Source organism: Billgrantia antri (assembly GCF_017868935.1).
Lineage (GTDB): Bacteria > Pseudomonadota > Gammaproteobacteria > Pseudomonadales > Halomonadaceae > Halomonas > Halomonas antri.
Map to the genome: position 1 here is coordinate 4,149,484 of NZ_CP053383.1, position 423,493 is coordinate 4,572,976.

Annotated in this window: 408 protein-coding genes, 11 tRNA genes, 3 rRNA genes, 1 other RNA gene and 8 pseudogenes (1 of these 431 cut by a window edge); 205 read left to right on the forward strand and 226 right to left on the reverse strand. The window is 65.1% G+C overall.

Features of this window, described 5'->3' with window-relative positions; all coding sequences use genetic code 11:
- A protein-coding gene (locus HNO53_RS19290; RefSeq protein WP_209474394.1) for a TorF family putative porin crosses the window boundary here: on the forward strand, nt 1-626 show its 3' portion. Its footprint begins 103 nt before the window's first position; the window shows 626 of its 729 coding nt (coding positions 104-729); its start codon lies beyond the left edge, outside the window; it ends in the stop codon at nt 624-626.
- A 40-nt stretch (nt 627-666) separates the two neighbouring features.
- Here the strand turns inward: HNO53_RS19290 and HNO53_RS19295 are convergent, their stop codons facing one another.
- Nucleotides 667-1,701 carry a helix-turn-helix domain-containing protein gene (locus tag HNO53_RS19295; RefSeq protein WP_209474396.1) on the reverse strand — a complete coding sequence of 345 codons (1,035 nt, stop codon included), beginning with the start codon at nt 1,699-1,701 and terminating at the stop codon, nt 667-669.
- A gap of 17 nt (nt 1,702-1,718) precedes the next feature.
- Nucleotides 1,719-3,560 (reverse strand): annotated as a pseudogene (locus tag HNO53_RS19300) (feruloyl-CoA synthase); the annotation flags it as partial.
- 322 nt (nt 3,561-3,882) lie between these two features.
- On the opposite strand from HNO53_RS19300, the gene HNO53_RS19305 reads away from it, so the two are divergent.
- Nucleotides 3,883-4,341, forward strand: a complete 459-nt coding sequence (locus HNO53_RS19305) for a MarR family winged helix-turn-helix transcriptional regulator (protein ID WP_209474400.1) — start codon at nt 3,883-3,885, stop codon at nt 4,339-4,341.
- Between the two features lie 115 nt (nt 4,342-4,456).
- Here the strand turns inward: HNO53_RS19305 and HNO53_RS19310 are convergent, their stop codons facing one another.
- The 3 genes from HNO53_RS19310 to mdlC form a co-directional block, all read right to left on the reverse strand.
- Nucleotides 4,457-5,908 (reverse strand): aldehyde dehydrogenase, encoded by a 1,452-nt coding sequence (locus HNO53_RS19310; protein ID WP_209474401.1) that lies wholly within the window; start codon nt 5,906-5,908, stop codon nt 4,457-4,459.
- Nucleotides 5,909-6,073: 165 nt separating this feature from the next.
- Entirely contained in the window at nt 6,074-7,102 is a 1,029-nt protein-coding gene (locus tag HNO53_RS19315; RefSeq protein WP_209474403.1) for a TRAP transporter substrate-binding protein, read from the reverse strand.
- A 44-nt stretch (nt 7,103-7,146) separates the two neighbouring features.
- On the reverse strand, nt 7,147-8,727 hold the full coding sequence (gene mdlC / locus HNO53_RS19320) for a benzoylformate decarboxylase (protein ID WP_209474405.1): 1,581 nt from the start codon (nt 8,725-8,727) through the stop codon (nt 7,147-7,149).
- A 102-nt stretch (nt 8,728-8,829) separates the two neighbouring features.
- On the opposite strand from mdlC, the gene HNO53_RS19325 reads away from it, so the two are divergent.
- Nucleotides 8,830-9,729: a LysR family transcriptional regulator gene (locus tag HNO53_RS19325; protein WP_209474407.1), complete on the forward strand. Its 900-nt coding sequence runs from the start codon at nt 8,830-8,832 to the stop codon at nt 9,727-9,729.
- Between the two features lie 102 nt (nt 9,730-9,831).
- On the opposite strand, the gene HNO53_RS19330 is transcribed toward HNO53_RS19325, so the two are convergent.
- From HNO53_RS19330 to HNO53_RS19340, 3 genes are all read right to left on the reverse strand, one after another.
- On the reverse strand, nt 9,832-10,251 hold the full coding sequence (locus HNO53_RS19330; RefSeq protein ID WP_209474409.1) for a YybH family protein: 420 nt from the start codon (nt 10,249-10,251) through the stop codon (nt 9,832-9,834).
- 1,038 nt (nt 10,252-11,289) lie between these two features.
- A complete protein-coding gene (locus HNO53_RS19335; protein WP_209474411.1) occupies nt 11,290-13,194 on the reverse strand; it encodes a 2Fe-2S iron-sulfur cluster-binding protein in 1,905 nt (634 codons plus the stop codon).
- 124 nt (nt 13,195-13,318) lie between these two features.
- The gene (locus HNO53_RS19340; protein WP_209474413.1) at nt 13,319-13,966 is read right to left on the reverse strand and encodes a glutathione S-transferase family protein; all 648 of its coding nucleotides are present in this window, start codon (nt 13,964-13,966) and stop codon (nt 13,319-13,321) included.
- 153 nt (nt 13,967-14,119) lie between these two features.
- On the opposite strand from HNO53_RS19340, the gene HNO53_RS19345 reads away from it, so the two are divergent.
- Complete coding sequence (locus HNO53_RS19345) at nt 14,120-15,040, forward strand: LysR family transcriptional regulator (RefSeq protein WP_209474415.1); 921 nt, start codon at nt 14,120-14,122, stop codon at nt 15,038-15,040.
- Nucleotides 15,041-15,578: 538 nt separating this feature from the next.
- On the opposite strand, the gene HNO53_RS19350 is transcribed toward HNO53_RS19345, so the two are convergent.
- The 13 genes from HNO53_RS19350 to HNO53_RS19410 form a co-directional block, all read right to left on the reverse strand.
- A complete protein-coding gene (locus HNO53_RS19350; RefSeq protein ID WP_209474416.1) occupies nt 15,579-16,139 on the reverse strand; it encodes a dihydrofolate reductase family protein in 561 nt (186 codons plus the stop codon).
- A 91-nt stretch (nt 16,140-16,230) separates the two neighbouring features.
- Nucleotides 16,231-16,857, reverse strand: coding sequence for a glutathione S-transferase family protein (locus HNO53_RS19355; RefSeq protein WP_209474418.1), 627 nt, complete (start codon nt 16,855-16,857; stop codon nt 16,231-16,233).
- A gap of 210 nt (nt 16,858-17,067) precedes the next feature.
- Nucleotides 17,068-17,223 (reverse strand): hypothetical protein, encoded by a 156-nt coding sequence (locus HNO53_RS19360; RefSeq protein WP_209474420.1) that lies wholly within the window; start codon nt 17,221-17,223, stop codon nt 17,068-17,070.
- 180 nt (nt 17,224-17,403) lie between these two features.
- A complete protein-coding gene (gene pcaG / locus HNO53_RS19365) occupies nt 17,404-18,036 on the reverse strand; it encodes a protocatechuate 3,4-dioxygenase subunit alpha (protein WP_209474422.1) in 633 nt (210 codons plus the stop codon).
- Nucleotides 18,037-18,087: 51 nt separating this feature from the next.
- Nucleotides 18,088-18,828, reverse strand: a complete 741-nt coding sequence (gene pcaH / locus HNO53_RS19370) for a protocatechuate 3,4-dioxygenase subunit beta (protein ID WP_209474424.1) — start codon at nt 18,826-18,828, stop codon at nt 18,088-18,090.
- Between the two features lie 132 nt (nt 18,829-18,960).
- The gene (pcaQ, locus tag HNO53_RS19375; RefSeq protein ID WP_209474426.1) at nt 18,961-19,896 is read right to left on the reverse strand and encodes a pca operon transcription factor PcaQ; all 936 of its coding nucleotides are present in this window, start codon (nt 19,894-19,896) and stop codon (nt 18,961-18,963) included.
- Between the two features lie 9 nt (nt 19,897-19,905).
- Entirely contained in the window at nt 19,906-21,099 is a 1,194-nt protein-coding gene (locus HNO53_RS19380; RefSeq protein WP_209474428.1) for an MFS transporter, read from the reverse strand.
- Nucleotides 21,100-21,225: 126 nt separating this feature from the next.
- Nucleotides 21,226-22,425 carry an alpha/beta fold hydrolase gene (locus HNO53_RS19385; RefSeq protein ID WP_209474430.1) on the reverse strand — a complete coding sequence of 400 codons (1,200 nt, stop codon included), beginning with the start codon at nt 22,423-22,425 and terminating at the stop codon, nt 21,226-21,228.
- A gap of 73 nt (nt 22,426-22,498) precedes the next feature.
- Complete coding sequence (gene pcaF / locus HNO53_RS19390) at nt 22,499-23,701, reverse strand: 3-oxoadipyl-CoA thiolase (RefSeq protein ID WP_209474432.1); 1,203 nt, start codon at nt 23,699-23,701, stop codon at nt 22,499-22,501.
- 152 nt (nt 23,702-23,853) lie between these two features.
- Nucleotides 23,854-24,642 (reverse strand): CoA-transferase subunit beta, encoded by a 789-nt coding sequence (locus tag HNO53_RS19395; RefSeq protein WP_242597478.1) that lies wholly within the window; start codon nt 24,640-24,642, stop codon nt 23,854-23,856.
- Entirely contained in the window at nt 24,642-25,472 is an 831-nt protein-coding gene (locus HNO53_RS19400) for a CoA transferase subunit A (RefSeq protein ID WP_086508614.1), read from the reverse strand. Before HNO53_RS19400 ends, HNO53_RS19395 begins: the two co-directional genes overlap by 1 nt.
- Nucleotides 25,473-25,740: 268 nt before the next feature.
- On the reverse strand, nt 25,741-26,571 hold the full coding sequence (locus HNO53_RS19405; protein ID WP_209474433.1) for a 3-oxoadipate:acetyl-CoA acetyltransferase: 831 nt from the start codon (nt 26,569-26,571) through the stop codon (nt 25,741-25,743).
- A 214-nt stretch (nt 26,572-26,785) separates the two neighbouring features.
- On the reverse strand, nt 26,786-28,123 hold the full coding sequence (locus HNO53_RS19410) for a class-II fumarase/aspartase family protein (protein ID WP_209474435.1): 1,338 nt from the start codon (nt 28,121-28,123) through the stop codon (nt 26,786-26,788).
- A gap of 151 nt (nt 28,124-28,274) precedes the next feature.
- Between HNO53_RS19410 and HNO53_RS19415 the strand changes: the two genes are divergently transcribed.
- Together HNO53_RS19415 and HNO53_RS19420 are read left to right on the forward strand one after the other, a co-directional pair.
- Entirely contained in the window at nt 28,275-29,060 is a 786-nt protein-coding gene (locus tag HNO53_RS19415; protein ID WP_209474437.1) for an IclR family transcriptional regulator domain-containing protein, read from the forward strand.
- A 74-nt stretch (nt 29,061-29,134) separates the two neighbouring features.
- Complete coding sequence (locus HNO53_RS19420; RefSeq protein WP_209474439.1) at nt 29,135-30,091, forward strand: AEC family transporter; 957 nt, start codon at nt 29,135-29,137, stop codon at nt 30,089-30,091.
- A gap of 64 nt (nt 30,092-30,155) precedes the next feature.
- On the opposite strand, the gene HNO53_RS19425 is transcribed toward HNO53_RS19420, so the two are convergent.
- The 6 genes from HNO53_RS19425 to napE form a co-directional block, all read right to left on the reverse strand.
- On the reverse strand, nt 30,156-30,758 hold the full coding sequence (locus HNO53_RS19425; protein ID WP_209474441.1) for a NapC/NirT family cytochrome c: 603 nt from the start codon (nt 30,756-30,758) through the stop codon (nt 30,156-30,158).
- A 10-nt stretch (nt 30,759-30,768) separates the two neighbouring features.
- Complete coding sequence (locus tag HNO53_RS19430) at nt 30,769-31,233, reverse strand: nitrate reductase cytochrome c-type subunit (RefSeq protein WP_209474443.1); 465 nt, start codon at nt 31,231-31,233, stop codon at nt 30,769-30,771.
- A gap of 13 nt (nt 31,234-31,246) precedes the next feature.
- Nucleotides 31,247-33,742, reverse strand: coding sequence for a nitrate reductase catalytic subunit NapA (gene napA, locus HNO53_RS19435; protein WP_209474445.1), 2,496 nt, complete (start codon nt 33,740-33,742; stop codon nt 31,247-31,249).
- The gene (locus HNO53_RS19440) at nt 33,723-34,019 is read right to left on the reverse strand and encodes a chaperone NapD (RefSeq protein ID WP_209474446.1); all 297 of its coding nucleotides are present in this window, start codon (nt 34,017-34,019) and stop codon (nt 33,723-33,725) included. Before HNO53_RS19440 ends, napA begins: the two co-directional genes overlap by 20 nt.
- Nucleotides 34,016-34,552 (reverse strand): ferredoxin-type protein NapF, encoded by a 537-nt coding sequence (napF, locus tag HNO53_RS19445; RefSeq protein WP_209474448.1) that lies wholly within the window; start codon nt 34,550-34,552, stop codon nt 34,016-34,018. The genes HNO53_RS19440 and napF overlap by 4 nt, the downstream gene beginning before the upstream one ends.
- Nucleotides 34,553-34,634: 82 nt before the next feature.
- Nucleotides 34,635-34,838, reverse strand: coding sequence for a periplasmic nitrate reductase, NapE protein (gene napE, locus HNO53_RS19450; protein WP_209474450.1), 204 nt, complete (start codon nt 34,836-34,838; stop codon nt 34,635-34,637).
- A gap of 109 nt (nt 34,839-34,947) precedes the next feature.
- Between napE and HNO53_RS19455 the strand changes: the two genes are divergently transcribed.
- Nucleotides 34,948-35,454 carry a DUF4142 domain-containing protein gene (locus tag HNO53_RS19455; RefSeq protein WP_209474452.1) on the forward strand — a complete coding sequence of 169 codons (507 nt, stop codon included), beginning with the start codon at nt 34,948-34,950 and terminating at the stop codon, nt 35,452-35,454.
- 54 nt (nt 35,455-35,508) lie between these two features.
- Here HNO53_RS19455 and aroQ read toward each other — a convergent pair whose 3' ends face one another.
- The 6 genes from aroQ to trmB (HNO53_RS19485) all read right to left on the reverse strand — a co-directional run bounded on the left by aroQ (nt 35,509) and on the right by trmB (HNO53_RS19485) (nt 42,004).
- The gene (aroQ, locus tag HNO53_RS19460; protein WP_209474454.1) at nt 35,509-35,952 is read right to left on the reverse strand and encodes a type II 3-dehydroquinate dehydratase; all 444 of its coding nucleotides are present in this window, start codon (nt 35,950-35,952) and stop codon (nt 35,509-35,511) included.
- 40 nt (nt 35,953-35,992) lie between these two features.
- Complete coding sequence (glnE, locus tag HNO53_RS19465; RefSeq protein ID WP_209474456.1) at nt 35,993-38,974, reverse strand: bifunctional [glutamate--ammonia ligase]-adenylyl-L-tyrosine phosphorylase/[glutamate--ammonia-ligase] adenylyltransferase; 2,982 nt, start codon at nt 38,972-38,974, stop codon at nt 35,993-35,995.
- 86 nt (nt 38,975-39,060) lie between these two features.
- Nucleotides 39,061-39,432 (reverse strand): diacylglycerol kinase, encoded by a 372-nt coding sequence (locus HNO53_RS19470; RefSeq protein ID WP_209474457.1) that lies wholly within the window; start codon nt 39,430-39,432, stop codon nt 39,061-39,063.
- Between the two features lie 30 nt (nt 39,433-39,462).
- Entirely contained in the window at nt 39,463-40,923 is a 1,461-nt protein-coding gene (dacB, locus tag HNO53_RS19475) for a D-alanyl-D-alanine carboxypeptidase/D-alanyl-D-alanine endopeptidase (protein ID WP_242597646.1), read from the reverse strand.
- A gap of 38 nt (nt 40,924-40,961) precedes the next feature.
- Nucleotides 40,962-41,294, reverse strand: a complete 333-nt coding sequence (locus HNO53_RS19480) for a DMT family transporter (protein ID WP_420827870.1) — start codon at nt 41,292-41,294, stop codon at nt 40,962-40,964.
- Entirely contained in the window at nt 41,291-42,004 is a 714-nt protein-coding gene (gene trmB, locus HNO53_RS19485; protein WP_209474463.1) for a tRNA (guanine(46)-N(7))-methyltransferase TrmB, read from the reverse strand. The genes HNO53_RS19480 and trmB (HNO53_RS19485) overlap by 4 nt, the downstream gene beginning before the upstream one ends.
- A gap of 321 nt (nt 42,005-42,325) precedes the next feature.
- On the opposite strand from trmB (HNO53_RS19485), the gene HNO53_RS19490 reads away from it, so the two are divergent.
- The 6 genes from HNO53_RS19490 (at nt 42,326) to HNO53_RS19515 (ending at nt 48,755) form a co-directional block, all read left to right on the forward strand.
- Nucleotides 42,326-44,203 carry a beta-ketoacyl synthase gene (locus HNO53_RS19490; protein WP_209478725.1) on the forward strand — a complete coding sequence of 626 codons (1,878 nt, stop codon included), beginning with the start codon at nt 42,326-42,328 and terminating at the stop codon, nt 44,201-44,203.
- Between the two features lie 75 nt (nt 44,204-44,278).
- The gene (gene coaD, locus HNO53_RS19495; RefSeq protein ID WP_209474464.1) at nt 44,279-44,758 is read left to right on the forward strand and encodes a pantetheine-phosphate adenylyltransferase; all 480 of its coding nucleotides are present in this window, start codon (nt 44,279-44,281) and stop codon (nt 44,756-44,758) included.
- A 78-nt stretch (nt 44,759-44,836) separates the two neighbouring features.
- Entirely contained in the window at nt 44,837-45,085 is a 249-nt protein-coding gene (locus HNO53_RS19500; RefSeq protein ID WP_209474466.1) for a YfhL family 4Fe-4S dicluster ferredoxin, read from the forward strand.
- A 163-nt stretch (nt 45,086-45,248) separates the two neighbouring features.
- Complete coding sequence (locus tag HNO53_RS19505) at nt 45,249-46,640, forward strand: MATE family efflux transporter (RefSeq protein WP_209474468.1); 1,392 nt, start codon at nt 45,249-45,251, stop codon at nt 46,638-46,640.
- A gap of 90 nt (nt 46,641-46,730) precedes the next feature.
- Nucleotides 46,731-48,041 carry a short-chain fatty acid transporter gene (locus HNO53_RS19510; RefSeq protein WP_209474470.1) on the forward strand — a complete coding sequence of 437 codons (1,311 nt, stop codon included), beginning with the start codon at nt 46,731-46,733 and terminating at the stop codon, nt 48,039-48,041.
- A 183-nt stretch (nt 48,042-48,224) separates the two neighbouring features.
- On the forward strand, nt 48,225-48,755 hold the full coding sequence (locus HNO53_RS19515; RefSeq protein WP_209474472.1) for an acyl-CoA thioesterase: 531 nt from the start codon (nt 48,225-48,227) through the stop codon (nt 48,753-48,755).
- A 40-nt stretch (nt 48,756-48,795) separates the two neighbouring features.
- Here HNO53_RS19515 and HNO53_RS19520 read toward each other — a convergent pair whose 3' ends face one another.
- The 3 genes from HNO53_RS19520 to HNO53_RS19530 form a co-directional block, all read right to left on the reverse strand.
- On the reverse strand, nt 48,796-49,065 hold the full coding sequence (locus tag HNO53_RS19520) for an I78 family peptidase inhibitor (protein WP_209474475.1): 270 nt from the start codon (nt 49,063-49,065) through the stop codon (nt 48,796-48,798).
- Nucleotides 49,066-49,233: 168 nt separating this feature from the next.
- On the reverse strand, nt 49,234-49,365 hold the full coding sequence (locus tag HNO53_RS19525; RefSeq protein ID WP_209474477.1) for an entericidin A/B family lipoprotein: 132 nt from the start codon (nt 49,363-49,365) through the stop codon (nt 49,234-49,236).
- A gap of 96 nt (nt 49,366-49,461) precedes the next feature.
- A complete protein-coding gene (locus tag HNO53_RS19530; protein WP_209474479.1) occupies nt 49,462-49,599 on the reverse strand; it encodes an entericidin A/B family lipoprotein in 138 nt (45 codons plus the stop codon).
- Nucleotides 49,600-49,735: 136 nt separating this feature from the next.
- Between HNO53_RS19530 and HNO53_RS19535 the strand changes: the two genes are divergently transcribed.
- Nucleotides 49,736-50,161 (forward strand): HIT domain-containing protein, encoded by a 426-nt coding sequence (locus tag HNO53_RS19535; protein WP_209474481.1) that lies wholly within the window; start codon nt 49,736-49,738, stop codon nt 50,159-50,161.
- Here the strand turns inward: HNO53_RS19535 and HNO53_RS19540 are convergent.
- The 4 genes from HNO53_RS19540 to HNO53_RS19555 are packed head-to-tail and all read right to left on the reverse strand — an operon-like array spanning nt 50,156 to nt 52,851.
- Nucleotides 50,156-51,235 (reverse strand): nickel/cobalt transporter, encoded by a 1,080-nt coding sequence (locus tag HNO53_RS19540; protein WP_209474483.1) that lies wholly within the window; start codon nt 51,233-51,235, stop codon nt 50,156-50,158. The two genes, HNO53_RS19535 and HNO53_RS19540, sit on opposite strands and share 6 nt — an antisense overlap.
- Entirely contained in the window at nt 51,235-51,906 is a 672-nt protein-coding gene (locus tag HNO53_RS19545; RefSeq protein WP_209474485.1) for a DUF1007 family protein, read from the reverse strand. The genes HNO53_RS19540 and HNO53_RS19545 overlap by 1 nt, the downstream gene beginning before the upstream one ends.
- Before the next feature lie 31 nt (nt 51,907-51,937).
- A complete protein-coding gene (locus HNO53_RS19550) occupies nt 51,938-52,297 on the reverse strand; it encodes a hypothetical protein (protein ID WP_209474487.1) in 360 nt (119 codons plus the stop codon).
- The gene (locus HNO53_RS19555; RefSeq protein WP_209474489.1) at nt 52,297-52,851 is read right to left on the reverse strand and encodes a hypothetical protein; all 555 of its coding nucleotides are present in this window, start codon (nt 52,849-52,851) and stop codon (nt 52,297-52,299) included. Before HNO53_RS19555 ends, HNO53_RS19550 begins: the two co-directional genes overlap by 1 nt.
- A gap of 259 nt (nt 52,852-53,110) precedes the next feature.
- Between HNO53_RS19555 and HNO53_RS19560 the strand changes: the two genes are divergently transcribed.
- Nucleotides 53,111-53,584 carry a Dps family protein gene (locus HNO53_RS19560; protein ID WP_209474491.1) on the forward strand — a complete coding sequence of 158 codons (474 nt, stop codon included), beginning with the start codon at nt 53,111-53,113 and terminating at the stop codon, nt 53,582-53,584.
- A gap of 188 nt (nt 53,585-53,772) precedes the next feature.
- A complete protein-coding gene (locus HNO53_RS19565) occupies nt 53,773-54,336 on the forward strand; it encodes a type 1 glutamine amidotransferase domain-containing protein (RefSeq protein WP_209474493.1) in 564 nt (187 codons plus the stop codon).
- 78 nt (nt 54,337-54,414) lie between these two features.
- Here the strand turns inward: HNO53_RS19565 and HNO53_RS19570 are convergent, their stop codons facing one another.
- Nucleotides 54,415-55,890, reverse strand: coding sequence for an aminoacyl-histidine dipeptidase (locus tag HNO53_RS19570; protein WP_209474495.1), 1,476 nt, complete (start codon nt 55,888-55,890; stop codon nt 54,415-54,417).
- Nucleotides 55,891-55,954: 64 nt separating this feature from the next.
- On the reverse strand, nt 55,955-58,057 hold the full coding sequence (locus tag HNO53_RS19575; RefSeq protein WP_209474497.1) for a tRNA(Met) cytidine acetyltransferase TmcA: 2,103 nt from the start codon (nt 58,055-58,057) through the stop codon (nt 55,955-55,957).
- A 309-nt stretch (nt 58,058-58,366) separates the two neighbouring features.
- Here HNO53_RS19575 and HNO53_RS19580 point away from each other — a divergent pair, with 309 nt between their 5' ends.
- The 7 genes from HNO53_RS19580 (at nt 58,367) to HNO53_RS19610 (ending at nt 66,734) form a co-directional block, all read left to right on the forward strand.
- Nucleotides 58,367-59,470 carry a TRAP transporter substrate-binding protein gene (locus HNO53_RS19580; RefSeq protein WP_209474499.1) on the forward strand — a complete coding sequence of 368 codons (1,104 nt, stop codon included), beginning with the start codon at nt 58,367-58,369 and terminating at the stop codon, nt 59,468-59,470.
- A 69-nt stretch (nt 59,471-59,539) separates the two neighbouring features.
- Nucleotides 59,540-60,133, forward strand: coding sequence for a TRAP transporter small permease subunit (locus HNO53_RS19585; protein ID WP_209474500.1), 594 nt, complete (start codon nt 59,540-59,542; stop codon nt 60,131-60,133).
- Nucleotides 60,134-60,154: 21 nt separating this feature from the next.
- Entirely contained in the window at nt 60,155-61,525 is a 1,371-nt protein-coding gene (locus tag HNO53_RS19590; protein WP_209474502.1) for a TRAP transporter large permease, read from the forward strand.
- Between the two features lie 346 nt (nt 61,526-61,871).
- The gene (dctP, locus tag HNO53_RS19595; RefSeq protein WP_209474504.1) at nt 61,872-62,978 is read left to right on the forward strand and encodes a TRAP transporter substrate-binding protein DctP; all 1,107 of its coding nucleotides are present in this window, start codon (nt 61,872-61,874) and stop codon (nt 62,976-62,978) included.
- 93 nt (nt 62,979-63,071) lie between these two features.
- A complete protein-coding gene (locus tag HNO53_RS19600) occupies nt 63,072-63,575 on the forward strand; it encodes a TRAP transporter small permease subunit (protein WP_209474506.1) in 504 nt (167 codons plus the stop codon).
- A complete protein-coding gene (locus HNO53_RS19605; protein ID WP_209474508.1) occupies nt 63,572-64,900 on the forward strand; it encodes a TRAP transporter large permease in 1,329 nt (442 codons plus the stop codon). Before HNO53_RS19600 ends, HNO53_RS19605 begins: the two co-directional genes overlap by 4 nt.
- Before the next feature lie 157 nt (nt 64,901-65,057).
- A complete protein-coding gene (locus HNO53_RS19610) occupies nt 65,058-66,734 on the forward strand; it encodes an ABC transporter permease (protein ID WP_209474510.1) in 1,677 nt (558 codons plus the stop codon).
- On the opposite strand, the gene HNO53_RS19615 is transcribed toward HNO53_RS19610, so the two are convergent.
- On the reverse strand, nt 66,720-67,838 hold the full coding sequence (locus HNO53_RS19615; RefSeq protein ID WP_420827845.1) for an ABC transporter ATP-binding protein: 1,119 nt from the start codon (nt 67,836-67,838) through the stop codon (nt 66,720-66,722). The genes HNO53_RS19610 and HNO53_RS19615 overlap by 15 nt on opposite strands.
- Before the next feature lie 257 nt (nt 67,839-68,095).
- On the opposite strand from HNO53_RS19615, the gene HNO53_RS19620 reads away from it, so the two are divergent.
- Nucleotides 68,096-69,121 (forward strand): Fe(3+) ABC transporter substrate-binding protein, encoded by a 1,026-nt coding sequence (locus HNO53_RS19620; RefSeq protein WP_209474514.1) that lies wholly within the window; start codon nt 68,096-68,098, stop codon nt 69,119-69,121.
- A gap of 104 nt (nt 69,122-69,225) precedes the next feature.
- Here the strand turns inward: HNO53_RS19620 and polA are convergent, their stop codons facing one another.
- Nucleotides 69,226-72,009 carry a DNA polymerase I gene (gene polA, locus HNO53_RS19625; protein WP_209474516.1) on the reverse strand — a complete coding sequence of 928 codons (2,784 nt, stop codon included), beginning with the start codon at nt 72,007-72,009 and terminating at the stop codon, nt 69,226-69,228.
- A 163-nt stretch (nt 72,010-72,172) separates the two neighbouring features.
- Between polA and HNO53_RS19630 the strand changes: the two genes are divergently transcribed.
- From HNO53_RS19630 to speA, 3 genes are all read left to right on the forward strand, one after another.
- Entirely contained in the window at nt 72,173-72,466 is a 294-nt protein-coding gene (locus tag HNO53_RS19630) for a DUF2782 domain-containing protein (protein WP_209474518.1), read from the forward strand.
- A 100-nt stretch (nt 72,467-72,566) separates the two neighbouring features.
- Nucleotides 72,567-73,529 carry a homoserine kinase gene (locus HNO53_RS19635; RefSeq protein WP_209474520.1) on the forward strand — a complete coding sequence of 321 codons (963 nt, stop codon included), beginning with the start codon at nt 72,567-72,569 and terminating at the stop codon, nt 73,527-73,529.
- The gene (gene speA, locus HNO53_RS19640) at nt 73,526-75,448 is read left to right on the forward strand and encodes a biosynthetic arginine decarboxylase (protein ID WP_209474522.1); all 1,923 of its coding nucleotides are present in this window, start codon (nt 73,526-73,528) and stop codon (nt 75,446-75,448) included. The genes HNO53_RS19635 and speA overlap by 4 nt, the downstream gene beginning before the upstream one ends.
- Nucleotides 75,449-75,537: 89 nt before the next feature.
- Here the strand turns inward: speA and HNO53_RS19645 are convergent, their stop codons facing one another.
- The gene (locus tag HNO53_RS19645; RefSeq protein WP_209474524.1) at nt 75,538-76,203 is read right to left on the reverse strand and encodes a fumarylacetoacetate hydrolase family protein; all 666 of its coding nucleotides are present in this window, start codon (nt 76,201-76,203) and stop codon (nt 75,538-75,540) included.
- Nucleotides 76,204-76,310: 107 nt separating this feature from the next.
- On the reverse strand, nt 76,311-77,303 hold the full coding sequence (gene thpD, locus HNO53_RS19650; RefSeq protein WP_209474526.1) for an ectoine hydroxylase: 993 nt from the start codon (nt 77,301-77,303) through the stop codon (nt 76,311-76,313).
- A gap of 243 nt (nt 77,304-77,546) precedes the next feature.
- Between thpD and HNO53_RS19655 the strand changes: the two genes are divergently transcribed.
- Nucleotides 77,547-78,089, forward strand: coding sequence for a YqhA family protein (locus HNO53_RS19655; protein WP_209474527.1), 543 nt, complete (start codon nt 77,547-77,549; stop codon nt 78,087-78,089).
- A gap of 116 nt (nt 78,090-78,205) precedes the next feature.
- Here HNO53_RS19655 and HNO53_RS19660 read toward each other — a convergent pair.
- The 7 genes from HNO53_RS19660 to HNO53_RS19690 all read right to left on the reverse strand — a co-directional run bounded on the left by HNO53_RS19660 (nt 78,206) and on the right by HNO53_RS19690 (nt 82,845).
- A tRNA-Thr gene (locus tag HNO53_RS19660) sits at nt 78,206-78,281 on the reverse strand.
- A 45-nt stretch (nt 78,282-78,326) separates the two neighbouring features.
- A tRNA-Gln gene (locus HNO53_RS19665) sits at nt 78,327-78,401 on the reverse strand.
- Between the two features lie 6 nt (nt 78,402-78,407).
- Nucleotides 78,408-78,483 (reverse strand) — tRNA-Phe (locus HNO53_RS19670).
- A 92-nt stretch (nt 78,484-78,575) separates the two neighbouring features.
- Nucleotides 78,576-78,848 carry an oxidative damage protection protein gene (locus HNO53_RS19675; protein ID WP_111414495.1) on the reverse strand — a complete coding sequence of 91 codons (273 nt, stop codon included), beginning with the start codon at nt 78,846-78,848 and terminating at the stop codon, nt 78,576-78,578.
- A 31-nt stretch (nt 78,849-78,879) separates the two neighbouring features.
- The gene (mutY, locus tag HNO53_RS19680) at nt 78,880-79,971 is read right to left on the reverse strand and encodes an A/G-specific adenine glycosylase (protein ID WP_209474529.1); all 1,092 of its coding nucleotides are present in this window, start codon (nt 79,969-79,971) and stop codon (nt 78,880-78,882) included.
- Nucleotides 79,972-80,044: 73 nt separating this feature from the next.
- Nucleotides 80,045-82,393 carry an AsmA family protein gene (locus HNO53_RS19685; RefSeq protein ID WP_209474531.1) on the reverse strand — a complete coding sequence of 783 codons (2,349 nt, stop codon included), beginning with the start codon at nt 82,391-82,393 and terminating at the stop codon, nt 80,045-80,047.
- Entirely contained in the window at nt 82,390-82,845 is a 456-nt protein-coding gene (locus tag HNO53_RS19690) for an acetyl-CoA sensor PanZ family protein (RefSeq protein WP_209474533.1), read from the reverse strand. Before HNO53_RS19690 ends, HNO53_RS19685 begins: the two co-directional genes overlap by 4 nt.
- Before the next feature lie 187 nt (nt 82,846-83,032).
- On the opposite strand from HNO53_RS19690, the gene hisB reads away from it, so the two are divergent.
- From hisB to HNO53_RS19715, 5 genes are all read left to right on the forward strand, one after another.
- Complete coding sequence (hisB, locus tag HNO53_RS19695; RefSeq protein ID WP_209474534.1) at nt 83,033-83,626, forward strand: imidazoleglycerol-phosphate dehydratase HisB; 594 nt, start codon at nt 83,033-83,035, stop codon at nt 83,624-83,626.
- A 30-nt stretch (nt 83,627-83,656) separates the two neighbouring features.
- On the forward strand, nt 83,657-84,298 hold the full coding sequence (gene hisH, locus HNO53_RS19700; protein WP_209474536.1) for an imidazole glycerol phosphate synthase subunit HisH: 642 nt from the start codon (nt 83,657-83,659) through the stop codon (nt 84,296-84,298).
- A 94-nt stretch (nt 84,299-84,392) separates the two neighbouring features.
- Entirely contained in the window at nt 84,393-85,151 is a 759-nt protein-coding gene (gene hisA / locus HNO53_RS19705) for a 1-(5-phosphoribosyl)-5-[(5-phosphoribosylamino)methylideneamino]imidazole-4-carboxamide isomerase (protein WP_209474538.1), read from the forward strand.
- A gap of 3 nt (nt 85,152-85,154) precedes the next feature.
- Entirely contained in the window at nt 85,155-85,928 is a 774-nt protein-coding gene (hisF, locus tag HNO53_RS19710; protein ID WP_209474540.1) for an imidazole glycerol phosphate synthase subunit HisF, read from the forward strand.
- 22 nt (nt 85,929-85,950) lie between these two features.
- Nucleotides 85,951-86,478 carry a hypothetical protein gene (locus HNO53_RS19715; RefSeq protein WP_209474542.1) on the forward strand — a complete coding sequence of 176 codons (528 nt, stop codon included), beginning with the start codon at nt 85,951-85,953 and terminating at the stop codon, nt 86,476-86,478.
- 32 nt (nt 86,479-86,510) lie between these two features.
- On the opposite strand, the gene HNO53_RS19720 is transcribed toward HNO53_RS19715, so the two are convergent.
- Nucleotides 86,511-87,101, reverse strand: a complete 591-nt coding sequence (locus HNO53_RS19720; RefSeq protein ID WP_209474544.1) for a YjaG family protein — start codon at nt 87,099-87,101, stop codon at nt 86,511-86,513.
- A 53-nt stretch (nt 87,102-87,154) separates the two neighbouring features.
- Complete coding sequence (locus tag HNO53_RS19725) at nt 87,155-87,448, reverse strand: MGMT family protein (RefSeq protein WP_209474546.1); 294 nt, start codon at nt 87,446-87,448, stop codon at nt 87,155-87,157.
- A 51-nt stretch (nt 87,449-87,499) separates the two neighbouring features.
- On the opposite strand from HNO53_RS19725, the gene HNO53_RS19730 reads away from it, so the two are divergent.
- Complete coding sequence (locus HNO53_RS19730) at nt 87,500-88,195, forward strand: type 1 glutamine amidotransferase (protein WP_209474548.1); 696 nt, start codon at nt 87,500-87,502, stop codon at nt 88,193-88,195.
- A 7-nt stretch (nt 88,196-88,202) separates the two neighbouring features.
- On the opposite strand, the gene mnmH is transcribed toward HNO53_RS19730, so the two are convergent.
- From mnmH to HNO53_RS19755, 5 genes are all read right to left on the reverse strand, one after another.
- Nucleotides 88,203-89,324: a tRNA 2-selenouridine(34) synthase MnmH gene (gene mnmH / locus HNO53_RS19735; protein WP_209474550.1), complete on the reverse strand. Its 1,122-nt coding sequence runs from the start codon at nt 89,322-89,324 to the stop codon at nt 88,203-88,205.
- Nucleotides 89,321-90,358, reverse strand: a complete 1,038-nt coding sequence (gene selD / locus HNO53_RS19740; protein WP_209474552.1) for a selenide, water dikinase SelD — start codon at nt 90,356-90,358, stop codon at nt 89,321-89,323. The genes mnmH and selD overlap by 4 nt, the downstream gene beginning before the upstream one ends.
- Nucleotides 90,359-90,411: 53 nt before the next feature.
- Nucleotides 90,412-91,788, reverse strand: coding sequence for a DNA repair protein RadA (gene radA, locus HNO53_RS19745; RefSeq protein WP_209474554.1), 1,377 nt, complete (start codon nt 91,786-91,788; stop codon nt 90,412-90,414).
- A gap of 100 nt (nt 91,789-91,888) precedes the next feature.
- Nucleotides 91,889-92,338 (reverse strand): copper resistance protein NlpE N-terminal domain-containing protein, encoded by a 450-nt coding sequence (locus HNO53_RS19750; RefSeq protein WP_209474555.1) that lies wholly within the window; start codon nt 92,336-92,338, stop codon nt 91,889-91,891.
- Between the two features lie 109 nt (nt 92,339-92,447).
- Nucleotides 92,448-93,341 carry an AEC family transporter gene (locus HNO53_RS19755; RefSeq protein ID WP_209474557.1) on the reverse strand — a complete coding sequence of 298 codons (894 nt, stop codon included), beginning with the start codon at nt 93,339-93,341 and terminating at the stop codon, nt 92,448-92,450.
- Nucleotides 93,342-93,457: 116 nt separating this feature from the next.
- On the opposite strand from HNO53_RS19755, the gene hisC reads away from it, so the two are divergent.
- Both hisC and gloA2 read left to right on the forward strand, forming a co-directional pair.
- Nucleotides 93,458-94,513: a histidinol-phosphate transaminase gene (gene hisC, locus HNO53_RS19760; protein ID WP_209474559.1), complete on the forward strand. Its 1,056-nt coding sequence runs from the start codon at nt 93,458-93,460 to the stop codon at nt 94,511-94,513.
- 52 nt (nt 94,514-94,565) lie between these two features.
- Nucleotides 94,566-94,970: an SMU1112c/YaeR family gloxylase I-like metalloprotein gene (gloA2, locus tag HNO53_RS19765; RefSeq protein ID WP_209474561.1), complete on the forward strand. Its 405-nt coding sequence runs from the start codon at nt 94,566-94,568 to the stop codon at nt 94,968-94,970.
- 155 nt (nt 94,971-95,125) lie between these two features.
- Here the strand turns inward: gloA2 and rrf are convergent.
- The 7 genes from rrf to tyrS form a co-directional block, all read right to left on the reverse strand.
- Nucleotides 95,126-95,241: ribosomal RNA gene (rrf, locus tag HNO53_RS19770) — 5S ribosomal RNA — on the reverse strand.
- A 102-nt stretch (nt 95,242-95,343) separates the two neighbouring features.
- Nucleotides 95,344-98,233 (reverse strand): 23S ribosomal RNA (locus HNO53_RS19775).
- 198 nt (nt 98,234-98,431) lie between these two features.
- A tRNA-Ala gene (locus tag HNO53_RS19780) sits at nt 98,432-98,507 on the reverse strand.
- Between the two features lie 116 nt (nt 98,508-98,623).
- Nucleotides 98,624-98,720, reverse strand: a tRNA-OTHER gene (locus tag HNO53_RS19785).
- Between the two features lie 16 nt (nt 98,721-98,736).
- Nucleotides 98,737-98,813 (reverse strand) — tRNA-Ile (locus HNO53_RS19790).
- Between the two features lie 94 nt (nt 98,814-98,907).
- A 16S ribosomal RNA gene (locus HNO53_RS19795) occupies nt 98,908-100,446 on the reverse strand.
- The 16S, 23S and 5S rRNA genes sit together here with 3 tRNA genes alongside, the layout of an rRNA operon.
- Before the next feature lie 751 nt (nt 100,447-101,197).
- The gene (tyrS, locus tag HNO53_RS19800) at nt 101,198-102,397 is read right to left on the reverse strand and encodes a tyrosine--tRNA ligase (RefSeq protein ID WP_209474563.1); all 1,200 of its coding nucleotides are present in this window, start codon (nt 102,395-102,397) and stop codon (nt 101,198-101,200) included.
- Between the two features lie 113 nt (nt 102,398-102,510).
- On the opposite strand from tyrS, the gene HNO53_RS19805 reads away from it, so the two are divergent.
- Nucleotides 102,511-103,641, forward strand: coding sequence for an anhydro-N-acetylmuramic acid kinase (locus HNO53_RS19805; protein WP_209474565.1), 1,131 nt, complete (start codon nt 102,511-102,513; stop codon nt 103,639-103,641).
- Between the two features lie 13 nt (nt 103,642-103,654).
- Here HNO53_RS19805 and HNO53_RS19810 read toward each other — a convergent pair whose 3' ends face one another.
- Nucleotides 103,655-104,797 carry a PilT/PilU family type 4a pilus ATPase gene (locus HNO53_RS19810; RefSeq protein WP_209474567.1) on the reverse strand — a complete coding sequence of 381 codons (1,143 nt, stop codon included), beginning with the start codon at nt 104,795-104,797 and terminating at the stop codon, nt 103,655-103,657.
- A 31-nt stretch (nt 104,798-104,828) separates the two neighbouring features.
- Nucleotides 104,829-105,862 (reverse strand): annotated as a pseudogene (locus HNO53_RS19815) (type IV pilus twitching motility protein PilT).
- Between the two features lie 78 nt (nt 105,863-105,940).
- Here HNO53_RS19815 and HNO53_RS19820 point away from each other — a divergent pair.
- From HNO53_RS19820 to HNO53_RS19850, 7 genes are read left to right on the forward strand one after another with little or no spacing between them, the layout of a single operon-like run.
- A complete protein-coding gene (locus HNO53_RS19820; RefSeq protein ID WP_209478726.1) occupies nt 105,941-106,651 on the forward strand; it encodes a YggS family pyridoxal phosphate-dependent enzyme in 711 nt (236 codons plus the stop codon).
- Between the two features lie 58 nt (nt 106,652-106,709).
- Nucleotides 106,710-107,534 carry a pyrroline-5-carboxylate reductase gene (gene proC, locus HNO53_RS19825; RefSeq protein ID WP_209474569.1) on the forward strand — a complete coding sequence of 275 codons (825 nt, stop codon included), beginning with the start codon at nt 106,710-106,712 and terminating at the stop codon, nt 107,532-107,534.
- A 59-nt stretch (nt 107,535-107,593) separates the two neighbouring features.
- Nucleotides 107,594-108,184: a YggT family protein gene (locus tag HNO53_RS19830; RefSeq protein ID WP_209474571.1), complete on the forward strand. Its 591-nt coding sequence runs from the start codon at nt 107,594-107,596 to the stop codon at nt 108,182-108,184.
- Between the two features lie 49 nt (nt 108,185-108,233).
- Complete coding sequence (metX, locus tag HNO53_RS19835; RefSeq protein ID WP_209474573.1) at nt 108,234-109,391, forward strand: homoserine O-succinyltransferase MetX; 1,158 nt, start codon at nt 108,234-108,236, stop codon at nt 109,389-109,391.
- Complete coding sequence (metW, locus tag HNO53_RS19840; protein WP_209478727.1) at nt 109,391-109,993, forward strand: methionine biosynthesis protein MetW; 603 nt, start codon at nt 109,391-109,393, stop codon at nt 109,991-109,993. Before metX ends, metW begins: the two co-directional genes overlap by 1 nt.
- Before the next feature lie 37 nt (nt 109,994-110,030).
- Nucleotides 110,031-110,492, forward strand: a complete 462-nt coding sequence (locus tag HNO53_RS19845) for a DUF4426 domain-containing protein (RefSeq protein ID WP_242597479.1) — start codon at nt 110,031-110,033, stop codon at nt 110,490-110,492.
- A 5-nt stretch (nt 110,493-110,497) separates the two neighbouring features.
- Nucleotides 110,498-110,827 (forward strand): Rieske (2Fe-2S) protein, encoded by a 330-nt coding sequence (locus HNO53_RS19850; protein WP_209474575.1) that lies wholly within the window; start codon nt 110,498-110,500, stop codon nt 110,825-110,827.
- Here HNO53_RS19850 and sfsA read toward each other — a convergent pair.
- Both sfsA and HNO53_RS19860 read right to left on the reverse strand, forming a co-directional pair.
- Complete coding sequence (gene sfsA / locus HNO53_RS19855; protein ID WP_209474577.1) at nt 110,786-111,544, reverse strand: DNA/RNA nuclease SfsA; 759 nt, start codon at nt 111,542-111,544, stop codon at nt 110,786-110,788. The two genes, HNO53_RS19850 and sfsA, sit on opposite strands and share 42 nt — an antisense overlap.
- 8 nt (nt 111,545-111,552) lie before the next feature.
- Nucleotides 111,553-112,713: an aminotransferase class I/II-fold pyridoxal phosphate-dependent enzyme gene (locus tag HNO53_RS19860; protein WP_209474579.1), complete on the reverse strand. Its 1,161-nt coding sequence runs from the start codon at nt 112,711-112,713 to the stop codon at nt 111,553-111,555.
- 228 nt (nt 112,714-112,941) lie between these two features.
- Between HNO53_RS19860 and dksA the strand changes: the two genes are divergently transcribed.
- The 11 genes from dksA (at nt 112,942) to HNO53_RS19915 (ending at nt 125,078) form a co-directional block, all read left to right on the forward strand.
- Complete coding sequence (dksA, locus tag HNO53_RS19865) at nt 112,942-113,379, forward strand: RNA polymerase-binding protein DksA (protein ID WP_209474581.1); 438 nt, start codon at nt 112,942-112,944, stop codon at nt 113,377-113,379.
- 87 nt (nt 113,380-113,466) lie between these two features.
- Nucleotides 113,467-114,345 carry a tRNA glutamyl-Q(34) synthetase GluQRS gene (gene gluQRS / locus HNO53_RS19870; protein WP_209474583.1) on the forward strand — a complete coding sequence of 293 codons (879 nt, stop codon included), beginning with the start codon at nt 113,467-113,469 and terminating at the stop codon, nt 114,343-114,345.
- Between the two features lie 6 nt (nt 114,346-114,351).
- Complete coding sequence (locus HNO53_RS19875) at nt 114,352-114,528, forward strand: hypothetical protein (protein WP_167119311.1); 177 nt, start codon at nt 114,352-114,354, stop codon at nt 114,526-114,528.
- Nucleotides 114,518-117,475 carry an ATP-binding protein gene (locus HNO53_RS19880; RefSeq protein WP_209474585.1) on the forward strand — a complete coding sequence of 986 codons (2,958 nt, stop codon included), beginning with the start codon at nt 114,518-114,520 and terminating at the stop codon, nt 117,473-117,475. The genes HNO53_RS19875 and HNO53_RS19880 overlap by 11 nt, the downstream gene beginning before the upstream one ends.
- Nucleotides 117,453-118,847 carry a sigma-54-dependent transcriptional regulator gene (locus HNO53_RS19885; protein WP_209474587.1) on the forward strand — a complete coding sequence of 465 codons (1,395 nt, stop codon included), beginning with the start codon at nt 117,453-117,455 and terminating at the stop codon, nt 118,845-118,847. The genes HNO53_RS19880 and HNO53_RS19885 overlap by 23 nt, the downstream gene beginning before the upstream one ends.
- Nucleotides 118,848-119,699: 852 nt before the next feature.
- Nucleotides 119,700-121,100 carry a polynucleotide adenylyltransferase PcnB gene (pcnB, locus tag HNO53_RS19890; protein ID WP_209474589.1) on the forward strand — a complete coding sequence of 467 codons (1,401 nt, stop codon included), beginning with the start codon at nt 119,700-119,702 and terminating at the stop codon, nt 121,098-121,100.
- Nucleotides 121,097-121,600, forward strand: a complete 504-nt coding sequence (gene folK / locus HNO53_RS19895; RefSeq protein ID WP_209474591.1) for a 2-amino-4-hydroxy-6-hydroxymethyldihydropteridine diphosphokinase — start codon at nt 121,097-121,099, stop codon at nt 121,598-121,600. The genes pcnB and folK overlap by 4 nt, the downstream gene beginning before the upstream one ends.
- A 108-nt stretch (nt 121,601-121,708) precedes the next feature.
- A complete protein-coding gene (panB, locus tag HNO53_RS19900) occupies nt 121,709-122,500 on the forward strand; it encodes a 3-methyl-2-oxobutanoate hydroxymethyltransferase (protein ID WP_209474593.1) in 792 nt (263 codons plus the stop codon).
- Between the two features lie 29 nt (nt 122,501-122,529).
- Entirely contained in the window at nt 122,530-123,378 is an 849-nt protein-coding gene (panC, locus tag HNO53_RS19905; RefSeq protein ID WP_209474595.1) for a pantoate--beta-alanine ligase, read from the forward strand.
- A gap of 35 nt (nt 123,379-123,413) precedes the next feature.
- Complete coding sequence (panD, locus tag HNO53_RS19910; RefSeq protein ID WP_209474597.1) at nt 123,414-123,794, forward strand: aspartate 1-decarboxylase; 381 nt, start codon at nt 123,414-123,416, stop codon at nt 123,792-123,794.
- Between the two features lie 108 nt (nt 123,795-123,902).
- The gene (locus HNO53_RS19915; protein ID WP_209474598.1) at nt 123,903-125,078 is read left to right on the forward strand and encodes an acetyl-CoA C-acetyltransferase; all 1,176 of its coding nucleotides are present in this window, start codon (nt 123,903-123,905) and stop codon (nt 125,076-125,078) included.
- Nucleotides 125,079-125,180: 102 nt separating this feature from the next.
- Here HNO53_RS19915 and pnp read toward each other — a convergent pair whose 3' ends face one another.
- The 15 genes from pnp to rlmE all read right to left on the reverse strand — a co-directional run bounded on the left by pnp (nt 125,181) and on the right by rlmE (nt 140,648).
- Nucleotides 125,181-127,313 (reverse strand): polyribonucleotide nucleotidyltransferase, encoded by a 2,133-nt coding sequence (gene pnp / locus HNO53_RS19920; RefSeq protein ID WP_209478729.1) that lies wholly within the window; start codon nt 127,311-127,313, stop codon nt 125,181-125,183.
- Between the two features lie 170 nt (nt 127,314-127,483).
- A complete protein-coding gene (gene rpsO, locus HNO53_RS19925; protein ID WP_111415227.1) occupies nt 127,484-127,753 on the reverse strand; it encodes a 30S ribosomal protein S15 in 270 nt (89 codons plus the stop codon).
- Between the two features lie 102 nt (nt 127,754-127,855).
- Nucleotides 127,856-128,773 carry a tRNA pseudouridine(55) synthase TruB gene (truB, locus tag HNO53_RS19930; RefSeq protein WP_209474599.1) on the reverse strand — a complete coding sequence of 306 codons (918 nt, stop codon included), beginning with the start codon at nt 128,771-128,773 and terminating at the stop codon, nt 127,856-127,858.
- On the reverse strand, nt 128,773-129,192 hold the full coding sequence (gene rbfA, locus HNO53_RS19935; protein WP_209474600.1) for a 30S ribosome-binding factor RbfA: 420 nt from the start codon (nt 129,190-129,192) through the stop codon (nt 128,773-128,775). Before rbfA ends, truB begins: the two co-directional genes overlap by 1 nt.
- Before the next feature lie 18 nt (nt 129,193-129,210).
- Complete coding sequence (gene infB, locus HNO53_RS19940) at nt 129,211-131,727, reverse strand: translation initiation factor IF-2 (protein WP_209474601.1); 2,517 nt, start codon at nt 131,725-131,727, stop codon at nt 129,211-129,213.
- A gap of 27 nt (nt 131,728-131,754) precedes the next feature.
- Entirely contained in the window at nt 131,755-133,248 is a 1,494-nt protein-coding gene (gene nusA / locus HNO53_RS19945) for a transcription termination factor NusA (RefSeq protein ID WP_197448836.1), read from the reverse strand.
- A gap of 56 nt (nt 133,249-133,304) precedes the next feature.
- A complete protein-coding gene (gene rimP / locus HNO53_RS19950; protein ID WP_209474602.1) occupies nt 133,305-133,766 on the reverse strand; it encodes a ribosome maturation factor RimP in 462 nt (153 codons plus the stop codon).
- Nucleotides 133,767-133,975: 209 nt separating this feature from the next.
- A tRNA-Met gene (locus HNO53_RS19955) sits at nt 133,976-134,052 on the reverse strand.
- Between the two features lie 121 nt (nt 134,053-134,173).
- Nucleotides 134,174-134,260: transfer RNA gene (locus HNO53_RS19960), tRNA-Leu, on the reverse strand.
- A gap of 24 nt (nt 134,261-134,284) precedes the next feature.
- On the reverse strand, nt 134,285-134,644 hold the full coding sequence (gene secG / locus HNO53_RS19965; RefSeq protein WP_209474603.1) for a preprotein translocase subunit SecG: 360 nt from the start codon (nt 134,642-134,644) through the stop codon (nt 134,285-134,287).
- 4 nt (nt 134,645-134,648) lie between these two features.
- Nucleotides 134,649-135,398 (reverse strand): triose-phosphate isomerase, encoded by a 750-nt coding sequence (tpiA, locus tag HNO53_RS19970; protein ID WP_209474604.1) that lies wholly within the window; start codon nt 135,396-135,398, stop codon nt 134,649-134,651.
- Nucleotides 135,399-135,470: 72 nt separating this feature from the next.
- A complete protein-coding gene (gene glmM, locus HNO53_RS19975) occupies nt 135,471-136,820 on the reverse strand; it encodes a phosphoglucosamine mutase (RefSeq protein WP_209474606.1) in 1,350 nt (449 codons plus the stop codon).
- Entirely contained in the window at nt 136,813-137,679 is an 867-nt protein-coding gene (gene folP, locus HNO53_RS19980) for a dihydropteroate synthase (RefSeq protein ID WP_476695653.1), read from the reverse strand. The genes glmM and folP overlap by 8 nt, the downstream gene beginning before the upstream one ends.
- A gap of 87 nt (nt 137,680-137,766) precedes the next feature.
- Nucleotides 137,767-139,776: an ATP-dependent zinc metalloprotease FtsH gene (ftsH, locus tag HNO53_RS19985; RefSeq protein WP_209474608.1), complete on the reverse strand. Its 2,010-nt coding sequence runs from the start codon at nt 139,774-139,776 to the stop codon at nt 137,767-137,769.
- A 215-nt stretch (nt 139,777-139,991) separates the two neighbouring features.
- On the reverse strand, nt 139,992-140,648 hold the full coding sequence (rlmE, locus tag HNO53_RS19990) for a 23S rRNA (uridine(2552)-2'-O)-methyltransferase RlmE (RefSeq protein WP_209474610.1): 657 nt from the start codon (nt 140,646-140,648) through the stop codon (nt 139,992-139,994).
- A gap of 164 nt (nt 140,649-140,812) precedes the next feature.
- On the opposite strand from rlmE, the gene yhbY reads away from it, so the two are divergent.
- Nucleotides 140,813-141,139, forward strand: a complete 327-nt coding sequence (yhbY, locus tag HNO53_RS19995) for a ribosome assembly RNA-binding protein YhbY (protein WP_209474612.1) — start codon at nt 140,813-140,815, stop codon at nt 141,137-141,139.
- A gap of 98 nt (nt 141,140-141,237) precedes the next feature.
- Here yhbY and greA read toward each other — a convergent pair whose 3' ends face one another.
- On the reverse strand, nt 141,238-141,714 hold the full coding sequence (greA, locus tag HNO53_RS20000; RefSeq protein WP_209474614.1) for a transcription elongation factor GreA: 477 nt from the start codon (nt 141,712-141,714) through the stop codon (nt 141,238-141,240).
- Entirely contained in the window at nt 141,711-143,960 is a 2,250-nt protein-coding gene (carB, locus tag HNO53_RS20005) for a carbamoyl-phosphate synthase large subunit (RefSeq protein ID WP_209474616.1), read from the reverse strand. Before carB ends, greA begins: the two co-directional genes overlap by 4 nt.
- Nucleotides 143,961-143,972: 12 nt before the next feature.
- On the opposite strand from carB, the gene HNO53_RS20010 reads away from it, so the two are divergent.
- A tRNA-Pro gene (locus HNO53_RS20010) sits at nt 143,973-144,058 on the forward strand.
- Nucleotides 144,059-144,629: 571 nt separating this feature from the next.
- Here the strand turns inward: HNO53_RS20010 and HNO53_RS21705 are convergent.
- The 3 genes and pseudogenes from HNO53_RS21705 to dapB all read right to left on the reverse strand — a co-directional run.
- Nucleotides 144,630-144,941, reverse strand: a pseudogene (locus tag HNO53_RS21705) (carbamoyl phosphate synthase preATP-grasp domain-containing protein); the annotation flags it as partial.
- A gap of 58 nt (nt 144,942-144,999) precedes the next feature.
- Nucleotides 145,000-146,145, reverse strand: a complete 1,146-nt coding sequence (carA, locus tag HNO53_RS20020; RefSeq protein WP_209478731.1) for a glutamine-hydrolyzing carbamoyl-phosphate synthase small subunit — start codon at nt 146,143-146,145, stop codon at nt 145,000-145,002.
- 256 nt (nt 146,146-146,401) lie between these two features.
- The gene (gene dapB, locus HNO53_RS20025) at nt 146,402-147,208 is read right to left on the reverse strand and encodes a 4-hydroxy-tetrahydrodipicolinate reductase (RefSeq protein ID WP_209474620.1); all 807 of its coding nucleotides are present in this window, start codon (nt 147,206-147,208) and stop codon (nt 146,402-146,404) included.
- 132 nt (nt 147,209-147,340) lie between these two features.
- On the opposite strand from dapB, the gene HNO53_RS20030 reads away from it, so the two are divergent.
- Nucleotides 147,341-149,314: an MBL fold metallo-hydrolase gene (locus HNO53_RS20030; RefSeq protein ID WP_209474622.1), complete on the forward strand. Its 1,974-nt coding sequence runs from the start codon at nt 147,341-147,343 to the stop codon at nt 149,312-149,314.
- On the opposite strand, the gene HNO53_RS20035 is transcribed toward HNO53_RS20030, so the two are convergent.
- From HNO53_RS20035 to grpE, 5 genes are all read right to left on the reverse strand, one after another.
- Nucleotides 149,311-150,225, reverse strand: a complete 915-nt coding sequence (locus HNO53_RS20035) for a DMT family transporter (protein ID WP_242597480.1) — start codon at nt 150,223-150,225, stop codon at nt 149,311-149,313. The genes HNO53_RS20030 and HNO53_RS20035 overlap by 4 nt on opposite strands.
- On the reverse strand, nt 150,222-150,503 hold the full coding sequence (locus HNO53_RS20040) for a DUF2218 domain-containing protein (RefSeq protein ID WP_209474624.1): 282 nt from the start codon (nt 150,501-150,503) through the stop codon (nt 150,222-150,224). Before HNO53_RS20040 ends, HNO53_RS20035 begins: the two co-directional genes overlap by 4 nt.
- 181 nt (nt 150,504-150,684) lie before the next feature.
- Complete coding sequence (gene dnaJ / locus HNO53_RS20045) at nt 150,685-151,833, reverse strand: molecular chaperone DnaJ (RefSeq protein WP_209474626.1); 1,149 nt, start codon at nt 151,831-151,833, stop codon at nt 150,685-150,687.
- A 105-nt stretch (nt 151,834-151,938) separates the two neighbouring features.
- Nucleotides 151,939-153,870 (reverse strand): molecular chaperone DnaK, encoded by a 1,932-nt coding sequence (gene dnaK, locus HNO53_RS20050; RefSeq protein ID WP_209474628.1) that lies wholly within the window; start codon nt 153,868-153,870, stop codon nt 151,939-151,941.
- Nucleotides 153,871-153,990: 120 nt separating this feature from the next.
- On the reverse strand, nt 153,991-154,620 hold the full coding sequence (gene grpE / locus HNO53_RS20055; RefSeq protein WP_209474630.1) for a nucleotide exchange factor GrpE: 630 nt from the start codon (nt 154,618-154,620) through the stop codon (nt 153,991-153,993).
- A gap of 221 nt (nt 154,621-154,841) precedes the next feature.
- On the opposite strand from grpE, the gene recN reads away from it, so the two are divergent.
- The gene (gene recN / locus HNO53_RS20060; protein WP_209474631.1) at nt 154,842-156,518 is read left to right on the forward strand and encodes a DNA repair protein RecN; all 1,677 of its coding nucleotides are present in this window, start codon (nt 154,842-154,844) and stop codon (nt 156,516-156,518) included.
- Nucleotides 156,519-156,608: 90 nt separating this feature from the next.
- Here the strand turns inward: recN and fur are convergent, their stop codons facing one another.
- Nucleotides 156,609-157,055: a ferric iron uptake transcriptional regulator gene (gene fur / locus HNO53_RS20065; RefSeq protein WP_209474633.1), complete on the reverse strand. Its 447-nt coding sequence runs from the start codon at nt 157,053-157,055 to the stop codon at nt 156,609-156,611.
- Between the two features lie 72 nt (nt 157,056-157,127).
- Between fur and HNO53_RS20070 the strand changes: the two genes are divergently transcribed.
- Entirely contained in the window at nt 157,128-157,613 is a 486-nt protein-coding gene (locus HNO53_RS20070) for an outer membrane protein assembly factor BamE (protein ID WP_209474635.1), read from the forward strand.
- 13 nt (nt 157,614-157,626) lie between these two features.
- On the opposite strand, the gene HNO53_RS20075 is transcribed toward HNO53_RS20070, so the two are convergent.
- Together HNO53_RS20075 and HNO53_RS20080 are read right to left on the reverse strand one after the other, a co-directional pair.
- Complete coding sequence (locus tag HNO53_RS20075) at nt 157,627-157,935, reverse strand: RnfH family protein (protein WP_209474637.1); 309 nt, start codon at nt 157,933-157,935, stop codon at nt 157,627-157,629.
- Nucleotides 157,925-158,359, reverse strand: coding sequence for a type II toxin-antitoxin system RatA family toxin (locus tag HNO53_RS20080; protein WP_209474639.1), 435 nt, complete (start codon nt 158,357-158,359; stop codon nt 157,925-157,927). The genes HNO53_RS20075 and HNO53_RS20080 overlap by 11 nt, the downstream gene beginning before the upstream one ends.
- A 129-nt stretch (nt 158,360-158,488) precedes the next feature.
- Here HNO53_RS20080 and smpB point away from each other — a divergent pair, with 129 nt between their 5' ends.
- A complete protein-coding gene (smpB, locus tag HNO53_RS20085) occupies nt 158,489-158,980 on the forward strand; it encodes an SsrA-binding protein SmpB (protein WP_167119413.1) in 492 nt (163 codons plus the stop codon).
- A gap of 121 nt (nt 158,981-159,101) precedes the next feature.
- Nucleotides 159,102-159,481, forward strand: a transfer-messenger RNA (tmRNA) gene (gene ssrA / locus HNO53_RS20090).
- A 59-nt stretch (nt 159,482-159,540) separates the two neighbouring features.
- On the opposite strand, the gene HNO53_RS20095 is transcribed toward ssrA, so the two are convergent.
- The gene (locus HNO53_RS20095; RefSeq protein WP_242597481.1) at nt 159,541-160,314 is read right to left on the reverse strand and encodes a Crp/Fnr family transcriptional regulator; all 774 of its coding nucleotides are present in this window, start codon (nt 160,312-160,314) and stop codon (nt 159,541-159,543) included.
- Nucleotides 160,315-160,670: 356 nt separating this feature from the next.
- Between HNO53_RS20095 and HNO53_RS20100 the strand changes: the two genes are divergently transcribed.
- The 3 genes from HNO53_RS20100 to HNO53_RS20110 all read left to right on the forward strand — a co-directional run bounded on the left by HNO53_RS20100 (nt 160,671) and on the right by HNO53_RS20110 (nt 164,498).
- Nucleotides 160,671-161,870, forward strand: a complete 1,200-nt coding sequence (locus HNO53_RS20100) for a saccharopine dehydrogenase family protein (protein WP_209474640.1) — start codon at nt 160,671-160,673, stop codon at nt 161,868-161,870.
- Between the two features lie 6 nt (nt 161,871-161,876).
- On the forward strand, nt 161,877-163,049 hold the full coding sequence (nspC, locus tag HNO53_RS20105; RefSeq protein ID WP_242597482.1) for a carboxynorspermidine decarboxylase: 1,173 nt from the start codon (nt 161,877-161,879) through the stop codon (nt 163,047-163,049).
- Between the two features lie 144 nt (nt 163,050-163,193).
- The gene (locus tag HNO53_RS20110) at nt 163,194-164,498 is read left to right on the forward strand and encodes an aspartate kinase (RefSeq protein WP_209474642.1); all 1,305 of its coding nucleotides are present in this window, start codon (nt 163,194-163,196) and stop codon (nt 164,496-164,498) included.
- An 81-nt stretch (nt 164,499-164,579) separates the two neighbouring features.
- Here the strand turns inward: HNO53_RS20110 and HNO53_RS20115 are convergent, their stop codons facing one another.
- Nucleotides 164,580-164,831: a hypothetical protein gene (locus HNO53_RS20115; protein WP_209474644.1), complete on the reverse strand. Its 252-nt coding sequence runs from the start codon at nt 164,829-164,831 to the stop codon at nt 164,580-164,582.
- 192 nt (nt 164,832-165,023) lie between these two features.
- Nucleotides 165,024-166,046, reverse strand: a complete 1,023-nt coding sequence (gene gap / locus HNO53_RS20120; protein ID WP_209474646.1) for a type I glyceraldehyde-3-phosphate dehydrogenase — start codon at nt 166,044-166,046, stop codon at nt 165,024-165,026.
- A gap of 348 nt (nt 166,047-166,394) precedes the next feature.
- Between gap and pyk the strand changes: the two genes are divergently transcribed.
- The 3 genes from pyk to pgi all read left to right on the forward strand — a co-directional run bounded on the left by pyk (nt 166,395) and on the right by pgi (nt 170,066).
- Nucleotides 166,395-167,861 carry a pyruvate kinase gene (gene pyk, locus HNO53_RS20125; protein WP_209474648.1) on the forward strand — a complete coding sequence of 489 codons (1,467 nt, stop codon included), beginning with the start codon at nt 166,395-166,397 and terminating at the stop codon, nt 167,859-167,861.
- Nucleotides 167,858-168,337 (forward strand): methylglyoxal synthase, encoded by a 480-nt coding sequence (locus HNO53_RS20130; protein ID WP_209474650.1) that lies wholly within the window; start codon nt 167,858-167,860, stop codon nt 168,335-168,337. Before pyk ends, HNO53_RS20130 begins: the two co-directional genes overlap by 4 nt.
- Before the next feature lie 73 nt (nt 168,338-168,410).
- The gene (gene pgi / locus HNO53_RS20135; RefSeq protein ID WP_209474652.1) at nt 168,411-170,066 is read left to right on the forward strand and encodes a glucose-6-phosphate isomerase; all 1,656 of its coding nucleotides are present in this window, start codon (nt 168,411-168,413) and stop codon (nt 170,064-170,066) included.
- Nucleotides 170,067-170,111: 45 nt separating this feature from the next.
- Here pgi and crcB read toward each other — a convergent pair whose 3' ends face one another.
- Both crcB and HNO53_RS20145 read right to left on the reverse strand, forming a co-directional pair.
- A complete protein-coding gene (gene crcB, locus HNO53_RS20140) occupies nt 170,112-170,504 on the reverse strand; it encodes a fluoride efflux transporter CrcB (protein WP_209474654.1) in 393 nt (130 codons plus the stop codon).
- Complete coding sequence (locus tag HNO53_RS20145) at nt 170,501-170,893, reverse strand: CrcB family protein (RefSeq protein WP_209474656.1); 393 nt, start codon at nt 170,891-170,893, stop codon at nt 170,501-170,503. Before HNO53_RS20145 ends, crcB begins: the two co-directional genes overlap by 4 nt.
- 280 nt (nt 170,894-171,173) lie before the next feature.
- Between HNO53_RS20145 and ybiO the strand changes: the two genes are divergently transcribed.
- The 3 genes from ybiO to HNO53_RS20160 all read left to right on the forward strand — a co-directional run bounded on the left by ybiO (nt 171,174) and on the right by HNO53_RS20160 (nt 176,229).
- Complete coding sequence (gene ybiO / locus HNO53_RS20150; RefSeq protein ID WP_209474658.1) at nt 171,174-173,489, forward strand: mechanosensitive channel protein; 2,316 nt, start codon at nt 171,174-171,176, stop codon at nt 173,487-173,489.
- Between the two features lie 200 nt (nt 173,490-173,689).
- Nucleotides 173,690-174,091, forward strand: coding sequence for a hypothetical protein (locus HNO53_RS20155; RefSeq protein WP_209474660.1), 402 nt, complete (start codon nt 173,690-173,692; stop codon nt 174,089-174,091).
- Nucleotides 174,088-176,229: an outer membrane protein assembly factor BamB family protein gene (locus tag HNO53_RS20160; protein WP_209474662.1), complete on the forward strand. Its 2,142-nt coding sequence runs from the start codon at nt 174,088-174,090 to the stop codon at nt 176,227-176,229. Before HNO53_RS20155 ends, HNO53_RS20160 begins: the two co-directional genes overlap by 4 nt.
- An 84-nt stretch (nt 176,230-176,313) precedes the next feature.
- On the opposite strand, the gene HNO53_RS20165 is transcribed toward HNO53_RS20160, so the two are convergent.
- Genes HNO53_RS20165 through hemC form a run of 4 tightly spaced genes read right to left on the reverse strand, consistent with a single transcriptional unit; the run spans nt 176,314 to nt 180,857 of the window.
- Nucleotides 176,314-177,576, reverse strand: a complete 1,263-nt coding sequence (locus HNO53_RS20165) for a heme biosynthesis HemY N-terminal domain-containing protein (protein ID WP_209474664.1) — start codon at nt 177,574-177,576, stop codon at nt 176,314-176,316.
- On the reverse strand, nt 177,573-179,114 hold the full coding sequence (locus tag HNO53_RS20170; RefSeq protein WP_209474666.1) for a uroporphyrinogen-III C-methyltransferase: 1,542 nt from the start codon (nt 179,112-179,114) through the stop codon (nt 177,573-177,575). The genes HNO53_RS20165 and HNO53_RS20170 overlap by 4 nt, the downstream gene beginning before the upstream one ends.
- A 6-nt stretch (nt 179,115-179,120) precedes the next feature.
- Nucleotides 179,121-179,918: a uroporphyrinogen-III synthase gene (locus tag HNO53_RS20175; RefSeq protein ID WP_209474668.1), complete on the reverse strand. Its 798-nt coding sequence runs from the start codon at nt 179,916-179,918 to the stop codon at nt 179,121-179,123.
- Nucleotides 179,919-180,857, reverse strand: a complete 939-nt coding sequence (gene hemC, locus HNO53_RS20180) for a hydroxymethylbilane synthase (protein WP_209474670.1) — start codon at nt 180,855-180,857, stop codon at nt 179,919-179,921.
- Nucleotides 180,858-181,113: 256 nt separating this feature from the next.
- Here hemC and argH point away from each other — a divergent pair, with 256 nt between their 5' ends.
- The 7 genes and pseudogenes from argH (at nt 181,114) to HNO53_RS20215 (ending at nt 187,298) form a co-directional block, all read left to right on the forward strand.
- On the forward strand, nt 181,114-182,526 hold the full coding sequence (gene argH, locus HNO53_RS20185; RefSeq protein WP_209474672.1) for an argininosuccinate lyase: 1,413 nt from the start codon (nt 181,114-181,116) through the stop codon (nt 182,524-182,526).
- A gap of 26 nt (nt 182,527-182,552) precedes the next feature.
- Nucleotides 182,553-182,660, forward strand: a pseudogene (gene lptM, locus HNO53_RS21530) (LPS translocon maturation chaperone LptM); the annotation flags it as partial.
- A gap of 60 nt (nt 182,661-182,720) precedes the next feature.
- Entirely contained in the window at nt 182,721-184,013 is a 1,293-nt protein-coding gene (lysA, locus tag HNO53_RS20195; protein WP_209474674.1) for a diaminopimelate decarboxylase, read from the forward strand.
- Complete coding sequence (dapF, locus tag HNO53_RS20200; protein ID WP_209474676.1) at nt 184,013-184,846, forward strand: diaminopimelate epimerase; 834 nt, start codon at nt 184,013-184,015, stop codon at nt 184,844-184,846. The genes lysA and dapF overlap by 1 nt, the downstream gene beginning before the upstream one ends.
- A gap of 34 nt (nt 184,847-184,880) precedes the next feature.
- The gene (locus HNO53_RS20205; protein WP_209474678.1) at nt 184,881-185,618 is read left to right on the forward strand and encodes a DUF484 family protein; all 738 of its coding nucleotides are present in this window, start codon (nt 184,881-184,883) and stop codon (nt 185,616-185,618) included.
- Nucleotides 185,611-186,525 (forward strand): tyrosine recombinase XerC, encoded by a 915-nt coding sequence (locus HNO53_RS20210; protein ID WP_209474680.1) that lies wholly within the window; start codon nt 185,611-185,613, stop codon nt 186,523-186,525. Before HNO53_RS20205 ends, HNO53_RS20210 begins: the two co-directional genes overlap by 8 nt.
- Entirely contained in the window at nt 186,522-187,298 is a 777-nt protein-coding gene (locus tag HNO53_RS20215; RefSeq protein WP_209474682.1) for an HAD family hydrolase, read from the forward strand. The genes HNO53_RS20210 and HNO53_RS20215 overlap by 4 nt, the downstream gene beginning before the upstream one ends.
- Here HNO53_RS20215 and yihA read toward each other — a convergent pair.
- The gene (gene yihA / locus HNO53_RS20220; RefSeq protein WP_209474684.1) at nt 187,295-187,912 is read right to left on the reverse strand and encodes a ribosome biogenesis GTP-binding protein YihA/YsxC; all 618 of its coding nucleotides are present in this window, start codon (nt 187,910-187,912) and stop codon (nt 187,295-187,297) included. The genes HNO53_RS20215 and yihA overlap by 4 nt on opposite strands.
- Before the next feature lie 258 nt (nt 187,913-188,170).
- Between yihA and HNO53_RS20225 the strand changes: the two genes are divergently transcribed.
- The 5 genes from HNO53_RS20225 (at nt 188,171) to HNO53_RS20245 (ending at nt 192,515) form a co-directional block, all read left to right on the forward strand.
- Nucleotides 188,171-188,791 (forward strand): c-type cytochrome, encoded by a 621-nt coding sequence (locus HNO53_RS20225; protein WP_209474686.1) that lies wholly within the window; start codon nt 188,171-188,173, stop codon nt 188,789-188,791.
- Between the two features lie 184 nt (nt 188,792-188,975).
- Nucleotides 188,976-189,626, forward strand: coding sequence for a thiol:disulfide interchange protein DsbA/DsbL (locus tag HNO53_RS20230; RefSeq protein WP_209474688.1), 651 nt, complete (start codon nt 188,976-188,978; stop codon nt 189,624-189,626).
- Nucleotides 189,627-189,709: 83 nt separating this feature from the next.
- The gene (locus tag HNO53_RS20235) at nt 189,710-190,477 is read left to right on the forward strand and encodes an endonuclease/exonuclease/phosphatase family protein (RefSeq protein WP_209478736.1); all 768 of its coding nucleotides are present in this window, start codon (nt 189,710-189,712) and stop codon (nt 190,475-190,477) included.
- 75 nt (nt 190,478-190,552) lie between these two features.
- A complete protein-coding gene (locus tag HNO53_RS20240) occupies nt 190,553-191,101 on the forward strand; it encodes a TRAP transporter small permease subunit (protein WP_209474690.1) in 549 nt (182 codons plus the stop codon).
- 10 nt (nt 191,102-191,111) lie between these two features.
- Nucleotides 191,112-192,515, forward strand: a complete 1,404-nt coding sequence (locus tag HNO53_RS20245; protein ID WP_209478737.1) for a TRAP transporter large permease — start codon at nt 191,112-191,114, stop codon at nt 192,513-192,515.
- Between the two features lies 1 nt (nt 192,516).
- Here the strand turns inward: HNO53_RS20245 and HNO53_RS20250 are convergent, their stop codons facing one another.
- Entirely contained in the window at nt 192,517-192,948 is a 432-nt protein-coding gene (locus tag HNO53_RS20250) for a YqaA family protein (RefSeq protein WP_209474692.1), read from the reverse strand.
- Between the two features lie 41 nt (nt 192,949-192,989).
- Here HNO53_RS20250 and thiD (HNO53_RS20255) point away from each other — a divergent pair, with 41 nt between their 5' ends.
- The 5 genes from thiD (HNO53_RS20255) (at nt 192,990) to HNO53_RS20275 (ending at nt 199,484) form a co-directional block, all read left to right on the forward strand.
- Nucleotides 192,990-193,802: a bifunctional hydroxymethylpyrimidine kinase/phosphomethylpyrimidine kinase gene (gene thiD / locus HNO53_RS20255; protein WP_209474694.1), complete on the forward strand. Its 813-nt coding sequence runs from the start codon at nt 192,990-192,992 to the stop codon at nt 193,800-193,802.
- Between the two features lie 81 nt (nt 193,803-193,883).
- On the forward strand, nt 193,884-194,729 hold the full coding sequence (locus HNO53_RS20260; RefSeq protein WP_209474696.1) for a universal stress protein: 846 nt from the start codon (nt 193,884-193,886) through the stop codon (nt 194,727-194,729).
- Nucleotides 194,730-194,794: 65 nt separating this feature from the next.
- Nucleotides 194,795-195,232 (forward strand): D-aminoacyl-tRNA deacylase, encoded by a 438-nt coding sequence (gene dtd, locus HNO53_RS20265; RefSeq protein WP_209474698.1) that lies wholly within the window; start codon nt 194,795-194,797, stop codon nt 195,230-195,232.
- A 188-nt stretch (nt 195,233-195,420) separates the two neighbouring features.
- Nucleotides 195,421-199,170: an AsmA family protein gene (locus tag HNO53_RS20270; protein ID WP_420827846.1), complete on the forward strand. Its 3,750-nt coding sequence runs from the start codon at nt 195,421-195,423 to the stop codon at nt 199,168-199,170.
- The gene (locus HNO53_RS20275; protein ID WP_209474702.1) at nt 199,170-199,484 is read left to right on the forward strand and encodes a BON domain-containing protein; all 315 of its coding nucleotides are present in this window, start codon (nt 199,170-199,172) and stop codon (nt 199,482-199,484) included. The genes HNO53_RS20270 and HNO53_RS20275 overlap by 1 nt, the downstream gene beginning before the upstream one ends.
- A gap of 12 nt (nt 199,485-199,496) precedes the next feature.
- Here the strand turns inward: HNO53_RS20275 and HNO53_RS20280 are convergent, their stop codons facing one another.
- Entirely contained in the window at nt 199,497-201,452 is a 1,956-nt protein-coding gene (locus HNO53_RS20280; RefSeq protein ID WP_209474704.1) for an ATP-binding cassette domain-containing protein, read from the reverse strand.
- Nucleotides 201,453-201,529: 77 nt separating this feature from the next.
- Here HNO53_RS20280 and HNO53_RS20285 point away from each other — a divergent pair, with 77 nt between their 5' ends.
- From HNO53_RS20285 to HNO53_RS20315, 7 genes are all read left to right on the forward strand, one after another.
- Entirely contained in the window at nt 201,530-202,054 is a 525-nt protein-coding gene (locus HNO53_RS20285; RefSeq protein ID WP_209474706.1) for a TIGR02444 family protein, read from the forward strand.
- A gap of 103 nt (nt 202,055-202,157) precedes the next feature.
- Nucleotides 202,158-203,186, forward strand: a complete 1,029-nt coding sequence (locus tag HNO53_RS20290; protein ID WP_209474707.1) for a TRAP transporter substrate-binding protein — start codon at nt 202,158-202,160, stop codon at nt 203,184-203,186.
- A gap of 233 nt (nt 203,187-203,419) precedes the next feature.
- A complete protein-coding gene (locus HNO53_RS20295) occupies nt 203,420-203,998 on the forward strand; it encodes a TRAP transporter small permease (protein WP_209474709.1) in 579 nt (192 codons plus the stop codon).
- A gap of 29 nt (nt 203,999-204,027) precedes the next feature.
- Entirely contained in the window at nt 204,028-205,311 is a 1,284-nt protein-coding gene (locus tag HNO53_RS20300) for a TRAP transporter large permease (RefSeq protein WP_209474711.1), read from the forward strand.
- Between the two features lie 36 nt (nt 205,312-205,347).
- The gene (locus HNO53_RS20305; RefSeq protein ID WP_209474713.1) at nt 205,348-205,791 is read left to right on the forward strand and encodes a universal stress protein; all 444 of its coding nucleotides are present in this window, start codon (nt 205,348-205,350) and stop codon (nt 205,789-205,791) included.
- 103 nt (nt 205,792-205,894) lie between these two features.
- Nucleotides 205,895-206,578, forward strand: coding sequence for a BamJ family beta-barrel-assembly machinery protein (locus tag HNO53_RS20310; RefSeq protein ID WP_209474715.1), 684 nt, complete (start codon nt 205,895-205,897; stop codon nt 206,576-206,578).
- Nucleotides 206,579-206,588: 10 nt separating this feature from the next.
- Nucleotides 206,589-207,620 carry a PHB depolymerase family esterase gene (locus HNO53_RS20315; RefSeq protein ID WP_242597483.1) on the forward strand — a complete coding sequence of 344 codons (1,032 nt, stop codon included), beginning with the start codon at nt 206,589-206,591 and terminating at the stop codon, nt 207,618-207,620.
- A gap of 46 nt (nt 207,621-207,666) precedes the next feature.
- On the opposite strand, the gene HNO53_RS20320 is transcribed toward HNO53_RS20315, so the two are convergent.
- Nucleotides 207,667-208,260, reverse strand: a complete 594-nt coding sequence (locus HNO53_RS20320; RefSeq protein ID WP_209474719.1) for an SCO family protein — start codon at nt 208,258-208,260, stop codon at nt 207,667-207,669.
- Nucleotides 208,257-208,769, reverse strand: coding sequence for a hypothetical protein (locus tag HNO53_RS20325; protein ID WP_209474721.1), 513 nt, complete (start codon nt 208,767-208,769; stop codon nt 208,257-208,259). The genes HNO53_RS20320 and HNO53_RS20325 overlap by 4 nt, the downstream gene beginning before the upstream one ends.
- Nucleotides 208,770-208,897: 128 nt before the next feature.
- Between HNO53_RS20325 and HNO53_RS20330 the strand changes: the two genes are divergently transcribed.
- A complete protein-coding gene (locus HNO53_RS20330) occupies nt 208,898-209,815 on the forward strand; it encodes an AEC family transporter (protein ID WP_209474723.1) in 918 nt (305 codons plus the stop codon).
- Between the two features lie 469 nt (nt 209,816-210,284).
- Here HNO53_RS20330 and HNO53_RS20335 read toward each other — a convergent pair whose 3' ends face one another.
- A complete protein-coding gene (locus tag HNO53_RS20335) occupies nt 210,285-211,190 on the reverse strand; it encodes a LysR substrate-binding domain-containing protein (protein WP_209474725.1) in 906 nt (301 codons plus the stop codon).
- Between the two features lie 84 nt (nt 211,191-211,274).
- On the opposite strand from HNO53_RS20335, the pseudogene HNO53_RS20340 reads away from it, so the two are divergent.
- A pseudogene (locus HNO53_RS20340) lies at nt 211,275-212,129 on the forward strand (DMT family transporter); the annotation flags it as partial.
- Nucleotides 212,130-212,139: 10 nt separating this feature from the next.
- Here the strand turns inward: HNO53_RS20340 and trmB (HNO53_RS21535) are convergent.
- Genes trmB (HNO53_RS21535) through thiS form a run of 3 tightly spaced genes read right to left on the reverse strand, consistent with a single transcriptional unit; the run spans nt 212,140 to nt 213,957 of the window.
- Complete coding sequence (gene trmB, locus HNO53_RS21535) at nt 212,140-212,880, reverse strand: tRNA (guanosine(46)-N7)-methyltransferase TrmB (protein ID WP_240549369.1); 741 nt, start codon at nt 212,878-212,880, stop codon at nt 212,140-212,142.
- A gap of 24 nt (nt 212,881-212,904) precedes the next feature.
- On the reverse strand, nt 212,905-213,699 hold the full coding sequence (locus tag HNO53_RS20345) for a thiazole synthase (RefSeq protein WP_209474729.1): 795 nt from the start codon (nt 213,697-213,699) through the stop codon (nt 212,905-212,907).
- A gap of 57 nt (nt 213,700-213,756) precedes the next feature.
- Nucleotides 213,757-213,957, reverse strand: a complete 201-nt coding sequence (thiS, locus tag HNO53_RS20350; protein WP_209474731.1) for a sulfur carrier protein ThiS — start codon at nt 213,955-213,957, stop codon at nt 213,757-213,759.
- Between the two features lie 104 nt (nt 213,958-214,061).
- On the opposite strand from thiS, the gene HNO53_RS20355 reads away from it, so the two are divergent.
- A complete protein-coding gene (locus tag HNO53_RS20355; RefSeq protein WP_209474733.1) occupies nt 214,062-214,463 on the forward strand; it encodes a DUF423 domain-containing protein in 402 nt (133 codons plus the stop codon).
- Here HNO53_RS20355 and HNO53_RS20360 read toward each other — a convergent pair.
- Together HNO53_RS20360 and HNO53_RS20365 are read right to left on the reverse strand one after the other, a co-directional pair.
- A complete protein-coding gene (locus HNO53_RS20360) occupies nt 214,439-214,852 on the reverse strand; it encodes a PaaI family thioesterase (RefSeq protein WP_209474734.1) in 414 nt (137 codons plus the stop codon). The genes HNO53_RS20355 and HNO53_RS20360 overlap by 25 nt on opposite strands.
- 164 nt (nt 214,853-215,016) lie before the next feature.
- Nucleotides 215,017-217,203, reverse strand: coding sequence for a malate synthase G (locus HNO53_RS20365; RefSeq protein WP_209474736.1), 2,187 nt, complete (start codon nt 217,201-217,203; stop codon nt 215,017-215,019).
- Between the two features lie 304 nt (nt 217,204-217,507).
- On the opposite strand from HNO53_RS20365, the gene HNO53_RS20370 reads away from it, so the two are divergent.
- Nucleotides 217,508-218,491 (forward strand): alpha/beta hydrolase, encoded by a 984-nt coding sequence (locus HNO53_RS20370; protein ID WP_209474738.1) that lies wholly within the window; start codon nt 217,508-217,510, stop codon nt 218,489-218,491.
- Complete coding sequence (locus HNO53_RS20375; protein ID WP_209474739.1) at nt 218,485-218,964, forward strand: hypothetical protein; 480 nt, start codon at nt 218,485-218,487, stop codon at nt 218,962-218,964. The genes HNO53_RS20370 and HNO53_RS20375 overlap by 7 nt, the downstream gene beginning before the upstream one ends.
- Before the next feature lie 5 nt (nt 218,965-218,969).
- On the opposite strand, the gene HNO53_RS20380 is transcribed toward HNO53_RS20375, so the two are convergent.
- Both HNO53_RS20380 and HNO53_RS20385 read right to left on the reverse strand, forming a co-directional pair.
- Nucleotides 218,970-220,475, reverse strand: a complete 1,506-nt coding sequence (locus tag HNO53_RS20380; RefSeq protein ID WP_209474742.1) for a YifB family Mg chelatase-like AAA ATPase — start codon at nt 220,473-220,475, stop codon at nt 218,970-218,972.
- Nucleotides 220,476-220,549: 74 nt separating this feature from the next.
- A complete protein-coding gene (locus HNO53_RS20385; protein WP_209474744.1) occupies nt 220,550-220,879 on the reverse strand; it encodes an accessory factor UbiK family protein in 330 nt (109 codons plus the stop codon).
- A gap of 292 nt (nt 220,880-221,171) precedes the next feature.
- On the opposite strand from HNO53_RS20385, the gene HNO53_RS20390 reads away from it, so the two are divergent.
- From HNO53_RS20390 to HNO53_RS20410, 4 genes and pseudogenes are all read left to right on the forward strand, one after another.
- A complete protein-coding gene (locus HNO53_RS20390) occupies nt 221,172-221,510 on the forward strand; it encodes a P-II family nitrogen regulator (RefSeq protein WP_209474746.1) in 339 nt (112 codons plus the stop codon).
- Nucleotides 221,511-221,557: 47 nt separating this feature from the next.
- The gene (locus tag HNO53_RS20395; protein WP_209474749.1) at nt 221,558-222,883 is read left to right on the forward strand and encodes an ammonium transporter; all 1,326 of its coding nucleotides are present in this window, start codon (nt 221,558-221,560) and stop codon (nt 222,881-222,883) included.
- Nucleotides 222,884-223,021: 138 nt separating this feature from the next.
- Nucleotides 223,022-223,360, forward strand: coding sequence for a P-II family nitrogen regulator (gene glnK, locus HNO53_RS20400; RefSeq protein ID WP_086509163.1), 339 nt, complete (start codon nt 223,022-223,024; stop codon nt 223,358-223,360).
- Nucleotides 223,361-223,513: 153 nt separating this feature from the next.
- Nucleotides 223,514-223,600 (forward strand): annotated as a pseudogene (locus tag HNO53_RS20410) (P-II family nitrogen regulator); the annotation flags it as partial.
- Nucleotides 223,601-223,713: 113 nt separating this feature from the next.
- On the opposite strand, the gene HNO53_RS20415 reads toward HNO53_RS20410, so the two are convergent.
- The gene (locus HNO53_RS20415; protein WP_209474751.1) at nt 223,714-224,490 is read right to left on the reverse strand and encodes a ferredoxin--NADP reductase; all 777 of its coding nucleotides are present in this window, start codon (nt 224,488-224,490) and stop codon (nt 223,714-223,716) included.
- A gap of 146 nt (nt 224,491-224,636) precedes the next feature.
- Between HNO53_RS20415 and HNO53_RS20420 the strand changes: the two genes are divergently transcribed.
- Nucleotides 224,637-225,563 (forward strand): LysR family transcriptional regulator, encoded by a 927-nt coding sequence (locus tag HNO53_RS20420; RefSeq protein ID WP_209474753.1) that lies wholly within the window; start codon nt 224,637-224,639, stop codon nt 225,561-225,563.
- Between the two features lie 14 nt (nt 225,564-225,577).
- Here the strand turns inward: HNO53_RS20420 and HNO53_RS20425 are convergent, their stop codons facing one another.
- From HNO53_RS20425 to phnD, 6 genes are all read right to left on the reverse strand, one after another.
- On the reverse strand, nt 225,578-227,644 hold the full coding sequence (locus HNO53_RS20425; RefSeq protein ID WP_209474755.1) for a methyl-accepting chemotaxis protein: 2,067 nt from the start codon (nt 227,642-227,644) through the stop codon (nt 225,578-225,580).
- A gap of 113 nt (nt 227,645-227,757) precedes the next feature.
- The gene (locus HNO53_RS20430) at nt 227,758-228,186 is read right to left on the reverse strand and encodes a host attachment protein (RefSeq protein WP_209474757.1); all 429 of its coding nucleotides are present in this window, start codon (nt 228,184-228,186) and stop codon (nt 227,758-227,760) included.
- A gap of 95 nt (nt 228,187-228,281) precedes the next feature.
- The gene (gene phnE, locus HNO53_RS20435) at nt 228,282-229,091 is read right to left on the reverse strand and encodes a phosphonate ABC transporter, permease protein PhnE (protein ID WP_209474759.1); all 810 of its coding nucleotides are present in this window, start codon (nt 229,089-229,091) and stop codon (nt 228,282-228,284) included.
- The gene (gene phnE / locus HNO53_RS20440) at nt 229,085-229,894 is read right to left on the reverse strand and encodes a phosphonate ABC transporter, permease protein PhnE (RefSeq protein ID WP_209474761.1); all 810 of its coding nucleotides are present in this window, start codon (nt 229,892-229,894) and stop codon (nt 229,085-229,087) included. Before phnE (HNO53_RS20440) ends, phnE (HNO53_RS20435) begins: the two co-directional genes overlap by 7 nt.
- Entirely contained in the window at nt 229,881-230,687 is an 807-nt protein-coding gene (phnC, locus tag HNO53_RS20445) for a phosphonate ABC transporter ATP-binding protein (RefSeq protein ID WP_209474763.1), read from the reverse strand. Before phnC ends, phnE (HNO53_RS20440) begins: the two co-directional genes overlap by 14 nt.
- Nucleotides 230,688-230,757: 70 nt before the next feature.
- On the reverse strand, nt 230,758-231,765 hold the full coding sequence (gene phnD / locus HNO53_RS20450; protein WP_209474764.1) for a phosphate/phosphite/phosphonate ABC transporter substrate-binding protein: 1,008 nt from the start codon (nt 231,763-231,765) through the stop codon (nt 230,758-230,760).
- Between the two features lie 157 nt (nt 231,766-231,922).
- Here phnD and HNO53_RS20455 point away from each other — a divergent pair, with 157 nt between their 5' ends.
- Together HNO53_RS20455 and HNO53_RS20460 are read left to right on the forward strand one after the other, a co-directional pair.
- Nucleotides 231,923-232,513: a histidine phosphatase family protein gene (locus HNO53_RS20455; protein WP_209474766.1), complete on the forward strand. Its 591-nt coding sequence runs from the start codon at nt 231,923-231,925 to the stop codon at nt 232,511-232,513.
- A gap of 112 nt (nt 232,514-232,625) precedes the next feature.
- Complete coding sequence (locus tag HNO53_RS20460; RefSeq protein ID WP_209474768.1) at nt 232,626-233,054, forward strand: hypothetical protein; 429 nt, start codon at nt 232,626-232,628, stop codon at nt 233,052-233,054.
- A gap of 68 nt (nt 233,055-233,122) precedes the next feature.
- Here the strand turns inward: HNO53_RS20460 and HNO53_RS20465 are convergent, their stop codons facing one another.
- The 9 genes from HNO53_RS20465 to HNO53_RS20505 all read right to left on the reverse strand — a co-directional run bounded on the left by HNO53_RS20465 (nt 233,123) and on the right by HNO53_RS20505 (nt 243,124).
- On the reverse strand, nt 233,123-233,851 hold the full coding sequence (locus HNO53_RS20465) for an amino acid ABC transporter ATP-binding protein (protein WP_209478738.1): 729 nt from the start codon (nt 233,849-233,851) through the stop codon (nt 233,123-233,125).
- A 50-nt stretch (nt 233,852-233,901) separates the two neighbouring features.
- The gene (locus tag HNO53_RS20470; RefSeq protein ID WP_209474770.1) at nt 233,902-235,002 is read right to left on the reverse strand and encodes an amino acid ABC transporter permease; all 1,101 of its coding nucleotides are present in this window, start codon (nt 235,000-235,002) and stop codon (nt 233,902-233,904) included.
- 10 nt (nt 235,003-235,012) lie between these two features.
- Nucleotides 235,013-236,203 (reverse strand): amino acid ABC transporter permease, encoded by a 1,191-nt coding sequence (locus HNO53_RS20475; RefSeq protein ID WP_209474771.1) that lies wholly within the window; start codon nt 236,201-236,203, stop codon nt 235,013-235,015.
- A gap of 109 nt (nt 236,204-236,312) precedes the next feature.
- Nucleotides 236,313-237,341 carry an amino acid ABC transporter substrate-binding protein gene (locus HNO53_RS20480; RefSeq protein WP_209474773.1) on the reverse strand — a complete coding sequence of 343 codons (1,029 nt, stop codon included), beginning with the start codon at nt 237,339-237,341 and terminating at the stop codon, nt 236,313-236,315.
- A 315-nt stretch (nt 237,342-237,656) separates the two neighbouring features.
- The gene (gene ahpF, locus HNO53_RS20485; RefSeq protein WP_209474775.1) at nt 237,657-239,213 is read right to left on the reverse strand and encodes an alkyl hydroperoxide reductase subunit F; all 1,557 of its coding nucleotides are present in this window, start codon (nt 239,211-239,213) and stop codon (nt 237,657-237,659) included.
- A gap of 175 nt (nt 239,214-239,388) precedes the next feature.
- Entirely contained in the window at nt 239,389-239,952 is a 564-nt protein-coding gene (gene ahpC / locus HNO53_RS20490; RefSeq protein WP_209474777.1) for an alkyl hydroperoxide reductase subunit C, read from the reverse strand.
- A 128-nt stretch (nt 239,953-240,080) separates the two neighbouring features.
- Nucleotides 240,081-240,485, reverse strand: coding sequence for a ribonucleotide reductase subunit alpha (locus HNO53_RS20495; protein ID WP_209474779.1), 405 nt, complete (start codon nt 240,483-240,485; stop codon nt 240,081-240,083).
- A 111-nt stretch (nt 240,486-240,596) separates the two neighbouring features.
- Complete coding sequence (locus HNO53_RS20500) at nt 240,597-241,763, reverse strand: ChaN family lipoprotein (RefSeq protein WP_209474781.1); 1,167 nt, start codon at nt 241,761-241,763, stop codon at nt 240,597-240,599.
- Nucleotides 241,764-241,819: 56 nt separating this feature from the next.
- Nucleotides 241,820-243,124 (reverse strand): MFS transporter, encoded by a 1,305-nt coding sequence (locus HNO53_RS20505; RefSeq protein WP_209474783.1) that lies wholly within the window; start codon nt 243,122-243,124, stop codon nt 241,820-241,822.
- Between the two features lie 183 nt (nt 243,125-243,307).
- Here HNO53_RS20505 and HNO53_RS20510 point away from each other — a divergent pair, with 183 nt between their 5' ends.
- From HNO53_RS20510 to HNO53_RS20550, 9 genes are all read left to right on the forward strand, one after another.
- A complete protein-coding gene (locus HNO53_RS20510; RefSeq protein WP_209474784.1) occupies nt 243,308-243,787 on the forward strand; it encodes a hypothetical protein in 480 nt (159 codons plus the stop codon).
- Between the two features lie 91 nt (nt 243,788-243,878).
- Complete coding sequence (locus HNO53_RS21710; protein WP_209474786.1) at nt 243,879-244,472, forward strand: molybdopterin-dependent oxidoreductase; 594 nt, start codon at nt 243,879-243,881, stop codon at nt 244,470-244,472.
- A gap of 12 nt (nt 244,473-244,484) precedes the next feature.
- Nucleotides 244,485-246,947 carry a formate dehydrogenase-N subunit alpha gene (gene fdnG / locus HNO53_RS20520; protein ID WP_209474787.1) on the forward strand — a complete coding sequence of 821 codons (2,463 nt, stop codon included), beginning with the start codon at nt 244,485-244,487 and terminating at the stop codon, nt 246,945-246,947.
- Between the two features lie 13 nt (nt 246,948-246,960).
- Complete coding sequence (fdxH, locus tag HNO53_RS20525) at nt 246,961-247,890, forward strand: formate dehydrogenase subunit beta (RefSeq protein ID WP_209474789.1); 930 nt, start codon at nt 246,961-246,963, stop codon at nt 247,888-247,890.
- The gene (locus HNO53_RS20530) at nt 247,887-248,582 is read left to right on the forward strand and encodes a formate dehydrogenase subunit gamma (protein WP_209474791.1); all 696 of its coding nucleotides are present in this window, start codon (nt 247,887-247,889) and stop codon (nt 248,580-248,582) included. Before fdxH ends, HNO53_RS20530 begins: the two co-directional genes overlap by 4 nt.
- Nucleotides 248,579-249,514 carry a formate dehydrogenase accessory protein FdhE gene (fdhE, locus tag HNO53_RS20535; protein WP_209474793.1) on the forward strand — a complete coding sequence of 312 codons (936 nt, stop codon included), beginning with the start codon at nt 248,579-248,581 and terminating at the stop codon, nt 249,512-249,514. The genes HNO53_RS20530 and fdhE overlap by 4 nt, the downstream gene beginning before the upstream one ends.
- 134 nt (nt 249,515-249,648) lie before the next feature.
- On the forward strand, nt 249,649-251,109 hold the full coding sequence (selA, locus tag HNO53_RS20540; RefSeq protein WP_209474795.1) for an L-seryl-tRNA(Sec) selenium transferase: 1,461 nt from the start codon (nt 249,649-249,651) through the stop codon (nt 251,107-251,109).
- Nucleotides 251,106-253,031 (forward strand): selenocysteine-specific translation elongation factor, encoded by a 1,926-nt coding sequence (selB, locus tag HNO53_RS20545; RefSeq protein ID WP_209474797.1) that lies wholly within the window; start codon nt 251,106-251,108, stop codon nt 253,029-253,031. The genes selA and selB overlap by 4 nt, the downstream gene beginning before the upstream one ends.
- Nucleotides 253,032-253,062: 31 nt before the next feature.
- Nucleotides 253,063-253,158 (forward strand) — tRNA-Sec (locus HNO53_RS20550).
- Nucleotides 253,159-253,266: 108 nt separating this feature from the next.
- On the opposite strand, the gene HNO53_RS20555 is transcribed toward HNO53_RS20550, so the two are convergent.
- From HNO53_RS20555 to HNO53_RS20610, 12 genes are all read right to left on the reverse strand, one after another.
- Nucleotides 253,267-253,476, reverse strand: coding sequence for a helix-turn-helix domain-containing protein (locus HNO53_RS20555; RefSeq protein WP_209474799.1), 210 nt, complete (start codon nt 253,474-253,476; stop codon nt 253,267-253,269).
- Nucleotide 253,477: 1 nt separating this feature from the next.
- On the reverse strand, nt 253,478-253,990 hold the full coding sequence (locus HNO53_RS20560) for a hypothetical protein (RefSeq protein ID WP_209474801.1): 513 nt from the start codon (nt 253,988-253,990) through the stop codon (nt 253,478-253,480).
- Complete coding sequence (locus HNO53_RS20565) at nt 253,987-254,226, reverse strand: hypothetical protein (protein WP_209474803.1); 240 nt, start codon at nt 254,224-254,226, stop codon at nt 253,987-253,989. Before HNO53_RS20565 ends, HNO53_RS20560 begins: the two co-directional genes overlap by 4 nt.
- A complete protein-coding gene (locus HNO53_RS20570; protein ID WP_209474805.1) occupies nt 254,223-254,912 on the reverse strand; it encodes a hypothetical protein in 690 nt (229 codons plus the stop codon). Before HNO53_RS20570 ends, HNO53_RS20565 begins: the two co-directional genes overlap by 4 nt.
- Before the next feature lie 231 nt (nt 254,913-255,143).
- Entirely contained in the window at nt 255,144-255,956 is an 813-nt protein-coding gene (locus HNO53_RS20575) for a YfdQ family protein (protein ID WP_209474806.1), read from the reverse strand.
- A 2-nt stretch (nt 255,957-255,958) separates the two neighbouring features.
- Nucleotides 255,959-256,336 carry a hypothetical protein gene (locus HNO53_RS20580; protein ID WP_209474808.1) on the reverse strand — a complete coding sequence of 126 codons (378 nt, stop codon included), beginning with the start codon at nt 256,334-256,336 and terminating at the stop codon, nt 255,959-255,961.
- Nucleotides 256,337-256,351: 15 nt separating this feature from the next.
- Nucleotides 256,352-256,669, reverse strand: a complete 318-nt coding sequence (locus tag HNO53_RS20585; RefSeq protein ID WP_209474810.1) for a hypothetical protein — start codon at nt 256,667-256,669, stop codon at nt 256,352-256,354.
- Nucleotides 256,666-257,007, reverse strand: a complete 342-nt coding sequence (locus HNO53_RS20590) for a hypothetical protein (protein ID WP_209474812.1) — start codon at nt 257,005-257,007, stop codon at nt 256,666-256,668. Before HNO53_RS20590 ends, HNO53_RS20585 begins: the two co-directional genes overlap by 4 nt.
- Nucleotides 257,004-257,327, reverse strand: coding sequence for a hypothetical protein (locus tag HNO53_RS20595; protein WP_209474814.1), 324 nt, complete (start codon nt 257,325-257,327; stop codon nt 257,004-257,006). Before HNO53_RS20595 ends, HNO53_RS20590 begins: the two co-directional genes overlap by 4 nt.
- The gene (locus tag HNO53_RS20600) at nt 257,324-257,722 is read right to left on the reverse strand and encodes a response regulator transcription factor (RefSeq protein WP_209474816.1); all 399 of its coding nucleotides are present in this window, start codon (nt 257,720-257,722) and stop codon (nt 257,324-257,326) included. Before HNO53_RS20600 ends, HNO53_RS20595 begins: the two co-directional genes overlap by 4 nt.
- A 136-nt stretch (nt 257,723-257,858) precedes the next feature.
- Entirely contained in the window at nt 257,859-258,953 is a 1,095-nt protein-coding gene (locus tag HNO53_RS20605) for a HigA family addiction module antitoxin (RefSeq protein WP_209474818.1), read from the reverse strand.
- 504 nt (nt 258,954-259,457) lie between these two features.
- Nucleotides 259,458-260,333: an XRE family transcriptional regulator gene (locus HNO53_RS20610; protein ID WP_209474820.1), complete on the reverse strand. Its 876-nt coding sequence runs from the start codon at nt 260,331-260,333 to the stop codon at nt 259,458-259,460.
- Nucleotides 260,334-260,706: 373 nt separating this feature from the next.
- Between HNO53_RS20610 and HNO53_RS20615 the strand changes: the two genes are divergently transcribed.
- The 40 genes and pseudogenes from HNO53_RS20615 (at nt 260,707) to HNO53_RS20810 (ending at nt 288,719) form a co-directional block, all read left to right on the forward strand.
- Entirely contained in the window at nt 260,707-261,054 is a 348-nt protein-coding gene (locus HNO53_RS20615; protein WP_209474822.1) for a hypothetical protein, read from the forward strand.
- Between the two features lie 80 nt (nt 261,055-261,134).
- On the forward strand, nt 261,135-261,380 hold the full coding sequence (locus HNO53_RS20620; protein WP_209474824.1) for a hypothetical protein: 246 nt from the start codon (nt 261,135-261,137) through the stop codon (nt 261,378-261,380).
- 605 nt (nt 261,381-261,985) lie between these two features.
- Nucleotides 261,986-262,180, forward strand: a pseudogene (locus tag HNO53_RS21630) (DnaT-like ssDNA-binding domain-containing protein); the annotation flags it as partial.
- 124 nt (nt 262,181-262,304) lie between these two features.
- On the forward strand, nt 262,305-262,997 hold the full coding sequence (locus tag HNO53_RS21545; RefSeq protein WP_242597485.1) for a replication protein P: 693 nt from the start codon (nt 262,305-262,307) through the stop codon (nt 262,995-262,997).
- A gap of 1 nt (nt 262,998) precedes the next feature.
- On the forward strand, nt 262,999-263,787 hold the full coding sequence (locus tag HNO53_RS20635; RefSeq protein WP_209474828.1) for a BRO-N domain-containing protein: 789 nt from the start codon (nt 262,999-263,001) through the stop codon (nt 263,785-263,787).
- Nucleotides 263,784-264,506 (forward strand): hypothetical protein, encoded by a 723-nt coding sequence (locus HNO53_RS20640; protein ID WP_209474830.1) that lies wholly within the window; start codon nt 263,784-263,786, stop codon nt 264,504-264,506. The genes HNO53_RS20635 and HNO53_RS20640 overlap by 4 nt, the downstream gene beginning before the upstream one ends.
- Complete coding sequence (locus HNO53_RS20645; protein ID WP_209474832.1) at nt 264,503-265,036, forward strand: VRR-NUC domain-containing protein; 534 nt, start codon at nt 264,503-264,505, stop codon at nt 265,034-265,036. Before HNO53_RS20640 ends, HNO53_RS20645 begins: the two co-directional genes overlap by 4 nt.
- Entirely contained in the window at nt 265,036-265,557 is a 522-nt protein-coding gene (locus tag HNO53_RS20650; RefSeq protein ID WP_209474834.1) for a Mor transcription activator family protein, read from the forward strand. The genes HNO53_RS20645 and HNO53_RS20650 overlap by 1 nt, the downstream gene beginning before the upstream one ends.
- An 87-nt stretch (nt 265,558-265,644) precedes the next feature.
- Nucleotides 265,645-266,046, forward strand: a complete 402-nt coding sequence (locus HNO53_RS20655; protein WP_209474836.1) for a hypothetical protein — start codon at nt 265,645-265,647, stop codon at nt 266,044-266,046.
- Nucleotides 266,047-266,050: 4 nt separating this feature from the next.
- Nucleotides 266,051-266,407 carry a D-Ala-D-Ala carboxypeptidase family metallohydrolase gene (locus HNO53_RS20660; RefSeq protein ID WP_209474838.1) on the forward strand — a complete coding sequence of 119 codons (357 nt, stop codon included), beginning with the start codon at nt 266,051-266,053 and terminating at the stop codon, nt 266,405-266,407.
- A 90-nt stretch (nt 266,408-266,497) separates the two neighbouring features.
- The gene (locus tag HNO53_RS20665; RefSeq protein ID WP_209474840.1) at nt 266,498-266,779 is read left to right on the forward strand and encodes a hypothetical protein; all 282 of its coding nucleotides are present in this window, start codon (nt 266,498-266,500) and stop codon (nt 266,777-266,779) included.
- Nucleotides 266,776-267,138: a DUF2570 family protein gene (locus tag HNO53_RS20670; RefSeq protein ID WP_209474842.1), complete on the forward strand. Its 363-nt coding sequence runs from the start codon at nt 266,776-266,778 to the stop codon at nt 267,136-267,138. The genes HNO53_RS20665 and HNO53_RS20670 overlap by 4 nt, the downstream gene beginning before the upstream one ends.
- A 10-nt stretch (nt 267,139-267,148) precedes the next feature.
- Nucleotides 267,149-267,346, forward strand: coding sequence for a hypothetical protein (locus HNO53_RS20675; protein ID WP_209474844.1), 198 nt, complete (start codon nt 267,149-267,151; stop codon nt 267,344-267,346).
- Nucleotides 267,347-267,448: 102 nt separating this feature from the next.
- Nucleotides 267,449-267,970, forward strand: coding sequence for a helix-turn-helix domain-containing protein (locus tag HNO53_RS20680; RefSeq protein ID WP_209474846.1), 522 nt, complete (start codon nt 267,449-267,451; stop codon nt 267,968-267,970).
- Entirely contained in the window at nt 267,951-269,912 is a 1,962-nt protein-coding gene (locus HNO53_RS20685) for a phage terminase large subunit family protein (RefSeq protein WP_209474848.1), read from the forward strand. The genes HNO53_RS20680 and HNO53_RS20685 overlap by 20 nt, the downstream gene beginning before the upstream one ends.
- Before the next feature lie 3 nt (nt 269,913-269,915).
- Nucleotides 269,916-270,455, forward strand: coding sequence for a hypothetical protein (locus HNO53_RS20690; RefSeq protein WP_209474850.1), 540 nt, complete (start codon nt 269,916-269,918; stop codon nt 270,453-270,455).
- A complete protein-coding gene (locus HNO53_RS20695; protein WP_209474852.1) occupies nt 270,448-272,010 on the forward strand; it encodes a phage portal protein in 1,563 nt (520 codons plus the stop codon). The genes HNO53_RS20690 and HNO53_RS20695 overlap by 8 nt, the downstream gene beginning before the upstream one ends.
- Entirely contained in the window at nt 272,000-274,120 is a 2,121-nt protein-coding gene (locus tag HNO53_RS20700; protein WP_209474854.1) for a phage major capsid protein, read from the forward strand. Before HNO53_RS20695 ends, HNO53_RS20700 begins: the two co-directional genes overlap by 11 nt.
- A gap of 61 nt (nt 274,121-274,181) precedes the next feature.
- Nucleotides 274,182-274,511 carry a Rho termination factor N-terminal domain-containing protein gene (locus tag HNO53_RS20705; protein ID WP_209474856.1) on the forward strand — a complete coding sequence of 110 codons (330 nt, stop codon included), beginning with the start codon at nt 274,182-274,184 and terminating at the stop codon, nt 274,509-274,511.
- A complete protein-coding gene (locus tag HNO53_RS20710) occupies nt 274,511-274,831 on the forward strand; it encodes a head-tail joining protein (RefSeq protein ID WP_209474858.1) in 321 nt (106 codons plus the stop codon). Before HNO53_RS20705 ends, HNO53_RS20710 begins: the two co-directional genes overlap by 1 nt.
- On the forward strand, nt 274,824-275,384 hold the full coding sequence (locus HNO53_RS20715; RefSeq protein WP_209474860.1) for a hypothetical protein: 561 nt from the start codon (nt 274,824-274,826) through the stop codon (nt 275,382-275,384). The genes HNO53_RS20710 and HNO53_RS20715 overlap by 8 nt, the downstream gene beginning before the upstream one ends.
- On the forward strand, nt 275,381-275,938 hold the full coding sequence (locus HNO53_RS20720; protein ID WP_209474862.1) for a hypothetical protein: 558 nt from the start codon (nt 275,381-275,383) through the stop codon (nt 275,936-275,938). Before HNO53_RS20715 ends, HNO53_RS20720 begins: the two co-directional genes overlap by 4 nt.
- Complete coding sequence (locus HNO53_RS20725; RefSeq protein WP_209474864.1) at nt 275,935-276,420, forward strand: phage baseplate assembly protein V; 486 nt, start codon at nt 275,935-275,937, stop codon at nt 276,418-276,420. Before HNO53_RS20720 ends, HNO53_RS20725 begins: the two co-directional genes overlap by 4 nt.
- A 9-nt stretch (nt 276,421-276,429) precedes the next feature.
- Nucleotides 276,430-276,717 carry a PAAR domain-containing protein gene (locus tag HNO53_RS20730; RefSeq protein WP_209474866.1) on the forward strand — a complete coding sequence of 96 codons (288 nt, stop codon included), beginning with the start codon at nt 276,430-276,432 and terminating at the stop codon, nt 276,715-276,717.
- Nucleotides 276,718-276,779: 62 nt separating this feature from the next.
- Nucleotides 276,780-277,109, forward strand: coding sequence for a GPW/gp25 family protein (locus HNO53_RS20735; RefSeq protein WP_242597486.1), 330 nt, complete (start codon nt 276,780-276,782; stop codon nt 277,107-277,109).
- Entirely contained in the window at nt 277,109-278,020 is a 912-nt protein-coding gene (locus tag HNO53_RS20740) for a baseplate assembly protein (RefSeq protein WP_209474870.1), read from the forward strand. Before HNO53_RS20735 ends, HNO53_RS20740 begins: the two co-directional genes overlap by 1 nt.
- Nucleotides 278,013-278,636, forward strand: coding sequence for a phage tail protein I (locus HNO53_RS20745; RefSeq protein WP_209474872.1), 624 nt, complete (start codon nt 278,013-278,015; stop codon nt 278,634-278,636). Before HNO53_RS20740 ends, HNO53_RS20745 begins: the two co-directional genes overlap by 8 nt.
- A gap of 18 nt (nt 278,637-278,654) precedes the next feature.
- Nucleotides 278,655-279,830, forward strand: coding sequence for a phage tail protein (locus tag HNO53_RS20750; protein WP_209474874.1), 1,176 nt, complete (start codon nt 278,655-278,657; stop codon nt 279,828-279,830).
- Between the two features lie 2 nt (nt 279,831-279,832).
- A complete protein-coding gene (locus tag HNO53_RS20755) occupies nt 279,833-280,384 on the forward strand; it encodes a DUF4376 domain-containing protein (protein WP_209474876.1) in 552 nt (183 codons plus the stop codon).
- Between the two features lie 301 nt (nt 280,385-280,685).
- Nucleotides 280,686-280,850: a hypothetical protein gene (locus HNO53_RS20760; RefSeq protein ID WP_209474878.1), complete on the forward strand. Its 165-nt coding sequence runs from the start codon at nt 280,686-280,688 to the stop codon at nt 280,848-280,850.
- A 98-nt stretch (nt 280,851-280,948) separates the two neighbouring features.
- The gene (locus HNO53_RS20765) at nt 280,949-281,602 is read left to right on the forward strand and encodes an SOS response-associated peptidase (protein ID WP_209474880.1); all 654 of its coding nucleotides are present in this window, start codon (nt 280,949-280,951) and stop codon (nt 281,600-281,602) included.
- A 148-nt stretch (nt 281,603-281,750) separates the two neighbouring features.
- The gene (locus HNO53_RS20770; RefSeq protein ID WP_209474882.1) at nt 281,751-283,268 is read left to right on the forward strand and encodes a phage tail sheath subtilisin-like domain-containing protein; all 1,518 of its coding nucleotides are present in this window, start codon (nt 281,751-281,753) and stop codon (nt 283,266-283,268) included.
- Nucleotides 283,268-283,774 carry a phage major tail tube protein gene (locus tag HNO53_RS20775; protein WP_209474884.1) on the forward strand — a complete coding sequence of 169 codons (507 nt, stop codon included), beginning with the start codon at nt 283,268-283,270 and terminating at the stop codon, nt 283,772-283,774. The genes HNO53_RS20770 and HNO53_RS20775 overlap by 1 nt, the downstream gene beginning before the upstream one ends.
- Before the next feature lie 62 nt (nt 283,775-283,836).
- The gene (locus HNO53_RS20780; RefSeq protein WP_209474886.1) at nt 283,837-284,124 is read left to right on the forward strand and encodes a phage tail assembly protein; all 288 of its coding nucleotides are present in this window, start codon (nt 283,837-283,839) and stop codon (nt 284,122-284,124) included.
- 140 nt (nt 284,125-284,264) lie between these two features.
- Nucleotides 284,265-286,319, forward strand: a complete 2,055-nt coding sequence (locus HNO53_RS20785) for a phage tail tape measure protein (RefSeq protein ID WP_209474888.1) — start codon at nt 284,265-284,267, stop codon at nt 286,317-286,319.
- A complete protein-coding gene (locus HNO53_RS20790; protein WP_209474890.1) occupies nt 286,312-286,719 on the forward strand; it encodes a phage tail protein in 408 nt (135 codons plus the stop codon). Before HNO53_RS20785 ends, HNO53_RS20790 begins: the two co-directional genes overlap by 8 nt.
- On the forward strand, nt 286,694-286,906 hold the full coding sequence (locus HNO53_RS20795; protein WP_209474891.1) for a tail protein X: 213 nt from the start codon (nt 286,694-286,696) through the stop codon (nt 286,904-286,906). Before HNO53_RS20790 ends, HNO53_RS20795 begins: the two co-directional genes overlap by 26 nt.
- Entirely contained in the window at nt 286,897-287,922 is a 1,026-nt protein-coding gene (locus HNO53_RS20800) for a phage late control D family protein (RefSeq protein WP_209474893.1), read from the forward strand. Before HNO53_RS20795 ends, HNO53_RS20800 begins: the two co-directional genes overlap by 10 nt.
- Nucleotides 287,923-288,084: 162 nt before the next feature.
- The gene (locus HNO53_RS20805; RefSeq protein WP_242597487.1) at nt 288,085-288,384 is read left to right on the forward strand and encodes a hypothetical protein; all 300 of its coding nucleotides are present in this window, start codon (nt 288,085-288,087) and stop codon (nt 288,382-288,384) included.
- A 2-nt stretch (nt 288,385-288,386) separates the two neighbouring features.
- Complete coding sequence (locus HNO53_RS20810; RefSeq protein ID WP_209474897.1) at nt 288,387-288,719, forward strand: hypothetical protein; 333 nt, start codon at nt 288,387-288,389, stop codon at nt 288,717-288,719.
- On the opposite strand, the gene HNO53_RS20815 is transcribed toward HNO53_RS20810, so the two are convergent.
- The 9 genes from HNO53_RS20815 to HNO53_RS20855 all read right to left on the reverse strand — a co-directional run bounded on the left by HNO53_RS20815 (nt 288,706) and on the right by HNO53_RS20855 (nt 298,200).
- Nucleotides 288,706-288,861: a hypothetical protein gene (locus tag HNO53_RS20815; protein ID WP_209474899.1), complete on the reverse strand. Its 156-nt coding sequence runs from the start codon at nt 288,859-288,861 to the stop codon at nt 288,706-288,708. The two genes, HNO53_RS20810 and HNO53_RS20815, sit on opposite strands and share 14 nt — an antisense overlap.
- Nucleotides 288,862-289,435: 574 nt before the next feature.
- Nucleotides 289,436-289,687: a hypothetical protein gene (locus HNO53_RS20820; protein ID WP_209474901.1), complete on the reverse strand. Its 252-nt coding sequence runs from the start codon at nt 289,685-289,687 to the stop codon at nt 289,436-289,438.
- Nucleotides 289,688-289,735: 48 nt separating this feature from the next.
- The gene (locus HNO53_RS20825; protein ID WP_209474903.1) at nt 289,736-290,980 is read right to left on the reverse strand and encodes a tyrosine-type recombinase/integrase; all 1,245 of its coding nucleotides are present in this window, start codon (nt 290,978-290,980) and stop codon (nt 289,736-289,738) included.
- Between the two features lie 235 nt (nt 290,981-291,215).
- Complete coding sequence (locus HNO53_RS20830; RefSeq protein WP_209474905.1) at nt 291,216-291,866, reverse strand: L,D-transpeptidase; 651 nt, start codon at nt 291,864-291,866, stop codon at nt 291,216-291,218.
- 319 nt (nt 291,867-292,185) lie between these two features.
- Nucleotides 292,186-292,428, reverse strand: a complete 243-nt coding sequence (locus HNO53_RS20835) for a formate dehydrogenase subunit delta (RefSeq protein ID WP_209474907.1) — start codon at nt 292,426-292,428, stop codon at nt 292,186-292,188.
- A gap of 7 nt (nt 292,429-292,435) precedes the next feature.
- Entirely contained in the window at nt 292,436-293,260 is an 825-nt protein-coding gene (fdhD, locus tag HNO53_RS20840) for a formate dehydrogenase accessory sulfurtransferase FdhD (RefSeq protein WP_209474909.1), read from the reverse strand.
- Nucleotides 293,253-296,135, reverse strand: a complete 2,883-nt coding sequence (gene fdhF / locus HNO53_RS20845; RefSeq protein WP_209474910.1) for a formate dehydrogenase subunit alpha — start codon at nt 296,133-296,135, stop codon at nt 293,253-293,255. Before fdhF ends, fdhD begins: the two co-directional genes overlap by 8 nt.
- 17 nt (nt 296,136-296,152) lie before the next feature.
- Nucleotides 296,153-297,703 (reverse strand): formate dehydrogenase beta subunit, encoded by a 1,551-nt coding sequence (locus HNO53_RS20850; RefSeq protein WP_209474912.1) that lies wholly within the window; start codon nt 297,701-297,703, stop codon nt 296,153-296,155.
- Nucleotides 297,703-298,200, reverse strand: a complete 498-nt coding sequence (locus tag HNO53_RS20855) for a formate dehydrogenase subunit gamma (RefSeq protein WP_209474914.1) — start codon at nt 298,198-298,200, stop codon at nt 297,703-297,705. The genes HNO53_RS20850 and HNO53_RS20855 overlap by 1 nt, the downstream gene beginning before the upstream one ends.
- A gap of 192 nt (nt 298,201-298,392) precedes the next feature.
- On the opposite strand from HNO53_RS20855, the gene HNO53_RS20860 reads away from it, so the two are divergent.
- A complete protein-coding gene (locus HNO53_RS20860; RefSeq protein ID WP_209474915.1) occupies nt 298,393-299,466 on the forward strand; it encodes a substrate-binding domain-containing protein in 1,074 nt (357 codons plus the stop codon).
- 22 nt (nt 299,467-299,488) lie between these two features.
- Here the strand turns inward: HNO53_RS20860 and HNO53_RS20865 are convergent, their stop codons facing one another.
- Entirely contained in the window at nt 299,489-300,595 is a 1,107-nt protein-coding gene (locus tag HNO53_RS20865; protein WP_209474917.1) for an FAD-binding oxidoreductase, read from the reverse strand.
- A 327-nt stretch (nt 300,596-300,922) separates the two neighbouring features.
- Between HNO53_RS20865 and HNO53_RS20870 the strand changes: the two genes are divergently transcribed.
- The gene (locus HNO53_RS20870) at nt 300,923-302,212 is read left to right on the forward strand and encodes an aromatic ring-hydroxylating oxygenase subunit alpha (protein ID WP_209474919.1); all 1,290 of its coding nucleotides are present in this window, start codon (nt 300,923-300,925) and stop codon (nt 302,210-302,212) included.
- A 102-nt stretch (nt 302,213-302,314) separates the two neighbouring features.
- Here the strand turns inward: HNO53_RS20870 and HNO53_RS20875 are convergent, their stop codons facing one another.
- The gene (locus HNO53_RS20875) at nt 302,315-302,554 is read right to left on the reverse strand and encodes a hypothetical protein (protein ID WP_209474921.1); all 240 of its coding nucleotides are present in this window, start codon (nt 302,552-302,554) and stop codon (nt 302,315-302,317) included.
- 155 nt (nt 302,555-302,709) lie between these two features.
- A complete protein-coding gene (gene fdhA / locus HNO53_RS20880) occupies nt 302,710-303,903 on the reverse strand; it encodes a formaldehyde dehydrogenase, glutathione-independent (protein WP_209474922.1) in 1,194 nt (397 codons plus the stop codon).
- Between the two features lie 281 nt (nt 303,904-304,184).
- Here fdhA and HNO53_RS20885 point away from each other — a divergent pair, with 281 nt between their 5' ends.
- The gene (locus HNO53_RS20885; RefSeq protein WP_209474925.1) at nt 304,185-305,759 is read left to right on the forward strand and encodes a BCCT family transporter; all 1,575 of its coding nucleotides are present in this window, start codon (nt 304,185-304,187) and stop codon (nt 305,757-305,759) included.
- Between the two features lie 208 nt (nt 305,760-305,967).
- Nucleotides 305,968-306,525, forward strand: coding sequence for an invasion associated locus B family protein (locus HNO53_RS20890; protein WP_242597488.1), 558 nt, complete (start codon nt 305,968-305,970; stop codon nt 306,523-306,525).
- A 73-nt stretch (nt 306,526-306,598) separates the two neighbouring features.
- On the opposite strand, the gene etfB is transcribed toward HNO53_RS20890, so the two are convergent.
- The 8 genes from etfB to HNO53_RS20930 all read right to left on the reverse strand — a co-directional run bounded on the left by etfB (nt 306,599) and on the right by HNO53_RS20930 (nt 316,994).
- Entirely contained in the window at nt 306,599-307,432 is an 834-nt protein-coding gene (gene etfB / locus HNO53_RS20895) for an electron transfer flavoprotein subunit beta (RefSeq protein ID WP_209474927.1), read from the reverse strand.
- A complete protein-coding gene (gene etfA, locus HNO53_RS20900; protein WP_209474929.1) occupies nt 307,422-308,696 on the reverse strand; it encodes an electron transfer flavoprotein subunit alpha in 1,275 nt (424 codons plus the stop codon). The genes etfB and etfA overlap by 11 nt, the downstream gene beginning before the upstream one ends.
- The gene (locus HNO53_RS20905) at nt 308,693-310,660 is read right to left on the reverse strand and encodes a (Fe-S)-binding protein (RefSeq protein WP_209474931.1); all 1,968 of its coding nucleotides are present in this window, start codon (nt 310,658-310,660) and stop codon (nt 308,693-308,695) included. Before HNO53_RS20905 ends, etfA begins: the two co-directional genes overlap by 4 nt.
- 163 nt (nt 310,661-310,823) lie before the next feature.
- Nucleotides 310,824-312,896, reverse strand: a complete 2,073-nt coding sequence (gene dgcA / locus HNO53_RS20910) for a dimethylglycine demethylation protein DgcA (protein ID WP_209474933.1) — start codon at nt 312,894-312,896, stop codon at nt 310,824-310,826.
- Nucleotides 312,897-312,906: 10 nt separating this feature from the next.
- On the reverse strand, nt 312,907-313,452 hold the full coding sequence (locus HNO53_RS20915) for a DUF5943 domain-containing protein (RefSeq protein ID WP_209474935.1): 546 nt from the start codon (nt 313,450-313,452) through the stop codon (nt 312,907-312,909).
- Between the two features lie 133 nt (nt 313,453-313,585).
- Nucleotides 313,586-314,563 carry a dipeptidase gene (locus HNO53_RS20920; protein WP_209474937.1) on the reverse strand — a complete coding sequence of 326 codons (978 nt, stop codon included), beginning with the start codon at nt 314,561-314,563 and terminating at the stop codon, nt 313,586-313,588.
- 250 nt (nt 314,564-314,813) lie between these two features.
- Nucleotides 314,814-315,965 (reverse strand): choline metabolism transcriptional regulator GbdR, encoded by a 1,152-nt coding sequence (gbdR, locus tag HNO53_RS20925; protein ID WP_209478740.1) that lies wholly within the window; start codon nt 315,963-315,965, stop codon nt 314,814-314,816.
- Between the two features lie 261 nt (nt 315,966-316,226).
- Entirely contained in the window at nt 316,227-316,994 is a 768-nt protein-coding gene (locus tag HNO53_RS20930; protein ID WP_242597489.1) for a FadR/GntR family transcriptional regulator, read from the reverse strand.
- 157 nt (nt 316,995-317,151) lie between these two features.
- Here HNO53_RS20930 and HNO53_RS20935 point away from each other — a divergent pair, with 157 nt between their 5' ends.
- The 5 genes from HNO53_RS20935 (at nt 317,152) to HNO53_RS20955 (ending at nt 321,831) form a co-directional block, all read left to right on the forward strand.
- Nucleotides 317,152-318,084, forward strand: a complete 933-nt coding sequence (locus HNO53_RS20935; RefSeq protein ID WP_209474939.1) for a LysR family transcriptional regulator — start codon at nt 317,152-317,154, stop codon at nt 318,082-318,084.
- 130 nt (nt 318,085-318,214) lie between these two features.
- Nucleotides 318,215-319,252, forward strand: a complete 1,038-nt coding sequence (gene dctP / locus HNO53_RS20940; protein WP_209474940.1) for a TRAP transporter substrate-binding protein DctP — start codon at nt 318,215-318,217, stop codon at nt 319,250-319,252.
- Nucleotides 319,253-319,313: 61 nt separating this feature from the next.
- Nucleotides 319,314-319,805, forward strand: a complete 492-nt coding sequence (locus tag HNO53_RS20945; protein ID WP_209474942.1) for a TRAP transporter small permease — start codon at nt 319,314-319,316, stop codon at nt 319,803-319,805.
- On the forward strand, nt 319,802-321,079 hold the full coding sequence (locus HNO53_RS20950; protein WP_209474945.1) for a TRAP transporter large permease: 1,278 nt from the start codon (nt 319,802-319,804) through the stop codon (nt 321,077-321,079). Before HNO53_RS20945 ends, HNO53_RS20950 begins: the two co-directional genes overlap by 4 nt.
- A 5-nt stretch (nt 321,080-321,084) precedes the next feature.
- Nucleotides 321,085-321,831 carry a M15 family metallopeptidase gene (locus HNO53_RS20955; protein ID WP_209474947.1) on the forward strand — a complete coding sequence of 249 codons (747 nt, stop codon included), beginning with the start codon at nt 321,085-321,087 and terminating at the stop codon, nt 321,829-321,831.
- Nucleotides 321,832-321,917: 86 nt separating this feature from the next.
- Here the strand turns inward: HNO53_RS20955 and HNO53_RS20960 are convergent, their stop codons facing one another.
- Nucleotides 321,918-322,961, reverse strand: a complete 1,044-nt coding sequence (locus HNO53_RS20960; RefSeq protein ID WP_209474949.1) for a hypothetical protein — start codon at nt 322,959-322,961, stop codon at nt 321,918-321,920.
- A gap of 163 nt (nt 322,962-323,124) precedes the next feature.
- On the opposite strand from HNO53_RS20960, the gene HNO53_RS20965 reads away from it, so the two are divergent.
- Nucleotides 323,125-323,349, forward strand: a complete 225-nt coding sequence (locus HNO53_RS20965; RefSeq protein ID WP_209474951.1) for an amphi-Trp domain-containing protein — start codon at nt 323,125-323,127, stop codon at nt 323,347-323,349.
- Nucleotides 323,350-323,384: 35 nt separating this feature from the next.
- Here the strand turns inward: HNO53_RS20965 and HNO53_RS20970 are convergent.
- Together HNO53_RS20970 and lhgO are read right to left on the reverse strand one after the other, a co-directional pair.
- Nucleotides 323,385-323,461 (reverse strand) — tRNA-Arg (locus HNO53_RS20970).
- A 76-nt stretch (nt 323,462-323,537) separates the two neighbouring features.
- Nucleotides 323,538-324,734, reverse strand: a complete 1,197-nt coding sequence (gene lhgO / locus HNO53_RS20975) for an L-2-hydroxyglutarate oxidase (RefSeq protein ID WP_209474953.1) — start codon at nt 324,732-324,734, stop codon at nt 323,538-323,540.
- A gap of 237 nt (nt 324,735-324,971) precedes the next feature.
- Here lhgO and HNO53_RS20980 point away from each other — a divergent pair, with 237 nt between their 5' ends.
- Nucleotides 324,972-325,868 carry a c-type cytochrome gene (locus HNO53_RS20980; protein ID WP_242597490.1) on the forward strand — a complete coding sequence of 299 codons (897 nt, stop codon included), beginning with the start codon at nt 324,972-324,974 and terminating at the stop codon, nt 325,866-325,868.
- A gap of 96 nt (nt 325,869-325,964) precedes the next feature.
- Here the strand turns inward: HNO53_RS20980 and rep are convergent, their stop codons facing one another.
- From rep to pyrE, 4 genes are read right to left on the reverse strand one after another with little or no spacing between them, the layout of a single operon-like run.
- The gene (gene rep / locus HNO53_RS20985) at nt 325,965-328,016 is read right to left on the reverse strand and encodes a DNA helicase Rep (protein WP_209474955.1); all 2,052 of its coding nucleotides are present in this window, start codon (nt 328,014-328,016) and stop codon (nt 325,965-325,967) included.
- 4 nt (nt 328,017-328,020) lie between these two features.
- A complete protein-coding gene (gene trmL, locus HNO53_RS20990; protein WP_209474957.1) occupies nt 328,021-328,494 on the reverse strand; it encodes a tRNA (uridine(34)/cytosine(34)/5-carboxymethylaminomethyluridine(34)-2'-O)-methyltransferase TrmL in 474 nt (157 codons plus the stop codon).
- Between the two features lie 59 nt (nt 328,495-328,553).
- On the reverse strand, nt 328,554-329,123 hold the full coding sequence (locus HNO53_RS20995) for a YfaZ family outer membrane protein (RefSeq protein WP_209474959.1): 570 nt from the start codon (nt 329,121-329,123) through the stop codon (nt 328,554-328,556).
- A gap of 17 nt (nt 329,124-329,140) precedes the next feature.
- Nucleotides 329,141-329,818: an orotate phosphoribosyltransferase gene (gene pyrE, locus HNO53_RS21000; protein ID WP_209478743.1), complete on the reverse strand. Its 678-nt coding sequence runs from the start codon at nt 329,816-329,818 to the stop codon at nt 329,141-329,143.
- Nucleotides 329,819-329,975: 157 nt separating this feature from the next.
- Here pyrE and HNO53_RS21005 point away from each other — a divergent pair, with 157 nt between their 5' ends.
- Nucleotides 329,976-330,743, forward strand: coding sequence for an exodeoxyribonuclease III (locus HNO53_RS21005; RefSeq protein WP_209474961.1), 768 nt, complete (start codon nt 329,976-329,978; stop codon nt 330,741-330,743).
- A gap of 236 nt (nt 330,744-330,979) precedes the next feature.
- Here the strand turns inward: HNO53_RS21005 and rph are convergent, their stop codons facing one another.
- Nucleotides 330,980-331,717: a ribonuclease PH gene (rph, locus tag HNO53_RS21010; RefSeq protein WP_209474963.1), complete on the reverse strand. Its 738-nt coding sequence runs from the start codon at nt 331,715-331,717 to the stop codon at nt 330,980-330,982.
- Nucleotides 331,718-331,886: 169 nt separating this feature from the next.
- Between rph and HNO53_RS21015 the strand changes: the two genes are divergently transcribed.
- The 11 genes from HNO53_RS21015 (at nt 331,887) to HNO53_RS21065 (ending at nt 343,627) form a co-directional block, all read left to right on the forward strand.
- Nucleotides 331,887-332,765: a YicC/YloC family endoribonuclease gene (locus HNO53_RS21015; RefSeq protein ID WP_209474965.1), complete on the forward strand. Its 879-nt coding sequence runs from the start codon at nt 331,887-331,889 to the stop codon at nt 332,763-332,765.
- Between the two features lie 6 nt (nt 332,766-332,771).
- The gene (locus tag HNO53_RS21020; protein WP_242597492.1) at nt 332,772-334,556 is read left to right on the forward strand and encodes a transporter substrate-binding domain-containing protein; all 1,785 of its coding nucleotides are present in this window, start codon (nt 332,772-332,774) and stop codon (nt 334,554-334,556) included.
- On the forward strand, nt 334,553-335,971 hold the full coding sequence (locus HNO53_RS21025; protein WP_209474967.1) for a sigma-54-dependent transcriptional regulator: 1,419 nt from the start codon (nt 334,553-334,555) through the stop codon (nt 335,969-335,971). The genes HNO53_RS21020 and HNO53_RS21025 overlap by 4 nt, the downstream gene beginning before the upstream one ends.
- Before the next feature lie 322 nt (nt 335,972-336,293).
- On the forward strand, nt 336,294-337,760 hold the full coding sequence (locus tag HNO53_RS21030) for an alanine/glycine:cation symporter family protein (protein WP_209474969.1): 1,467 nt from the start codon (nt 336,294-336,296) through the stop codon (nt 337,758-337,760).
- Nucleotides 337,761-337,850: 90 nt separating this feature from the next.
- A complete protein-coding gene (gene glsB / locus HNO53_RS21035; RefSeq protein WP_209474971.1) occupies nt 337,851-338,765 on the forward strand; it encodes a glutaminase B in 915 nt (304 codons plus the stop codon).
- 139 nt (nt 338,766-338,904) lie between these two features.
- Nucleotides 338,905-339,519 (forward strand): guanylate kinase, encoded by a 615-nt coding sequence (gmk, locus tag HNO53_RS21040; protein ID WP_209474973.1) that lies wholly within the window; start codon nt 338,905-338,907, stop codon nt 339,517-339,519.
- A gap of 115 nt (nt 339,520-339,634) precedes the next feature.
- On the forward strand, nt 339,635-339,895 hold the full coding sequence (gene rpoZ / locus HNO53_RS21045; RefSeq protein WP_159555517.1) for a DNA-directed RNA polymerase subunit omega: 261 nt from the start codon (nt 339,635-339,637) through the stop codon (nt 339,893-339,895).
- Between the two features lie 22 nt (nt 339,896-339,917).
- Nucleotides 339,918-342,053 (forward strand): RelA/SpoT family protein, encoded by a 2,136-nt coding sequence (locus HNO53_RS21050; protein ID WP_209474975.1) that lies wholly within the window; start codon nt 339,918-339,920, stop codon nt 342,051-342,053.
- An 87-nt stretch (nt 342,054-342,140) separates the two neighbouring features.
- A complete protein-coding gene (locus tag HNO53_RS21055; RefSeq protein ID WP_209474977.1) occupies nt 342,141-342,530 on the forward strand; it encodes a RidA family protein in 390 nt (129 codons plus the stop codon).
- A gap of 7 nt (nt 342,531-342,537) precedes the next feature.
- Nucleotides 342,538-343,050: an RNA 2',3'-cyclic phosphodiesterase gene (gene thpR / locus HNO53_RS21060; RefSeq protein ID WP_209474978.1), complete on the forward strand. Its 513-nt coding sequence runs from the start codon at nt 342,538-342,540 to the stop codon at nt 343,048-343,050.
- A gap of 70 nt (nt 343,051-343,120) precedes the next feature.
- Nucleotides 343,121-343,627 carry an acyloxyacyl hydrolase gene (locus HNO53_RS21065; RefSeq protein WP_209474980.1) on the forward strand — a complete coding sequence of 169 codons (507 nt, stop codon included), beginning with the start codon at nt 343,121-343,123 and terminating at the stop codon, nt 343,625-343,627.
- A gap of 98 nt (nt 343,628-343,725) precedes the next feature.
- Here HNO53_RS21065 and HNO53_RS21070 read toward each other — a convergent pair whose 3' ends face one another.
- Nucleotides 343,726-344,598, reverse strand: coding sequence for an NAD(P)H-binding protein (locus HNO53_RS21070; protein WP_209474981.1), 873 nt, complete (start codon nt 344,596-344,598; stop codon nt 343,726-343,728).
- Nucleotides 344,599-344,675: 77 nt separating this feature from the next.
- Between HNO53_RS21070 and HNO53_RS21075 the strand changes: the two genes are divergently transcribed.
- Both HNO53_RS21075 and recG read left to right on the forward strand, forming a co-directional pair.
- Nucleotides 344,676-345,596, forward strand: a complete 921-nt coding sequence (locus HNO53_RS21075; protein ID WP_209474983.1) for a hydrogen peroxide-inducible genes activator — start codon at nt 344,676-344,678, stop codon at nt 345,594-345,596.
- The gene (gene recG / locus HNO53_RS21080; RefSeq protein WP_209474985.1) at nt 345,593-347,674 is read left to right on the forward strand and encodes an ATP-dependent DNA helicase RecG; all 2,082 of its coding nucleotides are present in this window, start codon (nt 345,593-345,595) and stop codon (nt 347,672-347,674) included. Before HNO53_RS21075 ends, recG begins: the two co-directional genes overlap by 4 nt.
- A gap of 6 nt (nt 347,675-347,680) precedes the next feature.
- Here recG and yccS read toward each other — a convergent pair whose 3' ends face one another.
- Entirely contained in the window at nt 347,681-349,894 is a 2,214-nt protein-coding gene (yccS, locus tag HNO53_RS21085; protein WP_209474987.1) for a YccS family putative transporter, read from the reverse strand.
- Between the two features lie 215 nt (nt 349,895-350,109).
- Between yccS and HNO53_RS21090 the strand changes: the two genes are divergently transcribed.
- The 5 genes from HNO53_RS21090 (at nt 350,110) to HNO53_RS21110 (ending at nt 355,113) form a co-directional block, all read left to right on the forward strand.
- Nucleotides 350,110-350,928 carry a DUF3100 domain-containing protein gene (locus tag HNO53_RS21090; RefSeq protein ID WP_209474989.1) on the forward strand — a complete coding sequence of 273 codons (819 nt, stop codon included), beginning with the start codon at nt 350,110-350,112 and terminating at the stop codon, nt 350,926-350,928.
- A complete protein-coding gene (locus tag HNO53_RS21095) occupies nt 350,918-351,406 on the forward strand; it encodes a hypothetical protein (RefSeq protein WP_209474991.1) in 489 nt (162 codons plus the stop codon). The genes HNO53_RS21090 and HNO53_RS21095 overlap by 11 nt, the downstream gene beginning before the upstream one ends.
- A gap of 11 nt (nt 351,407-351,417) precedes the next feature.
- Entirely contained in the window at nt 351,418-352,578 is a 1,161-nt protein-coding gene (locus tag HNO53_RS21100; RefSeq protein ID WP_209474993.1) for an amidohydrolase, read from the forward strand.
- Between the two features lie 100 nt (nt 352,579-352,678).
- The gene (locus tag HNO53_RS21105; RefSeq protein ID WP_209474995.1) at nt 352,679-353,566 is read left to right on the forward strand and encodes an NAD(P)-dependent oxidoreductase; all 888 of its coding nucleotides are present in this window, start codon (nt 352,679-352,681) and stop codon (nt 353,564-353,566) included.
- Nucleotides 353,563-355,113: an aldehyde dehydrogenase family protein gene (locus HNO53_RS21110; protein ID WP_209474997.1), complete on the forward strand. Its 1,551-nt coding sequence runs from the start codon at nt 353,563-353,565 to the stop codon at nt 355,111-355,113. Before HNO53_RS21105 ends, HNO53_RS21110 begins: the two co-directional genes overlap by 4 nt.
- Here HNO53_RS21110 and HNO53_RS21115 read toward each other — a convergent pair.
- From HNO53_RS21115 to HNO53_RS21130, 4 genes are all read right to left on the reverse strand, one after another.
- Nucleotides 355,092-356,060 carry a LysR family transcriptional regulator gene (locus HNO53_RS21115; RefSeq protein WP_242597493.1) on the reverse strand — a complete coding sequence of 323 codons (969 nt, stop codon included), beginning with the start codon at nt 356,058-356,060 and terminating at the stop codon, nt 355,092-355,094. The genes HNO53_RS21110 and HNO53_RS21115 overlap by 22 nt on opposite strands.
- Before the next feature lie 35 nt (nt 356,061-356,095).
- Nucleotides 356,096-356,452, reverse strand: a complete 357-nt coding sequence (locus HNO53_RS21120; RefSeq protein WP_209474999.1) for a hypothetical protein — start codon at nt 356,450-356,452, stop codon at nt 356,096-356,098.
- Nucleotides 356,453-356,533: 81 nt separating this feature from the next.
- Nucleotides 356,534-356,848 carry an HU family DNA-binding protein gene (locus HNO53_RS21125; protein WP_209475001.1) on the reverse strand — a complete coding sequence of 105 codons (315 nt, stop codon included), beginning with the start codon at nt 356,846-356,848 and terminating at the stop codon, nt 356,534-356,536.
- A 162-nt stretch (nt 356,849-357,010) separates the two neighbouring features.
- Entirely contained in the window at nt 357,011-358,171 is a 1,161-nt protein-coding gene (locus tag HNO53_RS21130; RefSeq protein ID WP_209475003.1) for an FAD-dependent oxidoreductase, read from the reverse strand.
- 82 nt (nt 358,172-358,253) lie between these two features.
- On the opposite strand from HNO53_RS21130, the gene HNO53_RS21135 reads away from it, so the two are divergent.
- The 4 genes from HNO53_RS21135 to phoR all read left to right on the forward strand — a co-directional run bounded on the left by HNO53_RS21135 (nt 358,254) and on the right by phoR (nt 361,858).
- Nucleotides 358,254-358,841: a chorismate--pyruvate lyase family protein gene (locus HNO53_RS21135; RefSeq protein WP_242597494.1), complete on the forward strand. Its 588-nt coding sequence runs from the start codon at nt 358,254-358,256 to the stop codon at nt 358,839-358,841.
- 29 nt (nt 358,842-358,870) lie between these two features.
- The gene (gene ubiA / locus HNO53_RS21140) at nt 358,871-359,764 is read left to right on the forward strand and encodes a 4-hydroxybenzoate octaprenyltransferase (RefSeq protein ID WP_209475005.1); all 894 of its coding nucleotides are present in this window, start codon (nt 358,871-358,873) and stop codon (nt 359,762-359,764) included.
- Nucleotides 359,765-359,847: 83 nt separating this feature from the next.
- Complete coding sequence (gene phoB / locus HNO53_RS21145; RefSeq protein ID WP_209475007.1) at nt 359,848-360,537, forward strand: phosphate regulon transcriptional regulator PhoB; 690 nt, start codon at nt 359,848-359,850, stop codon at nt 360,535-360,537.
- Nucleotide 360,538: 1 nt separating this feature from the next.
- Nucleotides 360,539-361,858 (forward strand): phosphate regulon sensor histidine kinase PhoR, encoded by a 1,320-nt coding sequence (gene phoR / locus HNO53_RS21150; protein ID WP_209475009.1) that lies wholly within the window; start codon nt 360,539-360,541, stop codon nt 361,856-361,858.
- Nucleotides 361,859-361,890: 32 nt separating this feature from the next.
- Here the strand turns inward: phoR and cysZ are convergent, their stop codons facing one another.
- From cysZ to HNO53_RS21180, 6 genes are read right to left on the reverse strand one after another with little or no spacing between them, the layout of a single operon-like run.
- Entirely contained in the window at nt 361,891-362,622 is a 732-nt protein-coding gene (cysZ, locus tag HNO53_RS21155) for a sulfate transporter CysZ (protein ID WP_209475011.1), read from the reverse strand.
- A 20-nt stretch (nt 362,623-362,642) separates the two neighbouring features.
- Nucleotides 362,643-363,371 (reverse strand): phosphate signaling complex protein PhoU, encoded by a 729-nt coding sequence (gene phoU, locus HNO53_RS21160; RefSeq protein WP_209475012.1) that lies wholly within the window; start codon nt 363,369-363,371, stop codon nt 362,643-362,645.
- A 33-nt stretch (nt 363,372-363,404) separates the two neighbouring features.
- The gene (gene pstB, locus HNO53_RS21165) at nt 363,405-364,217 is read right to left on the reverse strand and encodes a phosphate ABC transporter ATP-binding protein PstB (protein ID WP_209475014.1); all 813 of its coding nucleotides are present in this window, start codon (nt 364,215-364,217) and stop codon (nt 363,405-363,407) included.
- A 17-nt stretch (nt 364,218-364,234) separates the two neighbouring features.
- Nucleotides 364,235-365,785, reverse strand: coding sequence for a phosphate ABC transporter permease PstA (pstA, locus tag HNO53_RS21170; protein WP_209475016.1), 1,551 nt, complete (start codon nt 365,783-365,785; stop codon nt 364,235-364,237).
- Entirely contained in the window at nt 365,782-366,915 is a 1,134-nt protein-coding gene (locus HNO53_RS21175; protein WP_209475018.1) for an ABC transporter permease subunit, read from the reverse strand. The genes pstA and HNO53_RS21175 overlap by 4 nt, the downstream gene beginning before the upstream one ends.
- Nucleotides 366,916-366,958: 43 nt before the next feature.
- The gene (locus HNO53_RS21180) at nt 366,959-367,924 is read right to left on the reverse strand and encodes a phosphate ABC transporter substrate-binding protein (protein ID WP_209475020.1); all 966 of its coding nucleotides are present in this window, start codon (nt 367,922-367,924) and stop codon (nt 366,959-366,961) included.
- 165 nt (nt 367,925-368,089) lie between these two features.
- Here HNO53_RS21180 and HNO53_RS21185 point away from each other — a divergent pair, with 165 nt between their 5' ends.
- Entirely contained in the window at nt 368,090-368,497 is a 408-nt protein-coding gene (locus HNO53_RS21185) for an acyl-CoA thioesterase (RefSeq protein ID WP_209475022.1), read from the forward strand.
- 63 nt (nt 368,498-368,560) lie between these two features.
- On the opposite strand, the gene HNO53_RS21190 is transcribed toward HNO53_RS21185, so the two are convergent.
- From HNO53_RS21190 to hexR, 3 genes are all read right to left on the reverse strand, one after another.
- Entirely contained in the window at nt 368,561-369,649 is a 1,089-nt protein-coding gene (locus tag HNO53_RS21190) for a TRAP transporter substrate-binding protein (protein ID WP_209475024.1), read from the reverse strand.
- Nucleotides 369,650-369,785: 136 nt separating this feature from the next.
- Nucleotides 369,786-371,993 (reverse strand): DNA helicase II, encoded by a 2,208-nt coding sequence (gene uvrD / locus HNO53_RS21195; RefSeq protein WP_209475026.1) that lies wholly within the window; start codon nt 371,991-371,993, stop codon nt 369,786-369,788.
- 292 nt (nt 371,994-372,285) lie between these two features.
- On the reverse strand, nt 372,286-373,149 hold the full coding sequence (gene hexR, locus HNO53_RS21200; protein ID WP_197448998.1) for a transcriptional regulator HexR: 864 nt from the start codon (nt 373,147-373,149) through the stop codon (nt 372,286-372,288).
- Nucleotides 373,150-373,356: 207 nt separating this feature from the next.
- Between hexR and HNO53_RS21205 the strand changes: the two genes are divergently transcribed.
- Nucleotides 373,357-373,557 carry a PA3496 family putative envelope integrity protein gene (locus HNO53_RS21205; protein WP_111415152.1) on the forward strand — a complete coding sequence of 67 codons (201 nt, stop codon included), beginning with the start codon at nt 373,357-373,359 and terminating at the stop codon, nt 373,555-373,557.
- A 69-nt stretch (nt 373,558-373,626) separates the two neighbouring features.
- Here the strand turns inward: HNO53_RS21205 and HNO53_RS21210 are convergent, their stop codons facing one another.
- The 26 genes from HNO53_RS21210 to argC all read right to left on the reverse strand — a co-directional run bounded on the left by HNO53_RS21210 (nt 373,627) and on the right by argC (nt 400,893).
- Complete coding sequence (locus tag HNO53_RS21210) at nt 373,627-374,973, reverse strand: sodium-dependent transporter (RefSeq protein ID WP_209475028.1); 1,347 nt, start codon at nt 374,971-374,973, stop codon at nt 373,627-373,629.
- A 129-nt stretch (nt 374,974-375,102) separates the two neighbouring features.
- Nucleotides 375,103-375,969 carry a DUF72 domain-containing protein gene (locus HNO53_RS21215; protein ID WP_209475029.1) on the reverse strand — a complete coding sequence of 289 codons (867 nt, stop codon included), beginning with the start codon at nt 375,967-375,969 and terminating at the stop codon, nt 375,103-375,105.
- A gap of 93 nt (nt 375,970-376,062) precedes the next feature.
- Nucleotides 376,063-377,772 carry a DUF945 family protein gene (locus tag HNO53_RS21220; RefSeq protein WP_209475031.1) on the reverse strand — a complete coding sequence of 570 codons (1,710 nt, stop codon included), beginning with the start codon at nt 377,770-377,772 and terminating at the stop codon, nt 376,063-376,065.
- Between the two features lie 129 nt (nt 377,773-377,901).
- The gene (glmS, locus tag HNO53_RS21225; protein ID WP_209475033.1) at nt 377,902-379,737 is read right to left on the reverse strand and encodes a glutamine--fructose-6-phosphate transaminase (isomerizing); all 1,836 of its coding nucleotides are present in this window, start codon (nt 379,735-379,737) and stop codon (nt 377,902-377,904) included.
- 20 nt (nt 379,738-379,757) lie between these two features.
- Nucleotides 379,758-381,125, reverse strand: a complete 1,368-nt coding sequence (glmU, locus tag HNO53_RS21230) for a bifunctional UDP-N-acetylglucosamine diphosphorylase/glucosamine-1-phosphate N-acetyltransferase GlmU (protein WP_209475034.1) — start codon at nt 381,123-381,125, stop codon at nt 379,758-379,760.
- A 99-nt stretch (nt 381,126-381,224) separates the two neighbouring features.
- The gene (locus HNO53_RS21235; protein WP_209475036.1) at nt 381,225-382,292 is read right to left on the reverse strand and encodes an FAD:protein FMN transferase; all 1,068 of its coding nucleotides are present in this window, start codon (nt 382,290-382,292) and stop codon (nt 381,225-381,227) included.
- Nucleotides 382,293-382,323: 31 nt separating this feature from the next.
- Nucleotides 382,324-383,133, reverse strand: coding sequence for an undecaprenyl-diphosphate phosphatase (locus HNO53_RS21240; protein WP_209475038.1), 810 nt, complete (start codon nt 383,131-383,133; stop codon nt 382,324-382,326).
- A 218-nt stretch (nt 383,134-383,351) separates the two neighbouring features.
- Nucleotides 383,352-384,725, reverse strand: a complete 1,374-nt coding sequence (gene mgtE / locus HNO53_RS21245) for a magnesium transporter (protein ID WP_209475039.1) — start codon at nt 384,723-384,725, stop codon at nt 383,352-383,354.
- Nucleotides 384,726-384,883: 158 nt separating this feature from the next.
- Nucleotides 384,884-385,312 carry a F0F1 ATP synthase subunit epsilon gene (locus tag HNO53_RS21250; protein WP_209475041.1) on the reverse strand — a complete coding sequence of 143 codons (429 nt, stop codon included), beginning with the start codon at nt 385,310-385,312 and terminating at the stop codon, nt 384,884-384,886.
- A 24-nt stretch (nt 385,313-385,336) separates the two neighbouring features.
- On the reverse strand, nt 385,337-386,713 hold the full coding sequence (gene atpD / locus HNO53_RS21255) for a F0F1 ATP synthase subunit beta (protein ID WP_209475043.1): 1,377 nt from the start codon (nt 386,711-386,713) through the stop codon (nt 385,337-385,339).
- A 70-nt stretch (nt 386,714-386,783) separates the two neighbouring features.
- Complete coding sequence (atpG, locus tag HNO53_RS21260) at nt 386,784-387,668, reverse strand: F0F1 ATP synthase subunit gamma (RefSeq protein WP_209475045.1); 885 nt, start codon at nt 387,666-387,668, stop codon at nt 386,784-386,786.
- Between the two features lie 67 nt (nt 387,669-387,735).
- Nucleotides 387,736-389,280: a F0F1 ATP synthase subunit alpha gene (atpA, locus tag HNO53_RS21265; RefSeq protein WP_209475047.1), complete on the reverse strand. Its 1,545-nt coding sequence runs from the start codon at nt 389,278-389,280 to the stop codon at nt 387,736-387,738.
- 16 nt (nt 389,281-389,296) lie between these two features.
- The gene (locus HNO53_RS21270) at nt 389,297-389,833 is read right to left on the reverse strand and encodes a F0F1 ATP synthase subunit delta (protein WP_209475049.1); all 537 of its coding nucleotides are present in this window, start codon (nt 389,831-389,833) and stop codon (nt 389,297-389,299) included.
- Nucleotides 389,834-389,844: 11 nt separating this feature from the next.
- The gene (locus HNO53_RS21275) at nt 389,845-390,315 is read right to left on the reverse strand and encodes a F0F1 ATP synthase subunit B (RefSeq protein WP_209475051.1); all 471 of its coding nucleotides are present in this window, start codon (nt 390,313-390,315) and stop codon (nt 389,845-389,847) included.
- Between the two features lie 72 nt (nt 390,316-390,387).
- Nucleotides 390,388-390,615, reverse strand: a complete 228-nt coding sequence (atpE, locus tag HNO53_RS21280; RefSeq protein ID WP_104203122.1) for a F0F1 ATP synthase subunit C — start codon at nt 390,613-390,615, stop codon at nt 390,388-390,390.
- A gap of 67 nt (nt 390,616-390,682) precedes the next feature.
- Complete coding sequence (gene atpB / locus HNO53_RS21285) at nt 390,683-391,510, reverse strand: F0F1 ATP synthase subunit A (RefSeq protein WP_209475053.1); 828 nt, start codon at nt 391,508-391,510, stop codon at nt 390,683-390,685.
- 7 nt (nt 391,511-391,517) lie between these two features.
- Nucleotides 391,518-391,925 (reverse strand): ATP synthase subunit I, encoded by a 408-nt coding sequence (locus tag HNO53_RS21290; RefSeq protein ID WP_209475055.1) that lies wholly within the window; start codon nt 391,923-391,925, stop codon nt 391,518-391,520.
- 187 nt (nt 391,926-392,112) lie between these two features.
- The gene (locus HNO53_RS21295) at nt 392,113-393,033 is read right to left on the reverse strand and encodes a ParB/RepB/Spo0J family partition protein (protein WP_209475057.1); all 921 of its coding nucleotides are present in this window, start codon (nt 393,031-393,033) and stop codon (nt 392,113-392,115) included.
- Between the two features lie 51 nt (nt 393,034-393,084).
- Complete coding sequence (locus HNO53_RS21300; RefSeq protein WP_209475058.1) at nt 393,085-393,855, reverse strand: ParA family protein; 771 nt, start codon at nt 393,853-393,855, stop codon at nt 393,085-393,087.
- 28 nt (nt 393,856-393,883) lie between these two features.
- On the reverse strand, nt 393,884-394,549 hold the full coding sequence (gene rsmG / locus HNO53_RS21305; RefSeq protein ID WP_209475060.1) for a 16S rRNA (guanine(527)-N(7))-methyltransferase RsmG: 666 nt from the start codon (nt 394,547-394,549) through the stop codon (nt 393,884-393,886).
- Nucleotides 394,546-396,441, reverse strand: coding sequence for a tRNA uridine-5-carboxymethylaminomethyl(34) synthesis enzyme MnmG (gene mnmG, locus HNO53_RS21310; protein WP_209475061.1), 1,896 nt, complete (start codon nt 396,439-396,441; stop codon nt 394,546-394,548). Before mnmG ends, rsmG begins: the two co-directional genes overlap by 4 nt.
- 536 nt (nt 396,442-396,977) lie before the next feature.
- A complete protein-coding gene (locus HNO53_RS21315; RefSeq protein ID WP_275951355.1) occupies nt 396,978-397,751 on the reverse strand; it encodes an amino acid ABC transporter ATP-binding protein in 774 nt (257 codons plus the stop codon).
- 10 nt (nt 397,752-397,761) lie between these two features.
- Complete coding sequence (locus tag HNO53_RS21320; RefSeq protein WP_209475063.1) at nt 397,762-398,433, reverse strand: amino acid ABC transporter permease; 672 nt, start codon at nt 398,431-398,433, stop codon at nt 397,762-397,764.
- A gap of 107 nt (nt 398,434-398,540) precedes the next feature.
- Nucleotides 398,541-399,305 carry a transporter substrate-binding domain-containing protein gene (locus tag HNO53_RS21325; RefSeq protein ID WP_209475065.1) on the reverse strand — a complete coding sequence of 255 codons (765 nt, stop codon included), beginning with the start codon at nt 399,303-399,305 and terminating at the stop codon, nt 398,541-398,543.
- Between the two features lie 78 nt (nt 399,306-399,383).
- Nucleotides 399,384-399,737: an iron-sulfur cluster insertion protein ErpA gene (erpA, locus tag HNO53_RS21330; RefSeq protein ID WP_209475067.1), complete on the reverse strand. Its 354-nt coding sequence runs from the start codon at nt 399,735-399,737 to the stop codon at nt 399,384-399,386.
- Nucleotides 399,738-399,858: 121 nt separating this feature from the next.
- Nucleotides 399,859-400,893, reverse strand: a complete 1,035-nt coding sequence (argC, locus tag HNO53_RS21335) for an N-acetyl-gamma-glutamyl-phosphate reductase (RefSeq protein WP_209475069.1) — start codon at nt 400,891-400,893, stop codon at nt 399,859-399,861.
- Between the two features lie 141 nt (nt 400,894-401,034).
- Here argC and HNO53_RS21340 point away from each other — a divergent pair, with 141 nt between their 5' ends.
- From HNO53_RS21340 to HNO53_RS21380, 9 genes and pseudogenes are all read left to right on the forward strand, one after another.
- Complete coding sequence (locus HNO53_RS21340) at nt 401,035-402,792, forward strand: chloride channel protein (protein WP_209475071.1); 1,758 nt, start codon at nt 401,035-401,037, stop codon at nt 402,790-402,792.
- Between the two features lie 45 nt (nt 402,793-402,837).
- Complete coding sequence (hemJ, locus tag HNO53_RS21345; RefSeq protein ID WP_209475073.1) at nt 402,838-403,269, forward strand: protoporphyrinogen oxidase HemJ; 432 nt, start codon at nt 402,838-402,840, stop codon at nt 403,267-403,269.
- A 14-nt stretch (nt 403,270-403,283) separates the two neighbouring features.
- Nucleotides 403,284-404,027: pseudogene (gene thiD, locus HNO53_RS21350) on the forward strand (bifunctional hydroxymethylpyrimidine kinase/phosphomethylpyrimidine kinase); the annotation flags it as partial.
- A 219-nt stretch (nt 404,028-404,246) separates the two neighbouring features.
- Entirely contained in the window at nt 404,247-405,536 is a 1,290-nt protein-coding gene (gene hemL / locus HNO53_RS21355) for a glutamate-1-semialdehyde 2,1-aminomutase (protein ID WP_209478747.1), read from the forward strand.
- Nucleotides 405,537-405,564: 28 nt separating this feature from the next.
- Nucleotides 405,565-406,803 (forward strand): P-loop nucleotide/nucleoside kinase family protein, encoded by a 1,239-nt coding sequence (locus tag HNO53_RS21360; protein ID WP_209475075.1) that lies wholly within the window; start codon nt 405,565-405,567, stop codon nt 406,801-406,803.
- Between the two features lie 562 nt (nt 406,804-407,365).
- The gene (locus HNO53_RS21365; protein WP_209475077.1) at nt 407,366-408,448 is read left to right on the forward strand and encodes a hypothetical protein; all 1,083 of its coding nucleotides are present in this window, start codon (nt 407,366-407,368) and stop codon (nt 408,446-408,448) included.
- A gap of 95 nt (nt 408,449-408,543) precedes the next feature.
- On the forward strand, nt 408,544-408,912 hold the full coding sequence (locus HNO53_RS21370) for a hypothetical protein (protein WP_209475079.1): 369 nt from the start codon (nt 408,544-408,546) through the stop codon (nt 408,910-408,912).
- Nucleotides 408,913-408,985: 73 nt separating this feature from the next.
- Complete coding sequence (locus HNO53_RS21375; protein ID WP_242597496.1) at nt 408,986-409,651, forward strand: C39 family peptidase; 666 nt, start codon at nt 408,986-408,988, stop codon at nt 409,649-409,651.
- 59 nt (nt 409,652-409,710) lie between these two features.
- Nucleotides 409,711-410,298, forward strand: coding sequence for a hypothetical protein (locus tag HNO53_RS21380; protein WP_209475082.1), 588 nt, complete (start codon nt 409,711-409,713; stop codon nt 410,296-410,298).
- A gap of 81 nt (nt 410,299-410,379) precedes the next feature.
- Here HNO53_RS21380 and HNO53_RS21385 read toward each other — a convergent pair whose 3' ends face one another.
- The 4 genes from HNO53_RS21385 to HNO53_RS21400 form a co-directional block, all read right to left on the reverse strand.
- On the reverse strand, nt 410,380-411,459 hold the full coding sequence (locus HNO53_RS21385; protein WP_209475084.1) for a transporter: 1,080 nt from the start codon (nt 411,457-411,459) through the stop codon (nt 410,380-410,382).
- A 37-nt stretch (nt 411,460-411,496) separates the two neighbouring features.
- Entirely contained in the window at nt 411,497-412,855 is a 1,359-nt protein-coding gene (locus tag HNO53_RS21390; RefSeq protein ID WP_209475086.1) for a sigma-54 interaction domain-containing protein, read from the reverse strand.
- 52 nt (nt 412,856-412,907) lie between these two features.
- On the reverse strand, nt 412,908-413,579 hold the full coding sequence (locus tag HNO53_RS21395) for a LuxR C-terminal-related transcriptional regulator (RefSeq protein WP_209475087.1): 672 nt from the start codon (nt 413,577-413,579) through the stop codon (nt 412,908-412,910).
- 467 nt (nt 413,580-414,046) lie between these two features.
- A complete protein-coding gene (locus HNO53_RS21400) occupies nt 414,047-415,423 on the reverse strand; it encodes a sigma-54 dependent transcriptional regulator (protein ID WP_209475089.1) in 1,377 nt (458 codons plus the stop codon).
- Between the two features lie 417 nt (nt 415,424-415,840).
- Between HNO53_RS21400 and rdgB the strand changes: the two genes are divergently transcribed.
- The 4 genes from rdgB (at nt 415,841) to HNO53_RS21420 (ending at nt 419,309) form a co-directional block, all read left to right on the forward strand.
- The gene (rdgB, locus tag HNO53_RS21405) at nt 415,841-416,452 is read left to right on the forward strand and encodes an RdgB/HAM1 family non-canonical purine NTP pyrophosphatase (protein WP_209475090.1); all 612 of its coding nucleotides are present in this window, start codon (nt 415,841-415,843) and stop codon (nt 416,450-416,452) included.
- Nucleotides 416,452-417,657 (forward strand): radical SAM family heme chaperone HemW, encoded by a 1,206-nt coding sequence (gene hemW / locus HNO53_RS21410; RefSeq protein WP_242597497.1) that lies wholly within the window; start codon nt 416,452-416,454, stop codon nt 417,655-417,657. The genes rdgB and hemW overlap by 1 nt, the downstream gene beginning before the upstream one ends.
- Nucleotides 417,658-417,685: 28 nt before the next feature.
- A complete protein-coding gene (locus tag HNO53_RS21415) occupies nt 417,686-418,369 on the forward strand; it encodes a YiaD family glycine zipper/OmpA-like lipoprotein (RefSeq protein ID WP_209475092.1) in 684 nt (227 codons plus the stop codon).
- A gap of 94 nt (nt 418,370-418,463) precedes the next feature.
- Nucleotides 418,464-419,309, forward strand: a complete 846-nt coding sequence (locus HNO53_RS21420) for a 23S rRNA (adenine(2030)-N(6))-methyltransferase RlmJ (RefSeq protein ID WP_209475094.1) — start codon at nt 418,464-418,466, stop codon at nt 419,307-419,309.
- A gap of 9 nt (nt 419,310-419,318) precedes the next feature.
- Here the strand turns inward: HNO53_RS21420 and mnmE are convergent, their stop codons facing one another.
- The 4 genes from mnmE to rpmH all read right to left on the reverse strand — a co-directional run bounded on the left by mnmE (nt 419,319) and on the right by rpmH (nt 423,121).
- Nucleotides 419,319-420,689, reverse strand: coding sequence for a tRNA uridine-5-carboxymethylaminomethyl(34) synthesis GTPase MnmE (mnmE, locus tag HNO53_RS21425; RefSeq protein WP_209475096.1), 1,371 nt, complete (start codon nt 420,687-420,689; stop codon nt 419,319-419,321).
- Nucleotides 420,690-420,795: 106 nt separating this feature from the next.
- A complete protein-coding gene (gene yidC, locus HNO53_RS21430) occupies nt 420,796-422,484 on the reverse strand; it encodes a membrane protein insertase YidC (RefSeq protein ID WP_209475098.1) in 1,689 nt (562 codons plus the stop codon).
- Nucleotides 422,485-422,601: 117 nt separating this feature from the next.
- Nucleotides 422,602-422,973, reverse strand: coding sequence for a ribonuclease P protein component (gene rnpA, locus HNO53_RS21435; protein WP_209475100.1), 372 nt, complete (start codon nt 422,971-422,973; stop codon nt 422,602-422,604).
- A 13-nt stretch (nt 422,974-422,986) separates the two neighbouring features.
- Nucleotides 422,987-423,121 (reverse strand): 50S ribosomal protein L34, encoded by a 135-nt coding sequence (gene rpmH, locus HNO53_RS21440; RefSeq protein ID WP_010626003.1) that lies wholly within the window; start codon nt 423,119-423,121, stop codon nt 422,987-422,989.
- Nucleotides 423,122-423,493: the final 372 nt, after the last annotated feature.

Below are 423,493 nucleotides of genomic sequence, written 5' to 3' on the forward strand. Positions count from 1 at the left end.
TCAAGGCCCTCAGCGACTATCGTGCCGGCGGGGTCTCGATGACGAGCAACGACTCCGCCCTGTGGCTCGATTCCACCCTGGTCCACAGCAAGAGCGGAGCCCATGCCGGCCTTTTCACCTCCAATATCGATTTTGGCACGGATGCCAACCGGGAGTTTGCCTACTACCTCGGCATCACCCGCCCCATCACGGAGAACTTGCTGGGCTCCTTCACGCGGATCGAGTTCGAATACCCCCGGGACAACCAGTTCAACTTCGGCGAGTGGATCGCGACACTCAGTGCTTACGACGTCACCCTTGGCGTCAAGTACAGCGACGACATGAAGCCCGATGCCAAGCGCACCATCGCCTGGCTGGAGTATGAACACGACCTCCCTCACGAGACGACGCTGAATCTTCGCTACGGGTTGACCGATCAAAGCCACGACATATATGTCGACGATGACGGCTCCCGGCGCAGTACCTATTACGACTGGGAAGTCGGTATCGGCAAGCGCCAGTGGGGGCTGGACTGGCGCCTGGCCTACATCGATACCGACCTTTCCAGATCCGAGTGCATCTCCGCCTTCGGCGCCAGCAACGTCTGTTCAGCGACGCTGGTGGGATCCATCTCCAAGCTTTTCTAACCGTACGGGAGGGTTGGTCTGGGGGAAGGCAACGCTTGACTCACTCGCCGCCGGGATAACGAAGCGCCGAGATCAGCTCCACCTTGTTGCTGACCCCCAGTCGAACGTAGGCATTGCGAAGGTAGGTCCTGGCCGTGGCGGGAGTAACGCCCAGCGTACGGGCCACCTCCTTGTAGGAGCTGCCCTGGGAGTAGAGCCTCGCGGCACTGAGCTCCCGAGGAGGCAGCAGGGAGGAGTGTCGGCGGGAGCACATCATCAGGGAGATCAGCTCACCGCACGGCTGCACCACGATCCCCTTCCCGCCCGCCGGGGACAATGTGCAGGGCGCACGCTCCAGCATGTCCGAGAGATTGCCTGGCAGGCGGGAGCCCTGCCAGTCGGCATACTCCTCGTCGAGGGCCGCTCCCACTTCCCTGCCGATGTAGAGCAGCTCCCCCTTCCTGCTCGAGAGCGCATAGTCGTCCCACTCGTTCGACATGCCATCGGAACGAACCGCCATCAAATAGGCTTTCCAACAGCGAGCCAGGTGCCGGACGAACTCCTCCATCAGCAGAGCATCGACATCGTCGAAGCCGAATCGAGACTTGCCTCGGTTGATCGACACGAAGAACAGCATCCCGCTGGGAGGGAAATCCAGCGTCACGGCCATGCTATGGTAGATGTCATGCCGTTCGCAGAACGCTCCCACCGCCGTGTTCGCCTCCTCCGGGCAGTCGCCCTGACACTCCCTGACGGCCTGGCCCAATCGAGAGATCGAAGCGTTCGCGAATCGGTCGAGGGTGGAGATGTCGTTCCACTCCTCGGCGAACGAAGGGCTCAGACCCAGGCTGCCATGCATCAGGTTCTTTGCTGGCGCGTCCTGCGCAGACACATACACCTGCCCCCACCACGCCGTATCGAAACTCACGACATTAGCGAAGCCTTGAACGGCTTCGTGCAGCCAGCTTCTCGATGCCGGGCATCTGGGTATCTCGGCCAGGCCAAGCACTTCGTGGCTGAAGCGCTGCAGCACCCTCACATCGACCGCGGAACCACATGCACTGCTGTTGTTATTGTCCATATGGGTATCGCTCATGTCGCTACTCTGCAGATTCAATCGAACCGTAACACGACCTGCGGCGGTGGCTCGCGATAAAGCGCCTCGACAATGGCGGCCCGGTTGTCCAGCACGGCGCGCTGGTTGATCGAACCCTTGTCGGTGATCTCGTGGGCATCCAGGCGCGGCGGCTCGTCGAGCAGCACCAGACGCCGCACCCGGGTGGAACTGCCCGTACTGTGGGCGTCCAGGTCACGCAGCATCTGCAGGAAGCGCTCGCGCACGGCTGCACTTGCCAGCACCGCGGCGGCATCGGCCTCGCTGCCCAGCCCCGCCAGCTCGCGGCACTTCTCCAGGTCCGGGAACACCATGACCGAGACATAGGGTTTGTCGAGCCCGGCGATCACCACATCCTTCACATAGGGGGCGCCGGCTTCGATGATGCGTGCCCGCAGCGGGCCGACACTGACCCAGGTGCCGGTATCGAGCTTGAAGTCTTCGGAGATGCGCCCGTCGAAGCGCATGCCGCGCTGGGGGTCGTCCGGGTCGATGAACTTGACCGCATCGCCCAGGCAGTAGTAGCCCTCCTCGTCGAAGCTCCTGGCGGTGACCTCGGGCTGGCGCCAGTAGCCCGGCATCACGCTGGGCCCTTTTACCCGGCACTCCAGCTTGCCGCCGTTGGGCACCAGCTTGATCGTCACCCCGCGCGCCGGCAGGCCCACCACGCCGGAGCGGGACTCCTCCAGCGAGGCGAACATCGCCGAGGGGGCGGTCTCGGTGGCACCCAGGCCGGTCAGCATGCCGACCTTGCAGCCCAGGGTCTGGACGGCCAGGCGGTCGAGTTCGTCCCAGATGTGCTGGGAGAGCCCCGCCGCGGCGAAGAACATCAGGTTGAGCCGGGAGAAGAAGGTCTCGCGCAGGGAATCCTCGCGCTTGAGGTAGTCCACCAGGATCTCGAAGCCCTTGGGCACGTTGAAGTAGACCGTCGGGGCGATCTCGCGCAGGTTGGCAATGGTCTTCTCGAACTCGCCCGGCACCGGACGTCCGTCGTCGATGTACAGGCTGCCGCCGTTGTAGAGCACGATGCCGACGTTGTGGTTGCCGCCGAAGGTGTGGTTCCAGGGCAGCCAGTCCACCAGCACCGGAGGCTCGTCGCGCAGAAACGGCATCAGCGAGGCCAGCATCTCCTGGTTGGAGCAGAGCATGCGGTGGGTATTGATGACGCCCTTGGGCATGCCGGTGGAGCCGGAGGTGAACAGGAACTTGACGATGGTATCGGGGCCGACGGCCCCTCGGGCTTCATCCACCGCCGCAGTCACGGGAGTATCCAGCAATTCGTTGAAGGTGCCCATGGGGAAGCCTTCGGCCTCTACCGCCACACAGTCGCAGTCGGCCGGCTGCACCGCCGCCAGGGCGGGAGCGAAGTCCTTGGCCTTGTCGACCATCAGCAGGCCCGGCGTCAGCAGCTCGACGATATGGCGCAGCTTGCCGTAGTCGCGGCTGACCAGGGAATAGGCCGGCGAGATGGGAGCGAAGGGAATGCCCACGTACATCGCCGCCAAGGCCAGCAACAGGTGTTCGATGGAGTTGCCGCTGAGGATGGCCAGAGGCCGCTCGACGCCCAGACCGTGGTTCAGCAGCCCCTGAGCCAGCCGGCGCACCCGCGCCAGGGTCTCGGCATAGCTCAGGCGCTGCCACTCGCCTGCACTGTCTCGCCGCGCCACGAAGGTACGGTCCGGCGCCTCTTCGGCCCAGCGCTCCAGGCATTCGAGCAGCGTATCGGGATAGTCGCCGAGGGGCTCCTCGATGCTGAGCAGTTGAGTGCCGTCGCCACGCAGGGTCAGCCTGGCCGTGGCGGTGCCCAGACGGACATTGCGAAAGGAAGGGGACATGGGACGCTCCTGCTGATTGTGATCGTTGTCTTAGTCGAAAGGGGCATCTCGCTACCCTAGGCGGGGGAGCCTTGGTAACATGGGTCCAGTATTTTTTTAAACTGTTGCACAGTCAAACATTTAACCAATATAACATTGTGCCCTGAGACATCCGGAGGAAGGCGACAAAACCAACGAATATCAAAAGGATACGGACACAATTCGACAGCGGGCGCCATGCCCGACTGCGACTAAAGTTGATGCCTCCACAGGCCATTCAGTCGCTATCCGATCGCTATTCGCTGCTTGCCACCCTCGTAGCTCACCCAATGCCAGAGCCGACCAATCTATGAGCAACGACGACCAGAACGGTATCGACTACTCCATGCTGCAATCCCGTCTCGGTTACAAGCTGCGCCGGGCACAGCTCGTCTACTTCGACGTGTTCTTCGAGGCTTGCGCCCAGGAGGGCATCACGCCCGGTCTGTTCAGCATCCTCGCCATCATCTATCACAACCCGGGGCTGACCCAGTCGGCGGTTTCGACCGCCCTGGACGTGGACCGCTCCGCCATGGTGGCGGCCATCGACAAGCTGGAGAGCATGGAGGTGGTGGAGCGGCGCAAGTCGAAGAACGACCGTCGCTCCTATGCGCTCTATCTGACCGATAAGGGCAAGGAGTTCACCGAGCGGCTCAACCGCAAGGTCGCCGCAGGCGAAGACAACTTCGACAGCTTCATGAAAGAAGGCGAGCGCGAATGGCTGCTCGACCTTCTCGACCGTATCATCGAGCGCCGGAAGGGTAGCTGAACCGGGCCCGGGACGCCGCCCCGGACCCGTCAACAACCTCGCCCGCCCCACCGGCTGTGGATAAACTCAGTGGGCGCGGCTAGATGGGCTGTGCCGCAGCCAGATGGCGCCACGGCTAAATGGGATAGTGTCGCGGCCCCAACTGCACCGTGATCCAGCGCAGTTCGGTGAACGCTTCGATGCCCGCCTTGCCACCGAAGCGCCCATAGCCGCTGGCCTTGGTGCCACCGAAAGGCATCTGCGGCTCGTCGTGCACCGTCGGCGCATTGATATGGCAGATGCCCGAGCGGATGCGCCCGGCCACCTTCATCGCTCGCGCCGTGTCGCGACTGAACACCGCAGCCGAGAGACCGTACTCGCTGTCGTTGGCGATGCGAATCGCCTCCTCCTCGCCCTCGACGCGGATCACCGCCACCACCGGGCCGAACGACTCCTCGCCGTAGAGCCGCATCTGCGGCGTCACGCCATCCACCACCGTAGCCGGCATGATCACGCCATCGGCCCGGCCGCCGGCGGCCAGCCGCGCCCCGTGGCTCTCGGCATCGTCGAGCAGCGCATTGAGCTTCTCGCCCGCTTCGGCGCCAATCAGGGTACCCAGCGCATTGCCCTCGCCCCGCGGGTCGCCGGCCTTGAGCGCCGCGGCACGGTTGGCCAGCCTGTCGACGAAGGCGTCGGCCACCGAGGCATCGACGATCAGCCGCTCGGTGGACATGCAGATCTGCCCCTGGTTGAAGAAGGCACCGAAGATCGCCGCGTCCACGGCGGCGTCCAGGTCGGCATCGTCCAGCACCAGGAACGGCGCCTTGCCGCCCAGCTCCAGCAGTACCGGCTTGAGGTGGCGGGCCGCCTTCTCGGCGATGATGCGCCCCACCCCGGTGGAGCCGGTGAAGTTGATCCGGGCCACTTCGGGATGAGCGATCAGCGTCTCCACCACCTCGGGCGCATCGGCCGGGGCGTTGGTGATGACGTTGACGATACCCTCGCCGAGCCCGGCCTCGACCAGCACCTCACCGATCAGGTGGTGGGTCGCCGGACACTGCTCCGAGGCCTTGAGAACCACCGTGTTGCCGCACGCCAGCGGTGTGGCCACGGCCCGGGTGCCGAGGATGATCGGCGCGTTCCACGGTGCGATGCCGACCACCACGCCGCAGGGCACACGCACGCCCATGGCCAGGTTGTCGGGTACGTTGGAGGGAATCACGTCGCCCTGGATCTGGGTGGTCAGTGAAGCCGCCTCGCGCAGCATGCCGGCGGCCACCATCACGTTGAAGCCCGCCCAGGCCGGCGTGGCGCCGGTCTCGTCGACCATGCGCTCGATGAACTCGGCCTGGCGCGCCTCCATCAACTCCGCCGCCTTGAGCAGCTTGGCGCGGCGCTCGCCGGGCCCGCTCTGCGACCAGGTGGCGAAGGCCCTGCCCGCCGCGTCCGCTGCTGCCTTGGCATCCTCCACCGAGGCTGCTGCCGCCGTGGTGGTAACCTGGCCGGTAAAGGGGTTGGCGCGTTCGAAGTTGCGCCCCTGAGACGCAGCCTTGGCCTGGCCGCCGATCAGCAGTTCGAGGGTCGTCATGGGTCTCTCCATTGCATTATTTTTGGCATCGGCTGCATTCATTTTCGCCGAAGCCAACCGCTGCATAAGGCAAAATCAGTGGGATTAATTGGACTTTCCCCGGATCCCGCCAGAACTTTAGTCGTGTACCGGGCTAGCGCTGCCACTCAGGATGGCGGTTGCGCCTCAGCGGGGCTCCACGGGGCACTCGTCGCGCAGCTCGAGGGCGCGCTGGTAGATCTCGCGTGCATTGTCGAGGCCCCGCTCCTCGAGCCGCTTGAGGTAACTCTCGGTGCCCTCCTCAAGCGGTCCTGACCACTCAGGGTCGTTGAGCGGGTCTTCGACGACGTGGATGGTGTCGCCCTGGGCCACGGCTTCCTCGCGCCCGGCCTCGTCGAGCGCGTCGAAGACCCGCCCCGCCTGCTGAGCCCAGGCCATGCCGCTGTTCTCGTCGATCACCGCCTGCATCTCGGGTGAGAGCCGCTCAAAACTCGCCTGGCTCATCGTCGCCACGATGGCGCCGGCGTAGTACGGCACCTGCAGGTGGTAGTTCGTCAGCTCGTTGATGCGAAACACCTTCATCGCCTCCCAGGGAAAGCTCAGGCCATCCATCACCCCGCGCTGCAGCGAGGTGAAGATATCCGGCGCCGGCATGCCCAGCGGCTGGGCGCCCATGCTGGCGAGCATCTCGCCGGCCACCTCGCTGGGGCGGCGGATGCGCAACCCCTCGAGATCGGCCGGCGTGCGGATCTCGGTATCGCGGGTATGCAGGTAGGCCGGTCCGGTGGTGAACAGGAACAGCACGCGGGTATCGTCGTACTCCCCGGCGATGTCCCCGTCATCGTAGAGCGTCTGCAGGATACACGCGCCCTGGGAGGCACTGTTGACGATCCCCGGCAGTTGCACGATCTCGGTGAGCGGGAAACGCCCGGCGGTATAGCCCTGCAGCGTAACGGCAATATCGGCGATGCCGTTGACCGTCGCGTCATAGGCCTGGTTGGCCTTGCTCAAGGTCTGCGAGGGATATATCTCGACCTTGAGCTCGCCGCTGGATTCCTGCTCCACCCGTTCGGCCCAGGCCCGGTATATCTCCTGGTTGACCGCCGAACCCTCCGGCCATAGGTGCGCCATGCGCAGGGTGGTTTCCGCGCCGACCGAGGCGCACAGCCCCAGTGCGGAAGTGGCGAGCAGCAGGCGTGAGATGGCGTGTTTCATGACGGTGACCTCTCTTGTCGTTGTAGTGATGGCGTTATGTCGGATCAGGTGGGCAGGGTCGGCACCTCGATCAGCAGCGGCCGATCCATAGCGAAGCCCTCCCGCAGGGCCGTTTCCAGGGCCTGCCGGGAGTCGGCCAGGCGCGCCTCGACCCCGTAGCCTCGCGCCAGCGCACAGAAGTCGATGCCCGGCACGTCGAGCCCGGGGGCATCGTCCACGGCCATGTGGCGGGCGAAGCCGCGCAGGGCGCCGTAGGTATCGTTCCGAAGAATGAGCAGCACCACCGGGATGCGGTACTGCGCAGCGCTCCATAGTGCGGTGATGGCGTAGCTGGCCGAGCCGTCGCCGATCACGCCGATGACTTGGCGCTGCGGCTGGGCGAGCTGCACGCCGAGCGCCGCCGGTAGGCCGAAGCCGAGCCCACCCGCAGCGGGAAAGAAGTAGCTGCCGGGCTCACGCATCGCGACGCGCTCCCAGAAGATCTCCACCGTCGAGGTCGACTCCTTGACGTAGATGGCGTCCTCCGGCGCCAGCGCATCGAGCATGTCGAAGACGTTGGCCGGGGCCAGTCGCCCCTCGCCGTCTTCGGCCGGGGCCGGCCTCGGCAGCGGCTCGGGCATGGACCGCTCGCTCTGCACGATGTGCGGCAGAAGCGCCTCGAGCGTGGCATGCACGTCGCCGACGAGCGCATCGCCCATGGGCGCGCGGGCCGCCTCGTTGGCATCGCCAGTGACGTGCACCAGCCGAGCCCCCTCGGGCAGGTAACGCCCCGGCGCGTACTTGTGATAGCGGAACACCGGGGCGCCGATGACCACGATCAGGTCGTGCCCTTCCAGTTGCGCGGTGATGCCCGAAATGGCCGCCGGCAGCACGCCGCGGAAGCAGGGATGGCGATTGGGGAAGGGGCAGCGCGAGGCGGAAGGCGCCACCCATACCGGCAAGCGCAGGCGCTCGGCCAGCTCCACGGCCAGCCCGTTGGCCTGGCGCGCATCGACCTCGGGCCCCAGCACCAGCACCGGGTTGTCGGCGGTATTGAGCCGCTGGGCCAGCCGCTCGAGCTGAGCGGGTGACGGTTCACCGGCGTGGGCGATCTCACGCTCGACCACCAGCTCGGCATCGTCGTCGGCTTCCCGGTCCCAGTCGTCGTGGGGAATCGAAACATATACCGGGCCGCGCGGCGGCAGCGAGGCACTATGGATCGCCTGGCTCAGCGCACGCGGCACGTCCTCGGGGCAGGCCGGCTCGTAGCTCCACTTGACCAGCGGCTTGGGCAGCTGCGGCGCCTCCACGTTGGCCAGCATCGACTCCACGCCGATCATCGAGCGCGCCTGCTGACCGGCGGTGATCACCAGCGGAGAATGCGAATACCAGGCGTTGGTCAGCGCCCCCATGGCGTTACCGGTGCCCGCCGCGGCGTGCAGGTTGACGAACGCCGGCCGCCCGCTGGCCAGCGCATAGCCGTCGGCCATGCCCGCCACTACGCCTTCGTGCAGGCCGAGCACGTAGCGGAAATCCTCAGGGAAGCCCTTGAGAAACGGCAGCTCATTGGAGCCGGGGTTGCCGAAAACGGTGGTGATGCCCTGGCGGCGCAGGAGCGAATAAGTGACGGCGTGAACGCTCGGCATGCTTGTTCCTTGGTCTTGTGCGTATTGCCTTCACGCTAGCCGCCGCTGCTACAATCAAGCAAATTGATAGTTTTTCTATTAAAAATAAAGCGCATCTATTTTATGAACCACATTGACCTCAACCTCATGCGTACCTTCGTGCTGCTGTACGAAACCGGTAGCGTCACTCTCACGGCCGAGCGGTTATACGTCACCCAGCCTTCCGTCAGCTATGCGCTGGCCCGGCTGCGCGACCTCTTCGAAGACCGCCTGTTCGTGCGCACCCGCCAGGGCATGGAGCCCACCATTGCCGCACGCCAGCTCTACCCCTCGCTGCGTGATGCCCTGCAACAGCTCCAGGACACCATCGAGAGCAGCCGCGAGTTCGATCCCGCCACTTGTACCCGCCGCTTCCGGCTGGCGCTGACCGACCTGGGCGAGATGGCGCTGCTACCGAAGCTCATGCGGCACCTGCATGAGCAGGCGCCGCAGGCAGAGCTGGAAGTGGTACCGCTGGAGATCGAGCACGCCGAGGAGTGGCTGGTCGCCGGCCGGGTCAACGCGCTGATCTGCAGCCGCCCTCTGACGAGTACGGCCATTTCACGCCATGTGCTGTTGCAGGACCGCTACGTATGCCTGCTCAACCAGGAACGCTTCGGGAAAGGCCCCCTGACTCGCGAACGCTTCATCGCCGCGCGCCACGTCGCCGTCACCTCATCGTCCGGGCATGGCTTGGCCGAAGAAGTGATGCGCCAGCAGGGCATTCAGCGCAAGGTAAGCCTGGAAATTCCGCACTTCTCGGTACTGCCACGGGTGCTCCACGACAGCGACCTGATCGCCATCATGCCGCTGCAGGTCGCCGCCAGCTTCACCGAAGGTTCCCCGCTAGTCATTCATGAACTGCCCTTTCACGTGCCCGAGTTCGAGGTCGCGCTGCACTGGCAGGCCCAGGCCAGCCGCTCCCCCTCACAGCGCTGGTTCTGCGAGAGCATCATCGAGGCAATTGGGGAGCGGGAGGGGTGAGGCCAGGCCACTAAGCCTCCAAGATTCGACATGCGCCTTACGCTCTTTGAATGCTAGCACCAAAACTCAGCCGCACGACAAAGGTTCGTCGGGCTGAAGCACCTAGTGGGGCGTATTACTCTCGACATTCTGGCCAGGCTGCACGCGCGTATTATGCCCAGCACACAACCACCAGCTGTCTTGCTTGCGAACAAATACGTATAGGCAGCGTTCGTCAGATTCCACTTCAGTACCATCTGGAGAAGTTCGCGTGAGCCGCACATGAGCGTATGCAGCATCCGAAGTAACAAGCTCCATACGTTCTATAATATATTTGAACTTGGAGTTACGAAGGGGTCCTTCGAGAAAACCCTTATGAACGGGATGTAGAGCGTCCAAGCCCCTTACGATGCCACCGTTTGGATTTCCCCACGAAACATCGTGGGTAAAATAACGGTTGTATTCCACTGCATCGTGAGCATTCAGCGAGCGCTCAAGTTCTGAGATGAACTGCTCAAGCGGCTTTGTATCCGTAACACTCATAACACCACCTTGATTTAGCCTGCCCAATACCGCCCATCGCTGATGGAAAACCGGAGCGAAGCATGGATTTTGGCATCCGTTGCCTGGCTTGGCTAAGCGCTCTATCGGATGGTACAGACATCATCGATATCCACCGGGTCGCAAGAGCACAGACTTATACCAGATCAGATCTTTATTAAGCGTAAGAGGAAGCTAGAGGCCCTGCAAATCCCGGTCGCATAATGAGAAAAATTGTTTCGAGCGAGCCCCTCTTGCAGGTCTTTGACGAAAGTCTCCGATATCGACAAGATCGGCGAGAGGTACGCCCTGGTCCCAGCGGCGAGGGTCAGGCGCGGCGCGATAGACCGTCTCGGTTTCCGGTAGCCGCGCCGCGGCCAATCGCGCACGCAGATCCTCGAGGTCGGCATCGGTTGCACGGGCTTCGAATGCTTGAACATCCCTGTTTAGTCGATTCATGAGTTTGTCCCATCAGCCTCGCTGGTTCTTCGAGAGCATTAATGCGGCGATAGGGGAGCAGGAGAGGTAAGGGCAAGAGTTACTCGTTGATTACTTCCTCTCGCTCCTGTTTATATTCACTATATGTTTTGCCGGCCTCCTCCATGCATTCATCATATTGAGAGTGTGGCAGCTTGGAACATTCATAACGGTTGCTCGCCTGAATGCCCTCATAAGCCCCCCGGCTTGTACAGCCAGCCAGTATGCAAAGCATGATAAAAAGAAGTCCTTTTTTCATCACCTTATCCGATTTCCATTTTTGCGTAATGCCGCCCGCAGGCGTCGAGGCCCGAGCGGCAGCCGTGGGAGATGCGGCTCAGGCTCCTCGGATCCGGGTTGGGAAGCCATGGCTGCAACCGCTACTGTAGCAAGAACACACTGGATGGATAGCAGGAGGTCATAGGTCTGTCGAGACATCCCCTAGACCTGACGATACCGCCGCCGCCTGACAGAGCCCTCCGAACCCTGGACGAAGGACGAGAGGCCCATCACGGTATGCCCGCCCATGGTCGTGTTATTGCGCCCTCCTCCGTGCGCGTTATCTCACAGGCCGATTTCGATATGTTCATCCATCGGGACCGCACAGCAGGTCAGCACATGGCCTTCGGCCGGGCTGACCAGCGGCTTTCGTGAATAGTGAACGTTTCCCAAGAGCAGGCGCGTGGCGCAGGTACCGCACTTGCCCGAGCGGCAGCTGTGGGAAGGCTTCAGTCCGGATGCCTCGGCGATTTCCAGCAGCGTGCCGCTCTGAGCGGTCCATTCGGTCTGGACCTTCGAATGGGCGAAAGTCACCGTTGCGCGCGTCGGCAGTTCCGCGGTCGCCGCTTTCTCTTCGGTATCGTCGAGTTCGCCCGCGCCAAAGAACTCATAATGGATATGCGAGCGGTCGATGCCCATGTCGCGCAAGCCGCTATACAGCGCTCGCATGAAGCTCTCAGGGCCGCATAGATAGAACTGGTAACCACCGAAAGGGAGCAGGTCCGCGAGAACCTCCATGCTCAGCCTCACCTCGATATCGTGAGTGTGGCCCAGGCTGTCTTCCGCTCCCGGTGCCGAATAGGCGGTGAAGAGATGCAGCCAGTCATACTGTCGAGCGAGAGCTTCGAGCTCGCCGCGAAATGCCCGGCTGGCGCTGTTCCGGGTGGCATGGATGAAATACACCTCGCGCCGAGGCGCCCCGCTGCGCTGCGCACTCACGAGCCCGTCGAGCATTGCCACCATGGGCGTGATGCCGACGCCGCCGGAGAGCATGACGATGGGCTGGGTACCTCGATCCAGCACGAAGTCGCCCGCCGGCGAGGCGACCTCGATCACGTCTCCACTCTCGAACCGGTCATGCAGCAGGCGGGAAGCCCGACCATGCGCTTCCCGCTTGATGGAGAGGCGGTAGTCGTGCCCGTTCGGTGCCTGGGAAATCGTGTAGCTGCGCAGAATCGGGCCGTCATCGTCGTGAAGCTGGATCGGCAGGAACTGCCCTGCCTCATGCGGCTCGATCGGGCCGCCGTCTGCAGGGGTCAGATAGAAAGAGGTGATGGCGTCGCTTTCCCTGCGTTTCGATACGATCCGGAAACGACGATAACCATCGCGCTTGAGCGCGGCCAAGCGCACCTCATCCCAGGTGCCGGTGGCCTCGAGTGCGGGCCACGGCTCGGCAAGCGTTGCGGTCACCGGCAAGGTCGCGGTGGCATGCCAGATCTCTTCCGGCTGCACATCGACGATGCGCTCGGCCCCCGCGAAAGCACCCGCGTGCTCCGCGCTCCAGTCGATGCTGGCACGGCCGGTCAGCACGACCGCCTCGCCGGTTTCGAAGTCCGGCACGAACAGGCCGACGCGGCCATCGCCCTCGATGTTGCCAAGCGTGTTGAACATGCGGTTGCCGGAAAAGTCGGGAAAGGAGAGCGAGCCGTCGTCGTTGATGCCGAGAAACCCCGGCCGCCCGCCGCGGTGCGACGCGTCGACCCCGGCGCTGCCCCCCTCGAGCGGACCGGCGGCCCGGGAGGCGATGAAGAAAGTGTCGGCGGATTCGATGATGCGGCGGACGGTCGGGTCGGCCAGGCTGCTGCTTCGGCCGGCGGCGGCCGAGGGCTCGGCCCTGGCAACGGTCTGGGAGCGGGTCTGAATGTATTGCGGGCAGTTCCCGAAGCTCTGGTCGACCGCGAGGGTAATCGCATCACCCGAGGCGTGTCGCACCCGTCCATTCATCCGATTGCGACGCCGATTGGATAGGTCGACTCCGACGAGCCCAACGCTCGACCCAGGCGTCAACATCAGACCCAGTTCGTCGGCAAGAACCGGGGCGCGTTGCAATATCAGCGTATCCGCGGAGGGAGAGGCCACGAAGCCAGGCGGCCCGAAGGCGGGAACGCACCAGGGGCGACCCGCCGGGTCGAGCAGTCCGAGAAACAGCATCGTCAGGTTCTCGAAGAAATCGCGGTGCTGCTGCGGCATCGCAGGGCGCACGAAGCCTGCCGCACTCTCGAGCCAATCGCTGGAGACTTCGGCACGCCGCTGTACCGCTCGCTCGCCGGCGTGAAAGGTGTGATCGTGCTGCGCCATGCAATGCCCCTCTCGGTCAGGCGGTTTCGGAAAGCGGCGTACGGACCATGCCGACAAAGCCTTGCTGCGCTTCGATCCTGGTCAGCCAAGCCCGGATCGATGGGTAAGCCTCGAGGCTGACGCCGCCTTCGGGCGCATGGGCGATGTAGCTGTAGCCAGCCACATCGGCGATAGTGATCGTCGGCCCGGCCAGGAAATCGCGGCGTTCCAGGATCGGTTCCATTTGAGCAAGCAAGCGATGCGCCGCCGCCTTGGCGCCTTCATGATCCAGCGCTGCGCCGAAGACAGTCACCAGGCGTGCCGCGCAAGGGCCACGCGCGATCTCGCCGGCAGCCACCGACAGCCAGCGCTGCACTTCCGCGGCACCCGCAGGGCTTTCAGGCAGCCAGTCGTGGCCGGAGGGATAGGACTTCACCAGGTAGACCAGAATGGCGTTGGAATCCGACAGCATCACGCCGTTGTCATCGATGGCGGGGACCTGCCCGAAGGGACTGATAGCGAGAAACTCGGGCGCCTTGTGCGCGCCGTTCACGAGATCGATATCGACGGTCTCATAGGGCAGGTCGAGCAGTGCCATCATGAGTTCGACACGATGGCTATGACCCGACTTGGGGTGGCGGTACAGCTTGATCGGGGCGGCTTGGGCGGGGAAGTTCGGGTTCATGCTGGGACTCCTGTGAACGAGACATGAGGCTTTTGAGCTCAATGTGATGAGCTGTTCACGAGGATATTGCTTTCCAAAAAACCGCAGTAGATGGCAAAGTTGAAATTCTACCTTCCATTATTTGGAACCAAGGTAACCTTGGTTGAGTGGCCCATGCCCGACAGACTCCAGACGATGGCCATGCTGGTCAGAGTGATCGACGAAGGCAGCATCACGTCCGGCGCCCGAGCCCTGAGAATGCCCATCGCTACCGTTAGCCGCAGAATCTCCGAGCTGGAAGCCGACTTGAACGCCGAGCTGGTTCAGCGCTCTCCTCGGGGGCTGACGTTGACCGAAGCGGGAACGGCCTACGTGGCGGCGTGCCGGCGGATCCTGGAAGAGGTGGCCGAAGCCGAACGTTGCGCTTCCGGTGAGTTTTCGGCCCCTCGGGGTACGCTGACCCTGACGGCGCCGATCGTCTTTGGACGTCTGTATGTCCTGCCGGTGGTCACGGCTTTCCTGCAGTGCCATCCGGAGGTGAACATTCAGTTGCAACTCACCGACCGCCCGATGAGCATCGGTGAGGAGCACATCGATATGGCCGTGCGTATCGGCCCACTACCGGATAGCGGTCTTATCGCTCGGAAAGTCGGCGAAGTACGCCAAGTCGTTTGTGCGAGTCCCGCCTATCTCGACGAGCATGGCAGGCCCGCTGCGCCAAGCGATCTCGAGAGGGCCTCCTGCATTACCTTCGATCAGTTGCTGGCCATCCAGGCCTGGCGCTTCGAAGCGGAAGGGGAGTCGCTGCGGATTCCTGTGCAGGCACGCCTGACCGTGAACACGGCCGAAGCGGCACTGGATGCTGCCGAGGCGGACCTCGGCCTTGCCCGCGTTCTCTCTTATCAGGCGGCACCGAGGATCCAGGCCGGGCGCCTGGAAACGGTACTGCAGGCGTGGGAGCCAACGCCCTGGCCGATCCACCTGGTTTACGAGCGCCGGCCGCTGCTCCCACAGAAGCTGCGCGCCTTCATCGATTTCGCGGTGCCTCGTCTCGAGCAAAGCGTGAAGGCCGGGTTTGCTGAGACTGACCGCTGATCACCCGCAAACGGCCACCGCCGAGTTAGCGGCCCCGATTAGCAGCCAACACGGCGGCGAGGCCTCCCTGCAGGTCCTTGACGAAAGATTCGGGCACTTCCAGCGACGGAAAGTGCCCTCCCTTTTCGGCCGTGCTCCATCGCACGATCTGCCGGTAACGCTGCTCCGCCCAGGGGCGCGGACACTTCTCAATGTCGCGGGGGACCCTTTAGCCTCGATGTTGGCGGTGACGGAGCCGAAGGCACGATATTGCCTTGCGAAACCCACGCCTGGCCCCGCCAAGCAGCTTGGCAAACAATGCGGCGCGCAACCGGGCATTGCGGCGCTCGATTTGACGCATCTTCGGGTCGGGGTTATGGAAGGCCATCGCCACCTCTGCAGTCACTGAGTAGCGTAGCAAGCTCGGCGCGGTTACTCCCGGTTCGGCACCGCCCCCGAAATGGAGAAATCGGTCAGAAGCAGACGTTCAGGTGACTTTGATTTAACGCTTGAGATCAGTGGCGAGGCCGCGCAGCAGATCTTCCGCTGCAACCTGCTGTTAGTTGCGCGCACGCCGATAGTGCATAGCGACTGCACCGTTGCGAAGCGGGGTTGCCGAAACCAGCTCGAGCCGTCGCGTGTTGGGCAGCCCGCTCTCGTACAGGGTCGGTCCGTGACCGACGATCCGGGGGTGGACGAGGAGCTTGTACTCGTCGATCAGATCCAGCCGGTCCAGCTCGGTCGCGAGCCTGCCGCTACCGAGGAGTACGCCGTCCGGGGTCGCATCCTTGAGCTTCTGTACACCCATGCGCAAGTCGCCGGAGAGATGGTGACTGTTGGTCCACGGGAAGTCCTTTCGCGTCGAGGACACCACATACTTCGGCTTGGCCTCCAGCTTGACCGCCCACTCTCGTATCGCCGGTGGTGCCTCCGCGTCGCCGCGGACGACTGCCGGCCAGTAGTTCTCCATCATCTCGTAGGTGACGCGACCCCATAGCATCGCCCCGCCCTCATCCATGAGGCGGGTGAAGAAGGCGTGTGTCTCGTCGTCGGCGATCCCTTCCTGGTGATCGATGCAGCCGTCCAGGGTGATGTTGAGACTGAAGGTCAAGAGTCCCAAGGTATCCTCCGCTCGAAATACGCAACAAGCCGCTCCCCGTCTGGTTCCAGGGGCAAGTAGGCCACATTCGCATGCACATTGATGGGTTAGGCTAACTCTCCATCGCCGCAAACGCCTCAGCAATGGTAGGCGGCGCCGTGGGGCGAGCATACATCGTCTTCAGGAACCCCCTCAGCCTGGGGGCATCGCCGAGCATGTTCTCTTCGTTGGCCCAATCCAGGGTGTAGGCGGCGTTGAAGTCGGCGACGCTGAGCCGGTCGCCGACCACGTATTCGCGCCGTTCCATGTGCCGCTCGAGTACCGTCACCATCGCCACGCACTCCTGCCTGGCCTGGTCGACGTCCTGTGGCAGGCGCTTCTCGTCGGGGTAGATGAAGGTATGACGAGCGATGCGCCACAGCGGCTGCTCGATCTCGGTCACCAGGAAGAATATCCAGCGATACAGCTGGGCTCTCTCCTCCACAGCCTCTGGAATGAAACCCGCCTGTGGATATTTCTCGGCCAGGTAGAGCTGGATGGCGGACGATTCGGTGATGACCTGGTCACCGTCGACCAGCACCGGAACCTTAGCGGCGGGGTTAAGTGCGAGGAAGTCTGGCTGGTGGTGCTCTCCTTGCAGGAGATCCACAGGGATCAGCTCGTACTCCAGGCCCAGCTCGTTGAGTAACCAGACGGCGCGCAAGGCGCGGGTCGGCGGCGTTCCGTAGAGTTTCATCATGTTCCGGCTCCTTCGATTGGCAGGCACTCGCTATTACTAACTCATGAGCCTGTCGAACGAGCGCAGATGGAATCGACAACGAGAGTGGAGGCATCGCTGCCGCAGCTGGAGGGTTTGCCTCACCCATAACGAGAAGAGCCAGCGCAGTGCACTGGCTCTTCTCGTCGTGTCAGGTTGCCGGGCCGACCGGGCCAGGCACAGCCTCGGCCCTTAGAGGTAGTAGTTACGCAAGATAGGCTTGTACTGTTCGTAGGCGCTTTCGGTCATCCGCTCGAGCAGGCGATAGGCGGCAGAGCGGATACGCTTGCCCAAGGGAGCGCTGGAATGGGTAGCGGTCGCACGGAAAGAGAGCGTCTGGGTGGTCATGGCTGGGTATCTCGGTTACTTCATGAGGATGCTAACAGTATACCCGAATCATAGACTTTAGTCGAATTTATTCGCCTTTAGTCGCATGCCCTGCGTCATACCGATAGCCAAAAAACCGAGAGCCAGCGCATAGGCTGGCTCTCGGTGTCTTGCGCCTTCTTAGGGCAGTCTCGCTGCGGATCAGAAATCGAAGAACACCGTCTCGCCTTCGCCCTGCAGCCTGATGTCGAGGCGGTAGCGTACCTTGCCGTCGGCCTCTTCGCGCTTGGCGATGAGGGTCTGGCGGCGGGTCGGCGATTCGATGCGCGATAGCACCGGGCAGGCGGCGTTGGCCTCGGCTTCGTCCTCGAAGTAGAGACGGGTCTGCAGCTGGATGTTGATGCCGCGGGCGAAGATCGCCAAGTTGATGTGTGGTGCCATGAGCTGGCCGCTGGGATGGGCCACCGGGCCGGGCTTGACGGTCTTCAGCGACCATTCGCTGCCGTGGTCGAAGGTGGTGGCGGTGCGCCCGAAGCTGTTGAACGGCTTCTTCAGGTCGAACTCGGGCTGGTAGACGCCGTTGGCGTCGGCTTGCCAGGCCTCGAGGAATGCGTCGCGCACCAGGTCGCCGTTGCCGTCGATCACGGTGCCGACGACTTCGATCAGCTCACCCTCGGCTCCTTCCCGGGCCATCTCGTTCCAGATCTCCTCGTCGCGGGTCGGGTTGCCCGCGGCGGCCAGGGCCAGGCCGATGTGCACGTAGGGCCCGGCGGTCTGGGAGGCGGTCTCGCGCAGCATCAGTTCGCTGGTGGGAACGCTGTTCGGCTGTTTCATTTGATATCCCTCACTGATTCTCGAACCCGCTTACTGGTTTTCGAACCCGTTTTATTGGTTTTCGAAAAAGGTCTGCAGCTCGCCGCGTACCACCAGGTCGAAGCGGTAGGCCAGGCAGTCCATGGGCTTGCTGCGCGCCATGTCGAGGCGGCCGATCATGGTCTCGACCGCGGCCGGGTCCTTGATGGTATTGACGATGGGGCACAGCGGAATCAGCGGATCGCCCTCGAAGTACATCTGGGTGATCAGGCGGGTGGAGATCGAGGGGCCCATCACCGAGACGTGGATGTGCGAGGGGCGCCAGCTGTTGGGGTCGTTGGGCCAGGGGTACGGGCCGGGCTTGATGGTGCGGAAGCGGTACCAGCCCTGCTCGTCGGTGAGGGTACGGCCCACGCCGCCGAAGCCGGGGTCGAGCGGGGCGAGGTAGCGGTCGTTCTTGTGACGGTAGCGCCCGCCGGCGTTGGCCTGCCACATCTCGACCAGGGTATGCGGCACCGGCTTGCCGAACTGGTCGATCACGCGACCGAACATGATGATGCGCTCGCCGACCGGCAGGCCGGCCGCGCCCGCCAGCGCGGGGTCTTCACGGAAGTTGAGCAGCAGGTCGTTGTCGTGGGGGCCCATGCGCAGGTGGCGGAAGTCCGGGCCGGTGAGTTCGGAAGCGGTGGCTTGCTGCATGCTGGCCAGGGCCTGCTGCGGCGAGCGGGGCACGCTGGTCTTGTAGCCGGGGGCGTAGGCCGGGGGATGCCAGTTACGGTCGCGCTCTACGAAGCGCTTGTTGTGATCTTGCATGGCGTGTCGTCTCTTGGGGAGAGTGGTCTTGTCTCGCCCAGTTTGACGTCTCGCCAAAGCCCCGCCAATTGACGACTCGGGCAACCCTCATAACCGCCGGGTTATGCTGCACTGCCGTTGTGACGGCTGTTATCAGCTGCTCCCGGCGCCGCGCTCGGCGCTCACTTCGCGCAGCACTTCGCAGAAGGCTTCCAGCGCCAGGGTGGGCTGCATGCTGGCGTTATAGCACAGCCCCACGGAGCCGCCGCGGGGTTCCAGCTCGATGCCGAGGCGACACAGCCGCCCCGCCGCCAGGTGTTCGGCCACGGCCTCTTCGGGCGCGACCCAGATGGCGTCGCTCTCCAGGGTGTAGTGGCGGCTGATGGGCAGCGAGAGCGTCTCCAGCCGCTGGCTCATCAGCGTCAGCGAGTGGCGTACGCAGAAGCTGTCGACCTGCTGGCGCAGGGTGGTTTGCAGGGGCGGCAACACCCAGGGGAATTCGCCCAGCCGGGCGGCTTCGAGCGGCGCGATGCCGGCCAGCGGGTGGCCGCGGCGCACGCACAGCAGCAGCGGCTCGTAGTAGAGATGCTCGAAGGCCAGGTCGCGGATCTCGCGGGCCTCGGTCATGCGTCCCACCACCAGGTCCAGTTCGCCGCGGCGCAGGCGCGAGAGCAAGAAAGCGCTGGCGCCGGTTACCACGTTGACGCCCACCGCGTTCTGCCCGCCGGGCGCGGCGTGCCAGCGGCGGATGGCCTCGGGCAGCAGTTGGCTCTCCACCGTGGAGAGCGCGCCCACGCGCAGGTCGTGGGCGCCCAGGTGCGCGTCACCGACCGCCGCCACGCCCTCTTCCAGGGCGCGCATGGCCGGTCCGGCATGGCGCAACAGGGTCAGGCCCGCCTGAGACAGCGCCACGCCCTGGGGCGTGCGTTCGAACAGCGAAGCACCAAGGCTCTCTTCCAGCTCGCGAATGGTCTTGGAAATACCCGGCTGGGTGATCGCTAGCCGCTCGGCGGCCCGGGCGAAGCTGCGCTGGCGGGCCACCTCGAGGAAGGCCTGCAGATGGCGCAGCTTGATACGGGCGTTGAGCATGGAGTGTTCCTACTGGCGTGAGGCGAGCAGCCGCGGGGTGACGGCCATGGCGACCAGGCTGATCAGCAGTGTCGGCAGGAAGGCCAACGCCACGGTTCCCGAGAGATCATTGAGCCAGCCGCCGACCACGGTGATGCCGAATACCAGAAGGTACCCGAAGAACAGCATCCCGGCCATCAGCCGCGGCAGCGCCTCGAGGCGCACCAGCCACGCCGGCAGCGCCAGCACGAAGATGAACAGCGCACTGGTGAAGAAGCCGAACACGCCCGCTGCCCACACCACGTGGCCGCCCGGCAGCCACAGCATCAGCGGCAGGGCCAGCAGCGCCAGGGCGGTGATGCCGATCAGCGGCCGGGGCCGCCCCATCAGCCGGTCGGCGTAGAAGATCAGCAGCGCCGAGGAAAGCATCTGGGCGCCGTTGAGCGCCGTGAGGCTGGGCGCCAACAGGTCGAGGCGTACACTCTCCTCGAGCAGCGGCGGCAGGAAGACGTTGCCAGTGAAATAGAGCGCCGCCGCCGCGCCAAGAAGGGCCACCAGGCGCCACATGCGCCCGTCGCGCACGTTGGGCAGGGTCAGGCTGGCGCTGCGGGAGCCGTTCGCCATGGCCGGAAGCTGCCGACAGCCGACGATCAGCGCCAGCATCAGCAGCGGTACGGGCGTCACCCACAGGGCGAAGGCCCACTGCCAATGGGCACCGAGCCAGGCTGCGGCCAGGGGGCCGGTGGCGCCCGCCGCCAGCAGCTCGCCCACCAGCAGACCGTTGGTGTAGACCGCCGAGGCGCGGCCGATGCGACCGGGCGCCCACAGCTTGGCGAGCACCGGCATCGCCGTCTGCATGAAGGCGATGCCCACCCCCATCAGCACGGTGGCCAGCATGAAGGCGGTAAAGCCCTCGGGCAGGCTGCGAAGAGCGCTGCCGACGGCCATGATGGCGAGCCCCAGCAACATGCTGGGCAGCGTACCGACCCGCGCCAGCAGCCAGCCGGCCAGCAGGGCACCGAAGGCCAGCGTGACCAGCGGCAGGCTGGTGGCGATCGCCACCTCGCTACTGGTAAAGCCCAGCACCGCCTTGAGCTGAGGGATTAGCGGCGGCACCACCAGCACCGTTAGGCGCAGATAGAGCCCCAGGCACCACAGCAGGCCGTAGGCCAGCAGGGCCTGGCGCAGCTCGCTCGGCGGCGGTGTGGTGGTCTCCTGAGTCATGTCCTGCTCTCCTGGTCGCGAATGCCCTGCCCATAAAGCCGAAACCGGCCAAAGGCCGGTTCGGATGATGCCATGCGGCACAGCTTATTAGCACTCTAACGAAAGTCTGGGGACTTCTCGGGAGAGTTAACTCAGCTCTCCACCCCACCCTTCTTTCTTGGCCAAAGCAAACGCATGGTTCGCCGCCGGCACCCCGGCGTAGATCGCCACGTGCATCAGTACCTGGCGTAGCTCCGCTTCGGAGAGGCCGATGCGCTTGGCGGTCTTGAGGTGCAGCGTTACCTCCTCGCGGCCCAGCGCGGCGAGGATGCCGGTGGTGATCAGGCTGCGCTCGCGGCGGGTGAGGTCGTCGTTGCTCCACAGCTCGCCCCAGGCCAGCCGGGTGATCATCTGCTGGAAGGGGGCGTCGAGGCTGTTGGCGTTCCGGCTGGCGCGGGCGACGTGTTCCTCGCCGAGCACCTGCTTGCGGGTCTCGAGACCCTCGGCATAGCTCACGCCGCGCTCGTCGACGTCCTCACGCTCGCTGGCCATCCACAGCAGCAGCCGCTTGGCCATGGCGGCGGGCGCCTCCACCGAGGGCACGTGGGCGATGCCTTCGAGGATCTCCAGCGGCGCGCCGCCACACTCGGCGGCCAGGACCTGCAGGGTCTCCGGCGGGGTGGCCACGTCGGCGCTGCCGCCGAGCAGGTGCACGCCGATGCCCGGATGCTCGGCGAGCGGCCCTTTCAGCTTGCCGCGGAAGTCGGTGCGACCGAGCATCTCGCACAGGCGGGCGTAGGATTCGTCGTCGCCGCGGCCCATCTGGGTGCACCAGCCGGCCTGGAGCGCCGGCTCGGCCTCGAAGCAGGCCGGCGCGAACCAGCGCGGCACGATCTCCTCGGCCATGGCCGCCAGGCCTTCCTGGCGAATGCGCCCGGCGCGGGTGGTCCACAGTTCGGCATTGCCGATCACCGCCCCGGTGTTGGTCAGGGTGACGGAGTAGAGCCGCTCGGCGTGCTCACTGATCAGCTGCTGGCCGACCACGCCGCCGATGGAAGTGCCGACGAAGTGGAAGCGCAAGGCGCCGGCATGTTCGACCAGCGCCAGCGCCTCCCGGGCCAGTGCCGCCGGGGTGATCTCGCCGCCCTCGGCCGGCCAGGCCTGGCTGGCACCGTGGCCGGGCAGGTCCCAGGTCAGCACGCGGTAGCGCGGCAGCAGCGCCGGCAGCAGCTCGTCCCACACCGCCTGGCTCATGCCCAGCGGATGCGCCAGCACCACCAGCGGCAGCGCCTCGGGGCCTAGCAGGCGATAGGCGACGCTGCGGCCGTCGACGGTCAGAAATGCCATGATTCTTCTCCCAGCAGTGCAATGGGAAAGGCCGGCAGCTCGTCACCACCGGCCTGGTTCCACTCTATTTCTATTAGGCCTTCTCGATCAGGGTCGCAATCCCCTGCCCCACGCCCACGCACATGGTGCACAGCGCATAGCGCTTGCCGGTGCGCTGCAGCTCATGGGCAGCGGTGAGCAGCAGGCGCGCGCCGGACATGCCCAGCGGATGGCCGAGTGCGATGGCACCGCCGTTGGGGTTGACCCGCGGGTCGTCGTCAGCGAGCCCCAGGTCCCGCGTGCAGGCCAGGGCCTGGGCGGCGAAGGCCTCGTTGAACTCGAAGATGTCGATCTCGTCCAGCGTAACGCCGGTGCGCTCGAGCAGCTTGCGTACCGCCGGCACCGGGCCGTAGCCCATGATCCGCGGCTCGACGCCGGCCGTGGCCATGCCGATGATCCGGGCCATGGGCTTGAGGCCATGTTGCTCCACCGCGGCCTGGCTGGCCACCAGCATGGCGGCGGCGCCGTCGTTGACGCCGGAGGCGTTGCCGGCAGTGACGCTGCCGCCCTCGCGGAACGGCGTCGGCAGCCCGGCCAGCTTCTCCAGGGTGGTCTCGCGCGGGTGTTCGTCGGTGTCGAACACCAGCGGCTCCTGCTTGCGCCGGGGGATCTCGATCGGCGTGATCTCGATGGCGAAGCGACCCGCCTTCTGGGCGGCGGCGGCCTTCTGCTGGGAGCGCAGGGCGAAGGCGTCCTGGTCCTCGCGGGAGATGTTGAACTGCTCGGCGACGTTCTCGGCGGTCTCCGGCATGGAATCAATGCCGTGGGCCTTCTTCATCAGCGGATTGACGAAGCGCCAGCCGATGGTGGTGTCCTCGATCTTCTGGCCGCGGGAGAAGGCGCTGTCGGCCTTGCCCAGCACGTAGGGCGCGCGGGACATGGACTCCACGCCGCCGGCCAGGGCCAGCTCCATCTCGCCGGCCTTGATGGCGCGGAAGGCGGTGCCTACCGCGTCCATGCCGGAGCCGCACAGGCGGTTCATGGTGGTGCCGGGCACCGAGGTGGGCAGGCCCGCCAGCAGGGCGGACATGCGCGCCACGTTGCGGTTGTCCTCGCCGGCCTGGTTGGCGCAGCCCATGAACACCTCGTCGATGGCGGCCGGGTCGAGATCCGGGGCCTCATTCAGCACCGCCTTGAAGATGGTGGCGGCGAAGTCGTCGGGGCGAACGCTGGCCAGGGTGCCACCGAAGCGGCCGATGGCGGTGCGCCGCGGATGGCAAAGGAATACGTCGGTCATACATTATCTCCTTAATTCGATGCCAGAACGCGTCGAGCGATGGCCAGACAAGGCGAGAGACAGCGAAAAAGCGGAGTTTACGAATGGGTAAATGAGCATTTTGAGCTGTCTCTCAACGCCGTATGGCCAAGCGCAGGCCGTTCTGGCGCGAATTACGCACCGGCATGGGCACGGGCGGTACGGTCCTTGAGTTCGCGCAGGACCTCGAGCTCGCGGGCCGAGGGCTCCGGGGTGCTCTCCAGCGTCTCGGCGAAGCGGATCTCCCAGCCGGTGGCTTCGATCACGTCCTCGCGGGTCACGCCCGGATGCAGCGACACCACTACCAGCTCCTTGGTCTCGGGGTCGGGCTTCATCACGCACAGGTCGGTGATCACTCGGGTCGGCCCCTTGCCGATGTTGGGCACGCCGTCGCGGCCCTTGCCATCGCGGCCGAAGCCCAGGGTGGTGACGAAATCGACGCGGTCGACGAAGGCGCGCTTGGAGTGCTTGAGAGTGATGAAGACTTCGCCGGCATTCGTCGCAATCTCCGGCGCACCGCCGCCGCCCGGCAGGCGCACCTTGGGCTCGCGGTAGTCGCCGATCAGGGTGGTATTGAGGTTGCAGTAGCGGTCGATCTGGGCGGTGCCGAGGAAGCCCACGTCGATCTTGCCGCCCTGCAGCCAGTAGCGGAACATCTCCGGCACCGAGACGGTGGTGAGCGCCGTTTCGGCCAGCTCGCCGTCGCCGATGGAGAGCGGCAGCACGTCGGGCTTGGTCTGCAGGGTGCCGGATTCGTAGATCAGCACCACGTCCGGTGCATGTGTCAGGCGCGCCAGGTTGGCCGCCTCACTGGGCAGGCCGATGCCGACGAAGCAGGTCATGCCATTCTGCAGAGCACGGGCCGCGGTGACGGTCATCATCTCTGACGAGGTGTAGTCCAGGTCCTTATCGACGGTACTCATCAGGCGTTCCCCCCTGCTTTCATGACGTTCTCTTCGATCCACCGGGTGAAGGTGTCGCGGTCGCGGGCGATACCGTCCCACTCCTTGTAGAAAGCGTTGTTGCGCGGGTAGTAGCCATGAGCATAGGAGGGCAGCGAGCCCTTCTCGGCCACGGCGATGGCGCTGATGGCCCAGCCCGGGATGATGCAGGCGTTGGGGTGATAGTCGGCCTCGGCACGCAGGTCGTCGACGATCTCCTCGACGGTGACGATGCTCTGCTTGGCCGCCAGCACCGCCTCCTTCTGCACGCCGACGATACCTTCGACCAGCACGTTGCCGGCGCGGTCGGCTTTCTGCGCGTGGACGATGGAAACGTCGGGACGCACAGCCGGCACCGCGGCCAGGCGCTCACCGGTGAAGGGGCACTCGATGAACTTGATCTGGTCGTTGACGCTGGGCAGCTCACTACCCACGTAGCCGCGCAGTACGGCCAGCGGCAGGCCGGCGGCGCCGGCCTCGAAGGCGCAGGCCATGGCGGCGTGGCTGTGCTCAAGGATTTCGACCTTGTGCGGCCAGCCCTTCTCCACCGCATCGCGCAGGCGGTGCAGCGAGCCCACGCCGGGGTTGCCGCCCCAGGAGAAGATCACCTTGCGGGCGCAGCCGGCACCGATCATCTGGTCGTAGACCAGGTCCGGCGTCATGCGGATTAGGGTCAGGTCACGCTTCTTCTGGCGGATTACCTCGTGACCGGCGGCAAAGGGAATCAGGTGGGTAAAGCCCTCCATGGCCACGGTGGCGCCGTCTTCGACATAGCGTGCCACCGCGTCACGGAGGCTCAGGAATTCGGCCATGGTATCTCTCCTGGGCGCTCTCGTTAGAGTTCGAATAGCGAACTTTGTTTTGTGATGCGAACAAGTTAACGCCAAGTTCGTTCGATCGTCAAATTCGCCGCTGACGAAACAGGCGAGGGGAGGCCAGGCCTCCCCTCGTTCGGAACATGGAAATCGATGCTTTTCAGCTAATTAACCACTCTGTAACCAGGCGGCAGCACGACGCACCTGCGCCAGGCTGCTACCAAGGTATAAGGTGGGGTCCGCGCATCTGTTGCCTCCGGCAGTCTCAGATAGAAGCCAGGCCGAGGATCTCGCGCGCCTGCTGCCAGGTGGCCACCGGTCGCTCGTACTTCTCGCACAGTGCCACGGCACGCTCGACCAGGGCAGCATTGGAAGGTGCCAAGGTGTCGCGGTCGAGTCGCACGTTGTCCTCAAGGCCGGTGCGGGTGTGGCCACCCGCGGCGATAGACCATTCATTCAATAAAAGCTGGTTGGGGCCTATGCCGGCACCGCACCACTGGGCATCCGGGGCCAGGCGCTTCAGGGTCTCGATGTAGAAGTCGAAGGTAGGCTTGTCCGCCGGCATGGCGTTCTTGACCCCCATCACGAACTGAACGTAGAGCGGCGCCTTGAGCTTGCCCTGTTTCGAAAGATTTACCGCCTGGTGGAGGTGGGAAAGATCGAAGGCTTCGATTTCAGGCTTGATGGCGTACTTCAGCATTTCGTCGGCAAGCCACTCCACCAACTGCGGCGGGTTCTCGTAGACGCGGTTGGGAAAGTTGTTGGAGCCCACCGAGAGACTGGCCATATCCGGCCTGAGCGGCAGCATGCCGCCCCGCTCCTGGCCGGCACCGGAGCGCCCGCCGGTAGAAAGCTGAACGATCATCCCCGGACAGTGCTTTCTGAGCCCTTCCAACAACCGGGCGAACTTTTCGGGGTCCGATGTCGGGCTCTGGTCGTCGTTGCGCACATGACAGTGGGCGATGGTGGCCCCGGCTTCAAACGCCGCCTGGGTACTCTCGATCTGCTCCTCGAGGGTAATCGGCACTGCAGGGTTGTTCTCCTTGCGCGGCAAGCTGCCGGTGATGGCAACACAGATAATGCAGGGATTGGACATGACGGCCTCTTGAGGTACCGGAGCGCAGCCAGGCACTGATTCGAAGAGGCCTGGAAAGCACTTCGTTTTAGTTCGCATAACGAACATAGGTTTTTTATACGAACAACCTAGCCCCCATGAACCTCCGCCGTCAAATCAGCAAGCGCACATAAAAGCAAAGGGGAGGCCAGGCCTCCCCTTTGCAGGAATACGAAAAGAAAGTCACTTCAAAGCGTTATTCATCCAGCCAGGCCATGGCTCGCCGCACCTGTGCCAGGCTGCTACCAAGGTATAGAGCGGGGTCCGTCGCCTGGCGCAGCGCCTCGACATCGAGCTTGCCGTTTACTTCGGCTTTCACTTCGTCATGCGCCTCGAGCGCCTCGGTGTAGGGAATGCCCTGCAGGCGCGCCGTTTCGGCGGCCTCGGCGCTGATTCGCTTGGCGGCATCCTGGCCCAGCATCGGCGCCAGCAGGCGTGACACCGGCTCGGCCATGATGCCGCCGCCAGTGGCGGCCAGGTTGCGGCGCATCGCCTCGGGATTCACCTCGAGCCCTTCGAGCAGCACGGCAGCCTGTTCCAGTGCCCCCTCCAGCAGCAGCGCGCTGTCGACCAGCGGCGACCATTCGGCGTGCCATTCGCCAAGGCCCCGCTCCAGCGGCTGGGCGGTGGCATTGAGCAGCACCGTGGCATGACCATGCACCTGACGCGCCGCGCCACGGATCATGGCGCAGCGCACCGGGTTACGCTTGTGCGGCATGGAGGAGGACTCGCCCATGCCCGGAGCGGAAGGCTCCGCCACCTCGCCCACCTCGGTCTGGGTCAGCAGTGCGATATCGAGGGCCAGCTTCTCGGCCGCCCCCGCCGCGGCGTCCAATGCCGTACCCAACGCATGGATCGGCTGGCGGTCGGTGTGCCAAGGAAGCACCGGGGCACTCAGGCCGAGGCGCGCAGCCAAGGCGTCCATAAAGTCGAGACCCAGCTCGTCTAAACCAGAATGCACGCCCACGGCGCCACCGAACTGCACCGGCAGCTCAACGATAGCCAAGCGGCGACGCGCCTGTTCCAGGCCGATGGCCCAGTGCGCCACCTTGACGCCGAAAGTCATCGGCAGTGCCTGCTGCATCAGCGTGCGGCCTACCATCACCGTCTGCTGATGGGCCTGCATCAACGCAATCGCCGCTGTGCGACAGCGCAGCAGCAGCGCATCCAGCGCGGCGAGCCGCGGCTTGAGCAGCAGCATCAGCGCCGAATCGATCACGTCCTGGCTGGTGGCGCCCATGTGCCAGTAGCGCTTGAGCGCGTCGGGCAACGCCGCGCGCCCCTGCTTGACGAAGGGAATCGCCGCGTTGCCGCCGCTGGCGATGCCCGTGGCGATCGCTGCCGTGTCGAAGGCGTGGCGTTCCAGGCAGCGGCGCATTTCCGCACTCGCGCCCTGGGGTACGGCGCCACGCACCTCCTGCACCTCGGCCAGCGCCAGCTCGAAAGCCAGCATGGCCTGCACCATGGAATCGGCATGACACTCGGCCAATGCCGTTTGGCTCATGAAGGGGTGCTGAAGCAGGGCGTCAGGCATAATCATGCTCTCCTCAGGAAGGGCTGGCTCAGGCTCGAGGCAGGCTCAGATCCAGCTTAGCCCATAGTCGTACATGTGTTCGCAAAACGAACACTATGCTAGATTGAAGGGCTCAGATGGAGCAACTCACAAAGGACAAGACGGGAAAGAAATGACACCCGAGGAAGAGGTTCTCAGCCCGGACGACCGGGACTTCGTCACTGCACTGGCCAGCGGCCTGGAGGTCATCCTGGCCTTTGACGACGCTCACCCGCGCATGACGCTGAGCGAGGTCGCCAGCCGTACCGGCATGAACCGCGCCCGCGCCCGGCGCTTCCTGCTCACGCTGCATGCCCTTGGCTATGTGCGGAAGCAGGGCCGCAACTTCGAGCTGGCCCCGCGGGTGCTGCAGCTCGGCTATGCGTTTCTCTCCGCCAACAACTATCGTAGCGTGATCCAGCAGGTGCTGGAGGATATCACCGCCGAGAGCGGCGAATCCTCCTCGCTGGGCGTGCTCGACGGCGACGAGGTCACCTACGTGGCACGCTCCTCGGCCCGCCACCGGCTGATGGCGATCACCCTCTCCGTGGGTACCCGGCTGCCCGCCGCCCACACCTCGATGGGGCGCGCGTTGCTGGCCCAGCTTCCCGATGCCGAGCTCGACGCCTTCCTGGAGCGGGTTACGCTTACGCGCTACACCGACAAGACCGTGACCGACAAGGCGGCACTGAAGAAGTGCATCCTCAAGGTGCGCCAGCAAGGCTACGCCATTGCCGATCAGGAGCTGGATTCAGGGCTGCGCTCGCTCGCCGTGCCGGCCTTCGACGCCAACGGCAAGCTGCTCGGCGCCATCAACATCAGCACCAACGCCGCCCGGGTGGATCTCGATACCTTGATGAAGGAGTACCTGCCGCTGTTACAGCAGAAGGCGCGTGATATCCGTACCACCATCAGCTGACCCGCCCACCATCATGAACACGGCCGACCGGGATCGCCCCCGGCCTGCCGTAGCTGCCCTGGCACGGAGCCCGAATGCTCGAGATACTCGCTATCACCACGCCGATCTTCCTGCTGATCGGCACCGGCTACCTGGCCATGGGTGCCCGGTTGGTGAACCGGGAGCAGTTGCAAGGCGTGGCTACCTTCGTGCTCTACTTCGCCCTGCCCGCTTTGGTTATCCGGGCACTGACGCAAAACCCTCTCGACCAGGTGCTGAATACTCCCTACCTGCTGGCCTATGGCCTGGGCTCGGTGGCGGTGTTCGCTTTTGCCTTACTGCTCACCGTGGGCCTGCAGGGCAAACCGCTCAGTGAAGGCGCCTTGCACGCTTTGGGCATGTCCGCTTCCAACAGCGGCTTCATCGGCTATCCCGTTGCCGCCATGGTGCTTGGCGTCTCTCCGGCGGCGGTCATCATGGCGCTCAATTTTCTGATCGAGAATCTGTTGATCATACCGGCGGCGCTGATCCTGGCCGAGGCCGGGCGCCAGAGCGGTAGGGGGATCGCCAGCGTGACACGTAAAACCCTCCTGCGCTTGATCCGCAATCCGATCCTGGCCGGCCTGGCGACAGGGCTGCTACTTGCCGTGACGGGAACATCCTTGCCCGGTCCGCTGGTTCAAATGATCGACATGCTGGCCAATGCCGCCGGCCCGGCAGCACTGTTCGTGATCGGCGGTACCCTTTTCGGCCTGCGGGTGCGCGGCATGCTGGCAGATGTTGGTCAGATCGTCGCCGGTAAACTGATCTTCCATCCACTGGCAGTGCTGGGGCTGTTTCTGGTGATGCCGCAGCCCGATCCCGCCATGATGGCCGGTGCCCTGCTGTTTGCCTGTGCCCCGATGATCAGCGTGTATCCGTTGCTCGGTCATCGCTATGGCATGGCAGGCGTCAGTGCCGCCGCCTTGATGGTGGCCACGCTAGCCGCTTTCGTGACACTGAGCGTGGCCATCTGGGGGATGAGTCAAGCCGGCCTGCTGCCAAGCCACTGAATCCAAGTCGCTGTCGCCGCGTGTCGATGCGTCGGCCGCAGGTCTGCTAGTGCCGATGCATCGCTCACTCCCAACCCTCGACACCGGCCATGTCCGGCAGCTCATGGGCGATGCCCTTGTGGCAGGTGATGCAGGTGGCGTCGCCGTTGATCAACCCCCGCCGGTGCGCATCAGCGGCCCTGGAACTCTGTCGGGTGAAGTCCATGGCGTCCTCGTCGTGGCAGTTGCGGCACTCCAGCGAGTCGTTGGCTTCGAAGCGGCGCCACTCGCGGGAGGCCATCTCCAGGCGATGGTCGAGGAACTTCTCGCGGGTGTTGATGGTGCCGAAGATCTTGCCCCATACCTCCTTCGAGGCCTGCATCTTGCGCGCGATCTTGTCGGTCCAGTCGTGCGGCACGTGACAGTCCGAGCAAACCGCCCGCACCCCCGAACGGTTGGTGAAGTGTATGGTGGGCTGGATCTCCTCGTAGACGTTGGCGCGCATCTCGTGGCAGCTGATACAGAACCGCTCGGTATTGGTCGCCTCCATGGCGGTGTTGAAGCCACCCCAGAACAGCACCCCGCCGATGAAGCCCCCCACGGTAAGGAACCCCAGGCTGAAGTAGCCGCTGGGCGAGTTGAAGATACGCCAGAAGACCGAGAGCAGGTTCTTGATACGTTGGATCATGCAGCGGACCTCACTCTTCCGTCTCGCGTGGTTGGCGGAGGATTTCGGCAATGTCGACGAAGCGGTTCTCGACCGTCAGTGGCGCCTCCGTCTGCGGCACGTGGCACTGGTTGCAGAAGTAGCGGCGCGGCGAGAGTTCGGCGAGGAAGTTGCCGTCGCGGTCCATGTAGTGGGTCACGCTGATCATCGGCGCTTGGGTATCGCCGACCCGCTGCCGGCTGTGGCAGCTCATGCAGCGGTTGGCGTTAAGGTCGACCTGATAGTTGTCGATCTTGTGCGGAATGGTCGGCGGCTGCATCGGGTAGGCGCGGACTCGCCGCTGGTCGTCGTTCACGACGTCGTAGAGCGGTTCGGGAGTGCGCTCCTCGAGCAGCGGCACGTGGCCGCGCAGGGCATCGAGTTCGCCCTCCTGGGCGAGCACTCCCAGGCTGATCGCCAGCACAGCGATGGCGATAGCGGTAGTAATAGTACGCATCGTGCTTCCCTCCCTAGACCGGCTCGATCCGGCAGGCGCACTTCTTGAAGTCCGTCTGCTTGGAAATGGGGTCGGTGGCATCCAGCGTGACCTTGTTGATCAGTTGGCTGGCGTCGAACCAGGGCACGAACACCAGTCCCCTGGGCATGCGATTGCGCCCGCGGGTCTCGACACGCGAGTTCATCTCGCCGCGGGCGCTGACGATGCGCACCTCGCTGCCGCGGCGCACGCCAAGCTGACGCGCGTCCTCGGGATGCAGGTAGACCACCGCCTGGGGGAAGGCGCGATGCAGCTCGGGCACGCGCCGGGTCATCGAGCCGGAGTGCCAGTGCTCGAGCACCCGGCCGGTGACCAGCCACATGGGATACTCCTCGTTGGGCGACTCGGCGGGCGGCTCGTAGGGTACGGCAAAGATCACCGCCTTGCCGTCGGGATGGCCGTAGAACTGAATGTCACGACCCTCCTCGACATAAGGGTCATACTCGCCGTTATAGCGCCAGCGGGTCTCCTTGCCGTCGACCACCGGCCAGCGCAACCCGGTGGTCGTGTGGTAGACATCGAAGGGCGCCAGGTCGTGGGCCTTGCCGCGGCCGAACTTGGCGTACTCCTCGAACAGCCCTTTCTGGACGTAGAAGCCGAAGTGCTCCGCCTCTTGGTTGGCGTACTCCTCGTCGAGTTCTTCCAGGGCATACGCGTCGACCTGACCATTGCGCCACAGCACGTCGAACAGGCTACGTCCCTTGTACTCAGGGTTGGCGTCGAGCATCTCCTGGGGCCACACCTCGTCGGTGGTGAAGCGCTTGGAGAATTCCATCAGCTGCCATAGGTCGGAACGCGCCTCGCCTGGTGCTTCGACCAGTTGGTGCCAGAACTGGGTACGCCGCTCGGCGTTGCCATAGGCGCCCTCCTTCTCGACCCACATGGCAGTAGGCAGAATCAGGTCGGCGAGTTCGGCGGTCACGGTGGGGTAGGCATCCGAGACGACGATGAAGTTGTCCGGGTTGCGGTAGCCGGGGTAGGTCTCCTCGACCATGTTGGCCGCCGCCTGGACATTGTTGTTGCACTGCACCCAATAGGCATTGATCTCGCCGTCATTGAGCATGCGGTTCTGCAGCACCGCATGCGCGCCGGGCTGTGCCTGGATGGTGCCCTCGGGTACCTTCCAGACCTTTTCGGCGAATGCCCGGTGCCCTGGGTTGTTCACCACCATATCCGCCGGCAGGCGGTGGGCGAAGGTGCCTACCTCGCGTGCGGTGCCGCAGGCCGAGGGCTGGCCGGTCAGGGAGAAGGGGCTGTTGCCCGGCGTCGAGATTTTTCCGGTCAGCAGGTGGATGTTGTAGATCATGTTGTTCGCCCAGACCCCGCGGGTATGCTGGTTGAACCCCATGGTCCAGAATGACATCACCCGGGTGCCGGGATCGGCGTAGAGTTCCGCGAGTTCGTCGAGCCGCCGCTTGGGCACGCCCGAGATTTCGGTGACAGTGTCGGCATCGTACTGCTGAAGAAATTCCCGGTAGCGCTCGAAGTCGATGTCCTTGGCACCGCCCGGGTCGGCAGCGTTGTCCGCCATTAGCTCCAAGCGATGCTCGGGGCGCAGGCCGTAGCCGATCAGGGTGTTACCCTCCTTGAAGCGTACGTGCTTGTTGACGAAGTCCCAGTTCACCCGGTCGTTTTCGATGATGTAGCGCTGGATGTAGTTGAGGATCGCCAGGTCCGCCTGGGGCGTGAATACCATCGGCATGTCGGCCAGCTCGAAGGAGCGGTGCTCGAAGGTAGAGAGCACCGCCACCCTCACATGGGGAGCCGAGAGTCGCCGGTCGGTCACTCGCGTCCACAGGATGGGGTGCATCTCGGCCATGTTGGAGCCCCACAGCACGAAGGCATCCGCCGCCTCGATGTCGTCGTAGCAGCCCATCGGTTCATCCATACCGAAGGTGCGGATGAATCCGGCCACCGCCGAGGCCATGCAGTGGCGCGCATTGGGATCGATATGGTTGGAGCGGAAGCCCGCCTTCATCAGCTTGTTGGCGGCATAGCCCTCCCACACCGTCCACTGGCCGGAGCCGAACATGCCGATGCCCTGGGGGCCCTTCTCGCGCAGCACGGCCTTGTACTTGTCGGCCATCACGTCGAATGCCTCGTCCCAGCTCACCGGGGTGAACTCGCCCTCCTTGTCGTAGACGCCGTTGCGCTTGCGCAGCAGCGGCTGGGTCAGGCGGTCCTCGCCATACATGATCTTGGACAGGAAGTAGCCCTTGATGCAGTTGACGCCGCGATTGACCGGAGCGTTGATATCGGCGTGGGTGGCCACCACCTGGTTGTCGCGCGTCGCCACGTTGACCCCGCAGCCCACGCCGCAGAAGCGGCACGGCGCCTTGGACCACTTCAACTGCGACTGGCTGGCGTCGGTGACCACGTTCTGTGCCTGGCCGGTTGTGCTGATCCCTGCCGCCGCGGTGGCCGTGGTCGCCGCCGTGGCCTTGATGAAGTCACGTCGCGTCAGCGTCATAGCTCATCTCCTCCATCTCCCTGTCCAGTTCGTCGGCGCTCTCCGCATGGTGATAGACCAGGCTCACCGACAGCACGCCGGGCGCCTGCTGCAACCCTTCAATGAATGTCACGATCTCACGCTGTCCCGCCGTCTCCAGAACCAGCACCATCTTGCCGCACGGGTCCTTGGCGTGGACCTCGACGCCCGGATGGGCCTGACAGTGCTGGCTGACCTCCTCGATGCGCTCCGGCTGAAGCTGCACGACCAGGCTCGAGATATGCACCTGAGCGTTCATGTCTCCTCCTCAAAGCGGGCGGTCTGTAGGCGGGGGGAATGACTCGTGCTCGGCGGGTCGATCGCTACCGCCTGGGTGGGGCATACCGATACGCAGGCGCCGCAGCCGTTGCACGCCTCGCTGTCGACCGTGGGTTCCGGCACGCGCTGGGCATTGAAAGAGAAGTGGATCGCGCCGGCTTCGCAGCTCTCGCCGCAGCTGCGGCAGTAGACTCCCTGCGGCCCCAGGCATGCCGGCCCGATGGCCGCAACGTGTCGCCAAGGGTGGTCGCGCTCGGGGTCGCGAAAGGCGTTTTCCTCGCAGACTTCGACGCAGGCACGACAGAACGTGCACTCACCCAGCCGGAAATCCACCTGCGGAAAACCGGCCGCATCGCGCACGATGATGTCGGTCTCGCAAGCCTGTAAACAGTCGCCACACTGGCTGCAATTTTCCAGAAATTGTGGCTCGTCACGGGCCCAGGGTGGCCGCAGCGCAGAGGGGCATTCGAGGCGCCCCTTGAGCAGCGCCCGCCGCGAGGGTTCCACGCCCATTTCGGTTCTCCACGGTCTTTGTTATTTCAATTCTGTTTCGTGATTTTTCTTATTTCGTTTTTCTTATCTATCTCTCGGCCCGCTAGCCGGGCGGACCGGGAGGTCCGGCAAATATCTGGAAGATCCAAACGGCGAAGCCGTAGCCCGAGACCACGAGGACGGCAAGAATCGGAAACAGGATGCCGGCGAGGAACAGGAACACCAGCAGCTCCCGCTTCTTCTCCTGCCGCTCTTCGGGCGTCTGTGGCTTGCGCTTGCGGCTGGAATTGTCGACGGTTCTTTGCATGAATCGGCACCAGAGCGAGACGTCTTGTACTACCGTAGGAAGCAAAGAGGTATTGCGCAAACCGGATTCGAACTCGCTCATCATTAAGGCAACAAGCGGGAGCAACGGAATGAAAATCTTTCTCTCGAAGGAATCGATCATCCTGGGGGTGGTACTGGTCTGCCTGCTGGCGGGGACGGCACTGGCGCAGGAGAACGAGGATCGCGAAGCGATCCAGGCCAGCCTGCGCGCCCTGCACCAGCACCAGGCCGACCTGGCGGAGCTCGCCGAGGAGCGTGCCGAAGGTGACGAAGTCGTCCAATTGGCCAACACCCTGCGGCGCGACCACGCCATTCTCGACGAGTGGCTGGCCGAGGCTAGCGAGGACAGCGGCACCCCGCATGACGAGCACGCCCTGCATGACCGGGACGCCTTCGAAGCCTTGCGCGAACTGGAGGGCGAGGCGTTCGACGAGACCTTTCTGTCCTACCAGATGGAACTGCATGTGGCCGCGATCGAGTACCTGGAGCAGAACCGTCCTCAGGGCGACGGGCAGCTCGACGAGTTCAACAACCACCTGCTCGTTACCCACGAGACGCTACTCGTCAATCGCGAGCTGATCGACTCGTTACTCTAACGGGATCATGCCAAGGCCCGCTGGCGTGGGAAGGGCACGTCAGCGGGGGCCGGCTCAGGTGCGCTCGGCAGCGCGAATCACGGCGTCCAGCGCGACAAGGTAGCCCAGGCTGCCGAGCCCGGCGATGACGCCGTCGGCGCGCAGCGAGACGTAGGAGTGGTGGCGGAAGCTCTCGCGCTTGTGCACGTTGGAGAGGTGCACCTCGATCACCTTGCCCTCGAAGGCGTTGAGCGCGTCGAGGATCGCCACCGAGGTATGGGTGAAGGCGGCGGGGTTGATAATGATCGCCACGGTGCCGTCTTCGCGGGCGGCGTGGATGGCATCGATCAGCACGCCCTCGTGATTGCTCTGCAGCGCCTTGATGTCCCAGCCGTTGATGGCGGCTTTCTCGTATAGCGCATTGTTGATGTCGTCCAGCGTCTCGCGACCGTAGATCTCCGGCTGTCGGGTGCCCAGCAGGTTGAGGTTGGGGCCGTGCAGGATCAGCACCTTGTTCATCGTTATCTCTCTCGTGGCAAAGGAATCGCATGGGTAAACGTCATGCCGCAGGCTCCAGCAGCCGCTGCCAGGCATCGATCACTGCCTTACGGTGAGCGTGAAAATCGGCGTCGCGTCCGCGGGCGGGCTGACGGGTCAGCGAGGCGCGGTGCGCGGCGCTGCGCAGGGCCAGGTAGGCCTCGCGCAGGCGTTGGCACTCCTCGGCAGGCAGCCGAGCGCTGCTCTCCAGCGTCTCGAGGATGCGCATGTTGTCGCTCCACTGCAGCAACTCGGGCGTGTCGTGGCCCATGGAGAGCACCGCGAACTGGCACAGGAACTCGATGTCGACCATGCCGCCGGGGTCGTGCTTGAGGTCGAACTCTCCCTCCCCGCTCTTGCCACCCAGGTGGTCGCGCATCTTCCGGCGCATCTTCACCACTTCCTCGCGCAGCGCCTGGCAGTCACGCTGGCTCCCGAGAATTTCGCGGCGCACCGCATCGAAGCCTTCGGCCAGGCGCGGATGGCCGGCCACCACGCGCGCGCGCACCAGCGCCTGGTGCTCCCAGGTCCAGGCCTCGCGGCGCTGGTATTCGCCGAAGGCCTCGAGGGTGCTGGCCAGCAGCCCGGCGTTGCCCGAGGGACGCAGGCGCATGTCCACCTCGTAGAGCGTGCCAGCCGGGGTCACTGCGGTGAGCAAGTGGATGATGCGCTGGCCCAGGCGGGTGAAGAAGACCGGCGTGTCGATGGGGCGCGCGCCGTCGGTTTCGCCCTGGGAGTCGGCATCGTGGATGAACACCAGGTCGAGGTCGGAGCCGTAGCCCAGCTCGATGCCGCCCAGCTTGCCGTAGCCGACGATGAGAAACTCGGGGTCGGCTCCGGCACGCGAGCCGTCGCGGCGCAACGGATAGCCGTGCTTGCGCGTCAGGTGGCGCCAGGCCATGCCCACCACCGTTTCCAGCAGCACCTCGGCGATGTAGGTGAGATAGTCGCTCACCTTCATCAGGTGGCGGGTGCCGGCGATGTCGGAGGCGGCGACGCGCAGCACGTGGGCGTGCTTGAACACCCTCAGCGCCTCGAGTTGGGCCTCCTCGTCGTCCTCGGGAATGCGTCCCAGGGCCTGGCGCAGCTCGTCGGCCAGGCGCGCCTTGTCGGCAGGGGTATAGAGCGTATCCGGGGTCAGCAGCTCATCGAGCAGGATCGGATAGCGAGCCAGTTGCTCGGCGATCCATGGGCTGGCGCCGCACAGTCCCATGAGGTGGCTCAGCGCCTCGGGGTTTTCGCGCAGCAGCGCCAGGTAGGCGGTGCGCCGCAGCACCGACTCGATCAGCGGCAGTACCCGTTCGAGTGCGGTATCGGGGGCGTCGCTGGCGGCCACGGCATCCAGCAGCAGCGGCATCAGGGCTTCGAGACGGTCGTAGCCGATGCGCTGCATGGACTGCACCTGGCGCGACTGGCGCAGGGTCGAAAGGCGTCGCTGAGCCGCCTCGGGCTCGGCGAAGCCCGCCTCGGCCAGCCACTCCTGCCCCTCCTGAGCTTCCAGCTCGCCGCACCATAGTGAGCGCCAGTCGTAGAGCGACAGGATGCCCTCGCCTGGCGCCTCGCTCGTTTCGTCGAGCTCCTCCTCGGGGTCGGCGATCACTGCATCGAAGTGCTGGCGCACTCGGCCACGCACTTCATCGAGCCGCGCCACGACGGCCGGCCAGTCCTCCAACTCCAGGGCCAGGGCAATTCGTTCGCGATCCAGCTCGTCGTCGGGCAGGCTCTGGGTCTGGCGATCCTCCAGCGCCTGCAGCGCATGCTCGAGATCACGCAGGAAGACGTAATCGGGCTCGAGTTCATCGACGACGTCCTGCGGCAGCAGGCCGAGCGCTGGCAGGCGAGTCAGCGCGGTGCGCAGCGAGGTGACCTGCAGTTCGGTATCGCGGCCGCCGCGGATCAGCTGGAAGGCCTGCACCACGAACTCCACTTCGCGGATGCCGCCAGGACCGAGCTTGATGTTGGCCTGCATACCCCGGCGCTTCACCTCGCGGTTAATCAGCGCCTTCATCTCGCGCAACGACTCGATGGCGCCGAAGTCGAGGTACTTGCGGTAGACGAAGGGCCGCAGGTTGCCGAGCAGTTCGCCCCCGGCCCCCAGGTCGCCGGCCACCGGCCGCGCCTTGAGCATGGCGTAGCGCTCCCACTCGCGGCCCTGGTCCTGGTAATAGGCGGCCAGCGACGAGAAGTTGCCGACCAGCGGGCCACCGTCGCCCAGCGGGCGCAGGCGCATGTCGACGCGGAAGACGAAACCATCGGCGGTCACCGCATCCAGCGCGGCGATCAGCTTCTGCCCCAGCTTGGTGAAGTATTCCTGGTGCTCGAGCGACTTGCGCCCACCTTCGGTCTCACCCTTCTCGGGATAGGCGAAGATCAGGTCGATGTCCGAGGAGAGGTTGAGCTCACCGGCACCCAGCTTGCCCATGCCCAGCACCACCAGCCGCTGCTCACTGCCATCGGCGCGCAGCGCCGGGCGTCCCCAGCGCGGCTCGAAGTGCTGCTCGAGCCAGCTCAGCGCCCCCTCGAGACACACCTCGGCCAGCCGCGACACCGAGGCGGCCGTGGACCACATGTCGATGTCCGACGGCCGGGTCAGGTCACGCCACACGATGCCCAGCATGCGCGCCCGGCGGAAGCGCCGCAGCGCCGCGTGCAGGGCTGCCTCGTCATCGGCGTTCTCGAGCCGCTCGGCCAGCCAGGCGCCGAGCGTATCGGCGCCGGGCGCCTCATCCAGTTCGCCGCTGGCATCGAGGTGCTGAAGCCAGTCGGGATAACGCACCAGCGTGTCGACCGCGAAGTCGGAAATGGCGATGACGCGCGCCAGTTGACGGCGGCGCGCAGGATCGAGGCCCAGCCAGTTCTCCGAGGGCGGCTCCTGACCGGTCATCTCGGCAACGCTGTCGCCCTGCGCCAAGCTGTCAACCAGACGCTGCCACGCTTTCTCCAAGGCAGGCAGGAGCGTAGGAGGGAGATCGTCGGCGGGCAGGAAGTCGTTGGTTAGGGGCATGGCACGCGCCTTGTCTCAGCTGGGGTTCCCTCAGCATATCGAAGGCGCTGGCGCTGGGGCACCCCTGGAGGAGCACGCAGCGGCATTCAGCCCAGGAATTTCTGCCAGATCAGCAGCCCCCAGGTCAGGCCGGCGGCCAGCAGGGCCAGCATCACTGCCGCCGAGCCGATATCCTTGGCGCGACCCGACAGCTCGTGGTGCTCGGTGCCGATGCGGTCCACCACGCTCTCGATGGCGCTGTTGATCAGCTCCACGGTGAGCACCAGCAGGCAGCTGCCCACCAGTAGGATCCACTCAACCGGCCCGGAGCCGATCCACCAGGCCAATGGCAACATCACCACGCACAAGGCCAGTTCCTGGCGAAACGCCGTCTCGTGACGAAAGGCGAATTTCAGTCCCTTGAACGAGTATCCCGTGGCATCGATGAGGTGTCGCCATCCGGTTCGCGCTGGTTTCATCGTCTCGCTGTCCTTACGTGCAGGTAGACCTCAATGCGCTTCGATCATGCGCTCCAGGTCCTGGGTCAGGGGGTCCAGCACCTGGGCCCAGTTGAGCCATGGCGTGGAGGCGGTACCGTTGACCAATGCCGTGAACACGCCCCAGCGTCCCGAGCGGGCGCGGAAATAGCCGCTGGCGGCGCGTACCGCATAGGGCTGGTTGAGCGTACCGGTCTTGAGCATGATGCGCTCCTGAACCAGCGGCGAACCGCGGCGAATGAAGCGCGACACACCGTTGGACGGCGACTGGAAGCTGGCGACGAAGCCGGGGAACAGCGACGCACGGTGGAACATGCTCTCCAGCAGCGCATTGGCACCGCTGGCCGAGGTGCGGTTCTCGGTGGTCAGGCCGCTGCCGCTGAGCATGATCACCGGTCCGTGGTCGGGCAAGCCGGCCACGTAATCCTGGATCGCCTCTCCCGCCTGGAGCAGGGTCGCCCTTGGGGCATCGACCAGATTGAGCGCCAACACGTCGGCCATGAAGTTATTGGAATAGTTCATCACATGAAGCAGCAGCTCCTGCAGCGACTCGCCCTCCACTTCTGCCAGGATGCGAGCCGAGGCGGGCGGCGGCTCGACGCTGGTGGCATAGCCCGCGCCGATACCGATCCCGGCCTGGTCGAGCACGGCCGCCAGGGTACGCGCCGTCTGGCGAGCGGGGTCGCCACTGGCTCGGTAGACGTCACGCGATGCCGCGTTGAGCGCGATATGGCCGCGCAACAGCATCACGTCACCCTCTTCACGGGTGACGCGCTCGGCGCTGAATTCGGTGGCAGTGCCGGTCGCTCGCGTTTCTACCTGATTGTCGATGCCCAGGATCAGGGCCTGGCTGTCACAGCTGGTCACCCGAGCCGGCTCGCCCACTGCCGCCCCAGGAGCGACATTGACACACCAGTTGCCGTAATTGACACCCGCCGAGGAGAGCAGCGCGCTGTAGCTGTTGGCAGCCCGCGAACGGGCATCGCAGCGATCGGTGGTGATGCACTCCACCGGGCCGAAGCGCCACTGGCTGACTACCAGCCCTCCTTCGATTTCACGCACCCCGGCCTGATACAGCCGCTGTGCCAGTCGCCACAAGTCTTCGGTGACCAGCGCCGGGTCCCCGCCACCCTCGAAAATCAAATCGCCGCGCAGCACGCCGTCGGCGTCGAGTTCACCGCTGCTGACCAGGCGCGTGGTGAAGCGATGCTGGGGTCCCCAGCGGTCGAGCGCCGCTGCCGCCAGGTAAGCCTTGGAGACCGAAGCGGGCGACAGTTGACGCTGCGGCTCGATGGCGCCGACCACTTCCCCGGGACGGTCGCCGTCCCCCAGCAGCCGGGCCTCGGCGCTGACCTGAAAGCCTCGCTCGGTCATTTTTTCCAGCTCCGTGAAGCCCGCCGCCGATACGAGCAGGGGCATCAGCGAAGCGCCGACGAGAAGCAGGCAGCGAAGCCGGGCAGCAGTACGAATCATCATTGCAACAGGATCCATCCAGAACTCATGTAGCCGAATCAGTGGGTGGAAAGGCGTGAAAAGAGCTGGATCACCACCACCCCGGTGATGATCAGACCGATCCCCACCACGGCCGGCGTATCGGGTCGCTGGCCATACACCAGCACCCCGACCAGGGCCACCAGCACGATTCCCAGACCGGCCCATATGGCATAGGCGATACCGACCGGGATGGTGCGCAGCACCAGCGACAGCATGAAAAACGCGATGGCATAGCCGACCACCACCAGCAGGCTGGGACCAGGCCGGGTGAAGCCGTCGGTGGCCTTGAGCGCACTGGTCGCCACGACTTCCGCCACGATGGCCAGCGCCAGGTAGACGAACGCCATCAGCCAACCTCCTCTGCTGTACCGCCGGGAACGAGCTGCGGCGCGTGGGGCAGGTCCACTACCAGGCGCCAGAGAGACTGACCGCTGAGGTGGTACTTGCGTTCAAACGGGGTCAGGTATGGCTCGTCGGGAACGAAGACATCCACCGCTGCGGTCTCGCCGGTGACCTGGTTCAGGGCCAGGGCGAACTCCTCCACGTAGAGCCGCCAGTTGGAGCGAAGCTCCAGGCGGCCGCCGAGTGCCAGGATCACCGGCAGCACCGGATGGCCATGCCAGCGCTGCTTGAGGTGCGCCGACTTGGGGTAGGGGTTGGGATAGAGCAGGTAGTGCCGCACCGGCTGCCAGCCGGCAGCCAGCGCCAGGCGCCAGAAGTCCACCAGGTCGGCGCGCACCAGCAAAGCGTTGTCCCCCACCTCGCCATGCTCTCGCGAGAGCCGCTCGGCGCTGCGATCCACACCGATGACCAGATGATCGGCGAAGCCGGCGGCCAGCTGGCGCGTCGAGAGCCCCACGCCGCAGCCTGCATCGAGGATCAGCGGCCGGCCTGCACCGCCATGCTGTGTGTACCAAGCCTGGGCCCGCTCGAACGCCTCGCGCGTGTGGTCGGCCACCGGCTTGCGCAGGGGGTGGCCCAAGGCACGCGTGACGCGCCTTGCAACGTCCTTGTGCGGACCCAGCTGATTGGTGGCGATGGCGCGGGAAGTGACATGCATGGCGAGAGCGATTCGGTGGCTGACGAACTGGCCATTCTAGCAGCCATGGCGTGGCAGGCGAGGGGCAAAAAAAGGCGCCTCCAAAGACAGGAAGCGCCCACATACCCACTCGTATGACTCAAACAGCGACCTCAGCATAACGCCTTCAGCATCTTATTTCAAACGTTTGTTCCATAGCTGATGGCCGGAACAGGGGCTGCACGCCCATGACGGCATCCCGGACCGGGTGCTATGATCGCCTCTCTTAATGTCTACATTACCGACTCGCACGAACAGCACAACGAGGAAAGCGGCTTGTCACACTTACCGGTGATCGTCGGCATGGGCGGCGTCAACGCCGCCGGTCGTACCTCAGGCCATCAAGCATTTCGTCGCACCGTGATCGACGCCCTTCCTGAAGCCGAGCAACAGGCGCTGCTGCTCGGCCTGGCCGCTCTGATGGGCCTGGGCAGCTGTCGGGAAGGGGCCTGGTACGATGCCGCCGGAAATCCCATCGACGCCAGCAAGCTGGCCGAGAATTGCCGCGAGCAGGTGCTCGACCACACCCTGATACGGCGCATCGAGGATCCACGCTTCAACGACGAGGGGCTGCCGGCCAATCGTCGCGCCGGCCTGGGCCTGGGCACAGAGCTGACCTTCAGCATTCGCCGCCGCCAGCTGCCGGAGCGCCTGCCGCCAACCTGGCAGGTACGCGAACTGGACCGCCACACCCTGGAGGTCACGGTTCCTCCCGGCGAACTCGACGTGCTGCTGCCGGAAACCCGGCCGGCGCAGGTACGGGCCGCCGGACAGCTACCCAGCGGCTTCGACCCCAGCCGCTACTACCGTAGCGTGCACCACCCCCGCGGCCTGTCGATGTCGATCTTCGCCGCCAGCGACTGCCTGGCCAGCAGCGGCCTGGAGTGGGAAACCCTGCGCAACCGCCTCGATCCCGACGAGATCGCCGTCTATGCCGGCAACTCCATCGGCCAGCTCGACGACGAGGGCTGGGGCGGGCTGCTCAAGAGCTTCGTCTCGGGCAATCGCGCCACCTCCAAGCAGATGCCGCTGGGCTACGGCCAGATGCCCGCCGACTTCCTCAACGCCTACGTGCTGGGCAGCGTCGGCGGAACCGGTGCGGTGCTCGGTGCCTGCGCCAGCTTTCTCTACAACCTGCGCCTGGGGGTGGAGGATATCCGCAGCGGCCAGCGCCGTGCCGTGATGGTGGGCACTTCCGACGCCCCGGTGACCCCCGAAATCATCGAAGGCTTCCGCGCCATGGGCGCGCTGGCCGACGACGACAGCCTCAAGGCGCTGGATGCGCTGGAACTGCTTACCGATGCCGATTACCAGCGCGCCTGTCGCCCCTTCGCACGCAACTGCGGCTTCACCATCGCCGAAGCCAGCCAGTTCGTGCTGCTGCTCGACGACACCCTGGCGCTGGAACTCGGCGCCGAGATCCTCGGCAGCGTGCCGGGAGTGTTCGTCAACGCCGACGGCTGGAAGCGTTCCATCTCCGCCCCCGGTATCGGCAACTACATCACCTTGGGCAAGGCGGCTGCGCTGGTACGCGACATGCTAGGCGAAGAGGCGCTGCGCGAGCGCAGTTTCCTGCATGCCCACGGCACCAGCACACCGAAGAACCGGGTGACGGAATCCCACGTCTTCGACCTGGTCGCCCGCGCCAACGGCATCGAGCACTGGCCCGTGGTGGCGGTGAAGGCCTTCGTCGGCCACTCCCAGGGCAGCGCCGCCGGCGACCAGTTGACCAGTGCCCTGGGCAGCTTCGCCCACGGCCTGCTGCCGGGCATTCCGACCCTCGACGCGGTGGCTGACGACGTCCATGCCGAGCGGCTCAAGTTCTCCCGCGAGCCGCAGCCGTTCACGGCCGATGCCGCCTTCATCAACGCCAAGGGCTTCGGCGGCAACAACGCTACCGGGGTGGTGTTGTCGCCCGCCGTGACCGAGCGTCTGCTGCTGAAACGCCATGGCGAAGCCGCAGTTGCGGCCTGGCGCGAACGACGCGACGCCACCCGCCAGTCCAGCCAGGCCTATCTGGCCCAGGCCGACGGCGGCCACTACCAGGCGCGCTACCGCTTCGGCGAGGGCGTGCTGGAAGGGCCGGAGCTCGAAGTCAGTGCCACCGACATCACCATCCCCGGCTACACGCGCCCGGTATCGCTGGCGGTGGACAACCCCTTCGGCAAGCTGGGAGACTGAGGCGCCGCCCCGTTGTCGCCTCGGTCGGGGACGGTTACTCTGAGCCTCTTGAGCTGTGCAATTGAGCGGAGCGCCATGAAAATCGCGGTCTATCCCGGCACCTTCGACCCCATCACCCACGGCCACTATGACCTGATCGAGCGTGCCTCGCTGCTGTTCGACAAGGTCGTGGTGGCCATCTCGGCCAGCCCCGGCAAGAATCCGGCGCTGGATCTCGACACCCGTATCGCCCTGGCGCGTGAGGTATCGGTCGGGCTCGACAACGTCGAGGTGATCGGCTTCTCGGGTCTTCTCACCGACATGATGGCCGAGCAGCAGGCCCATATCATCCTGCGCGGCCTGCGTGCGGTGTCCGACTTCGAGTACGAGCTGCAGCTCGCCAACATGTATCGCGCCCAGGCGCCGGAACTCGAGAGCGTGTTCCTCACCCCGGCGGTGGAGAACTCCTATATCTCCTCCACCATCGTGCGCGAGATCGCCAAACTGAATGGTGACGTGTCGCGGCTGGTACATCCCAGGGTCGCCGAAACGCTGCGCAAGCATTACAATACCTGACCAGATTACTCGGTAATTGCCGAGCCGCTTTACTCAGGGTACGGCCGGACGCGGCCTGCCCGATCGCGAGGTAGCCCCATGGCCCTGATGATCACCGACGAGTGCATCAACTGCGACGTCTGCGAGCCCGAATGCCCCAACGACGCCATCTCCGCGGGCGAGGAAATCTATGTCATCGACCCCAACCTGTGCACCGAGTGCGTCGGTCACTACGACGAGCCTCAGTGCCAGCAGGTGTGCCCGGTCGACTGCATCCCGCTGGACCCCATACGCCGCGAAACCCGCGACGAACTGATGACCAAGTATCGGCTGATCACTGCGGCCTGAATCGGTCGGCAGCCGGATCTGGCTTAGCGACAGCGAATAGATACCGCCCTGTCTGACTGGACATCCCGGAGGTCCAGACCCGAGATCCGGTCACGATGAGGACAGTTGCGTTATCCCACCACTGCCACCATGCTGCTCGATTCGTCATTAACAGGGGCAAGACGTGGCGACCCTGCAAGCCGAGACACCTGCCGCCGCCCGGCGGCGCATCTGGACGCTGGCCTGGCCGATCATTCTCTCCAACATCACCGTGCCGCTCTTGGGGCTGGTGGACACGGCGGTGGTCGGGCATCTGCCGGATTCGCGCTACCTCGCCGGGGTGACGCTGGGCGCCACCCTGTTCAGCTTTCTTTACTGGGGTTTCGGCTTCCTGCGCATGGGCACCACCGGGCTCACTTCCCAGGCGGTGGGGCGCGAGAGCGACAGCGAGGTACGCAATCTGCTGGGTCAGTCGCTGCTGCTGGCCATGGGTATCGGTGTGCTGCTGATCCTGTTCTCCCAGCCGCTGATCGCCCTCGGGCTGTGGCTGCTCGACGGCAGCGAGGGCGCTACTGCCCTGGCCGCCGAGTATGCCCAGATCCGCATTCTTTCCGCCCCAGCGGTGCTGGCCAACTACGCCATCCTCGGCTGGTTCCTGGGCCAGCAGAATTCGCGGGTGACGCTGGCCATCCTGATACTGACCAATAGCGTCAACATCGCGCTGGACCTGCTGTTCGTGGTCGGGCTCGGCATGACCAGCGACGGCGTGGCCTGGGCCACGGTGATTGCTGATTACACGGCACTGGCCTTCGGCGGCTGGTTGGTGCTACGGCAACTGAAGCTGCTGCAAGGACGATTCCTGCGCGAGCGGCTGTTCCGGCTCGCAGCCTACGGCGAGCTCTTTCAGGTCAACGCCAACCTTTTCCTGCGCACCTTGGGGCTGCTGTTCGCCATGGCCTTCTTCACCTCGCGCGGCGCGGCGCAGGGCGACACCGTGTTGGCTGCCAATGCCGTGCTGATGCAGTTCATCATGCTCACCAGCTACGCCCTGGACGGCTTCGCCCATGCAGCCGAAGCCACCACCGGACGCGCCGTGGGCCGGCGACGCTGGGACGAGTTCGGCACGGCCGTGCGCGCTGCCGCCAGGTTCTCGCTGATGACGGCCACTGCCGCGGCGCTCGCCTTTGCCCTGGGCGGCGGCCATCTCATTGCGCTGCTGACCGGCCTGCCCGAAGTGCGGCAAACCGCCGGCGAGTACTTGCCGTGGATGATCGTGATGCCGCTGATCGCGGTATGGAGCTATCTGCTCGACGGCGTTTTCATCGGCGCCACGGCGATTCGCGAGATGCGCAACAGCATTTTCATCGCGTTGGCGGTTTATCTTCCCGTCTGGTGGCTAGCCCGGGCGATCGCCCCACCGGATTATGAAAACCATGCACTGTGGCTGGCGTTTCTCATCTTTACCGTGATGCGGTCGCTGGTACTGGTCGGCTACTATTGGCATCATCGACGCAACCGCTGGTGCCAACGACCACTCGATGGCAAGGCACAGCGAACCCCCAACCGTCCCGTCTGAGCCGCAGAGTCCTTTTCATTAGGGCAAGTCGATGACATTGCGCTATTTTTCTCAGACGCATCCAAGACAACCAGAAGAAGCGACGCCGCCATGCTAAAAACGCTGTCCAGACCCGCCGTCAGGCTGGTCGAACGCTATCTGCCGGATCCCTTCATCTTCGTGTTGCTGTTGACCGTCATCGCCGCAGCCGCCGCCATCGGCGTGGAGCGCCAGACGCCGCTGGCGGTGATGCGCTACTGGGGCGACGGTTTCTGGAATCTGCTGACCTTTTCCATGCAGATGCTGTTGATCCTGGTGACCGGGTTCATGCTGGCCAGTTCACCACCGGTCAAGCGCTTGCTGCAGCGGCTCGCCGGCCTGGCCAGAAACGCCGGGCATGCCATCCTGCTGGTCACGTTCGTGTCGTTGGCGGCCAGCTGGATCAACTGGGGCTTCGGGCTGGTGGTGGGCGCCCTGTTCGCCAAGGAGCTGGCGCGTGTGGTACGCGTCGACTATCGCCTGCTGGTGGCCAGCGCCTATTCCGGCTTCGTGGTCTGGCATGGCGGCCTGGCCGGATCCATTCCGCTGACCATCGCCACCGAAGGGCACTTCACCGCCGAGCAGATCGGTGTCATCGGCACCGGCTCGACCATCTTCGCCTTCTTCAACCTGGCGTTGGTCGTGTGTCTGTTCATCGTCATTCCGCTGGTCAACCGCGCCATGCTCCCCGACGACAGCGAGAGCGTCTACGTCGACCCCAAGCTGCTCGACGATGCCCCCGCCACACGGGTACGCCTTACGCGCCCCGCCGAGCGGCTGGAGAACAGCGTAACCCTGGCCTGGCTGGTCGGCATCCCCGGGGTGATCTTCCTGCTCGATCACTTCGTGCTGCGCAACGGCGGACTGAACCTCAACATCGTCAACTTCATGTTTCTGTTCCTGGCCATCGTGCTGCATCGCACCCCACGCAGCCTGCTGGAAAGCCTCAACGAGGCGATCAAGGGCGGTGCCGGCATCGTCATCCAGTTTCCCTTCTATGCCGGGATCATGGCCATCATGGTGCAGTCGGGGCTTGCGGAAACGATGTCCGAGGGCCTGATCTCGTTTGCCACCGAGACCTCGCTGCCATTCTGGTCCTTCATCAGTGCCGGCATCGTCAATCTGTTCGTGCCCTCCGGCGGCGGCCAGTGGGCGGTGCAGGCCCCGGTCATGCTGCCGGCCGCCGAGGCGCTCGGCGTGGACATACCGCGCGTGGCCATGGCCGTGGCTTGGGGCGACGCCTGGACCAACCTGCTGCAACCGTTCTGGGCCCTGCCGGTGCTTGCCATCGCCGGGCTCAAGGCCAAGGACATCATGGGCTATTGCCTGATCCAGTTGATCATCACCGGAGTGATCATCTCGGTCGGCCTGACCTGGTTCTGACTCCCCGCCGTGGCGTTGTACGGCCCCGGCAATGTCGGGGCGCCTCGGCACTTGCATCGAGTTTGACCGTCGCTCGTCGCACTCGGCCATCGAGCCGCGGCGCGAAGTCGCGGCGGTAATGCCTGTGGGTTGCCCAGGGCGAAGGCGTTATGCTGTGGGAAATTCGACAATGAGAACGCCCCGATGGACGACCACGCCCTCCCCGGCCAGCACGAACTGACCATGACCGTGCTGATGACACCCGACATGGCCAACTTCAGCGGCAAGGTGCACGGCGGCGCCATCCTCAAGAAGCTCGACGAGGTGGCCTATGCCTGCGCCAGCCGCTACTCCGGCCACTATGTGGTCACGCTGTCGGTCGATCAGGTCTTGTTCAAGCAGCCGATCCACGTCGGCGAGCTGGTCACCTTTCTGGCTTGCGTCAACCATGTCGGCCGCTCCTCGATGGAGATCGGCATCAAGGTGGTCGCCGAAGATATCCAGCGCAAGCTGATTCGCCATACCAATAGCTGTTACCTGACCATGGTGGCGGTGGATGCCAACGGCAATCCGGCTCGCGTGCCGCCGCTGGCGCTGACAACACCGCTACAGCGGCTGCGCTTCGAGAAGGCGGCCCTGCGCAAGAAGCTGCGCAAGCAGGCCGAGGAGGCCGAGCATCAAACCCAGGTGGAGCATGGGCAGAGCAGCGACAGCCGGGAGCAGCAAGAGAAATAGGCAAGCGGCGCATTAGCCGCTCGTCGATGGCAAGAGTCGGTCAGCCGCAGCCGATATTGGTGATGGTATCGCTACTGTCGAGATGGACATTGATCCGATCGCCCCGGTACTCCATGGTGTAGGCATGCCCCGGGCGGATGGTCCGTAGGGTAGCGGCGCCGCTCTCGCGGCGTATCGACTCGCCCAGCGCTTCGTCGTAGCGTCGGCCGACCCGGTCCTGTACGCGCTGCGCTCCGCAAGCATCCTCTGACTCGCTGACCCGAGGCGGTTTGGGGGCGGGTTCGGATGCAGGATTGCTGGCATTCGACATATGAGTACAACCTGTCAGTAGCGTCAGGCCGACAGACATCAGGCACAACCGCAGAGGGCTTACCATGTAAGGTCTCGCTAAAGGAATGAGGAGCAAGGGAGAAATCTTCAGGCAGCGCACGGGAAGACTGCCAGATCACCCGTGCGCTGCCAGGCCGGACCGTGCGTGTTACTCGGCCGCTTCTTCTATTTCCTGACCACCACGCTCGATATCTTCACCGGCGCCTTCGATGGTATTGCAGCCCGCCAGTGCACCAGCGGCCATCAGCAGGGCGAAACTCAGGGCTATTGCTTTCTTCATGGTCGTATCTCCTTGAAACGAAGAAGGGAAATCCATTCCTTGCCGTGAAGCAATGGCCACTTAAGCGTAACAGCCCTTAACCGATTTGCATAACCGCTAATATGACGACGATTGACGCTGGATCGCTTCGCCTCCCTCCTCGATGTCTTCCCCCATGCCTCGCATGGTATTGCAGCCGCTGAGCAGCGACAGGCCCAGAAGGGTTGCCAGCAGTACCGCCATCGTCCGTTTCATGCACCGTTCCTCCTTCGTCGGGGTTGGTTCCTTCACTCTAGCCGCTGTCGCCCCGCTTCGCTTGATTTCGTGTCAGGCACTTCTCGCCCCCCTGTGTCATGATGGTCTCCATCGTCGTCGCGCAAGGAGAGGAAGGATGTCGTCAGTAGCGTTGGATGAACGACTCGTCAGGGATAGCTACCCAGTCGCGGAGCTGCCGCTGTGCCAACTGCGCCTGATGGACGATACTCGCTTTCCCTGGCTGATTCTGATCCCTCGGCGTAGCGGTGTCAGCGAAGTGTTCGACCTGGAAGCGGCGGACCAGCGCCAGCTGTGGCACGAGGTTGGCGAGGTGGGGCGTATGCTCAAGGCCCTGACCCAGGCTGACAAGATCAACGTGGCCAACCTGGGCAACGTGGTCTCTCAGTTGCACGTCCACGTCGTGGCCCGCAAAAGCGACGACGACGCCTGGCCAGGCCCCGTCTGGGGACACGGGGCGCCGCAACCCTACGACCGCAATGACCTGGCCAGCAGGCGAGACTACCTGCTGGCGCAACTGGACGGGATGAAACTGCAGCTATGAGCTCGATCGCCCTCCAAAGGGATGGCCACCGGGCGCTGGGGACCGCTCTGCCGGGCCGCTGTGGGTCGGCGGATCACCCAGCAGGGGTGCCGTGCTGGGTTTCGTCACCCCGGTGACGGACAACGAAATCCCCAGCGCCATGATGGCGAGCCCACCGCCCAGGGCTGCCCAGCCCAGCAGGCGTCCCATTCGCCACCGGCCACTCTGCTTGCCCAACCGGCGCTCGGCCCAGCCGCGCGCCATGACGCTGGCCAAGGCCAGACCTGAGACGGTCAGCGCCGTCCCCAGCGCCATCACCATGACCGCCGCGACACCGGCGGCGAACTGATTCAGCAGGGTGGCCGCCCCCAGCAGCAGCACACCGCCGCTGCAAGGGCGAATGCCGATGGCAACCACCGTGGCCAGCGCAGTGCGCCAGTCGGTGGCCTGCTGCGGGTCGACATGATGATGACCGCCGCAGCAGGCTGAATCATGGCCGTGATGGTGATGACCATGTCGACCGTGTGCATGCACCGGCTCAGCGAGCGGTCGCCGCAATTGACGAATCGCTCGCAGGCACAGCCAGCCACCCAGCAACGTCACCATCAGGAAGCTGGCCTGCTCGACCCAGGCAACACTGCCCATCGCCTGGCGCGTCACCCAGCCCAGGCCATGCACCAGCACCACTACCAGGCCGATGGCCACCAGCCCCTGCAGCAGCGAGGCGGCAAAGGAGAGCGCCAGCGCCCGGCGCGTGGCACCACCCTGCGAGAGGAGGTAGGTCGTCAGCACCGCCTTGCCATGCCCCGGGCCGGCGGCATGAAACACACCGTAGCCGAAGCTTATACCGAGCAGCGTGGCCCAGGCCGCCGGCGAAGGCGTGCCGGAAAACTCGGTGATGGCCAGGGTGAGGGCACGGTGGAGATCGCGCTGCCACGCCAGCAGTTGCAGGCTCATCGCCTGTAGCCCGCCCTGCCCGAGCAGTAGCAGCACCAGAGCGGCGAGAGCCAGCAGAGCCAGCAGAGCCAGCAGAGCCAACAATATCAGTCCGGCCCGCCATGCCTTGAGGGGAGTTCCGGCGAATATCCTGGCCATTATTCGCATTCCACTACCCCGGTTTCGGCAAAGTGCCGTCCCAGGCCGGGCTCGGCCTGATCTTGCACATCGAGCATGGAGGCCTCCATGACCCGCTCGGGATCGGGGTCGGCAGGCAGCACACGGGTGGTACAATTCAGCCCGCCGCCCACCGTCAGGGCGTCGTCATCGGGGGTGTCACCTTCCGCTGCGTGGACGACCTCGAGATAGTAGGTCGGATCGAATACCTGGTACTGCAGCGTCTGTTCGCTCAATGTCCGGGGCTCCGCCAGCGGCAGGAGGAAGACGAATTCCACCCTGCCGTCACGCTCCATCACGGTGTACTCGGTCACGTCGCCAAGACGCAGCGCATCGTCGCCCATACGAAGTTCGGTGAAGTAATCGAACGGCTCGAGATTGCCGCGAATCTCGCCGCCCAGCCGATCGAGGCCTGCCTCCAGGCCACCTTCGGTCTGGCTCAGCTCCTCGATCAGGACCAGGCTGTAGAAGGGGTCCATGCGCCAGGCTTGGTGCAGCGCTTCAAGACGCCCCTCCTCGTCGACCACCAGACGGACTCGAATGTCGATCCAGCCATGCGGATGGGCCAGGGCCAGAGCCGGCAACAAGGCAAGCAGGCCTGCCAGCGCGGTGCGTCTCGCCCCCGAACGGAAGCGTCGAAACAGAAGGCTCATAGAATAAATGCGCTCATTCGAAGGGGGAAAGTCATCGGGGCGCCAGTCCCAGCCGACGCTGAAGCTCGGCCAGCAGCGGGTCGAGCAGATGAGGTGGCAGCGGCACACCGCCTCGGGTCGCCGTCAGCGAAGCTCGGCTACCTTGGCCTTCGGCAGTGACCTCTCCTCTCACCCGATAGCCAGGCCAGCGGGCGAGCACCGCTTCGACGCGCCCCAGCCCGGCATCGGCATGTCGGATCACGTAGCCCTCTTCCATCAACAGGCCGACGATTTCCTGCAGGGTCGGCTCGGGTGCTGCCGCAAGCGACAGTTCGCGAGGCTCCGGTGGCTGCATGGTGGCGGCACAGCCCGACAGCATGACGAGCAGCAGTGCCATGGCAATTCCGCGCATCAGGGCTCCTCCCTATCACGAGCAGCCTGCATCGCCTGACGCAGCGTACCGCAGAAGGCACTATCGCTGCCGCTGCGCGTTTCGCGCAGCTCACCCCGCCAATCGATCACCTGAATGTCGCGGCTGACTCGTACCCAACCTTCATCGGCGACAACCGAGACACGCTCGAGCTGTGTGGCATCCTGGGTGATGCTGCCACCGGCACCGCCGAAGCCGATCATCACGCCGGTGGAGACGCCGCGACCACGGCCCAGGCCGAAGCCGCCGAAGAAGCCGGTCCTCTCCCAGTCATCATAGCGATCACCGTAACCGGGAATGGTCCTGGTGCGCTCGGCGCTGACCACACCCAGCGCCAGCTCGGTGTCACGCACCACGAAGTCCTGGGCCTCCAGCGCATCGAGTGCTCGGCGTACCCACTCGCGGGCTTCGATGCCCTCGGTCTCCCAGCGGCACTCGGCAGCGGGCCGCGGCTCCGCGGAAGGCAGCACCGAGGGCGTCGTCTCACAGCCGGCCAGCAAGGCCAAGCCGGGCATCATCCACCACCACAGGCGCATGGCGCTTCTCCTGTTCATCATTGGCCGCAGTCTACGCAGCCCGGCCCACCGTGCAAGCCGTCTGATGCCTTATGAGTCCCGCACCGCGCCTGGGTTCCCGAATGGGGCGCGACACGAGCGCGCAGCGTGTTGCAGCGGCGGGCACGGCTGGACAACCATGCATACAGTCTATCGCAATCATGCACAGATATTGCTTAAGTATCGTCTGCCTGCGCCCTAGACTAGGCAGCAACACATTGCACGCGAAAGGAGTACGCACATGAGCGACACCAACGCCATCGGCCTGCATCAGGACAGCGCCAATCAGCTGGCCGAGAAACTCAACGTTCTGCTGGCCAACTATCAGGTCTTCTACATGAACGTTCGCGGCTATCACTGGAACGTGAAGGGACCGCAATTCTTCGAGCTGCATGCCAAGTTCGAAGAGTTCTATACCGACCTGCTGACCAAGGTCGACGAGGTAGCCGAACGCATCCTGACCCTGGGCCACAAGCCGGTGCACGCCTACAGCGACTACGTCTCGATGGCGCAGATCCGCGAGGATAAGGACGTGCACGATGGCGAGGCTTGCGTGCGCGGCGTGCTCAAGGGGTATCAGACCCTGATCGAGCTGCAACGCGACCTGCTTGCCGTGGCCTCGGACGCCGACGACGAGGGCACCGCCGCCCAGGCCGGCGACTACATCCGTGAGCAGGAAAAGACCGTGTGGATGCTCAACGCCTACCTCGGCTGAGCGACCTGCCGGAGCCGGGACGACCCCGGCTCCACTCGCGTCGGCCACATGCCGACAACCCGATTGACGTTTCGCAACATTCCCGCACTTGTTCTCGCCGCCATTCGCCACAACCCTGTTAGGGACACACACAACCGCGACTCGCACGCTGGCGGAGCCAGCGCACACTGCTTGCAAGGAGGTAGCTCATGAGCGAGAAGCTGAAAGGCAAGACCGTCGCCATCCTCGCCACCGACGGCTTCGAAGAGTCGGAGCTCAGCGAGCCCAAGGCCGCTCTCGAGCGCGAAGGCGCTACGGTACACGTGGTCGCCCCCGACAAGGACAGCATCCGCGCCTGGGCGAAGACCGACTGGGGCGGCAATTACGACGTCGACCGCCGCCTGGAACAGGCCAACGCCGATGACTACGACGCACTGGAGCTTCCCGGCGGCCTGTTCAATCCCGACGCCCTGCGCCAGAACGAGCAGGCGCTGGCTTTCACCCGGCGCTTCTTCGAGGCCCACAAGCCGGTAGGGGCGATCTGTCATGGCCCCTGGGTGCTGATCAACGCCGGTGTCGCCAAAGGCCGCCGCATGACCTCCTACCCCTCGGTGGAGCAGGATCTGCGCAACGCCGGGGCCGATTGGGTCGACCAGCAGGTCGTGGTCGACAGCGGCCTGGTCACCAGCCGCAAGCCCGACGACCTCGAAGCGTTCTGCAGCAAGCTCGTCGAGGAAATCGCCGAGGGCAAGCACAGCCGCCAGCACGCCTGAGGTAACGAGCCTTCGCTCTGCGCCGCTCGCCCCCGGCGGGCGGCGCTCTCTATTCTCAGTCAGACACCCGCTGCTCGGTCAGGCACCCATCGCGGTGTCGCAGGCCAGGTCCTCGATCAGCGCCCGCAACAGTCCCCAGAACTCTTCCACCGAGCTCAGCTCGACCCGCTCGTCGGGCGAATGGGCACCGCGGATCGACGGGCCGAACGAGATCATCTCGAGCGCAGGATACTTGCCGGCAAGGATGCCGCACTCCAGCCCCGCGTGGATCACCTTGACCGCCGGCTCGCTGCCGACGTGCTGCCGGTGCAGGCGGCGGAAGCGCGCCAGTAAGGCGCTGTCGGTCGCCGGCGTCCAACCGGGGTAGGCGTTCTCGACACGCGTGCGTGCACCGATGAGGTCGAACAGGCCGCGGAAGCGGTCGGCCAGGTCGTTCACCGCGCTGTCGCGCAGCGAGCGCACCAAGGCGCAGAGGTGGAAGCGACCCTCGTCGAGGCTCACCACGCCCAGGTTGTTGGAAGTCTCGACCACACCGGGTACCGAACTACTCATGCGCTCCACGCCGTAGGGGGCCGCATTGAGCGCCGCCAACAGCATGTGGCTGGCGTGGGCATTGAGCGCCTGGGCGGGGCGGGCCTCGAGCGGCGTCATGGCGAGGGTCAGGCCATCGTCGACCCCGGCCAGCTCGGTACGCAACTCCTGCTCCAGCGTCGCCACCCGGCTGGCGACGGCATCGATCTCGTCGACGGACAGCATCAGGGTGGCGAAGGCCTCGCGCGGGATGGCGTTGCGCAGGGTGCCGCCCTGATAGCCGACCAGGCGTATGTCGTAGGCTTCCAGCGCCCTGAGCACGCGGACCAGCAGGCGGTTGGCGTTGCCGCGACCACGGTGGATGTCGATACCGGAGTGTCCGCCCGACAAGCCGGTCAAGGCCAGTTGCACGGCGACTTCACCAGGCCCCGGCTCGGCCGTGGGTAGCTGAGCCTCCACAACCACGTCGGCACCGCCGGCACAGCCGATGAACACTTCGCCGCGGTCTTCCGAATCCAGGTTGAGCAGCACGCGCCCGTCGAGCCAGTTCTCCGCCAGCTGCAATGCGCCGCCCATCGAGGACTCCTCTTCGAGGGTAAACAGTGCCTCGAGCGGGCCGTGAACCAACTCGCTGTCCTCCAGGATCGCCAACGCCGCCGCTACACCGAGTCCATTGTCGGCCCCCAGCGTGGTGTGCCGCGCACGCAGCCAGCCATCCTCGACATAGGTCTCGATCAGATCGCGAGTGAAATCATGGGGATGGTCGGCGTTGGCCTGGGCCACCATGTCCAGGTGCCCCTGAAGAATGATGCCGGGCGCATTTTCATGCCCCGGTGTGGCCGGCTTGCGTAGGCGCAGATTGCCGAAGCCGTCGCGATCGTGGACGAGCCCCTGCCGCTCGGCCCAGCGTTCGAGAATGGACACCAGCTCGGCCTCGTGTCCAGAAGGACGCGGCGTGTTGCAAAGGGTGCGGAAGTGGCGCCACAGCGGCTGCGGGGCAAGTTGCTCGAGATGTTCGTTCATGGTCCGTCTGCTCGGGTAATAACCGAGCTACCTTACCGGGCCGCTGGCGCCGGGAAAAGCCCGCTCAGGGCATGTCCGCATCATCGTCTTGCAGACGGGCCACGACCCCGCGCAGCCTCTCCATGACCTGGCGTCGCCCCTTGGTACCGGATTGGGCCGCCAGCCAGGCAATGCCTCGCCCCTGGAAAGCCCAGGCAGCGAGCCAGGCCAGCTCGGGATCCTGACTGCCTGCCGTTGCCGCACGGCGTACCAGTCCCTGCAGGGCCGGGCGCGCCAGCGCCGGCTCGCGGCGGCCGTGGGCCACATCTTCGATATCGCGGCATTCGACCGCATCCAGTACCGGGCGTGGCCCTTCGGCCAGCAGCGCAAGCGCCACCTCGGGAGCCAGGTCGGCCAGCTCGAAGGCCAACAGGGCGGGCAGCAGCCGCTGGAAACGCTGCATCAGTGCCTCACTCAGCGCCCTCCCCCTGGCGCTGAGCGGGACCACGACCATCACGGCATGCTCGCCCGTCGAGGTCTCCCGCGACAGTCCCAGCCGCACTGCCTTGAAGCCCTGCGCCTGCCAGAAGGCCAACAGACCTGGCTCGGCGCCAAAGCTGGCGCCCAGCAAGTCGATACCAGCCTGCCGCGCAGCCTCTCGTTCATGCTCCAGCAGGCATCGACCCAACCCTTCGCGACGCCGTTGTGGATGCACCGCAATGCGCCGCACTCGACGCAGGCGTGTCGTCAGTGCCTCGCGAACACCGGCATGGGCCGCTAGCGACTGGGCCAGCAGATGGCCGGGCAGGCGACGTTCGCCCCGCGCCACCTGCTCGGCCAGCTCGGGCTCGAAGCCGCCTTCATCGGCGCACACAGTCACTGCCTGGGTATGCCCACCGGCCGTCAAGGTAGTGATACCGAGCCCCGGCTCATCAAGCAGGCGCTGCAGGTCGGCAGGCGTGGTGCGGTAGTGCGCCTGTACCAACAGGCCGAAGACCTCACGCAGCGAGACTTCATCGACGGCAAGTGCCGAACGCTGCCAGCGCACTGTCTCAAGCGCCACGGGGGCCGTGGATGGAGGCGGTTCGGCATCGAGCAGCAGCAGGTCGCTGACCAATCGCTCAAGGGGGTCGCCCTCGGTCCAGCGCACCGGCGTGGCGAGGTGGCACTCATGCCAGTCGGGAGTCAATTGCTCGAGGCGCTGGCGAAAACGCAGGGCGAAACCGCGCCCCGAGCCCTCGTAACCGTGCACGGTGGTGGCGAAGGCGATGCGAGGAAAGGCCCTGAGCCACTGCCCCAGCAGGGCTGCGGGAAGCGCAGCGGCCTCATCCACCAGCAGCCAGGTGCCCGCACCGCCGGCCTCGCCGTGCTCGATTCGAATGCTCAGCTCATCGGGTGCTATGAACTCTACTCGCCCGCCCTGTGCATCGACGAAGCGATTGCCGTCCCGTTGGCCTGCCGGGCGCAGCGCTTCCAGACGCGCGAACAGAGCCGTCACTGCCTCGGGACGCGGCGCCGTCACGCTAATGTGACGCTGGCCCGCCTGCAACAGCCGCGCGCAGGCGATGCCGAGCGCAGCCGTCTTGCCGCGACCGCGGTCGGCGGTGAGCACCAGAGGTCGGCGTCGCCGCAGGCCGACCAGCCGCTTGACCGCCTCGGCCTGATCCGCGGTCAGACAGTCGGGATCACCACTCTTCTGCTTGCTCTTTGGCGAAGCGGCAGGGAGATCGGGTAGCCGCGGAGGGGTACCGGGCATCCATCGTGCCACACCGGGCGCCTGCGACAGCCGTTGCCGCAGACGAATCAGGTAGCGACCGGCGCCGACCTCATCATGCGGCGATGTCAGCAACACCAGCAGGCCTCCGGCTTGCAGCGTTCCGCTCAAGGCACCGAAGGCATCCGCATCGAAGCCGGCCCCGGAGCAGAGCATATCGAAGATGATCAGGTCGTGCTCCTGGCCCAATCGGGTCCTGGCCTTGTTGGGCGGCAGCCATGCCCCGTGCCATGGCAATTCGGGAGGCGTTGGCGACACCCAGCAGGGAGCACGCCAGGCGCGCGCCCGCCCCAGGGCAATCGCCAGGTGACGGGCCGGCTCGTCGGACGCGGTGGCCCACAGCAGGCCGCGCCAACCGCACCGGCCCAGTTGGTCAGACCAATTTAATATGGCGGTGTGTTCCGATATGCCCACAGGCGTTTCCTTTTTCCCTATCCGATCCCGTCAGCCTTAACAATTGGTCGCAGGCCAATCTCACCCCCGATTCATGAGCTTGCTAATCACAGAGCACAATAACGCAATCTTCGCATCAAGATACTGACTTTTCAGAGCCAATCGACGCAGATCAAGCATCCAACCCCACCACGGCGTTCAGATCCCCCAAGTCCATTATTGGTCTTACCAATTTTCCATAGTTGCCTTTCCTAGAGGCTCATGGGAGTTTCGTCGCTGGAATAGGCCTTTCCTAGAACAATACCCGTCACAACAAGTGGAGTCGCGTCTATGCAAGCCTCAACTGACCCCCAACGGGCCGCACGCCTGAAGCTGACCGTCACGGCCGCCGCCGTGATACTGGCCGGTGCCACCCTGGCCGCAAACGCCAACGCCCAGGAAAGCGTGCGCTGGCAGGTGCCCATTGCCTTTCCCTCACATCTGGTGGGTCTGAGTACCCCGGTGGTTCACCTTTCCGAAACGCTGGAGGCCATTTCCGGCGGCAACATTCAGTTGCGTTACTACGAGCCGGGTGAGCTGATTCCGCCGTTCGAGATTCTCGATGCCGTGTCGGAGGCGCGCTATCCGGCGGGCTTCACCTGGATCGGCTACGACCAGGGCAGCATCCCGGTACTGCCGCTGCTGTCAGGCCCTCCCTTCGGCATGGAGCCGCCTGCCTTCATGGCCTGGCACTACTTCGGTGACGGCGATGCCCTGCTGCAGGAAGTCTACGAGCCGTATGGCGTGAAGGCACTGCTGTGCGGCGTCATCGGGCCGGAAGCCGCCGGCTGGTTCGCCCAGCCGCTGGAATCCCTCGAGCAGATCGATGGCCTGCGCATCCGCTTCGCCGGCATCGGCGGCCGGGTGATGGAAGAGCTGGGCGCCTCGGTCACCATGCTGCCAGGCGGCGAACTCTACCAGGCCATGGAGCGCGGCACGATCGATGCCACCGAGTTCTCGGCTCCGGCCGTCGATCGCATCCTGGGCATGCAGGAGATCGTGCAGAACTATGTCATGCCGGGCTGGCACCAGACCTATACCACCTCGCACCTGCTGGTCAACGAAGAGACCTGGAACGAGCTCTCCGATTTGAGCCGTGCGCAGATCGAAACCGGTTGTCGCTCCGCCACGCTGTTCGGCTTCTCCGAGAGCGAGTGGGAGAATCCTCAGGCGCTGGCCGGCTTCGAGGCCGAGGGGGTGAATGCCCAGACTCTGTCGCCGGAGATCATCGCCGAGCTGGAAGCGGTCACCATGGGGGTGCTGGACCAGATGGCCAGCGAGGACGAGCTCTTCGCCCGCGTGCTGGAAAGCCAGCGCGAGTGGATGCAGGTCCACGGCAACTGGCATGCCAAGGGCTACCTGCCGCGCACCTACTACACACCGAAATCCAACTGATCGTCCTGAAGGCCGCCGGAGGCAAGCCTCCGGCGGCGCCGCCGACTCGCGGCAACGAGAGGCTGCTCGATGTCTACACCTGATACATCTCCCGATACGCCACACGCACTCCCACCGGAGCTGCCCACGAACCGAATCAGCCACGCCGTGGACTCGGCCATCGCCGTACTCGGCAAGGGCCTCTCCTGGCTGTGGCTGGCCACGCTCGTCGTCGTACTGACCAACGTGTTCAGCCGCTTCATTATGGGGCGAGGTTCCATCGCCCTGGAGGAGCTCTCCTGGCACTTTTTTGGCGCCACCATGATTCTCACGCTGGCCTATGCCGTGGTCACCGACGATCACGTTCGCGTCGACGTGCTGCGCGAGCGCTTCACGCTGCGTTTCCAGGCCTGGGTCGAGCTGCTGGGTATCGTCCTGCTGGTACTTCCCGTGCTCTATTTCATGGTCGATGGCCTGATCGACTATGCCTACCGTTCGTTCGAGCAAGGCGAGCGCTCGCAGGCGCCGAGCGGGCTGCCCTATCGCTTCATCATCAAGAGCACGTTGCCCCTCGGCATGGCGCTGATCGCCTTCGCCCTGTCGTCACGAGCGCTGCGCTGCTGCACCTACCTCTTCGATTTTCCCCGGAAGCTGCCGCTGCGCCGCCCGGTGGACCATCGCTAACGCGCCTCCGCGAGGATCGACATGGGTCTTGAAGAAATTCTCGTCATCGGCATGTTCGCCGGTTTCATGGGGCTGTTGCTGCTGGGCTTCCCGGTGGCCTGGGCGCTGGCCGGCATCGGCTTCCTGTTCGCCGTCATCGGCCACGTACTCGTGGAATTCCTGGAGGCCGAGCTGTGGTTCACGTGGGGCGGCACCATAGGCGTGCTCGACCGGCGTCTTTTCGGCATCGTCGCCAACGAATTGATGGTGGCTCTGCCGCTGTTCATCTTCATGGGGATCATGCTCGACCGCTCGGGTATCGCCGAGCGGCTGATGAACTCTCTGGTGCGAGTGCTGGGAGGGCTGCGCGGCGGTTATGCCGTCACCGTGGTCATCGTCGGCGTACTGCTGGCAGCTTCGACCGGTATCGTCGGGGCGTCGGTGGTGCTGCTCGGCATGCTGTCGATCGGCCCCATGCTACAGGCCAAGTACGACAAGTCGCTGGCGGTGGGCACGGCCTGTTCGGTCGGTACGCTGGGCATCCTGGTACCACCCAGCATCATGCTGGTGCTGATGGCCGACCGCCTGGGCACCTCGGAGGCCTCGGTCGGCCGGCTGTTCATGGGCGCGCTGATTCCCGGCGTGATGCTGGGAGTGATGTACATCGCCTATATCGTGATTGCGGCCTACCTCAAGAAGGACCTGGCGCCGGCCCCCGAGAACCGCGAGCCGTTCACACCGAAGGCACTACTCGAGGTATTGGTCGCGGTGCTGCCGCCCATGGCGCTGATCGTGGCCGTGCTCGGCTCCATCTTCCTGGGTATCGCCACTACCACCGAGGCATCGGCGGTGGGTGCCCTGGGCGCCCTGCTGCTCGCCCTGCTAAGTCGCCGGCTGAGCCTCGAGGTCGTGACCAAGGCGCTGTTCCAGACTACCCGCACCACGGCTTTCATCTTCGGCATCTTCGTTGGCGCCACCATCTTCGCGGTGGTGCTGCGCGGGCTCGGTGGTGACGACGTCATCCGCAGCGCGATCACCGGCCTGCCCTTCGGGCCCGCCGGCGTAGTGCTCACGGTCATGCTGGTGGTGTTCCTGCTCGGCTTCTTCCTCGACTGGGTGGAAATCACACTGATCATCCTGCCACTGGTCGCCCCGGTGGTGTTCAGCCTGGGCGTCGATCCGGTATGGTTCGCCATCCTCTTCGCCATCTGCCTGCAGACCTCGTTCCTGACTCCGCCGGTGGGTTTCGCACTGTTCTACATCAAGGGGGTCTGTCCGCCGGAAATCAGCACGCTCGACATCTACAAGGGCGTCGCGCCTTTCGTAGCGCTGCAATTGCTGGGACTGTTCCTGGTGTTCTTCTACGAACCGTTGGCCACCTGGCTGCCGGGGCACGTCTACAGCGGCAACTGAGGTCACGCCATCAAGACGACGAGCCGGAGCCCCTCCGGCTTGCATCGCCCCATCAGACTTTGGTCTATCGACTCCTCCCACCCCACCCCCGTTCTCCTTGCCCAAGACGGCGCTGCTTTGCCTTTCAATACAGCCACATCCCAATAAACAAGTCCTAATTTACCCTTGCCGGGTGTGCGCTACTCTTTGCCGAGCAGGCTATCGATTCCTGTCACAACGACATGCTAGCTTGTGATGAGAGCCGAGCGAGCGCTCGGGTATGAGCGTCCCGGGTACGCTTCGCGTTCTCGTCTCGGTAGTGACGCCACATCGCAGCTTTAAAACAACGTATAGGGAGCACGACAGCATGATGAAAAGTCGATTCGCGCTGACCGGCCTGGCCGCAGGCATCGCCCTGGCAGCCATGTCCACCACTGCCCAGGCGCAGGAGCAGTGGACCATGACCACCACCTGGCCGGATAACCTGGATTTGATCGAGATAGACCGCCACTGGGTGGAGCTGGTCAACCAACTGGCTGGCGACGAGCTGCAGATCGAGTTTCGCGCCGGCGGCACGCTGATGCCCGGCACCGAGGTGTTCGACGCCACCGAGACCGGCAGCATCGAAGCCGCGGGTGACTGGCCCGGCTACTGGGCGGGCCTCTCGCCGGCCTTCTCGCCGCTGGCCACCACCACCAGTCTTTTCAATGGCGTCGACTATCTCAACTGGATTATGCAGTGGGGCGGCTGGGAGCTCTATCAGGAGGTCTATGGGCAGTACAACATGGTCTACCTGCCCTACGGCATCACCAACAACGAGTCCGGTTTCCGCGGCGGCACACCGATCGAAAGCATCGCCGACCTGGAGGGCAAGCGCCTGCGCCTCTCCGGTCGCGATCAGGGTCGCGTGCTCGAGCAGTTGGGCGGCTCGCAGGTCACCCTGGCGGGCGGCGAGATCTATCAGGCCATCGAGCGCGGCGTGGTCGACGGCGCCGAGTTTTCCACGCCCGGCGTAGATTACAAGGCCGGCTTCAACGAGGTTGCCGACTACTGGTCCGTGCCCGGCTGGCACCAGTCTGCCAGCGTGTTCGGCGTGATGATCAACAAGGATGCCTGGGATGCGCTCTCCGAGGAGACCCAGGAGAAGCTGAAGATCGCCGCCCAAGCCAACCTGGCCTGGTCGCTGGCCTGGTCGGAGCGCGAGTCTACCGAGGGTACGGTGAAGTTCATCGAGGACGGTACCGAGATCAACCAGCTGTCCGAGGAGGACCTGGCCCGTATCCAGGAGATCACCAACGAAGTGATCCTCCAGGGTGCCTGCGAGGACCCGATGCACGCCAAGATCTACCACTCCATGATCAGCTACATGGAGCACTATGCCAACTGGCGTGACATTTCGGTGCCCTACAACATGAGCCGCGTTACCGATGACCTTCCCCCGCTGGAGGAGATCGAGTCCTGCATGAACCAGTAAGCGGATCCGGGTGGGCCCATGGCGGCCCACCCTCCTCGTCTCACAGCCATACGCCAATCCGCCTCTACTCCGACCGATTCCGAGATCCTCATCATGAATGCCATTGCCAGGGCCATCGACGCCCTTAACGAGGGGTTCGGACGTTTGATCGCCCCGCTGCTCGCCGTGATCACCCTGATCGTGATCTACGACATCGCCATGCGCTTCTTCATCGGGCGCCCCAGCGACTGGGCCTTCGATGTCACCAAGATGCTGTTCGGCGCCCATTTCATGCTGATGGCCGCCTACGGCCTGCGCCATCATGCGCATGTCGAGGTGGACGTCATCAAGCGCCTGCTCTCGCGGCGCAAGCGAGCCCTCATCGATATCCTCGGTTACCTGATCTTCTTTATTCCATTTATCTGGATGCTGCTCACCTACGGCTGGAACTTCTTCGAGCGCTCCTTCAGTCGCAGCGAGACCACCTACGGCATGATCGCCATCCCGGTCTATCCGGTGAAGGGCGTGATCGTGGTCGCCGCGGCGCTGATCCTGCTGCAGGCCATCGCCATCGTCATCCGTGCCGTTCGGGAACTTAACCAGGAGGAGCCCGCATGAGCCCCGAAATGCTCACCCTGTTCATGTTCGGCGGTCTGCTCATCGGGCTGTTCATGGGCCATCCGCTGGCCTTCGTGCTGGGCGGTGTGGCGGTGCTCGGTGCGCTGTTCGGCCCCGGCATCAAGGTAACCGGTACGCTGATCAACAACATCTACGGCAACGCCATGGACAATTACGTCCTGGTGGCCATCCCGCTGTTCGTGCTGATGGCGCGCTTCCTCAACGACTCCGGCGTGACCGAGAAGATGTTCGAGTCGATGCGCCTTTTGCTCGCCAACCTGCGCGGCGGCCTGGCGCTGACCGTGGTCATCGTCTCGGTGCTGCTGGCGGCCACCACCGGCATTGTCGGTGCCTCCATCGCGGTGATGGGCATGATCGCGCTGGTGCCGATGCTCAAGTACTCCTACAACAAGGAGCTCAGTACCGGCGTGATCATGGCCAGCGGCTGCCTGGGCATTCTGATCCCGCCGAGCATCATGCTGATCCTGATGGCCAGCTATTCGCCGGTCTCGGTCGGCGCGCTGTTCGCCGGTGCCCTGGTGCCGGGCGTGATGCTCGGGGTGATGTATGCGCTCTACGTGCTGGTGATCTGCTACTTCAAGCCCAGCTACGGACCGCCGGTACCGGCCGAGGAGCGCGCCGACGTCTCCACCGGTGAGCTGGTGGGCATGCTGCTGAAGTACGTGCTGCCGCCGATGGCGCTGATCCTCGGCGTGCTGGGATCGCTGTTTGCCGGTATCGCCACCGCCACCGAGGCCTCGGCCATCGGGGTCTTCATCGCCTTCGTGCTGTTCCTGATCTTTGGCGACCGCAAGGCTGCCACCTGCTACCGCACCCTGATCGAAGCCAGCAAGACCACCACCATGGTGATGCTGGTGCTGGTCGGCGCCACGGCCTTCACCGGTGTCTTTTCTCGCGGCGGCGGCATGCAGGTCATTCACGAGGTGGTCATGGCCATGCCCGGCGGTACCACCGGAGCCCTGATCCTGATGCTGTTCCTGGTCTTCATCCTCGGCATGTTCCTCGACTGGACCGGCATCGTGCTGCTCAGCTTCCCGATCATGCTGCCGATCGTCGAAAGCATGGGCGTCGACATCCTGTGGTTCGTGGTGATGGTTGCCGTGGTGCTGCAGACCTCCTTCCTCACGCCACCGTTCGGCTACGCGCTGTTCTACCTGAAGGGCGTGGCCCCGCCGGGAGTCGAGACGCTGGATCTCTACCGCGCCGTCATCCCCTTCTGTGCGCTGATCGTGCTGGCCTGCGTGCTGATGGCGTTCTTCCCGTCACTGGTGACGGGACTGCCATCGATGCTGCTCGATTATTGATCCGCTAGCGCCCGCGGCCAAGCGCCCGCGCCGTCAGGCGCGGGCGCTCTTTCATTGACACCGGTCAGCTGCAGCCCGCTGCGGCAACTGGTATCATTTCCAGCCGCCATCATCTCGCATTGCTGGGCTGCGCGTCGGCCAGTGAAGGAGTCCCTGCTTGTTCCGATCCGCGAATTCGGCCCTGGCTTCCCTGTCTCGCCGCTTGACCCCCTGGACGCTGCTGATCCTTGCCGTGGCGCTCGTCGTCGCTCTTCCGGTCATCGCGGTGCTGGCCCATATCGTGATGCCGACACAAGGCGTCTGGCAGCACCTGGCCAGCACGGTGCTTGGCCGCTACCTGAGCAACACCTTCTATCTCGCCATTGCGGTAGGGGTCGGCAGCATGGTGATCGGCACCGGCAGCGCCTGGCTGGTGGTGATGTGTCGCTTCCCGGGCCGGCGCCTCTTCGAGTGGGCGCTGCTGCTGCCGCTGGCCGTGCCTACCTATGTAATCGCCTACGCCTATACCGATTTCCTGCAGTATGCGGGCCCACTACAGAGCTGGCTGCGTGAACTCTTCGGCTGGGGCCGCGGCGATTACCTCTTTCCCGACATCCGCTCACTGGGCGGCGCCGCCACGCTGATCACACTGGTGCTCTACCCCTACGTCTACCTGCTGGCACGCGCCGCTTTCCTGGAGCAGTCGGTATGCGTGCTCGACGTCGGCCGCACCCTGGGCCGCGGCCCGTGGAGCCTGTTCGCCACCGTGGCCGTACCACTGGCTCGCCCGGCCATCGTAGGCGGCGTCTCGCTGGTGCTGATGGAAACCCTCAATGAATTCGGTGCCGTGCAATTCTTCGGCGTCGATACCTTCACCACCGGCATCTACCGCACCTGGTTCGGCCTGGGCGAACAGGTCGCGGCGGCCCAGCTCGCCGCCTGCCTGCTGCTCTTCGTCATTGCGTTGGTGCTGCTCGAACGCTGGTCGCGCGGCAAGCGCAAGTACTTCCACACTACCAACCGCTACCAGCAGCTACCCGAATTCCGGCTGCGCGGCTGGCGAGCGGTAGCGGCCTTCACCGCCTGCGCCCTGCCGGTATTGGTCGGCTTCCTGATACCCTGTGGCCTGCTGTTGCAGATGGCGATCGCCAAGGGCGATACGCTGCTCGGTACGCGTTTTCTCGATTTCGCCTGGAACAGCCTGACCCTGGCGATCACCGCGTCGCTCATTGCGGTGGGGCTGGCAGTGATCCTGAGCTACGGGGTACGCCTCCACGACAGCCCGCTGACGCGCATCGCTACCCGTATCGCCTCGATGGGCTATGCCATACCGGGGTCGGTGATCGCGGTGGGTATCCTGATCCCCTTCGCCTGGCTGGATAATGCGCTCAACAGCTGGCTGCACGCCCACTATGGCAAGATCGTTGGCCTGATCTTCAGCGGCTCGGCGTTTATCCTGGTGTACGCCTACGTCGTGCGATTTCTCGCGGTGTCATTCAATACCGTGGAAGCGAGCCTGGGCAAAGTGACGCCGAGCATGGACGCGGCCTCGCGCACGTTGGGCCAGACCCCCGTCGGCACCCTCAAGCGGATACACACGCCGATCATGCGCGGCAGCTTGATTGCCGCCGGGATCCTGGTGTTCGTCGATGTCATGAAGGAGCTGCCGGCGACCATCATCCTGCGCCCGTTCAACTTCGACACCTTGGCGGTGAGGGCCTACAGCCTGGCCTCGGACGAGCGCCTTGCCGAGGCGTCGACGGCCTCGCTTGCCATCGTCGCCGTCGGCATCATCCCGGTCATCCTGCTGAGCATGGCCATGCGCCGCTCGCGCCCCGGTTCAGGCAGCCGCTGAAGGAAAGACGAAGACCTGGGAGAGGTCGAGGTGGATGTCGACCCGCTGCCCCTCGGCCGGCAGGAATACGCCAGGAACCCGGGCATGCAGGTGGGCTTCGCTGCCATCCTCGCCATGCGCGCAGATATGCAGCAGGCTGGTGCGCCCCAGCAACTTGGCCATGACCACATGGCTGTGACGGTGCACCGGCGCTGGCTCAAAGTGCTCAGTAATCCGCAGCGCCTCGGGCCGGATCATCACCAATACCTTACTTCCCTCGGGTAGCCAGCCGGCCTCCACCGGCCCCACCGGGGTCTGCACCCGACCATTCCGCACCACCCCCGGCAGCTCATTGACCTCACCGAAGAAGGCGACGACGAAGGGATCGCAGGGGGCGCAGTAGAGCTCGCGTGGCGTGCCCACCTGGACGATACGCCCGTCGCGCATCAGGGCGATGCGATCGGCCATGAACATGGCCTCTTCGGGATCATGGGTCACCAGCAGGGTGGCGGCACCGACCTTCTTGAGCACGTGCAAGGTATCGTCGCGGATGCGATCGCGCAGGCGCGCATCGAGACTGGAGAAGGGCTCGTCGAGGAGCATCAGTTGAGGCGCAGGCGCCAGGGCGCGAGCCAGCGCCACACGCTGCTGCTGTCCGCCGGAGAGCATGTGGGGGTAGCTGTCGGCATAGCTGGCCATGCCCAGCTGCTCGAGCAAGCTCAAGGCCCGCTCGCGGCGTTGCCGGGGCGGCTCCCCTTTCAGCCCGAAGGTGACGTTCTCGATCACGGTGAGGTGGGGAAACAGCGCCGAGTCCTGGAACGCCAGGCCGACGTTGCGCTTCTCCGGCGGCACGTGGCGCCCCTTGGGCACGGCGATCTCGCCGCCGTTGAGGCTTACGCGCCCCTGCTGCAGCACTTCGAGCCCCGCCGCGATGCGCAGCAGCGTGGTCTTGCCGCAGCCCGATGGCCCCAGCAGGCAAACGACCTCACCGGGGGCTACGTCCAGGTCGACGCCACGTACGGCCGCCTGGCTGCCGAACGTGTGATGCACATCCTCCATGGTCAATACGGTAGGCTGAGCGTAGGGTACGCGTCCGACGTCCATGGGCTTCGATTGGCTAGTCATAGAACAAGCGGCATGATCCAAGGGAAATGACAAACCTCATCCTACCCGAAATGTCCAGCAAATACGTTTGGAATCGACTCGCATTTAGCCCTTTTTTTCGCTTCGCCTTGCTTCAGGTCAGTCTCCAGAGCTTATGCGTGCCAGTGACGCCAGCAGCACGCTTGACGAGTTCTTCGCAAAACGCTTCAATAGCCAGCAACGTAATGCAACGTATTATCATTACTTCAATAACATTAGACTCTCGAGGTGCCTCCACCATGACCCATCGTCGTCTCGTCGCTCCCCTTGTCGCCGCGCTGGCGGGCTCTGCGCTGGCTTCCACCGCCATCGCCGAGGAGATCAACCTCTATTCGGCCCGCCACTACGATTCCGACGAGAAGCTTTACCAAGCTTTCACCGAGGAGACCGGCATCGAGGTCAATCTGCTCGAGGGCGACTCCGATCAGTTGATCGAACGCATCCAGCGCGAAGGCGTCGCCAGCCCCGCCGACGTGATGATCACCGTCGATGCCGGCCGTCTGTGGCGCGCCGAGCAGGACGGCGTCTTCCAGAGCGTCGAATCCGACATCCTGGCGGAGCGACTGCCTGAGTCCATGCGTCATCCCGAGGGCAAGTGGTTCGGCTTCAGCCAGCGCGTGCGCGCGATCTACTACAACCCCGAGAACGTCGACCCCAGCGAGATCACCTCCTACGAGGATCTGGCGGACCCACGTTGGGAAGGCGAGGTGTGCATTCGCTCCTCGAACAACATCTACAACCAGTCGCTGCTGGCCTCGCTGATCGAGCACCACGGCGAGGAAGGCGCCGAGGAGTGGGCCCAGGGCGTGGTCAACAACATGGCGCGCGATCCCGAAGGCGGCGACACCGACCAGATCAAGGCAGTGGCTGCCGGTGAGTGCGACCTGGCCGTCGGCAACCACTACTACTACGTGCGCCTGCTCGAGTCCGAGGACGCCGCCGATCGTGAAGTGGCCGACAAGGTCGGTATCCTGTTCCCCAATCAGGACGATCGCGGCATCCACGTTAACGTCGGTGGTGCCGGTGTCGTGGCAACCGCACCGAACCGCGAGAACGCCATCCGCTTCCTCGAGTTCCTGGCTTCGGACGAGGCCCAGGAAATCTTCGCCGCCGGCAACTACGAGTTCCCTGTCGTTGAAGGCGTGAAGATGAGCGAGACCCTCGAGTCCTGGGGTGAGATCAAGAAGGATGACCTCAACGTCAACATCCTGGGTGAGAACAACCCGGAAGCGGTACGCATCTTCGATCGCGTCGGCTGGCGTTAAGCCCCGGCCACAAGCCCGAACCGAAAACGCCACCGCATATGCGGTGGCGTTTTTCATTAAACTAGCATGGGGAAGGCGAGAGATGCGTCACGAGCGGGGGGGGGTTAGTGTGCCTCGTCCCAATTCACCCCACTCTCCGCCTCGACGATCAGCGGCACGCTGAGTTCGGCGGCGGCCTGCATGCGCGATTTCACCTCGTCGATGAACCCGTCCACCTGGCCTTCGCCGACTTCGAACACCAGCTCGTCGTGGACCTGCATCACCATGCAGGCGTCGAAGGCGCTCTCCTGCAACCAGGCGTCGACCGCGATCATGGCGCGCTTGATGATATCCGCCGCGGTGCCCTGCATCGGCGCGTTGATGGCGGTACGCTCGGCGGCCTGGCGCCGAGCGTGATTCTGAGCGCGAATCTCGGGCAGGTAGAGGCGGCGACCGTACACGGTCTCGACGTAGCCATCCTCGGCGGCTTGGGCGCGAATGCGATCCATGTAGCGGGCCACGCCCGGGTAGCGGTCGAAGTAGCGGTCGATATAGGTCTGCGCCTGGCCGCGCTCGATGCGCAGCTGCTTGGACAGCCCCCAGGCGCTCATGCCGTAGATCAGGCCGAAGTTGATCGCCTTGGCACTGCGCCGCTGCTCGCCCGAGACCTTCTCCAGCGGTACGCCGAAGACCTCGGCTGCGGTGGCGGCATGGATGTCGCGGCCTTCGGCGAAGGCGCTGAGCAGCCCCTGGTCCGCGGAGAGGTGCGCCATGATGCGCAGCTCGATCTGCGAGTAGTCGGCGGCGACGATGCGATAGCCGGGCCGGGCGATGAAGGCCTGGCGGATCTTGCGCCCCTCCTCGGTACGGATGGGGATGTTCTGCAGGTTGGGATCGGACGAGGAGAGTCGGCCGGTGGCGGCGACCGCCTGATGGTAGCTGGTGTGCAGCCGCCCGGTGCGCTTGTTGACCAGCCGCGGTAGCTTGTCAGTATAGGTCGACTTGAGCTTGGCCAAGCCGCGATGCTCCATGATCACCTTGGGCAGCGGGTAGTCCAGCGCCAGCTCCTCGAGCACGGCTTCGGCGGTAGAGGGCGCCCCCTTGGGGGTCTTCTTGAGCACCGGGATCTTCTGTTCCTCGAACAGGATCTCACCGAGCTGCTTGGGCGAGCCGAGGTTGAACTCGCGCCCGGCCAGTTCGAAAGCTCGCGTCTCGAGCTCGGCGATACGCGCTTCGAGCTCCTGGCTCTGGGCATGCAGCCGCGCGGCGTCGATCGCCACGCCGGTACGCTCGATGCGCGACAGCACAGGGATCAGCGGCCGCTCGATGCTGTCGAGCACCTCGGCCAGGCGCCCCTCCGCCTCGATGCGCGGCCGCAGCTCGCAGTGTAGGCGCAGGGTCACGTCGACATCCTCGCAGGCGTAGGGCACGGCCTGCTCGAAGTCGATCTGGTTGAAGGTGAGCTGCTTGGCGCCTTTGCCGGCGATCTCCTCGAAGCTCACCGTCTTCTGGCCCAGGTACTTCAGCGCCAGCGAATCCATGTCGTGGCGGGTGGCGGTGGAGTTGAGCACGTAGGACTCAAGCATGGTGTCGGTGAGCGGTCCTTGAACGTGAATGTCGTAGTTGGCCAGTACCGAGATGTCGTACTTGAGGTTCTGGCCGATCTTGCCGCGGCATGGGTCCTCCAGCAACGGCTTGAGCGCGGCCAGCACGCTGGCCCGGTCGAGCTGCTCGGGCACGTCGAGGTAATCGTGGGCGAGCGGCACGTAGGCCGCCTCGCCGGGCTCCAGCGCCAGCCCCACGCCGACGATCTCGGCGTCCATGTAGTTGAGGCTATTGGTCTCGAGGTCGAAGCAGAAGGCCTCGCAGGCACCCAGCCGCGCCAGCCACTCGTCGAGTTCGGCCTGGGTCAGGATCAGGTGATTGGTACAGGCCGCAGCGCTGGCCGGGGGCGCGTCCGGGTCGAGGTTACCCGCGGCGGCGGTGCCGGCCACTCCGGCACCGCGCTCGAGGTCGTCGACACCCTCGTCCTTGCCGGAGAGCAGTTCGGAGAGCCACGCCTTGAACTCAAGTTCGGTGTACAGGCGCTTGAGCGCCTCGCGGTCGGGATGGGCGATATCGAGGTCGTCGAGCCCTACAGGAAGCTCGCAGTCGGTCTTGATCGTGGCCAGTCGGTAGGAGAGATAGGCCATCTCGCGATGCTCCTCGAGCTTCTTCGGCAGCGACTTGGCCCCGCGAAAGTCGAGGGTGGTGACACGCTCGAGGTCGGCATAGATGGTATCGAGCCCGCCGCCCATGCCCTGCAGCAGACCCAGCGCGGTCTTCTCGCCCACCCCCGGCACGCCGGGGATGTTATCGACCTTGTCGCCCATCAGCGCCAGGAAGTCGATGATCAGCTCCGGGGGCAGACCGAACTTGGCCTCGACCCCGGCCACGTCGAGGGTCTCGTCCTTCATGGTGTTGACCAGGGTGATATGGCCGTTGACCAGCTGCGCCATGTCCTTGTCGCCGGTGGAGATCACCGCATCGCGGCCGGCTTCGGTGGCGAGGCGGGCCAGGGTGCCGATGACGTCGTCGGCCTCGACGCCCTCGACGCACAGCAGCGGCAGTCCCAGGGCGCGCACGCAGGCATAGAGCGGCTCCACCTGGCTGCGCAGGTCGTCGGGCATCGGCGGCCGCTGCGCCTTGTACTGCTCGAACAGCTCATCGCGGAAGGTCTTTCCCTTGGCATCGAAGACCACCGCCATGGGGCTGTCCGGATAGTCCTTGATCAGCCGCTTGAGCATGTTGAGCACGCCCTTGACGGCACCGGTGGGCTGGCCTGTAGAAGTGGTCAGCGGCGGCAGGGCGTGAAAGGCGCGGTAGAGATAGGACGAACCGTCGACGAGAACGATGGGCGTGTCGGCCATGTATCAGCATCCGTTGGGTCTGTGCAAGAAAAAGGGATCTTGATCCGCCATGATACGCATTGCGCGTTGCTTTTGCCGCCAACGTTGGGATCTGGCGGTCCAACGTCATACACTGGAGTCAAGCAGTGGCAGCCATTGTCGCACGCGCTCCTGGGAGGCCAACATGAACGTTCCCCGCCGTTTCCTCGCGGTCACCCTGCTCGCCTTGGGTCTCATGGCCCTGGCCACCCCCGTGCTGGCCCAGTCCTCGGCCAACGTCGAGCCCGATATCACCATTCGCCAGGAGGAAGACCGCACGATTCGCGAGTACCGCATCAACGGGCAACTCTATGCCATCGAGATCCAGCCGCGCCAAGGGCCCAGCTATTTTCTCGTCGACCACGACGGCGACGGCAATTTCGTGCGCGAGGAGGGCGACAGGGTCGCCGTGCCCCAGTGGGTACTGATTCGCTTCTAATCGTTGCGCTGGCTACATCGCTGGTGAGTACCGGAGCGAGTCGTGCATCGCGGTGCCAAGACGCTACAATAGGCGGCTTGGCAACCTGGGCGAGAGACACATGGCCGTATTCACCCCGTTGAGCGACGCACAGGTCGCAGAGTTTCTCAGGCGTTTCGATGTCGGCAGCCTGGTCTCCCTGGAGGGGGTCGCTGGCGGCACCGAGAATACGACGTTCTTCGTCACCACCGACCGGCGCGAGCTGGTACTGACGCTATTCGAACAGGGCGAGCATGACGAGCTGCCGTTCTTCGTCGATCTGCTCGACTACCTGGACGAGCATCGCCTGCCGGTACCGGGACCGATACATGACCGTGAAGGCATCGCCCTGCACAGCCTGGCGGGCAAGCCCTCGCTGCTGTTCCCGCGCCTGCCCGGCCGCCACCCCATGGCGCCCACCCTGACGCAATGCCAGGCCCTGGGTGACGCGCTGGGCCGCATGCATACGGTGTCCCAGCACTTCCCCGGGCACCGTCCCAATCCGCGCGACCTCCACTGGCTCGTGGCCATGCATCACAAGGTGCTGGGCTATCTCTCGCCAGAGGATCAGGCGTTGATGAAAGACGAAGTGGAGACCTACCAGGGCGTCTTCGGGGCCGCGCCCGAGCTACCCCGTGGCGCGCTGCACGGCGACCTGTTTCGCGACAATACCCTGTTCGAGGGCGACCGCCTCGGCGGCCTCATCGACTTCTACAACGGCTGCACCGGTGACCTGCTGTTCGATCTCGCCATCGTGATCAACGACTGGGCCTCGGGCCCGGAGGGACGCCTGGACCGCGAGCGTCATGATGCCATCCTGAGCGCTTATCAGGCTCGCCGGCCACTGACCTCCGCCGAGTGCGAGGTATGGCCGACGATGCTGCGCATGACCGCCCTGCGCTACTGGCTGTCGCGGCTGCTGGTGGTCTACGTCGACCCACCGGCCCACGACCTGACGCCGCACGATCCGGCGCAATTCCACACCATTCTCACGGCACGCCTGAAACATGGCGCCCTGCCCCTGCCAGAAGCGAGCAACACATGAGCCTATCCATGGGAGCTGCCTCCGGTCCCGCCCAGCGTGCGCGCCGTACCTGGAACATCGACCAGTGGGGCAGCGGCTATTTCGACGTCGATGACAACGGCCATGCCCTGGTGCGGCCGCACGGCAGCGAAGCCGAAGGTCCGGCACTGCCGCTGGCGCCGCTGGTGGACCAGCTGCGTGAGGCAGGCCTGCGGCTGCCGGTACTGGTACGTTTCAGCGATATCCTGCATGACCGCGTCGAGCAGCTGTGCGAAGCCTTCGACCTGGCCATGACCGAGGAGGAGTATGCCGGCGGCTATACCGCCGTCTACCCGATCAAGGTCAACCAGCAGCGTCGTGTGGTCGAGGAGATCCTCGCCACCCGCGAGCGCGGCCATGGCCGGGTCGGCCTGGAAGCCGGCAGCAAGCCGGAGCTGCTGGCCGTGCTGGCCCTCTCCGCCGACGGCCCGTCGCTGATCGTGTGCAACGGCTACAAGGACCGCGAATACATTCGCCTGGCGCTGATGGGCGAAAAGCTCGGCCACCGGGTCTATCTGGTGGTGGAGAAGTTCTCCGAGCTGCCGCTGATTCTGGAGGAGGCCGAGAACCTCGGCGTCACCCCTCGCATCGGCTTGCGTGCGCGCCTGGCGTCGGTGGGCATGGGCAAGTGGCAGGACACCGGTGGCGAGAAGTCCAAGTTCGGCCTCACCGCCGGCCAGATGCTGGCGGTCGTGGAGCGCCTGCGCGAGGCGAATTCGCTGGCCAGCCTGCAACTGGTGCACTTCCACCTGGGCTCGCAGATCGCCAATATCCGCGATATCCAGGTCGGCCTGCGCGAGTGCGCACGCTTTTACCAGAGCCTGCTGGCACTGGGCGCGCCGATCGATACCGTCGATGTGGGCGGCGGGCTGGGTATCGACTATGAGGGCACCCGCTCGCGCAGCTTCTGCTCGATCAACTACTCCATGCGCGAGTATGCCCGTAACGTGGTCAGCGCCTTCGCCCAGGCCTGCAACGAGGCGGAGATTCCCCATCCCCACCTGATCAGCGAATCGGGCCGGGCACTGACCGCGCACCACGCCGTGCTGATCGCCAACGTGATCGGCGAGGAGCGGGTCAACGACCGAGCCCCCGAACGTCAGGCCGAGGACGACCCTCAGTTGGACGAGCTGTGGCGGGTACACGACCTGCTGGGCAACGCGGTGGAGCCGCGCGAGCTGGTCGAGGCCTGGCACGATCTGCTGCAGGCGATGAGCGAGATGCACGACCGCTTTCTCATGGGGCTGGCCGACATCACCGTGCGCGCCGAAGCGGAAGGCGTCTATTTCGCCACCTGCGCGCGGCTGCGCGAGCGCCTCGACAGCCGCAACCGTGCCCACCGGGAGATCGTCGACGAGCTCGCCGAGAAACTCGCCGACAAGCTGTTCGTCAACTTCTCGCTGTTCCAGTCGGTACCCGATGTCTGGGGCATCGACCAGATCTTCCCGGTGCTGCCGCTAACCGGACTGAACCGCGAACCCACCCGGCGCGGCGTGATCCAGGACATTACCTGCGACAGCGATGGCCGTATCGACGGCTACGTCGACGGACAGGGCGTGGAAACCACCCTGCCGCTACCGGAGTGGCGCGACGACGAGGAGCGACTGCTGGGCTTCTTCCTAGTCGGTGCCTACCAGGAGATCCTCGGCGACCTGCACAACCTGTTCGGCGACACCGACTCCGTCGATGCCGCGCTGATGGAAGACGGCAACTGGGTGCTGAGCCACGCCCAACAGGGCGACCGGGTCTCCGACGTGCTCGCCTACGTCAATTTCGACGCCAAGGTGCTGCGCGACCGCCTCGCCGGCCAATTGCAGGAGAGCGGCCTGACGGCCGAGGAGCAGGCGCACTTCCTCGACGACCTTTCCGCCGGGCTTCAGGGATACACCTACCTGGAGTGATCGCCACTGCGGTCATGCGGACACGAAGACGCCCCCAGGAGGTTCCCTTGGGGGCGTCTTCATGCCGGGTTGAGCACCGGTCGGGGTTACTACTCCGCGACCTGCCCCTCGACCTCGAGCCCACCGGTCAAGGAAAGGCGCAGTTTCGCACCACGCGGCAATTCACCCACTCCCGCCGGCGTACCGGTCAGCACCACGTCGCCAGGTTCCAGGGTGAAATGGCGGCTCATTTCGGCCACCAGGGTAGGAATCGGAAACAACATGTCGGCACCTTCGCCGCGCTGTCGAAGCTCACCGTCGATCTCGAGCGTGAAGACCAGAGCACTCCAGTTCGGCACGCGGCTCAGCGGCAGAAAGTCACTCAGCGGACAAGCGCCATCGAACGCCTTGGCCACCTCCCAAGGCTGCCCCTTCTCCTTGAGGCGAGCCTGCACGTCGCGCAGGGTCAGGTCGAGGGCCAGACCGATACCGACGACGGCCCTCTCGGCCTCTTCGGTCGTGGCGTGGGTCAGCCGCTCACCGATCAGCAACGCCAGCTCGGCCTCGAAATGCACCTCGCCGCGGGCAAACGGGGCCTCGATGGGCCTATCGAAACCGGCCGCACTGGTGGCTGGCTTGATGAACAGCAACGGCTCGCTGGGAATCGGGTTGTTCAGTTCCTTGGCATGATCGGCATAGTTGCGACCGACGCAGACGATTTTGCCAAGCGGGTGGGAAAACGCCTGGCCATCGGTGAAACGGGGGACAAAGCGCATGGCGGGTCTTCTCCTTCTGGGTTGGCGTGCCGCTTGTCGTCGACAGGCCTAACAGTCTACCTCACCACACGCCCTGTTCCATCCACTCGCCGTGCCCTGCCGCGGCGTCAGCCCTCGGGCGTCCACGGCTCGTCCGGTGAATGCGCCAGGAAGCGCGGGCGCCGGCGGCGTGCCGCGAAAGGCTCGGTGCAGGCGTTGTCCCGCCGGTTGTAGACGAAGAAGACATTGCTGCGCGGGTCCGGCGACATGTTGGCGTTGGAACCGTGCAGCGTGTTGCAGTCGAACAGCAGCAGTCCACCGGCCGCGCCTTTCGGCGCCTCGATGCCGTGGCGACCGACCAGCTCACGCAACGCCTCGCGGCCCGGTACGCCGAACTCCTGGCGCTTGAGCGACTGGCGATGATGATCGTCCGGCGTCTCGCCCAGGCACGGCACGAAGACCCGGTGCGAGCCGGGAATCAGCATTAGCGGGCCATTGAACTCGTGATTGTCAGTCAGCACGATCGAGGCGCTGACGGCGTGCATGGCCGGCATGCCGTCCTCCGCGTGCCAGGTCTCGAAGTCGGAGTGCCAGCTGAAGCCCTTACCCTCGAAGCCCGGCTTGTAGTTGATGCGCGACTGGTGCACATAGGCATCGCCCCCCAGTAGCTGGCGTACGCGCCCCACCAGTCGTTCGTCACGAGCGAGCTCGGCGAAGCGCTCGGACAGATAGTGCACCGCGAACAGCGAGCGGATCTCCTGGCTGTCGGGCTCGGTGATGCTGAAATCGCGGCCGCGGAAATCATCGTGGTTGAGTAGCTCGCTCAGTTCGCGACGCAGCCCGTCGAGCTCTTCCCCGCAAATGAACCCGGGCTCGAACAGAAAGCCCTTGCGCTCGAACTCGTCGAGCTGCGCCTGCGTCAACGGCCCATCCTTGGCACTACCACGCACCACGCCCTCCTGACGCTCCAGCCAGAGGGTGTCGAGCGGCTCAGCCAGCCGGGTGGGGTAGGCGTCGCGCGTACGGCCGAGCATGCTGCCGACCTGAGAGGTCAGGGTGTCGCTACCGGCGTAATCAGTCGCCTGCTTGAGCTTACGGTTGGACGAAGTCTGTACTGCCATCCAATCACCTCCTGTGTATCCGTGATCAGTTTCAGTCCCAACTCGTGCAACGGCGTACAGCCGCGGTGGGAGGTCCCGACGGGACCATGCAGCGTGGATGTGGTGGCGGTGCGCTGCGCTTTCAAGAGCGGTCCGATACGGCTTTCGGCATGGCATGGGCCTGGCTCGTCTTGCTACATTAGCGCCATCATGGCACTGCGGCCTGCTCCGCTGGCCGCCATTTCCTTCAGCCAGGAGACCGTCATGTCACAGACACAACCGCCTTTGCCTCCCCAGGGGCGCTGGGAGAGGCGATTCGAGCGCTGGCTGTGGAGCAGCCGCTTTCTCGTACTGCTGGCGGTCATCCCCAGCCTGGCGGCGGCCCTGGCGCTGTTCATCATCGGCACCATGGACATCGCCAAGCTGGTCATCGCTACCGCCGTCTACTATTTCATCGGGGGCGGGCCGGACATCCACGATACCGTGGTACCCAGCGTGGTCATGGCCATCGACATCTATCTGGTGGCCATCGTGCTGCTGATCTTCGGGCTCGGCGTCTATCGGCTGTTCGTTTCCCCCATCGAGCAGGCCGAAGAGCATGCGCCGGGTCATCCGTTCAACGTGCAGTCCTTCGATCAGCTCAAGGACAAGATCGCTCGAGTCGTCATTCTCGCGGTGATCATCGAATTCTTCCGGGCCGTGGTGGACATTCGCTTCCAGACGCCGCTGGAGGCCATCTATCTCGCTTTGTCGGTACTGGCGTTGGCCGGCGCGCTTTATCTGATGAGCCGTGCCCAGACACATTGAGCCGAGGATTTTAGCTACCTTCAGGAGTCGACGTAGCGATTACTCGAATAACGAAAAAACCGCCTATTGAGGCGGTTTTTAATAGCTGCAAGTCGCTGATATCCCGAAGGTCTTGATGGTGCCGGCACCAGGAGTCGAACCCGGGACCTACTGATTACAAGTCAGTTGCTCTACCAACTGAGCTATGCCGGCTCGGGACCGACGCTTACGAACTGCAGAGTCGGAAAAGGGTTGGCGTGGCTGGGGTACCAGGATTCGAACCTGGGAATGCCGATACCAAAAACCGGTGCCTTACCACTTGGCGATACCCCAGCAGATTGGTGGCCAGAGACGGAATCGAACCGCCGACACGGGGATTTTCAATCCCCTGCTCTACCGACTGAGCTATCTGGCCGCTGCCAACGGTGCGTATTAAACAGGATCAGCCCGGCAGCGTCAAGCCTTTCGTTTCATGCAGATGCCTCCGCCTTGGCCGTGTCGCTCGAGCTAGCGCTCGGGCGGCACATAGCCCTCCGCCTGGTCGGTTTCCCGGTTATCGAGGAAACGCTCCATCTGCTCGTTGAGGTAGGCACGCGCCTCGGGATCGAGCATGTTGAGGTGCTTCTCGTTGATCAGCCGGGTCTGCAGTGCCTGCCACTCCTCCCAGGCACGCTTCGACACGCTGGCCTGGATCTCCTGGCCCTTCTTGCCCGGTAACGGCGGGAACGGCAACGCCTCGAGCTCCTGCTGGTACTTGCGGCAGAATACGGTCTGGCTCATGAAGATCTCCTCGTTTGTAGACGGTGTGCAATCAAGGCTCACCCGGTGCCACCAGGGCGAACGGCGCGAGCGAGGCCAACAGCGCCTTCACCGGCGCCGCCAGGCCGACGCGCCCGGGATTGCCGGGATCGTACCAGCAACGCCCCTCGCCGACCGAATCCAGCCTGCCGATTCGCGCCGGCAGTGGAGTGATGTCGAGGCGGAAATGGCTGAACGTATGACTGAAAGCCGGCCAGGCCGGATCGAGCTCGGCCCCCGGGGCATGGGTGTCGAGCCAGGCGCGCAGCGCCGCCAGGTCGTCGAACTGGGGCAAGCCCCACAGTCCGCCCCACAATCCGCTGGCGGGGCGCTGCTCGAGCAGCACGCGGCCCTCGGCGTCCTGCAACACCAGCATCAGCGTGGCACGCGTCGGTAGCGTCTTCTTGGGCTTGGATTCGGGAAAACGGCGCTGCTCGCCTCGTGCGTGGGCCACGCAGACATCGCTGAACGGGCAGCGTTGGCAATCGGGCGTGCCACGGCGGCACAGGGTGGCACCGAGGTCCATCATCGCTTGGGTATAGTCGGCGACGCGACGCTCGGGGGTATAGGACTCGGCCAGCGCCCAGAGCCGACGCTCCACCGCCGGCCGCCCCGGCCAGCCTGTCACGGCGTGCAGCCGCGACAGGCTGCGCTTGACGTTGCCATCGAGAATCACAGCACGTCGGCCGGTGCTCTGGGCGATGATCGCCCCGGCCGTGGAGCGGCCGATACCGGGCAGCCCAGCCAGGGCTTCCAGGCTCGCCACCGGCAGCTCGCCGCCATGTGCCTCCATGACCTGCCGGGCCGCCTTGTGCAGGTTGCGCCCGCGGGCGTAGTAGCCAAGCCCGGTCCACAGATGGAGCACCTCGTCCTGGGAGGCCTTGGCCAGCTCGGCCAGACAAGGAAAGCGCGCCATGAAGCGCTCGAAATAGGGGATGACGGTCGCCACCTGGGTCTGCTGCAACATGATCTCGGAAACCCAGACCCGATAAGGCGTACGCTCTCGCTGCCAGGGCAGATCGTGACGACCTTCGCGGTCGAACCAGTCCAGCAGGCGATACTGGAACTGGGTCGCGTCGAGCACCGAAGCAGGCATTTCACTCATGGACCACCTTCCTGCAGGCGTGACGAAAAAAAGCGCCGACTGGTCGGTCGGCGCAGAGACTGGCTTTGGGTCATCAGTTCAGTAGACCACGCAAAGTATCTCGAAGTTCCCGCCCGGCTCCCTCGCCCAGGCGCTCTTCGAGCTGCTCGAGCGGGCGCTCCAGGCGCTTCTCGAGCTCCTCGCCGGCACGGCGGGAGGCTTCATCGCGCAGCAGATCGGCCAGGGTCGCCTGAAACGCCTCACGGTCGAAGCGGCACCACTCCTCTCTCTCGCCGGAGAGCTCGCCGCTGCAGCGTACCGGCAAGGGAACGCGCTCCAGGCGCGGGTTGACGGGGCAGGCCGCATCCGCTCCGTCGACGAAACGGGCAGCGGCCCGCAGATCGAAGCGTTCGCTGCCCAGGTCGAGCTCGCCGCTGCCGCCCAGCTCGATCCCAGGAATGGCAATCAGGATGTCTTCGCTGCGGACAACGCCGTCGGTAATCCGCAGGCTCGCTTCGGCGCGCTCGAAGCGGGTATCGGCCCCCCACTCACGACTCGTCTCACGGCCCTCGATCAGGGCCGCCAGGGAGCACAGCTCCTGAGACACATTGACGTCGAGTACGGCGCCGTCGTCGAGGTGTCCCTGCAGACGTCCATTGAGGTTACGCTTGAGCGCCGGCCAGCTGTTGTCGCGCGTTTCGAGCTCGCCGTCGAGGGTAAGCCGACCGCGCAGCGGCGCCGGGCCGTCGTCTTCACTCAGTGCCTGCAGCAGCGGCTCCAGCCGCACCCGCGACAAGCTGGGGCTCAGCTGCCAGCGAATCGGCTCGCGACTGAGATCAAGCGCCCCGCTGGCGCTCAGCTCGCCGTCGTAGAAGACCGACTCGAAGCGTTCGAGTCGCTGCTGGCCGTCATCACCCGACAAGACCAGTCCTACCTCGGTGAACTCGAGCCCCGACAGACGCAGCTGCGCCAGGTCGAGCGCTCCGTCCAGGTTCAAATGGGCCAGCAACTCGGCGGGCACCAGCTCGTCCGCATCCTGGGCATAGGCCTTGCCGATGCCCAGCAGGTCATGCCGGGCAGCACTCTGATCACCAGTCTCGGCCGGCGGCAGGTAGCGATCCAGGTCGAGACGGTCACCTTGCAGCTCGAAATCGAGCTGCCGGCCGTCGAGACCGGTGGCCAACCTGCCCGTAAAGGTACTGCCATCTAGCACCATGGTCAGGCCCGCCAGCTCGATACGCTCCAGATCGCCTTGCACCGGGCTGGTGAGAGCCACGTCGGTGAGCGCCTCAGGGTCTGCCATTGTGGGCAGCTTGCCAAGGCGCGAGAGCCAAGGGCGCAACGAGAAGGGAGCCGCGCTGAGCTGGCCACTATACGTCGGCGCTTGATCGAGTTCGGCCAGGTTGAGGTGGCCGCTCACGCTTAGCGAATCGGGCCCGGTTAGCTGCAGGTCACGCAGTTGCGCCGTATTTGCGGCTAGGTCGGCATCCAGCGCCAGCGTCAAGGACAGGGGCAGCGGCTCCTCGCCCAGCCCGGGGTGTTGCAGACCGGCCTCCAGCCGACCTTCCTGCAGCTGCAATCGCTGCTGTGACAAGTCCAGGACGAGCTGTTGCCCTCTCAGGTCGATCCGTTGCCTGCCATCGATACCCGCCACCAAGCTGGCGGTATTGAGCTGCGGCCCTTCCAGCAGGTAGCGGCGTTCAGCAAGAACGAGCTGCATCCGTCCCTCGAGGGTAACGTCGCTCGCCATCGCCGGGCTTCGCTCCAGCTCACGCCAGTCGAGGGTACGGTAGGATTTCAACTTGAAGGAGGACTTGAACGGAAAGGCACGTCGGGGGTTGACGTTGGCGCCCGACAGGTTGATCTCTTCGACCAGCCATTCGGTTCCCTCCGTCAAATCGCGATATCTCGCCGTGCCGTTGCGCACCTGGACGCTGGCAATGTTTAGCGCCACGGCCAGGTTGGCACCTTCTCGGCTGGGGCCGGCAGTAGCCGGCGCCAGCGCCGATTCGGCCCCCTCGCGGCGTTCGTCGAGCCGCTGCATCAGGGTTTCCCAGTTGCCGTGCCCCTCCTCGTCGCGTGACAGGTTCAGCTGCATGCCGTCGAGCGTCAGCCCTTCGATGGCGATCTCGCCGCGCAGGAGCGGTGCAAAGGCCAGGCTGACCTCGGCATGCGCGAAGGCGAGAAAGGGCTGATCGTCGGCACTCTGCTCCGGGAGGCGGCCTTCGGCTTGCTCTACGCTTACTCCCAGACGCGGATAGAACGACCAGGAGAGGGGGCCGTCCAAGGTCAGCTCCAAGCCGCTCTGCTCGCGTACCACCTCGATTAGACGCGGCTTGAAGTCCTCCGGATCGAGGAAAGTCGTGACGTAGACCACGGCCGCCGCCACCACCACGCCGAGCACCCCGATGGCCGCCAGCAGCATCTGCAACAATCGCTTCATGTGTTACCGCCTCCTTGCAGCGGTGGAGCCAATACGAAGTAGTCGCCGGTGATGTCCATGCGATATCCCAGGCGCGTCAGCAGCACCTGGTCGGCGACAGGCAGCTGAGAGGAGTGCGTACGCAATTCACAACCCGCGGCACGCGCCGCATCGCTGACCAGCGCCAGCAGCCGCGAACCGACGCCACGCCGTCGGGTGGCCTTGCGCACACACAGCTCCGACAGCCACCAAGCCTGGTCGTCGGCGCTTACCGCCAGCGCGCCCAGCAGGCGGTCGTTGAAGCGCGCACAGGCAAAGAAGCGTCCCGCCTCGAGGTGCTCACGGAGAAAGCGGTCCACTGGCTTTTTCAGACGTTCGCTCGGGGCATCGGCATAGATCCGCACCAGATCGAGCTGTGCCTGTGGATCCGACGTCCAGGTGGCCTGATCTACGAGGTGAAGCGTTACCGGCATGGCGGTCTCCCTGTACCGCGGCAAGGTGCCGCCGCTGTGATGGGCGCATTGTAGCGGATGGGGGGGACGATTCTCTATAATGGACGCCCCATGACGGCAAGCGCAGAGGCTTGCCCGCCCGGATGCCGCCTCCGGCCGTGCCGGGCCCTTACCATGCGACGCGCACTTGCGCCAGAGAGAGTCCGACATGTCCGAGCGAATCGCCACGGTAACCCGTGACACCAAGGAGACCCAGATCACGGTCACCGTGAACCTCGATGGCGAGGGGCGGCTGAACTGCGAGACCGGCGTGCCCTTCCTCGACCACATGCTGGATCAGGTGGCACGCCACGGCCTGATCGACCTGGACATCAAGGCGGTGGGCGACCTGCACATCGACGATCATCACACCGTCGAGGACCTCGGCATCACCCTCGGCCAGGCCTTTGACCAGGCGGTGGGCGACAAGCGCGGCATTCGCCGCTACGGCCACGCCTACGTGCCGCTGGACGAGGCACTGTCGCGCGTCGTGGTCGACTTCTCGGGTCGTCCCGGGCTGTTCATGGACGTCGAGTTCACCCGCGCCACGATCGGCCGCCTCGATACCCAGCTGTTCTGGGAGTTTTTCCAGGGTTTCGTCAATCATGCCAGGGTCACGCTGCACATCGACAACCTGAAGGGCTTCAACGCCCACCATCAGGCGGAAACCATTTTCAAGGCCTTCGGCCGCGCACTGCGCATGGCCGTGGAGCCCGACCCGCGCATGGCCGGGCAGATGCCGTCCACCAAGGGCTGCCTGTAGCGCAGACGACCGAACCAGAAAGGAGCCTCCATGACCATTGCCGTCATCGACTACGGAATGGGCAATCTGCACTCGGTTGCCAAGGCGCTGGAACACGTCACCCACGAGCACGTGGTCATTACTCGCGATGCGCGCCGCATCCAGGGCGCTACCCGCCTGGTGCTGCCCGGCCAGGGGGCAATCCGTGACTGCATGGGCGAACTCGAGAAGACCGAACTGCGCGGGCTCGTCGAGGAACTGCTGGCCAGGCAGAGCAAGCCCCTGCTGGGCATCTGCGTGGGTCAGCAGATGCTGCTCGACCACAGCGAGGAGAGCGGCGGGATCCCCTGCCTGGGCTTTCTGGCCGGCGAGGTGAAGCGCTTTCCCACCAACATGACCGATGACCACGGGCAGCGCCTCAAGGTACCCCACATGGGCTGGAACCTGGTGCACCAGCACCACGAGCACCCGCTATGGCAAGGCATCGACCAGGACGAGCACTTCTACTTCGTGCACAGCTACTATGTGGCAGCAGAGGAAGACGCCTGCGTGTTCGGCACCACCCGCTACGGGCATATCGACGCCCACGTCGCCGTGGGTCGCGACGCTACCTTCGCCGTGCAGTTCCACCCCGAGAAGAGTTCACGGGCCGGCCTCAAGCTGCTGGAAAACTTCGTCACCTGGGCGCCTTGAAGCTTCACCAGGCCATCCAGGCGTACCCGACGGTACGCTTGCGGTCAGGCCGCCCGACAACCCGGCGCCCCGCGTGCGCCCGAGAGGACACGACATGCTGGTAATACCCGCCATCGATCTCAAGGACGGCAAGTGCGTCCGCCTCAAGCAGGGGCGGATGGATGATGCCACCACCTACGGCGACGATCCGGTGGCCATGGCGGCCCGCTGGGTCGAGGCCGGCGCACGCCGGCTGCACCTGGTCGATCTCAATGGCGCCTTTGAGGGCAGGCCCGTCAACGGCGAGGCGGTTACCGCCATTGCCCGCCGCTGGCCCGAACTCCCGATCCAGATCGGCGGCGGCATTCGCAGCGCGGAAACCATCGAGCACTACCTCGCTGCCGGCGTCTCCTATGTGATCATCGGCACCAAGGCGGTCAAGGAGCCGGCCTTCGTCGGCGAGATGTGTCGCGCTTTTCCCGGTCACGTGATCGTCGGCCTCGATGCCCGTGACGGCTATGTCGCCACCGACGGCTGGGCCGAGGTCTCCACGGTCAAGGCCACCGAGTTGGCCCGACGCTTCGCCGACGATGGCGTTTCCAGCATCGTCTATACCGACATCGCCCGCGACGGGATGTTGAACGGCGTCAACGTCGAGGCCACCGCCGAGCTGGCCCGCGAGGGCGGCCTGCCGGTCATCGCTTCGGGCGGCGTGACCAACCTCGACGACCTGCGCGCGCTGGTGGCGGCGAGAGAGCCGGGCATTCTCGGCGCCATCACAGGCCGCGCCATCTACGAAGGCAGCCTCGACGTGGCCGAAGGCCAGACGCTGTGCGACGAACTGACTGCAGGGCTCGACCGAGCCGGGAGCTGAATCATGGGACTGGCCAAACGCATCATTCCCTGTCTCGACGTCGACGCCGGCCGCGTGGTCAAGGGCGTCAATTTCATCGGCATCCGCGATGCCGGCGACCCGGTGGAAATCGCCCAGCGCTACAACCTGCAAGGGGCCGACGAGATCACCTTCCTCGACATCACGGCTAGCCACGAGGATCGCGACACCACGGTGGAAATGGTCGAGCGCATCGCCGGCGAGGTATTCATTCCGCTCACCGTGGGCGGTGGCATCCGCACTTGCGACGATATCCGCACCATGCTCAACGCCGGTGCCGACAAGGTCTCGATCAATACCGCCGCGGTGACCAACCCCGACTTCGTGCGCGAGGCCGCCGAACGCTTCGGCAGCCAGTGCATCGTCGTGGCCATCGACGCCAAGCGAGTCTCGGCGGAAGGCGAGACTCCGCGCTGGGAGATATTTACCCACGGCGGGCGCCGCCCCACCGGGCTGGACGCGGTCGAATGGGCGAAGAAAATGGTCGAATACGGCGCCGGCGAACTGCTGCTGACCAGCATGGACCGTGACGGCACCAAGGCCGGCTTCGACCTGGGCGTGACGCGGGCCATCAGCGACGCGGTGACGGTGCCGGTGATCGCCTCCGGCGGCGTCGGCAACCTCGACCACCTGGTCGACGGCGTGCGGGAAGGCGGTGCCGATGCGGTACTCGCCGCCAGTATCTTCCATTTCGGCGAGTACACCATCCCCGAGGCCAAGCGCTACATGGCCGAGCGCGGTATCGAAATGCGCCTTTGAAGTGGCGCCCGGGAGCAAGGAAGTGAGGCATTCAGGGATGAGCGAGGGGCGGCGCGTCGGACTGCTGGGGCTGGCTCTGGCCCTGCTGGTTGCTCCCGCTTCCCAGGCCCGGCAGGAGCCCATCTGGCCGCCGGTGCCCGATCTCGAGCACGTGCTGGTGCAGACCAGCCTCTATACACGTCATTTCGATCCGCAGCCCGACCATAACAACCAGCAGGAGCTGATCGGAATCGAGCTGCACAACTCGCAGCGCTGGCTGGCCGGTGGCGCGCGTTTCCTGAGCTCCTTCGACCAGGAGGCCTTTTATCTTTATGTCGGCCGCGAGTTCCCCCTTTGGGAACCGACCGACAATGTCACTGTGCGTGCCAAGCTGAGCGCCGGACTGCTGCATGGCTACCGTGGCGAATATCAGGACAACATCCCCTTCAATCGCTATGGCACGGCCCCGGCAGCGCTGCCCAGCGTAGGGCTCCGCTGGGGACGTTTCGAGACCGATCTGATCGTATTCGGCGCTGCCGGCGCCATGGTCATCGGCGGCGTTCGCTTTTAGCGCACCAGACCGCCCCGGCCGGCCTCGCTCCCCTAGTCCAGGGTGAGGCCAAGGTTACTCACGCCATCGTTGCGCCCCAGTCGGCGCAGCGCCTTCAATGCGTCGCGGTCGAGGTCGCCTTCTACCGCTTCCAGCACGGCATCCTGGAAATCGTTCTCGTCCGCCATGAGGGGGTGCTCACGGACGAGTTTCGCCAATTTGCTGGCGTCCTCCTCGCCCTCGGTCAGCTCAATGTAGGCGCGTACACCGGCCTTGGAGATGCGGCTCACCTCGAGCACGGCATCAGCGGACTCGCCACGCAACGTATCGAGCAGCGAGGTCAGCGCCACCACCACCTCCACGGCGCGTCTCCCGCCGAAACTGTCGTCGTCGGAAGGCGGCTCGAGCTCGGCCAGCTTCTCGGCCTGGCGCTCGAAGTCGATGCGCGCCTCGCGCACGGCGAGCTGTTCCCACACCAGATCGAGCACCGCTTTCAGGCCGGCCGGGTTGCCGTCCCCCGTCATCTGCACATAAAGGGCATAGTTGGGCAGCATTCGCTCGCACAGCGCCGCCATGAAGGCCTGCTGCTGACGTGGTGGGAGAGCCTGGAGCCGCTCATGGAAGCCCCCTTTTGGCTGACTCATGGTTTATCCTCGTGAATTGACGATCCAGATGAAGGGTGGCGACATTCGTCTGGTCATGGCCACAGCGCTTCGGCAGGCACTCGCCCCCGTGCATCGAACAGCACGCCCTCGGCGACCAGCCGTTGGCGCTGCTCGATGGCTCCGGGATGTTCGGCCAGCCGACGCGACGCGGTGATCACCCGAAACCAGGGCAGATCGTGGTCCTCGGGGAGTTCACGCAGTGCCCGGGCTACCAGGCGTGGCGTGCCGCCCTCGGTCATGGCGGCAATACGTCCGTAAGTGGTCACCCGCCCAGGCGGAATGGCAGCCAGAATGGTCAGTATCTGTTCGCGCAGTACCGGTTTCATGTACGCTGCCGCTCCCCTGATTGCGTGTCACTCCTGAATGGCGAGGTTTCCATGCACCTGCATCTGCTTCAACACAGCCCGCATCACGGCCCGGGACGGATCGCCGACTGGCTGACCAGCATGGGGCACAGCCATACCGTCTTCCACCTCCATGCGGGGGAAGCGCCGCCCAGCCTGACCGATGGTGATGCACTGATCCTGCTCGACGGCCCCATGGACATACTCGACGACGCACGATATCCCTGGCTCAAGCGTGAGCGCAAGCTGATCGCCAAGGCGCTGGACGGCAACAAGCCGCTGCTCGGCATCGGCATGGGCGCCAGGATGATTGCCGCCGAGCTCGGTGCCACGGTAGGCCGCGGCACCTTCGCCGAGGTCGGCTGGCACGAGGTGACCCTGGCCCCCGAGAGCCCTTTCGATCTGCCGGAGCGATTCACCGCTTTCATGTGGCATCGCGATGTCTTCGCCCTGCCCGACGATGCCTTGCCGCTCGGCGGCAGCCTGGGCAGCCCGGTGCAAGGCTTCGCCTGGGATGCCGGACGCGCCTTGGGGCTGCTGTGTCATTTCGAAGTGACCCATGCCAGCGTCAGCGAACTGCTGGCGAACGACGAGCCGCCGGAAGGCAGCGAGGCCAGCCCCCACGCGCAACCCACCGAAAGCATTCTCGCCGATGGACGGCGTTTCGACCGCCTGGCCCCGCTGCTCGACCGCCTGCTTAGCCAGTGGATGCGCAGCGCGGCGGCTTGATTCCAAGTCAGGCTGGCTGAGGCCGCCCGCTGGACTGGCGTGCGGCCTCTTGCGCCCACGAGCGAGCCGCCTCCAGGCAGCTGTCCCAGTCGCCCACGTGCAGGAAGCGACCAGGATCGCGCTTTTCCAACTGGTAGCGGTACATGGGGTCATAGTATTCGGTGAGCAGCGGTGCCAGCCAGGCCTCGTGCGCCTGGCGATTGCCGCGTTCGTGTTCACGGAAGGCAAGCTGCTGCAGCCGCTGCAGGCGTGCCAGCCGCGCATGACCCAGGCGCTTCTTCAGCCTCGCCAGCGCACTCAAGAGCTGCTTGCGCATCAGCGTCCAGCCCAGCCATTCGCCGAACTGCTGGCGATATATCGCCCACAGGTCGTCGATGTAGTCCTTGTGGATCTGCGCCAGACGCCAGTCGAGCGGCATTTCCACCCGAACCCTGGGGGCAAGCTCCATGGCTCGCCAGAAAGCGAGCGGTACATTGGCGGCACCGATATGACGCGACTCGTCCTCCACCACCAGCGGCCCCGGCAACGACAGCAGGCGCAGCCCCATGGAATGCTCGAAGTCGATCTGGCTCGGCGCCGGAAGAGGATGCCGGCCAAAGGCAGAACCCTTGTGCCGGGCGCATCCCTCGAGATCGAGCCCATTGGATAGCGCCTGGATCAGTGCCGTCTTGGCACAGCCGGTAAGCCCGCCCACCACCAGCAGCGGCTGCTCGGCCGCCGCGTCGATGCGCCGGCACAGCGCTTGACGCATCGCCTTCCAGCCGCCGCGGATGCGTGGACGCTCGACAGCGGCATCGGCCAGCCACTGCTGGGCGATCTGCGAGCGCAGCCCACCACGATAGCAGTAGATGATCGCATCGGGATGCGCCTCGACCAGGCGCTGCCAAGCCGCGATGCGTGCCTCTCGAATACCGCCGCTGACCAGCCGTTGGCCCAGCTCGATTGCCGCCTGCTGACCACGCTGTTTGTACTCGATACCCACCAGACGACGCTCCTCGTCGTCCATCAGCGGCAGGTTCACCGCACCGGGCAGGCTGCCCTGAGCGAACTCCACCGGGGCGCGTACGTCGACCAGTACCCGCTCCTGGCGAAGCAGGGAAAGATCGGGCTCGATCAGCGGCAGCTTCACCCACGCACCTCGATCAGTGCCTGTCCCTCGGCCTTGACCATCTCGCCGAATGGCACCAGCTCGATGCCATGCTCGCGACCGATGCGCTCGACGTCATCCTCCCACGAGGGGTGCACCGAGAGCAGCAGACCGCCGGAGGTCTGCGGGTCGCACAGCCACTGCCAGTGCGGCTCGTCCATGTCCTTCAGGGCAGCGCCCAGAGCGTTGCGGTTGCGATGGGTGCCGCCGGGCACTGCACCGCGGCGACGATAGGCCTCGGCCTCGGCCAGCCGCGGCAGGCGACGAAAGTCGATGCGCGCCGCCACACCGCTGGCCTGACATACTTCGGTGAGATGCCCCGCCAGCCCGAAGCCGGTCACGTCGGTCATGGCATGCACCCCCTTCACCTTGGCCAGCGCCATGCCGATCTGGTTGGGCTTGAGCATGGTCTCGCGGGCCAGGGTCTGATGGCCGGATTCCAGCAGGCCCTGTTTCTCGGCGGTAGTCAGGAAGCCGACGCCCAGCGGCTTGGTCAGGAACAACAGGTCACCTACCTGGGCGCCCTTGTTGAGCTTCAGGTGCTCCAGATCGACAAGGCCATTGACCGCCAGCCCGAAGATCGGCTCCGGCGCATCGATGGAGTGCCCGCCGGCCAGCGCCAGGCCCAGCTCGCGGCATACACCCTGGGCGCCCGCCACCACGTCGCCGGCGATCTCCGGCCCCAGCTTGTCCAGCGGCCAGCCGAGGATGCCGAGCGCCAGCACCGGCCTGCCACCCATGGCGTAGACGTCGCTGATGGCATTGGTCGCGGCGATGCGGCCGAAGTCGAAGGGGTCGTCGACGATGGGCATGAAAAAATCGGTTGTGGCGATCATGCCACGCCCATCACCCAGGTCGTACACGGCGGCATCTTCGCGGCCCTGGTTGCCCACGATCAGTCGCGAGTGGGTGGCTCCGGGCCCGGCCTTGGCCAGGATGCCGTCGAGTACGTCGGGTGCAATTTTGCAACCACAGCCGGCACCATGGCTGTATTGGGTCAGGCGAATCGCGCTCATCTCGTTCTCCTTGGCAATCGTTTGGTCATTCTATCGCAGTGAGAGGTCCTTTCTCACAGCGCCTCGAGGGCATCGGCCAGCTTGTCCACCGCCACGACCTCCATGCCCTCGGGAGGGCGCTTCGGCGCATTGGCACGCGGCACGATGGCACGGGTAAAGCCGTGCTTGGCGGCCTCGACGATGCGCTCCTGGCCGCTGGGCACGGGGCGGATCTCGCCGGACAGCCCCACCTCACCGAAGGCCACCAGCTCGCGGGGCAAGGGACGATTCTGCAGGCTGGACACCACCGCCAGCAGCACGGCCAGGTCGGCGCTGGTCTCGAGGACCTTGACCCCGCCGACCACGTTGAGGAAGACGTCCTGGTCACCGGTGAACAGCCCGCCGTGGCGATGCAGCACCGCCAGCAGCATGGCCAGGCGATTCTGATCGAGACCCACGGCCACCCGTCGCGGATTGCCCAGCGCCGACTCGTCGAGCAACGCCTGCACCTCCACCAGCAGCGGCCGCGTGCCCTCCCACACCACCATCACCAGGCTGCCCGGTGCCTGCTCTTCGCTACGCGAGAGAAAGATGGCACTGGGATTCTTCACCTCCTTGAGGCCATGCTCGAGCATGGCGAACACGCCCAGCTCGTTGACCGCACCGAAGCGGTTCTTCTGTCCACGTAGGGTGCGGAAGCGCGAGTCGGCGCCGCCTTCGAGCAGCAGCGAGGCATCGATCATATGCTCCAATACCTTGGGCCCGGCCAGGGTGCCGTCCTTGGTCACGTGCCCCACCAGCAGCAGCACGGTATTGGACTGCTTGGCAAAACGCGTCAACACCGCAGCGGACTCACGTACCTGGGCCACGCCGCCGGGAGCCGAGGCGATGTCCTCGAGGTGCATCGTCTGGATCGAGTCGATGATCAGTATCTCGGGCCGCTCACGCTCGGCGACCGCCAGTACCGTCTCGACGCTGGTCTCGGCCAGCATCTTCAACCCCTGGGTAGGCAGCTGCAATCGATGCGCCCGCATCGCCACTTGGGAGAGTGACTCCTCGCCAGTGACATAAAGCACCTTGCGCGCCTGGGCCAGCTTGCAGGCGGTCTGCAGCAGCAGCGTCGACTTGCCGGCCCCGGGATGCCCCCCAAGCAGCACCGCAGACCCCGGCACCAGGCCGCCGCCCAGCACCCGGTCGAACTCACCGAACGTCGAAGAGAGTCGTGGCACCTCGGTGAGGTCGACGCTGCCCAGGTCGACGACCTCCTTCGACAGCGTGCCGGCATAGCCGGCGCGCCCGGCACCACTCGAGGCCGCAGCCCCGGGGCGGGGGGCAGCGAGCCTCACCTCGCTCAGGGTATTCCACTCCAGGCAGCTCGAGCACTGCCCCTGCCACTTGCGATACTCCGCCCCGCACTCGGTACAGACGAAGGCGCTCTTCGCTTTGGCCATGCTGGCCTCTCTCCGGCTTCTATGTGCGCTCATTCTAACAGGACGGCCAGATACGCGAAGGCGGCCCGCAGGCCGCCTTCGCTACCGCTCGAGCCCGTCGTTACTGGCGCTGCAGCTGCAGGGCTTCGTTGTTCTGGAAGCGACGACGCTGAGGATCGATCAGCTCCAGGGTCTGATCGTCGACGCGCAGGAAGTAGTAGATCTGGCCTTCGCCATCCGGCGTCAGCTCGTATACGGTGGCATCGGGGTCGACCGCCGTGCCGCTGAGCACTTCCCAGTTGCCGGCATACTCTTCGTCAGGCGGTTCCTGAGGATGCTCCTGATAACTGGCGCGCAAGTCGAAGGTTCGTTCCTCCGGTGCTGCCTGCTCGTCACCTCGAAGCGTCACGTTCAGGTCGATGCCCGCGCAGTTGCGGCAGGGCAGGGTACCTTGATAAACGACTTCGGCATCATCCATTGCCATGTCGGCACGGTCATCAGCCGGGCCGGCCGCACAGCCGGCCAGGAAGGCCAGCATGGCCGAGCCAGCCAGCAGGGTCCTTACTTGCATTTGCTCACTCCTAAAACCGATGGGTTTCCGTTATGTCAGCGTATGTCACAGCATAACCCCTCATGGCGCTGGCAGACAGTCTCGTCTGTTCCTGCCCGGCATATCGCCTCTAGACCCCCGGGTGAACGTACATGAATACCATTGCCAGCACGAAGGGCATCACCACCAGGCTAGCCAGGTTACCGATCAGCACGAGGGAGGCCACCTTGTGCGGCTCCTGCCGATACTGCTCGGCTACCAGATAGTTGAGCACGGCGGGAGGGAGTGCGGCAAATACCCATAGAGCCGCCGCCTGCAACCCCGTCAGGTCCAGCCACAACACCATGGGGACGGCCAGAACCAGGCCCGAGAGCGGGCACAGCACGGCCCCCAGCAGACCGGTCCTCCAGTCGCCGAAGTCGATATCGAGCATACGCACGCCAAGCGCGAACAGCATCAGAGGGATACACACCCCACCCAGCATGTGCAGTGCCTCGAGAAGCCAGCCGGGCAGCGGCACCCCCCCCAGGTTGACGCCCAGCCCGGCCAGGCTGGCCAGGACAATCGGCATCCGCAACAAGCGCCATAGCGGCGTGCGCGGGCTGAGCATGTAAAGGCCCACCGAAAAGTGCAGCAGCATCTCGACGATGAATACCACTACCGCAGCAGGCAGCGCCGCCTCACCAAAGGCAAGCACCAGCAGAGGGATGCCCATGTTGCCGGAATTGTTGAACATCATCGGCGGCAGGAAGGTCTTGGGCTCGAGCTTGAGGATTCTGACCAGCGGCAACAGCACCAGGCCCGAGCCCAGCACCACGACGGCCGCTCCCAGCGCCAGACCCGCATACTCCGCCAGCGGAGCCTGCCGGTCCGCCAGCACCGCGAACACCAGCATGGGAACGAAGATTTCCATGTTGAGGGTGTTCAGGCTACGTATGTCCGGGGTACGAAAACGGCCGTAGAGAGTGCCGCAGCCGGCTATCAGGAATACCGGCAGCAGCGTGGCAATGATCTGGGCAGTCATGTATGGGGTTCCAGCATCCTGGCGAAAGCGCCTAGGCTAGCACGCTGGCGGCTTGCGCGGTCAGGCTGCAGCGGTCAACATGGCCTAAAGTTCCGTCCAATGAGAAACGAGACACCATGAGCCAGTTCTGGAGCCCGGCGGTGCGCGAGTTGACGCCTTATGTCCCAGGCGAGCAGCCACGCGAAAAGCTGATCAAGCTCAACACCAACGAGAACCCCTACCCGCCGGCCCCCGGCGTCGAGGCAGTGCTGCGCGAGTATCCGGTCGACCACTTGCGCCTCTATCCCGATCCGCAGTCGCTGGCTTTGCGCCAGGCACTTGCTCGGGAGCATGGGGTGGAAACGGAGCAGGTATTCGTTGGCAACGGCTCCGACGAGGTGCTGGCCTTGGCCTTTCAGGCCTTCTTCTGCCACGACATCCCACTCGAGATGCCCGAGATCACCTATAGCTTCTATCCGGTCTACTGCAAGCTGTATGGCGTCGAGCGTCGCGCTCTGCCGCTGGACCAGCACTGGCGGGTCGATCTCGACGCTTTCACACCCGGCAGCGGCGGCGCCATTTTCGCCAATCCCAATGCCCCCACGGCACACGGCCACCCGCGCGAGGCCATCGCCGCGCTGCTCGACCGACTGACGAACCAGGTCGTGCTGGTCGATGAGGCCTATGTCGATTTCGGTGGTGAAAGCGCCGTGCCGCTCGTTGATCGCTACCCCAACCTGCTGGTGACGGGCACCTTCTCCAAATCACGTAGCCTGGCCGGCCTGCGGCTGGGTTACGCCATCGGTTCGCGCGAGCTGATCGAGGGACTCGAACGAGTCAAGGACTCCTTCAACTCCTACCCCATCGACAGCCTGGCCAGTGCGCTCGGGACCGCTTCACTGGAAGACCGCGAACACTTCGACGCATGTCGCGAGCGCGTCATTACCACCCGTGAGCGTACAGCTCGTCGCCTCACGGAACTCGGTTTCGAGGTGCTTCCCTCTCAGGCCAACTTCGTTCTCGCTCGCCACCCGCAGCACGATGCTGCACAGCTCTTCGTAGGCCTTCGCGAACGGGGCATCCTGGTGCGTCACTTCAATACCGAGGCGCTGCGTGATTTTCTGCGCATCACGATCGGTACCGACGACGAAATGGATAGCCTCATCGAAGCCTTCGAGCTGCTTTGCCGCTGAACCATGGCTGACGGACGTCTGCATGGCGTCCGCCCCATTTCGAGGTGCCGTGATGACCACGAATCCCCTCCCTCTATCGGGGGTCCACCATGTCGCCCTGATCACGGCCGACTATCCGCGTGCCAAGCGCTTCTATCTTGAGGTGCTGGGTGCAGAGATCGTCAGCGAAACCTTTCGCACCGAGCGCGACAGCCACAAGCTGGACCTGCGCCTGCCGGGCGGCATCCAACTGGAGCTCTTCTCCTTTCCCGATCCGCCGGCACGCCCCAGCTACCCCGAAGCCTGCGGTTGGCGCCACCTTGCCCTGGCCACCAGCGACCTGGATACCTGCGTGAGCATGCTCAAGGCGCGCGGTGCACGGCCCGAGCCCATTCGTACCGACGCCTCGACGGGGGCGCGCTTCACTTTCCTGAGCGACCCTGACGGAGCTCCTATTGAGCTGTACGAACAAAACTAACAGGCAATGAAAAACCCCGAGCACTAGCGCACTCGGGGTTTTGGAATAGATGCCTGACGATGTTCGGGCCGTTCGGAGGGCGGCGCTCCGCCACTCTCCAGGGGAGGCCCCAAACGGCGAAACCCCGACCAATTGGCCGGGGTTTCTGAAGAGATGCCTGACGATGACCTACTCTCGCATGGGGAGACCCCACACTACCATCGGCGCTGAGCGGTTTCACTGCTGAGTTCGGCATGGGATCAGGTGGTTCCCACTCGCTATGGTCGTCAGGCGAAAACGGTTGGAATCATGCTGACGCGATCGTCTCTGCCCGGCTCTCGCTCAGGCGGCGTATCCGTCAATCGTGCGCGATGCGCAGACCCCTTGGGGTTATATGGTCAAGCCTCACGGGCCATTAGTATCGGTTAGCTCAACGCCTTGCAGCGCTTCCACATCCGACCTATCAACCAGCTGGTCTCGCTGGGCCCTTCAGGAGGCTCGAGGCCTCGGGGATGTCTCATCTTGAAGGGGGCTTCCCGCTTAGATGCCTTCAGCGGTTATCCCGTCCGCACGTAGCTACCCGGCAATGCCACTGGCGTGACAACCGGAACACCAGAGGTGCGTCCACTCCGGTCCTCTCGTACTAGGAGCAGCTCTTCTCAAACATCCAACGCCCACGGCAGATAGGGACCGAACTGTCTCACGACGTTCTAAACCCAGCTCGCGTACCACTTTAAATGGCGAACAGCCATACCCTTGGGACCGACTTCAGCCCCAGGATGTGATGAGCCGACATCGAGGTGCCAAACACCGCCGTCGATGTGAACTCTTGGGCGGTATCAGCCTGTTATCCCCGGAGTACCTTTTATCCGTTGAGCGATGGCCCTTCCATACAGAACCACCGGATCACTAGAACCTACTTTCGTACCTGCTCGACGTGTCTGTCTCGCAGTTAAGCACCCTTATGCTCTTGCACTCAATGCACGATTTCCGACCGTGCTGAGGGTACCTTCGTGCTCCTCCGTTACTCTTTGGGAGGAGACCGCCCCAGTCAAACTACCCACCACACACTGTCCTCGATCCGGATCACGGACCTGAGTTAGAACGCCAATGATGCCAGGCTGGTATTTCAAGGTTGGCTCCGCCCGAACTGGCGTCCGGGGTTCCTAGCCTCCCAGCTATCCTACACAAGCAACATCAGCGTCCAGTGTGAAGCTATAGTAAAGGTTCACGGGGTCTTTCCGTCTAGCCGCGGGTACACAGCATCTTCACTGCGATTTCAATTTCACTGAGTCTCGGGTGGAGACAGCGTGGCCATCATTACGCCATTCGTGCAGGTCGGAACTTACCCGACAAGGAATTTCGCTACCTTAGGACCGTTATAGTTACGGCCGCCGTTTACCGGGGCTTCGATCAAGAGCTTCGCCCGAGGGCTAACACCATCACTTAACCTTCCGGCACCGGGCAGGCGTCACACCCTATACGTCCGCTTACGCGTTGGCAGAGTGCTGTGTTTTTAATAAACAGTTGCAGCCACCTGGTATCTTCGACCGCCTCATGCTCCAGCCGCGAGGGCCTTCACACTAACGCGGCGTGCCTTCTCCCGAAGTTACGGCACCATTTTGCCTAGTTCCTTCACCCGAGTTCTCTCAAGCGCCTGGGTATTCTCTACCTGACCACCTGTGTCGGTTTGGGGTACGGTCCCACTGTATCTGAAGCTTAGAGGCTTTTCCTGGAAGCGTGGCATCGATGACTTCCACCCCGTGGGGTGTTCGTCTCGCCTCTCGGCCTTGGGGATCCGGATTTGCCTGAATCCCCAGCCTACGGGCTTTCACCAGGACAACCAACGCCTGGCCCACCTAGCCTTCTTCGTCCCCCCATCGCAATACAGTGAGGTACGGGAATATTGACCCGTTTCCCATCGACTACGCCTTTCGGCCTCGCCTTAGGGGCCGACTCACTCTGCTCCGATTAGCGTCGAACAGAAACCCTTGGTCTTCCGGCGGGGGAGTTTTTCACTCCCCTTGTCGTTACTCATGTCAGCATTCGCACTCGTGATACCTCCAGCAGACTTCTCAATCCACCTTCATCGGCTTACACGACGCTCCTCTACCGCTTGCCATTCGGCAAGCCCGTAGCTTCGGTACCTGGTTTAGCCCCGTTACATCTTCCGCGCAGGCCGACTCGACTAGTGAGCTATTACGCTTTCTTTAAAGGATGGCTGCTTCTAAGCCAACCTCCTAGCTGTCTGAGCCTTCCCACATCGTTTCCCACTTAACCAGGATTTCGGGACCTTAGCTGACGGTCTGGGTTGTTTCCCTTTTCACGACGGACGTTAGCACCCGCCGTGTGTCTCCCACGCTTGCACTCACCGGTATTCGGAGTTTGCCTCGGGTTGGTAAGCCGGGATGGCCCCCTAGCCGAAACAGTGCTCTACCCCCGGTGGTGATACGTGAGGCGCTACCTAAATAGCTTTCGAGGAGAACCAGCTATCTCCGGGCTTGATTAGCCTTTCACTCCGATCCACAAGTCATCCAAATCTTTTTCAACAGATCCTGGTTCGGTCCTCCAGTTGATGTTACTCAACCTTCAACCTGCTCATGGATAGATCGCCCGGTTTCGGGTCTATTTCCAGCGACTGGTCGCCCAGTTAAGACTCGGTTTCCCTACGCCTCCCCTATTCGGTTAAGCTCGCCACTGAAAATAAGTCGCTGACCCATTATACAAAAGGTACGCGGTCACAGAACGAGTCTGCTCCCACTGCTTGTACGCATACGGTTTCAGGATCTATTTCACTCCCCTCTCCGGGGTTCTTTTCGCCTTTCCCTCACGGTACTGGTTCACTATCGGTCAGCCAGGAGTATTTAGCCTTGGAGGATGGTCCCCCCATGTTCAGTCAAGGTTTCACGTGCCCCGACCTACTCGATTTCACATGTTCAGGCTTTCGGCTACGGGACTATCACCCCCTATGGTCGAGCTTCCCAGCTCGTTCGCCTAACCAGTCACATGCTTAAGGGCTACTCCCCGTTCGCTCGCCGCTACTGGGGGAATCTCGGTTGATTTCTTTTCCTCGGGGTACTTAGATGTTTCAGTTCCCCCGGTTCGCCTCCCAACACCTATGGATTCAGTGTGGGATACCCAGCTTGTGCTGGGTGGGTTTCCCCATTCGGAAATGCCCGGGTCACAGGTTGTTTGCCACCTCACCGAGCCTTATCGCAGGCTACAACGTCCTTCATCGCCTCTGGCTGCCAAGGCATCCACCGTATGCGCTTAATCGCTTGACCATATAACCCGAAGGGGTCTGGTCTGCGATCACGTACGACAATTGCCGGATACGCTTGAGACGTATCACTTTCGTTTTCTCCTTGCGGAGAAAACTTGTCAGCATGATTCACATTGTTAAAGAGCAGACTGTTCAGAGAACAGTGGGAAGTCTTAGGACTTCCCACTGGTCACTGCAGACAAGACTGGCTTGGAGAAGATGGTGGAGCCAAGCGGGATCGAACCGCTGACCTCCTGCGTGCAAGGCAGGCGCTCTCCCAGCTGAGCTATGGCCCCACTGATTCCGGCCTTCCCTTCAGGGTCGGTTCGGTTATTTTATTCAGTCCAAGGCATCTCGGGGCGACGCATAGCCTGCTATGCGAGTCACGAAATAACGCAGGGCTGGATAAAATTGGTGGGTCTGGGCAGATTTGAAATAAACCCGGCAACCTCACCCTTCTCTTTACAGAACTTCCGGGGGTGCGCTCTCACCAACTGAGCGACAGACCCGGTCGAAGCTCGAGAATGGTGGGTCTGGGCAGATTTGAACTGCCGACCTCACCCTTATCAGGGGTGCGCTCTAACCAACTGAGCTACAGACCCATTGGTCGCGCTGGGTCCATACCCAAACAGTCTTTGCTCTGGCCGATCAGGTAATTCATTGTGGGCACTTGCCGCGAGGCGGCGATACGTCGTTTAAGGAGGTGATCCAGCCGCAGGTTCCCCTACGGCTACCTTGTTACGACTTCACCCCAGTCATGAACCACACCGTGGTGATCGCCCTCCCGAAGGTTAGGCTAACCACTTCTGGTGCAGTCCACTCCCATGGTGTGACGGGCGGTGTGTACAAGGCCCGGGAACGTATTCACCGTGACATTCTGATTCACGATTACTAGCGATTCCGACTTCACGGAGTCGAGTTGCAGACTCCGATCCGGACTGAGATCGGCTTTCTGGGATTGGCTTGCCCTCGCGAGCTCGCAACCCTTTGTACCGACCATTGTAGCACGTGTGTAGCCCTACCCGTAAGGGCCATGATGACTTGACGTCGTCCCCACCTTCCTCCGGTTTGTCACCGGCAGTCTCCCTAGAGTTCCCGACCGAATCGCTGGCAAATAGGGACAAGGGTTGCGCTCGTTACGGGACTTAACCCAACATTTCACAACACGAGCTGACGACAGCCATGCAGCACCTGTCTCTGCGTTCCCGAAGGCACCCCTTCGTCTCCGAAGGGTTCGCAGGATGTCAAGGGTAGGTAAGGTTCTTCGCGTTGCATCGAATTAAACCACATGCTCCACCGCTTGTGCGGGCCCCCGTCAATTCATTTGAGTTTTAACCTTGCGGCCGTACTCCCCAGGCGGTCGACTTATCGCGTTAACTGCGCCACAAGTCCGCGAAGGACCCAACGGCTAGTCGACATCGTTTACGGCGTGGACTACCAGGGTATCTAATCCTGTTTGCTACCCACGCTTTCGCACCTCAGCGTCAGTGTCAGTCCAGAAGGCCGCCTTCGCCACTGGTATTCCTCCCGATCTCTACGCATTTCACCGCTACACCGGGAATTCTACCTTCCTCTCCTGCACTCTAGCCTGACAGTTCCGGATGCCGTTCCCAGGTTGAGCCCGGGGCTTTCACAACCGGCTTATCAAGCCGCCTACGCGCGCTTTACGCCCAGTAATTCCGATTAACGCTCGCACCCTCCGTATTACCGCGGCTGCTGGCACGGAGTTAGCCGGTGCTTCTTCTGTGGGTGATGTCTTCCCTGACGGGTATTAACCGTCAGGCGTTCTTCCCCACTGAAAGTGCTTTACAACCCGAGGGCCTTCTTCACACACGCGGCATGGCTGGATCAGGGTTGCCCCCATTGTCCAATATTCCCCACTGCTGCCTCCCGTAGGAGTTCGGGCCGTGTCTCAGTCCCGATGTGGCTGATCATCCTCTCAGACCAGCTACGGATCGTCGCCTTGGTGAGCCATTACCTCACCAACCAGCTAATCCGACATAGGCTCATCCGATAGCGCAAGGTCCGAAGAGCCCCTGCTTTCTCCCGTAGGACGTATGCGGTATTAGCCTGGGTTTCCCCAGGTTATCCCCCACTACCGGGCAGATTCCTATGCATTACTCACCCGTCCGCCGCTCGCCACCAGGGAGCAAGCTCCCCGTGCTGCCGCTCGACTTGCATGTGTTAGGCCTGCCGCCAGCGTTCAATCTGAGCCATGATCAAACTCTTCAGTTTAAAATCATCGAGTCCTTGCTCGTCCGAAGACGAAAGCGGACCAATCTCGGCTCAAGGTCAAAGCTTCTCAAAAGACCCGAAGGTCTCGACGAGTCGCTTGCCTTGAAATGGTGTGACTTCTCACCACCTCATCGACAAGCGCCCACATGAATTACCTGATCGATTGTTAAAGAGCGGCTCCGAACTCTTGAAGGAGCGGAGCGTCTCGCTTGCTGTCGTGGCCGTCGATCCAGTGATCGAGAGGCCTCGCCAGCGCCCTGCGAGGAAGGCGTATTCTACTGAAGCGCCGGAGCTTGTCAACTCTCTTCGAGGCCGCCACCGAAATGACCCTGGCATCGAAGACCGGCCTAGGCCGGCGACCGCAAGCCCGCTTGAGGACTTGCTTTCGAGTGAGGCGCATTCTACCGAATCCGCCGTGGGCGTCAAGTGCGAATTTTACGAAGCGAATCGAAAAACCCAAAGCAAGACAGCCACTTACCACTCTTCCCACCGCCTGCAACGTTGCCCGTCGCCGGCAGCGGATGCGTACTTTACGGCTTTCCCCTGGCCCCTGCAAGGGGCGCCTGTAAAAAAATTTCAAACGCGTGGCGATGCGATGTCAGAACGCAGGCGGCGAGCTATCCACAGGCGCTGGCAGACGAGGGGCTGTGGATGGTTTCGGTGCGGGACGAAGACGACAACGCCCGCGCGAGGCGGGCGTCGGTTGAACAACTGACTTGCAATCAGTTGGCCAGGGGGACCGTGGAATAGCTCAGCGCAGCGTGACCCGGGCGTAGCGCTTTTTGCCTGCCTGGATCACGTAGCTCTTGCCGGTATCGAGCATGTGGTCCTTGGATACGACTTCGCCGTCGACCTTGACCCGGCCGTTGCCCAGCATGTCCTTGGCCTGGGCACTGTTGTTGGCAAGTCCTGAACGGTTGAGTACCGCAGCGATAGGCGCCTGGTCGCTGCCCTCGAAGTCGACCTCCACCTCGGGCAGGTCTGCGGGCAGTTCGCCTTCGGCCAGGCGATTGCCGGCCGACTTGTGGGCATTGGCCGCGGCTTCCTCACCGTGGTAGCGCCCGATCAGCTCGCGGGCAAGCTCCATCTTGATGTCCCGCGGGTTGGCTCCGGCTTCGACATCGCGCTTGAGCGACTCGAGCTCTTCGTTCGATTTCAGCGAGAGCAGCTCGAAGTAGCGCCACATCAGGCTGTCGGGCATGGAGACGAGCTTGTTGAACATCGATCCCGGCGCCTCATCGACGCCGACATAGTTGCCCAGCGACTTCGACATCTTCTGCACGCCGTCGAGCCCTTCGAGCAGCGGCATGGTCATGACGACCTGCGGCTCCATGCCGAAGTGCTTCTGGATCTCACGCCCCATCAACAGGTTGAACTTCTGGTCGGTGCCACCCATCTCGACGTCGGCCTCGAGCGCCACTGAGTCATAGCCCTGCACCAGCGGGTAGAGAAACTCATGGATGGAGATCGGCTGGCCCGACTTGTAGCGCTTGTCGAAGTCGTCGCGCTCAAGCATGCGCGCCACGGTGCTCTGGGCCGCCAGCTCGATCATCTTGGCCGCGCCGAGTTCGCCGAACCACTCGGAGTTGAAGCGCACCTCGGTCTTGTCGGGATCGAGGATCTTGAACACCTGCTCCTTGTAGGTCTGGGCATTGGCACGAACCTCGTCCTCGGTGAGCGGCTTGCGGGTGACGTTCTTGCCAGTGGGGTCGCCGATGCGTCCGGTGAAGTCGCCGATCAGGAAGATGACCTGGTGACCCAGGTCCTGAAACTGGCGCATCTTGGTCAGCAGCACGCTGTGACCGAGGTGCAGGTCGGGAGCCGTCGGGTCGAAGCCCGCCTTGATGCGCAGCTTGCGGCCGGACTCGAGCTTCTTGACCAGCTCCTCCTCCAGCAATATCTCCTGGGTGCCTCGCTTCAGCAGCGCCAGTGCGCTTGCGACGTCGGTCATCGTCTCCCACTCCACAATTGCGTTGATCCACCCCACGGCAGGGTCCATCGAATGGGGCACGATGTTAGCATGACTTCACGCCTCGCGGGCGGCCACGTTAGGGGGGAAAAGAGATGGCGCTATTCGTGGGTTTGATGTCCGGCACCAGTCTGGATGGTATCGATGCCGCCCTGGTCGAGATCGACTCGTCGGGGCATTCGCGGCTGCTCTCCACGCATGCCGAGCCGATGCCCGACACGCTGCGCGAGCGCTTGCTGTCACTGTGCCAGGCTGAACGGGTCGCCTTCGCTGAACTGGCCTGCGCCGAGGATGCCTTCAGCCGACTCCAGGCTGAGGCAGTGACGAAGCTGCTGATCAGCAGCGGCACGCCGGCGGAGCAGATTCAAGCGATCGGCAGCCACGGCCAGACCATCGAGCATGCGCCCTGGGGTCACGCCGAAGGCCCCGCCTATACCCTGCAACTCGACAACCCGAGCCTGCTCGCCGAGCTGACGGGGTGCCGGGTGGTGGCCGACTTCCGCCGCCGCGACCTGGCGGCCGGCGGACAGGCCGCGCCGTTGGCCCCGGCGTTTCACGAGGCACTGTTCCGGCGCGCGGGGCAGTGGCAGCTGGCCCTCAACCTGGGCGGCTTCGCCAATCTGACGTTGCTGCCACCCTCGGAAATCAAAGCCGAGATCATTGCCTTCGATACCGGCCCGGCCAACGCCCTGCTGGATGCCTGGCATGCCCATCATCGCGGCGGCCGCTTCGATGCCGACGGCAGCTGGGCGGCCTCGGGGCGAGTGGACGAAACGCTGCTGGAGAGGTTGCTTGCCGAGCCCTTCTTCCATCGCCCGCCGCCGCGCAGCACCGGACGGGAAGTCTTTCATCTCGACTGGCTGGGCCGACACCTGACGGGACAGGAGCGGGCCGAGGACGTCCAGGCCACGTTGGCGGAGCTAACCGCCACCAGCGTGGCCCTGGGCATCGAGATGGCACGAGAGATCGTCAATGCCCCCCCTGCCACGGCGCTGATCCCTTGCGGAGGCGGTACGCATAATCGCGACCTGCTAGGCCGTCTGGCCCGCCACCTGCCCGAAACCGCCCTGGTGCCCAGCAGCGACTGGGGCTGGCCGGCCGACTGGCTGGAGGCCGGGGCCTTCGCCTGGCTCGCCTGGCGCCGCCTGGAAGGGCTGCCCGGCAACTTGCCCAGCGTCACCGGTGCCGCCGGCCCGCGAATCCTCGGCGGTATCTACTCGCCCTAAAAACAGGGCAGGGCTAGAAATCGTCGTCGTCGCGCAGCGAAAACCGCTGGGCACCGTCCTGGGCTTTCGTCAGCACGTCGCTCTTCTCGTCGCCGTACTTGATCATCATGCGCAGTTCGTTGGCCGAGTCGGCGTGTACCATCGCCACCTCCTCGCTGATCGTGCCGGCCTTGTAGAGATCGAACAGTGCTTGGTCGAAGGTCTGCATGCCCTGGTCGCGCGAGCGGGCCATGACGTTCTTGATCTCGCCGACGTCGCCCTTGCGGATCAGGTCGGCGATGAGCGGTGTACGCAACAGGATCTCGATGACCGGGGCGCGCCCACCGTCGCGGGTCGGCAGCAGCTGCTGGGCGACGATGGCATGCAGGTTGAGCGACAGGTCGAGCCAGATCTGCTCGTGACGCTCATGCGGAAAGAAGTGAATGATGCGATCGAGCGCCTGGTTGGCGTTGTTGGCATGCAGGGTCGCCAAGCACAGGTGCCCCGTTTCGGCGAACGTCAGGGCGTGCTCCATGGTCTCGCGTGTGCGCACCTCACCGATCAGAACCACATCCGGCGCCTGGCGCAGGGTATTCTTCAGCGCCACCTCGAACGACTCGGTGTCGATCCCTACCTCACGCTGGTTGATGATCGCTTTCTTGTGGGGATGCACGTACTCGATGGGATCCTCGACGCTGATGATGTGGCCGCCCACGGTCTCGTTGCGCTGCTGGATCATCGATGCCAGGGTGGTCGACTTGCCGGTACCGGTGCCACCCACCACGAACACCAGTCCGCGCTTGAGGTTGGCCAGCTCGCCCAGTTGGGCAGGCAGGGAGAGTTCCTCGAGGTGGGGGATCTCATAGGCAATGCGACGGATCACCATGGCCCACTGGTTTCGCTGCTGAAAGGCGCTGACCCGGAAACGCCCCCGGCCGGAGAGACTCAGCGCGAAGTTGGCCTCGCGCTCCTGCTGGAAGCGCTCCTTGAGCCCCTCCGGCACGGCGGTATTGACCAGCTCGCGCACCTGCTCCACCGACAACCGCTGGTCGCCCAGCGCCGTGAGCTTGCCGGCGGTCTTGATGGTGGGCGGCGCCTGCACCGAGATCAGCAGGTCCGAGGCCTCCTGACGGGCCATGATGTCGAGCAGCTGCTCCAACCATTCCTGTGCTTTCATCTCTCCGCTCCCCTGTCAGATGTCTCGGCGCTCAGCTGGTCAGCACGCTCTTGGCACGGGCTTGGGCCTCGTCGCGATTGACCACGTTTTCTGCCACCAGCTTGGCGAGGGCGGCATCGAGGGTTTGCATGCCGATATTGCCGCCGGTCTGGATGGCCGAGTAGATCTGCGCCACCTTGTCCTCACGGATCAGGTTGCGCACCGCTGCATTGGCGACGAGGATCTCGTGGGCCGCCACGCGGCCGCCGCTGCGGCGCTTGAGCAACGTTTGCGAGATGACCGCCTGCAGCGACTCCGAGAGCATTGAGCGCACCATGGCCTTCTCCTCGCCGGGAAAGACATCGATGATACGGTCGATGGTCTTGGCCGCCGAGGTGGTATGCAGGGTGCCGAACACCAGGTGGCCGGTCTCGGCGGCCGTCAGCGCCAGACGGATGGTCTCGAGATCACGCATCTCGCCGACCAGTATCACGTCGGGATCCTCGCGCAGCGCGCTGCGCAGCGCCTGAGCGAAGCCGTGTGTGTCGCGGTGCACCTCGCGCTGGTTGATCAGGCAGCGCTTGCTGCGATGGACGAATTCCACCGGGTCCTCGATGGTGAGGATGTGGTCGTAACGGTTATCGTTGATATAGTCGATCATCGCAGCCAGCGTCGTGCTCTTGCCCGACCCAGTGGGGCCGGTGACCAGCACCAGTCCGGTGGCAGCAGCGCCAGGCGGCGGAAGACCTCGCCCAGCTCCAGGTCGTCCATGGTCAGTACTTCACTGGGGATGGTACGGAATACCGCGCCAGCGCCGCGGGCCTGGTTGAAGGCGTTGACACGAAAGCGTGCCACGCCCGGCACTTCAAAGGAGAAGTCGGTCTCGAAGAACTCCTCGTAGTCGCGCCGCTGCCGATCGCCCATGATGTCGTAGATCAGCTTGCGGACCTCGCGGTCCTCCATGGCGGGCACGTTGAGCCGACGAATGTCGCCGTCGACGCGAATCATCGGCGGCAATCCGGCCGACAGGTGCAGGTCAGAGGCGTTCTGCTTTGCCGAGAACGCCAGCAGTTCGGTAATATCCATGCGATTCCCCAGCTCCCCGATAGAGGTTCCAGCGAGTATGACAGACCTTGCGGACATGACGGAGATCATGTGGCTGATATGACGGATACCATGCTTTCCGAGTCGCTGACCAGTGCTCGCGAACGCCTCTCGCGGGCGCTGGTCACGGCCGGACGCCCAGCCGACGCAGCGCGGCTGCTTGCCGTCAGCAAGACCAAACCGGCCGGCATGATTCGTGAGGCCTGGCAGCTGGGCCAGCGCGAGTTCGGCGAGAACTATGTTCAGGAGGCGCTGGAAAAGCAGGCCGAGCTGGCCGACCTGGAAGGGATCGTCTGGCATTTCATCGGCCCGCTGCAGGCCAACAAGACGCGGGCCGTGGCCGAGCACTTCGACTGGGTCCACAGCATCGATCGCGAGAAGATTGCCCGGCGTCTGAACGACCAGCGCCCTGACGCCCTGGCACCGCTCGACGTGTGCCTGCAGGTCAACGCCAGCGGCGAAGCCAGCAAGTCGGGGGTTGCCTTCGACGAGCTGGAGGGCCTGGCGAACGCGGTGCTCGCGATGCCGCGCCTGCGCCTGCGTGGGTTGATGACCATTCCGGCCCCGGCCGCAGACATGGCGAGCCAGCGCGAGCCCCTGGCAAGGCTGCGCTTGGCCCTGGAAGCGCTGCGTAAGCGCTTCCCCGAGGCGCCGCTGGACACCCTGTCGATGGGCATGAGCGACGACCTCGAGGCCGCCGTGCAGGAGGGCGCCACTCTGGTGCGGCTGGGCACGGCTATCTTCGGTGCACGCAACACATCGCATCGTTGAACGATGCATGCGTACCGGTGCGAGCCGGACGCTATTTACAGCAGAAGGACGGATCGCAATGGCCAGCAGAGTCACCTTCATCGGCGCCGGCAACATGGCCGGCGCCATCATCGGCGGAATGATCGACAATGGCCATCCGGCCACCGCCATCACTGCCACCTCGCCGAGCGACGACGTGCTGGCGCCGCTACGCGAACGCTTCGGTATCCGTACCGATACCGACAATGCCACAGCGATACGCGACGCCGATGTCGTGGTGCTGGCGGTCAAGCCGCAGATCATGCGCGGCGTGTGCGAGGGGCTGCGTGACACCCTGCAGCGCCAGCGGCCACTGGTCATTTCAGTGGCGGCCGGGCTGACTGCCGAGTCGCTGCAGGCGTGGATGGGCGGCGGTCTGCCGCTGGTACGCTGCATGCCCAACACCCCCTCGCTGGTCGGCGCCGGTGCCGCCGGCCTCTACGCCACCGCCGAGGTAAGCAACGAGCAGCGCTCTCTGGCTTCTGAGTTGCTCGAGGCCGTGGGGATTGCCGAATGGGTGGAGGAGGAAGGTCTGCTGGACGCGGTGACCGCCGTGTCCGGCAGCGCCCCGGCCTACTTCTTCCTGATGTTCGAGGCCATGGAGGAAGCCGGCGTCAAGCTCGGCCTGCCGGCCGAGACGGCGCGACGCCTGGCGATCCAGACCGCCCTGGGGGCTGCCCGCATGGCGCAGAGCAGTGAGTTCCCCCCGGACCGGCTCAAGCGCAACGTGATGTCACCCGGAGGCACTACCGAACGTGCCATCGAGCACCTGGAGCAGGCCGGACTGCGCCAAATCATGGCCGAGGCCATGGAAGCCTGTGCCGCCCGGGCACAGGAGATGGCCGAAGAACTCGGCAAGCGTTAGCCTTTTTGATCGCTCGCGACGACCGCGGGCGATCGTCTCGACGATAGGGAGGAGCCCACATGGGCCAACTGGGAAATGCCGGCCTGCTGCTGGTCAACACCCTGATCAACATCTACCTGTTCCTGCTGATGCTGCGCTTTTTGCTGCAGGCGTCCCAGGCCGACTACTACAACCCCATCAGCCAGTCGGTGGTCAAGATCACCCAGCCGGTGGTGCGGCCTTTCCAGGGTTTCCTCGGCCCGGTGATGGGGCGCTTCGACATGGCGACTCTCGCCGCCGCTTTCGTGCTCAAGGCGGTGAGCGTGGTAGTGATTCTGCAGGTCGCCGGTTTCGGCATGCCGCCCATCACCCAGGTGGCGATCGGCGCCGTGGCGGCAATCGCCAATGCCATTCTCAAGATCTACTTCTTCGCGCTGATCGTGATGATCATCCTGAGCTGGGTCGCGCCCAACGCCAGCCACCCCGGGGCGCTGCTGGTCATGCAGCTGGTGGAACCGATCATGGCACCGGTTCGCCGGGTCATTCCGCCGCTGGGCATGATCGACCTGTCGCCCATCGTGGTCTTCATCGCCATCAGCCTCATCGATGGTATCGTGGTCGGCGCCCTGATGCGTGCCGCCGGCATCGCCGGCGCTCTGGTGGGCCTGTAAGACTCCGCCCGCTCCTGGCGAACCCTAACGACTGGACACCGAACGACACATGCCCGAGTTCCCCGATGACTCGGTCGGCCTGGTGACGCCGCAGACGGCGCACTTCGACGACCCCCTGGCCCTGGCCTGCGGCAGGACGCTGCCGGCCTATGATCTGGTCTACGAGACCTACGGCACGCTCAATGCCGAACGCTCCAACGCGGTACTGATCTGCCACGCCCTGTCGGGCCACCATCACGCCGCCGGTTATCACGGTAGCGACGAGCGCAAACCCGGCTGGTGGGATGCTCACATCGGTCCGGGCAAGTCCATCGATACCAACCGCTTCTTCGTGGTGTCGCTGAACAACCTGGGGGGCTGTCACGGCAGCACCGGTCCGATCAGCATGAACCCCGCCACGGGACGCCTGTGGGGACCCGACTTTCCCATGGTCACGGTGAGCGACTGGGTGCACAGCCAGGCGCGTCTGGCCGATCGCCTGGGCATCGAGCGTTTCGCCGCAGTGATCGGCGGCAGCCTGGGCGGCATGCAGGCACTGCAGTGGTGCCGACTCTATCCCGAGCGGGTTGCCAACGCCGTGATCATCGCTGCCACGCCCAAGCTCTCGGCACAGAATATCGCTTTCAACGAGGTCGCACGCCAGGCGATTCGCTCGGATCCCGACTTCCACGAGGGCTGGTACGCCGAGCACGACACGGCGCCACGCCGCGGCCTCAAGCTGGCGCGCATGGTAGGGCACATCACCTACCTCTCGGAAGACGCCATGGGCACCAAGTTCGGCCGCGATCTGCGCAGCGAGGACCTGAACTTCGGCTACGACGTCGAGTTCCAGGTCGAGTCCTACCTGCGCTACCAGGGCGACACCTTCTCCACCACCTTCGACGCCAACACCTACCTGCTGATGACCAAGGCCTTGGACTACTTCGACCCGGCAGCAGAACACGGTGGCGTGCTGGCCGAAGCCGTCGCGCCCAGCCAATGCCCCTTCCTGGTGGTGAGCTTCACCAGCGACTGGCGCTTCCCGCCGTCGCGCTCGCGCGAGCTGGCCAATGCCCTGACCCGTGCCGGCAAGCCGGTGAGCTACGTCAATATCGACTCGCCCCACGGCCATGACGCCTTCCTGTTGCCGGAGCCACGCTACCAGGCGGTATTCGCTGCCTTCATGTCCCGCGCCGCCCGTGAGCTGGGCCTGGAGGAGACCGCATGATGCGCGCCGATCTGGAGCTGATCCATCGCTGGGTGCCCGAAGGCGCCCATATCCTCGACCTGGCCTGCGGCGACGGCACCCTGCTGGAAGCCCTGGCGCGTGACAAGGGCGTCAGTGGCTATGGCCTGGAGATCGACCCTGAAGGCATCACCGCCTGCATCGCCAAGGGCGTCAGCGTGCTCGAGCAGAACCTCGACGAGGGGCTGGTCAACTTCGAGGACGATGCCTACGACCTGGTCGTCATGACCCAGGCATTGCAGGCGCTTCGCCGGCCCGACCGCATGCTCGACGAGATGCTGCGGGTGGCCCGAGAGTGCATCATCACCTTCCCCAACTTCGCCTACTGGCGGCATCGCGTGCATCTCGGCATTCGCGGCTACATGCCGGTTTCCAAGTCGCTGCCGCACGCCTGGTACGATACGCCTAACATCCATCTTTCGACCTTCAACGACTTCGAGCACCTGTGCCGCGAAAAGGGGCTTCGCATCACCGACCGAGCCGTGGGCATCGGCGATCATGAAGGACACTGGGCCACACGGCTATGGCCCAACCTGTTCGGCGAGATCGCGATCTTCCGCGTCGAGCGCCAGAATCGCCAATGACCCCCTGCCGTCGACCGTCATGTTCAAGGAGAGCGCCATGCTGAAACGCATCGTGTCGCGCCATCGTGTCCTGGCCATTGCCCTGTTGCTGGGCCTGCTACCGCTTGCTGGGCAGGCCCAGCAGTTCGAGCAGGTGGGTGACTATCAGGTCCACTACAGCGCCGTGAGTACCAGTTTCCTGCCCCAGTCCGTGGCCGAGGCCCATGGCATCCAGCGCAGTCCTGCCATGGCACTGCTCAACGTCAGCGTGCTCGAGGAGGTCGACGGCGAGCTGCGCCCGGTCAATGCATCGGTCAGCGGCACGGTAGGCGAGGTTCAGGGCAGCGAGCGCACGCCGCTCTCCTTCCGCACCCTGCGCAGCGGCGACACGCAGTCGCAGATCGCGGTGTTTCGCATCCGCGACGACGAGCCGATGCACTTCACGCTCGATGTGCGCTATGACCGCAACCGGGAGCCGGCCGAAGTGAGCTTTATCCAGCGCTTCCATATCGAGCGCTGAGCAAGATGTCCGACGCCATCGCGCATCTTGCCCAGTTGGATGCCTCGCCTTCGCGAGGCTTGACGCTGCCCGACGGTCGTCACGCCTTTCTCGTTCAGGTACACGGCCGCGTCAGCGCCTACCTCAATCGTTGTCCGCATCAGCAGGTGCCGCTGAACGTGCCGGAAGGGGATTTTCTCGAGGCGGGCGGCGAGCTGATCCAGTGCGGCATGCATGGCGCCCTGTTCCTGCCGGAGAGCGGCGAATGCGTGTTCGGCCCCTGCCAGGGCCGCTCCCTGGAACCGCTGCCGATCTCAGTCGATGCCGAGGGCAACATCTACTTGGCGAGTGAGTGACACCGGCAGACGCTCGCCCAGCGCGATCGTCACCGGACTGCCATCATGCCAGCCGACCTGGCAGCCATGCGCGATGACCTCGACTCCGCGCTCGACCACGGCTTTCAAGGTGGCGGCATAGGCCGGATCGAGATGCGCCGCCGGGGCCACGTCGCGGATGCCGGTATGCGCCACGCAGAACAGCAGCACCGCACGCCGGCCCTGCTCGGCCAGGGCCGCCAGCGCCAGCAGGTGCTTGCGGCCGCGCTCGCTGACCGCATCGGGGAAGTAGCCGTGGCCATCGAGCTCTTTGAGCGTTACCTGCTTGACCTCGACGTAGGCGCTGTCGCGCTCGGCATCGCCGAGGCAAAAGTCGAGACGCGCCCCCTCGACCCTGGCCTCGCGCCTGAGCGTGGCGTAGCCGGCCAGCGCCGGTACCCGACCCGCGCGCAGCGCCTCCTCGACGATACGATTGGTGCGCCCGGTATGCACCGAGGCCAGTGCCACGCTGCCATCGGCCTGGGTCAGTTCGATCAGCTCCCAGGTCCAGGCCAGCTTGCGTGCCGGGTTGTCGCTGGGCGCCAGCCACACGCGGCAGCCGGGCACGTTGACTGCCCGCATAGAGCCGGTATTGGGGCAATGGGCCACCACTTCGCGGCCGTCCTCGAGGCGTATGTCGGCGAGAAAGCGCTTGTAGCGACGCAGCAAAACGCCGGGAACCAGGCAGGGATAGTCCATCTCGCCTCCTACAACCGCGCCAGGAAGCGCTCGAGCCGGCTCACCGCCTCCTCCAGGCGCGCAACGCCGGTGGTAAACGCCATACGCACATGGTGCTCGCCTCCGCTCACGGCGAAATCGACCCCCGGGGTGATCGCCACGTTCTCCTCCTCCAGCAGACGCTGGCAGAAGTCCTGGCTGTCACGGCTGTAGCGCGAGATGTCGAGCCACAGGTAGAAGGCGCCCTGGGGCGGCAGCGACGGCGCCAGGCCCAGCCGGGCAACACCGGCCAGCAGTGCGTCACGGCGTCGCCCGAGCTCGCGGCGACGCCGCTCGAGAATATCGCGGCACTCAGGCGTGAACGCCGCCAGGGCCGCGTGCTGGGCCGGGGTGGGAGCGGCGAGGAAGACGTTCTGCGCCAACCGGGTCAGCGGCTCCACGGCCTCCTGCGGCGCCAGCAGCCAACCCAGGCGCCAGCCGGTCATGCCGAAATACTTGGAGAAGCTGTTGACCACGAAGGCATCGGGAGTGAGCGACGCCACCGACAGCGGCTCGAGGTCGTAGCTGAGGCCCTGGTAGATCTCGTCTACCAGCAGATGGCCACGACGTGCCGCCACCGTGTCGGCGACCGCCCTGAGCTGTGCCGCATCAAGCATGTGGCCGGTGGGGTTTGACGGCGTGGCGAGCATTGCCAGGCGGGTATCATTGCGCCAGTGGCTTGCGACGAGGCCGGCGTCTAGCTGCCAGCCGCTCTCCAGGCCGACAGGGACGGTATCCACTTCGGCGCCGGCCAGCGCCATGAAGTGGCGGTTGCAAGGGTAGTTGGGATCGGCCATCAGCACTCGGTCACCCGGACCGACGAGCAGCTGGCTGGCCAGCAGCAGTGCCCCGGAAGCCCCAGGCGTGACCAGGATCCGCCGGGGGTCGACTTCGGCGCCGAAGTGCTCGCGGTAGTGGCCGGAAATCGCTTCGCGCAGGGCCGGCAAGCCGGCGGCCGGACTGTAGCGGGTGTGTCCTGCCGACAGCGCTGCGTGCCCGGCCGCCGTCACCGGCTCGGGGGTGGCAAAGTCGGGCTCGCCTACCTCCAGATGAATGACGTCATGGCCGGCGGCCTCGCGCGCCTGGGCGGCTTCCAGCAGACTCATCACACGGAAGGGCGCGACGCGTTCAACGCGCGGATTCCACGACATGGCATACTCCTGAGCGCAAGAAAGATAACCGCCGGTGGGCACTTTTCCCCTTTCGGCGGTCAAAAAACAATACCATCGATTCAGGTCGCTGGGAGGCCTCGGCCGATTTCACCGGGTATTGCAAAACTCGGAGAATTCCGATAAACAAGCATGCCTTTGGCGTGAGATACCTTGCACCATGTTGCGGCGGGTATTGATCAGCAGTCACTCAAGTAATGAGGCAATCCCATGCCAGTAGCAGACAAGAAAACGGAAGCGCCCAAAAGATTCACCCCGTACGAGGCGGCGCCGGGTGAAGAGTACATGAACGAGCAGCAGCTTGAGCACTTCCGACAGATCCTGCTGGGCTGGAAACAGGAGCTCATGGAAGAGGTCGATCGTACGGTGCGTCATCTGCAGGAAGAGGCGAACAACTATGCCGATCCGGCGGATCGCGCCACCCAGGAAGAGGGCTTCAGCCTGGAACTGCGCACCCGCGATCGCGAACGTAAATTGCTCAAGAAGATCAACGAGACGCTCGAGAAAATCGATGAGGACGACTACGGCTTCTGCGAGGCCTGCGGCGTCGAGATCGGCATCCGTCGCCTGGAGGCACGCCCCACCGCGACCCTGTGCGTCGACTGCAAGACCCTGGCCGAGCTCAAGGAAAAACAGCTCGGCGGCTGATACCGGCGTGATGCGTCTCGCTCTTCTCTGCAACGGGCACCGCTGGGTGCCCGTTTGCGTGTCGGCCACCCTCGCCTGGAGCCTGCCATGACCGGCTATCGCGGCCGCTTTGCTCCAACCCCCTCCGGTGCCCTGCACTTCGGCTCACTGATCGCGGCCCTGGCCAGCTTTCTCGACGCCCGCCGCGCCGGTGGCGAATGGCTCGTGCGCATCGAGGACATCGATCCGCCGCGCTGCCCGGCGGGAGCAGCCGACATGATCCTGCGCCAGTTGGAGGCTTTCGGCCTGCATTGGGACGGCCCGGTGCTCTGGCAGCACGACCGCGACACCGCCTATGCCGCCGCCCTGGAACGCTTGAAGGCCCGAGGGCTGGCCTATGCCTGCAGCTGCTCACGCAAGCAGTGGCGCGGCTATCCGATCTATCCCGGCTGGTGCCGCAACGGCGTGTGCGAGCCGAACCAGCCGCTGGCCTGGCGCCTGCGCAGCGATCTCGGCCTGCGCCCGGTGATCTGGCAGGACAGGCTGTTCGGCGAACAGCGCTTCGACCCGGCCCAGCTCGGCGACGTGGTGCTCAAACGCAAGGATGGGCTGTGGGCCTACCAGCTTGCCGTGGTGGTAGACGACGCCGACCAGGGCATCAGCGACGTGGTGCGTGGCTACGACCTGCTCGACAACACGCCCTGGCAGCGCCAGTTGCAGCAGGCGCTGGGCCTGCCCGAACCGCGCTACCTCCACCTGCCCTTGATCGTCAACCGTGAAGGCCAGAAGCTGTCCAAGCAGAACCTGGCGCCGGCACTGCCGCTCGAGGATGGCGCGGTGCGACCCTTGCTCCATCGCGCCCTCGTGGCTCTCGACCAGGCCCCGCCCGATACGCTGAACACGACAAGCGTGAACGAGCAGCTGGCCTGGGCGATCGCTCACTGGGAGCCCCGGCGCATCATCGCCGACGCCCAGCGCAGGGAGTAGGAGTTCATGTACGTCTATCGCATCATGCTGTTCCTGGTCTTCGGCGGCTACCTGCTCTCGCCGCTGCTGATGAGCGGCTGGTCGAGTCCCGGCGTGGCCTGGTATCGCCCCTTCGTCATCTGGGGGGTTCTGATCGCCTTGACGCTATGGCTGGAACAGAAGAGGAAGCTCGATGAACGCTAGCCTGACCAGCGTCTTCTTCCTGGGCACCGGTTACCTGCTGCTGATGTTTCTCTGCGCCCTGGCGGCGGAGCGGGGCTGGCTCAGCCGCAGAGTGACCCGTCACCCCGCCGTCTATACCCTGGCCCTTGGCGTCTACGCCAGCGCCTGGGCGGTCTACGGCAGCCTGGAGCTGGCCGCCGAGTCGGGCTATGGCTATCTCACCTACTACCTCGGCGCGGCAGGGGCGTTCCTGCTTGCCCCGGTGCTGCTGGTGCCGATCCAGCGCATGGCCCGCACCCACCAGCTCGCCTCGCTGGCCGACCTGTTCGCCTTCCGCTTCCGCTCGCGCTGGGTGGGCACCCTGATCACCGTGATCAGCCTGCTGGCGGTCCTGCCGTTGCTGGCACTGCAGGTCCAGACCCTGGGCGACGCCATCCAGCTGATGACCGGCGCCACCTCACCGGCCCTGCTCGCGCTCGCGCTATGCATGCTGATCGCACTGTTTGCGATGATCTTCGGTGCGCGCCACGGCAAGGGGCCCGCCCGGCACGACACGCTACTCGCCGTGATTGCATTGACCTCGGTGGTAAAGCTCGTCGCCATGCTGGCCCTGGGCGCCTTCGCCCTGTTCGTCGTCTTCGACGGTCCCGCCGAGCTGCAAACCTGGCTGGACGGTCCCGGGCAGATCTATCAGGCCAGCGTGATGCAGCCCGACGCCGCCCACTGGCGTACGTTGCTGTTGCTGTTCTTCGCCACGGCGCTGCTGATGCCGCATATCTTCCACATCACCTTCGCCGAGACCCTCTCGCGCCATACCCTGCTGCAGGCGAGCTGGTCGCTGCCGCTGTTCCTGCTGCTGATGGCGCTTCCGGTGCCGCTGCTGCTGTGGGCCGGCCAGCGGCTGGGCAGCCATGAGGCGCTGAGCGCCGCCTACCTGGCCTTCGGCCTCTCCGACGCCTTCTGGGTCCAGGCACTGGCCTTCCTCGCCGGCCTCGCCGCTACCAGCGGCACCTTGGTGATCATCGCCATGTCGCTGTCGGGCATGATCCTCAACCATGTGCTGCTGGTCGCCCATCCGCCCGAGGCCCAGCCCAACCTCTACCGCTGGCTGCGCTGGCTGCGCCGGGCGCTGATGGCCACGGTGATCCTCGGCGGCTGGCTGTTCTATCGCACGGTGGGCGTCCATCACGACCTGACTACGCTGGGATTGGCGGCCTTCGTTGGCATGGCCCAGTGCCTGCCGGGGTTATTGGCGCTGCTCTACTGGCCGGGTGCCAACCGCAAGGGCATGGTGTCGGGCCTGGTCGTGGGCGTACTGGTCTGGCTCGCCGGGCTGTGGCTGCCACTGCTCACCGGCCTGCCCACTCTACTCCTGATCCCACCGGGCCTGGAGCTGCTCGTCGGCGAGCCCGACTGGTACGTGGTGACCCTGGTGTCGCTGGCACTCAACATCCTCGTCTTCATCATCGTCTCGCTGGCCACGCCCACCTCCGAGGGAGAGCGTGCCGCCGCCGAGGCATGCTCGGTGGATGCAGTGATCCGCCCCAAGCGACTGCCGCTGATCGCCACCACCGGCGAGGAGTTCAAGCAACCGCTGGCCCAGGCGCTGGGCGAGGACGTCGCCCAGCGCGAAGTGGAACGCGCCCTCACCGACCTGGGCATGTCGCCGCTCGACGGGCGCCCCTACGCCCTGCGCCGGCTGCGCGACCGCATCCAGGCCAATCTCTCCGGCCTGATGGGCCCCTCGGTGGCACAGGACATCGTCGACCGCTACCTGCCCTACCGCCGCAGTGGCCAGGAGCCCACCGACGACATTCACTTCGTCGAGAGCCGGCTGGAGGCCTATCGTTCGCGACTCACCGGTCTGGCGCGCGAGCTCGACGGACTGCGCCGCTACCACCGTCGGATCCTCGCCCGGCTGCCGGTGGGGCTTTGCACCTTCGGCGTCGATGACGAACTGCTGATGTGGAACGACGCCTTGGCCGAACTCTCCGGCATCGACGGAGCCGGCGTGGTGGGCGCCCGCCGCGATGGCCTGCCGGCTCCCTGGGCCGAGCTGCTGGGTCGCGCCTTGGTCGAGCCCAACGATCATCTCTACAAGCAAGCGGTGGAACTCAAGGGCGGGACGCGCTATCTGACGCTGCATCGCGCCGAGTTACAGGCCGATGACGACGTGCGCGGCGGCACCGTGATCCTGATCGAGGACCACAGCGAAATGAAGTGGCTCGAGGACGAACTGGTGCACGCTGCGCGGCTCGCCTCGATCGGCCAGCTGGCTGCCGGCGTGGCCCACGAGATCGGCAACCCGGTGACCGGCATCTCTTCGCTGGCGCAGAACCTGCGCTACGACACCGACGATCCTGAGGTACTGGAAACCGCCCACCAGATCCAGCAACTCACCGACCGCATTTCGCGTATCGTGGGCTCGCTGGTCGGCTTCGCTCATGGTGGCCGTCACGTCAAGGGCACCAGCCTGGCTCCCGTATCCATCGCCGAGATCACCGAGGAGGCCCTGCACTTGATCCGGCTGGCGCGCTCGGGAGAGGATGTCCGTTACCGTAACCTCTGCCCTGCCGAACTCGAGGTGCACGGCGACGCCCAGAGGCTGCAGCAGGTCATGATCAATCTGCTGAGCAACGCGCGAGACGCCAGCGAGCCGGAGGGCGAAGTGGTCATCGCGGCCGAACCGGAAGGCGGCATGCTGAAGGTCACCGTCACCGACGAAGGCCATGGGCTCGACGACCGGGTTCGCGAACACCTCTTCGAGCCCTTCACCACCACCAAGCCGCCAGGCGAAGGTACGGGACTCGGCCTGCCGCTGGTCTACAGCATCGTGGCGGAGCACCATGGCAGGATCGAGATCGAATCACCACCCCCCGGGCAGGAGCGCGGCACCCGCATCTGCCTGTGGCTGCCCACCGAACGAGAGGATGGCGAAGATACCGATGAGCCGGATTCTGATCGTTGAAGACGAAGCCATCATCCGCACCGCATTGCGCCGGCTGCTGGAGCGCCACGGCTACGAGGTCAGCGAGGCTGGCTGCGTGGACGAGGCGCTGGCCCTGGAGCCGCGCGGCTTCGATCTGGTGATCAGCGACCTGCGCCTGCCCGGCGAGCCCGGCACCGACCTGATCGAACAGGCCGCGCCGGTGCCGGTGCTGATCATGACCAGCTACGCCAGCATGCGCTCGGCGGTGGAGTCGCTGAAGCAAGGCGCAGTGGACTACGTGGCCAAGCCCTTCGACCATGACGAACTGCTGGAGACCGTGGCCCGGGTGCTTCATCAGCAGTCGGCACACCGCACCTCGCCACCCGACATTACCGACGCCGGCGGCTCGCGCCAGAAGATGATCGGCGAATGCGCGGCCATGCAGGCAGTCTACACGCGCATTCGCAAGACGGCGCCGGCCGACGTCACCGTGCTGATCCAGGGCGAGTCGGGCACCGGCAAGGAGCTGGTGGCACGCGCCATACACCAGCAGAGCCAGCGCATCCACGCGCCGCTGATCTGCGTCAACTGTGCCGCCATCCCCGAGACCCTGATCGAGTCGGAGCTGTTCGGACATGAGAAGGGGGCCTTTACCGGTGCCAGTGCCGCCCGTACCGGCCTGGTGGAGGCCGCCGACGGCGGCACCCTGTTCCTCGATGAGATCGGCGAACTGCCGCTGGATGCTCAGGCGCGCCTCCTGCGAGTGCTTCAGGAGGGCGAGATCCGGCGCATCGGCTCGGTCGAGACCCGCCATGTCGACGTGCGCCTGATCGCTGCCACCCACCGCGACCTGCGAGCCCTGTCCAAGACCGGCGAGTTTCGTCTCGACCTGTACTACCGCCTGAACGTGATGCAGATCGATCTGCCGCCGCTGCGCGAGCGCGAGGACGACATCCTGCTGATCGCCGACGCCCTGCTGGAGAAGGCCTGTCGCCGACACCGGCGTGACGGGCTTCGCCTGTCACGCGCGGCGCATCGCGAAATCCGCGACTACCCTTGGCCAGGCAACGTACGTGAGCTCGAGAATGCCCTCGAGCGTGGTGTGATCCTGGCCGAAGGCCACCTGATTCACCCCGACGACCTGGGGCTGAACCCGAGCCCTGCCGCTCAGCACCGCAGCGTCGTGGAGCCAAGATCGATACCGACCGACCAGGCACGGGACGAAGAAAGTGAGAACGAGGAGGATCTGTCGCTCGAGGATTACTTCCAGCACTTCGTCCTGGAACACCAGGATCACATGAGCGAAACGGAGCTCGCCCAGAAACTGGGCATCAGCCGCAAATGCCTGTGGGAGCGTCGCCAACGTCTCGGTATCCCGCGCAAGAAGCAGGCACGGCGTAGCAGCGCATGACGTCCATCTAAGACTAATGTCCAAGCGCCTCGGCCGACTCGCCGCAGGCGCTTTTTTCGTGCCACGCAGGGCTCGCTTGCACCAGGTGTTACCTTCCCACCCAGAAATTGCCCCGACATGGCGCAGTGGAGGTAACACATCAGCCACGCAACGTCTGGGCACTTCCGAGAGCAAACTTCATGCTATTGATTTTCATGCAATAAAAGACTTGTTGGCATGTGCCGTGCAACTACCAAGGCAAGAAAAACAACATCCGGCTGCCCCCCGAGCCAACAACAAAAACAAGGCACCAGGGGAAGGCAGAGCCTGCACCAACAACAACAATGGCAGGCTGTGAAAAGGATGCGGCCAAGGGGCAACAACAACAAGATGCCCCGGAAAATGCCGCCCTTCGCTTTGTTCGCCAACAACAACAAGACGGAAGCGAAGCACCGGATCCATCAGGACGCGACGCGCCAGCCCCGGCCAACAACAAGAACAATGGCCGCAAGAGCGCACCTTCGGCAACAACATCAACAAGCCGAAGGCAGGCATACCTCCTGTGCCGTCGTGGTTGGATTATTGTTTTGAATACGAGGCGGTCGCAACCAGGAACGTCAACAATCACAACAACACTGTTTGCCTGTGACTCTTGGTGACTGTGGTGCGTATTCAAGGCGATGCGCCATCACGAAGAAGAAACAGCCGCAAGGACGCAGCACCGTTTAGCTTGTCAGAGGAGGCCCAACGGCCTCCTCTTTTGCTTTGCACATTCCTGCCAGGTCCCTGCGGTGAGAACGTCCGCCGCTTTGCAAGGTGTCGGTGGTCGGCTACACTCTACAACTTTCGCACACTGCGAGTCGAAATCGCCGCATGTTCAAAGGATTTACCCGCTTTCTGCAGAGCCCTGGCACACATCTCAGGACACTCTTCGGCCCCCAGGACGCTTCCGGGGGGCAGGCAGGCCCTCGAATCGTTCCCCGCGACCAGCACCCCATTTCGCGCCAGCACTTCAGCGAGGCGGCACTGAAGGTGCTCTATCGTCTGCATAACGCTGGGTTCGAGGCCTACCTGGTCGGCGGCTGCATTCGCGATTCCCTGCTCGGCAAGATGCCCAAGGATTTCGATGTCGCCACCGATGCCACGCCGGAACAGGTGCGCGAACTGTTCCGCAACTCGCGCATCATCGGTCGCCGCTTCCGCATCGTGCATGTGCGCTTCGGCCGCGAGGTGATCGAGGTCACCACATTCCGCGGCACTCACAGCGACGACCACGGCGACCATATCGCCCAGCAGTCGGAGCATGGCCTGCTGCTGCGCGACAACGTCTGGGGCAATATTCAGGAAGACGCCATTCGCCGCGACTTCACCGTCAATGCGATCTACTACAGCATTGCCGATTTCTCCATACACGACTTTGCCGATGGCATGCGCGATATCGAATCGCGCACCCTGCGCCTGATCGGCGACCCGGCCGTGCGCTATCGCGAGGACCCGGTACGCATGCTGCGTGCGGTGCGCTTCGCCGCCAAGCTCGACTTCCATATCGCGCCGGATTCGGAAGCCCCGATCCACGAGCTGGCGCCGCTGTTGCTGCAGATTCCTCCCGCGCGGCTATTCGACGAGGTGCTCAAGCTGTTCATGGCCGGGCACGGCGTGGAGACCTTCCGCCTGCTGCGTCACTACGGCCTGTTCGCCATGCTGTTCCCCGAGACCGATGAGGCCATGGCCGAGCTGTCCTGGGCGGAGCCGCTCCTAGAGGAGGCCTTGGCCAGCACCGACAGACGCATTCACGAGGAGAAGCCGGTGACTCCCGCCTTCCTCTTCGCCGCCTTGCTGTGGGGCCCCGTACAGCGCCGCCAGAGCGTTCTGGAAGCCGAGGGCATGCCACCCATCCCCGCGCTGCAGCTCGCCTCACAGCAGGTGCTGTCGCGCCAGTTGAAGCACATTTCGGTGCCCAAGCGCTTCAGCCTGCCGATGCGCGACATCTGGGACCTCCAGCAGCGCCTGCCCCAGCGCCGCGGCAAGCGCGCACTGCAGACCCGCGAGCATCCCCGCTTTCGCGCCGCCTACGACTTCCTGCTGCTGCGCGAGTCCGCCGGCGAGATAGAGCCCGGGCTTGGCGAGTGGTGGACGGCCTATCAGGAGGGCGACGAGCACGAGCAGCGGCGCCTGCTCGAAAAGGCGGGGGCCGATACCGGACCCGGCGGCAACACCCCCCGGCGGCGGCGCCCGCGCAAACGCCGACGGCGCAGTCCCTCCGGTCCCTCATGACGCCTCTCGTCGACGCATACGTCGGCTTAGGCAGTAATCTCGACGATCCGGTCGATCAGGTCTGCCGCGCCTACGGGGAGCTGAATACCCTGCCCCTGACCGAGCGAGCCGCCGCCTCGCGGCTGTATCGCAGCCGTCCGGTCGGGCCGCAGGACCAGCCGGATTTCATCAATGCCGTCATCCACCTGCGCACACGCCTCTCGCCGCTGGCCCTGCTCGACCAGCTGCAGGCACTGGAGCAGCGGCATCGCCGCGTGCGTCAGCGCCACTGGGGGCCCCGCACCCTCGACCTCGACCTGCTACTGTACGGAAATGAGACTCTGATATTGCCGCGACTGCAGGTGCCGCACCGTGAAATGGCGGCCCGTGCCTTCGTGCTGCTGCCGCTCGCCGAGCTGGCGCCGCGGCTGCAGCTGCCGGATGGTCGTCGCATCGCTGACCTGGCGGAAACGCTCGCCTCGGCTGGTGAAGTCGAAGTGTTACCTGACAGCGGGAACTGAGGCGCAAGGTGTTACCGGTCGACACGACCACCGCATTCTGGTAACAATCAGGCGCTGCCCTGGCACCACCGCTCCAGCCAGGCGCCCGGAACATAACGAGAGCACGCCATGAAAACCGTCACGCTAAGCACGCTGCAGGCCTATAAGCGCTCAGGCGAAACCTTCAGCTGTCTGACCGCCTACGATGCCTCCTTCGCGCGCACCGCCACCGAAGCGGGCATTGAGGTACTGCTGGTCGGCGATTCGCTGGGCATGGTGCTTCAGGGCCATGCCAGCACCCTGCCGGTGACCCTCGACGACATCTGTTATCACACCCGCTGTACCGCCCGCGCCAAAGGGGCAAGTCTGCTGATGGCAGACCTGCCGTTCATGAGCAATGCCAGCAACGAGCGCCTGCTGAACGATGCCGGCGAGCTGATGCGTGCCGGCGCTGAAATCGTCAAGGTCGAGGGCGAAGCGTGGATGGCCGACGGTATCCGCGAGCTGACTCGCCGCGGCGTGCCGGTGTGCGCCCACCTGGGCCTGACGCCCCAGACCGTCTACCAGCTCGGCGGCTACAAGGTCCAGGGCCGCGACGCCGAGCGCGCCGCACAGATCCTCGAGGATGCCCGCACCCTGGTCGAAGCCGGTGCCTCGGCCATCCTGCTCGAGTGCGTGCCGGCCAGCCTGGGCAAGGCCGTTACCGAGGCCCTCCAGGTGCCGGTGATCGGCATCGGCGCCGGCCCGGACACCGATGGCCAGATCCTCGTCCTGCACGACGTGCTCGGCGTCACCCATGGCCGCACACCACGCTTCGTCAAGAACTTCATGGCCGAGGCCGATGACATTCCCGGCGCCTTCCGTCGCTATCACGAGGACGTCAAGGCGCGCCGCTTCCCGGCTGAGGAACACTGTTTCTAGTTCCGTTCTTCCATCGAGGAGGCCCGCTGATGCGAACCCTGCGAGACATTTCTGCGCTGCGCGAGACCCTCGGCGAGCATCGTCGCCGAGGCCAGCGTATCGGTCTGGTGCCGACCATGGGCAACCTGCATGCCGGTCACCTGGCGCTGGTTGAAACCGCACGCCGCCATGCCGACGTGGTCGTCGCGACGGTTTTCGTCAACCCGCTGCAGTTCGGTCCCAATGAGGATCTGGATGCCTATCCGCGCACGCTGGCCGAGGACCAGGAACAGCTCGAGGTGGCCGGCTGCGACCTGTTGTTCACGCCCTCCGTCGCGACCCTCTATCCCCGCGGCGTACACGAACAGACCCGCGTCTGCGTGCCGGCCGTCAGCGAGGGCCTGTGTGGCGGCTCGCGGCCCGGCCACTTCGACGGTGTCTCCACCGTGGTCAGCATCCTGTTCAACCTGGTTCAGCCCGACGTAGCCTGCTTCGGCGAGAAGGACTATCAGCAGCTGGCAGTCATTCGCAAGCTGGTCGACGACCTGCACTTTCCCATCGAGATCGTCGGCGTGCCGATCGTGCGGGCCGAGGATGGACTGGCGCTCTCGTCGCGCAACGGCTACCTCGACGAGGCCGAGCGCGCCACGGCACCGGAGCTGCAGCGCACCCTGGCCGCGCTGCGCACGTCACTCGAAGCCGGAGAGCCCATCGAGACGACCCTCGAAGCCGGCCTGGCTCGGCTGCGAGCCTCCGGCTTCGTCCCCGATTACCTGGAGCTGCGCGCCACCGACCTGGGACCGGTGAGCGCTGCCACACGCGACGCCGTGCTGCTGGCCGCCGCCCGGCTGGGCACGACCCGCCTGATCGACAACCTGACCCTGACCCTGCCACGCTAGGCGGCAGGCGAATGCACCCGGAGGAAGACGTCCGCATGTTCACCGTCATGCTCAAGGCCAAGCTGCACATGGCCCGTGTCACCCACGCCGTACTCAACTACGAAGGTTCCTGCGCCATCGACGGCGAGCTGCTGGACATGTCCGGCATCCGCGAGAACGAGCAGATCCAGATCTACAACGTCGAAAACGGGCAGCGCTTCACCACCTATGCCATTCGTGCCGAGGAGGGCTCGCAGGTGATCTCGATCAACGGCGCCGCCGCCCATCTGGCCGGCCCCGGCGACCGCGTGATCATTTGCAGCTATGCTCATTACAGCGAGGCGGAACTGGACAATCACCAACCACGCCTCGTCTACCTGCAGGAAGGCAATGTCGTCAGCCATACCAGCAATGCCATTCCCGTCCAGTTCGCCTGACGGTCCGGCATCGCGGCTGGTGCTATCGCCGCATGGGGCATTGCCGCAGCGCACAAAAGTCGCCTATGCTGGACTCTCAGCGTCCGTGAACGACTCAGGAGAATTCCAATGCAAGATGTGGTGATCGTAGCCGCTCGCCGTACCGCGATCGGCGCCTTCGGGGGGTCGCTTGCCGGCATACCCGCCAGCGACCTCGGGGCGCTGGTGATCAAGGACATCCTCGCCTCCACCGGCGTGGCCGCCGTCCAGATCGATGAGGTGCTGCTCGGCCAGGTACTCACGGCTGGCGTCGGCCAGAACCCGGCTCGCCAGGCCGCCATCAAGGCCGGCCTGCCTGCCGCCGTTCCCGCCATGACCATCAACAAGGTATGCGGCTCGGGTCTCAAGGCGCTGCACCTGGCCACCCAGGCGATCCGCTGCGGCGATGCCGACCTGATTCTTGCCGGCGGCCAGGAGAACATGTCACTCGCTCCCCACGTGCTGCCCAACTCGCGTACCGGCCAGCGCATGGGCGACTGGAAGGCCATCGACTCCATGGTCCATGACGGCCTGTGGGACGCCTTCAACAACTACCATATGGGCATCACGGCCGAGAATCTGGCCGAGAAATACGGCATCACCCGCGAGGCCATGGACGAATTCGCCGCCGCCTCCCAGCAGAAGGCCGCCGCGGCCATCAAGGAAGGGCGCTTCAAGAGCCAGATCGTGCCGGTCGAGATTCCCCAGCGCAAGGGCGATCCGGTCGTCTTCGATACCGACGAGAACCCGCGCGAAGTGACCGCGGAAAAGCTCGGCGGCATGAAGCCTGCGTTCAAGAAGGATGGCACCGTCACCGCCGGCAATGCCTCCTCGATCAACGACGGCGCCGCCGTGGTGATGATCTGCTCCGCCGACAAGGCCAAGGAACTCGGCCTCGAGCCGCTGGCTCGCATCGCCGGTTACTCCAATGCCGGCGTCGATCCCTCGATCATGGGCATCGGCCCCGCCCCGGCCACCCGCCGCTGCCTGGAGAAGGCCGGCTGGAGCCTGGACGATCTCGATCTGGTCGAGGCCAACGAGGCCTTCGCGGCCCAGGCGCTGTCAGTCAACAAGGAGCTCGGCTGGGACACCTCCAAGGTCAACGTCAACGGCGGCGCCATCGCGCTGGGCCACCCCATCGGCGCCTCGGGCTGCCGCGTGCTGATCACGCTGCTGCACGAGATGATCGCCCGCGACGCCAAGAAGGGCCTGGCGACGCTGTGTATCGGTGGCGGGCAGGGGGTCGCCCTCGCCATAGAGAGGTAAAGCCGCTGCGCGCGCTGGCTTTCGCTAGCGTGGCAGCACTTAAAAAAACCGCCCCCATGGCCAGGCCATGGGGGCGGTTCGCGTTACGGCGTCGGGTGCAGCTTACAGCGCAGTCTCGGCCTGCTCGGCTTCGAAGGCGGCCTTCTCTTCCGGCGCGATCTCCTTGATGGTGAGCTTAACGCGGTTGCGGTTGTCGATGTCGAGCACCTTGACTACCACCTCGTCACCCTCGTTGAGGAAATCACGCACGTCGTTGACCCGCTCGGGCACGATCTGCGAGATGTGCACCAGGCCGTCGGTGCCCGGCATGATGTTGACGAAGGCACCGAAGTCGGCGATGCGAACCACCTTGCCCTTGTAGAGCTTGCCGATCTCGGCCTCGGCGGTGATCGACAGCACGATGTCGATGGCCTTCTTCGCCGCCGCCTTGTCCTCGGCGTAGATGCGCACGGTACCGTCGTCGTCCAGGTCGATGGAGGCGCCGGTATCCTCGCAGATCTTGCGGATGGTGGCGCCGCCCTTGCCGATGACGTCGCGGATCTTCTCCGGGTCGATCTTGATGGTGGCCATGGAGGGCGCGTTCTCGGAGACTTCGGCACGGCTCTGGCCGATGACCGTGTTCATCTGCTCGAGAATGTGCAGGCGGGCCTCATGGGCCTGCTGCAGGGCGATCTCCATGATCTCCTCGTTGATGCCCTCGATCTTGATGTCCATCTGCAGGGCCGTGACGCCGGCGGAGGAGCCCGCGACCTTGAAGTCCATGTCGCCCAGATGATCCTCGTCGCCGAGAATGTCGGTGAGTACGGCGAAACCGTTCTCATCCTTCACCAGGCCCATGGCGATCCCCGCTACCGGGGCCTTCATCGGCACGCCGGCATCCATCAGCGCCAGCGAGGCACCGCAGACGGAGGCCATGGAGCTGGAGCCGTTGGATTCGGTGATCTCGGAGACCACGCGAATGGTATAGGGGAAGTCCGCCTCGTCGGGCAGCATCGCCTGCACGCCGCGGCGCGCCAGACGGCCATGGCCGATCTCACGACGCTTGGGGCCGCCCATGAAGCCGGCCTCGCCCACGCTGTAGGGCGGGAAGTTGTAGTGCAGCAGGAAGCGATCCTTGCGCTCGCCTTCCAGCGACTCGATCAGCTGGGCATCGCGCAGGGTACCCAGAGTGGCGATGACGATCGCCTGGGTCTCGCCGCGGGTGAAGATCGCCGAGCCGTGAGTCTTGGGCAGGCTGCCGACTTCGATCGCCAACGGCCGCACGGTCTTCTGATCGCGACCGTCGATGCGCGGCTCGCCCTTGATCACGCGGGAGCGCACCACGCGTTTCTCGAGGCTGGCGAACGCCCCCTTGACCTCGTCGGCGTCGAACCGGCCCTCTTCCTCACCGGCCAGTTGCTCCACCGCCTGCTCCTTGAGCGCAGCGAGTGCATCCTGGCGCGCCATCTTGTCGGTGATGCGGTAGGCTTCGCCGACCTTGGCCTCGAAGGCGGTGGCGACGGCCTGCTTGAGCGCGGTGTTCTCGGCGGGCGGCTGCCACTCCCACTTGGGCTTGCCGGCCTCGGCGACCAGCTCGTTGATCGCGCGGATGGCCACCTGCATCTCCTGGTGGCCGTAGAGCACGGCACCCAGCATCTCGTCCTCGAGCAGCTCATCGGCCTCGGACTCGACCATCAGCACGGCCTTTTCGGTACCGGCGACGACCATGTCCAGCTCGGAGCTGGCCAGCTCTTCCACGGTGGGGTTGAGGAAATACCCCTTCTCCTCGTCGAAACCGACGCGAGCGGCGCCGATGGGGCCGTTGAACGGCACGCCGGAGATCGCCAGCGCCGCGGAGGTGCCGAGCATGGCGGCGATGTCCGGGTCATGATTGCGGTCGGTGGAGAGCACCGTACAGATGACCTGCACCTCGTTCATGAAGCCCTTGGGGAACAGCGGGCGAATGGGGCGGTCGATCAGCCGCGAGGTGAGGGTCTCCTTCTCGGTGGGACGCCCCTCGCGCTTGAAGAAGCCGCCGGGGATCTTGCCCACCGCGTAGGTCTTCTCCTGATAGTGGACCGACAGCGGGAAGAAATCCTGCCCGGGCTTGGTATCCTTGCGGGCGACCACGGTGCACAGCACCACGGTCTCGTCCATGGTGACCATGACGGCACCGGTGGCCTGCCGGGCGATGCGCCCGGTTTCCAGGGTGACGGTGCTGCGACCGTACTGAAACGTTTTCTTGACCGGATTCACGGCGACTTCCTTCAACTTGTCTCTACTCATGTATGGGTCGTTTTTGACTCGGCGACCATTTTAGGGGTTGACGCGCGTGAGAGCCACCTATACCGCCGATTTCGCCTCCTGGAAACGCAAAACGGGCAGCCCCATGGGGGCTGCCCGCTTCGTTTCCAGCCTCGCGTCGTTTAACGACGGAGACCCAGGCGCTGGATCAGTGCCTGATAGCGAGAAAGATCCTTGCGCTTCAGGTAATCCAGCAGCTTGCGGCGCTGGTTGACCATGCGGATCAGGCCACGACGAGAGTGGTGATCCTGCTTGTTGGTCTTGAAGTGATCCTGCAGGCCATCGATGTTGGCGCTCAGCAGGGCCACCTGAACCTCGGGGGAACCGGTGTCGTTGTCGCCACGGCCGAATTCCTTGACGATCTCGGCCTTCTGTTCAGCGGTAAGTGCCATCTGTGTCTCCAGTAAGCAATATGCCTGAAACGTGAATGTGTGAGACCACGCATATTTGCAGTCTCGGGCGTCTCTCCTTCAGGGACAGGCTCTCGCCGCCCCTCAATCGGCTGCCGTATTGAGCAGCCGCTTCGGTGCCACTTCCTGTGGCCCCGTCACCACGCCGAGCCCGAGGAAGGTCTCGTCGCAGTAGAGTCTCGTCAGCTTGCCGGTCTTCTCGCCGGTAGCAGCGACGCTGGCCGCCTGGCCGTGCATGAGTCGCTGCCTGGCGCGCTCGTCGACCTCGACCTTGGGCAGATGCGCCACCAGCACGTCGACCGGCAGCAGCGTCGCCTCGCGCTCCTCCTGGCCCGACAGCGCTTCCAGCGCCTCGATGGGCAGCATGCCCTCGCTGTCGAAGGGGCCGGTGGCGAGCCGCCGCAGGGCGGTGATATGCGCCCCGCTGCCGAGTGCCCGTCCGATGTCCTCGGCCAGGGTGCGCACGTAGGTGCCCTTGCTGACCCGGACCTCGAGCTCGAAGGCGTCGCCTTCGAAGGCAAGCAGCCGGGCATCATACACCGTCACACGGCGCACTGCACGCTCGACGCTCTTGCCTTCGCGGGCCAGTTCGTAGAGCTTGCGCCCCTGGTGCTTGAGCGCCGAGTACATCGGCGGTACCTGCTCGATCTCGCCACGAAAGCGCTCGAGCGCCCGCTCGATATCCACCGGCGTCAGTGGCGGCACCTCGCAGCGCTCGACCACCTCGCCCTCGGCATCGCCGGTGTCGGTCACCGCCCCGAGCTGCACCCGGGTACGGTAGACCTTGTCGGCCTCGAGCAGGTGCGCCGAGAACTTGGTCGCCTCGCCCAGGCACACCGGCAACAGCCCGGTCGCCATCGGGTCCAGCGTGCCGGTATGGCCCGCCTTCTGCGCCTGCAGCAAGCGCCGTACCCGCTGCAAGGCATGGTTGCTCGACGCACCTCTGGGCTTGTCGAGCAGCAGCACTCCGTTGACCGGCAGACCGCGACGCCGGCGCGCCATCAGTGGCGCTCTCCCTCGTCGTCACCGGCGTTCGGCTCGCCCTCTTCGTTTGGATGACGGGAGCGATCGCTTTCGACCGCCTCGTCGATCAGCGAGGAGAGCCGCTGACCGCGCACCACGCTCTCGTCGTAGTGGAAGCGCAACTCCGGCACGTGACGCAGCTTGATGCGCCGGGCGATCTGGCTGCGCAGGAAACCTGCCGCCTGCTTCAGTACCTTGAGGTTCTCCTTGATGCGCTCGGGACTGTCCTCGCCGAGCAGGGTCACGTAGACATCGGCATAGCCGAGGTCACGGCTGACCGTGACCCCGCTGACGGTGACCATGCCCAGGCGCGGGTCCTTGACTTCGCGCTGGATCAATACGGCCAGCTCCTTCTGCAGCTGGTCGCCGACCCGGTCGGTACGCTTGAACTCGCGCATGCTCCACCCCCGCTGCGATTACAGCGTCCGCTCGACCTTGACCTGGTCGAAGACCTCGATCTTGTCGCCGACCTGAACGTCGTTGTAGTTCTTGACGCCGATGCCGCACTCCATGCCGTTGCGCACTTCCTGGACGTCGTCCTTGAAGCGGCGCAGCGACTCGAGTTCGCCCTCGTAGATGACCACGTTGTCGCGCAGCACACGGATCTTCTTGTTGCGGAAGACGGTGCCCTCGACCACCATGCAGCCGGCCACGGCGCCGATCTTGGGCGCACGGAAGACGTCGCGAACCTCGGCCACGCCGACGATCTCTTCCTTCCACTCCGGTGCCAGCATGCCGCTCATGGCCTGCTTGACCTCGTCGATCAGCTGGTAGATGACGCTGTAGTAGCGCAGATCCAGCCCCTCGCGCTCGATGATCTCGCGGGCGGCAGCGTCGGCACGCACGTTGAAGCCGACCACGATGGCCTCCGATGCCAGCGCCAGGTTGGCGTCGGTCCCGGTGATGCCACCCACGCCCGAGGAGACCACGGCCACCTGCACCTCGTCGGTGGAGAGCTCCTCGAGAGCGCCCTTGATCGCTTCCAGCGAACCCTGCACGTCGGCCTTGAGCACGATGTTGACCTTGGCCACCTCGTCCTGGCCCATCTGGCTGAACATGTTCTCCAGCTTGGCCTTCTGCTGACGCGCCAGGCGTACCTCGCGGTACTTGCCCTGACGGAAGTTGGCGACCTCGCGGGCCTTCTTCTCGTCGGCCACGACCATGAAGTCGTCACCGGCGTCCGGGGTGCCGTCGAGGCCCTGGATCTCCACCGGCATGGCGGGGCCCGCCTCCTCGACCTGCTGGCCGAGCTCGTTGGTCAGCGCACGCACGCGGCCGTAGTGCAGGCCGGCGAGCACGATATCGCCCTTCTTCAGGGTGCCGTTCTGGACCAGCACGGTGGCCACCGGACCGCGGCCCTTGTCGAGGCGCGACTCGACCACCACGCCCTTGCCCGGGGCTTCCGGCACCGCCTTGAGCTCGAGGACCTCGGAGACCAGCTGGATCGCTTCCAGCAATTCCTCGATGCCTTCACCGCTCTTGGCCGAGACGTGGACGAACTGGGTATCGCCGCCCCACTCCTCGGAGATGACACCGTGCTGGGAGAGCTCGTTCTTGACCCGGTCCGGGTCGGCTCCCGACTTGTCGATCTTGTTGACCGCCACCACGATGGGCACTTCGGCCGCCTTGGAGTGCTCGATCGCCTCGACCGTCTGCGGCATGACGCCGTCGTCGGCCGCCACCACCAGGATGACCACGTCGGTTGCCTTGGCACCACGGGCCCGCATGGCGGTGAACGCCGCGTGGCCGGGAGTGTCGAGGAAGGTCACGCCGCCGTGCTGGTCCTCGACGTGGTAGGCCCCGATGTGCTGCGTAATACCGCCAGCCTCGCCGGTGGCCACCTTGGCCTTGCGGATGTAGTCGAGCAACGAAGTCTTGCCGTGGTCGACGTGCCCCATCACCGTGACCACCGGCGAGCGGCTGATCTCCTCGCCCTCGTAGGAGATGCCTTCGAGCATTTCGGTCTCGAGGGCATCGTCCTTGATCAGCTTGGGCACGTGACCCATCTCCTCGACCACGATGGCCGCGGTATCCTGATCGATGGTCTGGTTGATGGTCACCGCCGCGCCCATGGTGAACATGGTCTTGATGACTTCGTTGGCCTTGATCGACATCTTGTCGGCCAGGTCGGCGACGCTGATCGACTCGGGAATCGACACCTCGCGCACGATCGGCTGGGTCGGCTTCTGGAAGCCGTGCTTGCCGCCACCGGACTGACTGGAGCCACGACGGCCACCACGGCGCTCGGCGCGCTTGACCTTCTTGCCGCCGCCGCGACGACGCTCCTCGCGGTCCCCACGGTCGTCGTCGTCGCGATCGTGACGTCCCTTCTTGGCCGAGGCCTTCTTGGGCGGCGCGGTACGCCGGTCGGTACGGCCCTCCTTGGGCGGTGCCGGAGGCTCCGGCTCGCCGGTCGGCTCCTCAGGCGTCTCGAGTTCGGGCACCGGGATCTCGGGCTCGGCGGCGGCCTTGGCCGCCTCGGCCTTGGTGGCTTCCTCGCGAGCAGCCTGCTCGGCGGCGCGCACCTTGGCCTGCTCGGCCTCCTGGGCTTCACGCTTGGCCTGTGAATCGGCCATGTCGCCGACCAGCTGACGCGGCCCGGTCTCTTCCACCGGCTCGGGGGCAGGGGCCTCCTCTTCGGCGCGCTTGACGTAGGTGCGCTTCTTGCGCACCTGCACCTCGATTGTCTTGCCACGCTCGCCGGTCTTGATGCGACTCTTGGTCTTGCGCGTCAAGGTGATGCGATTGCGCGCTCCGGCACCGCCGCCACCATGGCTCTTGGTCAGGTAATCGAGCAGCTTGCGCTTGTCCTCCTCGGACACGGCATCGCTCTCGGACTTGTGCTCGAGCCCGGCTTCTTTCATCTGTTCCAGCAGGCGGGGTACGTCGCGGCCCACCTTCGCTGCAAAATCTTTAACGGTCATTTCCGACATCTCGACCCTCCTCAGCCCGTGACCCGTTTACTGTTCGTTCTCGAACCAGGGCGCACGGGCAGTCATGATCAGTGCTGCAGCGCGCTCCTCGTCCATGCCCTCGATGTCCATCAGATCGTCGACGGACTGCTCGGCGAGGTCCTCCATGGTGACGATGCCCCGGCTGGCCAGGATGAAGGCCAGGTGACGCTCCATGCCGTCCATCTCCAGCAGGTCGTCGGCCGGCTGAGCGCCGTCCAGTTCCTCTTCCGAGGCGATGGCCAGCGTCAGCAGTTCATCCTTGGCACGCGCACGCAATTCTTCCACCAGCTCTTCGTCGAGCTCCTCGATTTCGAGGATCTCCTCGAGGGGCACGTAAGCGATCTCCTCCAACGTGGTGAAGCCCTCTTCCACCAGCAGCCGGGCGAGGTCTTCCTCGATGTCCAGGTGCTGGATGAAATGCTCGACCAGGCTGTCGATCTCCTGCTCGCGCTTGTCTTCCGCCTCCCCTTCGGTCATGACGTTGATCCGCCAGCCGGTGAGCTCGGAAGCCAGACGTACGTTCTGGCCGCTGCGACCGATGGCCTGAGCCAGATTGTCCTCGGCCACGGCCACGTCCATGGCATGGGCGTCCTCGTCGACCAGAATCGAGGCGACATCGGCCGGCGCCATGGCGTTGATGACTAGCTGAGCGGGATTGTCGTCCCACAGGATGATGTCGACCCGCTCGTTCTGCAGTTCGCTCGACACCGCCTGCACGCGCGAACCGCGCATGCCCACGCAGGCCCCGACCGGATCGATGCGCCGGTCGTTGGTCTTGACCGCGATCTTGGCCCGGGAGCCGGGATCACGCGCCGCGCCCTTGATCTCGATGAGCTGCTCGGCGATCTCCGGCACCTCGATCTTGAACAGTTCGATGATCAGCTCGGGGCAGGTACGCGACAGGATCAACTGGGCGCCACGCGCCTCGGCATCGACCTTGAGCAGCAGCGCACGCACCCGGTCGTTCATGCGGTAGCGCTCGCCGGGAATCATCTCGCTGCGCGGCAGGAACGCCTCGGCGTTATCCCCCAGGTCGATGATCAGGCCGTCGCGCGTGGTCTTCTTGACGATGCCGGCGACCAGCTCGCCCTCGCGCTCGGCATACTGGCGAACCACCTCGGCCCGCTCAGCCTCGCGCACCTTCTGCACGATGACCTGCTTGGCGGTCTGGGCGGCGATACGGCCGAAGGCCGCGTTCTCGATCTGCTCCTCGACCACGTCCCCCAGACCCAGCGGCGGGTCACGGCGCTCGGCATAGGAGAGCTTGATCTCGGCGTCGGGGTTCTCGAACTCGTCGTCCTCGATCACCTCCCAGCGGCGAAAGGTCTCGTACTCGCCCGTTTGACGGTCGATATGCACCCGCACGCTGACCTCACGGCCTTCGAAGCGCTTGCGCGAGGCGCTGGCCAGGGCCGCCTCGACGGCCTCGAAGATCACGTTCCGGGGCACGCCCTTCTCGTTGGAGATCGCATCCACGACCATCAGAATTTCTTTACTCATGCCTATGCCTCGCCAGAAAACCTGTTCTTGTGCACCAGCAACCTTGGCCGGCGACCTCAGTCTTCGAACCGGGGAACCACCCGTGCCTGATCGATGCTTTCGATGGGAAAGCAATACTCTTCGCCGTCGAGCTGCAGCAGCACCTCATCCTCTTCGATGCCGGCCAGCAGCCCCTGGAACTTGCGCCGCCCATCGAACGGCACGCGCAGCTTCAGCGCCACCTGGTGCCCGGCAAAGCGCGCGAATTGATCGAGGGTAAAGAGCGGACGGTCCATGCCCGGCGACGACACCTCCAGGCGGTATTCGCCAGGGATGGGGTCCTCCACGTCGAGCACGGCACTGACCTGGCGACTGACGTCGGCGCAATGATCCACGCTCACACCGTCGGCATGATCAATGTAGATCACCAGCCGGGAATGCTTGCCCTGGGGGCGGTAGTCGATGCCCCACAGCTCGAACCCCATGGCGGTGACCACCGGCTCGATCAGCGCATATAGCGCAGCGTCCTTGAGTGCCACAGAAAGCTCCTACAGCCGTTGCATCAGGCACCTGGCCGGGAGTGAACAGGAAAGCTAGGTGGCTGATTGGCGTTGCCCGAACAAGCGCTGCCGGCCTGACCGACAGTAAGCCGCTAACAAAAAGCCCCTTCGCAGGAAGGGGCCTTTCACAAGAAACCTGTAGTACCTCTTTCGGCATCTTGCATCCCGCTCGGACGCCTGCCAAAAGATGGTAGCGGGGACCGGATTTGAACCGATGACCTTCGGGTTATGAGCCCGACGAGCTACCAGACTGCTCCACCCCGCAACATTCCAGGTCGGCGATTCTAGGCGCAATAATCGCTTGAGTCAAGCGTGCGCCTGCCATCTTCCTGGTGCCAATCCTGCTTCTGACGACTCGCGGCCCCATGGGACCACGGCGTTTCAGATGGTGCCGAAGGCGGGACTTGAACCCGCACGACCATAAGGTCACTACCCCCTCAAGATAGCGTGTCTACCAATTCCACCACTTCGGCTTGCTAGACTGCCGGAACCGCGACTCAGCCGTCGCTTTCCTCCAGCACTGGCGCGGTATTATCCACATCGTTGGCGTCGTCGTCAAGCGTCGGTAGGCCACGCTGCTGTTCGATCAGGCGCGAATCGGGAATGCCCGCCTCCGGGGCCTCTCCTGCCTGGCTGGCGAAGTAGGCCAGCGTCAGCGAGGTGGCGAAGAAGGCCGCCGCCAATACCGCCGTGGTGCGCGACAGGAAGCCGCCGCTGCCGCGCGAGCCGAACACGGTCTGGGAGGCACCGCCGCCGAAGGCCGCACCGGCCTCGGCCCCCTTGCCCTGCTGCAGCAGAATGAGAACGACCAGCGCGATGGCGATCGCCACATGGATCATGAGAATGGCAACTTGCATGGATTCAACCTGCTGACTGACAAATGGCTAGGAAATCGTCGACCTTGAGCGAAGCACCGCCCACCAGGCCTCCGTCGATGTCGGGCTGAGCCAACAGCTCAGCCGCGTTGCCGGCGTTCATGCTGCCGCCGTACAGCAGGCGCAGGCCTGCCGCGAGGTCACGATCGAAGCCGCCTTGGTACTCGCGAATGGCGGCCATGACCTCCTGGGCCTGCTGCGGCGTCGCGGTTCGCCCGGTCCCGATGGCCCACACCGGCTCGTAGGCGATGACCACCCGCGCGCGCTGATCCGGCTCGAGGCGCGCCATCACGTAACCCACCTGGCGCAGCACGACCTCCAGGGTCTTGCCCGCATCACGCTCTTCGAGGGTTTCGCCCACACACAGAATCGGCGTGATGTCGGCGTTCAATGCCGCCAGCAGCCGATCGTACACGGCCTCGTCGTCCTCACGATAGAGCTGGCGTCGCTCCGAATGCCCCGCCAGGGCGTACTCGACGCCGAACTCCTTGAGCATGCGCCCGCTCACCTCGCCGGTGCGGGCACCGGAATGCAGCGGATTGAGTGTCTGCGCGCCCAGGCGCAGCGAGGTACCCTCGAAGGCGCGCCGTGCCGCATCCAGATAGGGAAAGGGCGGCAGGACGACCACGTCCAGCGATGCCGGAAGCCTCGCCTCGGCAAAGGCGCGACCGAACTCTTCGACCAGCACGGCCGAACCGTTCATCTTCCAGTTCCCGGCGATCAGCGGCGTTCGCATGCAGCGTCCTCTTTCAAAGTGGAGCGAAATGGTATAGGAGGCGTCAAGTCAAGACAACAGCTGTCGCGGCTGTCAACCCAGTTCTCCCTTGACCTGGTCGGCCAGGCGCCCCGCCAGGCCTTCGACGTCGAGGTGCGCCCGCCCTTCGACCATGACGCGAATCAGCGGCTCGGTGCCGGACGGGCGCAGCAGCACGCGACCCTCGTCGCCGAGCTCCGCCTCCACGGCCGCCACCGCGTCCTGGACCGCCGGGCTCGCCATCAGCACCGAGGCATCGCTGCCCGGCGTCAGGCGCACGTTGACCAGCACTTGGGGCACCTTTTCGAGACCGGCAAGCAGCGCCTTCAGCGGCTTGCCCTCGCTGACCATGAGCGCCAGCACCTGCAGGGCCGAGACGATGCCGTCGCCGGTACTCTGCACATCGGCACAAACGATATGGCCGGAGGATTCACCGCCGAGCTGCCAGCCGTTCTCCAGCAACCGCTCGACCACATAGCGGTCGCCGACCTTGACGCGCTCGAAGGGGATGTCCATCTGCTCGAGCGCCATGGCCAGGCCGAAATTGGTCATCAGGGTGCCGACCACGCCGCCCACCAGCTGACCGCGCTCGTGCCGGTCGCGGGCGATCAGGTAGAGGATGTCGTCTCCATCGACTTCGCGCCCGTCGGCATCGACCATCAGCACGCGGTCGCCGTCGCCGTCGAAGGCGATCCCCAGGTCGGCGCCCTGCTGGATCACCGCGGCACGCAGCGTCGCAGGAGAAGTCGACCCCACCTCGCGATTGATATTGAGCCCGTCGGGACTGGCCCCCACCAGGCTGACCTCGGCGCCCAGCTCACGGAAGACGCTGGGCGCGATGTGGTAGGTGGCGCCATGCGCGCAGTCGAGTACCATGCGCAGCCCATGCAGGCTGACCCGGTTGGGGATCGTCGACTTGCAGAACTCGATGTAGCGGCCGGCGGCGTCGTCGATACGCATTGCCTTGCCCAGCTTGCCCGCCGCCACCGTGGTCAGCGGCTCGTCGAGCACCGCCTCGATGCGCTCCTCGAGCGCATCCGCAAGCTTGGTGCCCTCGGTAGAGAAGAACTTGATGCCGTTGTCGGCAAAGGGATTGTGCGAGGCCGAGATGACGATGCCGGCATCGGCGCGGAAGGTTCGCGTGAGATAGGCGATGCCCGGCGTGGGCATCGGGCCGAGCAGCGCCACGTCGACACCGGCAGCGGAGAGCCCCGCCTCGAGGGCCGATTCGAACATGTAGCCCGAGATGCGTGTGTCCTTGCCGATCAGCACCCGGGCGCGCCCCGACTCCCGCGCCAGGACCCGACCCATGGCCCAGCCCAGCTTGAGCATGAAGTCCGGTGTGATGGGGTACTCCCCGACCGTTCCGCGAATGCCATCCGTACCGAAGTATTTTCTAGTCATGCTCGCAGCCTTCCCTTAGCACGGCCCAGGTCATGTTCACCGCATCCATGACCGGGCCAACGTCATGAACGCGCAAAATACGCGCACCGCGCTCGACGGCCAGCGACGCCAGCGCCAGCCCACCGGGCAGGCGCTCCTCCACCGGGCGGCCAAGCACCTTGCCGATCAGACTCTTGCGCGACATGCCGACGAGCAGCGGCAGCTCGAGCTCGGCCAGGCGTTCCATGCGATGAAGCAGGCGCAAATTATGCTCGACGGTCTTGCCGAAGCCGAAACCTGGGTCGAGCAGCAGGCGCTCACGGCGCAGGCCGGCAGCCTCGCAGACCGCCACCCGGTCAGCCAGGAAGCGATGCACGGCGTCCTCGATGGGCTCATCATAGCGGGGCGCCTGCTGCATGTCCCGTGGCTCGCCCTGCATGTGCATCAGGCACACCGGCAGCCCCGTTCCCAACGCCGCCTCCAGCGCACCTTCCCGCTGCAGAGCGCGTACGTCGTTGATCATGCCGGCGCCCAGCACCGCGACCTGGCGCATCACGTCGGGGTTGCTGGTGTCCACCGAGACCAGGGCGTCGAGCTCACACACCAGACGCTCGACCACCGGCGCCACTCGGTCCAACTCCTCCTGGGTGGAAACCGGCTGCGAGCCGGGGCGGGTCGACTCGCCGCCCACATCGATGATCGCCGCCCCCTCGGCCAGCATACGCTCAGCGTGGCGCAGGGCGTCGTCGACGGCCACATGGCGGCCACCGTCGGAGAAGGAGTCGGGCGTGACATTGAGAATGCCCATGACGCGGGGATAAGAGAGATCGAGGCGGTGCCGTCCACACGGCAGCCAGGTCGGTGCGGGGTTGTCTGTCATGTCATGAATCCTGTGACGCAGGCCCGGGCTCGGGACTCCACAGCAAAGGCGCCCCATCGGGGCGCCTGGCTTCTTGTCGGGGCTTCGTCACGACCCGGCGGGGCCACCCAGCGGGTCGGAGGGACGACGGCGAGGCTCCCCGTCTTCTTCCTCGTCACCGTGATCGCCATTGCCGGTGCCATCGGTCGGCTCCTGGGCGGACTCCTCCTCGCGAGAGGACTCAGTCTCACTGCCGATGGGGGCACCGGAACCGGAGTCGCCATCATCCCAATCCTTGGGCGGACGCGGCTTGCGGCCCTCCATGATATCGCGCAGCTGGTCGGCATCGATGGTCTCGTACTGCATCAGTGCCTCGGCCATGGCATCGAGCTTGTCGCGATTCTCTTCGAGGATCTGCTTTGCCTTGGCATAGCACTCATCGATGATCTTGCGCACTTCCTTGTCGAGCCGGGTTGTGGTCTCGCCGGACTTCAGCTTGCTGCCACCCTGCCCCGGACCACCGAGGAACTGGTGCGACTCGTCCTCGTCGTACATGATCGGCCCCATCTCCTCGGACAGGCCCCACTTGGCGACCATGTTGTGGGCCAGCTCCGTGGCGCGCTTGATGTCGTTTGAGGCGCCGGTAGTGACGCCGTTCGGTCCCAGCGTCATCTCCTCGGCGATGCGACCGCCGAACAGCGAGCAGATCTGACTGATGATCTGCTGGCGCGACAGGCTGTAGCGATCCTGCTCGGGGAGGAACATGGTCACACCCAGCGCCCGGCCGCGCGGAATGATGGTGACCTTGTAGACCGGGTCGTGCTCCGGCATCACCAGGCCGATGATGGCGTGGCCCGACTCGTGGTAGGCGGTGTTGAGCTTCTCCTTGTCGGTCATGACCATGGAACGGCGCTCGGCGCCCATCATGATCTTGTCCTTGGCCAGGTCCAGCTCCTCCATGCCCACCAGCCGCTTGTTGCGCCGCGCGGCGAACAGGGCCGCCTCGTTGACCAGATTGGCCAGGTCGGCGCCGGAGAAGCCCGGGGTACCGCGGGCGATCAGCGACGGCTTGACGTCGTCGGCCAGCGGCACCTTGCGCAAGTGGACGTTGAGGATGTGCTCGCGGCCGCGGATATCGGGCAACGGCACCACCACCTGGCGGTCGAAGCGACCCGGGCGCAGCAGCGCCGGGTCGAGCACGTCAGGACGGTTGGTGGCGGCGATGACGATGATGCCCTCGTTGGCCTCGAAGCCGTCCATCTCCACCAGCAACTGGTTCAGCGTCTGCTCGCGCTCGTCATTGCCGCCGCCCATGCCGGCACCGCGCGAACGGCCCACGGCGTCGATCTCGTCGATGAAGATGATGCACGGCGCCTGCTTCTTGGCCTGCTCGAACATGTCACGCACGCGCGAGGCGCCGACGCCGACGAACATCTCGACGAAGTCGGAGCCGGAAATCGAGAAGAACGGCACCTTGGCCTCGCCGGCGATGGATTTCGCCAGCAGCGTCTTGCCGGTGCCCGGCGGCCCCACCATCAGCACGCCACGGGGAATGGTCCCCCCCAGGCGCTGGAACTTGGAGGGATCGCGCAGGAAATCGACCAGCTCCTCGACCTCCTCCTTGGCCTCGTCACAGCCGGCGACGTCGGCAAAGGTGGTCTTGATCTGGTCCTGGGAGAGCAGCTTGGCCTTGGACTTGCCGAAACTCATCGGGCCGCCCTTGCCGCCGGCGCCCCCCTGCATCTGACGCATGAAGAACATGAAGATGGCGAGTATCAGCAGGATCGGGAAGCTGGCGATCAGCAGCCGCGTCCACAGGCTCTGCTGCTGCGGCTCCTTGCCCACCACCGTGACGTTGTTGGCGAGCAGGTCGTCCATCAGCTTGGGATCTTCCGCCGCCGGCCGGATGGTCTGGAACTGCGACCCGTCGGCACGCTCGCCGGTGATGGTGTAACCGTCAATGGTTACGCTGCGGATCTGCTGGTTCTGCACCTGCTGGACGAACTGCGAATAGTTCATCGTCTGCGGTGTGCCATCGACAGTGAAGTTGTTGAACACCGTCAGCAGCACCGCTGCGATGACCAACCACAGGATCAGGTTCTTCGCCATATCGTTCAAGGGACCACCCTCATTGCAAGCATCTCTCGCCGTAACGCCTAGCCCTGTGACCACAAGGGACCACAGTATGACCACAGGCGGGCAGGGCGTGTTCCACCCGGCCTTCATGCCCACACTGTGACACAGTTGGGCCGCGCTGTCCGGTCATGGCGTTGTTAGTCTGTCTCTATCGACCGGCCGCGGCCGGTCGGGAAGCGCCGAGTCAGCTTGCTGGCTCAGCCGCGAAATCCTTCCGCCAGCAGGTAGACCTCGCGCGAGCGGGCGCGGGAGGCCTCCGGCTTGCGCGTCACCACCTTGTTGAAGCTGCCGCGCAGCTCCTTCAGGTAGGCATCGAAACCTTCGCCCTGGAACACTTTGGCCAGGAAGCGACCACCGGGGCGCAGCGTCTGGCGCGCCAGGTCGAGGGCGAGTTCCACCAGGTACATGGCCTGGGGCTGGTCGATAGCGCTCATGCCACTCATATTGGGGGCCATGTCGGACATCACAAGGTCCACTGGACGTTCATCGAGGGCCGCGAGGATCGCCTCGAGCACGACCTCCTCGGTGAAGTCGCCCTGAATGAACTCGACGCCGGCCAGGGCATCCATCTCAAGAATATCGGAGGCGATCACCAGCCCCTCGGGACCCACGCGATCCGCCGCCACCTGGCTCCAGCCGCCCGGAGCCGCCCCCAGGTCGATCACACTCATGCCGGGCTTGAACAGACGATCTTTCTCGTCGAGCGCGAGCAGCTTGTAGCTGGCACGGCTGCGATAGCCGTCCTGCCAGCTCTGCTGCACGAAGCGGTCGTCGAAGTGCTCCTTGAGCCAGGAAGCCGAACTCTTGCTGGCAGCCTGTTTGCCACCGCGGGACGAGGAAGTGGATCGAGCCACAGATCACCTTGACTGAAGATGCCGAACGCTGCACAGGCACGCCGGCCCGGTTCGGTATGACGCGGAGCTGGTCGAGACCGGACTCGGGTCTCGCCATGCTTTCGCCGGCACGCGTTTCACCGTACCATGTCAGGTTACGCGCAACCGGGAAGACGCAAGATACCATGAGCTTGTCACAGGCACAAAAGAAAGCATTCCGCAGTATCGGCCACCACCTGAACCCCGTGGTCACGGTGTCGGAGAACGGCGTCTCCGAGGGCGTGCTGGCCGAGCTCGACCGCGCGCTTGCCGATCATGAGCTGATCAAGGTGAAGCTGGCCTTGGCCGAACGCGACGACCGCGCCGCCATGCTCGAGGAGCTGCTCACAGCGAGCGGTGCAGAGCGCGTGCAGACCATCGGCAAGATGGCGCTGCTCTACCGCAAGAACCCCCAGGCCAACCCCAAGCTGTCCAACGTCAAGCGCTTCGAGAACCATCACGGCCGGCACTAGGGGCTGGCGCGCCAGCGGCGAGCCGCGAGCCGCGAGCCACTCAGCAAAAAGCCCGCGACAAACTGTCGCGGGCTTTTTGCTGGCTCATTGCTCGTCGCTCAGCGGTGCTCGACGCTGGATATCTCGTACTCGACCTCGCCGCCCGGCGTGCTGACCACCACCACATCGCCCTCTTCCTTGCCGATCAGGGCACGGGCGATGGGCGAGGTGACGGAGATCTTGCCGGCCTTGATGTCGGCCTCGTCCTCGCCAACGATCTGGTAGGAGACCTCTTCGTCGTTGCCGAGATTGATCAGCTCGACGGTGACGCCGAAGATCACCTTGCCGGTCCGGGGTAGCTTGTGCACGTCGATCACCTGGGCATTGGAGAGCTTGCTCTCGATCTCCTGGATCCGCCCCTCGATGAAGCCCTGCTGCTCGCGCGCCGCGTGATACTCGGCGTTCTCCTTGAGATCGCCGTGCTCACGGGCCTCGGCGATCGCCGCGATCACCTTGGGGCGTGCCTCGCTCTTGAGTTCCTCGAGCTCCTTGCGCAGGCGCGCCTCGCCGGCAACGGTCATCGGGACCTTGTTCATTGTGTGGCTCCTGCATGCAGTTCCTGTAGCCGCCGTACCGTAATCGCATTGCCATATTCCAGCGCCATGCAAACGGCGCTTGCCCCTGCCAGGGTGGTGGCATAGGGCACCTTGCGGGCCAGCGCGGTACGACGGATCACCGAGGAATCGTTGATCGCCTGGCGACCCTCGGTGGTATTGACGATATAAGCGATGTCGTCGTTCTTGAGCAGATCGACGATGTGCGGACGGCCTTCGTAAACCTTGTTGACGACCTCGACCTCGAGGCCGGCAGCGTCGAGGGCGGCTGCGGTACCCCGGGTCGCGCACAGGGTGAACCCCAAGCCTAGCAGAGAACGCGCCACCTCGATAACACCCGCCTTGTCCGGATCGCGCACCGAGAGGAACGCCTTGCGCTCGCCTTCGAGCCTCGGAATCGCCTCGCCGGCACCCAACTGCGCCTTGTAGAAGGCCTCGGCAAAGGTCTCGCCCGAGCCCATCACCTCGCCGGTGGACTTCATCTCAGGCGACAGGATCGGGTCGACGCCGGGGAACTTGTTGAACGGGAATACCGCCTCCTTGACGCTGTAGAAGTGCGGCACGATCTCGCGGGTAAAGCCCTGCTCGGCCAGGCTCTTGCCGGCCATGCAGCGCGCGGCGACCTGGGCCAGCGAGGTGCCGATGCACTTGGAGACGAAGGGCGCGGTACGCGAGGCGCGCGGGTTGACCTCGATGACGTAGATTTCGCCGTCCTGCCACGCCAGCTGCACGTTCATCAGGCCCACCACGCCGAGTTCGACGGCCATGCGCTTGACCTGCTCGCGCATCTCGTCCTGCACCTCGGCGGGCAGCGAGTAGGGCGGCAGCGCGCAGGCGGAGTCGCCGGAGTGCACGCCGGCCTGCTCGATGTGCTGCATGATGCCGCCGATAACCACCTCGTGGCCGTCGGAGACGGCGTCGATGTCGATCTCGATGGCAGCGTTGAGGAAGTGGTCGAGCAGTACCGGCGAATCGTTGGAGACCTTGACCGCGTGGGTCATGTAGTTCTCCAGCTCGTCGGCTGAGTAGACGATCTCCATGGCGCGACCGCCAAGCACGTAGCTTGGACGCACCACCAGCGGGTAGCCGATCGCCTCGGCCTTGACGAAGGCTTCGTCGAAGCTGCGCGCGGTGGCGTTGGGCGGCTGCTTGAGGCCGAGCTTGTCGATCATCTGCTGGAAGCGCTCGCGGTCCTCGGCGCGGTCGATGGCGTCCGGGGTGGTGCCGATGATCGGCACGCCGGCGGCCTCGAGCTCACGGGCCAGCTTGAGCGGGGTCTGGCCGCCGAACTGCACGATCACGCCGACCGGCTGCTCCTTGTCGGCGATCTCGAGCACGTCCTCCAGTGTGACCGGCTCGAAATAGAGACGGTCTGACGTGTCGTAGTCGGTAGAGACGGTCTCGGGGTTGCAGTTGACCATGATGGTCTCATAGCCGTCGTCGCGCATGGCGAAGGCGGCATGCACGCAGCAGTAGTCGAACTCGATGCCCTGGCCGATACGGTTGGGCCCGCCACCCAGCACCATGATCTTCTGGCGCTCGGAGACCTCGGCCTCGCACTCCTCCTCGTAGGTGGAGTACATGTAGGCGGTGTCCGAGGCGAACTCGGCGGCACAGGTGTCGACCCGCTTGTAGACCGGACGGATGCCGGCTTTCTGGCGTGTCTTGCGGAGCTCCTTCTCGGAAACGCCGAGCAGCTTGGCCAGACGCGCGTCGGAGAAGCCCTTGCGCTTGAGGCCGAACAGCTCCTGCGGCGAGAGCTCGGAGAGAGAGCGCTTGGCCACGTCCCGCTCGATGCGCACCAGGTCCTCCAGCTGAACAAGGAACCAGGGGTCGATCTTGGTCAGGGCGAAGACCTCATCCACGCTCATGCCGGCACGCATGGCATCGGCGACGTAGAAGATGCGCTCGGCGCCGGCGGCCTGCAGCTCGCCCTTGATATGCGCCATGGCGTCGTCGCTGAATTCGGCAAACTTGGGGTCGAGGCCGTCGTTGCCGGTCTCGAGCCCGCGCAGCGCCTTCTGCAGCGACTCCTGGAAGGTGCGCCCGATGGCCATTACCTCGCCCACCGACTTCATCTGGGTAGTCAGTCGATCGTTGGCCTGGGGGAACTTCTCGAAGGTGAAGCGCGGGATCTTGGTGACCACGTAGTCGATCGACGGCTCGAACGAGGCCGGGGTGCGCCCGCCGGTAATGTCGTTGGAGAGCTCGTCCAGGGTGTAGCCCACCGCCAGCTTGGCGGCGATCTTGGCGATCGGGAAGCCGGTGGCCTTGGAAGCCAGCGCCGAGCTGCGCGACACCCGCGGGTTCATCTCGATCACCACCATGCGTCCGGTGTCAGGGTCGACGCCGAACTGCACGTTGGAGCCACCGGTCTCGACGCCGATCTCGCGCAGCACCGCCAGCGAGGCGTCGCGCATGATCTGGTATTCCTTGTCGGTCAGCGTCTGTGCCGGGGCCACGGTGATGGAGTCGCCGGTGTGCACGCCCATGGGATCGAAGTTCTCGATCGAGCAGACGATGATGCAGTTGTCGTTCTTGTCGCGAACGACCTCCATCTCGTACTCCTTCCAGCCCAGCAACGACTCGTCGATCAGCAGCTCGTGGTTGTTGGAGAGCTCGAAGCCGCGGGTGCAGATCTCCTCGAACTCCTCCTTGTTGTAGGCCACGCCACCGCCGGAGCCGCCCATGGTGTAGGAGGGACGAATGATCACCGGGAAGCCCAGCGATTCCTGGATGCGCCAGGCCTCCTCCATGGTGTGGGCGACCTCGGCCTTGGGGCACTCCAGGCCGATGCGCTTCATGGCCTGGTCGAACAGGTCGCGGTCCTCGGCCTTGTTGATGGCGTCGGCGTTGGCACCGATCATCTCCACGCCGTACTTCTCGAGTACGCCGTGTTTGTCGAGGTCGAGGGCGCAGTTGAGCGCGGTCTGGCCGCCCATGGTGGGCAGGATGGCGTCGGGGCGCTCGGCCTCGATGATCTTCTCCACCGCTTGCCAGGTGATCGGTTCGATATAGGTGGCGTCGGCCATCGCCGGGTCGGTCATGATGGTGGCCGGGTTGGAGTTCACCAGGATGACCCGGAAGCCCTCCTCACGCAGCGCCTTGCAGGCCTGGGCGCCGGAGTAGTCGAATTCGCACGCCTGGCCGATGACGATGGGGCCGGCGCCAATGATCAGGATGCTGTTGAGGTCGGTACGCTTGGGCATGTCGGTTCCCGCGGCTGGATTCGTTGAAATCAGGCGATTAAGACGAGGACGGCGCCGCTCAGCGGCGCTCGCGCATCATCGTCACGAAGCGGTCGAACAGCGGCGACACGTCGCGCGGTCCGGGGCTCGCTTCCGGGTGGCCCTGGAAGCTGAAGGCCGGACGGTCGGTCAGCTCGATGCCCTGCAGCGTGCCGTCGAACAGCGAGCGGTGAATGGCCCGTACGTTGCCCGGCAGGCTCGCCTCGTCGACGGCGAAGCCGTGGTTCTGGCTGGTGATCATCACGTGGCCGCTGTCGAGATCCTGTACCGGGTGGTTGGCGCCGTGGTGGCCGTGGTTCATCTTCACCGTCCTGGCACCGGCGGCGAGCGCCAGTAGCTGGTGGCCCAGGCAGATGCCGAACACCGGCACATTCGTCTCGAGGATTTCACGAATCGCGGCGATGGCGTAGTCGCAGGGCTCGGGGTCGCCGGGGCCGTTGGCCAGCAGAATGCCGTCCGGGTTCTTGGCCAGCACCTCGGCGGCCGGGGTCTGGGCCGGTACCACGCTGAGGCGGCAGCCGCGCGAAGCCAGCATGCGCAGGATGTTGTACTTCACGCCGTAGTCGTAGACCACCACGTGGAAGGGGCGCTCGCTGCCGCTGGCATCGACGTTGCCCTGGCCCAGCACCCACTCGCCTTCGTTCCATTCGTAGGCCTCGCGACACGAGACCTCCTTGGCCAGGTCCATGCCCTTGAGCCCCGGGAAGTCGCGCGCTGCCGCCAGGGCGCGCTCGACGGCATCGTCGCCCTCGGCCTCGGCGCCGGCCAGGATCGCGCCGTTCTGGGCGCCCTTGTCGCGCAGGATGCGGGTGAGGCGGCGGGTGTCGATATCGGCGATGCCGAGCACGTTCTGGCTCTTGAGGTAGTCGGAGAGCGACTGCTCGGAGCGGAAGTTGCTGGCAATCAGCGGCAGGTCGCGGATCACCAGGCCGGCGGCGGCGATCGAGCCCGATTCGACGTCCTCGGCGTTGACGCCGGTGTTGCCGATATGCGGGTAGGTAAGGGTCACGATCTGTCGGGTGTAGGAAAGATCGGTGAGGATCTCCTGATAGCCGGTCATGGCCGTATTGAACACCACCTCGCCGCTGGTCTGCCCATCGGCGCCGATGGCGGTGCCATGAAACACACTGCCGTCTTCCAGGGCCAATATCGCGGGTCTGTTCAATGCGGGGCTGTTCAAGACAAGGTCCTCCCATGCTGAGGCGAGCCTGAGGGGCGCAGGCTCGGCGGCTATCGTCAGGCGACAGATTCGGCTCGTAAAAAAGCGGGACGAAGCCGATAGGAACCGGTTTCATCCCGCTTGTTGTCTCTGTTTGCTCGGGGCTGGCCACGCAACAAGCGCGCAGATGGACTGCTGTATTTCAGGCGCCCGGCCAAAATTTTGGAGATGTTACAGGATTCTCCTCCACTCGACCACCCCTTTAGTCCAGGCCCAGCACGTCCTGCATGCCATAGCGCCCATTGCTCTGGTCAGCGACCCAGCGCGCCGCCCGCACCGCGCCCTTGGCGAAGGTCATGCGGCTCGAGGCCTTGTGGGTGATCTCGATGCGCTCACCCTCGGTGGCGAACATCACCGTATGCTCGCCGACGATGTCGCCGGCACGCACCGTGGCGAAGCCGATCTCCTTGGGATCCCGCGGGCCGCACTGGCCGACGCGTTCGAACACGCCATGCTCCTTGAGCGTGCGCCCCAGCGACTCGGCCACCACCTCGCCCATCTTCAGCGCGGTGCCGGAAGGCGAATCGACCTTGTGACGATGGTGAGCCTCGATCACCTCGATGTCGTAGCCCTCGTCGCCCAGCGCCCGGGCCGCGGTCTCGAGCAGCTTGAGGGTCAGGTTCACCCCCACGCTCATGTTGGGGGCGAAAACGAAGGGCAGCCGCTCGCGGTAGCCGTCGAGTTCGGCCAGCTCGTCGTCGGCAAGGCCGGTGGTGCCGATCACCATGCGCTTGCCGTGTGCCGCACAGAAGGCCAGGTTGGCCAGGGTCACCCGCGGCGCGGTGAAGTCGATCAGCACGTCGAAGTCGTCGACGATGGCGTCGAGCGAATCCACCGCGGCGACGCCCAGCTTGCCGAGACCCGCCAGCTCGCCGATATCGGCCCCGGCCAGCGAGCTGCCCGGCTCGACGATGCCGCCGGCCAGGGTGGCCCCGGCATCCTGCTGCACGGCGTTGACCAGGGTGCGGCCCATGCGGCCGGCGACACCGACGATGGCGATACGGGTCATGCGGACTCCTGCAAAATCTGACGAGTGGGGATCGAGGCAGTATATCAGAGCATCGACCGGGCTGGCCGAGCGCTTGGGCAGCGATGGCGGAATCGCCCACACTGGACATGACGACCCCGCACAAGGAACGCCATGCCTGAGCCGATGCCGCCCGACACCACCCATGCAGCCGCCCTGCTCGACCTGTTGCAACGCCACTCCCGCGTTCTGCTCACCGGCCCGCCCGGCAGCGGCAAGACCACCTTCGCGCGCCAGGTAGCCGCCCACCTGGCCGATCGCGGCGAGGTGTGTCACTGCCTGGCAGCCGATCCTGGCTTGCCCGGCTTCGGCCCGCCCGGCGCCGTATGCCTGGGGCGCTGGGACAAGCGCCTGGGCAACTGGCACCTGGAGGCCTTCGAGGCGCTCGCCACCCTCGACAGCGCCCGCTTCCGCCTGCCCTTGGTCGAGGCGGTTCGCCGCCTGGCCGCACGAGCCGGCCCCGGCGCGCTGCTGGTCGACGCTCCCGGCGTGGAGCGCGGCATCGGGGGTGCCGAGCTGCTGCCGGCCCTGGCCGGCGCCGCCGGAGTCGACGCCGTGGTGCGCCTGGCGTCGGCCCACCAGCCCGATCCGTATCTCCATGAGCGCACCGCACTGGGTCTCGCCACGTTGCACCTGCCGACCGACCCCGCGGCCCGGCATCCCGGCAAGCAACAGCGTAAAGAGTGGCGCACCGCGGCGTGGGATGCCTACCTGGCGAAGGCGGAGGAGCAAGAGCTGTCCCTGGCAACGCTGGCCATCCTCGGCACACCGCCACCGCGCGATACCGCCCACAGCTGGCAGGGGCGCCAGGTCGGGCTGCTCGACGACACCGGCAACAGCCTGGCGCTGGGCGAGGTGCTGGCGCTGGAGGGCGACATACTGCGACTGCTGGCGCCCGCGCTGACTGCCACGCCCCGCCGGCTGGTGATACGCGATGCCGTTCGTCGTCATGAGGGCGGCCTCGGCACCGCAGCACATGCCCCACCGCCCAGGGCATCTTCTCTACGCGAAGAAGAAGAGCCGGCGCTCACCCTGGCACTGGAGGAGCATCTCACCGGCCCGCGCCCAACGCTGCGCCTGGGTAACGTGCGCGCCACCCTGGTCAACGGCGTGTTCGGCGATCCGCTGCTGCACCTGCGCTTGCGTCACCACAAGCGCAGCCTGCTGTTCGACCTGGGCGACCCCGGCCGGCTGCCGGCGCGGCTGGCCCATCAGATCAGCGACGTCTTCATCAGCCATGCCCACGTCGACCACATCGGCGGCTTCCTATGGCTGCTGCGCTCGCGCATCGGCGACTATTCGGCCTGCCGGATCTACGGCCCACCCGGGCTCGCCGGCCATCTGGATGGCTTTCTGCGCGGCATCCTGTGGGATCGGGTGGAGGAGAAAGCGCCCCGCTTCGAAGTCTTCGAGCTGCACGGCGAGCGCCTGGCACATTACCGCCTGGTGGCAGGCCAGCCGATGAAGGCGCTCTCCCCGCGCGAGGTGGAAGCCGGTGTCATCCATGCCGAGCCCGACTTTCGCGTGAGAGCGGCCACCCTGGACCACGGCACCCCGGTACTGGCCTTCGCCTATGAGCCGGAAACCCAGCTCAAGGTGCGAAAGGAGGCGCTGGAGGCCCACGGCTGGGCACCGGGGCCCTGGCTCGGCGAGCTCAAGCAGTACGCGCTGGCAGGAAACAGCGACACATGTGTCGACCTGCCCGACGGCAGCCGCCGCTTGGTCGCCGAGCTGGCGCAGCGCCTGCTGTTCTCGCAGCCGGGCCAGCGCCTGGTCTACGCCACCGACTTCGGCGACACCCCCGAGAACCGCGAGCGCCTGTGCTCGCTGGCCCAGGGCACCGAGGTGCTGTTCTGCGAAGCTTCGTTCCGCGAGGACCAGGTCGAACAAGCCCGGCGTACCGGCCACCTGACCGCCCGCGCCTGCGGCGAGATTGCCACCGCGGCCAGGGTCGGTCAGCTGGTGCCGTTTCACTTCTCGCGCCGCCACGTGGAGGATGTGCAGGAACTCTACGAGGAAATTCGCCGGCACTTTCCGCGGCTGGCCACTACACCGGGCAGCGAACCACATGCCGACGAGCTGAATTAACCTGCGTGGGCGTTCTCGCCATTCTGACGCAGCAATAGGCCGATGGCGGCGAGCACCAGCGCACTGCCCGGCAGCCAGTGCCAACCGATCTGCTCGGGTGCGGAGGCGAACAGCAGCAGCATCGAGACGAACGGCACCATGTAGCCGTAGGCGGTCACGGCGCCAGGCGTGAGCACGGAGGTGGCACGCTGCATCAGCCAGAAGGTGAGCGCGCTGGAGAAGAGCCCGAGATAGATCACCAGGGCCAGGTCCTGCCAGCGCATGGCAGCGAGCCGGCCGGCGGGCTCGATGGCAAGCCCCAGCAGGCCGATGGCGAGCCCGCCCAGGCCCAGGCTCCAGAAAGTGCGCACCGCCGCGGAGCCGGGCAGCCACTCCCGCGCCAGCCCCCACTTGCTCAGCACCGGATAGAGCGCCGACGACACGCAGCCGAGGAAGAACACCGCCTCACCGATGCCCAGCTGCATGCCTTCACCGTGGCTTTTCGCCTCGGCAACGGCGAGCCCCAGGGCGCCCGCCGCGCCCAGGGCGAGGATGGCCGGCAGCTGCCAACCCGGCCGCTCGACGCGAAAGCCGAGCCCCAGCAGGTAGGCCAGCAGCGGCACGGTGACGTAGAGGGTGGCCATGGAGAGCGCGGTAGCGTGGTGGGCGGCCCAGAACATGGCGCCGAAGAAGCCGGCCAGGCACAGCCCCATCAGCGTATAGAGCGGCACCACCCGCCAAGGCGGAAGGAAGTCGGCCGAGCGCCGCGCCAGCCACCACAGCCCGGCACAGGCGATGGCGAAGCGCAGCGCGGTGAGCGACAGCGGAGGCAGCTCGCTCATCAGTCCCACCGCGGGAAACGACAGCCCCACCAGCAACGCCCACAGCAGCATGCCCAGATGGGCGAGGCGCGGCGCAGATGGCGCGCTCAATTTTCCCAGACGATGGCCAGCTCCTCGTCGCCCGCCATGCGCTGCAGGTGAGCGTCCACCACGCCTTCGAGCTGGTCGAGCACCTCCTCGTCCAACGCCTCGATGGCGACCAGCAGCTTGCCCGGCTCGACGCGCATCACGCAGGAGCCGTCCTCGAACGCCACGCGACTCTCCTCCTCGCCCTGCTCCACCTCCAGCTTGTGCGCCCAGTGCTTGCACAGCCGGTTCATCAACCTCGCCCCGGATTCGGTAGCGATCTCGGCCCGCGACATCGGCATAACAACGATCTCCCTTCGCATTGAAGTTAACAGACTAAGACGCCGGAGCGGGTCAGCGCCAGACCCGCGGCACAGCGTCAAACGAAACGGAAGGTTCGAGCCGGCAGGTCAATGCTCCTCTGCCATAAAGCAGAAACCCCCGATGCCAAGAGCAACGGGGGCCAACGAGGTGCAAGGGAGACTACGGCTTCATGTCCTCGAAGAACTTCTTCACGCCGTCGAAGAAGCTGGTCTTCTTCGGCGAGTGGCGACTGTTGCTGCCGTCGAGGCTTTCCTGCAGCTGGCGCAGCAGCTCCTTCTGGTCCTCGTTGAGGTTGACCGGGGTCTCGATGACGACCTTGCACAGCAGGTCGCCCGGCGGGCCGCCGCGTACCGGCTTGACGCCCTTGCCGCGCAGGCGGAACAGCTTGCCGGTCTGGGTCTCGGGCGGGATCTTGAGCTTGACCCGGCCGTCCAGCGTCGGCACCTCGAGTTCGCCGCCCAGCGCAGCGTCGACGAAGTTGATCGGCACCTCACACTGCAGGTGCTTGCCGTCGCGCTGGAAGATGTGGTGCGGCTTGATCGCCACCTGGACGTAGAGATCGCCGGGCGGGCCGCCGTTGATGCCGGACTCGCCCTCGCCGTTCAAGCGAATGCGATCGCCGCTGTCCACCCCGGCCGGGATCTTCACCGACAGGGTGCGAGTCTCGCGCATGCGGCCTTCGCCGTGACACTTGTGGCACGGCACCTTGATGTGCACGCCGCTGCCGTGACAGGTGGGGCAGGTCTGCTGCACGGCGAAGAAGCCCTGCTGCATGCGCACCTGGCCGTGGCCGTTACAGGTGGGGCAGGTCTCCTTGGTGGAGCCCGGCTCGGCACCCTGGCCGTCGCAGCGGTCGCACTCCACGTGGCGCGGCACGCGAATGTCGACGGTGGTACCGGCAACGGCGCTCTCGAGGTCGAGCTCGAGGTTGTAGCGAAGATCGCTGCCGCGCTGCGGCGCGTGCGGGCTGCGCCGGGCGCCGCCACCGCCGAAGATATCGCCGAACACGTCGCCGAAGATGTCGCTGAAGCCGCCAGCACCGGCGCCGCCGAAGCCGCCACCGCCGAAGCCACCGGCCTGGCCGTCTACGCCGGCGTGGCCGAACTGGTCGTAGGCGGCGCGCTTCTCGCTGTCGGAGAGAATCTCGTAGGCCTCGGAGACCTCGCGGAAGCGCTCGGCCGCCGTATCATCGTCCGGGTTGCGGTCCGGGTGGTACTTCTGTGCCAGCCGTCGGTAGGCCTTCTTGATGTCCTTGGTGTCGGCACCGCGTTCGACGCCGAGCACTTCGTAATAATCGCGTTTGGACATGGGTCCATGCGCCTCCTGGTCTAGGCAGTTCTGCCCGATCCGCGGAAACGGCAACGCGGGAGTCGTCCCCCCGCGCTACCGTCGTCCGTGGCATCGCCTTGGCGATTACTGCTTCTTCTGGTCGTCGTTGACTTCTTCGTACTCCGCGTCGACCACGTCCTCTTCCGGCTTGGCGCCGGCTTCCTGACCTTCGCCACCGCCCTGCTGGGCGGCCTCGGCCTGGGCGGCATACATCTTCTGCGCCAGGTTGCCGGAGGCTTCGGTCAGCTTGTCCAGCTTGGCCTGGATGTCGTCCTTGTCGTCGCCCTTGAGCGCTTCCTCGAGCTCGGAGGCCGCCGTCTCGATGGCCTGCTTCTCCTCGTCGGTGGCGTGCTCGCCGGCTTCCTGCACGGTCTTGCGCGCAGCGTGGACCATGCCGTCGGCCTGGTTGCGCAGCTGAACCAGCTCCTCGAACTTCTTGTCCTCGTCGGCATGGGCCTCGGCGTCGCGTACCATTTGCTCGATCTCTTCATCGCTGAGGCCGCTGGAGGCCTTGATGACGATCGACTGCTCCTTGCCGGTGGCCTTGTCCTTGGCCGAGACGTTGAGGATGCCGTTGGCGTCGAGATCGAAGGCAACCTCGATCTGCGGCACGCCGCGCGGTGCCGGCGGAATGTCGGCCAGGTCGAAGCGGCCCAGCGACTTGTTCTGGCCGGCCTGCTTGCGCTCGCCCTGCAGCACGTGAATGGTCACGGCGGTCTGGTTGTCATCCGCGGTCGAGAAGGTCTGGGTCTTCTTGGTCGGGATGGTGGTGTTCTTCTCGATCAGCGGGGTCATCACGCCGCCCAGGGTCTCTATGCCCAGGGTCAGCGGGGTGACGTCGAGCAGCAGCACGTCCTTAACGTCGCCGCCCAGCACGCCGCCCTGGATCGCCGCGCCTACGGCCACGGCCTCGTCCGGGTTGACGTCCTTGCGCGCCTCCTTGCCGAAGAAGTCGGCGACCTTCTTCTGCACCAGCGGCATGCGGGTCTGGCCGCCGACCAGGATCACGTCGTCGATCTCGTTGGCCGACAGGCCGGCGTCGGCCAGCGCGGTCTTGCACGGCCCCATGGAGCGCTGCACCAGGTCTTCCACCAGCGACTCCAGCTTGGCCCGGGTCACCTTGACGTTGAGGTGCTTGGGACCGGTGTTGTCGGCAGTGATGTAGGGCAGGTTGACATCGGTCTGCTGGGCGCTGGACAGCTCGATCTTGGCCTTCTCGGCGGCTTCCTTGAGACGCTGCATGGCCAGGTTGTCACCCGAGAGGTCGATACCGCTGTCGGCCTTGAACTGATCGACCAAATAGTTGATCAGCTTCATGTCGAAGTCTTCGCCACCCAGGAAGGTGTCGCCGTTGGTGGCCAGCACCTCGAACTGGGTCTCGCCGTCGACGTCGGCCACCTCGATGATGGAGATGTCGAAGGTGCCGCCACCCAGGTCGTACACGGCGATGGTCTTGTCGCCACGCGCCTTGTCCATGCCGTAGGCCAGCGCTGCCGCGGTGGGCTCGTTGATGATGCGCTTGACCTCGAGCCCGGCGATGCGACCGGCATCCTTGGTCGCCTGACGCTGGGAGTCGTTGAAGTAGGCCGGCACGGTGATCACCGCCTCGGTGACGGTCTCGCCCAGGTAGTCCTCGGCGGTCTTCTTCATCTTCTTCAGCACTTCGGCGCTGACCTGCGGCGGCGCGAGCTTCTTGCCCTTCACCTCGACCCAGGCGTCGCCGTTATCGGCCTCGGTGATGCCGTAGGGCACCATCTTGATGTCCTTCTGCACCACGTCGTCCTTGTAGCGACGACCGATCAGGCGCTTGATAGCGTACAGGGTGTTCTGCGGATTGGTGACCGCCTGGCGCTTGGCCGCCTGCCCCACCAGAATCTCGCCATCATCGGTGTAGGCGATGATGGAAGGCGTGGTGCGGGCGCCCTCGGCGTTCTCGATCACCTTGGCGCTGTCGCCGTCGAGCACGGCCACGCAGGAGTTGGTGGTCCCCAGGTCAATACCGATGATGCGTCCCATAGGAAATCCTCGAAAAATTCGTTTGCCTTGAATCCATCTCAGCGGCGTCTGCCGCGGTTGACGACTATCTGGGGGGCGTGAACTCGCTTTTCAAGCCCCACCCCCGTTTTCATGTTCGGCTCAGCCAGCCGCCTGACTGACGACGACCATGGCCGGACGCACCAGGCGCCCGTTGAGCGTGTAGCCCTTCTGCACCACTTCCATCACACTGTTGGGCTCGAGCTCGGGGTTGGGCACCATGGCCATCGCCTCGTGATACTGCGGGTCGAACGGCTCGCCGGCGGGATCGAGCATCTCGACGCCGAACTTGCCCAGCACGTCCTGCTGCATCTTCAGCGTCATGGCCACACCCTCGCGGTGCGCCTCGCTGGCGTCCTCGCCCATGGCCTCGAGCGCCTTCTCCAGGCTGTCGACCACCGGCAGCAGCTCCTTGACGAAGCGCTCCAGGGCGAACTTGCGCGCCTTCTCGGCCTCCTGTTCAGCCCGGCGACGCACGTTCTGTGCCTCGGCGGCAGCACGCAGCGCCTGGTCCTTGGCCTCGACCAGGCTCTGCTCCAGCTCTTCGACCTGGGCGGCCAGCATGTCGGCCTCGGGGTTGTCGCTCACCGCCGTCGGCTCCTCGGATGGGGCGGAGGCATCCTCCCCGACGCCAACCGCATCGTCCAGTTCGCCTTCCACCGGCTCCGGCCGAGCCTCTTCCTCGCGCCGTTCCAGCTCGTCGTCAAGCGGGGTCTGGGGTTCTTTAGCCATGCGCATCTCCTGAAGCGTGGTTCGGCCATACGGCCGCAACGGTGTCGAATGGGCGAAAGCCTCGAGTCTGCCCGCCTATATGGGGGCCTTGCCGGCAATCTCAAGAGAACAATGAAGCGCGAGCACCATGGAGATATTGAGCGGCCGCCTCGACTACTGTATAAAAACGCAATACCTTGTATGGATATCCAGCCATTCTGTGCCGGTTGCCGGGAGGTCTCATGCTGACGCAGCTCGCCATTCGCGATTACGCCATCGTCGATACGCTCGACCTGGAGCTTGCCGGCGGCATGACCGCCATTACCGGCGAGACCGGCGCCGGCAAATCGATCCTGCTCGGCGCCCTGGGGCTGTGCCTGGGCGAACGTGCCGATGCCGGCAGCGTACGCCACGGCTGCGAGCGCGCCGATCTCTCGGCACGCTTCGACATCGCCGCCCTGCCGGCCGCACGCCGCTGGCTCGCGGAGCGCGAACTGCCCGACGACGACTGCCTGCTGCGCCGCGTGGTCACCGCCAATGGGCGCTCCAAGGCGTGGATCAACGGCCAGCCGGCCACCGTGGCCGACCTCAAGGCGCTCGGCGAGCACCTGGTCGAGATCCACGGCCAGCACGCCCACCAGCTGCTGCTGCGCGAGGAGACCCACCTGCGCCTGCTCGACGACTTCGCCGGCAACCGCAGCGCCGTGAGCGAGCTCAGCGAGACCTTCCGTCGCTGGCAGACGACCCGCCGCCGCCTCAAGCAGCTGACCGAGAGCGGCGACGAAGTGCAGGCGCGCCGCCAGCTGCTGCGCTATCAGGTCGAGGAGCTCGATGCCCTGGCCCTGGGCGATGACGAGCTTGCCACTCTGGAGCACGAGCAGGAGCAGCTCGCCCACGCCGAGGAGACGCTGCGCGAGGCGCAGTTTGCCGCCGAATGCTGCGACAGCGACGACGGCGGCGCGCTGACACTGCTCAACCAGGCCACTCATCACCTCGACCCGCTACCCGGCAGCGACCGCGGCGCCTTGGCGGAAGTGCTCGCCATGCTCGGCGAGGCGCGAATCCAGATCGAAGAGGCCGTGCGCGAGCTGCAGCGTTTCGCCGACGCCACCGAGCTGGACCCCGAACGGCTGGCCTGGGTGGAGTCGCGCCTCGGCGAGGTGCACCGCATTGCACGCAAGCATCACGTGATGCCCGAAGAGCTGCCCGCATTGCACCGCCGCCTGCAGGCCGAGCTGGAGAGCCTCGAAGGCGGTGAACACGACCTGGAAGCACTGCGCGCCGAAGTGGAGGCCCTGCGCGACAGTTGGCGCGAGCGGGCACGCACGGTGGGCGAGGTTCGCCGTCAGGCGGCGGGGAGATTCGGCAAGGCGGTACAGGAGCAGCTCGCCTTCCTGGCCATGGGCAAGGCGCGCTTCGAGGTGGAGGTCGAGGGCCGCCATAGCCCCCAGGCCGACGGCATGGAGGAGGTACGCTTCTTGATCAGCGCCAACCCCGGCCAGCCGCCACGGCCCCTGGCCAAGGTCGCTTCCGGCGGGGAACTGTCGCGCATCAGCCTGGCGATCCAGGTGGTCGCTGCCCGCCACTCCACGATTCCCAGCCTGGTGTTCGACGAGGTGGACGTGGGCATCTCCGGCGCCACCGCCGAAATCGTCGGCCAACTGCTGCGTCGGCTGGGCGATAACGGCCAGGTAATGACAGTGACCCACCTGCCGCAGGTGGCAGCCCAGGCCCATCACCACCTGCACATCGAGAAGCAGGCCAAGCGCGACATCACCTTGACGCGCATGGCGCTGCTCGACGAGGCCGGCCGGGTCAGTGAGCTGGCGCGCATGCTCGGTGGCGTCAACCTCTCCGATCGCACCCTGGCACACGCTCGCGAGATGCTGGACGCCAGTCAGCAGGGCGCCGCCCACTAGGCTGGCTCGGACCCGCTCCACGCCCATACGCAAGCGGCCCCGATCGAGGATCGGGGCCGCCATGGCGCGGATTCGACATTCACACGCGTGTCACTTGCGCGGCGTGCCTTCCTGGCGCGTGGCATTGGAGCCGCGTGGACGCACGTAGAGCACCAGGGCATGATCGACGAGCTCGAAGCCGTGCTCCTCGGCGATCTCCTGCTGGCGGCGCTCGATGGTCTCGTCGAAGAACTCTATGATCTCGCCGCTGTCGAGGCACACCATATGGTCGTGGTGTTCCTCCTGGGAGATCTCGAACACGGCATGACCGCCATCGAAGTTGTGGCGAATCACCAAGCCTGCCGACTCGAACTGGGTCAGCACGCGATAGACGGTCGCCAGGCCGACATCCTCCCCGGCTTCCAGCAGGGTCTTGTAGACATCCTCGGCGCTCAGGTGGTGCTGGCCCGTGGCATTCTCGAGGATCTGCAGGATCTTCACTCGGGGCAAGGTGACCTTGAGGCCCGCCTTGCGCAGTTCATGGTTCTGGTCGGCCATGTTCGCTCTTCGCAGTATCAGGTAGGGTCGGGTATGATCGACCGAATCCACGATAGTGAAGAACGGACACAAATGCAAAAGCTGATCAAAACCCTCCCGCTCGTCATCGCCCTGACCGTTACCGGTGGCTGCGTCTACAAGCGCGACCTTCCCCAGGGCAACTACATCACCGAGGGCATGGTCCAGCAGCTCCAGCCCGGCCTGAGCCGCACCCAGGTCGTCGATCTGCTGGGCAGGCCGCTGCTGGAAGCGCCCTTCGACGCCAACCAGTGGGACTACGTGTTCCGCCTCGACGAAGCCTACGGCGACGTCCAGCAGCGTCGGGTGACGCTGACCTTCGCCGGCGACCGACTGGTCAACGTGCGGCAGGAGGGGGATTTCTCCGAGGACATCGAGCTACGCGGGCAGGACGAACTCGGCCCGGCCTCGGAGGGGGCCGACCCCGCCGGCATGCTGCCCGGGAGCCAGCCGGAGGCCGTGCCCGAGCGAGCCCCCGATGCCGGCGGTACCCTGCCGCGTGGCGGCGAACCGGCCTCTACCGAACCGCTGGACATGTGACGCCGCCGCGGCGCTAGAGCCCGGTTCGCTGTGCGCGCCGGGCTCGTGCCTCCTTGGGATCGATTTCGAGAGGGCGATAGACCTCGACCCGATCGCCGGCGCGCAGGCTGTAGTCGTCGGGGTCGCGCAGCCGCTTGCCGAAGATGCCCAGGTCCGCCTCGGCGAAGAACGCGGCCGGCACCTCGGGGAACAGCCTGCCCAGTTGCGCCAAGGCCACGGCCTGACGCGCCGTGGTGCCCGGCGGCACCTCGAGCGCGACGATGCGCTGCCTCTCCGGCAGGGCGAAGGCGACCTCCACCTCCAGCTTCGCCTCAGCGGCCATAGATTTCGTCGGCGCGGCGGGTGAAGGCATCGACCAGTTGCCCGGCCACTTGCTGGAACAGCTTGCCGAAGGCCATGCCCAGCAGCCGATTGGCGAACTCGAACTCCATTTCCAGGCACACCTTGCAGGCCCCCTCGCCCATCGGCAGGAACAGCCAGCGACCACGCAGGCGCTTGAAGGGCCCGCTGACCAACGACATCTCGATGCGCTCGGGCTCGATGAGGTCATTACGGGTGGTAAAGCTCTGCTCGAGGCCCGCCCGGCCCAGGGTCATTTCGCCGATCAGGTGCGACTCGTCGCGCTCGAGCAGCCGCGCCCGCCGGCAGCCCGGCAGAAACTCCGGGTAGCGCTCGAAGTCGTTGACCAGTTCGAACATGTCCCGAGGGGTGTGCCGCACCAGGGCGGACCGATTGACCATTGGCATTGAGCTCTCCGCTGACTTCACAGTGCCCAGGGCGTATCATGAGCGGTTATTTCACGCCTTGAATGGTATCACGCTTCCCCCCATATCGAAGGAGGCGTTGCCCCAGGCAAGTACATGACACGAGGTTCCATGGCCAACAAGAAAGGCAAGGGCAAGGGTCCCGGTAGTAGCGTCATCGCCCAGAACAAGAAGGCTCGCTTCGAGTACCACATCGACGAGTCCTTCGAGGCCGGCCTGGTACTGGCCGGCTGGGAGGTGAAGAGCCTGCGTGCCGGCAAGGCCCAGCTCACCGACACCTACATCCTGGTGAAGGATGGCGAGGCGTGGCTGCTGGGCAGCCACATCACGCCGCTGAATACCGCCAGCACCCACGAGATCGCCGATCCCTCGCGCACGCGCAAACTGCTGCTGCATCGCAAGGAGATCGCCAAGATCTTCTCGCGCTCGCAGGAGAAGGGACATACCTGCGTGCCGCTCAAGCTCTACTGGAAGGGCAACAAGGTGAAATGCGAACTCGCCCTGGTGACGGGCAAGAAACTGCACGACAAGCGCGCCACGGAGAAGGATCGCGACTGGCAGCGGCAGAAAGGCCGCATCATGCGGGAACACACCAAGGCCTGAACGGTCACAACACCTGTCGCCGGGTGGTTCTCCGAAAACAGCAAGAATCGGGGAAGCGGTGGAACCAACCCATCCGGCAGGTGTCATAGAAGTGCCCATGCTGATATGATGGGCCTGCTACGGGGGCGACATGGCTTCGACGCCGGTGACAACCTCCTAGGTGCATGCCGAGAGCGTGATGTATCTCGTAAATCCAACATCACGACTAAATAGTCGCAAACGACGACACCTACGCTCAGGGCGCCCTGGCAGCTTAAAAGCTGTTAGCGGTTAGTCCGGCCCCAAAGCGATGTGCCCATTCATCGCGGAGGGGATACGAGCTAAAACTGATGGGATCGCGGTTGGCGACGTCCTCTCGTCAATCGCTAAAACTTCGAGGAATCGCGTAGCTGGATCCTGCCCGTTGGAGCCAGATGCGTTAAACCAAAAAACGGACCTAAGCATGTAGAGCCGAAGAGCGAGTGCCGGCGGACGCGGGTTCGATCCCCGCCGCCTCCACCAATCGAGTACGAAAAAAGCACCCCAGGGGTGCTTTTTTCGTTTCTGCAAAGGCCGCCGGATCAGGCCTGGGGCGCGGAGGTGCTACGCATGCCGGCAAAACTCTGGAACGCAACGGGTAGGGCCTCGTCGATATAGGTGTCGTTGAACTCGACCAGTCGCGCCAGGGCATCGGGATCGGGCAGGACCACGTGCTGACGGTCGCGGATCACCAAGCCTTCGTCGCGCAGCATCGAAAAGGTGCGGCTCACGTGCACCGCGCTGAGCCCCAGCGCATCGCCGACCTGCTCCTGGGAGAGCGGCATGTGAAAGCCGTTTTCTTCTACCGCCCCGATCCGCTTGAGGCGCAGATAGAGCTCGTAGAGGAAGTGCGCCAGCCGCTCATGGGCGGCATACCGGCCCAGGTAGACCAGCCGCTCGGTGAGCATCGCCTGCTGGCGCACGGTCAAGGCGATGATACCAACGGCCAGGGCTGGCGAGCGTCCGAAGAGCTCGAAAAGCTGCTGGTGAGTGAACGGGCTGATGAGGCCGTCGTTGATCATCGCCACACCGGCCAGCCGGCGCGAGAAGCCGAAATCGCGCATGCCGATGATATCGCCAGGGAGGTAGACCTTGAGGATCTGCATCGATCCGTTACCAAGATTGCGGTAGGAGTATGCCCAGCCCTCCTTGATCACGCAGAACAGATCCACGTCCGCACTCTCCTGCCACAGCACTTCCCCGGCCGACACGCGCCTTGGATTGAGCTCGAGGCTCAGCAACAGGGTCTTGTCTTCCGCCGTCAACGCTGTGTGTCGGCTCAGGCCCTGCATCACTACACTGTCGAGTAGGGTCACACGTTGCCTCTCCGGCTTGTGGTTGGGTTGCGACATACTAAAACACAAGCTTATATAGAGCTTCATAACGCAGGTTATCGACGCTCGATAATGCATAAACGAGCGCCGGAAAGGGCGTGGTGGTCCGCAGCGAAACCACACCCCCGCTCGCTTTTCGGTTGCTTTCGCCCCACCCCCCCTGCTTTGGTCTAATAGGTCACGACAAAATCACTTGCCCCTGGCTTCCCTGGAGGCCATTATCAGCCCGCAAGCATGAGCGAGACCGGGGTGGCATCGGGCACGGGCATACGAGATGGCCGAAACTCCGATAAGACCCTACGCTTCCATACACATCCCGATCTGAATTCGAGAGGCCCATGAGCAAAGTCCTGATTATCGGCGCCGGCGGCGTCGGAGGCGTCGTCACCCACAAGTGTGCACAACATCCCGAAGTGTTCAGCGAGATCTGCCTGGCCAGTCGCAACGAAGCAAAGTGCAAGGCCATTGCCGCTCAGCTGGATCGCCCGATCCAGACGGCTCAGGTCGACGCCGACAGCGTCGAGGCCCTGGTTGCGCTGATCGAGTCGTTCAAGCCGGACGTGCTGATCCACGTGGCTCTGCCCTATCAGGATCTGACCATCATGGAGGCGTGCCTCAAGACCGGCGTGCCCTACCTCGACACCGCCAACTACGAGCACCCGGACGAGGCCAAGTTCGAGTACAAGGAGCAGTGGGCGTTTCAAGACCGCTACGCCGAGGCGGGCAACATGGCGACCCTGGGCTGCGGCTTCGACCCGGGCATGACCAACATCTACTGCGCCTATGCCCAGAAGAACCTGTTCGACGAGATTCACCGCATCGACATCCTCGATGCCAACGGCGGCGATCACGGCTACCCCTTCGCCACCAACTTCAACCCGGAGATCAACATTCGCGAGATCACCGCGAAGGGTCGCTACTGGGAGAAGGGCGAGTGGAAGGAGACCGATCCGCTGGCGGTGAAGCGCAAGTTCGACTTCGACGGCATCGGCGAGAAGGACATCTACCTGCTCTACCACGAGGAGCTCGAGTCGCTCAGCCAGAACATCAAGGGCCTGGAGCGCATCCGCTTCTGGATGACCTTCTCCGAGAAGTACATCACCCACCTCAAGGTACTCGAGAACGTCGGCATGACCAGCATCGAGCCGATCGAAGTGGGCGGTGCCAAGATCGCCCCGCTGGAGTTCCTCAAGGCGGTGCTGCCCGATCCGGCCTCGCTCGGCCCGCGCACCAAGGGCAAGACCAACATCGGCATCATTGCCGACGGCATCAAGGACGGCAAGCGGCGCAAGGTCTACATCTACAACATCTGTGACCACGAAGCCTGCTACCGCGAAGTGCAGTCCCAGGCGATCTCCTACACCACCGGCGTACCGGCGGTGACCGGTGCCATGCTGATGCTGGAAGGCATCTGGAAGGGCGCGGGCGTGTTCAACGTCGAGCAGCTAGATCCCGACCCCTTCATGGCACGCATCGGCGACATGGGCCTGCCGTGGCAGGTGGTCGAGCTCGACCCCGATCACGACCCGCTGGCCTGATCCGTCATGGCACCAAGCGACATGGGCCAGCCGGCCTATCCGTTCGACATCGACGCCTGTCCCTCGCCGGCCTACGTGGTCGACGACGCGCTGTTGCGCCGTAACCTGGAGCTGCTGCGGCAGGTCCAGGAGGAGAGCGGCGCGCGGATCCTGCTCGCACTGAAGGGCTTCGCCATGTGGGACACCTTTCCGCTGGTGAGCCAGTACCTGGTGGGCACCACCGCCAGCGGGCAGGACGAGGCGCGCCTGGGTGCGGAGACCTTCGGCGGCGAGGTGCACGTCTACTCGCCGGCTTTCACCCCCGAGGAGATGGAAGTGGTGCTGCAGTACGCCGACCACATCAGCTTCAACTCCCCGGGACAGTGGCGGCGCTACCGCGACACCGTCGCGGCGGCCCCACGCCAGGTTTCCTGCGGCCTGCGGGTGAATCCCGAGCACTCCACCGGTGCGGTGCCGCTATATGACCCCTGCGCACCGGGCTCACGGCTCGGTACGCGGGTCTCGGATCTCGCCGAAGGCGACCTGGAGGGGCTCGAGGGGCTGCATTTCCATACCCTGTGCGAGCAGAACAGCGACGCTCTGGAGGAGACGCTGGCCGCCTTCGAGGCCAAGTTCGGCCAGTTCCTCGCTGGGCTCGACTGGGTCAACTTCGGCGGCGGCCACCATATCACCCGCGCCGACTATGACGTCGAGCGGCTGGTGCGGGTGATCCGCGGCTTCCGCGAGCGTCACCCGCACCTCACCGTCTATCTGGAGCCGGGCGAGGCGATCGCGCTGAATACCGGCTATCTGGTCTGCTCGGTGCTCGATATCGTCGAGAATGACGGCCCCAACGCCATTCTCGATACCTCGGCCACCGCGCACATGCCCGACGTGCTGGAGATGCCCTACCGGCCGCAGATCATCGGCGCCGGCGAGCCGGGTGAGAAGGCCCATACCTACCGCCTGGGCGGCACGACCTGCCTGGCCGGCGACGTGATCGGCCGCTACTCGTTCGACGCACCGCTCAAGATTGGCGATCGCCTGGTGTTCACCGACATGGCCCACTACACCATGGTCAAGACCACCACCTTCAACGGCATTCGCCTGCCATCGATCTGCCGGGTGGACGAGGTCAGCCGTGAGGTGCGTACGGTAAGGACGTTCGGCTACGAGGCCTACAAGGAGCGCCTTAGCTAACCGCTCCAACGCAACAAAGCCCCCGCGGGGGCTTTTTTCGTATCTGCACCGCCATTTGCATGGTGCACCGACCTGCCCTTTCTCTCTCGGAGAATATGCACCATGGTGTAGGGCACGACGATACCAGAGACAGGGAGAGCCGGAATGCCCACCGTGTTCAAGTTCGGCGGTGCCTCGATCAAGGATGCCGATGCCATACGCCACCTGACCCCGCTGATAGAAGCGCATGCAGACCGCCCGTTGGTCGTGGTGGTCTCGGCCATGGGCAAGACCACCAACAAGCTGGAAACGCTGCTCGCCTCCGCCCGTGATGACGGCAGGAAAGATGCTTATCGTGACTGCTTCGACGCCCTGCAGGCCGAGCACCGCGAGGCGATCGAGTCCCTCTTTGGTGATGCATCGGATTCGCCGCGAGAACGGGTGGACGCCCTGTTCGAGGAGCTCGACACCCAGCACCGCAAGCACCGCGACGCTCCCTATGCCAAGCACTACGACCAGACCGTGTGCTACGGCGAGCTGATCTCCACCACCATCGTCGCGGCCTGGCTGAACCACTGCGGCATCGCCACCGACTGGCACGATGCCCGCGAACTGGTGCGCACCGACGCCTGCCACCAGGCCGCAAACCTCGACCGGACCGCCACCGCCGACGCCATTCGCGGGCGACTGGCGGGCAGTGAGCGGGTGATCCTGACCCAGGGCTTCATCGGCGGCACCGAGCAGGGCGAGGCCACCACCTTGGGGCGCGAAGGCTCGGACTTCAGCGCGGCGATCTTCGCCCACTGCCTCGACGCCCACGAGGTGGTGATCTGGAAGGATGTCACCGGCCTGTTCAACGCCGATCCCAGGCGCTTCGACAACGCCGTACAGCTCGAGCGACTCTCCTACGCCGAGGCCACCGAGCTGGCCTGGCACGGGGCCAAGGTGATTCACCCCAAGACCCTGGGCCCGCTGCAGGAGAAATCGATTCCGCTCATGGTACGCTCCTTCGAGACGCCCGAGGCCGCACCCAGCGTGATCGACGCCGAGCGCCGTTTCGATGCCGAAGTGCCCTGCTGCATCCTGCGCGAGAAGCAGGTCTGGCTGGAGGTACTGCCGCGCGATTTTGCCTTCATGGACGAACCGCGCCAGCACGACATCCTGGGCCGCCTGGTGGAAGCCGGCCTGCACGCCAATCTGATCGACAGCAGCGCCATGCGCTTCGCCCTCTGCCTTGACGACAAGCCCGAGCGACTCGAGACATTGATCGACTCACTGGAGAACGATTACGAACTCAGACGCGAGGATACGCTGACGCTACTGACCGTACGCCATCCCCGGCCGGGAATGATGGATACCCTCAGCGAGGGTCGCGAAGCGTTGGCCGAGCGGCGCAACGCCACCACCGCCCAGCGCCTGTTCCACAGCGACGACTGCCCCGAGACCTGGCACATCCCCGAAGCCCGCTAGGCGAAAGGAACACCAGGCGCACAGAACCGCGCCCGCTCATGAGCGGGCGCGGTCGGTCCGGATGTGGGCGCCAAGATGGCATCAGTCATCGAGGTCGATATCGTCCTCGTCGGTAACCGCCCCGGTTGCAGCGCCTACCCCGGCGCCGACCGCCGCACCTTCTACCACGCCGGCTCCGGTGACAGCTCCCGCAGCGCCCCCTACGGCAGCCCCGACACCGGCCCCGCTGGCGGCACGCTCACCGGTGCTGGTACCGCAACCCGCCAGGGCCAGCATCAGTACCGCCAGGCAAGCAGTCACTGCATTCCGTCTTCCTGCTCCATCGCGTGTCATGTCGCACCTCCTATTCCATGGATAGCTTTTTCACCATAGTCAAGGCAGATGGCATGGAGCAAAGTGACGCCCAGCGGCGACAGGCCCGCCCGCTTCGTCGAATCGCAGCTCCTCGTACGGCCTGATGCCGCCCCGAAAGGACAAAGCGCCGGGATGTTACCCCCGGCGCTCAATCGGCTTGGCATCACCGCCTCATGCCGCTTCGCGCTTGGCATCCCCCGCGGCCTGCATGGCAAGCGCGGTGTCGAGCATGCGGTTGGAGAAGCCCCATTCGTTATCGTACCAGGCCATCACCTTCACCAGACGGCCGTTCACGCGGGTGTGGTTGGCATCGAAGGTCGAGGAGTTGGCGTCGTGGTTGAAATCGATCGACACCAGCGGCTGGGCGTTGACGGCAAGTACCGGCGAGGCCTCGGCGGCCTTGGCGACGATCTGGTTGATCTCTTCCCGGGTGGTGTCACGGCTGGCGGTAAAAACCAGATCCACCAGCGAGACGTTGATCACCGGCACGCGAACCGCCAGGCCGTCGAACTTGCCGGCCAGTTCCGGCAACACCAGGCCCACCGCAGCTGCGGCGCCGGTCTTGGTCGGGATCATCGAGTGCGTGGCGCTGCGTGCCCGGTAGGGGTCGCTGTGGTAGACGTCGGACAGGTTCTGGTCATTGGTATAGGCATGCACCGTGGTCATCAGGCCGTTTTCGATGCCCACCGTGTCGCTGAGCGCCTTGGCCACCGGCGCCAGGCAGTTGGTGGTGCAGGAGGCGTTGGAGACTACCTTGTGCTCGGGCTTCAGCACGTGCTCGTTGACCCCGTAGACCACGGTGGCATCGGCATCCGGGCTCGGTGCAGAGATCAATACGCGCTTGGCCCCGGCTTCGAGGTGCTTAGCGGCGGCATTGCGCTTGGTGAACAGCCCGGTGCACTCCATGACCAGATCGACGCCCAGCGACTCCCACGGCAGCGCGGCCGGATCGCGCTGGGAGAGGATGGCAATGCGGTCGCCGTCCACGCTCAGGCTCTCCTCGTCGTGCTCCACCTTGAAGGGGAAATGACCATGCACGGTGTCATGGCGCAGCAGGTGGGCATTGAGCGCGGGGTCGCCCAGGTCGTTGATGGCTACCACCTTGACCCGGTTGCGGTAGCCGTTCTCGTACAGGGCCCGCAGCACGTTGCGGCCGATGCGACCGAAACCGTTGATGGCGATCTTGAGCGTCATGGTTCGTTCCTCCGTATGGGTTTTGTCGGTAGGGAGTCGAGCCGATTGGCGGAGGTCGTGCTCACTGAACGGAATACGCGCAGGCCCACGGCTCATGGCAATACCCACAATGTGGCGCAGTAAAGCGACAGACTCAAGCATTTTTTAGTAACTTTACAACATAAACATCTTGATGAATCGATACATCTGTTATGCCCTTTTCGCCTTCCCTGCAATGCAGCATAGCAAAATTGCCAAGCCAGGCGAGAGGTGGAGCAGATACTTCCTGCCATAGAGAGATGTAGTAAACTTACCGCAAAACCGATATGGTTGTAGCACTACAACATCTCTTCTCTCAGAGGCCTCGACATGCTGAAGCCACCGCCGCACACCCCCATCCGCCGCACCAAGATCGTCGCCACCCTGGGCCCAGCCAGCGATCGCGAGGGCGTGCTCGAGGCGATGATCCGCGCCGGTGTCGACGTGGTGCGCCTCAACTTCTCCCACGGCAGCGCCGCCGACCACCGCCGACGGCTGATCGCCGTGCGCCAGATCGCCGACCGCCTGGGACGCAGCGTCGCCGCCCTGGGCGACCTGCAGGGGCCCAAGATCCGCATCGCCCGCTTCCGCGACGGCGCGGTGGTGCTCGAAGAGGGCCAGCCCTTCGTCCTCGACATGGCGCTGGACACCGAGGCCGGCGACGCCAGCCGCGTCGGCTGCGAGTACACCCAGCTGGCCGACGACGTCGCCCCCGGCGACCGCCTGCTGCTCGACGACGGCCGCCTGGTACTGACGGTGGAGCGGGTCGAGGGCCAGCAGGTCCACACCACCGTGGTCACCGGCGGCAAGCTCTCCAACAACAAGGGCATCAACAAGCAGGGCGGCGGGCTTTCGGCCCCGGCGCTTACCGACAAGGACAAGGCCGACCTCGAGACCGCCATCGAGATCGGCGTGGATTATCTTGCCGTCTCCTTCCCGCGCTCGGCCGAGGACATGCACGAGGCGCGGCGCCTGCTGGGCGAGGCGGGCCGCGAGATCGGCCTGGTGGCCAAGCTCGAGCGCGCCGAGGCGGTGGCCGACGACGCCACGCTCAACGGCATCATCGAGGCCTCCGAGGCGGTGATGGTGGCGCGCGGCGACCTCGGCGTGGAGATCGGCGACGAGAAGCTGATCGGCATGCAGAAGCGCATCATCAAGCGCGCCCGCACGCTCAACCGCGCGGTGATCACCGCGACGCAGATGATGGAGTCGATGATTACCTCGCCGCTGCCCACCCGTGCCGAGGTGTTCGACGTCGCCAACGCCGTGCTCGACGGCACCGACGCGGTGATGCTCTCGGCCGAGACCGCCGCCGGCGACTACCCGGTGGAGACCCTGGAGGCCATGCGCCGGGTATGCCTCGGCGCCGAGCGCGAACGCGTCGCCCAGGAGTCGGGCCACCGCATCCACGAGGGCTTCTCGCGCATCGACGAGACCATCGCGCTCTCCGCCATGTACGCCGCCAACCACCTCACCGGGGTGGCCGCCATCGCCTGCATGACCTCGACCGGCTATACCCCGCTGATCGCCTCGCGCATCCGCTCGGGGCTGCCGATCGTCGGGCTGGCCCACAGCCCCATCGCCCAGCGCCGCATGGCGCTCTATCGCGGGGTAGTCTCGCTGCCGTTCGACACCACGGCGATGGCGGCCAGCGAGCTCAACGACCGGGCCCTGGCGCTGCTGGTGGAACAGGGGATTGCCGAACCCGGCGATCATGTCATCCTGACCCGGGGCGACCACATGAACGCCCACGGCGGTACCAATACCCTGAAGATACTCGAGGTAGGCCAGCCATGACCGAAAGCCGCCCCCGGCGCAGCGTGCGCCGCACCCTGCCGGCACGCAAGCGCATCGCGCTGATCGCCCACGACGGCAAGAAAGCGGAACTGCTGGAGTGGGCCGAACGCTGGCGCGACACCCTGGTCGCGCACGAACTGGTGGGCACCGGCACCACCGCCGGGCGCCTCTCGGCCAGCCTCGGGCTCGAAGTGGAGGGGTTGATGAGCGGCCCGCTGGGGGGCGACCAGCAGATCGGTGCACGCCTTACCGAACAGCGCCTCGACCTGCTGATCTTCTTCTGGGATCCGTTCGCACCGCAACCCCACGACCCCGACGTCAAGGCACTGCTGCGCCTGGCGGCGCTGTGGAACGTGCCGGTGGCATGCAACGCCGCCAGCGCCGACTTCCTGGTCAGCTCGCCCTGGCTGGACAAGCCCTATGAAATGGCCATTCCCGATGCCGACGCCTGGGTCGCCTCACGCAACCCGGAGTGAAGCGCAGGCCCCACAACGTAACCAGAACAACGCGTGACAGGCGGGCCGAGCCCGCGAACCGTGCGAGGACACCATGTTCCAACTTACCCGCAGCGTCACCTGGCAGGCCCTCCAGCGGCTGCAGCAAGCCACCGCCCAAGACCGCATCAGCGACTACTTCGCCGCCGACCCGCAGCGCTTCGACAAGATGAGCCTGCGCGTTGGCGGGCTGTTCCTCGACTACTCCAAGCATCACGTTTCCGAAGCGGTATTGGCCAAACTGCTCGAGCTGGCCGACCACTCGGCGCTGGTGCAGCGCCGCGCGCAGATGTTCTCGGGTGACATCATCAACGTCACCGAGGACCGCCCGGTACTTCACACCGCCCTGCGCAACCTCGGCGAGGGGCCGCTGATGGTCGACGGCAAGGACGTGATGCCCGAGATCCAACGCACCCGCGAGCAGATCAAACAGTTCTCGGAGGCGGTGCGCAGCGGCGAGTGGCGCGGTTACAGCGGCGAGCGCATCAAGGATGTGGTCAACATCGGCATCGGCGGCTCGGACCTCGGCCCCAACATGGCCAGCCGCGCCCTGCTCAAGTACCGCCACGCCGAGCTGAATTTCCACTTCGTCTCCAACGTCGACGGCGCCCATATCCAGAAGGTGCTCGCTCGCCTCGACCCGGCCACCACGCTATTCATCGTCTCGACCAAGACCTTCTCCACCCAGGAGACGCTGCTCAACGCCAAGACCGCGCGGCGCTGGTTCCTCGACAATGCCGGCGAGGGCGCCGACGTGGGCGCTCACTTCGTCGCCGCCTCGACCAATCGCAAGGCGGCCATGGAGTTCGGCATACGCGAGGAGAACGTGTTCGAGTTCTGGGCCTGGGTCGGCGGGCGCTACTCGATGTGGTCCTCCATCGGCCTGCCCATTGCGCTCTCCATCGGCTTCGACGGCTTCATGGAGATGCTCGAGGGCGCCTACGCCATGGACCAGCACTTCATCGAAGCGCCCAGTGCACGCAACATGCCGGTACTGATGGCACTGATCGGCATCTGGTACATCAACTTCCACGGCGCCGAGACCCAGGCCATCGTGCCCTATGACCAGGCGCTGCATCAGCTACCCGCCTTCCTGCAGCAGCTCGACATGGAGTCCAACGGCAAGTCGGTGGATATCTTCGGTCATCCGGTGAACTACAAGACCGGACCCATCGTCTGGGGCCAGACCGGCTCCAACGGCCAGCACGCCTTCTTCCAGCTGCTGCACCAGGGCACCCGCTACGTGCCGATCGACTTCATCGCCTCGCTCAAGCCCGAGCCCGGGGTCGAGGAGCACCACTTCGCCCTGCTCACCAACATGCTGGCCCAGGCCAACGCCTTCATGATGGGCAGCCAGGAGGGCAGCCAGCTCGACCCCTACAGCTGCCCCGGCAACCGTCCCTCCAGCGTGCTGCTGCTCGACGAGCTGACACCGCGCAATCTCGGCGCGCTGATCGCGCTCTACGAGCACAAGGTATTCGTGCAGGGGGTGATCTGGAACATCAACTCCTTCGACCAGTGGGGCGTGCAGCTGGGCAAGCGCATCGCCGGCGAGATCAGCGAGCGCATCGACGAGCGCAGTCAGGAGTTCGATGCCTCGACCCAGGGCCTGCTGGCGCTGGTGCGCGAGCACTTCCGCCCCGTCCCCGAGACGCAGGAGCCCGCCAGGGCCGACAAAGTGGAAAAGAAGGCAGCGAAGGCCAGGCGCTAAAAAAAGACGTAATAGGCAGGCCAGGAAAGCAGCGAAAGCGGCCCGTCAGCCGTGACGGGTCCGCACGAAGCGATCTCCCAGCCAGGCGGCGGCCAACCATAACGGCATGCTGAGCACGACATAGAGCAGCGCTAGCCCGGGGCGACCGCGTTCGAGCAGATGTAGCGTTTCCAGGCTGAACAGCGAGAAGGTGGTGAAACCGCCACAGAAGCCGGCCACCAGGAACGGCTGCCAGCGCGCTATCCGCCCCCGGCCGCGATGGACGGCATGAGCGGCAAAGGCCGCGATCAGCCACGAGCCGAGCAGGTTTACGGCGAGCGTGCCCCAGGGAAAGACCGGCCCCAGAGCCGTCAACGCTCCCAGCGATACCAGCCAGCGCAACACGCTGCCCAGGGCGCTGCCGACGCCGACCGCCACGTAGCGCTGCCAGCCGATCATGTCAGCCCCCTCGTCAGCCACCAGCCCAGCGCCGCCAACGCCAGCCCGGCGATCAACGTCGCCGTCACGTTGGCCAGCGCTGCACGCCAACGCCCGTTCTGCCACAGGGTCAGGCTCTGCAGGCTCAGCGAGGAGACGGTGGTATACCCCCCCAGCAGCCCCACCACTACCAGCGACCAGCCGCCCGGCACTCCGGCCTCGTGCGACATGCCGTACCAGCCGGCCAGCGCACCGGCCAGCAGCGCGCCGCTGAGATTGACCGCAAGCGTGCCCCAGGGAAACCCCGTGCCCGCCCAGCGGGCCAGCAGGTCGGACAGCGCCAGTCTCGCCATGCCCCCCAGCGCCCCTCCCGCTGCCACCAGCAGCAGCAACCCCATACTCGCGTTCATCCGCCTCACCTCACCCTGATCAAGAGCCGATGCTAGCCGAGTCGACGCATGGGGACAAAAAGAAGCCATCCGGAGGGCGGATGGCCAAGAGGATAGGGCTTCGTTCAGGGAATCGCGCCCAGGGAAGGGGCGCAAGAGAAATATGACACACTACCGACATAATGTACAATAACTGCATAAGAAGTTATCGCCATTCGTCCCTGCCGCTCTGACGCCCTATCATTAGCGGGACGGAATACATACCATTTCCCGCCCGACACGCCCGAGACGGAGGTCACGCGTGAAAGCACACCGGTTTCTCCCCTGGCTGTTCGGCTGGCTGATATTGGCCCTGCTGGTCGCCGCACCAGCCCAGGCCCAGCCTGCCGACAGTGATGCCGCTCCCGCCCCGGAGGCCCTTGCCGAACTGCTCGAGAACGAGCAGACCCGGCAACAATTGATCGACCACTTGCGCCGTCAGGCCACCGACCCTGAACTGAGCGCCGAAACCAGCCAGGCAGAGGAGGCGATATCGCTGCCCAGGCAGCTGGCCGGCATGACCAGCCGCGTCGTCAGCGACATCGGCGGCGAGGTCCGCAACCTGTTCGACATCATGGCGGGACTGTTCAGCACCCAAGCCGATACCCCCGCCCTGGACTGGAGCGATTTCACCACGGCCGTGATCAACCTGGGACTGGTGATCCTGGCGACCTTCATTCTGTTTCTGGGCTTTCGCCAAGTGTCACGCCCGCTCTTCTCGCGACTGAGCCAGTGGTCGCGGCAGGAGAGTGGGCTCAATCCGACCATACGCCTGGTGCTGTGCGTTGCCGTCGCGGCGCTGATCGACGCGCTGGTGGTCGGGCTGGCCTACGTGGGCGGCAATCTCATCGCTACCTTCGCCGTGGGCGAGAGCGGCGAGCTGTCGACCCGCGCCTCGCTGTTCCTCAACGCCTTTCTGATTATCGAACTGATCAAGGCGGCGCTGCGCATGCTGTTCTCGTCGCGCTACGAGGGGCTCAGGCTGCTGCCCATCTCGGCCGGTGAGGCCTCCTACTGGAATCGCTGGTTGGCGCGGCTGGTCGGCTTGATCGGCTACGGCCTGCTGGTGGTGGCGCCACTGGTCAGCGTCTATCTGGCGCCCACGCTAGGCCAGGGTATCGGTGCGCTGATCATGTTCATTGCCTTCTTCTACGCCGTCGCGGTGGTACTGAAGAACCGCATCCGCATTCGCGGCGAACTCAACGCCATGGCGGCCCGCTCCGACTTCACCGCGACCCGGATTTCGCTGCAGCTGTTCGCCCGCACCTGGCACTTGTTTGCCCTCGCCTATTTCCTGGTGGTGCTGGTCCTGACTCTGACACGTCCCGCGGACGCGCTGCCCTTCGTGCTCTTCGCCACGCTCAAGACCGTGATCGTGGTGGTGATCGGCATGCTGCTGTCGAGCCTGCTGACCCAGACCATCGGACGGCGCATTCGTCTCTCCGACGACCTTCGCCGCAAGCTGCCGCTGCTCGAGCCGCGGCTCAACAGCTACGTGCCCAACGCGCTTCGCGTCATCCGCAGCGTGATTCTGGTCGCGGTCGTGCTGCTGGTGCTCAACGCCTGGGGCGCCTTCGACCTGGCCGCCTGGTACGCCTCCGAGGCAGGTCGCGGACTGATCGGCAAGCTGATCAGCGTGGCCGTGATCCTGCTAGTCGCCATCGGCGTGTGGCTGGCGCTGGCCAGCCTGATCGAGCACAAGCTCAACCCCGAGACCGGCAAGGGCGAGCCCGACGCTCGTGCCAAGACGCTGCTGTCGCTATTCCGCAATGCCCTGGCCATTGCCCTGATCACCATGACCGGGATGATCGTGCTGTCCGAGATAGGCATCAATATCGGCCCGCTGATCGCCGGTGCCGGCGTGCTCGGCCTGGCTATCGGCTTCGGCGCCCAGAAGCTGGTGCAGGACATCATCACCGGCGTCTTCATCCAAGTGGAGAACGCCATGAACACCGGCGACGTGGTCACGGTGGGCGGCATCACCGGCACCGCCGAGCGGCTCAGCATCCGTTCGGTGGGCATTCGTGACCTCCAAGGGGCTTACCACATCGTGCCCTTCTCCAGCGTCGATACCGTGTCCAATTACATGCGCGAGTTCGGCTATCACGTCGGCGAGTACGGCATTGCCTATCGCGAGAGCATCGACGAGGCGATCGTCGCCCTGCGCGAGGCCTTCGACGAGCTGGCTGCCGACGATGAACACAAGATGAATATCCTCGCCCCGCTGGAGGTGGCCGGCGTCATCGCGCTGGCCGACAGCTCGGTGAACATTCGCGTGCGTATCAAGACCACCCCGGGCACCCAGTGGGGCGTGGGGCGCGCCTACAACCGCCTGGTCAAGCTGCACTTCGACGCCAAGGGCATCGAGATTCCCTTCCCCCACACCACGCTCTACTTCGGCGTGGGCAAGGAGGCCGAGGCGCCGCCGGCCAACGTGCGCCTGATGCGGCAGAATTTCGATATCGACGGCCGCCCCGGCGGCCAGCCCCGCTCCGGCGAGAGCAGCCGCGAAGGCGAGGACGATCCGCGTGCGAAGCCCAACCCCGAGTTCAAGAGCGACTACGACGAGCGCGATTGAGCCCTAAGCGCCTCGAGCGCTCATGTACCTCATGACACGCCTCCCACCCCACGGTGGGAGGCGTTGTCGTTGCGCCGCGGATAACCGCCAGGAAGAATCTCGCGACGTGCCTATACTGTCCCTGGGCCCTGGCGAAGCGTTATCTGCATGCCGCCAGCCGGGCCACCATGCTTCGAAGGAGTTCAAGGGATGGGACTACCATGACAAGCAAACCGCAAGGCACCGCCTACGGCGCCTGGTTGCTGCTCGCGATATCGGCCATTGCGCTGATTCTCGCGGCAGTCGCCACCTTCAATGAAGGCAATGGCATTGCCTACACGCCGGGCACCTACCTGGTACTGATCTCCACCGCATTGATGCTGCTCGGGTCGTTGCTGCTGGCGCTTGCGCGCAGCATGCCACGCTGGCTGGGCGGGCTGCTCACTTTCCTGCTGCTGCTCGACCTGCTGGGCACGGGCCTGGCGGCCTATCTGCTGCAGGCCGAGTGGCTGCTCGGCGCCGTGGGGGTCGGTCTCGCGGCATGGCTCATCCATGTGGTGGCCGACCCCGCATCGGGCAAGCGCACCCCGTCCATGACGCAACGCCAGGAGGCCGCTTCATGACACGCCAGGACATCATCGCCACCTTCGCCTCGCTGCTGCTGGCGGGCTCCATCGGCTACGCACAGGCACAGGAGGATTCCTCTAGCGGCGAGGGGGGCGGTCAGCCACAGGGAATCACCGAGACCCAGGACGACGAGTCCGAACGGGGCGCCAGCGGCGACGAAGCGTCAACAGGCCAGGATGGCGGCGAAGACTCCGCGGTCACCCCGACCGGTCCCGGCGGGCGTGTCGAGACGGGCCCCGCCGGACAGCCCCCGCGCGACGACGGCCAATCCGAGCCGCCGCGCCAGGGCCCGGACGCCTGGATGGAGTCGCCCGACAGCTGGGCAACCTTCAATGGCGACCTGCGTGCCCAGAAATATTCGCCGGCCGAACAGATCACGCCGGAGAATGTCGGCGAGCTGGAGCCGGCCTGGGAATACCATACCGGCGACGTCGCGGATGGCAGCGACGAGGTGCCCATGTCGGTATGGTCGGCAACCCCGCTGTTCGTCAACGATACCCTTTATCTGGGCACGCCCTTCTACCGCATCATCGCCCTGGACCCGGGCAGCGGCGAGGAGAAGTGGACCTTCGACCCCGAGGCGCCGCTGGAAGCGCTGACCCAGCCCAACATGAAAGGCCGCGGCGTGGCCTACTGGGAGGCCGACGAGCCGCAGCCAGGCGAGGCCTGCCAGAAGATCGTCTATATCGGCACCATGGACGCCAAGCTCTACGGCGTCGATGCCGACACGGGAGCCCCCTGTGCCGACTTCGGCGACAATGGCATGGTCGACGTCAACCAGTGGAACACCGTCAACGACAAGTGGCCGCTGTCGCTGTTCCAGCCGCCCACGGTATACAACGACACGCTGTTCCTCGGCTGGGCCGGCAAGGACTGGACCGACGCCGTCGCGCCGCCGGGAACGGTCTTCGCCCTCGACGCACGCACCGGTGAACGCAGGTGGACCTTTCATGCCTTGCCCGAGGAGGTAGTCGAGCGAACCGGCACGGCCAATGTCTGGGCGTCGATGTCGCTGGATCCCGAAACCGGGCTGCTCTACATCCCGATCAGCTCGCCGAGCCCCAACTACTACGGCGGCGAGCGCACCGAGGAGCTGCCCCTGGCGACCTCGGTCACGGCGCTCGACACCGAGACCGGCGAGGTGGTGTGGAGCCGCCAGCTCGTGCATCACGATATCTGGGACTACGATACCGTCGCCCCGCCCACGCTGGTCGACATCCAGAAGGATGGCGAGACGGTTCCCGCCCTGGTGCAGCCGTCCAAGCAGGGCTTCCTCTTCGTGCTGAACCGGGAGACCGGCGAGCCCGTGTACCCGATCGACGAGCGCGAGGTGCCGGCCTCGGACGCCGAAGGCGAGCAAGCCTCCCCGACCCAACCCTTCGTCGACGTTCCCGAGCCGGTTACCCCGGATGAGTGGCCGGGGATCTCGAAGCTCGCCGACATCGTGAGCCTGGGCGAGTGCAGCCGCAAGGCCGAGGGGCTGCGCTACGAGGGCCGTTTCACGCCGCCCAGCGTCGAGGGCACGCTCACCTATCCGCCCACCACGGGCGGCTCGCAGTGGGGCGGCGGCGCCGTCGACCCGGAGACGGGCATATTCGTGATCAATTCCAACAGCGTGGTGCAGATCTATCGACTCATCCCACGCGACGAATACCAGCAGTTGGAGCAGTCGGGCGAGACGGGCGGTTACTACGCCCAGGGCGACACGGCCTACGGCTTCCAGCTCGAGACGTTCCTCAACTGGGCGGGCATGCCGTGCTGGAAACCGCCCTACGGCACTCTCGCCGCCTACGACCTCACTACCGGCGAGCGGTTGTGGAACGAGCCGTTCGGTCAGGTGCAGAAGCATGGCTTCTACATGCCCGAATCATGGGGATCGGTCACCATCGGTGCGCCGGTGATCACCCGTTCGGGATTGATCTTTATCGGCGCCTCGATGGACTCACGCGTGCGTGCGCTCGACCTGAAGAGCGGTGAGGTGCTGTGGAAGCACCTGGTGGATGCTCCCGCCGTCTCGATGCCGGCGGTCTACACCTACGAGGGCAAGCAGTACGTCACCTTCGCGGTGGGCGGCAACTCCATTCTGCTACCCAAGGTCAGCGATCAGGTGATCTCCTTCGCCCTACCCGACTGAACCGGTCGGCAGGGCTCCGGGAGCCCACGACGAAGGGGCGCCTGGCGGCGCCCCTTCGTCGTCTTGCAGGCGGGTGACGGCGGGTCAACCGGCCTTCTTCTCCTTTGCTTCGCCCTTTTCGGGCTGGACGGCCGGTTCGGCCGGCTGTGGTAGCGAGGGCAGCGACTTGTCGAGCAATTCGACGCTCTGACGATAGTAGAGCTGGCTCTTGTTGTGCTCGCCCAGGTTGGCGTAGAGCCGTGCCAGCTCGGCGCACACCACGCCGCTGGGGCGCTGGCGCTGGCTCGCCTCGAAGTACTCCTGCGCCTTGCCCCAGTAGGCATTGCGCAGCGCCAGGCGACCCAGGGTGAGCAGCAGGTCAGGATCGTTGGGGCGCTCCTGCAGCCATTTCTCGGCATGCACCAGCTGGCGTGCGGGGTCGACGTCGAGCAGCCCGTAGCGCAGCACCAGGCGGCTGTCCCAATGCTCCTTGAGCGAGTGGCGCAGCAGTCGCTCGGCGATTCCCTCCTCGTTGCCACGCACCAGGGCTTCGGTATAGAGCACCACCAGCTCGACGTTGCCACGCAGTGCATCCGGCATGTCGGCCCACAGGTTGCGGATGCGCTCGACGTTGCCCGGATCGCGCGCCTCGTGAACCAGCAGCTCCTTGTAGGCGCGCAGCTCCAGTTGGGTGCGCTCCTGCGGAGCGATCAGCTGACGCGCCGCTAGCCGCGGCATCAGCCGGCGCAGGCCGTCCCAGTCGTTGACGCTGAGATAGGCCTGCTTGAGCTGCTTGAGCACCTGGGGGTGATTGGGCATCTGACGGTCGAGACGGGTCAGGATGGCCAGGGCCTCCTCGTACTGCTGGCGATCCAGCATCAGCTGAACCTGCATCAGCCCGACGGCGCTATCGGCCCCCTCGGTAGAGAGATGGGCTCGCTTGAGCAGCGTGTCGGCCTGCTCGTAGCGACCCTGATAGTGAGCCGCCAAGGCAGCGGAGAGGTAGTTGACCAACGGCGTGCTGGAGTCGTCGGCCGCCTTGACCAGTGACTTCTCGGCACGCTTCCAGCGGCCTTCGGCCAGCGCCACCAGCCCGCGTACGGTACGCTTCATGGCGTTGCGGTGACGGGTGCGACGGTTCCACACCTTGAGCCGGCTGACAGGGTGACGCAGGCGCATCAGCACCCGCAGGGCGAAGTGCAGGACCAGGAATACCGCCAGCAGCAGCACCAGGCCGAACCAGAAAGAGGTCTGGTAGGAGGTATCCCCGACCCTCACCAGCCAGTAGCCGGGTAGCGAGACCATCAGCTGGCCGAACAGGGCGCCCAGCGCCAGGCCGAGGAGGACGATCAGCAGCAGTTTTCTCATGCCTCGTCCCCTCCCTCATCGCGCGAACCGAAGCGGCGCTCGATGAATTCCTGCAGCGCCTCGTGGGAGCCGCTGATGTCGGGCAGTTCGGGCTGGATCGCCTCGCCCTTGAGCTCCTGAAGACGCTCGACGACGGCCTGAACCTCGCTGCTCTCGGTGTCGTAGTAGTTCTCGACCAGCGTCAGCGCCTTGTCGAGGCTGGCCTCGTACAGCGCCTGTTCCTCTTCGAGCAGCGCCAGCTGGGCCTGTTCCAGCACCAGGCGTGCGCTCTGGCGCAGGTAGGATTCCTGTTCCGGCGCAATCAGCCCTTCGAGCGCTTCGTCATGGTGGCGGATGACGATCAGGTCCTTGAGTTCCTGGCCGAAACGCGACAGCTGATCCTGCCAGCCGCCGCTAGGCGCCTCCTCGATGCCGGAGCGCGCCGGAATCTCCTCCAGCTCGCGCGACAGCGGCAGCTGTGCCAGGCGCTCCTGAACCGAGTTCAGAGCCAGATACAGGCCGGTACGGTCGACCTCCGGCACGCCGGCGAGGATCGACAGCTCGGAGGCAATGGCGCGGCGTACCGAGAGCAGCGCCGGGTTGTCGGCTTCTGCCAGTCGCTCGTCGGCGGTACGCAGCAGCGCCGCGGCGCCTTCCACATCGCCCTCCAGCTGCAGGCGCTGGCTGGCGAGCCGCAGCAGATAGGCGGCCTCGGCGTGCAGCCACTCGCCTGCATCCGGCTCTTGCTCGCGCGAGAGCTCCTCGAGCACCTGGTCGAGCGCCGCGTCGACCTCGCTGCGGTAGCTGGCGAACTCACCCTGCATGGCCTCGATCGCCTGGGTCAGTTCGGCATCGCGCTGCCGTTCGCCGCTCTCGAGCTGCTCACGCAGGCCGGCGACTTCGTCGGCTGAAGCGGCACTGCCGGCGCGCTCCTCAAGCTCTGCCAGGCGCTGCTGCTGGGTGTCGAGGCGCCCCCAGGTATTCCACGCGAACAGGCCCGCGCCGATGCCGAGGAACAGCACCAGGATCAGGGCCAGCACGCCGGCGGCTCGGCTGCCGCCCTTGCCGGCACCACCGCCGGTCGAGCTCGGCGTACCGCCGCCACCGGCCGGAGCCGCCTTGGCGGTATCGCCGCCGGGCTTGTCACTGGCCGGCGTCTTGCCGGAGGCGGCCGGCTTGGCATCGCCCCCCTTGCCGCCGGTCGGGGCGGGTTTGGCATTTTCCGGCTTTGCGGCGCCGGGCTTGTCACTGTCGGCAGGCTTGCCGCTGGCCTTGTCCGACGACGGCGTAGCAGCCGTCGACTTGTCAGCGGCCGAAGTAGAAGAAACCGGTGTGGCGCTCTTGCCCTGGCTCGCGGGCGCATCATCGGCGGGGGGTGTCGGCGGCTTCTCGCCTGCCTTACCTGCCGCGGACGGCGACGATGAGCTACCGCGCTGGGGGCGACTCTTATCGCCGCCGCTGCCGGGCTTGCCCTTGGCACCGGCCTCTTGACCCTTGTCGTCCTGGTCCTTGGCAGAAGGCGCCTTCTGTTCGTCCTGCTCGTTGGTCTGCTTGCTCATCTGTCGCTAGCCCTTTTCGAGATCATCTTGATCGACATCAGCATCCTCCTGGTTACAGGCCGCGGCCACCGCGCCGGCAAGCGCCGCCGGCGTGGCCCCCGGTGCCACCACGGGAGTGCGAAACCCCAAGTCGTCGGCCAGTGTAGCCAACCGGCGACTGGACACGATTAGCGGTTGGCTCAAGGTAGCCCTGGTGCTCCATCTTGCCAGATGTTCGAGGATTTCTCCGCTACTCACTACCAGCGCACGGTACTCGCCTCGTGCGAGGCGCTCGCGCAAGGCAGCGGGCGGCGACTCGAGGCGCCTGCGATAGAGCGCCAGCCGGGTGACCCGTGCGCCGCGCGCCGCCAGAGTCTCGGCCAGCAGCGTCCGGCCGCCCTCGCCGGCTACCAGCAGTACGCGCTGGCCGTCGAGGGCGCGCAGCGAGGCAAGCTCGAGCAGCGCCTCGCTGGTGTCCTCGCCGGCCGCGGCCGGCGGCAGGTGCACCCTGGCGCCGAATCGCGCGTGCAAGGCTTCGGCGGTGGCCGCCCCTACCGCGTACCAGGCCGTCCCCAGCGGCAGCTGCGGCCAATAGCGGTCCAGGGCCCGGTAGAGACACTCGGCGGCGAAGGGGCTGACCACCACCACCTTGTGGAAATGGTCGAAATCTAGCCACGCCTGACGCATGGCCGGGGTCTCCGGCAGCGCCTCCAGCGTCATGGCCTCGAGATTCGCCACCGGGAAGCCAGCGGCCTCGATGGCGGCCGCCAACGCAGCCGCCCGCTCGCCCGGCCGGCAAATCAGCACGGGAAGCCCGGCCGCCATTCAGGCGCCGTAGACCTGTGCCAGAATCTCGCCGGCACCCTGTTCCAACAGGTCTTCCGCCACCCTTATGCCGAGCGCCTCCGGCTCGTGGATCGAGCCGCGCCCCTCGGCGCGCAGCACCTCGGTACCTTCGGGGTTGCCCACCAGTGCGCGCAGCCACAGCGTCTGGCCGTCCTCCTCGAACACGGCATAGCCCCCGATGGGCACCTGGCAACCGCCCTCGAGGCGGGTATTCATGGCGCGCTCGGCGCGCACCCGGGTCGCCGTGATGGGGTCGTCCAGCGGTGCCAGCAGGGCGATCAGCTCGGGATCGTGGATGCGGCACTCGATGCCCAGCGCGCCCTGGCCACAAGCCGGCAGGCACACCTCGGGGGGCAACTCCTGGGCGATGCGTTCGCCGAGCCCGAGACGCTTGAGCCCGGAAGTGGCCAGGATGATGGCGTCGAACTCGTCGGCGTCGAGCTTGGCCAGGCGCGTCTGGACGTTGCCGCGCAGGGTGAGGATCTCCAGGTCGGGACGCTGCTCGCGCATCTGCAGGCCGCGGCGCAGGCTCGAGGTGCCGATGCGTGCCCCTTCTGGCAGCTCGTCGAGCGTGCCGAAGCGGTTGGAGACGAAGGCGTCGGTGGGCTCGGCACCGGCGAAGATCACCGACAGCCCGAGCCCCTCCGGGAAGTGCATGGGCACGTCCTTCATCGAGTGCACGGCGATATCGGCGCGCCCGTCGAGGATGGCCTCCTCCAGCTCCTTGACGAACAGCCCCTTGCCGCCGATCTTCGCCAGCGGCGTATCGAGAATCTTGTCGCCACGGGTGGAGAGCGCGACCAGTTCCACCTCGAGCCCCGGATGCTCGGCCATCAGCAGGTCGCGAACGTGTTCGGCCTGCCACATGGCCAGCAGGCTCTTACGGGTGGCAATGCGCAGCGTAGTGTTGGATCGCACGTGGTTCTCCCATGCAGCGGGCCTGAACGGCCTCGGCTCAGCTGTCGTTGCCGCGCCATTATCGGTCACGGTCGGTAGACGGTCATTGACGTTCATCATAAAGCACCGGGCGAAGCAGGAAAAATTGGCCCTCTCGTCGCTTGCTGCGCCCCTCGCCACTCGCGCCGACTCTGGTACACTGCAAGACCTGACCTACGCCGCCGCACGCGGCTTCCCGAGAACGCCACAGCATGCAACACGCAGGATGCCCACGCCGATGAGCTCTAGTTCCCCAACCCCCGGCACCAACCAGTCCTGGGGCGGCCGCTTCAGCGAGCCCACCGATGCCTTCGTCGAACGCTTCACCGCTTCGGTCGACTTCGATCAGCGCCTCGCCCTGCAGGACATCCAGGGCTCCATCGCGCATGCCACCATGCTGGCCCGGGTGGGTGTACTGACCGACGTAGAGCGCGATGCCATCGTCACGGGGCTGACCGAGATCCGCGGCGAGATCGAGCGCGGCGAGTTCCAATGGTCGGTGAAGCTCGAGGACGTGCACATGAACATCGAGGCACGCCTGACCGAAAAGATCGGCATCACCGGCAAGAAGCTGCACACCGGCCGCTCGCGCAACGACCAGGTGGCCACCGACATCCGCCTGTTCCTGCGCGACGAGATCGACGTGGTCGAGGCCGAGCTCAAGCGCCTGCGCGAAGGCTTGATCGAGCTCGCCGAACGCGAAGCCGACACCATCATGCCCGGCTTCACCCACCTGCAGACCGCCCAGCCGGTGACCTTCGGCCACCACCTGCTGGCCTGGCAGGAGATGCTCGCCCGCGATCACGAGCGGCTGCTCGACTGTCGCAAGCGGGTCAACGTCATGCCGCTGGGTGCCGCGGCGCTGGCCGGCACCACCTATCCCATCGACCGCCATGTCACCGCCGAGCTGCTGGGCTTCGAACGCCCCGCCGAGAACTCGCTCGACGCGGTGAGCGATCGCGACTTCGCCATCGAGTTCACCAGCTTCGCCAGCATCCTGCTGATGCACCTGTCGCGCATGAGCGAGGAGCTGGTGCTGTGGACCAGCGCCCAGTTCGATTTCATCGACCTGCCCGACCGCTTCTGCACCGGCAGCTCGATCATGCCGCAGAAGAAGAATCCCGACGTGCCCGAGCTGGTGCGCGGCAAGACCGGGCGTGTCTACGGCCACCTGATGGGCCTGCTGACGCTGATGAAGTCGCAGCCGCTGGCCTACAACAAGGACAACCAGGAGGACAAGGAGCCACTGTTCGATACCCTCGACACGGTGCGCGACTGCCTCAAGGCGTTCGCCGACATGGTGCCGGCCATCGAGGCGCGCAAGGAGAGCATGTACGAAGCGGCCCGTCGCGGTTTCTCCACCGCCACCGATCTGGCCGACTACCTGGTGCGCCGCGGCGTGGCCTTCCGCGACGCCCACGAGATCGTCGGCCAGTCCGTGGCCTTCGGCCTGCGCGAGAAGAAGGATCTCTCCGAGATGAGCCTCGACGAGCTGCGTCAGTTCTCCGACGTCATAGAAGCCGACGTCTTCGAAGTGCTGACCCTGGAGGGCTCGGTGGCGGCACGCAACCATATCGGCGGCACCGCGCCGGACCAGGTGCGCGCCGCCGCGCAGCGGGCCCGCGATGCGCTGGCGGCCCTGGGCCGCTAACCATGCGCGCGGCGAGAAGCAGCAAGGTGCGCACGCCAGCCCTGATGGCCCTGACGCTCGCGCTGTTGGCAGGCTGCGGCCAGAAGGGGCCGCTCTACCTGCCCGGCGACGAGGCCGCCGAGGAGCGCTACGGCAACCCTGCGGTACAAGGTGACGAGCAGAAAGACGCCGACGACGAGGACACGGACTGAATCATGGATCACTTCGAATATCGCGACGGCGTGCTCTACGGCGAGGAAGTACCGCTGTCGCGGGTGGCCGAGGAAGTCGGCACGCCCTGCTACGTCTACTCCAAGGCCACCCTGGCGCGGCACTTCCGTGCCTATACCGAGGCGCTGGGCAGTCATCCCCACCTGATCTGCTATGCGGTCAAGGCCAATTCCAACCTGGCGGTGCTGGGTCTGCTGGCGCGCATGGGGGCTGGCTTCGACATCGTCTCACAGGGCGAACTCGAGCGCGTGCTCGCCGCCGGCGGCGATCCGGCCAAGGTGGTGTTCTCCGGCGTGGCCAAGCAGGAGTGCGAGATGGCCCGGGCGCTCGAGGTCGGCATCAAGTGCTTCAACGTCGAGTCGCGTCCCGAGCTCGAGCGCCTGAGCGCCGTGGCCGAGCGCCTCGGCCAGGTGGCGCCGGTATCGCTGCGGGTCAACCCCGACGTCGACGCCGGCACCCACCCCTACATCTCCACCGGGCTCAAGGACAACAAGTTCGGCATCCCGGTGGACGAGGCGCTAGGCGTCTATGAGCTGGCCGCCCGCCTGCCGGGGGTGAAGGTAGTGGGCCTGGACTGTCACATCGGCTCGCAGTTGACCGAGCTCGCCCCCTTCCTCGACGCCCTCGACCGCCTGCTAGTGCTGCTCGAGCGCCTGCGCGAGCGCGGCATCACCGTGGAACACCTGGACCTCGGCGGCGGGCTCGGCGTGCCCTACCGCGGCGAGCGCCCGCCGCAGCCCTTCGACTACGCCGCCTCGCTGCTCGAACGCCTGGCCCGCTGGGAGCACGGCGCCGGCCTGACCCTGCTGTTCGAGCCGGGCCGTTCGATCGCCGCCAACGCCGGCGTGCTGCTGACCCGGGTCGAGTACCTCAAGCCCGGCGAGACCAAGAATTTCGCCATCGTCGACGCCGGCATGAACGACCTGATCCGGCCCTCGCTCTATCAGGCCTGGCAGGCGATCATCCCGGTGGATACCCGGCCCGTGCGCGAGCGCGCCACCTACGACGTGGTCGGTCCGGTCTGCGAGACCGGCGACTTCCTGGGCAAGGAGCGCGAACTCGCCATCGCTGCCGGCGACCTGCTGGCGGTGCGCTCTGCCGGCGCCTACGGTTTCGTCATGGCCTCAAACTACAACAGCCGGCCACGCCCCGCCGAGGTGATGGTCGACGGCGACGCCTTCCACGTGGTGCGTCGCCGCGAGAGCATGGCCTCGCTGTGGGCCGGCGAGTCGCTATTGCCCGAGACGACGGCGGACGCGAGCGGAGAGAAGCGCTGATGCTGCTGCACTTCACCAAGATGCATGGCCTGGGCAACGATTTCATGGTGGTCGATCTGGTCACCCAGCGCGCTCGGCTGCGCGACGAGCAGATCCGCCGGCTCGCTGACCGCCGCTTCGGCGTGGGCTTCGACCAACTGCTGCTCGTCGAGCCGCCGCGCAGCCCCGAGATGGATTTTCGTTATCGCATCTTCAACGCCGACGGCAGCGAGGTGGAGAACTGCGGCAACGGTGCGCGCTGCTTCGCCCGCTTCGTGCGCGATCAGCGTCTGACCCACAAGCGCGAGATTCACGTGGAGACCGCCGGCGGCCCTCTGACGCTGATCGTGCAGGAGGACGGACAGGTGACGGTGGACATGGGCAGCCCGCGCTTTGCGCCGACGGCACTGCCCTTCGATGCCGCCGAGGACCGCCCGTTACACCGGCTCGAGGTTGACGGCGAGACGCTGGAGATCGGCGCCGTCTCGATGGGCAACCCGCACGCGGTACTGCGCGTGGATAGCGTCGACACCGCGCCGGTCGAGCGCCTCGGCCCGGCCATCGAGGCTCATCCACGCTTTCCGCGGCGGGTGAACGTCGGCTTCATGCAGGTGGTCTCGCCCCACGAGATCCGCCTGCGCGTCTTCGAACGCGGCAGCGGCGAGACCCTGGCCTGCGGCACCGGTGCCTGCGCCGCGGTAGCCAGCGGCATGCGCCAGGGTCTGCTGGAAACGCCCGTCACGGTCCACCTGCGCGGCGGCGACCTGCGCATCGACTGGCCCGGTGGCGATGCACCACTGCTCATGACCGGCCCTGCCGAACGCGTCTTCGAGGGACGCGTCGCCCTGGCCTGACTTGCCGGGCCCACCCGAACCGAAGGAGGCAAGCATGACCCGAGCCGTCCCCGAACCGCGCAAGACCCTCGATCCGGACCGGGTGGCCGAATGGCTGGCCCGTCATCCGGATTTCTTCGTCGGTCGCGAGGGGCTGCTGCAGCAGCTCAAGGTGCCTCATCCCGAGGCCCATGGCACCACCTCGCTGCTCGAGCGTCTGGTCTACGATCTGCGCCGCCGTGCCGAGCAGGCCGAGTGGCGGCTGGAGCAGCTGCTGGAATCGGCACGTCACAACGAGGTGCAGTACCGCCGCACCCGTGAACTGGTGCTGGCACTGCTGGAGGCCGAGGATGCCGACGCCCTGGGCCAGGCGCTGGCCACGCAGATGAGCGAGCACTTCCAGATCCCCGCCGTGGCGCTGTGGTGCCCGTCCCAGCTCACCGACCACGAGCCGCTGCCGCCACAGCCACCGCGGCACGTGCTCGACGAGCATGCCGGCGTGCGCCTGGCGGCGCTGCTCGACGGCCGGACCAGCCGTTGCACCCGGCTCACGCCCACCGACTGGGGGCGCCTGCTGCCGCACACGCGGCCGCCGCGACAGGCCGGCTCCTGCGCCCTGACCCGGCTGACCCTGGGCGAGCCGATGGGCTACCTGGTCATGGCAAGCCCCGATCCGGACCATTTCCGCGCCAGCATGGATACGTTGTTCACCGAGTACCTCGGCGACGTCCTGGCGCGACTGCTGCTGCGCCATGCCCCGGCCCCCCATGGCTGCCCTACGTCGCATGGCTGACAGCCCACTGCGCCAGCAGCTGGCAGCGTGCCTGGAGACGCTGGCGCGCACCTCCAGCCCGGCCACGCTGCACGCCTACCGGCGCGACCTCGAGGCGCTGCTGGCCTTCCTGGAAGAGCGCAAGATCGAGGATGGCGCCGGGCTGGACATCGGCCTGGTGCGCCGTTTTCTCGGCGCCGAGCGCAGTCGCGGCCTCGCTCCGCGCAGCCTGGCACGGCGCCGTGCGGCGATTTCACACTTCGCCAACTTCCTGGTGAAGCACGGCGTGCTCGAGCACAATCCCGCCGAGCTGGTACCCACGCCGCGCCAGGGCGCCCACCTGCCCAAGCCGCTGGACGTGGACCAGCTCGCGCGACTGCTCGATACGCCTCACGACGGCTCGCCGCTGGCGCTGCGCGACCAGGCGATGCTCGAGCTGTTCTACTCCAGCGGCCTGCGCCTGGCGGAGCTCGCCGGCCTCGACCTTGGCGACCTGGAGCCGCGCCGCGTACGGGTGCTCGGCAAGGGCGGCAAGCCGCGCCAGGTACCGGTGGGACGCAGCGCCCGACGCGCGCTCGACGCCTGGCTGGCCTGCCGCGCGAGGCTGGCGGCGCCGGAAGTGACAGCACTGTTCGTCGGCGCCCGCGGCGGGCGGCTCGGACATCGCGCTATCCAGAAGCGGCTGACCGAGGTGGCCCGCCGCCGCGGCCTGCCCGAGCATCTCCACCCGCATCGCCTGCGCCACTCCTTCGCCAGCCACCTGCTGGAATCGAGCCAGGACCTGCGCGCGGTACAGGAGCTGCTGGGGCACGCCAACCTCTCGACCACCCAGGTCTACACCAAGCTCGACTGGCAACACCTAGCGGCGAGCTACGATGCGGCCCACCCACGCGCCCGCCGGCGCAGCGACGAAACACGCGATGCATGACCATGACTGACCCCTTGCCGCTCCAGGCCATCACCTTCGACCTCGACGACACCCTGTGGGACAACCATGGCGTCATGGTCGCCACCGAGACCGGCCACTACGCCTGGCTCGACCGCGAGCTCGCCGGCTGGCTGCAGGCGCACGGGCGTTCCACCTCGCCACGCTTCGGCGAGTGCTTTCCGCTGGAGAGCTTCGAGCTGCGCCGTCGCGCGCTGGCCCACGCGCACCCCCTGCATCGCGGCCACTTCACCTGGCTGCGCGAACGGGCGCTCACGGAAATGCTGGGGGAGTACGGCCTTGAGCCGGCCACGGCGGAGCAATGGGCGAGGGCGGCGATGGCGCGCTTCATGGAGCTGCGCCACCGGGTCGAGCCGCACCCCGAGGTGGAACCGCTGCTGACCGGGCTGGGCCGGCACTATCGCCTGGCCAGCATCACCAACGGCAACGTGGATATTCAGCGCCTGGCGCTCGGCCGGCACTTCCCGGTGGCCATCGCCGCGGGCGAGATCTTTGCTCCCAAGCCCGACCCGCGCCCCTTCCTGGCGGCGCTGGCGCGACTGGGGGCGTCGCCGGCCCGTGCCCTGCACGTGGGCGACTCCTGGCGCGAGGACGTCGAGCCGGCCCGGCGCCTGGGCATGCAGGTGGCCTGGATCTCGCCTCACGTGGACGACACGCCGATGCCACCCGGCATCCATCGCCTCGATCACGTGCGCGAGCTGCCCGCGCTGCTGCGCCGGCTGGGCCAGCCAGCGCCGGAGTGGGAGCTTCGCTAGGCGGGTTCGGGATCGGCCAGCCAGGCGTCGAGGCGGGCACAGGCCTCGTCGACCCCCTCGCGCTTGAGTGACGAGAACAGCTGTACCGTCACCAGATCCTCCCACTCGCGCAGGCGACTGCGAACCTGCTGCAGGGCGCTCTTGGCCGCCCCAGACTTCAGCTTGTCGGCCTTGGTGAGCAGGATGTGCACCGGCATGTCCTGGTCGTCGGCCCAGCCCAGCAGGGTCTGGTCGAACTCGGTCAACGGATGGCGCACGTCCATCACCAGCACCAGGCCGCGCAGGGCACGGCGACCGCGCAGATAGTCGGCCAGATGGCGCTGCCACTCGCGCTTGACCGCTTCGGGCACCTTGGCATAGCCGTAGCCGGGCAGGTCGACCAGCCGCCGGCTGGTGTCATCGCCCAGAGCGAAGAAATTGATCAATTGGGTGCGCCCCGGGGTGCGCGAGGTACGTGCCAGCGCCTTCTGCCGGGTCAGGGTATTGATCGCACTGGATTTTCCAGCATTCGAGCGACCAGCGAAGGCGACCTCGGCACCGTCGTCGGGCGGGCACTGGGCAAGCGTGGGCGCGCTGGTCAGAAAGCGCGCACTCTGATAATTCATTCGGGTCATGGCCTCAACGTTCTGCCGATAAAGTCGCAGTGGACACCGTCGGTACCCACCCTGCATTTCCGATGCCGGCCTGTTTCGTTATAATGCGGTGTCTTTTTTCTGCGACCTGGGCGCGCTAGTGTAACATCGTGCTCTTGCCGGCAGCGACCAACCGAGTGTCGCCGCGGCAGCAGGGCAAGGCCGGCCTGGTATCCGCAAGGCGGGGCAGCTCCCAGGAATGCGTACCGGTATAATCCATAACGGCATAGTGAATCAGCGATGAGAAAGTTACTGGCAAGCCTGGCAATAACCCTCGGCGCCGTTGGCGTCGCTCACGCCGACCTGGAAGCAGACGCCGACGCTGCCGCTGGTCGCGAAAAAGCCCAGAGCTGTGCGGCCTGCCATGGCCAGAACGGCATTAGCTCCGCGCCCTCCTTCCCGCACCTCGCCGGTCAGCAGGCGAGCTATCTGGCCAAGCAGATCATGGATATCCGCGACGGCAGACGGCTGGTGCCCGAGATGGCCGGGCAGGTCGACGATTTCTCCGACCAGGATGCCTGGGACGTCGCCGCCTACTTCGCCACGCAGGACGCCAACATCGGTCAGGCCGATCCGGCGGAGGAAGCGCTGCTGCGGGGGCAGGAACTCTACCGCGCCGGCGATGCGGCCAAGGGAATTCCGGCCTGTGCGGCCTGCCACGGACCCAGTGGCGCCGGTATCCATACCGCCGTCTATCCGGCCCTCTCCGGCCAGTTCCCTCAGTACATCGTCACCACGTTGCAGGATTTCGCCGCCGGCGAGCGCAGCAACGATCCCAACGGCATGATGGGCGATATCGCCGCCAAGATGAGCGATACCGACATGGAAGCCGTGGCCAACTACATCCACGGCCTGCACTGAGCGTCGCATCACGGACCTCGCCGGCTCCGGCCGGCACGGAAGGCGGCCCCTGGCCGCCTTCGCCGTCTTGACCCGACGACGTGGTTCGGAACCGTCAGCGGCATCGGCGCTCAAAGTGAACGACGCAACCGTCAAGCGGGTCCTATCGCCGCCTATCGGCGTATTTCACAGGAGTTCCAGTTCTATGTTCAAGCCCTTGCGCATCCTCCAGTCAGCCGTTTTCGCTGTGGCCGGCCTGAGCCTGGCAACACTGGCCAGCGCCGACAATCTGGTCGAGGGACAGCACTACGAGAAGCTGCCCGAGCCCATCGAGACCCGCGCCGGGGAGGACCAGGTCGAGGTGACCGAAGTGTTCTGGTACGGCTGCCCGCACTGCTACAACCTGGAGGAGCCGCTCAACGCCTGGGTCGCCGAGCAGCCCGACGACGTCGCGTTCAACCGCATGCCGGCGACCATGGGTGGCGACTGGAACACGCATGCAGTGATGTTCTATGCCGCCGAGGAGCTGGGCATTCTCGAGCAAGCCCATGACGACTTGTTCCACGCCATCCACGAGGAAGGGGAGCGTCTCAACGATACCGACAGCATTGCCCGCTTCTTCAGCCAGTACGATGTCAGCGAAGAGGAGGCACGCCAGGCGTTGGACGCCTTCGGCGTCAAGGCCCAGGTCAACAAGGCCCACGCACGCATGCGCACCATGCGCCTGATGGGCGTCCCGGCGCTGGTCGTCGACGGCCGCTACCTGGTCACCCCGAGCAGCGCCGGCAGCCTCGAGAACATGCCGCAGGTTGCCGGTGCACTGGTCGAGCGCGTGCGCCAGGAGCGCACGAACTGAGCGTGTCTGCCGAGCGCTCTCACCTGGTCGATGCCAGGACCCCGACCCTGGAGGGTGGGCATCTCAAGCTGCTCACCTTCAACATGCAGGTGGGCATCCAGACGTCGGCCTACCATCATTACCTGACGCGCAGCTGGCAGCACCTGTTGCCGCATCCCCAGCGGGTGCGGCGACTGGACATGGTCAGCAACGTGCTGAGCCGCTTCGACATCGTCGGGCTGCAAGAGGTCGACGGCGGCAGCTTTCGCTCCAGTCACGTCAACCAGATCGAGTACCTGGCCACGCGGGGCGGCTTTCCGCACCACTACCAGCAGCTCAACCGCAACCTGGGACGCTTCGCCCAGCACAGCAACGGTCTGCTGTCACGGCTCGCCCCAACCCGGGTAGAGGAGCATCGCCTTCCCGGCACCCTGCCGGGGCGCGGCGCCATCCACGCCCGCTACGGCGACGGCCCGGACGCGCTGCACCTGTTCGTCGCCCACCTGGCGTTGAGCCACCGCGGCCGGGTACGCCAGTTGGATTACCTGAGCGAGATCATCCAGCCGCTGCAGCACGTGGTGGTGATGGGCGATCTCAACTGCACGCCGGATCAATTGCATTCGCATACGCGCTTCTGCGCCTCGCTGCCGCTGCATCCGGTGCGCCCGCTGCTCAGCTACCCTTCGTGGCAGCCGCGCCGCGCGCTCGACCACATCCTGATCTCCAGTTCGCTCAAGGCTCAGGACGTGCGTGTGCTCGACCACCTGTTCTCCGATCATCTGCCCATCGCCATCGATGTGGCACTGCCGCCCCGCTGTCTGGCGCTGCTCAAGGAGCTGCGCAAACGCCAGCAGCGCGAGCCAGGGCGTTGAGGCATGAGGATGACGCACGCTGCGTAATCAGCGATGATGCGTCCCCTGATATTGCTTCGACACGAGACTTCCACCATGCAAACCGCAAACCGTGATCCGGTCCTGCTCGCATGGCTCGACGGCTTTACCGAGGTCGTGGGCCGCTCCATCGCCTGGCTGGTGATCCTCATGATGGCGGTACAGTTCGCCATCGTGGTGATGCGCTATGTCTTCGGCCTCCACAGCATCGCCATGCAGGAGTCGGTCATGTACATGCATGCCATGGTGTTCATGCTGGGGGCGGCCTGGACGCTGCGTCACGATGGCCACGTCCGCGTCGACATCTTCTATCGCAAGCTCTCCGCCCGCGGCCGGGCGTGGATCGACCTGCTGGGCACGCTGTTCCTGCTGTTCCCGGTGACGCTGTTCATCGCTTATTCGAGCCTCGGCTACGTGAAGAGCAGCTGGGCGATTCTCGAGCGTTCGCCGGACGGCGGCATCCCCGGTGTCTTCCTGCTCAAGTCACTGATCCTGGTCATGATGCTACTGCTCATGCTGCAGGGCGTGGCGCAGGTGATGCGCCAGGTGCTGATCCTGCGCGGCAAGGCCCCAGGCAACACGCCCGACCACGACGAGGGGATCTGACGTGGAAGTCCTGTTCGAGTTCATGCCGCTGTTCCTGTTCCTCACCGTCTGTGCCGTGCTGATGCTGGGCTATCCGGTCGCCCTGGCGCTGGCCGGTACCGCGCTGATCTTCGCCGGCCTCGGCCACCTGCTGCTGCAGATGGGCATGCCGGTGCCGTTTGAGGCAAGCATGCTGGGCGCCATGCCCAACCGCCTGTACGGCATCATGACCAACCAGACACTGCTGGCGGTACCGCTGTTCGTGTTGATGGGGGTGCTGCTGGAAAAGTCGCGCGTCGCCGAGACCCTGCTCGACGCCATGGCAATGCTGTTCGGTTCGCTGCGCGGCGGACTGGGTATCTCGGTGATCCTGGTCGGCATGCTGCTGGCCGCCTCGACCGGCATCGTCGGCGCCACCGTGGTCACCATGGGCCTGCTGTCGCTGCCGACGATGCTCAAGCGCGGCTACTCGCCGTCGCTCGCCACCGGCACCATCTGCGCCACCGGCACCCTGGGCCAGATCATTCCGCCCTCCATCGCCCTGGTGCTGCTGGGTGACGTGCTCTCCAATGCCTATCAGCAAGCGCAGCTCGCCATGGGCGTGTGGAGTCCCAAGACGGTCTCGGTGGGCGACCTGTTCGTCGGCGCCCTGATACCGGGCCTGCTGCTGGTAGTGGCCTATATTCTCTACCTGCTGGCCGTGGCCTGGTGGAAGCCGGAGAGCGCCCCGCCGGCCGACCGCGAGGCGCTCAAGCAGGAGCTCGGTCACCGCGGCAGCCTGTGGCCGCTGCTGATCAAGGGTCTGATTCCCCCCGTGCTGCTGATCGTCGCCGTGCTGGGCTCGATCCTGGGCGGCTTCGCCACTCCCACCGAGGCCTCGGCGGTGGGCGCCACGGGCGCCCTGCTACTGGCGCTGGCCAACCGCCGCTTGAACCTGGCCATGCTGCGCGAGGTGGTCCAGTCCACGGCCCAGGTCACCAGCATGGTGTTCCTGATCCTGATCGGCGCGGCGCTGTTCTCGCTGGTATTCCGCGCCTACGGCGGCGAGGAGCTGGTCAAGCATCTGTTCGAGTCGCTGCCCGGCGGCGTGGTCGGCGCGACCCTGGTGGTGATGCTGGTGATCTTCCTGCTCGGTTTCATTCTCGACTTCATCGAGATCACCTTCGTGGTGGTGCCGATCGTCGGGCCGGTGCTGCTGATGATGGGCCTCGATCCGATCTGGCTCGGCATCATGATCGCGGTGAACCTGCAGACCTCGTTCCTGACGCCACCATTCGGCTTCGCCCTTTTCTACCTGCGCGGTGTGACGCCGGACTCGGTGCCGACTTCCGCCATCTACCGCGGCGTGATCCCGTTCATCCTGCTGCAGCTCGGCATGCTGGCGGCGCTGGCGCTGTTCCCGGGACTGGCCACCTGGCTGCCTTCCCTTCTATAGGTCAGTCACATAGCGGCGCCAGCCACGCCTGGGCCAGAGCCAGCACCACGGCGTAGCGTGTCCCCTTGGCCAGGGTGATCAGCAGCACTGCGCGCCACCAGGGCAGGCGAAAGACGCCGGCGAGCACGGTGAGCGGGTCGCCGATGAGCGGCGCCCAGCTCGCCAGCAGGCTCCACTCGCCGAAGCGGTGATACCAGCGCTCAGCGCGGGCCAGGCCCTCGCGCGAGGCGGGGAACCAGCGGCGGTCCTGGAAGCGGCGCGCGTAGCGCCCCAGCCAGACGTTGACCAGGCTGCCCAGGGTATTGCCGCAGGTGGCCACCAGCCACAGCCCCAGCAGCGGCTGGCCCAGGCACCACTGCCGCGCCAGCCAGACTTCCGAACCGCCAGGCAGCAACGTAGCACTGGCGAAGGCCACCAGGAACAGACTCAGCATTCAGCGCCTCCCATACCCATCCGTTTGCAGGAAGAGACGCCATGACCCACGATCGCCTCATTCCCAACGTTCTCACCATCGCCGGCTCCGACCCAAGCGGCGGCGCCGGCATCCAGGCCGATCTCAAGACCTTTTCGGCATTGGGCGCTTATGGTACCAGCGTCATCACCGCGCTGACCGCGCAGAACACCTGCGGCGTACGCGGGGTGCATCCAGTATCGGTGGAGTTCATTCGCCTGCAGCTCGACACCCTGCTCGACGACGTGGCTGTCGATGCGGTGAAGATCGGCATGGTGGCGAGCCGCGAAGTCGCCGAGACCATCCGCGACGCCCTGCAATCGCGGCGCCCCCGCTGGATCGTGCTCGATCCGGTGATGGTGGCCAAGAGCGGCGACGTGCTGGTCGACGATGCCGGCATCGCCGCGGTACGTGAGGTATTGGTCCCGCTGGCCGACCTGATTACCCCCAACCTGCCCGAAGCCGCAGTACTGCTGGGCATCGACGCACCCAGCAGCCGCGATGAGATGCTCGCCATGACACCCGACCTGACGACGCTGGGAGCCGGTGCCGTTCTGCTCAAGGGCGGTCACTTGCGCGACGAGAGCTGCCCCGACCTGCTGATCGGCCACGGCACACCGCACTGGGTCGAAGGTCCCCGGATCGACACCGCCAACCTGCACGGCACCGGCTGCTCGCTCTCCTCGGCCATCACTGCGCGCCTGGCGCAGGACGATTCGCTACCGCAGGCGATCGCGACGGCCAAGCAGTGGCTCGAGGCGGCGCTGACGGAGAGCTGGCGCCTTGACGTCGGCCGGGGCCGCGGCCCGGTGCATCACTTCCACCGCTGGTGGTAGTGACACGGTGCTTGCGCCTTGGTCGAGTGCCGCCCATGCTGAAGTCTGGCCTGTCAGGCTCATCCGCCACGGAGAGACGTCATGACCCAGACCCTGCTGTTTGCCTGCGACCTATCGGCCGAGAATCGCGCTGCCTTCGCCCGGGCCATACGCCTGGCCATCGAGAACGGTGCGCGCCTGGATGTCATTCATGTCCTCGACCCCTTCCTGCCGCGAAGGGTACTGCACGATCTGGAAGAGGCCGTGGTGGCCGACATGCAGGCTATCCTGACGGACGTGCGCGAGGACTATGCATTACCGGAACCGAGCGTGATGCTGCAGACGGTGGCCGGCGCCACCTATGCCGAAATCATCCGTGAGGCACACGACCGCGAGGTGGACATGATCGTGCTGGGCTCCCACCGCAAGCGTGGCCAGCCCGATCTGGTCGCCGGTACCACCCTGGCACGGGTACTGCGCAGCGCTCCCTGCCCGGTGCTGTCGGTCTCCCAGCCGGCCAATCGCGACTGGCAGGAGATCCTGGTGCCGGTGGATTTCTCGCTGGCCAGCCGCAATACCCTGCGTGCGGCACTCAAGCGCTTTCCCGAAGCCCGCCTCACCTTGCTGCATGCCTGGGATATTCCCGGCGAACGCGAGCTGGGCTCCGACAGCGACTACGCGCGCTGGCGCGACCGCGAAGTGGAACGCCTGCGCTGCCAGATCGAGCGCGAGACCGACCAGCTGATGGGCGAACTCGACAGCGTGCCGGAGGTGGAGCTGGTGCTCGAACAGGGCGAACCGCTGGAAGTGCTGCTGACCCAGCTGCGGCGCCAGCAGCCCGACCTGCTGGCGCTGAGCAGCCGCGGCCAGCTGGGCCGTCAGAGCCCTGTCACCGAGGCGCTGCTCGCCGAGCCGCACTGCGACATCATGCTGTGCAGGGCTTGGTAGCGTCTGCCCTTCGTCCCGGCGCATGATACCCTTCGGCGAGTTGACGACCGAAGGAGACTCGCCGCATGAAGGCCCTGATACAGCGCGTGCGCCGCGCCAGCGTCACGGTGGATGAACGTAGGGTGGGCGCCATCGATCACGGCCTGCTGGCCCTGGTGGGGGTAGAAAAGGGCGATGACGAGGCCACCGCCGAGCGGCTGCTGCACAAGCTGCTACGCTACCGGGTATTCAGCGACGCGGCAGGCAAGATGAACCTCGACCTGCAGCAGGTCGAAGGCGGGCTGTTGCTGGTATCGCAGTTCACCCTGGCCGCCGACACCCGCAAGGGGCTGCGGCCGAGCTTTTCCAGCGCCGCACCGCCGGCAGAGGGCGAGCGGCTGTTCCACTACCTGCTCGAACGCGCCCGGGCGGCCTGGCCCCGGGTCGAGAGCGGTGAGTTCGCCGCCGACATGCAGGTCGAACTGGTCAACGACGGGCCGGTAACGTTTCTGCTGGAGAGCTGAAACAGCGCCAGACCACACTGAGAGGGTGACAGCAGGCAAGGAAAGCGGCACAGGACGGCCGCGTACCGCCTCTCCGGACGGTGCAAGTCCCAAGCTAAGGAACAGGGAGCGGACGGATGAAGCATGGCTCCTCTAGGCATTTCTGGTGGTTGGCCCCGGTCCTCATCGTGGCCTTCCTCGTTGCTGCGGTGGATTTGCTGCACTGGAATGCACTGAAGCCGGTCATCATCGAGCGCGTGGAAGAGACTACCGGACGCCAGGTGGCCGTGAGGGGCGATGTGGGTATCGACCTGTTTCCCCGGCCACAGCTGACACTCGAGGACGTGACGCTCGACAATCCCGATTGGGCCGAGGCTGAACACCTGCTCGAGGCGCGGCGTATCACCCTGACGCCCGCCCTCGGCGATCTGCTACGCGGCCAGGTCTCGTGGGATGAAGCTGGAGTAAGCGATGCGACCCTGAACCTCGAGCAGCGCGCCGATGCCCCGGGCAACTGGCATTTCGACACCGGCCGGGAAGAGCGCCAGACCCAGGAGGACTCGGCTTCTCGCCTGCCCTTGCGCCAGCTCTCCATCGCCGACTCGCAAGTCCATTACCGGGCCGCCCAGGCAGAGATCCCGCTCGAGTTTTCCCTCTCCAGCCTAGAGATACAAGCCGACGACGAGGCCCTGCACACCGAGGCGATGCTGTCGTTTCGGGAGCGCCGTTTCGAATTGGAGGCCGATACCGACCCCATCGCGAATTTCACGAATGCCGCCCAGGCATTCACTGGCGACGTTTCTCTCAGCTCCGAAGAAAGCCAGTTCACCGCCACCTTCGAGGCGCCCGGCGCGCCATCCCTGGAACGCCTGCAGCTGGACGCCGAGCTCAACCTTCAGGAGCTGGCCGACTGGGCCCGATGGCTAGACCTGCCACCGATCGAGCTGGACCAGCTTGAGGCAACGGCGCACTTCGAGCGCGACGGTAGCCAATGGCGGTTGCACGACATTGAAGCCTCCGCGGCCGAAAGCCGCCTCGGCGGCGAGCTGGTGGTAGATACGTCGGGCGAGGCGCCGACCTTCGACGGGCGGCTCTCCTCACCGGAGCTCGATGTCGCCGCCTTGCGCGAGGCCATGCCGGAATCCGAGGAAGAGACGGCGGTCTCGGTGCCCGTGCTGCCGGACTGGCGGGGCGAGGTGGCTCTCTCCGTGGAGCGCATTCAGCTAGCCGATACCTTAATCCGAAACGCCCAGGGGCGGGCCAGGCTCGCCGAGCACACGGTGTCACTCGCACCTTTTTCCTTCGAGCTGGCGGACGGCAACGTCGAAGGTGAAGCTCAACTGACGAGCGACCCCGAAACGCTCGAGGCGCGGGCTCGGCTCTCTCTGCAAGATATCGACCCGGCGCAGCTGGGCGTGGGGCAAGACCCCGGCGCCACGCTGGATGCCGACCTCGCGCTGGCGCTCGGTCCCCTGCCACAGCGCGACAGTCATCCGCGCGACACGCTGCTGGAGCAGCTTCGCATCGTCGACGCCCAGGCTGCCTATCGCCACGTGGAGGCCGGCAACGACCTTGAAGCAACACTAGAGAGCACGGCGGGAAAGCAACCCACCGGGCTGCGCCTGACAGCCAGCGGCACCCTACTCGGCGAGCCGCTGGACCTGCGTGCCAGCGGCGCCCCCCTACCCGAGCTGTTCGACCTGCAAACGGGCAGCCTGAGACGGGATTACCCGTTCGCGGCGCAGGCGACTTCCGGCAGGCTGGAAGCCGCCACCGAGGCGACCCTCGACCTGCTCCTCAGCCCCGAGACCTTCGCCATCGACCTGACGCTCGACGACGCAAGCGGCCGCGCCCTGGAAAACTGGATCGGCCCGGTGCTGCCGCCCCTGCCCGGCTATCGGCTCGCCGGCCGGCTGAGCCGGGACGGCGAGCAGTGGGCCGCCAACGGGGTCGAAGGGATGGTCGGTTCGACCCCAGTGGCCGGCAACGTGGAAGTGCACGCCACGGAGCGCCCTGAGATCACGGCCGATATCGAGGCCGGGCGCATCGAGCTGGCGCAGTTCATTCCCGCTGATCAGGCATCGGACGACACGGCCCGGGACGAGTCGCTGCTGGCGCCGCTGAGAAGCTTCGACGGGGAATTGGACCTTCAGGCCGACGCCCTGGTGCTGCCCAATGAACTCGTACTGCAAGACCTCGCCCTCGATGCCGAGCTGGATTCAGGCCGACTGCAGGCGGACCTTTCGCGATTTCGCCTGGCAGACGGTTCGCTCAGCGGCGCACTGACGCTGGACGCCGGCAGCGCACCGGCGTCCGGGCACCTGGATCTGGTCTTCGACGATATCGCCCTGAGCCGCCTGGGCGACACCTTCACTACGGTGGAGGACCGCCTCGGCCGGCTGTCGGGCGACCTGCACCTCGACGTGAGCGAAGCGCTGCCCGGCGTTCGCCGCAACGATCTGCTGTTGCCGTTCCTCGGCCACCTGAGCTTCGCCCCCTCGGAGCTTCGCTTCGTTGACCCACGCGCCGGCACCGACCTGACCCTGCGCCTGGAAACCCAGGGCGCCGGCAGCGGGAACCAGACGTTCCGGCTGCAAGGCGAAGGCCGCTACGACGGCGCCCCGGCCTCGCTTACCCTGCAAGGCGACCCCCTGCTCGACGCCCGAGACCCGGATCGCCCCTACGCCGTCGAGCTCGAAGCGGACCTCGTCGACACGAGCATCCAGCTGCAAGGCTCCCTCATGCGGCCACTCGCGCTGGCCGGGCTGGATCTGCAGCTCGCGGTGGAGGGGCCGAACCCGCAGCGCCTGAGCCGCCTGTTGGGTGTTTCGCTGCCCGAACTGCCCCCCTACGCCGTGTCGGGAGACGTCCAACTGGAAGATCAGCGCTGGACCTTCCGTAACATGCAGGGGCAGGTCGGCGACAGCGACCTTGCCGGCCGACTGGCGCTCGATGTCGGTGTCACGCCACCTCGACTGGAAGGAAAGCTCTCCTCCCGCTTTCTCGAACTCGAGGACCTGGGTTTCCTCGCCGGTGCCACCCCCGAGGAGACCGCCGACGACCGCTTCGTGCTGCCCGATACGCCCATCGTCACCGAGGGCTGGCAAGGGGTCTCCGCGGACGTGAGCTTCCGGGGTGAATCGGTGCGCGCAGGGAACCTCCCCTTGAGCGACGTGACCTTAGACTTCGAGCTCGAGGATGGCCGCGGCCGCTTCGCCCCACTCCGCTTCGGCGTGGAAGAAGGCAGTGTCGATCTCACGCTCGACATCGATTCCAGCACCCGGCCTCCCAGCGGCACGGTGCAGGTGGAAGTCAAGCGTCTGGATCTTAACGATGCGCTGCAGCATTGGGAGCTGGCCGATGAAAGCGTCGGCACTATCGCCGGGCGCGGCAAGCTGTGGATCGAGGGTGCTTCGATCGCCGAGCTGCTGGCCTCCGCCGATGGCGGTGTGGTCGCGCTGATGACCGGCGGCAAGCTGGATGCGCTGCTCGTGGAGCTTGCCGGCATCGATGCCGGCCAGACATTCTTGAGCTGGGCGCGAGGGCGCGGCCCGATTCCCATCGACTGCGCTTACGCTGACCTTCAGGCGAGGGACGGCGTGGCCCAGATGGACACCTTCGTGGTCGACACGAGCGATACCACCTTCACCCTGGGAGGCCAGCTCGACCTGAACCGGGAACAGGTGGATGTCAGTATCATCGCTCATCCCAAGGACCCCAGTCTCTTCGTCGGCCGCTCCCCCCTTCATCTCGGCGGCACGTTCTCCGACCTCGACCTCGACCCGCACCGCCAAGGGCTTGCCCTGCGGGCCGGGGCAAGCGTCGCCTTGGGTGCCCTTGCCAGCCCCATCACCGCTCTTCTGCCGCTGCTGGAGTTCGGCGCCGGTCCCGACGTGGCCTATTGCCAAGGCTTGATCAGCCGCTCCCGTGGCGCCATCGCCGACGAGGAGGCCGATTGATGCTTCGATGCCGCCGTCTCATGTCTCTTGCCCTACCGGGGCTCCTGCCGCTCGTACTGGCCGCTTGCACCGCTGCCCCGGTCAATGAATCCGCCAGACTCGAGCAGCAGGATTCGCTCGCTGCCGTACAGATCAAGGCCCGGCTTCTCGAAGCGCCGGACCTGGCGGGTTCGGCCATCGACGTGGATCTCGCCGGTGACCGCGCCATCCTCACAGGCTTCGTCGAGACCGAGGAGCAGCGTGAACGGGCCGCCACCCTCACCCGGGAGCAGGACGGGGTGGCGCAGGTGGACAACCGCATCACCGTGAAATAGTCCCCCGGCGCGCTATTCGCTTCCCGTCGTCAGCAGCTCCGCTTCCATGGCCTCCAGTGCCTCCTCGGCGTCGAGCCATTCGGCTTCCAACTCTTCGAGCCGCGCCTTCAGTTCACCCTGGCGGGCCAGGTGCTCGGTGAGCGCGGCCTTGCGCGCCGGGTCGGTATAGAGCTCGGCCTCGCCCAGCGTCTCCTCCACCGCGGCCAGCTCCGCCTGGGCCTTCTCCATGGCCTGCTCAGCGCGGTCGCGCGCCTTCTTCAGCGGGCGCAGCTTCTCGCGCAGCTCGGCGGCGGCGCGGCGGCTCGCCTTGCGGTCCTCCTTCGGTGCGGGCCCCTCCGCCTGGCGCTCGGCCTTGTCGGCTCGCGCCTCGCGTCGCTCGCCCTCCAGCCGCGCCTTGAGCCAGGCGCGATAGTCCTCAAGATCACCGTCGAAGGGTTCGACACGATGGTCGGCCACCTTCCAGAACTCGTCGACGGTGGCACGCAGCAGATGGCGGTCGTGGGAGACCAGGATCACCGTGCCTTCGAAGCTGGCCAAGGCCTCGGTGAGCGCCTCGCGCACCTCCAGGTCAAGGTGGTTGGTGGGCTCGTCGAGCAGCAGCAGGTTGGGTTTGCGCCACGCCACCAGGGCCAGCGCCAGGCGGGCCTTCTCCCCGCCCGAGAAACGCCCCACCTCGCCGAAGGCATCGTCACCCGGGAAGCCGAAGCCGCCGAGGAAATTGCGGATCGACTGATCGCTGGCAGTGGGCGAGAGGCGCTGCACATGCATGAACGGCGTGGCCGCCATGTCGAGCCCCTCGAGCTGATGCTGGGCGAAATAACCGACGCTGAGATGCTCGCCCGGCACCCGCTTTCCCGCCAGCAGCGGCAGCTCGCCGGTCAACGACTTGATCAGGGTCGACTTGCCAGCCCCGTTGGGTCCCAACAGGCCGATACGTTGTCCCGGTAGCAGGGTCAGCTTGACCGCGTCGAGCTGCACCTTCTCGATGCCGGCTTCGTCGCGGTAGCCGAGTCGTGCCTGATCCAGCACCAGCAGCGGATGCGAGGTCTTGTCAGCGGCGGGAATGGTGAAATGAAACGGCGAATCGGCGTGGGCCACGGCAATGTCGCCCATGCGCTCGAGCATCTTCAGCCGGCTCTGGGCCTGGCGCGCCTTGCTCGCCTTGGCCTTGAAACGCGCCACGAAGCGTTCGATCTCCTCGCGCCGTGCCTGCTGCTTGGCGGCCTCGGCCTGCTGCAGCGCCAGCTTCTCGGCGCGCGTGCGCTCGAAGGTGGAGTAGTTGCCGCGATAGAGCACCAGCCGACGCCGGTCGAAGTGCACGATGTGGTCGCACACGGCATCGAGGAAATCGCGGTCGTGGGAAATCAACAGCAAGGTACCGGGGTAGCGCATCAGCCACTGCTCGAGCCATAGCAGGGCATCGAGGTCCAGATGGTTGGTGGGCTCGTCGAGCAGCAGCAGGTCCGACGGCATGAACAGCGTACGCGCCAGGTTGGCACGCATGCGCCAGCCGCCGGAGAACGCCGACAGTGGCCGCTCCAGGTCGGCCTGGGTGAAGCCCAGCCCGATCAGCAGTTGGGCGGCACGCGCCGGGGCGCTGTAGCCGTCCAGCGCCTCGATGAGGCCGTGCAGCTCGGCCTCGCGGTGAGCATCGCCACGCTCGCGCGCTGCACCCAGATCCACCTCGGCCTGGCGCAGCTCACGGTCGCCGTCGAGCACGTAGTCGACGATGGCGCGATCCAACGCATCGACCTCCTGTGCCATGTGGGCGATGCGCTGGCCTCCGCTCATTTCTATCTCGCCGCGATCGGGGGCAAGCATGCCCAACAGCAAACCGAACAGGCTGGACTTGCCGGCCCCGTTGGGGCCGACGATCCCGGCCTTGTGACCGGCGTGCAGGGTCAGGTCGGCGTTCTCGAGCAGGGTCTGGGTGCCGCGTTGCAGGGCAACCTGGCGCAGTGCAATCATGCAGGCTCCAACTGGCAGAAAGGTGGCGCCACGGCGCCGGGCCCCGCTTGCGTGGTCCGGCTGGTGACGACGGGTTCATGACGGACGATTCTACCGCAACGCTTGCCGCTCTGCGGGCCGGGCTTGGCGCCGACCCGCTGTGGGACTTTGCCCTCGCCTTCTACGCTCGCCCCGGCGTTGAGGCCGCCTGTCTGTGCCTGCAGGACGAGGCCGGCATCGACGTGTGCGAACTTCTGTGGCACTGCTGGCTGTACCGACACGGCCTGACCCTGAGTGAGGAGCCGCCCGAGCTCGAGGGCATTCGGCGCTGGCAGCGCAGTGTCACTCAATCGTTGCGTGATCTGCGCCGTCAGCTCAAGGCAGAGGCCGCCCGCAGCCCTGGCATCGCCGATGTGCGCCGACGAATCCAGCAGGCCGAACTTGCCGCCGAACGTGAAACGTTGCAGCGTCTCCAGTGCCTCGCCCAGCAGGCCGAGCAACTCACGCCCCTGCCAGCGAACGATCCAGGTCTCGAAATTTCCCTGGCAAGTCGCTGGAAACTACAGAAAAAAGCACAACTTTTGGCAGCTCAAACCCTCGAATACCGCCTTGACCCTCTCTAAGGGGCACGCTAGCCTGAAAAAAGCTGTGTAGCTTTTTGTGGCTACCTATTGCCTGTTGATGTCGCTTGTTTTCACGGGCCAAACCTGCGAGGAGAAGATAATAATGAAGGCAACCCAGTTGTTGACCACGGCCAGTATCGGCGCCATGTTGCTCGGCATGTCCGCGGCCGCATATTCCGATAACTGGCGTTATGCGCATGAGGAATATGAAGGTGACGTACAAGACGTATTTGCCGTCGCCTTCAAGGAGCATATCGAGGAAAACTCCGACCACAGCGTTCAGATTTACCGCTTCGGCGAGCTGGGTGAGTCCGACGATATCATGGAGCAGACCCAGAACGGCATTCTCCAGTTCGTCAACCAGTCGCCCGGCTTCACCGGCGCCCTGATTCCGTCGGCCCAGATCTTCTTCATTCCCTACCTGCTGCCCACCGACGAAGAAACCGTGCTCGAGTTCTTCGAGGAGAGCAAGGCGATCAACGAGATGTTCCCCGAGCTCTACGCTGAGCACGGGCTGGAACTGCTCAAGATGTACCCCGAAGGGGAAATGGTGGTCACCGCCGACGAACCGATCACCTCGCCGGAGGACTTCGACAACAAGAAGATCCGGACCATGACCAACCCGCTGCTGGCGGAAACTTACAGCGCCTTCGGCGCAACGCCGACGCCGCTTCCGTGGGGTGAGGTCTACGGCGGCCTGCAGACCGGCATCATCGACGGTCAGGAGAACCCGATCTTCTGGATCGAGTCCGGCGGCCTGTACGAGGTCTCGCCGCATCTCATCTTCACCGGCCACGGCTGGTTCACCACCGCCATGATGGCCAATCAGGATTTCTTCGAAGGACTCTCCGAGGAGGATCAGCAGCTGGTTCGGGAAGCGGCTGACGTGGCCTACGATCACACCATCGAGCACATCCAGGGGCTGTCCGAGGAGTCGCTGGATAAGATCATGGAAGCCTGTGACGAGTGCAGCGTGACCCGTCTCGACGAGGAGCAGATCCAGACCTTCCGCGAACGCGCGCCGCAGGTCGAGGAGGAGTTCCTCGAAATGACCGGCGAAACCGGACGCGAGCTGCTCGAGCAGTTCAAGGCCGACCTGGAAGCGGTTACCGAGAACGGCGACAACGGCTGAGTTCCTGGATCACGCCACCGCACCGGGGGCAGCTGAGGCTGCCCCCGAGTTGTTTCAAGCGGTATTGAAAGAGCCCCGTGCACATGGCATGGGACAGGCGGTAACCGCCACGTAGTGGGTTGCAGCGTATATGCAACGTTGAGGTCGCTGAGGTGTTCGGCACCGGCACTTGGTGGCTACGCTTAAGACTCGTCAGCCCGTATTCGGCTTTCGCACCAAGAGGAAGCGCCATCATGTCCGAAGAAGAAGCTGAAAAGAACTATCGCTCCGGTCTCCCTGGCTTTCTTGGCACCATCGACACTCTGATCAGCAAGATCGAGGCCGTCATCCTGGCAATGGGGGTGCTGTTGATGGCCATCAATACCATTGCCAACGTGATCGGACGCTTCGTCTTTGGCAGCAGTATTTTCTTTACCGGCGAGATCAACCGGATCCTGATCATCATGATTACCTTCGCCGGCATCGGCTATGCCGCGCGTCATGGGCGCCACATTCGCATGTCGGCCGTCTACGATGCCCTGCCGGTCGGTGGGCGCCGGGTGTTGATGATCATCATCTCGCTGTTCACCGCGCTGGTCATGTTCTTCCTGCTCTACTATTCGATCGTCTACATTGCCGATCTCTACTCCAAGGGGCGGGTTCTTCCGGCGCTGAGCATTCCGGTCTGGATCATCTATGTCTGGGTGCCCCTGGGCTTTCTGATCACCGGCATCCAGTATTTTCTGACCGCGATCAAGAACATGACGTCGCGTGACGTTTATCTATCGACCGGTGTCCTCGACGGCTACAAGGATACGGAAACGGAAGTCTGACGCAGCTCAGGTGTTCGGGGGAACACAGCATGACCACAGTAATGGTAACGACGATGATCGCCCTGCTGCTGCTGGGCTTTCCGATGATGATTCCGCTGATCACGGCAGCCGTCATCGGCTTCTACATGATGTTCAACGGGCTGGGTCAGATGGATACCCTGATCCAGCAGATGATGGCGGGCATACGACCCGCCTCCCTGATAGCGGTCCCGATGTTCATCCTAGCCGCTGACATCATGACCCGAGGGCAATCGGCCGAGCGTCTCATCAATATGGTGATGGCCTTCATCGGCCACGTGAAAGGCGGACTCGCCGTCAGCACCGCGGCCTCTTGCACCCTGTTCGGGGCGGTTTCGGGCTCGACACAGGCCACGGTGGTGGCCATCGGCTCGCCGCTGCGCCCCAAGATGCTCAAGGCGGGTTACTCGGACTCCTTTACCCTGGCGCTGATCATCAACGCCAGCGACATCGCCTTCTTGATCCCGCCCAGCATCGGCATGATCATCTACGGTGTCATTTCGGGCACCTCGATAGGCGAGCTGTTCATTGCCGGCATCGGTCCGGGCCTGCTGATATTGCTGATGTTCTCGGCTTACTGCGTGGCCTACGCCATCCTCAAGGACGTGCCGACGGAGGCCAAGTCCAACTGGCAGGAGCGCGGCCGGGCCGTGCGTGAAGCACTCTGGCCACTCGGTTTCCCGGTGATCATCGTAGGCGGAATCTACGGCGGCATCTTCAGCCCCACCGAAGCCGCTGCGGCGTGCGTACTCTATGCCATCGTGCTGGAGTTCGTCGTCTTCCGCTCTCTGAAGATTCCGCACATCTATGCCATCGCCAAGTCCACCGGCCTGATCACTGCGGTCGTATTCATTCTGGTGGCCGTGGGCAACGGCTTTTCGTGGATCATCTCGTTCGCCCAGATTCCGCAGGCCATTCTCGAAGCCGTCGGCATCAACGAGGCCGGCCCCACCGGGGTGCTGATCGCGATCTGCGTGGCCTTCTTCGTGGCCTGCATGTTCGTCGACCCCATCGTGGTGATCCTGGTGCTGACCCCCATCTTCGCTCCTGCCGTCGCGGCCACCGGCCTCGATCCGGTGCTGGTAGGGGTGCTGATAACGCTGCAGGTGGCCATCGGCTCGGCGACGCCTCCCTTCGGCTGCGACATCTTCACCGCCATCGCCATCTTCAAGCGCCCCTACTGGGAGGTGATACGCGGAACGCCACCCTTCGTGTTCATGCTGATTCTGGCGGCGGCGCTGATCATCATATTCCCCCAGATCGCCCTCTTCCTGCGCGACATCGCCTTCAGGTAGTAGCGCGGCCGAACTGTTACCTTAGGAGTCGCTGAGATGTTCAATCGCATACTGGTTCCGGTGGATGGTTCGAAGGGCGCCCTCAAGGCGCTGGAGAAAGCCGTCGGTCTGCACCTGCTGACCGGCGCCGAGCTCTACATCCTGTGCGTGTTCAAGCACCATAGTCTGCTGGAGGCCTCGCTCTCCATGGTGCGCCCGGACAGGCTCGATATCCCCGACGATGCCCTCAAGGAGTACGCCACCGAGATCGCCGTTCACGCCAAGAGCGAGGCGGTCGAGCTGGGCGCCGATCCGGCCCGTCTGCGCGCCTTCGTCAAGGGCGGCCGCCCTTCGCGCACCATCGTGCGCTTCGCTCGCAAGCGGGAGTGCGACCTGATCGTGATCGGTGCCCAGGGCACCAACGGCGAGAAGGGCCTGCTGCTGGGCAGCGTGGCTCAGCGGGTCGCGGGCTCCGCTCACTGCCCGACCCTGGTCGTATGAGCCCGTCGGACCCGTAGCGTGCGGCAAGTGCGGAACCGGCGCCGCCCTGATAGAGTCCGAGTACTGTTGCATGCCGCTCAATGACTGATCGATAGGACTCTGCATGAAAAGATTGCTGACTTCCGCCTCCTTGGTTGCCCTGGTGGCCGCGGTACCGTTCGCGCTGGCCGCACCGGAAACCGAGGACGAACGTCTCAGCTACAGCCTGGGTGTCGCCTACGGCCAGAGCATCGCCCAGGAGTACCCCGAGCTCGACATCGAAGCTTTCACCGACGCCATTCGCGACCTCATCGAGGGCAATGAGCTGGCCATGGAAGCAGATGAGATGGCCGAAACCTTGAGCCAGTTCCAGCAGGATGCACTGGCCGCCCGCCAGGCCGAGGCCGAGGAAGTGGCCGAGCGCAACCTCGAAGAAGGCCAGGCCTTCCTGGAGGAGAACGCTGAGCGCGAGGAGGTCACCACCACCGATTCGGGCCTTCAGTATGAGGTAATAGAAAGCGGCGATGGCGAAAGTCCCGGGCCGAGCTCGCATGTCGAGGTGCACTACGAGGGTACGCTGGTCGACGGCACCGTGTTCGACAGCTCCTTCGACCGCGGTGAGCCGCTGAACTTCCGTGTAGACCAGGTCATCGAGGGCTGGCAGGAAGCGCTGCAGCTGATGAGCGTGGGCGACACTTGGATGCTGTTCATTCCGCCGGAGCTGGGCTATGGCGCTCAAGGCCAGGGCCCCATCGGTCCCAACGAGACCCTCATCTTCCGCGTCGAACTCCTCGATGTGGTGGAGTGACACCGGCCGAATGAAAGCGCTTCTGTTGAGTGCCGGACTGCTGCTGGCATTCGCGGCCAATGCCGAAGAACGGCTGCCCGAGCTGCCCCGGCTCGCCCTCTCACCTGATGCTACCAGCGTGATCGGTGTCTCTTCGGGCGGCTACATGGCCACCCAACTGGCCGTCGCCTGGCCACAGCGCTTCCAGGGCTTGGCCGTGCTCGCTGCCGGCCCATGGAGCTGTGCCGAGGGCGGCCTGGGCCAGGCCCTCGGCCGGTGCATGTCGCTGCGCCGGGGCAGCCCCGATCTCGACGCCTTGAACGTGCGCCTGCGCGACTACCAGGCACGCGGGCTGGTAGGCGAGGCCGGCGACATCGCCGAGCTGCGGGCCTTCGTCTGGCATGGCGAAGAGGATCGCGTGATCGATCCCTCGCTCGGCAAGGCGCTGGCCGAGCAGCTGGCCGGCTGGCTGGCCGATCCCGAGGAGCAGTTGAAAGCGGTCGAGTCGCCTGGCGTCGGCCACGGCTGGCCGCTCGAGGCCGATGCGCAAATTCCACCCGGTCGACTGGCCCGATGTAGCGACGGTGGGGGAACGCACATGCTGGCCTGCGGCATGGACATTGCCGGCGAGGCGCTGAGTTGGCTGCACGGCACGCTGGAGCCCCCCGTCGATGCGCCGACGGCCCGGCTGCTGCGCTTCGACCAGGCGCCGTTCGATGCGCGCGGCCTGGGCGACGCCGGCTATGTGCTGATTCCCGAGACGTGTGAGTCGGGAGGGTGCCGACTCACCGTGGCGCTGCACGGCTGTGGCATGACCGAGGAGCTGCTCGACGACGCCTTCGCACGTCATAGCGGACTCAACGAGTGGGCCGAGGCCAACCGCCGTGTCGTGCTCTATCCCCAGGCCAGCAGCAGCCTCGCCAACCCGCAGGGCTGTTGGGACTGGTGGGGATTTGCCGAGAGCACTTGGCAGCTCGATCCGCTCCACGACACGCGCGAGGGCACCCAAGTGAAGGCGCTGATGGCCATGATCGAGCGGCTAGAACAATCGCCGGAGGAGTAGAAGACGGCGCATACGCCTCGATAAGGAGGCTAGCGCCCGACCCTCCCTATCCGCCGAGTTCTTGTTCCAGCGCCGCACGCAGCGCATGCGGCGTCGGCGAGTAGAGCACCCGCTGCAGGATCGTTCCGTCGCGGTCGACCAAGTAGAGGGAAGAGCTGTGGTCGATGGTGTACTCCATCGCCGAGTCGGGGGTTTCCACGCGCCGCCAGATGATCCCGTAACGCGCGGCCAGCTCCTCGAGTTGCGCCTGACTGCCGGTGGCACCGATGAAGTTGTCACCGAAATAACCCACGTACTCGGCCAAGCGCTCCAGCGTATCGCGTTCGGGATCCAGCGACACCAGCAGCGGGACCACACGGCGCCGCTGCTCCTCGTCCAGCCCCTGCATCACCTGGCGCATGACTGCCATGCTCATCGGACAGACGTCCGGACAGTGGGTATAGCCGAAGAACAGCACGGCCAGTTGGTCGTCCTCGAGCTGGGACAGGGAGAACTCCCCCTGGGTAGAAGGCAATTCCACCGGACCACCCTGCGGGCCCTCGCTCCCGGCCTGCCGCAGCTGCTGGTAGCCGAATAGCCCGCCGACAGCCACCAGCACGACCAGCGCGCCTACTGCCCCCCAGATACGTTGCCGCTTCATGGCACACTCCGCTCCACTGTGAAATCGAACCGGCTTCCCAGCCGGCCCTCTGCGGTTTCCACCACGACCTGTGCCTGCCAGGGCATGACCGACTCGGTGCAGATCGGCACCTGGCCGACCCCCTCGAAACGCCCACTATCCTGCTTGCTCAGGGGAAAGCGATGCAAGCCCATGTCCATGTCGCGACCGATGAAGTCGACGCTGGCCGCCTCGACCTCGATACCATCCACGCGAACCGTCAGCGGCAGCAGCTCCAGGGCCCGTATCCTTCCCGCAGCCTCGACATCCAGGGTCAGCGTGCGCCCCCCGCCAAGGCTGGCAGTACAGGCCGACTGGTGAAGATCGCAGGGCAACGTGGCGGCATGCCAATCGACATCGGCTTCGCCGCGCAGCAGGTGTGCAGCCAAGTACCAGAGCGCCACACAAAGGGTCAGCAGCGTGACCAGCATCAACAGACGCAACCTCGGGAAACGGGATTCGCCCGTATCGGGCTGGGAGGGAGAGGACATGGCAGCAAGAGCAGCACTTTATCGGATAGGAGGGTAAGCTTAACAGCATTTGTCGTCCGGCCAGGCGTGTACCGTTGTCGCAGGGTTTAACGCTCATTTAATGGCCAACCGCCACGAAGGATACCGCTATGCAAGGCGTCGCCGATGCCCTGGGCCCCCTGTTTCTGCTGATCCTGCTCGGTGCCGCGCTAGGTCGGCTGCGCCAGCCGGACGGTGACTTCTGGGCGCAGCTCGAGAAGGTCATCTACTTCCTGCTCTTTCCCGCCATGCTGGTGGCCACCCTGGCGACCGCCAACGTGGACGAGGTGCCGGTGGTCCGCCTGGCTCTCGCCCTGCTCGGCAGCCTGGTCGCGTTCTCCGTCCTGCTGTGGGTCTCGCAGCGCCGGCTGGGACTCGAGGCGGCGGCCTTCACGTCGGTGTTCCAGGGCGCGCTGCGCTTCAATACCTACGTCGGCGTGGCCGGTGCCGCCGCCCTGCATGGGTCGGCCGGCGCCACGGTGGCGGCGGTGGCCGTGGCGCTGATGGTGCCGGTGGTCAATGTACTGTGTGTTGCCAGCTTCATAGCCGCCGGCACGCTCGGCCCCTCGAGCCTGGGCAAGAGTCTGGCGGCACTGGTGCGCAACCCGCTGATCCTCGCCTGCCTGGCCGGCATCGGCCTCAACCTCTCTGGCATCGGCCTACCCGGCTGGAGCGGCTCCGCAGTGGAGCTGCTGGGTCGCGCCGCCCTGCCACTGGGTCTGGTCGCGGTGGGTGTCGCTCTGCGCCCTCCGGCGCTGCTGCGGGTGGATCGCGGTGTGTGGGCTGCCAACCTGGTCAAGCTGGCACTGATGCCCGCTCTGGTGTTCGCCTTGGCGCTGCTGCTGGGGCTGGATGCCGTGAGCCGCGACGTCGCTCTGCTGTTCGCCGCCCTCCCCACCGCCACCTCGGCCTACATCCTGGCTCGCCAGCTGGGCGGCGACGCCGAACTGATGGCCGCCCTCATTACCGGCCAGACGCTGCTGGCCATGGCCACCCTGCCCCTGTGGCTACACCTGGCTGGAAGCTGAAATAAAAAACATTCGCATTCGTGTTGACATCGATAATGAGAATGGCTTACATTGAAGGCGTGGTGTTGATGAGGCACCACGGCCATTAGGGGAACCGCCAGTTTCCCGCTATGGTTTCTCCCCCTCATTGCTAGTCACGGTCTTGCCTGCGCCTCCTCTGGAGGCGCTTTTTTTGTGCAAAAAATAGATCCCCTCATTGCTGCTTTATACAAATTCAGGGTCTTGCCTGCACCTCCCCTGGCAGCGCATTCTTGTGCAGAGAACACCCCCTCATTGCTGCTTTATACAAATTCAGGGTCTTGCCTGCACCTCCCCTGGCAGCGCTTTCCTGTGCTGAGAACACCCCCTCATTGCTGCTTTTTACAAATTCAGGGTCTTGCCTGCACCTCCCCTGGCAGCGCTTTCTTGTACAGAGAACACCCCCTCATTACTGCTTTTTACATATTCAAGGTCTTGCCTGCGCCTCTCCTCACCCAGAGCTTGCGCCGCGCCAGGGCCCGCGCCCACGCAGGCGTTCACGCAATAGCTCGGCCAGGGCCTCGGCGGCAGGTCTTGATCCAGGCTCGATGGATTGGGCGAAGTGCAGCTGCGCTTCGCAGCGCCCCAGCACGGGCAATCCTTCGTCTTCGCCGAGTTCGCGCATGGCCGGGGTGAGACGTTCACGGTCGAGCACGCTGATCGCCAGGCCCCGTTCTACCGCCCGCTCGATGGCGTGAATGCTGGTGCTGGTGAACACCGCGTGCCAGGGCCTGCCGAGCCGCTCCAGCGCCTCGGTCGCCAACGCCCGATAGGGGCAATCGACCTCGTGCAGGGCCAGCGGCAGGCTGTCCCGCTCGGTCAGGTTGGCGATGCGTGGCGCCGCCCATACCGGCCTGGTACGCCACAGCGGCTCGCCTCCTGGCAGCGCGATGGGGCGATCCAGCACCACCGCCAGGTCCAGCCGCGCGCGCCCCAACTGACGTGCCAGCTCACCGCTGGTGGCCGTCACTGCCTGCAGCAGCACCTCGGGGTGGCGCGAAGTGAACTCGGGCAACACGTCGCCGAGCAGCTCGCGGGCGTAATCCTCGGGCAGGCCGAAGCGTACCTTGCCTCGCAGGCCGCGCCCGGCATAGCGGGCGACGATCCCGTCATGCATGCGCAGCAATTCGCGCGTCTCCTGCAGCAGCGCCTCGCCCGTGGTGGTAGGCACCACGCCGCGCGGCCCGCGTTCCAGCAGGCGGGCATCGAGCAGCGACTCCAGGCGCTTGATCTGCATGCTGATGGCACTCACGGTACGGTGCCGCTGTTCGGCCGCCGCCGCCAGCGAGCCAAGCTGAGCCGCCGCCTGGAAGCTGCGCAGCAGTTCGAGATCCAGCGTCGAGCTGACTTCAGCCATATTGAACCCTGACTGCAACAAATATCGCTTCATTGAAGCCTCTATGGCGGTCAAGCTCAAGCTCCCTCATCGAGGAGTAGGAAAATGCCACATCAGGCCCTATCGCTATGGATCGCCGTCGGCTTCGTGGTGTGCTGGAGTTCAGGCTTCGTCGGCGGCCGACTCGCCAGCGCATTGGATACGCCAGTGCTTGCGCTATTTGCCTGGCGCTTTTTGCTCGCCGCCCTGCTGGTGGCGTTATGGTGCCGATGGCGGCTCGGCGAAGCGCCGAGGGCGAGAGACATGCGACGTGAGATGGCGGTCGGCAGCCTGACCATGGGCGGCTACTTGCTGGGCGTGATCGTGGCCATCGACCTGGGCGTCAGCGCCAGCGTCACGGCGCTCGTCACCGCCCTGCAGCCGCTGCTGGCGGCGGCACTGGCAGGCCCCCTGCTGGGAGAGCGCCTGCTACCGCGAGGCTGGCTGGGAATGCTCGTCGCCACCCTGGGCGTGACGCTGTGCGTGGCCGACGACATGCAGCAACCGCTGGCCGCGCCGTGGTGGGCCTATCTGCTGCCGCTACTGTCGGTGATCTCGGTCACGCTCGGCAGCGTACTGGCCGTGCGCCAGGTACCCGCCATGCCGCTATCGGCGGCGCTGCTGGCCCAGTTGCTCGCGGCCGCGGGCATCTTCCTGCTGGCCGCGCTTGCAGCGGGGGGAGGAAAGCTGCCAGCGCCGACGCGCGAGCCCACTTTCCTCGCCGCCATCGCCTGGCTGGTGGTGCTGTCGAGCCTGGGCGGCTACGGCTTCTTCATCGCCAGCCTGCGTCGGCTGGGCATCACGCTGACCTCGGCGCTGGTACACCTCACGCCGGGGGTGACGCTGCTGTGGGCCGCGGCGATGTTCGGCGAACGCCTCGGCCCGACAGGCATCGCCGGCATGGTGCTGGCCGGCGGCGGCGCCGGCCTGGCTATTCGCTACGTTCGAAGATCAGATCCCACACGCCGTGACCGAGACGCTCGCCGCGCGCCTCGAACTTGGTCAGCGGACGAAACGCAGGCCGCGGCACATAGGGTGCCGTCTCCGGGGTCGCAGAGTTGACGTAGCCCGGCGCGGCCGCCATCACCTCGGCCATCCACTCGGCATAGGCCTGCCAGTCGGTGGCCATGTGCAACTTACCGCCCAGCTTCAAGCGGGTGCGAATCAGCTCGACGAAGGCGGGCTGCACGATGCGCCGCTTGTGGTGCTTCTTCTTCGGCCAGGGGTCGGGGAAGAACAGCTGCAGGGTGTCGAGGCTGGCTTCCGGCAGGCACTGTTCGAGCACGGCCAGGGCGTCCTCGCGATAAACGCGGAGGTTGGTCAGGCCACGCTTGTCGGCCTCGTCGAGCAGCTTGCCCACCCCCGGGGCGTGCACCTCGATGCCGATGAAATCGGTATCGGGATGGGTCTCGGCCTGTTCGATCAGCGAGGCGCCCATCCCAAAGCCGATCTCCACCACCCGCGGTGCCCGGCGCCCGAACAGGGCGTCGAGGTCCTGCCGCCCGTTGGCCAGGGTCAGGCCCAGCCGCGGCCAGACCTCGTCCAGGCCGCGGGTCTGGGCCTGGGTCATGCGCCCGGCACGCAGCACGTAGCTCTTGATGCCGCGACGATGCAGCGGGGCGTCCGATCCTTCCGGGCCGGTGGTGGCAATATCGCGTTGCGGGTCACTCATGGATTCGTTGTGGCTCCGGTGGGTTCAGCCGTTGATGCGGCCGGCAAAGGGCGAGGAGGGCTCGGCGGTCTGACGACGCGGCATGCGACCGGCGAGGAAGGCCTCGCGCCCGGCCTCGACGGCTTTCTTCATGGCACTGGCCATCAGCACGGGCTGATGCGCGTGGGCAATGGCCGAGTTCATCAGCACGCCGTCGCAGCCCAGCTCCATGGCCATAGCGGCATCGGAAGCGGTGCCGATCCCGGCATCCACCAGCACCGGCACCTGCGCCTGGTCGATGATCAGGCGGATGTTGTGCGGGTTCTGGATGCCATGGCCGGAGCCGATCAGCGAGCCCAACGGCATGATCGCGCAGCAACCCAGACGCTCGAGCTCCTTGGCGACGATGGGGTCGTCGCTGGTATAGACCATCACGTCGAAGCCGTCTTTGATCAGCTCTTCCGCCGCCTTGAGGGTCTCGACCACGTTGGGGTAAAGGGTCGTGTCGTCGCCCAGCACCTCGAGCTTGACCAGCTTGTGGCCATCAAGCAGCTCGCGGGCCAGCTTGCAGGTGCGCACGGCATCCTTGGCGGTATAGCAGCCGGCCGTGTTGGGCAGCAGGGTGAAACGATCCGGCGGCACCACGTCGAGCAGGTTGGGACCAGCCTCCTGGCCCAGGTTGGTACGCCGCACGGCAAAGGTAACCACCTCGGCGCCGGAGGCGGCGATGGCATCGGCCGTCTCGTCGAAGTCCTTGTACTTGCCAGTACCGACCAGCAGGCGGGAGGTGAAGGCGTGGCCGGCAATCCGCAGCGGTTGATCCTGATAGAAATCTGTCATCGCATGAGCCTGTGTCTGTAGCGGAATCTGGAGGAACGGGCGGGCGAGGAGTCCCCTCTAGCCGCCGCCGATGGCATGCACGATCTCGATACGGTCGCCGTCGGTCAGGGACGTGGTCTCGTGCTCGCTCTTCGGCACGATCTCCTCGTTGCGCTCGACGGCGATACGCCGCCCGCTCAGACCAAGGCTGTCGATCAACTGCGCCAGCGTGAGACCGGGGGCAAGGTCTCGGGCCTCACCGTTTAGCTGAATCTGCATGGCGTGCTCTCCACGTTGACGAGTGTCGCGGGCCGATATTGTAGCCCCTTAGCGCTCCCCGCGGTACGGTAGGCGGCAATGCCTTATCCGCAGGAGGAGACACGATGCATGACCGCGGTTGGTGGTGCCTGGCGGCGCTCTCGGGTGCCGTGACGGTCATGGCCGGCGCCTTCGCTGCCCATGCTCTGCAGGGGGCATTGCCCGAGCGCCTGTTCGGCGCCTTCGAGACCGGCGTGCGCTACCAGGCCTGGCACACCCTGGCGATGCTTGGTGTATTGGCCTGGCGTGCGTCGCGACCGATGCGCGGCCAGTATCTGGTATTGGGGCTTTGGACAGCGGGAATGCTGCTGTTCTCCGGCTCTCTCTATGCCATGGCGTTCAGCGGACTTGGCGGCCTGGGCATGCTGACGCCGTTCGGCGGCGTGCTGATGATCGCCGGCTGGCTGGCGCTTGCCCTCTGTGCGCTGCGGGCCCGCTCCGATCAGTCGGAGTCGGGAATGACATAAGTGGCGGTAACCAGCGCCACCGGGCGCTCGTCGCCAGCCGAGAACAGCTGCACTTCACCCACCGCCAAGCGGCGTCCCAGCTTGAGCAGACGCGCCGTGGCGATGATATCGCGATCGCCGCGCGGGCGGCGCAGGAAACGGCAGTGCAGATCGCTGGTGACCGCCATGGGCTCGGGGCCGATCTGACCGAGAATGGCCACGTAGAGGCAGACATCGGCCAGCCCCATCAGGGTGGGCCCGGAGACGCTGGAACCCGGTCGCAGGTGCTCATCCTCGATGGCCAGACTCATGGTCGCCCGCATGTCGTCGACGGCCTCGATGGTCCCGATACGCTGGGGAAACACCTCGTCGAGAAAGTCCTCGATGGCAGCGGCGGTCATTACGGTCATCGGCAGGCTCCTGGTGAGTTGGCTGGCGTGGCTGCCGAAAAGGCAACGCAGCTCAACATAACCCAAAGCGCCCCGGGCGGGTACCCGGGGCGCTTCATGATACTGGCCTCAATCAGGACGGCCGAAGCCAGCCCGGCTGGTGGCTCAGTCTCCGGTGCCCCATGTCACTTTGCCTTGTGCACGGCGCGCCAGTGGTGCAGCAGCGGCTCGGTGTAGCCGGAGGGCTGTACGCGGCCCTTGAAGATCAGGTCGCTGGCCGCCTGGAAGGCGCTTGAGCCGGCATAATCGGCCGACATCGGCGTGTAGGCCGGATCGCCGGCGTTCTGCTCGTCGACCACCTTGGCCATGCGCTCCAGGGTCTTCTTCACGCGCTCTGCATCGACCACGCCATGGTGTAGCCAGTTGGCGATGTGCTGGCTGGAGATGCGCAGCGTGGCTCGATCCTCCATCAGGCCCACGTCATGGATGTCGGGTACCTTGGAGCAGCCCACGCCGTGCTCGACCCAGCGCACCACGTAGCCGAGGATACCCTGGCAGTTATTGTCGAGCTCCTGCTGAATCTCTTCGTCGGACCAGCCGGCCTTCTCGGCCACCGGCACGGTGAGCAGGTTGTCGAGCAGCTCTTCCAGCAGGGCAGGCTCGCCCTGGGCCTCCAGTTCGCGCTGGATCTCGGCGACGTCGATCTGGTGGTAGTGCAGTGCGTGCAGCGTAGCGGCCGTCGGCGACGGCACCCAGGCGGTGTTGGCACCGGCCTTGGGGTGACCGACCTTCTGCTCCAGCATGGCGGCCATCAGGTCAGGCATGGCCCACATGCCCTTGCCGATCTGAGCCCGGCCACGCAGGCCACAGGCCAGGCCGACCAGCACGTTGCTGCGCTCGTAGGCCCCGATCCAGGCGGCGTTCTTCATGTCGCCCTTGCGGATCATCGGGCCCGCTTCCATGGCGGTGTGCATCTCGTCGCCGGTGCGGTCGAGGAAGCCGGTGTTGATGAACACCACGCGGGAGGTGGCCTCGGCGATACACGCCTTGAGGTTGACCGAGGTGCGACGCTCCTCGTCCATGATGCCCATCTTCAGCGTGTCGCGGGCCAGGCCCAGCAGGTTCTCGATGCGACCAAACAGCTCGTTGGAGAAGGCGACTTCCTTGGGACCGTGCATCTTCGGCTTGACGATGTAGACCGAGCCCTGGCGCGAGTTGCGCGGATCGTCCTCGCGCTTCTTGAGATCGTGCATGGCCAGCAGGCTGGTAACGATGCCGTCGAGAATGCCTTCGGGCAGCTCGTTGCCGTCGGCGTCGAGCACCGCCGGAGTGGTCATCAGGTGGCCGACGTTGCGCACGAACATCAGCGAGCGCCCGGGTAGCGTGAGGCTGCCGCCGTCCGGCGTGGTGTAGCGGCGATCGTCGTTGAGACGTCGCGTGAAGGTCTTGCCGCCCTTCTCGATCGCCTCCTCCAGGTCGCCCTTCATCAGCCCCAGCCAGTTGGCGTAGACGCCGACCTTGTCCTCGGCATCAACCGCCGCCACGGAGTCCTCGCAATCCATGATGGCGGTCAGTGCGGCCTCGACCAGCAGGTCCTTGACGCCGGCCGGATCGGTCTTGCCGATCGGATGGCTGGGGTCGATCTGAATCTCCAGGTGCAGATCGTGATTGGCGAGCAGGATCGCCTCGGGGCTGGCGGCATCGCCGCGATAGCCGATCAGCTTGCCCGGCTCCTTCAGCCCGGTCTCGCGGTCCCCCTCGAGGGTCACCACCAGTTGGCCGTCGCGCAACGCATACCTGACCGCGTCACGATGGCTGCCGTTGGCCAACGGGGCGGCCAGATCGAGCACGCCGCGGGCGTAGGCGATGACTTTCTCGCCGCGCTTGGGGTTGAAGCTTGCGCCCTTCTCGGCACCATCCTCCTCGGAGATGGCATCGGTGCCGTAGAGCGCGTCGTAGAGACTGCCCCAACGGGCATTGGCGGCGTTGAGCGCGTAGCGGGCGTTGCTTACCGGTACCACCAGCTGCGGGCCGGCCTGAACGGCGATCTCGCGATCCACGTTAGCGGTGGAAACCGTCACCTGGGAGGGCGTCTCCACCAGGTACCCGATCTCTTCGAGGAAAGCGCGGTAGACGCTCATGTCGCGCACCGGGCCGGGGTTCTGCCGGTGCCAGGTATCCAGCTGCTCCTGCAGGCGCTCGCGCTCGGCGAGCAATTCCCGGTTTTTTGGTGTCAGATCATGAAAGATGGCATCGACCCCGGCCCAGAAGCTCTCGGCATCGAGACCGGTCCCGGGGAGAGCCCGGTCGTTGATGAAGCGGTCCAGTTCAGCGGCCACCTGGAGACGATGGCGTGTGACGCGTTCAGACATGGAAAAGTCTCCTCCTGCGTGGCGGCCGATGTCGTGCGCTCGGCCAGCCGCAATTCGTGGGGTGATACCACTGCGAAGGCGCCAATTCTGTGGAAAACTGTTCCACATGTAAACCCGAAGGAAGGGCTACCCTACTAGACATAGGGTTAAGACCCGGCTTTTTGACCAAACGGTCAAAAAAATGTGGCGTATCACGGTGATAGCTCACCCACAGCATGGTCGGTAGATAAACTTGCTGCACGCTCCGTGCCGCTGTAGACGAAAGGATTCGAGGGGACAATGTCTTGATTCGCTGGAGAACGCCATGACCGACTTCACCCCTCTACAGGCATTGGGGCCGATTGCCCCCTTCCGGGCCGATGGAGAACCTTCGCTGGCCGACTATCTGAGCCACTACGGTCTCGCCCCGCTGCTCTCCGAGCAGATCGGGCTTTATGTGGGTTACGTGGATGCCCAGCGCTACCAGCTGTGGACCCAGGTGTGGAGCCCCGCAGCGCCGATCGGCACGGTCTTCGTCGTGCATGGTTACTACGACCATCTCGGGCTCTACCGGCATCTGCTGGAGCGGCTGCTGACGCGCCGTTGGCGGGTGGTGCTGTGGGATCTACCGGGGCATGGCCTGTCCAGCGGCAAGCGTGCCTGCATCGATGACTTCGCCCACTACGGCGAATGCCTGCATGCCCTGCAGGAGCAGCTGGACGCCGGGGGGCTCGCCCCTCGCCCGTGGCTCGGGATCGGCCAGAGCACCGGCGCCGCCATTCTCGCCACCGATGCCTTGAGCCGTCCCGGCGAAGGTCATTGGTCGGGCCTGGCGCTGCTCGCTCCTCTGGTGCGCCCCTTCGGCTGGCCCCAGGCCGGATGGCTGCACACCCTGGTGGGGCCTTTCGTACAGAGCGTGCCACGCAAGTTCCGCGCCAACTCCACCGATGCCGAGTTTGCCGCCTTCCTGCGCGAACATGATCCGCTGCAGCCGAACCATCTCTCACTCAACTGGGTCAGCGCCATGCGCCGCTGGATGCCCCAGCTACTCGCTCTTCCCCCCTGCGACCTGCCCACCCTGATCCTGCAAGGGGAGCAGGACGTCACGGTGGACTGGGAGTGGAACCTGGCGGTACTGGAGCGCAAGTTTCCCAACGCACGCATACATCGCCACCCGGAAGCGCGACATCACCTGGTCAACGAGGCCGAGCCCATTCGCACCGCCCTGTTCACCGCTCTCGATACTTTCGTTGCCGAATTGGAACTAGGCCCTGCGCCGGCCGCCCAGGAACGCTTCTCCCGATGCTGAGACCTATCGCACTGCTGCTGTTTTTCACTCTGTTCGCCGGTTGCGCCAGCCAGCCACCCGAGCCCGATCCCATTCGCCGAGCACTGCAGAACCTGAGCGACCGCGCCGTGGCCAGGGTGCTGGACGTGGACGCCCTGCAGCCTACCCAGGAGCAGGTACTGCTGCTGGTGTCGCCACAGGTGGATAACAGCCTTGAGATCGGCAGCGAGCGCCTCCTGGAAAGCCTCACCCGCGCCCTGCTGGGCGCCAGCGACGGCCCTCAGGTGCTCGACTGGCGCCCGGCCATGAGCGGCGAAGGCGGCGATCACCAGTGGCGCATGGAGAGCCGCCTGGAAGCCACGGCGCCACGCCTGAGCCTCTCCGATCGCGACCTGCTGCCCTATCGCCTCACCCTGTCGCTCTATCGCCCCGACGGGGAGCGCGCGCTGTGGCAGACCGAGATCGAGGGCGCCTTCGACGCCACGGCGTTGTAGTGCCCCTACCCTTGGCGGAGCTGGCGATCCAACTGCCGATAGCCGATCGCCTCCATCAGCTCGCCACGCTCCGGATGCGGCTTACCAGCCAGGTCGGCCAGGGTCAGCGCCACGCGTAGTACACGGTGGTAGGCCCGCGCCGAGAGGCGCAAGCGCTCGAGCACCCCGGCCAGCCAGGCACGGTCGGCCGTCGACAGGGCGCAGGCCGCTTCCAGCTCGCGCCCGCCCAGGTGAGCGTTGAGCGCACCTCGGGCGTATTGCCGTTCGCGTGCCGCCATGACCCGGGCACGCACCTCTGCCGAGCTTTCACCCACTTCGCGGGACGTGAGCTGCTCCGGTGGCAACGCCGGCACTTCGATCTGCAGGTCGATGCGGTCGAGCAGCGGCCCCGAAAGACGTGACTGGTAGCGCTGAATCTGTGCTGCGGTGCACTGGCAGGCCTGGCGCGGATCGCCCAGGTGGCCGCAGGGGCACGGGTTCATCGCCGCGACGAGTTGGAACCGCGCCGGAAATTTACGCTCGTGGTTGGCGCGGGCGATATGAATGCGCCCCGACTCCATCGGTTCACGCATCACCTCGAGTACGTGGCGGCTGAACTCGGGCAGCTCGTCGAGGAACAGCACGCCGTGATGAGCCAGCGAGATCTCGCCGGGGCGCGGCCAGGAGCCACCTCCGACCAGGGCCACGGCGCTGGCGGTATGGTGCGGCGCACGAAAGGGCCTACGCCCCCACTGCTCGGCCAGAGGCAGGCCGCACACCGAGCGAATGGCGGCGACTTCCAAGGCCTCCTCCTCGGTGAGCTCGGGCAGGATGCCGGGCAGGCGGCTCGCCAGCATGGTCTTGCCGGTACCGGGCGGGCCGGCGAACAGCAGGTTGTGCGAACCGGCCGCGGCGATCTCCAGCGCACGGCGCGCCTGATGCTGGCCGCGCACCTCGGCCAGATCACCCTCGCGGGTATCGGCGACGGGCGGCGTTTCGAGACGGTGCGCGGCGATCGGCTTCTGCCCCAGCAGATGGGCCATCACGTCGAGCAGGTGCTCGGCCGGCAGCACCTGCAGGTCGCCGGCCAGCGCCGCCTCGTCGGCGTTCTCCCTGGGCACGATCAGCTTGCGCCCGGCCTTGCGTGCGGCCAGCGCCAGAGGCAGCACCCCGTTGATGGGACGCAGGCGGCCGTCCAGCGCCAGCTCGCCGACGCTTTCGATACCCTCGACCGCCTCGCCGGGTACTTGACCGGAGGCGATCAGGATGCCCAGCGCGATGGGCAAGTCGAAGCGCCCGCCGACCTTGGGCAGGTCGGCGGGCGCCAGGTTGAGTACGATCCTGCGGGTATTGGGGAAGTCGAAGCCGGCATTGGTGAGGGCGCTGCGCACCCGCTCGCGGCTCTCCTTGACGGCGGCCTCGGGCAGGCCCACCAGGGTCATCCCCGGCAGGCCATTGGCCAGGTGTACCTCGACCTGTACCTCGGGCGCTTCCAGCCCCAGGCCGGCCCGTGTGGCAACGATCGCCAGCATCGTGCGGTCCCTCGCAGTCCATTAGAGAAGGGCTAGATACTAGCACTGTGCCGCAACGGGCTCTCCACGCTGGCTCAGCGCTTGGCTTCGTCGGCCGCGGCTTGGTCTTCGTCGAAGCCTTCTGGCGGCGTAAGGCTCGCCCGGGGCGCAGGGGTGTCGCGGGCTGCCAGCGCCTCTTCCAATGCCGCGACCTGCTGCTCCAGCGCTTCGACCCGGATCCGCGTGCGCTGCATCACGTCCATGAGGATGTCGAAATCTTCCCGCGACACCAGCTCCAGGCGATCGAAGGCCCCGCGCACGACCTGCTGCACGCCCTTCTGAAACTCCTCCGGCGCCTGGGCCGCCCCCTGCAGGCGCTCGCCTAGCTGCTGCGCCAGTCGGCTGATGGGGTCCTGATTCGCCATGGTGCGCTCCTCCTGTTTGGCCTGCTCATGTTGGACTACAGCATACGCAAGGCCCCGCCACCGCGCATTCCCTTCTCTCGCCCTCTCATGACGCAGGCGCACCATGAGCCAGCACCACTCTGGTGCACGACCGCAGAACCGGCTGCGCCATTGCGGCGCAAGACATGCCACTAGGTACCGGCAACTACATGTTTCATCGCACATAAAAATGGATTGGCACGTTCCGCGCATGGGGAGAGGTACAGCCGGCTGGCGACCCCCGCCGCCCCTATTTCCAGCAGGGAGAAACGCGATGAAGCTCATCACCGCCATCATCAAGCCATTCAAGCTCGACGACGTTCGTGAGGCGCTGGCCGACAACGGCGTCCAGGGCATCACCGTAACCGAAGTGAAAGGCTTCGGGCGCCAGAAGGGTCACACAGAGCTCTACCGCGGCGCCGAATACGTGGTCGATTTCCTGCCCAAGGTGAAGGTCGAGGTCGCCGTGGACGACTCACGTCTGGAATCGGTGCTGGATGCCATCTGCAGCGCAGCCAACAGCGGCAAGATCGGCGACGGCAAGGTCTTCGTGACCCCGCTGGAGGATGTGATCCGCATCCGCACCGGCGAACGCGGCGCCGAGGCCGTGTAACGCCCCCTACAACAACTCGCAGCAACAAGAGCGATGGAGTAACTCCCATGAGTGAACTTGCCGAGTTGAGCTATGCGCTCGACACCTTCTACTTCCTGATCTGCGGCGTGCTGGTGATGTGGATGGCCGCGGGCTTCTCGATGCTCGAGGCCGGACTGGTGCGGGCCAAGAACACCGCCGAGATCCTGACCAAGAACATCGCCCTGTTCGCCATCGCCTGCACCATGTACCTGCTGGTGGGCTACGCCATCATGTATTCGAGCGATGCTGGCGGCATCCTGCCCAACCTGGGCGTACTGATCGGCGCCGAGAATGGCGTGGACGCGGTCACCGCCGGCGGCGACGATGCCCCCTACTACTCCATGCGTGCCGACTTCTTCTTCCAGGTGGTATTCGTCGCCACCGCCATGTCGATCGTCTCGGGTGCCGTGGCCGAGCGCATGAAGCTGTGGGCCTTCCTCGCCTTCGCCGTGGTCATGACCGGCGTCATCTATCCGGTCTCGGGCTACTGGACCTGGGGTGGCGGCTGGCTCTCCGAGCTGGGCTTCTCCGACTATGCCGGCTCCGGCATCGTGCACATGGCCGGTGCGGCCGCGGCGCTTGCCGGTGTGCTGATCCTCGGCCCACGCAAGGGCAAGTACGGCAAGGACGGCAGCATCCATGCCATTCCCGGTGCCAACCTGCCGCTGGCCACCGTGGGTACCTTCATCCTGTGGATGGGCTGGTTCGGCTTCAACGGCGGCTCCGAGCTCAAGCTCTCCGACGTGGCCTCGGCCAACAATGTGGCTCAGGTACTGGTCAACACCAACGCCGCTGCGGCTGGGGGGGTCATCGCCGCACTGATCCTGGCCAAGCTGTGGTTCCGCAAGGCCGACCTGACCATGGCGTTGAACGGCGCCCTGGCCGGCCTGGTGGCGATCACCGCCGGCCCGCTGACGCCCTCGGCGCTGGGCGCCACGCTGATCGGCGCCGTGGGCGGGATCATCGTGGTGGCTGCCATCGTGATGCTGGACAAGCTGAAGATCGACGATCCGGTCGGCGCCATCTCGGTGCACGGCGTGGTCGGCATCTGGGGCCTGCTGGCAGTGCCGCTGTCCAACGGCGACGCCACCTTTGGCGCTCAGATCATCGGTGCGATTGCCATCTTCGCCTGGATCTTCGCCGCCAGCCTGGCCGTGTGGCTGATCATCAAGGCGATCATGGGCGTTCGCGTCAGTGACGAGGAGGAGTACGAGGGGGTCGATCTGGCCGAATGCGGCATGGAAGCCTATCCCGAGTTCAGCGTCGCCCGGGTCTACGGCGGCAGCGGCGGCCGCCCGCAGTCCGGCGGCTACGGCGTCGGTGCGCCGCTCGGCCAGCCCCACGCCGAGTAAGCGCGACAATCTTGGCACAAGGCTCCCTGCGGGGAGCCTTTTTTCTTCCTGCCAGCGGCGGTGTATGCTTGGAGCCAACTGCTACCGTATCAACCGGGTCCGACCTGCGGACTCTGCCCGACCATGAGGAAACAGACCATGAAACTGGTGACCGCCATCATCAAGCCGTTCAAGCTCGACGACGTTCGCGAGTCGCTTTCGGAGATCGGCGTCCAGGGCATCACCGTCACCGAGGTGAAGGGCTTCGGCCGCCAGAAAGGCCACACCGAGCTCTACCGCGGCGCCGAGTACGTGGTCGACTTCCTGCCCAAGGTTAAGGTCGAGATCGCCATCGACGACGACCTCGTCGAGCAGGTGATCGACGCCATCACCCAGGTCGCCAATACCGGCAAGATCGGCGACGGCAAGATCTTCATCACCCCGCTGGAGCAGGTCATTCGCATCCGCACCGGCGAAACCGGCAAGGACGCCGTATAGACCCTAGACCCAGGTCGCGCCTACACATTCAGCAAGATCGGCGACGGCAAGATCTTCATCACCCCGCTGGAGCAGGTCATTCGCATCCGCACCGGCGAAACCGGCAAGGACGCCGTATAGACCCTAGACCCAGGTCGCGCCTACACATTCAGCAAGATCGGCGACGGCAAGATCTTCATCACCCTGCTGGAGCAGGTCATTCGCATCCGCACCGGCGAAACCGGCAAGGACGCGGTGTAACAACTGGGAAGCCAGCAAGCAAAAAACCCACGACCGCGAGGCCGTGGGTTTTTTGAAGCGTCGGCAAGCGCCGAAACGTCTTGAGCGCCCGAAACGTGAGCGAGCGTCCTTTTTTACTTCTCGACGAAGGCGCGCTCGATCACGTAATCCCCCGGCTCGCCCATACGCGGCGAGATGTTGAAGCCCAGATCGTCGAGCAGTGCGCTGGTCTCGTCGAGCATCGCAGGGCTGCCGCAGATCATGGCGCGGTCCTGCTTGGGGTCCATCGGTGCTACGCCGGTGTCCTCGAACAGCTTGCCGCTGCGGATATGGTCGGTGAGGCGTCCCATGGTGTGGAACTCTTCGCGGGTCACGGTGGGGTAGTAGACCAGCTTCTCGCGGATCTCGTCGCCCAGGTACTCATGCGCCGGCAGCTCCTGCTGGATGAAGTCGGCATAGGCCAGTTCGCTGACGCTGCGTACGCCGTGCACCAGAATCACTTTCTCGAAGCGCTCGTACACTTCCGGATCCTGGATCAGGCTCATGAACGGCGCCAGGCCGGTGCCGGTGGAAAGGAAGTAGAGGTTGCGCCCCGGCAGCAGATCGTCGGTGACCAGGGTGCCGGTGGGCTTGCGGCTGACCATGATCTGGTCGCCCACCTTGAGGTGCTGCAGGCGCGAGGTCAGCGGGCCGTCGGGTACCTTGATGCTGAAGAACTCGAGGTGGTCCTCGTAGTTGGGGCTGGCGATGGAGTAGGCGCGCATCAGCGGCTTGCCATTCACTTCCAGACCGATCATCACGAACTGACCGTTCTTGAAGCGCAGACTGCGCTCGCGGGTGGTGCGGAAGCTGAACAGGGTGTCGTTCCAGTGATGGACGCTAAGCACCTCTTCCAACGCAAACTTGCTCATGCCGGCTCCTTTCTATTCCAATTTCGAATAACTCAAAGGGCAAATCGATTTGCTTGCATTATAAGAGCGCAAGGTTTATCTGTTAATTGGATTGTATGGATAACCTTTATCCAGACCACTGATATAGATCAACGCCAGGCTTATTCATGCACTTCACCCTGCGCCAGCTCGAGGTCTTCGTCGCCGTCGCCCAGCACGAGAGCGTCTCGCGTGCCGCGCGCGCCCTCTCCCTATCGCAGTCGGCCACCAGCACCGCCCTGGCCGAACTCGAGCGCCAGTTCGACTGCCAGCTGCTCGACCGCGTCGGCAAGCGGCTGCGGCTCAATGCACTAGGCTTCCAGCTGCTGCCCAAGGCGGTGGCACTGCTCGACCGTGCTGACGAAATCGAGGAGATCCTGCACGGCCAGCAGGGCATCGGCTCGCTCGACGTGGGCGCCACTCTGACCATCGGCAATTACTTGGCGACGCTGCTGATCAGCGACTTCATGCAGCGTCACCCGGGCAGCCGAGTGCGGCTTGCAGTGCGCAATACGCGGGAAATCGTCGACCGCGTGCGCCAGCACGAGCTCGATCTGGGGCTGATCGAGGGGCACTGCGAGGAGGAGGACGTCATTACCCAGCCCTGGGTGGAGGACGAGCTGTCGGTGTTCTGTTCGCCGCGCCATCCGCTGGCAGGACAGGGACCGGTGGAGCTCGACCGCCTGCTGCGTGAGGCGTGGATCATGCGCGAGCAGGGCTCGGGCACGCGCATGACGCTGGAACAGGCCGCGCGTCACCGACGCGGACGCTTCAACACCCTACTTGAGCTGGAACATACCGAGGGCATCAAGCGGGCGGTGGAGTCGGGGCTCGGCATCGGTTGCGTGTCGAAGCTGGCGCTGCGCGACGCCTTCCGCCGCGGCAGCCTGGTGCCGATTGCCACGCCGGAGCTCGACCTGAGCCGTCAGTTCGCCTTCATCTGGCACCGCCACAAGTACCTGGCCACCGGCATGCGCGAGTTCTTGCGCCTGTGTCGGCAAATGACCGAAGGCGTCAGGCGCAGCGACGAGATCGACCTGCCGCCGGTATCCTGACGCCCTTGTCGCCGCTAGCGGCGTTCGCTCAAGCGAAAGCCGCCCACGACCCTGGCCAGGCGATCGGCCTGCTCGCTGAGCTGCTCGGCGGCGGTGGTCGATTCCTCCACCAGCGCCGCGTTCTGCTGGGTCATGCGGTCGAGGTCGGCCACCGCCACACTGACCTGGCCGATGCCATCGCTCTGCTCGGCGGCGGCCATGCTGATCTCACCGAGCATATGCGCCACCCGGTTCACGCTGGCCACCAGTTCGTGCATGCTCTCGCCGGCGCGACCCACCAGCTCGGCGCCGTTGGCGACACGCTGGGTCGAGGCATCGATCAGTGCGCGGATGTCACGCGAGGCCTCGGCGCTGCGCGTGGCGAGCTGGCGAACCTCACCGGCCACCACGGCAAAGCCGCGGCCATGCTCGCCGGCCCGTGCAGCCTCGACCGAGGCATTGAGCGCCAGCAGGTTGGTCTGGAAGGCGATGCCGTCGATGACCTTGACGATTTCGCCGATCTGCTCCGACGAGCGGCTGATCTCGTCCATGGTATCCACCACTTGGCCGACCGTCTCCCCCGAACGCTGAGCGACCTCGGAGGCCGTTTTCGACAGGCCGTTGGCCTCGCGCGAGGACGTCGAGGTGTGTTCGACGGTGGCGGAGATCTCCTCCATCGAGGCCGAGGTCTGCTGCAGGCTGGCGGCGGCCTGCTCGGTGCGCCGTGACAGGTCCTCGCCGCCGCTGGCGATTTCGCTGGCCGCCACGCGCACCGACTCGCTGCTGTCACGCACGTCGAGCAGCACGTCGTGGATCTTGTCGACGAAGGCGTTGAACTGGGTGGCGAGTTCGGCACTCTCGTCGCGCCCACGCACCGGCAGTCGCTGGGTCAGATCGCCATCGCCACTGGCGATCTCACGCATGCGCTCGGCCAGCAACCGCAGCGGCCGCGAGACCCGGGTGCCGACCCACCACAGCGCGGCGAGTCCCAGCGCCGCCAGTAACAGGCCGACCAGCGCCATGCCCAGGGTATCGGCGCGACGCTGCTCACCCAGCACCTCCTGCAGGGTCGCAAGCTCTGCCATGACGGCCTCCTCGGGCAGGCGGATCAGCAGCGTCCAGGGCGCGTCGCTATCGCCGATAGTGAAAGGCTGGTAGCGTTCGAGCAGGCCCTCGCGCACCAGACTCACGCTCACACCCTCCGTGCGCGCCTGCTCGATGGCGGCGAGCACATCGCCATCGAATGCCTCGCTCGCCGCTGCGCCGAGCCGCTCGGCATCGGCGGTATGCGCCACCAGGCCGCCGCGCCCCGCGATCAGCGCCATCTCGCCCGCCCCACCGTAGAGCGACTGATTGGCCTCGAGCAGCAGCGCCTGGATGAAGTCGAGCGCCAGGTCGACCCCGGCAACGCCGCGAAACTCGCCGTCGACCAGAATCGGCACATTGAACGACGTGACCAGCAGCGTCTCGTCGCCATACTCGTAGGGCGCCGGGTCGATGATGCAGGGGGCCAGGGTCTCGCGCGGGCAGAGATAGTACTCGCCTTCACGTACGCCGCTGGCGAGCACCGCGGTGCTCTCCATGGTCCCACCCAGCGGCAGCACCTCGACCTCACCGTCGCCGCTACGATACCACCAGGGCATGAAGCGGCCGCTGCCATCGTAGCCATCGCTTTCGCCAAGGTCGGCATACAGCGCGTCGCGGCCGAAGGCGTCGGGCTCCCAGCCGATGAAGGCATCCAGCAGCGATGGGTTCTCGACGACGGTCTGGCGCACCAGGTTGGAGAGTTCGCGACGGCTCAGCGAGAGGGCACGGCGGCCGCTGGCATCCTGCTGCCCCATCAGCGCATTGGTGTCGGCCAACTGAGTCGCCAGCGTCAGCGCATGCTCGAGTTCACGCTGAATGCGTCCGGCCTCGGCATCGGCCAGTACCGCCAGGCGTTCGTCGATCGCTCCCTCGAGCAGCTCGCGGGTATGGGCCTCGACGGTCTGCTGGGTACGCGCCGAGGAGAACAGGCCGTAGAGGACCAGGGCCACGACCACGGCCAACAGGCAGGGGCCGGCCAGCAGGACAACGAACTGGCGGATCGATTTGAGGTGCATGGGCGCTCTCGCTGAAATAGAAGCCGGTAATCGCGAAGAAAACTTCGCTTTCATGGCTCTCTTATCGGCAAGAACGCCCCCATCTTGAGACGAAAGTTTGAGGATGGATGGGATCAGCGCATATCGCTGACAGCCTGCTGGATGTCGTTTAGCGGCGCCTTGGACAGGTCCTTGTCCAGGGTATGGATAACCAGCTTGCTGGTCGGACCGTCGAGCTTGTCGCGCAGCACACCCAGGAAGCGTGGCGGTGCCACCAGGATCAACTTGTCCATGCTGTTGTCGACCCGGGCCTTGTAGATGCGCTCGGCGATCTGCTTGGCGAAGATCTCGGCTTCGTGATCCAGAGCCACGCTGTCTCCCCGACTGGAGCGCCGGGTCTGAGAGGTCGATTCATCCATGGCGCCCGTGGCGCCCGTCACCAAGTCTCCCTCGTGCAGCCGCCCTTCGGCGTGTACCAGACTCTCTTTCTCCTCCAGCTTGAGCGCATCGCGTGTAAACACGCGAGCCCGCGCCGCATCGGCCACCACGATATACGTTGTCATAGCCTCTCCTTGAGTCGGGTTGAAGTCAAAGCCCGCCTTCCCGTTGCGGACTCTCTATCTCCAAAATGGCAAGCAGACTCTCAAGGGTCAACCGGTTACAGCACCTTGCCCCGCAGCAGGCCGGTCACCGCCTCGCCGATCAAGACGAGCACCACGATGGCGATCAGGATGGTGGCTACCGTGGGCCAGGCGAAGGTGTCGATGGCACCCTGCAGGATCACCCCGATGCCGCCGGCGCCGACCAGGCCCAGCACCGTCGATTCGCGAATGTTGATGTCCCAGCGCAGGATGACGATGGCAAAGAAGGCCGGCATCACCTGCGGCACGATGGCATAGGCGATCACCTTGGCCTTGGACGCACCGGTGGCCTCCATGGCCTCCACCGGGCGGCGGTCGATCTCTTCGATCGCTTCGCCCATCAGCTTGCCGATGAAGCCCACCGAGCGAAACATGATGGCGAGTATTCCGGCCAGTACTCCCGGGCCGAAGATTGCCACGAACAGCAGTGCCCAGATGATGGTGTTCACCGAGCGGCTGGCGACCAGGATGAAGCGGCCCAGCCACAGGCAGGCACGGTTGGGAGTGGTGTTCTGGGCGGCAATGTAGGAGACCGGCAGCGCAATGAAGATCGTCAGCGCGGTGGCCAGCGTGGCGATGTGCACCGTCTCGAGCAGCGCATTGACGATCGCCGCCAAACGCGAGGGGTCGGGCGGCCACATGCGCGCACCGAGGCTCGATATCTGGTTGGGCGCGTCCCACACCCAGGGCCAGAAGATATCGATGTCGCGCACCGCCCAGTAGACCACCATCACGGTGGCCAACAGCACGGCGTAGCGGATCATGCGCTGTTTGCGGTCATAGCGTCGCCACACGCGGTCGGCCAAGGCGCCGGCACGATCTACCATATCTTCTTCCTCACCCAGCCGCTGATGCCTTCACTGACCAGAATCACCGCAATGATCGTGAGCAGGATGGCAAAGGCAAAATCGTAGTCGTAACGCCCGAAGGCGTTCATCAAGGTACCGCCAATGCCGCCGGCACCGACGATGCCGACCACCGCCGAAGCGCGCAGGTTACTGTCGAGCTGGTACATGGAGAGCCCTACCTGGCGCGGCAGGATCTGCGGGAATACGGCGTAGACCAGGGTGGCGAGGTAGCCCGCGCCAGCGGCCTTCATCGCCTCGACCTGGCCCCAGTCGATCTCCTCGATCTCCTCGGCCAGCAGTTTGCCGACGAAGCCGATCGAATAGATCGTCAGGGTGAGGATACCGGCCAGGGGCCCGAAACCCACCGCGGCGACGAACAGGATGGCGACGATCACCGGATGGAAGCTGCGCGAGACGATGATCACCGCGCGCCCGAGCAGGTAGATGGGCTTGGGCGCCACGTTCTTGGCAGCCATCACGGCAAAGGGAATCGACAGCGCCACGCCGAGCAGCGTGGCCAGGATGGCGATCTGGAAGCTCTCCTTGAAGCCGGTGAGCAGCAGTTCGCTGCGCTCGAAGCTGGGCGGAAAGCCGCCGCCGAAGATACGCGCCGCTCGCGGCAGGCCCTCGCTGATGCGCTCCCAGTTGAACGGCAGCGAGCCGAACGCCCACACCAGATAGACGAGTATCGCCAGCCACAGCCCATAGCGCAGTAACGGGCTGGCAATGAAGGGCGGCTTGCGCCAGGTGCGCGGCGCACCGACAGGGTCAGGTGGAGTCATGCGCCACTCCCTGTCTCGAGCGGCCAGGCTCCGCGGTGATCTCGTCCTCAGCGGCTTCGATGCCGCCATAGATGGCGTCCAGCGCCTCCTTGGTGAAGTCGGCCGGGACGCCGTCGAAGATCATTTTCCCATGGCGTAGTCCGACGATGCGCTCGGTATAGGCCTTGGCCTGGGCCACATTGTGGATATTGATCAATACCGGCAGCGAGAGCTCACTGGCCAGGCTCTGCAGCAGTTTCATGATCTGCTCGGAGGTGCGCGGATCGAGCGAGGCCGTCGGCTCGTCGGCGAGCAGGATCTCGGGCTCCTGCATCAGCGCCCGCACCACACCGACACGCTGGCGCTCGCCGCCGGAGAGTTCGTCGGCACGCTTGTTGGCGTAGTGGGCGATGCCCACCCGCTCCATCAGCTGGAAGGCACGCTCGATGTCGCTCTGGGGATAGCGCCGGGTAACGGCCTGGAAAAGATTGACGTAGCCGAGTCGGCCAGCCAGCACGTTCTCCATCACCGTCAATCGGTCGATCAGGTTGAAGCCCTGGAAGACCATGCCGATCTTGCGTCGAGCCCGGCGCAACTCGCGCCCTTTGAGGTTGACCAGCTCGGTGCCGTTGAGCCGGATCGAGCCCGAGGTCGGCTCCACCAGGCGGTTGATGCAGCGCAGCAGGGTACTCTTGCCGGCACCGGAGGCACCGACGATTGACACTACGCTGCTTCCTTCTACCTTCAGGTCGAGCTCTTCCAGTACCGGCTTGTCACGGCCGTAGCGCTTGACCAGTCGCGTTATTTCCAGCATGCCACTCCCTCATACCACCAGGAACGAGGGGCCCCGGCCATGCCGAGAGCCCCGACGCAGTTCACCAGACTTACTCCTGGTCCAGGTTCTCGGGAGTGTATTCGACTCCGTTGGCGTTCTGGATGGTACGGATGACCTTCCAGTGTTCCTGATAGTTGATGGGGATGAACTTCTCGACACCCTCGAACTCGTCGCCCAGCTCGGTGCCCTCGAACTCAAAGGAGAAGAAGGCCTCCTCGATCTTGTCGACCAGGTCGGGGTGCAGGTTGTGAGCATAGGTATACGAAGTAGTGGGGAAGCGATCCGACTCGAAGATCATGCGCACCTCCTCGGGATCGTAGAGGCCACGGGCGGCCATGCGCTCGACCACCTCGGAAGCCACCGGGGCGGCATCGTAGTCGCGGGCGACCACGCCGAGCATCGACTGATCGTGGCTGCCGGAGTAGACCACCTCGTAGTCCTCTTCGGGTACGACCCCCAACTCGGGAAACAGGGCACGCGGCGCCTGGTTGCCGGAGTTGGAGGTCGGCGAGGTGTGCGCAATGCGCTTACCCTTGAGATCCTCCAACTCCTCGATGTCGGAGTCGACGTGGGTGTAGACCTGCAGGGTGTAGCCGAACTGGCCGTCGTCGGAGCCCATCAGGGCGAAAGGCACCGCCCCCGCCAGGTTGACGGCAAACGGCGTCGGCCCGGTTGAGAAGCCTGCGATGTGAAGTCGTCCGCTGCGCATGGCCTCGACCTGCGCCGAGTTGGACTGCACGGCGAAGAAGCGCACGTCGCGCCCGGTCACTTCCTTCAGGTGGTCGATGAAGGGCTGCCAGATATCGGAGTAGATGGCCGGATCCTCCACCGGGGTATAGGCGAAGATCAGCGTATCGGGATCGACCCATTCGGATTCGTCGCTGGGACGGTCGGCCACCAGGTCGCCATCCTCGTCACAGTAGATCTGGTCCAGGTCGCCGCGCTGGCAATCGGACTGAGCCTGCGCCTGGGCGGGCAACAGCAGAAGCAGCGGCAGCAGTGAGGTGAAGGCCAGCGTGGCGAAGGGGGAACGACGGAACGTCCTGATAGTTGTCATTGGCGTGTCTCTCTGTATCACTGTCATTATGTTGTTGTCAGCGATGGCGGGAGCGAAAATGCCCAGGAAAGCCGCTCATCTGCTCGAAAGCGAACACGGTAAGGCCCATATGATCGCAAACGAAACTAACCAACAATCTAGGTAGTATGCCAACACGATGTCAATCCGATTTCACTCCGCTTTGGGCCAACGCCACAACCGCTACCTGCTGATGCGGCATGGCCACAGCCAGGCCAATGCCCGTCACTTGATCATCAGCACGCCGGCCCGGGGTCTGGCGGAATATGGCCTCTCCGAGCAAGGCGAAGCGCAGCTGGACGCGCTGCTCGCCGACTGGCGCTGGCCGGCTCCTACCCACATTCTGCACTCGGACTTCCTGCGCACCACGCAAACCGCCAGGCGAGTGGCCGCTCACTTCGGCCTCGAGATGCAGGCCGAGCCGCGCCTGCGCGAGCGCGACTTCGGCGAACTCGAGGGCGCGGCGGACAGCCGCTATCGTGACGTCTGGGTCCATGATGCGCGCAGCCCCGAGCACCACGAATACGGGGTCGAGAGCGTGGCCAGCGTCGCCGCCCGCATGCAGGGCGTGATCGCCTCGCTGGAGCAGGCACTGCGGGGCGAGACCGTACTGCTGGTCAGCCACGGCGACCCGCTGCAGATCATGCTGACCGCCCTCGAAGGTCGCCTGCTGACGGAGCATCGCGACCGCGAAGCGCTGCTGCCGGCCGGCATCGCTGTGCTCGATTGATCGGGACATCGACAGGACGGCTGACGCTCGGCGTCTTCTGGGGTAGCATCGGCTTTCCGGCAGGGATGCCGGCCACATCATCGTACTGCGAAGCATCCACGGGAGGACCCCGATGCGACAGTTCCTGTTTCCCCGCCGCCCGATGTCCCGGGGCGTGCTGCTCCTGATTCACTTCGGTCTGCAGGCTGGCCTGCTGACTTACGCCCTGCTGTGGCTGCTGCCGCGCAGTCCTTGGTTCGGCGCGGTCGAATGGCACCTGGCCTGGCCCAGCCTGGCGCTGGGAGTCGGGCTCTGGCTGGCCGCGACCCTCGTTTTGCGCCTGCTGATCGAGCTCTGCCTGCTGCCGCATCACCTCGCCAACCGCACCGGTTTTGCCCCGGGCGACATGGTCACCCGCTCCTTCGAGCGCCGCCCGGCGGTGCACGACAGCCAAGCGGCCTGGACCAGCGAGGCACGCCCGGTGGAAACCGAGCCCAGTGTTCTCGGCAACGCACGCGTGACACGGCCCGCCGAGCCTCTCAAGCCTCAGGGCAGCCTCTGAGCTAGCCGGGCCTAAACGGAATGCGCGGCCGGCCCCGTAGAGTGAGGCGGCCGCGCAGGGCCCAGACCTCAGTGACCGAGGATCTGACTGAGGAAGAGCTGCGTCCGCTCGGACTGCGGATTGTTGAAGAAGGGCTCCGGGGCGTTCTCCTCGATAATCTGGCCCTGGTCCATGAAGATCACGCGGTCGGCCACGGTCTTGGCAAAGCCCATCTCGTGGGTCACGCAGAGCATGGTCATGCCCTCGTTGGCCAGCTCCACCATGACGTCGAGCACCTCCTTGATCATCTCCGGGTCGAGCGCCGAGGTAGGCTCGTCGAACAGCATCACGTCGGGATGCATGCACAGCGAGCGGGCAATCGCCACGCGCTGCTGCTGCCCGCCCGAGAGCTGGCCGGGATACTTGCGCGCCTGCTCGGCGATCTTGACCCGCTCCAGGTACTGCATGGCGAGCCGCTCCGCCTCGCGGCGTGGCTTCTTCTGAACCCACATCGGTGAGAGGCAGCAGTTCTCCAGTACCGTCAGGTGCGGGAAGAGATTGAAGTGCTGGAATACCATGCCTACGCTGCGGCGGATCTGCTCGATGCGCTTGACGTCCTGGGTCAGCGGCACGCCGCCGACCACGATCTCGCCGGCCTGGTGCTCCTCGAGATGGTTGATGCAGCGGATCAGCGTCGACTTGCCCGAGCCCGAGGGCCCGCAGATGACGATCCGCTCGCCCCGCTTGACCTCTAGGTTGATGTCGCGCAGTACATGGAAGTCGCCGTACCACTTGTTGACGCCGCGCATCTCGACCATCAGGGTCTCCGCGCCGGCCTGGGTTGCCTGTTCAGTCATTGTTCTAGTTCCTATCTCTTATGGCCGGTGTGAAGTTTCCGCTCGAGGTACTGGCTATAGCGCGACATGCTGAAACAGAAGATCCAGAACATGAACGCGGCGAACACGTAGCCCTCCAGGGAGAAGCCCAGCCAGCGGGAATCCGACAGCGCTGCCTGCACGATGCCGAGCAGGTCGAACAGCCCGATGATCATTACCAGGGTGGTGTCCTTGAACAGCGAGATGAAGGTGTTGACGATGCCGGGGATCATCAACTTCAGCGCCTGGGGCAGCACGATCAGGCCCATGCGCATCCAGTAGCTCATGCCCAGCGCCGCCGCCGCCTCCTCCTGGCCACGGGGAATCGCCTGCAGCCCGCCGCGGATGACCTCGGCCATATAGGCGCTCTGGAACAGGGTGATGCCGATGAAGGCCCGGATCAGGCGGTCGACGCTGACCCCGGTAGGCATGAACAGCGGCAGCATCACCGAGGCCATGAACAGCACCGTGATCAGCGGCACGCCGCGCCAGAACTCGATGAACACCACGCAGAAGCTCTTGACGATGGGCATCTGTGAGCGTCGCCCGAGTGCCAGCAGGATGCCGATCGGCAGCGCACCGACCATCCCCACCACGGCCAGCACCAGGGTCAGCATCAGCCCGCCCCAGCGGTGGGTTTCCACCACCCGCAGGCCGAAATGCCCGCCGTAGAGCATGAAGTAGGCGAACACCGGGAAGGCCACGAGGGTGGCCAGCGCCACCCAGCGCTTGAGCGGCAGCCGCGGGATCATCAGCCAGGCGATCAGGGCGGCGAACACGGCGAAGGTCAGGTTGATCCGCCAGAGTTCGTCGCGCGGGTAGAGGCCGTAGATGAACTGGCCGATACGCGCATTGACGAAGACCCAACAGGCGCCTTCACGGGAACAGTCGTCGCGGCTGGTGCCGATCCAGTCGGCATTGATGAAGGCCCACTGGATCGTAGGCGTCAGCAGCAGGTAGAGCAGATAGAGCCCCAGCAGGGTGAAGATCGTGTTCACCGGCCCACTGAACAGATTGGCCCGCAGCCAGGCCACCGGGCCGATGGTATTGCCGGGCGCCGGTCGCGCCTCGATCATCTTGTGTTGAATCGTCATGGCGCCTCTCCTAGCGTTCCACCAGCGCCACGCGGGCGTTGAACCAGTTCATGAACATCGATACCAGCAGGCTGATGGTGAGGTAGACCGCCATGGTCATGGCGATGACCTCGATCGCCTGCCCCGTCTGGTTGAGCGTGGTGCCGGCGAACACCGAGACCAGGTCCGGATAGCCGATGGCCGTGGCCAGCGAGGAGTTCTTGATCAGGTTGAGGTACTGGCTGGTCAGCGGCGGGATGATCACGCGCAGGGCCTGGGGCACCACCACCAGGCGCAGCACCAGGTTGCGCGGCAGGCTCAGCGCCTGGGCTGCCTCGGTCTGGCCGTGGGGAATCGCCTGGATGCCAGAGCGCACGATCTCGGCGATGAACGAGGCCGTATAGATGGAAAGCGCCAGCCATAGGGCCAGGAACTCGGGGATGACGGTAATCCCCCCGCGGAAGTTGAAGCCGCGCAGCTCCGGCACGTCCCAGGTCACCGGCACGCCAGTGGCGACCAGCACCAGCAGCGGCAGGCCAATGATCAGGCCCAGCGAAATCCAGCCCGCCGGCAGCCGCTTGCCGGTGGCTTCCTGGCGTCGCTTGTTCCAGATCATCAGCCCGACACTGGCCACGACAGCCACGCCGAAGGCCAGCGGAATCAGGCCGAAGCCCGACTCGAATAGGGGTTGGGGCAGAGACAGGCCGCGCACGTTGAGAAACACGGCCTCCCCGAGCGACAGGCTGTCACGCGGGCTGGGCATGGCGCGCAGTACGGCAAAGTACCAGAAGAAGATCTGTAGCAGCAGCGGGATGTTACGGAATATCTCGATATAGCCGCTGGCCAGCCGGGCGATCAGCCAGTTGGGCGACAGCCGGGCGATGCCGACGACGAAGCCGATCAGGGTAGCCGCCAGGATCCCCAGCGCCGATACCACTAGGGTATTGAGCAGCCCCACCACAAAAGTACGGCCGTAGGTACTCTGCGAGGAGTATTCGATCAGGCTCTGGACGATGCCGAAACCGGCGGTATTGGTCAGGAAGCCGAAGCCGGTGGTGATGCCGCGGGCGGCCAGGTTGGCCTGGGTATTGCCGACGATATACAGCAGGAAAGCCGCCACTGCGGCGATCAGCAGGGCTTGGAAGAGCAACGCACGCTTGGCGCGATCACGCCAGAAAGGCGGTTTTGGGCCCACGGACTGGGCCTTGGGTCGAACGGACATGAAGGGACTCTCCGCCTGGATCCGTCAAGCAGGTATCAAGCCCCGGCCTGGGATGGCCGGGCCGGGGCTAAGTTGGATCGAGGCACCTCAGGTGACTCGGACGGTTCGATCAGCGGATCGGCGGAGCGTACTGGAAGCCGCCATCGTTCCACAGCGCGTTCACCCCGCGCTCGATACCCAGCGGCGAATTCGGGCCCACGTTGCGATCGAAGCTTTCGGCGTAGTTGCCGACCTGGCTGATGATGTTGTAGGCCCAGTTGGCGTCGAGCCCCATGCCCTCGCCGTAGTTGCCGTCCTGCCCCAGCAGACGGGCGATGTTGGGGTTGTCGGAGTCACGCATTTCGTCGACGTTCTCGCTGTTCACACCGAGCTCTTCGGCGTTGAGCATGGCGAACAGCGACCACTTGACGATGTTGAACCACTGGTCGTCGCCCTGACGCACTACCGGCCCCAGCGGCTCCTTGGAGATCACCTCGGGCAGGATCATGGCACTGTCGGGTTCGGAAAGCTGAATGCGCAGTGCGGCGAGCTGGGAAGTGTCGGAGGTCAGCACGTCGCAGCGGCCAGCCTCGAAACCGCCCACGGTCTGCTCGGAGGTATCGAAGACGATGGGATCGAACTGCATTTCGTTGGCACGGAAGTAGTCGGCCAGGTTCAACTCCGTGGTGGTACCGGACTGGATACAGATGGCGGCACCATCGAGCTCTTTGGCGCTGGAGATACCCAGATCCTTGGACACCAGGAAGCCCTGGCCATCGTAGAAGTTCACGCCGGCGAAGTTCAGGCCCAGGGTGGTGTCGCGGGTAGCGGTCCAGGTGGTGTTGCGTGAGAGGACGTCGACCTCGCCGGACTGCAGCGCGGTGAAGCGCTCGACGGCGTTCAGCGAGATGTAGCGCACGGCATCGGCATCGCCGAACACCGCGGCGGCCACGGCACGGCAGACATCGACATCAAGACCCTGCCACTCACCCTGGTCGTTCGGCGCGGAGAAGCCCGGCAGGCCGTCACTGACGCCGCACTGAACGACGCCTCGCTCGCGCGTATTCTCGAGTGTCTCGGCGGAAGCCACGGAGACGGCACCCAGAGTCAGTGCGGCTGCGGAAGTGAGCAGCACCCACTTGTTCTTGTTGTCGCGCATGGAAAGATCCCTCGTAGGTCTATTGTCTTTTGGACGATGCATGCCGAAGCATGTGCCTGCACCTTAGCAAGGTTTGTTCCAAGGCAGGGATAGCGCAGGCAAAACACTTATTCAACGGTCGTGAAGAAGAATATCCGGCCGCATCCGTTGCCCCACGATGGTGCAACGAGGCGAGATCGCGCACCAGCGATGCGGTGCGCTTGCCTTCAACGAAAGAGGCTCATCCGGAAACACGACGCCCCCGCAGGCAGAGCCTACGGGGGCGCTTCACGAGGTTCGCCGCGGCGGGCGAACCTCGAACGCTACGGGGCGGCGTCAGTGCCGAATGAGATAGTCGAAGGCCCCCAGTGCGGCCTTGGAACCCTCGCCCATGGCGATCACGATCTGCTTGTAAGGCACGGTGGTGACATCGCCGGCAGCGAAGATGCCGGGCACCGAGGTCATGCCGCGCTCGTCGATGACGATCTCGCCGCGGGGTGACAGTTCGATCGATGAATCGGTCAGCCACTCGGTGTTGGGTACCAGACCGATCTGCACGAAGATGCCTTCCAGGTCGAGTCGCTTGATCTCGCCGCTGGCGCGCTCCTCGAAAGTCAGGCCGTTGACCCGGGTTCCGTCGCCGTTCACCTCGGTGGTACGCGCGCCAAGGATGATCTCGACGTTGGGCAGGCTGCGCAGCTTCTTCTGCAGCACCGCGTCGGCGCGCATCTCGTCCATGTACTCGATCAGCGTTACGTGGCCGACGATGCCGGCCAGGTCGATGGCCGCCTCGACGCCGGAGTTGCCGCCGCCGATCACCGCCACGCGCTTGCCCTTGAACAGCGGGCCGTCGCAGTGGGGGCAGTATGCCACCCCCTTGTTGCGATACTCGGCCTCGCCGGGTACGTTCATCTCGCGCCAGCGGGCACCGGTAGAGAGGATCAGCGTCTTGCTCTTGAGGCGCGCGCCGGACTCGAACTCCACCTCGTGATCGCCGCCCTGGTCGGCCGCCGGAATCAGCTTCACCGCACGCTGCAGGTTCATGATGTCGGCTTCATACTCCTTGACGTGTTCCTCCAGCGCCGCGGCCAGCTTGGGGCCTTCGGTGTAGGGTACGGAGATGAAGTTCTCGATCGCCATGGTGTCGAGCACCTGGCCACCGAAGCGCTCGGCCGCCACGCCGGTGCGGATGCCCTTGCGCGCGGCATAGATGGCCGCCGCGGCACCGGCCGGGCCGCCGCCCACCACCAGCACGTCGAACGGGTCCTTTTCGTTGAGCTTGGCCGCCTCTCGCTTGGCCGCGCCGGTGTCGACCTTGGCCAGGATCTGCTCCAGGCTCATGCGGCCCTGATCGAAGGGCTCGCCGTTGAGGAAGATGCTCGGCACCGACATCACCTGGCGTGCTTCCACCTCGTCCTGGAACAACGCGCCATCGATGGCCACGTGGCGCACGTTCGGGTTGAGGATCGCCATCAGGTTGAGGGCCTGCACCACGTCGGGACAGTTCTGACATGACAGCGAATAGTAGGTCTCGAACTCCAGCTCACCCTCGAGCTGCTTGATCTGTTCGATGACGTCGTCGCTGACCTTGGGCGGGTGACCGCCGACCTGCAGCAAGGCCAATACCAGCGAAGTGAACTCGTGGCCCATGGGGATGCCGGCGAACACCAGGCCGGTCTCCTCGCCGGGACGGTTCAGGGCGAAGGAGGGCTTGCGGGCATCCTCGCCGTCGAGGCGCAGGCTGATCTTGTCGCAGAGGCTCTCGATGTCCTTGAGCAGTCCGTGAAGCTCCTTGGACTTGGCGCCGTCATCGAGGGACGCGACGATCTCGAACGGCTGCGTGACCTTTTGCAGGTAGGCTTTTAGCTGACTTTTCAGATTGTCGTCCAACATGACAGCGGTTTCCTTCATGTCTGGCTCATGATTGACGGCAAGACGCCGCCCTGACGCGGACCCAAAGTCAGCGCGGGCAAGTGCTTGCACATCTGGGAAAGAGCGCCCGGGCGGTGCCGCCCGGGCGGGGAACACACGAGGTCAGGGGATTGCCTCGCGGACCGGAAGATCCGTCTTAGATCTTGCCGACCAGATCCAGAGACGGCGCGAGGGTCTCTTCGCCTTCCTTCCACTTGGCGGGGCAGACTTCGTTCGGGTTGTTGCGCACGTACTGAGCGGCCTTGACCTTGCGCAGCAGCTCCTCGGCGTTGCGGCCGATGTTGCCGGCATTGATCTCGACGATCTGGATCTTGCCGTCGGGATCGACGACGAAGGTACCGCGCTCGGCCAGACCGGCGTCTTCGATCAGCACTTCGAAATTGCGCGAGATCTGCAGGGTCGGGTCGGCCAGCATCGGGTATTGCAGCTTGCCGATGGTCTCGGAGCTGTCGTGCCACGCCTTGTGGGTGAAGTGGGTGTCGGTGGAGACGCTGTAGATCTCGACGCCCAGCTTCTTGAATTCCTCGTAGTTGTCCGCCAGGTCACCCAGCTCGGTGGGGCAGACGAAGGTGAAGTCGGCCGGATAGAAGAAGAAAACGCTCCACTGGCCCTTCAGGTCGGCGTCGGTGACGTCGATGAACTCGCCGTTGTGATAGGCAGTGGCTTTGAACGGCTTGACTTCGGTGTTGATCAGGGACATTCAGCAATGCTCCATGTCATGGGGTGGATGTTCCGAATACGGGGCACATCATATCCATCGCAACCGATAGGCGAAAATTGATTGCCGCCATGGTTCCGATAAGGCTTGTCTATGGTGGCACCGTGGCTTCATTGCAAGGCCACCGCCTCCCCCTGTCGATCCAGCGCCAGGAAGCGCTGGGTATTGCCCATCTGCAGCGACTCGACCATGCGCTGTAGATGACTCTCGGCTTCGTCGCCGGTGGGTGCCTGCCGCCCCCGACCCGACAGTGCGCCGACGAAGACGATGTCCCACTCGACCCCGGTACGCTGCGACTCCGCAACCAGCGAAGCCATGTCGCTGAGCTCCTCAGGCGTCATGTCGACGCACAGCACCGGCGTCAGCACGCCGCCCTCGCCCTGCTCGAAGCGCTGGCGCTGCTCCTCGCTGGGGTCGTCGGGCAGCTCGGCTCGGGTAAACACGAACAGCAGCCGCTGCGGCTCGGGCTGACTCCGTGCTTCCTCCAGCAGGTCGGCAAAACGGGAAATGGCCAAGGCGCTCCTCCAGACGTTGCGGCCCCCGGGCATGGGGCGAAGTGGTCGTGCGCCGAACGGGCGGCGCACGGGATACGATAGCGCATTCGCCCCTCCCGCGCCTGACCTGGGTCAGTGCCCCGTCACCTCGTGGGGCGGGAAGCGCGCCAGCACTTCCTGCTCCTCGCCGCGGCGGCGAATTACCAGCGGCAGCAGGGTGCCGGGCGGCTGGCGACGCACCTGTCCGATCAGGTCGGCAGGCTGGGTAACGGTCTCACCGGCCGCCCGCAGGATGACGTCGCCCGCCTCGATCCCGGCCGCCTCGGCGACCGAACCCTCGCTCACTTCCTCCACCGCCACCCCCTCCCCGTCGGATGCCAGCAAAATGCCGAGTTGCGGCGGGGAGACCACCGGTTCATCGTGTTCGACGATGCCGAACAGCGCCTGCGCCACATCTGCCGGGGGCGGCTCGCAAGTCGCGCCGGCCGCCGGCCAGGGCAGCAGCGTGGCGAAGTCGTCGATTCCCAGGTCGACGAGCTGATGCGGCACGCCGTGACCGTATTGCAAGTGGCCCTGACCGATCAGACCAACCACCAGCGCGGTCTCGCCGCTGGCCTGCTTCAGGCCGGCGGCCATGGCCCGGTCCCACACCAGCTGCGCCGCGATGAAGCGCTCGAGGCCTTCCCCGTCGTCGTCGCCGTTCATGTGCTGGGCGTGTATCTCGGCCAGGCGCTGGCGATAGCCGGGCGAGGCCTCGACCGGTGCGGTAATGCCGAAGCGCTCCGCTTCCGGCACCGCCGCCCAGCCCGCCTCTGCCAACCGCCCACGTAGTTTGCGGGAGACGTTGATCGCCCTGAGCGGTACCCGATTCAAACGGGCGAAGTGCAGGATCGGCAGGTAGAGTTCGGCATCGAAGCCCCAGGCGGCATACCAGTCGCTTGCTTCGAGGAAGGCCACCTCGTCGAGCTCCCCCGCCACCCAGGCGTCGAGAGCCGGCTGCGCCTCGCGCGGCAGCATCTCGAGGGCGATGGCCATGTCCGGCTCAAGGGCATGCAGACCGGCCACGACATGCAGCTGCCAGCGATGGTGGTCCATGCGATCGTGCTGCTCGCCGAGCAGCACCACCTCGCGCCCGGCCAACTCACGCATCAGCATTACGCTGTCGAGCTCTTCACCGGCGGGACGAAGCCACTGCCCAGGGGCGGGACAGGAATCGGCCCGCGTGCCAAGGGCCATGGCGCTCAAGGCCAGGCAGGCCAGCACAGGCAGGACACGGGGCAAGGCGAACGAACGGCGCATCGGAACCTCCCTATCGAATCGCCCCATGATGGCGCATTGCGCGCCGCTCGGCAGCATCAGACAGCCTGCCGATGCGCCTCGTCGTCCTTGCTCTCTTCGAAATGGAACTCCAGTTGGTCCGGCTCCAGACGCGGATCGAGCTCGGTGAAGTGTGGCGTCTCCAGCGTCGGTACCGCCACGAAGGGCTCCTGCTCGACCTCCTCGACGGGTACGCCGGGACGCCGGCGCAGGCGCCAGGCCACGAACGCTGCCAGCGCCAGCGAGGCGCCACCGAGAAACACCCACAGGCCATCGGGACCAACCAGGCGCATCACCAGCGAAGCGGCGAAAGGGCCGATGATCGAGCCGATGCCGTACCAGATCATCAGCTTGGCGTTGGCCGCCACGACCTCGCCGGGTTCGAGCCAGTCGTTGGTGTGGGCCAGGCTGAGGGCATAGAGCGTATGCAGCATGGCGGTATGGAAGCAGGCGGCCAGTACCAGCATCCAGAAGTCGATGCGCACCAGCATCGACACGAAGGCACCCGAGACCGTCATCACCACCGCCATGCCGAGGATCACCTTGCGCCGGTCGATGCGATCGGAGAGCCGCCCCAGCCCCCACTGGGCGAACAGCGCCACCATGGTGGTAATGGCCATGAAGCGGGCCGTCTCGCCGGTGCTCAGGCCGACCTCCTGGCCGTAGAAGGGCGTCATGGCAAAGAACGCCTGGACCATCATGCCGGCGGTGAAGGCGCCGACCAGCCCCACCGGGGCACGCTGGTACAGCGCCTTGAGGCGGATCTTCTGGGGCTGGAAGTCGTGGGCCTGGCGCGGGCCGTGGATACGCACGATCGACAGCGGTACCAGCGCCAGGGCGAACAGCATGCCGACCAGCGAGAACAGTGCGGGCCCCGACGGATCGCCGACATTGAGCATCCACTGCCCGCCGGCCAGCGACAGGGTCGAGATGATCATGTAGAGCGCCAGCACCCGTCCACGGTTCTCGTTGGTCGACTCCCCCGAGACCCAGGACTCCATCACCATCAGCATGCCGGCGGTGGCGACACCACCGATCAGGCGCCAGGCCAGCCAGGCCCAGGGGTTGACCCACAGCCCGTGCAGCATCGCGGTGACCGCCAGCAGGCCGGCGCAGGCGGCGAACACGCGGATGTGGCCGACGCTGCGGATGCGCTTCTCCAGCGCATAGCTGCCCAGCACGAAGCCAAGCGAGAAGCTCGACATCAGCAGACCCGCCATCTGCGAGGGGAAGCCCTCGATGGACATGCGCACCCCGAGCAGGGTCATGATCAGGCCGTGGCCGAGCAGGAAGCTGATTTCGCAGACGAACAGGATCGGAAGGGTTGCCGGTAGACTGCGCAAGATGTCACTCCGTTGACGTAGCTGCACACGCTCCGGGCCAGCGGCGGCCCGGGCTCGAACGAGTTTACTGTGGCCTGAGTGTAGAAAGCCCCCCTCCCTGCGTGCCAGTCCGAAGGCGCTGTCATCCCCGTCGCGATGGGTCTACGCTGGGGATGACCAGACTCGCGTTCGTGGAGATGGATCATGGCAAGGATGCGCAAGCGGGTACTCCGCTGTCTGCATTGGGGAGGCGCGCTGCTGGGCGCGGCTTGGCTGACCGGCGTCAGCGCGCAGGAGACCGAGCCGGACTCCGCCAGTCCCGCCGTCCCGGGCCGCGGTGCGGCGACACCGGACCCCGCCGAGACCACGCCTCCTCCCGATGTCACTACCGGCCAGTACGGCACCAGCAGCGGCATCACCAACTCGGACATGCTGATCCGCGAGGAGGACAGCGGCAGCGGCCAGGCCCAGGGAGACAACCTGTTCCAGACCCCGGCCGCGGGCTCCGAGGCCGGCCCCGACCATGATGTGCAGACGCCCGAGACAGACACCGATGCTGACCAGCGCGCCGGCGCCGAGCAGCCCCGAACGTCGCAGGCGAACGACAATTCCGCAAACGGCCAGCCCCAGAGCAGCAACGCTGACCAGGGGCGCGACAACGGTAGCAGTGACCAGAACCGATGACCGAACCAAGCACGAGCGGGGCGTCGTCCCGAACGTCCGCCGCAGCAAGACCGACAGCCATAAGAGGTAGAAGAACCAGGCAGGAGGCCTCATGACCCTACAGGTGACACGTCGACAATTCTTCAAGCTCGGTGCGACCGGGCTGGCCACGTCCAGCATGGCCATGATGGGCTTCGCTCCGGAGCCTGCCGTCGCCTCGGTCCGCCACTTCAAGCTGACCGGCGCCAAGATCACGCGCAGCAACTGCACCTACTGTTCGGTGGGGTGCGGCGTGCTGCTCTACAGCCGGGGCGACGCGGCGATCAACGTCGTCGATGACATCTACCACGTGGAGGGCGATCCCGATCACCCGGTGAGCCGCGGCTCGCTGTGCCCCAAGGGGGCGGGACTGCTCGACTACGTCAAGAGCGACTCGCGGTTGCGCTACCCCCAGGTGCGTGAGGCCGGCAGCAACGAGTGGAAGCGTATCGGCTGGGACGAGGCGCTCGACCGCATCGCGCGCCACATGAAGGACGACCGCGATGCCAATTTCGAGGCCGATGACGATGACGGCAACATCGTCAATCGCTGGACCACGACCGGCATGCTGGCGGCCTCGGCCTCGACCAACGAGACCGCCTACCTGACCCAGAAGGTGGTACGCAGCCTCGGCATGGTGGCCTTCGACAACCAGGCGCGCGTCTGACACGGACCGACGGTGGCAGGTCTTGCCCCAACATTCGGTCGTGGTGCCATGACCAATCACTGGGTCGATATCCGCAATGCCGACCTGATCGTCACCATGGGCGGCAACCCCGCCGAAGCGCACCCCGTGGGCTTCCGCTGGGTGATGGAGGCGCGTCAGTACAACGATGCGCGGCTGGTGGTGGTCGATCCGCGCTTCAATCGCACGGCGGCGGTAGCCGACTACTACGCCGAGATCCGCACCGGGAGCGACATCGCCTTCCTCGGCGGGTTCATCAACTACCTGATCGAGAACCAGCGCTTCCATCGCGAGTACGTGCTCGCCTACACCGACGCCAGCCTGATCGTCAGCCCCGAGTTCGGCTTTGAGGATGGCCTGTTCAGCGGCTACGACCCCGACAGGGGCGAGTACGACAAGGCGAGCTGGCGCTACCAGCACAACGCCGACGACTACGCCCGGCGCGACGAGACCCTCGAGCACCCGCGCTGCGTGTTCCAGCTGATGCGCCGGCACTACAGCCGCTATACCCTCGATGTGGTGTCATCGGTCTGCGGAACGCCGCGCGACAAGATCCAGCGCGTGTGGGACATGATGGCTGAGACGGCTGCGCCCGACAGGACCATGACCTTCCTCTACGCGCTGGGCTGGACGCAGCATTCGATCGGCTCGCAGATCATCCGCACCGCGGCCATCATCCAGCTGCTGCTGGGCAACATGGGCATGCGTGGCGGTGGGGTCAACGCCCTGCGCGGCCACTCCAATATTCAGGGCCTGACCGACCTGGGCCTGCTCTCCAACCTGCTACCGGGCTACCTCAAGCTCGCGCAGTCTGACGAACAGAGCTATGCCAGCTACATCGACGATCGCGCCCGCCCGCCGCTGGTGGAGGACGAGGTCTCATACTGGCGCCACTACGAGCGCTTCCACGTCAGCCTGATGAAAGCGTGGTTCGGCGACGCCGCCAGCGCCGACAACGACTGGTGCTACGCCTGGCTGCCCAAGCTCGGCCAGCCTCTCTACGACGTGCTGCACACCTTCGAGCGCATGCACCGGGGCGAGGTGAACGGCTACATCTGCCAGGGTTTCAATCCGCTGGCGGCCTTCCCGCACAAGGCCAAGAACACCGAGGCTCTGTCGCGCCTGAAATACCTCGTGGTGATCGACCCGCTGCGCACCGAGACGGCGGAATTCTGGAAGAATCACGGCGAGTTCCACGACGTCGATCCCGCACGGATCGACACCGAGGTGTTCCGCCTGCCGACCAGTTGCTTCGCCGAAGAGGACGGCACCATCGTCAACAGCTCACGCTGGCTGCAGTGGTTCTGGTCGGCGGCCAAGCCTCCCGGGGAGGCGCGCGCCGACACGGCGATCATGGCCGGCATTTTCCTGCGACTCAAACGCCTCTACCAGCAGGAAGGCGGGGCTTTCCCCGAGCCGATCCTCAACCTGCAGTGGCCCTACCGCTACCCGGAGGAGCCGAGCCCCGACGAGCTGGCACGGGAGTACAACGGCTGGGCGCTCGAGGATGTCTACGACGAGGCGCGCAACCTGGTGGTGCGCGCCGGCGAACAACTCCCCGACTTCGGCACGCTGCGCGCCGACGGTTCCACCGCCTGCGGCTGCTGGCTGTTTGCCGGCTGCTGGCCGCGCGAAGGCAACCTGATGGCCCGGCGCGACAACTCCGACCCCTATGGCACCGGCCAGACCCTGGGCTGGGCCTGGGCCTGGCCGGCCAACCGTCGCATCCTCTACAACCGCGCCAGCGCCCGCCCCGACGGCACCCCCTGGTCGCTGCGCAAGGCGGTGGTGTGGTGGAACGGCCAGCGCTGGGTCGGCAACGATGTGCCCGACTTCCCGGTGGGCTCGGCGCCGGAAGAGGGCCAGGGCCCCTTCATCATGAACCAGACCGGGCGCGGCCAGATCTTCGCTCGTGATCGCATGAACGAGGGTCCGCTCCCCGAGCACTACGAGCCCTTCGAGACCCCCATCGCCAGCAACCCCCTGCATCCCGACAACCCGCGGGCCAAGCACAACCCCGCGGCACGGGTATTCGAGCAGGATCGCGAGAACTTCGGCACCCTCGAGGAGTTCCCGCATGCCGCCACCAGCTACCGCCTGACCGAACATTTCCACTACTGGACGATGCACAACCGGCTCAACGCCATCGCCCAGCCGGAGAAGTTCGTCGAGATCGGCGAACGCCTGGCCGAGGAGCTGGGCATCGCCAAGGGCGACCGCGTGCGGGTCAGCTCCAAGCGCGGCCACATCGAGGCCGTGGCGGTGGTGACCAAGCGCATCCGCCCGCTGCAGGTGGCGGGCCGCACCGTGCATCAGGTGGGGATCCCGCTGCACTGGGGCTTCCTCGGCGAGACGAAGAAGTCCTATCTGACCAATACCCTGACGCCCTTCGTCGGCGACGCCAATACTCAGACGCCGGAATTCAAGTCGTTCCTGGTGCGGGTCGACAAGCTGTAGGAGGAGGCCAAGGATGAGAGGCGACCAGATCAATCTGCAGAACGTCATCGCCCGCTCGGCGACCCAGGTGGAATCCCCCCGGCAGCGCGACGGCGGGGTGGAGAAGGTGACCAAGCTGATCGACGTGTCGCGCTGCATCGGCTGCAAGGCGTGCCAGGTGGCCTGTGCCGAGTGGAACGACCTGCGCGACGAGGTCGGCGAGTGTGTCGGCGAGTACGACAACCCCCTCGATCTCACTCCCGATACCTGGCAGGTGATGCGCTTCAACGAGTACGAGGACGAGCAGGGCAACCTGGAGTGGCTGATCCGCAAGGACAACTGCATGCACTGCGCCGAGCCGGGTTGCCTCGAGGCCTGCCCCGCGCCCGGTGCCATCGTGCAGTACGCCAACGGCATCGTCGACTTCAATTCGGAGCACTGCATCGGCTGCGGCTACTGCGTGTCGGGCTGTCCCTTCGACGTGCCGCGCATCTCGAAGCAGGACCACAAGGCCTACAAGTGCACGCTGTGCTCCGACCGCGTCTATCACGGTCTGGAGCCGGCCTGCGTCAAGTCGTGCCCCACCGGCTCGATCATGTTCGGCACCCGCGAGGAGATGCTGCACCTGGCCGAGGAGCGCAGCGACTTCCTCCACCGGCGCGGATTCGAGAATGCCGGCGTCTACAACCCCGAGGGGGTCGACGGCACCCACGTGATCTACGTGCTGCAGCACGCCGACAAGCCCGAGATCTACAGTGGCCTGCCCGCGGATCCACGTATCAGTCCCCTGGTCGACGCCTGGAAGGGCGTGACCAAGCCGCTGGCCTCGGTGGCCATCGGGCTTGCCGCCCTGACCGGCTTCTTCCACTACGTCACCGCCGGCCCCAAGGAGCACGGCGAGGAGGACGAAGCTGCCGTGCGCGAGGACGACGCCCGCGAACGTGAACGGGAGGAGCGCCCATGAGCCTGGCCAAGTCGGATCCCGCCCTCCAGCGCTACAGCGTCTGGAACCGCCTCAACCACTGGCTCGTCGCGATCAGTTTCGTGCTGCTGGTGCTCAGCGGGCTGCCATTCTTCCACCCCTTCTTCTGGTCACTGACGGCACTGTTCGGTGGGCCGACCATGACCCGCATTCTGCACCCCTGGATCGGCCTGTTCATGACGCTGATGTTCCTGTTCATGGCGATCGCCTTCTTCAGGGAGAGCCTGATCAGGCGGCGCGACATCCAGTGGCTCAGGCAGATCCGCGACGTGCTGGCCAATCGCGACGATAAGCTGCCACCCGTCAGCAAGAACAACGCCGGCCAGAAGCTGGTGTACTGGATCATGCTCGGCTGCATCGCCCTGCTGCTGATCAGCGGCCTGCTGATCTGGCAGCCCTACTTCGCCGGGGCCGTGCCCATCACGCTACGCCGGCTGGCGTCACTGGGGCACGCCGGCGTCGCCTTTCTCGCCATCCTCACCCTGATCATCCACGTCTACTCGGGTATCTGGGTCAAGGGCTCGTTCCAGGCCATGGTGCGCGGCCGGGTCAGCTGGGCCTGGGCCCGCCATCACCATGACCTGTGGTACGAAGAGGAGCGCGAGAAGGCGCGCAAGCAGCGCGCGATCAGCCGCCGCCACGACACGCCCACGAACCGACAGGAGTCGCCGTGACCCACGCCTTCGGCAACGCCCCGACGGGTGTCATGCAGCCGCCCGAGGTCCGTCTGCCCGACGCCGACCACTTCGCCCGCCGTGCCCGGCGCCTGCGCGAGCTCGCCGACCGCGTCGCGCCGCTGGGAGATTTCCTGCACTTCATGGCGCAGCTGGCACAGGCCCAGCAGGCGGCTTTCGAACATGCCACGCCGGCCTGGCAGCCGGAGCCTCGAGCCTTCGCGCTGGCACTGGAACATGGCATGCCACCGCTCAACGTGCAGGCGCTGCGCAGCAGCATCGATCTCGGGACCGAACTCGATGCCGTGCTGGACGCCCTCGAGCTGCATGTCGGCCAGGCCCAGCGCCCGCTCCTCGACGCCCTGCGTCGCCTATCGGCTGCCGAGATTGACCGGTTGGCGGATGAGGTACTCGCCGGCAACGCCGGCGAACCCACCCGGCGCGGATTGATGCCCCTGGTGGCCGCCGCACTGCAGGTGGCCTGGCTGCGACTGACGCGTGCGCTGCCCCAGGCGCCAGCACGCCCCGCCGGCGAGGTGCGTACCCTGTGCCCCTGCTGCGGCTCGCCACCGCTGGCCAGCGTGATCGAAGCCGAGCCGCGCTACCACGGCGTGCGCTATCTGCAGTGCGGCCTGTGCGCCACCCAGTGGTACCTGGAGCGCTCCCTTTGCAGCGTGTGCGAGCGCAGCGGCAAGCTCCATTACCTGAGCCTGTCGTCGGAGACGGACGAAACGGAGGACGGCAACGCTGTCGCCCAGGCCGAAGCCTGCGGCGACTGCGGCAGCTACCTCAAGATATTTCCGCGCGAGCTGGAGCCCGCTGCCGAACCGCTGGCGGACGACCTCGCGAGCCTCGCACTCGACCTGCTGCTCGGCGAGAAGGGGCGCTATCGACGCAGCAGCTTCAATCCGCTGTTGATCGTTGACGACTAGCAGACACAACATGGACGTCCCCCGCCCCGACATGCTATGCCATAGAAGTGCCTATTCCTCGAAACACGGAATATGACCCTCCCTTGCCGACAAGGGATGACCCACTTCGTTGAGACAGGGACCACGACCCCGGCATGGACATGACGACAACGGACGTTCGACGCCGCCTGCCCGCGGTGGATACGCTACTGGCCCACCCGCATGTGCTGGAGGCACGCAGGCAATACGGTCACCGCCTGATCCGGCGCGCCGTGCGCCAGACGCTGGAGGAGACTCGCCGGGAGTTGGCACAACCGTCCTCGACCGCCCCCGACGTGGATGAGCTGGCTCGGCGCGTGCTGAAGCAGCTGGACGAACTGGCCCGCCCGGCCAGCCAGCCGGTCTTCAACCTCACCGGCACGGTCATTCACACCAACCTGGGCCGTTCGCCGCTCGCCGAGGTGGCCGTCGCCGCCATGACCGAGGCGGCGCGCCACCCGATAGCATTGGAGTACGACCTCGACAGCGGCGCCCGAGGCGATCGCGACCGGCTGGTGGAGAGCCTGCTGTGCGAGCTGACCGGCGCCGAGGCGGCCACTGTGGTCAACAACAATGCCGGTGCCGTGCTGCTGGCCCTGGGTGCATTGGGTGCCGGCCGCGAGGCGCTGATCTCGCGTGGCGAGCTGATCGAGATCGGCGGCGCCTTTCGCATGCCCGACATCATGGCGGCGGCGGGGTGCCGCCTGCGTGAAGTCGGGGCGACCAACCGCACCCACGCGCGCGACTACGAAGACGCCATCGGCGAGCACACCGGGCTGATCGTCAAGGCCCACACTTCCAACTATGCCGTCACCGGTTTCACCTGCAGCGTGCCCGAGACCCGCCTGGCGGAGATCGCCCATGCCCACGATATTCCCTTCCTGATCGACATGGGTAGCGGTGCGCTGACCGATTTCGCCGCCCTCGACCTGCCTTACGAACCGCAGCCGGGCGACGCCATCGGCGCCGGGGCCGACGTGGTCACCTTCAGCGGCGACAAGCTGCTGGGCGGCCCCCAGGCCGGCCTCATCGTCGGTCGCCGCGAGGCCATCGAGAGGATCAAACGCCACCCGCTCAAGCGCGCCCTGCGTCTGGACAAGCTGACCCTGGCCGCGCTCGAAGCCACGCTGCGCCTCTACCGCGACAGCGACGCTCCCCAGCATGACGTTCCCACCCTGGCGCTGCTGACCCGCCCGGAGGCCGACATCGTCGCCACCGGCGAACGGCTGTTGCCCCGGATGGAAGGGCTGCTCGCCGACTTCGAGGTCACCCTGACGCCATGCGCCAGTCAGCTCGGCAGCGGCTCGCTACCGGTCGATCGTCTGCCCAGTCGAGCCTTGTCGTGGTGCTCCCGCGCCGACAGTCGGCGCCAGCGCGAGCGCCAGATCCGCCGCCTGGAGACCGCCCTGCGCCGCCTGCCGCGTCCGGTCATCGGACGCCGCCACGAAGGCGCCCTGCTTCTCGATTTGCGCTGCCTCGAAGGCGCTCAGGAGGAAGCCCTCTTCCTCGCGCAGCTAGAGCAATTGCCCTACCTCTACGACACGACCGCAACGCAGGGCAGCGAGGCGTCGCCGTGATCGTCGGTACCGCCGGTCATGTCGATCATGGCAAGACCGCGCTGATCCAGCGGCTCACCGGCATCGACACCGACCGCTTGAAGGAGGAGAAGGCGCGCGGGCTGACCATCGAGCCCGGCTTCGCCTACCCCGAGGTCGCCGACGACGTGGAGCTCGGCTTCATCGACGTGCCCGGCCACGTGCGCTTCCTGCATCACATGCTGGCGGGCAGCGCCGGTGTCGACACGGTGCTGCTGGTGGTGGCCGCCGACGACGGCGTGATGCCGCAGACCCGCGAGCACCTGCAGATCCTCACCCTGCTGGGCCTGGACCGCGGGCTGGTGGCCCTGACCAAGGTCGACCGGGTCGATACCGAACGCCGCTGCCAAGTACGCAAGGAGATTGCCACGCTGCTGGCCGATACACCGCTGGCCGGAGCACCGATCGTCGAGGTCTCCAGCCACAGCGGCGAGGGCGTGGAAGCGCTGCGCGACCGGCTGTGGACCGCAGCGGCGGCGCAGCACCAGGCAACGGCGCAGGGGCACTTCCGGCTCGCCGTCGATCGGGTCTTCACCAAGACCGGCGCCGGACTGGTGGTAACCGGCACGGCTTTCGCCGGTCAAGTGGCGCAGGGCGACGAGGTACGTCTGGTGCCGGCCGGCCTGAAGGCCCGGGTGCGCGGTCTGCGTCGCCAGCATCGCGACAGCCGGTGGGCGCAGCAGGGCGATCGCGTGGCGCTCAATCTCGCCGGCAATCATATCGACCGCGATTCGATCCAGCGCGGTGGCTGGATCGTGGCCGAAGCGCTGGAGACGCCGCCGCTGCGGCGGCTCGACGTCCAGCTCCGACTGCTCGACGGTGCACCGGAGCTCAAGCACTGGGCCGCAATACACGCGCACCTGGGCGTGACACGGCTCAGCGGCCGCATAGCGCTGCTCGAGGGCCAGCGCCTCGCCCCCGGCGAGCACATGCTGGGCCAGTTGGTGCTCGATGCCCCGGTGCACGCCTGTCTCGGCGACCGTTTCGTGATTCGCGACCCCGCCGGGCGCCTCACCCTGGGCGGTGGTACGGTGCTCGACGGCGCCCCGCCGCGCCGCGGCCAGCGCCGTCCCGAGCGGCTGGCCTGGCTCGCCGCGCTGGCCGAGTGCGCCACCATCGCCCCGCTCGACCTGACCCCGGCGCTGCGGGAGGGGCTGCACCGCCGCCCCGTCGGCATCGACCTGCACGCCCTGGCGCGCAATGCCAATGCCGAGGTGCAAGCGCTGGTCGAGACGGTCAAGTCGCTTGGCGGGGAGACCTTGACGACCGCACAAGCCGCCCGGAGCTTCTCTGCCGAGGCCATCTCGGCCCTGGAGACCCGGCTGCTCGACACCGTCGCCGCCAATCACCAACGCGAGCCCTCGATGCTCGGCACCGAGCGTGCCCGCCTGATCCGCCAGGCCATGCCCGCGCTACCCGAAGCGACGGGCCGGCAGTTGCTGGAGCGCCTGATTGAAGACGGCAAGCTGGAGGCCCACGGCCCCTTCGTCGCCCTGCCCGGCCACCAGGTAAGCCTCGGCGAAGAGGAGGAAGCGCTATGGGCGCGGCTCGAGCCGCGTATCGCCGCTACCCCCTTTCAGCCGCCGCGGGTGCGCGACCTGGCGACGAGCGAACACCTCGACGAGGATCGCATTCGCGAGGTCCTCGCCGCCTGTGCCCGTCTCGGCCGGCTCTACCAGGTGCGCCGGGACCACTTCTACCCGGCCGAAGCGGTGGCCGAGATGGCCGCCACCGTGCATCTTCTCGAGCGCGAGCACGGCAGCATTCGCGCGGCCGCCTTTCGCGACCGCATTGGCACCGGCCGCAAGCTCGCCATTCACATACTCGAATTCTTTGATAAGGTAGGCTTCACGCGCCGCGTCGGCGACGAGCGCGTGATACGCAACGCCGAGATTTGGCCGTAGGGCAACGGCCCTGTCTCAAGGCACCGCTCAAGGAAGAGGATCGACCCCCGGTGGGGCGGCCAGACTTCAAATCTGGCAGGGGCTGCCAGCGGTCCCTGGTGGGTTCGACTCCCACGCTCTTCCGCCAACCCGCATTGTTGAGGCATTCCTTGCCTCTCCACCCTTACCTCTCCCGTTTGCCGCTGAAACACGAAAAATGGCTGGGGCAACGCTGGGGCAACGGCTGTCGTTAAAGTCAGTCACACGAAACCCGCCCTTTTTGCACGAAAGCGATGCATTCACTGCGCCGATAGAGCACCCACCGGCCGCTCTTGTAGTACGGCAGCGGATAGCGCTTCGTTGACCGCCAGACCGCCAAAGTGCCCTGCTTCACGCGCAGGAGCCGCGCCGCCTCTTCGGGCTCAATGAAGTCATCATCGCTGAAGTCGATCTGCTGTTCTGCCATGTCAGTCTCCTACGTACCTACGTCCGCCCGGGCCGTGACCCTTGCCATCGCGCCATTGCTGTTCCTGGTGTGCAACGCTGTCAGTGATTCGTGCTTCCTTTTCTGCCTGCAAAGCTGCCGCCACCTCGGGCAACGCCATCGCCTGCCGGCGCTGTTCCAATTCATGCTGCTGGCGCTTGATGATTCCCAGCGCCACGTCTGCCAGCTGCCAAAGATCCGCCGGCTTCTCGCCGTCGGCCTTGACCTTCCCCAGCCCGAAGCAGCCGCCGCAGGGTTGGTGCTTCGCCTTCTTGATCTGATCGTGGCCGGCACCCAGGCACACAGGGCAGTCGTCCTTGGCGATCGGTCGCCAGTGCTGGCGCCAGTCGCCCTCCGTCGTGGCACTGGTGACGTCCTTGTCGATGTCCCGGTAGATCACCAGCAGCTGGCCCTCGAGGACGCCGCCGCCCATCTGCTCGTCGACCTGTTCGAAGCGCCCGCCCTGGGCGCGGTGGGTGTGGGTGGGCTTAGTCACTCGGCGTGCTCCTCTTCGAGCAGTTCCACCTCGACAGAGCCCAGGTCGGTGAAGTCTGGGTCGTCCTTACTGAAGACACAGTTCAGGACGTTGCTGTCCCGGATCACGTCGTTCATGGCGTTGCGCAGATCTTCACCGTCGTACCACTCGCCATTGATTACTGACTCGACCAGATCGCGGAGCGTCTCCACGTCGCCGCTCAGGTTGCGGCGCAGACCGTTCATCGAAACCTTCATGCTGCAGCCCTCGCTTGCTCGACCCGCTTGAACTCCACCACCCACACCCAGGGGTTGGCGTCCCGTGAGCCTCGGCCATTGATCGAATCCCATAACGTGGCGAAGGAGGTTCTTGCATTCACGGCGAAGTGGCAGTCAGTGCGATGCAGGTAATCCACCCAGCTATCACCGTGGCGCTCAACGCCTTCGGCCTCGGCGTCCGCCTCGCTGATCTCCTTCAACCGCTCGACGCTCACGCTGACGATCTCCAGCGTGATGCGGCTGGCCCAGCGGGGCATGTGGATGGAAGGGCGCCAACGACCATCGCTCGGCTGATGGTCGTCACTCCAGCTCACCGGCCAGCTGTCGAATGAACCACTCTCTGGGCGGTCTTCGGATTTCCAGACGAGACGGCCTGCCCTATAGGTCAGCGCCTCCTCGACGCGGCCAGGGGTGGGGCTCATGAGATGCGTCATCTGCACCTTGCCCCATGTCTCCCTCACCCACAGCCGGTCGCCGGGCTGGCCGTAGGGGCATAGGCTGTAGTCGCCTCCGTTCACCTCCCCAGCTATCTCGCAGGGCGCAAGATGGCAGCCTGAGCCGTTGCGGTCTTTCGCGGGCTTCACCACCCTCCGCGTCTGGTTCTTCCTGCCGTCGAGAATGGCGCGGACCATCTCGCCGCTGAATAGGATCGGACGTTCTTTCATGATCTCGGCTCCTTGTCGTTCTTCTTGCTGGCGCCGCCGCCCCCGGCGAAGTTGTCGACGACGAGCTCGTGGCCGAATAGGTTCAAGTTCATGTTGGTCACGCTGCATTCTCCTCGTCTTGCCAGGTCACTGGTCAGGCCGCCGTGGCGGGCTCACCGCTGCCCTGATCTTGAAAAAGGCCCCGCCCGGAAGCGGGGCAATACGCAGGGAACTAAAGGGGCTGACGCCTGGTTATCGAGCCGGGGCGTCGGCGTGGAGCATCATCACGTCGGGGCCGATGTCTCGGCGGATCTGCTCCAGGGTGTTGGCGAAGGCATCTTCAAGCAGACGCTCGGGGCGCAGCAGGTCGAACCACATGACGAGCTGGCCATCGTTGATGCGGTAGCGGAGCCGGGCTGTCAGGGCGTAATGGTCGCCTCCCTCGAAAACCGGAATGCCCAGCTCGAAGGTTTCGGGTATCTCGATGGTGCCTTTGCCGGCGGTGCCTTTGATCTCCTCGTTGAAGGTGATCTGCACTTCGCCGTTGTCGAGCCGTACGCCGCTCTGAAAGTCGACCTTCTTCTTGGCTTCGAGGGTGCGGCTGATGGTCAGGATGTCGCTACCGCTGGGCTGCTGGACGTCGGGGAGGTTGTCCTCGATGAACTTGGCGAAGTCCGCCTGACGCATTGCCTTCCCATCGGCCGCCGTCCAGGTCTTCCAACTGCGAGAGTGCGGGCAGGCGTAGGTAGCGCGATGCTGGCCCCAGGCGGGATCTCCTGCGCCCGGGTGGTCAAGCACCGCCGTGAAGCGGGTGTGCTCCAGGTCGGCATAGATGGTCGTCTCACTGTCCTTGAAACGGTTCACGTAGAGACCGAAGTCGGTGGCGTTGTGGATGGCCACCTGCTGGCGCGTGCGCCGCGGTTGGTCGTGAAATCGCTCCAAGTCCTCAAGGCTGTAACCCTCGGGCACTAGCACGGCATGCTGTAGCTGTGGGTTCAGGTCGGCCAGGGCCATGCCGGCGGCTACGGCTTCGCCAATGAAGGTCCGGTTGGTCAGTTCTTCCATCGTTACACCTGCTTCAGCTGAGTGGGTTTGGCCTCCTCGGCCACGGTCTTGGTCTCGCGCTTGGCTTCCTCCACCTGGCGGAGATCCATCTTTTGCTGGCGCGGATCCTCCAGCTGCAGCTGCAGGTTCGCGTCCTCGAACATCACGCTGGCGCCGCGATCCAGCTGCGGCAGCTTGGTCTTTATGTCGTCGGTCATCAGGTACATGCCGGGCATGCCCTTCTCCGGCTTGATCTTCACCTGGTAGGTAATGACCGCCATCTTCCCGGTGTCCTTACAGGCCTGCTGCGCCTCCAAGAGCGCCTCGCTCAGCTCCTCGGCGGTTTGGCCGCGGCGCATCTTGGCGAGCATCTGCGCGAAGGCTTGGGGGTTGGTGTCCATCTCGCTCTCCTTGGGTTACTGATGCGCCAGCTGGCGCGTGGTGGTGGTCGCCGGAAGCGCCCCGGGGCTGGCGATCCGATAGGCCGGCAGGGCCGGGCGCATGCCGGGGCACTGCTCTGCCGCTATGTCACGGTGGTCGGGTTGACCTGCTCGCTCGTTGAGCGGTACGCCGCGGGCTTCCTCGGCGGCCCATATCGCAGCGTCCCGGCAGTACTGCTCCAGGCTGGCGCTGGCGACTTGCTCGTCGTGGCGCGTGACCCAGGCCATCGCGGCGATGAGGGCGGCCACGGTCACGATGGCCAAGGCGGTGTTGAGTACGCTGCGCGGTGTCATGCAGTGGCCTCCTGTGCTGGCGCTTGCTCGGCGTAGTCGTGGGCGTAGAGGGTGACGCTGCCGTTGGCGTGCAGCTGCTCGAGCATCCAGCGCAGCCAGTCGATGGCCTGTGCCTCGGTCCAGTGCGGTTCGGCGGCGATGATCACAACCAGCTCGCCGGTGCTGGGCACGTACCAGGCAGGGCGGTACCCGGCCCGGGGTGAGCCGTGCACGGCTTCACGCGCCAGCAGCTGTGTCTCGGGGTCGGTGATACCGTGGCGCTGGGCGTGTTCACGCCATGCCTCGGCCAGCTCCTTGACCGGATAGGTGAAGACGGTGGCGGTATCGTGCTGGTTCATGAGCGGGGCTCCTTGTCCTGCTGGCCTTCGATTTCGCGCACCAGGGCGTCCCGCTCCCCTCGCAGCTTCCTGACCAGCTCCGGCTCGAACCCGGTCAACTCCGGGGTGTTCTCATTGCCTAGCGCTTCCTGAACGGCGCCCAGGGTTTCGCAAGCGGTGGCGAACAGGCGCTGGAAGCGGTCGCGCTCGGCTATCAGCTCCCGGATTTCATCGCGCCGCTTCATCAGCCTCGCCTCGAGATAGGCCACCCTCGCCCGCAGCTGCTGAACTTCGCTGCTGGGCTGGCTGGCGCCTGTGTCGGTGTGGTTGTCATTGCTCATGCGAAAAGGCTCCCCAGGTCGCGGCGGCCTACCCGGGCGGTAGAGCTGACCTGTTGGCGTGTGCGGACGGGTTGGCGAACGCGCAGGGCTTCGCTAGTGGGGTTCATGGCACCGACGACCAGTGCGACCAGTAGCGGGGCTATCCAGCCACGGCGCAGGGCCTTTGCGACGGCATCAGTGGCGCGGTTGGCGCTTAGCCGGTAGTAGGCGGCCTCGGCGGTGCTCTTGATGCTGGAGGGTGAGACGCCACGCAGCTTGGCGATCTCTTTTTGGGTGAGGCCTGCGGCCAGGCCGGCCAGTACCTGCACTTCCCGCACGGTGGGCATCCCTTGGCGCGGGTTGCCCGCCTGGCAGCGGAAGCCGGCGAACTCGAGGCTCTGTTGAGTGGTAGACATGGCTTGCTCCCTGTCGCGGTTATTGTGAACCAACTATGTACCATAGGTACACGTTCAGTCAAGTACCGTAGGTTCACATTCTGCGAGCAGGCACAAAAAACCCGCCTCGGTGGGCGGGTGCGTTGCTAGCGGCGCTTTAGCTGCGTCGTTTCAGTTCATAGCGGGTCTTCAAGCCATTCAGATGGCTCCAAGGGAGGAGACCTTCTTTCTGCATTCTGCCAACAACTATCCCGGGAGCGATTCCTATCTCTTTCGAAAAGGCCTCTACGGCAGCGGCTGATCTGCCAATTTCGTAGAGGCGCTGGGCATCGCGTGGCGGGATAAGAATGTCCCTGGCAAAGCGATCTGCCTCTTTTTCCTTTTCATCGTCTAGGCCACTCCCATCAATATCAATAAAGGATGAGGATTTGCTATGGAGAGCAATGTGGCCTGCTTCATGGAAAAATGAGAACCACAAATGGTCGTTGGATCTGTGTCTCAAGCTAAGCTGAATCAGGGCTTTGCGTTTGTTCAGCCATCTTGCAGCCCCGCTCACTGGGCATTTTTTCGGTGCGGGCTCAAAAACCACAGCAACGCCGGCCTCACCACATTTTCTTATCAGCGTTGGCACGAATACCGCTGGGTCTGATTCATTGGTAAGAGAACGAAGCTCTTTGAGAACGGCCTTGAATTTTTTCTGATCAAAGGGTTCGCAGGACAGTTCGGCTGCCTTGACCTCTCCTTGACGAAGCCATGCACCTACGGCTGCCCCATCTTTTGCAAAGGTCTCTGAGGATCTAAAGGCTGCCCCCGCGTTAGCATACCGAAGCCTCCAGGCTTCCACAGTCGCCACGCCAAAAAAGCGTAAGCACTCGGCAACCTGTAAGCCCTTATTGGTGAACTTTTGAATCCACCCATACGCAATCATGTCGCTGGTGGGAAGCACTTTCAGCCAATCAGCCTGCTCAGATAAGAGGCTGATCTGCTCTTGCTTTATCAAGGAGTCTCGATACTGCGCCTCACGTTCCAGCCAGAATCTAACAGTGCTTCCGAGAACCCTCTCCAGGCGGACTGCCGTTTCCTCGGTTATAGGAGCTCTGCCATTGATTAGCATGCTGACATGCTTCGTGGTGTAACCCAGTCGCTCAGCCAGCTCTCTCTGGGACCATCCTAGCTCCTCAATCCGGTCGGCAATGGTGTCCCCTGGGGGCGACACCCAGTCGGGTGTCAGTGGATGAGTAAGCTCAGTCATGATAATCACCAATATAAACAATCAAAGCGCAGCTTACGCTAGACCAATCTATCCCTCCGTCTGCAAGCCTGGGGATAGGATCATGATCCGGAACAAAGCATAAGCGCATCCCCCCATGAAGGGAGAGAGAGAACTGAGGCTCCCGATCGCCGCGCAAAGGATGCGGGTTCCCAGCTACCAACTCTCTTGTATTCGCGGCAGCCATCAGGTCAGAGAGCCGACTGCGCAGCTTTCTGGCACAGGGCTTACCTAGCTGGCGCTCAGCCTTTTTCTGCTCCAGGCATATGGCTTCGATGCGCTTGTCCTTGTACCTAATCTGCATGTTACGCTCGAAAGAGTATAGGCATGTTTACCAATCCGGTAAACGAAAACCGTGTAACAGGACTGGAACTGTAGAGCGGCCCTGAGGCGGTTTGATTGCGGAAGGTGTGGTCAATCAAACACTTCCAGACAGAATACGCGCCCTAGAATGCGGGGCGCCTCATCACCCGTCATGCTGCCTCCTCAGTGCATCAGTACGCTGTACCAGAACACCTTGCCAATGATGCGTACCTGCTCGGGCCAGTCGGGGCCCAGGTCCTCGTCGGGGTAGGCCTCGCGATCGGGATTGGCGCTGCGGATGCGCAGGCCGCCGCCTGGCAGGCGGTAGAGGAACTTCACACGCAGCAGGCCGCCGTGGTCGATGACGTACATCTTGCCGTCCTTGATCGCCTTGTCCTGGGTGTTCACACCCACCGTGGCGCCATCGGGCAAGATCGGCTCCATGCTGTCGCCATCCACATAAGCGCAGGCGGCATGCTCCTCCATCACGCCGGCCCGGCGCAGGGTGCGCTTGGCGAAGCGAAGCTTGGCGCCGTGGTTCTCAATCACCTGGGTATTACCGGAGCCGCCTGACACTTCTACTTCTCGAAATAGGGGCAGCTCGACCTCGTCGTCACCCAGCGGGGTATCGTTATCCCAGGCGTCAAGATGGCCGATGAATTCCACCTCATGGCGGCGTTGGCGGCTGATCGCATCGCCTGCCTTCGGCGTGGTGCGGAGCGCTTCGCCTGCCTGTGGCCCGCTACGCAGTACATCTCCGATTTCTGGCTGTGTCATCGGACCTTTGCCGTAATCCAGCCATTCCACCCTTACACGCAGGGCATCTGCAATCTGGACCAGCTTGTCGTGGCCTGGCCGAGCTTCTCCATTCAGCCACTTGCTGACTGCCTTCGGGGTAACCTTGATTGCCCTTGCGAGCCGCGCACCCTCGCCCCTACCTGCAAAGCCGGCATGCTCAAGCGCTTCTTTGAGGCGAGCGCTGAATTCAGCCCGCGAAATGTCCGTATGAACCATGCGTTCAATTTTGACAGCGCTTGCGTGTACTTTCAGTTCCGCCATAATATGTACCGTAAGTACACAAACATGGGAGCGAGTACATGAGCGCCTTGCGCTATGCAATCGACAAGATCGGAGGTGTCACGGAGTGCGCTCGGGTCTGTGGCATCAGTCCGCGCGGGGTCTACAAGTGGCTCCAGCGTGAATCCCTGCCCCGTACCGAGTTCTCGGGCGAGACCAACTATGCACAACGTATGGCCGCTGCGAGCGGTGGCGCTTTCTCTGCTGAATGGCTGCTTAAGCATGCCGGGCCGTCTGCATCAGATCCTTCCCCTCCCGAATACCCAAAGCTTACTCCCGGCCGGACCACGGAGGCGACGACCTGACCGGGGTGGAAGGGCATACAGGTAGTCGGCCAGGGGGAACGGAGTCGCCAATGCAGGGCATAGCCGAACTACCAAAGGAGGACGAGCAGGACCACGCGGCGCAGGCGCCAGCCGACGTAAGCGACGAGGAAGGGCTGACAGGGCTGCGGCAGGAGATCACCCGCCTATCGGGGCAGGTCGCGCAGCTGGCGCTACTGATCGAAGACGCCGAGCGGATCGGCAACCAGCGGGCAGAAACCAGCCTGCGGGTGCAGTACCACCAGGCCTTTGCCGACCTGATGAGCGGTCTGCTGGCGCTAGCTGGGGTGAGGGATACACGCCTCGAGACACTGCGCCAACGGCACATTGAACGCATCGCGGAGTATCAGCGCCAGCTGGATCAGATCGGGCCGGGCTGAGTTAAGAAGAACGGGAGAGGGCTATGGGGGCAATCCCAGCGACAACCGAACCGGCAGCTGTCATGCCGGGCAACACCGATATGATCGTTCGAACCGCACGGCTGGCATTTCAGATCGAGGCCGCCGAGCGTCGGGAGTACGCCGCGAAGCGTGAGCGCCTGCGCGCCCTGGTCGAGTTTCACTACACCATGGCGGATCTGCTGGCGCGCACGGATAGCTGGAGCCCGGAGGGCCAGGCGAAGGTGCATACCGAGCGCGCCAAGCATATGGATGCCGCCCAGCGGTACCGAGCCGAGCTCAAGCAGCTCGAGGGCGGTGGGGCATGAGCAGTATTAGTGCTTCCATGCTGCCGGCCTTGCTGGGCCGCCCTGTGGCGTATCAGCCGGTATTCACGCGCCTGCCTGGCGTGACCGTTCAAGGTGCCATCTTCCTCAGCCAGGCGCTGTTCCTGTGCAACACGCCGACGGCCCAGCGCCGTGCTGGCTGGTTCTGGAAGGAACAGGCTGGCGCTGTGGATAGCTGGGAAGCGGAAACCGGCATGAGTGCCAAGCAGCAGGTCACCGCCAGGCGCCAGCTGGTGGCCATTGGTGTGCTCGAGGAGGTGCGCAAGGGCGTGCCGGCCAAGACGTGGTATCGGGTCAACTGCGACCGCCTGGCCGAGTTGCTGGCGCAGGCGCTCGATACCAGCGAAACCGCCGCTGAGCCCCGCCGCTCTCCAGATTCTCCCAACGGGAGAAACTGCAATCTCCCAACCGGAGAAACAAGAAACGCCCAACCGGAGTGCACAGAATCGCCGGATGGGAGTTTTCATACAGAGACTACTACAGAGATAACCCCCTCTCTCTCTGAAGCGCGCGCGTCGATTTTCGAGCGTGCCGCTCAGCAGTGCGACGACGGCACACCGCCGCCGACCCAATCGCGCCAGTACCCGATGACCCTGGACTGGCAGCCGGACCCGGATCAGTTGGCCATGGCTTGCCAACGTGCCGGCCTGCCTGCCGACACCCAGCCCGCCCAGCACCAGCTGGCCAAGTTCACCGCCCACCACGCCGATACCCAGCGCCAGCAGAGCAGCACCGCATGGCACGCCAAGCTCGTCGACTGGCTGCGCAACGACCAGCGCGCCGCCCAGGCTCACACCGGAGGACCCGCCCATGACCGCGCAGACCCTGATCAACGCCGCGATGACCGAACTGAGCGCGAGGCAGTCCGCCAGCAGCTCGCCAACCCGCACGACACCAGCTGGGCAGATGGCTGGTGGCCAGACGACGGCAGCGAGCCCGGAGCGCAAGCAGCAGATCACGTCACTGGTCAGTCAGGTGTTCACCCGGCTGGAGGCGATTTTTCCGAGGACCTGGAGCAGCGCGTTCCCCAGTGCGGACCTGCTGACCCTGGCACGCCGAGAGCTGGCGCAGGAGCTGGCACGGTGGCCGGCTTTGCCGACTCGGCACGTGGTCGAGCGGGCCATGAGCGAGCTGAAGCGTGGGGGGAATACCTGGCCGCCGACGATCCCGGTGCTGGTGAGCCTGCTGGCGCCGAAACCGGAGGACTTCGGTATGCCGTCAGTTGGTGAGGCCTGGCGGGAGGCAGTGGGCCATGCCCATGAGCCACGCCGCCATCGCTGGAGCCATGAGGCGGTGCGCCTGGCTGGGCAGTCGGTCGGCTGGTGGGACCTGACCCACACCACGGCACAGAGCCAGTGGCCGCGCCTCGAAAAGCGCTTTGGCCGTGAGTACAGCGCTCTGGTCAACCGGGTGATGGCCGGCGAGGACCTTACACCGCGCCAGCTGCTCGAGCACGACGGCAGCCGCACCCGCGCCGAGCTCGCCGAGAGGGCAGGACGTGAAGCCGCCCAGCAACGCGCCGAGGCCTCTGGCCTGCCGCACGCAATGAACGCCGACCAGGGGCTGCGCTCCCTGCGGGCGGCATTGAAAGGAGCCTGACATGAGCAACCTGATTCCGTTTGAGTTCGATCAGCATCAGATCCGTGTAATCCAGGACGATGCAGGCGGCACGCTGTTTGTTGCCCGCGACGTCGCTGCGGCGCTCGGGTATGCGAATCCAATGAAGGCGATCCGCGACCACTGCAAAGGGGTGACCGAATCGTTCACCCCTACGGCTGGCGGCGAGCAGGCGGTCAAGGCAATCCGCGAGCCCGATGTTTACCGCCTGATCGTCAAGAGCCAGCTGCCCAGCGCTGAGCGCTTTGAGGCATGGGTGTTCGAGGAGGTGCTGCCCGCGATCCGCCGGGCTGGTAGCTACCAGTTGCCCCAGGCGCCAGCACAGCCAGACGACAACCTGGTGAGCATCTCCCGTGCCTCTGCCCTGGCTGGCGCTCTGGACGCCGCGGCCAAGGCGTTCGGCTTCGACGACAACATGCGCCTGCTCTCGGTCAACCAGGCAGTGCAGAAGCGCACCGGCGTGAACCTGCTCGGCGAGCTGGGCGCGACCCACCTGCTGAGCCCGGTCAACGAACGCTACCTGACGCCTACCGAGCTGGGCCTGCCCCACGACATGAGCGCCATCGCCGTGAACCGCGCCCTTAGAGACCTGGGCTATCAGCGCCAGCAGCAGGATGGCCGAGGCCGCAACCACTGGATCCTGACCGATGCCGGCCGCAAGGCGGGTGGCCGAATGATGGATACCGGCAAGCGTCACGGAGACGGCTCGCCAGTACAGCAGCTCAAGTGGCCCGAGAGCGTGGGTGAAGCCCTGCGGGAGGCTGCCGCATGAGCAAGAGAGCCATAACGCCTACTGTCATCCTGACCGCCATAGATGCCGAGACCCGTAATTCGCGGCGAGGTGTGAAGATCGACATGGTGCCCGTGCTGGTGAATGTCGTCAGGAATGCAGACCTGGAGAAGGTTGAAGGGATCTTGCTCACGCTGCGAGAGCGTAAGTTGATTCGCCGCGATGGCGAAGACCGTCTGTGGGTTACAGAGGCCGGCAGGGAAGAGATGAAGGCCTCGCCAGCTCAGGCTATGCCGGCGCCTAGCGCCGTGCCCATTGAGGGAGGTTTCAAGCAGCCCGCCAAGGTGCGCGATACGTTGCGCCCGCGAGTGGGCGTTGCTCCCAAGCCGGTAACGCGCCAGCTGGCGGCGGCGGCGATGCGAAAAGCTCGACAGGCCCGACAGGTTGAGCAGAAATCTGCACGGGAAGCGCCCGGCGCCGCTGGAACTGAGCAACCTTCTGCACAGCCCGTGTGCCATGGCTGCGTGGCTCAGGTGGGTGAGTTTCACAGCCCCGAGTGCCCGGCCGTCAATGCGTTCACTGCTGGACGCATCCAAGCGATTCCCCGCGACCTGCTCGACCGCTGCGCTGCCATGCACCTGACTCTGCTTGCGCAGGCACGCGACGCCTATATCGCTGGTGAGCCGGATTCCGATCGCGAGCTGTCCTGGCTGCTAGAGACCGGCGAACAGCTACTGGAAGCGGGGGAGCTGGCGCAATGACCCTATATCCGAGGCGTAAGAAACCCACGCTGGCCCAAGTGAAGCGTAATCCACCGCCCGGAGTAGCCAAGCCGGCCGTGAAGCGCTCCCCCGCCCACGACTACGAGGGCAGCGAGCAGAAGGCGCTATTGAGCTGGCTGCATGGGGAGTGGCACCGCGGCACCGAGGTGGGCCAGGCCTACCCGGTGACGTACCACGTGCCCAACGGTGGCCACCGCACCAGCCGTACCGGCGCCGAGCTGAAGCGACAGGGCGTGAAAGCCGGTGTCTCCGATCTGGTGGTGATGGAGGCCCGTGGCGGTCTGTTTGGCTTGTACCTCGAATTCAAGGCGACACCGCCTCGCCATGCCTCCCTGGCTTCCACCCAGCGCGACTGGCTGGCGCTGGCCGATGCGCGTGGCTATGGGGCGGTGCTGGCGCGCGGGCTGGAGGAGGCGCGCCAAGTGCTGCGTGAGTACATGGCGCTGCCGCCGACCGAGGTGGTCGGGCCCGTGCGCCGGCTTGAGTCGGGTACCGACTGGAGGGGCTGATGAGGCTACCGAAGAGCGTTCAGCAGATAGCCGATGTGGTAGGGCGTGACAAGGCGCTGCACCTGGTGCGCACGCTGCGCCAGCAACAAGCCGGGAAGACGCTCTCGATCTATGTGCCTCAGCCTGAGCGCTTGCACGTCAACCATGCCCTGGTGGGCATCCTTGGCTATGCCGAAGCGCTGGCGCTGTGCCAGGAGTTCGGCGGTACCCATCTCTACCCTTCGGCCTGCCGCTACCTGCAGCGGGCCATCAAGAACCGCCAGATCCTCGCCTTGCGCGATACCGGGCTCTCGGTCGACGAAGTGGCCGAGCAGCTGGGCATGTCGCGCAAGTGGGTCGCCAACGTGGTGGATGCCCGCGACATGGTGCGCCGCGGCGACAGTATCGAGGTGGTGGCCCGTTCGGTGAAGATCTCGCCGCTGACACTGGGCTACATCCTCGACATCGACGTCGATGACGTGGGTCCGGTGACCAGCCGCGGCGAACGACGTGCCGCCAGCCCCCAAATGCCCTTGCTCTGAACCACTGCCAGCGGAGCGCCCGGCCATGCCTCCGCAAACTGTGACCCATATGACTAGCGCCGCGCTGAGGTGCGGAACGAGATAAGCATGTACTCCAGCTACGCAGGGCCGGTGATCATGGCAGAAGTGAACGAGCGATTGGCGCGGGTGGAGACCAAGGTCGACACCCAGGCCGATGTGATGGCCCGCCTCGAGCGCCATCTGGAGACGATGAGCGCCTCTCATGCCGAGATGGCCAAGACCGTCTCGCAGATCCCCGCCCTCTTCAATCAGATGTTGGACATTCAGCGAACCACCGCTGACCAGGGCGACCGCCTCACCGTGCTTGAACGTGACATGGAGCACGCCCGCACGGCCCGGGATCATCTTCGCAACGTGATCGAGCCGAAGGTGAACCGCTCCCACTTCGTTTCCAGCGCCACGGCTTGGTTGGCGGCGCTGGTCCTTACCGCCTTCATCACTGCCAGCACCAAGGGCTGGCTGGAGTAGCGTCATGCCCCAGGTTTCCCCTCACTTCGAGCGTCAGGAGTTCGCCTGCAAGTGCGGTTGCGGCTTCGACACCATCGACGCCGCCACGCTGGCCATTCTCGACCAGGTGCGCACCCACTTCGGCATGCCGGTGATCGTCACCAGCGCCGCGCGTTGCCCCAGCCATAACCGTTCTGTTGGCGGAGTCAGCACCAGCCAGCACCTCTACGGGCGGGCCGCTGACATCAAGGTGCGCGGTACCGAGCCCCATGTCGTGCATGGCTATATCGCGCGGCACTTCCCGAACGCCAGCCTTGGGCTCTACTCGACCTTCGTGCACGTCGACACCCGCACCGACGGGCCGGCTCGGTGGCGCGGCTGATTCTGCTGTTACTGGTGGCGGTCTCGGTGGCCGCCATGTTCCTCGAAGCTTTGATACTCGCTGCCCAGCGGCGGCGCGATAGGAGACGACATGCTCGAACACGCCGCACCGCTCGCCATGCTGCTGGCCGGCCTGCTGACCCACGTGCTCAAGAAGTTCCTGGAAGTGCGCCAGCAGATGGAGGCTCTCACCCTGGCCATGTACCTGAGGGCCCGGCCATACAAGACGTCGCTGTCGGTCATCGGGGCTGGTGCCGGTTACCTGCTGATCGCTGAGCCATCCACCCCCAGCCTGGTGGCGGCTTTCGGCGTGGGCTATGCCGCCGACAGCATGCTTGAGGTGGTGGGCGCCAGAGCGAGGGCTGCGCGATGAAGCTGCTTTCGTGGCGCATTTGGGCGGGCCTTGCAGTCGTGGGGCTGTTGGCGCTGGGGCTCTATCAGCTGCGCTCTCAAGCCGAGACGATCGGCACCCTGCGCGCCGACAAAGCCACCCAGCGCCAGGCCATTGAGCAGCTGGGCCATGCCCTGACCGCCCAGGCTGAACACCATGCCCGCCAGCTGGCCGCGCGCGATGCCGCCCTGGCTGCCGAGCGATCCCATGCCGCCGAGGCCCGCCAGCGTGCGGATAGCCTCGCCGCCGAGATCCAGAACGCGAGGGATAGCCATGCTGACTTCGATGCGTGTATGGGGCTGCAGCTGCCTGCTGGCGTTGCTGAGCGCCTGCGCCAGTGACCCTGTAGTCGTGACCAAGCCCGTGCCCATCCTGCCACCTGCCCACTACCTGCAGCCCTGCGTCGTGACGCTGGGCGATGGCTCGGTAGGTGAAGCCCTGCAAGGCATGAGGGCTGCGGTCGAGTGCGAGCGCGCCGACAAGGCCGCGCTGCGCGCGTGGGTGCGAGAGCAAGAGCCCGACGATGCCGACCGACCCGCAACTTTTTAGGTACTCCCGGCGGGGGTGGAGCCTGCGGGTGATAGGCAGCGCGGAAGTTCGTGTGAGCGAGGCGCTCAGGATCCGGTTGATTGTTGTTGTTTGAGGTAGCCGATGGCGTTCAAAGGGAAAGGCAGGGCGGTCAACCGCGAGGAGCTCGCCGAGGTGTTCGGCGTCTCCCTCAATACCGTGTCCACCTGGGTGCGCAACGGCTGCCCGTTCGAGCAGCGAGGTCGGCAGGGCAAGCCTTGGCGCTTCAACACCCGGGACGTTTCCGAGTGGCTGCGTGACCAGGCGCGCATCGAAGCGGAGAGCGATGCCCCTCTCGACGAGTTCGCACTCAAGCTGCGCAAGCTGGCCGCCGAGACGGCCCAGGCCGAGCTGGATCTCGCCATCGCTCGCAAGCAGGTCGCGCCCATCGATGAGTTCGAGCGAGCCCGCGCCCTGGAGAACGCCACCGTTCGGGCGAACGTGATGAACGTGCCGAGCCGGGTGGTATCGCAGCTGATCGGCGAAACCGACGAGGGCCGCTTCAAGGAAGTCCTGGCCGCCGAGCTGGTGCAGGCGCTCGAGTCGGCAGCAGATGCCGACATCGAGCTTGAGGAAGAGGACGAGGATGACGCCGACGGCAACTGAAGGGCTCGAGCAGTTCAGCAACACTGCCGGCGTCGCCCGGGCTCTCAAGCGAGCTGCTCGCCACCTGGTGCCGCCTGCGCCTCTCAAGCCCAGCGAATGGGCCGAGGCCAACGTACGCATCCCTGCCGGCAACGCCATCCCGGGGCCGATCCGCTTCGACAATGCCCCGTACCAGCGCGAGCCGATGGACATGGCCACCCATCCCGGTTGCTATCGCATCTCGCTGATGTGGGGCGCCCAGGTGGGCAAGACGCAGCTGGCGCTGTGCCTGCAGGGCTACGGCATCGCACACGAACCGCGCAGCCAGATGATGATGCAGCCCAGCCAGGGCGACCTGACCACCTGGCTGGAAACCAAGTTCAACCCCATGGTCTCGGCCAACCCGGTGCTGGAGAACCTGCTGGCCAAGCCGCGCAGCCATGAGGGCGTGAACAACCAGCGCATGAAGAGCTACCCCGGCGGCTTCCTGATGTTCGCCTGGGCTGGCTCCACCAAGACCATGCGCGGCCGTTCGGCGCCGTGGATCGTTGCCGATGAAGTGGACGGCTACAGCGGTACCGATGAGGGAGACGAGGTCGAGCTGCTGTGGCAGCGTGCCGCCACCTTCGGCGACCAGCGCCTGCTGGTGGAGATCTCCACGCCGACGATCAAGGGCGAGAGCCGCATCGAGGCCTCGTTCGAGATGGGCGACCAGCGCCGCTTTTACGTGGCCTGCCCTCACTGCGATCACCACCAAGCTCTCGACTGGCACCAGGTCACCTGGGACAAGGATGACGACGGCAACCATTACCCCGACACCGCTGCCTATGTCTGCAAGCACTGCGGTGCCATGTGGAACGACGGCGAGCGCATCGCCGCCATTCGCACTGCCGAGCAGGTCGGCGCCGGCTGGAAAGCCGCCAAGCCCTTCCGGGGCCACGCCAGCTACCACCTAAATGAGCTCTATTCGTGCTTCCGCCGCCTGCGCGACATCGTGCAATCGTTCCTCGACAAGAAGGCCAAGGGCGACCTGCAGAGCTTCATCAACGTCAGCCTGGCCGAGACCTGGGAGGAGCAGGGCGAGCAGGCCGAAGCCCATGTGCTGATGGAGCGTGCCGAGACCTTCAAGGCACCGGTGCCGTCGGGCGGCGTGGTGCTGACGGCCGGCATCGACATGCAGCAGGACCGCCTCGAGGTGGAGACCGTGGCCTGGGGCTACGGTGATGAGTCCTGGTCGGTGGACTACACCGTGCTGTGGGGTGATCCGCTGCAGGACGAGGTGTGGCGAGATCTCGATGACTACCTGGCCACCACCTGGACCCATGAGACCGGTGCCCAGCTCGGCATCGTGGCCGCCTGCCTGGATACCGGCGGCAGCAGCGGCTACACCCAGCGCGCCTATGAATACGCCCGGGGCAAGACTGGCCGCCGCCTGTTCGCCATCAAGGGTGTTGGCGGCTGGGATCGGCCCGTTGTCACCGCCCCCTCACGCAAGAAAACCGGACGCGGACAACGCAAGGTGGATCTGTTCGCCATCGGTACCGACGAGGCGAAGCTCACCATCATGCGTCGGCTGGCCGTGGCAGAGCCGGGCCCCGGCTATTGCCATATCCCCGCCGATCGCGAGGCCGAATGGTTCCACCAGCTCACCGCCGAGAAGCTGGTGACCAAGTATCTCAAGGGCGTGCCCAAGCGCGAATGGCACCAGACCCGCCCCCGTAACGAGGCGCTCGACTGCCGCGTCTACGCCTATGCCGCGCTCAAGATTGCCAGCCCCAACCTGAAGCGCCATGCCGCTCGACTGGCCGAGTACGAGAAGCCCGACGATGTGGAGGAGCGTGACGCGCCCGAGCCCGTTATTGACGCCTTGCGGGAACCACCGCCAGCGGAGCCGGAACCACGCAAACGCAAGACTAGGCGCAAAGCAACACGCCCACGAAAGAACTTCGTCAACCATTGGTGACGCATGCCCTACATTCCGGACAGCTTCACGGCAGGCACCACGCTGGCGCTCTCGGTCGCGCTGACCGCCTACCCGCCGCCCGAGTGGTCGCTGACGCTGCTGCTGCGCGGCCCGGAACAACGTGACCTGACCTCATCGCCTGACGGCACCGTTCATGCTTTTGCTGTTACGGCTGTCGACACCGCCGCCTGGAAGGCTGGCGATTACTGGTACAGCCTGCGTGCCACTGACGGTACCGAGGTGCACGAGCTGGAGACCGGCACGTTCACCGTAGAGCCCGATCTGGCCAGCGTGGCAGAAGGCTTCGATGGTCGCTCCCATGCAGAGAAGGTGCTCGAAGCCATCGAGGCGGTGATTGAAGGCCGGGCCAGCAAGGACCAGGACAGTTACCGCATCAATAACCGTGAGCTGCGCCGTACCCCGATTAGCCAGCTGCTCAAGCTGCGCGACGTTTACCGGCAAGAGGTGAAGCGGGCGAGAGCCGCGAAACGTGGTCGCGACACCCTAGGCCGCCAAGTGCTAGCGAGGTTCGGCCGTGCTTAAACTCTTCCAGCGCCGGCAGGCGGATCCTGTCGCAGAAAAGCCGCGCATGTCCCGCATGCGCCAGATCCCGCGCGCCATTGCCCGCTCGCTGCTGGGGCAAGCCCGTGCCGATCGGCTGTCTGGCGATATGCCCACTGTGCCGGTACCGGCCGACCAGTTCATCGACAAGAACCAGCGCGCCCTGGTGGCTCGCTCTCGCCACCTGGTGCTCACCAATGACTACGCCCGTGGCTTCGTGCGGCAGGTACGCCAGAACGTGGTGGGCCGCCGCGGCATCCAGCTGCAGGCGCAGGCGCGCGACGTAGACGGCACGCTCGACGAGCGCGCCAACGACGCCATCGAGGCGGACTTCGAGAAGTGGTGCGACCGCCGCATCTGCGATGTGAGCGGCCGGCGTTCGTTCCGCCAGCTGATGGCGCGAGCCGCCGAGGATGCCGCGACGAACGGCGAGTTCATGTTCCGTCTGGTCTACGGTCGCGAGCTCAACTCCTGGGGTGTGTCGCTTCAGGTGTTGGATCCGCAGCGCTGCCCGGTCGAGGTCAACGAAGACCGCTTGCCCGGCGGCGAGTTCATCCGTCAGGGCATCAAGTACAGCCGCCTGGGCCGACCGGTCGGCTACCTGTTTGACACCCTGGACCCCAGCGAAGCCGACTATCGCTTCGGTGGCCGCGCCTTCATCGAAGTGCCTGCCGATGAGCTGATCCATGGCTTTCTCGAGGATCTGGTCGGCCAGCGTCGCGGCCTGCCCTGGATGGTCACCGCCGTACTGCGCCTGCACCACTTGGACGGCTTCGAGAAGGCCGCCTTGGTCAACGCCCGCGTCTCCGCTTCCAAGGGCGGCTTCTTCGAGTGGGACGAGGGTATGGGGCCCGCAGATGAAGAAGACGCCGACGAGCCCCTCTACATGGACGCCGAGCCCGGGAGCTACCAGGAGCTGCCCGCCGGCTTGCGATTCAAGGGCTGGGATCCTCAGTTCCCCAGCGGCGAGCTGGCGCCGTTCTCCAAGCAGAGCCTGCGCGGCATCGCCACCGGTCTGGGCGTGGACTACCCGACCCTGGCCAACGACCTCGAGGGCGTTAACTTCTCCAGCCTGCGCCACGGTGTACTGGATTCCCGCGACCATTGGATGGAGCTCCAGGAGTGGCTGATCGAGCAGCTGCTCGAGCCGGTCTTTCAGGCCTGGCTACCCCGCGCCCTGCTCAAGGGCATTCCGGTACCGGGCACCAATGGCGCCACCCTGCGCCCCGAGCGCATCGAGAAGTACCGCGAACACGACTGGCAGGCACGGCGCTGGGATTGGGTCGACCCCGACAAGGACAGCAAGACCGCGGCGCGCGACATCGCCAACAAGATCAAGAGCCCCTCGCAAGTGATCCGTGAGCGAGGCGGTGACCCTCGCACTGTATGGCGCCAGTGGGCGACCGATCGCCAGGCAATGATGGATGCCGGCATTCCCGAGGCGCTGGTCGACGCCACCCTGGGCGATCCCGCCATGAACAGCGGCAGCAGCACGCCTCAGGGCGAAACCGCAGGAGAAACGAGCAATGAAGGATAAGCGCGAGACCCGCGACCGGCTGCACCGGCCCGCAACGCCTCAGCAGTCCGACAAGGCCCGCCAGCTGGAGGGCAGCTTTCAGCGCCGCGGCTTCACTGATGAGCAGCTGCGCAAGTTGAAGACCGATGGTCCGCACTTCACCCGCGACATGGTCGTCGGCGAAGTGCGGACCATCGATGAAGAGAAACGCACGGTCGAGCTGGCGTTTTCCAGCGAGGCCGAGGTGGAGCGGTGGTTCGGCATCGAGGTGCTGGACCACGGCGAAGGCGCCATGCGCACAGATCGCCTTGCCGATGGTGGGGCGGTGCTGGTCAACCATGACTGGGATGACCACGTGGGCGTGGTGGAGTCTGTCACCGTGGGAGCCGACCGGCGGGGCCGGGCGGTGGTGCGCTTCGGGCGAAGCGCACGAGCTTCCGAGGTGTGGCAGGACGTGGTTGACGGCATCCGTCGGCATGTCTCGGTGGGCTATTCGATTTTCAAGGTGGAGGTCGAGGAGCGCGCGGGGCAGGCCGACATGGTGCGCGTCACTGATTGGGAGCCGCACGAGATCAGCATCGTCTCCGTGCCGGCGGATGTTTCGGTGGGCGTGGGGCGCTCGCAGGAACCACCGCTAGCGGAGCCGGGTAAGGGTGGCCCCGATACTGCCAGCAATGACCCTAGCGGCGCTGCTGGCGCATCCCGAACACACCGAAAGGACACCGACATGAACGAGAAGATCCTGCGCGACAAGAAGGGCAACCTGGTCCGCGCCAAGGTCGACGCCGACGGCAACATCGTCGAAGTGCTCGAAATGATCGAGCGAGCAGGCGATGCCCAGGCTCAGGCCCGCGACGCCGGCAAGCAGGCCGAACAGCAGCGGGTGAAAGCCATCATGGACATGGGGCGTCAGTACGAGAACATCGAGTTGGCTACCCGCTTCGTCAGTGAGGGCAAAACTCCCGAGGACTTCCAGCGCTCCCTGCTCGAGGAGATGCACGGCCAGCGTTCCAAGCCGGTCACAGATAACGGCGCCGGTGAGGCTCGCTCGTCCAGCATCGGCATGACCGACAAGGACCTGAAGCGCTACTCCATGATGAACGTGGTGCGGGCGCTGGCTAACCCGAACGATAAGCGCGCCCAGGATGCCGCGGCGTTCGAGCTGGAGCTCTCCCAGGAGGCTGAGCGTCAGTACGGCAAGCAGGCTCGCGGCATCCTGATTCCCGATGATGTGCTCTCCCGTGCATTTAACGCCGGGGGCGCAGCTGACACTCCCGTCGGCTCTCAGACCGGCCAGAACCTGGTCGATACCCAGTACATGGCTGGCAGCTTCATCGAGATGCTGCGCAACCGCACCGCGCTGATGCGCCTGGCCAGCACCATGAGCGGCCTTGTCGGCAACGTGGAGATTCCCAAACAGACCGGCGGCGCCACCGCTTACTGGGTTGGCGAAGGTGTCGACGCCACCGAGGGCACGCCGACAATCGGGCAGCTGACTCTGTCCCCCAAGACCGTCGCGGCCTTCACCGACATCACCCGACGGCTGATGCTCCAGTCCACGCCGGACGCTGAGCGTATCGTGCGCAACGACCTAGCGGCAGCAGTGGCGCTCGCTATCGACCTGGCCGGCTTTTACGGCGCCGGCGGCGACGAGCCTACCGGCATTGCCAATGTCTCCGGCATCAACGCCGTCGATTTCGGCGGCGCCGGAACCGACGATGCCGACGGCCCGGGGAACAGCCTGCCCACCTATGCCGAAGTGGTGAAGATGGAGAGCGAGATTGCCGCCGACAATGCCGACGTCAACTCTATGGCCTACGTCATGGCGTCCGGCATGCGTGGCCACTTCAAGACCACCGAGAGGTTCAGCGGCACCAACGGAAGTCCGATCTGGGAACCGGGCAACACGGTTAACGGCTACCGCACCGAGGTGACTAACCAGATCCAATCGGGCGACCTGTTCTTCGGCAACTTCGCCGACCTGATCATCGGCCTGTGGGGCGGCCTCGATTTGACCGTCGACCCGTATAGCCTGTCGAAATCCGGCGGCACCCGCCTGGTGGTTTTCCAAGATGTCGACATGGTCGTGCGCCGCGTAGAGTCCTTCTGCCTGGGTCGCGACTCAACCTAATCGATAGCCACTGACTGACGGCCCCGCACCCGCGGGGCCGTCACTGCATGAGGATAACCCCATGAGCAAGAAGACCAAGACGCTTGATCTGGAGTGCACCAGCGCCTTCATGGTGAAGGGCGAGATGATCACCCCCAAGAAGACCGTACGCGGCGTGCCTGAGGCTGACGCCCTGAACCTGGTGCGACGTGGCAAGGCCAAGATCGTGGCCGCTGGTCCCGAGGCGGCTGGTGCCTCAGCTGACGAGGCTGAAGCGCCCGCCCTCGAGGAGCTGACTGTCGAGGAGCTCAAGGCCACCGCCAAGGAGTACGAGATCGAAGGTGCGGAAAATATGAAGAAGGCCGAGCTGATCGCCGCCATCGAAGCCGCCGAGGCTGAGGGCGACGAGTAATGCCGGCGCCGGACTGGGAAAACCTCGACGACTTCCTCGACGAAGAGGAATTCGCCACCGCCGCGAGCGTGACTCGGGCGGACGGCACGGTGCTTTCCTTGTCTGGCATCTACGAGGACCAATACCTCGACGCCCAGCTCGGCGAATACCGCATGGACACCGAGCGCCCCCGGCTGTGGTGCAAGCAGGCTGACGTGCCTGGCGTGCAGCGCGGCGACATCTGTACGGTCGATGGCATCACCTATGACGTGATGACCGCCCCCCAGGGTGACGGTACCGGTATGGCCATGCTCGACCTGGCACCGAGGCCCCATGCTTGATTTCGAGATCGAGGCGGGCGACTTGCAGCGCCTCGCCGACGAATTGGGTGCCATGCCCAATGAAGTGCGTGCCGCCTATAACCGAGCCCTGACCCGCACCGCCGCCACGCTGCGTAAGCTCTCCAGCAAAGGCCTGCAGTCACATCTTGGGCTGGCGCGTGCCGCCGCCGTGAGGCGCCGCCTCAAGAGCCTGCGCATTCGGGGTCAGGGTGGCATGGGTAGCGTTCGGCTGTGGTACGGCCTCAATGACCTTCCGGTCAGTGAGTTCCGGGGGCGCACCACGCCACGCAGCGGCGGCGCCGCCTACTCCGGCCCGGCCGGGAGCCATCGTTTTGACCGTGCCTGGATCGGTGCTAGCCGGTACGCCCGCAAGCGCACCATCTTGCAGCGGGTGCGGGAGTCGCGCTACCCGATCCGCGAGGCGCAGCTACCCATCAAGGATAAGGCGGATGTCTTCGTCGAGGATGAAGTGTTCGTGAAGCTCAACGACATCTTCTGGCAGCACTTCAGCCGCGACCTTGAGCGCCGCGTCGATTACATGAGGTCGCGATGAACGCAGACACCGAGATCAGCCTGGACGCTCTGCACCAGGCCATCCTCGATCAGATAGCGGCCGCGTTCCCCGAACTGGCCACCGTGGCTGACTATCCCGATGACCGGCAACGGATCCTGGCCCCGGCGGCGCTTATCGAGCTCACCTCGATGCCGGCCGCGCCCGATGATGACCCCGGTACCGGCCAGCTGGCGCTCGAGCTGCAGTTCGAGCTGCGCTACGTGGTCGGCTTTCGCGGCGACAATCAGGGCCGGTTCATCCGTCGCAACACGGCCGCGCTAGCGCATTTCATTCAGCACAACCAATGGGAGCTGCCAGTCGAGCCTGCCCGCGTGCTGGTGTGCGAGCCCGATGTTTTCTCGCCGGAACTGGACCAGTACCACGTGTGGCGCATCGAATGGGCCCAGGTGGTGCACATCGGCGCCAATGAGTGGATCGATGATGGCGAGACGCCCACCGAGGTGTGGGTCGGCGTGTCACCGTTGATCGGCCCAGAGAACGAAGAGTTCTACACCCGGCAAGATGGCGGCCAGTACGAGGAGGGCGGTACGTGAACCAGGCCTATCGGCTGGGCGAGCTGGAACGGCGCCTCAACGGCATGGTCATGGTCGGCACCATCCTCGCCGTCGATCACGCCTCCCGCAAGTTGCGCGTTCAGGTGGGGGAGATCCGCACCGCCTGGCTGGCGTGGCCGGTCGAGATGGGTCGCAACTTCCGGCGCTGGCGCCCGCTGCGCGAAGGGCAGCAGGTGGTGCTTGTCAGCCCCTCCGGTGACCCTTCCCAGGCCGTGATTGCCGGCATGCTCTACAGCTCGGCGCTGTCGGCCCCTTCGGACAATCCCGACCTCGACCTGGTCGAGTTCGAAGACGGCGCCCGCTTCCAGTACGACAGCGCCACGCACGAGTACATCGGCGAGACCGGCGGCAGCCGCATCACCATGGACCGCGACCGTATCCTGCTCTCCAGCAACGGCAGCACCCTCGAGCTGGATAGCGCAGGGATCCGCCTCAACGGTGCCCGCATCGATCTCAACTAGGAGCCAGCCATGCCCGCTGTGACACGACTCGGCGATAGCTGCACCGGCCACGGCTCCTATCCGCCAAGGGCCAGCACCGGTGGCAGCGGTGATGTCTTCGCCAATGGCATCGCCGTGCACCGCCAAGGCGACGCCTGGGCCACTCACTGCAATAGCACGCCCACCTGCCATGGAGGCAGCCTGGCTAGCGGATCCTCCACCGTCTACGCCAATGGCCAGCAGCTCGGCCGCATCGGCGATCCGGTCGATTGCGGCTCCAGCGTCGCGGCCGGTAGCGCCGACGTTTTCGCAGGCTGAACCAGAACCACCGCCAGCGGAGCACCCTCCAGCGCTGGCGCATCCTCACAGCCATGAACGGCATGAATGCGCAGACCGGGCGTCCCCTCTCCGGCATCGACCACCTGCGGCAGTCGCTGCACGACATCCTGACCACGCCGATCGGCACCAGGGTGATGCGCCGCGACTACGGCTCACGACTGTATGAGCTGGTCGATGCTCCGGTGAACAACGCCACGCTCGTTGAGCTCTACGCCGCCACTGCCGAGGCGGTGGCCCGCTGGGAGCCGCGGTTCAAGCTCACCCGGGTGCGTGTAGACAGTGCAGCCCCGGGCGCGGTCACGCTGAATCTCGAAGGCGAGTACGTGCCCACCGGGCAAACCATCAATCTTGACGGCATCGAGGTGAGCTGATGGCAGGCACCATCAACCTGGCACAATTACCGGCGCCAGATGTCGTCGAGCCCCTCGACTACGAGACCATCCTCGCAGAGCGCAAGGCAGCGTTGCTCGACCTGGTGCCGGCCAGCCAGCGCGGCGAGGTCGAGGCCACCCTGCAGCTGGAGAGCGAACCGCTGACCAAGCTGCTCGAGGAATCGGCCTATCGAGAGCTCCACTGGCGGCAGCGCGTCAACGAGGCTGCCAAGGCCGTCATGCTCGCCTACAGCAACGACGAGGATCTCGACAACCTGGTCGCCAACTTTGAAGTCGAACGGCTGATGATCGACCCCGGCGACCCCACCGCCACGCCGCCGGTACCGCCCACCTACGAGAGCAACGACGATCTTCGCCTGCGCGCACAGCAGGCGTGGGAAGGGCTCAGCGTCGCCGGCCCGCGCGGTGCCTACGTGTTCCATGCCCGCTCAGCCGACGGCCGCGTCGCCGATGCCACCGCCATCAGCCCCGCGCCCACCGAAGCGCTGGTGACCCTGCTCAGCACCGAGGGCGATGGCACCGCCAGCCAGGAGTTGCTCGACAACGTCGACGCCGCGCTCAGTGCCGAGGACGTCCGCCCACTTGGCGACCGACTCACCGTGCAGTCGGCCACCATCGTCGAGTACAGCGTCGACGCCACGCTCTACGTCTACCCCGGGCCGGAACAAGAGCCGATCCTCGAGGCCGCCGAGGCCTCGCTGCAGCGCTACATCACCGCCCAGCGCCGCATCGGGCGAGACATCCGCCGCTCGGCGCTGTTCGCCGTCCTGCATGTCGAAGGCGTCCAGCGCGTAGAGCTCACCGCGCCCGCCGCCGACGTGGTGCTCGACGAGACCCAGGCCGCCCACTGCACCGGTGCCACTGTCGTGATCGGGGGCAGCGATGAGTAACACGCCCATGCTGCCGCCCAATGCCACGCCGCTCGAGCGCGCCGCCGCCGATTCGCTGGCCGAGATCCAGCGCGTGCCGGTGCTGCTGCGGCAGCTCTGGAACCCCTACACCTGCCCCGCGAAGCTGCTGCCCTATCTCGCCTGGGCATTCAGCGTCGACCGCTGGGATCCGGCATGGAGCGACGCCGCCAAGCGGGAGGTGATCGCCACTTCGTTCTACGTGCACCGCAAGAAGGGAACGATCAGCGCCCTGCGCCGCGTCGTCGAACCGCTCGGCTATCTGCTCGAGGTGACCGAGTGGTGGCAGACCGACCCGATGGGCACGCCCGGCACCTTCGCGCTCAAGATCGGCGTGCTCGACACCGGCATCACCGATGCCATGTACACCGAGCTCGAGCGACTGATCGACGACGCCAAGCCGCTCACGCGCCACATCACCGGGCTGGACCTCGCCGGCGAGAGCAAGGGCATCGTCTACCTGGGCGCCGCGACCTACGACGGCGACGTTACCGCCGTGCTGCCGTTCGTCGCCGGTGAAAGCGAGGTGACCGGCCTGTTCTATCTCGGCGTCGCCACCGACAGCACCGACACCACCACCGTCTACCCGCAGCCCTGAATCTGATAGGAGACCCACATGCCCCAGTTTTACACGCTGCTCACGGATGTCGGACAGGCCAAGCTGGCCAATGCCGTCGCCCTGGGGCAGACCATCCAGATCACCGAGCTGGCCGTCGGCGACGGCGGCGGCAGCCTGCCCACACCCGACAGCAGCGCCACAGCGCTGGTCAACGAGGTGCGCCGCGCCGCGATCAACACCAGCCACACCGACCCCGATAATCCCTCCTGGATCGTGGTCGAGCAGGTGCTCCCGCCTGACGTCGGCGGCTGGACGATTCGCGAGATCGGGATCTATGACGTCGACGGCGACCTGATCGGCATCGGCAACTACCCCGAGACCTACAAGCCGGTGCTGTCAGAGGGCTCGAGCCGCACCCAGACCGTGCGTTTTGTGCTCGAAGTGAGCGACACCGCCGCAGTCACGCTCAAGGTGGATCCGAGCGTTGTGCTCGCAACGCGGAAGTATGTCGACACCCAGCGCGCCGAGCACGAACAGGACACCGAGGCCCACGCCGACAATCAGATTGTCATTAGCGAAGTGATTCCGCAGGCGCCCAACGCTACAAATGTTGCCGCCGCCCTGGCTGCCCTAGCCGCCTTTGCTGGCGACGGTTATCAGAACATGGCCGTGTTTAATGCCGCCGGGATCACTGACTGGCCCGTTCCTCAAGAGCTCAAGGATGGGCATCGCAAAGCGCATGTGACTGTGACAGGTGCCGGTGGAAGGTCGGGCGTGACGAACACCAGCCCCGGCCGAGGCGGCGGAGGGGGAGGTGGTGGTACGGCGATAGGCTTGGTCGACTTGTCTGGAATGGCAACTGTTGCTGTCACTGTAGGCAGCGGCGGGGCTACAGATAAAAGCTCGTCCTTTGGGACGTTTATGAGCGCAACAGGTGGTGAGGGAGGCGGCGACTATACGGGTGGTACGGCGCCTGGTGGTTTCGGAGGTCAAGGGACTGGTGGAAGCATCAACCTGAGCGGCACCGATGGGTCGGATGGCCCCTACTCAAACGGCAATCCGACGGGCGGCTCAGGAGATGGTGGGTCTGCAATGTTTGGTGGGGCTACGCGATCAGTGTCTTACGGGAATACGGGGATAACACCCACCACCCCTGGCGCAGGGGCAGGAGGCGCAGGCACAAGCTCGCCGAGGGCTGACGGCGCGCCCGGAATCGTAATCGTGAGGTGGTAATCATGTGGGCACGAATTCATAACGGCGCCGTGGCCGAACTCACGGACATCGACCCCAAAGGGCGTTTTCACCCATCGATAAAGTGGGAGTCCGCTGACGCTTCTGTTTCGATAGGCTATTTCTTTGACGGCAACGTCTACAACAAGCCTGAAGTCCCCCTCGCCGATCTAGTCGTTGAGAAGCTCACCGAGCTCGAACAAGCCCTCTCCTCGGCCCTCGATATCGGTATGCCCTACATCATGACCGATGGGACGGAAGAGGTTGTGCAGACCCGTCCCGAAGACGAGCCCAACCTGCTCGGTCTTGCGATCGAGGCGCGGGATCTGCGCGACGCCGGCGAGACCAGCGCCGTGCAGCAACTACGCGTGAAATCGAACAAGGTCTACGAGCTAACGCCTCTGGAGATGATCGAGGTGACCGACGCGGCCAAGCTTCACAAGAAGCAGCTGCTGGGCCAGTCCTGGGCTTTGAAAGACCAGGTGCGTGGCATCGTCGCCGACGAGGCGCTGACTGATGAGGAGAAGCGTGCGGCGATCGAGGAAATAAACTGGTAGAGCTTTGTAGTAATTTTGCGCTAGCGACAGTATATATCTATGTAAGCGTAACAATGGCCCGCCGCTCGGTGGGCCTTTTCTCGTCTCCTAGTGCCCATGTCGGCTAAACCGTGAGAGCACCTCTTACACTCTTCTAACCAAGTGCCCAGCAGAGCCGTTAAAAGAACAACCAAGGTTCAGTGTTTGGATGCCTTTAAGAGAGACGGTGATAATAGATCAGCAGTAAGAACGAAGCCCCGGTCGTGGGGACCAGGGCTTCGAAGTCTCAGGCGTTAGCGCGCCGTCAACGTGAGGTAACTACATGCAGCATCGTAAACCAGTGCGAGCATCAATCCAATGGATCATGCTTAAGCTCGACATTCCCGCGCCGCCCTTCGTACAGCACTGTCTGGGGATTCTCGTCCTGATGATCGGCTTGGGAATTCTGCTCTGGCTGGGCCAGCCGGTCATTCTAGCCATGCTTTAAGCTCTAGCTACTGAGCCAGCCCGCCACCCGGCGGGCTTTTCACTCCTTTCATTCATCGGCCGACCCCCTCTCTCCCCGTCCCGGTCTACACTCCCCTCATGTGTGGACGATTCGCTGCTTTCAACGCCTATCCCAAGCTGGCCCGCCGAGCCGGCGTCGTCGTGGTCGAGGAAACTCCACCGCGCTACAACGTCGCGCCCGGCACCTGGATAGCCGGGATCCGACAGACGGCCCATGACCAGCCTCCAGAACAGCTCGAGCTGTGGTGGGGCTACCATCCTGCCTGGGCGGAAGCCAAGGCCAGCAAGCCGATCAACGCCAGGTCCGAGACGGTGGCCACCAGCCGGTACTTCAAGGGCTCCTTTCAGAAGCGCCGCTGCATCGTGCCGGCGGACGGCTGGTTCGAGTGGGTCGCTACCGAAACGGGCAAGCAACCGCACTACCTCACGCGCATCGATCGCGAGCCGTTGGCCTTCGCAGCGATCTACACCGAGCGCGCCGACGGCAGCCCCGGCTGTGCCATCCTTACCGAACCCGCCCGGGGCAGCGCCGTCGAAGTCCATGACCGAATGCCGGTGATTCTCGACGATGCGAGCCTGCTGCCTTGGCTCGATCCTGACCTGACAGACCGCGAGACGATCCGCAGCGTTGTGCACCACCTCGACGCCTCGCTGCTCGAGCACTGGCCGGTCAGCCGAGCCGTCAACAAGCCCCAGGAAGGCCAGGGTGGGGAGTTGCTCAACCCGGCTTAGAGCGCGGCCTTACTTGCCATGCCAAAGCCCACCGCCCGGTGGGCTTCTGCGTTTTTAGGAACCACCGCCAGCGGAGCCCCTCCCGCGCGAGCGCCATGCTGTGCCTACCGTCCGGAACACTACCTGATCAGGCGAGAGGCAAACCGCAATGGCGAAATTCCTGCACGGGGTCGAGGTTCTCGAAATCGATACCGGCCCCCGGCCCATCCAGACCGTGCGCTCGGGCGTGATCGGCATCGTCGGGACCGCCCCCGATGCCGAAGGCGCCACGGCGGCCACGCTCACGCTGGGCAACGCTCCGGCGAATACCGGCATTCTCTATACCGCAGTCGAGGCCGGTACCGCCGGCAACAACGTGCGGGTTCGCTACCTCGACCCTGGCTCGGCATCCGCCACGCTGGCCGTTACCGTCGAAGGCAACGACATCTCCATTGCCCTGGCTACTGATGTCGAAGGGGCGGTTTCCAGCACGGCCGCCGACATCGTCACTGCGGTCAACGGATCTGCCGAGGCTAGCGCCCTGGTCACAGCTGCCGCAGTGGAGGGCAGCGACGGTACCGGACTGGCGCGGGCGCGTGGCTTCCAGTCGCTCAGTGGTGGCGCAGCCGAGCCGTTCCCGCTCAACCGTCCGACCTTGGTGGCTGGTTCGCGTACCGAGGCGGCACGCCTGGGCACGTCCGGCACTCTGCCTGCTGCTATGGATGGCATATTCGACCAGGTCGGTGCTGTGGTCATTGTCGTGCGCGTGGAGGACGGCGCGGACGACCAGGCGACCATGGCCAACGTCATCGGTGGCGTGAACGCCACGACTGGCGACCTCGAGGGCGTGCATGCCCTGGCTGGCGCCGAGAGCGTGGTCGGCTTCTCGCCGCGCATCCTCTGTGTGCCGGGCTACACCCACCAGCGCGATAGCGGCCTGCGTAATGCCGTGGTAGCCGAGCTGCTGGGCATCGCCGAGCGCCTGCGTGCGGTGATCGTCGCCGACGGTCCCAACACCACCGATGACGAAGCTCAGCAGTATGCCAACGACTGGGGCAGCGCCCGCGTCTACCTGGTGGATCCCTGGGTGCAGGTGATGCAGAGCGACGGCAGTTACAAGAGCGAGCCGCCCAGCGCCCGCGTGGCCGGCATCATCGCCAAGATTGATAACGACCTCGGCTTCTGGTGGTCGCCCTCCAACAAGCCGGTCAATGGCATCGTCGGCACCTCCCGGCCGGTGGACTTCAAGCTGGGCGATGCGAACAGCCGCGCCAACCTCCTCAACGAAGGCGGCATCGCCACCATCATCCGCCAGGACGGCTACCGCTTGTGGGGCAACCGCTCGCTGACTGACGACACCAAGTGGCACTTCCTCTCGGTGCGCCGCACGGCGGACATGATCAACGACAGCATCCAGCGCGCTCACCTGTGGGCGGTGGACCGCAACATCACCAAGACCTACGTCGAGGATGTGACCGAAGGCGTCAACGCCTACATCTCCGGCCTGGTGGCCGAGGGCGCGCTGCTGGGCGGGCGCTGCTGGCCGGATCCCGACCTGAACACGCCCGCCAACATCCAGCTGGGCAAGGTGTACTTCAACTTCGAGTTCACACCGCCCTATCCGGCTGAGCACATCACCTTCCGGAGCATGCTGGTCAATGACTACATCGAGGAGGTGTTCGCGTAATGGCCGCTCGCAACATCATCAAGAACATGACCGTATCGGTCGATGGCCGCGGCTATGCCGGACAGGTCATGGAATACACGCCCCCGGTGCTTACGCTGCTCACCGAGGAGCATCGCGCCGGCGGCATGGATGCGCCGGTCACGCTCGACATGGGCATGGAGGCGCTCGAAACCAGCTTCGTGCTGCGCTCCTACGATCGTGAAGTGCTGCGCCAGTTCGGCGTCTCCGAGGGCAACAGCGTGCCTTTCGTCGGTCGTGGTGCCATGCAGTCCTATGACGGCACCGTCCGGCCAACCATCCACACCATGCGCGGGAAGATCACCAGCATCGACCGCGGCACCTGGCAGCCAGGCACTCCCGCCAGCATGACCGTGACCATGCGCCTCGACTACTACCGCGAAGATCACGACGGAGTGCGGGTGCACGAGATCGACGTCGAGAAGATGGTGCGCGTAGTCGATGGCGTCGACCTGATGGCCGACATTCGCCAAGCGCTGGGTATCTGATCGCGGCGGCAGTCCTTGGCCGGCCCCGTGCCGGCCCTTTTTCCATTTGAGCGGAACACCCCATGAGCAAAGAGACTCCCGATTACCTCAGCTACGACGAGCAGGGTCACTGCGACATCACGCTGGCGCGCCCCATCACGCTCGACAACGGCGTCACGCAGGGCACGCTGCGCATGCGCGAACCCACCGTCGAGGACCAGATCGTTCACGACGAGATGAAGGGCAGCGACGCGGTGCGCGAAGTGACCATGTTCGCCAATCTCTGCGAAGTCGCGCCTTCCGACATCCGCAAGCTGAACCTCAAGAGCTACAAGCGCCTCCAGGAGGCCTACGGCGGTTTTTTGGACTGACCGGCACCGATGCGCGCCGGCTGGTGCTGGCGCTGTCATCCCATACCGGCTGGACGCTGGCCGAGATCAGCGCCATGCGGGTAAGCCGGTTTCTGTGGTGGGTCGAGGGCCTGCCCAGGCGTGAAAGGTAGAGAGGGCGCATGACGAACCGCAGGCTTAACGCGACGATCAGCATTGGCGGCACCGTCGCCCGCTCGCTCACCAAAGGGCTCACCGACACCAAGGGCCAGTTGGCCGAGGTCGGTGGCGCGATCCGTAATGCCGAGAGCCAGCAGCGCCGGCTCTCACGCGAAATCGAAAGCATGGGCCGCGCGGGGATGAACATCGACCCGCTGCGTCGTCGCTATGCCCAGCTCTCCGACGAGATCGACCGCCTACGCCGCCGCCAGGAAGCGCTGAACCGCCTGGCCGCAGCAGACGTCGGCGGCAAGTTCCGCACCATGACCACCGAGGTGGGCCGTCTGGCACGCCGTACCGCCATCCTCGGCGGCGCGGCGGCCGGGGGTATCTTCGCCGTGGCCAACAGCACCTCCGAGCTCGGGGACAACGTGGCCAAGACGGCCGACAAGCTGGGCATGGGCATCCAGGAGCTGCAGGCCTACCGTTACGCGGCCGAGCGCTCCGGCATCGCAACAGCTACCTTCGACATGGCCACCCAGCGCATGGTGAGGCGTGTGGCCGAAGCGGCCCAGGGAACCGGTGAAGCCAAGGATGCCATTGCCGAGCTGGGGCTGTCGGCCGAAGCCCTCGCCTCAATGACGCCAGACGAGCAGCTCAACCACTTCGCCGACGCTCTACGCAACGTCGAGAACCAGGGCGACCGGGTACGCCTGGCCATGAAGCTCTTCGACAGCGAAGGCGTGGCCATGGTCAACATGCTACGTGACGGCAGCGAGGGGCTTCGCCAATACGGCGAGGATGCTCGGCGCACCGGGTACATCCTCAGCGAGCAGGCCGCCCGCGACGCCGAGACCTTCCAGGACACCCTACTCGACACCAAGCTGAGCCTGTTCGGCCTCAAGAACATCATCGGTTCGGCGCTGATGCCGGTCGTCTCCGACATGATGGGGCAGTTCACCGGCTGGCTGGCAGAGAATCGCGACCAGGTGCGGCAATGGTCCGCCACGTTCGCCGACAAGCTCAAGGCAGCGGTGCCGATAATTGGCGAGCTCGCCAGCGGCATCGGCACGGTCGTCACCACTGTCGGTGCCGCAGTCAATCGCACCGCCCAGCTGGTCGGCGGTTTCGACAACCTGGCCATGATCATCGGCGGGATCTTCGCCAGCAAGGCCATCGTATCGGTCGTGTCATTCGGCCTCGCCATCGGCAAGGCTGGGATGGCGCTCTGGTCCCTCGCCAGCACCTTCCCGGTGGTGGTCGGTGGGGTCAAAGCTATCGGCGCAGCACTGATGGCCAATCCGATAGGTATCGCCATTGGCGTGATCGCTGGCGCAGCGTATCTGATCTATCGCAACTGGGACTGGATCGGCCCTTGGTTCGGCAAGCTGTGGGACGGTATCAAGTGGGTCGCCAGTGCAGCCTGGGAGGGGCTCAAGACCATCGTCAGCTGGTCGCCTCTGGGCTTGATCGTACGCGCATGGGCGCCCATGGCGAGCAAGGTCGGCGAGCTCGTCGGCCTGGCCAAGGACATGGCTGGCGCCGCGTGGGACTGGATGGCCGCGAAGCTCTCCTGGTCGCCGCTCGAAACGATCTCCAACGCCTGGGGCGGCTTGTCCGAGTGGTTCGGCGAGCTGTGGGACGGCATCACCGAACGCGCCGAGCGCGCCATTGACTGGATCGTGGGCAAGCTGGAGTGGGTCGGTAACGCTTTCGACAAGGTGAAGGGCTGGATCACCTGGGGCGAGGATGACGACGCCGACGAGATCCGCGCCCAGCTTGGTGGTGGTAACGCCGGCTCCCTGGGGCTGACTTCAAACCGTGAGCGTAGGGAGGCAGAAAGCGAGGCTGTTATCGAGCGAGCGGCACCCAACCTTGGCCCTGAGCGGCCGCAACTGTCCGAACGACGCACCGCCACCGAGCGTGTGCGTGAGGTGATCAACAACATCACCAACAACCTGACGCTCCACGTGACCCGCCGAGAGGGCGAGGCCGACGCCTCCTATGCCCGGCGCATCACCGACATGGTTATCGAGGAGCTCAACGCCCGCCAGCAGGGAGCCCTTTACGATGGCTGAGGTCATGATGCGGCTGGGCGAGTTCTCGTTCAGCATCGACACCGCCGCCTATCAGCAGCTGATGCGCTCCACCCAATACCGGTGGAGCCCGCAGTCTCGCGTCGGCACGCATGACGCCCTGCAGTTCACCGGCTTCGGCGGGGACCAGATCACGCTGACCGGTAAGATCTATCCTGGCTGGCGCGGTGGTGCAGGGCAGATCCGTGAAATGCGGGCCCAGGCCGCCCTGGGCAAGCCGATGATGCTAATCGATGGCAACGGCTACATCCATGGCCGCTGGGCCGTGGAGAGCGTTGAGGAGCAGGCCGACATCTTCGCCCCGGCGGGCGTGCCTCGCCGACAGCAATTCACCCTGCAGATGAGGTTCTTCGACGATGGCCCGCAAGTATCGGACACGTGACGGCGATACCGTCGACTGGATCTGCTGGCGCTCCTATGGCCGGATCTCGCCCGGCCTGGTCGAGCGAGTACTCGAGGCCAACCACGGCCTGGCCGACGAAGGCCCGTTGCTGGAAGCAGGACGCCTGATCGTTCTGCCTGACGATCCGCAGCCGGCCATCAGCAAGAGGATTCGGCTGTGGGGGTAAATATCGCGCCGACCTTCCGGCTCACGGCCAACCAGGACGACATCACCGCCATGATACGCGAGCGGTTCGTCTCGTTGCGCATTGTCGACCGGGCTGGACAGGACAGCGACGAGCTCTCCCTGGTGCTGGCCGACCACGACCCCACCGCTCCGATCGCGCTGCCTGCAGCTGGCGCCGAGCTGGAATGCTGGCTGGGGTATGACGATGCCGCCGAGAACCTCGGCACCTATGTGGTGGATAGCGTCGAAGTCTCGTGGCCGCCCAACCAGGTGCGCATCGTGGCCAAGGCCGCGCCACTGGCCAAGAGCGAATCAGGGCAGGGCAGCACCCGCCTGATGCTCCAGACCAAGAAGACCCGCAGTTGGGATGCCGGCACGCTGCTCGGCGACATGACCCGAACCATTGCCCAGGAGCACAGCCTCGAGGCGGTGGTACAGCAGGCAATGGCGGGCATCGCGCTGCCCCACGTCGACCAGATCAACGAATCGGACATGAACCTGCTGACCCGTCTCGCGCAGCAGTATGACGGCATCGCCAAGCCGGCAGCCGGCCGCCTGGTACTGGCGCGCCGCGGGGCATCGCGGGCAGCATCGCCGGAAGAGCCTCAGCTGCCTACCGTCACGATCACCCCCGACATGGTAACAACTGGCCGCATGCAGCTCGCCAAGCGTCGCTCCGCCGGCAGCGTCACCGCTCAGTGGCGGGACACGGAGGCCGGCGAAACGGTCGATGTGACGGTAGGGCAGGACGAGCCGGTCAACCGCCTGGGTACGGTATACCCTGACGCCGAGAGCGCCATGGCGGCCGCCCAGGCCGAGTGGCGGCGCAGCCAGCGCGGCGAGCAGCGCCTCGACCTATCGCTGCCAGGCGACCCGCGCCTGATGGCAGAGGGCCGCCTGCAGCTTCAAGGGTTCCGCGAGGGGGCAGATGGCGAATGGTTGATCACCCAGGTAGAGCACCGCCTCGATGATGGAGGCTACTCCTGTCGGGTTCAGGCTGAACTGCCTGGTTCTTGAGCTGTAGGAGATTTGCCATACCCATGTAAGCCATTGTCCTAATACGTTGCGATCAGTAGCAGCATCGTTACATAGTGAATATGCTGTGTCTGGTACCTAAGAAAACGTAGGAAGGGAGCAGGGATTATGGCGCTAGTAGCATGCCCCGAGTGCAACCACCAGGTGAGCGACTCGGCTTTCAAATGCAGCCAGTGCGGTCACCAGCTGCGCAAAGCGAAACGTGGAGTCTTCGGCAAGCTGTTCAAGTGGAGCTTCATCCTCTTCAACGTGCTCATGGCCGTATGGCTGTTCTCCTCGTTCGGCATAATGGGAGAGGCGATGCAGACCTCGCAGAACGAGTATGAGCAAGCAGGTGCAGCCATTGGCAGTGCTCTGGGTATCGGCATGATAGTGACCACCTGGGCGCTGGGAGACATCATTCTGGGGCTGCTGGTGCTGTTTACCCGGCCGAAAGAGGCCTGACCATGGTTCGAACTCTGATGGTCTTGGCACTGCTGGCGCTGCCGTTCGCGGTCAATGCCCAGGAGATGCCCCGATACGATGTCGAGGCACACTGCGAAGAGATAGCCAGTTTCGGGGGCGAGTTCAGCAACATGACCTACAACGGCTGCATACAGATGGAGCAGTCAGCCTACGATGGCTTGAAAGGCCAATGGGCAAGCCTGCCCGGCAACATCCAGCGGCACTGTGATGAAATCGCAACCTTTGCCAGCCCGGGCAGCTACAGCACCCTGCAGGGCTGCGTGCAGATGGAAGTGTCGGCGGGGCAGAATCGAGGGCAGTTCAGCTTCGATTGACGTCGGCCGGTAGTTCTCGATTGGGCGCCTCGGTGGCGCCCTTTTCGTTGGCCAGTAACTCTTCGATGCGGCGGGCGGCCTCACGGCAGAGACGGCTGTAGCGCTTGGCCCTCAGCTTCGCGAGTAGCTCGGTGTCGGTCATTCTCTGTCGCATGTTGGATCCCTACGCCCCAGGCCGATATGGGCTTGAGCTTACATGTGTTTAAGAGATCTCGCACAGCGCCATAGAAATTCCCGCGGCAGAATGGAGGATGTCGTCTGTATGCGCGGCCGGCGACGGTTGCCAGGGAAGATAGCAGGCGGCACTGGTGCAGACCACCCCTCGCCAAGGATGGCGAATGGGGCTCGCTCACACTGGCATACTCCGCATCACTTGCCCCGGTTCTCCCGGTCTACGCGCAACCCGCCAGACGCCCTCCTGCACATCCTGCCCCCGCTCGAGCAAATACACCGGCGTGCCCGGTTGCCAGTATCCATCGCTGTGATTCAGGTCGCGCAGCCGCACCCGGCCGCTTACCAAGTAGCCCTGCCAAAGCACGTGATACTCAATCAGCCGATCGCGCGCCGGCGGACCTCGGCGCAGGCTGATCCAGCCGCGGCGCTCTAGGCGTTTTCGCCATTGGGTGATACGGAGTCGGGTGTGGTCGTCCATGGCCTGAGCATGGCCCAGCGCCCGGAATCGCTCAATGCTGGTGCTATGCCAGCCCGTATGATCTTCAAGCGGAGAAGATCTGAGCCAGAAGCTGCAGTAAGAACCCCGCCGCCAACATCAAGATGCCGATTCGTCTTAGCCACCGCTGCTCAATCAGCCATAAGCGCTTTTCGTCCTTGTATTCAGGTATTGTTACTACGGACTCTCTCTTGCGTATATATGCATCGGTAAAGTCCTTCAGGATCCACATTGAAGGATCGATAAGTAGTAGCAGCGATCCGAAGAAACCTAGTGCCAGACCAATCATGTTGAGCATTCGATACATCCCCTATTGGCGCGGTCCCTAGCTTGGTGAATTAGAGGTTCACTCTATCTCAAACACCCCCTGCCGATACCGGAACATCTCGGCTTCGATCTTCTCCAAGGCTGCCAGCATTCGCTTGCGCTGGCTGATGATGTAGCCACCAGTCACGTCGTTGCCTACGGCATGGCCGACCAGGCGCTTGATCGTATAGGGGCTGATGTCGAGCCCCTCGGCCACAGTGATCATGGTGCGGCGCAGGTCGTGGCGCGTTACTCGCACCCCGCATCGCTTTTCGATCCAGGCGATCCAGTCGGCGATGTGCCGCTCGGCTAGCGGCGTGTCGCTGTCCCGCGGTCGGAAAGGATACATCGAGCCCTTGGCATCCTTCAGGGCGTCGTCTATCAGCGCCTGGGTAGTGGGCCGCAAGTGAATGAACACTGGCTGCCCGCCTTTCGGGTCCGGCAGCTCGATGAGGCCGGCACGCTGGTTGTAATAGGGCATTTCGATGCCGTCAGCGTCGAGCACACCCTTGCTGGTGGTGATACCGGCAAGCTCACCGCTGCGCATGCCGGTCAGCAACAGCGCCTGCAGGTAGCGGCCGATATTTCGCACATAGGCTCGATGGTCCCGCTTGAGCTCATCCGTAGCGCCCCACCACGCCGGGAAGTCGTAGGGCATCAAGATCGTCTGCTTCCGCCGTGACCGGTTCCAGGCACGCTGATCACTGAGCGCTTGGACTGGGTTCGTTGGGTATAACGGCATCCCCCGCTCGTCCAGATAGCGGACCCGGGCAAAGTTGAAGAGAGCCCGGAGTACTCGCATGGCCCCGTTGGCCCGAGCCTCGCTCGCGGTGGAAATCTCCGCATGCTTGTCGATCACATCCTGCTGGCTGATGGACGCCAGCCGACGCGGCAGCCACTCCTTGAGGTAGTGGCGCACGTCATCGTTATAGGCTCTCTTGGTGTTAGGCTTCAGTTGGCGTGAGGTCAGGTATTCAGCCAGCGTGCTCTCGACCGTAGCCGTGCGGTGACGATCGGCCTGTCGCGCGGCCGATGGGTCAATGCCTGCAGCAATCTCCCCCAGCATCTCGGTGGCCCGCTTGCGTGCCTGCTCGATGGTTACCTCAGGAAACCTGCCTATCGTGATCCGCTTCGGCTTGCCGTTGACGCGGCGATGCACCGCGAAGGTCTTCGCCCCGGCCGCCGTCACCCGAAGCTCAAGGCCTGCCACCTTCTCATCTCGGTAGGTTGCCCGCCCGGATTCAGGTGGCTGGATCTGCTCGAGGGCGCGCTTTGTGAAGTTCATGGCCGGCTCCGGGGCAACGCTGGGGCAACGCTGGGGCAACGCTCGCCGTACATTGGCGTTAAATGAGCGAAAGCCGGAGCGTTGCTAAAGGACTGATTTGACGGCAATCGTAACGCTACATGAACTCCAATAATACTGGATAAAGAGTCAGAATGCGGGACTTCAAATCTGGCAGGGGCTGCCAGCGGTCCCTGGTGGGTTCGACTCCCACGCTCTTCCGCCAGCCTCCCCGCGCTCAACCACTGATCACCACCCGCGTGCCGATCCTTAGCCACGGGTCCAGCGCGCGGATCTCCTCGTTGCTGACCGCCACGCAGCCTTCGGTCCAGTCGAAGCTGCGGTGCACGTCGGGATCGCCCTGGCCCAGGCCGTGAATACCGATCAACCCGCCCAGTGAGGTGGTATGCGGTGCCCGGCCGTGACGCGCCCGGTAGTTCTCGATGTACCAATACTCCTGCAGCGTGATCTTGCCGCTTTGCAGCGCTTCTTCCGCCACTTGCGCATTGGGATAGTCGAAGCCGAAGAACAGCCCGAAGCGCGAAGCGCGATTGATGCGGTCGACGCGAAATTCACCCAGCGGCGTCATCGAGCTGCCCTTGGCCCGCAGCGGCGCCGCACCGCCGGCACCGAAAGCAAGATGCTCGATGCGCTCGATCACGGTTTCGCCGCGCAGCACGCGCACCTGGCGGTTGCGCAGGTCGATGCTGAGCCACACCTCGTCGGCCGTCAGCCCCTCCGGCATGGCCACCGCATCCAGCACCTGCCACAGCGTCGGCGAGTCACCCAGCCTGCCATCGAGAGAAACGGGAAGATTGGCCTGGGCCGCCGGCCCAAGCGTGAAGAAGCCTGCCGTCAAGGCGGCAGCCTGGAGGAATGCCCTGTTCATGAGCCCCTGCCCCGTGCGTAATGGAGTTATTGTCGACTTGAGTCGATCGAGTTATTCGGACCTGCCATGGTCGGCGCCATGAGGGTCATGGCACGACTCCTTTCGAGGGACGTCATCGCATGGGAGCAGGAACAAGGGGGAGTGGTGCAGGCGCTTTCGCCGCCCGACTCCCGGTATAGACCCTGGGGCGGGCCCCATGAGGCCCGTCGGTCGGGCCACCGGCCGAACCATGAGACGCATGAGGCAAATATAGCACAGGCCGGTTAAGACGAAATAAGGAGAGCGCCTGACACCGTTGAAAAGCGTGATCCCATTGGGTTCAAGCGCTTGCCGAGCGAGCCTCCGTCTGGGCTTGCGCCAGCCGCTCAATGGCCTCCCTGGCCAAGGGCGAGAGCTCGCTGCCGTCCTGCTGCAGGTAGTCGACGATCTGGCGCTTCATGCTGCGGGCCCAGAACTTGGTCAGGTGGGCATGAATGCGCTCGGCAGCGTCGTCGTAGTGGGCATTGTTGATGGCGATCTGGTTCACCATATGGATCAGGGTATCGAGCTGGCTACGGCTCATGGCGACATCAACCTCCGCTGGCATGGGTTGCCGGCGCTGTCTCGGCGGCCGGCTGATGATAGATGACATGGCGCCCCGTGCGGGCGAAGCCGACCAGCATCAGGCCGGCCTGGCGCGCCTGCTCGATGGCAAGCGAGGTGGAAGCCGACACGGCGACCAGGCAGCCGATGCCGGCGCTGGCGCTCTTCTGCACCATCTCGTAGCTGGCCCGGCTGGAGACCAGCACGAAGCCCTGCCGGTCAGTATCACGCTGACGAAGCAGGGCACCGATCAGCTTGTCGAGGGCGTTGTGACGACCGACATCCTCGCGCGCCAGCAGGATACGCCCCTCGAGATCGCACCAAGCAGCGCCGTGGGTTGCCCCGGTCTCCCGCTGAAGCGGCTGGTGCCACTTGAGCGTCTCCAGAGCATGCTGAATGGCAGCGTCGCCGACCATCGGCGCCACGACCGGCGCCACCGGGCGAATCGCCTGTTCCAGCGACTCGGTACCGCACAGGCCGCACCCGGTGCGGCCGGCCAGGCTGCGCCGGCGCTGCTTGAGCGCCATGAAGCGCGGCGTCGCGATCTCGAGATGCACGGCAATGCCCTGGGCTTCCTGGCGCACCTCCAGGTCGTAGAGCTCATCCGCCGTGCCCAGGATACCCTCGGTGAGGCTGAACCCCAGCGCGAAGTCCTCCAGATCGGTCGGCGTGGCCATCATCACGGCGTGGGAGATGCCGTTGTAAACCAGCGCTACCGGCAGCTCCACGGCGATACTGTCTTCGAGCCGCATGGCACTGCCACCCCGGTGTACCTCAACCGGGGCTCGGCAGTGGCTGGGGTCGTCACTCATTCACACGCTCCGCTGAGGGCTCGTCGCCGCGCAGCAACCTTAGCTGGAGCCGGTCGAAGCTTTCGAACTGGCGCTGCCAGACGGACGGCTGGCTGACCTTCTCGACCTGCACGGCGGTCACCTTGTATTCCGGGCAGTTGGTCGCCCAGTCGGAGCTGTCGGTGGTGATCACATTGGCTCCGCTGCCCGGGTGGTGGAAGGTAGTGTAGACCACCCCCGGCGGCATGCGGTCGCTGACCCGGGCACGCAGTACCGTCTGGCCGGCTCGGCTGGTGATGCCGACCCAGTCGCCATCGCGTATGCCGCGCAGCTCGGCGTCGGACGGATGCAGCTCGAGCACGTCCTCGTCGTGCCAGGCCTGGTTGCCGGTGCGCCGGGTCTGGGCGCCGACGTTGTACTGGGAGAGGATGCGCCCGGTGGTGAGCAGTAGCGGGAAGCGACGGTTGGAGCGCTCCTCGGTGGCCACGTAGTCGGTGATGGCGAACTGACCCAGGCCGATGGGGAAGTCCTCGATATGCATGGTCGGCATGCCCTTCGGGTACGCCTCGTTGCACGGCCATTGAATGCTGCCCAGCTCGTCGAGCCGCGCGTAGCTGACCCCGGAGAAGCTCGGCGTGAGGGTGGCGATCTCGTCCATGATCTGGGCCGGGTGGTCATAGTGCATGGGGTAACCCAGTGCATTGGCCAGGTCCACGGTCACTTCCCAGTCCTGCTTGCCGGCCAGCGGCGGCATCACCTTGCGCACGCGGTTGATGCGTCGTTCGGCGTTGGTGAAGGTGCCGTCCTTCTCCAGGAAGGAGGAGCCCGGCAGCAGCACGTGGGCGAACTTGGCCGTCTCGTTGAGGAAGATGTCCTGCACGATCAGGCACTCCAGCGAGCGCAGCGCCTGCTCTACGTGCTGGGTGTTGGGGTCCGACTGGGCGATGTCCTCGCCCTGCACGTAGAGCGCCCTGAAGTCGCCGGCGATGGCAGCGTCGAACATGTTGGGAATGCGCAGCCCCGGCTCGTCATCGATGGGCACGCCCCAGGCCGCCTCGAAGCGCTCACGCACGGCAGGGTCGCCGACGTGCTGGTAGCCCGGCAGCTCGTGGGGGAAGGAGCCCATGTCGCAGGAGCCCTGGACGTTGTTCTGCCCGCGCAGCGGGTTGACGCCCACCCCCTCGCGGCCGATGTTGCCGGTGGCCATGGCCAGGTTGGCGATGCCCATCACCATGCTCGAACCCTGGCTGTGCTCGGTGACGCCGAGGCCGTAGTAGATCGCGCCGTTGGGCGCCTGGGCGTAGGTGCGCGCGGCGCGGCGCACCTGCTCGGCGGGCACGCCGGTGATCGCCTCGACGTTCTCGGGCGAGTGGCGCTCGTCGAGGATGAACTCGCGCCAGGCCTGGTAGCCCGCCGCATCGCAGCGCTTGGCAATGAACTCGCGATCCTCGAGTCCCTCACTGACCACCACGTGCGCCAGCGCGTTGATCATCGCCACGTTGGTGCCGGGGCGCAGGGCGAGGTGCTGGGCGCCGCGATGGTGCGGTGTCTTGAGCAGGTCGATGCGGCGCGGGTCGACGACGATCAGCTCGGCGCCCTGGCGCAGCCGGCGCCGCATCTGCGAGGCGAACACCGGGTGGGCGTCGGTGGGGTTGGCACCGATGACCACGATCACGTCGGCCTTCATCACCGAATCGAAGGTCTGGGTGCCGGCGGACTCGCCCAGCGTCGCCTTGAGGCCGAAGCCGGTGGGCGAGTGGCACACCCGCGCGCAGGTATCGGTGTTGTTGTTGTGGAAGGCCGCGCGCACCAGCTTCTGCACCAGGTAGGTCTCCTCATTGGTGCAGCGCGAGGAGGTGATGCCGCCGATGCTCTCGCGACCGTGCTTGGCCTGGATCGCCTTGAGCCGCTCGGCGGCGAAGGCGATCGCCTCTTCCCAGCCCACTTCGCGCCAAGGCTGGTCGATCGACTCGCGGATCATCGGCGACTTGAGCCGGTCCGGATGGGTGGCATAGCCGAAGGCGAAGCGCCCCTTGACGCACGAGTGGCCATGATTGGCGTCGCCGCCCTTATAGGGCACCATGCGCACCACCCGGTCGCCCTGCATCTCGGCCTTGAACGAGCAGCCCACGCCGCAGTAGGCGCAGGTGGTCACCACGCTGTGCTCCGGCTGACCCTGCTCGATCACCGACTTCTCCATCAGCGTCGAGGTCGGGCAGGCCTGCACGCAGGCACCGCAGGAGACGCACTCGGAATCCATGAACGCATCATTCTGCCCGGCGGCGACCTTGGACTCGAAGCCGCGCCCCTCGATGGTCAGGGCGAAGGTGCCCTGCACTTCGTTGCAGGCGCGCACGCAGCGCGAGCAGACGATGCACTTGCTGGGGTCGAAGCTGAAGTAGGGGTTGGAGTCGTCGGTCTCGGCGTCCAGGTGATTCTCGCCGTCGAAGCCGTAGCGCACCTCGCGCAGGCCCACCGCGCCGGCCATGTCCTGCAGCTCGCAGTCGCCGTTGGCCGGGCAGGTCAGACAGTCCAGCGGGTGATCGGAGATGTAGAGCTCCATCACGTTGCGCCGCAACTTGGCCAGCCGTGCGTTCTGGGTGGTGACCTTCATGCCGGCCTCGACCGGCGTGGTGCAGGAGGCCGGCAAACCGCGCTTGCCCTCGATCTGCACCGCACACAGACGGCAGGAGCCGAATGCCTCGAGGTTGTCCGAGGCGCACAGCTTGGGAATGTTGATGTCGGCCAAGGCCGCTGCGCGCAGCACCGAGGTGCCTTCGGGGACGGTGATCTCGTGGCCGTCGATCTCGAGGCTGACGAGCGTCCCGGAGAGCCGCGCCGGGGTACCGTAGTCGCGCTCCGGAGAAGCGTGCTTGGGGTCGAAGTATTGCAACATGTCGTACCTCCTCCCGCTCAACGCTGCGTGGCGTCGCGCTGCAGGTCGTCGGGAAAGTGTTTCATCACGCTCTGCACGGGGAAGGGCGTCATGCCCCCCATGGCGCAGAGGGAACCGTCCACCATGGTCTCGCAAAGGTCGCCCAGCAGCGCGAGATTGGCCTCGCGGTTGTCACCTGCGCGGATGCGGTCGATCACCTCGACGCCGCGCACCGCGCCGATGCGGCAGGGCGTGCACTTGCCGCACGACTCCACCGCACAGAACTCCATGGCGAAGCGCGCCTGTTCGCCCATGTCGACCGTGTCGTCGAACATCACCACGCCACCGTGGCCGACCCCGGCCCCCACCTCGGCGAAGGTCTCGTAGTCGAGCGGCAGGTCCCACTGGCTTTCGGGCAGATAGGCGCACAGCGGACCGCCCACCTGCACCGCGCGCAGCGGTCGGCCACTCGCGGTGCCGCCGCCGAAATCCTCCATCAGCTGGCGCAGGGTAGTGCCGAAGGCCAGCTCGACCAGGCCACCGCGCTTGACGTTGCCGGCCAGCTGCAGCGCCAGGGTGCCGCGTGAGCGGCCCATGCCGTAGTCGGCATAAGCCGTTGCCCCGCGGGAGAGGATGAAGGGCACCGCCGCCAGCGAAAGCACGTTGTTGACCACGGTGGGCTTGCCGAACAGCCCCTCGAGCGCCGGCAGCGGCGGCTTGAAGCGCACCATGCCGCGCTTGCCCTCGAGACTCTCGAGCAGCGAGGTCTCCTCGCCGCAGATGTAGGCACCGGCGCCGAGCCGTACCTCGAGGTCGAAGCGCCGGCCGCTGCCGCGGATGTCGGCGCCGAGATAGCCGGCGGCCTCGGCGCGGGCAATGGCCTCGTTGAAGATTTCGTGTGCCAGGGGGTATTCGGAACGCAGGTAGACGTAGCCCTGGGTGGCGCCCACGGCGAGGCCGGCGATGGCCATGCCCTCGATCAGCAGATAGGGATCGCACTCCATCACGAGACGGTCGGCGAAGGTACCGGAATCGCCCTCGTCGGCGTTGCAGACGATATATTTCTGGTCGGCTGGGGCGTCGAGCACGGTCTGCCACTTGATGCCGGTGGGGAACGCCGCCCCGCCGCGACCGCGCAGGCCGGAGGTCTTGACCTCGTCGACGATGGCCTGGGGCGAGAGCGCCAGCGCCTGCTCCAGGCCGCGGAAACCGTCATGAGCGCGATAGTCGTCGAGTGAGAGCGGATCGGTGATCCCGATGCGCGCAAAGGTCAGGCGCTGCTGGGCCTGCAAATAGGGAATCGACTCGGTCGGCCCCCGGCAGAGGGTAGACATGGCGCTGCCCTCTAGCAGCCCGGCGTCGAACAGGCCGGCCACGTCGCCGGGCTCGACCGGACCATAGGCGACACGCCCGGCGTCGGTCTCGACCTCGACCAGCGGCTCCAGCCAGAACAGCCCGCGCGAGCCATTGCGCACCAGCTCGACCTCGGCGCCGCGAGCGACCGCCTCTGCCTCGATACGCTCGGCGACCTCGTCGGCGCCCAGCGCCAGCGCCGTGGTCTCGCGGGGAACGTATAGCCTGACTCGCATCAGCTCACCTCCAGCACTTGCGTGGTCAGTTCGTCGACCAGCCGGTTGAATTTTTCGGGGGTGACGCGGGCGACGATGCGGTCATCGACGCGCAGCGACGGACCGCAGGCGCAGTTGCCAAGGCAATAGACCGGCTCCAGGGTGATCTCGCGGTCGGCGGTCGTCTGGTGGTAGTCGATACCGAGCGTTTCCCGTGCGTGATTCTCCAGTGCCCGCGAACCGCGCGCCTGGCACGCCTCGGCGCGGCAGATCTGCACCACATGACGTCCCGGTGGGGTGGTTCGGAAGTGATGATAGAAGCTGATCACGCCGTGCACCTCGGCACGGGTGAGCTGCAACGCCTCGGCAATGATCGGCACCGCCTCACGCGGCACATGGCCGCAGCGGTCCTGAATCGCATGCAGGATGGGAAGCAAGGCCCCGGGCTCGTGCTTCAGGGCGTCGATCTCGTCCTGAACCTGTTGGGGGTTCCAGGGAAGGAATGGGCTGTTTGGCATGGCCTGGCCTCGAAGCGAACGTAGGGTGCATGTCGTACCAATACGTTCGACGCTGCTAGTGACGGTCTATTTATGTACTACAGTGCATATATGAATTACGCTGTATGTCGCTTCACGGCAATCGCTCTTGCTCTCGCGTACTTGTGAAAGTAGCAGTACTGCTTCCGTTTCGAAATATGAAAAACACAGCATATGAAACGCATTCGAATCGAGCCGGCCTGGTCCTTTACCGACGAGTCCGGTAACCGCCTGGACCCTCAGCTGTTCGGGTTGCTGCAGGGCATTCATCGCAGCGGCAAGTTGACCGAGGCCGCCGCCGAGGTCGGCATCTCCTATCGCCACGCCTGGAACCTGCTCAACAAGTGGGCGGACTTCTTCGGCACTGGCCTGGTGGAGATGCAGAAGGGGCGCGGCGCATGGCTGACCCCCCTCGGCGACAAGCTGCTGTGGGCCCGCCAGCGAGTGGCTGCCCGGCTCGGCCCACAGCTCGAGAGCCTGGGCTCGGAGCTCAACCTCGAGCTTCAACAACTTCTCGAAGGTGTCGAGCCGGTACTGCGCATGCACGCCAGCCACGGCTATGCAGTGGCGCTGCTGCCCCGCTTCGCCAGCGACTTCCAGCTCGACCTGCAGTACTGCAGCCCGCAGGAGGCACTGGCGGCACTCAATCGAGGCGCCTGCGACGTGGCCGGCTACCACATGCCGACCTCGGCGACCCACGGTCCGCTGATGCAGGGCTATCGACGCCAGCTTCGGCCACGCAGCCACTGCATCATCCGCTTCATCACCCGCTGCCAGGGACTCATGCTCGCACCGGACAACCCCAAGGGCATCGCCGGCCTGACCGACCTGGCCCGAGGTGACGTGCGTTTCATAAATCGACAGAAGGCCTCGGGCACCCGGGCGCTGCTCGACATCCTGCTGCGCGAGGCCGGGCTCGCATCGCAGCGCATCCCCGGCTTCGAACTCGAGGAGTACACCCATTCCGCCGTGGCCGCCTATATCGCCGCCGGCATGGCCGATGTGGGCTTCGGCGTCGAAGCCGCCGCGCATCAATTCGGCCTGACCTTCCTGCCGCTGGCTCATGAGCACTACCTGCTGGTGTGCCAACGCAGGAGCCTCGCCGACCCCAGCGTCGTGCGCCTGCTCGAGATGATCCGCGGCGAGGCGTTCCAGGCGGCCGTCCGCGAGCTGCCCGGCTATTCGCTGGACCGCTGCGGCGAGGTATGCGGCGTTGAAGAACTGTTCGACCAGGCCCGGCAGGGCTGAGCCTAGCCGGGCCCGGCCTCAGTCAGTAATCGACCACCACGTCGCCCCGGGGCTTGCTGCAGCAGGAGAGGATGTAACCCTCTTCGATGTCCTCATCGGTGATGCCGCCGTTGTGCTCCATGTCCACTTCACCGGACTTGAGTCCCACCCGGCAGGTGCCGCAGATACCCATGCCACAGGCCTTGGGAATGTGCAGGCCCAGCTTGGCGGCAGCCGAGTGCACCGTCTCGCCCGGCTGGATGCGGACGCTCTTGCCCGAGCCGACGAACTCGACGCTGAGCATGTCGGCGTAGTCGATCTCCTCGGCCTCGGCCTCGGCCTGCTCGGCCAGTTCCAGCACTTCTTCGCGCACGTCCAGCGGCGTGGCGCCGAAGGACTCCTCGTGGTAGTGGCTCATGTCGAAGCCGTTATCGCGCAGGATGCGCTTGATCGCGTTCATGTAGGGCGTGGGGCCGCAGCAGAAGATCTCGCGTTCGAGGAAATCGGGCACCATCAGCTCCAGCATCGGTTGGGTCAAAAACCCGCGATAGCCGGCCCAGGCCTCGCCGATGTCGTCCTTTTTCTCGCAGACGATATGCAACTTGAACTCGGGGATCCGCGAGAACATGTGCACCAGCTCGCGATGGTAGATGACGTCGCGCGGGGCACGTGCACTGTGGATGAACTCGACGTCGACGTTGGCGTTGGTGTCGAAGAACCAGCGTGTCATCGACATCAGCGGCGTGATGCCCACGCCGCCGGAGAGGAACAGCACCTTGTCGGCGGGAAAGTCGATCGAGTTGAAGTTGCCCACCGGCCCATGCACCGCCAGCTCGTCGCCGACCTTCAGGTTGTCGTGCAACCAGTTCGACACTTTGCCGCCCGGCACCCGCTTGACGGTGATCGAGAAGCTGTAGGGAATCGATGGCGAACTGGAGATCGTATAGGAGCGCATGATCGGCTCGCCCTCGATCTCCAGCTCCAGGGTCACGAACTGCCCCGGCTTGAAGAAGAACATCACCGGCTGCTCGGCCATGAAGCAGAAAGTGCGGACGTCCCAGGTTTCCTGGATGACCTTGACGCAACGCACCAAATGGCGGCCGTTGGTCCAGGTCTGGGTCGTGACGGGGTTGAGAAAGTTCATGGTCATGTCGAGTCGCCTGGCATTGATCAGCGTGGAAGGCTCCGACTGCGGAACACCGCCTGCCGTTGAACGAATTTTGCGCCAGGCGGCAAGGCCACGACTTGCCTGACTACGACACGGGCATGCCCATGAGTCCCACTCGGTGTCTCTTTTCCTTCCACACGCGTCGCGCCTGCATTCTTGTCTGTCGTCGGCAGACAACTGCCTCCCCGGCGGCTGATCCACACTCGCCGTAATCACGACCGGCCTCCACAATCACAACGCCGGCCTCCTGACGACCACACCAACAACCGAACCGATGCCGCGAACGCGGCCAGCAATGAGGAAGCTTGCATGGACACCCCCTCTCCGACTCCCCTCGACGATCCCTTGGATCCGGCACGTCAGGCCACCGCAAGGATGCTGGCCGAGCGTGCGCACAACTTCTCGTTGCCCCAGCCCTTCTACAACGATGCCCGGCTGTTCGCCCTGGACATGCAGGAGATCTTCGGCAAGGAGTGGCTGTTCGCCGGCATGACCTGCGAGATTCCCGCCAAGGGCAACTACATGACCCTGCAGGTCGGTGACAACCCGGTGATCATCGTGCGCGGGGATGGCGGCACCATTCATGCCTTCCACAACGTCTGCCGCCACCGCGGCTCGCGACTGTGCGTCAGCGACAAGGGCAAGGTCGCCAAGCTGGTCTGCCCGTATCACCAGTGGACCTACGAACTCGACGGCCGCCTGCTCTTCGCCGGCAGCGACATGGGCGAGAACTTCGACCTTTCCGCCTACGGACTCAAGCCGGTCCACGTACGCACCGGCGGCGGCTTCATCTTCATCAGCCTGGCGGCCGAACAGCCACCGGCCATCGACGACTTCCTGGTCACCCTGGATCACTACCTCGAGCCCTACGACATGACCAACGTCAAGGTTGCCGTGGAGTCGAGCATCGTCGAGCAGGCCAACTGGAAGCTGGTCATCGAGAACAACCGCGAGTGCTATCACTGCAACGGCTCCCACCCGGAACTGCTCAACTCGCTGCAGGAGTTCGACGACACCGACGACCCGCGCGCCACGCCGGCCTACAAGGCACTGGTGGCGAAGAAGCAGTCCGACTGGGACGAGCAGCAGGTGCCCTGGCAGCTCAAGCGCTTCGGCAAGCGCAACCGCCTGACCCGCACGCCGCTGCTGGATGGCGTGGTCTCGATGACCATGGACGGCAAGCCGGCCTGCGGCAAGCTGATGGGCCGCCTGACCAGCCCCGACATGGGCTCGCTGCGCATCCTGCACCTGCCCAACTCCTGGAACCACTTCATGGGCGATCATGCCATCGTGTTCCGCGTGCTGCCGCTGGGGCCGCAGGAGACTATGGTGACCACCAAATGGCTGGTGCACAAGGATGCCGTGGAGGGCGTCGACTACCATCCCGAGCAGATGCGTCGGGTGTGGGACGCCACCAACGACCAGGACCGGCGGCTGGCCGAGGAAAACCAGCGCGGCATCAACTCCAAGGCCTACCAGCCCGGCCCCTACTCGGAGACCTACGAGTTCGGCGTGATCGACTTCATCGACTGGTACAGCGAGCGGATGCAGGAGAACCTGGGCCACAGCGCGCCCCACCTGCAGCTGGTGCGCGGCTAGGCTAAGCGCCGTCTACACCTCGTGAAGCAAAATCGCCCCCGGCCAAGGCCGGGGGCGATGCGTTACCGTAAAGGCTTCAGGGCGGCGTAGCCATGAGGGGCGTCAGCCCACCACAGGCCGCAAATGACGCGCCAACGCCTCTCGCACCTCGGGCTGCATGACGCCGGTCTGGGTCTCCAGCTCGGCGACCAGCGCCGGCAGGTCGGGTACCCCCGCCTCGGCTTGCCGCTGAGCGGCAAGCCGGGCGCAGGTATCGGGATCGGCACCGACGGGCAGCTCGATGCCCAGCGCCACCAGGCGCTGACGAAAATCCTCCGCATCGATCAAGTCGGCGAACATCATCTCTCTCACCTCTCCGCTGCCGTTGTCGTCGTCAGTTCCCTAGATTACCCGCTCGACGCCCAGGAGACCACGTTGCCGTCGGGGCGACATCCCGGGATGGCTCGCCGCGCCGACGGCAAGGCGCGGCGCGGCCAGCCCGGGTTCCCCTCTTTACCTTAGGCGGCCACGCTGCCGTGCGGGTCGATGACGAATTTCTTCGCCGCCCCGCCGTCGAAGTCGGCGTAGCCCTGCGGGGCCTGATCCAGCGAGATCATCTGTACGTTGACCGCATCGGCGATCTTGACCTTGCCGAACAGGATCGCCTGCATCAGCGGGCGGTGGTATTTCATGACCGGACACTGCCCGGTATGGAAGGAGTGGGACTTGGCCCAGCCCAGGCCGAAGCGCATGCTCAGCGCCCCCTGCTTGGCGGCATCGTCGACGGCGCCTGGATCCTCGGTCACGTAGAGACCGGGAATACCGATCTGACCGCCGGCACGGGTCAACTGCATCGCTGAGTTGAGTACGGTGGCCGGCGCCTCCTTGCCGTGGTTGCAGCCGCAGGCATGGGCCTCGAAACCGACGCAGTCGACGAAGGCGTCGACTTCACGCTCGCCGAGGATCGCCTCGATCTTGTCGGCCATGTCGCCATCCTGGGTCAGGTCGATGGTTTCGCAACCGAAGCTGCGGGCCTGGGCCAGGCGCTCCTCGATCATGTCGCCAACGATCACGCAGGCCGCCCCCAACAGCTGGGCGGATACCGCCGCCGCCAGGCCCACCGGACCGGCACCGGCGATATAGACGGTGCTGCCCGGCCCGACGCCGGCCGTCACGCAGCCGTGGAAGCCGGTGGGGAAGATGTCGGAGAGCAGGGTCAGGTCGCGGATCTTCTCCATCGCCTGGTCGGCATCCGGGAATTTCAGCAGGTTGAAGTCGGCGTAGGGCACCATGACGTATTCCGTCTGGCCGCCGACCCAGCCGCCCATGTCGACGTAGCCATAAGCGGCACCGGGGCGTGCCGGGTTGACGTTGAGACAGATACCGGTTCGGCCTTCCTTGCAGTTACGGCAGCGCCCGCAGGCGATGTTGAAGGGCACCGAGACCAGGTCGCCCGGCTTGATGAATTCCACGTCGCGCCCGCACTCGACCACCAGACCGGTGATCTCGTGGCCCAGCACCAGACCGGACGGCGCGGTGGTACGACCGCGCACCATGTGCTGGTCGCTACCGCAAATGTTGGTAGTGACCACCTTCAGGATCACACCGTGGTCACATTTGCGATTGCCGAGAGCGAGTTCCGGGTAGGGGATGGATTCGACGTCGACCTTACCCGGGCCCTTGTAGACGACGCCGCGGTTGGCTTGGCTCATGGCTGGCTCCTTACATTGTTATGCGGCTGACCGGGCCTGAGCCCGATGCCGAGGGGATGGCGAAACGCCACCAAGCCAGCCTACGCCACCCCTCGACGACCTCGTATGCGCAGAGGCGACGCCGCCATGCGTGATATCGCCATGTCCCGGGCCCCACCGGATAACCGCAGGTCGCTTTCACGACACCACCCCTGCCCCATGCACCCAACAATATCTGGCCGGGTGCGCCATCGCATTCGACACCCCAGCGCAAGACACACAACAATCACCGAGGAATCCCCATGAAGCATGACGATGCCCCGATCCTCAAACCGGGGCAGGACAATGCCCAGGTGCTGGGGATGGATTTCCACCATCCCGTCTTCCCACTTTCGGCCCTGGCCATCCTGGCCTTCATTCTTTATGCACTGATCTATCCCGATGCCGCCAACAGCCACCTCACCGCGGCCCGCGGCTGGTCGATCGAATACTTCGACTGGCTGTTCATGATCGCCGGCAACCTGTTCGTGCTGCTGTGCCTGACGCTGATCGCCATGCCGGTAGGGCGCATTCGCCTGGGCGGCAGCCAGGCCCGGCCGGAATACTCGACCACTTCCTGGTTCGCCATGCTGTTCGCCGCGGGCATGGGCATCGGCCTGATGTTCTGGAGCGTAGCCGAGCCGGTCGCCTACTACACCGACTGGTACGGCACCCCGCTCAATGCCGAAGCGCATACTCCGGCAGGGGCCAGTGCCGCCATCGGTGCCACGATGTTCCACTGGGGCCTGCATCCGTGGGCGATCTACGGTGTGGTGGGACTATCGCTGGCATTCTTCGCCTACAACCGCGGCTTGCCGCTGACCCTGCGCTCGGCCTTCACGCCGATCCTCGGCGAGCGAGTGCGCGGCTGGTTCGGCCATATCATCGACATCGTTGCGGTGCTGGCGACGATCTTCGGTCTGGCAACCTCGCTGGGTTTCGGCGCCTCCCAGGCGGCGGGCGGCCTCAACTATCTGTTCGACGTGCCCAACACCATCGGTACCCAGTTGGCGATCATCGTGGTGGTCACCGCCGTGGCCCTGTTCTCGGTGTGGCGTGGCATCGACGGCGGCGTGAAGCTGTTCTCCAACATCAACATGGTGATCGCCCTGGCGCTGCTCACCTTCGTGCTGGTGACCGGCGGCGTGCTGCTGTTCGTCAACAATCTGTGGCACACCACCCTGGCCTATGCCAGCCATATCGTGCCGCTCTCCAGTTGGATCGGTCGTGACGATGCCACCTGGTACCACGGCTGGACGGTGTTCTACTGGGCCTGGTGGATCTCCTGGTCGCCCTTCGTCGGCATGTTCATCGCACGGGTCTCCCGCGGACGCACGGTGCGCGAGTTCCTCACCGCCGTGCTGGTGGTGCCGACCCTGGTCACGCTGGTTTGGATGAGCGTCTTCGGCGGCACCGCCCTTGACCAGTCGTCCGCCGGCATCGGCGCCCTGGCCGACGGTATCAGCGACGTCTCGCTGGCAATGTTCCAGATGCTAGAGCACCTGCCGCTGACCACTCTGACCTCGAGCCTGGCGATCCTGCTGGTGTTGATCTTCTTCATCACCTCGTCGGATTCCGGCTCGCTGGTGATCGACAACATCACCGCCGGCGGCAAGACCGACGCACCTCGCGGTCAGCGCGTGTTCTGGGCGGTGCTGGAAGGCGTGATCGCCGGCATCCTGCTCTACGGTGGCGGTAGCACCGCGCTGGGCGCGCTGCAGGCCGGTGCCGTGGCCACCGGCCTGCCCTTCACCCTGGTGCTGCTGGGCATGGCCTTCTGCCTGGTCAAGGGGCTTAGGGAAGAGCAGCGCGGAGCGGTGGCCGCCAAGCTGGCCTGATACGCACCTCTACTCCCCAGACGCAACGACCCCGGCCTTTTCCGGGGTCGTTGCGTTGAGGGCCTCTCGCCATGTCACCTCCCCGGACGGCACGAAGGGGCTCGACCTCGAGGGAACGAACAGGCATGGTAGTGATTTCCTACCTGGCCCCTCGTCGAGGCGGCGAGTGTGCCCCTCCCTGTCGTGTGTACAGGATGCACGAGAGCCCATGGTCACCCAAGTCGAGGAGGTAACACTGATGTCGACCCCGTTCACCCGATGCCTGGGCCTGGCCGGCCTACTGTCGCTGCTGGCCCTGGCACACCCTGCCTTCGCCCAGCAAGCCTTGCCTGGGGCCGCCGACGCCGATGTCACCACCGAGCAATTCCGTGATTGGGAGGTTACCTGCCCAAGCGAGGGCGGGGGCATCTGCACGATGGGCCAGGTAGTCAACGAACCGGACAGTAATCAGCCACTGATGCAGGTCGTGATGGCTTATCCGCCGCAACTCGACGGCCCGGCGATGACCTTCCTGCTACCGCTGGGAGTGCATCTCGCCTCGGGCCTGCAGCTCCAGGTAGGCAGCGAAGAGCCCGTCCAGTTCCCCTACCAGACCTGCGTGCAGCAGGGTTGCCGCGCCGACCTTCCCGTTCGACCCAGCCTGCTGCAGGCATTGCGCAGCGGCAGCACGGCCACCCTGAGCCTGTTCGGCCCGCGCGGCGACCGCATCGATCTGGACATCTCCCTGATGGGCTTCACCGACGCCAGCTCCCGCATCTCGCCCTGAATACAGAAGCTCTCATATGAGAGCCCCGGCATTGCGCCGGGGCTCGTCGGGTTGCGGGTTACGCTTCCGGCCGCTACCTCAACACGCCCTCTTCCTTCAATAGCTTGAGAATCGCCTCGGCGCCCTGCTCCGGCGTAACGTCAGTCAACACCTGGCCCCCGGCGCCTTCGGCCTTGGCCGCGGCGGCCTTGAAGCGATCCCGGGCCGAGGCCGCCTTGACGATCTTCAGGCGCTTGGGCCGCTTGCGGGCCGGGGCCACGCTCCATTCCGCCTGGGCCTCGTCCCACTCGACTGCAGCGGGCTCGACCTCGATCTCACCCCGCCGGGCCGGGCCGAAGGCGCTCTGGCGAGCCGCCGCGGCGGCCGCGTCGACGCTGACGATCGCCGGCAGGCGCACCTGTAACCGGCGGCGCTGGCCGCGCGGCAGGGCCTGGAGCAGCGTGGCCACGCCATTCTCGACCTTCTCCACCGCCGCCAGGCCACTGACCAGCGGCCAACCCAAGCGCTCAGCCAGTAGGTAGGGCAACATGCCGGAACCCTCCCCCTGCTCGGCACGCTCGCCGGCGATCACCAGCTGCGGCTGGGCGTCGCTCAGGGTGTCGGCCAGGGCAGGGACCACATCGGCACCTGGCGGCTGCTCCACCAGAGTCAGGGCCGGTAGGCCCATGCCCAGGTAGCCGCGCATGGCGCTTTCGCTCTCTTCGTCGAGACTTCCCGCATGCAGCAGCGTGACCCGCGCCTCACTGAGCGCCAAGGCCAGCTCCACGCCACGAGCATCCTGATCGGCACGCCGGGCGCGGCCGGTCACGGGATGGCGACCGACCGAAACCAGCACAGCCACCTCGAGAGCGGCACTGGCTTGAGCACCACTGTTGCGTGCTGCAGTGTCATGGGTGTCAGGCCGCATCGCGCCTCTCCTCTCGTAATCTCTGCACCATCTCGACCAGTGACGCGAGAATGCTCGCCGAGTCACCGATCACCGCCAGGTCGGCGCGCTTGATCATGTCGCACCCCGGATCGAGGTTGATCGCCACCACCTTCTCGCAGCTCTGGATACCCTGCAGGTGCTGGATGGCCCCGCTGATGCCTACCGCCACGTAGACTCGCGCCGTGACCCAGGTGCCGGTGGCGCCCACCTGCCGATCGCGTGGCATGAAGCCATCGTCGACCGCCACCCGCGAGGCACCCTCGGTCGCGCCCAGCACCTTGGCGGCCTGATGGAAGCCCTCCCACTCCTTGACCCCGTTGCCAGCGGAGAGGATGAACTCGGCCTCGGCGAGCGCCACGCCGGCCGGGTCGACGGCCACCTGACCCAGGTCGTCGATGCGGCCCAGCAGCGGAGGCAGCGACTGCGACAAGGCCAACGCCTGGACCGCATGACGGGTCTCTGAAACGGGCTCGGCGCATTCTGCCAGCGCCAGCACGATGCGCGGCAGGGTGCGCTGGATATCGGTAGTACCGGCAGCACCCCGCGCGGTACAGCGCCAGCCCAAGGCACAGGCGTCGTCCCGCTCGAGCTGCCAGACGCCAGTAGCAGGGCGCTCCCGCAGGCGAGCCGCCAGCCGCCGCCCCAGTTCGGCACCACCCAACTTGGAGTCGGGCAATAGCCAGTGACGCGGAGAGAACTCGCCGTCAACGGCGGCAAGCGCCGCCAGGCGGGCCTCCGGCGCGTAGCCGTCGAAATCATCGCCGTCCAGTGCGATCAGCCGATCGATGCCGGCCTCGCTGAAGCCCTCACCATTGGTACTGCCGAAGATCACGGCCAGCACGGCGCCGGGCCGCTCGCCGTCGGCATCGGCCAGTTGTCGCGCCAGACCCAGCAGGTCGCGATCATGGCTGGAGAGCCGCCCGCCGGGCAGGTCCGGCACCACCGCGACCAGGAAGGCCGGATCGTCGATCGTCACTTGGCGACGACTGTCCTTCGCTTCTGCCGTGCCGGTGGCGGCATGGCCGCCCTGCTGGACACCGCTGCGGTCGATGCGCTTGATGCCGTTGGGCCCGATGAAGCCCACCGCATGGGGGTTGCGACGAACCACGCCGTTAGGCCCCATCCACTCCGTCGCTGCGGACGAGCCCTCACCAAGCTCTGCCAGCACGCTCAAGTGGTCGGGATGCAGACGATTGCGGGCGATCCACTCCTTACGCGGATCGCGGCGGATGATCTCGCTCATGGCGTCACCTCCTCGGCGGCAGGCTGCGGGGCACGGGTGCTCCCGGAGGAAGCGGGACGCTCCACCAGCGCATCGGCCACCAGCTCGGCGATGTCACGCACCTCGGCGGTGGCATCGACCACCCCCTCGAGCATGGCGGTGCACTGCGGGCAGCCCACCGCGACCAGCTCGGCACCGGTCTCCTTGACGTCATTCATGCGCATGTCGGGAATCCGCTGCTTGCCGGGAATATCGGTGATCGGCGCACCACCGCCACCGCCGCAGCAACGTGAACGGAACCCCGAACGCTGCATCTCGGCCACGTCGATGCCCAGCGCCTTGAGTACGTTGCGCGGTGCCTCGTATTCGCCGTTGTAGCGACCCAGGTAGCAGGGGTCGTGATAGGTGACCGAGCCGCCTTTCCAAGGCGCGAAGTGCAGCCGCCCCGCCTCATACAGTTCGGCGATGTAGGTGCTGTGATGGGACACGGCATAGTGGCCGCCCAGCTCGCCGTACTCGTTGCCGAGAACGTGGAAGCTGTGAGGGTCGCAGGTGACGATACGCTGGAAGCGATACTGCGACAGCGTCGCGATATTGCGCTTGGCCAGCGACTGGAATGTCGCCTCATCGCCCAGGCGGCGTGCCACGTCGCCGCTGTCTCGCTCCTCGTTACCGAGCACGGCGAAGTCGACCCCGGCCGCACGCAGCACCTTGACCAGGGCCCTCAAAGTGCGCTGATTGCGCATGTCGAAGACCCCATCGCCGAGCCACAGCAGTACGTCGACCTGACCTAGGTCACGCATCAGCGGCAGGTTGAGATCGGCCGCCCAATGCATGCGCGAGCCGGGGTCGAAGCCACCCGGATTGTCGGTAGCGATCAGGTTGTCGAGCACCTCGGCCCCCTTGTTGGGGGTATTGCCATGCTCCAGGGTCAAGAAGCGGCGCATGTCGACGATGGCATCGACGTGCTCGATCATCATCGGGCACTCCTCGACGCAAGCGCGGCAGGTGGTGCACGACCACAGCGTCTCGGCATCGACCAGGGCCTTGCCCTCACGGGCGACGATAGGCCCATGGGGGCTGCCGGCATGCTCTCCCACCGGCTTGCCGGGATAGGGGGAGCCTGCATAGGCGGCGTCGCTGCCGCCGGCCATGCCGACGACCATGTCCTGAATCAGCTTCTTGGGGTTGAGCGGCTGGCCCGCGGCGAAGGCCGGGCAGACCGCCTCGCAGCGGCCGCACTGCACGCAGGCGTCGAAGCCGAGCAGCTGGTTCCAGGTGAAGTCGCTGGGCGTCTCGACGCCGAGCGGGGCCTTGGTATCCTCCAGGTTCAGTGCCTTGAGGCCGGTGGAGCGGTTGCCCTCACCGAAGCGCTCGGGGCGGCGATGGAAGGCCAGATGCAGGGTGCCGGCGAAGGCGTGCTTCATCGGACCGCCCCAGGTCATGCCGAAGAACATCTCGCCCAGGCCCCACACCAGCACCGCGGAGAGCGCCAGGGCGAGGATCGCGCTGCCCGTTCCATCGGGCAGGATGCCCACCGTCGGCAGGGTGATCAGGAACACGCTCAGCGAGAAAGCCATCAGGCTCTTGGGCAGGCGCATCCAGGGTCCCTTGGAGAGCCGCGCCGGCGGGTTGCGCCGCCGCCTGGCCACAAACAGGCTACCCACGAACATCAGCGCACTGGCGGCCAGCAGTAGTCCGCCCAGCACCGGATTGGCGAATCCCAGGCCATGCACCAGGATCATCAGCACGGCCGCCGCGACGAAGCCGCCGGCAGTGGCCACGTGGGTATTGGACATGACCTTGTCGCGCGCCACCACGTGGTGCAGGTCCACTAGATAGCGCCGCGGCATGGCGGCGAGCCCGCGCAGCAGAGCGACCTTGGCGGGCCGCCCCTGGCGCCACAGGCGAACGCGCCGCACGGCGCCGATCACGGCCACCGCCAGGGCGGAGAAGATCAGTATCGGTAGGAGGGTGTCGAGCATGGTGCTCACCTCGTCTCTAGAACCAAAACGGGGCTGTCCCGGCGACAGGCCTCTGCGAGGGCGCTGTGAACCCATCCCTGGGCGCTACATTTGTCATCCATGACAAATGATCCTCGCGACGGCCTGCCCCCGGCGCCCCTCGCCGTTGGTGGCTTTCACCAACTCAGAGGTCTTTACACAGCCGCAGGGCGTCATAGATGGCCGCATGCGTATTGCGCGGCGCGGTGCAGTCACCCAGGCGGAACAGCAGGTAGCCATCGCCTTCCTCGGCGAGGCAGGGCTGCGCCTTGGCGGCGTAGAGCGCCTCGAGATCCACCTGGCCGCGATTGCGCGAACGCTCCTTGAGCGCATAGTAGAGCGCCTCGTCCGGGCGTACGCCGTTCTCTACCACCACCTGGTCGACCACCCGCTCTTCCAGGGCGCCGGTGTACTCGTTCTCGAGCACCGCTACCAGGCCGCCGCCCTCGCGGTAGACCTTGTGCAGCATCAGGTCGGAGGTCATGATCACCTCCTTCTCGTAGAGACTGCGGTAGTAGGTCGGGAAGGTGGTACCGCCCACCGCCGCGCCGGGCTTGATGTCGTCGGTGACGATCTCGACCTTGGCACCCTTGTCGGCCAGGTAGTCCGCCGCCGAGACGCCGGAGAACTCGCAGATGGCGTCGTAGATCAGTACGTTCTTGCCCGGCGCTACCTTGCCCGAGAGCACGTCCCAGGTGCTTACCACCAGGCTCTCCTCGGGATCCTCGGAGTAGCCCCACTCGGGGAACTGGCTGAGGAAAGGCTGGCCGCCGGTGGCAAGAATCACCACGTCGGGGCGCAGGTCCTCGAGGGTCACCTCGTCGGCACGCGTGCCCAGGCGCAGGTCGACGTTCAGGCGCGCCAGCTCCAGCTGATACCAGCGGGTGATGCCGGCGATCTGGTCGCGCTGCGGCGCCTGGGCGGCGATGGTGATCTGCCCTCCCAATGCATCCGCGGCCTCGAACAGGGTCACGTCGTGGCCACGCTCGGCGGCGACGCGAGCCGCCTCCATGCCGCCGGGGCCACCTCCGACCACCACCACCTTGCGCTTGGGCCCCTCGGACTTCTCGATGATGTGCGGCAGGCCCATGTACTCGCGGGAGGTCGCGGCGTTCTGGATGCACAGCACATCGAGGCCCTGGTACTGGCGGTCGATGCAGTAGTTGGCGCCCACGCACTGCTTGATCTGATCGACCTGGCCCATCTTGATCTTGGCGATCAGGTGCGGGTCGGCGATATGCGCGCGAGTCATGCCCACCAGGTCGACGTAGCCGCCTTCGAGGATACGCTGCGCCTGATTGGGATCCTTGATGTTCTGGGCGTGGATCACCGGCACGCTGACCACTTCCTTGATGCCCGCCGCCAGGTGCAGGAACGGCTCCGGCGGGTAGGACATGTTGGGAATGACATTGGCCAGGGTGTTGTGGGTATCGCAGCCGGAGCCGATCACGCCGAAGAAGTCCACCTGCCCGGTGGCATCGTAGTAGGCGGCGATCTGCTTCATGTCGTCGTGGGTCAGGCCGTCCGGATGGAACTCGTCGCCGCAGATGCGCATGCCGACGACGAAGTCGTCGCCCACCTCGGCGCGCACCGCCTTGAGCACCTCCATGCCGAAGCGCATGCGATTCTCGAAGCTGCCGCCCCACTGATCGGTACGCTTGTTGACCCGCGGGCTCCAGAACTGGTCGATCAGGTGCTGGTGCACGGCGGAGAGCTCGACGCCGTCCAGGCCACCCTCCTTCGCCCGACGCGCCGCCTGGGCGAAGTCGCCGATGATGCGCCAGATCTCCTCCTCCTCGATGGTCTTGCAGGTGGAGCGGTGCACCGGCTCACGGATGCCCGAGGGCGACACCAGGGTCGGCCAGTCGAAGCCGTCCCAGCGCGAGCGGCGTCCCATGTGGGTGATCTGGATCATGATCTTGCCGCCGTGCTTGTGCACGGCATCGGCCAGGTTCTGGAAATGCGGGATGATGCGGTCGGTGGAGAGGTTGACCGAACTCCACCAGCCCTGGGGGCTGTCGATGGAGACCACCGAGGAGCCGCCGCAGATGCACAGGCCGCAGCCGCCCTTGGCCTTCTCCTCGTAGTAACGCACGTAGCGCTCGGTGGTCATGCCGCCGTCGGTGGCATGCACCTCGGCATGGGCGGTGCTGACCACGCGGTTGCGGATGGTCAGCTTACCGATCTGGATCGGCTCGAAGATCGCGTCGAATGCCATGGAAACCTCCTCAACCCCGGGCGTCGGGCAACGGCTTGACGGTGAAGATGCCCACGTCGCAGCCGGGCTCGGCGGCGCTCTGGGTCTGCTCGGCAACGGTGCGCAGGCTACTGCCGCGGGCGGCGAGGATCTGATCCATGGCGCCGGCGAACCAGCCGGTGAACATGTACTCCTCCTTGTGCCCCGTCTTGCCGAGCTGGTAGACGAAGGCGCTGTGCTCCAGGCGCACGCGGGCGGTGCCGGCATCGAGATCGATCTCTTCGGTCACGAACTTGCCCCAGCCACGCTGGGAGAGCCGTAGCATGTAGTGCTCGAACACCTCGACGCCTGCCAGGCCGTGCAGTTCGGCCTCCTTCTCGCACCAGTGCCAGGCGCTCTTGTAGCCGGCGCGGTAGAGAATCTCGGCATACTTGTCCACACCCAGCGCCTCGGCGACGGCGGTGTGGTTGTTGATAAAGAAGTGCCGCGGCACGTAGAGCATCGGCAGGGCGTCGGTGGTCCACACGCCGGTTTCGCTATCCACCTCGATGGGCAGTTCAGGGGCCATCTTGGTCACGGTCTTTTTCCTCGAAATCGTTGTTATGCAAGGTGAGCGGCGCCGGGGATAGGTCGTAGAGAGGGGGCTTTGACCTATCGCCGGTTGAGCCGCGTCTTCGGGCCGGCGCTCCTCGCTTACTCAGCCACTATCGTCAGGCGCCCCAAACATCCTTCAATATGCGAACCCAGTTTTCGCCCATGATCTTGCGTGTCTGAGTCTCGCTGAAGCCGCGGCGCAGCAGCGCCTCGGTCAGGTTGGGGAACTCACCGATGGTGCGAATGCCCTCGGGATTGATGATCTTGCCGAAGCTGGTCAGGCGACGGGCGTAACCCTTGTCGTGGGTCAGCCACTCGAAGAAGTCCTTGCCGTGGCCCTGGGTGAAGTCGGTGCCGATGCCGATGGAGTCCTCACCGACGATGTTCATCACGTATTCGATGGCCTCGACGTAGTCGTCGACGGTGGCGTCGACGCCGGCGCGCAGGAAGGGGGTGAACATGGTCACGCCAACGAAGCCGCCGTGCTCGGCGATGAAGCGCAGCTCCTCGTCGGACTTGTTGCGCGGGTGCTCCTTGAGACCGGACGGCAGGCAGTGGGAGTAGCAGACCGGCTTCTTGGACTCGAGGATGACCTCCTCGGATGTCTTGGAACCGACATGGGAGAGGTCGCACATGATGCCGACGCGGTTCATCTCGGCGACGATCTCGCGGCCGAACCCGGACAGACCGCCGTCGCGCTCGTAGCAGCCGGTGCCCACCAGGTTCTGGGTGTTGTAGCACATCTGCACGATGCCGACGCCGAGCTGCTTGAAGACCTCGACGTAGCCGATCTGGTCCTCGAAGGCGTGGGCGTTCTGGAAGCCGTAGATGATGCCGGTCTTGCCCTCTTCCTTGGCCCGGGTGATGTCAGCGGTGGTGCGCACCGGGCGCACCAGGTCGCTGCACTCGGCCATCAGCTGGTTCGATTTGACGATGTTGTCGACGGTGGCCTGGAAGCCCTCCCACACCGAGACGGTGCAGTTGGCGGCGGTGAGTCCGCCGCGGCGCATGTCTTCGAACAGCTCGCGGTTCCACTTGGCGATGATCAGGCCGTCGATGACGATGGCATCGTCGTGCAGGTCTTGGGGCGTCATGAGGCGTGCTCCGGGTCGGGGTTGACTGATGGCAGCATAGCGCCGGCCAGGCACGCCTCGACTTCTGGAAGCGACGGCAATAATTCCAAAAGCGTCATCTCTGTCGTGACTGCGACGAACGGCACACTCTCGCCCGTGGCGACTCGCGGAAACGCCGGCACACAACGCCGAGCTCCCGCATCAGCGGGAGCCCGGCTTCTCGAGAACGGGAGAGGGACGACTCGCGATACACGGCCGCGAGTCGTGGGCGTCAGTGGTCCAGGCGTACGCTGGCGTAGGTCGGCTCGCCGCGAGCGTTATCGAGCGCCATCAATGCCGCCGAGATCGGCTGCTCCGCCACCGGCTGGAAGGAGACCGGCTGCAGCAGCAGGCTGCCGGACGGCTGCTCGGCCAGTACTGGTGGCCGCAGCGGGCTCATGCCCAGGCGCTCCTCCCGCGGCGGCAAACCGAAAAACTCACGGTAGCACTTTGAGAAGTGCGGCGTGGAGACGAAGCCGCAGGCCGAGGCGACCTCGATGATCGACATCGAGGTCTGCTTGAGCAGCTGGCGCGCCCGGGTGAGGCGCAGCTTGAGGTAGTAGCGCGACGGCGAGCAGTTCAGGTACTTCTGGAATAGCCGCTCGAGCTGTCGGCGCGAGACATCGACGTAGGTCGCCAGCTCCTCGAGCGCGATAGGTTCCTCCAGGTTGGCCTCCATCAGCGCGACGATCTCCAGCAGCTTGGGCTGGGTGGTACCGAGCACATGCTTGAGCGGTATCCGCTGGTGGTCGTGCTCGCCGCGCATGCGCTCGCAGATGAACATCTCGGAGATGCCTGCCGAGAGTTCACGTCCATGCTCGCGACCGATCAGAGTCAGCATCATGTCCAGCGGCGCAGTACCGCCGGAAGCAGTGGCCCGGTCCCGGTCGATCGAAAACAGCCGGGTGGTCAGCACGGCACGGGGGAACGACTCGCGCATCGCCGCCAGGCACTCCCAGTGCACGCTGGTTTCGTAGCCGTCCAGCAGCCCCGCCTTGGCCAACGCCCAACTGCCGGTGCAGATGCCGCCCAGCCGGCGCGACAGGCGGGCCTGGGACTGCAGCCAGCTGACGTGTTCGCGCTGCACGGCGCGGGCCGGTCCCACGCCGCCGCAGACGATGACCATGTCCAGCGCCAGCGGCATGGTGATGGCGCCGTCGGGCGTGACCCGCAGCCCGTCGCTAGCCGAGATCGGGCCACCGTCGATGCTCAGCGTGAACCAGCGGTACAGTTCGCGCCCGGCCAACTGATTGGCCATGCGCAGCGGCTCGATGGCCGAAGCCAGCGAGAACAGGGTGAAGTTATCCAGCAGCAGGAAACCCAGCGTCTGGGGCGCCGGTTCCTTGCTCGGGGCGTGGGAAGCGGATGATGCCTGGGAAGACATGGCCATAGTCGTACTCCGGTGCCGCGTATCGTTATGGTTGTCGGCACGTTTACCCGTGAGGGTGCTGTGTCAGGGTCTCGATGTGTCGTGTTCAGGCAAGGCTCGCCTTCGACATGTTCCAAGACGTCGCTCTCGGATATGACAAAAATCGGTCATTCGCGAGAGCGCCGCCAGATGGGCGGTCATCCGGTGTCGCAATCAATCGATATGAGTGTCGCAAATGGATAATAGCGGAGCAAACCCATATTTCTCGTGCCGCTATCAGCGTTCCAGGTAATTCCTGTAGAGATGCCACGAGCGGTGGAGGTGCTGGTACATGGTCTCCCTTGCCGCGGCCTCGTCGCGGGACAGGATGGCCTCGAGAATATAGCCATGCTCTTCCTTGACCCGCCCGATATAGCGTTCCGCGGCGGCTCGGTTGATGTCGACGGCCGACAGCTTCGCACGGGGAATCATGCTCTGGCTGAGTTGGGAGTAGAGCTGGAGAAAAAACGGATTCTTCGCGGCCTGGAAGATGGCGTAGTGGAACTCGTAGTCCTCCGCACGGGCCTGGGATTTCTCAGCGTGCGCCTTGATGAAAGCGGCATGCCTGGCTTCCAGGTTACGGCGGTCCTCGACGTCGTGGCGCAGAGCGGCCAGCTCCGCTGCCGCCGGCTCCAGTGACAGGCGGAGCTCGAGCACATGCAGGATGTCGTCGATGGTGGTGGGGCTGATCCTCTCCGCCGGACGCGCCTCGATGGCAGTGGAGCGCAGCACCGTCGTCCCCACGCCCCTTCGCGTCTCGACCAGACCCAACGACTTCAGATGCGTCACGGCCTCACGAATCACCGTGCGGCTGACGCCGAACGAGTCGCACAGGCGGGCCTCGGTCGGCAGTTTCTCACCCACGCTTATCTTGCCTTCCAGGATTAACGCTTCCAGCGTATCGGCGACGTGGTCCGGAAGACTACCCCGCTTCGCGACCTTCTGTACGTTGAACTCCGCCATGTCGATGGTCATCTGCCCCCTGCCACCCCGCTTCTCCTTCATGACTGACTCACACTGCCCTCCCGCCATGTTGGCATGAGCCCGGCAGCGTAACGGTTGCCGACAAATAGTCATACATCATATTGACTCCCCCCTCCACATGCCACGCCCCCGCAGCGATCGGTTATGATCACCCCCTCAGTTGCCTGCCGGAGTCCGCATGCTCAACCCGCGTGCCCTTGCCTACCTCAATGAAGTGATCCGCCAGGGCTCGCTGCGCCGTGCCGCCGCCCGGCTCGACGTGGATGCCTCGGCCATCAGCCGCCAGCTCAGGACGCTTGAGGAGGATCTCGGCGTGCGGCTGTGCGAGCGCCACGGCGGCGGCATGCGCCCCACCGAGGCAGGGCGCCTGCTGGTCCGCCACTTCCATTCCCAGCGTGCCGCCGAGGAGGCGGTGCTGTCGCAGCTGATGGCGATCCAGGGACTCGCTCGCGGCGAAGTACGCATTGCGGTGGGCGAGGGCTTCATTGCCGACCTGATTGCCGCACCGCTGGGTGCGTTCATGTCCGCTTTCGCCGGAATCGAGGTGGAGATCCGCATGGCAGGGGTCAACGAGGCGATGTCGCTGCTCAAGGACATGGAGGTGGATCTGGCACTGCTCTATGCGCCGCCGGTGGACCCGCGGGTCCGCTGCCACGTGGAGACGCGCCAGCCGCTGGATCTGATCGTGCCGCCGGGGCACGACCTGGCCGAGCTGGCACGGCCGGTACGGCTGCGTGACCTGCAGGGGGCGCCCCTGGCGCTGATGGATAACCCCTTCGGCATGCGCCAGATGGTCAATATGGTGGCCCATCAGGAGCGGGTCCATCTCGATGCTCGCCTGCACACCAACTCGGTGGCAGTCCTCAAGAACTTCGTGCGCTCCGGCATCGGTGTGACCTTCATGCCCGAGCTGACCGTTAGCGACGAGATCCAGCGCGGCGAGATTCTCGCCCTGCCCATGGCCTATCCGGTCATGAACGGCGCCCGAGCGCAGATCGTCAGTCTCGAGGGGCGCGAGCTCACCCTGGCGGCCAAAGCCTGTGTCGAACATTTACGCCAAGGCATGCGCTTCTTCCGTGGCGATGCCCCGCGACTGGCCAAGGCAAAGTAACTGTTGCCTACAAAGCAACGCTTGCGGTATTGCATAGTCAACACATCAATTTCTAGTCTGCTAATGGAGTGCCGTGCCTGACGCACGGCATCGGCCTTTCGTCGTCAATAACAACTCAAGGAGAAGCCTCATGACCCGCGACCTGTCTTCCGCGCTGAAGGGACTCGCCTTCGCCGGCCTGCTGGCCGGCGCCCTGGCGACCGGCGCCGCCCAGGCGGCGACCACCATCAACCTGAGCTACAACGGTGCCCCCGACCCGGACAAGAATGCCGTCCACGTTTTCGCCACCAATCTGAAGCAGTTGGTCGAGGAAAAGACGAACGGCGAGCTCATGCTCGAACTCTACCCCAACAGCATGCTCGGCGAGGAAGAGGAGCGCATGGAGCAGACCATGAACACGCCGAGCCTCAACGTGGCTTCGTTCGCCGGTGTATCGCCCCTGGTCGAGGAGGTCTTCGTCAGCGCCATTCCCTTCCTGTTCGAGGACTTCGAGGCGGCGCGCAGCTTCTTCGACGAGGGCGAGTACTGGAACGAGATCGAAAGCGCCCTGCACGAACGTGCCGGCATCGAGATGCTCGCCGTAGTGGAAGAGGGCGGCTTCCTCGCCTTCACCAACGATGAGAAGCCGATCACGCATCCCGACGACTTCGAGGGCCTGCGCTTCCGCGCCATGGACCCGAGCCAGGTGGCACTCTATGAATCCTTCGGCGCCTCGGGCACGCCGATCCCCTGGACCGAGGTCTACATGGCCCTGCGCACCGGGGTCGCCGACGGCCAGATGAACCCGCCGATGTACATCATCCTGGGCAGCCTATACGAGGTGCAGGATTATCTCACCCTGGCCAACATTCAGTATTCCAACCAGTTCCTGGTCGGCAATGCCGAGATGATCGAAGGCTGGGACGACGCCACCCGCGAGGCCTTCCGCGAAGCCGTGGCCGAGGCCAACCGCAACGCCCGCGAGCACAACGAGGCGAAGGTGGAGGAGCGCATCGCCTTCCTCGAGGAGCAGGGCATGGAAGTCATCCGCCCCTCCGAGGATGACATCGCCGCATTCCGCGACGTGGGCCAGCCTGCCTACCTGGAGTGGCTGCGCGAGCGCGGCATCGACCAGCGCTGGATCGACCTGGCGCTGGAGGATGCCGGCATGACCGAGCTGCTCGACTGACCCCACCCCACAATGTCGCGAGGGCCACACGGCCCTCGCCCGTGACGGCCGGAGTTTTCCCATGCCTTCGCTTCGCCAACGGGTGCTGGCCGCGAGCCGGACACTCACCCTGACGCTCGCCGCCATGCTGCTGCTGATCAATCTTGCGGCCATTCTCTACGGCGTCTTCATGCGCTACCTGGCCGGCGGGGCACCGATCTGGACCGATGAGCTGGCACGCTTCCTGATCATTGCCACGGTAATGCTCGCCGCCGGTGGCGTATGGGTCGAGGGAGGCCACATGCGCGTGGCGCTGATCGAGCGGCTGTTGCCACGTGGCCTGGCTCGGGTGCTCAACTTCTACCAGTGGCTGCTCACGCTAGCCCTGGCCGTGGGCGGCGCCTGGTTCAGCTACCGCTACGCCCTATCGGTGGGCATGTTCACCACTTCCGGGCTCGGCATCAGTCGCACGGTACCGCTTATGTCGTTGCCGCTGGGCTTCGCCCTGCTCGCCTGGCACGCACTGTGGTACGGGCCTGCACCTCTGCCGACGATCGCGGAGGAGGTCGCATGATCCTTACCATGCTGGCGGTGTTTCTCGGCCATGTGCTGCTCGGCCTGCCGCTGTTCCTCGCCCTGCTCGTCACCGCCGTGGTCGGTTTCCTGTTCGTCGACCCTGCGATGATCGCGCGCATGCTGCCGCAGCAGTTCTTCGGCGGCATCAACGTCTTCTCGCTGATGGCCATTCCGTTGTTCATCCTGGCCGGCAACCTGATGAATGTCAGCGGGCTGACCGAGCGCCTGATGGGCCTGGCGCGCCTGCTGGTCGGCCACCTGCGCGGCGGCCTGGGCCACGTCAACGTAGTCTCCAGCGTGTTCTTTGCCGGGGTCAACGGCTCCGCCGTGGCCGATACCTCGGCGCTGGGCTCGCTGCTGGTGCCGGCGATGCAGAAGGAGGGCTACACCCGCGCCTTCGCCGCCGGGCTCACCGCCGGCAGCTCGCTGATCGGGCCGATCATCCCGCCCAGTATCTTCATGATCCTGTATGCTTCGCTGACCAATACCTCGGTGGGCGACCTGTTCCTAGCCGGCGTGATCCCCGGGCTGCTGCTGGGGTTCGCCTTCATGGGCATGAACGCCTGGCATGCCTGGCGTCACGGGCTGCCCAAGCGCGGCGGCCTGCCGCGCCTCGGCCAGCTTGGCCTCGCCGCACTGGCCGCCCTGCCGGCGCTGATCGCCCCGTTCATCATCGTCGCGGGCATCGTGCTCGGCTTCGTCACACCGACCGAATCCGGCGCGCTGACGGCGCTCTACGTGGCGTTGTGCGGCATCCTGCTCGGCGGCTTGCGCCTCGGCGACTTCTGGCGCGCTCTGCTGGATACGGCACGGCTCACCTCGGCGATCTTCCTGATCATGGCGGCTTCGGCCACCATCAGCTGGCTGCTCTCCTACGCCCAGGTGCCGGCCCAGTTCGTCTCGCTGCTCGCACCTTACGTGGACAATGCCGTACTGATCCTGCTGCTGCTCAGCGCCATCACCTTCGTTACCGGCATGTTCATGGAAGAAGTCTCGGCGCTGATGCTGCTCACGCCGATCTTCGCCCCGGTGGCGATGATGGCGGGTATCGATCCGGTGCACCTGGGCATCGTCATAACGCTCAACATCACCATCGCCCTGATCACGCCGCCCATGGGCGCCTGCGTGTTCGTCGCCGCCGCCGTCAGCCGCATCGAGATCGTTGCGCTGTTCCGCACCATCTGGCCCTTCGTGCTGACGGCCATCGGCGTGCTGCTCCTGTTGATTCTGTTTCCGCAGCTGACACTCTGGCTGCCCGCTGCCATTGGATAGAACCCATGCCCCGTCCTACCCCGCCCTTACCCAGCCAGCCGTTTCCCGGCTGGGAGTCGGTCAATCGTCTACCGATACGCGACAACGGCGAGCGTCTGGTGCCGATGAGCCTGGCGCCGCCGCCGATCAAGGTGTTTCCCGCCTATGCCCGGCTGGGCATACCCGGCGCGGTTCCGGAGTGCTTCGTACGCGAAGGGGTCTATCGGGCACTGCTCGCCGCAGCCCGGGCGCTGCCCGAGGGCTTCGGCCTGGTGGTACTCGACGGCTGGCGCCCCTGGCGGGTGCAACAGTACCTGTTCGACACGCTGCACGAAGCGATCCACCTGCACCACCCCGAACTCGACGAGGAGGAACTGCTGGAGCGCACCCGCGAGTTCGTCTCGCTGCCAAGCCGCGACCCGGCCGCACCTAGCCCGCACCTCACCGGCGGCGCCGTGGACGTCACCCTGTGCGATGCCGTTGGCCTGCCGCTGGACATGGGCACGCTGTTCGACGAGGCGCTGCCCGCCTCGCACAGCGACCACTTCGAACGTCTCGCGACACCCAGCCAGGAGCAACTTCGTGCGCGGGACAACCGCCGCCTGCTCTACCGCATCATGATTGAACAGGGCTTTACCAACCTGCCGAGCGAATGGTGGCACTACGACCTCGGCGACCAGCTGTGGGCACACTACGGCGGCCACGCCGAGGCCCGCTACGGCCCCGCCGAGCTGGACACCATCGAGAACCGCTGGCGCCGACAGTTGAGCTGAGCGCACGAAAGAAGCCCCACGGCAATGACCGCAGGGCTTCGAATGGGTGGCATGGCAGTTGTGAGGCCTGAACTGGGCTCACACCGCTACGGGTGACTCATTCGCAGCAAGGTGAAGGGCGCTTCGCAGGCGTGTCGCTCATCGCGCTCGTCAATGCTTCCCAGCCCCAGGTGACGATCGTTGTCGTAGGCGACGAACATGCGCTCGTGATCCAGCACCGCCAGCCCCTCAGCCTTGTGCTCGAACTCCAGCGGCGAGCCGTCCGCCGCAGTGACCAGTTCAGGGAGCCGGCCGGCACGCAGATCGTCGAGGCTCATCACCCACAGGTAACCGCCGATTCGATCCTCACCGTCCTGCTCCGTCTCGAAGCTGGTCAGCAAGTAGAGCCGAGCATGATAGGGATCGTACTCCAGGCTGGACAGGCCACACTCGAACCTCACCCCTTCATGATGCCCGGGATCGAAAGCGTAGAACTCGCGTATCTCGTCGATGAAGACGAGATTGCCCGTAGGACTGATCTCGTAGTGCGCTCCCACCAGCCGGCTGACATAGGTGAAATCGTCATGCGCCCGGCCTTGCTCACGCAGGCCGAAGAGCAGCAGGCCATCGCCGCGTTCGCCAGGTATCGCCGCCAACCCTTCGATCTTGTAGTAGGGAAAGCCGATCGCCGCGTCGAGCTTGTTGCGCAGCTCCAGCGACCCCTCCACGCCGTCACGCGGATCGGGGTCCACGGCCTGTACCTTCTCCGGTTCTCCCAGCGGCCATATCAACAGGTGGTTGTAGGCGTTGAGCTCGTGGCTGGCATCATCGATGCGGTCGAAGCCAGTGGTCGCCAGGACATGGCGGCCGTCGGCGGTGAGCGCAAAATCCTCATACTTGATGGCCTGCTTGATCAGTGGCGTCGTGAAGTATTCGAGCTGCGTATCGTCCGGCCCCTCTGGCGTCATGGGCAAGGCGAAGACGGCAGAGCGATTCTCGCCAGGAATCGGCTTGTCACTGGCCATAATCAAGCGCTTGCCGTCGTACACCACGGCGGAGACTTCCGCATTGACCAGATTGCCTAGCTCATCGCAAAGGGCGGCGGGAAAGCAGCGGATCGTACCTTGTTGCAGGATGACGGCGCTCGGCATCACAGGTCTCTCCTCGAGGTTCCTTGAATCAGCATACAGGGCCCCAAAGCCGGGGGTCGACCCGTCCAGGGCTGTTGCCACTATGACACCGGCGAGCGGGTAGTGCTCATCGCCTGCTAGACTGGGCCTTAGTCTACGGGCAGGTCGAAAGGGAGAGGCACATATGCCAACCAAGGCGGAACGCGACGTCGAAAAAGGGTATTCCAAAGCCGAATTCGTGGCAAAGCTGCGGCGCCTGGCAGATACCATCGAAAAGGGGGATCGCTTCGACATCCAGATAGCCGGTGAGCGAATCTACGTGCCGGCACGTGCCGAGTTCACCATCGAGCACGAACGCTCGGACGATGAAGAGGAAATCGAGTTCCAGATCAAATGGAAGAGGGAGTAGCGCGTCAGCCTTCGCGAGCCGGCATGACTTGGGAATGGCGCGCCCGGCAGGATTCGAACCTGCGACCTTTGGCTTCGGAGGCCAACACTCTATCCAACTGAGCTACGGGCGCTTTGCTTACTGAGAAGCGGCCAATATCGTAACCGCCGATGCCAGAACTGTCCAGCCTGGCTGGCCACTCGCCGCGTTCACGCTTGCACCATCTCGCCAACCTTTTCCAGGATGTGCCGGCCGATGGGCAGCGCCGAGGTGGCGGCCGGCGACGGGGCGTTGCAGACGTTGACCGTGCGCTTGGTATTGACGAACAGGAAGTCATCGATCAGCCGGCCGGCGCGGGAGACGGCCTGGGCGCGCACGCCGGAGGGCCAGGGCTCGAGGTCGTCCAGGGTCAGGCTGGGGCAATACTTGCGCACCTCCTCCAGGTAGCCGCGACGCCAGAGCGAATTCCTCATCTCGTGCAAACCGGGCTTCAGGTTGCGCCCGAGTACCTTGAGGATGCCCGGATTGCTGAACATGCGCGCCATGTCGAGCAGCGAGACGTCGCCCTTGCGGTAGCCCTCGCGCTTGAAGGCCAGCACCGCGTTGGGACCCACAGTGACCGAACCGTCGATCATGCGCGTCAGATGCACGCCGAGGAACGGCATGGAAGGATCGGGAATGGGGTAGATGAGGTGGCTGACGATGTCGCTGAGCCGGTCGGGCAGCCGGTAGTACTCGCCGCGGAACGGGCAGATGGAGAAGCCGGGGTTACGCCCCAGCAGGCGCACGATGCGATCGGCCATCAGTCCGGAACAGGTCACCAGATAGCGGCTGGCGAATTCGCCCTGGCTCGTGCCGACGATCACCTCCCCGGTGCGTTCGGCGATCGCCGTGACCTCATGGTCATAGCGGATCTGGCCGCCACGACGCTGGAACGCATCGGCCATGGCCGCGGCCACCCGGGCATAGCTGACGATGCCGCTGGAGGGAACGAAGATGGCACCGAGGCCGGTGATGTGGGGCTCGCGCTCTTTCAGCTCCTCGCCGGAGAGCCACTGCCGTTCCAGCCCGTTGGCGGCGGTGCGCTCCCACAGCGCTTCCATGCGCTGCATCTCTTGCTCGTTGGTGGCCACCAATAGCTTGCCGCAGACCTCATAGGGAATGGCATGGCGATCGCAGAATTCCTTGGTGGCACGGTTGCCCTCGAGGCAGAAGCGCGCCTTGAGGCTGCCCGGCGTGTAGTAGACGCCGGCATGGATCACGCCGCTGTTGTGGCCGGTCTGGTGCTGCGCGGGGCCGCTCTCCTTTTCCAGCAGCAGCATTTTCTTGTCGGGATAGCGCTGGATGAGCTGCATCGCGGTGGAGAGCCCGAGAATGCCGCCACCGAGGATGATGAAATCGTACACGCACGCCTCGCGTCGCCAGTGGAACACCGAAGGGTCGCTATCACGATACTCGCCGGCCGCCGCGCTGACCAGCCGATCCGCCGCGCCTGCTCATGCCAAAGGCGTGGGCAACGGCGTTTTCCAGCGCTTTGCTATATCGGTATACTACTGCCCATTGTGCGCATCACGGCGCTCCGGCTATCGCGTGCCGACGTCGCCGAAAGATTACGATTACAGGACCGTCGAGAGGTGGTGAGAGTGAAATCCAGCAAGCTGATCATGGGGTGTCTGGCCACCCTGGGCCTGGCCGCGGGCGCCGCGTCCGTGCAGGCCGATGTGGACCGCGATGCCATTGCCGAGCGCCTGAAGCCGGTGGGAGAACTGTGCCTGCAGGGCGAGGAGTGCGGTACGGCAATGGCCGCCGCGAGTGACTCGGGTGGTGGCGATGGCGCCGACGGCGAAGCCATCTACGGCCAGGTGTGCATGGCATGCCATGACAGCGGCGCCGCCGGTGCACCGGTACGCGGCCAGGAGGATGCCTGGGCCGAGCGCGTCGACAAGGGCTGGGACACGCTGCTGGATCATGCCCTCAACGGCTTCAATGCGATGCCGGCGCGTGGTGGCAACCCCAACCTCTCCGACGAGGAAGTCGCCGCCGCCACCGCGCATCTGGTGGGCCCGGTGATGGAAGTGCCGGAGCTTGGCGGCAGTGAAGAAGGCGCTGCCGATGGAGAGGCCGCCTCCGACGAGGAAGCTGCCGGCGGTGATGCGGAAGCCGTCACCGAAGAGGGTCCCGTCGAGGAAGAGGCCGCCGCTGCCGCCGTGGCGACCGAAGACGCCCCCGTTGATGAGGAAGCCATCGAGGAAGCATCAGCCGGCGAAGAGGCCGCTGGCGACGAACCGGCCCATGCCGGCATCGACGGCGAAGCGGTCTACAACCAGGCCTGCATGGCGTGCCACATGACCGGTGCCGCCGGCGCCCCGCGCCGCGGCGAAGCCGGCGAGTGGGAAGGCCGCATCGACCAGGACATCGAGACGCTCTACGACCATGCCATCAACGGCTTCAACGCCATGCCGCCCAAGGGCGGTAACATGGGCCTCTCCGACGACGAGGTCCGTGCCGCGGTGGACTTCCTGGTCGAGCCGGTCAAGTAACCCGCTGCGCGGGTAGCGAATATGCGACGGGGCGCCATCAGGCGCCCCGTCGTCGTTCATGGGCAGTGGCTCACCCGCGCCCTCGCCAGCCGGACGTTACCCCAGCAGCGATCGCAGCCCGGCGATGGCGTCCTGTCCTCGGGCCTGCTTCTTCTCAGGGTCTTCCTTGTCGGCGCGGCCCTCCCACTCCAGGTCGTCCGGCGGCAGCTCGTCGAGGAAACGGCTCGGCGTGCAGTCCATCAGCTCGCCGAAGGCCTTGCGCTGGCGCGCCAGGGTCAGGGTCAGGGTCTGGCGCGCCCGGGTGATGCCGACATAGGCCAGGCGCCGCTCCTCTTCCACCGTGCCGGCCTCGATGGCGTTGCGGTGGGGAAGCAGCTCCTCCTCGAGGCCCATCAGGTAGACGTGGGGGAACTCGAGCCCCTTGGAGGCGTGCATGGTCAACAGCTGCACCTTGTCGGTGTCGTCCTCCTCGGCCTGCTGCTCGAGGATGTCGCGCAGCACCAGCCGCGAGATGGCCGCCTCCACGTCGTCGGTCTCGGCGCTCTCTTCCGCCTCGACCTCTTCTGGGTCGCGCTTCATTGACTTCTCGAGCTGGTCGATCAGCGTCCACACGTTGGCCATGCGCCGCTCGGCGATGGTGGGCGCGCTGGCGTTCTGGTAGAGCCACGCCTCGTAGTCCATCTCGTGCAGCATGCCGCGTATCGCCGCCAGCGAGTCGCCTTCGTCCATGCGTCGGCGCACGCCGTCGATGAAGTGAGTAAAGCGCGCCAGCCGCTCCACCGCCCGCGCCGGCAGCTGCTGTTCCAGGCCCAGCTCGTGGCAGGCATCGAACAGCGAGGCGCCACGCTCGGTGGCATAGTTGGCCAGTTTCTCCAGGGTGCCCGGGCCGATCTCACGCCGCGGCACGTTGACGATGCGCAGGAAGGCGTTGTCGTCGGCCGGGTTGATCAGCAGACGTAGGTAGGCCATGGCGTCCTTGATCTCGTTGCGCGAGAAGAACGAGGTGCCGCCGGAGAGCTTGTAGGGGATCTGGTAGTGCTGCAGCTTGAGTTCGAGCAGCCGGGCCTGGAAGTTGCCGCGGTAGAGCACCGCGAAGTCGCGCCACTCGGCGCGTTCCTTGATGCGCCGGGTGAGGATCTCGCTGGCCACCCGCTCGGCCTCGGCCTCCTCGTGGCGGTTGACCACCACGCGAATCGGCGCGCCCTGACCCATCTCCGACCACAGAGTCTTCTCGTAGACGTGGGGGTTGTTGGCGATCAGGGTATTGGCGGCGCGCAGGATGGTGCCGGTGGAGCGATAGTTCTGCTCCAGCTTGATCACGTTGAGGCGCGGGAAATCCTCGCCCAGGGTCACCAGGTTCTCGGGCCGCGCCCCACGCCAGGCGTAGATCGACTGGTCGTCGTCGCCCACCACGGTGAAGGTCTTGCGTTCGGCCATCAGCAGCTTCACCAGCAGGTACTGGGAAACGTTGGTGTCTTGGTACTCGTCCACCAGCATGTAGTGGATCTTGCGCCGCCAGCGCGCCAGCACTTCGGGATTGTCCTTGAGCAGCACCACCGGCAGCAGGATCAGGTCGTCGAAGTCCACCGCGTTGTAGGCCTTGAGGTGGCGCACGTAGGCCTCGTAGACCCGGGCGGCGTAGAGTTCATCCTCGTCCACGGCGTGAGACAGCGCCTGACCCGGCAGCACCAGGTCGTTCTTCCATTCCGAGATCTGGTGCTGCACGGCGTTGATCTGCTCGGCATCGACCTGGGCGTCCTTGTTCATCAGGTCGCGTAGCAGCGCCTTGGCATCCTCGGGATCGAACAGCGAGAAGCCCGGCTTGTAGCCCAGCGCCTTGAGCTCGCCGCGGATGATGTTGAGCCCCAGGGTGTGAAAGGTCGAAACGGTCAGCCCATGGCCCTCCTTGCCCTTGAGCATCTGCCCCACCCGCTCCTTCATCTCGCGGGCTGCCTTGTTGGTAAAGGTCACTGCGGCGATGCGCCGGGCGCTCATGCCGCATACCTGCACCAAGTAGGCGATCTTGGTGGTGATCACGCTGGTCTTGCCCGAACCGGCGCCGGCCAGCACCAGGCAGGGGCCGTCGATGTAGCGCACGGCTTCCTGCTGGCGCGGGTTGAGCTTGGCGAGGCGTTGCTGAATGCTCATGGGTTCACTCGGGCTGCGCCGCGCCGGCGAAGCCTAGCTGGCGCCAGGCCTCGAACACCAGGATGGCGCAGGCGTTGGAGAGATTGAGGCTGCGGCTGTCCCGCAGCATGGGAATGCGCAGGCGCTGCTCGGCCGGCAGGTCGTCGAGCATCGCCTGCGGCAAGCCGCGGGTCTCGGGGCCGAACAGCAGGGCATCGCCGGGGCGGTAGCTGGGTTCGTGGTAGCCGGTACGGCCGCGGGTCGAGACGGCGAAGACACGCCCCGGTTTCACGGCCTCGATGAAGGCCGGCCAGTTGCGGTGCACGCTGACGGCGGCCCACTCATGGTAGTCGAGCCCGGCGCGGCGCAGGCGCTTATCGTCGAGCACGAAGCCCAGCGGCTCGATCAGGTGCAGGCGAAAGCCGCTATTGGCACAGAGCCGGATCAGGTTGCCGGTATTGGGTGGGATCTCGGGTTCGAAGAGTACGACGTCGAGCATGGCGGCCTGCCTGGAAGCGCTGGCGAGCCCGCAGGGGCCCGCCGGTACAGCGACGGCGATCAGAAGCTCAGACGAACCCCGACCTGAGCGCCACGATCCAGCGTGCGGCTGCCGTGGCGGTTGTCGAAGTCGGCCGTCGTCTGGCGCAGGCCGACGTAGCCGTCGACGTTGGGGGTGAAGGCGTAGCGCGCCCGCACGCCTACTTCGTAGCCGTCGTCGAGGTCACCACTGGTCGCGATTCCGGGGGTATAGAAACCGTAGCCGCCCAGCGAGACGTCCGGTGCCTGGGGCAGGTAGACATAGCCATAGCCGCCCAGGCCTACACCGCCGCCGTCGCCGTAGTCGGTGTCGAACTGCGTCCAGCGCGCACCGATGCCCACGTCGCGCTCGCGGTTGCGCTGCACGCCCAGTAGCTGGGCATGGTAGATGGTGGCGTCTTCGCGATACTCGCTGTTGATGACGCCGCCCCCCAGGGCCACGCCCTGGGTGATCTCGGCGGCGGCTTCGAACTGCATGGCATCGGCGCCGAGATTGAGGTCCAGGCTGCCGGCGGCATGGGCACCTGCAGCGACGAACAGCGCGCCGCCCAATACAGAGGCCGTGGCAAGATGCTTGACGAAGGTCTTCATCGACTGGCTCCTTTCACTTACGCGCTCGCATTCGAATCTGTACCGGCACTCACGCCATAGCGCGACCGGTAGTCGCGGATCGCCTCGGCGTGCCCCTTGAAGGCTTCTCCGCCCTGTTCCTCGAGGTAGGCCAGCACCATGTCCAGCGTGACGATGCTCACCACCGGCATGGCGTAGCGCGACTCGACCTCCTGGATCGCGCTTTTTTCGGCCTGGCCGCGCTCCTGGCGATCCAGCGCGATCACCACGCCGGCGGCCTCGGCGCCGGCGGCCTCGATCAGCGCCATGACTTCGCGTATGGCAGTGCCCGCGGTGATCACGTCGTCGATGATCAGGATACGCCCGGAAAGCTCGGCGCCGACGATGTTGCCGCCCTCGCCGTGGTCCTTCGCCTCCTTGCGATTGAAGGCAAAGGGCAGGTCACGGCCGTGATGATCGGCCAGCGCCACCGCGGTGGTGGCCGCCAGCGGGATGCCCTTGTAGGCAGGGCCGAACAGCACGTCGAACGGCACGCCGCTGGCCTCGATGGCGTCGGCGTAGAAGCGACCAAGACGCGCCAGGGCGCCACCGCTGCGAAACAGGCCGGCATTGAAGAAATAGGGACTGACACGCCCCGACTTGAGGGTGAACTCGCCGAACTTCAGCACGCCTTGCTCGATGGCGAACTCGATGAACTCACGCTGATAGGCATGCATGCTGGCCGACACGGCGCTCCCCCTGCTATTCATACCTCTGATCACAAGCCCTCTGGAAATGGAAATCTGCGGTCCTACCACGAATATCCATGCGGGCCATTTACCCAAACGTCGAAACGTCGGGTATCATACACGCGCGACGTCAAAGGGACCATGTATGAAAATTGCCACCATCAATGTCAACGGAATCCGCGAGGCGGTCGGACGAGGGTTTCTCGACTGGCTGGCCGAACAGGACGCCGATGTCGTCTGCGTCCAGAACCTCAAGGCCAAGAGCTTCGAGCTCGACGATAGCATTCTGTACCCGGAAGGCTACGAAGGCTACTTCCTCGATGCCGAGGAAGACGGCTTTTCCGGCGTGGGCCTCTACTGCCGCAAGATTCCCAAGGCGATCATGTACGGCCTCGGCTTTCCCCAGTGCGACCATGAGGCGCGCTTTCTGCAGGCCGACTACGACCGCTTCAGCATTGCCAGTTTCCTGATGCCCGACGGCAGCGACTACGCCGCCAAGCAGGCCTTCATGGCCCAGTACCAGGAATACCTGAACAAGATGTCGCGCAAGCGTCGCGAGTACATCATCTGCGGTACCTGGCACATCGCCCACAAGACCGTCGATCTGGAGAACTGGGCCGACAACCAGACCACGCCGGGCTTCAAGCCGGAAGAGCGCGCCTGGATGGACCAGGTCTTCGGCCCCACCGGCTTCATCGACACCTTCCGCGAGATCAACCGCGACGCCGGTGAATACACCTGGTGGCCCAAGCTCGACCAGGAAGTGCCACGCTCGCGCCAGGAGGGCTGGCGCATCGACTATCAGATCGTCGGACCCAATCTGCGCCGCCACGTGGTCGACGCCTGGATCGACTACGATGCCACCTTCAGCGAGTTCGCCCCGCTGTTCGTCGAGTACGACCTGACGCTGTAAGCACGTCCCCTTCGTCGCGGCCGGGTTTTCCCGGAACGCATAGCGCCGGCATTGATGCCGGCGCTATGCGTTTGAAGCTATATCGTCGCTCGGTAGAGAGATGAGCCTTCCCAGCGCCAAGGCTTCGCGAGGGCGCTGTGAACCCGTCCTTGGGCGATACTTTTGCCATCCCTGGCAAAAGACCCTCGCTCCGCCTTGCCCCGGCGCTCATCTCTTCCGGCGCCGTGCAGGTAGCCTTAGCGGCGAATGCCCAGGGCCTCGCGCTGGTGCTCGAAGAGCTCGGCCCCGGCGTTCTCGGCCAGCTCCAGCATGGCGTTGAGCTGCTCGCGGGAGAACACCCCCGCCTCGGCGGTACCCTGAACCTCGATCAGCCCGCCCGATTCGGCCATGACCACGTTCATGTCGGTCTCGGCGCCACTGTCCTCGGGGTAGTCGAGGTCAACCACCGCCACGCCTTTATAGAGTCCTACCGAGACCGAGCTGACCAACTGCTGGAAGGGATCGCCTTTGATCAGCTTCTTGCGCTGCAGGTAGCGGATGGCATCCACCAGCGCCACGCAGCCGCCGGTGATCGAAGCGGTGCGGGTGCCGCCGTCGGCCTGGATCACGTCGCAGTCCACGGTGACGGTGAATTCGCCCAGCTTCTTGAGATTGACCGCGGCGCGCAGCGATCGTCCGATCAGGCGCTGGATCTCCAGCGTGCGCCCGCCCTGCTTGCCGCGGGCCGCCTCGCGGCCGCCACGGGTGTGGGTGGCGCGGGGCAGCATGCCGTACTCGGCGGTGACCCAGCCCTGCCCCTTGCCGCGCAGCCAGCGCGGCACGCCGGCCTCGACGCTGGCGTTGCACAGCACCTTGGTATCGCCGAACTCCACCAGAACGGAGCCTTCGGCGTGGCGCGTGTAGTCACGGGTCAGGCGGATCTCGCGGGGCTGGTCGGGGCGCCGCCCGCTCGGGCGTGAGGGTTGGGAAGCCATGGAACCTCTCGAAAGACGAAGAACGATCGGAACGATGTCGCGGCATCGGCGAGGCATCGAATGGCTGGCCATTCTACACGGTCGGGGCGGGGAATCGGTTACACTCCTTGTCCGAGATGTCGCCGGGCTGATGCCGGGAACGGCGCAACCGATCGAACGAGGAGTCGCCATGGTCGCCCATAGCAAGGTACACAGCATGACCGCCTTTGCCCGTCAGAGCCGCGAGAGCGACTGGGGCAGCCTGCAGTTGGAACTGCGCTCGGTGAACCAGCGCTACCTGGAGCCCTTCTTCCGGCTGCCCGAGGCGCTGCGCGACCTCGAACCCACCTTTCGCGAGGCGCTGCGTACGCGCCTGGCGCGCGGCAAGGTCGAGTGCCACCTGCGCTTCGAACCCACCGACGTGAGCGAGACCCTGGCCGTCAATCACACCCGGCTGGTGGCGCTGGCCGAGGCGCTGGGCGAGATTCGCGAGGCACTGCCCCAGGTCGCCATGCCCGATGCCCTGTCGCTGCTCGACCACCCCGGCGTGCTCGAGTCCCAGGGCGTCGACCTGGAGGCAGTGAAGTCGGAAGCCACGGCCCTGTTCGAGGCCGCCCTCGACGAACTGATCGAGGCCCGCGCCCGCGAGGGAGACAAGCTCGCCGCACTGATCCGCGAGCGCCTGGCCGGCGTGCGCGAGCAGGTCGCCGAGGTGCGTCGGCTGATGCCGGAGATCCTCGCGCGCCAGCGTGCCCTGCTGCTGGACCGGCTCGAGACGGTCAAGGCCGAACTCGAGCCCCAGCGGCTGGAGGCCGAGCTGGTGCTGCTGGCGCAAAAGGCCGACGTCGACGAGGAACTCGACCGCCTCGAGACCCACGTCGGCGAGGTGGCGCGCCAGCTCGAGCAGAAAGGCCCCAAGGGGCGCCGCCTCGACTTCCTGATGCAGGAACTCAACCGCGAGGCCAACACCCTCTCCTCCAAGTCGGCGGTGGCCAGCACCACCCGCTGCGCGGTGGAGCTCAAGGTGCTGATCGAACAGATGCGCGAGCAGATCCAGAACATCGAGTAGCAACACATGACGGCAAACCCGGCGGAGCCCTCCAGCAAGCGCCTTCCCGCCGTGGCGCGGTGGACGGGGCAAATGGCACTGGCCGCTTGTCTCGCCTTGCCCCTGCCGGGCTGGGCCCAGGCCGAGACAGACGCTGCCGACGGCACCGGAGAGGTCATCGTCGTCGGTGGCGATCACTATCACCCGCCCTACGAGTTCCTCGACGAGGACGGCGAGCCGGCCGGCTACAACGTGGAGCTGACTCGCGCGATCGCTGAGGTGATGGGGCTCGAGGTGCGCATCGAGTTGGCCCAGTGGAGTGAGGTCCGCGAGGGGCTCGAGAACGGCGAGATCGACGTCCTGCAGGGCATGTCCTACTCCGAGGCGCGGGCCGAGCACTTCGACTTCGCCCCGCCCCACGCTATCGTTCACCAGTCGCTCTTCGCCCGCCGCGGAGAGCCGGCAGTGGAGGTCGAGGCGCTGCGCGGCAAGGAGGTCATCGTCCAGCGCGGCGACATCATGCACGACTACCTGATCGAGCACGGCATCGGGGCCAAGGTAGTCCCGGTCGACACCCATGCCGATGCGCTGCGGGCCTTGGCTGCCGGCCAGCACGATTATGCGCTGGTGGCCAACTTGCCGGCCCTCTACCTCAGCCGCGAGCTGGGCCTGACCAACCTGGTGCCGGTGGCGCGCCCCTTCTCGCTGCGCTACGGCTACGCGGTGCGCCAGGGCGACGCCAACCTGCTGGCCAAGTTCAGCGAGGGGCTGGCCATCCTCAAGAACACCGGCCGCCACCAGGCGATCTACGACAAGTGGCTGGGCCCACTCGAGGGTCGCGAGGGCATCCCGTGGCAGAAGGTCGGGCAGGTCGGCGCGGCACTCTCCGCCCTGCTGCTGCTGGTCCTGGGCGCCATCGTGATCTGGAACCGCATGCTCAAGCGCGAAGTGGCGGCGCGCACCGCGGAGCTGCGCCAGCACCAGCAGCAGCTGATCCAGGCCGACAAGATGGCCTCTCTCGGCGTGCTGGTCTCGGGAGTGGCCCACGAGATCAACAATCCCAGCAGCCTGTTGCTGTTGAACCTGCCGGTACTGCGCGACGCCTATGCCGACGCCGAACCGATCCTCGAGGCCCACTACCGCGCCCACGGTGACTTCCCGTTCGGCGGGCTACCTTACTCGCGCATGCGCGAGGAGATCCCCGGCATGATCGACGACATGCAGGAGGGCACCCGGCGCATCAAGCGTATCGTCGGCGATCTCAAGGACTTCGCTCGTCAGGGCGGCGACGAACCGGCCGGCACCTTCGACCTCAATGCGGTGGTGGCCACCGCCGTGCGCCTGGTCGACAACTCGATCCGCCAGGCAACCGGCCGCTTCGAAACGCACTATGCCGAGAATCTCCCACCGCTATCGGGCAACGCCCAGCGCATCGAGCAGGTGGTGATCAACCTGGTGCTCAACGCCTGCCAGGCGCTCGAGCACCCCACCCAGGGCATCCGCCTGGCCACGCGTCACGATCGCACCGAGGGGCGGGTGCTGCTGGAAGTGCATGACGAGGGCCGCGGCATCGCCCCCGAGGCCATGCACCGGCTGACGGATCCCTTCTTCACCACCCGCCGCGAGTGTGGTGGCACCGGGTTGGGGCTGTCCGTCTCCGCCGGCATCGTCAGCGAGCACCAGGGGAGCCTGACCTTCGACTCCCAGCCCGGCCACGGCACCCGGGTGACGCTGTCGCTGCCGACGGCAAGGCCCGGCACGACGCCAACCGACGGGACAGAGACTCGCCAGCAGGAGCCCGACACACCATGAGCCCCCCCCTCTACCCCGCCTTCGGCGTTCTGCTCGTCGACGACGAGCCCTCCTTCCTGCGTAGCCTGAATATCGCCCTGGAGCGCAGCGGAGGTATCAACCATATCCACCGCTGCCAGGACAGCCGCGAAGTGATGGATATCCTGGCACGCGAGAACATCGGTCTGGTGACGCTCGACCTGACCATGCCCCATGTCTCGGGAGAGGAGCTCCTGGCGCGCATCGTCGAAGAGTTTCCCGACGTCGGCGTCATCGTGGTGAGCGGTCTGAATCAGGTGGAGACCGCCGTCAACTGCATCAAGCTCGGGGCCTTCGATTACTTCGTCAAGACCGACGAGGAGAGCCGGCTGGTCGAGGGTATCCGCCGGGCCATCCGCCTGCAGGAGCTGCGCCAGGAGAACCAGGCGCTACGCCGTCGCGTGCTCGACGACACCCTGGAGCATCCCGAGGCCTTCGCTCATATCGTGACCGCCGACAGGAGCATGCGCGCCGTCTTCCAGTACCTGGAATCGGTGGCGCTGACCCAGCAACCGATCCTGATCAGCGGCGAAAGCGGCGTGGGCAAGGAGCTGATCGCCAAGGCGGCTCATGCTCTCAGCGGCCGCCAGGGACCGCTGGTCTGCGTCAACGTGGCGGGTCTGGACGACAACGTCTTCGCCGACACGCTGTTCGGTCATCAGCGCGGCGCCTTCACCGGCGCCGAGCAGCCGCGGGCCGGCATGATAGAGCAGGCCGCAGGCGGCACTCTGCTGCTAGACGAGATTGGCGATCTCAGCCTCGCCTCGCAGGTCAAGCTGCTGCGCCTGCTACAGGAGGGCGAGTACTACCCGCTGGGCAGCGACCGGCCCAAGCGCCTGCAGGCCCGCGTGCTGGTGGCGACGCACCACGACCTGGCCGAGAAGCAGCGCACGGGCGCTTTCCGCAAGGATCTCTATTACCGCCTGCGCACACATCAGGTCCACATCCCCCCCTTGCGCCGGCGCAAGCAGGACATCGCACTGCTGCTGGACCACTTTCTGGCCGAGGCGGCCGAGGAACTCGGCAGAAACAAGCCAAGCTATCCGCCGGAGCTTGCCGTGCTGCTGGGCAATTACGCCTTTCCCGGCAACGTGCGCGAACTACGCGCCATGGCCTACGATGCCATGAGCCAGCATCGCAGCCGTACGCTATCCATGGATGCCTTCAAGCGCGCCATCGACCAGGCCTGTGGCGAAGACTCGCCTTCACCCCATCGCCAGCGGGCCGTGTTTGCCCCCGACGAGCCGCTGCCCACGCTGGACGAAGTCGCCGACCTGTTGGTGGAAGAGGCGCTGAAGCGCGCCGAGGGCAATCAATCCATGGCCTCACGCTGGCTGGGCATTTCGCAGCCGGCCCTGAGCAAGCGGCTGAAGAAGCAGCGCGGCGAAGGGGCATAACGCTGGTTATAGCGATAACCGTGGTTATAGTCATTCCATCCCTTTGAAAACAAGGTCTTTTTCCCTTCTGGCGGCGTGAAGGCCGTTGGCGAAGGTTATACCGCTTGATTTTCCAACCTCCAATTTCCCCCATAAAAACAATCCCTTGCCATCTCTCTCTCACTGGCATGGACCTTGCTCTGTATAGCCTGGCCCGCCCCGGCGGGCCATGTCGACAAACGCAAGCAAGAGGTTCTCCCATGCCAAGAACAACGACTCACGCGGCCATCGAACGGCCGGCATCGCTTATTGCCCCGCTCGCCACCAACCGGGGGAACGCACCATGCTCGATCTGATCAACGACCTGCTCTGGGGCAAGGTACTCATCACCCTGCTCATCGCCGTCGGCATCGGCTTCACGCTCGCTTCACGCTTCGTGCAGTTTCGTCACTTCGGGCGCATGTTCCGTATTCTCGGCGCCGGCCATGCCTTCAAGCGCGACAAGCACGGTCACCTGAGCTCCTTCCAGGCCCTGCTGCTCTCGGTGGCAGGGCGCGTCGGTGGGGGCAACATCGCCGGTGTCGCAGTCGCCATCACCCTGGGCGGCCCGGGTGCGATCTTCTGGATGTGGGTTGTTGGCCTGATGGGCATGGCCACCAGCTATCTGGAGTGCACCCTGGCACAGGCCTACAAGACCGCCCAGCCCGATGGCACCTATCGCGGTGGCCCGGCTTACTACATCGTCCACGGCCTCGGTAAGCGCTGGCACTGGCTGGCAGCGCTCTACTCGGTACTGCTGCTGGTTACCTTCGGCTTCGGCTTCACCGCCCTGCAGTCCTATGCGGTGGCCACCTCATTCAACGATGCCTTCGGCATACCGGTCGTCTACTCCGGCATCGGCATGGCCCTGGTCGTGGGACTCATCGTCTTCGGCGGGATCAAGCGCATTGCCCGGGTGACGGAAGTGCTGGTGCCGGTCATGGCGCTCGGCTACATCCTGATCGCCCTCGTCGTTCTGGGCCTCAATTTCGCCCGCATACCCGAGGCCATCCTGCTGATCGTCAACAGCGCCTTCGGCCTCGAGCAAGCCGTCGGCGGCGGCATCGGCGCGGCCATCATGATGGGGGTCAAGCGCGGTCTGTTCTCCAACGAGGCAGGGCTCGGCAGCGCACCCAACGTCGCCGCCGTAGCCTATGTGCCGCACCCGGCCAACCAGGGCATCGTGCAGGCCTTCTCGGTGTTCATCGACACCCTGATCATCTGCTCGGCCACGGCCTTGATCATTCTGCTCAGCGGCGCCTACGATCCCGCCGCCGGCGTCGATATCGGCGGCGTGGCGCTGACCCAGACGGCCCTGGCCGATCACGTGGGTGAATGGGGGCGTAGCTTCGTCAGCGTGGCGCTGCTGCTGTTCGGCTTCAGCACCATCCTCTACAACTACTATTTGGGCGAGAACAGCCTCAACTTCTTCAGCGAGGGTAACGTCACGCTGTTCAATGCGTTTCGTGTCGCGATCATCCTCCTGTGCACCTGGGGCGCGCTCACCGACCTGGGCACGGTCTTCGCCTTCGCCGACGTGACCATGGGCCTGCTCGCCGTGGCCAACCTGGTGGGCCTGATCATGCTGTTCAAGCCGGGTCTTCGCATCATGCGCGACTACGACGAGCAGCTGCGTGCCGGCATTCCCCACCCGGTCTTCGATGCCGCCCGGTTCAGCGATCTCAATATCGATCCGGCGGCCTGGGACATCGAGCCCGAGGATCGTCAGCGTCTCGAACAGGAGCGGGCGGCCTCGCTCGCCACCAACTGAGGCTCAACGACCCGCTACCGCTATCGGCCCGGTCGCGCCTGTCGTCGCCGGGCCGGTTCGCTGGAGGGTACTCTTTGGGTAAAGCCGACTATGCAGCAGTGGTTAGAGGAGATCGCCGCGAGCGCCCGCCAGCGACTTGGCGAGGGGCGTGTCGCCGATTACATACCGGCGTTGGCGCAGCGCGATCCCGACCGGTTCGGTATCGCCGTCTGCACGACCAGCGGCGAAACCTATGCCGCGGGGGATGCCCGCGAGCCGTTCTCGATCCAGAGCATCGCCAAGGTTCTGTTGCTGACGCTGGCCCTGCGCACCCATGGCGAGGCGCTGTGGCAGCGGGTGGGTCTCAATCCGTCGGGCATGCCGTTCAACTCCCTGGCGCAGCTCGAGGCGGAGCGGGGCAAGCCGCGCAATCCGTTCATCAATGCCGGCGCCATCGCGGTGACGGATCGCCTGGTCAGTGCCTTCGCCACGCCGGACAAGCATCTGCAGGACATCGCCCGGCGGCTGTCGAACAATGCCACGATCCTGATCGACGACGCGGTGCTGGCTTCGGAGTGGCAGCACCGCTCGCGCAACGCTGCCATGGCCTACCTGATGAAGGCGTTCGGCAACATCGACAATGACGTCGACGAAGTGCTGCGCTGCTACTTCTCCAGCTGCGCGCTGGCCATGAGCTGCGTGGACTTGGCTACCGCGCTGAACTTCCTGGCGGCCGACGGCGAGGTCCGCCCCATGGGGGAGCGCTTCGTCTCACCGGGTCTGGCCCGGCGGATCAACGCGATCATGACCACCTGCGGCATGTACGACGCGGCCGGCGACTTCGCCTACCGTGTCGGACTGCCGGCCAAGAGCGGCGTCGGCGGCGGCATCGTCGCAGTCGTGCCGGGCAGGATGACGGTCTGCGCCTGGTCGCCGGCGCTCGACGAGAGCGGCAACTCCGTTGCCGCCCAACACGCTCTGGAGCTGTTCGCCGGGGAACTCGACGCACACCTGCTGACGACTTAGGCGTCTGGCCGCTTCGCCCGCCACAGCCCATGACGCGCCCACTGCCGGGCGGGTATACTGTTTCGCTCGAATGCGCAGCCATGGCGCTCGCCCCCTTTCGCCTCGCGCGAACGGGGGCATTTGCGATCCGGAGCCCGATATGTCCCAAGGTACGCTTTTCATCGTTTCCGCGCCCTCCGGCGCCGGCAAGACCACCCTGGTGCGCGAGCTGATCGAGAGCCTCGACGGCATCCAGGTCTCGGTGTCGCATACTACCCGGCCCCGCCGCCGCGGCGAGGTCGACGGAGTCAACTACCACTTCGTCGAGACCGCCGAGTTCGAAGCGATGATCGCGCGCGGCGAGTTCTTCGAGCACGCCCGGGTGTTCGACAACTTCTACGGCACCTCACGGCCGGCGGTGGAGGCGCTGCTCGAAGCCGGCCAGGACGTGATTCTGGAGATCGATTGGCAGGGTGCACGCCAGGTGCGCGAACTGATGGCCGATGCGGTGTCGATCTTCATCCTGCCGCCTTCACGCGACGAACTGGAGCGGCGCCTGGCCAGTCGTGGCACCGACGAGCACGCCACCATCGCCCGGCGCATGCGCGACGCCGTTAGCGAGATGTCGCACTACGATGAATACGACTACCTGGTCATCAACGACGATTTCACCACTGCCCTGCGCGAATTGCAGTCGCTGGTGATCAGCCGCCGCCTGAGCCTGGCCCGGGTGCAGGAAAGCCACGGCGCGCTACTGGCGGCGCTGCTGTCCTGATACCGGGCGCAGGCGCTTGTCAGAGCCGCCAGGCGTCGAGTAATCTAGTCTGTCCTGTTCCATTTCGGTACTCCGGCCATGTCCGGGGGCCTCACAGTTTCGGGAAGTACCCAATATGGCGCGTGTCACCGTCGAAGATTGTCTGGAAAACGTCGAAAACCGCTTCAAGCTGGTGATGATCTCCACCCAGCGTGCGCGTCAGCTGTCGCGCGGCTCCCGCGATGCCCAGTTGCCCTGGGAGAACGACAAACCCACCGTGATGGCGCTGCGCGAGATCGCCGCCGGCCTGGTGGATCACAGCGTACTGGACGAGCCGATCGAGGCCCCGGTCCGGATTCGCCGCGAAGGCGAGCCGGGCATGGCCATCGAGGAGTAAGGCTGTCACTCAAGGCGCGCTAATGTTCACCATCGACGACCTGGCCGACAGACTCGGCGGCTACCTTCCCTCCGACGAGATCCAGCAGGTCAAGCGCGCCTTCTACTACGCCGAGCAGGCCCATGACGGCCAGCGCCGGCGCTCCGGCGAACCCTACGTCACCCATCCGCTGGCGGTGGCCAACATCCTCGCCAACATGCACATGGACCATCAGAGCCTGATGTCGGCCATGCTGCACGACGTCATCGAGGACACCGGAGTTTCCAAGGAGGCGCTCGCCGAGCAGTTCGGCAAGCCGGTGGCGGAACTGGTCGATGGCGTCTCGAAGCTGACCCAGATCACCTTCGAGGACAAGGCGGTCGCCCAGGCCGAGAACTTCCAGAAGATGGTGCTGGCGATGTCCAAGGACATCCGCGTCATCATCGTCAAGCTCGCCGACCGCCTGCACAACATGCGCACCCTGGGCGCGCTGCGCCCCGAGAAGAAGCGCCGCATCGCCCGCGAGACGCTGGAGATCTACGCCCGCATCGCCAGCCGGCTGGGCATCAATACCATTCGCGTCGAGCTCGAGGACCTCTCGTTCCAGGCCCTGCATCCGATGCGGGCCGAACGCATCAAGCGCGCCGTCTCCAGCGCCCGCGGCCATCGCCGCTCGGCAATTCGCCAGATCCAGACCGCCCTGCAGAAGAGTCTCGACGACGAGGGCCTGCCCGGCACCGTGGTGGGCCGCCAGAAGCACCTGCTGTCGATCTACAAGAAGATGCGCGACCAGCGCAAGCCGTTCGCCGAGATCATGGACGTGTTCGGCTTTCGCATCATCACCGAGGACGTCGACAGCTGCTACCGTATCCTCGGCGTGGTGCACAACCTCTACAAGCCGGTGCCGGGACGCTTCAAGGATTACATCGCCATCCCCAAGGCCAACGGCTACCAGAGCCTGCATACCACCCTGTTCGGCAGCGGCGGCATGCCCATCGAGGTACAGATCCGTACCCGCGAGATGGAGGCCATGGCCAACAACGGCATCGCCGCCCACTGGCTCTACAAGGCCGGCCAGACCGACCATCCCATCGCCGAGGGCAGCCACGCCCGGGCGCGGGAGTGGGTCAAGGGCCTGCTCGAGATGCAGCGCCACGCCGGCGACTCGCTGGAGTTCATCGAGCACGTCAAGAACGACCTGTTCCCCGACGATATCTACGTGTTCACGCCGCGCGGCGACATCATGGAGCTGCCCCAGGGCGCCACCGTGATCGACTTCGCCTACGCCGTGCATACCGATATCGGCAACAGCTGCATCGCCTGTCGTATCGACCGCCACCTGGCACCGCTCTCGACTCGCCTGGAGAGCGGCCAGACCTTGGAAATCATCACCGCCCCGGGGGCACGCCCCAACCTGGCCTGGCTCAACTTCGTGGTCACCGCCAAAGCGCGTTCGGCGATCCGTCACGCCCTCAAGCACCAGCAGCAGACCGAGGCGGTGCAGCTCGGCCGGCGTCTGCTCAACAAGGCGCTGGCCGACTTCGAGACCAGCCTGGAAGAGCTCCCCGAGCGCGTCCTGCCGGAGCTGTTGGAGGAGCTCTCGCTGAAGAACGACGAAAGCCTGCTGGAATCGATCGGCCTCGGGTCTCGGGTAGCCCACGTGGTGGCGCGGCGTCTGGTCGACCTGCTGCATGGCGACATGACGGCTAGCGGCGGTCGTTCGCCCGCTTCCCAGGGGCCGATCGTGATCAGCGGCGCCGAGGGCATGGTGATCAAGTTCGCCCGCTGCTGCCATCCGCTGCCCGGCGACCCGGTGGTGGGGCATCTGTCGGTGGGCAAGGGCATCGTGGTGCACCGCACCGAATGCCGCAATCTCGACGAACTCAAGAGCGACCCCGACAAGCTGTTCGCCCTGGAGTGGTCCGACGAGATCAGTGAGGACTTCCCGGTGGCCCTGCGCATCGAGATCGAGAGCCGCCGCGGGCTAGTGGCCGAGCTCGCCAGCCTGGTCACCGATGCCGACGCCAACATCGAGCGTATCGGCATCGAGGAGCGCGACGCCCGCCTCTCCATCGTGCACCTGACCCTGGCAGTGCGCGACCGTGTGCATCTGGCGCGCATCATCAAGCGCATCCGTAACCTGTCCCACGTCGGCAAGATCACTCGCGTCGGCAACTGAATCCGTTTCAGCCCGTTCACCGCCGAAGGCGGAGAACGGGCTTTTCATTGACCTTGCACGACAACGCAACCACACAAGGAGAGCGTCATGAGCAACAAGGCCGTCATCAACACCGAGAAGGCCCCCGCCGCCATCGGTCCCTACTCCCAGGCCATCAAGGCCGGCAACACTGTCTACCTTTCCGGCCAGATTCCCCTCGACCCGACCACCATGGAGCTCGTCTCCGACGACTTCGAAGCCCAGGCCCGCCAGGTCTTCACCAACCTCAAGGCCGTATGCGAGGAGGCGGCCGGCTCGCTGGGCGAGATCGTCAAGCTCAACCTCTACCTGGTGGACCTGGACAACTTCGCGGTGGTCAACAAGGTCATGGAGGAGTTTTTCGCCACACCCTACCCGGCCCGCGCTGCAGTAGGCGTCAAGGCACTGCCCAAGGGAGCGCAGTTCGAGGCCGAAGCGGTGATGGTGATAGGAGACTGAGAAAAGAGTGCGCCTCTTTCTCGCGCTGGTGCCACCACCCGAGCTGCGAGGGCGGCTCGGCGAGCTGGCGGAGATCGCCCACGCCCGCTGCGGCGGCCGGCGCATGCCCGACGAGAGCCTGCACCTGACGCTGGCCTTCCTCGGCGAGGTGGCGGAAGCGCAGGCAAGCGAGCTGGCCGAGTGGGTTCAGGGCATGACCATCGAGCCGGGCGAGTGGCGCCTCGATCGCTGGGGCGGTTTCCGGCGCCCCGGCATCGTCTGGGTCGGTGGTCGCGAGCGCAGCCCGACCCTGGCGCACCTTCAGTGGCGGCTCTGGGGGAGCTTGGAGTCGCTGGATCTCGGCACGCGCCCCACACGATTCATTCCACACGTCACCCTTCTGAGACGGGCCAGCGTCGTTGATCTGGAACACTTCCCGTCCATCGACCTGCTGTGGTCCTATAATCAGTTGGAGCTGATCCAGTCTAGCGTCGACGAGCGGGGTGCCCGCTATCGAACCATGGCCACGTCGCAGGGTTGAGCTCCAAGGATGGGAGCGCACCAAAGATCAGAGATAAAAACATTGGTGCGCAAGAAAAAGGAGAACCAACATGAATCGCAATTCGTCTCTCGCTGCCAGCCTCGGCGTCGCCCTCGCCATGGCGGCCAGCTCGGCCTGTCTGGCCGATCTCTACGTGGCAGGCGGTATCACCAGTGAATCGGCCGCCGCCGCCCGCATCGAGCTCGACACCCTGATCGGCCTCGAACGTCTGCATCCGCAGCTCGACCTGCGGTTGGCCACCGGCCTGCTGCTTCTCGAGGGGGACGAGAGCGACGAGAATGCCGCCTGGCTGCTCACCCCGATGCTGCGCTACACCTTCGCCGGGCAGCGAAACGTCTACCTCGAGGGCGGTATCGGGGCCGCCGTGTTTCTCGATGCGCGAATAGGCTCGCGCGACCTCTCCACCGCCTTCCAGTTCCAGGATCGCCTGGCCCTCGGCGGGTCGCTGGGACCGGGCGAGCTCTCGCTGAGCGTCGCGCACTACTCCAATGGCGGTATCAAGGACCCCAATGAGGGCATCGAGGTAGTGTCGCTGGGCTATCGGCTGCCGCTCTAGGCGCAAGCCGGCAACCCAGCGATGCGATGGCTCGGCATCTCGAGCCAGCCTGGCAATGCTGGCCGACATTCCGCATTGCCTGCCGTGTCACGCCTGGATCAAACCGGCTCGGCGAGGAAGCCACCCTCCTGCATGACATGGGCGTATCCCTCGCGGTAGCTGGGATAACGGAAGACGTAGCCCGTCGCGCGCAAGCGGGCATTGTCGCAGCGCTTGCTCGAGCGCTTGCGCAGCGGCGCCTGGATCACCTCGGTGGGCTCCACCTTGAGCTGGCCGGCCAGCCACGCCATGACCTCATGAAGCGGCTCTGCGGCGCAGTCACTGGCCAGATAGAGATCGTCGAGCGGCTTACCCGCCACGTCGAGGCCGATCAGGTGCGCCAGCACGCCGGCACAGTCGTCGCGATGAATGCGGTTGGAGTACATGGGCGGGGTCTTCGGTGCGATGCGACCTTCCTGCACCTGGCGGATCAGGCGATCCCGGCCCGGGCCGTAGATACCGGAGAAGCGCACCGTGGTGCCAGCCAGCGGGCTCTCCAGCAGGGCCTGCTCGGCCTCGCGCATCACCGTTCCGGAGAAACCGGCGGCTTCCGCGGGGCTCTCTTCGTCGACGCGCTCTCCCTCCTTCTGCGCATAGACGCTGGTGGAGGAGACGAAGAACAGGCGTTTGGGCAATGTCTCACGCCCCTCGTAGGTCCGCAGCACCGCCTTGAGACCGTCGCAATAGGCTGCCCGATAGGCCGCCTCGTCGAAGCGATCGGCGCTGAGGATATAGACCACGTAATCCACATCGGGCAGCGCGGCCAGCGCCGCTTCGTCGTTCAGGTCCAGCGGCAGCGGCTCGATGCCGCTCCCCTCGAGCGCCTGAGCGCTTCGGCGGGCACCGATCACGTGGTGGCCGGCCCCCAGCAGTTCCCTGCCGAGCACCATTCCGATGTCGCCACAGCCCAGAATCAGTGTCGTTTTCTTCACCTTTCTCTCGCCCCCTGATAAAAAGTCCCTATTGAAAGTCATCTATCGTCCGAGAGGATGCCCCAAGGGCACCAGACATGACTCTAACAGAACTTCGGTACATCGTAACCTTGGCGCAGGAGCGCCACTTCGGCAGAGCGGCCGAGCGCTGCTTCGTCTCCCAGCCCACGCTGTCGGTGGCGGTCAAGAAGCTCGAGGAAGAGCTCGGCGTGGCGCTGTTCGAGCGCTCCAAGTCTACCGTGCAGGTGACCCCGCTGGGCGAAAAGATCGTCGAGCAGGCCCAGCGCGTGCTGGAGCAGAGCAGCGTGATCAAGGAGCTGGCCAACGCCGGCAAGGATCAGCTGGCGAGCCCCCTGCGCATTGGCGCGATCTACACCATCGGGCCCTACCTGTTCCCGCACCTGATCCCCGCCCTCACGCGTAGCGCTCCGCAGATGCCGCTCTACATCGAGGAGGGCTTTACCGCCAATCTCAGGCGCAAGCTGCGCAGCGGCGAACTCGATGCCATCATCATCGCACTGCCGTTCACCGAGACCGACGTGGTCACCAAGCCGCTCTACGAGGAGCAGTTCGAGGTACTGATGCCGGCCGACCATGCCTGGGCCCGGCGCGAGTTCATCGACAAGGAGGACCTGCTCAAGGAGCGCCTGCTGCTGCTGGGCGAGGGCCACTGCTTCCGCGACCAGATTCTCGAAGCCTGTCCCGCCATCAGCCAGCAACTCAACAGCCCCAGCAACACCCTGACGGCCGAGGGCGGCTCGCTCGAGACGATCCGCCACATGGTCGCCTCGAAACTGGGCATCACCGTACTGCCGCAGTCGGCCATCGGCACCGGCCACTACGAAAGCGGACTGCTCGCCAGCCGGCCGTTCAAGCCACCGGCACCGTCGCGTACCGTGGCGATCGCCTGGCGCGCCAGCTTTCCGCGCCCCAAGGCGATCGACGCGGTGACCGATGCCATCCAGCGGTGTCACGAGGCGTTGCCCGAAACGGCATGAGCGACCTCGACGCGCCGGTCACCTCCCTGAAGGGCGTCGGGGAAGCGGTTGCGCTGAAGCTGGCGAGGCTGCGCGTGGAGAGCGTGGCGGACCTGCTCTTCCATCTTCCGCTGCGCTACCAGGACCGCACCCGGATCACGCCGGTCGGCACCCTGCGCGCCGGTCATGAAGCGGTAGTGGAAGGTGAAGTCTCGGCCAGCGACGTGGTCAAGGGGCGCCGGCGCAGCCTGCTGGTCCGGCTGCGCGACGGATCGGGCATCCTCAGCCTGCGCTTCTTCCATTTCTCCCCGGCACAGCAACAGCAGTTCCGCCCCGGTATCCGGGTGCGCTGCTTCGGCGAGGCCCGCGCCGGCGCCACCGGGCTCGAGATCTACCACCCCGAGTATCGCCTGCTGAGCAGCGATGCAGCGCCGGTCGAGGACCACCTGACGCCGATCTATCCCACCACCGAGGGGCTCAATCAGGCGCGCCTGCGGGCGTTGATCGAACAGGCGCTGGCCCGCCTCGACGAGGCTCCCGAAGCACTGCCCGACTGGATCGGCGCGGAACTTCGCTCCCGCTTCGACCTGCCCGAGCTGCATGGCTGCCTTCACGTCCTTCACCAGCCGCCCCCCGATGCCGACCCCGAACGTCTGGCCAGCGGCAAGCACCCGGCCACGCGGCGCCTGGCGCTGGAAGAGCTGCTGGCGCATCGTCTGAGCCTGCAGCAGGTGCGCCTGAAAATTCAGCAGGACGGCGCCCCGGCGCTGCCCAGCGGGCGCGGCCTCCAGGCGCGTTTTCTGACTCAGCTGCCGTTCTCGCTGACCGCCGCCCAGCGCCGCGTGCTCGACGAGATCGGTGCCGACCTGGCCCGCGAGGTGCCGATGCTGCGCCTGGTGCAGGGCGACGTCGGCTCGGGCAAGACGGTGGTGGCCGCGATGGCGGCGCTGTCGGCCATCGCCGGCGACTGCCAGACGGCGATGATGGCGCCCACCGAGATTCTCGCCGAGCAGCACTATCGCACGCTCAAGGCGTGGTTCGCGCCGCTCGGCATCGAGGTGGCCTGGCTGGCCGGCAAGCTCAAGGGCAAGGCACGGCTCGACACCAAGGCCGCCATTCTCGACGGCCGCGCGCGGATGGTGGTGGGCACTCACGCGTTGTTTCAGGGCGACGTACACTTCCAGCGCCTGGGGCTCGCCATCGTCGACGAGCAGCACCGCTTCGGCGTGCATCAACGTCTGGCGCTGCGCGAGAAGGGCGAGGCCGGCGGGCTCACGCCGCACCAGCTGGTGATGACCGCCACGCCGATTCCGCGCACCCTGGCAATGAGCGCCTATGCCGATCTGGATGTCTCGATCATCGACGAGCTGCCGCCCGGGCGCACCCCGGTGAAGACGGTGGTGGTACCCGACGAGCGCCGCCCCGAAGTGGTCGCACGCATCCGTCACGCCTGCGCCGAGGGCCGCCAGGCCTATTGGGTCTGCACCCTGATCGAGGAGTCCGATGCGCTGCAGTGCCAGGCCGCCGAGGCAACCCGCGACGAACTCACCGAGGCCTTGCCGGAGCTGGCCATCGGCCTGGTGCATGGGCGCATGAAGGCTGCCGAGAAGGCCGCCGTGATGGATGCCTTCAAGGCCGGCGAGCTGGACCTGCTGGTGGCCACCACGGTGATCGAGGTGGGCGTCGACGTGCCCAATGCCAGCCTGATGATCATCGAGAACCCCGAGCGGCTGGGACTTTCCCAACTGCACCAGTTGCGTGGCCGGGTCGGCCGCGGCACCAGCGAGAGCTTCTGCGTGCTGCTCTACCACGGGCCGCTGTCGGCCCATTCCCGCGAGCGCCTGGCGGTGATGCGCGAGACCACCGACGGCTTCCGCATCGCCGAGAAGGACCTGGAATTGCGCGGTCCCGGCGAAGTGCTCGGAACGCGCCAGACGGGGCTCGCGCAGATGAAGATCGCCGACCTGGAGCGCGACGCCGACCTGCTCGAGCGCGTCGCACCGTTGGCCGAAGCCTTGCTCACCCGTCATCCGCGAGCCAGCCAGCCGCTGATCCGCCGCTGGCTGGGCGAGGAAGCCGGGCGCTACGGGCAGGTGTAGCGGCGGCTAGCCCGCCCTCACTGCGCTCGGGGCGTCGTCGCGGTCGTCCTGTACCGCGATCAGGCGCTCGGCGGCATCGGTCAGCGGTCCGAGCTGCTGGGCGATCAGCAGCAATTGTGTCTGCATCGGCCGATAGTCCTCCGCTTCCCATGCGGGGGGCTTGTCCTCGAGCCGTGCCAACAATGCCTCCCGCGCCTCCTCGAGCCCAGCAGCACTCGTGCGCCGAGCCAAGTGCTCCGCCAGCATCGCCAAATAGCCGGCGATGCGCCGCCCCTCAGGGAGCAACCGGGCATCGTCCGCCTTCTCGCCGAGTCGTTGCCGGTGCGCTCCCAGCGCGGACAGGTAGCTCAGCAGGGTGTGCGACAGCACCAGGAAGCGAAAGCCGTCATTGGCGACACGCTTGCGGTAGGGCTCGGGCTCCTTCAGCACGTTGGCCAGCAGGGTCGACAGTGCCGCATCGGCGTTGTGCGCGTTGCGCCGTGCCAGGCGGTAGGCGAGGTCGTCCTGCTTGCCGCTGGCGTACTGGTGCAGGATCTCCTCGAGATAATGCCGGCTGGCCTCGAGTGCGTTGGCTGCCTCACGATGCAGGCGCCGCCCCTGCCAGTCGGGCAGGATCAAGAAGACCGCCGCCCCGGCGATCAGCGCACCGATCAGGGTATCGAAGAGCCGCGGCCAGATCAGGTCGAAGCCATCCCCTACCTGGTTGAAGCTGCACAGCACCAGCAGGGTGATGGCGGCGGTGGCAGCGACGTAGTGCCTCTCGCGGGTGGCAAAGAAGGTCACGCCGGCAACTACCGCGATAAGCGTCTGCAGCAAGGCCGAGGGGAACAGGGTGATCGACGCCCAGCCGGCCACCAGGCCCAGCACGGTACCGGCGATGCGCTGGGTCAGAAAGCGCCGGGTGGCGGCAAAGTTGGGGCGGCACACGAACAGCGTGGTCAGCAGGATCCAGAACCCTTGGGTGGGGTGGATCAGTTGCAGAAGGCCATAGCCCGACAGCAGCGCGATGGGCAGGCGAATGGCGTGGCGGAAGGTGGGCGACGCCACCGTCAGGTTGAGCCGAACACGTTCCCAGGCATCCTTCACGCTGCCGGGCGAACGATCGAACAGGCTGGTATCTCCCGGGCTTTCGGCGCTGTCTGGATTGTCGGCCGAGGCCAGTTGCCCTTCGAGGGTGGCCAGATTGTCGGCCAGGGCCGCGAGCGGATGCATCAGCTCGCGCCAGGCCGGATTGCGCATCGCCCGCAGGTGGTCGATCGAGGCACGCAGGTCGGCGAGTGCCTGTTCGCTCTGGTCGTGCTCGAAGGGACGGTTGAGCAGCAGCGCCTTGCCCAGCCGCTTGCATGCCTGTCCCTGCTGGTCGAGCAGGCGCTGGCAGCGAAACAGCACGTCGTGATGGAAAAACGCCTCGGTCAGCCGGGCATAGGGATAATGCGTGGAGCTGGCCCGCTCATGAATCTCCTGGGCGATGAAGTAGATCCTTAGATAGCGGTTGAGCTTGCCCTCGCCACGCTGCCCCTCGAGCCGGCGGAAGATCATCTCCTTGGCCTGGTTAAGCGCCGTCACCACCCGGCCGTTCTGCCGGGCCAGCGCCAGACGCCGCGCCTCGATGTCGACACCACGCAGCGGTTCGAACAACGTCGCCTTCAAGATCAGGTAGTTGCCCAGCTCACGATAGAGCTGGGCCATGCTCTGCTTGACCGGCTGACGCGAGAAGAGCGCACACCAGATCACCGAAATTGCACCGTACCAGGCCGCCCCCGCGAGGATCAGCAACGTCTGCCCCCAGTCGTCCGCCTGCGGCGCGCCACCATGGTGCTCGATTGTGATCATGGTGTAGATCGACAGGATCAGCGTGCCCGAGGCGATGGTGGCGTAGCGCTGCCCGATGGCGCCCAGCATGATCAGCGCGAAGGTGGCCACGCCCAGCCCCAGGGCGAACAGCCACGGCCAGGGGAACAGCCAGCGCACCACGAGCGAGGCGGCAGCGAAACAAAGCAGCGTGACCGCGAGTGCCTGCAGACGACCCTGCCAGCTGTCGTCGGTTTCGGACAGCGCGCTGGCGATGATGCCCAGGAACAGCGGGATCACCAGGCTGATGTCGGCCAGCGCCCAGCTCAACAGCAGCGCGCCGCTCAGGGCCAGGAACACGCGCAGGCTGTAGGCGAATTTGTCCAGCGTCCACAGACGCCGCAGCGACAGGGAGAACGAAGTCGGCATGAGGCTCGGCTTAGTGGCGGGAGACTATGATCATTCTACGCGACACACGACTTTCGTATAAGTCCAACGCATTTGCCGCCGCCAGGCACCTCGCGCTGGCCTGGTACGCCGGGCATCGCAGCAGGTGTGCAAAAAAACAGAACACAGGCCGCCTACCATTGGAACGCACTCCTTTCGATACTCGAGGTGTCCCATACCACGACAAGGACAACTCCATGGACATGAAACTGCTACTCGACTGGCGTCTGCACCTGACGGTGGTGCTGGCGTCGCTGCTGGCCGAAGCGATCGGCATCCTGCGCATTCCTCTCGGCCCCGGCACGCTGTTGCTGCTGCCGCTATTCTACGCCTTCATCATTGGCGTACTGCTCAACCCACACCTGTTCTCCGGCATGCAGCGGATCATTCCCAAGCGCGTCAGCAACGCTGCCGGCCCGCTGATCATGATCTCGATCCTGCCATTCATCGCCAAGTTCGGCTCCACCATCGGCCCGGCCATCGAACAGATCATCGCCGCCGGCCCCGCCCTGATCCTGCAGGAACTCGGCAACCTCGGCACCATGCTGCTGGCGCTGCCCTTCGCCGTGCTGGTGCTGCGCATGGGACGCGAGGCCATCGGCGCCACCTATTCCATCGCCCGCGAGCCCAACATCGCCATCATCTCCGACAAGTACGGCCTGAGAAGCCCCGAGGGGATCGGCATCATGGGGGTCTACGTGGTGGGTACCATGTTCGGCACCCTCTACTTCGCGCTGATGGCCGGCTACCTGGCCTCGCTTAACGTTCTCGACATCCGTGCGCTGGCCATGGCCTGCGGTGTGGGCAGCGGCAGCATGGTGGCGGCCTGCTCCGGTGCCCTGGCCGAAGCCGCGCCTCATCTGCGTGACGAGCTGCTGGCCTTCTCCGGTGCCAGCAACCTGCTGACCTACGCCACCGGCCTCTACGTTTCCCTGTTCATCGCCCTGCCTGCGGCCGAATGGCTCTACAAGCGTCTGGGCGGCAACCCCCTGCAGGAGGTTCGCCATGAAAGCTGATACCACTTCCGCACTGAACGCCGAGACCCTCGCGGAGCTGCGCCCCGAGCAGCAGCTCGGCAAGACCGCCCTGTTGCTGGCAGCGGTTTGCGTGGCGGCCTGGTTCTCGAACATGATCAACGGCGCCCCACTGATCCAGGCGCTACCGGGCATGGTGCTGCTCTACGCCATGGTCATGCTCGGCCTGGTCATCGGCCGCCTCGTCCCGTTCTACCTGCCCAGCGTGGCCTGGGTCTCGCTGGTCAGCATCGCCATGACACTGCCCTCATTTCCTGGCAGCGCCTGGGTCGTCGAGCAGCTTTCCCATGTCAACTTCCTCGCCGTGGTGACGCCGGTACTGGCCTATGCCGGCCTGGCGCTGACCGGCCGCGAGTTCACCATGTTCCGCCAGACCGGCTGGAAGCTGGTGATCGTCTCGCTGCTGGTGTTCACCGGCACCTTCGTCGCCTCGGCCTTCATCGCCCACCTGATCCTCTGAGGAGCCCGTCCATGGATGACCGCCTGCTGCCGACGCCCGAGTGCCTCACGGCCTGGCGCCGCGACTTCCATCGCCACCCGGAAACCGCCTTCGAGGAGCATCGTACCGCCGAGCGCATCGCCGAGCTGCTGCGCCAGGCCGGGCTCGAGGTCGTTACCGGCCTGGGTGGCGGCACCGGCGTCGTGGCGATTCTCGACGGCAGGCGCGGCCCAGGGCGTGTCATCGGGCTGCGGGCCGATATCGATGCACTCGACGTCGAGGAGGCCAACCGTTTCGGCCACGCCTCCCAGGTACCGGGCAAGATGCACGCCTGCGGCCACGATGGGCATACCACCATGCTGCTGGGGGCGGCCTGCGCGCTGGCCGCCGATCCCGACTTCGCCGGAAGGGTGGTCTTCATCTTCCAGCCGGCGGAGGAGAGCGAGGGTGGCGGCCGCGTGATGGTCGAGGAGGGGCTCTTCGAGCGCTTCCCCATGGAAGCCGTCTACGGCCTGCACAACTGGCCGGGGCTCGCCGTGGGCGAGGCGGCGGTACATGACGGCGCGGTTATGGCCGCCTTCGACGTCTTCACCCTGAGGCTCAGCGGACGTGGCTGCCACGCCGCCATGCCCCACCTGGGCAGCGACACCATCCTGGCCGCCTGCCAGCTGGCCAGCCAACTGCAGGGGCTGATCAGTCGCGAGACGCCGCCCCACCAGAGCGCCGTGCTCAGCATCACCCAGTTTCATGCCGGCGACGCCTTCAACGTGATCCCGGAAACGGTGGAGCTGCGCGGCACCCTGCGCTGCTTCGACGGCGAGCTGCGCGCCTATCTGGAGCGCCGCTTCCACGATGCCGTCGAGGCCCTGGCCGGGTTTCACGGCCTCAAGGTCGAACTCGACTACCAGTCACGCTACCCCGCCACGATCAACGCGCCCGAGCATGCGCTGCGCTGCGCCGAGGTGCTGGAGACGCTGCCGGGCATCACCCGCGTGCATCGCGACCTGCCGCCGAGCATGGCGTCGGAGGACTTCGCCTTCATGCTCGAAGCCCGTCCCGGCGCCTACATCTGGCTGGGTAACGGCGTGGAGAGCGCGGCACTGCACAACCCGCACTACGACTTCAACGACGCCATCGCCCCGCTCGGCGTGGCTTACTGGCAGGCGCTGGTCAAGACCCTGCTCGACGACTGACGGCGGCTTCCGCCACGTCTTCCATTGGCCGCGGCGCTGCTGCGGCCCGGATCGACGCACCTGCCCAATACCACATCTTGCATCTTATCGAGGAACGTCCATGAGAATCTGCGTTATCGGCCTCGGCCAGATGGGCGGCAACATGGCCCTGACCCTGCAATCCGCCGGCTTCGACGTCACCGGCAGCGACCTGTTCGAAAGCACCCGCCAGCGCCTGACCGAGCGGGGGCTGCCGGTGGTCGCCCCCGAGGAGCTGCCAGCGAGCGACGTCTACCTGCTGTCGCTGCCCACCTCGGCCCAGGTGCGGGAGGTGATCGAGACCTCGCCCGGCCTGCTCGGCCTGGCGCCGAAGGGCAGCGTCATCGTCGATACCTCGACCTCGGACCCGGTGATCAGCCGGGAGCTGGCCGCCAGGGTCCAGGCCGCCGGGCTGGCGTGGCTCGACGCCCCGGTCAGCGGCGGCCCCAAGGGGGCGGCGACGGGCAAGCTCGGCATGCTGCTCGGCGGCGAGACGGCCACCATCGAGCGCCTGGCGCCGATGCTCGAGGCGATGTCGGCCCGCTACACTCATGTCGGCGGGCCGGGCAGCGGCCATGTGGTCAAGCTGGCCAACAACTATCTGTGCGCCGCGCACCTGCTGACTACCGCCGAGGCGGTGGCCATGGCCGCCCGCGCCGGGGTCGATCCCGCCGCCTGCCTGGCCGGACTCAACAGCGGCTCTGGACGCAGCGCGGTCAGCGAGGTCAACTTCCCCGAATGGATCCTCTCCGGGCGCTTCGACTCCGGCTTCACCACCGGTCTGATGCGCAAGGACCTGCGCCTGGCCCGCGACGCTGCCGAGCGCTTCGACATGCCGCCGGGCCTGCTCGATGCCGTGGTAGAGGCGTGGCACGCCGACCCGGAGCATCCCGCCGATGGCGACGACTTCAACCGGATCGCCGGCGCGCTGTTGGCCGCTGCTGCCCCCGCCGAGGAGGCTGCGCCATGAACCGTCTCAACCAACAGGCCCGTGACCGACTCTCGACGCTGCTGGAGGGTTTTGAGCTGCAGGGCGAGGTGCCGCTCTCCAACTGGATCGACGGTGCCCCCTGCCCGGGCGAAGGCGAGGCGATCACGCTGATCGACCCCGCCACCGGCGAGGCGCTTGTCGACTACCGCGATGCCGGCCCGACCCTGGTCGAGCGCGCCGTCGCCGCTGCCGCCCGGGCGCAGCAGGCGTGGATGGCGCTTACCGCCAGCGAGCGCGGACGCCGCATGAACGCCGCCGTGCGCGGCCTCGAAGGCCACGAGGAAACGCTGGCCCAGCTCGAGAGCGTGGTGGCAGGCAAGCCGATCCGCGATTGCCGCGGCGAGGTCGGCAAGGTGCGCGAGATGTTCGAGTACTACGCCGGCTGGTGCGACAAGCAGCACGGCGAGGTGATCCCGGTACCCACCAGCCACCTCAACTACGTGCGCCACGTGCCCTATGGGGTGGTGGGACAGATCACGCCGTGGAACGCGCCGATGTTCACCTGCGCCTGGCAGCTCGCCCCGGCCGTCGCCGCCGGCAACGGCGTGGTGCTCAAGCCCTCGGAGCTTACTCCCTTCACCTCGGTGGTAATCGCCCGGCTGTTGGAACAAGGCGGCCTGCCCAGGGGACTGGTCAATATCGTCAACGGCCTGGGGCCGAGCACCGGCGCGGCGCTTACCGGTCATGAAGGTATCAGCAAGCTGGTGTTCGTCGGCTCGCCCCACAGCGGTCGGCTGATCGCCGAGGCTGGCGCCCGGCGGCTGGTGCCGAGCGTGCTGGAGCTGGGCGGCAAGTCGGCCAACATCGTCTTCGCCGATGCCAAGCTTGACGCTGCCGTGGCCGGTGCCCAGGCGGCGATCTTCGCCGCAGCGGGACAGAGCTGCGTGGCCGGCTCGCGACTGCTGGTCCAGCGTGAGGCCTTCGCGGAGGTGACCGAGCGGCTGGCGCGCGCCGCAGCCGGGATCAAAGTCGGCCTGCCCGGCGATGAGGCGACGCGCATGGGGCCGCTGCAGAACGCCCGCCAGTACGCCCACGTGACGCGCATGATCGATGATGCCGTGGCCGCAGGAGCGCGGGTGATCGTCGGCGGCAACCGTCCGCCGGGGCTGCCCGACGAGGCGCAGGGCTATTTCCTCGCCCCCACCGTGCTGGTAGACGTCACGCCGGAGATGGAGATCGCTCGCGAGGAGGTATTCGGCCCGGTGCTGGTGGCAATGCCCTTCGACGATGAAGCGGACGCCGTACGCCTGGCCAACAACACCCGCTTCGGCCTCGCCGGTGCGGTGTGGACCCAGGACCCGGCCCGCGCACACCGGGTGGCCGGTCAGCTGCGTGCCGGCACGGTGTGGATCAACGGCTACAAGGCGATCAGCGTGATGTCGCCCTTCGGCGGCTTCGGCGACAGCGGCTTCGGCCGCTCCAGCGGCCTCGACGGCCTGCGCGAGTACACCCTGCCGCAAAGCGTGTGGGTGGAGACCGCCGGAGAAGCCAGCGTGGCGATGGGCTACGGTAACGGCGTAGGCTGATCGCCGCCCGCCGCAGCGCTCTCGAGGGAGGGCACTGCGGCGCCACGGAAGGCCTGCATCCAGCGCTGCAGGTGACGCAGCAGCAGCACGCTGGCCTTGGGCTGCTGGCGCCCGATGCGGGTGACCATGTGCGCCTGGGAGCGCAGGAACAGCGGATCGTCGACCGGTCGCGCCACCAGCGTTCCCGCTTCGAGATCGCGGGCCACGGCAAAGGCCGGCAGCAGGGTGATGCCCATGCCGCTGCGCACGTACTGCGCCAATACCGCCATGGAGTTGGTATTCATGCTCATGCGCGGACGCAGCCGCGCCTGGTGAAAGGCCTGGTCGACCATCTGCCGCACCTGGTGGCTGGGATCCCACATCGCCATCGGCTCCTCGCTGAGTTGAGCCAGGGTCAGGGGCTCTGCCCGCTCGGCCAGCGGATGCTCGGGCGGCAGGATGGCCATCAGCGGCTGCGGGCTGGAGACCCAGAAGCGCAACTGGTGATGCGTGCGCTCATGGAACATCAGGCCGATATGGGCCTGTTCGTCGATGATCGCCTCGATGATGCCTGAGGTGCCCGCCAGGTGGATGTCGAGCTGGATACCGGTATAGCGTTCGGTGAACTCGCGCAGTGGCTTGGCGATCAGGTCACCGACGAAGCCCTCGCCCACCACCAGCGATACGGTGCCGGTCTCCAGCCGCTGGTAGGCCTCCAGCGAAGTGATGAAGCTCTCGTCGAGGGCGCCGCGTCGCTCGCAGTATTCCAGCAGCATCTCGCCCACCGGAGTAGGACGGATGCCGCTGCGTTTGCGCTCCAGCAGGGTGGCCCCCAGCGCTTCTTCCAACAGGGTGAGTTGACGGCTGACCGCCGAGGGGGCTATGTCGAGCCGCGCGGCAGCCTGCCGTACCGAGCCGGACTCGAGGGTGACTCGAAAATAGACTAGCCGCTGGTGGGGAATGTCCACGTCACGTCACGCCGTGAAAGTCTGTCGGGAGGCGGTCAAAGCTGCTTGAGCAGTTTCTGCAGCTTCTTCAGGTCACTCGAGTCGCCGACCAGGCGCACCTTGCCGGCCATCATGCCGTCGAGAAAGGCTTGCTGGGTCGGCTTGCGCAGCACCCTTACGGCAGTGGCCTCGTCCTCGAAGCGCAGCTCCAGGTCGAGGTCCACCGGCAACCCAGCGCCGGTCTGGATGCCCTGGGGGGACATGCGGAAGTGGCGCGCAATGGCGAGATCCTCGGTGGCGATACCCCAATCGAGACGGCGCATCTCGGAGAGCGTCCGGCGGAATCCCGGCTTGCGGCGCTGGGCACGCTTCAGCATCAAACCCAGCAGCCACAGCATCAGTCGCAGCTTCATGTCGAGTCCGATCCGAGCGTGGAGAAGAGATATCGCGGCCTGACGGACAGGCCGCGTCACGAGAGGATTCGAGACGACGAATCAACCCTTGCCAACGGCGTCCTTGAGACCCTTGCCCGGCTTGAAGGCCACGGTCTTGCTGGCCGGAATGGCCAACGGCTGGCCGGTCTGGGGGTTCTTGCCGGTGCGGGCTGCGCGCTCACGCACGGTGAAGGTACCAAACCCGATCAGTGACACGTCCTGCCCCTGGGCCACGCTACCGGTGATCTCGTCGAGAATGACGTTGAGCACCTGGCTGGCCTTGTCCTTGGAAAGTTCCGCACGCTCGGCAATTGCCGCAGCAAGATCTGGCTTACGCATACTACAGCCCTCCTGGTATTGGCTATGTCCCGGCATGGTGCCGGTATGTTGTTATTCATCAGTGGTCAAGTTCGAGCCGCCTGTCACTTCCCCGGGAGAGCCCGTTCCCATGTGCGGGTTCGTCCCTTGCCCTTGAAGCACCAAGCGTGTCGACCAACGGCGGCTCGCACTGCGCAGCCGGCCGAGGCGATGACGTGACTAGCCTAGCAACGGCGGCGTCGCTCGCGCCAGCTCAACTTTCCGCTTCACGCAGGCTCCTGTCAACGCAAAGCCAATCAAACGTTCGTCCTGATCCTCGGCAAAAGCGACCAGGTCGGTACCATCCCCCTCGATTCGCCAGCGGGCAGGCGCCTGTAGCGGAGGCAGCGCCACTACCGGCAGCAGCGGCGTCTTGACCAGCACCGGCCAGGCACCGTAGCTCACTTGGGTAGGCGTGCCGGCCAGTGTCCGTGCCAGCGCCTTGGCGCTGGCCTGCAGCGGCTGGACGTACATGGCGTTGATTCCGGCCACGCAGGCCACATCGCCCAGGGCGTGCACGCCGGGTGCCGATGTCGCCAGGTAACGGTCGACCTGGATGCCGGCTTCGCTCACCTCCAGGCCAGCCCCGCGGGCCAGCTCGCTGCGCGGGCGCAGTCCGGTGGCCACCAGAACCAGGTCGGCCTCGAGCCCTTGGCCATCCTCCAGCACCAGACCGACGTCGCCACCCGCCGGTTCCAGCCGCTCCAGGCCGCGTCCCAGATAGAGCGTCATGCCGGCGTCGCGGAACACCTCGCCCAGCGCGCGCCCCAACGGCTCCGGCAACAGACGCGGCAGCGGTGCCTGCTCCGGCGCCACCAGACTCACCGCATGGCCGCCCGCCGCCAGATCGTTGGCGAACTCGCAGCCCACCAGGCCGGCACCGATGATAGCCACGCGGGCAGGCCGAGCCAGTGCCTCGAGGGCGGCATGAAAGGCGCGATAGTCGTCGAGATCGTTAATCGTGAAGAGGCGACCGGCAAGCGCCTCGGGGATGGCGAACGGCACCGCCGGAGCGGCCCCGGTAGCTAGTACCAGCTCGCCGTAGGCCAGGCGCTCTTCGCCGATGTGCAGGCAATGCTCCTGCGCGTCGACGGCGCCGACCCGGGTGTGGGTGCGCACCACCGCGCCCAGCTGAGCGGCCACCTCCAGCGCCGAGCGTGCCGCCAGCTTTTCGGGGGCCAGACGCTTGGCGAAGCCGGTGGAGAGCAGCGGCTTGGAATAGTCGTCGCCGCTGTCGGCAGTGATCAGGGTGACGGGGCGCTCGACACCCAGCGCACGCAGCTGCTTGAGCAGACCGATGCCCGCCATCCCGGAGCCGATGATAGTGAGAGGTGCGCTCATGGAACTCCTTGTAAAAAAGCTGCCCGTACACGGCGAAACGCTGCATGGCGCACGCAAGTGCGTCAGGACCGCATGTTACACTATGCGCCCCATATTCGACCCGGAGGTGCCGGTGACCCGCAACCGCACGGAGCGCCATACCCGTTCCTCGTTTGCCGCCTCTTGGCGCCCACTGCTGGCGGGCCGGCCAGCAATGAGCCCAGCCTGGTGGGCCTGGGTGGCCACGCGGGATTCGCTCACCGCGCGGTTGATCGAAGCCGGCGCCGGCCGTGCCTTCCGCGTGCGCCTGCTCGGCCAGCACCTGGGCAAGCCAAGCCTCGACGAAGCCCAGGCGCTCGGGTTGCCCCTCGATCGTCTCGCCTGGCTGCGGGAAGTGGCGCTGTGCCTCGACGAGCGGCCCTGGGTGGTGGCGCGTTCGGTGGCTCCGCTGGCGCAGCTGCGTGGCCAGCGCCTCGAACGGCTTGGTGAGCGCTCGCTGGGCAGTTGGCTGTTCCGTCAGCCCGATCTGCAGCGCAGCCCCATCGAGATCACGACCGGCACAGCGTCCTTTCACCCGGCGTTCGGCCCCTGGGGTCGGCGTTCGGTATTCCGCCACGGCCGTTTCGCCGTGCTGGTACAGGAGTTCTTCCTCGACGCGATGGCGGATGAATTGGGCTTGCCATCACGCTAGGATGATCGCCATCGAATGAGGAGACACCGATGGAACGCTCTCTGATGCGCCCCAAGGGGCTGGCCCGCGTGCCCGACTTCCTGCACCTGATGCGGCTGGATCGCCCCATCGGCACCTGGCTGCTGATGTGGCCCACGCTGTGGGCGCTGTGGGTGGCCGCCGCCGGGGTTCCCGAACGCCACCTGCTGCTGATCTTCGTCGCCGGGGTATACCTGATGCGCGCCGCGGGCTGCGTGATCAACGACTACGCCGACCGCCACTTCGACGGTCACGTGAAGCGTACGAAGAACCGGCCGCTGGCCACCGGGCGCATCAGCGAACGCGAGGCCAAGGGCTTGTTCGCCGGTCTGGTCGCCTCGGCCTTCGTGCTGGTGCTGTTCACCAACCCGTTTACCATCCTGCTCTCGTTGGTGGGCGTGGCGCTGGCATTCATCTATCCGTTCATGAAGCGCTATACCCATTTGCCGCAGCTGTTTCTCGGCGCCGCCTTCTCCTGGGCGATCCCGATGGCCTTCGGTGCGGTGCTGGGTCATGTGCCCCTGGAAGCCTGGCTACTATTCGCCGCCAACGTGGCGTGGACGGTGGCCTACGACACCGAGTACGCCATGGTCGATCGCGACGACGACCTCAAGATCGGCATCAAGTCCACGGCGGTGCTGTTCGGTCGTACCGATCGCGCCATGATCGGCCTGCTGCAGCTGGTCACCCTGGGCCTGCTGGGCTGGGTCGGGCTGCGCCTCGAGCTGGGCGCGTTCCACTGGCTGGGCCTGGCGGGCATGGCCGCCACCTTCGTCCACCAGCAGTTCCTGATCCGCCGGCGCGAGCGCGATCGCTGCTTCCAGGCCTTCCTCAACAACCACTGGTCGGGGCTGCTGGCGTTCGCCGGCATCGCGCTAAGCCTGTGGCCTGCCGCCGGTGTCTAGCCCCTATGGCAGCGTTGTCATCCAAGTGTCATGATGACGTGGTGAGATCGTCACCGACCCGTCACTGACCGCGAGGCTTCGGGATGACCGCCAAGACCGTTCTGATCGTCGATGACGAAGCGCCGATCCGCGAGATGATCGCGGTGGCGCTGGAGATGGCCGACTATCGCGTGCTGGAGGCTGCCAACGCGCAGAGCGCCCACAGCATGATCGTCGACAACCAGCCCGACCTGCTGCTGCTGGACTGGATGATGCCCGGCACCAGCGGCATCGAGCTGGCACGCCGGCTCAAGCGCGAGGAAGCCACCCGTGAGCTGCCGATCATCATGCTTACCGCCAAGAGCGAAGAGGACAACAAGATCCAGGGCCTCGAGGCCGGCGCCGACGACTACATCACCAAGCCCTTCTCGCCTCGTGAACTGGTGGCCCGACTCAAGGCGGTACTGCGCCGGACCACGCCCAAGGGCGTCGAGGAACCGGTGGAAGTGGACGGCCTCGTGCTCGACCCGGTCAGCCACCGCGTCAGCGCCGGCGGCAAGGCGCTGGAGATGGGCCCCACCGAGTACCGCCTGCTGCAGTTCTTCATGACCCACCAGGAACGTGCCTACACCCGTAGCCAGTTGCTCGACCAGGTATGGGGCGGCAACGTCTATGTCGAGGAACGCACCGTGGACGTGCATATCCGCCGCCTGCGCAAGGCATTGGGCGATGCCCACCAGCATCTGGTCCAGACCGTGCGCGGCACCGGCTACCGCTTCTCCAACAAGGGCTGACGTGCGCTCCTGGAGCCATGAACTCTGGCGTCTCGGCCTGCTCGCCGTGGCGGGCAGCCTGGTCGGCTGGCTGTTTTCCGCCCCGGGGCTGGGGCTCGCCGCGGGACTCGCCCTGCGCCTCATCTATCATCTTCGCCAGTTGCATGCCCTGCGCCGTTGGCTGACCCGCAACCCGCACAGCGAACCGCCCGCGGCCACCGGCCTGTGGGGCGAGCTGTTCGACCGCCTGTACCGCTACCAGAAGGGTCAGCGACATACCCAACACCGTCTGCAGGCAACCCTGAAGCGCATTCAGGAGTCCTCCGAGGCAATGCGTGACAGCGTGGTGATGCTCGACCCGCACGGCGATCTGGAATGGTGGAACAGCGCCGCCGAGCGCATGCTGGGGCTCAAGGCGGCCCATGACCGCGGCCAGCACATCACCAACCTGGTGCGTGATCCCCGCTTCGTCGCCTACTTCAACGCCCGCGATTATCGCGAGCCGCTGACGCTGGCCTCCCCGGTCGACGAACGCCAGGTCCTGCAGTTCCAGATTACGCTCTACGGTGACGACGAACGCCTGGTGATGGCGCGTGACATTACCCGCCTGCACCGCCTGGAGGAGATGCGCCGCGACTTCGTCGCCAATGTCTCCCATGAGCTGCGTACGCCGTTGACGGTGTTGGCCGGCTACCTCGAGACCTACGTCACCTATGCCCAGCAGTTGCCGCCTCGGCTCGCTCAGGGCCTGACCCGCATGCAGGAGCAGACGACCCGCATGCAGAACCTGGTCAACGACCTGCTGTTGCTGTCTCGGCTGGAGATCGACCAGGGCGGCGAGGACCATCTGCCGCTGCCCATGGCCACGCTGCTCGAAGAGGTGCGCCGCGACGCCGAGGCGCTGGCGGCCGGCCGCCAGCAGATCCGGGTGGAGCTCGATGAGGCGCAATGCCTGCTCGGCAGCGATAGCGAGATCCACAGCGCGCTGTCCAACCTGGCCTCCAACGCGGTGCGCTACACCCCCGAGGGCAGCCACATCGTGCTGCGCTGGAAATCGCACCCCAGGGGCGCCTGTCTCGAGGTGGAAGACGACGGCGAGGGCATCGACCCGGTGCATATCCCCCGGCTCACCGAGCGCTTCTATCGGGTCGACAAGGGACGCAGCAGCGAAAGTGGTGGCACCGGCCTGGGACTGGCCATCGTCAAGCACGTGCTGCTACGCCACGACGCCTACCTCGAGATCGACTCCCACCCAGGCCGCGGGGCCCTGTTCCGCTGCGTGTTCCCCGCCTCCCGGCTGGTGGTGGCCGAGGCGACGGCAAAGCAAGTCTCCGAACGCTGAAGCGAGAGGAGAGTCACGAACGGCGTCACGGCTCACGTCGTGGCGAGATCACGTTCGCCGCGATAGTGGCGGTCCCACATCAGCACGGCGCCGGCCACGGCGCCGGGCAGCAGGAACAGGTTGGCCAGCGGTATCCAGGTGATCAGCGTCACCCAGCCGCCGAAGGTGAGAGTGTGCCAGGTATGCGAGGAGAGCCGGCGACGCATGTCGGCGAAACTCACCTTGTTGTTGTCCATGGGATAATCGAGATAGGTGATCGCCATTATCCAGGCCGAGAACAGCGCCCACAAGAAAGGGGCGGCGACATTGAGCGCGGGAATCCAGCTGATTACCAGCAGCACCAGGGCGCGCGGCAGGATGTAGCCGAGCTTGACCAGCTCGCGCCCCAGGGCATCCACCGCCGTGCGCGCCAGGCCGCGGTCGTCGAGCGGCGGCCGGCCGGTGGCCTGCACTTCCACCTTGGCCGCCAGGAAGCCATAGAAGGGCGCGGCGATCAGGTGGGTCACCAGGGTGAAGGTGAAGAACACGATCAACACCAGGCTAGCCACGAATAGCGGCCAGATCAGCCATTCCAACCAGCCGAGCCAGGCCGGCACCATGGCCATCCAGCTCTCCAGCCAGCCGCCGAAGTGGCTGATCACGTAGTAGAGCATGGCCGAATAGACCATCAGGTTGACGGCGATAGGGGCATAAACATAGCGGCGCAGGCCGCGGCCATAGACCAGCCGCGTCCCGCGCGTCAGCGCCGCAAAGGCGTTCAGCATCCGAATCCTCTCTCGGGTAGTTACTCCTTGCGCGTCAGCGCATCCTCGTCGATCTGATCCGGGTCCATGTGACGAATGTCGAGTCCCTTGACCAGATAGATGACGTACTCGGCGAGGTTGTCGGCATGATCGCCGACCCGCTCCAGCGCACGCAAGATCCACATGACGTTGAGCACCGGGCCGATGGCGCGGCTGTCCTCCATCATGAAGGTCATCAGCGAGCGCATGGCGCTGCCGTACTCATCGTCCACCGAGTCGTCCTCGTGCACAACCTGCAGGGCCAGCTCGGTGTCGAAGCGGGCGAAGGCGGTCAAAGCGTCGCGCAGCATGCGGCGAACGTGCTCACTGATGTGGCGTACTTCGACCAGGCCGCGGACATTGTTGCCGCCGTCGATCAGGGTCAGCGCGTTGCGCGCGATCTTGCTCGCTTCGTCGCCGATGCGCTCAAGATCCGCGGTGGCACGAATCACCGCCAGCACCAGGCGCAGGTCGGAGGCCGCCGGCTGGCGGCGGGCCAGCACCCGGGTACACTCGTCGTCGATCTTGAGCTGCATGGCGTTGACGTCGCGATCGCGATCGCGCACCTTCTCCGCCAGGCGGCTGTCGCCATCGAGCAGCGCCTGGATCGCCTCCTGGACCTGCTGCTCGACCAGCCCGCCCATGGTCATCAGGTGGGTCTTGAGCGCTTCCAGCTCCTGGTTGAACTGGCGGGAAATGTGCTGACTGTGGGTATCGCTGGTGATGTCCATCGTTCTCTCCTCGGGCTGGCGTGGCCGGCCTCGTCAGGCCATGCGGCCGGTGATGTAGTTCTCGGTGCGACGCAGGCTAGGGTTGGTGAACAGGGTGTCGGTGGGGGCGTACTCCACCAGTTCGCCGTCCTGCAGGAAGGCGGTATAGTCGGAAACCCGCGCCGCCTGCTGCATGTTGTGGGTGACCAGGATCAGCGTCAGCTGCGACTTCAGGCTGCGAATCAGCTCCTCGATCTTGAGTGTAGAGATCGGGTCCAGTGCCGAGGCCGGCTCGTCGAGCAGCAGCACCTCGGGGCGTACCGCCAGCGAGCGAGCGATCACCAGACGCTGTTGCTGACCGCCGGAGAGCGACCATGCCGAGGCACGCAGGCGATCCTTGACCTCATCCCAGAGCGCCGCAGCATTCAGCGCCCATTCGACGATGTCGTCCATGCGCCGGCGGGTCAGTCCCCCCTGCAGGCGCAGCCCGAAGGCCACGTTGTCGTAGATCGACATGGGAAAGGGGTTGGGCACCTGGAACACCATGCCGACACGTCGGCGCAGTTCGTCCACTGCCACCTCGGGCGCGTGGATGTCTTCGCCTTCGAGCCGGATTTTTCCCTCGTAGCTCACCTCCTCGTTGAGGTCGTGCAGCCGGTTGAGCGCCCGCAGCAGCGTCGACTTGCCGCAGCCCGACGGGCCGATGAACGCCGTGACCCGGTGCCGGGGAACCCGCAGCGAGAGCCCTCGCAGCGCCGGCTTGCCGCTATAGGACAACCCCAGCCCCTCGATCTGGAAGCAGCTGGCCTCGGGGGGGAAGTCGATGATCGAACCCGGGCTGGGCTGGAAGCGGGACGGCAAGGTCATCGCTGTGTCTTTGCTCCTCAAGGCCGCGGCTGCACGCCGTGGCGCACGCGAAAATGGTGTCGCAGAAAGATGGCAGTCAGGTTAAGCACCAGGATGACCAGCACCAGCAGCAGCGCCGAAGCGAAGACCAGCGGCATGGCCGCCTGCACGTCGCTGCCGTGGAATGCCGTGTCATAGATGTGATAGCCCAGGTGCATGAACTTGCGCTCGAGGTGGAGAAAGGGAAACTCGCCGTCAACTGGTACCTGGGGTGCCAGCTTGGCCACACCGACCAGCAGCAGCGGCGCCACCTCGCCGGCAGCCCGGGCGACCGCCAGGATCACGCCGGTGAGCATGGCCGGCACTGCCATCGGAAGCACGACCCGGGCCAGCGTCTCGAAGCGAGTAGCACCCAGCGCCAAGGCGCCTTCACGCTGCTCGACGGGGATCCGTGCCAGTCCCTCCTCGGTGGCCACGATGACCACCGGCAGCGTCAGCAGCGCCAGCGTCAGCGACGCCCACAGCAGCCCACCGGTACCAAAGGTCGGGGATGGCAACGAGTCACTGAAGAACCACTCGTCCAGCGAACTACCGATACCATAGACGAATACCCCCAGGCCGAACACGCCGTAGACGATGGAGGGCACCCCCGCCAGGTTGCGCACCGCGATCCGCACCAGGTTCGTCCAGCGCCCTTGATGCGCCACCTCGTTGAGGTAGACCGCTGCCAGCACGCCGAAGGGAGTCACCAACAGCGACATCAACAGTACCATCAGCACGGTACCGAAAATCGCCGGCCACACGCCACCGGCCGTGTTGCCGTCACGCGGCCCCTCGGCCAGGAAACGCCATACGCCGCCTGCCCAGGCGGCCAACTTCTGCGGCAGCGACATGGCATTGGGCCGCCACGCGCGCAGTACCTCCTCCAGCGGCTGGCGCAGACGCCGTCCGTCGACGCTCTCGAGCAGCGCCACCTCGCCACGCATCGCCAGCTGCAGATCGTAGACGCGGGCGTTGGCCTCGACCAGTGCCAACTGGGCATCGGCGTCATTGGGGTTGGCATCGAGCCGGCGGATCAGCGGCCTCAATACCTCCCGACGCAGCCGTTCGCGCTCGCCGCGCAACTGCTCCAGTGCCGCCAGTCGGGCCTCGAGCCTGGTCCAGACGGCTTGCTGAGCATGATTGCCGTCTATCGTACCGGCGTCTCCCACCGCGATCAGGCGGCCAATGAAGCGACCGTGGTGGCGACGCTCCAGCACCGTCAGCTCCGGCGGTCGCTCGACGGAGGCGATGGCGTCCACCGGCAGCCAATGCCAGATCTCTCCATCAAGGTCGCGATTGCCGGTGAAGTAAAGTCGTTCATTGCCATGCCCGTCTTCCAGCGGCAGCTCGCGTACCGCTTGACCCGCCAGGAGCCGGCCATCCTGCATCTCGATCTGTACCACCGTCGCCGGCCAGAAGTGAGCCAGCCCGCGCACGGCGATGAGCAGCAGCAAGGCGGTCAGCATCAGCAGCGATAGCGCTACGCTTCCGGCCGCCAGCCAGGCCCAAGGGCCTTCCGAACGAGGCAAGGGACGCCTGCGCCTCATGGTGAACCACCCAGCCAGCGGTAGCGACGCCGAAGCCGGCTTCTCACCACCTCGGCCAGCGTATTGACCAGAAAAGTGAACAGAAACAGCAGCAGCGCCGCCAGCAGCAGCAGCAGGTACGCCTCGCTGCCGGGCACGGCCTCGGGAAGCTCGACGGCAATGCCCGCCGCCATGGTGCGCATACCCTCCAAGGGGCTGAGGCTCATCACTGCCGTATTGCCGCTTGCCATAAGCACGATCATGGTCTCGCCCACGGCGCGGCCGGCACCGATCATCACCGCCGCAAAGATCCCCGGCGCGGCAGCCGGCAGCACGACCCGCCACAAAGTCTGCCAACGCGTCGCACCCAGGGCGTGTGCGCCCTCACCGAGCCGGCTCGGCACGCCGGAGAGCGCATCCTCGGCCAAGGCATAGACGCTCGGCATCACGGCGATCCCCATCGCCAGCCCAACGATCATGGCGTTACGTGTGGCGTAATCGATGCCTAGCTCGGCATCCAACCATTCGCGCAGATCACCACCGAACAGCAACGACTCGACTCCAGGCGAGAAGGCCAAGGTGAGCCAGGTCAACAGTGCCAGCCATGGCATGAGCCACAGCCCGGCCCAGGTCAACGGCAGGTGGCGGCGTCCCGCCGCAGGCAGACGTCGCCACGCCTCGGCGGCCAGCAGCACCCCCAGCGGCAATACCAGCAACAGCGCCAGTGACCCTGCCAGGTGCCGCTCGACCCACGGGGCTAGTAGCAACCCCGCCACGAAGCCGATGACCACGCCGGGGAACGCCTCCATCATCTCCAGGGTGGGTTTCATGCGACTGCGCAGCCGTTGCGACATGAAGAGCGAAGAGTGGATCGCGGCACCCAGCGCCAGAGGCATGGCAAAGGCCATCGCCCAGAATGCTGCCTTCAGCGTGCCCCAGGCCATGGGGGTGAGTGTCGTGCGGATTTGCGATGGCTCGAGGACGCCGCCCAGCAGCGCCGGCAAAACCTCCCAGACCAGGAACACACCGATGGCCAGCACGGCCCCAATTACCCCGATTCCCCCTGCCATGATCAGGGCGGTAGCCAACCGGTCGCGTTGCCGGCGCCACGCGCGCCGCGGAGAGGAGGAGGCAGGAGAGGGCTCTATCATGATCGGCAGCGTATAACGGCTTGATGACAGTTGAATGACAGCGTCACGGTAGTGGTTCGTCTAGCCCCAGGCGCTCACGCTGGGACGCCAGTGCGGTGTCCGACAGCGCCACGAAGCCCAGCTCGGCGACGGTGCGCTGCCCCTCCGGCGAGAGGATGAGCTCCAGCAGCGCCCGCTCCGGGCCCGAAGGTGCCTTGCCTGGTGGTAAGTTGGCATAGAGGTACAGCGAGCGGCTCAGTGGATAGTCGCCCCGGCGAACCTGCTCGGCTTCGGGGAAGCTCAGCTTGCCCTCGGCATCCTCCAGCGCCAGGGGCTTTACCCCAGGCGTGAGATGATTGAGACCGACATAACCGATCGCCTCGCGGCTCTCCGTAACGGCCGCCACCACCGCGGCCGACCCGGGATGCTCATTGAGCCGCCAGCGATATTCGCCCCCGCACAGGGCGCGCTGGCGAAACAGCCCGTAGCTGCCCGAGGCGGGGTTGCGCCCATGCAGCTCGATACGCCCGACTCGACCGTCGATACCCAGCTGCTCCCAGCGGGTTATATCGATCTCGTCGCCACAGCGACGCGTGCGTGAGAAGATCGCATCGACCTGCTCCAGGCGCAGCGCTTCCAGGTCATGGTGACGATGGACGATGATGGCCAGCGCATCGCGGGCCACTTCCACTTCCACCGGTGCATATCCATGGCGCTGGGTGAAGGCGCGGCGCTCCTCCTCGTCCATCGGCCGCGACATGGGGCCAAGCCGAGTGGTACCGGCCGCCAGGGCCGGTGGAGCACTGGCCGATCCGCTGGCCTGCAACTGCAGGCGGATGCCGGGATGGCGCTCGCTCAGCTGTTCGCCCCAGCGCAGCATCAGGCCTGCCATGGTGTCGGACCCCACCACCCCCAGGTTACCGACCGGCGGCTCACTGGCCTGTACGATCGCTGACAGCAGCGTCAACAGCGCGGCAAGACAGCCGTGACGTAGCCCACACCGGCCATGTCGCTTGCCGAAGGAAATCATGCCGGTCTCCTCTTGGTCTCGAGGGTGGCTGTCGCAGCAATGAATCGTCTGGGGCGACTTGTCGCAGCGCTGGTTAGCACAAGCCACGGCGTATAAGATGGCCGACAATGATCGCTGCGATGCAATATCAGCACCCACAACAACAAGCCGAGCTTACGACATTCCATGACCGACCTCGACGATATTCCCGCCCCCCAAGGGCAACTGACCCTCAAGTTACTGGCCAACCGGCAGGATACCAACCTCTACGGTGATATTCCCGGTGGCTGGCTGGTGCGCCACATGGACCAGGCTGCCGAACTGGCGGCAGGCCGCGAAGCCCATGGCCGTACCGCCACCGTGGCCATCGAGACCATGGACTTTCTGTGTCCGGTGCGTGTCGGCTCGATGGTCAACATCTTCACTGCCGTACGCGAGATCGGCCACAGCTCGATCAAGATCGACGTGGAGGTGTGGATTCGCCAACCCCACGAACGCGAGACCAGCGAACTGCACAAGGTCACTGAGGCACGCTTCGTGATGGTGGCGCTCGACGAAAAGGGCCGCATCCGCGCCGTCAACCAGCCGGGCTGAGCCGCTCTCACAACGCACGAGGGCGCCGTGAAGGCGCCCTCGTATTCCTGTAGGTCGTCGGGCTCAGCCGATGACTTTCTCACGGGTCTTGAGGTAGGCGAATTCCCCTACGTCGGTGAAAGTACTCACCATCTGCTGGAAGGCCTGGTAGGACTCGTAGACCTTGGCCGAGTCGGGGTCGCTCTCCACCTGCGCCTGGATCACCTGCTGCGAGGACTCGTAGAGCGCCTGCATGACGTCGTCCGGGAAGCTGCGCAGCTGCACGCCATGCTCCTTCACCAGCGTCTCCAGCGCCTGGGCATTGCGGAAAGCGAACTCGCTGACCATCGCCAGGTTGGAGGCACGTGCGGCCTCGGTCACCACCGCCTTGAGGTCGTCGGGCAGCTCGTTCCAGGCGTCCAGGTTGACGGTACCCTCGAGGATCGCCGACGGCTCGTTCCAGGCCGAGGTGTAGTAGTAGTCCGCCACCTGGTGCAGGCCGAAGGCCATGTCGTTGTAGGGGCCGACCCAGTCGGCAGCATCGAGGACGCCGGTCTGCATGGAGGTGAAGATCTCGCCGCCCGGCATGTTGACGGTAGTCACGCCGATACCGTTCATCGCCTCGCCGGCGAGGCCCGGCAGGCGCAGCTTGAGTCCCTGCATGTCCTCCAGCGAGTTAATCTCCTTCTTGAACCAGCCGGCCATCTGGGTACCGGTATTGCCCACCGGGAACGGCTTGAGGTTGTGCTTGGCGTAGATCTCGTCCCACAGTTCCTGTCCGCCGCCGTAGTAGAGCCAGGCGTTGGTCTCGGTGGTGTTCATGCCGAAGGGCACGGCGGTGAAGAACTGCGAGGCAGCGACCTTGCCACGCCAGTAGTAGGAGGCCGAATGGCCCATCTCGGCGGTGCCGGCGGCCACGGCATCGAAGACCTCCAGCGGTGGCACCAACTCGCCGGCACCATGAACGCGAACGCGCATGCGTCCTCCCGAAAGGCGTTCGATGCGCTGGGCGAATTCGTTGGCACCCGTGCCCAGGCCCGGAAAGTTGGTCGGCCAGGAAGTGACCATGTCCCAGGTGATGGTCTCCTGCGCCTTGGCGGTGGAGACGAAGGGAGCGGCGACGACACCGGCGGCACCGAGGCCGGCGGTCTTGAGGAATTTGCGGCGTTGCATGGGGGGCATGACTCCGGATGGTTATTCTGAGTCGCGTCTAATCAAGCGCGATGTGTCCGCCTGTGAGTATGCTTAATGACCATTTGGGCAGCAAGGCCGCCTTTTGACGTAGACGTCAACGTACCTCTTGCCCTCCCTACAGGGGGGTGAGCTTGGCGAATCCCAGCACCAGCCACTTGTCGCCCTCACCCTCGAAGCTGACCTGCACCCGGGCACGAGCCCCCTCGCCCTCGGCATTGAGGATCACCCCTTCACCAAAGACCGGATGCTGCACCCGCTGGCCCAGGCTCAGGCTGGGTAGGTCGCCGCCGGGATCGACCGAGGTCTGGCGCGAGAGACCCATCGCCGGGCGTGCGGCCGTCACCGGGCGCGAGATCTGGCCGCGCAGGCGCACCTCCTCGAGATACTCGCCGGGTATCTCGCGCAGAAAGCGCGACGGCCGCTGGAAGGTCTCCTTGCCGTGCAGGCGGCGGATCTCCGAGTGGGTCAGGTAGAGCTTGCGCATGGCGCGGGTCAGGCCGACGTAGCAGAGCCGGCGCTCCTCCTCCAGACGACCGGGCTCCTCCAGCGACATCTTGTGCGGGAACAGCCCCTCCTCCACCCCGGCGATAAACACCACCGGAAACTCCAGCCCCTTGGCCGAGTGCAGCGTCATCAGCTGCACACTGTCCTCGAACTCATCGGCCTCGTGCTCGCCGGCGTTGAGTGCCGCCTCGGTGAGGAAGGCCTCCAGCGCCACGGCACCCTCACCGGCCTCGGGCGGGTCGAAGGACTCACCCTGGGTGAAGGCCCGGGCGGCATTGATCAATTCCTCGAGGTTCTCGACCCGGGCCTGCCCCTTCTCGCCCTTTTCGTTCTGGTGATGCTCGATCAGGCCCGAGACCTCGTTCACATGGGCGATGATCTCGTGCAGCGACATGCCGGCGGTATCGTTGTCCAGTCGCTCGATGAGATCGGCAAACGCCTGTAGCGCAGCACCGGCACGCCCCTTCAACGCACCGTCCATGAGGCCGTCGTGCAGCGCCTGCCACAGCGATACCCCGGCCAGGCGAGCACGCTCGCGCAGCTGTTCGACCGTGCGCGTGCCGATACCCCGCGGCGGCACGTTGATGATGCGCTCGAGCGAGGCGTCATCATCGCGGTTGAGCAACAGGCGCAGGTAGGCCAGGGCGTTCTTGATCTCGAGGCGCTCGTAGAAGCGCTGGCCGCCGTAGATGCGATACGGCATGCCCTGGCGGATCAGGGTTTCCTCGAGCACCCGCGACTGGGCGTTGGAACGGTAGAGAATGGCCACGTCGCGGCGGCGGTAACCTTCGTCGACCTTCTCCTTGATGGTGTCGACGATGAAGCGCGCCTCGTCCAGGTCGTTGAAACCGGCATACACCGAGATCGGCTCGCCGCGGGCGCCGGCCGTCCACAGCTCCTTGCCCATGCGCTCGGTGTTGTGGCTGATCAGGGCGTTGGCGGCATCGAGGATGGCGCTGGTGGAGCGATAGTTCTGCTCCAGCCGCACCGTCTTCGTCTCGGAGAATTCCCGCTCGAAGCGTCGAATGTTCTCGATCCGTGCCCCGCGCCAGCCGTAGATCGACTGGTCGTCGTCGCCGACCACGGTCATCGGCGTCTTCATGCCGGTGAGCAGCTTGAGCCAGGCGTACTGCAGGGTGTTGGTATCCTGGAATTCGTCGACCAGCACGTGGGCGAAGCGCTCCTGGTAGTGGGCCAGCAGCGCCGGGGTGTCGCGCAGCAGCTCGAGACTTCTGAGCAGCAGCTCGCCGAAGTCGACCAGGCCGCCGCGTTCACAGGTGAGCTGGTAGCGCTCGTAGAGCTCGACCATCTGGGCCATGTAGGCATCGCCGTGAACGTCGACCTGATGCGGGCGCAGTCCCTCTTCCTTGCAGCCGGAGATGAAGTACTGCACCTGGCGCGGGGGGTAGCGCTCGTCGTCGATCCGGTGATCCTTGAGCAGACGCTTGATCAGGCGCAACTGGTCGTCGGTGTCGATGATCTGGAAATGCTGCGGCAACCGCGCGTCCTGCCAATGGGTACGCAGCAGGCGATGGGCGATGGAGTGGAAGGTGCCGACCCAGACGTTACGCAGCGACAACCCCAGCAACGCTTCCAGGCGCGTGCGCATCTCGCGCGCCGCCTTGTTGGTGAAGGTCACCGCCAGCACGGCATAGGGCGACAGCCCCTCGGCCTGCATCAGCCAGGCGATGCGATGCACCAGCACCCGGGTCTTGCCCGAGCCGGCCCCGGCCAGCACCAGCATGTTGCCCTGGGGGGCGCTCACCGCCTCGCGCTGGGCCGGATTCAACTGATCGAGGATCGCCGTGACGTCGTCCATGGAAGGGGTCTGCCGCTGGAAAAAATGAGCGCCCAGCTTAGCATATCCGCCCGCCCAATCCTCGACGCGAGCGGCGTTACACGTCGGCGCCGAATGACGATCTGCATACAATTCGATTTCGCTAGGAAAGAGCTGATTTATGTCGCGAGCGATGAGAGGCTGGTCGCCGCCGGAGCGCAGCTCCCGGAGTGTAGCCTGCTACATGAGGAGAGCGACGGTCCGACGCTTCGGCACCGTCGGCGGCCAGCTGTCTTTATCAAGGGCGCGAGCGCAGCATTAAATCAGCCTTTCCTCAGGGCTTGCCTTCCTGCTCCGGAAACCTCAGCGGCGTCAGGCTCTTCTTGACCGCCTTGAGCTGCTCGGCGAGCTTCGGTCCGCGGGTCTTGGCCACGCCCACGGCGAGCACGTCGACCAGCACCAGGTGAGCGATGCGCGAGCTCATCGGCGTGTAGATCTCGGTGTCCTCGTGTACGTCGATGTACAGCGGCAAGGTCACCTCCTCGGCCAGCGGCGAGCCGCTGGGGCACAGGCCGATCACCGTGGCACCGGCCTCGCGGGCCAGGCGCACGCTGGCCACCAGGGCACGGGTACGACCGGTCTGGGAGATCGCCACTACCACGTCGCCCTCCTTGAGGGTCACCGCCGACATGTTCTGCATGTGCGGGTCGGCGTAGGCGGCAGTAGAGATCTGCAGGCGGAAGAACTTGTGCTGGGCGTCGAAGGCCACCGCACCCGAAGCACCGAAGCCGTAGAACTCGACCCGGTTGGCCATCGCCAGGGCCTGGATCGCCCGGCTCATGGCGTCGTTGTCGAGCCGATCGCGCACCGACAGCAGGGTGCCCACGGTGGAGTCGAAGATGCTCTGGGAGAATTCGGCGACGGAGTCGTCATCGTTCATCGAGAACTGGGCGAACTGGCTTCCCGAAGCCAGCATCTGCGCCAGCTTGAGCTTGAAGTCCTGGAAGCCGTTGCAGCCCAATGCCCGACAGAAGCGCACCACCGTCGGCTCGCTGACCTTAGCCTCGGTGGCCAGGTCGACGATGCGCATGTGGATGACTTCATCGGGATTACGCAGCACGAAGCGCGCCACTTTCTGCTCGGAGCGGCGGAAGTGCTCCATGCGGCGTCTCATTTCATCGAACAGGGCGCGGCTCACGCTGAACTCCTTGGTTGCTGAACCCAGGGCTTCAGTATGCCTGATCCGGTCCGCTTGGGGGAGTTTCCGCCCCCATTGGCAGGCCTGGCCCCTACCTAGCGTGTAATGACCACTTCGTCATGAAACTGTCAAGTGGGGTATAGTAAAGATGCTGTGATTTGATCTTGCACCAGAGAAGATAAGACACAGAAGAAGGGAGGGTCGATCATGAGCAAGGTCGAGCGGGTCACTTCCGTCAAGAACGAACTTCTCGACATCTTCATGAGCATCAATGTCGCCGAGCACGAGAAACGCTCCCGCAGCGCTGCGCAACGCAACCTTCGCGCCCGACGCGGCATAGAGCTGCATCAAGAGTTCAAGCAGCTGGAGCGCGACATCGCCGATCTCGCCGACGAAGAGAAACACTGACACGGCCGCCTTCCGGCGGCCGCTCGAGACCTGCGCCAGACCCCGGCACCCGGGGCCTGGGGGGAAGGTTTAGCCCAGCAGTGAATGCAGGAATACCGCTACCACGCCCAGCGGCGCCACATAGCGCGCCACCACGAGCCACAGCGACTCGCTGCCGCCGGAGAGGTTGAGTTCGGCGGCCACGCTCTGGCGATCCAGGCACCAGGCGACGAACACGATCGCACCGAGCCCCGTCAGCGGGAGCAGGATCTTGCTGGTGAAGGTATCCAGCAGATCGAAGACGTTATAACCCAGAATCAAGAATTCACTCAGCAGATTGAACGAGAGCAGGGCAAGGATGCCCAGTGCCCAAACCGCCAAGCCACTGACCAGCGTAGCCACGACGCGCGAGAGTGGCGTGCGCTCCTCGACGAATTCCACAACCGGCTCCAACAGCGAAATGGCCGAGGTCAGAGCGGCGAACGTCAGCAGCAGGAAGAACATCAGTCCCAGCAGAGTGCCGCCCGTCATGTTGCCAAAGGCCAGTGGCAGGGTAACGAAGATCAGTCCCGGCCCGGAGTCGAGATCCAGCCCATTGGCGAATACGATGGGGAAGATCGCCAGGCCCGCCAGCAGAGCAATGCCGGTGTCGAGAAGGATGACCGTACGTGCGGTGCCCAGCAGGTTGACCTCCTCGCCCAGATAGGAACCGTAGGCCATCATGATGCCCATGCCCAGCGACAGGGTGAAGAAGGCCTGCCCCATGGCGGCCAGCACCACCTCGCCGTTGATGGCTCCCCAGTCGGGCCGGAACATGAAGGAGAGCGCCTCGCCGAAGTGGCCCGTCGTCATGCCGTAACCCACCAGCACCAGCATCAGAATTACCAGCGCCGGCATCATGGTACGCACGGCACCCTCGAGCCCCTTGGTCACACCTCGGGCCACGATGCCGATGACCAGAACCATGAAGACGGTATGCCACAGCAACAGGGTAGCGGGGCTACCCAGCATACCGGTGAAGACCCCGCCGACGCCGTCGGCATCCTGGCCGCTGAACGTACCGGTGATCGATCCCAGCGTGTAGGAGAGCGACCAGCCCCCGATCACGCTGTAGAAGGAGAGGATCAGGAAGGCACCGAGTACCCCGCTGACGCCCACCAGCACCCAGGCCGGCAGGTGTCCGCCACGCCGGGAGAGTTCGGACATGGCGTTGATAGGGTTCTCCTGACCGCGCCGGCCGATCAGCCATTCAGCCACCAGGATCGGCAGGCCGATGAGGGCGATACAGAGCAGGTAGACCAGGACGAAAGCCGCCCCACCGCTCTCGCCCACCATATAAGGGAATTTCCAGATATTGCCCAGCCCGACCGCCGAGCCTGCGGCCGCGAGCACGAAGGTCATCTTGGATGACCATTGTGCATGTACGAGTTTAGACATGACTCACCTGTTGTTGTGTATCTGGTCGTTGATATTCCTCAAGCGCAAAAACTTGGTAGATAGACGGGTTTTTGGCTCGAATGTCGGCAAATCTATCTGATCAGACGCTCGAACGCCAGCGCGAGGGCATCAGAACAGGCGTGCCTGCCGTTCACCGGCAAAATCACCCAGCGGCGGCAGGCCGATATCGCTGGCAAGCGCTTGATAGAGTTCACGAGCCAGCTGCGGAGCCTGCCGGTTGTCGGCGGTATGCACAAAGAGAAAAGGGGTTTTCCCCTGATTTATCCACAGCTTGATCTGAGCAACCCAAGGCTGGAAATAATGCCGGTTGATCGCTTCATCCAAGTGGCCGATGAAGCGGATCAGCGGCTGCTCTCCCGTGGAAAGCACGTGTAATGGGCATCTTGGCTTTTCATTCTGAGCGTGAGCCAGCGCCGGACGGCCCTCCGCCGTCGTCGAGAAGAGCGGGCGTACGTCGAGCATGGCGCGGTCGGCGCCGTAAGTTATCAACAGGCGGTTCAAATCAACTTCGGACGTCCCCTTGTGGAAAAACTCGGGGTGGCGAACCTCCACGGCACAAGGGATCCCGTTCGGCCAGCGGGATAGCAGTGCCTCGAGGCGAGAGAGTTCGGAAGCGCCAAAGTCCCGAGGCAACTGAACGAGCAGTGGGCCCAGGTGGGAATGCAGCGGCAGGAGTGCATCGAGAAAGGCGTCGACATCGGCCTCGACGTCGCGCAGACGCTTGCCATGGGTGAGTGCCGCCGGCAACTTGAAGCAGAAGCGAAAGTGCGGGGGAACCATGCGCGCCCATGCCGCTACCGTCTCCGCCCTGGGCGCACCGCTATAGAAGGTGGTGTTGCCCTCCACCGCAGGAAAGACCCGGGCATAGTCGTTCAGCCAGCCTTCCTGTCCTGCGTAGGGTGGGTAAAGGGAGCCACACCACTCGGCGTTGGCCCACATGGGCAATCCCAGATAGAGTCCGGGCAACCTCGACATCTTCTCTCTGCCTATACCGTCCGTTGGCTTCACCGTGCCGGGGTGGTGGACGCAGCGCACTACCCCGGCAGCAACGATCCGACGCCAGGCTGCTCAGAACTGGCCCAGCAACCACTCACCGGGTTCGCCGTTCATCAGCAAGCGGCCATCCTGAAGCCGTAGATTCAAGGAATAGCGATCCCCATCCTCGCGACGCACGACGCCAAGGTCCAGCATGGGCTGCAAGCCTTCGGCGACCGTTTCCTTGGCCATTGCTTCGAGTTCGTTACCCGAGATCATTCCACCATACTGCTGCCGGAGCGACTCGCGAGCGACCTTGTGCAACAGCAGTGCGGAGGCATTCACGTTCAGGTCCAAGCGATTCTCCGGCGCCAGCAGTCGATGCTGATCGAGGGCGGAAAAGCTCTCGAGGTCAAGGTCCGCTTCCAGCGTCATGGCGGCATCCGCATCGCCGATGCTGAATGTCACTGGCTTTAAGGTGAAGGCAGAACGACCCGCCACCAGCGCCTCCCCGGCGTTTTCCATGCGCTCGAAAACCGGTAACACGGCCTCCGGATCGTCCAACTGAAAACGGTCGATGGCGTCGTAGATCAGACTCCACAGCGTATCGTATTCCGTACGCGGTAGCTGACCGTAGCTCGACTCGAAGTGGAATGCGATGGGCTCATCCATGCCCTGGATGCGCAGGTCGCGGGTTGCGGCCAACTGGGTCAGCTGGAATTGCGTCTCGGATTCCGGCTCCACGCCCAACCCGTAGCTCACGCTCTGAGCCGTCAGGCCCGGCAAGCCCTGTTCACGCAGCGACACTCCATCAAGGGCAAGATCGAGCTGGCCATACCAACTGCTCTCGCCCTGGCGAGATGCCGCGAAATCGGCATCGAGGCCTGCCATGGCCAGGTAGAGATTCGGCGCCTCGGACTCGAAGCCCTGCATCTCGAAATGCGTCGTGACGTGCTCGAAACGTCCCTGTTCGTCGAAAAGAAGTTTGATGTCGACGCTCTGCCCTTCGATCCGGGAGTCGCTCGCCTGGTCGAAATCCCGGCTTTCCGTCAGCATCGGGGCATCGTCCGAGCGAAACGTGATTTCGCGCAGGACGCCTTGGGGAAAGGCGGCTACGACACTCGACGTCGAGCCCTCGAAGGTATGGATGGCGGTGGGCTCCTCCAGCCGAGCCTGACCCAAGCGCCCAGTGCTACGGTATTCGCCGCTGCCCGGGTCGAAGCGAAAGTCGCCACCCAGGTACTCGGCGGCATAACGCATGTCCAGCCCCGCATCGGTGAGTAGCGGGCCGGCGACCAGCGCCATTTCCATGGGCGCCCATTCGCCCCGTACCACCCGATCGAAACCGACGCGTGCGTCATAGTGGGAGAGTGCCGCCCCCTCTTCCCACTTGACCAACTGCTCGAACAGCCAGCCCGATGCCTCGGCTCGTCCTTCGAGACTGGCCAATGCGCCCATGAAGGGACCATGAGAAATCCGGTCGTTGACGACGATCCTCAATGGTTCCCCCTCGAACTCCAGCGCCGTCTGCGACGTTAGAAACCGCTGGTACGCTTGGGCAAATTCCGGTTCGAGAGTGAGCTCATAACTGGCTTGCGCCTGGAACCAGTCACGCGTGTAAGTGAGGTTTTCAACCCGGATATAATCGAAGTTTTCCCATTGCTGTAGATAACCGGTATATTGCCGTTCTATCTGGTGCCCCATCCAGTAGGGGGCTCCCAGGCCAGCGATTATCGCTACCCCTACGGTGACCGTCACCGATTTCTTCAGGCCAATCCCCCGTTGATTCTGTCCTTTCCCCACGTCGATGTCCTTTTCTCGTTTTTCGTTAAAGGGAAGTTAGCCAACAATAAGCCAAGCTTATTGCTGGTTAACTTCACGCACGAAGTTTAACGACAAGAAACGAGGAAAGTAAGTTGATTTACACGAGGGTCATTCCACCGTCACCGACTTGGCCAGATTACGCGGCTGGTCGACGTCGGTGCCCTTGAGTACCGCCACGTGGTAGCTCAGCAGCTGCAGCGGCACGGTGTAGAGGATCGGTGCCAAGGCATCGTGAACATGCGGCAACCGCAGCACCCTGACCCCCTCTTCCTCCGCCAGGCCCACCCCCTCGTCGGCAAAGACGAAGAGTTCGCCGCCCCGCGCCTTCACTTCCTGGAGGTTGGATTTCAGCTTGTCGAGCAGCTCGTCATTGGGGGCGACCGAGATCACCGGCATCTCGCTGTCGACCAGTGCCAGCGGACCATGCTTGAGCTCGCCGGCCGGATAGGCCTCGGCGTGGATGTAAGAGATTTCCTTGAGCTTGAGCGCGCCCTCCAGCGCAATCGGGAAGTGCGCACCACGCCCGAGGAACAGTGCATGGTGCTTCTCGGCGAAAGCGGTCGATAGCGCCTCGATGGCGCCGTCCAGCTTTAGCACACGACTCACCAGCTGCGGCAGGCCGCGCAGTCCGGCCACCACGTCGGCCTGGGTCTCGGCGGCCAGCCCCTTGACCCGCCCCATGGCCAGAGTGAGCAGCATCAGGGCCGTGAGCTGGGTGGTAAAGGCCTTGGTGGAGGCAACACCGATCTCGGGGCCGGCCTGGGTCATCAGCGTCAGATCCGATTCGCGCACCAGAGAACTGCCCGGCACGTTACAAATCGCCAGGCTGCCGAGATAGCCCCGCTCGCGGGCGAAGCGCAGCGCAGCCAGGGTGTCGGCAGTCTCGCCGGACTGCGACAGGGTGACGAACAGGGTATTGTCGGGTACCACCACCGTGCGGTAGCGATACTCCGAGGCCACCTCCACCTGAACGGGTATCCCGGCATAACGCTCGAGCCAGTAACGCGCGACCAGGCCAGCGTGGTAGCTGGTGCCACAGGCCACAATATGCAGCTGTTCGACCCGTGCGAAGAGTGCTTCGGCCTCGGGCCCGAAGCACTCGGCCGGCACCGAGCGCTCGCCCAGCCGCCCTTCGAGAGCCGCCGCAATGACCGCCGGCTGTTCGAAGATTTCCTTCTGCATGAAGTGGCGATATTCGCCCTTGCTGGCGGCGCCGTCGCCGTGTTCGAAGGTCTGCACTGCGCGCTGTACGGCCTGCCCTTCGGCATCGAAGATCTCGACTTTACCACCGGCCGAGAGACGAACCACATCGCCTTCCTGGAGGTAGATGAAGCGATCGGTGACCTGCAGCAGCGCCAGCGGATCGGAACCGAGAAAAGCCTCGTCGATCCCCACCCCCACCACCAGCGGGCTGCCCTTGCGTGCGCCGACGATGACATCGGGCTCGCCAGCGTGTACCACTGCCAGCGCATAGGCGCCTTCGAGGCGCGCCAGGCCGCGTTGCACGGCGGCCAGCAGACCGTCGCCGCGCTGGTACTCGCGCTCCAGCAGGTGTGCGACCACCTCGGTGTCGGTCTGCGAGGAGAAGGCATAGCCGGCCGCCTGAAGCTCGCCTCGCAGCGGCTCGTGGTTCTCTATGATGCCGTTGTGCACCAGCGCCAGACGCTCGCCCGACTGATGAGGGTGAGCATTCTCCTCGCTGGGCTTGCCATGGGTGGCCCAGCGAGTGTGGGCAATGCCGCAACGCCCCGGCAACGCCTCCTCCTCGAGCATGGCCTCGAGAGCGGCCACCTTGCCCAGCGCCCGGCGGCGGTGGAGCTCGCCGGTGGCGCCCAGCACGGCCATGCCGGCCGAGTCATAGCCGCGGTACTCCAGTCGCCTGAGGCCCTCGAGCAGGATGCCTTCCACGTTGCGCTCGGCAACGGCACCAACGATTCCACACATGACGATACCTCGCGCTTGCTTCAGTCTCGAGTTTTCTTGGTGGGCCGTGCCCAGTCGGTCTTGCCGATCTGGCGTCCGCGGGAGACGGCCAGGGCGTTATCGGGGACGTCCTTGCTGATGGTCGATCCGGCACCGATCGTGGCGCCACGGCCGACGCTGACCGGGGCGACCAGAGCGGTATTCGAGCCGATGAAGGCATCATCGCCGATATCGGTACGATGCTTGTTGGCGCCGTCGTAGTTGCAGGTAATGGTGCCGGCGCCGACGTTGACGTCGCGTCCCAGCCGCGCATCGCCCACGTAGCTGAGGTGGTTGATCTTACTACCCTCGCCCACCTCGGCGTTCTTGGTCTCGACGAAGTTGCCTACCTTGGCCCCCACCGCCAGGCGAGTACCGGGCCGCAGTCGGGCAAAGGGCCCGATGCGGTTGCGCCCCGCCGCCACGGCACCCTCGATCACGCTGTGAGGTTCGATCACGCTCTCGGCGCCGATATGGCTATCGCGGATGACGCAGTGTGCACCGATACGCACGCCCTCGCCCAGCTCCACTTCGCCCTCGAAGACGCAGCCGACATCGATTTCGACATCGTGCCCGCACGTCAGGCGCCCGCGCACGTCGAGGCGCGACGGATCGAGCAGCGCCACTCCCTGGGTCATGAGCGTCTCGGCGATATGGCGCTGATGGGCGCGCTCCAGACCCGCCATCTGCAGGCGGTTGTTGACCCCTTCGACCTCGAGCGGATCGGCAGGTTGGGCGGTGGCGATGACGACTCCCTCGGCAGCGGCCATGGCGATGATATCGGTCAGGTAGTACTCGCCCTGGGCGTTGTCGGCAGACAGCCGCGGCAGCCAGCGCTTCAACTGGCTGGCGGTCATGGCCATGATGCCGGTGTTGCATTCATGGATCGCCAGTTCGTTCTCGCTGGCATCCTTCTGCTCGACGATGGCCACCGCCTGGCCGCGCTCGTTGCGCAGAATGCGACCGTAGCCGGTCGGGTCGTCCAGCGTCACGGTAAGCAGCCCCATACGCGACTCGTCCACCTCTTCCAGCAGCGCCGCCAGGGTCTCTCGCCGGATCAGCGGCACGTCTCCGTACAGCACCAGCACCTTGCCATCGCCGAGCCCTTCCAGCGCTTGGGCCACCGCGTGCCCGGTACCCTTCTGCTCGGCCTGCAGCGCAAAGCGCACCGGATACTCGGCGAGCGCTTCGCGAACCCGCTCGGCACCGTGGCCGACCACCACGTGGAGACGATCTGCCTCGAGTTCCCGCGCGGTGTCGAGAACGTGGCGAACCATTGGCTTGCCGGCCAGGCGATGCAGGACCTTGGGCAGGGTCGAACGCATCCGCGTGCCCTGCCCGGCGGCCAGAATCACTACGTCCAGGGTCATCTGAGACTCCTTGTCCAATCAATTGGCTCCAGTTCGTCGGGGCCCGGCGTCTCGCCCGACCTCATGGCAAGCAGGCTTCCCGCCCCTCGGTGGGGTGGCTCAGCGCACCTCCAGGCCCATCTCGTCGCTCAGTTCGCCGCCCACGTAATCGGCGAAGGCGGGGCTCGCCAGGCTGCTCCAGCCCTCATCCTCGCGCACCAGCAGCAATACCTTGAGTCCCTGCTCGCCCGCCAGCGCCAGGCCTTCCTCATCGCCCAGCACCATCATCGCCGTGGCCCAGGCATCGGCCCAGGCGTTGGAGGGATGGAACACCGACGCCGACGCCACACGGTGCTCGATGGGACGTCCGGTGCGGGGATCAATGGTGTGCGAGAAACGTTGCCCACTCTCTTCGAAATAGTTGCGATAGTCACCCGAGGTGGCCACCGAGATATCGTGCAACGGCACGATATGCGTGGCCTCCTGGCGATCGTCGAGGGGCGCCTCGATGCCGATGCGCCAGGGCTCGCCGTCGCCATCGCGATAGCCCCGCGTAATCAGATCGCCGCCGAGGTTGACCAGATAGTGCTCGACCCCCTCGGTGTTCAGGTAGGCGGCGACCCGGTCGGTGGCATGCCCCTTGGCCACGCCGCCGAGATCGACGAACACCTCGCGCAGCCGCCGCGCCTGCAGGGCAGTCTCGTCGACCTCGATGCTGTCGGGACCGATCTCGGCCAGGCGCGCCTGTAGCGTCTCGTCGTCAGGCACCTCGCGCGGCCGCGCCTCCGATCCGAAGCTCCACAGGTTGACCAGCCCACCCATGGTGACATCGAAAGCGCCGCCGCTCGCCTCGGCCACCGACTGGCTGATCGCCAAGACCTCGATCAGCTCGTTGGAGAGTGGCTGCCACTCCCCGAGCGGCGCCTGGTTGAAAGCCATCAGCTCCGAGTCGTCGCGGTAGATCGACATGCTCGCATCCACCTGCTCGAGCACCTCGACCAGCCCCTGCTCCAGGTCACGCGCCTGTCCCTGGGTCAGGCTGTCGGCGATGGTCACCTGATAGAAGGAGCCAAAGATGCTTCCCTCCAGGCGAACCGGCGACGACAGCGGACGATCGCTCTCGGAGCAGCCGGCGAACGCCACCAGGCACAGCAGCACGACCACCACAGGACGCAGCTTAAGGTTCATGGTAACAGGACTCCTCGACATGTAGGCATGGCTACCAGAAGATCCACAGCAGCCAAAGGCCCAGCACGACGCGATAGACGACGAAGGGCTGCATGCCGATCCGCTTGATGAAGGCAAGAAAGTAGTGGATGCAGAGATAGGCACTAAGACCCGACAGCAGAACTCCCGTGATCAGTTGGGTCCAATCGATGACCTGCGGCTCCTGCATCAGGTCGACGATCTCCAGTCCCGAGGCGAGGATGATCACCGGAATGGACAGCAGGAACGAGAAGCGCGCCGCCGACTCACGGCTCAATCCCAGCAATAGGGCCGCGGTGATGGTGATGCCGGAGCGTGAGGTGCCGGGGATCAGCGCCAACACCTGAAACAAGCCGACCAGCATGGCATGACGCAGCGTGAGCTGGTACTCGCTGAGGTCCTGGCGTGGCTTCCAGTCAGCGTAGGCCAGCAGCAGGCCGAAGCCGATCAGGCCACCCGCGATCCAGAACGGTGAGCGCATGCTGACTTCGATGTAATCATGCAGAGCAAAGCCGACCACACAGACCGGGATCGTGGCCAGCAATACCCACCAGGCCAGACGCGCATCCGGATCGACGACTCGCCCGTGCCGGGCGCTGCCGAGCGTCGTCGCCCAGCTCAGTACCATGCGCCGCAACTCGGCACGAAAATAGATCACCACGGCCATCAGGCTACCCAGGTGCATGGCGACGTCGAAGACCAGCCCCTGGTCGGTCCAGTCGGTCAGCACCGGCACCAGGATAAGGTGAGCGGAGCTGGAAATCGGAAGAAATTCGGTCAATCCCTGAATCACGGACAGCACGACGACCTGCAGCCAATCCATGTGGCATCTCTCCTCACGGCAAACGTCTCGCACCACGGCAACGCGGCGAGCACGAAAAGGAACGCAGAGAGAATACACGGCCCCTCATCGCTTGTCCGCCGTCTCACGATGACGACAGGGGTGGCCACGCCCCGGGGCCCGCATGTTCCGCCGCGCTCCTCGCCACTGCCGGTTGGCAACCGAGGTGGCGTGTCGCAAAGCGGGAACGGCCGCGGCTGCTATGCCCCGGCCAGCACCGATGTGGCGATGGTGAAGTAGATCAATACGCCGCTGGCATCGATCAGCGTGGTTACCAGGGGGGCCGAGGCCGTGGCCGGGTCCCAGCCGATGCGGTTGAGCACGAAAGGCAAACACATGCCGAGCAGGCTGCCAAACAGCACGATGGTCACCATGCTGGTGGCCACGACCATCGCCACCGCCTCGCCACCGCGCATCACGCCGATGGGGGCGACCGCCAGCGCCATGGTCAGGCCCAGCGAGCCGGCCACCAGCAGTTCACGCCCGAGCAGCTTGCTCCAGTCCTTGACCCCGACGTCGCCGGTGGCCATGCCACGCACCATGAGCGTGGCCGCCTGGGCGCCGGCGTTGCCACCGCTGCCAATCAGCAGCGGCAGGAAGAACACCAGCGCTACCTGGGCGGCAATAGTGTCTTCGAAATAGGCGATACCGGCACCGGAGAACAGGTTGGCGAACACCAGCAGTACCAGCCAGGTCACCCGCTTGCGATAGAGGCTCCACAGCGGCACCCGGCTAACGCCATCCTCCAGCTGACCGATGGACATCCCCTTGTGGAAGTCCTCGGTGGCCTCCTCCTCGGCCACGTCCATGGCATCGTCGTGGGTGACGATGCCCACCAGACGCTCGTCGGCGTCGGTGACCGGCACCGCCAGCATGTCGTAGCGGGCCACCAGGCGGGCGACTTCTTCCTGCGCCTCGTCCACCGCGACACTGATCACGTCCTTGATCATCAGGTCGTCGACCCGGGCGCCCGGGCGCGCCACCATCAGCTGGCGAAGCGACAGCGTACCCGCCAGCTTGCCCTCCGGGTCGATGATGTAGAGCTGGTAGACCGTCTCGGCATCGGGAGCGGTCTGGCGCACCCGCATCATCGCCTGGGACACGGTCATGCCGCTGGGAATGGCGACGTAGTCCGAGGTCATGATCGCCCCGGCGGTGCCCTCCTCGTAGCTGGCCAGACGCTTGAGATCCTCGCGCTCCTGACGCGCCATGCGCCGCAGCAGTACCTCCTGGCGATCCTCGCCAAGCAGGTTGAACAGGTCGGCACGTTCGTCCGAGCCCATCTCCTCCAGTACCGAGAGCAGCACCTCGTCGGACATGGCCTCGGCCACCTCGAGCTGCACCTCGCCGGGGAGGTAACCCAGCACGTTGGCACGGCGCTCCAGCGGTAGGCAATCGAGCAGCTTGAGGACGCTGGGAAGATCGTCGTCGTCCTCGGCCATCTCCTCCAGGATCTCGGAAAGATCCGCCGCACGCAGCTCGGGGAGCCATTGGTCGAGGCGTTCGCGGTCCTCCTGCTCGAGGGCAAGGATCAGGGTTTCCTTGTGTTCCTGCAGCTGTTCGCTCAACGACATGGCGTTCTCCTGGGGATCCCGCCGTGGGAAGCGTCACCACGGCAAGGCAGCGTGAGGGTGGGCGCGGACACTCCCGATGACCGTTCGCTCATGATAACAGAGACGAAAACGCCCCCCGAACGGCGTTCGGGGGGCGCTTCGTGGCAGTCAGGCTGGAATCAGCCCCTGCCGCCCTTCTTGCGCAACTGCTGGATGGTACGCAGCTGGGCCACGGCTTCCGCGAGTTCAGCGGCGGCACGGGTATAGTCCATCTCCGCCGATTTCTCGTTGAAGGCGCGCAACGCATGCTGACGGGCCTCCTCGGCAGCGGCCTCGTCGAGGTCGCTGGCCCGTGAGGCCGAATCGGCCAGCACGGTCACCACGTCCGGCTGCACTTCGAGGAAGCCGCCTGACACGTAGTAGTTCTCCTCCTGGCCACCGTCGTGAATCACACGGATGGGGCCCGGCTGCAGCTCGGTCAGCAAAGGCGCGTGCCCGGGCAGGATACCCAGGTCACCCATGATGCCCGAAGCCACGATCTGCTCGATCTCACCGGAGAAGATCGAGGCCTCGGCGCTGACGATGTTGCATGTGAAGCTTTTCGCCATAGCGAAGTCCCCCAGTGGACGGGATTACTTCATCTGGTTGGCTTTCTCGACGGCTTCGTCGATGCTGCCCACCATGTAGAAGGCCTGCTCCGGCAGATTGTCGTACTCGCCGTCGAGGATGCCCTGGAAGCCGCGAATGGTCTCCTTCAACGGCACGTACTTGCCCGGTGAGCCGGTGAAGACTTCGGCAACGAAGAACGGCTGCGACAGGAAGCGCTGGATCTTCCGCGCGCGGGCCACGGTCTGCTTGTCCTCGTCGGACAGTTCGTCCATGCCCAGGATCGCGATGATGTCCTTGAGCTCCTTGTAGCGCTGCAGTACGCCCTGCACACGACGGGCGGTGTCGTAGTGCTCCTCGCCGACGACCAGCGGGTCGAGCTGGCGCGAGGTGGAGTCCAGCGGATCGATGGCCGGATAGATACCCAGCTCGGCGATCGAACGCGCCAGTACCACGGTAGCGTCCAGGTGGGCGAAGGTGGTGGCCGGCGACGGGTCGGTCAGGTCGTCCGCGGGAACGTAGACCGCCTGCACGGAGGTGATCGAGCCCACCTTGGTGGAGGTGATTCGCTCCTGCAGGACGCCCATCTCCTCGGCCAGGGTCGGCTGGTAGCCCACCGCGGAGGGCATGCGGCCCAGCAGTGCGGATACCTCGGTGCCGGCCAGGGTGTAACGATAGATATTATCGACGAACAGCAGCACGTCGCGGCCTTCATCGCGGAACTTCTCGGCGATGGTGAGGCCGGTCAGGGCCACGCGCAGACGGTTGCCCGGCGGCTCGTTCATCTGACCGTAGACCAGCGATACCTTGTCGATGACGTTCGACTCGGTCATCTCGTGGTAGAAGTCGTTACCTTCACGGGTCCGCTCGCCCACGCCGGCGAACACGGAGTAGCCGCTGTGCTCGATGGCGATGTTGCGGATCAGCTCCATCATGTTGACGGTCTTGCCCACGCCGGCGCCGCCGAACAGGCCGACCTTGCCGCCCTTGGCGAACGGGCAGACCAGATCGATCACCTTGATGCCGGTCTCGAGCAGCTCGTTGGAAGCCGCCTGCTCGGCATAGGTGGGGGCCGGACGGTGGATGGGCATGCGCTCCTGCTCACCGATGTCGCCGGCCTCGTCGATCGGCCGACCGAGCACGTCCATGATACGACCCAGGGTCTCCTTGCCCACCGGCACGGAGATGGGCGCACCGGTATTGGCCACGTCCATGCCGCGCTTCAGGCCCTCGGTAGAGCCCATGGCGATGGTGCGTACCACGCCGTCGCCCAGCTGCTGCTGGACTTCGAGCACGGTCTCGGAGTTGGCGACGTTGAGCGCGTCGTAGACCTTGGGCACGCTGTCCCGCGGAAACTCGACGTCAATCACCGCGCCGATGATTTGTACGATACGTCCGCTCATCTTGCGATCCTCTCAAAAACCTGCAAATGAAACCTGTGTGCCGGGAAGCGCCCTCGGCGCTTCCGAGGCGCTATACGGCAGCGGCACCGCCGACGATCTCGGAAATTTCCTGGGTGATGGCGGCCTGACGGGCCTTGTTGTAGACCATCTCCAGATCGTCGATGAGGCTGCCGGCGTTGTCGGTGGCGTTCTTCATGGCGATCATCCGGGCCGCCTGCTCGCAGGCCCCGTTCTCGACCACCGCCTGATACACCTGGGATTCGATGAAACGAACCAGCAGGCTATCCAACAGCGCCTTGGCATCCGGCTCATACAGGTAGTCCCAGCTACCGGGACGCTTGTTGTCCTCGTCGTCCGCATCCGCCCCCATGTCGGGAGCGAGCGGCAGCAATTGGCGAACCACCGGGCGTTGCGTCATGGTGTTGACGAATTCGTTGTACACCACGTAGAGACGGTCCAACTGCCCCTCGTCGTAGGCGTCCAACATCACCTTGACGCTGCCGATCAGGTCCTTCATCTCGGGCGATTCACCCAGGCCGCTCTTGGCTGCGACCAGATTGCCGCCGTAGTTGCGGAAGAAGCCGCCGGCCTTGCTGCCCAGGGCGCAGAAGTCGAGCTCCGCGCCCTCCTTGCGCCATTCCACGGCGCTCTTCACCACGGCCTTGAACAGGTTGACGTTCAGGCCGCCGCACAGGCCGCGGTCGGTGGACACCACGATATAGCCGACCCGCTTCACCTCGTCGCGCTCGACCAGATAGTCGTGCTTGTACTCGGGGTTGGCATCGGCCAGGTGGCTTGCCACGTTGCGGATCTGCCGGGCATAAGGCTGGCTGGCCTTCATCAGATCTTGCGCTTTACGCATCTTCGACGCAGCGACCATTTCCATGGCGCTGGTGATCTTCTGCGTATTCTTGATGCTCCCGATCTGGGTGCGTATCTCTTTTGCAGCTGCCATAGCGATCTACCTCGTTCGTGGCCTCAGAAGATGTCCATGGCCCGCCCTGACGGGCGGGCCGGCGGATTTACCAGCTCTGAGTAGCCTTGAACTGCTCGAGACCCTGCTTCAGCCCTTGCTGGATCTCGTCGTTGTAGTCGCCGGTCTGGTTGATCTTGTCGAGCAGCTCGGCATGCTCGGACCTCATGTAGTCGTGCAGGGCACGCTCGAAGTCCAGCACCTTGCTGACGTCTACATCATCCAGGAAGCCTTCGTTGGCCGCGTACAGCGACACGCCCATTTCGGCCACGGAGAGCGGCGAATACTGCTTCTGCTTCATCAGCTCGGTGACGCGTTGGCCGTGCTCGAGCTGCTTGCGGGTGGCTTCGTCCAGATCGGAAGCGAACTGGGAGAAGGCCGCCAGCTCGCGGTACTGGGCCAGTGCCAGACGCACACCGCCGCCGAGCTTCTTGATGATCTTGGTCTGGGCCGCACCACCCACGCGTGATACCGACAGACCGGCGTTGATGGCCGGGCGGATACCTGCGTTGAACTGGTCGGTCTCGAGGAAGATCTGACCGTCGGTGATCGAGATCACGTTGGTCGGTACGAACGCGGAGACGTCGCCACCCTGGGTCTCGATGATCGGCAGCGCGGTCAGCGAGCCGGTCTTGCCGGTCACTTCACCGTTGGTGAACTTCTCGACGTAGTCGGCGTTGACGCGAGCGGCACGCTCGAGCAGGCGCGAGTGGAGATAGAAGACGTCACCCGGGTAGGCTTCGCGGCCCGGCGGACGACGCAGCAGCAGCGACACCTGACGGTAGGCCCAGGCCTGCTTGGTCAGGTCGTCGTAGACGATCAGGGCGTCCTGGCCGCGGTCGCGGAAGTACTCGCCCATGGTGCAGCCGGCATAGGGCGCCAGGAACTGCATCGGGGCCGGGTCGGCGGCGCCGGAAGCGACGACGATGGTGTGCTCCATCGCGCCGTGCTCCTCGAGCTTGCGCACCACGCTGGCGATGGTCGACTGCTTCTGACCGATGGCCACGTAGACGCAGATGACGCCCTTGCCCTTCTGGTTGATGATGGTATCGACGGCGATCGCCGACTTACCGATCTGACGGTCGCCGATGATCAGCTCGCGCTGGCCGCGGCCGATCGGCACCATGGCGTCGATCGCCTTGAGGCCGGTCTGGATCGGCTGATCCACCGACTGACGCGTGATGACGCCCGGGGCGACCTTTTCCACCGCGTCGGTCAGCTTGGCACCTACCTCGCCCTTGCCGTCGATGGGGTTGCCCAGCGGATCGACCACGCGGCCGACCAGCTCGGGACCCACCGGCACCTCGAGGATACGACCGGTACAGCTGGCGGTCATGCCCTCTTCGAGCTGGAGGTAGTCGCCCAGCACCACGGCGCCCACGGAGTCGCGCTCGAGGTTGAGCACCATGCCGTAGATGCCGCCGGGGAATTCGATCATTTCGCCGAACATCGCGTCTTCGAGGCCGTGAATACGCACGATGCCGTCGGAGACACTGACGATGGTGCCCTGGTTACGGGCTTCGGATGCGACATCCAGCTTTTCGATACGCTGCTTGATGATGTCGCTGATCTCGGAAGGATTCAGTTGCTGCATGCCATGTCCCTCAGACTCAAGCGGTAAGAGCTTCGGAGAGGCGGTTCAATCGACCGCGCACCGACCCGTCGATGACGGTGTCGCCGGCGCGCAGGATGACGCCCCCGATAAGCTTCGGATCCACTTGAGTGGTAATGGAGATTTCGCGATTCAGCCGCTTCTTGAGCGCGCCGGCGAGCTTGTTCTGCTGCTTGTCGTCGAGCGCATAGGCCGAGACGACGGTGACCTCGACGCGCTGGTCATGCTCGGCGCGCAGATAGGCGAAGCGCTCGGCGATCGCGGGAAGCGCCGCCAGTCGGCCCTTCTCGCCCAGTACACCGAGGAAGGCCTTGGCCGAGTCGTCGAGCGTGACCTCGGTCAGCTCGATGAGCATGGCCACCTTACGCTCGGGCGCGAAGCGCGGGCTGGACAGCAGCTTCTGCACGTCGCGTACGGCGACGGCCTGGCCCAGCTTGTCGAGCCACTCGGACCAGCTGTCCAGCGCCTGATGATCGCGTGCGTGCTCGAACGCCGCTCTGGCGTAGGGTCGCGCGACGGTGGAAAGTTCCGCCATGGATCACCTCCTCACAGTTCGGCGGCAAGCTTGTCGAGCAGCTTGCGATGCGCCTTCTCGTCGACGGAGGCTTCCAGGACACGCTCGGCACCCACCACGGCAAGGCTGGAGACCTGGGCCCGCAGCTCGTCCTTGGCACGCTGGACTTCCTGGTCGATCTCGGCACGCGCGCTGGCGATCATACGCTCACCCTCGACACGGGCCTGCTCACGGGCTTCCTCGACCATCTGCGCCGAACGCTTGTTGGCCTGCTCGAGAATCTGCGAAGCCTGCTCCTTGCTCTCGCGCAGCGTCTGGGACGCCTGCTCCTGGGCGAGCTCGAGGTCACGTGACGCCCGGCTGGCCGCATCGAGCCCCTCGGCGATCCTCTTCTGGCGCTCGTGAAGCGCGGTGCTGATCGGCGGCCACACATACTTGATACAGAACCAGACAAAAATCGCGAAGGCGATCGTTTGCCCGATAAGCGTCATGTTGATATTCACGGGTATGTACCTCTGACGGGTTCGTGGCGACCGGAAACGAGCAAACCGAGCGCCTCGGCGCTCGGCAGGTCGTTAACCGGCAACGACGAAGATCAGGTACATCGCGATACCCACGCCGATCATCGGCACGGCGTCGAGCAGACCGGCCATCAGGAAGGTCTTGGTCTGCAGCTGGTCGCCGAGTTCGGGCTGGCGAGCGGTGGACTCCAGCAGCTTGCCACCGAGCAGGGCGAAGCCGATACCGGTACCCAGTGCGCCCAGACCGATCATCAGAGAGGCGGCGAGGTAGATGTAATCCATGATGTGCTCCTAGTTTTCAAGTTGACTTTCAAGGGGTTGTGGGTTGGTGAACTGCAAGTTGCTCGTTTCAATGGTGCTCGTGCGCAGCGCTGAGATAGACCACGGTGAGCATGGTGAAAATGAAGGCCTGAAGCGTGACCACCAGAATGTGGAAGATGGCCCACGGCACGTCGAGCAGCCAGATGGCCCAGAACGGCAGCAGGGCGATCAGGATGAAGATGACCTCACCGGCGAACATGTTGCCGAACAGTCGCATCGCCAGGCTGAAAGGCTTGACGACCAGGCTCACTATCTCGAGGACCAGGTTGAACGGGATCAGCAGCCAGTGGTTGAACGGTGTCAGCGAGAGCTCGCGGGCGAAGCCGCCGACACCCTTGACCTTGAAGCTGTAGTAGAGAATCAGCAAGAACACGCCCAGCGCCATGCCCAGGGTAGCGTTGACGTCGGTGGTGGGCACGATCTTCATGTAGTCGACGCCGAGGCGTACGAACAGCTCGGGGAAATAGTCCACCGGGATGATCTTCAGCGTGTTCATGAGCAGGATCCACACGAACAGCGTCAGTGCCAGCGGGGCGATGATGGGGTTCTTGCCGTGGAAGGCGGAGCGCACCAGGCTCTCGATGAATTCGATGACCATCTCGACGGCGTTCTGCAGCCCGCCGGGCACGCCGGTGGTGGCGATCTTTCCGGCCTTGCGGAATATCCAGATGAACAGCAGGCCCATGGCGATCGACCAGCCCATGGTGTCCAGGTGAATGGCCCAGAAGCCCATCTCGCGGGCCTCTTCGGCGGAATGGGCGAATGACCAGCCGTTCTCGGGGTGGCGCCCGAAGGTCAGGTTCTGGAGGTGATGCTGGATATAGGACGCTGCCGTAACTTCGCTACCTGCTGCCATGCTGTCATTACCTCGATTCAGGAGCCGGTCTTTCACGCTTGAACCAGGGCGCGAGCCAATGCGTGAACAGAACCGCCACGTATGCGACAAAGAAGAAAATCGGGTTTGAGGGGGGCACTGCTGCGAACACCGCAGCCAGCAGTGCCACCGTCAAACCGAACTTTCCCGCCTCGGCCCGGTACAGATTCGAGACGAAACGGCTCGCTTGCCTGCCTCCGCGTACCGAACCGATGCGCCAGGCGAAGTAGAGGGAGGGAATCAGGCCAACCAGCCCACCCATCAGCGCCGACAGAGCGCCTTCGCTTCCCGCTAGCAACGCACCGAGGGCCGACACCGACATGGCCGCTGCGCCCTGCCACCCCAGTAGACGGGTGGTGCTGATACGCTCGCGTTGGCGGCTTGGGTGTCTGTGCATCGAATGACAGTCCTGCCCGACAATCACAGGGCATGAGGGCCATCTGAACCTGGCTGGTCGCCCAGGCAAACAACGGCGGATTATAGGGAAGCCCCTTGGCCGGTTCAACCAAACTCGGCGCTTTTCGCCCGCGAATGGTGCAGCTTTGCGACCAAAGAAGCAATGATTGTCGACAGAGGAGCGGACCTCAGCGGATGTGCTCGAGAATGCCGTCGAGTTCGTCCAGGCTGGAGTAGCGTATCGTCAGCCTGCCCTTGCCGCCACGACCGTGTTGAATTCTGACCGGGGCACCCAGCAGTTCGCCGAGCTTGGTCTCGAGGCGCGCGACGTCTGGACTCTCGGCCACACTCGCGGTCTTTTTCACCTCGCCCTGGGTCAGACGCTTCACCAAGGCCTCGGTATCGCGCACGGTGAGATCCTTGTTGACCACTTCGTGGGCTGCGCGACGTTGCTTGGCCCCGGAAAGGGCAAGCAGGGCGCGAGCGTGTCCCATGTCCAGGTCGCCGCGCTCGAGCAGGGTCTGCACTTCGGGGTCGAGCGCCAGCAGGCGCAGCAGATTCGCCACCTGAGCGCGCGACTTGCCCACCGCATCGGCGACCTGCTGCTGGGTGAGTTCGAACTCCTCGAGCAGGCGCTTGAGCGCCATCGCCTCTTCCACCGGGTTGAGATTTTCGCGCTGGATGTTCTCGATCAGCGCCAGCGCCAGTGCGACCTCGTCGCTGACTTCGCGGATCACCGCCGGAATGGTGTCGAGTTCGGCCAGTTGCGCGGCTCGCCAGCGCCGCTCGCCGGCAATGATCTCGTAGCGGGCCTCGCCGATGGGCCTTACCACGATGGGCTGCATGACGCCCTGGGCGCGGATCGAGTCGGCAAGTTCCTCCAGCGCCTCGGGCTGGATGTCGCGCCGCGGCTGGTACTTGCCGCGAGAAAGCTGGCCCAGCGGTAGACGCTCGAGGCGTTCCTCGGCACCGTCGACGGCGGCTTCGGCAGGCTCGCCCGTGTCGCCGGGCAGCTCGACTACCTCGGGCAGTTCGAGACTCTCGCGGCGACGGGCGCCGGCACCGATCAGGGCATCCAGGCCACGGCCCAGGGCGCGTTTACGCGTCATCAGCTTTCCCTCATCACGAAAATCGGTCATGACAGGTGTTGGCCCGGCGCACTACAGCGACAGGCGACGAATCAGTTCCTTGGCCAGGACCCGATGGGCCTGACTGCCTCGGGAGAAGCGCGCGTACTTGGTCACCGGCAGGCCGTGGCTCGGTGCCTCGGCCACGCGCACGTTGCGCGGGATCGTGGTCTTGAGCAGCGCCTCGCCGAAGTAGTCGCGCAGCTGCTTGCTGACATCGCGGGTCAGGCTGTTGCGCCCATCGAACATGGTACGCAGGATGCCATAGATCGCCAGCTCCGGATTCACGCTGTCCTTGATCTGTTCCACGGTATCGAGCAGCGCCGAGAGCCCCTCGAGGGCGTAGAACTCGCACTGCAGCGGGATCAGCACACCGTTGGCGGCCGTCAAGGCATTGACGGTGAGCATGTTGAGCGAGGGCGGACAGTCGATCAGTACTACGTCGTACTCTCCGGCGACGCTGCCCAGGGCCTCGGTCAGGCTGCGTTCGCGTCCCTCGGCGCGGTCGAGCAGTTCCACCTCCGCGGCCGTCAAGTCGCCATTGCCTGGCAGCAGCGAGTACCCCGCGGTGGGGCAGTCGAGCATCACCTCGGGAGCGCTCTTCTCGCCCAGCAGCAGGTCGAGCACGCTGCCCTCGAGCGCATGCTTGTCGATACCGCTGCCCATGGTGGCGTGACCCTGCGGGTCAAGGTCGACCAGCAGCACACGGCGATCCAGCGCGGCCAGGCTGGCCGCCAGGTTGACGGCGGTGGTGGTCTTGCCCACGCCGCCCTTCTGGTTGGTCAAGGCGATGATTTGGGTCACGGGCGACTTCCTTGCGTCGACGGCGCGCTCAAGGGCGGCCTGGGTTGGAATCGGTTCGCTCGACGATCAACAACTGACGCTCCCCCGCGGTGAATGGCACCTCGAGCCGGTGGCGTTCGCGCACGATCAGCCCGGCCTCCAGAGCGGCCAGCTCCTCGTCGGCGGCCGGCCCCTTCATGGCCAGCCAGTGCCCGCCCGGCGCCAGCAGGTGATCCGTAAGCTGCACGAAATCGGCCAGGCTGGCGAAGGCCCGCGAGATCACCTGGGCGTAGCCGCCCGTCGGCGGTTCGAAGGCCTCGACCCGGGCCTGCACCGGCGTGACATTGCCAAGACCGAGCTCCATCATCGCCTGACGCTGGAAGCGCACCTTCTTGCCATTGCTGTCGAGCAGCGTAACCGAGAGGTTCGGCTGCAGGATCGCCAGTACCAGCCCTGGCAGGCCGGGGCCGGCGCCGACGTCAAGCAGAGCCCCACCGTCGACGAAGGGCAGAACCGCCGCGCTGTCCAGCAGGTGCCGTGCCACCATCTCTTCCGGTGAGCGTATCGCCGTGAGGTTATAGGCGCGATTCCACTTGTGCAACAGCCCGACCAGACGCAGCAGGCGGTCCCGCTGTACCTCGTCGACAACGATGTGCATGGCGCTCAGGCCGGCGTCGAGGCGTGCTGCCACCTGCGGTGTTACACCGTCACTCATCCGTTAGCCACCCGCGACTCGTCGAGCAGGCGACGCTTCTTGAGATGGATCAACAGGATAGACACCGCCGCAGGCGTCACACCGGAGATCCGCGACGCCTGCGCCAGGGTCGCGGGACGTGCCTCGGCGAGCTTCTGGCGGATCTCGTGGGAAAGCCCCTCGACCAGGGTGTAATCGAGATCGGTCGGCAGCGGCGTGGCCTCGTGGCGTTTGAGCTTGTCGATCTCGTCCTGCTGACGGTCGATGTAGCCCTGATACTTGGCCTGGATCTGGACCTGTTCGGCCACCGCCTCGTCGTCAACGGGCTCGCCGGTGAGGTGGGCCACGTCGACATAGCCCAGTTCGGGACGCTTGAGCAGGTCGAGCAGGCTGTACTCGCGGGCAAGCGGCTTGCCGGTCTTCTCCTCGATGGAGGCCGCCGCTGCACTGCCGGGCTGCACCCAGCTGGCCTTGAGCCGGGCGCTTTCGCGCTCGATCGCCTCGCGCTTGACGCTGAACGCGGCCCAGCGCGACTCGTCTACCAGGCCGAGCGCACGCCCGGCCTCGGTCAGGCGCAGGTCGGCATTGTCCTCGCGCAGCAGCAGCCGGTATTCGGCGCGCGAGGTAAACATGCGGTAGGGCTCCTTGGTACCGAGGGTGATCAGGTCATCGACCAGCACGCCGAGGTAGGCCTCGTCGCGGCGTGGCCACCACGCCTCGAGCCCCTTGGCGCGACGCGCAGCGTTGAGCCCGGCGAGCAGCCCCTGGGCACCGGCCTCCTCGTAGCCCGTCGTTCCGTTGATCTGCCCGGCGAAGAACAGGTTGTGGATAAATTTGGTTTCCAGCGAATGCTTCAAATCCCGCGGATCGAAGAAGTCATACTCGATGGCATAGCCGGGCCGGGTGATATGGGCGTTCTCCAGCCCCTGGATCGAGCGCACCACCTGCAGCTGCACGTCGAAGGGCAGCGAGGTGGAAATGCCGTTGGGGTAGAGCTCATGAGTATCGAGGCCCTCGGGTTCGATGAAGATCTGATGGCTCGCCTTGTCGGCGAAGCGGTGCACCTTGTCCTCGATCGACGGACAGTAGCGCGGCCCCACTCCCTCGATCACGCCGGAGTACATCGGCGAGCGATCGAGATTGGCGAAGATGATCTCGTGGGTGCGCTCGTTGGTGTGAGCGATGTGGCAGCTCACCTGGCGCGGATGCATGTCGCGGCGGCCCAGGTAGGACATGACCGGAGTCGGGCTGTCGCCGGGCTGCTCCTCGAGCACGCTGAAATCCACGCTCTTGGCATCCAGCCGCGGCGGCGTGCCGGTCTTGAGCCGGTCGACCCGGAACGGCAACGCACGCAGGCGCTGGGCGAGGGCATTGGAGGGGGGATCCCCGGCGCGGCCGCCGCGGCTCTGCTCCAGACCGATATGGATCACCCCGCCGAGGAAGGTGCCGGTACACAGCACCACCGTTTCGGCACGGAAGCGAATACCGGTCTCGGTGACCACCCCGCGTACCGTGTCGTTTTCCACCTGCAGATCTCCCGCCGCCTGCTGAAAGATCGTCAGGTTCGGCTGGTTCTCCAGCATGCCACGGACGGCGGCCTTGTAACGCACGCGGTCGGCCTGAGCGCGGGTGGCACGCACGGCGGGCCCCTTGCGCGCGTTGAGCACGCGGAACTGGATGCCGCCGAGATCGGTGGCCAGGCCCATGGCGCCGCCCAGCGCATCGATTTCCTTGACCAGGTGGCTCTTGCCGATGCCGCCGATGGCGGGATTGCACGACATCTGCCCGAGGGTCTCGATGTTGTGGGTCAGCAGCAGGGTCTGACAGCCCATGCGGGCGGAGGCCAGAGCGGCTTCGGTTCCCGCATGGCCGCCGCCGATGACGATGACGTCAAAGCGGTCGGGATACTCCAAGGTGCACCTCGTTGCGCCAGCGCGCGGATGTTGCCAGTGACGAAAAACAGCCTGCCAGTATAAACGTCCTGTGGGTAAGCGTCAGGGTTTTCCACACCGTCCTTGTCCAAGCCTCCCACTTTCCCTCCAGATAACCAAAACAGAATATCTAAAAAGAAAGAAGTTCTGTTGTGGTTGTGACTACTGGTGTGGACAATATCTGTGGATAAGCCATAGAAGATATTTAATTCCAATGGCTTGCTTTGTTAACTTCTATGCGGAGAAGAGGGTGACGAGCTGAGGGTTGCCGGTGCGGGGGCTGTGGATGAATGCCGGCCTTTTCCACAGCCCGAACGCTACACCCTTTTTCCACCGTTGCCTACCTGGCTTGTCACCGCGACTGTGAACAGTCACGCGAAGTGAACGAAAAGGCGGTAACCATGCCGCTTGCAGCGACGAATCGTGGGTGGAGAAAAAATATTTATCCACAGGGCGAAAAAATGCCCTGTCGAGTTCGACAGGGCTTGCCAGGGCGGAGGGCAGCGGCTTTCTGGAGCTCAGTGCTTGAGCACCCGCGACAGGAAGCTCTGGGTGCGCTCCTGCCGGGGGGAGTCGAAAAGCGTGTCCGGCGCCGCCTGCTCGACGATCTCGCCGCGATCGATGAAAACCACGCGATCGGCGACTTCGCGGGCGAAGCCCATCTCGTGGGTGACGATGATCATGGTCATACCCTCACGGGCAAGTTCGCGCATGGCATCGAGCACTTCGCCGATCATCTCCGGATCGAGTGCCGAAGTGGGTTCGTCGAAGAGCATCAGGCGAGGCTCCATGGCCAGTGCCCTGGCCAGGGCGACGCGCTGCTGCTGCCCTCCGGAGAGTTGCGACGGGTACTTGTCGGCCTGGTCGGCGATACCGACGCGTTCGAGCAGTCTATAGGCGGTCTCGGTGGCATCGGCCCGGCTCCAGCCGCGTACCTTCATGGGGGCCAGCGTGACGTTGTCGAGTACGCTGAGATGCGGGAACAGGTTGAACTGCTGGAACACCATGCCGACTTCGGTGCGGATCTTCTGCAGTGCGCGGCCGCTCTTGCCGTCCGGGAGCAGCTCGTTGCCATCGACCTCGATGTGGCCGGCCTGGAACTCCTCGAGGCCGTTGATGCAGCGAATCAGGGTGGACTTGCCCGAGCCGCTGGCGCCGATCACCACCACCACCTCGCCGGAGGCGATGGCCAGATCGATATCCTTGAGCACGTGCAACTCGCCGAAGTGCTTGTTGACCTTGTCCATGTGAACGATGGGGACAGCGTCGGCGTGTGTATCGTCTCGGCTCATGTCGCGCTCCTTATTGTCCGACCAGGCCCTTGCGCTCGAGCAGGCGCAGGGCAAATGACAGGCTCAGGGTTATCGCCAGATAGAGGAGGGCGACCATCAAGTAGACTTCCAGGGCGTTGAAGGTGGTGGCGATGTAGACCTGGCCCTGACGTACCAGCTCGCCAACTCCGATCACCGAGAACAGCGAGGTGTCCTTGATGCTGATGATGCCCTGGTTGCCGAGCGGCGGGATCATGCGGCGGAAGGCCTGGGGCCAGATGATGTAGCGGAACGACTGCACGCGCGAGAGGCCGAGCGACAGACTGGCTTCGCGCTGGCCGCGCTCGATCGATTGCACGCCGCCGCGCACGATCTCCGAGATGTAGGCGCCGGAGTTGACCGCGATGGCGGCGATGCCGGCTACCAGGGCGTTGATCGGTCCGCCGAGGATCTGCGGCAGGCCATAGAAGATGAACAGCACCTGAACCAGTACCGGGGTGCCGCGAAAGATCTCGATATAGGCGATCGCAGGCACTCGCAGCCAGACGACCGGGCTGATGCGCAGCAGGCCGAACAGGATGCCGATCAGGAAACCGATGGCCAGCCCGCCGAAAGAGATCAGCAGGGTGTAGGGAATCCCCTTGAGCAGAAAGGGGAGGGAGGCGAAGGCCGCCTCCCAGTCGAATTGGAAGGTGACGTCCACTTGGGTTCTCCGCTCAGGATGCGCCTCGGAAACTGGGAGACGCGGGCCGATGACAACGCCGCGGGGTCAGGTCGAGGACCCGACCCCGCGTCAGGAGCGCTGGGCTATCACTCGTCGCTGGCGCTGCCGAACCACTTTTCGTGGATTTCGTCGTAGGTACCGTCCTGGCGCATCTCGGCCAGAGCCTGGTTGGCGGGTTCGACCCACTCGCTACCCTTGACGAAGACGATGCCGTACTGCTGGCCCTCGTAGAGCGGGCCGACCACCTTGGCCCGGCCCTCGCCGCGGGTCTGAGCGAAGTAGCTGACATTGGGCGCGTCGTAGAACACGGCATCTGCACTGCCGCCTAGCAGCGCCATGTACATGTCGCTGCTGCCGGGATAAGGAGTGATCTCGGCACTGTCGCCGAGGTGTTCCTGCAGGAAATCGTAGCTGGTGGAGCCGACCTTGGTGGCGATGGTCTTGCCTTCGAGGTCTTCGATCTCTTCGACGCCCTCCTCGTCGGCGCGCACCAGGATCTTCAGGCCGCTGTCGTAGTAGGGGTCGGAGAAGTCGACTATCTCGGCGCGCTCCTCGGTGATGGTGATACCGGCGATGGCGACGTCCACGTTGCCGGTCTGGACGGCGGGGATGATGCCGTTGAAATCCATGGTGTTGAGTTCGTAATCGAACCCGGCCCGTTCGGCCACTGCGGCGATGATGTCCATGTCGAAACCGACCATTTCGCCGGTTTCCTGATCCATCATCTCGAAAGGGACGAAGCTCGGGTCGGTGACTACATCGAGTGTTTCATTGGCGGCAGCCAGACTGGAAAGGCCCAGTCCACAGGCGATGCCGGTAACCAGGGTGGCCGTCTTCACGTGTCGTTTCATACGTTTCCCCATGGTGAATTGTTGTGGCGTTAGCCTTTCAACCATGGCGAGTCCACGGGGAAGCGTCAAGTCAAGGGGTTAGACCATGAAGGAGGCACCGCAGCCGCAGGTGGTCGTGGCGTTGGGGTTCTGAACCAAGAAGCGGGCGCCGGCCAACCCCTCCTCGTAATCGACGGTGGAGCCAACGAGATATTGGTAAGAGAGCTCGTCGACGACCAGCGCAACGTTACCGAATTCGATGAGGGTGTCGTCTTCGCCGACCGATTCGGCGAAGTCGAAGCCGTACTGAAAACCCGAACAGCCGCCTCCCGTCACGTAGACGCGGAGCTTGAGTTCGGGCCTGCCTTCCTCCTTGACGAGTGCCTGGAGGCGGTTTCTGGCAGCCTCGGAGAGCATCATCGGAGTGGGCATGAAGGTTTCGGCGCCGCTCATGGGCATCCTCCCCTGAGCTGAGAAATGGGTAACAGGGGATTATCCCCAATCCCTAGCAAAAGGGTCAACTATTGCCGAGGCGGGCCTGTCTACCGTCCTCGGCAAAGCGCGCGGTGGAGGGTCACGGCATCAGTGCGGGTGCGGCGAGACCGGCGTTCTCGGCGAAGCCGAACATCAGGTTGAGGTTCTGCACCGCCTGGCCCGAGGCACCCTTGACCAGGTTGTCGATCACCGATAGTACCACTACGGTGTCGCCGTCACCGGGGCGATGCACCGCCAGACGGCAGACGTTGGCACCCTTGACGCTGCGCGTCTCCGGATGGCTGCCGGTGGGCATCACGTCGACGAAAGGCTCGTCGGCGAAGCGCCGCTCGAACAGCGCCTGGAGATCGCCCGGTTCACCCTTCAGGCGGCCGTAGAGGGTGGCATGGATACCGCGGATCATCGGGGTCAGGTGCGGCACGAAAGTCAGACCCACCGCGCCACCGGCGGCATCGCCGAGGCCTTGGCGGATTTCCGGCAGGTGACGATGGCCGGAGGCGCCATAGGCCTTCATCGACTCGCTGGCCTCGGCCAGCAGTGAGGGAACCTTGGCCCCGCGCCCGGCACCGGTGACGCCGGACTTGCAGTCGGCAATGATGTGCTCGGCATCGATCAGCCCGGCCTCGAGCAGCGGCAGCAGCCCCAGCTGGACCGCCGTTGGATAGCAGCCGGGCACGGCGATCAGGCGTGCCTGGCGAATGCGGTCGCGATGCAGCTCGGGCAGACCGTAGACGGCTTCGTCGAGCAGTTCCGGGGCGCCATGCGGCTGGCCGTACCACTCGGCCCATACCTCGGCATCGCGCAGGCGGAAATCGGCGGAAAGATCGATCACCCGGGTGCCCTGGGCGAGCAGCTCGCCGGCCAGGGCATGGGCGACCCCATGCGGCGTGGCGAAGAAAACCGCGTCGCAGGCGCCCAGGCGGCGAGAATCGGGCTCGCTGAAGGCCAGGGCGTCGTAGTGGCCGCGCAGGTTGGGGTACATGTCGCAGACGCGAACGCCGGCCTCCGAGCGGGAGGTAATGGCTTCGACCTCCACCTCGGGATGCTGGGCCAGCAGCCTGAGCAATTCGACGCCGGTATACCCGGTACCGCCGACGATTCCGACCTTGATCACAACGCGACTCCTTCGAAGTTGGCCTGGCAGAGCGACCGCCAACGGGACCGCCCCTATGCAGATATGATACACAAGAGAAGGGGCGGCGACTCAACCGCCTTGACGCCGCTTTCAAGGACCCGACTGCACAGGAAACTTGCCGTGCCGCGCCTTTCGCTTCCCTCTTTCAGCCTCGAAGGCTTTCGCCGCAAGTTGGCCAGTGTCGACGCCTTGCCCCAGTTGTGCGTGCTCGGGGTCATATCAGGCGTCGTGACCGGTGCGGTGATGGTCGGTTTCCGGCTGTTGCTCGAGCTGGGGGGGCTGCTGTTCATGCCGGCAGGCAACCACGAGGCGTTCGAAGGGTTGGCGCCGGAGTTTCGTGCCGCCCTGCCGCTGATCGCCGTGGCGTTGATCGGCGTCTTCCTGTGGCGCCAGCCGGCGGCGGCACGCAAGCTAGGCGTTGCCCACGTCATCGAGCGCCTCACTTATCACCAGGGCCGCTTCCCCCTGCGCAACTGGATCAACCAGTGGTGGGTGGGGGTGGCCACGGTGCTGGGTGGCCTCTCCGCCGGCCGCGAGGGGCCGGCCATCCATCTCGGGGCAGCCGCGGCCAGCGGACTCGGCCAGCGTTTGCGGCTTCCGCACAACAGCCTGCGAGTGCTGGTGGCCTGCGGCACGGCGGCGGGTATCTCGGCGTCGTTCAATACGCCGATCGCCGGGGTCATCTTCGCCATGGAAGTGGTGATGATGGAATACACCATCGCTGGTTTCATGCCGGTCATCCTGGCCTCCACCATGGGCGCATTGATGGCCATGCTGGTATACGGTTCGGAACCCGCCATTCAGGTTCCCAGCGTCAGCCTGGGGTCGCTGATGAATCTGCCCTGGATCGTGATCACCGCGCTGTTCATCGGCCTGCTGGCCGGGGCATTCATCCACGTGTCGAGAAGCGAGCGTCTCAGCGGTCTGCCGGTGGTGCTGCGCCTGGCACTGGTGGCTCTGGCCACGGCAGCGGTGGCGTGGTGGTATCCCGATGTGCAGGGCATCGGCTATGACAGCCTGGATGCATCGCTGGCGGGGAGTCTGTCCGTCGACGTGCTGCTGGCACTTGTAGTGGCCAAGCTGTTGCTGACCGCCGTCACCGTGGCCAGCGGTATTCCCATCGGTATCATCGGCCCGGTGTTGGTGGTCGGGGCCGCGGCCGGGGCGCTGGCGGATCTGGTGGGAGCTTGGCTGTTCCCGCAGCTGGGCGTGGAGCCTGGGTTTTACGCCATGCTCGGTATGGCGGCCATGATGGGTGCGGTACTGCAGGCGCCATTGGCCGCGCTGATGGCGCTGCTGGAATTGACCCACAATCCCAATATCATTCTCCCTGGCATGCTGGCAGTGGTGGTCTCGGGGCTGACGGCCCGTCAGCTTTGCCGCTGCGACGGTTTCTTCATCAGCGTGACCCGCCATGGTCTGCACCCGTTGCAGCAGCCCTTGATGCAGGCGCTGTCACGGGTCTCGGTACCGGCGGTGATGGAGCGCAGCTTCGTAAGCACCCCACGCATGGTGACCCGTGATCAGGCCCGCACCTTGCTCGATGCCAAGCCGGCCTGGATCCTGATCCTGCGCTCCACCGGCGACAAGCCGACTCTGGCGCTCAAGGCGGCCGATCTGGCCCGGGCGCTGATCGACGATAAAGAGTTGGAGGAGATCACCACCGAGGAGGCGTTGATCGACCTTCTCGAGGTCCCGGGGCTGCGCCTGGAGATGGCGCCGATCCATCTGCAGGCAACCCTGTCGGAAGCCTTCGAGCGGCTCAACGACCAGGCGGTCGATGCCCTGTACGTGGAGTATGGTCGACGCCCGAAGCACAAGCGGATTTCCGGTATCATCACCCGCGGTGCCATCGAGCGTTACTATTCACTCAAGTAAGCCTTCGGCCGCTGACGTGTCGTCATTACGCTTCTGGGAGAAAGCATGTATCTCTGGATCAAGGCCCTGCACATCGTGGCCGTCGTGACCTGGTTTGCCGCGCTGTTCTACCTGCCGCGCTTGTACGTCTACCATGCCATGGCGCGTGACAAGGGGGAGCAGCAGGCCATCGACACCTTCAGCGTGATGGAGCGCAAGCTCTACCGCGGCATCATGACCCCATCGATGATCGCGGTGATCGGGCTCGGGAGCTGGCTGCTCTATCTCATGCCCCACTGGCTTGGCATGGGTTGGATGCACGTCAAGCTGCTCCTGGTGGCCTTGCTGGTGGTCTACCACCATCTCTGCTTGGTCTATCTGAAGCAGTTCGCCGCGGGTCGCTGCCAGCGTTCTCATGTGTTCTTCCGCTGGTTCAATGAACTGCCGGTGATCGCCTTGCTGGTCATCGTGATCCTGGTCGTGCTCAAGCCGTTCTGACCATGGCGAGTGAAATGAACGAACAACTCCCGGTCGTACTGGTGCTGGCCGGCCACGACCCCACCGGAGGCGCGGGACTCACCGCCGACGGCGAAGCGATCGCTGCCTGCGGCGGCTGGGCCGTGACGGTGCCCACGGCATTGACGGTACAGGACTGCCGTGACGTGCATAGCGTGGTACCGGTAGCCGCCAACCTGATCGGTGACATGGCTCGGCAGCTGGGCGAGTTCCATCTGGCAGCGATCAAGGTCGGGCTGATAGCCAGCCTCGAGACGCTCGACGCCGTGGTGGACGTCGTCAAGTCGCATCCCGGGGTGCCGGTGGTGGTCGACCCGGTGCTCAAGGCAGGGGGAGGGAAAGAGTTATCCACAGCGACTTTGGTCGATGCCTTTCGCGCGAGATTGCTTCCTCTTGTGGATATCCTGACGCCCAATCGTCTCGAGCTGGCGCGCCTTGCCGGACCGCAGGCGCAGGATGACCAGGCGCGCGCCCTGCGGTTGTTGTCGTTAGGGTGTCGTGGCGTGCTGGTGAGCGGCAGCGACGATCCGGCAGCCGGCGTTCCGGATGACACGGTCGAGCTGGCGCTGTACGCCGGAGGCGAACGCTTCGCCTGGCGCTGGCCGCGGCTGGCGGGGAGCTTTCACGGCTCGGGCTGCACCCTGGCTGCCGCACTGGCGGCACGCCTCGCCGCCGGTGAGTCGCTGCATCCGGCGTGCGAGCAGGCCCAGCGCTTCACCTGGCAGGCCCTGGCGCATGCCTGGCGACCGGACGAAAACGGCCAGGCGTTGCCGCGGCGCATGGCGTGGCCGAGTCGGCAGCGCGATACGGCGGCGAGCGTGACCCCTGACGATGACAATCCATGGAACTCCACCGTCGATTCCAAGGTTATCCAAGAAGTTATCCACAGACCGGGCGATGCGAGCTCGGCACTTCCCATGACGGGCCCCAACCATTTTCGAGACCGCAATGAGGATTACATGACCACATCCGCAACGCTCTTCGAACAGGCCTGCCGCCATATCCCCGGCGGTGTCAATTCTCCCGTCCGCGCCTTCAAGGGGCTGCATCGGCCCCCGGTATTCATCGAGCGGGCACAAGGGGCCTATCTGTTCGACGTGGAGGGCAAGCGCTACGTCGATTACGTCGGTTCCTGGGGGCCGATGATTACCGGCCATGCCGACCCCGAGGTGCTGGGTGCCGTGCGCAGCCGGCTCGACCACGGTCTTTCGTTCGGTACGCCGACGGCCATCGAAACCACCATGGCCGATCTGATCTGCGACATGATCCCGTCGATCGAGCTGGTACGCATGGTCAACTCGGGGACCGAGGCCACCATGTCGGCGATTCGCCTGGCACGCGGCTTCACCGGGCGTGACAAGATCGTCAAGTTCGAGGGCAACTACCACGGCCACTCCGACTCACTGCTGGTCAAGGCCGGCTCCGGTGCCTTGACCCACGGCGAGCCCAGCTCGCCCGGCGTGCCCGCTTCGCTGGCGGAGCACACCATCACCCTCTCCTACAACGATCTCGACGAGGTGGAGGCCTGCTTCGAGGAGATCGGCAGCCAGATCGCCTGCATCATCGTCGAGCCGGTGGCCGGCAACATGAACTGCATCCCGCCGCAGCCCGGCTTCCTCGACACTCTGCGCCGGGTTTGCACCGAATACGGGAGTGTGCTGATCTTTGATGAGGTGATGACCGGGTTCCGGGTGGCCATGGGCGGTGCCCAGGCGCATTACGGCATCGAGCCCGACCTGACCTGTCTGGGCAAGATCGTCGGGGGCGGCATGCCGGTGGGTGCCTTTGGCGGCAAGCGTGAGATCATGGAGCAGATCTCTCCGCTGGGGCCGGTCTACCAGGCGGGCACGCTGGCGGGCAATCCCCTGGCCATGGCGGCCGGCATTGCGCTGTTGACCAAGCTGCGCGAGCCCGGCTTCCACGACGCCCTGGCTCAGCGCGTCGAGACGCTCTGCCACGGCCTGCAGGAGCGTGCCGATGCCGCCGGCGTCGACATGATCACCCAGCGTGCCGGCGGAATGTTCGGATTGTTCTTCACCGGACAGTCCCGGGTCGACAACTTCGCCCAGGCCACGGCTTGCGACGCCGATGCCTTCCGTCGCTTCTTCGCGGCGATGCTGGACGAAGGCGTCTATCTGGCACCCTCGGCGTACGAGGCGGGCTTCATGTCCAGTGCCCATACGCCGGAGGACATCCAATGGACGCTGGACGCTGCCGAGAAGGCCTTTGCCCAGGTGCACCAGCCTTGAACAAGCCCAATCGTTAACGGGAGTGAACATGGACGCCACTTCAGCACCCTGCCCAACCTCTTCATCGAGCGCCATCGGCGTAGATGAACTGCTCGATTCGCTGGTGGCGTACCATCGTGCTCTCGTCCCCGACCTTCCCTATGTGGCGGCGTCGGGGTGTCTGGCCGCGACCCGTGGGCTGGTCGAGGATGAAGTGCGCACGCTCGAGTTGCATCTGGCCGGCGAGGAGGATCGGCGCACTCTTTTCCGACTACGGGACTGGCTGGAACAGGAAATGAGGCGTCTCGAACCCTGGTTCGACGAACGCGGCGAGCCTCGTCCAAGCTGGATCGTAGGTCATCAGGCGATGCCCCTGTGCGACCGGCAGCGCTTGATCATGTCCAACCCGCTCGATCTGGACCCGGCCGACCCGCTCGCCGGCCGCTGTCTCGACCCCGGGTTCGACCTGGTCTCGCTGCTGGTGGGACTATATGTCCGTGACGAGACGCGGCTCGCTCATTACGCTTTCGATCGCTATTTGCGACTGTCGGGGGATTATGCCCTCACCCGCCTCGTTTCCGTCTTTGCCGTATGCCGTTCGCTTGCGGGTGCCCGGCGTGCACTGCAGCGCTGGACATCGGGGCGTGGCACGGCGTTTCATCTGGCCGAAGTGATGACCGAGTGTCGCCGCTATCTCGGCCTGGCCGAGCGAGTCTCCAATTTCCGCTTTCCTCCGCTGATCGTCGGGGTCGGTGTATCGGGCAGCGGCAAGAGCCGCTTCATGGCCGAGGTCGTCGAGCGGTTGGGCGCCGTGCGGCTGTGCTCGGATGCCGAACGGCGGCGCCTCTTCGGTTTTTCTCCACAAGCAGTCGAGCCTGATCCGGTTGTGGATATCTTCAGTACTGAGACGACGGACCGCACCTATCGTCGTTTGGCCAGTCTGGCCGGATTGCTGCTCGATGCCGGCATTCCGACCTGTATCGACGCCACCTGCCTGACCTACGCCCAGCGCCAGCTGTTGAGGCAGCAGGGCGAAGCACGTGGCCTGCCGGTGCTCATCGTGAGCTTCGAAGCCGACGAGGAAACACTCCGGGCGCGCATCGTCAAGCGCGCCAGGCGACAGGGGGGCGAGCCGGCGACGAGCCTCAAGGTGCTCGAGCGTCAGCTTTCTCTCTTCGAGTCGTATCGTGAGGAAGAGCGCCAGCATCTTCTGCATCTCGACACTACCGCCGACAACGCTTCCGACACGCTGGCGATGTTGATCCAGCAGAGAGTGTTTGCGGGCTGAACAGCTTTTCTCTTAGGCGAAAAACTGGCCGATACCCGGTATTTCTTGAGCAAATGGCGCAGCCTCTCGCCAGGAGCAGGCTGTCCATGTAAGCAAATAGAAACAGAGTAATTTTGTTATAAGCCGTTGATTGTAAAAAACAACGACAAAATATCCAGTTTAATCCTAAAAAACTGTTAACTCTCCGTTACCTGCCGCTCCGTATTCTCTCTGTTAGTTCATGTAACGCTAGTCATGCGAGATTCTTCCCTATTGTTTCTGTTTTGTAAGCATTTGTTTTGCTGGGATTGTGCAGCGTCGTGGCACAAAGAATGCGATAGGTATCGCGACCGCTGTCTCTGGCTTTCGACAGGAAAAGGGAGGCGAAAAGGGGGGTTGTTTCTTTCGCCATTCCTCACGAGACATCTCAGGCAGACAGGTCATTTTGGGAACAAAACATCATGCATGATAGGGAGTACTTAACATGAAAAAGTATTACGTGATTGCTGGGTCTTCCATGCTGGCTTTGGTACTAGCCGTTTCGAATGCGCACGCCAACCCCAGTTCTGGTGCGGCCGAAAACGTGGATCAGCAAGTCAACTCTGCCGCGCTGGCCGTTGGCGGCAGCGGTGGCAACAGTACCGGCGGCAATGGTGGCAACGGCGGCAGCAGCAATAGCGGCGCAGCTTCAGGTGCCTGGAACAATGCCAGCGACATGGACGACGGGGCCGACGCAGGCAGTGACGCCGAGATTTCCGCCAATAGCAACGCATCCAGCGGTGCCGGGAACGGCGGTGCCGGCGGCATGGGTGGTGCCGGCGGGGCTGCGGGTGCCGGCGGCGATGCCTGGGCCATGAGCGAGTCCTACAACACCAGCACCAGCGTGGTGGCGATCCAGGATCTGCGTTCCACCGTAACTGGTTCTCGTATCAACATCACGGCTGGAAATGGAGCGGCAGGCGGTTCCGGTAGCAGCGGCGGCGATGCCCTCGGTGTGAGCGCTGGCGTGGGCGTCGGCGGCTCCGGCGGCGATGGCACCGGTGGCAGCGGTGGTCACTCCGTGGCGGCCGGTGGTGACGGCGCCGGTGGCGGTGATGGTGCTGGCCTGGGCCTGGGCCTGGGGCTTGGCGCGGGCCAGGGTGGCAGTGCCGACGGCAGCAACGGCAGCGGTGGCGCCGATAGCAGCGCCGTGGGCGGGCTGGCTGGCAACGTCGCCGGGGATGACGTCGAGGACAACGTGTCTACCTCTGCGGGCGGCAGCAGCAGCGGCGACGCCACTGCCTCGCCCACTGTCGCAGGCGGCACCGGTGGGGCCGGCAGCGGCACCGGCAGCGGCACCGGCAGCGGCACCGGCACCGGTGGTGCTGGCGGTTCCGGCGGCGATGCCATGGCCGGTAACGGAGGCAACTCCACCGGCAATGGCGGTGGCGGCGGTGGCGGCACCGGCACCGGCGGTAATGCCTATGCCTATGCCGGCAACGGTGGAAACGGCGGTAATGGCGGCAACGGTGGCAATGCCACACTTGCCACCGGCAGCGCTTCCATGGCTGCAGGTGCCGGTACGTTCGGCGGTATCGCCAACATGAACCTCTCCACTGGCATCTACAACTCGCAGCTTGCGGGCACCAACGTGGCGGCGCACAGCAACGTCAATATCGGCAACTGATATGGCTTGCTTGCACTGAACGTGAAGGGCCGGTGACCGCATTGCCGGCCCTTCCTTGGTTCCACCGTTGAAGCTGTGGAAGAGGGAGCGATGCCATGAAGCGTATCGGGCGAAGCATGCAGGTTGCGCTGGTGGTTGGCTTGAGCCTTGCCAGCCCGCTGATGATGGCAGAGGACGACGTGACGAAGGGTTTCGATGCGTTCCATCGCATCGAGGCGAGTGAGCTTCAGGACGTGACCGGCAGGGAAGGTTTCCGCGATCTGGTCAACGTCCAGAGCATTCAGAGCCTGGAAGCGGCGGCAAAGGGGGCATCCTTCACCGCCGGTACGATCGTCTCGGGCAGCATCAACGTCGAGGCCAACGCCATGGACAACGTCTCGGGGATTACCTTGATGAATCTCATGACGGGGCATGCCAATGCGGTCTCGACGGGGGTCAGCATCAGCATCTATGCGCCCCAGTAAGGCTGGGGAGCGACGGGGGTGGAGAATGGCCGGAACTCTACGGTGGCTCGGCTTAGCGCTGGCATGTGTTGGCATGAGCCTGCAGGCGAAACCGCTGCAGGCGGCCGGCGTGACGATCGCGCTGAACGGTGGCTTCGGCTCCGTGACGGTCGCGGCGAGAAGCCATCACGAGATGCGTTGGGACGGCGTCGTCGCCCAGCAGTACGACTACAGCTGCGGGGCTGCTGCGGTGGCGACACTGCTCACCTATCACTATGACCGGCCCACCACTGAGGCGGACGTCTTCGAGTCGATGATTCGCACAGGGGAAGTCGAGCAGATTCGGGAGCAGGGTTTCTCCATGCTCGACATGAAACGCTACCTCGACGGCCAGGGACTCAACTCGGACGGTTTCCGGGTCGGGCTCGATGACCTGGAGCGCATCGGTATTCCCGCCATAACCCTGATCAATACGGGGGGATACCGACACTTCGTCGTGTTCAAGGGAGTGGATGGCGATAGCGTACTGCTCGGCGACCCTGCCGTGGGCACCGTGGCAGTGCCCAGGGCGCACTTCGAGTCGATCTGGAGTGGCCTGGTGCTGGGGGCCCGTGCCGATACCGCCATTGCCAAGGCCAACTTCAACCATGAGCGAGACTGGCGCATCCGGCCATCGGCTCCGGTCGGTAGCGGTATCGACCGGGCCGATGTGGCATCGATGCTGCTGCAGCTGCCAGCAATCAACGAACTTGGGCGGTAAATGCGATGAAAACACGCCGAAGCTCTTGGCGAGCGATTACCTGTCATCCTGAGAACGCGATGCAACCGGCCCCGGCTTTACGTAGCGAACTCTTCGGCTGGTTGGGCGTGGTGTCACTGTGCCTGTCGAGCGCCACGCTGCAGGCGGCCGACTTTGCCTACTTGGAGCCTATCGACGAGGTGGAAATGAGTGAATTGCGGGGAGGCTTCCAGATCTCTGGGCTCGACATGAGCTTCGGTGCTACCCTCCAGACCCTGGTGGACAACGTGCGGATGGATACCGTCTTCATCATCAACGGGACGGGTGCCGAGGTCGTGTCCCAGACGATCACTCAGCATGGCGTCATTGATGGCCAGCTCGTCAACCAGGTCGGGCAGGGAAGCGGCAAGACCATCATGGAGTTGACGCCGAGCGGTATCAACCTTACCGGGATGAAGGACTTCCCCGGCCTGGTAGTGAACGACAGCAAGGGCTTCACCTCGGTGTTCCACTCGGTGACGCAGGACGCCATCCTTGGCGGTGTAGTCAGCGACGCGTCAGGGCGGGACATCCGGCAACAGCTCGATATTGGCGTACAGGTCAATAACCTGCCGGCGTTGCAAGCAGCCCAGCAACGTCACTTCATCACGAACTCACTGGCCCGTTGAGCGCAGCTTTCTTGCCTTGCCTTGCCTTGCCTGCGCAGTGAGGCCCGGTATTTATGAACTGCACCGGGCCTCTGGCGGGACTCAGAACACGTTGGAGCCGAAGGGAATCCGTAGCGTCAGCACGGTATTGGGGGCATCGTCGGTCACCCCCAGCTCCAGGCCGAGGTTGACCGAGACGTCCTGGTTGAGTTGATAGGACCAGCCCAGCAGCAGCGAGCCGACATTGAGGGTGCGTGAGCTCTGGGTCACTCTGGCATCGTCGTCGAAGTACTCGGTTTCTGTCTTGCCGATGAAATCATTCTTGAAGCCCAGCGTGAAGGAGGCCCGGGGGTTGATGGCATATGCCATGCCGAAGCTCAGCCGCACCGCATCGCCCGGATCGACCTCGCCGATGCGCAACTCATCGGTGAGTCGCGTGTCGACGTCGTCGCTCATGTTGTAGAGGTAGCCAAGGTTGGCGAAGAATACTGCCGGGTCGGAGGGAAAGAGCGCGGTAATGCTGGGCTCGATGGCATGAAAGCCTGAGCCGGTAGCCAGCTCCTGCTCGATGCCGTCGGCGTCGCGGGAAATGTCGAAGGGGCCGTCTCCGGTAACGCTCTTGTAGCGCAGATTGCCGACGAAGAAGGGCCAGCCGTTCTGGCCGCGGTTGAGCTGATAGCGCGCGGTGACTTCGATATCTCCCAGGCCGTTGCCGGAAAGATCGCGATCGATATCGAAGCTGTCGTCCCCGACCGTGGGAACCGTGGCTCGCACGGTATCATCGCGATAGACATAGGGCACCTTGAGTTCCATCTCGAGCCGGTCGGTGACCCCTAGCCGTCCGGTCAGCGCGGCGGTCCAGACGTCCCGTTCGGCCTCTTCGGCGCTGAACACCCCAATAAGAAGGGTGCTGAGAATCTCGACGCCGCGAAAGGTCAGGCGGTTGACCCCTGAATGGGAGTACTGCAGCGAAGGTTCCAATACCAATCTTCCGCGTGGCGTCAGTACGCCACCGATGTCCGCGATGGCCTGGACTTCGGGCTGCTCGGGCGGTGCCTCGACCGGCGCTTGGCCTACCGGCGATGTGATGCCGCCCGGAGCGGCAGTGTCCTGGGCCGCCACGCCCTGGGAGAGGGCGAGACCCAGTGCGGAGTTAAACAGCAAGAATTTAATTTTATTCATGTTTCTCTTCCCTTGAAGTTCTGGCTCCGAGGAACCGTCATGGTGGGTGTCGGTCATAGGTTCGCTGGATGTCATACTTGTCCAGCAGGCGGTAAAGCGTGACGCGAGAGACCCCTAACTCTCGCGATGTGCGTGCAACGTTATAGCGGTTTCGCTTGAGCGCATTGAGGATGGTGTGGCGTTCGGCCTGCTCACGGATTTCCTCCAGGGTGGGTGGCTGATGAGGCGTGCCAGGGTTGGCAATCGGTATGTCCTCCGCCTCGATATGGGGAGGATTCGACATGAGCATGGCGCGGCAGACCGTATTCATCAGCTCGCGTACGTTGCCTGGCCAGTCGTGGTCCTGCAGCCGCGCCATGGCGGACGGACTGAAGCCCATCAGGCCGGAAGGCCGGTATTGCTTGTATTGCTCGAAGAAGAGTTCGACGAGAGGCTTTATATCCTCCTTTCTCTCCCGCAGCGGCGGTATCCGGATCTCGAGTACGTTCAAGCGGTAGAAGAGATCCAGTCTGAAGCGTTCCTCCTCCACGAGTGTGGGCACGTCCCTGTTCGTTGCGGCGAGGATGCGCACGTCCGCTTGAGTTTCCTTGCGGCTGCCGAGTCGAAAGAAACGCCGACTCTCGATGAAACGCAGGAAGGTTGCTTGAAGGTCATAGGGCAGCTCGCTGATCTCATCCAGAAACAGGGTACCCCCAGAGGCAGCCTCGATCTTTCCCATGCGCCGGCAATGCGCATCCGTGAAGGCGCCCTTTTCGAAGCCAAAGAGTTCGGATTGAATCAAGTTGGGCGGAATGGCACCGCAGTTGACCGCAACGAACGGAGCGTGTGCGCGGGAGGAAAGCTCATGGATGGCCCTGGCAGCCAGCTCCTTGCCAGTCCCCGATTCACCGCTGATGAACACAGGGGCATCGACGTCAGCCAGGGTATGGATCTTCTTCACGACCCGACGCATGCTGGGTGAGGTACCGATCAAGATCTTCTTGGCAACATGGAGAACGGCTTTTCTGTCGGCATTGAGTGATACGGCACGCTGCCGGGAAATGCTGCGCAACAGGCAGACCAGACCGGCCAGATCCTCGTGGAAATGAACGCTGTGGAACATCCGGGCAAGTACCGGACGGATACGGGGATCGCTGGCTTGACGTGGATTGGTCAAGGCTACCCAGTCAAAGCCGCTGTCGAGAACCAGGCTTTCCAGCATCGACACGTCATCGGCATCTTCTTCCAGAAGCTGGACGAGTCCGACATCGAAATCGTCATGCGCCATGGCATGGCGTGCTTGCTGATGATTCCCGGCGAGCGTAACGATGCAACCCTTCTCGTCGAGTGCCGCCAGCATCTTGCATGAGCGTTCAGAAACCCGGTCCAGCAGCATGACGTTGGGGGGCGTTTCCATGACGGATATCCCTATGGCTGCGCTCCAGCATTACTTCAATTCCTTGCCTGCCTCAGTGGCGCGCCTCGCGCTTATAGCTGGGAGGTACGCTGAACAGGTTCCGTCTGGCCCAGTTCATGGCTTGTAGCCGGTTGTGAACCTTTATTTTCCTGAAGATGTTGTAGAGATGGGATTTCACGGTATGTTCGCTGACGAACAGTTTTTCGGCGATCTCCGAATTGGTGGCTCCCGTGCCGAGAAGTCCGATGATCTCCAGCTCACGCTGGGTCAATCCACAGGCTGGGCGATAGGAGTTCATCTGCTGGCGACGCAGAAGCTGGATCATGCGAGACATCAGAGTTCGCGACATCCAGAGGCTGCCGCTCTGGAGTGCCTCGATTCCCTTGCAGATAAGCTCTACGCTGTCGTTCCGGTAGAAAATGCCCTGCAGGTTGAGTGACGAGAGCAGCTCGACCGCGTGCCCTTCGTCGCGCACATTGAAGGCGGCGAGACTGATGGTTTCCTTGCCATCCGCTGCCGCCTGCCAGCGCTGCATATTCGCTTCGCCCAAGTGGTCCAGGTCGAGTATCACCAGGACGTTATCTCCCTCGCTCATGGATGGCATGGCCTCGGTATCGACAGCGACGACCTCATGCTCCAGCTGTTGCTGAAGGTGCTCGATGAACAGCTTCGACTGGGGATTGATGGCGGTTACCAGAAAGATCCGAAAGTCCATGCTTGTCATGATCCCTTCCCCCTTATTTATTCGTAGTTCTACATGTAAAGAAATGTAAAATTTGCCGCCATTTTCGAGTCTCGGTCAAAAACAGCAAGGTGGTTAATATGTTTTTTTCATGAAAATATTCTGCTTATTACTTTTCTCTATGTAGTCTCATACCAAGCGCTGCCTCCTCTGGTACTGAACTGACTAGGCACGCGGGTCCACTTTTTTCTTAGCTGAAAAGATATTTGTCAAAAAAACAATAAGTTATAAAGATTCATTCGTGAGGTGGAGGTGTCTCTAAGGGCAAAATTTCCCATTGCTCTCGCCTCCTTGAGGTATGAGAGTACAGCGGATAGAGAAGTATGTTTTTCATACTGATCAACAGTGGAAAGCACCATTCTGCGCTGCCCAACCCATCCTCGCGCTAGGTGGGCACCCATAGGGCTGCGCCGAGATACCCGTTGGTGTGGCCGCAAGGAGCAGCAGGCTCATGCCGAGGTGAAGGGACAAGCGGTCTCTTCGGTCGTTCTGTCCAGGCCGTGCTTTTCAATCAGTCGATAAAGCGTTACCCGTGACACGCCCAGTTCTTCGGCGGCTTGCTTGACCTTTTGCCTGTTGCGACCCAGGGCTTGTCGCAAGGCATCTCTCTCGGCACAGTTGCGAGCCTCCTCCAGGGTCACGACATGGCGACTGGATGCGCGTCGTTCTAGACCCAGATCCGACGGCTTGATCAGACGCTGCTCACACATGACCATGGCGCGACGCACACGATTGATGAGCTCCCGAATATTGCCCGGCCAGTGATGCTGCTGCATGAGTACCAGAGCGTCTTGGCTGAAACCCTGTACTTTCAAGGATTTTTCTTCGGCGAATTTATCGAAGAAAAACCTGGCCAGGGTTTCTATGTCCTCCTGGCGTTCTCTCAGCGGTGGAATGGCGACCTGCAGCACGTTGAGGCGATGGTAGAGGTCCTCGCGGAACCGTCCCTCCTCGATTGCCCTCGCCAGATCCACGTGGGTAGCCGAAAGGACGCGAACATCGACGTGTACCTCTTCGAGTGCACCGATGCGCTGAATCGTTTTTTCCTCGAGAAAACGCAGCAGATTGACTTGCAGTTCCAGGGACAGGTCACCGATCTCGTCGAGGAACAACGTGCCGCCCGAGGCGGCTTCGATCTGGCCGATCTTACGTTGGTTGGCGCCGGTGAAGGCACCTTTCTCATGGCCGAACAGTTCGGACTGAATCAGGTTGCTGGGTAGGGCGCCACAATTCACGGCAACGAAAGGCGCAGTAGCGCGTTGTGAGCGTTCGTGTATGGCGCGGGCGGCAAGTTCCTTGCCCGTGCCCGACTCACCGCTGATGAATACGGGAGCCTCCACGGAGGCTACCCGGCGTATGGTGTCGAACACCTTTTGCATGACCGGTACCGTGCCGACCATGTCGAATTCGGTCTCCCTTGGCCGTTTTGATGCGGCCTCCTCCTTCCTGAGCCGTTTCATGGCCACTGCGTGCCGCAGGAGGCAATCGACCTGCTCGATGTCGATCGGCTCCGACTGGTAGGCCATGAAAAGGCTTCCCAGCGCTTTGCAGATCCAGGGGTCGTCGAGCACGGACTCACGCACCATGGCGATCCATTCCATTCTCGATCGAGCGATCAGCTTTTCTATATTTTTCAGCTCGTTAGCTTGGTCATGATGAAGAAAGCAGATACCTGCCTCATGTTCGGTTTCATTCAGCAGAGATTGTGCCGCTTCCAGGCTCTCGGCAAGGTTGATATGCCACCCTTTGCCTGCCATGCGCTCAATGAATCTTTGCCTGTCATCTGACACGGGACCGATCAACAAGAGTGCTGTGTCTTTTTCCATGAGTCGCTCGTCTTCATTGAATACGTAAGGGGATTCCCTTCTGCTCCTAGCGAGCTATAGCGAAAGCGGCGATGGCTAGGTTGAATAGGCGGAGATTTCCGCTAAATAGCGGCCAGTCGTCATTATTTGATCTAAAATTACTAATGTAAGTGTCAGGTAATTCTGCTCGGGTTTTCATCAACTGATCGACGCATTTCCATCCGGCAGTCGCGCCATACTGTCGCTACCCTACGCAAGCCCAATGTAAAGATAGGTTACAAAAACGGTCTCAACAAGCTGCAGGTGCATTGCCCCGTGGTCGTCTTGTTACGACTTTTATATTGTGCTTCGTTGCGCAAGTCGCGACAGCGAAGGCAGTTCTGCCAAGTCCTTGCGTCGTGTAACATACGGGAGTGAGATCCTGAATGAGGAGCGGTTGTGTCCCCCACAGATGAGCTGGTTCTGGCCAGCGCCAATCCCGGCAAGATCCGCGAGTTCCGCCAGCTTTTCGCTGACCTGGGATTACGTGTCCGTCCCCAGTCGGAGTTCGGCGTGGTCGATGTCGAGGAAACCGGGCTCACCTTCGTCGAGAACGCCCTGCTCAAGGCGCGTGCCGCCAGTCGTGCCAGTGGCCTGCCGGCACTGGCCGACGACTCGGGGCTCGAGGTCGATTTCCTTTCGGGACGGCCGGGCATCTATTCGGCACGCTACGCCGGAGAACCCAAGAGCGATGCGCGCAACAACGCTAAGCTGCTGGAGGCCCTGAGCGGGGTCTCGGGGCCCGCTCGTAGCGGGCGCTACTGGTGTGCGCTGGTCTACCTGCGTCACGCCGAGGATCCTGTACCGCTTATCGTTCAGCGCAGCTGGGAAGGGGAGATTCTTCAGCAGCCGCGAGGAGAGGGGGGATTCGGCTATGACCCGCTGTTCTGGCTGCCGTCCCTCGGCAGGAGCGTGGCGGAGCTCGATGGCGAGGAGAAGAACCGCCTCAGCCACCGCGGACGTGCCCTCGAAGCGATGCTGGCGGCCCTGCGCGAGGCGAGCCGGCGCTGATGCTGATGCCAGCCGCGATTCGGGACGTATCGATTCTGCCCCCCCTGGCCCTCTACGTGCACGTGCCCTGGTGCGTGCGCAAGTGCCCCTACTGCGATTTCAATTCCCATAGCGTCGGCAGGGGTGGCGAGTTGCCGGAAGACGAGTATCTGGCCGCCCTGCTCGACGATCTCGATGCCGACCTGCCGCTGGCGGCAGGTCGGCCCTTGGTCAGCATCTTCATCGGTGGCGGGACGCCGAGCCTGATGTCGGCTGGGTTCTACCAGCGCTTCCTCGCTGAGCTGGCCCGGCGCCTACCGCTTGCCGAAGACATCGAGATCACCCTGGAAGCCAACCCCGGTACGCTGGAGCGCGGGCGTTTCCGGGGCTACCGCCGGGCTGGCATCAATCGGCTATCGCTCGGCGTGCAGAGTTTCCAGTCGGCCCAGCTCGAGGCCCTGGGGCGCATACACAGCGGCGAGGATGCCGTGGCCGCGGTCGAGGAGGCGCGCACGGCCGGCTTCGACAACCTCAATCTCGATCTGATGCACGGCCTGCCGGGGCAGACCCCCGGGCTGGCCCTGGCCGACCTGGAGCGTGCCCTGACGCTGACGCCGGAGCATCTTTCCTGGTACCAGCTCACCCTCGAACCCAACACCGAGTTTCACTCCAGGCCACCAGTGCTACCGGAGGAGGAGGTGCTGTGGGACATCCAGGACCTTGGCCATGAGCGGCTCGAGGCCGAAGGGTTGGCGCGCTATGAGATTTCCGCCTATGCGCAGCCCGGGCGACGCTCCCGGCACAACCTCAACTACTGGCGCTTCGGTGACTACCTGGGCATCGGGGCCGGCAGTCACGGCAAGCTGAGTGCCGTGGACGAGTCGGGGCGGCTCCAGATAGAGCGCCGCTGGAAGACGCGCCAGCCCGAGGCCTACCTGCGCCGCCGTCGCGATCCACGCGGCTTCGTGGCCGGCAGCAGCCGGGTCGGTGAGGCCGAGCTGCCGCTCGAGTTCGCCATGAATGCGCTGCGCCTCGTCGACGGTGTGGCCATGGCTGACTGGCAGGCCCACACCGGGCGCCCTCTCGCGGTGCTGAACGAGCGGCTCGCTGCGGCATACGAAAAAGGACTTCTTGTGGAAGATCGCGAAAGGCTTCAGGCTTCACCGCGAGGTCTATTATTCTTGAACGAGTTGCTGGCGCTCGTGGACGACGCCGGCACGGAATGATCTCGTTACCCTGATCTGGAGATTGCTCATGCTCAAAGCTACCCGATTCGTTGCCCCTCTTGCGGCTGCCTTGCTGCTTGTCGGTTGTGCCACCACCGATCCTTATTCGGGGCAGACCCAGCGCAACAAGACCCTGTCGGGAGCCGGGATAGGGGCAGCGGTTGGTGCCGCCGCCGGTGCTCTCTCGGGCGACGGCAGCACCAGCCGACGCGATCGCGCGCTGATCGGGGCCGCCGTGGGTGCGGCAGCGGGTGCCGGTATCGGTGCCTACATGGATCGCCAGGAGCAACAGCTGCGCGAGAGCATGCAGGGCACCGGCGTCGACGTCGAGCGCCGCGGCGACGATATCGTGCTCAACATGCCCAGCAGCGTGACGTTCGGCTTCGACTCCAGCGATCTTACCGTACAGGCGCGCAATGCGCTCAATGACGTGGCCAACGTGCTGACCCAATATACCGATACCCGCGTCAACATCGCCGGGCATACCGACAGCACGGGCGACGACGCCTATAACCAGCGGCTCTCTGAGCGCCGTGCCCAGGCCGTCGGCGAGTACTTGGCACAGTCGGGCGTGGCACGCAACCGACTCTCCATGACCGGTTACGGCGAGAGCCAGCCGGTAGCAAGCAATGATACCGAGGAAGGCCGAGCCCAGAACCGTCGCGTCGAGATCACGCTGACGCCGATCCAGTCGCAGTTCCAGCAGCAGTAAGCGCCAAACGCAGGCGTTGCCTTGCGGGCCCGCCACTGTGGTGAGTGGCGGGCCCGCTTGTCTGTGCCCCTGACGGCGCGTGAGGTTACCGTCCATGCTCTCCTATCAGCACGCCTATCATGCCGGCAATTTCGCCGACGTTCACAAGCATCTCGTCTTGTATGCCGTCGTCGATCACTTGCTGCGCAAGGCCTCGCCGATCACCTTCCTCGATACCCATGCCGGACGCGGCGTCTATCCGCTGGATGCACCCGAGACTCAGCGCCTCGGGGAGTATCGACATGGCGTATTGCCGCTGTGGCAGGCGCGGGATCGTCTGGTTGACGAGCCGCTGCTGGCGAGCTGGCTCGGGGCCATTGCCGGCGTACAGCCCGATGCATGCCGGCTCGAGCGCTATCCCGGTTCGCCCTGGTGGCTCGGCCAACGGCTGCGCAAGGACGATCGGCTGCAGCTGTTCGAGCTCCACCCGGGAGAACACGAGCATCTGACCCTGCAGCGGCTTCCCGCCAACGTCAGGCGGTTGCATGCCGACGGCCTGACCGGGCTGCTCGCCGGACTGCCCGCCGCCACGCCGCGGCTGTGCGTGCTGATCGACCCCAGCTACGAGCGCAAGGCGGAATATAGGGAAGTCGCCGAGACACTGCTGGCAGCGATGCGCAAGGTGCGTCACGCCGTGGTGCTGGTGTGGTACCCGTTGCTGCCTGCGGCGCGCCACCGCGAGCTGCTCGAACACCTGCGTGACGGCGGGCTGCGCAAGATCTGGCGCAGCGAACTGACCCTTCATGAGCCGGGCGAGGAGCGCGGCATGTACGGTAGCGGTATGCTGGTAGTCAATCCGCCCTGGGGGGTGGACGAGCGTCTCGCCGCGGCCATGGCTCGGGTCGTGCCGCTGCTGGGCGCGACTAGCCGCTACACGGCCGACTGGTGGGTGGAGGAGTAGCGCCTCCGGCTACTTGCCGATACAGAAGCTGCCGAAGATTTCGCCCAAGAGATCGTCGGCGCTGAATTCGCCGGTGATCTCGCCCAGCGCCTGCTGGGCGTCGCGCAGATCCTCGGCCAGCAGTTCGCCGGCGCCGTAGCCGGATAGCTGTGCCTCGCCGCTTTCGAGGGCCTGCTGTGCCCGGTCGAGGGCCTCCAGATGGCGGCGGCGGGCCGAGAAGCGCCCCTCGGTGGTCGTGGCGTACCCCATCACTGCCTTGAGGTGCTCTTTCAGGTTGCCCATACCCTCGCCGGTTCGCGCCGAGAGGCGAATCACCGGTGGAGAGGTGGACAGGTCTGCTGTCGGGGCCTCGCGGCTGGCATCGATCTTGTTGCGCACCAAGGTCAGGCGCTCTGGGTCGGGCAGGCGTGCGACGAACTCGGGCCAGATCGCCATGGGGTCGGTGGCGTCGGTGGTGGCAGCGTCCACCAGCAGCAACACGCGATCGGCCTTCTCGATCTCGGCCCAGGCGCGAGCCACGCCGATCCGCTCGACTGCATCCGGTGTGTCACGCAGCCCCGCCGTGTCGATTACGTGCAGCGGCATGCCGTCCAGGTGAATATGTTCGCGCAGCACGTCGCGGGTGGTACCGGCGATTTCCGTGACGATGGCTGTCTCCTGCTCGGTGAGGGCGTTGAGCAGGCTCGACTTGCCGGCGTTGGGGCGCCCGGCGATCACCACGCTCATGCCTTCACGCATCAGTGCCCCCTGGCCGGCGGCGGCACGCACCTCGGCGAGTTCGGCCTGAACGACGTCGAGCATCTCGGCCACCCGGCCGTCGGCGAGAAAGTCGATTTCCTCTTCGGGGAAATCGATGGCCGCTTCCACGTACATGCGCAATTCGATCAGCCGCTGCACGAGTGCCTCCACGCGGCGTGAGAACTCGCCCTGCAGTGAGCGTAGGGCGTTTTCCGCCGCCGTTCTCGAGCTGGCTTCGATCAGATCGGCGATAGCCTCGGCCTGGGCCAGGTCCAGCTTGTCGTTGAGGAAGGCACGTTCGGAAAACTCACCGGGCCTTGCCAGGCGGGCACCGAGCTGTACGCAGCGCTCCAAGAGCAGGTCCATGATCACCGGCCCGCCGTGCCCCTGCAGTTCCAGCACGTCCTCGCCGGTGAAAGAGTGAGGGCCGGCAAAAAAGAGGGCTATGCCTTCGTCGATGACTGTGCGGTCGCCGTGAAAGGGGCCGTAATGGGCGCGACGGGGCTCGGGGCAGTGGCCCACCATGGCCTCGGCGATCGTCGTGCACTGCGGCCCCGAGACGCGGATGATGCCCACCCCGCCGCGCCCCGGCGGGGTGGCCAAGGCGGCGATGGTGTCTGGGTGATAGAGCGGATCCGACATGGGTTGGCCCTGTTGATGGTGAGGCACGTGCCGCATTGTCCCGTTGCGGGCTCTGAAACGCCAGACCCCCGCGAGGGCGGGGGTCTGGGATGTTGCCGGCGTGCGCTCAGCGCTTGCTCTTGGCTGCCTTGCCCACACTGGGGTCGTTCTCGATCTTGCGCGTGATCACGTACTGCTGGGCGATCGAGATGACGTTGTTGACCACCCAGTAGATGACCAGGCCGGCCGGGAACCACAGGAAGAAGAAGGTGAAGACGATCGGCAGCATCTTCATGATCTTCGCCTGCATGGGGTCGGGCGGCGTCGGGTTGAGCATTTGCTGCACGAACATCGAGGCGCCCATCAGGATCGGCAGGATGAAGTACGGGTCCTTCATCGACAGGTCCTGGATCCAGAACATGAAGGGCGCGTGGCGCAGCTCGACCGATTCCAGCAGCATCCAGTAGAGGGCGATGAAGACCGGCATCTGCACCAGTATCGGCAGACAGCCGCCCAGAGGATTGATCTTCTCCTTCTGGTAGAACTTCATCATCTCCTGGGACATCTTCTGACGATCGTCGCCGTATTGTTCCTTGAGGCGCTGCATCTCGGGCCCCAGCTTGCGCATGCGGGCCATGGACTTGTACGCCTTGGCGGAGAGCGGCCACATGGCCAGCTTGACCAGGACGGTCAGGAAAACGATTGACCAGCCCCAGTTGCCGATGATGTCCTGGATATGATCGAGCAACCAGAACAGCGGATTGGCAATGAACCACAGCCAGCCGAAATCGACGGTCAGGCGCAGGTTGGGCGCCACTTCCTCGAGGTAGCTCTGCACCTTGGGGCCCATGTAGAGCGTGGCGCCCAGGCGAGCCTCGCCGTCGGCGGAAACCGTGGTGACCGGACCGGCGAACGCGGCCACGTTGCGGTTGCGCGAATCCGTGGTGGCGTATTGCAGGTTCTGCTGATTCTGTGAGGGGACCCAGGCCGAGACGAAATAGTGCTGGATGATGGCTACCCAGCCACCCTGGACGTCACGGTTGTTGAAATTGCCCGCCTGGACATCGTCGAAATCGACTTTCTGGTAGCGATCCTCAGGCGACGAGTAGGCGGCACCGAGGTAGGAGCTCATGCCCATCGAGACGCCGCTCGAGGGATCGGGGCTATTGTCCCGCGCGAGCTGGCCGATGAAGCGCGCCGTGACCGGCTCCTCGGTGTTGTTGGCCAGGTAATAGCTGACGTCCACCGCGTAGCTGCCGCGCTCGAAAGTGAAGCGCTTGATCACGTCGACACCGTTCACTTCGCCGCGGAGATCGACGTCGAGGCTGCCCTCGTCGTCGGTCAGACGATAGCTGGTGTTCTCCGCAGTGAAGCCGATACGGCCGCCATGGCCGTCCACCTGCAGTCCCGAACGAGCCACGTAGCTGCGCGTCTCGTTGTCCGAGAGCAGCACATAGGGGCGGTCGGAGCCGAGCGCCGCGCGATGCTGGGGCAGGGCAGCGTAAACGATGTCACCTCCCTGGGGATCGATGCGGACATCGAGCACATCGGTCACGACGGCGATCAGATCGCGAGAGCCACTCGTCTGCTCGGTCTCGGTCGGCATGTCGCCGGCCATCTGCCGCTCCGCCTGAGGCGCGGCGGGCACGGCCAGGCCATCCTCGTCGGCTGGCTGCTGTTCATCGGGTGCCGGTGCGGTGATCGCGGGAGCATCGGGCTCAGGAGCAACCTGGCCATAATCCTGATTCCACTGCACGACAAGCAAATAGGCGAGCACGGCCAGTGGGATCAGCAATAGGAGTCGTTTTACGTCCATGAGGGTTCTGCCCGGTGGGTAGTGAACATGCCGCTGGAACGAAATCCGCTGTCATGTAGGAAAGGTCGATAGCCTGACGAGACAGGCTATCGAGGCGGAGAAAGACTCCGTATCCGGTCAGGAGGCCATCGACTTTCGGGCGTCACGCTCCAGGCGACGCCACATGCCGTAGAACTGGCGATGCAGCGTTGCTCTGTCCAGCTCGTTCGCGCCACGCCGAGCCAGCAGGACGATGTCGACGGCGGGTAGCGAGCACTGCTGCAGGCGAATGGATTCTCGAGCGAACCGCTTGAGGCGATTGCGATCCACAGCCTTGCGCACGTTCTTCTTGCTGATGACCAGGCCAAGGCGGGGGTGGTCCAGTCCATTGGGGCACGCCAGGGCCATCAGCCCCTTGCCATGTACCTTGAATGAAGCGTGATCGAAAACGTATCGATAATCCCCGGCAGTCAACAAGCGCAGCTGCTTGGGGAAGCCATGACCGGACACGCGCAATCCGCTATCAGGCGCTCAGACGCTTGCGGCCCTTGGCGCGGCGGCGAGCCAGAACGGCGCGACCATTCTTGGTGGCCATGCGCGCACGGAAACCGTGGACACGCTTGCGCTTCAGAACGCTGGGTTGAAAGGTACGTTTCATAACACTCGATTCCCACGTGGTTTATTGACGGAACGTCTTACAGGAATGCCCTGGCTCCCATCAGGAACCAGGGGCGGATTCGGTTCAAGACCGGAAATTGTAGAGACTTCGGCTGTCCGACGCAATTGTTCCGCTCGATCCGAGGGGCTGGCGCGGTGGATAGGCGGGCAAGATCGCGGGTGCTGGCGCCATGCCGGCTCGGCATACGCTGTGGTCAATACTGGGGACGGTCACTGTTGATAAGTCCTGACTTTAATGCCTAATCAACGAGGTAGGCAGTGCTCAGGAGTGTGGAAAAACCGTTCGCAAGTGCTTGCTGCCAGAACTTGCCCCCAATTTGGCGACATGATGCGATGTGTCCTTCTTCGCCGG

Coding starts and splice junctions, on each gene's coding strand:
- HNO53_RS19295 (WP_209474396.1), bottom strand. CDS start 1,701: ATGAGCGATACCCATATGGACAATAACAACAGCAGTGCATGTGGTTCC.
- HNO53_RS19305 (WP_209474400.1), top strand. CDS start 3,883: ATGAGCAACGACGACCAGAACGGTATCGACTACTCCATGCTGCAATCC.
- HNO53_RS19310 (WP_209474401.1), bottom strand. CDS start 5,908: ATGACGACCCTCGAACTGCTGATCGGCGGCCAGGCCAAGGCTGCGTCT.
- HNO53_RS19315 (WP_209474403.1), bottom strand. CDS start 7,102: ATGAAACACGCCATCTCACGCCTGCTGCTCGCCACTTCCGCACTGGGG.
- mdlC (WP_209474405.1), bottom strand. CDS start 8,727: ATGCCGAGCGTTCACGCCGTCACTTATTCGCTCCTGCGCCGCCAGGGC.
- HNO53_RS19325 (WP_209474407.1), top strand. CDS start 8,830: ATGAACCACATTGACCTCAACCTCATGCGTACCTTCGTGCTGCTGTAC.
- HNO53_RS19330 (WP_209474409.1), bottom strand. CDS start 10,251: ATGAGTGTTACGGATACAAAGCCGCTTGAGCAGTTCATCTCAGAACTT.
- HNO53_RS19335 (WP_209474411.1), bottom strand. CDS start 13,194: ATGCCGCAGCAGCACCGCGATTTCTTCGAGAACCTGACGATGCTGTTT.
- HNO53_RS19340 (WP_209474413.1), bottom strand. CDS start 13,966: ATGAACCCGAACTTCCCCGCCCAAGCCGCCCCGATCAAGCTGTACCGC.
- HNO53_RS19345 (WP_209474415.1), top strand. CDS start 14,120: ATGCCCGACAGACTCCAGACGATGGCCATGCTGGTCAGAGTGATCGAC.
- HNO53_RS19355 (WP_209474418.1), bottom strand. CDS start 16,857: ATGATGAAACTCTACGGAACGCCGCCGACCCGCGCCTTGCGCGCCGTC.
- HNO53_RS19360 (WP_209474420.1), bottom strand. CDS start 17,223: ATGACCACCCAGACGCTCTCTTTCCGTGCGACCGCTACCCATTCCAGC.
- pcaG (WP_209474422.1), bottom strand. CDS start 18,036: ATGAAACAGCCGAACAGCGTTCCCACCAGCGAACTGATGCTGCGCGAG.
- pcaH (WP_209474424.1), bottom strand. CDS start 18,828: ATGCAAGATCACAACAAGCGCTTCGTAGAGCGCGACCGTAACTGGCAT.
- pcaQ (WP_209474426.1), bottom strand. CDS start 19,896: ATGCTCAACGCCCGTATCAAGCTGCGCCATCTGCAGGCCTTCCTCGAG.
- HNO53_RS19380 (WP_209474428.1), bottom strand. CDS start 21,099: ATGACTCAGGAGACCACCACACCGCCGCCGAGCGAGCTGCGCCAGGCC.
- HNO53_RS19385 (WP_209474430.1), bottom strand. CDS start 22,425: ATGGCATTTCTGACCGTCGACGGCCGCAGCGTCGCCTATCGCCTGCTA.
- pcaF (WP_209474432.1), bottom strand. CDS start 23,701: ATGACCGACGTATTCCTTTGCCATCCGCGGCGCACCGCCATCGGCCGC.
- HNO53_RS19395 (WP_242597478.1), bottom strand. CDS start 24,642: ATGAGTACCGTCGATAAGGACCTGGACTACACCTCGTCAGAGATGATG.
- HNO53_RS19400 (WP_086508614.1), bottom strand. CDS start 25,472: ATGGCCGAATTCCTGAGCCTCCGTGACGCGGTGGCACGCTATGTCGAA.
- HNO53_RS19405 (WP_209474433.1), bottom strand. CDS start 26,571: ATGTCCAATCCCTGCATTATCTGTGTTGCCATCACCGGCAGCTTGCCG.
- HNO53_RS19410 (WP_209474435.1), bottom strand. CDS start 28,123: ATGCCTGACGCCCTGCTTCAGCACCCCTTCATGAGCCAAACGGCATTG.
- HNO53_RS19415 (WP_209474437.1), top strand. CDS start 28,275: ATGACACCCGAGGAAGAGGTTCTCAGCCCGGACGACCGGGACTTCGTC.
- HNO53_RS19420 (WP_209474439.1), top strand. CDS start 29,135: ATGCTCGAGATACTCGCTATCACCACGCCGATCTTCCTGCTGATCGGC.
- HNO53_RS19425 (WP_209474441.1), bottom strand. CDS start 30,758: ATGATCCAACGTATCAAGAACCTGCTCTCGGTCTTCTGGCGTATCTTC.
- HNO53_RS19430 (WP_209474443.1), bottom strand. CDS start 31,233: ATGCGTACTATTACTACCGCTATCGCCATCGCTGTGCTGGCGATCAGC.
- napA (WP_209474445.1), bottom strand. CDS start 33,742: ATGACGCTGACGCGACGTGACTTCATCAAGGCCACGGCGGCGACCACG.
- HNO53_RS19440 (WP_209474446.1), bottom strand. CDS start 34,019: ATGAACGCTCAGGTGCATATCTCGAGCCTGGTCGTGCAGCTTCAGCCG.
- napF (WP_209474448.1), bottom strand. CDS start 34,552: ATGGGCGTGGAACCCTCGCGGCGGGCGCTGCTCAAGGGGCGCCTCGAA.
- napE (WP_209474450.1), bottom strand. CDS start 34,838: ATGCAAAGAACCGTCGACAATTCCAGCCGCAAGCGCAAGCCACAGACG.
- HNO53_RS19455 (WP_209474452.1), top strand. CDS start 34,948: ATGAAAATCTTTCTCTCGAAGGAATCGATCATCCTGGGGGTGGTACTG.
- aroQ (WP_209474454.1), bottom strand. CDS start 35,952: ATGAACAAGGTGCTGATCCTGCACGGCCCCAACCTCAACCTGCTGGGC.
- glnE (WP_209474456.1), bottom strand. CDS start 38,974: ATGCCCCTAACCAACGACTTCCTGCCCGCCGACGATCTCCCTCCTACG.
- HNO53_RS19470 (WP_209474457.1), bottom strand. CDS start 39,432: ATGAAACCAGCGCGAACCGGATGGCGACACCTCATCGATGCCACGGGA.
- dacB (WP_242597646.1), bottom strand. CDS start 40,923: ATGATTCGTACTGCTGCCCGGCTTCGCTGCCTGCTTCTCGTCGGCGCT.
- trmB (WP_209474463.1), bottom strand. CDS start 42,004: ATGCATGTCACTTCCCGCGCCATCGCCACCAATCAGCTGGGTCCGCAC.
- HNO53_RS19490 (WP_209478725.1), top strand. CDS start 42,326: ATGGGCGGCGTCAACGCCGCCGGTCGTACCTCAGGCCATCAAGCATTT.
- coaD (WP_209474464.1), top strand. CDS start 44,279: ATGAAAATCGCGGTCTATCCCGGCACCTTCGACCCCATCACCCACGGC.
- HNO53_RS19500 (WP_209474466.1), top strand. CDS start 44,837: ATGGCCCTGATGATCACCGACGAGTGCATCAACTGCGACGTCTGCGAG.
- HNO53_RS19510 (WP_209474470.1), top strand. CDS start 46,731: ATGCTAAAAACGCTGTCCAGACCCGCCGTCAGGCTGGTCGAACGCTAT.
- HNO53_RS19515 (WP_209474472.1), top strand. CDS start 48,225: ATGGACGACCACGCCCTCCCCGGCCAGCACGAACTGACCATGACCGTG.
- HNO53_RS19520 (WP_209474475.1), bottom strand. CDS start 49,065: ATGTCGAATGCCAGCAATCCTGCATCCGAACCCGCCCCCAAACCGCCT.
- HNO53_RS19525 (WP_209474477.1), bottom strand. CDS start 49,365: ATGAAGAAAGCAATAGCCCTGAGTTTCGCCCTGCTGATGGCCGCTGGT.
- HNO53_RS19530 (WP_209474479.1), bottom strand. CDS start 49,599: ATGAAACGGACGATGGCGGTACTGCTGGCAACCCTTCTGGGCCTGTCG.
- HNO53_RS19535 (WP_209474481.1), top strand. CDS start 49,736: ATGTCGTCAGTAGCGTTGGATGAACGACTCGTCAGGGATAGCTACCCA.
- HNO53_RS19540 (WP_209474483.1), bottom strand. CDS start 51,235: ATGGCCAGGATATTCGCCGGAACTCCCCTCAAGGCATGGCGGGCCGGA.
- HNO53_RS19545 (WP_209474485.1), bottom strand. CDS start 51,906: ATGAGCCTTCTGTTTCGACGCTTCCGTTCGGGGGCGAGACGCACCGCG.
- HNO53_RS19550 (WP_209474487.1), bottom strand. CDS start 52,297: ATGCGCGGAATTGCCATGGCACTGCTGCTCGTCATGCTGTCGGGCTGT.
- HNO53_RS19555 (WP_209474489.1), bottom strand. CDS start 52,851: ATGCGCCTGTGGTGGTGGATGATGCCCGGCTTGGCCTTGCTGGCCGGC.
- HNO53_RS19560 (WP_209474491.1), top strand. CDS start 53,111: ATGAGCGACACCAACGCCATCGGCCTGCATCAGGACAGCGCCAATCAG.
- HNO53_RS19565 (WP_209474493.1), top strand. CDS start 53,773: ATGAGCGAGAAGCTGAAAGGCAAGACCGTCGCCATCCTCGCCACCGAC.
- HNO53_RS19570 (WP_209474495.1), bottom strand. CDS start 55,890: ATGAACGAACATCTCGAGCAACTTGCCCCGCAGCCGCTGTGGCGCCAC.
- HNO53_RS19580 (WP_209474499.1), top strand. CDS start 58,367: ATGCAAGCCTCAACTGACCCCCAACGGGCCGCACGCCTGAAGCTGACC.
- HNO53_RS19585 (WP_209474500.1), top strand. CDS start 59,540: ATGTCTACACCTGATACATCTCCCGATACGCCACACGCACTCCCACCG.
- HNO53_RS19590 (WP_209474502.1), top strand. CDS start 60,155: ATGGGTCTTGAAGAAATTCTCGTCATCGGCATGTTCGCCGGTTTCATG.
- dctP (WP_209474504.1), top strand. CDS start 61,872: ATGATGAAAAGTCGATTCGCGCTGACCGGCCTGGCCGCAGGCATCGCC.
- HNO53_RS19600 (WP_209474506.1), top strand. CDS start 63,072: ATGAATGCCATTGCCAGGGCCATCGACGCCCTTAACGAGGGGTTCGGA.
- HNO53_RS19605 (WP_209474508.1), top strand. CDS start 63,572: ATGAGCCCCGAAATGCTCACCCTGTTCATGTTCGGCGGTCTGCTCATC.
- HNO53_RS19615 (WP_420827845.1), bottom strand. CDS start 67,838: ATGACTAGCCAATCGAAGCCCATGGACGTCGGACGCGTACCCTACGCT.
- HNO53_RS19620 (WP_209474514.1), top strand. CDS start 68,096: ATGACCCATCGTCGTCTCGTCGCTCCCCTTGTCGCCGCGCTGGCGGGC.
- polA (WP_209474516.1), bottom strand. CDS start 72,009: ATGGCCGACACGCCCATCGTTCTCGTCGACGGTTCGTCCTATCTCTAC.
- HNO53_RS19630 (WP_209474518.1), top strand. CDS start 72,173: ATGAACGTTCCCCGCCGTTTCCTCGCGGTCACCCTGCTCGCCTTGGGT.
- HNO53_RS19635 (WP_209474520.1), top strand. CDS start 72,567: ATGGCCGTATTCACCCCGTTGAGCGACGCACAGGTCGCAGAGTTTCTC.
- speA (WP_209474522.1), top strand. CDS start 73,526: ATGAGCCTATCCATGGGAGCTGCCTCCGGTCCCGCCCAGCGTGCGCGC.
- HNO53_RS19645 (WP_209474524.1), bottom strand. CDS start 76,203: ATGCGCTTTGTCCCCCGTTTCACCGATGGCCAGGCGTTTTCCCACCCG.
- thpD (WP_209474526.1), bottom strand. CDS start 77,303: ATGGCAGTACAGACTTCGTCCAACCGTAAGCTCAAGCAGGCGACTGAT.
- HNO53_RS19655 (WP_209474527.1), top strand. CDS start 77,547: ATGTCACAGACACAACCGCCTTTGCCTCCCCAGGGGCGCTGGGAGAGG.
- HNO53_RS19675 (WP_111414495.1), bottom strand. CDS start 78,848: ATGAGCCAGACCGTATTCTGCCGCAAGTACCAGCAGGAGCTCGAGGCG.
- mutY (WP_209474529.1), bottom strand. CDS start 79,971: ATGAGTGAAATGCCTGCTTCGGTGCTCGACGCGACCCAGTTCCAGTAT.
- HNO53_RS19685 (WP_209474531.1), bottom strand. CDS start 82,393: ATGAAGCGATTGTTGCAGATGCTGCTGGCGGCCATCGGGGTGCTCGGC.
- HNO53_RS19690 (WP_209474533.1), bottom strand. CDS start 82,845: ATGCCGGTAACGCTTCACCTCGTAGATCAGGCCACCTGGACGTCGGAT.
- hisB (WP_209474534.1), top strand. CDS start 83,033: ATGTCCGAGCGAATCGCCACGGTAACCCGTGACACCAAGGAGACCCAG.
- hisH (WP_209474536.1), top strand. CDS start 83,657: ATGACCATTGCCGTCATCGACTACGGAATGGGCAATCTGCACTCGGTT.
- hisA (WP_209474538.1), top strand. CDS start 84,393: ATGCTGGTAATACCCGCCATCGATCTCAAGGACGGCAAGTGCGTCCGC.
- hisF (WP_209474540.1), top strand. CDS start 85,155: ATGGGACTGGCCAAACGCATCATTCCCTGTCTCGACGTCGACGCCGGC.
- HNO53_RS19720 (WP_209474544.1), bottom strand. CDS start 87,101: ATGAGTCAGCCAAAAGGGGGCTTCCATGAGCGGCTCCAGGCTCTCCCA.
- HNO53_RS19725 (WP_209474546.1), bottom strand. CDS start 87,448: ATGAAACCGGTACTGCGCGAACAGATACTGACCATTCTGGCTGCCATT.
- HNO53_RS19730 (WP_209474548.1), top strand. CDS start 87,500: ATGCACCTGCATCTGCTTCAACACAGCCCGCATCACGGCCCGGGACGG.
- selD (WP_209474552.1), bottom strand. CDS start 90,358: ATGAGCGCGATTCGCCTGACCCAATACAGCCATGGTGCCGGCTGTGGT.
- radA (WP_209474554.1), bottom strand. CDS start 91,788: ATGGCCAAAGCGAAGAGCGCCTTCGTCTGTACCGAGTGCGGGGCGGAG.
- HNO53_RS19750 (WP_209474555.1), bottom strand. CDS start 92,338: ATGCAAGTAAGGACCCTGCTGGCTGGCTCGGCCATGCTGGCCTTCCTG.
- HNO53_RS19755 (WP_209474557.1), bottom strand. CDS start 93,341: ATGACTGCCCAGATCATTGCCACGCTGCTGCCGGTATTCCTGATAGCC.
- hisC (WP_209474559.1), top strand. CDS start 93,458: ATGAGCCAGTTCTGGAGCCCGGCGGTGCGCGAGTTGACGCCTTATGTC.
- gloA2 (WP_209474561.1), top strand. CDS start 94,566: ATGACCACGAATCCCCTCCCTCTATCGGGGGTCCACCATGTCGCCCTG.
- tyrS (WP_209474563.1), bottom strand. CDS start 102,397: ATGACCGACGTCGCAAGCGCACTGGCGCTGCTGAAGCGAGGCACCCAG.
- HNO53_RS19805 (WP_209474565.1), top strand. CDS start 102,511: ATGGCGCTATTCGTGGGTTTGATGTCCGGCACCAGTCTGGATGGTATC.
- HNO53_RS19810 (WP_209474567.1), bottom strand. CDS start 104,797: ATGAAAGCACAGGAATGGTTGGAGCAGCTGCTCGACATCATGGCCCGT.
- HNO53_RS19820 (WP_209478726.1), top strand. CDS start 105,941: ATGACGGATACCATGCTTTCCGAGTCGCTGACCAGTGCTCGCGAACGC.
- proC (WP_209474569.1), top strand. CDS start 106,710: ATGGCCAGCAGAGTCACCTTCATCGGCGCCGGCAACATGGCCGGCGCC.
- HNO53_RS19830 (WP_209474571.1), top strand. CDS start 107,594: ATGGGCCAACTGGGAAATGCCGGCCTGCTGCTGGTCAACACCCTGATC.
- metX (WP_209474573.1), top strand. CDS start 108,234: ATGCCCGAGTTCCCCGATGACTCGGTCGGCCTGGTGACGCCGCAGACG.
- metW (WP_209478727.1), top strand. CDS start 109,391: ATGCGCGCCGATCTGGAGCTGATCCATCGCTGGGTGCCCGAAGGCGCC.
- HNO53_RS19845 (WP_242597479.1), top strand. CDS start 110,031: ATGCTGAAACGCATCGTGTCGCGCCATCGTGTCCTGGCCATTGCCCTG.
- HNO53_RS19850 (WP_209474575.1), top strand. CDS start 110,498: ATGTCCGACGCCATCGCGCATCTTGCCCAGTTGGATGCCTCGCCTTCG.
- sfsA (WP_209474577.1), bottom strand. CDS start 111,544: ATGGACTATCCCTGCCTGGTTCCCGGCGTTTTGCTGCGTCGCTACAAG.
- HNO53_RS19860 (WP_209474579.1), bottom strand. CDS start 112,713: ATGTCGTGGAATCCGCGCGTTGAACGCGTCGCGCCCTTCCGTGTGATG.
- dksA (WP_209474581.1), top strand. CDS start 112,942: ATGCCAGTAGCAGACAAGAAAACGGAAGCGCCCAAAAGATTCACCCCG.
- gluQRS (WP_209474583.1), top strand. CDS start 113,467: ATGACCGGCTATCGCGGCCGCTTTGCTCCAACCCCCTCCGGTGCCCTG.
- HNO53_RS19875 (WP_167119311.1), top strand. CDS start 114,352: ATGTACGTCTATCGCATCATGCTGTTCCTGGTCTTCGGCGGCTACCTG.
- HNO53_RS19880 (WP_209474585.1), top strand. CDS start 114,518: ATGAACGCTAGCCTGACCAGCGTCTTCTTCCTGGGCACCGGTTACCTG.
- HNO53_RS19885 (WP_209474587.1), top strand. CDS start 117,453: ATGAGCCGGATTCTGATCGTTGAAGACGAAGCCATCATCCGCACCGCA.
- pcnB (WP_209474589.1), top strand. CDS start 119,700: ATGTTCAAAGGATTTACCCGCTTTCTGCAGAGCCCTGGCACACATCTC.
- folK (WP_209474591.1), top strand. CDS start 121,097: ATGACGCCTCTCGTCGACGCATACGTCGGCTTAGGCAGTAATCTCGAC.
- panB (WP_209474593.1), top strand. CDS start 121,709: ATGAAAACCGTCACGCTAAGCACGCTGCAGGCCTATAAGCGCTCAGGC.
- panC (WP_209474595.1), top strand. CDS start 122,530: ATGCGAACCCTGCGAGACATTTCTGCGCTGCGCGAGACCCTCGGCGAG.
- panD (WP_209474597.1), top strand. CDS start 123,414: ATGTTCACCGTCATGCTCAAGGCCAAGCTGCACATGGCCCGTGTCACC.
- HNO53_RS19915 (WP_209474598.1), top strand. CDS start 123,903: ATGCAAGATGTGGTGATCGTAGCCGCTCGCCGTACCGCGATCGGCGCC.
- rpsO (WP_111415227.1), bottom strand. CDS start 127,753: ATGGCACTTACCGCTGAACAGAAGGCCGAGATCGTCAAGGAATTCGGC.
- truB (WP_209474599.1), bottom strand. CDS start 128,773: ATGGCGCGCCGGCGTCGCGGTCTGCCGGTCAACGGAGTGCTGCTGCTC.
- rbfA (WP_209474600.1), bottom strand. CDS start 129,192: ATGCGCGAGTTCAAGCGTACCGACCGGGTCGGCGACCAGCTGCAGAAG.
- infB (WP_209474601.1), bottom strand. CDS start 131,727: ATGTCGGAAATGACCGTTAAAGATTTTGCAGCGAAGGTGGGCCGCGAC.
- nusA (WP_197448836.1), bottom strand. CDS start 133,248: ATGAGTAAAGAAATTCTGATGGTCGTGGATGCGATCTCCAACGAGAAG.
- secG (WP_209474603.1), bottom strand. CDS start 134,644: ATGCAAGTTGCCATTCTCATGATCCATGTGGCGATCGCCATCGCGCTG.
- tpiA (WP_209474604.1), bottom strand. CDS start 135,398: ATGCGAACGCCGCTGATCGCCGGGAACTGGAAGATGAACGGTTCGGCC.
- glmM (WP_209474606.1), bottom strand. CDS start 136,820: ATGACTAGAAAATACTTCGGTACGGATGGCATTCGCGGAACGGTCGGG.
- folP (WP_476695653.1), bottom strand. CDS start 137,679: ATGACAGACAACCCCGCACCGACCTGGCTGCCGTGTGGACGGCACCGC.
- yhbY (WP_209474612.1), top strand. CDS start 140,813: ATGAGCTTGTCACAGGCACAAAAGAAAGCATTCCGCAGTATCGGCCAC.
- greA (WP_209474614.1), bottom strand. CDS start 141,714: ATGAACAAGGTCCCGATGACCGTTGCCGGCGAGGCGCGCCTGCGCAAG.
- dapB (WP_209474620.1), bottom strand. CDS start 147,208: ATGACCCGTATCGCCATCGTCGGTGTCGCCGGCCGCATGGGCCGCACC.
- HNO53_RS20030 (WP_209474622.1), top strand. CDS start 147,341: ATGCCTGAGCCGATGCCGCCCGACACCACCCATGCAGCCGCCCTGCTC.
- HNO53_RS20040 (WP_209474624.1), bottom strand. CDS start 150,503: ATGCCGATGTCGCGGGCCGAGATCGCTACCGAATCCGGGGCGAGGTTG.
- dnaJ (WP_209474626.1), bottom strand. CDS start 151,833: ATGTCCAAACGCGATTATTACGAAGTGCTCGGCGTCGAACGCGGTGCC.
- dnaK (WP_209474628.1), bottom strand. CDS start 153,870: ATGGGACGCATCATCGGTATTGACCTGGGGACCACCAACTCCTGCGTG.
- grpE (WP_209474630.1), bottom strand. CDS start 154,620: ATGGCTAAAGAACCCCAGACCCCGCTTGACGACGAGCTGGAACGGCGC.
- recN (WP_209474631.1), top strand. CDS start 154,842: ATGCTGACGCAGCTCGCCATTCGCGATTACGCCATCGTCGATACGCTC.
- fur (WP_209474633.1), bottom strand. CDS start 157,055: ATGGCCGACCAGAACCATGAACTGCGCAAGGCGGGCCTCAAGGTCACC.
- HNO53_RS20070 (WP_209474635.1), top strand. CDS start 157,128: ATGCAAAAGCTGATCAAAACCCTCCCGCTCGTCATCGCCCTGACCGTT.
- HNO53_RS20075 (WP_209474637.1), bottom strand. CDS start 157,935: ATGGCCGCTGAGGCGAAGCTGGAGGTGGAGGTCGCCTTCGCCCTGCCG.
- HNO53_RS20080 (WP_209474639.1), bottom strand. CDS start 158,359: ATGCCAATGGTCAATCGGTCCGCCCTGGTGCGGCACACCCCTCGGGAC.
- smpB (WP_167119413.1), top strand. CDS start 158,489: ATGGCCAACAAGAAAGGCAAGGGCAAGGGTCCCGGTAGTAGCGTCATC.
- HNO53_RS20100 (WP_209474640.1), top strand. CDS start 160,671: ATGAGCAAAGTCCTGATTATCGGCGCCGGCGGCGTCGGAGGCGTCGTC.
- nspC (WP_242597482.1), top strand. CDS start 161,877: ATGGCACCAAGCGACATGGGCCAGCCGGCCTATCCGTTCGACATCGAC.
- HNO53_RS20110 (WP_209474642.1), top strand. CDS start 163,194: ATGCCCACCGTGTTCAAGTTCGGCGGTGCCTCGATCAAGGATGCCGAT.
- HNO53_RS20115 (WP_209474644.1), bottom strand. CDS start 164,831: ATGACACGCGATGGAGCAGGAAGACGGAATGCAGTGACTGCTTGCCTG.
- gap (WP_209474646.1), bottom strand. CDS start 166,046: ATGACGCTCAAGATCGCCATCAACGGTTTCGGTCGCATCGGCCGCAAC.
- pyk (WP_209474648.1), top strand. CDS start 166,395: ATGCTGAAGCCACCGCCGCACACCCCCATCCGCCGCACCAAGATCGTC.
- HNO53_RS20130 (WP_209474650.1), top strand. CDS start 167,858: ATGACCGAAAGCCGCCCCCGGCGCAGCGTGCGCCGCACCCTGCCGGCA.
- pgi (WP_209474652.1), top strand. CDS start 168,411: ATGTTCCAACTTACCCGCAGCGTCACCTGGCAGGCCCTCCAGCGGCTG.
- crcB (WP_209474654.1), bottom strand. CDS start 170,504: ATGATCGGCTGGCAGCGCTACGTGGCGGTCGGCGTCGGCAGCGCCCTG.
- HNO53_RS20145 (WP_209474656.1), bottom strand. CDS start 170,893: ATGAACGCGAGTATGGGGTTGCTGCTGCTGGTGGCAGCGGGAGGGGCG.
- HNO53_RS20155 (WP_209474660.1), top strand. CDS start 173,690: ATGACAAGCAAACCGCAAGGCACCGCCTACGGCGCCTGGTTGCTGCTC.
- HNO53_RS20160 (WP_209474662.1), top strand. CDS start 174,088: ATGACACGCCAGGACATCATCGCCACCTTCGCCTCGCTGCTGCTGGCG.
- HNO53_RS20165 (WP_209474664.1), bottom strand. CDS start 177,576: ATGAGAAAACTGCTGCTGATCGTCCTCCTCGGCCTGGCGCTGGGCGCC.
- HNO53_RS20170 (WP_209474666.1), bottom strand. CDS start 179,114: ATGAGCAAGCAGACCAACGAGCAGGACGAACAGAAGGCGCCTTCTGCC.
- HNO53_RS20175 (WP_209474668.1), bottom strand. CDS start 179,918: ATGGCGGCCGGGCTTCCCGTGCTGATTTGCCGGCCGGGCGAGCGGGCG.
- argH (WP_209474672.1), top strand. CDS start 181,114: ATGAGCTCTAGTTCCCCAACCCCCGGCACCAACCAGTCCTGGGGCGGC.
- lysA (WP_209474674.1), top strand. CDS start 182,721: ATGGATCACTTCGAATATCGCGACGGCGTGCTCTACGGCGAGGAAGTA.
- dapF (WP_209474676.1), top strand. CDS start 184,013: ATGCTGCTGCACTTCACCAAGATGCATGGCCTGGGCAACGATTTCATG.
- HNO53_RS20205 (WP_209474678.1), top strand. CDS start 184,881: ATGACCCGAGCCGTCCCCGAACCGCGCAAGACCCTCGATCCGGACCGG.
- HNO53_RS20210 (WP_209474680.1), top strand. CDS start 185,611: ATGGCTGACAGCCCACTGCGCCAGCAGCTGGCAGCGTGCCTGGAGACG.
- HNO53_RS20215 (WP_209474682.1), top strand. CDS start 186,522: ATGACCATGACTGACCCCTTGCCGCTCCAGGCCATCACCTTCGACCTC.
- yihA (WP_209474684.1), bottom strand. CDS start 187,912: ATGACCCGAATGAATTATCAGAGTGCGCGCTTTCTGACCAGCGCGCCC.
- HNO53_RS20225 (WP_209474686.1), top strand. CDS start 188,171: ATGAGAAAGTTACTGGCAAGCCTGGCAATAACCCTCGGCGCCGTTGGC.
- HNO53_RS20230 (WP_209474688.1), top strand. CDS start 188,976: ATGTTCAAGCCCTTGCGCATCCTCCAGTCAGCCGTTTTCGCTGTGGCC.
- HNO53_RS20235 (WP_209478736.1), top strand. CDS start 189,710: ATGCAGGTGGGCATCCAGACGTCGGCCTACCATCATTACCTGACGCGC.
- HNO53_RS20240 (WP_209474690.1), top strand. CDS start 190,553: ATGCAAACCGCAAACCGTGATCCGGTCCTGCTCGCATGGCTCGACGGC.
- HNO53_RS20250 (WP_209474692.1), bottom strand. CDS start 192,948: ATGCTGAGTCTGTTCCTGGTGGCCTTCGCCAGTGCTACGTTGCTGCCT.
- thiD (WP_209474694.1), top strand. CDS start 192,990: ATGACCCACGATCGCCTCATTCCCAACGTTCTCACCATCGCCGGCTCC.
- HNO53_RS20260 (WP_209474696.1), top strand. CDS start 193,884: ATGACCCAGACCCTGCTGTTTGCCTGCGACCTATCGGCCGAGAATCGC.
- dtd (WP_209474698.1), top strand. CDS start 194,795: ATGAAGGCCCTGATACAGCGCGTGCGCCGCGCCAGCGTCACGGTGGAT.
- HNO53_RS20275 (WP_209474702.1), top strand. CDS start 199,170: ATGCTTCGATGCCGCCGTCTCATGTCTCTTGCCCTACCGGGGCTCCTG.
- HNO53_RS20280 (WP_209474704.1), bottom strand. CDS start 201,452: ATGATTGCACTGCGCCAGGTTGCCCTGCAACGCGGCACCCAGACCCTG.
- HNO53_RS20285 (WP_209474706.1), top strand. CDS start 201,530: ATGACGGACGATTCTACCGCAACGCTTGCCGCTCTGCGGGCCGGGCTT.
- HNO53_RS20290 (WP_209474707.1), top strand. CDS start 202,158: ATGAAGGCAACCCAGTTGTTGACCACGGCCAGTATCGGCGCCATGTTG.
- HNO53_RS20295 (WP_209474709.1), top strand. CDS start 203,420: ATGTCCGAAGAAGAAGCTGAAAAGAACTATCGCTCCGGTCTCCCTGGC.
- HNO53_RS20300 (WP_209474711.1), top strand. CDS start 204,028: ATGACCACAGTAATGGTAACGACGATGATCGCCCTGCTGCTGCTGGGC.
- HNO53_RS20305 (WP_209474713.1), top strand. CDS start 205,348: ATGTTCAATCGCATACTGGTTCCGGTGGATGGTTCGAAGGGCGCCCTC.
- HNO53_RS20310 (WP_209474715.1), top strand. CDS start 205,895: ATGAAAAGATTGCTGACTTCCGCCTCCTTGGTTGCCCTGGTGGCCGCG.
- HNO53_RS20315 (WP_242597483.1), top strand. CDS start 206,589: ATGAAAGCGCTTCTGTTGAGTGCCGGACTGCTGCTGGCATTCGCGGCC.
- HNO53_RS20320 (WP_209474719.1), bottom strand. CDS start 208,260: ATGAAGCGGCAACGTATCTGGGGGGCAGTAGGCGCGCTGGTCGTGCTG.
- HNO53_RS20325 (WP_209474721.1), bottom strand. CDS start 208,769: ATGTCCTCTCCCTCCCAGCCCGATACGGGCGAATCCCGTTTCCCGAGG.
- HNO53_RS20330 (WP_209474723.1), top strand. CDS start 208,898: ATGCAAGGCGTCGCCGATGCCCTGGGCCCCCTGTTTCTGCTGATCCTG.
- HNO53_RS20335 (WP_209474725.1), bottom strand. CDS start 211,190: ATGGCTGAAGTCAGCTCGACGCTGGATCTCGAACTGCTGCGCAGCTTC.
- trmB (WP_240549369.1), bottom strand. CDS start 212,880: ATGAGTGACCCGCAACGCGATATTGCCACCACCGGCCCGGAAGGATCG.
- HNO53_RS20345 (WP_209474729.1), bottom strand. CDS start 213,699: ATGACAGATTTCTATCAGGATCAACCGCTGCGGATTGCCGGCCACGCC.
- thiS (WP_209474731.1), bottom strand. CDS start 213,957: ATGCAGATTCAGCTAAACGGTGAGGCCCGAGACCTTGCCCCCGGTCTC.
- HNO53_RS20355 (WP_209474733.1), top strand. CDS start 214,062: ATGCATGACCGCGGTTGGTGGTGCCTGGCGGCGCTCTCGGGTGCCGTG.
- HNO53_RS20360 (WP_209474734.1), bottom strand. CDS start 214,852: ATGACCGTAATGACCGCCGCTGCCATCGAGGACTTTCTCGACGAGGTG.
- HNO53_RS20365 (WP_209474736.1), bottom strand. CDS start 217,203: ATGTCTGAACGCGTCACACGCCATCGTCTCCAGGTGGCCGCTGAACTG.
- HNO53_RS20370 (WP_209474738.1), top strand. CDS start 217,508: ATGACCGACTTCACCCCTCTACAGGCATTGGGGCCGATTGCCCCCTTC.
- HNO53_RS20375 (WP_209474739.1), top strand. CDS start 218,485: ATGCTGAGACCTATCGCACTGCTGCTGTTTTTCACTCTGTTCGCCGGT.
- HNO53_RS20380 (WP_209474742.1), bottom strand. CDS start 220,475: ATGCTGGCGATCGTTGCCACACGGGCCGGCCTGGGGCTGGAAGCGCCC.
- HNO53_RS20385 (WP_209474744.1), bottom strand. CDS start 220,879: ATGGCGAATCAGGACCCCATCAGCCGACTGGCGCAGCAGCTAGGCGAG.
- HNO53_RS20390 (WP_209474746.1), top strand. CDS start 221,172: ATGAAGCTCATCACCGCCATCATCAAGCCATTCAAGCTCGACGACGTT.
- HNO53_RS20395 (WP_209474749.1), top strand. CDS start 221,558: ATGAGTGAACTTGCCGAGTTGAGCTATGCGCTCGACACCTTCTACTTC.
- glnK (WP_086509163.1), top strand. CDS start 223,022: ATGAAACTGGTGACCGCCATCATCAAGCCGTTCAAGCTCGACGACGTT.
- HNO53_RS20415 (WP_209474751.1), bottom strand. CDS start 224,490: ATGAGCAAGTTTGCGTTGGAAGAGGTGCTTAGCGTCCATCACTGGAAC.
- HNO53_RS20420 (WP_209474753.1), top strand. CDS start 224,637: ATGCACTTCACCCTGCGCCAGCTCGAGGTCTTCGTCGCCGTCGCCCAG.
- HNO53_RS20425 (WP_209474755.1), bottom strand. CDS start 227,644: ATGCACCTCAAATCGATCCGCCAGTTCGTTGTCCTGCTGGCCGGCCCC.
- HNO53_RS20430 (WP_209474757.1), bottom strand. CDS start 228,186: ATGACAACGTATATCGTGGTGGCCGATGCGGCGCGGGCTCGCGTGTTT.
- phnE (WP_209474759.1), bottom strand. CDS start 229,091: ATGGTAGATCGTGCCGGCGCCTTGGCCGACCGCGTGTGGCGACGCTAT.
- phnE (WP_209474761.1), bottom strand. CDS start 229,894: ATGACTCCACCTGACCCTGTCGGTGCGCCGCGCACCTGGCGCAAGCCG.
- phnC (WP_209474763.1), bottom strand. CDS start 230,687: ATGCTGGAAATAACGCGACTGGTCAAGCGCTACGGCCGTGACAAGCCG.
- phnD (WP_209474764.1), bottom strand. CDS start 231,765: ATGACAACTATCAGGACGTTCCGTCGTTCCCCCTTCGCCACGCTGGCC.
- HNO53_RS20455 (WP_209474766.1), top strand. CDS start 231,923: ATGTCAATCCGATTTCACTCCGCTTTGGGCCAACGCCACAACCGCTAC.
- HNO53_RS20460 (WP_209474768.1), top strand. CDS start 232,626: ATGCGACAGTTCCTGTTTCCCCGCCGCCCGATGTCCCGGGGCGTGCTG.
- HNO53_RS20465 (WP_209478738.1), bottom strand. CDS start 233,851: ATGGTCGAGATGCGCGGCGTCAACAAGTGGTACGGCGACTTCCATGTA.
- HNO53_RS20470 (WP_209474770.1), bottom strand. CDS start 235,002: ATGACGATTCAACACAAGATGATCGAGGCGCGACCGGCGCCCGGCAAT.
- HNO53_RS20475 (WP_209474771.1), bottom strand. CDS start 236,203: ATGTCCGTTCGACCCAAGGCCCAGTCCGTGGGCCCAAAACCGCCTTTC.
- HNO53_RS20480 (WP_209474773.1), bottom strand. CDS start 237,341: ATGCGCGACAACAAGAACAAGTGGGTGCTGCTCACTTCCGCAGCCGCA.
- ahpF (WP_209474775.1), bottom strand. CDS start 239,213: ATGTTGGACGACAATCTGAAAAGTCAGCTAAAAGCCTACCTGCAAAAG.
- ahpC (WP_209474777.1), bottom strand. CDS start 239,952: ATGTCCCTGATCAACACCGAAGTCAAGCCGTTCAAAGCCACTGCCTAT.
- HNO53_RS20500 (WP_209474781.1), bottom strand. CDS start 241,763: ATGCGCCGTTCGTTCGCCTTGCCCCGTGTCCTGCCTGTGCTGGCCTGC.
- HNO53_RS20510 (WP_209474784.1), top strand. CDS start 243,308: ATGGCAAGGATGCGCAAGCGGGTACTCCGCTGTCTGCATTGGGGAGGC.
- HNO53_RS21710 (WP_209474786.1), top strand. CDS start 243,879: ATGACCCTACAGGTGACACGTCGACAATTCTTCAAGCTCGGTGCGACC.
- fdxH (WP_209474789.1), top strand. CDS start 246,961: ATGAGAGGCGACCAGATCAATCTGCAGAACGTCATCGCCCGCTCGGCG.
- HNO53_RS20530 (WP_209474791.1), top strand. CDS start 247,887: ATGAGCCTGGCCAAGTCGGATCCCGCCCTCCAGCGCTACAGCGTCTGG.
- selA (WP_209474795.1), top strand. CDS start 249,649: ATGGACATGACGACAACGGACGTTCGACGCCGCCTGCCCGCGGTGGAT.
- HNO53_RS20555 (WP_209474799.1), bottom strand. CDS start 253,476: ATGGCAGAACAGCAGATCGACTTCAGCGATGATGACTTCATTGAGCCC.
- HNO53_RS20565 (WP_209474803.1), bottom strand. CDS start 254,226: ATGAAGGTTTCGATGAACGGTCTGCGCCGCAACCTGAGCGGCGACGTG.
- HNO53_RS20570 (WP_209474805.1), bottom strand. CDS start 254,912: ATGAAAGAACGTCCGATCCTATTCAGCGGCGAGATGGTCCGCGCCATT.
- HNO53_RS20575 (WP_209474806.1), bottom strand. CDS start 255,956: ATGGAAGAACTGACCAACCGGACCTTCATTGGCGAAGCCGTAGCCGCC.
- HNO53_RS20580 (WP_209474808.1), bottom strand. CDS start 256,336: ATGGACACCAACCCCCAAGCCTTCGCGCAGATGCTCGCCAAGATGCGC.
- HNO53_RS20585 (WP_209474810.1), bottom strand. CDS start 256,669: ATGACACCGCGCAGCGTACTCAACACCGCCTTGGCCATCGTGACCGTG.
- HNO53_RS20590 (WP_209474812.1), bottom strand. CDS start 257,007: ATGAACCAGCACGATACCGCCACCGTCTTCACCTATCCGGTCAAGGAG.
- HNO53_RS20595 (WP_209474814.1), bottom strand. CDS start 257,327: ATGAGCAATGACAACCACACCGACACAGGCGCCAGCCAGCCCAGCAGC.
- HNO53_RS20600 (WP_209474816.1), bottom strand. CDS start 257,722: ATGTCTACCACTCAACAGAGCCTCGAGTTCGCCGGCTTCCGCTGCCAG.
- HNO53_RS20605 (WP_209474818.1), bottom strand. CDS start 258,953: ATGACTGAGCTTACTCATCCACTGACACCCGACTGGGTGTCGCCCCCA.
- HNO53_RS20610 (WP_209474820.1), bottom strand. CDS start 260,333: ATGGCGGAACTGAAAGTACACGCAAGCGCTGTCAAAATTGAACGCATG.
- HNO53_RS20615 (WP_209474822.1), top strand. CDS start 260,707: ATGCAGGGCATAGCCGAACTACCAAAGGAGGACGAGCAGGACCACGCG.
- HNO53_RS20620 (WP_209474824.1), top strand. CDS start 261,135: ATGATCGTTCGAACCGCACGGCTGGCATTTCAGATCGAGGCCGCCGAG.
- HNO53_RS21545 (WP_242597485.1), top strand. CDS start 262,305: ATGGCTGGTGGCCAGACGACGGCAGCGAGCCCGGAGCGCAAGCAGCAG.
- HNO53_RS20635 (WP_209474828.1), top strand. CDS start 262,999: ATGAGCAACCTGATTCCGTTTGAGTTCGATCAGCATCAGATCCGTGTA.
- HNO53_RS20640 (WP_209474830.1), top strand. CDS start 263,784: ATGAGCAAGAGAGCCATAACGCCTACTGTCATCCTGACCGCCATAGAT.
- HNO53_RS20645 (WP_209474832.1), top strand. CDS start 264,503: ATGACCCTATATCCGAGGCGTAAGAAACCCACGCTGGCCCAAGTGAAG.
- HNO53_RS20650 (WP_209474834.1), top strand. CDS start 265,036: ATGAGGCTACCGAAGAGCGTTCAGCAGATAGCCGATGTGGTAGGGCGT.
- HNO53_RS20655 (WP_209474836.1), top strand. CDS start 265,645: ATGTACTCCAGCTACGCAGGGCCGGTGATCATGGCAGAAGTGAACGAG.
- HNO53_RS20660 (WP_209474838.1), top strand. CDS start 266,051: ATGCCCCAGGTTTCCCCTCACTTCGAGCGTCAGGAGTTCGCCTGCAAG.
- HNO53_RS20665 (WP_209474840.1), top strand. CDS start 266,498: ATGCTCGAACACGCCGCACCGCTCGCCATGCTGCTGGCCGGCCTGCTG.
- HNO53_RS20670 (WP_209474842.1), top strand. CDS start 266,776: ATGAAGCTGCTTTCGTGGCGCATTTGGGCGGGCCTTGCAGTCGTGGGG.
- HNO53_RS20680 (WP_209474846.1), top strand. CDS start 267,449: ATGGCGTTCAAAGGGAAAGGCAGGGCGGTCAACCGCGAGGAGCTCGCC.
- HNO53_RS20685 (WP_209474848.1), top strand. CDS start 267,951: ATGACGCCGACGGCAACTGAAGGGCTCGAGCAGTTCAGCAACACTGCC.
- HNO53_RS20690 (WP_209474850.1), top strand. CDS start 269,916: ATGCCCTACATTCCGGACAGCTTCACGGCAGGCACCACGCTGGCGCTC.
- HNO53_RS20700 (WP_209474854.1), top strand. CDS start 272,000: ATGAAGGATAAGCGCGAGACCCGCGACCGGCTGCACCGGCCCGCAACG.
- HNO53_RS20705 (WP_209474856.1), top strand. CDS start 274,182: ATGAGCAAGAAGACCAAGACGCTTGATCTGGAGTGCACCAGCGCCTTC.
- HNO53_RS20710 (WP_209474858.1), top strand. CDS start 274,511: ATGCCGGCGCCGGACTGGGAAAACCTCGACGACTTCCTCGACGAAGAG.
- HNO53_RS20715 (WP_209474860.1), top strand. CDS start 274,824: ATGCTTGATTTCGAGATCGAGGCGGGCGACTTGCAGCGCCTCGCCGAC.
- HNO53_RS20720 (WP_209474862.1), top strand. CDS start 275,381: ATGAACGCAGACACCGAGATCAGCCTGGACGCTCTGCACCAGGCCATC.
- HNO53_RS20730 (WP_209474866.1), top strand. CDS start 276,430: ATGCCCGCTGTGACACGACTCGGCGATAGCTGCACCGGCCACGGCTCC.
- HNO53_RS20735 (WP_242597486.1), top strand. CDS start 276,780: ATGAATGCGCAGACCGGGCGTCCCCTCTCCGGCATCGACCACCTGCGG.
- HNO53_RS20740 (WP_209474870.1), top strand. CDS start 277,109: ATGGCAGGCACCATCAACCTGGCACAATTACCGGCGCCAGATGTCGTC.
- HNO53_RS20745 (WP_209474872.1), top strand. CDS start 278,013: ATGAGTAACACGCCCATGCTGCCGCCCAATGCCACGCCGCTCGAGCGC.
- HNO53_RS20750 (WP_209474874.1), top strand. CDS start 278,655: ATGCCCCAGTTTTACACGCTGCTCACGGATGTCGGACAGGCCAAGCTG.
- HNO53_RS20755 (WP_209474876.1), top strand. CDS start 279,833: ATGTGGGCACGAATTCATAACGGCGCCGTGGCCGAACTCACGGACATC.
- HNO53_RS20760 (WP_209474878.1), top strand. CDS start 280,686: ATGCAGCATCGTAAACCAGTGCGAGCATCAATCCAATGGATCATGCTT.
- HNO53_RS20765 (WP_209474880.1), top strand. CDS start 280,949: ATGTGTGGACGATTCGCTGCTTTCAACGCCTATCCCAAGCTGGCCCGC.
- HNO53_RS20770 (WP_209474882.1), top strand. CDS start 281,751: ATGGCGAAATTCCTGCACGGGGTCGAGGTTCTCGAAATCGATACCGGC.
- HNO53_RS20775 (WP_209474884.1), top strand. CDS start 283,268: ATGGCCGCTCGCAACATCATCAAGAACATGACCGTATCGGTCGATGGC.
- HNO53_RS20780 (WP_209474886.1), top strand. CDS start 283,837: ATGAGCAAAGAGACTCCCGATTACCTCAGCTACGACGAGCAGGGTCAC.
- HNO53_RS20785 (WP_209474888.1), top strand. CDS start 284,265: ATGACGAACCGCAGGCTTAACGCGACGATCAGCATTGGCGGCACCGTC.
- HNO53_RS20790 (WP_209474890.1), top strand. CDS start 286,312: ATGGCTGAGGTCATGATGCGGCTGGGCGAGTTCTCGTTCAGCATCGAC.
- HNO53_RS20795 (WP_209474891.1), top strand. CDS start 286,694: ATGGCCCGCAAGTATCGGACACGTGACGGCGATACCGTCGACTGGATC.
- HNO53_RS20810 (WP_209474897.1), top strand. CDS start 288,387: ATGGTTCGAACTCTGATGGTCTTGGCACTGCTGGCGCTGCCGTTCGCG.
- HNO53_RS20815 (WP_209474899.1), bottom strand. CDS start 288,861: ATGACCGACACCGAGCTACTCGCGAAGCTGAGGGCCAAGCGCTACAGC.
- HNO53_RS20820 (WP_209474901.1), bottom strand. CDS start 289,687: ATGCTCAACATGATTGGTCTGGCACTAGGTTTCTTCGGATCGCTGCTA.
- HNO53_RS20825 (WP_209474903.1), bottom strand. CDS start 290,980: ATGAACTTCACAAAGCGCGCCCTCGAGCAGATCCAGCCACCTGAATCC.
- HNO53_RS20830 (WP_209474905.1), bottom strand. CDS start 291,866: ATGAACAGGGCATTCCTCCAGGCTGCCGCCTTGACGGCAGGCTTCTTC.
- HNO53_RS20835 (WP_209474907.1), bottom strand. CDS start 292,428: ATGAGCCGTAGCCAGCTCGATACCCTGATCCATATGGTGAACCAGATC.
- fdhD (WP_209474909.1), bottom strand. CDS start 293,260: ATGAGTGACGACCCCAGCCACTGCCGAGCCCCGGTTGAGGTACACCGG.
- fdhF (WP_209474910.1), bottom strand. CDS start 296,135: ATGTTGCAATACTTCGACCCCAAGCACGCTTCTCCGGAGCGCGACTAC.
- HNO53_RS20850 (WP_209474912.1), bottom strand. CDS start 297,703: ATGCGAGTCAGGCTATACGTTCCCCGCGAGACCACGGCGCTGGCGCTG.
- HNO53_RS20855 (WP_209474914.1), bottom strand. CDS start 298,200: ATGCCAAACAGCCCATTCCTTCCCTGGAACCCCCAACAGGTTCAGGAC.
- HNO53_RS20860 (WP_209474915.1), top strand. CDS start 298,393: ATGAAACGCATTCGAATCGAGCCGGCCTGGTCCTTTACCGACGAGTCC.
- HNO53_RS20865 (WP_209474917.1), bottom strand. CDS start 300,595: ATGACCATGAACTTTCTCAACCCCGTCACGACCCAGACCTGGACCAAC.
- HNO53_RS20870 (WP_209474919.1), top strand. CDS start 300,923: ATGGACACCCCCTCTCCGACTCCCCTCGACGATCCCTTGGATCCGGCA.
- HNO53_RS20875 (WP_209474921.1), bottom strand. CDS start 302,554: ATGATGTTCGCCGACTTGATCGATGCGGAGGATTTTCGTCAGCGCCTG.
- fdhA (WP_209474922.1), bottom strand. CDS start 303,903: ATGAGCCAAGCCAACCGCGGCGTCGTCTACAAGGGCCCGGGTAAGGTC.
- HNO53_RS20885 (WP_209474925.1), top strand. CDS start 304,185: ATGAAGCATGACGATGCCCCGATCCTCAAACCGGGGCAGGACAATGCC.
- HNO53_RS20890 (WP_242597488.1), top strand. CDS start 305,968: ATGGTCACCCAAGTCGAGGAGGTAACACTGATGTCGACCCCGTTCACC.
- etfB (WP_209474927.1), bottom strand. CDS start 307,432: ATGCGGCCTGACACCCATGACACTGCAGCACGCAACAGTGGTGCTCAA.
- etfA (WP_209474929.1), bottom strand. CDS start 308,696: ATGAGCGAGATCATCCGCCGCGATCCGCGTAAGGAGTGGATCGCCCGC.
- HNO53_RS20905 (WP_209474931.1), bottom strand. CDS start 310,660: ATGCTCGACACCCTCCTACCGATACTGATCTTCTCCGCCCTGGCGGTG.
- dgcA (WP_209474933.1), bottom strand. CDS start 312,896: ATGGCATTCGACGCGATCTTCGAGCCGATCCAGATCGGTAAGCTGACC.
- HNO53_RS20920 (WP_209474937.1), bottom strand. CDS start 314,563: ATGACGCCCCAAGACCTGCACGACGATGCCATCGTCATCGACGGCCTG.
- gbdR (WP_209478740.1), bottom strand. CDS start 315,965: ATGTCTTCCCAGGCATCATCCGCTTCCCACGCCCCGAGCAAGGAACCG.
- HNO53_RS20930 (WP_242597489.1), bottom strand. CDS start 316,994: ATGAAGGAGAAGCGGGGTGGCAGGGGGCAGATGACCATCGACATGGCG.
- HNO53_RS20935 (WP_209474939.1), top strand. CDS start 317,152: ATGCTCAACCCGCGTGCCCTTGCCTACCTCAATGAAGTGATCCGCCAG.
- dctP (WP_209474940.1), top strand. CDS start 318,215: ATGACCCGCGACCTGTCTTCCGCGCTGAAGGGACTCGCCTTCGCCGGC.
- HNO53_RS20945 (WP_209474942.1), top strand. CDS start 319,314: ATGCCTTCGCTTCGCCAACGGGTGCTGGCCGCGAGCCGGACACTCACC.
- HNO53_RS20950 (WP_209474945.1), top strand. CDS start 319,802: ATGATCCTTACCATGCTGGCGGTGTTTCTCGGCCATGTGCTGCTCGGC.
- HNO53_RS20955 (WP_209474947.1), top strand. CDS start 321,085: ATGCCCCGTCCTACCCCGCCCTTACCCAGCCAGCCGTTTCCCGGCTGG.
- HNO53_RS20960 (WP_209474949.1), bottom strand. CDS start 322,961: ATGCCGAGCGCCGTCATCCTGCAACAAGGTACGATCCGCTGCTTTCCC.
- HNO53_RS20965 (WP_209474951.1), top strand. CDS start 323,125: ATGCCAACCAAGGCGGAACGCGACGTCGAAAAAGGGTATTCCAAAGCC.
- rep (WP_209474955.1), bottom strand. CDS start 328,016: ATGAGCATTCAGCAACGCCTCGCCAAGCTCAACCCGCGCCAGCAGGAA.
- trmL (WP_209474957.1), bottom strand. CDS start 328,494: ATGCTCGACGTCGTACTCTTCGAACCCGAGATCCCACCCAATACCGGC.
- HNO53_RS20995 (WP_209474959.1), bottom strand. CDS start 329,123: ATGAAGACCTTCGTCAAGCATCTTGCCACGGCCTCTGTATTGGGCGGC.
- pyrE (WP_209478743.1), bottom strand. CDS start 329,818: ATGCATGCCTATCAGCGTGAGTTCATCGAGTTCGCCATCGAGCAAGGC.
- HNO53_RS21005 (WP_209474961.1), top strand. CDS start 329,976: ATGAAAATTGCCACCATCAATGTCAACGGAATCCGCGAGGCGGTCGGA.
- rph (WP_209474963.1), bottom strand. CDS start 331,717: ATGGCTTCCCAACCCTCACGCCCGAGCGGGCGGCGCCCCGACCAGCCC.
- HNO53_RS21015 (WP_209474965.1), top strand. CDS start 331,887: ATGGTCGCCCATAGCAAGGTACACAGCATGACCGCCTTTGCCCGTCAG.
- HNO53_RS21020 (WP_242597492.1), top strand. CDS start 332,772: ATGACGGCAAACCCGGCGGAGCCCTCCAGCAAGCGCCTTCCCGCCGTG.
- HNO53_RS21025 (WP_209474967.1), top strand. CDS start 334,553: ATGAGCCCCCCCCTCTACCCCGCCTTCGGCGTTCTGCTCGTCGACGAC.
- HNO53_RS21030 (WP_209474969.1), top strand. CDS start 336,294: ATGCTCGATCTGATCAACGACCTGCTCTGGGGCAAGGTACTCATCACC.
- glsB (WP_209474971.1), top strand. CDS start 337,851: ATGCAGCAGTGGTTAGAGGAGATCGCCGCGAGCGCCCGCCAGCGACTT.
- gmk (WP_209474973.1), top strand. CDS start 338,905: ATGTCCCAAGGTACGCTTTTCATCGTTTCCGCGCCCTCCGGCGCCGGC.
- rpoZ (WP_159555517.1), top strand. CDS start 339,635: ATGGCGCGTGTCACCGTCGAAGATTGTCTGGAAAACGTCGAAAACCGC.
- HNO53_RS21050 (WP_209474975.1), top strand. CDS start 339,918: ATGTTCACCATCGACGACCTGGCCGACAGACTCGGCGGCTACCTTCCC.
- HNO53_RS21055 (WP_209474977.1), top strand. CDS start 342,141: ATGAGCAACAAGGCCGTCATCAACACCGAGAAGGCCCCCGCCGCCATC.
- HNO53_RS21065 (WP_209474980.1), top strand. CDS start 343,121: ATGAATCGCAATTCGTCTCTCGCTGCCAGCCTCGGCGTCGCCCTCGCC.
- HNO53_RS21075 (WP_209474983.1), top strand. CDS start 344,676: ATGACTCTAACAGAACTTCGGTACATCGTAACCTTGGCGCAGGAGCGC.
- recG (WP_209474985.1), top strand. CDS start 345,593: ATGAGCGACCTCGACGCGCCGGTCACCTCCCTGAAGGGCGTCGGGGAA.
- yccS (WP_209474987.1), bottom strand. CDS start 349,894: ATGCCGACTTCGTTCTCCCTGTCGCTGCGGCGTCTGTGGACGCTGGAC.
- HNO53_RS21090 (WP_209474989.1), top strand. CDS start 350,110: ATGGACATGAAACTGCTACTCGACTGGCGTCTGCACCTGACGGTGGTG.
- HNO53_RS21095 (WP_209474991.1), top strand. CDS start 350,918: ATGAAAGCTGATACCACTTCCGCACTGAACGCCGAGACCCTCGCGGAG.
- HNO53_RS21100 (WP_209474993.1), top strand. CDS start 351,418: ATGGATGACCGCCTGCTGCCGACGCCCGAGTGCCTCACGGCCTGGCGC.
- HNO53_RS21105 (WP_209474995.1), top strand. CDS start 352,679: ATGAGAATCTGCGTTATCGGCCTCGGCCAGATGGGCGGCAACATGGCC.
- HNO53_RS21110 (WP_209474997.1), top strand. CDS start 353,563: ATGAACCGTCTCAACCAACAGGCCCGTGACCGACTCTCGACGCTGCTG.
- HNO53_RS21120 (WP_209474999.1), bottom strand. CDS start 356,452: ATGAAGCTGCGACTGATGCTGTGGCTGCTGGGTTTGATGCTGAAGCGT.
- HNO53_RS21125 (WP_209475001.1), bottom strand. CDS start 356,848: ATGCCGGGACATAGCCAATACCAGGAGGGCTGTAGTATGCGTAAGCCA.
- HNO53_RS21130 (WP_209475003.1), bottom strand. CDS start 358,171: ATGAGCGCACCTCTCACTATCATCGGCTCCGGGATGGCGGGCATCGGT.
- HNO53_RS21135 (WP_242597494.1), top strand. CDS start 358,254: ATGCGCCCCATATTCGACCCGGAGGTGCCGGTGACCCGCAACCGCACG.
- ubiA (WP_209475005.1), top strand. CDS start 358,871: ATGGAACGCTCTCTGATGCGCCCCAAGGGGCTGGCCCGCGTGCCCGAC.
- phoB (WP_209475007.1), top strand. CDS start 359,848: ATGACCGCCAAGACCGTTCTGATCGTCGATGACGAAGCGCCGATCCGC.
- cysZ (WP_209475011.1), bottom strand. CDS start 362,622: ATGCTGAACGCCTTTGCGGCGCTGACGCGCGGGACGCGGCTGGTCTAT.
- phoU (WP_209475012.1), bottom strand. CDS start 363,371: ATGGACATCACCAGCGATACCCACAGTCAGCACATTTCCCGCCAGTTC.
- pstB (WP_209475014.1), bottom strand. CDS start 364,217: ATGACCTTGCCGTCCCGCTTCCAGCCCAGCCCGGGTTCGATCATCGAC.
- pstA (WP_209475016.1), bottom strand. CDS start 365,785: ATGAGGCGCAGGCGTCCCTTGCCTCGTTCGGAAGGCCCTTGGGCCTGG.
- HNO53_RS21175 (WP_209475018.1), bottom strand. CDS start 366,915: ATGATAGAGCCCTCTCCTGCCTCCTCCTCTCCGCGGCGCGCGTGGCGC.
- HNO53_RS21180 (WP_209475020.1), bottom strand. CDS start 367,924: ATGATTTCCTTCGGCAAGCGACATGGCCGGTGTGGGCTACGTCACGGC.
- HNO53_RS21185 (WP_209475022.1), top strand. CDS start 368,090: ATGACCGACCTCGACGATATTCCCGCCCCCCAAGGGCAACTGACCCTC.
- HNO53_RS21190 (WP_209475024.1), bottom strand. CDS start 369,649: ATGCAACGCCGCAAATTCCTCAAGACCGCCGGCCTCGGTGCCGCCGGT.
- uvrD (WP_209475026.1), bottom strand. CDS start 371,993: ATGGACGACGTCACGGCGATCCTCGATCAGTTGAATCCGGCCCAGCGC.
- HNO53_RS21205 (WP_111415152.1), top strand. CDS start 373,357: ATGAGCAAGGTCGAGCGGGTCACTTCCGTCAAGAACGAACTTCTCGAC.
- HNO53_RS21210 (WP_209475028.1), bottom strand. CDS start 374,973: ATGTCTAAACTCGTACATGCACAATGGTCATCCAAGATGACCTTCGTG.
- HNO53_RS21215 (WP_209475029.1), bottom strand. CDS start 375,969: ATGTCGAGGTTGCCCGGACTCTATCTGGGATTGCCCATGTGGGCCAAC.
- glmS (WP_209475033.1), bottom strand. CDS start 379,737: ATGTGTGGAATCGTTGGTGCCGTTGCCGAGCGCAACGTGGAAGGCATC.
- glmU (WP_209475034.1), bottom strand. CDS start 381,125: ATGACCCTGGACGTAGTGATTCTGGCCGCCGGGCAGGGCACGCGGATG.
- HNO53_RS21235 (WP_209475036.1), bottom strand. CDS start 382,292: ATGAACCTTAAGCTGCGTCCTGTGGTGGTCGTGCTGCTGTGCCTGGTG.
- HNO53_RS21240 (WP_209475038.1), bottom strand. CDS start 383,133: ATGGATTGGCTGCAGGTCGTCGTGCTGTCCGTGATTCAGGGATTGACC.
- mgtE (WP_209475039.1), bottom strand. CDS start 384,725: ATGTCGTTGAGCGAACAGCTGCAGGAACACAAGGAAACCCTGATCCTT.
- HNO53_RS21250 (WP_209475041.1), bottom strand. CDS start 385,312: ATGGCGAAAAGCTTCACATGCAACATCGTCAGCGCCGAGGCCTCGATC.
- atpD (WP_209475043.1), bottom strand. CDS start 386,713: ATGAGCGGACGTATCGTACAAATCATCGGCGCGGTGATTGACGTCGAG.
- atpG (WP_209475045.1), bottom strand. CDS start 387,668: ATGGCAGCTGCAAAAGAGATACGCACCCAGATCGGGAGCATCAAGAAT.
- atpA (WP_209475047.1), bottom strand. CDS start 389,280: ATGCAGCAACTGAATCCTTCCGAGATCAGCGACATCATCAAGCAGCGT.
- HNO53_RS21270 (WP_209475049.1), bottom strand. CDS start 389,833: ATGGCGGAACTTTCCACCGTCGCGCGACCCTACGCCAGAGCGGCGTTC.
- atpE (WP_104203122.1), bottom strand. CDS start 390,615: ATGGATTACATCTACCTCGCCGCCTCTCTGATGATCGGTCTGGGCGCA.
- atpB (WP_209475053.1), bottom strand. CDS start 391,510: ATGGCAGCAGGTAGCGAAGTTACGGCAGCGTCCTATATCCAGCATCAC.
- HNO53_RS21290 (WP_209475055.1), bottom strand. CDS start 391,925: ATGCACAGACACCCAAGCCGCCAACGCGAGCGTATCAGCACCACCCGT.
- HNO53_RS21295 (WP_209475057.1), bottom strand. CDS start 393,033: ATGACGCGTAAACGCGCCCTGGGCCGTGGCCTGGATGCCCTGATCGGT.
- rsmG (WP_209475060.1), bottom strand. CDS start 394,549: ATGAGTGACGGTGTAACACCGCAGGTGGCAGCACGCCTCGACGCCGGC.
- HNO53_RS21315 (WP_275951355.1), bottom strand. CDS start 397,751: ATGAGCCGAGACGATACACACGCCGACGCTGTCCCCATCGTTCACATG.
- HNO53_RS21325 (WP_209475065.1), bottom strand. CDS start 399,305: ATGAAACGACACGTGAAGACGGCCACCCTGGTTACCGGCATCGCCTGT.
- erpA (WP_209475067.1), bottom strand. CDS start 399,737: ATGAGCGGCGCCGAAACCTTCATGCCCACTCCGATGATGCTCTCCGAG.
- hemJ (WP_209475073.1), top strand. CDS start 402,838: ATGTATCTCTGGATCAAGGCCCTGCACATCGTGGCCGTCGTGACCTGG.
- hemL (WP_209478747.1), top strand. CDS start 404,247: ATGACCACATCCGCAACGCTCTTCGAACAGGCCTGCCGCCATATCCCC.
- HNO53_RS21360 (WP_209475075.1), top strand. CDS start 405,565: ATGGACGCCACTTCAGCACCCTGCCCAACCTCTTCATCGAGCGCCATC.
- HNO53_RS21370 (WP_209475079.1), top strand. CDS start 408,544: ATGAAGCGTATCGGGCGAAGCATGCAGGTTGCGCTGGTGGTTGGCTTG.
- HNO53_RS21375 (WP_242597496.1), top strand. CDS start 408,986: ATGAGCCTGCAGGCGAAACCGCTGCAGGCGGCCGGCGTGACGATCGCG.
- HNO53_RS21380 (WP_209475082.1), top strand. CDS start 409,711: ATGCAACCGGCCCCGGCTTTACGTAGCGAACTCTTCGGCTGGTTGGGC.
- HNO53_RS21385 (WP_209475084.1), bottom strand. CDS start 411,459: ATGAATAAAATTAAATTCTTGCTGTTTAACTCCGCACTGGGTCTCGCC.
- HNO53_RS21390 (WP_209475086.1), bottom strand. CDS start 412,855: ATGGAAACGCCCCCCAACGTCATGCTGCTGGACCGGGTTTCTGAACGC.
- HNO53_RS21395 (WP_209475087.1), bottom strand. CDS start 413,579: ATGACAAGCATGGACTTTCGGATCTTTCTGGTAACCGCCATCAATCCC.
- HNO53_RS21400 (WP_209475089.1), bottom strand. CDS start 415,423: ATGGAAAAAGACACAGCACTCTTGTTGATCGGTCCCGTGTCAGATGAC.
- hemW (WP_242597497.1), top strand. CDS start 416,452: ATGCTGATGCCAGCCGCGATTCGGGACGTATCGATTCTGCCCCCCCTG.
- HNO53_RS21415 (WP_209475092.1), top strand. CDS start 417,686: ATGCTCAAAGCTACCCGATTCGTTGCCCCTCTTGCGGCTGCCTTGCTG.
- HNO53_RS21420 (WP_209475094.1), top strand. CDS start 418,464: ATGCTCTCCTATCAGCACGCCTATCATGCCGGCAATTTCGCCGACGTT.
- mnmE (WP_209475096.1), bottom strand. CDS start 420,689: ATGTCGGATCCGCTCTATCACCCAGACACCATCGCCGCCTTGGCCACC.
- yidC (WP_209475098.1), bottom strand. CDS start 422,484: ATGGACGTAAAACGACTCCTATTGCTGATCCCACTGGCCGTGCTCGCC.
- rpmH (WP_010626003.1), bottom strand. CDS start 423,121: ATGAAACGTACCTTTCAACCCAGCGTTCTGAAGCGCAAGCGTGTCCAC.